This window comes from Erwinia papayae, from assembly GCF_058241465.1.
In genome coordinates this window covers 166,788-628,160 of record NZ_JBZCHT010000009.1, presented here as the reverse complement: position 1 = coordinate 628,160, position 461,373 = coordinate 166,788, and the positions used below count along the sequence as shown (strand labels likewise).

At 52.8% G+C, this 461,373-nt stretch carries 387 protein-coding genes, 5 tRNA genes, 17 pseudogenes, 1 riboswitch and 1 other annotated feature (2 of these 411 running past the window's edge); of the genes and pseudogenes, 164 read left to right on the top strand and 245 right to left on the bottom strand.

Annotated features, from left to right (window positions below; genetic code table 11):
* From AC3RPL_RS07675 to AC3RPL_RS07610, 14 genes and pseudogenes are all read right to left on the bottom strand, one after another.
* Positions 1 to 517, bottom strand: a pseudogene (locus AC3RPL_RS07675) (methyl-accepting chemotaxis protein) (it extends 1,168 nt beyond the left edge of the window).
* 230 nt (positions 518 to 747) lie between these two features.
* A complete protein-coding gene (cheW, locus tag AC3RPL_RS07670; RefSeq protein ID WP_490739535.1) occupies positions 748 to 1,245 on the bottom strand; it encodes a chemotaxis protein CheW in 498 nt (165 codons plus the stop codon).
* Between the two features lie 24 nt (positions 1,246 to 1,269).
* A complete protein-coding gene (gene cheA / locus AC3RPL_RS07665) occupies positions 1,270 to 3,279 on the bottom strand; it encodes a chemotaxis protein CheA (protein WP_490740653.1) in 2,010 nt (669 codons plus the stop codon).
* 10 nt (positions 3,280 to 3,289) lie between these two features.
* Positions 3,290 to 4,330 (bottom strand): flagellar motor protein MotB, encoded by a 1,041-nt coding sequence (motB, locus tag AC3RPL_RS07660; RefSeq protein WP_034935734.1) that lies wholly within the window; start codon positions 4,328 to 4,330, stop codon positions 3,290 to 3,292.
* Entirely contained in the window at positions 4,327 to 5,214 is an 888-nt protein-coding gene (motA, locus tag AC3RPL_RS07655) for a flagellar motor stator protein MotA (protein ID WP_034935732.1), read from the bottom strand. The genes motB and motA overlap by 4 nt, the downstream gene beginning before the upstream one ends.
* Before the next feature lie 133 nt (positions 5,215 to 5,347).
* A complete protein-coding gene (gene flhC, locus AC3RPL_RS07650; RefSeq protein WP_261640407.1) occupies positions 5,348 to 5,929 on the bottom strand; it encodes a flagellar transcriptional regulator FlhC in 582 nt (193 codons plus the stop codon).
* Positions 5,929 to 6,282: a flagellar transcriptional regulator FlhD gene (gene flhD, locus AC3RPL_RS07645; RefSeq protein WP_034935729.1), complete on the bottom strand. Its 354-nt coding sequence runs from the start codon at positions 6,280 to 6,282 to the stop codon at positions 5,929 to 5,931. The genes flhC and flhD overlap by 1 nt, the downstream gene beginning before the upstream one ends.
* Positions 6,283 to 7,211: 929 nt before the next feature.
* Positions 7,212 to 8,642, bottom strand: a complete 1,431-nt coding sequence (gene otsA / locus AC3RPL_RS07640; protein WP_490739534.1) for an alpha,alpha-trehalose-phosphate synthase — start codon at positions 8,640 to 8,642, stop codon at positions 7,212 to 7,214.
* The gene (gene otsB, locus AC3RPL_RS07635) at positions 8,617 to 9,426 is read right to left on the bottom strand and encodes a trehalose-phosphatase (protein ID WP_490739533.1); all 810 of its coding nucleotides are present in this window, start codon (positions 9,424 to 9,426) and stop codon (positions 8,617 to 8,619) included. The genes otsA and otsB overlap by 26 nt, the downstream gene beginning before the upstream one ends.
* A 407-nt stretch (positions 9,427 to 9,833) precedes the next feature.
* The gene (locus AC3RPL_RS07630; RefSeq protein WP_490739532.1) at positions 9,834 to 11,000 is read right to left on the bottom strand and encodes an HD-GYP domain-containing protein; all 1,167 of its coding nucleotides are present in this window, start codon (positions 10,998 to 11,000) and stop codon (positions 9,834 to 9,836) included.
* A 109-nt stretch (positions 11,001 to 11,109) separates the two neighbouring features.
* Entirely contained in the window at positions 11,110 to 12,009 is a 900-nt protein-coding gene (locus AC3RPL_RS07625; RefSeq protein WP_490739531.1) for a MurR/RpiR family transcriptional regulator, read from the bottom strand.
* Positions 12,010 to 12,140: 131 nt separating this feature from the next.
* The gene (locus AC3RPL_RS07620; RefSeq protein WP_490739530.1) at positions 12,141 to 13,004 is read right to left on the bottom strand and encodes a transporter; all 864 of its coding nucleotides are present in this window, start codon (positions 13,002 to 13,004) and stop codon (positions 12,141 to 12,143) included.
* Positions 13,001 to 14,050, bottom strand: a complete 1,050-nt coding sequence (locus tag AC3RPL_RS07615) for a phenylacetaldoxime dehydratase family protein (RefSeq protein WP_490739529.1) — start codon at positions 14,048 to 14,050, stop codon at positions 13,001 to 13,003. The genes AC3RPL_RS07620 and AC3RPL_RS07615 overlap by 4 nt, the downstream gene beginning before the upstream one ends.
* A gap of 1 nt (position 14,051) precedes the next feature.
* A complete protein-coding gene (locus AC3RPL_RS07610; RefSeq protein WP_490739528.1) occupies positions 14,052 to 15,053 on the bottom strand; it encodes a nitrilase in 1,002 nt (333 codons plus the stop codon).
* A gap of 194 nt (positions 15,054 to 15,247) precedes the next feature.
* Here AC3RPL_RS07610 and AC3RPL_RS07605 point away from each other — a divergent pair, with 194 nt between their 5' ends.
* Positions 15,248 to 16,204, top strand: a complete 957-nt coding sequence (locus AC3RPL_RS07605; RefSeq protein WP_490739527.1) for a helix-turn-helix domain-containing protein — start codon at positions 15,248 to 15,250, stop codon at positions 16,202 to 16,204.
* A 115-nt stretch (positions 16,205 to 16,319) separates the two neighbouring features.
* On the opposite strand, the gene AC3RPL_RS07600 is transcribed toward AC3RPL_RS07605, so the two are convergent.
* The gene (locus AC3RPL_RS07600; protein ID WP_490739526.1) at positions 16,320 to 16,610 is read right to left on the bottom strand and encodes a hypothetical protein; all 291 of its coding nucleotides are present in this window, start codon (positions 16,608 to 16,610) and stop codon (positions 16,320 to 16,322) included.
* 228 nt (positions 16,611 to 16,838) lie between these two features.
* Between AC3RPL_RS07600 and AC3RPL_RS07595 the strand changes: the two genes are divergently transcribed.
* Entirely contained in the window at positions 16,839 to 17,147 is a 309-nt protein-coding gene (locus AC3RPL_RS07595; RefSeq protein ID WP_261640396.1) for an EthD family reductase, read from the top strand.
* Between the two features lie 61 nt (positions 17,148 to 17,208).
* Here AC3RPL_RS07595 and hemB read toward each other — a convergent pair whose 3' ends face one another.
* From hemB to AC3RPL_RS07580, 3 genes are all read right to left on the bottom strand, one after another.
* On the bottom strand, positions 17,209 to 18,186 hold the full coding sequence (gene hemB, locus AC3RPL_RS07590; RefSeq protein WP_367167120.1) for a porphobilinogen synthase: 978 nt from the start codon (positions 18,184 to 18,186) through the stop codon (positions 17,209 to 17,211).
* Between the two features lie 219 nt (positions 18,187 to 18,405).
* The gene (locus tag AC3RPL_RS07585; protein WP_490739525.1) at positions 18,406 to 19,395 is read right to left on the bottom strand and encodes a glycosyltransferase; all 990 of its coding nucleotides are present in this window, start codon (positions 19,393 to 19,395) and stop codon (positions 18,406 to 18,408) included.
* Positions 19,392 to 20,921: a lipopolysaccharide biosynthesis protein gene (locus AC3RPL_RS07580; RefSeq protein ID WP_490739524.1), complete on the bottom strand. Its 1,530-nt coding sequence runs from the start codon at positions 20,919 to 20,921 to the stop codon at positions 19,392 to 19,394. Before AC3RPL_RS07580 ends, AC3RPL_RS07585 begins: the two co-directional genes overlap by 4 nt.
* 955 nt (positions 20,922 to 21,876) lie before the next feature.
* Between AC3RPL_RS07580 and AC3RPL_RS07575 the strand changes: the two genes are divergently transcribed.
* The 4 genes from AC3RPL_RS07575 to AC3RPL_RS07560 all read left to right on the top strand — a co-directional run bounded on the left by AC3RPL_RS07575 (position 21,877) and on the right by AC3RPL_RS07560 (position 24,043).
* Entirely contained in the window at positions 21,877 to 22,098 is a 222-nt protein-coding gene (locus AC3RPL_RS07575) for a hypothetical protein (protein ID WP_490739523.1), read from the top strand.
* A gap of 81 nt (positions 22,099 to 22,179) precedes the next feature.
* Positions 22,180 to 22,638, top strand: a complete 459-nt coding sequence (locus AC3RPL_RS07570; RefSeq protein WP_490739522.1) for a CHASE4 domain-containing protein — start codon at positions 22,180 to 22,182, stop codon at positions 22,636 to 22,638.
* A 5-nt stretch (positions 22,639 to 22,643) separates the two neighbouring features.
* The gene (locus AC3RPL_RS07565; protein ID WP_490739521.1) at positions 22,644 to 23,186 is read left to right on the top strand and encodes a diguanylate cyclase domain-containing protein; all 543 of its coding nucleotides are present in this window, start codon (positions 22,644 to 22,646) and stop codon (positions 23,184 to 23,186) included.
* Positions 23,186 to 24,043, top strand: a complete 858-nt coding sequence (locus tag AC3RPL_RS07560; RefSeq protein ID WP_490739520.1) for a putative bifunctional diguanylate cyclase/phosphodiesterase — start codon at positions 23,186 to 23,188, stop codon at positions 24,041 to 24,043. The genes AC3RPL_RS07565 and AC3RPL_RS07560 overlap by 1 nt, the downstream gene beginning before the upstream one ends.
* Before the next feature lie 47 nt (positions 24,044 to 24,090).
* On the opposite strand, the gene exaC is transcribed toward AC3RPL_RS07560, so the two are convergent.
* From exaC to ghrA, 5 genes are all read right to left on the bottom strand, one after another.
* Complete coding sequence (gene exaC / locus AC3RPL_RS07555; RefSeq protein WP_490740652.1) at positions 24,091 to 25,611, bottom strand: acetaldehyde dehydrogenase ExaC; 1,521 nt, start codon at positions 25,609 to 25,611, stop codon at positions 24,091 to 24,093.
* 220 nt (positions 25,612 to 25,831) lie between these two features.
* Positions 25,832 to 26,530: a glutamine amidotransferase gene (locus AC3RPL_RS07550; RefSeq protein ID WP_490739519.1), complete on the bottom strand. Its 699-nt coding sequence runs from the start codon at positions 26,528 to 26,530 to the stop codon at positions 25,832 to 25,834.
* A gap of 78 nt (positions 26,531 to 26,608) precedes the next feature.
* Entirely contained in the window at positions 26,609 to 27,163 is a 555-nt protein-coding gene (locus tag AC3RPL_RS07545) for a TorD/DmsD family molecular chaperone (RefSeq protein ID WP_490739518.1), read from the bottom strand.
* 35 nt (positions 27,164 to 27,198) lie between these two features.
* Complete coding sequence (locus tag AC3RPL_RS07540; RefSeq protein ID WP_490739517.1) at positions 27,199 to 27,936, bottom strand: phosphatase; 738 nt, start codon at positions 27,934 to 27,936, stop codon at positions 27,199 to 27,201.
* 47 nt (positions 27,937 to 27,983) lie between these two features.
* A complete protein-coding gene (gene ghrA / locus AC3RPL_RS07535; protein WP_490739516.1) occupies positions 27,984 to 28,925 on the bottom strand; it encodes a glyoxylate/hydroxypyruvate reductase GhrA in 942 nt (313 codons plus the stop codon).
* A 344-nt stretch (positions 28,926 to 29,269) separates the two neighbouring features.
* On the opposite strand from ghrA, the gene AC3RPL_RS07530 reads away from it, so the two are divergent.
* From AC3RPL_RS07530 to AC3RPL_RS07500, 7 genes are all read left to right on the top strand, one after another.
* Positions 29,270 to 30,127 carry a MurR/RpiR family transcriptional regulator gene (locus tag AC3RPL_RS07530; protein WP_490739515.1) on the top strand — a complete coding sequence of 286 codons (858 nt, stop codon included), beginning with the start codon at positions 29,270 to 29,272 and terminating at the stop codon, positions 30,125 to 30,127.
* 129 nt (positions 30,128 to 30,256) lie between these two features.
* Complete coding sequence (locus AC3RPL_RS07525; RefSeq protein WP_490739514.1) at positions 30,257 to 31,588, top strand: aspartate aminotransferase family protein; 1,332 nt, start codon at positions 30,257 to 30,259, stop codon at positions 31,586 to 31,588.
* Positions 31,582 to 32,136, top strand: coding sequence for a carboxymuconolactone decarboxylase family protein (locus AC3RPL_RS07520; protein WP_490739513.1), 555 nt, complete (start codon positions 31,582 to 31,584; stop codon positions 32,134 to 32,136). The genes AC3RPL_RS07525 and AC3RPL_RS07520 overlap by 7 nt, the downstream gene beginning before the upstream one ends.
* Before the next feature lie 124 nt (positions 32,137 to 32,260).
* Positions 32,261 to 33,013, top strand: a complete 753-nt coding sequence (gene glnH / locus AC3RPL_RS07515) for a glutamine ABC transporter substrate-binding protein GlnH (protein ID WP_490739512.1) — start codon at positions 32,261 to 32,263, stop codon at positions 33,011 to 33,013.
* A gap of 50 nt (positions 33,014 to 33,063) precedes the next feature.
* Positions 33,064 to 33,720 carry a glutamine ABC transporter permease GlnP gene (gene glnP / locus AC3RPL_RS07510; protein ID WP_490740651.1) on the top strand — a complete coding sequence of 219 codons (657 nt, stop codon included), beginning with the start codon at positions 33,064 to 33,066 and terminating at the stop codon, positions 33,718 to 33,720.
* A gap of 2 nt (positions 33,721 to 33,722) precedes the next feature.
* Positions 33,723 to 34,445 (top strand): glutamine ABC transporter ATP-binding protein GlnQ, encoded by a 723-nt coding sequence (gene glnQ / locus AC3RPL_RS07505; protein ID WP_490740650.1) that lies wholly within the window; start codon positions 33,723 to 33,725, stop codon positions 34,443 to 34,445.
* A gap of 21 nt (positions 34,446 to 34,466) precedes the next feature.
* Complete coding sequence (locus AC3RPL_RS07500) at positions 34,467 to 35,486, top strand: C45 family autoproteolytic acyltransferase/hydrolase (protein ID WP_490739511.1); 1,020 nt, start codon at positions 34,467 to 34,469, stop codon at positions 35,484 to 35,486.
* 109 nt (positions 35,487 to 35,595) lie between these two features.
* Here the strand turns inward: AC3RPL_RS07500 and AC3RPL_RS07495 are convergent, their stop codons facing one another.
* A complete protein-coding gene (locus AC3RPL_RS07495; protein ID WP_490739510.1) occupies positions 35,596 to 36,807 on the bottom strand; it encodes a tyrosine-type recombinase/integrase in 1,212 nt (403 codons plus the stop codon).
* A 350-nt stretch (positions 36,808 to 37,157) separates the two neighbouring features.
* On the opposite strand from AC3RPL_RS07495, the gene AC3RPL_RS07490 reads away from it, so the two are divergent.
* The 4 genes from AC3RPL_RS07490 (at position 37,158) to tnpC (ending at position 40,711) form a co-directional block, all read left to right on the top strand.
* Positions 37,158 to 37,317: transfer RNA gene (locus tag AC3RPL_RS07490), tRNA-Ser, on the top strand.
* 802 nt (positions 37,318 to 38,119) lie between these two features.
* Complete coding sequence (gene tnpA, locus AC3RPL_RS07485) at positions 38,120 to 38,776, top strand: IS66-like element accessory protein TnpA (RefSeq protein ID WP_490739509.1); 657 nt, start codon at positions 38,120 to 38,122, stop codon at positions 38,774 to 38,776.
* Positions 38,773 to 39,120, top strand: coding sequence for an IS66 family insertion sequence element accessory protein TnpB (tnpB, locus tag AC3RPL_RS07480; protein ID WP_490739508.1), 348 nt, complete (start codon positions 38,773 to 38,775; stop codon positions 39,118 to 39,120). The genes tnpA and tnpB overlap by 4 nt, the downstream gene beginning before the upstream one ends.
* Before the next feature lie 19 nt (positions 39,121 to 39,139).
* Positions 39,140 to 40,711 (top strand): IS66 family transposase, encoded by a 1,572-nt coding sequence (gene tnpC, locus AC3RPL_RS07475; RefSeq protein WP_490739507.1) that lies wholly within the window; start codon positions 39,140 to 39,142, stop codon positions 40,709 to 40,711.
* Positions 40,712 to 40,929: 218 nt separating this feature from the next.
* Here tnpC and AC3RPL_RS07470 read toward each other — a convergent pair whose 3' ends face one another.
* The gene (locus AC3RPL_RS07470) at positions 40,930 to 42,474 is read right to left on the bottom strand and encodes a methyl-accepting chemotaxis protein (RefSeq protein ID WP_490739506.1); all 1,545 of its coding nucleotides are present in this window, start codon (positions 42,472 to 42,474) and stop codon (positions 40,930 to 40,932) included.
* 280 nt (positions 42,475 to 42,754) lie between these two features.
* Here AC3RPL_RS07470 and AC3RPL_RS07465 point away from each other — a divergent pair.
* From AC3RPL_RS07465 to AC3RPL_RS07455, 3 genes are all read left to right on the top strand, one after another.
* Positions 42,755 to 42,842, top strand: a tRNA-Ser gene (locus AC3RPL_RS07465).
* A gap of 502 nt (positions 42,843 to 43,344) precedes the next feature.
* Positions 43,345 to 44,172, top strand: a complete 828-nt coding sequence (locus AC3RPL_RS07460; protein WP_490739505.1) for an SDR family oxidoreductase — start codon at positions 43,345 to 43,347, stop codon at positions 44,170 to 44,172.
* 419 nt (positions 44,173 to 44,591) lie between these two features.
* Positions 44,592 to 45,086, top strand: coding sequence for a DUF2569 domain-containing protein (locus AC3RPL_RS07455; RefSeq protein ID WP_490739504.1), 495 nt, complete (start codon positions 44,592 to 44,594; stop codon positions 45,084 to 45,086).
* 118 nt (positions 45,087 to 45,204) lie between these two features.
* Here the strand turns inward: AC3RPL_RS07455 and phoH are convergent, their stop codons facing one another.
* The 5 genes from phoH to putP form a co-directional block, all read right to left on the bottom strand.
* Positions 45,205 to 45,993 carry a phosphate starvation-inducible protein PhoH gene (gene phoH / locus AC3RPL_RS07450; protein WP_490739503.1) on the bottom strand — a complete coding sequence of 263 codons (789 nt, stop codon included), beginning with the start codon at positions 45,991 to 45,993 and terminating at the stop codon, positions 45,205 to 45,207.
* 560 nt (positions 45,994 to 46,553) lie between these two features.
* Positions 46,554 to 47,840: an iron uptake transporter deferrochelatase/peroxidase subunit gene (gene efeB, locus AC3RPL_RS07445; protein ID WP_490739502.1), complete on the bottom strand. Its 1,287-nt coding sequence runs from the start codon at positions 47,838 to 47,840 to the stop codon at positions 46,554 to 46,556.
* 6 nt (positions 47,841 to 47,846) lie between these two features.
* The gene (gene efeO / locus AC3RPL_RS07440) at positions 47,847 to 48,971 is read right to left on the bottom strand and encodes an iron uptake system protein EfeO (RefSeq protein WP_490739501.1); all 1,125 of its coding nucleotides are present in this window, start codon (positions 48,969 to 48,971) and stop codon (positions 47,847 to 47,849) included.
* Positions 48,972 to 49,007: 36 nt separating this feature from the next.
* Entirely contained in the window at positions 49,008 to 49,841 is an 834-nt protein-coding gene (gene efeU, locus AC3RPL_RS07435; protein WP_490739500.1) for an iron uptake transporter permease EfeU, read from the bottom strand.
* 170 nt (positions 49,842 to 50,011) lie between these two features.
* Positions 50,012 to 51,496 carry a sodium/proline symporter PutP gene (gene putP / locus AC3RPL_RS07430; RefSeq protein WP_490739499.1) on the bottom strand — a complete coding sequence of 495 codons (1,485 nt, stop codon included), beginning with the start codon at positions 51,494 to 51,496 and terminating at the stop codon, positions 50,012 to 50,014.
* Between the two features lie 403 nt (positions 51,497 to 51,899).
* Between putP and putA the strand changes: the two genes are divergently transcribed.
* On the top strand, positions 51,900 to 55,844 hold the full coding sequence (gene putA, locus AC3RPL_RS07425) for a trifunctional transcriptional regulator/proline dehydrogenase/L-glutamate gamma-semialdehyde dehydrogenase (RefSeq protein ID WP_490739498.1): 3,945 nt from the start codon (positions 51,900 to 51,902) through the stop codon (positions 55,842 to 55,844).
* Positions 55,845 to 55,968: 124 nt separating this feature from the next.
* Here putA and AC3RPL_RS07420 read toward each other — a convergent pair whose 3' ends face one another.
* The 10 genes from AC3RPL_RS07420 to AC3RPL_RS07375 form a co-directional block, all read right to left on the bottom strand.
* Positions 55,969 to 56,454, bottom strand: coding sequence for an acyltransferase family protein (locus AC3RPL_RS07420; RefSeq protein WP_490739497.1), 486 nt, complete (start codon positions 56,452 to 56,454; stop codon positions 55,969 to 55,971).
* Positions 56,403 to 56,732, bottom strand: coding sequence for an acyltransferase family protein (locus tag AC3RPL_RS07415; protein ID WP_490739496.1), 330 nt, complete (start codon positions 56,730 to 56,732; stop codon positions 56,403 to 56,405). Before AC3RPL_RS07415 ends, AC3RPL_RS07420 begins: the two co-directional genes overlap by 52 nt.
* A gap of 184 nt (positions 56,733 to 56,916) precedes the next feature.
* Positions 56,917 to 57,066, bottom strand: coding sequence for a hypothetical protein (locus AC3RPL_RS07410; RefSeq protein ID WP_490739495.1), 150 nt, complete (start codon positions 57,064 to 57,066; stop codon positions 56,917 to 56,919).
* Between the two features lie 343 nt (positions 57,067 to 57,409).
* Positions 57,410 to 58,159: an L-cystine ABC transporter ATP-binding protein TcyN gene (tcyN, locus tag AC3RPL_RS07405; RefSeq protein ID WP_490739494.1), complete on the bottom strand. Its 750-nt coding sequence runs from the start codon at positions 58,157 to 58,159 to the stop codon at positions 57,410 to 57,412.
* Positions 58,156 to 58,824, bottom strand: coding sequence for a cystine ABC transporter permease (gene tcyL / locus AC3RPL_RS07400; RefSeq protein ID WP_261640378.1), 669 nt, complete (start codon positions 58,822 to 58,824; stop codon positions 58,156 to 58,158). Before tcyL ends, tcyN begins: the two co-directional genes overlap by 4 nt.
* Positions 58,824 to 59,627 (bottom strand): cystine ABC transporter substrate-binding protein, encoded by an 804-nt coding sequence (tcyJ, locus tag AC3RPL_RS07395; RefSeq protein ID WP_490739493.1) that lies wholly within the window; start codon positions 59,625 to 59,627, stop codon positions 58,824 to 58,826. Before tcyJ ends, tcyL begins: the two co-directional genes overlap by 1 nt.
* 92 nt (positions 59,628 to 59,719) lie before the next feature.
* On the bottom strand, positions 59,720 to 60,706 hold the full coding sequence (locus tag AC3RPL_RS07390) for a D-cysteine desulfhydrase (RefSeq protein WP_490739492.1): 987 nt from the start codon (positions 60,704 to 60,706) through the stop codon (positions 59,720 to 59,722).
* Positions 60,707 to 60,795: 89 nt separating this feature from the next.
* Complete coding sequence (gene fliZ / locus AC3RPL_RS07385; RefSeq protein ID WP_034935632.1) at positions 60,796 to 61,299, bottom strand: flagella biosynthesis regulatory protein FliZ; 504 nt, start codon at positions 61,297 to 61,299, stop codon at positions 60,796 to 60,798.
* A 43-nt stretch (positions 61,300 to 61,342) separates the two neighbouring features.
* On the bottom strand, positions 61,343 to 62,065 hold the full coding sequence (locus AC3RPL_RS07380) for an RNA polymerase sigma factor FliA (RefSeq protein ID WP_034935630.1): 723 nt from the start codon (positions 62,063 to 62,065) through the stop codon (positions 61,343 to 61,345).
* A 143-nt stretch (positions 62,066 to 62,208) separates the two neighbouring features.
* A complete protein-coding gene (locus AC3RPL_RS07375) occupies positions 62,209 to 63,177 on the bottom strand; it encodes an HNH endonuclease signature motif containing protein (protein ID WP_490739491.1) in 969 nt (322 codons plus the stop codon).
* Positions 63,178 to 63,472: 295 nt separating this feature from the next.
* On the opposite strand from AC3RPL_RS07375, the gene AC3RPL_RS07370 reads away from it, so the two are divergent.
* The 7 genes from AC3RPL_RS07370 to AC3RPL_RS07340 are packed head-to-tail and all read left to right on the top strand — an operon-like array spanning position 63,473 to position 68,591.
* Positions 63,473 to 64,279 (top strand): hypothetical protein, encoded by an 807-nt coding sequence (locus AC3RPL_RS07370; RefSeq protein WP_490739490.1) that lies wholly within the window; start codon positions 63,473 to 63,475, stop codon positions 64,277 to 64,279.
* Positions 64,280 to 64,302: 23 nt separating this feature from the next.
* Positions 64,303 to 65,073, top strand: coding sequence for a glucose-1-phosphate cytidylyltransferase (gene rfbF, locus AC3RPL_RS07365; RefSeq protein WP_034935624.1), 771 nt, complete (start codon positions 64,303 to 64,305; stop codon positions 65,071 to 65,073).
* Positions 65,058 to 66,155, top strand: a complete 1,098-nt coding sequence (gene rfbG / locus AC3RPL_RS07360; RefSeq protein WP_490739489.1) for a CDP-glucose 4,6-dehydratase — start codon at positions 65,058 to 65,060, stop codon at positions 66,153 to 66,155. Before rfbF ends, rfbG begins: the two co-directional genes overlap by 16 nt.
* Positions 66,152 to 66,694: a dTDP-4-dehydrorhamnose 3,5-epimerase gene (gene rfbC / locus AC3RPL_RS07355; protein WP_490739488.1), complete on the top strand. Its 543-nt coding sequence runs from the start codon at positions 66,152 to 66,154 to the stop codon at positions 66,692 to 66,694. Before rfbG ends, rfbC (AC3RPL_RS07355) begins: the two co-directional genes overlap by 4 nt.
* 2 nt (positions 66,695 to 66,696) lie before the next feature.
* Complete coding sequence (locus AC3RPL_RS07350; protein WP_490739487.1) at positions 66,697 to 67,062, top strand: NAD-dependent epimerase/dehydratase family protein; 366 nt, start codon at positions 66,697 to 66,699, stop codon at positions 67,060 to 67,062.
* Positions 66,998 to 67,531 carry an NAD-dependent epimerase/dehydratase family protein gene (locus AC3RPL_RS07345; protein WP_490739486.1) on the top strand — a complete coding sequence of 178 codons (534 nt, stop codon included), beginning with the start codon at positions 66,998 to 67,000 and terminating at the stop codon, positions 67,529 to 67,531. The genes AC3RPL_RS07350 and AC3RPL_RS07345 overlap by 65 nt, the downstream gene beginning before the upstream one ends.
* 10 nt (positions 67,532 to 67,541) lie before the next feature.
* The gene (locus AC3RPL_RS07340) at positions 67,542 to 68,591 is read left to right on the top strand and encodes a class I SAM-dependent methyltransferase (protein ID WP_490739485.1); all 1,050 of its coding nucleotides are present in this window, start codon (positions 67,542 to 67,544) and stop codon (positions 68,589 to 68,591) included.
* 183 nt (positions 68,592 to 68,774) lie between these two features.
* On the opposite strand, the gene AC3RPL_RS07335 is transcribed toward AC3RPL_RS07340, so the two are convergent.
* Together AC3RPL_RS07335 and AC3RPL_RS07330 are read right to left on the bottom strand one after the other, a co-directional pair.
* Positions 68,775 to 72,302: a glycosyltransferase gene (locus AC3RPL_RS07335; RefSeq protein ID WP_490739484.1), complete on the bottom strand. Its 3,528-nt coding sequence runs from the start codon at positions 72,300 to 72,302 to the stop codon at positions 68,775 to 68,777.
* A 287-nt stretch (positions 72,303 to 72,589) separates the two neighbouring features.
* Positions 72,590 to 73,873, bottom strand: coding sequence for a FliC/FljB family flagellin (locus AC3RPL_RS07330; RefSeq protein ID WP_490739483.1), 1,284 nt, complete (start codon positions 73,871 to 73,873; stop codon positions 72,590 to 72,592).
* A gap of 280 nt (positions 73,874 to 74,153) precedes the next feature.
* On the opposite strand from AC3RPL_RS07330, the gene fliD reads away from it, so the two are divergent.
* From fliD to amyA, 4 genes and pseudogenes are all read left to right on the top strand, one after another.
* Positions 74,154 to 75,569 carry a flagellar filament capping protein FliD gene (gene fliD, locus AC3RPL_RS07325; RefSeq protein WP_490739482.1) on the top strand — a complete coding sequence of 472 codons (1,416 nt, stop codon included), beginning with the start codon at positions 74,154 to 74,156 and terminating at the stop codon, positions 75,567 to 75,569.
* 12 nt (positions 75,570 to 75,581) lie between these two features.
* Positions 75,582 to 75,989, top strand: coding sequence for a flagellar export chaperone FliS (gene fliS, locus AC3RPL_RS07320; RefSeq protein WP_034935608.1), 408 nt, complete (start codon positions 75,582 to 75,584; stop codon positions 75,987 to 75,989).
* The gene (gene fliT / locus AC3RPL_RS07315) at positions 75,990 to 76,358 is read left to right on the top strand and encodes a flagella biosynthesis regulatory protein FliT (protein WP_379890893.1); all 369 of its coding nucleotides are present in this window, start codon (positions 75,990 to 75,992) and stop codon (positions 76,356 to 76,358) included.
* Positions 76,359 to 76,489: 131 nt separating this feature from the next.
* A pseudogene (gene amyA, locus AC3RPL_RS07310) lies at positions 76,490 to 77,967 on the top strand (alpha-amylase).
* Between the two features lie 47 nt (positions 77,968 to 78,014).
* Here amyA and yedD read toward each other — a convergent pair.
* On the bottom strand, positions 78,015 to 78,497 hold the full coding sequence (yedD, locus tag AC3RPL_RS07305; protein ID WP_490739481.1) for a lipoprotein YedD: 483 nt from the start codon (positions 78,495 to 78,497) through the stop codon (positions 78,015 to 78,017).
* A gap of 139 nt (positions 78,498 to 78,636) precedes the next feature.
* On the opposite strand from yedD, the gene AC3RPL_RS07300 reads away from it, so the two are divergent.
* The 3 genes from AC3RPL_RS07300 to AC3RPL_RS07290 all read left to right on the top strand — a co-directional run bounded on the left by AC3RPL_RS07300 (position 78,637) and on the right by AC3RPL_RS07290 (position 81,205).
* Positions 78,637 to 78,960, top strand: coding sequence for a DUF6388 family protein (locus AC3RPL_RS07300; RefSeq protein WP_034935599.1), 324 nt, complete (start codon positions 78,637 to 78,639; stop codon positions 78,958 to 78,960).
* A 419-nt stretch (positions 78,961 to 79,379) separates the two neighbouring features.
* The gene (locus AC3RPL_RS07295) at positions 79,380 to 80,774 is read left to right on the top strand and encodes a GGDEF domain-containing protein (protein WP_490739480.1); all 1,395 of its coding nucleotides are present in this window, start codon (positions 79,380 to 79,382) and stop codon (positions 80,772 to 80,774) included.
* Positions 80,775 to 81,055: 281 nt separating this feature from the next.
* Positions 81,056 to 81,205, top strand: coding sequence for a YmiA family putative membrane protein (locus AC3RPL_RS07290; RefSeq protein ID WP_490739479.1), 150 nt, complete (start codon positions 81,056 to 81,058; stop codon positions 81,203 to 81,205).
* A 223-nt stretch (positions 81,206 to 81,428) separates the two neighbouring features.
* Here the strand turns inward: AC3RPL_RS07290 and AC3RPL_RS07285 are convergent, their stop codons facing one another.
* Positions 81,429 to 81,611 (bottom strand): hypothetical protein, encoded by a 183-nt coding sequence (locus AC3RPL_RS07285; RefSeq protein WP_490739478.1) that lies wholly within the window; start codon positions 81,609 to 81,611, stop codon positions 81,429 to 81,431.
* Between the two features lie 613 nt (positions 81,612 to 82,224).
* Here AC3RPL_RS07285 and AC3RPL_RS07280 point away from each other — a divergent pair.
* Positions 82,225 to 83,505, top strand: coding sequence for a rhamnan synthesis F family protein (locus AC3RPL_RS07280; RefSeq protein ID WP_490739477.1), 1,281 nt, complete (start codon positions 82,225 to 82,227; stop codon positions 83,503 to 83,505).
* Between the two features lie 278 nt (positions 83,506 to 83,783).
* On the opposite strand, the gene fliE is transcribed toward AC3RPL_RS07280, so the two are convergent.
* A complete protein-coding gene (gene fliE / locus AC3RPL_RS07275) occupies positions 83,784 to 84,095 on the bottom strand; it encodes a flagellar hook-basal body complex protein FliE (protein WP_034935593.1) in 312 nt (103 codons plus the stop codon).
* A gap of 238 nt (positions 84,096 to 84,333) precedes the next feature.
* Between fliE and fliF the strand changes: the two genes are divergently transcribed.
* From fliF to AC3RPL_RS07200, 15 genes and pseudogenes are all read left to right on the top strand, one after another.
* Complete coding sequence (fliF, locus tag AC3RPL_RS07270; RefSeq protein ID WP_490739476.1) at positions 84,334 to 86,070, top strand: flagellar basal-body MS-ring/collar protein FliF; 1,737 nt, start codon at positions 84,334 to 84,336, stop codon at positions 86,068 to 86,070.
* Positions 86,067 to 87,059: a flagellar motor switch protein FliG gene (fliG, locus tag AC3RPL_RS07265; RefSeq protein ID WP_034935588.1), complete on the top strand. Its 993-nt coding sequence runs from the start codon at positions 86,067 to 86,069 to the stop codon at positions 87,057 to 87,059. The genes fliF and fliG overlap by 4 nt, the downstream gene beginning before the upstream one ends.
* On the top strand, positions 87,052 to 87,744 hold the full coding sequence (gene fliH / locus AC3RPL_RS07260) for a flagellar assembly protein FliH (protein WP_490739475.1): 693 nt from the start codon (positions 87,052 to 87,054) through the stop codon (positions 87,742 to 87,744). The genes fliG and fliH overlap by 8 nt, the downstream gene beginning before the upstream one ends.
* Positions 87,744 to 89,105 (top strand): flagellar protein export ATPase FliI, encoded by a 1,362-nt coding sequence (fliI, locus tag AC3RPL_RS07255; RefSeq protein ID WP_034935582.1) that lies wholly within the window; start codon positions 87,744 to 87,746, stop codon positions 89,103 to 89,105. The genes fliH and fliI overlap by 1 nt, the downstream gene beginning before the upstream one ends.
* A gap of 15 nt (positions 89,106 to 89,120) precedes the next feature.
* The gene (fliJ, locus tag AC3RPL_RS07250; RefSeq protein ID WP_490739474.1) at positions 89,121 to 89,567 is read left to right on the top strand and encodes a flagellar export protein FliJ; all 447 of its coding nucleotides are present in this window, start codon (positions 89,121 to 89,123) and stop codon (positions 89,565 to 89,567) included.
* The gene (locus tag AC3RPL_RS07245) at positions 89,564 to 90,889 is read left to right on the top strand and encodes a flagellar hook-length control protein FliK (RefSeq protein ID WP_490739473.1); all 1,326 of its coding nucleotides are present in this window, start codon (positions 89,564 to 89,566) and stop codon (positions 90,887 to 90,889) included. Before fliJ ends, AC3RPL_RS07245 begins: the two co-directional genes overlap by 4 nt.
* A 151-nt stretch (positions 90,890 to 91,040) precedes the next feature.
* Complete coding sequence (gene fliL, locus AC3RPL_RS07240; RefSeq protein ID WP_261640360.1) at positions 91,041 to 91,520, top strand: flagellar basal body-associated protein FliL; 480 nt, start codon at positions 91,041 to 91,043, stop codon at positions 91,518 to 91,520.
* Positions 91,521 to 91,525: 5 nt separating this feature from the next.
* Entirely contained in the window at positions 91,526 to 92,533 is a 1,008-nt protein-coding gene (fliM, locus tag AC3RPL_RS07235) for a flagellar motor switch protein FliM (protein ID WP_379891585.1), read from the top strand.
* Complete coding sequence (fliN, locus tag AC3RPL_RS07230; protein WP_034935570.1) at positions 92,526 to 92,927, top strand: flagellar motor switch protein FliN; 402 nt, start codon at positions 92,526 to 92,528, stop codon at positions 92,925 to 92,927. Before fliM ends, fliN begins: the two co-directional genes overlap by 8 nt.
* A gap of 1 nt (position 92,928) precedes the next feature.
* Positions 92,929 to 93,333: a flagellar biosynthetic protein FliO gene (gene fliO / locus AC3RPL_RS07225; RefSeq protein ID WP_490739472.1), complete on the top strand. Its 405-nt coding sequence runs from the start codon at positions 92,929 to 92,931 to the stop codon at positions 93,331 to 93,333.
* Entirely contained in the window at positions 93,330 to 94,064 is a 735-nt protein-coding gene (gene fliP, locus AC3RPL_RS07220) for a flagellar type III secretion system pore protein FliP (protein ID WP_490739471.1), read from the top strand. The genes fliO and fliP overlap by 4 nt, the downstream gene beginning before the upstream one ends.
* A gap of 121 nt (positions 94,065 to 94,185) precedes the next feature.
* Positions 94,186 to 94,455, top strand: coding sequence for a flagellar biosynthesis protein FliQ (gene fliQ / locus AC3RPL_RS07215; RefSeq protein ID WP_490739470.1), 270 nt, complete (start codon positions 94,186 to 94,188; stop codon positions 94,453 to 94,455).
* Entirely contained in the window at positions 94,455 to 95,240 is a 786-nt protein-coding gene (gene fliR, locus AC3RPL_RS07210; protein WP_034935561.1) for a flagellar biosynthetic protein FliR, read from the top strand. Before fliQ ends, fliR begins: the two co-directional genes overlap by 1 nt.
* Before the next feature lie 650 nt (positions 95,241 to 95,890).
* Positions 95,891 to 96,527, top strand: a pseudogene (gene rcsA / locus AC3RPL_RS07205) (transcriptional regulator RcsA).
* 196 nt (positions 96,528 to 96,723) lie between these two features.
* Positions 96,724 to 98,430, top strand: coding sequence for a methyl-accepting chemotaxis protein (locus AC3RPL_RS07200; protein ID WP_490739469.1), 1,707 nt, complete (start codon positions 96,724 to 96,726; stop codon positions 98,428 to 98,430).
* A 157-nt stretch (positions 98,431 to 98,587) separates the two neighbouring features.
* Here the strand turns inward: AC3RPL_RS07200 and dsrB are convergent, their stop codons facing one another.
* Both dsrB and AC3RPL_RS07190 read right to left on the bottom strand, forming a co-directional pair.
* Positions 98,588 to 98,782 carry a protein DsrB gene (gene dsrB / locus AC3RPL_RS07195; protein WP_034935556.1) on the bottom strand — a complete coding sequence of 65 codons (195 nt, stop codon included), beginning with the start codon at positions 98,780 to 98,782 and terminating at the stop codon, positions 98,588 to 98,590.
* A gap of 44 nt (positions 98,783 to 98,826) precedes the next feature.
* Complete coding sequence (locus tag AC3RPL_RS07190; protein WP_034935554.1) at positions 98,827 to 98,985, bottom strand: YqaE/Pmp3 family membrane protein; 159 nt, start codon at positions 98,983 to 98,985, stop codon at positions 98,827 to 98,829.
* Positions 98,986 to 99,885: 900 nt separating this feature from the next.
* Here AC3RPL_RS07190 and AC3RPL_RS07185 point away from each other — a divergent pair.
* Both AC3RPL_RS07185 and AC3RPL_RS07180 read left to right on the top strand, forming a co-directional pair.
* Entirely contained in the window at positions 99,886 to 100,680 is a 795-nt protein-coding gene (locus AC3RPL_RS07185; protein ID WP_490739468.1) for a mannosyl-3-phosphoglycerate phosphatase-related protein, read from the top strand.
* Positions 100,681 to 100,720: 40 nt separating this feature from the next.
* The gene (locus AC3RPL_RS07180; RefSeq protein WP_034935549.1) at positions 100,721 to 101,941 is read left to right on the top strand and encodes a glycosyltransferase family protein; all 1,221 of its coding nucleotides are present in this window, start codon (positions 100,721 to 100,723) and stop codon (positions 101,939 to 101,941) included.
* 48 nt (positions 101,942 to 101,989) lie between these two features.
* Here AC3RPL_RS07180 and AC3RPL_RS07175 read toward each other — a convergent pair whose 3' ends face one another.
* On the bottom strand, positions 101,990 to 102,175 hold the full coding sequence (locus AC3RPL_RS07175; RefSeq protein ID WP_034935547.1) for a YodC family protein: 186 nt from the start codon (positions 102,173 to 102,175) through the stop codon (positions 101,990 to 101,992).
* Between the two features lie 450 nt (positions 102,176 to 102,625).
* On the opposite strand from AC3RPL_RS07175, the gene AC3RPL_RS07170 reads away from it, so the two are divergent.
* Positions 102,626 to 103,465 carry a type 1 glutamine amidotransferase domain-containing protein gene (locus tag AC3RPL_RS07170; protein WP_490739467.1) on the top strand — a complete coding sequence of 280 codons (840 nt, stop codon included), beginning with the start codon at positions 102,626 to 102,628 and terminating at the stop codon, positions 103,463 to 103,465.
* A gap of 150 nt (positions 103,466 to 103,615) precedes the next feature.
* Here the strand turns inward: AC3RPL_RS07170 and AC3RPL_RS07165 are convergent, their stop codons facing one another.
* From AC3RPL_RS07165 to AC3RPL_RS07145, 5 genes are all read right to left on the bottom strand, one after another.
* The gene (locus AC3RPL_RS07165) at positions 103,616 to 103,747 is read right to left on the bottom strand and encodes a hypothetical protein (protein ID WP_261640351.1); all 132 of its coding nucleotides are present in this window, start codon (positions 103,745 to 103,747) and stop codon (positions 103,616 to 103,618) included.
* Positions 103,748 to 103,777: 30 nt separating this feature from the next.
* On the bottom strand, positions 103,778 to 104,689 hold the full coding sequence (locus tag AC3RPL_RS07160) for a DUF808 family protein (protein ID WP_490739466.1): 912 nt from the start codon (positions 104,687 to 104,689) through the stop codon (positions 103,778 to 103,780).
* A gap of 17 nt (positions 104,690 to 104,706) precedes the next feature.
* Positions 104,707 to 104,973 carry a hypothetical protein gene (locus AC3RPL_RS07155; protein WP_034935541.1) on the bottom strand — a complete coding sequence of 89 codons (267 nt, stop codon included), beginning with the start codon at positions 104,971 to 104,973 and terminating at the stop codon, positions 104,707 to 104,709.
* A gap of 159 nt (positions 104,974 to 105,132) precedes the next feature.
* Positions 105,133 to 105,606 carry a very short patch repair endonuclease gene (locus AC3RPL_RS07150; protein WP_490739465.1) on the bottom strand — a complete coding sequence of 158 codons (474 nt, stop codon included), beginning with the start codon at positions 105,604 to 105,606 and terminating at the stop codon, positions 105,133 to 105,135.
* A gap of 30 nt (positions 105,607 to 105,636) precedes the next feature.
* Positions 105,637 to 107,064 carry a DNA cytosine methyltransferase gene (locus AC3RPL_RS07145; protein WP_490739464.1) on the bottom strand — a complete coding sequence of 476 codons (1,428 nt, stop codon included), beginning with the start codon at positions 107,062 to 107,064 and terminating at the stop codon, positions 105,637 to 105,639.
* A 206-nt stretch (positions 107,065 to 107,270) separates the two neighbouring features.
* On the opposite strand from AC3RPL_RS07145, the gene AC3RPL_RS07140 reads away from it, so the two are divergent.
* Both AC3RPL_RS07140 and AC3RPL_RS07135 read left to right on the top strand, forming a co-directional pair.
* Positions 107,271 to 107,927, top strand: a complete 657-nt coding sequence (locus AC3RPL_RS07140) for an epoxyqueuosine reductase QueH (RefSeq protein WP_034935535.1) — start codon at positions 107,271 to 107,273, stop codon at positions 107,925 to 107,927.
* 129 nt (positions 107,928 to 108,056) lie between these two features.
* On the top strand, positions 108,057 to 109,652 hold the full coding sequence (locus tag AC3RPL_RS07135; protein WP_490739463.1) for a methyl-accepting chemotaxis protein: 1,596 nt from the start codon (positions 108,057 to 108,059) through the stop codon (positions 109,650 to 109,652).
* A 46-nt stretch (positions 109,653 to 109,698) separates the two neighbouring features.
* Here the strand turns inward: AC3RPL_RS07135 and AC3RPL_RS07130 are convergent, their stop codons facing one another.
* Both AC3RPL_RS07130 and AC3RPL_RS07125 read right to left on the bottom strand, forming a co-directional pair.
* On the bottom strand, positions 109,699 to 109,950 hold the full coding sequence (locus AC3RPL_RS07130; protein WP_367167642.1) for a hypothetical protein: 252 nt from the start codon (positions 109,948 to 109,950) through the stop codon (positions 109,699 to 109,701).
* 73 nt (positions 109,951 to 110,023) lie between these two features.
* Positions 110,024 to 110,728 carry a phosphohydrolase gene (locus AC3RPL_RS07125; RefSeq protein ID WP_490739462.1) on the bottom strand — a complete coding sequence of 235 codons (705 nt, stop codon included), beginning with the start codon at positions 110,726 to 110,728 and terminating at the stop codon, positions 110,024 to 110,026.
* A 606-nt stretch (positions 110,729 to 111,334) separates the two neighbouring features.
* Between AC3RPL_RS07125 and AC3RPL_RS07120 the strand changes: the two genes are divergently transcribed.
* The gene (locus AC3RPL_RS07120; RefSeq protein WP_490739461.1) at positions 111,335 to 111,994 is read left to right on the top strand and encodes a hypothetical protein; all 660 of its coding nucleotides are present in this window, start codon (positions 111,335 to 111,337) and stop codon (positions 111,992 to 111,994) included.
* A 391-nt stretch (positions 111,995 to 112,385) separates the two neighbouring features.
* Positions 112,386 to 112,461 (top strand) — tRNA-Asn (locus AC3RPL_RS07115).
* A 362-nt stretch (positions 112,462 to 112,823) separates the two neighbouring features.
* Here AC3RPL_RS07115 and AC3RPL_RS07110 read toward each other — a convergent pair.
* The 16 genes and pseudogenes from AC3RPL_RS07110 to AC3RPL_RS07035 form a co-directional block, all read right to left on the bottom strand.
* Positions 112,824 to 113,156 (bottom strand): type II toxin-antitoxin system PemK/MazF family toxin, encoded by a 333-nt coding sequence (locus AC3RPL_RS07110; protein WP_490739460.1) that lies wholly within the window; start codon positions 113,154 to 113,156, stop codon positions 112,824 to 112,826.
* The gene (locus AC3RPL_RS07105; RefSeq protein WP_490739459.1) at positions 113,157 to 113,414 is read right to left on the bottom strand and encodes an AbrB/MazE/SpoVT family DNA-binding domain-containing protein; all 258 of its coding nucleotides are present in this window, start codon (positions 113,412 to 113,414) and stop codon (positions 113,157 to 113,159) included.
* Positions 113,415 to 114,138: 724 nt separating this feature from the next.
* Complete coding sequence (locus AC3RPL_RS07100) at positions 114,139 to 119,244, bottom strand: hybrid non-ribosomal peptide synthetase/type I polyketide synthase (RefSeq protein WP_490739458.1); 5,106 nt, start codon at positions 119,242 to 119,244, stop codon at positions 114,139 to 114,141.
* A gap of 114 nt (positions 119,245 to 119,358) precedes the next feature.
* Complete coding sequence (locus tag AC3RPL_RS07095; RefSeq protein ID WP_490739457.1) at positions 119,359 to 120,876, bottom strand: class I tRNA ligase family protein; 1,518 nt, start codon at positions 120,874 to 120,876, stop codon at positions 119,359 to 119,361.
* Positions 120,877 to 121,287: 411 nt separating this feature from the next.
* Positions 121,288 to 122,337: a 2OG-Fe(II) oxygenase gene (locus tag AC3RPL_RS07090; RefSeq protein WP_490739456.1), complete on the bottom strand. Its 1,050-nt coding sequence runs from the start codon at positions 122,335 to 122,337 to the stop codon at positions 121,288 to 121,290.
* 7 nt (positions 122,338 to 122,344) lie between these two features.
* Positions 122,345 to 123,547: an aminotransferase class I/II-fold pyridoxal phosphate-dependent enzyme gene (locus AC3RPL_RS07085; protein ID WP_490739455.1), complete on the bottom strand. Its 1,203-nt coding sequence runs from the start codon at positions 123,545 to 123,547 to the stop codon at positions 122,345 to 122,347.
* Between the two features lie 14 nt (positions 123,548 to 123,561).
* Positions 123,562 to 124,611: a cupin-like domain-containing protein gene (locus tag AC3RPL_RS07080; RefSeq protein WP_490739454.1), complete on the bottom strand. Its 1,050-nt coding sequence runs from the start codon at positions 124,609 to 124,611 to the stop codon at positions 123,562 to 123,564.
* Positions 124,612 to 124,683: 72 nt separating this feature from the next.
* Positions 124,684 to 125,958, bottom strand: a complete 1,275-nt coding sequence (locus AC3RPL_RS07075; protein ID WP_490739453.1) for a circularly permuted type 2 ATP-grasp protein — start codon at positions 125,956 to 125,958, stop codon at positions 124,684 to 124,686.
* Entirely contained in the window at positions 125,952 to 127,178 is a 1,227-nt protein-coding gene (locus tag AC3RPL_RS07070) for a phenylacetate--CoA ligase family protein (RefSeq protein ID WP_490739452.1), read from the bottom strand. Before AC3RPL_RS07070 ends, AC3RPL_RS07075 begins: the two co-directional genes overlap by 7 nt.
* A gap of 33 nt (positions 127,179 to 127,211) precedes the next feature.
* Positions 127,212 to 127,805, bottom strand: a pseudogene (locus AC3RPL_RS07065) (hypothetical protein); the annotation flags it as partial.
* Positions 127,806 to 127,927: 122 nt separating this feature from the next.
* Positions 127,928 to 128,137, bottom strand: a complete 210-nt coding sequence (locus tag AC3RPL_RS07060) for a hypothetical protein (RefSeq protein ID WP_490739451.1) — start codon at positions 128,135 to 128,137, stop codon at positions 127,928 to 127,930.
* Positions 128,138 to 128,283: 146 nt separating this feature from the next.
* A complete protein-coding gene (locus tag AC3RPL_RS07055) occupies positions 128,284 to 128,646 on the bottom strand; it encodes a MaoC family dehydratase (protein WP_490739450.1) in 363 nt (120 codons plus the stop codon).
* Entirely contained in the window at positions 128,643 to 129,473 is an 831-nt protein-coding gene (locus AC3RPL_RS07050; protein WP_490739449.1) for an HpcH/HpaI aldolase/citrate lyase family protein, read from the bottom strand. Before AC3RPL_RS07050 ends, AC3RPL_RS07055 begins: the two co-directional genes overlap by 4 nt.
* A gap of 96 nt (positions 129,474 to 129,569) precedes the next feature.
* Positions 129,570 to 130,328: an SDR family NAD(P)-dependent oxidoreductase gene (locus AC3RPL_RS07045; RefSeq protein ID WP_490739448.1), complete on the bottom strand. Its 759-nt coding sequence runs from the start codon at positions 130,326 to 130,328 to the stop codon at positions 129,570 to 129,572.
* Positions 130,329 to 130,345: 17 nt separating this feature from the next.
* Positions 130,346 to 131,551, bottom strand: a complete 1,206-nt coding sequence (gene mdtH / locus AC3RPL_RS07040; RefSeq protein ID WP_490739447.1) for a multidrug efflux MFS transporter MdtH — start codon at positions 131,549 to 131,551, stop codon at positions 130,346 to 130,348.
* Positions 131,552 to 132,186: 635 nt separating this feature from the next.
* Positions 132,187 to 132,591, bottom strand: a complete 405-nt coding sequence (locus AC3RPL_RS07035; RefSeq protein ID WP_490739446.1) for a VOC family protein — start codon at positions 132,589 to 132,591, stop codon at positions 132,187 to 132,189.
* A 310-nt stretch (positions 132,592 to 132,901) separates the two neighbouring features.
* On the opposite strand from AC3RPL_RS07035, the gene AC3RPL_RS07030 reads away from it, so the two are divergent.
* Both AC3RPL_RS07030 and AC3RPL_RS07025 read left to right on the top strand, forming a co-directional pair.
* The gene (locus AC3RPL_RS07030; RefSeq protein WP_490739445.1) at positions 132,902 to 134,038 is read left to right on the top strand and encodes an MFS transporter; all 1,137 of its coding nucleotides are present in this window, start codon (positions 132,902 to 132,904) and stop codon (positions 134,036 to 134,038) included.
* A pseudogene (locus AC3RPL_RS07025) lies at positions 134,038 to 134,422 on the top strand (VOC family protein). Before AC3RPL_RS07030 ends, AC3RPL_RS07025 begins: the two are co-directional and overlap by 1 nt.
* 100 nt (positions 134,423 to 134,522) lie before the next feature.
* On the opposite strand, the gene AC3RPL_RS07020 reads toward AC3RPL_RS07025, so the two are convergent.
* The 3 genes from AC3RPL_RS07020 to xylA all read right to left on the bottom strand — a co-directional run bounded on the left by AC3RPL_RS07020 (position 134,523) and on the right by xylA (position 138,811).
* Entirely contained in the window at positions 134,523 to 135,698 is a 1,176-nt protein-coding gene (locus AC3RPL_RS07020; protein ID WP_490739444.1) for a XylR family transcriptional regulator, read from the bottom strand.
* 187 nt (positions 135,699 to 135,885) lie between these two features.
* Positions 135,886 to 137,340, bottom strand: a complete 1,455-nt coding sequence (xylB, locus tag AC3RPL_RS07015; RefSeq protein WP_490739443.1) for a xylulokinase — start codon at positions 137,338 to 137,340, stop codon at positions 135,886 to 135,888.
* Between the two features lie 157 nt (positions 137,341 to 137,497).
* Positions 137,498 to 138,811 carry a xylose isomerase gene (xylA, locus tag AC3RPL_RS07010; protein WP_490739442.1) on the bottom strand — a complete coding sequence of 438 codons (1,314 nt, stop codon included), beginning with the start codon at positions 138,809 to 138,811 and terminating at the stop codon, positions 137,498 to 137,500.
* Between the two features lie 325 nt (positions 138,812 to 139,136).
* On the opposite strand from xylA, the gene xylE reads away from it, so the two are divergent.
* Entirely contained in the window at positions 139,137 to 140,603 is a 1,467-nt protein-coding gene (gene xylE, locus AC3RPL_RS07005; RefSeq protein WP_490740649.1) for a D-xylose transporter XylE, read from the top strand.
* Positions 140,604 to 140,847: 244 nt separating this feature from the next.
* Here xylE and AC3RPL_RS07000 read toward each other — a convergent pair whose 3' ends face one another.
* Positions 140,848 to 142,275 (bottom strand): hypothetical protein, encoded by a 1,428-nt coding sequence (locus tag AC3RPL_RS07000; protein WP_490739441.1) that lies wholly within the window; start codon positions 142,273 to 142,275, stop codon positions 140,848 to 140,850.
* Positions 142,276 to 142,476: 201 nt separating this feature from the next.
* Between AC3RPL_RS07000 and AC3RPL_RS06995 the strand changes: the two genes are divergently transcribed.
* A complete protein-coding gene (locus tag AC3RPL_RS06995) occupies positions 142,477 to 143,928 on the top strand; it encodes an AMP nucleosidase (RefSeq protein WP_034935475.1) in 1,452 nt (483 codons plus the stop codon).
* Between the two features lie 293 nt (positions 143,929 to 144,221).
* Positions 144,222 to 144,297, top strand: a tRNA-Asn gene (locus tag AC3RPL_RS06990).
* Between the two features lie 149 nt (positions 144,298 to 144,446).
* Here AC3RPL_RS06990 and AC3RPL_RS06985 read toward each other — a convergent pair.
* The 23 genes and pseudogenes from AC3RPL_RS06985 to AC3RPL_RS06875 all read right to left on the bottom strand — a co-directional run bounded on the left by AC3RPL_RS06985 (position 144,447) and on the right by AC3RPL_RS06875 (position 164,226).
* Positions 144,447 to 145,595 (bottom strand): cysteine peptidase family C39 domain-containing protein, encoded by a 1,149-nt coding sequence (locus AC3RPL_RS06985; protein WP_490739440.1) that lies wholly within the window; start codon positions 145,593 to 145,595, stop codon positions 144,447 to 144,449.
* 6 nt (positions 145,596 to 145,601) lie between these two features.
* A complete protein-coding gene (locus AC3RPL_RS06980) occupies positions 145,602 to 146,771 on the bottom strand; it encodes a type III PLP-dependent enzyme domain-containing protein (RefSeq protein WP_490739439.1) in 1,170 nt (389 codons plus the stop codon).
* The gene (locus tag AC3RPL_RS06975) at positions 146,755 to 146,985 is read right to left on the bottom strand and encodes an acyl carrier protein (RefSeq protein ID WP_490739438.1); all 231 of its coding nucleotides are present in this window, start codon (positions 146,983 to 146,985) and stop codon (positions 146,755 to 146,757) included. The genes AC3RPL_RS06980 and AC3RPL_RS06975 overlap by 17 nt, the downstream gene beginning before the upstream one ends.
* Positions 146,982 to 147,995, bottom strand: coding sequence for a hypothetical protein (locus AC3RPL_RS06970; protein WP_490739437.1), 1,014 nt, complete (start codon positions 147,993 to 147,995; stop codon positions 146,982 to 146,984). Before AC3RPL_RS06970 ends, AC3RPL_RS06975 begins: the two co-directional genes overlap by 4 nt.
* Positions 147,982 to 148,869 carry a hypothetical protein gene (locus AC3RPL_RS06965; RefSeq protein WP_490739436.1) on the bottom strand — a complete coding sequence of 296 codons (888 nt, stop codon included), beginning with the start codon at positions 148,867 to 148,869 and terminating at the stop codon, positions 147,982 to 147,984. Before AC3RPL_RS06965 ends, AC3RPL_RS06970 begins: the two co-directional genes overlap by 14 nt.
* A 2-nt stretch (positions 148,870 to 148,871) precedes the next feature.
* Positions 148,872 to 150,254, bottom strand: coding sequence for an AMP-binding protein (locus AC3RPL_RS06960; RefSeq protein WP_490739435.1), 1,383 nt, complete (start codon positions 150,252 to 150,254; stop codon positions 148,872 to 148,874).
* A 45-nt stretch (positions 150,255 to 150,299) separates the two neighbouring features.
* On the bottom strand, positions 150,300 to 151,592 hold the full coding sequence (locus AC3RPL_RS06955) for a hypothetical protein (protein ID WP_490739434.1): 1,293 nt from the start codon (positions 151,590 to 151,592) through the stop codon (positions 150,300 to 150,302).
* Entirely contained in the window at positions 151,577 to 152,077 is a 501-nt protein-coding gene (locus AC3RPL_RS06950) for a hypothetical protein (RefSeq protein ID WP_490739433.1), read from the bottom strand. Before AC3RPL_RS06950 ends, AC3RPL_RS06955 begins: the two co-directional genes overlap by 16 nt.
* A 19-nt stretch (positions 152,078 to 152,096) precedes the next feature.
* On the bottom strand, positions 152,097 to 152,930 hold the full coding sequence (locus tag AC3RPL_RS06945) for a hypothetical protein (protein ID WP_490739432.1): 834 nt from the start codon (positions 152,928 to 152,930) through the stop codon (positions 152,097 to 152,099).
* An 18-nt stretch (positions 152,931 to 152,948) separates the two neighbouring features.
* Positions 152,949 to 153,155, bottom strand: coding sequence for a hypothetical protein (locus tag AC3RPL_RS06940; protein WP_490739431.1), 207 nt, complete (start codon positions 153,153 to 153,155; stop codon positions 152,949 to 152,951).
* Positions 153,152 to 153,727, bottom strand: coding sequence for a hypothetical protein (locus tag AC3RPL_RS06935; RefSeq protein WP_490739430.1), 576 nt, complete (start codon positions 153,725 to 153,727; stop codon positions 153,152 to 153,154). The genes AC3RPL_RS06940 and AC3RPL_RS06935 overlap by 4 nt, the downstream gene beginning before the upstream one ends.
* Positions 153,728 to 153,734: 7 nt before the next feature.
* Positions 153,735 to 154,457, bottom strand: coding sequence for a hypothetical protein (locus tag AC3RPL_RS06930; RefSeq protein WP_490739429.1), 723 nt, complete (start codon positions 154,455 to 154,457; stop codon positions 153,735 to 153,737).
* The gene (locus AC3RPL_RS06925) at positions 154,429 to 155,238 is read right to left on the bottom strand and encodes a hypothetical protein (protein WP_490739428.1); all 810 of its coding nucleotides are present in this window, start codon (positions 155,236 to 155,238) and stop codon (positions 154,429 to 154,431) included. Before AC3RPL_RS06925 ends, AC3RPL_RS06930 begins: the two co-directional genes overlap by 29 nt.
* Positions 155,239 to 155,328: 90 nt before the next feature.
* A complete protein-coding gene (locus tag AC3RPL_RS06920; protein ID WP_490739427.1) occupies positions 155,329 to 155,892 on the bottom strand; it encodes a hypothetical protein in 564 nt (187 codons plus the stop codon).
* A pseudogene (locus tag AC3RPL_RS06915) lies at positions 155,883 to 156,794 on the bottom strand (cysteine synthase family protein). The gene AC3RPL_RS06920 and the pseudogene AC3RPL_RS06915 overlap by 10 nt, the downstream one beginning before the upstream one ends.
* Positions 156,794 to 157,834: a hypothetical protein gene (locus AC3RPL_RS06910; RefSeq protein WP_490739426.1), complete on the bottom strand. Its 1,041-nt coding sequence runs from the start codon at positions 157,832 to 157,834 to the stop codon at positions 156,794 to 156,796. The pseudogene AC3RPL_RS06915 and the gene AC3RPL_RS06910 overlap by 1 nt, the downstream one beginning before the upstream one ends.
* The gene (locus AC3RPL_RS06905; RefSeq protein WP_490739425.1) at positions 157,831 to 158,670 is read right to left on the bottom strand and encodes a putative PEP-binding protein; all 840 of its coding nucleotides are present in this window, start codon (positions 158,668 to 158,670) and stop codon (positions 157,831 to 157,833) included. Before AC3RPL_RS06905 ends, AC3RPL_RS06910 begins: the two co-directional genes overlap by 4 nt.
* Positions 158,618 to 159,385, bottom strand: a complete 768-nt coding sequence (locus AC3RPL_RS06900; RefSeq protein ID WP_490740648.1) for a putative PEP-binding protein — start codon at positions 159,383 to 159,385, stop codon at positions 158,618 to 158,620. Before AC3RPL_RS06900 ends, AC3RPL_RS06905 begins: the two co-directional genes overlap by 53 nt.
* A gap of 93 nt (positions 159,386 to 159,478) precedes the next feature.
* On the bottom strand, positions 159,479 to 160,204 hold the full coding sequence (locus tag AC3RPL_RS06895; protein ID WP_490739424.1) for a class I SAM-dependent methyltransferase: 726 nt from the start codon (positions 160,202 to 160,204) through the stop codon (positions 159,479 to 159,481).
* Between the two features lie 39 nt (positions 160,205 to 160,243).
* Positions 160,244 to 161,074 (bottom strand): hypothetical protein, encoded by an 831-nt coding sequence (locus AC3RPL_RS06890; protein ID WP_490739423.1) that lies wholly within the window; start codon positions 161,072 to 161,074, stop codon positions 160,244 to 160,246.
* A 12-nt stretch (positions 161,075 to 161,086) separates the two neighbouring features.
* Entirely contained in the window at positions 161,087 to 162,073 is a 987-nt protein-coding gene (locus AC3RPL_RS06885; protein ID WP_490739422.1) for a nucleotidyltransferase family protein, read from the bottom strand.
* Positions 162,074 to 162,120: 47 nt separating this feature from the next.
* Positions 162,121 to 162,219, bottom strand: a complete 99-nt coding sequence (locus tag AC3RPL_RS06880) for a bacteriocin (RefSeq protein ID WP_152542652.1) — start codon at positions 162,217 to 162,219, stop codon at positions 162,121 to 162,123.
* A 1,077-nt stretch (positions 162,220 to 163,296) separates the two neighbouring features.
* Positions 163,297 to 164,226, bottom strand: coding sequence for a quinone oxidoreductase family protein (locus AC3RPL_RS06875; RefSeq protein ID WP_490739421.1), 930 nt, complete (start codon positions 164,224 to 164,226; stop codon positions 163,297 to 163,299).
* 70 nt (positions 164,227 to 164,296) lie between these two features.
* On the opposite strand from AC3RPL_RS06875, the gene AC3RPL_RS06870 reads away from it, so the two are divergent.
* Positions 164,297 to 164,779, top strand: coding sequence for a MarR family winged helix-turn-helix transcriptional regulator (locus AC3RPL_RS06870; RefSeq protein WP_490739420.1), 483 nt, complete (start codon positions 164,297 to 164,299; stop codon positions 164,777 to 164,779).
* An 87-nt stretch (positions 164,780 to 164,866) separates the two neighbouring features.
* Here AC3RPL_RS06870 and AC3RPL_RS06865 read toward each other — a convergent pair whose 3' ends face one another.
* The 4 genes from AC3RPL_RS06865 to AC3RPL_RS06850 form a co-directional block, all read right to left on the bottom strand.
* Positions 164,867 to 166,885: a TonB-dependent siderophore receptor gene (locus tag AC3RPL_RS06865; RefSeq protein WP_490739419.1), complete on the bottom strand. Its 2,019-nt coding sequence runs from the start codon at positions 166,883 to 166,885 to the stop codon at positions 164,867 to 164,869.
* Between the two features lie 120 nt (positions 166,886 to 167,005).
* Positions 167,006 to 168,784 (bottom strand): ABC transporter ATP-binding protein, encoded by a 1,779-nt coding sequence (locus AC3RPL_RS06860; RefSeq protein WP_490739418.1) that lies wholly within the window; start codon positions 168,782 to 168,784, stop codon positions 167,006 to 167,008.
* Positions 168,781 to 170,478 (bottom strand): ABC transporter ATP-binding protein, encoded by a 1,698-nt coding sequence (locus tag AC3RPL_RS06855; protein ID WP_490740647.1) that lies wholly within the window; start codon positions 170,476 to 170,478, stop codon positions 168,781 to 168,783. Before AC3RPL_RS06855 ends, AC3RPL_RS06860 begins: the two co-directional genes overlap by 4 nt.
* A gap of 74 nt (positions 170,479 to 170,552) precedes the next feature.
* Positions 170,553 to 171,821, bottom strand: a complete 1,269-nt coding sequence (locus tag AC3RPL_RS06850) for an MFS transporter (RefSeq protein WP_490739417.1) — start codon at positions 171,819 to 171,821, stop codon at positions 170,553 to 170,555.
* A gap of 185 nt (positions 171,822 to 172,006) precedes the next feature.
* Between AC3RPL_RS06850 and AC3RPL_RS06845 the strand changes: the two genes are divergently transcribed.
* From AC3RPL_RS06845 to AC3RPL_RS06815, 7 genes and pseudogenes are all read left to right on the top strand, one after another.
* Positions 172,007 to 172,993, top strand: coding sequence for a helix-turn-helix transcriptional regulator (locus tag AC3RPL_RS06845; RefSeq protein WP_052018713.1), 987 nt, complete (start codon positions 172,007 to 172,009; stop codon positions 172,991 to 172,993).
* Between the two features lie 548 nt (positions 172,994 to 173,541).
* Positions 173,542 to 179,643 (top strand): annotated as a pseudogene (locus AC3RPL_RS06840) (amino acid adenylation domain-containing protein); the annotation flags it as partial.
* Between the two features lie 119 nt (positions 179,644 to 179,762).
* Complete coding sequence (locus AC3RPL_RS06835; RefSeq protein ID WP_490739416.1) at positions 179,763 to 189,443, top strand: polyketide synthase; 9,681 nt, start codon at positions 179,763 to 179,765, stop codon at positions 189,441 to 189,443.
* Complete coding sequence (locus AC3RPL_RS06830) at positions 189,440 to 190,570, top strand: Gfo/Idh/MocA family oxidoreductase (protein WP_490739415.1); 1,131 nt, start codon at positions 189,440 to 189,442, stop codon at positions 190,568 to 190,570. Before AC3RPL_RS06835 ends, AC3RPL_RS06830 begins: the two co-directional genes overlap by 4 nt.
* The gene (locus tag AC3RPL_RS06825; protein ID WP_490739414.1) at positions 190,563 to 191,336 is read left to right on the top strand and encodes a thioesterase II family protein; all 774 of its coding nucleotides are present in this window, start codon (positions 190,563 to 190,565) and stop codon (positions 191,334 to 191,336) included. Before AC3RPL_RS06830 ends, AC3RPL_RS06825 begins: the two co-directional genes overlap by 8 nt.
* 74 nt (positions 191,337 to 191,410) lie before the next feature.
* Positions 191,411 to 192,922 (top strand): annotated as a pseudogene (locus tag AC3RPL_RS06820) ((2,3-dihydroxybenzoyl)adenylate synthase); the annotation flags it as partial.
* Between the two features lie 69 nt (positions 192,923 to 192,991).
* The gene (locus AC3RPL_RS06815) at positions 192,992 to 194,269 is read left to right on the top strand and encodes a salicylate synthase (protein WP_490740646.1); all 1,278 of its coding nucleotides are present in this window, start codon (positions 192,992 to 192,994) and stop codon (positions 194,267 to 194,269) included.
* 106 nt (positions 194,270 to 194,375) lie between these two features.
* On the opposite strand, the gene AC3RPL_RS06810 is transcribed toward AC3RPL_RS06815, so the two are convergent.
* The 11 genes and pseudogenes from AC3RPL_RS06810 to AC3RPL_RS06760 all read right to left on the bottom strand — a co-directional run bounded on the left by AC3RPL_RS06810 (position 194,376) and on the right by AC3RPL_RS06760 (position 204,349).
* Complete coding sequence (locus AC3RPL_RS06810; protein WP_490739413.1) at positions 194,376 to 195,809, bottom strand: glycoside hydrolase family 1 protein; 1,434 nt, start codon at positions 195,807 to 195,809, stop codon at positions 194,376 to 194,378.
* A 203-nt stretch (positions 195,810 to 196,012) separates the two neighbouring features.
* Positions 196,013 to 197,191, bottom strand: coding sequence for an isochorismate synthase (locus AC3RPL_RS06805; RefSeq protein ID WP_490739412.1), 1,179 nt, complete (start codon positions 197,189 to 197,191; stop codon positions 196,013 to 196,015).
* Between the two features lie 167 nt (positions 197,192 to 197,358).
* Positions 197,359 to 198,789, bottom strand: coding sequence for an EmmdR/YeeO family multidrug/toxin efflux MATE transporter (locus tag AC3RPL_RS06800; protein WP_490739411.1), 1,431 nt, complete (start codon positions 198,787 to 198,789; stop codon positions 197,359 to 197,361).
* A 261-nt stretch (positions 198,790 to 199,050) separates the two neighbouring features.
* Positions 199,051 to 199,371, bottom strand: coding sequence for a DUF496 family protein (locus AC3RPL_RS06795; RefSeq protein WP_034935372.1), 321 nt, complete (start codon positions 199,369 to 199,371; stop codon positions 199,051 to 199,053).
* A gap of 149 nt (positions 199,372 to 199,520) precedes the next feature.
* Positions 199,521 to 200,579 (bottom strand): FUSC family protein, encoded by a 1,059-nt coding sequence (locus AC3RPL_RS06790; protein WP_490739410.1) that lies wholly within the window; start codon positions 200,577 to 200,579, stop codon positions 199,521 to 199,523.
* Between the two features lie 390 nt (positions 200,580 to 200,969).
* Positions 200,970 to 201,257, bottom strand: a pseudogene (locus AC3RPL_RS06785) (GNAT family N-acetyltransferase); the annotation flags it as partial.
* A 38-nt stretch (positions 201,258 to 201,295) separates the two neighbouring features.
* A complete protein-coding gene (locus AC3RPL_RS06780) occupies positions 201,296 to 201,715 on the bottom strand; it encodes a DUF6691 family protein (RefSeq protein WP_490739409.1) in 420 nt (139 codons plus the stop codon).
* 12 nt (positions 201,716 to 201,727) lie between these two features.
* Positions 201,728 to 202,147: a YeeE/YedE family protein gene (locus AC3RPL_RS06775; protein WP_490739408.1), complete on the bottom strand. Its 420-nt coding sequence runs from the start codon at positions 202,145 to 202,147 to the stop codon at positions 201,728 to 201,730.
* Positions 202,148 to 202,336: 189 nt separating this feature from the next.
* Positions 202,337 to 203,131 carry an MBL fold metallo-hydrolase gene (locus AC3RPL_RS06770; RefSeq protein WP_490739407.1) on the bottom strand — a complete coding sequence of 265 codons (795 nt, stop codon included), beginning with the start codon at positions 203,129 to 203,131 and terminating at the stop codon, positions 202,337 to 202,339.
* A complete protein-coding gene (locus AC3RPL_RS06765; RefSeq protein ID WP_490739406.1) occupies positions 203,025 to 203,447 on the bottom strand; it encodes a protein tyrosine phosphatase family protein in 423 nt (140 codons plus the stop codon). The genes AC3RPL_RS06770 and AC3RPL_RS06765 overlap by 107 nt, the downstream gene beginning before the upstream one ends.
* A 107-nt stretch (positions 203,448 to 203,554) precedes the next feature.
* On the bottom strand, positions 203,555 to 204,349 hold the full coding sequence (locus AC3RPL_RS06760; RefSeq protein WP_490739405.1) for a sulfite exporter TauE/SafE family protein: 795 nt from the start codon (positions 204,347 to 204,349) through the stop codon (positions 203,555 to 203,557).
* Between the two features lie 193 nt (positions 204,350 to 204,542).
* Between AC3RPL_RS06760 and AC3RPL_RS06755 the strand changes: the two genes are divergently transcribed.
* Entirely contained in the window at positions 204,543 to 205,610 is a 1,068-nt protein-coding gene (locus tag AC3RPL_RS06755) for an NAD(P)/FAD-dependent oxidoreductase (RefSeq protein WP_490739404.1), read from the top strand.
* Positions 205,580 to 205,789, top strand: a complete 210-nt coding sequence (locus AC3RPL_RS06750) for a hypothetical protein (RefSeq protein ID WP_490739403.1) — start codon at positions 205,580 to 205,582, stop codon at positions 205,787 to 205,789. Before AC3RPL_RS06755 ends, AC3RPL_RS06750 begins: the two co-directional genes overlap by 31 nt.
* Positions 205,790 to 205,876: 87 nt before the next feature.
* Here the strand turns inward: AC3RPL_RS06750 and dacD are convergent, their stop codons facing one another.
* A complete protein-coding gene (dacD, locus tag AC3RPL_RS06745) occupies positions 205,877 to 207,043 on the bottom strand; it encodes a serine-type D-Ala-D-Ala carboxypeptidase DacD (protein ID WP_490739402.1) in 1,167 nt (388 codons plus the stop codon).
* A 268-nt stretch (positions 207,044 to 207,311) separates the two neighbouring features.
* On the opposite strand from dacD, the gene AC3RPL_RS06740 reads away from it, so the two are divergent.
* Positions 207,312 to 208,460, top strand: a complete 1,149-nt coding sequence (locus tag AC3RPL_RS06740; protein WP_490739401.1) for an acyltransferase family protein — start codon at positions 207,312 to 207,314, stop codon at positions 208,458 to 208,460.
* Between the two features lie 161 nt (positions 208,461 to 208,621).
* Here AC3RPL_RS06740 and AC3RPL_RS06735 read toward each other — a convergent pair whose 3' ends face one another.
* Positions 208,622 to 209,581, bottom strand: a complete 960-nt coding sequence (locus AC3RPL_RS06735) for a glycosyltransferase domain-containing protein (RefSeq protein WP_490739400.1) — start codon at positions 209,579 to 209,581, stop codon at positions 208,622 to 208,624.
* A gap of 1,167 nt (positions 209,582 to 210,748) precedes the next feature.
* A pseudogene (locus AC3RPL_RS06730) lies at positions 210,749 to 210,859 on the bottom strand (hypothetical protein); the annotation flags it as partial.
* Between the two features lie 109 nt (positions 210,860 to 210,968).
* On the opposite strand from AC3RPL_RS06730, the gene sbcB reads away from it, so the two are divergent.
* The gene (gene sbcB, locus AC3RPL_RS06725) at positions 210,969 to 212,396 is read left to right on the top strand and encodes an exodeoxyribonuclease I (protein WP_490739399.1); all 1,428 of its coding nucleotides are present in this window, start codon (positions 210,969 to 210,971) and stop codon (positions 212,394 to 212,396) included.
* A gap of 62 nt (positions 212,397 to 212,458) precedes the next feature.
* On the opposite strand, the gene AC3RPL_RS06720 is transcribed toward sbcB, so the two are convergent.
* Positions 212,459 to 213,826, bottom strand: coding sequence for an APC family permease (locus tag AC3RPL_RS06720; RefSeq protein WP_490739398.1), 1,368 nt, complete (start codon positions 213,824 to 213,826; stop codon positions 212,459 to 212,461).
* Here AC3RPL_RS06720 and AC3RPL_RS06715 point away from each other — a divergent pair.
* The gene (locus tag AC3RPL_RS06715; RefSeq protein WP_490739397.1) at positions 213,825 to 214,214 is read left to right on the top strand and encodes a hypothetical protein; all 390 of its coding nucleotides are present in this window, start codon (positions 213,825 to 213,827) and stop codon (positions 214,212 to 214,214) included. The two genes, AC3RPL_RS06720 and AC3RPL_RS06715, sit on opposite strands and share 2 nt — an antisense overlap.
* A 22-nt stretch (positions 214,215 to 214,236) precedes the next feature.
* On the opposite strand, the gene AC3RPL_RS06710 is transcribed toward AC3RPL_RS06715, so the two are convergent.
* Positions 214,237 to 215,652, bottom strand: a complete 1,416-nt coding sequence (locus AC3RPL_RS06710) for a glutamine synthetase family protein (protein WP_490739396.1) — start codon at positions 215,650 to 215,652, stop codon at positions 214,237 to 214,239.
* Between the two features lie 225 nt (positions 215,653 to 215,877).
* On the opposite strand from AC3RPL_RS06710, the gene puuD reads away from it, so the two are divergent.
* Genes puuD through AC3RPL_RS06695 form a run of 3 tightly spaced genes read left to right on the top strand, consistent with a single transcriptional unit; the run spans position 215,878 to position 218,501 of the window.
* Complete coding sequence (gene puuD / locus AC3RPL_RS06705) at positions 215,878 to 216,642, top strand: gamma-glutamyl-gamma-aminobutyrate hydrolase (RefSeq protein ID WP_490739395.1); 765 nt, start codon at positions 215,878 to 215,880, stop codon at positions 216,640 to 216,642.
* Positions 216,639 to 217,196, top strand: coding sequence for an HTH-type transcriptional regulator PuuR (gene puuR, locus AC3RPL_RS06700; protein WP_034937682.1), 558 nt, complete (start codon positions 216,639 to 216,641; stop codon positions 217,194 to 217,196). The genes puuD and puuR overlap by 4 nt, the downstream gene beginning before the upstream one ends.
* A 27-nt stretch (positions 217,197 to 217,223) precedes the next feature.
* Positions 217,224 to 218,501, top strand: coding sequence for an NAD(P)/FAD-dependent oxidoreductase (locus AC3RPL_RS06695; RefSeq protein ID WP_490739394.1), 1,278 nt, complete (start codon positions 217,224 to 217,226; stop codon positions 218,499 to 218,501).
* Between the two features lie 38 nt (positions 218,502 to 218,539).
* On the opposite strand, the gene AC3RPL_RS06690 is transcribed toward AC3RPL_RS06695, so the two are convergent.
* The 8 genes from AC3RPL_RS06690 to AC3RPL_RS06655 all read right to left on the bottom strand — a co-directional run bounded on the left by AC3RPL_RS06690 (position 218,540) and on the right by AC3RPL_RS06655 (position 227,293).
* Positions 218,540 to 220,792 carry a hypothetical protein gene (locus tag AC3RPL_RS06690; protein ID WP_490739393.1) on the bottom strand — a complete coding sequence of 751 codons (2,253 nt, stop codon included), beginning with the start codon at positions 220,790 to 220,792 and terminating at the stop codon, positions 218,540 to 218,542.
* Positions 220,793 to 220,795: 3 nt separating this feature from the next.
* On the bottom strand, positions 220,796 to 221,602 hold the full coding sequence (locus tag AC3RPL_RS06685) for a glycosyltransferase family 2 protein (protein WP_490739392.1): 807 nt from the start codon (positions 221,600 to 221,602) through the stop codon (positions 220,796 to 220,798).
* Between the two features lie 12 nt (positions 221,603 to 221,614).
* Positions 221,615 to 221,971 (bottom strand): DMT family transporter, encoded by a 357-nt coding sequence (locus AC3RPL_RS06680; protein WP_034937697.1) that lies wholly within the window; start codon positions 221,969 to 221,971, stop codon positions 221,615 to 221,617.
* A complete protein-coding gene (locus AC3RPL_RS06675; RefSeq protein WP_490739391.1) occupies positions 221,968 to 222,792 on the bottom strand; it encodes a sugar phosphate isomerase/epimerase family protein in 825 nt (274 codons plus the stop codon). Before AC3RPL_RS06675 ends, AC3RPL_RS06680 begins: the two co-directional genes overlap by 4 nt.
* A gap of 6 nt (positions 222,793 to 222,798) precedes the next feature.
* Entirely contained in the window at positions 222,799 to 223,569 is a 771-nt protein-coding gene (locus AC3RPL_RS06670) for an NAD-dependent epimerase/dehydratase family protein (RefSeq protein WP_490739390.1), read from the bottom strand.
* A gap of 14 nt (positions 223,570 to 223,583) precedes the next feature.
* A complete protein-coding gene (locus AC3RPL_RS06665; RefSeq protein WP_490739389.1) occupies positions 223,584 to 224,585 on the bottom strand; it encodes a glycosyltransferase in 1,002 nt (333 codons plus the stop codon).
* A 4-nt stretch (positions 224,586 to 224,589) separates the two neighbouring features.
* Entirely contained in the window at positions 224,590 to 225,714 is a 1,125-nt protein-coding gene (locus tag AC3RPL_RS06660) for an FAD-dependent oxidoreductase (protein ID WP_490739388.1), read from the bottom strand.
* Positions 225,715 to 226,468: 754 nt separating this feature from the next.
* The gene (locus tag AC3RPL_RS06655) at positions 226,469 to 227,293 is read right to left on the bottom strand and encodes an SDR family oxidoreductase (protein ID WP_490739387.1); all 825 of its coding nucleotides are present in this window, start codon (positions 227,291 to 227,293) and stop codon (positions 226,469 to 226,471) included.
* A 179-nt stretch (positions 227,294 to 227,472) separates the two neighbouring features.
* Here AC3RPL_RS06655 and hisL point away from each other — a divergent pair, with 179 nt between their 5' ends.
* From hisL to AC3RPL_RS06595, 12 genes are all read left to right on the top strand, one after another.
* On the top strand, positions 227,473 to 227,520 hold the full coding sequence (hisL, locus tag AC3RPL_RS06650; RefSeq protein WP_100396937.1) for a his operon leader peptide: 48 nt from the start codon (positions 227,473 to 227,475) through the stop codon (positions 227,518 to 227,520).
* Positions 227,496 to 227,617, top strand: a sequence feature (His leader region). It overlaps the preceding gene by 25 nt.
* A gap of 70 nt (positions 227,618 to 227,687) precedes the next feature.
* Positions 227,688 to 228,587: an ATP phosphoribosyltransferase gene (gene hisG, locus AC3RPL_RS06645; protein ID WP_034937716.1), complete on the top strand. Its 900-nt coding sequence runs from the start codon at positions 227,688 to 227,690 to the stop codon at positions 228,585 to 228,587.
* 3 nt (positions 228,588 to 228,590) lie between these two features.
* Positions 228,591 to 229,898: a histidinol dehydrogenase gene (hisD, locus tag AC3RPL_RS06640; protein ID WP_490739386.1), complete on the top strand. Its 1,308-nt coding sequence runs from the start codon at positions 228,591 to 228,593 to the stop codon at positions 229,896 to 229,898.
* Complete coding sequence (gene hisC / locus AC3RPL_RS06635) at positions 229,895 to 230,986, top strand: histidinol-phosphate transaminase (RefSeq protein ID WP_490739385.1); 1,092 nt, start codon at positions 229,895 to 229,897, stop codon at positions 230,984 to 230,986. Before hisD ends, hisC begins: the two co-directional genes overlap by 4 nt.
* On the top strand, positions 230,983 to 232,050 hold the full coding sequence (gene hisB, locus AC3RPL_RS06630) for a bifunctional histidinol-phosphatase/imidazoleglycerol-phosphate dehydratase HisB (protein WP_490739384.1): 1,068 nt from the start codon (positions 230,983 to 230,985) through the stop codon (positions 232,048 to 232,050). Before hisC ends, hisB begins: the two co-directional genes overlap by 4 nt.
* Positions 232,051 to 232,641 (top strand): imidazole glycerol phosphate synthase subunit HisH, encoded by a 591-nt coding sequence (gene hisH / locus AC3RPL_RS06625; protein WP_490739383.1) that lies wholly within the window; start codon positions 232,051 to 232,053, stop codon positions 232,639 to 232,641.
* A 5-nt stretch (positions 232,642 to 232,646) separates the two neighbouring features.
* A complete protein-coding gene (gene hisA / locus AC3RPL_RS06620; protein WP_490739382.1) occupies positions 232,647 to 233,384 on the top strand; it encodes a 1-(5-phosphoribosyl)-5-[(5-phosphoribosylamino)methylideneamino]imidazole-4-carboxamide isomerase in 738 nt (245 codons plus the stop codon).
* Positions 233,366 to 234,142 carry an imidazole glycerol phosphate synthase subunit HisF gene (gene hisF / locus AC3RPL_RS06615; RefSeq protein WP_034937731.1) on the top strand — a complete coding sequence of 259 codons (777 nt, stop codon included), beginning with the start codon at positions 233,366 to 233,368 and terminating at the stop codon, positions 234,140 to 234,142. Before hisA ends, hisF begins: the two co-directional genes overlap by 19 nt.
* Entirely contained in the window at positions 234,136 to 234,747 is a 612-nt protein-coding gene (gene hisIE / locus AC3RPL_RS06610; protein ID WP_490739381.1) for a bifunctional phosphoribosyl-AMP cyclohydrolase/phosphoribosyl-ATP diphosphatase HisIE, read from the top strand. The genes hisF and hisIE overlap by 7 nt, the downstream gene beginning before the upstream one ends.
* Positions 234,748 to 234,801: 54 nt before the next feature.
* On the top strand, positions 234,802 to 235,281 hold the full coding sequence (locus AC3RPL_RS06605) for a YbaK/prolyl-tRNA synthetase associated domain-containing protein (RefSeq protein WP_490739380.1): 480 nt from the start codon (positions 234,802 to 234,804) through the stop codon (positions 235,279 to 235,281).
* Positions 235,282 to 235,346: 65 nt separating this feature from the next.
* Positions 235,347 to 236,144: an ABC transporter substrate-binding protein gene (locus AC3RPL_RS06600; RefSeq protein ID WP_367167715.1), complete on the top strand. Its 798-nt coding sequence runs from the start codon at positions 235,347 to 235,349 to the stop codon at positions 236,142 to 236,144.
* 57 nt (positions 236,145 to 236,201) lie between these two features.
* A complete protein-coding gene (locus AC3RPL_RS06595; protein ID WP_490739379.1) occupies positions 236,202 to 237,317 on the top strand; it encodes a succinylglutamate desuccinylase/aspartoacylase family protein in 1,116 nt (371 codons plus the stop codon).
* An 80-nt stretch (positions 237,318 to 237,397) separates the two neighbouring features.
* On the opposite strand, the gene AC3RPL_RS06590 is transcribed toward AC3RPL_RS06595, so the two are convergent.
* The 32 genes from AC3RPL_RS06590 to wbaP all read right to left on the bottom strand — a co-directional run bounded on the left by AC3RPL_RS06590 (position 237,398) and on the right by wbaP (position 274,713).
* Complete coding sequence (locus AC3RPL_RS06590) at positions 237,398 to 239,119, bottom strand: hypothetical protein (RefSeq protein WP_490739378.1); 1,722 nt, start codon at positions 239,117 to 239,119, stop codon at positions 237,398 to 237,400.
* Positions 239,120 to 239,143: 24 nt separating this feature from the next.
* Positions 239,144 to 240,166, bottom strand: a complete 1,023-nt coding sequence (locus tag AC3RPL_RS06585) for a class II aldolase/adducin family protein (protein WP_490739377.1) — start codon at positions 240,164 to 240,166, stop codon at positions 239,144 to 239,146.
* Positions 240,163 to 240,912 (bottom strand): HAD family hydrolase, encoded by a 750-nt coding sequence (locus AC3RPL_RS06580; protein WP_034937741.1) that lies wholly within the window; start codon positions 240,910 to 240,912, stop codon positions 240,163 to 240,165. Before AC3RPL_RS06580 ends, AC3RPL_RS06585 begins: the two co-directional genes overlap by 4 nt.
* On the bottom strand, positions 240,909 to 241,148 hold the full coding sequence (locus AC3RPL_RS06575; RefSeq protein ID WP_490739376.1) for a hypothetical protein: 240 nt from the start codon (positions 241,146 to 241,148) through the stop codon (positions 240,909 to 240,911). Before AC3RPL_RS06575 ends, AC3RPL_RS06580 begins: the two co-directional genes overlap by 4 nt.
* Positions 241,149 to 241,163: 15 nt before the next feature.
* Entirely contained in the window at positions 241,164 to 242,963 is a 1,800-nt protein-coding gene (locus AC3RPL_RS06570) for a uridine kinase (RefSeq protein WP_490739375.1), read from the bottom strand.
* The gene (locus AC3RPL_RS06565; protein WP_490739374.1) at positions 242,960 to 243,565 is read right to left on the bottom strand and encodes a phosphatidylinositol-specific phospholipase C/glycerophosphodiester phosphodiesterase family protein; all 606 of its coding nucleotides are present in this window, start codon (positions 243,563 to 243,565) and stop codon (positions 242,960 to 242,962) included. Before AC3RPL_RS06565 ends, AC3RPL_RS06570 begins: the two co-directional genes overlap by 4 nt.
* Positions 243,566 to 243,637: 72 nt before the next feature.
* Positions 243,638 to 244,267, bottom strand: a complete 630-nt coding sequence (locus AC3RPL_RS06560) for a glycosyltransferase family 2 protein (protein ID WP_490739373.1) — start codon at positions 244,265 to 244,267, stop codon at positions 243,638 to 243,640.
* The gene (locus tag AC3RPL_RS06555) at positions 244,264 to 244,668 is read right to left on the bottom strand and encodes a GtrA family protein (RefSeq protein WP_034937747.1); all 405 of its coding nucleotides are present in this window, start codon (positions 244,666 to 244,668) and stop codon (positions 244,264 to 244,266) included. Before AC3RPL_RS06555 ends, AC3RPL_RS06560 begins: the two co-directional genes overlap by 4 nt.
* Entirely contained in the window at positions 244,665 to 246,335 is a 1,671-nt protein-coding gene (locus tag AC3RPL_RS06550) for a sugar phosphate nucleotidyltransferase (protein WP_490739372.1), read from the bottom strand. Before AC3RPL_RS06550 ends, AC3RPL_RS06555 begins: the two co-directional genes overlap by 4 nt.
* 353 nt (positions 246,336 to 246,688) lie before the next feature.
* Complete coding sequence (gnd, locus tag AC3RPL_RS06545) at positions 246,689 to 248,095, bottom strand: NADP-dependent phosphogluconate dehydrogenase (protein ID WP_367167720.1); 1,407 nt, start codon at positions 248,093 to 248,095, stop codon at positions 246,689 to 246,691.
* A 182-nt stretch (positions 248,096 to 248,277) separates the two neighbouring features.
* The gene (locus AC3RPL_RS06540; protein ID WP_034937752.1) at positions 248,278 to 249,042 is read right to left on the bottom strand and encodes an ABC transporter ATP-binding protein; all 765 of its coding nucleotides are present in this window, start codon (positions 249,040 to 249,042) and stop codon (positions 248,278 to 248,280) included.
* A gap of 7 nt (positions 249,043 to 249,049) precedes the next feature.
* The gene (locus AC3RPL_RS06535; RefSeq protein WP_490739371.1) at positions 249,050 to 249,850 is read right to left on the bottom strand and encodes an ABC transporter permease; all 801 of its coding nucleotides are present in this window, start codon (positions 249,848 to 249,850) and stop codon (positions 249,050 to 249,052) included.
* Positions 249,851 to 251,212, bottom strand: coding sequence for a rhamnan synthesis F family protein (locus AC3RPL_RS06530; protein ID WP_490739370.1), 1,362 nt, complete (start codon positions 251,210 to 251,212; stop codon positions 249,851 to 249,853).
* Positions 251,170 to 252,111, bottom strand: coding sequence for a glycosyltransferase family 2 protein (locus AC3RPL_RS06525; RefSeq protein WP_490739369.1), 942 nt, complete (start codon positions 252,109 to 252,111; stop codon positions 251,170 to 251,172). Before AC3RPL_RS06525 ends, AC3RPL_RS06530 begins: the two co-directional genes overlap by 43 nt.
* Before the next feature lie 140 nt (positions 252,112 to 252,251).
* Positions 252,252 to 252,800, bottom strand: coding sequence for a dTDP-4-dehydrorhamnose 3,5-epimerase (gene rfbC, locus AC3RPL_RS06520; RefSeq protein WP_490739368.1), 549 nt, complete (start codon positions 252,798 to 252,800; stop codon positions 252,252 to 252,254).
* Between the two features lies 1 nt (position 252,801).
* On the bottom strand, positions 252,802 to 253,683 hold the full coding sequence (gene rfbA / locus AC3RPL_RS06515) for a glucose-1-phosphate thymidylyltransferase RfbA (RefSeq protein ID WP_261640231.1): 882 nt from the start codon (positions 253,681 to 253,683) through the stop codon (positions 252,802 to 252,804).
* A gap of 47 nt (positions 253,684 to 253,730) precedes the next feature.
* A complete protein-coding gene (gene rfbD, locus AC3RPL_RS06510; RefSeq protein WP_490739367.1) occupies positions 253,731 to 254,618 on the bottom strand; it encodes a dTDP-4-dehydrorhamnose reductase in 888 nt (295 codons plus the stop codon).
* Positions 254,615 to 255,697: a dTDP-glucose 4,6-dehydratase gene (gene rfbB, locus AC3RPL_RS06505; RefSeq protein WP_490739366.1), complete on the bottom strand. Its 1,083-nt coding sequence runs from the start codon at positions 255,695 to 255,697 to the stop codon at positions 254,615 to 254,617. The genes rfbD and rfbB overlap by 4 nt, the downstream gene beginning before the upstream one ends.
* An 802-nt stretch (positions 255,698 to 256,499) precedes the next feature.
* On the bottom strand, positions 256,500 to 257,513 hold the full coding sequence (galE, locus tag AC3RPL_RS06500) for a UDP-glucose 4-epimerase GalE (RefSeq protein WP_367167725.1): 1,014 nt from the start codon (positions 257,511 to 257,513) through the stop codon (positions 256,500 to 256,502).
* A gap of 48 nt (positions 257,514 to 257,561) precedes the next feature.
* Complete coding sequence (galF, locus tag AC3RPL_RS06495; RefSeq protein ID WP_034937767.1) at positions 257,562 to 258,461, bottom strand: UTP--glucose-1-phosphate uridylyltransferase GalF; 900 nt, start codon at positions 258,459 to 258,461, stop codon at positions 257,562 to 257,564.
* 201 nt (positions 258,462 to 258,662) lie between these two features.
* A complete protein-coding gene (locus AC3RPL_RS06490) occupies positions 258,663 to 260,003 on the bottom strand; it encodes a lipopolysaccharide biosynthesis protein (protein ID WP_490739365.1) in 1,341 nt (446 codons plus the stop codon).
* Positions 260,000 to 261,223 carry a glycosyltransferase gene (locus tag AC3RPL_RS06485; protein WP_490739364.1) on the bottom strand — a complete coding sequence of 408 codons (1,224 nt, stop codon included), beginning with the start codon at positions 261,221 to 261,223 and terminating at the stop codon, positions 260,000 to 260,002. The genes AC3RPL_RS06490 and AC3RPL_RS06485 overlap by 4 nt, the downstream gene beginning before the upstream one ends.
* Before the next feature lie 4 nt (positions 261,224 to 261,227).
* Entirely contained in the window at positions 261,228 to 262,475 is a 1,248-nt protein-coding gene (gene wcaK / locus AC3RPL_RS06480) for a colanic acid biosynthesis pyruvyl transferase WcaK (protein WP_490739363.1), read from the bottom strand.
* Positions 262,476 to 262,668: 193 nt separating this feature from the next.
* Positions 262,669 to 264,885, bottom strand: a complete 2,217-nt coding sequence (locus AC3RPL_RS06475; RefSeq protein ID WP_490739362.1) for a phage tailspike protein — start codon at positions 264,883 to 264,885, stop codon at positions 262,669 to 262,671.
* A 176-nt stretch (positions 264,886 to 265,061) separates the two neighbouring features.
* Positions 265,062 to 266,096, bottom strand: coding sequence for a glycosyltransferase (locus AC3RPL_RS06470; RefSeq protein WP_490739361.1), 1,035 nt, complete (start codon positions 266,094 to 266,096; stop codon positions 265,062 to 265,064).
* Positions 266,097 to 266,218: 122 nt separating this feature from the next.
* Complete coding sequence (locus AC3RPL_RS06465; protein WP_490739360.1) at positions 266,219 to 266,971, bottom strand: glycosyltransferase family 2 protein; 753 nt, start codon at positions 266,969 to 266,971, stop codon at positions 266,219 to 266,221.
* A gap of 68 nt (positions 266,972 to 267,039) precedes the next feature.
* The gene (locus tag AC3RPL_RS06460) at positions 267,040 to 268,167 is read right to left on the bottom strand and encodes an EpsG family protein (protein WP_034937785.1); all 1,128 of its coding nucleotides are present in this window, start codon (positions 268,165 to 268,167) and stop codon (positions 267,040 to 267,042) included.
* Positions 268,168 to 268,210: 43 nt separating this feature from the next.
* Complete coding sequence (locus tag AC3RPL_RS06455; protein ID WP_490739359.1) at positions 268,211 to 269,116, bottom strand: glycosyltransferase family 2 protein; 906 nt, start codon at positions 269,114 to 269,116, stop codon at positions 268,211 to 268,213.
* 107 nt (positions 269,117 to 269,223) lie between these two features.
* Entirely contained in the window at positions 269,224 to 271,407 is a 2,184-nt protein-coding gene (gene wzc, locus AC3RPL_RS06450; protein WP_490739358.1) for a tyrosine-protein kinase Wzc, read from the bottom strand.
* 12 nt (positions 271,408 to 271,419) lie between these two features.
* Positions 271,420 to 271,854, bottom strand: a complete 435-nt coding sequence (locus AC3RPL_RS06445) for an arsenate reductase/protein-tyrosine-phosphatase family protein (RefSeq protein WP_367167731.1) — start codon at positions 271,852 to 271,854, stop codon at positions 271,420 to 271,422.
* 15 nt (positions 271,855 to 271,869) lie between these two features.
* Positions 271,870 to 273,003 carry a polysaccharide export protein gene (locus AC3RPL_RS06440; RefSeq protein WP_034937792.1) on the bottom strand — a complete coding sequence of 378 codons (1,134 nt, stop codon included), beginning with the start codon at positions 273,001 to 273,003 and terminating at the stop codon, positions 271,870 to 271,872.
* 276 nt (positions 273,004 to 273,279) lie between these two features.
* Entirely contained in the window at positions 273,280 to 274,713 is a 1,434-nt protein-coding gene (wbaP, locus tag AC3RPL_RS06435) for an undecaprenyl-phosphate galactose phosphotransferase WbaP (protein WP_490739357.1), read from the bottom strand.
* A 1,177-nt stretch (positions 274,714 to 275,890) separates the two neighbouring features.
* Here wbaP and AC3RPL_RS06430 point away from each other — a divergent pair.
* Positions 275,891 to 277,477 carry a TerC family protein gene (locus AC3RPL_RS06430; protein WP_490739356.1) on the top strand — a complete coding sequence of 529 codons (1,587 nt, stop codon included), beginning with the start codon at positions 275,891 to 275,893 and terminating at the stop codon, positions 277,475 to 277,477.
* A gap of 39 nt (positions 277,478 to 277,516) precedes the next feature.
* Here AC3RPL_RS06430 and asmA read toward each other — a convergent pair whose 3' ends face one another.
* From asmA to udk, 3 genes are all read right to left on the bottom strand, one after another.
* Complete coding sequence (gene asmA, locus AC3RPL_RS06425) at positions 277,517 to 279,334, bottom strand: outer membrane assembly protein AsmA (protein ID WP_490739355.1); 1,818 nt, start codon at positions 279,332 to 279,334, stop codon at positions 277,517 to 277,519.
* 58 nt (positions 279,335 to 279,392) lie between these two features.
* The gene (dcd, locus tag AC3RPL_RS06420) at positions 279,393 to 279,974 is read right to left on the bottom strand and encodes a dCTP deaminase (RefSeq protein WP_034937801.1); all 582 of its coding nucleotides are present in this window, start codon (positions 279,972 to 279,974) and stop codon (positions 279,393 to 279,395) included.
* Between the two features lie 93 nt (positions 279,975 to 280,067).
* Positions 280,068 to 280,709, bottom strand: a complete 642-nt coding sequence (udk, locus tag AC3RPL_RS06415; RefSeq protein WP_034937803.1) for a uridine kinase — start codon at positions 280,707 to 280,709, stop codon at positions 280,068 to 280,070.
* Between the two features lie 243 nt (positions 280,710 to 280,952).
* Between udk and AC3RPL_RS06410 the strand changes: the two genes are divergently transcribed.
* From AC3RPL_RS06410 to yegD, 3 genes are all read left to right on the top strand, one after another.
* Positions 280,953 to 281,552: a phosphatase PAP2 family protein gene (locus tag AC3RPL_RS06410; RefSeq protein WP_490740645.1), complete on the top strand. Its 600-nt coding sequence runs from the start codon at positions 280,953 to 280,955 to the stop codon at positions 281,550 to 281,552.
* Positions 281,553 to 281,677: 125 nt separating this feature from the next.
* Complete coding sequence (locus AC3RPL_RS06405) at positions 281,678 to 284,242, top strand: diguanylate cyclase (protein ID WP_490739354.1); 2,565 nt, start codon at positions 281,678 to 281,680, stop codon at positions 284,240 to 284,242.
* A gap of 97 nt (positions 284,243 to 284,339) precedes the next feature.
* Positions 284,340 to 285,692, top strand: coding sequence for a molecular chaperone (gene yegD / locus AC3RPL_RS06400; protein ID WP_490739353.1), 1,353 nt, complete (start codon positions 284,340 to 284,342; stop codon positions 285,690 to 285,692).
* Positions 285,693 to 285,800: 108 nt separating this feature from the next.
* Here yegD and AC3RPL_RS06395 read toward each other — a convergent pair whose 3' ends face one another.
* Positions 285,801 to 286,760 (bottom strand): aldo/keto reductase, encoded by a 960-nt coding sequence (locus tag AC3RPL_RS06395; protein WP_490739352.1) that lies wholly within the window; start codon positions 286,758 to 286,760, stop codon positions 285,801 to 285,803.
* Positions 286,761 to 286,990: 230 nt separating this feature from the next.
* Between AC3RPL_RS06395 and AC3RPL_RS06390 the strand changes: the two genes are divergently transcribed.
* The 12 genes and pseudogenes from AC3RPL_RS06390 to AC3RPL_RS06335 all read left to right on the top strand — a co-directional run bounded on the left by AC3RPL_RS06390 (position 286,991) and on the right by AC3RPL_RS06335 (position 305,435).
* The gene (locus tag AC3RPL_RS06390) at positions 286,991 to 288,226 is read left to right on the top strand and encodes an MdtA/MuxA family multidrug efflux RND transporter periplasmic adaptor subunit (protein WP_490739351.1); all 1,236 of its coding nucleotides are present in this window, start codon (positions 286,991 to 286,993) and stop codon (positions 288,224 to 288,226) included.
* Positions 288,226 to 291,342: an MdtB/MuxB family multidrug efflux RND transporter permease subunit gene (locus tag AC3RPL_RS06385; RefSeq protein ID WP_490739350.1), complete on the top strand. Its 3,117-nt coding sequence runs from the start codon at positions 288,226 to 288,228 to the stop codon at positions 291,340 to 291,342. Before AC3RPL_RS06390 ends, AC3RPL_RS06385 begins: the two co-directional genes overlap by 1 nt.
* Positions 291,339 to 294,404: pseudogene (gene mdtC, locus AC3RPL_RS06380) on the top strand (multidrug efflux RND transporter permease subunit MdtC). Before AC3RPL_RS06385 ends, mdtC begins: the two are co-directional and overlap by 4 nt.
* Positions 294,397 to 295,779, top strand: coding sequence for a multidrug transporter subunit MdtD (mdtD, locus tag AC3RPL_RS06375; RefSeq protein ID WP_490739349.1), 1,383 nt, complete (start codon positions 294,397 to 294,399; stop codon positions 295,777 to 295,779). Before mdtC ends, mdtD begins: the two are co-directional and overlap by 8 nt.
* A complete protein-coding gene (gene baeS, locus AC3RPL_RS06370; protein WP_490739348.1) occupies positions 295,779 to 297,164 on the top strand; it encodes an envelope stress sensor histidine kinase BaeS in 1,386 nt (461 codons plus the stop codon). The genes mdtD and baeS overlap by 1 nt, the downstream gene beginning before the upstream one ends.
* 38 nt (positions 297,165 to 297,202) lie before the next feature.
* Positions 297,203 to 297,910 (top strand): envelope stress response regulator BaeR, encoded by a 708-nt coding sequence (gene baeR, locus AC3RPL_RS06365; RefSeq protein ID WP_490739347.1) that lies wholly within the window; start codon positions 297,203 to 297,205, stop codon positions 297,908 to 297,910.
* 165 nt (positions 297,911 to 298,075) lie between these two features.
* Positions 298,076 to 299,449, top strand: coding sequence for a prephenate-dependent tRNA uridine(34) hydroxylase TrhP (trhP, locus tag AC3RPL_RS06360; RefSeq protein ID WP_490739346.1), 1,374 nt, complete (start codon positions 298,076 to 298,078; stop codon positions 299,447 to 299,449).
* A 257-nt stretch (positions 299,450 to 299,706) separates the two neighbouring features.
* Positions 299,707 to 300,609, top strand: coding sequence for a lipid kinase YegS (gene yegS / locus AC3RPL_RS06355; RefSeq protein WP_367167739.1), 903 nt, complete (start codon positions 299,707 to 299,709; stop codon positions 300,607 to 300,609).
* Positions 300,610 to 300,787: 178 nt separating this feature from the next.
* Positions 300,788 to 301,801: a Zn-dependent oxidoreductase gene (locus AC3RPL_RS06350; protein WP_490739345.1), complete on the top strand. Its 1,014-nt coding sequence runs from the start codon at positions 300,788 to 300,790 to the stop codon at positions 301,799 to 301,801.
* 42 nt (positions 301,802 to 301,843) lie between these two features.
* Positions 301,844 to 303,169 (top strand): MFS transporter, encoded by a 1,326-nt coding sequence (locus AC3RPL_RS06345; protein ID WP_490739344.1) that lies wholly within the window; start codon positions 301,844 to 301,846, stop codon positions 303,167 to 303,169.
* A gap of 2 nt (positions 303,170 to 303,171) precedes the next feature.
* The gene (locus AC3RPL_RS06340) at positions 303,172 to 304,656 is read left to right on the top strand and encodes a mannitol dehydrogenase family protein (protein WP_490739343.1); all 1,485 of its coding nucleotides are present in this window, start codon (positions 303,172 to 303,174) and stop codon (positions 304,654 to 304,656) included.
* A gap of 89 nt (positions 304,657 to 304,745) precedes the next feature.
* Positions 304,746 to 305,435: a GntR family transcriptional regulator gene (locus tag AC3RPL_RS06335; RefSeq protein ID WP_490739342.1), complete on the top strand. Its 690-nt coding sequence runs from the start codon at positions 304,746 to 304,748 to the stop codon at positions 305,433 to 305,435.
* 129 nt (positions 305,436 to 305,564) lie between these two features.
* Here the strand turns inward: AC3RPL_RS06335 and fbaB are convergent, their stop codons facing one another.
* From fbaB to thiM, 3 genes are all read right to left on the bottom strand, one after another.
* Positions 305,565 to 306,617 carry a class I fructose-bisphosphate aldolase gene (fbaB, locus tag AC3RPL_RS06330; RefSeq protein WP_490739341.1) on the bottom strand — a complete coding sequence of 351 codons (1,053 nt, stop codon included), beginning with the start codon at positions 306,615 to 306,617 and terminating at the stop codon, positions 305,565 to 305,567.
* Between the two features lie 142 nt (positions 306,618 to 306,759).
* Positions 306,760 to 307,560 carry a bifunctional hydroxymethylpyrimidine kinase/phosphomethylpyrimidine kinase gene (gene thiD / locus AC3RPL_RS06325; RefSeq protein ID WP_490739340.1) on the bottom strand — a complete coding sequence of 267 codons (801 nt, stop codon included), beginning with the start codon at positions 307,558 to 307,560 and terminating at the stop codon, positions 306,760 to 306,762.
* A complete protein-coding gene (gene thiM, locus AC3RPL_RS06320; protein WP_490739339.1) occupies positions 307,557 to 308,348 on the bottom strand; it encodes a hydroxyethylthiazole kinase in 792 nt (263 codons plus the stop codon). The genes thiD and thiM overlap by 4 nt, the downstream gene beginning before the upstream one ends.
* Before the next feature lie 34 nt (positions 308,349 to 308,382).
* A riboswitch (TPP riboswitch) is annotated at positions 308,383 to 308,479 on the bottom strand.
* Between the two features lie 545 nt (positions 308,480 to 309,024).
* Between thiM and AC3RPL_RS06315 the strand changes: the two genes are divergently transcribed.
* From AC3RPL_RS06315 to AC3RPL_RS06300, 4 genes are all read left to right on the top strand, one after another.
* A complete protein-coding gene (locus tag AC3RPL_RS06315; RefSeq protein ID WP_490739338.1) occupies positions 309,025 to 309,387 on the top strand; it encodes a hypothetical protein in 363 nt (120 codons plus the stop codon).
* A 15-nt stretch (positions 309,388 to 309,402) separates the two neighbouring features.
* Positions 309,403 to 309,792 (top strand): putative T6SS immunity periplasmic lipoprotein, encoded by a 390-nt coding sequence (locus AC3RPL_RS06310; protein WP_490739337.1) that lies wholly within the window; start codon positions 309,403 to 309,405, stop codon positions 309,790 to 309,792.
* Positions 309,793 to 310,037: 245 nt separating this feature from the next.
* Positions 310,038 to 310,295, top strand: coding sequence for a hypothetical protein (locus AC3RPL_RS06305; protein WP_490739336.1), 258 nt, complete (start codon positions 310,038 to 310,040; stop codon positions 310,293 to 310,295).
* Positions 310,295 to 310,741, top strand: coding sequence for a GNAT family N-acetyltransferase (locus AC3RPL_RS06300; RefSeq protein WP_490739335.1), 447 nt, complete (start codon positions 310,295 to 310,297; stop codon positions 310,739 to 310,741). Before AC3RPL_RS06305 ends, AC3RPL_RS06300 begins: the two co-directional genes overlap by 1 nt.
* Before the next feature lie 97 nt (positions 310,742 to 310,838).
* Here the strand turns inward: AC3RPL_RS06300 and apbC are convergent, their stop codons facing one another.
* Positions 310,839 to 311,948, bottom strand: a complete 1,110-nt coding sequence (gene apbC / locus AC3RPL_RS06295; protein WP_490739334.1) for an iron-sulfur cluster carrier protein ApbC — start codon at positions 311,946 to 311,948, stop codon at positions 310,839 to 310,841.
* Between the two features lie 176 nt (positions 311,949 to 312,124).
* On the opposite strand from apbC, the gene metG reads away from it, so the two are divergent.
* The 6 genes from metG to sanA all read left to right on the top strand — a co-directional run bounded on the left by metG (position 312,125) and on the right by sanA (position 319,385).
* Positions 312,125 to 314,158 (top strand): methionine--tRNA ligase, encoded by a 2,034-nt coding sequence (gene metG, locus AC3RPL_RS06290; protein WP_490739333.1) that lies wholly within the window; start codon positions 312,125 to 312,127, stop codon positions 314,156 to 314,158.
* A 187-nt stretch (positions 314,159 to 314,345) separates the two neighbouring features.
* Positions 314,346 to 314,741, top strand: coding sequence for a CidA/LrgA family protein (locus AC3RPL_RS06285; RefSeq protein WP_379889275.1), 396 nt, complete (start codon positions 314,346 to 314,348; stop codon positions 314,739 to 314,741).
* On the top strand, positions 314,734 to 315,426 hold the full coding sequence (locus tag AC3RPL_RS06280) for a CidB/LrgB family autolysis modulator (protein WP_034937851.1): 693 nt from the start codon (positions 314,734 to 314,736) through the stop codon (positions 315,424 to 315,426). The genes AC3RPL_RS06285 and AC3RPL_RS06280 overlap by 8 nt, the downstream gene beginning before the upstream one ends.
* A gap of 267 nt (positions 315,427 to 315,693) precedes the next feature.
* A complete protein-coding gene (gene cdd / locus AC3RPL_RS06275; protein ID WP_490740644.1) occupies positions 315,694 to 316,578 on the top strand; it encodes a cytidine deaminase in 885 nt (294 codons plus the stop codon).
* Positions 316,579 to 316,697: 119 nt separating this feature from the next.
* Positions 316,698 to 318,395 (top strand): NAD-dependent malic enzyme, encoded by a 1,698-nt coding sequence (locus AC3RPL_RS06270; protein ID WP_490739332.1) that lies wholly within the window; start codon positions 316,698 to 316,700, stop codon positions 318,393 to 318,395.
* Between the two features lie 207 nt (positions 318,396 to 318,602).
* Positions 318,603 to 319,385: an outer membrane permeability protein SanA gene (gene sanA, locus AC3RPL_RS06265; RefSeq protein ID WP_490739331.1), complete on the top strand. Its 783-nt coding sequence runs from the start codon at positions 318,603 to 318,605 to the stop codon at positions 319,383 to 319,385.
* A gap of 12 nt (positions 319,386 to 319,397) precedes the next feature.
* Here the strand turns inward: sanA and AC3RPL_RS06260 are convergent, their stop codons facing one another.
* Positions 319,398 to 320,213: a helix-turn-helix domain-containing protein gene (locus AC3RPL_RS06260; RefSeq protein ID WP_034937854.1), complete on the bottom strand. Its 816-nt coding sequence runs from the start codon at positions 320,211 to 320,213 to the stop codon at positions 319,398 to 319,400.
* Positions 320,214 to 320,512: 299 nt separating this feature from the next.
* Between AC3RPL_RS06260 and AC3RPL_RS06255 the strand changes: the two genes are divergently transcribed.
* The gene (locus tag AC3RPL_RS06255) at positions 320,513 to 321,907 is read left to right on the top strand and encodes an MFS transporter (RefSeq protein ID WP_490739330.1); all 1,395 of its coding nucleotides are present in this window, start codon (positions 320,513 to 320,515) and stop codon (positions 321,905 to 321,907) included.
* 24 nt (positions 321,908 to 321,931) lie between these two features.
* A pseudogene (locus AC3RPL_RS06250) lies at positions 321,932 to 323,892 on the top strand (glycoside hydrolase family 127 protein).
* 124 nt (positions 323,893 to 324,016) lie between these two features.
* Here AC3RPL_RS06250 and mglC read toward each other — a convergent pair.
* The 7 genes and pseudogenes from mglC to AC3RPL_RS06215 all read right to left on the bottom strand — a co-directional run bounded on the left by mglC (position 324,017) and on the right by AC3RPL_RS06215 (position 332,226).
* Positions 324,017 to 325,027, bottom strand: coding sequence for a galactose/methyl galactoside ABC transporter permease MglC (mglC, locus tag AC3RPL_RS06245; RefSeq protein WP_034937860.1), 1,011 nt, complete (start codon positions 325,025 to 325,027; stop codon positions 324,017 to 324,019).
* Between the two features lie 19 nt (positions 325,028 to 325,046).
* On the bottom strand, positions 325,047 to 326,567 hold the full coding sequence (mglA, locus tag AC3RPL_RS06240) for a galactose/methyl galactoside ABC transporter ATP-binding protein MglA (RefSeq protein WP_034937862.1): 1,521 nt from the start codon (positions 326,565 to 326,567) through the stop codon (positions 325,047 to 325,049).
* A gap of 90 nt (positions 326,568 to 326,657) precedes the next feature.
* The gene (gene mglB / locus AC3RPL_RS06235) at positions 326,658 to 327,650 is read right to left on the bottom strand and encodes a galactose/glucose ABC transporter substrate-binding protein MglB (protein ID WP_034937864.1); all 993 of its coding nucleotides are present in this window, start codon (positions 327,648 to 327,650) and stop codon (positions 326,658 to 326,660) included.
* 338 nt (positions 327,651 to 327,988) lie between these two features.
* Complete coding sequence (galS, locus tag AC3RPL_RS06230) at positions 327,989 to 328,987, bottom strand: HTH-type transcriptional regulator GalS (RefSeq protein WP_490739329.1); 999 nt, start codon at positions 328,985 to 328,987, stop codon at positions 327,989 to 327,991.
* Positions 328,988 to 329,142: 155 nt separating this feature from the next.
* The gene (yeiB, locus tag AC3RPL_RS06225; protein WP_490739328.1) at positions 329,143 to 330,297 is read right to left on the bottom strand and encodes a DUF418 domain-containing protein YeiB; all 1,155 of its coding nucleotides are present in this window, start codon (positions 330,295 to 330,297) and stop codon (positions 329,143 to 329,145) included.
* Positions 330,298 to 330,304: 7 nt separating this feature from the next.
* Complete coding sequence (gene folE / locus AC3RPL_RS06220; RefSeq protein ID WP_490739327.1) at positions 330,305 to 330,970, bottom strand: GTP cyclohydrolase I FolE; 666 nt, start codon at positions 330,968 to 330,970, stop codon at positions 330,305 to 330,307.
* 126 nt (positions 330,971 to 331,096) lie between these two features.
* A pseudogene (locus tag AC3RPL_RS06215) lies at positions 331,097 to 332,226 on the bottom strand (YbfB/YjiJ family MFS transporter).
* 128 nt (positions 332,227 to 332,354) lie between these two features.
* Between AC3RPL_RS06215 and ptrR the strand changes: the two are divergent.
* The 3 genes from ptrR to fghA all read left to right on the top strand — a co-directional run bounded on the left by ptrR (position 332,355) and on the right by fghA (position 335,364).
* Entirely contained in the window at positions 332,355 to 333,254 is a 900-nt protein-coding gene (gene ptrR / locus AC3RPL_RS06210; protein WP_490739326.1) for a putrescine utilization regulator PtrR, read from the top strand.
* Positions 333,255 to 333,384: 130 nt separating this feature from the next.
* The gene (locus tag AC3RPL_RS06205; protein ID WP_034937933.1) at positions 333,385 to 334,509 is read left to right on the top strand and encodes an S-(hydroxymethyl)glutathione dehydrogenase/class III alcohol dehydrogenase; all 1,125 of its coding nucleotides are present in this window, start codon (positions 333,385 to 333,387) and stop codon (positions 334,507 to 334,509) included.
* Between the two features lie 12 nt (positions 334,510 to 334,521).
* On the top strand, positions 334,522 to 335,364 hold the full coding sequence (gene fghA / locus AC3RPL_RS06200) for an S-formylglutathione hydrolase (RefSeq protein ID WP_490739325.1): 843 nt from the start codon (positions 334,522 to 334,524) through the stop codon (positions 335,362 to 335,364).
* Between the two features lie 65 nt (positions 335,365 to 335,429).
* On the opposite strand, the gene AC3RPL_RS06195 is transcribed toward fghA, so the two are convergent.
* The 4 genes from AC3RPL_RS06195 to yieE all read right to left on the bottom strand — a co-directional run bounded on the left by AC3RPL_RS06195 (position 335,430) and on the right by yieE (position 339,941).
* A complete protein-coding gene (locus AC3RPL_RS06195; protein WP_490739324.1) occupies positions 335,430 to 336,215 on the bottom strand; it encodes an ABC transporter ATP-binding protein in 786 nt (261 codons plus the stop codon).
* Positions 336,215 to 337,297, bottom strand: a complete 1,083-nt coding sequence (locus tag AC3RPL_RS06190; RefSeq protein ID WP_490739323.1) for a FecCD family ABC transporter permease — start codon at positions 337,295 to 337,297, stop codon at positions 336,215 to 336,217. The genes AC3RPL_RS06195 and AC3RPL_RS06190 overlap by 1 nt, the downstream gene beginning before the upstream one ends.
* 135 nt (positions 337,298 to 337,432) lie before the next feature.
* Positions 337,433 to 338,902 carry an amino acid permease gene (locus AC3RPL_RS06185; RefSeq protein WP_490739322.1) on the bottom strand — a complete coding sequence of 490 codons (1,470 nt, stop codon included), beginning with the start codon at positions 338,900 to 338,902 and terminating at the stop codon, positions 337,433 to 337,435.
* Between the two features lie 166 nt (positions 338,903 to 339,068).
* The gene (yieE, locus tag AC3RPL_RS06180; RefSeq protein WP_367167769.1) at positions 339,069 to 339,941 is read right to left on the bottom strand and encodes a DNA-binding transcriptional regulator YeiE; all 873 of its coding nucleotides are present in this window, start codon (positions 339,939 to 339,941) and stop codon (positions 339,069 to 339,071) included.
* Between the two features lie 118 nt (positions 339,942 to 340,059).
* Between yieE and AC3RPL_RS06175 the strand changes: the two genes are divergently transcribed.
* The 3 genes from AC3RPL_RS06175 to AC3RPL_RS06165 all read left to right on the top strand — a co-directional run bounded on the left by AC3RPL_RS06175 (position 340,060) and on the right by AC3RPL_RS06165 (position 342,860).
* Entirely contained in the window at positions 340,060 to 341,118 is a 1,059-nt protein-coding gene (locus tag AC3RPL_RS06175) for a YeiH family putative sulfate export transporter (protein ID WP_490739321.1), read from the top strand.
* Positions 341,119 to 341,185: 67 nt separating this feature from the next.
* A complete protein-coding gene (gene nfo, locus AC3RPL_RS06170; RefSeq protein ID WP_490739320.1) occupies positions 341,186 to 342,028 on the top strand; it encodes a deoxyribonuclease IV in 843 nt (280 codons plus the stop codon).
* Between the two features lie 346 nt (positions 342,029 to 342,374).
* Positions 342,375 to 342,860 (top strand): hypothetical protein, encoded by a 486-nt coding sequence (locus tag AC3RPL_RS06165; RefSeq protein WP_490740643.1) that lies wholly within the window; start codon positions 342,375 to 342,377, stop codon positions 342,858 to 342,860.
* Positions 342,861 to 342,950: 90 nt separating this feature from the next.
* Here the strand turns inward: AC3RPL_RS06165 and fruA are convergent, their stop codons facing one another.
* The 4 genes from fruA to AC3RPL_RS06145 form a co-directional block, all read right to left on the bottom strand.
* Complete coding sequence (fruA, locus tag AC3RPL_RS06160; RefSeq protein WP_261640165.1) at positions 342,951 to 344,657, bottom strand: PTS fructose transporter subunit IIBC; 1,707 nt, start codon at positions 344,655 to 344,657, stop codon at positions 342,951 to 342,953.
* A gap of 15 nt (positions 344,658 to 344,672) precedes the next feature.
* Complete coding sequence (fruK, locus tag AC3RPL_RS06155) at positions 344,673 to 345,611, bottom strand: 1-phosphofructokinase (RefSeq protein ID WP_034937946.1); 939 nt, start codon at positions 345,609 to 345,611, stop codon at positions 344,673 to 344,675.
* Complete coding sequence (gene fruB / locus AC3RPL_RS06150; protein WP_490739319.1) at positions 345,608 to 346,741, bottom strand: fused PTS fructose transporter subunit IIA/HPr protein; 1,134 nt, start codon at positions 346,739 to 346,741, stop codon at positions 345,608 to 345,610. Before fruB ends, fruK begins: the two co-directional genes overlap by 4 nt.
* A gap of 302 nt (positions 346,742 to 347,043) precedes the next feature.
* Positions 347,044 to 347,298, bottom strand: coding sequence for a YkgJ family cysteine cluster protein (locus AC3RPL_RS06145; RefSeq protein ID WP_261640163.1), 255 nt, complete (start codon positions 347,296 to 347,298; stop codon positions 347,044 to 347,046).
* A gap of 191 nt (positions 347,299 to 347,489) precedes the next feature.
* Between AC3RPL_RS06145 and yeiP the strand changes: the two genes are divergently transcribed.
* Positions 347,490 to 348,062, top strand: coding sequence for an elongation factor P-like protein YeiP (gene yeiP / locus AC3RPL_RS06140; protein WP_490739318.1), 573 nt, complete (start codon positions 347,490 to 347,492; stop codon positions 348,060 to 348,062).
* A gap of 65 nt (positions 348,063 to 348,127) precedes the next feature.
* Here the strand turns inward: yeiP and AC3RPL_RS06135 are convergent, their stop codons facing one another.
* Positions 348,128 to 348,424, bottom strand: a complete 297-nt coding sequence (locus AC3RPL_RS06135; RefSeq protein ID WP_490739317.1) for a YmdA family protein — start codon at positions 348,422 to 348,424, stop codon at positions 348,128 to 348,130.
* A gap of 135 nt (positions 348,425 to 348,559) precedes the next feature.
* On the opposite strand from AC3RPL_RS06135, the gene AC3RPL_RS06130 reads away from it, so the two are divergent.
* From AC3RPL_RS06130 to yejF, 7 genes are all read left to right on the top strand, one after another.
* Entirely contained in the window at positions 348,560 to 349,540 is a 981-nt protein-coding gene (locus AC3RPL_RS06130; protein WP_490739316.1) for a CobW family GTP-binding protein, read from the top strand.
* A gap of 38 nt (positions 349,541 to 349,578) precedes the next feature.
* Positions 349,579 to 350,286, top strand: a complete 708-nt coding sequence (locus tag AC3RPL_RS06125) for a phosphatase PAP2 family protein (RefSeq protein ID WP_490739315.1) — start codon at positions 349,579 to 349,581, stop codon at positions 350,284 to 350,286.
* A 508-nt stretch (positions 350,287 to 350,794) separates the two neighbouring features.
* The gene (gene mepS, locus AC3RPL_RS06120; RefSeq protein WP_490739314.1) at positions 350,795 to 351,370 is read left to right on the top strand and encodes a bifunctional murein DD-endopeptidase/murein LD-carboxypeptidase; all 576 of its coding nucleotides are present in this window, start codon (positions 350,795 to 350,797) and stop codon (positions 351,368 to 351,370) included.
* Between the two features lie 223 nt (positions 351,371 to 351,593).
* A complete protein-coding gene (locus tag AC3RPL_RS06115) occupies positions 351,594 to 353,402 on the top strand; it encodes an extracellular solute-binding protein (protein WP_490739313.1) in 1,809 nt (602 codons plus the stop codon).
* A gap of 10 nt (positions 353,403 to 353,412) precedes the next feature.
* Complete coding sequence (locus AC3RPL_RS06110; RefSeq protein ID WP_490739312.1) at positions 353,413 to 354,498, top strand: microcin C ABC transporter permease YejB; 1,086 nt, start codon at positions 353,413 to 353,415, stop codon at positions 354,496 to 354,498.
* A complete protein-coding gene (locus AC3RPL_RS06105; RefSeq protein ID WP_490739311.1) occupies positions 354,498 to 355,523 on the top strand; it encodes a microcin C ABC transporter permease in 1,026 nt (341 codons plus the stop codon). Before AC3RPL_RS06110 ends, AC3RPL_RS06105 begins: the two co-directional genes overlap by 1 nt.
* Position 355,524: 1 nt before the next feature.
* A complete protein-coding gene (gene yejF, locus AC3RPL_RS06100; RefSeq protein ID WP_490739310.1) occupies positions 355,525 to 357,108 on the top strand; it encodes a microcin C ABC transporter ATP-binding protein YejF in 1,584 nt (527 codons plus the stop codon).
* Between the two features lie 23 nt (positions 357,109 to 357,131).
* Here yejF and AC3RPL_RS06095 read toward each other — a convergent pair whose 3' ends face one another.
* The 3 genes from AC3RPL_RS06095 to rsuA form a co-directional block, all read right to left on the bottom strand.
* Positions 357,132 to 357,473, bottom strand: a complete 342-nt coding sequence (locus tag AC3RPL_RS06095) for a YejG family protein (RefSeq protein ID WP_367167775.1) — start codon at positions 357,471 to 357,473, stop codon at positions 357,132 to 357,134.
* 273 nt (positions 357,474 to 357,746) lie between these two features.
* Entirely contained in the window at positions 357,747 to 358,946 is a 1,200-nt protein-coding gene (locus AC3RPL_RS06090; protein WP_490739309.1) for a Bcr/CflA family multidrug efflux MFS transporter, read from the bottom strand.
* A gap of 11 nt (positions 358,947 to 358,957) precedes the next feature.
* Positions 358,958 to 359,680 (bottom strand): 16S rRNA pseudouridine(516) synthase RsuA, encoded by a 723-nt coding sequence (gene rsuA, locus AC3RPL_RS06085; protein ID WP_490739308.1) that lies wholly within the window; start codon positions 359,678 to 359,680, stop codon positions 358,958 to 358,960.
* Positions 359,681 to 359,887: 207 nt separating this feature from the next.
* Here rsuA and radD point away from each other — a divergent pair, with 207 nt between their 5' ends.
* Both radD and rplY read left to right on the top strand, forming a co-directional pair.
* Positions 359,888 to 361,642, top strand: coding sequence for a DNA repair helicase RadD (radD, locus tag AC3RPL_RS06080; protein WP_490739307.1), 1,755 nt, complete (start codon positions 359,888 to 359,890; stop codon positions 361,640 to 361,642).
* A gap of 151 nt (positions 361,643 to 361,793) precedes the next feature.
* Positions 361,794 to 362,078: a 50S ribosomal protein L25 gene (gene rplY / locus AC3RPL_RS06075; protein WP_034937970.1), complete on the top strand. Its 285-nt coding sequence runs from the start codon at positions 361,794 to 361,796 to the stop codon at positions 362,076 to 362,078.
* 52 nt (positions 362,079 to 362,130) lie between these two features.
* Here the strand turns inward: rplY and yejK are convergent, their stop codons facing one another.
* Entirely contained in the window at positions 362,131 to 363,135 is a 1,005-nt protein-coding gene (gene yejK / locus AC3RPL_RS06070) for a nucleoid-associated protein YejK (RefSeq protein ID WP_490739306.1), read from the bottom strand.
* Positions 363,136 to 363,296: 161 nt separating this feature from the next.
* Here yejK and AC3RPL_RS06065 point away from each other — a divergent pair, with 161 nt between their 5' ends.
* From AC3RPL_RS06065 to AC3RPL_RS06055, 3 genes are all read left to right on the top strand, one after another.
* On the top strand, positions 363,297 to 363,524 hold the full coding sequence (locus AC3RPL_RS06065; RefSeq protein ID WP_034937973.1) for a YejL family protein: 228 nt from the start codon (positions 363,297 to 363,299) through the stop codon (positions 363,522 to 363,524).
* 21 nt (positions 363,525 to 363,545) lie between these two features.
* The gene (gene yejM, locus AC3RPL_RS06060) at positions 363,546 to 365,297 is read left to right on the top strand and encodes an LPS biosynthesis-modulating metalloenzyme YejM (RefSeq protein ID WP_490739305.1); all 1,752 of its coding nucleotides are present in this window, start codon (positions 363,546 to 363,548) and stop codon (positions 365,295 to 365,297) included.
* A gap of 93 nt (positions 365,298 to 365,390) precedes the next feature.
* Positions 365,391 to 365,467: transfer RNA gene (locus AC3RPL_RS06055), tRNA-Pro, on the top strand.
* A 242-nt stretch (positions 365,468 to 365,709) separates the two neighbouring features.
* On the opposite strand, the gene AC3RPL_RS06050 is transcribed toward AC3RPL_RS06055, so the two are convergent.
* Complete coding sequence (locus AC3RPL_RS06050) at positions 365,710 to 366,150, bottom strand: Shiga toxin A subunit (protein WP_490739304.1); 441 nt, start codon at positions 366,148 to 366,150, stop codon at positions 365,710 to 365,712.
* Positions 366,151 to 366,519: 369 nt separating this feature from the next.
* The gene (gene tssD, locus AC3RPL_RS06045; protein WP_490740642.1) at positions 366,520 to 367,011 is read right to left on the bottom strand and encodes a type VI secretion system tube protein TssD; all 492 of its coding nucleotides are present in this window, start codon (positions 367,009 to 367,011) and stop codon (positions 366,520 to 366,522) included.
* Positions 367,012 to 367,203: 192 nt separating this feature from the next.
* Here tssD and AC3RPL_RS06040 point away from each other — a divergent pair.
* From AC3RPL_RS06040 to AC3RPL_RS06025, 4 genes and pseudogenes are all read left to right on the top strand, one after another.
* Positions 367,204 to 367,687 (top strand): annotated as a pseudogene (locus tag AC3RPL_RS06040) (STM2901 family protein).
* Between the two features lie 513 nt (positions 367,688 to 368,200).
* A complete protein-coding gene (locus tag AC3RPL_RS06035) occupies positions 368,201 to 368,968 on the top strand; it encodes a glycosyltransferase family 25 protein (RefSeq protein WP_490739303.1) in 768 nt (255 codons plus the stop codon).
* Between the two features lie 301 nt (positions 368,969 to 369,269).
* Positions 369,270 to 369,473, top strand: a complete 204-nt coding sequence (locus AC3RPL_RS06030) for a hypothetical protein (protein WP_490740641.1) — start codon at positions 369,270 to 369,272, stop codon at positions 369,471 to 369,473.
* A 71-nt stretch (positions 369,474 to 369,544) separates the two neighbouring features.
* Complete coding sequence (locus AC3RPL_RS06025) at positions 369,545 to 370,312, top strand: 4'-phosphopantetheinyl transferase family protein (RefSeq protein WP_490739302.1); 768 nt, start codon at positions 369,545 to 369,547, stop codon at positions 370,310 to 370,312.
* A 73-nt stretch (positions 370,313 to 370,385) separates the two neighbouring features.
* On the opposite strand, the gene AC3RPL_RS06020 is transcribed toward AC3RPL_RS06025, so the two are convergent.
* The 3 genes from AC3RPL_RS06020 to apbE form a co-directional block, all read right to left on the bottom strand.
* Entirely contained in the window at positions 370,386 to 372,038 is a 1,653-nt protein-coding gene (locus AC3RPL_RS06020) for a multidrug ABC transporter permease/ATP-binding protein (protein ID WP_490739301.1), read from the bottom strand.
* A gap of 86 nt (positions 372,039 to 372,124) precedes the next feature.
* Positions 372,125 to 372,769, bottom strand: a complete 645-nt coding sequence (gene alkB, locus AC3RPL_RS06015) for a DNA oxidative demethylase AlkB (RefSeq protein ID WP_034938028.1) — start codon at positions 372,767 to 372,769, stop codon at positions 372,125 to 372,127.
* Between the two features lie 20 nt (positions 372,770 to 372,789).
* On the bottom strand, positions 372,790 to 373,830 hold the full coding sequence (gene apbE, locus AC3RPL_RS06010) for an FAD:protein FMN transferase ApbE (RefSeq protein WP_490739300.1): 1,041 nt from the start codon (positions 373,828 to 373,830) through the stop codon (positions 372,790 to 372,792).
* 160 nt (positions 373,831 to 373,990) lie between these two features.
* On the opposite strand from apbE, the gene AC3RPL_RS06005 reads away from it, so the two are divergent.
* A complete protein-coding gene (locus AC3RPL_RS06005; RefSeq protein ID WP_490739299.1) occupies positions 373,991 to 374,116 on the top strand; it encodes a hypothetical protein in 126 nt (41 codons plus the stop codon).
* Between the two features lie 69 nt (positions 374,117 to 374,185).
* Here the strand turns inward: AC3RPL_RS06005 and ompC are convergent, their stop codons facing one another.
* Both ompC and AC3RPL_RS05995 read right to left on the bottom strand, forming a co-directional pair.
* Positions 374,186 to 375,304 carry a porin OmpC gene (gene ompC / locus AC3RPL_RS06000; RefSeq protein ID WP_490739298.1) on the bottom strand — a complete coding sequence of 373 codons (1,119 nt, stop codon included), beginning with the start codon at positions 375,302 to 375,304 and terminating at the stop codon, positions 374,186 to 374,188.
* Positions 375,305 to 375,914: 610 nt separating this feature from the next.
* On the bottom strand, positions 375,915 to 376,115 hold the full coding sequence (locus tag AC3RPL_RS05995) for a hypothetical protein (RefSeq protein ID WP_490739297.1): 201 nt from the start codon (positions 376,113 to 376,115) through the stop codon (positions 375,915 to 375,917).
* Positions 376,116 to 376,733: 618 nt separating this feature from the next.
* Between AC3RPL_RS05995 and rcsD the strand changes: the two genes are divergently transcribed.
* Positions 376,734 to 379,388 (top strand): phosphotransferase RcsD, encoded by a 2,655-nt coding sequence (rcsD, locus tag AC3RPL_RS05990; protein WP_490739296.1) that lies wholly within the window; start codon positions 376,734 to 376,736, stop codon positions 379,386 to 379,388.
* On the top strand, positions 379,385 to 380,035 hold the full coding sequence (gene rcsB / locus AC3RPL_RS05985) for a response regulator transcription factor RcsB (RefSeq protein ID WP_490739295.1): 651 nt from the start codon (positions 379,385 to 379,387) through the stop codon (positions 380,033 to 380,035). Before rcsD ends, rcsB begins: the two co-directional genes overlap by 4 nt.
* A gap of 62 nt (positions 380,036 to 380,097) precedes the next feature.
* Here the strand turns inward: rcsB and rcsC are convergent, their stop codons facing one another.
* Both rcsC and gyrA read right to left on the bottom strand, forming a co-directional pair.
* Positions 380,098 to 382,953, bottom strand: coding sequence for a two-component system sensor histidine kinase RcsC (rcsC, locus tag AC3RPL_RS05980; RefSeq protein WP_490739294.1), 2,856 nt, complete (start codon positions 382,951 to 382,953; stop codon positions 380,098 to 380,100).
* A gap of 251 nt (positions 382,954 to 383,204) precedes the next feature.
* Complete coding sequence (gyrA, locus tag AC3RPL_RS05975; protein ID WP_490739293.1) at positions 383,205 to 385,844, bottom strand: DNA topoisomerase (ATP-hydrolyzing) subunit A; 2,640 nt, start codon at positions 385,842 to 385,844, stop codon at positions 383,205 to 383,207.
* Positions 385,845 to 386,035: 191 nt separating this feature from the next.
* Between gyrA and ubiG the strand changes: the two genes are divergently transcribed.
* The 5 genes from ubiG to AC3RPL_RS05950 all read left to right on the top strand — a co-directional run bounded on the left by ubiG (position 386,036) and on the right by AC3RPL_RS05950 (position 391,864).
* Positions 386,036 to 386,764: a bifunctional 2-polyprenyl-6-hydroxyphenol methylase/3-demethylubiquinol 3-O-methyltransferase UbiG gene (gene ubiG / locus AC3RPL_RS05970; protein ID WP_490739292.1), complete on the top strand. Its 729-nt coding sequence runs from the start codon at positions 386,036 to 386,038 to the stop codon at positions 386,762 to 386,764.
* Between the two features lie 497 nt (positions 386,765 to 387,261).
* Positions 387,262 to 389,547, top strand: coding sequence for a class 1a ribonucleoside-diphosphate reductase subunit alpha (gene nrdA / locus AC3RPL_RS05965; protein WP_490739291.1), 2,286 nt, complete (start codon positions 387,262 to 387,264; stop codon positions 389,545 to 389,547).
* Between the two features lie 68 nt (positions 389,548 to 389,615).
* Positions 389,616 to 390,746 (top strand): class Ia ribonucleoside-diphosphate reductase subunit beta, encoded by a 1,131-nt coding sequence (gene nrdB / locus AC3RPL_RS05960; protein ID WP_034938043.1) that lies wholly within the window; start codon positions 389,616 to 389,618, stop codon positions 390,744 to 390,746.
* Position 390,747: 1 nt separating this feature from the next.
* Positions 390,748 to 391,008, top strand: a complete 261-nt coding sequence (gene yfaE / locus AC3RPL_RS05955) for a class I ribonucleotide reductase maintenance protein YfaE (protein WP_490740640.1) — start codon at positions 390,748 to 390,750, stop codon at positions 391,006 to 391,008.
* Positions 391,009 to 391,108: 100 nt separating this feature from the next.
* Positions 391,109 to 391,864, top strand: a complete 756-nt coding sequence (locus AC3RPL_RS05950; RefSeq protein ID WP_490739290.1) for a hypothetical protein — start codon at positions 391,109 to 391,111, stop codon at positions 391,862 to 391,864.
* A gap of 85 nt (positions 391,865 to 391,949) precedes the next feature.
* Here AC3RPL_RS05950 and AC3RPL_RS05945 read toward each other — a convergent pair whose 3' ends face one another.
* From AC3RPL_RS05945 to AC3RPL_RS05910, 8 genes are all read right to left on the bottom strand, one after another.
* Positions 391,950 to 393,143 carry a nicotinamide mononucleotide deamidase-related protein YfaY gene (locus AC3RPL_RS05945; RefSeq protein WP_490739289.1) on the bottom strand — a complete coding sequence of 398 codons (1,194 nt, stop codon included), beginning with the start codon at positions 393,141 to 393,143 and terminating at the stop codon, positions 391,950 to 391,952.
* A gap of 194 nt (positions 393,144 to 393,337) precedes the next feature.
* Complete coding sequence (gene menE, locus AC3RPL_RS05940; RefSeq protein ID WP_490739288.1) at positions 393,338 to 394,768, bottom strand: o-succinylbenzoate--CoA ligase; 1,431 nt, start codon at positions 394,766 to 394,768, stop codon at positions 393,338 to 393,340.
* Positions 394,756 to 395,727: an o-succinylbenzoate synthase gene (gene menC, locus AC3RPL_RS05935; protein WP_490739287.1), complete on the bottom strand. Its 972-nt coding sequence runs from the start codon at positions 395,725 to 395,727 to the stop codon at positions 394,756 to 394,758. Before menC ends, menE begins: the two co-directional genes overlap by 13 nt.
* On the bottom strand, positions 395,727 to 396,584 hold the full coding sequence (gene menB / locus AC3RPL_RS05930; RefSeq protein ID WP_490739286.1) for a 1,4-dihydroxy-2-naphthoyl-CoA synthase: 858 nt from the start codon (positions 396,582 to 396,584) through the stop codon (positions 395,727 to 395,729). Before menB ends, menC begins: the two co-directional genes overlap by 1 nt.
* On the bottom strand, positions 396,581 to 397,357 hold the full coding sequence (gene menH / locus AC3RPL_RS05925) for a 2-succinyl-6-hydroxy-2,4-cyclohexadiene-1-carboxylate synthase (RefSeq protein ID WP_490739285.1): 777 nt from the start codon (positions 397,355 to 397,357) through the stop codon (positions 396,581 to 396,583). Before menH ends, menB begins: the two co-directional genes overlap by 4 nt.
* Entirely contained in the window at positions 397,354 to 399,015 is a 1,662-nt protein-coding gene (gene menD, locus AC3RPL_RS05920) for a 2-succinyl-5-enolpyruvyl-6-hydroxy-3-cyclohexene-1-carboxylic-acid synthase (protein ID WP_490739284.1), read from the bottom strand. The genes menH and menD overlap by 4 nt, the downstream gene beginning before the upstream one ends.
* Before the next feature lie 147 nt (positions 399,016 to 399,162).
* Positions 399,163 to 399,474, bottom strand: coding sequence for a stress response protein ElaB (elaB, locus tag AC3RPL_RS05915; RefSeq protein WP_034938084.1), 312 nt, complete (start codon positions 399,472 to 399,474; stop codon positions 399,163 to 399,165).
* 194 nt (positions 399,475 to 399,668) lie between these two features.
* The gene (locus AC3RPL_RS05910) at positions 399,669 to 400,094 is read right to left on the bottom strand and encodes a VOC family protein (protein ID WP_490739283.1); all 426 of its coding nucleotides are present in this window, start codon (positions 400,092 to 400,094) and stop codon (positions 399,669 to 399,671) included.
* A gap of 108 nt (positions 400,095 to 400,202) precedes the next feature.
* On the opposite strand from AC3RPL_RS05910, the gene AC3RPL_RS05905 reads away from it, so the two are divergent.
* The gene (locus AC3RPL_RS05905) at positions 400,203 to 401,090 is read left to right on the top strand and encodes a LysR substrate-binding domain-containing protein (protein ID WP_490739282.1); all 888 of its coding nucleotides are present in this window, start codon (positions 400,203 to 400,205) and stop codon (positions 401,088 to 401,090) included.
* 217 nt (positions 401,091 to 401,307) lie between these two features.
* Complete coding sequence (locus AC3RPL_RS05900; protein WP_490739281.1) at positions 401,308 to 402,960, top strand: glucan biosynthesis protein D; 1,653 nt, start codon at positions 401,308 to 401,310, stop codon at positions 402,958 to 402,960.
* Between the two features lie 96 nt (positions 402,961 to 403,056).
* On the opposite strand, the gene AC3RPL_RS05895 is transcribed toward AC3RPL_RS05900, so the two are convergent.
* The 15 genes from AC3RPL_RS05895 to lrhA all read right to left on the bottom strand — a co-directional run bounded on the left by AC3RPL_RS05895 (position 403,057) and on the right by lrhA (position 420,988).
* Positions 403,057 to 403,941, bottom strand: a complete 885-nt coding sequence (locus AC3RPL_RS05895) for a DAPG hydrolase family protein (protein WP_490739280.1) — start codon at positions 403,939 to 403,941, stop codon at positions 403,057 to 403,059.
* A 200-nt stretch (positions 403,942 to 404,141) separates the two neighbouring features.
* Positions 404,142 to 405,599, bottom strand: coding sequence for an NADH-quinone oxidoreductase subunit NuoN (gene nuoN, locus AC3RPL_RS05890; protein ID WP_261640112.1), 1,458 nt, complete (start codon positions 405,597 to 405,599; stop codon positions 404,142 to 404,144).
* A gap of 6 nt (positions 405,600 to 405,605) precedes the next feature.
* Positions 405,606 to 407,126, bottom strand: coding sequence for an NADH-quinone oxidoreductase subunit M (gene nuoM / locus AC3RPL_RS05885; protein ID WP_490739279.1), 1,521 nt, complete (start codon positions 407,124 to 407,126; stop codon positions 405,606 to 405,608).
* A 213-nt stretch (positions 407,127 to 407,339) separates the two neighbouring features.
* Positions 407,340 to 409,178 (bottom strand): NADH-quinone oxidoreductase subunit L, encoded by a 1,839-nt coding sequence (gene nuoL / locus AC3RPL_RS05880; protein WP_490739278.1) that lies wholly within the window; start codon positions 409,176 to 409,178, stop codon positions 407,340 to 407,342.
* The gene (gene nuoK / locus AC3RPL_RS05875) at positions 409,175 to 409,477 is read right to left on the bottom strand and encodes an NADH-quinone oxidoreductase subunit NuoK (RefSeq protein ID WP_034916091.1); all 303 of its coding nucleotides are present in this window, start codon (positions 409,475 to 409,477) and stop codon (positions 409,175 to 409,177) included. The genes nuoL and nuoK overlap by 4 nt, the downstream gene beginning before the upstream one ends.
* Positions 409,474 to 410,028 (bottom strand): NADH-quinone oxidoreductase subunit J, encoded by a 555-nt coding sequence (gene nuoJ, locus AC3RPL_RS05870; protein ID WP_490739277.1) that lies wholly within the window; start codon positions 410,026 to 410,028, stop codon positions 409,474 to 409,476. Before nuoJ ends, nuoK begins: the two co-directional genes overlap by 4 nt.
* Before the next feature lie 10 nt (positions 410,029 to 410,038).
* On the bottom strand, positions 410,039 to 410,581 hold the full coding sequence (nuoI, locus tag AC3RPL_RS05865) for an NADH-quinone oxidoreductase subunit NuoI (RefSeq protein ID WP_034938104.1): 543 nt from the start codon (positions 410,579 to 410,581) through the stop codon (positions 410,039 to 410,041).
* Positions 410,582 to 410,597: 16 nt separating this feature from the next.
* Positions 410,598 to 411,572, bottom strand: a complete 975-nt coding sequence (nuoH, locus tag AC3RPL_RS05860; RefSeq protein ID WP_490739276.1) for an NADH-quinone oxidoreductase subunit NuoH — start codon at positions 411,570 to 411,572, stop codon at positions 410,598 to 410,600.
* Positions 411,569 to 414,295, bottom strand: coding sequence for an NADH-quinone oxidoreductase subunit NuoG (nuoG, locus tag AC3RPL_RS05855; protein WP_490739275.1), 2,727 nt, complete (start codon positions 414,293 to 414,295; stop codon positions 411,569 to 411,571). The genes nuoH and nuoG overlap by 4 nt, the downstream gene beginning before the upstream one ends.
* A 206-nt stretch (positions 414,296 to 414,501) precedes the next feature.
* Positions 414,502 to 415,848 (bottom strand): NADH-quinone oxidoreductase subunit NuoF, encoded by a 1,347-nt coding sequence (nuoF, locus tag AC3RPL_RS05850; protein WP_261640108.1) that lies wholly within the window; start codon positions 415,846 to 415,848, stop codon positions 414,502 to 414,504.
* On the bottom strand, positions 415,845 to 416,360 hold the full coding sequence (gene nuoE, locus AC3RPL_RS05845) for an NADH-quinone oxidoreductase subunit NuoE (protein ID WP_034938108.1): 516 nt from the start codon (positions 416,358 to 416,360) through the stop codon (positions 415,845 to 415,847). Before nuoE ends, nuoF begins: the two co-directional genes overlap by 4 nt.
* Before the next feature lie 2 nt (positions 416,361 to 416,362).
* Positions 416,363 to 418,162: an NADH-quinone oxidoreductase subunit C/D gene (gene nuoC, locus AC3RPL_RS05840; protein ID WP_490739274.1), complete on the bottom strand. Its 1,800-nt coding sequence runs from the start codon at positions 418,160 to 418,162 to the stop codon at positions 416,363 to 416,365.
* 106 nt (positions 418,163 to 418,268) lie between these two features.
* Entirely contained in the window at positions 418,269 to 418,943 is a 675-nt protein-coding gene (locus AC3RPL_RS05835) for a NuoB/complex I 20 kDa subunit family protein (protein WP_034938110.1), read from the bottom strand.
* A gap of 15 nt (positions 418,944 to 418,958) precedes the next feature.
* Positions 418,959 to 419,396 carry an NADH-quinone oxidoreductase subunit A gene (locus AC3RPL_RS05830; protein ID WP_034938111.1) on the bottom strand — a complete coding sequence of 146 codons (438 nt, stop codon included), beginning with the start codon at positions 419,394 to 419,396 and terminating at the stop codon, positions 418,959 to 418,961.
* Positions 419,397 to 420,061: 665 nt separating this feature from the next.
* Positions 420,062 to 420,988, bottom strand: coding sequence for a transcriptional regulator LrhA (gene lrhA / locus AC3RPL_RS05825; protein WP_490739273.1), 927 nt, complete (start codon positions 420,986 to 420,988; stop codon positions 420,062 to 420,064).
* Between the two features lie 861 nt (positions 420,989 to 421,849).
* On the opposite strand from lrhA, the gene AC3RPL_RS05820 reads away from it, so the two are divergent.
* The gene (locus AC3RPL_RS05820) at positions 421,850 to 423,064 is read left to right on the top strand and encodes a pyridoxal phosphate-dependent aminotransferase (protein ID WP_367167797.1); all 1,215 of its coding nucleotides are present in this window, start codon (positions 421,850 to 421,852) and stop codon (positions 423,062 to 423,064) included.
* Between the two features lie 123 nt (positions 423,065 to 423,187).
* A complete protein-coding gene (gene yfbR, locus AC3RPL_RS05815) occupies positions 423,188 to 423,784 on the top strand; it encodes a 5'-deoxynucleotidase (RefSeq protein ID WP_034938118.1) in 597 nt (198 codons plus the stop codon).
* A gap of 5 nt (positions 423,785 to 423,789) precedes the next feature.
* On the opposite strand, the pseudogene AC3RPL_RS05810 reads toward yfbR, so the two are convergent.
* From AC3RPL_RS05810 to yfbV, 4 genes and pseudogenes are all read right to left on the bottom strand, one after another.
* A pseudogene (locus AC3RPL_RS05810) lies at positions 423,790 to 425,622 on the bottom strand (SLC13 family permease).
* 77 nt (positions 425,623 to 425,699) lie between these two features.
* Positions 425,700 to 426,359 (bottom strand): sugar phosphatase, encoded by a 660-nt coding sequence (locus AC3RPL_RS05805; protein ID WP_490739272.1) that lies wholly within the window; start codon positions 426,357 to 426,359, stop codon positions 425,700 to 425,702.
* A 14-nt stretch (positions 426,360 to 426,373) separates the two neighbouring features.
* Positions 426,374 to 426,868, bottom strand: a complete 495-nt coding sequence (locus AC3RPL_RS05800; protein ID WP_034938121.1) for a YfbU family protein — start codon at positions 426,866 to 426,868, stop codon at positions 426,374 to 426,376.
* A 149-nt stretch (positions 426,869 to 427,017) separates the two neighbouring features.
* Complete coding sequence (yfbV, locus tag AC3RPL_RS05795; RefSeq protein WP_034938122.1) at positions 427,018 to 427,470, bottom strand: terminus macrodomain insulation protein YfbV; 453 nt, start codon at positions 427,468 to 427,470, stop codon at positions 427,018 to 427,020.
* Between the two features lie 332 nt (positions 427,471 to 427,802).
* Here yfbV and ackA point away from each other — a divergent pair, with 332 nt between their 5' ends.
* Both ackA and pta read left to right on the top strand, forming a co-directional pair.
* Positions 427,803 to 429,005, top strand: a complete 1,203-nt coding sequence (gene ackA / locus AC3RPL_RS05790) for an acetate kinase (protein ID WP_490739271.1) — start codon at positions 427,803 to 427,805, stop codon at positions 429,003 to 429,005.
* A 185-nt stretch (positions 429,006 to 429,190) separates the two neighbouring features.
* Positions 429,191 to 431,338 (top strand): phosphate acetyltransferase, encoded by a 2,148-nt coding sequence (gene pta, locus AC3RPL_RS05785; protein WP_490739270.1) that lies wholly within the window; start codon positions 429,191 to 429,193, stop codon positions 431,336 to 431,338.
* A 302-nt stretch (positions 431,339 to 431,640) separates the two neighbouring features.
* Here pta and AC3RPL_RS05780 read toward each other — a convergent pair whose 3' ends face one another.
* Positions 431,641 to 432,726 (bottom strand): ABC transporter ATP-binding protein, encoded by a 1,086-nt coding sequence (locus tag AC3RPL_RS05780; protein WP_490739269.1) that lies wholly within the window; start codon positions 432,724 to 432,726, stop codon positions 431,641 to 431,643.
* Between the two features lie 274 nt (positions 432,727 to 433,000).
* Positions 433,001 to 434,494 carry a MocR-like pyridoxine biosynthesis transcription factor PdxR gene (pdxR, locus tag AC3RPL_RS05775; RefSeq protein ID WP_490739268.1) on the bottom strand — a complete coding sequence of 498 codons (1,494 nt, stop codon included), beginning with the start codon at positions 434,492 to 434,494 and terminating at the stop codon, positions 433,001 to 433,003.
* Positions 434,495 to 434,615: 121 nt separating this feature from the next.
* On the opposite strand from pdxR, the gene AC3RPL_RS05770 reads away from it, so the two are divergent.
* From AC3RPL_RS05770 to AC3RPL_RS05750, 5 genes are all read left to right on the top strand, one after another.
* Positions 434,616 to 435,875 (top strand): 4-aminobutyrate--2-oxoglutarate transaminase, encoded by a 1,260-nt coding sequence (locus tag AC3RPL_RS05770; RefSeq protein WP_034938132.1) that lies wholly within the window; start codon positions 434,616 to 434,618, stop codon positions 435,873 to 435,875.
* 74 nt (positions 435,876 to 435,949) lie between these two features.
* Entirely contained in the window at positions 435,950 to 436,975 is a 1,026-nt protein-coding gene (locus AC3RPL_RS05765; protein WP_034938134.1) for an ABC transporter substrate-binding protein, read from the top strand.
* Between the two features lie 57 nt (positions 436,976 to 437,032).
* Positions 437,033 to 438,298, top strand: a complete 1,266-nt coding sequence (locus AC3RPL_RS05760; protein WP_490739267.1) for an ABC transporter permease — start codon at positions 437,033 to 437,035, stop codon at positions 438,296 to 438,298.
* A 10-nt stretch (positions 438,299 to 438,308) separates the two neighbouring features.
* Positions 438,309 to 439,136 (top strand): ABC transporter permease, encoded by an 828-nt coding sequence (locus AC3RPL_RS05755; protein WP_490740638.1) that lies wholly within the window; start codon positions 438,309 to 438,311, stop codon positions 439,134 to 439,136.
* Positions 439,137 to 439,484: 348 nt separating this feature from the next.
* Complete coding sequence (locus tag AC3RPL_RS05750) at positions 439,485 to 439,658, top strand: hypothetical protein (RefSeq protein ID WP_490739266.1); 174 nt, start codon at positions 439,485 to 439,487, stop codon at positions 439,656 to 439,658.
* 524 nt (positions 439,659 to 440,182) lie between these two features.
* Here AC3RPL_RS05750 and yfcD read toward each other — a convergent pair.
* Positions 440,183 to 440,719, bottom strand: coding sequence for an NUDIX hydrolase YfcD (gene yfcD / locus AC3RPL_RS05745; RefSeq protein WP_261640098.1), 537 nt, complete (start codon positions 440,717 to 440,719; stop codon positions 440,183 to 440,185).
* 95 nt (positions 440,720 to 440,814) lie between these two features.
* Positions 440,815 to 441,462: a glutathione transferase gene (gene yfcF / locus AC3RPL_RS05740; protein ID WP_490739265.1), complete on the bottom strand. Its 648-nt coding sequence runs from the start codon at positions 441,460 to 441,462 to the stop codon at positions 440,815 to 440,817.
* A gap of 217 nt (positions 441,463 to 441,679) precedes the next feature.
* Between yfcF and AC3RPL_RS05735 the strand changes: the two genes are divergently transcribed.
* Positions 441,680 to 442,573, top strand: coding sequence for a TIGR01777 family oxidoreductase (locus AC3RPL_RS05735; protein WP_490739264.1), 894 nt, complete (start codon positions 441,680 to 441,682; stop codon positions 442,571 to 442,573).
* Between the two features lie 114 nt (positions 442,574 to 442,687).
* On the opposite strand, the pseudogene hisP reads toward AC3RPL_RS05735, so the two are convergent.
* The 16 genes and pseudogenes from hisP to pdxB all read right to left on the bottom strand — a co-directional run bounded on the left by hisP (position 442,688) and on the right by pdxB (position 457,320).
* Positions 442,688 to 443,461: pseudogene (gene hisP / locus AC3RPL_RS05730) on the bottom strand (histidine ABC transporter ATP-binding protein HisP).
* A gap of 8 nt (positions 443,462 to 443,469) precedes the next feature.
* On the bottom strand, positions 443,470 to 444,186 hold the full coding sequence (locus tag AC3RPL_RS05725; RefSeq protein WP_034938144.1) for an ABC transporter permease: 717 nt from the start codon (positions 444,184 to 444,186) through the stop codon (positions 443,470 to 443,472).
* Entirely contained in the window at positions 444,183 to 444,869 is a 687-nt protein-coding gene (locus AC3RPL_RS05720) for a histidine ABC transporter permease HisQ (protein ID WP_490739263.1), read from the bottom strand. Before AC3RPL_RS05720 ends, AC3RPL_RS05725 begins: the two co-directional genes overlap by 4 nt.
* A 95-nt stretch (positions 444,870 to 444,964) precedes the next feature.
* On the bottom strand, positions 444,965 to 445,747 hold the full coding sequence (argT, locus tag AC3RPL_RS05715) for a lysine/arginine/ornithine ABC transporter substrate-binding protein ArgT (RefSeq protein ID WP_261640093.1): 783 nt from the start codon (positions 445,745 to 445,747) through the stop codon (positions 444,965 to 444,967).
* A gap of 285 nt (positions 445,748 to 446,032) precedes the next feature.
* Positions 446,033 to 446,635 (bottom strand): UbiX family flavin prenyltransferase, encoded by a 603-nt coding sequence (locus tag AC3RPL_RS05710; RefSeq protein ID WP_490740637.1) that lies wholly within the window; start codon positions 446,633 to 446,635, stop codon positions 446,033 to 446,035.
* Between the two features lie 58 nt (positions 446,636 to 446,693).
* Positions 446,694 to 448,211 carry an amidophosphoribosyltransferase gene (purF, locus tag AC3RPL_RS05705; protein ID WP_034938152.1) on the bottom strand — a complete coding sequence of 506 codons (1,518 nt, stop codon included), beginning with the start codon at positions 448,209 to 448,211 and terminating at the stop codon, positions 446,694 to 446,696.
* A 37-nt stretch (positions 448,212 to 448,248) separates the two neighbouring features.
* Positions 448,249 to 448,734 carry a colicin V production protein gene (gene cvpA / locus AC3RPL_RS05700; RefSeq protein WP_034938153.1) on the bottom strand — a complete coding sequence of 162 codons (486 nt, stop codon included), beginning with the start codon at positions 448,732 to 448,734 and terminating at the stop codon, positions 448,249 to 448,251.
* Positions 448,735 to 449,026: 292 nt separating this feature from the next.
* Positions 449,027 to 449,782 (bottom strand): cell division protein DedD, encoded by a 756-nt coding sequence (gene dedD / locus AC3RPL_RS05695; protein WP_490739262.1) that lies wholly within the window; start codon positions 449,780 to 449,782, stop codon positions 449,027 to 449,029.
* Positions 449,772 to 451,034: a bifunctional tetrahydrofolate synthase/dihydrofolate synthase gene (gene folC, locus AC3RPL_RS05690; RefSeq protein WP_490739261.1), complete on the bottom strand. Its 1,263-nt coding sequence runs from the start codon at positions 451,032 to 451,034 to the stop codon at positions 449,772 to 449,774. Before folC ends, dedD begins: the two co-directional genes overlap by 11 nt.
* 64 nt (positions 451,035 to 451,098) lie before the next feature.
* A complete protein-coding gene (accD, locus tag AC3RPL_RS05685; protein WP_034938158.1) occupies positions 451,099 to 452,013 on the bottom strand; it encodes an acetyl-CoA carboxylase, carboxyltransferase subunit beta in 915 nt (304 codons plus the stop codon).
* A gap of 486 nt (positions 452,014 to 452,499) precedes the next feature.
* Positions 452,500 to 453,048 (bottom strand): hypothetical protein, encoded by a 549-nt coding sequence (locus AC3RPL_RS05680; RefSeq protein WP_490739260.1) that lies wholly within the window; start codon positions 453,046 to 453,048, stop codon positions 452,500 to 452,502.
* Between the two features lie 43 nt (positions 453,049 to 453,091).
* Complete coding sequence (locus tag AC3RPL_RS05675; RefSeq protein WP_490739259.1) at positions 453,092 to 453,316, bottom strand: hypothetical protein; 225 nt, start codon at positions 453,314 to 453,316, stop codon at positions 453,092 to 453,094.
* 209 nt (positions 453,317 to 453,525) lie between these two features.
* Complete coding sequence (locus tag AC3RPL_RS05670; protein WP_034938162.1) at positions 453,526 to 454,182, bottom strand: DedA family protein; 657 nt, start codon at positions 454,180 to 454,182, stop codon at positions 453,526 to 453,528.
* A 28-nt stretch (positions 454,183 to 454,210) separates the two neighbouring features.
* A complete protein-coding gene (gene truA, locus AC3RPL_RS05665; protein ID WP_490739258.1) occupies positions 454,211 to 455,026 on the bottom strand; it encodes a tRNA pseudouridine(38-40) synthase TruA in 816 nt (271 codons plus the stop codon).
* Positions 455,023 to 456,033 (bottom strand): aspartate-semialdehyde dehydrogenase, encoded by a 1,011-nt coding sequence (locus AC3RPL_RS05660; protein ID WP_490739257.1) that lies wholly within the window; start codon positions 456,031 to 456,033, stop codon positions 455,023 to 455,025. Before AC3RPL_RS05660 ends, truA begins: the two co-directional genes overlap by 4 nt.
* Before the next feature lie 129 nt (positions 456,034 to 456,162).
* Positions 456,163 to 457,320: a 4-phosphoerythronate dehydrogenase PdxB gene (pdxB, locus tag AC3RPL_RS05655; protein ID WP_490739256.1), complete on the bottom strand. Its 1,158-nt coding sequence runs from the start codon at positions 457,318 to 457,320 to the stop codon at positions 456,163 to 456,165.
* A gap of 309 nt (positions 457,321 to 457,629) precedes the next feature.
* On the opposite strand from pdxB, the gene flk reads away from it, so the two are divergent.
* Positions 457,630 to 458,667 carry a flagella biosynthesis regulator Flk gene (gene flk / locus AC3RPL_RS05650; protein WP_490739255.1) on the top strand — a complete coding sequence of 346 codons (1,038 nt, stop codon included), beginning with the start codon at positions 457,630 to 457,632 and terminating at the stop codon, positions 458,665 to 458,667.
* A gap of 85 nt (positions 458,668 to 458,752) precedes the next feature.
* Here the strand turns inward: flk and AC3RPL_RS05645 are convergent.
* Positions 458,753 to 459,247: pseudogene (locus tag AC3RPL_RS05645) on the bottom strand (LacI family DNA-binding transcriptional regulator); the annotation flags it as partial.
* A gap of 294 nt (positions 459,248 to 459,541) precedes the next feature.
* Positions 459,542 to 460,765 (bottom strand): beta-ketoacyl-ACP synthase I, encoded by a 1,224-nt coding sequence (gene fabB, locus AC3RPL_RS05640; RefSeq protein WP_490739254.1) that lies wholly within the window; start codon positions 460,763 to 460,765, stop codon positions 459,542 to 459,544.
* A gap of 157 nt (positions 460,766 to 460,922) precedes the next feature.
* Between fabB and mnmC the strand changes: the two genes are divergently transcribed.
* Positions 460,923 to 461,373: the start of a bifunctional tRNA (5-methylaminomethyl-2-thiouridine)(34)-methyltransferase MnmC2/FAD-dependent 5-carboxymethylaminomethyl-2-thiouridine(34) oxidoreductase MnmC1 gene (mnmC, locus tag AC3RPL_RS05635; protein WP_490739253.1), read on the top strand. It continues 1,577 nt past the right edge of the window; the window shows 451 of its 2,028 coding nt (coding positions 1-451); the start codon lies at positions 460,923 to 460,925; its stop codon lies off the right edge, out of view.

Here is a 461,373-nt window from a genome sequence, read left to right as displayed (position 1 = left end):
TACGAGGCCTTCAGTTTATTCTGGTTCTGCTCCACGTTAAGCTTAAACATCTGGTCCAGCTGCCTGCTGTCCATCAGTTGCAGCATCTGCGCCAGCGCCTGCGAATAGGCGACGTAATCGTCTTCCATGGTTTTGGTTATGGTCGCATCGACGCCTTTGGTATCGGGGATAGCCTGATAAAAAGCAAAGGTTTTGTCAGCACTGGCCAGCAGTTCTTTACCCTGAGCGCTGATGGTGGCGAGCAGGTGGTGTTACTGGTGACCGGCGTGGCACCGCCGTTTTGCGCATCGGTTTGCAGGCGCAGCATCCCCCGGTTTACCGCAATACGGGTCTGGTTTAACAGCACCCAGGCATCGGTGAAGGACGATACGTTCTCACTGGCGTTCTGCGCAACGGAGAAGTTATTTTTGTCGCTGGTCAGCGCATTAATGAACAACCCTCCGGCCAGCAGTTGCAGCGAGCCTAAAACCAGCAGCACCAGCAACAGGCTGGTGACGACTTTGATACGTTTGAACATGGCAAACCTCAGTAAAAAAGTGACGCTGTAACGCCTGTATCGACGTCGTTCTAAAATTCTTTATGTGGCTGTAATCAGGTTTGTCAGACTGAAATACCGGCTTAATCGTTGTGGCAGCATTTCATCTCGGGAAAAAGGGGTGAGCAACGCGTTTAATAACGGGCCTGGATTACTGGTCAGCTGAGGAGCCTGCCCGACTACTCAGGCCCCGGCGACACAGCCCGTCAGGATCAGGCGCTGCGCAGCGTATCCATCAACGCCATCTCTTCGCTGTTTAACAGCTTTTCAATATCCACCAGAATCAGCATCCGCTCGCCCAGCGCACCCAGGCCGGTCAGATATTCAGTGGACATGGTGACCGCGAACTCCGGGGAAGGTCGGATTTGATCCTGAGTCAGTGACAGCACGTCAGAGACGCCATCCACTACGATCCCCACTACCCGCTGCTCCAGGTTCAGCACGATTACCACGGTGTTGTCGTTGTACTGCACACCGGGTTGTTCAAACTTAATGCGCAGATCGATAATCGGCACAATCACACCGCGCAGGTTAGTCACGCCTTTAATAAACGGTGGCGTGTTGGCGATGCGCGTCACCTGGTCATAGCCGCGGATCTCCTGCACTTTGAGGATATCAATACCGTATTCTTCTTTACCGAGTGTGAACACCAAAAATTCCTGGCCTACCGTTTCGCCAGCAAGTTTAGTGACAGTTGCCATTCCAGTCATAGTTATACCCTTAATCGGTTATAGTCAGGCTGCGGCTCCCGCCACACGCTTTTCACGGTTGAGAGATTGCAAAGCCGATACATCGACGATCAGCGCCACGCTGCCATCACCGAGGATGGTGGCTGCCGATATGCCCAGAACTTTGCGATAGTTACTTTCCAGATTTTTTACCACCACCTGGTGCTGACCAATCAGTTGATCAACCAGCAGCGCATAGCGCTTTCCTGCGCTTTGCAGGATCACCACGATGCCCTGCGTCGCTTCAGTTTTCGCGCCCTGCACGTCAAAGACGTTCCACAGTTCGACCAGCGGCAGATACTCACCGCGCACTTCAAGCACGCGTTCGCCACCGGCCAGCGGATGCAGGTCATTTGCCAGCGGTTGCAGGGATTCCATTACCGCATTCAGTGGCAGAATAAAGACTTCATCCGCTACGCGCACCGACATGCCATCGAGGATCGCCAGCGTCAGCGGCAGCAGGATACGGATAGTGGTGCCCTTGCCCTGCTTCGAGGCAATTTCGACATGCCCCCCCATCTCCTGAATGTTACGTTTCACCACGTCCATGCCGACGCCACGTCCGGAAACATCCGTCACCTGCTCCGCCGTCGAGAAGCCCGGCGCAAAGATCAACATGCCGACTTCTTCATCGCTCATCGACTCACTGACCGGCAGTCCGGAAGAGAGCGCCTTGGCAAGAATACGTTCCCGGTTCAGACCGGCACCGTCATCCACCACTTCGATACAGATGTTGCCGCCCTGGTGTTCCGCAGACAGCGTCAGATTACCCACCGCCGCTTTGCCGGCAGCCAGGCGTTTTTCCGGTGATTCAATGCCGTGGTCGAGGCTGTTGCGCACCAGGTGCGTCAGCGGATCGATAATGCGTTCAATCAGGCTTTTATCCAGCTCAGTAGAGCTACCCAGCAGAGTCAGCTCCACCTCTTTGCCCAGTTTGCTGGCAAGGTCACGTACCAGACGCGGGAAGCGGCTGAAGACATACTCCATCGGCATCATACGAATTGACATCACCGACTCTTGCATTTCACGCGCGTTACGCTCCAGCTGCCCCATGCTGTTCAGCAGGTCACCATGCGCAACCGGGTCCAGCTCTCCAGAACGCTGTGCCAGCATCGACTGGGTGATCACCAGCTCGCCCACCAGGTTAATCAGCTGGTCTACTTTCTCCACCGCCACACGGATGCTGGTGGATTCGCTGGCCTTCGGCGCGGCAGGTTTTTTCGCCGCTTCGCGCTTCACCGCCGGAGTGATTTCGCTGACGCTGGCAAGTTTTGCTACCGGTGCCGCTTCTTCTTCAGCAACCGGTTCTGCTGGTGCGGCCGCTTCAACGGCAGGGGCAGCAGGTTCGGCTCCGGCGTTCAGGAACTTAATCTGGGATTCGTCAATCACGAAGCAGAGCACGGCCACGATATCGTCGGGGCTGACGGACGAGTCCAGCGTCACCTCAACGGAGGTTTCCCCTTTCAGCACATCGGATACGCTGCCCAGATTGCCCAGCTCTTCCAGCATCAGCGGGATTTCAGTGGGTTTCAGGTCAAGCAGCGCCAGACGCAGGCCCGCAGGAGAGGTGGCTTCTGCCGCCACAGGCGGCTCTGCTGCCAGCTTTTTCGCCGGCGCGATGGTTTCGCCTTTGGCTTCCAGAGCCAGCTGGCGCAGCGCCTGACAGATGTACTCAAACGTCGCGGCATCGGGTTCCGAGGCGGTTTTATAGGCATCCAGCTGTTCTTGCATAATATCTTTCGTTTCCAAAAACAGGTTGATGATATCGGTGCTCAGCTGCATTTCACCGCGCCGGGCACCGTCAAGAATGTTTTCCAGAATATACGTGGTTTCCTGCAATACAGTGAAACCAAAGGTCCCCGCGCCGCCTTTGATTGAATGGGCTGCGCGGAAGATAGCATTCATCTGTTCCGCATCCGGTTCCTGCGGGTCGAGGCCCAGCAGGTGTTGTTCCATGTCGGCCAGTAACTCGTCGGCCTCATCGAAAAACGTCTGATAAAAATCGCTGATATCCATGCTCACGGTATCACCTCTGCTGTGAGTCGCGACCGGTCTGCGCCGCAGCATCAGGCCGTCCCGAGGAAAATGCCCTCGGTGCAGTCTGGCTTGCTGCTGGCTCAGCCTTTGGTGGTTGAGGGGCTGGGTTATTGTTGGCATCCGACGGTATTGACGGTGCCACTATTTCTTTAAGACCGGTTGTGTCGCCACCGCTGAATTGAACCGCGTCACTTTCCGAGTTTTCTTTTTCAATCTGCATTTCGGTGTCATGGTTCAACACCAATAAACTGATGCGGCGATTAACGGCATCATTGGCGCCGCGATTTTTTAATTTCATGGTGTCAGCCATGCCAAGCACCCGCAGCATCTTGCCGGCATCCAGCCCGCCCATCACCAGTTCGCGACGTGAAGCGTTAGCGCGATCTGTTGACAGTTCCCAGTTGCTGTATCCCCGGTCACCGGTGGCATACTGGAAATCATCGGTGTGTCCGGCCAGACTGATTTTGTTCGGAATATCATTCAGGATTGGCGCAATCGCCCGCAGAATGTCACGCATATAGGGTTCCACCTCCGCACTGCCTGTTTTGAACATCGGCCGGTTCTGGCTGTCGATAATCTGAATACGTAACCCTTCTTCCACCATATTGATGATCAGATGTGGTCGCAGAGCTTTCAGCCGCGGATCGGCTTCAATCAGCTGATCCAGTTTTTCACGCAGGCGGTTAAGACGGATCTCATCCAGCTTGCGTTTTTCCGCATCCATATCGACCACTTTATGCACTTCGCCGCTCTGCTGTGTCACATCCTGGCCGCCGCCGGGAATGACGCTGACGCTTTCACTGTTGCGACTTCCGCCGGTCAGCGCCACCTTCAGCGGGGTTTTAAAATATTCCGCAATACTGGCGCGCTCTGAAGGGGTGGAGATGGAAATCAGCCACATCACCATAAAGAACGCCATCAGCGCGGTCATAAAGTCAGCGTAAGCAATCTTCCATGAACCATGCCCGCCTTCATGGCCTTTATGCTTCTTTTTCCTGACCAGAATGATGGGATGGTTATTGTGTTTCATGCGTCCTGATCCGAAGTCTGTTTCGCTGGTGTCTTGGCGTTACGTACATGTTCTTCCAGCTCGGTAAAGGATGGCCGGTCGGTTGAATAGAGTGTTTTACGACCAAATTCCACCGCGATTTGTGGCGCATACCCATTCAGACTGGACAGCAACGTCACCTTAATGCACTGCATCATCTTGGTGGTTTCCGCACATTTCTGTCGCAACACCCCGCCAAGAGGAGAAATAAAGCCATATGCCAACAGAATGCCTAAGAAGGTTCCCACCATCGCATGGGCCACCGAAGCGCCCAGCTCTGCGGCAGGTCGGTCGGCAGCCGCCAGCGTGTGCACCACCCCCATTACCGCCGCCACGATACCGAAAGCGGGAAGTGAATCGCCCATCGATTGCAGCGCGGTGGCCGGTACTTCACATTCGTGTTCGTAAGTTTCAATCTCTTCGTCCATTAACGCTTCGATCTCAAAGGCATTCATATTGCCGCTGACCATCAGTCGTAAATAGTCGGTAATGAAGTCCACTAATCTTTTATCGGCAAGAATGCGTGGGTAATTAGCAAAAATTTCACTTTCCTGCGGATTATCAATATCTGCTTCCAGCGACAACATCCCCTGCTGACGCGATTTCGCCATCAGACGATATAAGAGCGCCATCAGGTCCATGTAGACCGACTTGTTATATTTCGCCCCACGCATCAACAGTGGCAGAGATTTCATGGTGGCTTTAATTGCCTTACCGTTATTCCCCACAACAAATGCGCCAATTGCCGCCCCGCCAATAATCAGCAGCTCAGAGGGTTGATAAAGCGCGCCAAGCTCGCCGCCTACCATTGCGAATCCGCCCAACACCGATCCAAGGACCAGGATATAACCCAAAATAATTAACACGATAAATCCTTACGTCTGCTGACGTGTGGGTGGAAGACGTTCAGACCGCCGCAGATTGATATTACCGGCCGTGGACAAAAAAAAAGCAGCGGTTAAAAACCGCTGCTGGATCCATTCCACGTGGCAAACTCAATTAAACGGCTTGTTTAACCTGTTCATCCAGCAGTTGTGAAATGTTATCGGCAGAATCTGCGATAAGTTTACGTCTTTTTACCGCACGAGAAGGCGGCTGGCACAGGCTGCAAACAAAGCTGCCAACAGGCTGATGCGCATGATTTATAAAGCTTCCACCGCAGCATTTGCAGTCATTAAGTTCCAGCATTCCGCTCTCGACGAAACGTACCAGGGTCCAGGCGCGGGTCAGCGCCAGCAGCGGCCCTTCTTCCTGCTGTTGCGGACACTGTTCCAGGTAGAGGCGATACGCTTTAATCACCGCATCGACACCTTTGCTCAGGCCGCTTTTCAGTAAATACTGCCAGGCGTTACAGAACATCGAGGCATGAATATTCTGTTCCCAGGTCATAAACCAGTCGGTAGAAAAAGGCAGCATACCTTTTGGCGGTGGGCTGCCGCGCAGTTCTTTATATAATTTAATTAAACGACCGCGACTGAGCTGGGTTTCACTTTCCAGCATCTGAAGGCGTGCGCCGAGGGAAATTAATTCCATTGCCAGCTGAATATCACGCGCTTCCTGAACAATACTTTTTTCGCTCATTAACTCGCCCTCTTTTTAGGCAGTTCATCTTTCTTATCAGAGACGCTGCGCAGTAAACGGCTGGATAATAAAATGCCGGTGTGAATCTGTTGCAGGTCATCCACACGAGATTCCTGGGTCAGGCGATTAATTGTATTGTGGTCAGTGAAGCGAAACTGACACACCAGTTGATTGGTTTCAGCCAGCTTGACCATTTCAGGCAAGGTCAACTGAGAGAGGGCATCGGCCATGGCTTCGTCAATACCCAGACGAAACATTGCAGAGGCTTTTTCCTGGTTAATAAGACGCTGTGCAAGCAGTAAATATGACAAGTTAATGTCGTAGATATGTTTTAGTAATTCTGATGTGCCCATTTTTTCCCATCCCACTGTCACGACTTAAACGTTTACGGATTGCGCCGCTACCTGATTACTGACTGGTAAATCTGAAGATGGCAAAAAATTAAGTGGCCATAGCCAAACGCTTGCAAAGCTGAGGGCAACCCAAAAGAGGTAGCCATACAGAAAGTAGTCATAAACTCATTTTGCCAGTTACTGCTCCGACGTTTTCTTGCTTTTCCCTGGCTTCACCCTACTGAGTCTTAGTCATTCTTAAGACTATTCCGAAAACAAAGCAACTTTATATGCTCTTATTTACGGATTCAACGTGAGCCAGGCTAAATTTTAGATAAAGTGTGATCTGCGTCACAGTTTTAGGTGTGTTTTGATCAAAAAAAACCTAAAGCAGGACTGTTCATTAGTTTACTAACTAACCATTTTCGTCAGTTTTTGTTAAATTTCTGCCTTTTCGGCGCATCAGCAAATGGAACTCATTCATTCTCAGCAAATAGCACCGCTAAAAAGGGAAAATAATGCTGAAACGTGAATAATTAACCTAAAAAGAAAATAAAAGCAGAATTTATATTCTGAAAAAGAAATCAGGAAGGGGTAAAAAATTAAATTTATAAATGTGACTATCACGCCTGTATTGAAGTAAAAAAATGTGACACAGCGCAAATTTTTTCCGACAAGTGTTGGTCTTTTGTAAGGTGTGGTAGGTAAGTGTTCAGCGGATGAAAGAAGATGTAACAGGGAATTACATTAATATTATGAATGTTTTGGCAGATTCCAGGACTACACCATGAGTATCGGCTGGTGCAGCTTTTTCTTTAATAAAAATGGCACTTTTTTCCTGTTTTTATTTTCGCTGGCCCTTTTTACGGCCATCTGGCAGCCTGAATTTGCCTTAAAAGCAAAAAGAACAAGAGCGATCCCGGATCGCTCTTGTTCTTTTCTGGCACAGATTATGCGGGGCGTTGAAAGGTTGCTACCTTATCACCCTGAGCAGAATGCTCACTACGCAACGGTAACGCCTGTAAATCCTTCAGGTAGGATTTCTGCCACTGGGTGATATCGTTTTTACGTAATACCGCCATCATGTCGTTGTAGCGTGAGATACGCTCGTTTAACGGCATGGTCAGCGCCTGGTTAAGCGCAGCAGCCACTTCATCGCGATCGTAAGGGTTAACAATCAACGCCGACGTCAGTTCGTTAGCGGCACCGGCAAAACGGGACAGCACCAGTACGCCAGGGTCCTTTGGATCCTGAGCGGCGATGTACTCTTTCGCCACCAGGTTCATACCATCCCGTAGTGGCGTGACCAGACCAATGTCCGTCAGGCGGAAAATCTTCATCAGCAGACGCCGGTCAAAATGCTGATTCAGGTAATAAAGAGGCGTCCAGCCGAGCGTGCCGTACTTACCATTGATGCGTCCGGCTTCTGTTTCCAGCTGATGACGGATGTCCTGATAGGCCTGAACGTCGCCACGCGATGTCGGCGCAATCTGCGAATAGCGGATTTTCCCGCGATGCTCAGGATAATTCTCCAGTAAGGCTTCATAGGCCAGGAAGCGCTCCGGCAGCCCTTTGGAATAATCAAGACGCTCACAGGCGATAATATTCTTTGCATCACCGAGATCTTTTTTCATCGCCGCCATTTTCGGCGGTAACGGCCCTTCCGCCATTTCGCTGATACTGTCCGGCTCAATGCCGATGGGATAGACCTCGGTAACGAAGTGCTGACCAAACGCCTGATGCTGTTTTCCTTTCCCGCGCAGCTGGGTGCAGAGTGACAGACATTCAAGGAATGCGGTGCGGTCACTTTCTGTCTGGAAGCCCAGCAAATCGTATTCGCACATCATTTCCAACAGTTCGTTGTGCGGCGGCAGCGCATTAAAGATTTCCGGCGTAGGGAACGGGATGTGCAGGAAGAAGCCGATGCGGTTCTGTACCCCAAGTTTGCGCAGCGCGGCGGCAAACGGCAGCAGATGATAATCGTGGATCCAGATCACATCATCCGGCTTTAACAGCGGTAGCAACCGGTTCGCCAGCATTTTATTGACGCTCTGATACCCTTCCCACGCTTCGCGTTGATAGTTAACCAGGTCGAGACGGTAGTGAAAAGCGGGCCAGATGACGCCGTTGGAGAACTGCAGGTAGTAAAGATCGTAATCGTTCTGATTAAGCCCCAGCGAGGCGTATGTCACGCCGTCCTGCTCAAACAGGTTCAACTCCTCGTCATCTTCGCCTATTTCATTGATTTCGCCGTTCCAGCCAAACCACAAGCCTCCGGTAGTTTTCAGCGCATCCATAATGCCAACGGTAAGGCCGCCTGCACTGACTTCTGATCCATCGGGAACAGCGATGCGGTTAGATACGACCACTAAACGACTCATAACCTTGACTCCTTACCGACGTTATATCGTCTTTGTCTAATTTTAATCGTGTTTGTGCCAGCCAGTGACCAACGGCCGCGACATCCGGCAGGCGATACCCTGCTTCGGTCTGGCCTTCACCGACTTTGACTGAAATACCGTCCATGGCATTGACCGCGGTAAATGCTGCTTCGTCGGTCAAATCATCACCAATAAATACCGGCGTTCTGCCGGAGAATGGGGCCTGCTGCATAAATGCTGCAATGGCAGCCCCTTTGTTAACCCCTTTGGGTTTAATTTCCACCACGCATTTTCCGGGTTGCAACGTCAGTTGCGGAAAGCGGGCAACCATGGACTCCGCCAGCGTCAATACCCGTGACTGATACTGTTCTGCACGGCGATAATGCAGGGCAAAGGCCATGCCTTTGGTTTCAAGCTGAGTTCCCGGCATCGTGGCCATTGCCTCCGAAAGCAGGGAAGTGAGCGCTGCTGCCACCTCATCCTGCAGGGTGTGGCGTTCAAGCCGATCGCTGGCATCGCGACGCTCGGCGCCATGCACCCCCGCCAGCGGCAGGTGCAGGGGGGCAACCAGCGCATCCAGCTCGTTAATGGGACGGCCTGAAACCAGGGCCAGCGCGCCTTCACTGACGTGGGCCAGCGCCGCCAGACTGGTAATAACCGGCTCAGGGATAAAAACTTCGTCCGGACGTGACTGGATAGCAGCCAGCGTGCCGTCGACATCAAAAAAGAAGGCGTAGCGCACCTTCCGGGATAAATCAGGTCCGGTATCGCTCTGAGTATTCACACTATTCCTCCTGATAAAAAGTCTCATCACCACGGCGTGTTCAGTCCGGGAGCACGATCTTCAGCGACCATTGGCTGGCCGGAACATCCGTATCGCATGAGAAAGAGAATGGTCAGGGACAGCGACAGCAAATAATCAGAAAAGAGATTATTCAGCAGCAGATGAAAAAGCATACGTGCGGGCAGATTTCAGTAATGTTCTGTTTCCCTCTTCGCTGGTCTGCACGGCAGGTGCGTCTGACCTCACCCCATTGTCATTTACGCGACAATACGTTTCTAAGTATAGACCCTGGTAAGGGTTCTGCCAGACAAGGTAGCGGCAGGGAAAAGGCAGGGCTGGTCCGGCTTCAGTACCGGCCACTCAGACGGGGCAAAAAATCCTCTGCGTGAATGACACCTCAACTCTCTTCAGGCGACCGGCCGCATCCACAACGCGTTGGTATCCACCCCGTCCCAGCAGTCTGAATCTTCAGGACCGGAAATCCTGTCCAGGCACTGGCTGTCGGCCAGATCCACCATCTGCCGACCAAGATACTGGCGGGTCTTCAGGGAGTAAAAAACGCAGACTTTCGGTTGCAGCAATGACTCTCCCCCCTGCTCCGCCACTACCGCCACCCGCCCGGAGGCCAGACGCACGACAGAACCAACCGGGTAAATGCCCACCGCTTTTACAAAGGCATGAAAGATTTTACGGTCAAAATGGCCCTGCCAGCTCGCCATCTCACGCATGGCGCTGGCCGGGTTCCAGCCTGCCTTATAGGGCAGGTCTGAGGTGACCGCATCATAGACGTCACAGACGGCCGCCATCCTTGCCAGCTGAGAGATGTCCGGCCCCTTCAAACCGTGGGGATAACCGCTGCCGTCCATTTTTTCATGATGATGCAGCGCCACGTCCAGCACCTCTTCATTTTCACCGCTTTGCCGTAACAGCGCCTCACCGGCCTCCGGATGCTGCTTCATCAGGGTAAATTCTTCTGCGGTCAGCTTGCCGGGCTTGTTAAGGATTGCCAGCGGAATCGCCGCCTTGCCGACATCGTGCAATAGCCCGGCGGTTCCGGCACAGCGGATCTGCCACTCACTCAGTTGCAGCTGCCGCGCCAGCGCCACCATCAGCGCACAAACCGCCACCGAATGCAGCCAGGTGTAATCATCATGGGTTTTCAGCCGCACCACGCTGAGCAGCGCGACCGGGTGGCGACTGACGGAGTTACCGATTTCGTCCACCAGCGGCAGAGTGCTGACCGTATCGATGGTGCGCCCCAGCCGGGCTTCACTGAACATCTCCCTGACCTGCTCTTTCGCCCGCAGACAGAGGGCTTCGGCCTGCATAATCTCGTGATGAATACCCTGTGCGGTGTGGATGCTGGCGTGATCACTGTCGCTTACCGCCGGACCGCACCCTTTGTCGAGGTCAATCCATACGGCCTGAATGCCGTTGGCTGCGATAGTGTGAATTTGCTGTTCAGTGGTCAGCAACATATCGTTGTGCACCAGAGGATCTTTCAACCAGAAAACCTCCAGCTTGTGCACATACATCCCGGTGCGCAGCTCATCAGTCTGAACTTTAATGATCATTGGCTTCTCCCCTGGGATACTGCCGGTCTCACTCTTCAGAAAAAATATCGGCCCGGCGGCGCAAAGCTTCAGTATTTACCGTTCAACAGACAGGTCGTTTTAATCCCTTTCAGCGGCCATTTTTTCGCGGTTTGGTCAGGGCGTTACTTAATTCATACAGACGGTTGGTGGTCAACATCGGCACTTCCGGCGCGGCGGCAGCCAGGGCCAGAACAAGGATCTCAAGACAGATCAGCGGCGTGCCATGCACCGGTATCTTCCCCGCTTCCGCGCTACGCGGGATCAGGATTACCGTATCAGCATAGTCAACGAAAGCCGCATCCGGCGTTCCGGTGAGCAGAATGACCGGCATCCCCAGCCGCTGCGCCTCGGATACGGTGGTGGTGCCTTCACGGTGGGCACTGCGCTGTGCCAGCATAATCAGCACATCGCCCTTACGCATCGCTACCAGCTGTTCGCTCAGCCCTGCCCCGGTGCGGTTGAGTGCATAGGCAGGAGTACCATTACGGTTAAACAGCCGTACCGCATAGTCCGCCAGCAGAGATGAAGCGCCTATACCAAATACCGCTATGCGGCTGGCAGACTGGAGCAGCGTGGTGGCGCGGGAGATGGCAGCGCGATTGGCTTCGCTCGCCAGCATTTCACAGCTAATAAGGTAACTGTTGAGTACAAAATCGGTACTGGAATTGGTATCCGGCGTCAGGGCGCTGACGGTCGTCGCCAGCCGGGCCGGGAAGCTCAGGGTGTCGATCAGTCCGCCTTTCAGCACATTTTTTACATCGCGCAGTCCGGAGAACCCCAGCGCCTGAATAGCACGGATCACCGTGGCGTCAGAGGTATGTGTCCCGGCGGCGATCTCAATGGCGGTCATATTCAGTACGGCAGTGCGGTGCTGGTCAATATACTCAGCCACCGCCAGCAGCCGTGGCGACAGCAGATGACGGCAGGCGCGCAGGCGCTCGCCATACAGGTCAGGATGATTGCCGGAAGGAAGCGTTGAGGTTTTCACATCGTAACCAGAGTGTTAAATAAAATCAGTCTACAACAGCCGCAACTTTTAACGCCATGCTGATTTTAAGTCGAAGTTCAGGCTGTGGCGCTTTACCTCCGGGCAAAGCGGCATCCGTGCCGTCCACCGGCTCAGAACAGAAAACCTGCACGGAAGCTGAGACTGGTATCCTGACGGAATCCCTGCTCAACCGACAGATCGCGTCCCGCCGAGATCTGCAACTGGATCCCCGGGGTAATAAAATGCGCTGCCGATACCCGCAGATAAGTGGTGTCGAGCCGGTCATGCTGGCGCACGCCGTCAATGCGGCTTTCGGCACCGGTTATCCAGCCCCCACCGACGCCAAACTGGGTTGCGGGCGACAGGCTGTAACGCAGCCAGGCCTGATACTGATAACGCGGTTGCTGTTGCAGGGTGGCATCACCAGCCCCGTAGCGGCTGTTGCTGCTTACCCAGGATACATCTGCCCCGTTCTCAACCGCCCAGGCATCCGAAAAATGGTGGATCCACACCCCCTGCATCAGGTATCGCCAGCGATTCTCGCCGACGTTTATTGGCTTATCGTTATCGTAAGCCCCGGTTGGCGCATAAATAAACGGGGCCAGCGAGAGAATATCGCGCCCATCGCCGCCGGGGTCTGTTTTCACCGGCAGGCCAAAAATGATATCACCCACGCCGGATGCCTCACCCAACGCCGCCGCGTCGCCGCCTGCACTGACGCTGGCCCACGGCAGGATCACCTGTGGCTCAATGCTGATATTCTCCTGCGGTCGCCAGGCGTGGATATAGCGCAGCAGCATAGCCGTGGAGCGTAACCGGTTATCGCCTGCCACTTTGCTGCCCTGCGACCAGAGCGTATCGCTGTGCGTATACTGGAAATAGGTCAGGAACAGATTTTTGTCTGCGGGCAACATCTCATAATCACCCGGCGCGAATTCCAGCGCGTGGGCCGTGGGCATCACCGCTAACAGGGCCAGGATGCTTATTTTTTTCATTGTTTTTCCCCGAGGCCGTGCGCCATCAGACCGCTGTGTGGATGGCAATTGATGTAGCTGAAATGTTGTGCACTGGCTGGCACCACCACAATTTCATGCCACAAGCGCAGGGTGATATTGAAGTTCAGCTCCTTCACGTAGCGCATGAATCCACCAAAAATGGCGACATGGGTGGGATGGCTGCGGGCCCACAGTTCCAGCGCCGCCAGATCGCTGAAATGCGCCAGCCCGAAGGTTTTTTCTGTTTCAGCGCCGCTGACCCTGTCCAGCGCCGTCATAAAGCGACAGCTCAGGCAGCCGACGGTCGCCCCCTCATCGCGCAAAAAATCCATCCCTTCGCGCAGCACCGGGGCGACTTCAGCAAGATATTTGCGGCGCTCCTCCTGCCCGGTGGCTGACCAGTCCTGGCCGGAACGGATCAGGCAAAGATTCTCCCGCCCGTCCAGCGTCACCCGCCGCCCCTGTGACTGGCGGCGTTGAGGCAGCGTGCTGCCCGCTAATTCTGCGCGCTGTGCCACAGGAAGCCGGTCGCGGGCGCTGCCCCAGTAACCGTGCTCCTGCATTTCATCACTCATCCCGCTGGCAAGGTGCGCCACCCCCTCCTTTGATGAGCGGTCGGAAAAGATGGTTTCAAAGCGGTCGGCTGTCGGGCACACCACCTCAAGAAAATAGCCACAGGATCCCTCTTCCCGCTGCGGCGAGGTCCACCAGCTGTGGAAACCACTGCTATGTTGCCACTGGTCAAACTGCTGCGGCGAAGCCCAGTAAGCAATCGCAACCAGATTATGAAAACCCATCGCGTCCTGACAGCAGGCGGTATCCCAGTGCAACGGCCCGTCCGAGTGCGCAAAGCGCGTCGTTACCGGATGCAGATCCGCCAGTGAGAGTGGCGTTCTGGCCTGCACGCCGAAATACGCCATCACCACCTGTCCGGTCAGCGGAGTAAAACGGGCGGTCCACGCCGGAAAAGGCGGCTGGTAATCCTCAGGCAGCGTCGCGGGATGTTCTCGCGCCACGCGCAGATGTTGCGGAATAGCTGATTCCATTTTATTCCTCCCCGGCTTCCGGCAGTTCAATCCACTGCCGGGCGACAGTTTCATCAGCGGTGACCAGCGGCCGGTTTGCCGCCGGATTGAATAGCAGGCGGGTCACATCAGGCCGTGAGTAGTGCCCGACCGGATCGGCGGCAAATTTGGCACAGGTGATGGCTGCTGGTTGCAGAGTGGCAATCAGCAGACCTTCTTCATTTTCTGCCAGCGGTGTAGCCAGTTCACCGCCGTCCGGGCCGTAGATCCGCGCATGGCCGCCACCGGCGCTCAGCAGCTGCTTTTTGCTGTCGTCGCTGCACAGCTGCGCCACCATCTCTGGCGACACGATGGCGCAGGGGGCAATGACAAAGCACTGCCCTTCGGCGGCATACAGGCGGGAGGCGGCGGTGTTCACCTCCGGTCCCAGTGCGGCGGTCGCCCCGCTGTACAGGCTGAAGCTGGGCCAGGCGGCAATGTGGATCTCCTGGTGCTGTGCATACATGGCGTAACGGGTCAGCGGTTGCAGATGCTCCCAGCAGCACAGCGCCCCCATAACCCCTAACGAGGTATCCCAGGTGGTCAGTGACGAGCCGTCGCTTTCGCCAAAAAGTGTGCGTTCGACATGAGTGGCTTTCAGTTTTCGGCGGGTGCCGACGGTTTCGCCATTGTTGTCAATAATCCACTGCGAGATGTACAGGCTGCCGTGGTCGCGCTCACTGAATCCCAGCACCACCCAGATATTGTGTTCCCGCGCAGCGCTGGCAATACGCCGGGCCTGCACGCTGTCCAGCACCAGCGAATTCTGATGATACTGATACACCATCGGCATATTTGCTGCCGGAGAGTCCAGCCACAGAAACCACGGATAACCAGGGATCCAGGTTTCCGGAAATGCGATCAGTTCAGCACCACTGGCCGCGGCCTGTTTAATCAGCTCAAGGGTTTTATCTACGGTCCCTTGCAGATCCATCCAGACAGGGGCCGCCTGTACACAGGCCACGGTAATCGGTTTGTTCATCATTTTTTTGTACTCCTGAAACTGAAATGGGCAGGAGAACGTTATAGCCGCCGCCATGGCCGGGGCGATATGACAGGAAGGAACCAATCATTGTCTGTCAGGGAACAACCGGGTGTTCCACCGCTGCGCCCTGAATCTCGCAAGGTTATGGAACAAAGTTTGCATTGACCATTGCAGTACGAGTGGAGGAGCAAGCGATGCAGACCTTTGATACCGGGGCCGTGGCCTGGGCCGACCGCAGTGATTACTGGCGGGATGCCATCAGTCAAACCTTTATCCCGCTGGAGTGCGCATTTGCTGACGGTGACCGTCAGGGCCGGATCACCAGCGGCGTCTGGCAGGATTTGCGTATCTCCGAAATTGCCTGTAGCGCCCAGAATGTGTTGCGACGCCGCCGGGGGGCAGATAATCATCCGGATAATCTGATCCTGCTCAGCGTGGTCAGTCAGGGCACCACCTCGGTGGCCCAGGCCGGTCAGCAGGTTTCTCTGACGGCGGGTGAGTTCGGGCTTTATGACACCCGTCAGCCTTATCAGCTGCACCTTGAAGGGGAATCGCGTCAACATGTGGTGCAGATTCCGGTGGAACACCTCTGGCAGCGGCTGGGGAAAACCGACCGTCTGCTGGCCTGCGGTTTTGGCAGCCAGCATCCGCTGATGCCCTATTTACAGATGCTGCTGGCTAATCTGATGGCCCTGCCGGATAGCCTGCCACAACAGTATGCGGCGATGCTCTACGACCAGTTACTGTCGCTGGTCAGCAGTATCATTTCTGACCAGTACAGAACCACCAGAAACCAGAACGGTAGCTGGCATGGATTGTTATTTCAGATAAAAATCATGATCAACAGCCATCTGGCGGAACAGAGCCTCTCCGCCAGCACGGTGGCGGCGAGCTTTAACATTTCTCCCCGCTATCTGGCCCGGCTTTTTCAGAAAGAGGGCACCTCGTTCGGCAGGTATCTGCTCAGCCAGCGGCTGGAGAAATCCGCGCAGGCGCTTCGTTCGCCGCTGAACAGCCACACCCAGGTCAGCGAAATTGCCTGGCGAAACGGCTTCAGCGATATGTCGTGGTTTTCCCGGGAATTTCGCAGCCGGTTTGGCTGTTCGCCCACCGATTACCGGCAGGGCCGCCAGCTGACGCTGGCAGAATAATCGGGGTAAAAATGGGCCATCAGGCAAAAATTTTCTCATCTTCAGCCCGATGGCATCAGCACGGTGAAAAAACGGGCACCAGCTGCGGCTGTAAATTTTATCCGACGACCGGTGCTTATTTATTGCCGGAGTGCTTTTCTGACTGGCCGCCAGGATAAGCCGTGCTTTCCGGCTGTGGTTGTTGCCGGTTAAGCTCCCGGAATGCCGCAGAGAGCAGCGAAAGCTGTTCAGCCAGCTCGCTCAGTTTCCGGGTCATCGCCTGGTTTTGTTCCGATAACAGCTGGTTGTAACCTTGTAACTGATGCAGCATCCCTCTCTGGCGGCAACACCACCAGCCAACGCTGACTATGCAACACAGCAACACACCGATTCCGCTGATGCTGAGCCAGGGCAGTAAAATCATCATTTATTCCACAGGTTCAGAAAAGAGAGAGCAGATATAGCATTCGGCCCGTGCAGAATCAGTCGCAAAAATTGCACCCGTCAATGCAATAAATAGCCGCCCCCTTTCCTTAACAGACCGTGCGCAGGCAGCCCTCCCGGCAGGAAATGTGCTGGCTGATGGCTATAATTGTGTCGCGGAAAGCGCCTTGCGCGCGATGCCTTTACGCCAACCAACAGCTGAGGAACCACTTTGATCAGATACAGCGTACTTTATCCCCACACCGCCAACGGCACCTTTGACCACGACTATTATCGTGACGTCCATCTGCCGCTGATCAAAGCCAGAATGGGCGACAAGCTGCTCTCGTACACGATTGACAGGATCACCGCCATGCCGGATGGCTCTGCCGCGCCCTTTGTGGCCGCCTGTCATCTGCTGTGCCGGTCGGAGGAAGCGTTGCAGCAGGGAATGAGCGGGCATGTTGATGAAATCGTCGCTGACGTGGCGAACTTTACCAATATCGCTTCGATAAAGTGGATTGCAGAAGTGAGGGAATAGCCCTCTGTGGCAATAACCGGGCAGACGCGGCGGCGTTGACTGCCGCCCCTGCCCGCAGGCGTTACAACAGTTTTTGCTCTGCCAGATCCAGCGCGAAGTAGCTGAAAATCAAATCTGCACCGGCGCGTTTGATTGCGCCCAGGCTCTCCAGCACCACCTGCCGCTCGTCGATCGCCCCCGCCTGCGCGGCGAATTTGATCATCGCATACTCACCGCTCACCTGATAAGCCGCCAGCGGCAGCTCGGTACGATCGCGCAGCTCACGGATAATATCCAGGTAGGCGCCGGCAGGCTTGACCATCAGCGAATCCGCACCTTCAGCCTGATCGATTAAGGATTCGCGGATTGCCTCGCGGCGGTTCATCGGATTCATCTGGTAGGTTTTGCGGTCGCCTTTCAGCGATGTTCCTGCGGCTTCACGGAAAGGACCATAAAAAGAAGAGGCGAACTTGGTAGAGTAGGACATGATGGCGGTATCGGTGAATCCGGCCTGATCCAGCGCATGGCGGATCGCCGCCACCTGCCCGTCCATCGCCGCCGACGGTGCGATAAAGTCGGCACCGGCATGAGCAGCGGCCACCGCCTGTCGGCCCAGATTGACCAGCGTGGCATCATTGTCCACCCCGTGCTCATGCAGCACGCCGCAGTGGCCGTGGCTGGTATATTCGCAAAAGCAGGTATCGGACATGACGATCATTTCCGGCACCGTCTGTTTACAGATACGCGCCATGCGCGAAACCAGACCGTTCTCCTGCCAGGTGTCACTGCCATCGGCATCGGTGTGATGTGAAATACCAAAAGTCATTACCGCGCGGATACCTGCTCTGGCAATACGCTCGATTTCATATGCCAGACGCTTTTCGGGAATACGCAGTACGCCCGGCATCGCCTGAATCGCTTTGTAATCATCAAGCTCCTCTTCAACAAAAATCGGCAGAGCCAGGTCATTCAGGCTGAGAGTGGTTTCCTGAAACATCGAACGCAGGGAAGGCGTCTGACGCAGACGGCGTGGGCGTAAACCTGGAGAATAACTGGACAAAACAACCTCGTTTTAGCGACACAACTCCGGCGGCTGAGCGCCGGAGTAAAAAAAGGAGAGGGCTAACACTATACCTCTGCACGCCGGGTGACAATCTTTCCCCGCCCCTTATTGCGACGACGGCACAGAATGCGCAGGCCTGCGAGCCAAGTTATCGCCCTTTTTGCCCATCAGCTGGCAGGCGGTATCACCACACTGCTGATACCCCCAGATCCGTCATCAGGCACTGAACCCCGACAGCTTTTTACGAAACCAGGTCAGGCCGCTGTACAACGGGTGGCAATACCAGACCAGGCTCATGCGCAGGCTGTGGCGGGTAATCTGCCGCGCCAGCGTATTTAACGGCAGCTGATACTCCTTCGGCACCACCATACGGTGTTTTCGCACCATCATCAGACAGCCGCTCATCACCGGAAAGTAGTAGCTGTCCAGCGGCAGGCCCGCTGCCCGCAGCGCATTCTCCGTCCCTTCCCGCACGATAAAATAGTTTTTCACCCACGAAAAATCCCGGGTGCTCACCGACAGTGAACTCTGGGTATAACGCTTGAAATAGTAGGCGGTCGCGGTGAAAAACACCCGGCTGGCCTGCAGGTAGAGCGTAAACATAAAGGGAGCGTCTTCGTGGTTCTGCACCGGCAGAAACGCACTGTGCGTGCGCTCGATTAATTCACGAGAAATAACGCTGGACCACAACACCCGGTGCGCCGAGTTACTGGCAATCAGTTTGCGCAGCATCTCGCTGCCCCCGGCGAACTCCCCCTGCATGGCGCGGGTGTGCGTGCGGGTATACTTGCGCTGTTCGGCAGGAACGTCCGGGAACATCTCGGCGGAGAAGCCATACAGTTCCAGCTGCGGGCAGACCCGTTTTTCGCGGATAAAATCGGCAAACAGGGTTGGTGCGACAAGATCATCGGCATCCATAAAGTAGATAAAATCCCCGCTGGCCACCTCCAGACCTTTGTTACGGGCCGCACTCACCCCGGCATGGGTATTGCGTAACAGCCTGATATGCCCATAGCGCTGGCAGTAATCCTCAATCAGTTGATCGGTGCCATCGGTCGAGCCATCATCAATGATGATTATCTCTTCCGGTGCGGAAGTCTGCTTAAGCAGCGAGTCAAGCGCCTCTGCCAGATACCTGCGCCCGTTGTAAACAGGCATAATCACCGACAGGGTCGGCTTCTGCACCAGGCCATAAACTGTGTTCATCTTTCCCCCCGAAAATTCAGTCGACCAAAGGTTGTGGTTTTGAGGTATCCGGTAACCTTGCTGTGAAACAGGCAACAAATGGCCAGATTGACAAAGCCAATGACGCCCAGATACAGCAGGTTCATCCAGCGGTTAACATTCCATTCGAAGGGAATGTACAGCGTGAGAAAGGCCACACAGGCCGAAACACCCCAAATCAACATCACGTCGCGGGTCAGCCACGGGATATGGATTCTGGGCGCAAATTTGCGGTGGACAATCAGCGCCCAGACCAGCAAATAAAAGATGTTCTGCCCCAGCCAGACCACGCCGGTTCCCAGCGCGCCGTACCAGATGGCAGCCAGAATATTCAGCGGGATCAGTACGATGGCAAAGACAGTGAAGCCTTTCATATGCAGGGACAGATTGCCGCTGACATATTGCAGGTTGTACAGCAGGCCACAGATAGCCTGAATACCACTCCCCAGCGCATAAAGCGTCATGACCAGCCACATCTGTTCGCCAATCTGGGCATTCTGCGTCCAGGCCCAGATCAGCTGGGTGGGATACATGGCGATAGTGATGCTGAGCGGAGCCATAAAGATGCTCACCGCCTGGGTGGTCCAGCGGTAAAGGTCAAGCATCGGCCTGTCGCCCTTCTCGCTGCTGGTTTTCATTCCGGTCATACGCGGCACAATCGCCTGAATAATCGGGCTGCTGAGCATCACGATGCCGGTTGCCGCCGTCGCCACCACGGTGAAAGCACCATAGGTTGATAACGGCAGCGTTTTCGACAGGACCAGGCGGTCAATCTGCGAGATAAAGGTCCAGATAGCGCTGGAAAAGGCCGCACCGAGCGCAAAGCGGATAAACGGCTTCACCACGCTGTTCAGGTCCGGCATCTTATCGCTGCGCGCGCTGCGGGGGACCAGTTGATAAGACTTCCAGATACAGCAGGCGGCCTCAGCTATGGAGATAACCAGCTGCCAGCCGAAGAAAAATATCACCGGGTTGCTGGCAAAGCGGATGACGAATACCGCCGCAAAGGTGCGCAGGGTAATAACAATGACATTCAGCGCATTCAGCCAGACCTGATGTTCATAGCCAACAATCACACTGCGAAACGGCCCGGTACGCCAGCGGATTGCGGCGGTCAGCACCATCACCGCCACGGCAATGATCAGATCCTGGTGAGGAATGGTGCGGGCATGCAGCCAGTGTGATGCAATCCACGGCGAAGCCAGCCACCCCAGCACCACCAGCACCGCTGACGAAATCAGGAAAAATTTACCCAGCGTAGCGAACAGCGCAGGGAAATAAGGGTTTTGTTGCCGATCGGCACGGTAGCGCGCCGCTTCACGCAGCAACGTTGAGGAAATACCCACATCCAGCAATTGCAGCCAGGTCAGCAGAATTGAGAAAAAGCCAATCAGGCCATAGATTTCCATTCCCAGCTGGTGAATATAGAGCGGCACCACCAGAATTCCGGCCAGCGTGGAATAGAGCTGACCAACATAATTCGCCACCGCATTACGTTTAATCGACATAATTTCTTCTTTTGTTAATAAAATAGCTGGAGCTGTTATTTCAGATTAACAAATTGTCACTGGCACTACACCTGGGCAATAATCTTAAAAAAACGCCGGTCAGAATGAAGTTACAAAGCAGAAATCATTAGCAACACTTTGTCATTAAAATAGCCGCCTTTGACGCCCGGTTTTTTCTTTTTCACCTGTCATGGATTAAATTAAAAAGCCAGATTTAAAATTCAACGAGGTGTAACCTTTTAATGATCATTTGTAATAAGCTCCGGAGCCTGTTGCTGTCAGACAGCAAATCAGGGTGACAAAAAAACTGGTGTTGCTGAAAGCAGCCTGATGTGGTTCGCAGGGAAATAAACTGTTAAATAACAGCAAGATAAAATTAAATTATTGCTACCACTGCCGTTCAGTTTAAGCGCTGACAAAAGTTAAACCTGAGCTAAACGTATTCACTGTTTAAGAATTAACCTGGTAACGAATACCCTCATCAGGATGCTTTTTAAATGCACAAAAGCGACGGCGGATAAAAATAGCCGTCGATGCTGTGCAATTTAAAATAACCAGGGTTACAGACTCGATTTAATGCTGTCAGCAGCAGATACTGTCTGGAGTTAATTTTTATTATTGCCGGTTACCTTTTTTTACCGTTTTAGCACTAAATAAAAATTTTTATTTACAGTTTCACCGCTTCACTCTGGAGTGTGATTGTCATCTGCCTGCCATAACGGAAAAAATTTATCACAATGACGGTGAAAACAGAAAAAGCATTTTAATGATTTCTCTTTTATTTAAAAAGAAAACAACGCACACCTATTAGTTAAGAAAAATTGTATATTACCATCCCTGTATGCTCATCCTTATCTGCCTGCTAGAGCCAGCGGGTAAACCGGTGATAAGATTTATGCCAGCCTGAAAGAGGGTTGACTGTAGCGCAGTCTGACAGGACAGGTATAAAAAAAACATGAGAATATCAAACAGTTTTCGCAGCCATTTTATTCGTGAAATCCTTCTGCCGCTGGTACTGGTCCTGTTAATCACCTTTGTTGCCGCCAGCTACACCGTTGGCTGGGCGACAGCAAGAAGTAATGCGGTTGCGCTGGCGCAGCAAAAACAGATTATCAAAACTTCTATTTTACAAAGCCTCAGTGAAATGACCAGACAGCATCGCAGTCTGGCGCTGTAGCCTCCCCTGGCCCGAAAACTGCTCAGTGAGCCGCAAGACACCGCCTGGTTTAATCAGAACGTCGGTTCATGGCTGGCGGATATGTTTGAGCATCAGCTGGTTTACATTGTTGGTGCCAGCGGCCAGCCCGTCTATCGCTGGGAGAACGGCAACAATGTGCCGGTGGCGCAGTTTACTCATCTGCGGCAACCGGTTGAGGCAATGATGCGGCGGCTGAAGGCTGGCGACACGCTGCGCGAAATCGTCGACTTCACCCGCACAGATAACCGCCCCGCCGCGCTGGCAATCGGCATTATCGGTAGCGACAGCAGCGCAGAGCAGGCTTTTATGCTGATAAGCGCGAAGTTTCTCGACGACCGCTATCTGCTCTCGCTCTCACGACGCAGCCTGCTGAGCGACCTGCGCTACGTCAGTGGGCACCCTGCTGAAGCCGGAGCCAACTGGCTGCTGACCGATAAAGAAAACCGTCCCCTGGGCTATCTGGCCTGGCAACCGGAAAAACCCGGCACCCTGATGTTGCACTTTATCGGCCACTGGTAGCGGTGGTGGTGCTGATTATCACCCTGATTTGCCTGGTGATGCTTCGCCGCCTGAGGATCTCTTCCCTGCGCCTTTCGCGGTCGTTGTTGCAACTGAGCGCCAGCGAAGCCCAGGCGCAGCATCTGGCTTTCCATGACGTGCTGACCGGACTGCCCAACCGGGCGCTGGTGGAAGAGAATCTGACCCACTCTCTGGCCGGGTTGATGCGCCAGCAACAGCAGGTCGCCCTGCTGTTACTGGACCTGGACCGTTTCAAACTGATCAACGACACTTACGGCCACCACGCCGGGGATGAGTTAATTATTGAGGTGGGCCGCCGTCTCGGCGAGCTGATTAATGACGGCAATACCGTGGGGCGGCTGGGTGGTGATGAATTTGTGGTGATCGTGAATCAGATTGATTCACTGCACAGCGTGCAGCTGCTGTGTGAAAAAATCATTGATGCCATCAACCGTCCTTTTACCCTGCTGGGCAACGATGTCTGGACGGGCGTCAGCATCGGGGTGGCGCGCTGGCACCAGAGGACGCCAGCGACAAAGCGGAGATGATGCGTAAAGCCGATATCACCCTGTATGAAGCAAAAAGTCAGGGACGGGGTCAGTTCCGGCTGTTTGTCGCCGCAATGGATGAATCGGTAAAAACCCGTCAGCAGGTAGCGGCCGATCTGCGGGCCGCACTGCAAAGCAAACAGGACCTGGCCGTTTATTATCAGCCTCAGCTGGATATGGACGGGCGGAGGGTGGTCGGGCTGGAAGCCCTGATCCGCTGGAACCACCCGCGGTATGGCGAAATGGCGCCGAACGAATTTATCCCGCCGGCGGAAGAGGCAGGACTGATTATGCAGATTGGCAAGTGGGTGCTGCGGGAAGCCTGCCGGGTGTCGCTGGCGTGGACGGTTCTGATCATCGCGATAAATGTTTCACCGCTGCAATTTCGCACCGCCGGGTTTGCTGAACGCACCACCGCCATTATTCGTCAGGAGAAAACCCTGCCATCACGTATTGAACTGGAGATTACGGAAGGGGTACTGATTGAGGATGAAAAAGGGGCACAGGAAACCATTTCACAGCTGCGTCAGGTCGGTTTTCGTATCGCGCTGGATGACTTTGGCACGGGCTATTCCAGCCTGAACTACCTGAGCCATTTTCCGGTGGATAAAATTAAGATCGATCGCTCCTTCACTCAGTCACTCGGCGTCACTGGCAACGGCGGCGCTATTATGGAGTCGATGGTCAGGCTGGGACAGGCAATGGGGCTGACCGTGACGGCAGAAGGCGTCGAAACCCGTAGCCAGATGGCCGCGCTGGCGGAGGCAGGCTGCAATCAGTTGCAGGGTTTTTATTTTTCACAGGCGGTGCCGGAAGCAGAAATTGTCGGACTGCTGACGCCGCGTAAAGCGGGCTGACGCCCGCCTGTTCACGGCGACCCTTCGTACAGCCCGTCCGTTTACCCTCAGAAAAAGCCCAGCGGCTCGGTGCTGTAACTGACCAGCAGATTTTTGGTCTGCTGATAGTGATCCAGCATCATCTTGTGCGTTTCGCGCCCGATACCCGATTTTTTATAGCCGCCGAATGCAGCATGAGCAGGATAGAGATGGTAGCAGTTGGTCCACACCCGACCGGCCTTGATCGCCCGCCCCACCCGATAAGCACGATTGATATCCCGCGTCCAGACGCCGGCACCCAGGCCATAAATCGAGTCATTGGCGATAGCGATGGCCTCCGCCTCATCCCGGAAGGTGGTCACCCCGACCACCGGGCCGAAAATCTCCTCGCGAAAGACGCGCATACTGTTGTTGCCCTTCAACAGGGTGGGCTGAATATAGAAGCCACCCGACAGATCGCCGACCAGCGATTCTGTACCGCCTCCGGTCAGCACTTCTGCGCCCTCCTGACGGGCAATGTCCAGATAAGAGAGGATTTTATCAAACTGCTGGCGGGAAGCCTGCGCGCCAATCATGGTTTCGGTATCCAGCGGATCGCCGCGTTTGATGTTTTTCATGCGCTTCAGCACAGCAGCCATAAAGGGTTCGTAGACTGACTCCTGTACCAGCGCCCGCGACGGACAGGTACAGATTTCGCCCTGATTGAGAAAACCCAGCACCACGCCTTCTGCGGCTTTTTCAATAAAAGAAGGTTCCGCCTGCATGATGTCTTCAAAAAAGATGTTGGGCGATTTGCCGCCCAGCTCAACGGTAGAGGGGATCAGATTCTTCGCCGCCAGTTGCAGAATATGTTCACCGGTTTGGGTTGAACCGGTAAAGGCCACTTTGGCGATACGCGGGCTGGCGGCCAGCGCTTCACCGGCTTCACGGCCAAAACCGTGTACCATATTCAACACGCCGTTGGGCAGCAGGTCAGCGATCAGCTCGATAAACAAAGTGATGGAGAGCGGCGTTTGCTCTGCGGGCTTCAGTACCACACAGTTGCCCGCCGCCAGTGCCGGAGCCAGCTTCCACGCGGCCATCAGCAGGGGAAAATTCCACGGAATAATCTGCCCTATCACTCCCAACGGCTCATGAAAGTGGTAAGCCGCAGTGAACTCATCTATTTCCGCAGCGGCCCCCTCCTGCGCCCGCAGGCAACCGGCAAAATAGCGGAAATGGTCCACCGCCAGCGGCAGATCGGCGGCGAGGGTTTCGCGCACCGGCTTACCGTTATCCCAGCTTTCATTTACCGCAAGATATTCCAGATTCTCTTCCAGACGATCGGCAATTTTCAGCAGGATCAGTGAACGGGCCTGTACGGCGGTTTTGCCCCACTGCGCCGCTGCCGCATGGGCCGCATCCAGCGCCCGCTCCACATCCTGCTGGTCCGAGCGGGGAAAATCACCGATAACCGATCCGTTAACCGGCGACGTATTGCTGAACCAGGCCCCGTTAACCGGCGGCACAAATTCACCGTTGATGAAATTACCGTACTGAGATTTAAGGGTGATCAGGGAATCTTTGCTGCCCGGATAAGCATAACGCATCATCGTTCTCCTGTAGGTGACTGCGCGACGAAAATTAACAACATTTAAACCAATAATTTACATTAATGAACAGCACAGGAGAATGTCAGGCTGTCGATGCTGAAACTGTGATCGGATGCGCTGTCGACCGCCGATTTCACAGCGAAGTGTGAAACAGCGCACAGCGGTTAAGAGAGGCGGCCAAAGCGACGTCGTTACAGACGCAGCTTTGGCAGATTAATCAGGCGGTTTTATCCAGCTGACATTGTTGTTGCCAGAAGTCCTGCAACATCCGTCGCGGCCAGACGGGTTCAGAGTGACTCTCCGCCAGGGGCGTGGAGGAGCAGGCAGCCATAATGTCGGCGGTGAACTCCGGATGGAACTGGAAAGAGAGTGCAGACGGGCTGTAGCGAATTATTTGACAATCATCCAGCGCCGATTTTGCCAGCACCTGCGCGCCCTGCGGCGCACGCAATACCGACTGGCGGTGCGAAAGCCAGGCGGTAAACTGCTCCGGCAGCGGTGCCAGTAAGGGATCCTGCCTGCACGCCGCATCGGCCACCAGCTGCTGTAATCCTCCTTCCCAGCCTCGGGGATTGTCAGCTACCTCGCCCAGCGCATAAGCCATCAGCTGATGGCCATAGCAGACCCCCAGCAGCGGTAGCGAGTGTTCAACCGCGCTGCGGACCCACGCGGCAGTGCGCTCACTCCAGTCGGCATGGTCGGTAACCATCGCCCAGGAGCCGGTCAGGATGGCCGCCGCCACGCAGGCGGGATCGGGTAAGGCATCGCCCAGATCGGGACGGACCACGATATATTCATCGGGCTGTAGTCCAAGCGCGGCCACAAACCAGTGATACTGATCGCCGGTGAGCGTTTTTACCGCATCCGGGGGCACCTCCAGTTGGATAATTGCCAGCGGCAGAGAAGCAGTGTTCATGACTGAAATATCCTCATTATTAATGGCTAAACAGGCTCCCCGCCCCGCCCGCCCGGGCAATACAGGACGGCCCCGACCTCAGCGGTCAGCCTCTTCCGCCAGTTCATCACGCATGGCCTGGATAGCTTCGCGGCTGAGCAAGGCAAGGGTGCGGTAGAATGCCGTTTCTGCGTGGGCTTCCACCTTGCCGAGAAACGCACCGCACCAGGGCAGCAGGTAGTCATCAAACAGGATGATCTGCGCCTGAAACTCATCAGCCTGTGACTGATCTTCCAGCCAGGAAGCGGCCAGTAACAGAGCACCGAAATGGTCGGTTGGTGAATCAGTTACAGGCATCCCGCGACTCTGTAAGAAAGCGCGGACCTCGTCTTCCTGTGGACCACTTTCCCATTGTGAGCCATAAGCCGACACGCGGCAGTCGCTGCCGACAAACAGCGCATTGTAATCAGCAGCCAGCGTCAGCGGGTCGCTGTTCTGTTGCAGGCGAATCAGCAGTGCATCCTGTTCCAGCGGCCAGTGCTGTTGCAGTTTGCCTTCACGCAACATGGAAAACAGCGGCACCAGCAGCGGATCCTGTGGCTGGCGGTGAAACAAAGAGCCCAGAACGCGGCAGATAATGGAAAATTCATTCATCAAATCAGTCCAGTCAGTGGCTGTAGGTGACAGGGTCACATATCAGCAAATTCAGTAATGGTTTTACCGGTGCGCAGCTGTAAAAAATCCAGCAGGCGGCGCGGAGTGACATTTAATATGCGATCCTGCGGAAAATCCACCTCCGCGACGATGCGCAGGCAGTGCTCAAAGTTGCCGAGGGTAAAGGCGTTGTGAGAATCAGAACCAAACGCCAGCCAGCCACCAGCCTCACGCACCGCAGCCACAATCTGGCGACAGTTGGGTTCACTGCCGGGGCGCGAATGGGTAAACGACGAGTTATTCAGCTCTAAGGCCACATTGTATTTTGCGGCTGCGGCTGCCACAGCCGGAATATCAACGGGATACTTTGGGTTGCCCGGGTGGCTGATGATATGCACATTGCCACTGGCCATCGCGGCAATCATCGCAGCGGTGTGCGTCGCCCGATCGGATGGGGCAAAAACCGGCTCATGGAAGCCTGCCACCACGATATCCATCACGTCCATCATCGGTCCGGTGCAGTCAATATCTCCGGCAATATTTTTAATATTGGCTTCGATCCCGCGCAAAATGCCCACGCCATCCACCCGCCGTGGCCAGATGCGCATGTTAACGAAGTGCCAGTAATGTGGCGCATCGGCCATATCGGGACCGTGATCGGTGATGGCCAGTAACCTGACCCCACACTGTTGCGCCTGCTGTACATAATCGCGCAGCGTGCTGTAGGCATGAGTGCTGGCAACGGTATGCATATGAAGATCAACGGGATACATACATTTCTCCTGAATTGTGCTGGCAGTCACCGCCTGCCGGTCACTGTTTAATAACCGCGTCCGACATCCACGCGTCCGGCGGGTATTTCTCCCGCTTCACACTGTCTGATGGCGTGGGCAATGGCGTCAATGGCCTCATCGCGCAGGGTAACGGCGGCATTATGCGGCGTGATGGCAATCGCCGGATGCTGCCAGAACGGGTGATCCTGCGGCAGTGGTTCCTGGACAAACACATCAAGCGCCGCAGCTTTTACCTCTCCGGCTGCAATGGCTGCCAGTAAATCGGCCTCCACCAGGTGCGCACCACGGGCCAGATTCAGTAAAAAGCTCTGCGGTTTCAGCTGGCTCAGCAACTGGCGGTTGAGGATCCCCACCGTTTGCGGGGTATTGGGTAACAGGTTAATCAGCACCTGCGTGCCGGAGAGGAAGCTACTGAGCTGCTCATCGCCGTGGAAGCTGGTGACACCGGGCAAATCCTTGGGTGAACGACTCCAGCAACGCAGTGGGAAGCCCCACATTTTCAGGCTTTCTGCCACGCTGCGTCCCAGCACACCTGCGCCGAGGATACCGACAGTGAATTGATCGCGCTGATAATTGTGCAGATGATGCCAGTGCGCCTCATTTTTCTGTTGTTGATATTCGGTAAAACGGCGGAACCAGCCGAGCACATGATACACCGTATATTCCTGCATCTGACGGCCCATGCCGGTATCTTCCAGCCGGTAGAGCGGCACCTCTGGCGGCAGCATCTGCGGGTTGTTACGTAACTGTCCCAGGATGTCATCGACGCCCGCGCCGAGAGCAAATACGCTTTTCAGCCCACGACGCCCCTGTAGCATCTCCACTGGCGGCTGGCGCACCAGCGCGTAATCTGCGGGGGCATCGTCACCCGCAGTCCAGACACGCACCTTTGCCTGGGGCAGACGCTGTTGCAGCCCCTCGCACCATTTTTCTGCATTGAAAGAAGGATGATAGAAAATGATCTCCACGTTTGCTCTCCTGTTTTTTCTTCAGGCTCAGGGAAAAAGAGGCGTCTGACAAGCAAAAATTGCGCTGATATGTGCCGTTTATCAGCATGTTTTTATCGCCGCTGGCAGTTGCAGGCTGATATTTCGTTTCAGGGATAACCGGGTTGTCTTTTTTTCATTTATGTGGAATGGAAAATCGACAGAATTCAAAACGCGTTAAATGACAGATATGAGCTACAAACAAACTTTGATTATGCCTGGCAAAGTATGATCAAGCGGTAGCGTCAGGGGATTCTTCCAGTTTGTAGAGTCTCTTTAACAAATGTGTTTAGATACCTGAACCTTAACGCCTGTGAAAAGTGAATATGAATCCAAGGGAGAACATTCTGAGCGAGTTCAATGCGTTGTCTGCGGAACTGCAACGTGCTGCGGAATACTCACTGCAGAATACTAATCAACTGGTCGTACATTCGATGCGCACCTTTGCCCTTCAGGCTGGGGTCAAACCTGCCACCCTTCTTCGTCTGGCAAAGCGACTGGGTTACAGCGGCTGGGGGGAGCTGAAAGATGCGTTCATCGATGATATTGGCTTGCGCAATGATACATACGTATCCAGGGCAGAAAAGCTCGTTGCGTCGGGTCCGCAGTCTCAACTTTACAGTGAGATGTTTCAGGCTCATCACAGCAATCTTGAATTCACACATAACGAAAATCGGCCGATGATGGAGCAGTCTGTGTCCCTGCTGGATGCGGCTGAGAATGTCTACGTTTGCGGTTTCCGTGCCAGTTTCCCTATTGCCTGGTCGCTGTTCTACGTCTATCGCCTGTTTCATCGCAAAGTATCCTTAATCGATGGGCTGGCGAGTAACATTGAAGTCTTCACCCGGGAATTCACCTCACGCGATTGTGTCTTACTTATCAGCTTTGCCCCTTATTCTCGCGAGTCTCTGGCAGTATTGCAGGCTGCACAACAGGCCGGCGCGAAGATCATTGCGATTACCGATTCGCTGGTTTCGCCCTTAGCCCAGGCCGCCGACTGTACCATGCTGTTTTCGATCGACAGCCCCTCTTTTTTCCCTTCCGTCGTTTCTGGCATGGGGCTGGCCGAGTGCCTGCTTGCCATGCTGGTCGCACGCCACGGCCGCGAGGCGGTGAGTAAAATCGAAAATGCTGAGCGCTATTTAATGGAATCGGGCGCTTATGTGCTCCAGGGGAAATCCTGACAAAATGAGACAACTGGATCGGTCATAAGAAAAAAGAATACACTTGAATCATAATTTCATTGACGTGATTCAAATGAATCTTGCAAGATGCGCAGAGTCTGTACAGCGTAATCAGGAGCAGGATCCAGCATGAGCCACATCATCCACCGCAGTTTGCGTAGCACCCCCGTCGTCGCTGCGCGCGCACAAGGCGCGTACATTTATGATTCGAACGGTAAACAGTATCTCGACGCCTGTGGGGGGGCAGCCGTTTCCTGTTTAGGACACGCACATCCGGATGTCCTGGCCGCGATGCATCGCCAGATCGATCAGCTGGCTTACGCGCATACCAGTTTTTTCACCAGCGATACGGTCGAACAGCTTGCCGACCATCTGACGCGTAACGCGCCGGGCGACCTCAACTATGCCTATTTTGTCTCCGGAGGTTCGGAAGCTGTCGAGACAGCCCTCAAACTGGCCCGTCAGTACTTTGTGGAAATCGGCCAGGCGTCACGCACGAAATTTATTGCCCGTAAGCAGAGCTATCATGGCAACACGCTGGGCGCGCTGGCGGTGGGCGGCAATGAATGGCGTCGCCGCCAGTTTGCTCCGCTGCTTATCGACGTTATTCGTGTCTCCGCCTGTAATGAGTATCGCGATCGCCTCGCGGATGAAACCCGGGAACAATACACCGAACGCCTGCTGAACGTGGTTGAACAGGCGATCATTGAGGCAGGCCCGGAAACCATTATCGGTTTTTGTGCGGAAACAGTGGTCGGTGCCACCACCGGTGCCACACCGCCGACGCCCGGCTATCTGAAAGGCATCCGTCGCCTGTGCGACAAATACGGCATTCTCTATATCGCTGATGAAGTGATGTGTGGAATGGGACGGACCGGCACGCTGTATGCCTTTGAACAGGATGATGTGGTGCCCGATTTGGTGACCATCGCCAAAGGTCTGGGTGGCGGTTATCAACCGATCGGCGCCGTGCTGGCAAGTGAGAAAATTGTGTCAGCGATTCAGGCCGGCAGCGGGCTGTTCCAGCACGGCCATACCTATATCTGTCACGCTACTGCCGCTTCAGCCGCGCTGGCAGTTCAGCACGTGATCGAGCGCGATAATTTACTCGACGCGGTGAAACAGCAAGGTGTTTATCTGCAAAACGCACTGCGTAACGTGCTGGGCGAACTCCCTCACGTGGGCGATACACGCGGACGCGGCCTGTTTGCAGGCGTTGAGCTGGTCTCTGATAAGGCAGGTAAAACACCGTTTGATCCGGGCATGAAACTTCATGCGGCCATCAAAGCAAACTGTATGGCGCGCGGGTTAATGGTCTATCCGATGGGCGGCACCCTGGACGGCCAGTATGGCGATCATATTTTAATCGCCCCGCCGTTTATCGTGACAACCAGCCAGCTTGATTTTGTTGTGGATACGCTGAATACCGTCATTTGTGAAGAGACGGCCAGATTATGCTAAACCGTTTACCACCGCTGAAAGCGGATGAGTGGGCCGATGAGCAGCGCGTACTGGCTGAAGAAATTATCAATGGTCCACGCGGCGCACTGCTCCCGCCTTTTGAACCGTTGTTACGTAGCCCTGAACTGCTGGCGCATGCACAACGCATGGGTGAATATCTGCGATATCGCAGTGCGCTGGGGCAGCGCTTATCGGAGCTGGCGATTTTGATGACGGCACGGCACTGGTCGCAGCCCGTGGAATGGGCCATTCACGCGCCGATAGCCCGTGAGAAAGGGATTTCAGCGGCGGCCGTGCAGGCCATTAATGAAAAACGTCAGCCCACGGATTTACAGCCGGATGAGTGGGTCATTTACGATTTCTGCCAGCAGTTACATCAGCAGCAAAAAGTCAGTGACACGACCTGGCAACAGGCCATCCATTTATGGGGCGAAAAAGGCGTGATCGATCTGATTGGCATTAACGGCTATTACAGTTTTCTTTCGATGGTAATGAACGGTGCGCAGACACCGGTACCCCACTCTCAGGATCACCTTATTCCTGCGTAAGTTTTGGATTTAATCAGGGCACGTTCTGACCTGCCCTGAAGAATCAAACTGATTCTTTTTTACCCCGATGGGTGCCATCGGGTGATATGCACTGCACGCTACTTCACTGACGCTGAGGGTTATTATGTCTGGATTATTGACTAAGTTAAAAGTTTCATTCGCGCTGGTCGCCTGTGCCGCCACCTTTGCCGTGGCGGCACAGGATAAATTAGTGGTCGGCGTTGATACGGCGTTTGTACCTTTTGAATTTAAACAAGGTGACAAGTACGTTGGCTTCGATATTGATTTATGGAATGCCATCGCCCAAAAAATGAATGTCAGCTATGAATTACGTCCGATGGACTTTGGTGGATTAATTCCCGGCCTGCAGTCGCGCAATCTGGACGTGGCCATGGCGGGCATTACGATCACTGAACCGCGTAAACAGGTCGTCGATTTTAGTGATGGCTACTACGATGCAGATTTATTAATCGCCGTCAAAAGTAACACCATGTCAATCACGAAATTCAGCGATTTAGCAGGAAAAAAAGTTGGCCTTAAGCAAGGCACTGCCGCCGCCACTTTTATGAAAGGCAAATACAAGGCCGACTATGTTGAATTCCCTAACATCGATAATGCCTACCTCGATTTACAGGCCGGTAATCTGGATGCGGTCGTGCACGACTCGCCAAATGTCCTCTACTACGTGAAAACCGCAGGCGATGGCAAGATTAAAGCCGTTGGCGAGAACGACAGCACCCTGCCTCAGCAGTACGGCTTTGCGATGCAGAAGCACAGCCCTCTGACACCTGAAATCAATATGGCCATTAAGGCCCTGCGTGCTGACGGTACGTACAACAAAATCTATGTGAAATGGTTTGCTAAAGAACCGAAATAATCCCACCAGGCCGGCATGTGCCGGCCTCGTTTTGCTCCATGGGTCGAATTATGAATTTTGAAAGCAAATATATTTGGGAATCCTTGCCGATCCTTTTACAGGGATTACAACTGACACTGATTATTTCTCTGTCAGGGTTGTTGGGCGGCTTTATTATTGGATTACTGTCAGGAACCTGCCGTGCTTTAGGTGGCAGAATATCCAAAACACTTTCGCTGATTTTTGTCGAAGTCATTCGAGGAACCCCGATCATGGTGCAGGTGATGTTTATTTATTTCGCCCTGCCGATGGTTCTGCCCATCCGTATTGAGCCAGTCACGGCAGCCATCGTGACTATCGTCATCAACTCGGGCGCCTATATTGCGGAAATCACGCGCGGTGCTATTATCTCTATTAATAAAGGCTTCAGGGAAGCGAGTCTGGCAATGGGATTATCGCAGCGGAGTACGTTGTGGCATGTCATCATGCCGTTAGCGCTGCGTCGCATGATCCCTGCGTTAGGCAATCAATGGATCATCAGTATCAAGGACACTTCGCTGTTTATTGTGATTGGCGTGGCCGAGTTAACGCGTCAGGGTCAGGAGATTATTGCTGGTAATTTTCGGGCACTTGAAGTGTGGACCGCCGTGGCGATGATTTATCTGGCCATCACGTTATGCCTGAGTTTCCTGCTTAAGCAACTGGAAAAAAGGATGCATATCCTATGAGCATCGTTGAATTTAACGCAGTATCCAAAAAATTTGGCACAACAAAGGTCCTCCACGATATCAACTTAAAGATAGAAACCGGTGAAGTGGTGGTGATTATTGGCCCTTCCGGCTCAGGAAAATCCACGCTTCTGCGCTGTATCAACAAGCTTGAAGAGATTTCTTCCGGAACGTTGCTGGTTGCAGGAAAACATATTACCGATCCCCATGCCGATGAGTGTGACATTCGCCGTGAAGCCGGGATGGTGTTTCAGCAGTTTCATTTGTTCCCGCATCTGACCGCGCTGGAGAATGTGATGTTCGGGCCGATTCGCGTGCGTAAACAGAGCAAGGCCGCAGCCCGTGAACAGGCGATGACGCTACTGGATCGTGTCGGGTTACGCGAACGCGCCAATCACTACCCTTCTGAACTCTCGGGTGGGCAACAGCAGCGCGTAGCGATTGCCCGGGCGCTGGCCGTTAAGCCGAAAATGATGCTGTTTGACGAACCTACCTCGGCACTGGACCCTGAACTGCGCCATGAAGTGTTGAAAGTGATGCGATCTCTGGCTGAAGAAGGGATGACCATGGTGATTGTGACGCATGAGATTGGCTTTGCCCGCGATGTGGCCTCGCGCTTGATCTTTATTGATGGTGGCACCATTGCTGAAGATGGCTCACCTGACAGGCTGCTCAACGCCAGCAGCAATCCGCGTCTTAAAGAGTTTTTGCAGCATGTCTCCTGAACAGAAGTGAATGATAACACGATGAAAACAATCACAATCACCGGTTCCGCTTTTGCAATCGGTCAGCGACTCGGTGAATTTGGCCGTGAGGCCTGGCACAACAAACTCACCTTAACGGCGCTGTGGCAAACCGTAACGGCAATGAAAGAGGCTGGACAGACTCAGGCGATGTGCCAGCGTGTTCAGCAGCAGTTTCCGCTTGTCTGGCAGGAGCTGGAGGGACTTGCCGAAGGATTACAGGCCCCGCTGGATGAGGTCTTCGCGTGGAACTGCCGTGGCGATCTGGTGCGGTCAACTTCGGATGGCTGTACCACCGTGGCGGGAAGCAATGCGAGCGGTGAACGGATTATTGCCCACAACGAAGACGGTTTTCCGCAGCTACGGGATGACTGTGCGATTGTTACTATCGTTCCAAATCAGGGACTGAAATTCATCAGCTTTGCCTATCCGGGTTCGATTTGCGGCCATACGTTTGCCGTGAATGAGAAAGGGATTGTCAACACGGTGAATAACATTCGCGCGGTGCATCGCCCGGAGGGGTTTCCTCGTCAGGTACTGGCACGTGCGGCGCTGAATGCGGCAACCCTGGATGAGGCGATTACAATCCTGACGACAGGACCGCGCGCGGGTGCGTTCCATCATACGTTGGGGCAATACGGCGACAGCCGACTCTTTAGCGTGGAAGCGACCGGCACCGGCTGCTCTGTTACGCAGTTAAACGATATTTTCGCCCATGCCAATCACCTGATTCATGAAAATCTCAGAGCTACTGAACAAGTGATCACTGACAGTTCCGGCTCACGTCAGCAGTATTTGAACGACTGGCTGGAAACACAGACGCAGCTTGATGGCACAGCGGCAAAAGCTATCCTCTCGAATCAACATGACGCTGTGTTACCTGTTTATCGTCTGTCGCCGCAGGATCCGGATGAAGAAAACACGCTCGCGACGGCCGTTTTTACGCTGGACAGCGAGAAAACGACGTTGCAGGTTTTTACGCGGGATCGTCAAAATGCAGCGCAACAGTACTGTATTGAATGATGAGCTGAACCCGGTTGTCGGCGGACGCATCCGGTTACCGCAGTCATGAAAAGTTCGGGCCCTCTGCCCTTTACCGGCGTTCACAGCGCTGGCCAACGGCAGGCTTCCGTCATGGTTTGTGCCAGCGTCGCGGCCGCATGAGAAAGCGGATGCTGTTTAAGATGCAGAATCCCCACGGAGCGTTCAATGACAGGTGCCACCAGTGGTAGACAAACCGCGATAAATGATACAGCTCAAGCCATTGAGCGTGGGTCCACTGCCAGCAGGGCTGTCCTGAGCGGTGCATTGCAGCCAGCATCCCCATCATCGCTATCCGTCGGGGCGATTGATTTGATCTGTTTTCTCCTAAGGGAAAGATCAGAGCCGCCATTTTCCGGTCAGCGGTTTCAACGGTGACAGCCATTATGATCGAAAGATCGACACCTGAAAGGTGAATATACATCTGGATGGTTCGCGGGTCCCGGTGCCCGGCATAAGCTGCCAGCTCATGCAGCTTCCAGCCAGCACGGGCAAGGTGGCTCAACCGCAGGTGCCGGAAGGTATGCGTTGAGATACCCGGCGACCCGGACCCCAGCGCCCATTTCCTTACCGTTTTGCTCCAGGTCCAGATGGTAAGTGGCGCACCCTGATTACGGTCGGACGCGGAACGGAAAAGGGCCCACCGGACGATCCCACTCTGCTTCATCTGCATAAGATGTGCCGCCAGCACGGGCGCCACGGCCTGGCTGTAACAGACGATGCGCTCACGCCGACTCCTGGTGGTCTCTGCCCGGATGTGGATAAGCCGGTGGGCAAAATCGAGATCGTCAATGCTCAGCGAGGTAATCTCGGACCGTCGCAGTGCGCCGTAACAGGTTAATGCCAGCATCAGGCGGTCACAAAGTGGAGAAGCGGCTGCGTGAAAAAGAAAGGACTGCCACTGCGTATCATCAGGGATACGCGGCAGCTTTACGACGCGGGGTACCAGCCCCCGACAGGAGCTCAGCATGCGAGGTGTACCAGAGCGTGGCAGCGGATTTACTGTACAGAGGTCCTGATACATCAGAAAGTCATACCAGAGACGAATTACAGACAGGCGAAGCTGGAGCGCGGCGCTGGCTGCGGGAAAAGGCATGCCGGGTAACATAAGGCTGATGTAGGCGGCCAGGTCTTCAAACCGGGCCTTTTCAGGTTCAATCCTTTGCTGGCTGCAGAACGCAAAATAATGACAGAGGGCTCGGCGGCAGGCTGTCAATGTGGCCGAGGCCCACCCGGGGTTAGCCAACAGTTTCAGCCAGCGCTCTGCCAGTAACAGGGCATGTTCATTCAGTGGAATCAGCATTGCGTTTACCTCTGATAACAGCTTATCTGCTCAAAGTTTACTCAATCAATGTTGCTTTCCACGTAACTTACTACAGCCAGCAGGGGCTGCCGGTGATAAAGTCTGTTTTCACCGTCTGAAAACAGGTAGCTGGATTACAGCGAAGCAGCAGAGCAGTTCGGGCGTGGTGTCATCTGAGAGGTAAATTGCCTGCCTGACCGGGTGTGATAAACGTCTCTCTTTTGCTGATTTAAACGGCAAACTGTTTTAAAACTGGCTAAACGCAGTGAAAATTGAAGTAAGGGTGTTGACCGCCGTCGTTGTTTTCCCTACATTAGCGCCGGTCAGCGCTGCTGACGGCGTAACAATATGGTGAGGTGTCCGAGTGGCTGAAGGAGCACGCCTGGAAAGTGTGTATACGGTAACGTATCGGGGGTTCGACAGACGGCAACGCCGTCTGGACAGGCCGGACGCTCGCGGACGGACTGCCCGCAGGGTGAGCGCAGCGAATCAATCCCCCCCTCACCGCCATGATTTCAGAGAAGTGCCCGGTTAACCGCCGGGCATTTTTTTTGCATATACCCCATACAAAGGGGGGTGATGAGAACCCCCGTCGGGGTTCGACAGACGGCAGCGCCGTCTGGACAGGCCGGACGCTCGCGGACGGACTGCCCGCAGGGTGAGCGCAGCGAATCAATCCCCCCCTCACCGCCATGATTTCAGAGAAGTGCCCGGTTAACCGCCGGGCATTTTTTTTGCATATACCCCATACAAAGGGGGGTGATGAGAACCCCCGTCGGGGTTCGACAGACGGCAGCGCCGTCTGGACAGGCCGGACGCTCGCGGACGGACTGCCCGCAGGGTGAGCGCAGCGAATCAATCCCCCCCTCACCGCCATGATTTCAGAGAAGTGCCCGGTTAACCGCCGGGCATTTTTTTTGCATATACGCCATACAAAGGGGGGTGATGAGAACCCCCGTCGGGGTTCGACAGACGGCAGCACCGTCTGGACAGGCCTGACGCCTGCGGACGGACTGCCCGCAGGGTGAGCGCAGCGAATCAATCCCCCCCTCACCGCCATTCTGGTAATGAACAATGCGAGAGAGTTTGAGCGGGTTTGAGCGGGTTTGAGCGGGTCCCGGGTCTGAACTGGAAGACCGGGCAGACCAGAAAGACCATTTATTGCCATCTGCCACGTTGCGCCCGAAAAAGATATTCCCTGCCTGGACTGATGGCCTGAGGCAATAATTTTCATTGAGTCGGTTAACCGCTGTACATTAGTAAGCGTCTTATTTAGACCGTCTGTCCGGTTGTCTCCCGTTACGGGAGAATAATGTCCATCATTTTTAATGGACATTATCGCGTGAAAAACCGGACATGGCTCCTTGAGGCTCTGCGCCTTCATTTTGATGAAAAGCTGTCCCGCGTTGAGGCAGGACGGCGGTTAGGTATCCCCAAAACCACCGTCTGCGAACTCTTCGTTCGCTTTCAGAGAGCGGAATTATCATGGCCTCTGCCGGACAGCGTAAATCTGAAAGCCCTGAACAACCGGCTTTACCGACAGGCGTCACGAAAGTCGCCTGTTCCGCCCCCGTCTGCTGCACCCACAGCAATACCTGCGTCCCGCAGGCGACCACGCCGGCCTAACTTCCCGCGCGAATTTAAAATCGCTATGGTGGAAAAGTCTATGCAACCGGGCGTCAGCGTGGCACAGCTTGCCCGCGAAAATGACATCAATGACAATCTGCTGTTCAACTGGCGGCGCCATTATCAGCAGGGGCTGCTGGGTGCTGCTCCTGCCGGTACGCCGGCACTGCTCCCCGTGACGCTGCCCCCGACCGACCGACCCGCTAAGCTGCCGGTCCCCTCAACAGGAGAGCCTGCCTGTTGCGAACTGGTTCTGCCCGCCGGTACGCTGCGCATCTGCGGGAGACTCACGCCGGAACTTCTGCAGATGCTTATCCGGGAAATGCAGGGCGGTCAACAATGATCTCCCTTCCTGCGGGCGCACGTATCTGGCTGGTCGCCGGCGTAACCGACATGCGTAACGGCTTCAACGGGCTGGCCTCGAAGGTGCAGAATACGCTTCGTGCTGACCCGTACGGCGGCCACCTCTTTATCTTCCGGGGCCGGCGGGGCGATATGATCAAGGTGCTGTGGGCAGATCGGGACGGTCTGTGCCTGTTCACCAAACGGCTGGAGCGGGGGCGCTTTGTCTGGCCGGTGACCCGTGACGGTAAAGTCCATCTGACGCCCGCGCAGCTGGCGATGCTGCTGGAAGGCATCAACTGGAAGCATCCGCAGCGGACGGAACGCCCTGGCCTGCGCATCTGAACCGGAGTAAAGTAAGCGCATGGTGCGCTCACTCTGCGATGAAAATGCCCGGCTCCGGGCGCTGCTGGACACGCAGCAGCACACAATACGCCAGATGGCGGAGTATAACCGGCTGCTCTCGCAGCGGGTGGCGGCGTACGCCAGTGAGATAAACCGACTGAAGGCGCTGGTTGCTAAGCTGCAGCGCATGCAGTTCGGCAAAAGCTCTGAAAAGCTGCGTGAAAAAACGGCGCGTCAGGTGCGCGAAGCTGAAGAGCGCATCAGCGCCCTGCAGGAGGAGATGGCGGAGGTGCTGGGAGAGCAGCATGACCCGGTACTCCCGCAGCCGCTGCGCCAGTCTTCCGCCCGTAAACCGCTTCCTGCCTCACTCCCGCGCGAAACAAGTACGCTGCCGCCGGCCGAAACTGCCTGTCCGGCGTGCGGCGGCACCCTCAGCCCGCTGGGCTGCGACGTGTCGGAGCAGCTGGAACTCATCAGCAGCGCCTTTAAGGTTATCGAAACGCAGCGGCCGAAGCTGGCCTGCTGCCAGTGCGACCACATCGTTCAGGCCCCGATGCCGTCAAAGCCTATCGAACGCAGCTACGCCGGCCCCGCTCTGCTGGCGCGCATCGTCACGGCGAAGTTCGCGGAGCACACGCCTCACTACCGGCAGTCTGAGATATACCGCCGCCAGGGTGTGGCGCTGAGCCGGGCCACGCTGGGGAGATGGTCCGGGGCGGTGAGTGAACTGCTGGAGCCGCTGTATGACCTGCTGCGGCAGTACGTGCTGATGCCCGGCAAGGTGCATACTGATGATATCCCGGTCCCTGTTCAGGAGCCGGGCAGCGGCAAAACGCGCACGGCCCGGCTGTGGGTGTACGTGCGGGATGACCGAAACGCGGGCTCGGTCATGCCACCGGCAGTCTGGTTCGCGTACTCACCGGACCGTAAAGGCGTTCATCCACAACAGCATCTGAGCGGGTACAGCGGGATCCTGCAGGCGGATGCATACGGAGGCTACAATGCCCTGTACGAAGAGGGGCGCATCACCGAAGCGGCATGCATGGCGCACGCCCGGCGAAAAATCCACGACGTTCACGTCCGTACCCCGACGGACATTACCACCGAAGCGCTGAAGCGCATCGGTGAGCTGTATGCCATCGAGGCGGAAATACGCGGCAGTCCGGCAGACGAGCGTCTGGTGATCCGGAAAGAGAAGACCCTCCCGCTGATGCAGTCGCTGTACGACTGGATACAGGCGCAGATGAAGGTGCTGTCGCGGCACTCGGATAGGGCGAAGGCGTTCGCGTACCTGCTGAAACAGTGGGACGCGCTGAACCTGTTCTGCGGCAATGGCTGGGCGGAAATAGACAACAACATCGCGGAGAACGCGCTGCGTGGCGTTGCCCTGGGCCGGAAGAACTGGCTGTTCGCCGGTTCAGACGCAGGTGGGGAGAGAGCAGCTGTGCTGTACTCGTTGATCGGCACCTGCAGGCTGAACGGCGTGGAGCCGGAGGCGTGGCTGCGTTACGTCATCGGCCATATCCAGGACTGGCCGGTAAACCGGGTCCGCGATCTGCTGCCCTGGAAGGCTGATCTCACATCTGTATAAGCATCAATACGGTCTGGACATGACGCTTACGAAAAGCGCATCGGTCTGTGACTTGATTTCTTCAACGCGCATATATTTTTCATGCATGGTGTTTTAATCTTCCCGTTAGCTGGCCGCTGTCATCTGCAGGATTCAGAAGAAGCCTGTCGTTCAGTATTACCTGGCAGTCATGTGCTGCCAGGTAATAAGGTGAAGAGACGGCCGTCATTCAGACCGGCTTATACCCTGAACGTCTCTACCATGCCGCGCAGCGCGTGCGCCTGCTCAGACAGTGACTGTGACGCTGACGAGGACTCCTCAACCAGCGCGGCGTTGTTCTGCGTGACGCCATCCATCTGGCTGACGGCAACGCTGACCTGTGAGATGCCATGCATCTGCTCGGATGAGGCCAGCGAAATGTTGTCCATGGCCTCCGCCAGCTCACCCACCATGCCGACAATTTTAAGGATGCTATGGCCGGTACCTGCCGCCACCTCCACGCCACTTTCCACCTGCTCCACGGCCTGCTCAATCAGCTGCTTGATATCACGCGCGGCGGTGGCGCTGCGCTGGGCCAGCGTCCTGACCTCGCCGGCCACCACGGCAAATCCCCGACCCTCTTCGCCGGCCCGTGCGGCTTCCACCGCCGCGTTGAGGGCCAGGATGTTGGTCTGGAAGGCGATGCTCTCAATCACGGCGGTAATGTCCCTTACCTTTGATGCGCTCAGCGAGATGGCATTCATGGTTTCCGACATGCGCTGTACGTCCGCTTCGCCGGTACGCGCAAGCGACGCAGTCTCACGGGCTGAGTCTGCGGTCTTCTGCGCGCCCGCCGTGTTGCTTTTCACCGTGGCGGTAAGCTGCTCCATGCTGGCGGCCGTTTCCTGCAGGGCGGCGGCCTGCTGCTCGGTGCGTGAGGAAAGCTCGGTATTGCCCTGCGAAATTTCATCCGCGGCCAGCGCCACTGAGGCGGAGGCGTCTTTAATCTGCGAGACCAGACCGCGAAGGTTCGCCTGCATACCGTCAAGTGAGGCGAGCAGGCTACCGGTGTCGTTACGGCGCAGCGTGACCAGCGTGGTCAGGTCGCCGGCGGCGATAGTGGCCGCGAGCGCCTGCGCCTGTGCCGGTTCCCCGCCCAGCTGACGCATCAGCACACGAATAGTCATTACGCAGGTTCCGGCCGCCACGAGCACGGATGCGGCCGCAAGTAACACCAGTATCAGCGATGCGCGGTCGACTGACCGGCTGTTCTGCTCAACGGCGGACTGGGTGTTTTTCATCTGAATCTGCGTCATGTCGTTCAGGGCTTTCAGCAGCGTGCTCTGCGCCGGACGCGTGACCTTCATGAGGTAATCGGTGGCTTCCTGAGCACGGTTAGCCAGCCCGAGCTGGCCCGCCTGCTCGAGCGCAGCCAGTGCCGGACCTTCAGCTTCAGCTATCTGGCTGAATACTTCGCGGCCCTGCGGCACAGAGTCCGCTTTCATCATCTCATCCAGAGCGCGCCGGTTTTCAATATAGAGAAGTTTCTGTTTCTGCAGACGCTCCCACTCCGGTTTCATGGCCTGAGGGTCGGTCAGCAGAGCCATATTACGGACCGCGATACCCATATCCCTCAGGCCCCCGCGCATGTCCAGTACCAGCTGGTACTTTTTCATTTTGACGTTGACGGCGTCGTCCATGCCGTCGCTTGCCTTACTCAGTGCGTTAAGTGCGATGCCGGTACAGAGTATAAAAAGCAGAATAAGCAGGCCGAAACCTGATGCAAGTCGCGTAGATATTTTCATGTATTTTCTCGTTATCCGGAAAGAGGAGGCCTGGTGTTAACTGTGTTATCGGCATAAACGGAGAAAAATACAGCAATCGGGGTAACTCACAATCCTTTTGCCTGAGGTGATCAGCACATTAAGCAGATAAACATATCCTGGCTGTCAATACGGTTTATATGTGACGCATACGTACATTACTTAACCTGCCAGAATAAAAAGAATATTTTTCTTGACCGTAATCAGGCGACTGCCTATAGTAGCGCCCCGTCGACCCTCAGGGCGAGGCAGTTGAAAATGTGGTGAGGTGTCCGAGTGGCTGAAGGAGCACGCCTGGAAAGTGTGTATACGGCAACGTATCGGGGGTTCGAATCCCCCCCTCACCGCCATTCTTCGAAGAAGAGTCTGAATTCACGTTCAGACTTTTTTTTTGCATATACCCCATACAAAGGGGGGTGATGAGAACCCCCGTCGGGGTTCGACAGACGGCAACGCCGTCTGGACAGGCCGGACGCCTGCGGACGGACTGCCCGCAGGGTGAGCGTAGCGAATCAATCCCCCCCTCACCGCCATTCTTCGAAGAAGAGTCTGAATTCACGTTCAGACTTTTTTTTTTGCATATACCCCATACAAAGGGGGGTGATGAGAACTCCCGTCGGGGTTCGACAGACGGCCACTCTTATTTTATTAATGAGCATCGCTCATAAAGCCTTGCAGTTCATACTTAAAGTAATTATCACCTCTTGCAATTATATTTAGCTTCTCACGCAACGGAATTACCCGGTAAGTAAGGCCTGCCCTTCTCAACCGGTTATTTTTCATTGCATGCCGCCGCCATCCGACAACGGTAATGTCATCGCGGCGCTGTCTCACTTAATCTCAGGAGCGGATATGAAAGACGTCATTGTGCTCATCGGTGCAGGTTCCATCGGTCAGGCCATTGCCCGGCGCGTTGGTCAGGGTAAGCATCTGCTGGTGGCAGACCTGCACCCTGAAAACAGCGAAGCCGCTGCAAACGTATTGCGTGATGCCGGATTCTCCACCACCACGACCCAGGTGGATGTTTCTTCACGCGCCTCCGTCCAGGCACTGGCCGAAACGGCGAGCAAAACCGGCCCGGTTAACGGAGTTATCCATTCGGCAGGCGTCTCACCTTCTCAGGCTTCCCCGGCTACCATTCTGCGGGTTGACCTGTACGGCACCGCCGTCATTCTGGAAGAATTTGGTAAAGTCATTGCCGAAGGTGGCTCCGCCATCGTCATCGCTTCCCAGTCCGGCCACCGCCTGCCTGCGCTGCCTGAAGAGCAAAATGCAGCCCTGGCGCTGACGCCCGTGGAAGAGCTGCTGGCGCTGCCTTTTTTACAGGAGGATACCATCACCGATTCACTGCTGGCCTATCAGTATGCGAAACGCGGTAATGCCCTACGGGTAATGGCACAAACGGTCGAATGGAGTAAACGTAATGCGCGCGTCAACACCATCAGCCCCGGCATCATTTACACGCCGCTGGCGAATGATGAACTGACCGGCCCGCGTGGTGCAGGCTACCGTGACATGCTGGCACGTTCACCCGCCGGGCGTGGCGGGACGCCTGATGAAGTCGCTGCCGTTGCCGCGCTGTTAATGGGACCGGAAGGGACGTTTATTGCAGGCAGTGACATTCTGATGGACGGCGGCGTTACTGCCTCCTGGTGGTATGGGGATTTAAAACCGCAGTAAACGGATAACCCCGAACGCCAGGTGCTGTCCTCATCTGGCGTTGATAATATAATACAACAATTGTGACATTGTCACTTAACCCTTCCCTGCAATCTCCTGCCACATCTTAAATCGCACCGGCGGCACTTACGCTCAATGGCGAAAACGACTCGCCCCTCAGTATCTCAGGCCATATTCAATTTATCGGGGTTGCCTTTGCCAACAGGAAAACAGGCTCCATCAGTCGGTCATCTGTCAGAGAGAGCTGGCAATTGCCGTTGAAAAAATTCAGCCGATAAATAAGGCCGTATGGGTGCAGACATTATTTAAAACAGTGGGCATAATCTCGTCCGGAACATAAGGTGATCCCACATTCTGCGCGGGCAGCTGCAATAACGTGTTCCACTACCCAAAATAAACATGGATAAAGAGGGGCAACAATGGAATGCAATGAATGCAAAATTTCTGAAGCAAATGAACAATCGGGTTTATGCAATACTTGTGAAAAGAAAAGTATCGGTAAAATTAACGGCTGGCTAATTCTTCCTGCGATGGGGCTGATAATAAGTATTATTGGCGGCGCTGCCGGCATTGTTATCTTTTTTATAGTGACCATCAGCCCTTTTAATGATGATAACCTGCTGTTTTGCTACTCGCTCGCCGTGCTTATCAGTATGACACTCTGGCTGCTGGTGACACTTTATGCCTCATGGTTTTTTTTCAGGCGTAAGAAAGGAACCCGTAAGGCCATGATTATTTTCTATCTGAGCGGATTACTTTTTTCTCTCTTTGTTGGTTTACTGCCCGCAATCATTTCAGACAGCCGTCCGGACGAGGAAGAAATAAAATTATTGATAAGCGGTATTGTCGGGGCGGTTATCTGGGTGCCTTATTTTCTTTTTTCTAAAAGAATTGACCGTGTTTTTTTCCGTTAATCTTTCCGGTAATCGTGGACTGGCAGTGATAATTTACCGTCGCCTTCCGCTAATGGACCGCTGATAAAAAAGCCCGGACTGACATCCGGGCCTGTTTGCTTTTTGACTGACGGAGAAATTAATCGTAGGCCAGCAGCGTACGTTGACAAAGCTGAGAGCGTACACAGTCTTCTTTGGCAAAACGCACCACGCCAATCATATCGTCCTCTTCAAAACGCGCCAGGGCATCGCCCAGGCCGGACTTCACATGAGATGGCAGATCACACTGGGTAATATCGCCGTTAACGATAACCGTTACATTTTCGCCAAGGCGGGTCAGGAACATCTTCATCTGCGCAGCGGTGACGTTTTGCGCCTCATCAAGGATCACCACGGCATTTTCAAAGGTACGTCCACGCATATAGGCAAAAGGCGCAATCTCCACTTTGCCAATTTCGGGACGCAGGCAGTACTGCATAAAAGATGAACCAAGACGTTTAACCAGAACGTCATAGACCGGCCGGAAATAGGGAGCAAATTTCTCAGAAATATCGCCAGGCAGAAAACCTAAATCCTCATCCGCCTGCAATACCGGCCTTGTCACGATGATCCTGTCCACATCCTTATTTATCAGGGCCTCTGCCGCTTTAGCGGCGCTTATCCAGGTTTTACCGCAGCCTGCTTCGCCGGTGGCGAAAATCAGCTGTTTGCATTCTATGGCTTTAAGATAGTGCGCCTGAGCTTCATTACGGGCTTCAATCGGCGAATGGTCGCGGGTATCGCGCGCCATGCCTATCGAATCCAGCCCACCCATCTGCACCAGCGAGGTGACCGATTCTTCTTCACGCTGACGGTGACTGCGTGAATCGCTACGAAGCACACGTTTGGCTTCACGACGCGCTTTGATCACTGCTTTCTGTCTTCCCATAGTGGCACCTTACAGTTGGTTTCATTTCCCGCATCATAACTATCGACGCGATTACGTGAACGCTTTAGAGGTTTTGTTGGCTTCCTTGTAAGCCTTGTCTGGCCGTTGATAATGATAAACCGACGGTAAAAACGCCGTCAGCGTACCGGATAAGATTAGGGCGGGTGAAGAGCTGAACGAAGTCATTAAAAAGAAAGAGGGTCGTTGAGGCAATTAAGCCGTCGCAGGGAGATACGCGGATTATTTTCTGAAACTGCCGTTGGCAACAGGATTTTATCATACGCAATCTCCGTAACGAATACGACCAGCAGATGCTGTGAATAAAGTGCAACAGATCTCAACCGAAATGCAACATTAATTTTTACATACCGGCAGCACAAAGGGGTTAATTAACAGTAGAAATGGCAGAGCTTATTTAAATGATGATTAAAATCAGTGAGATAAATTTAACGTGGTGACGTTAAATTTTAATTAGCAGTTGTAAATTATCAGTTAAACCTGGCAGGAATAGTTGTACGAAAAACAACCTCCCCTCCTGCACGGAGAGAAGGCTGCGCTGTTTATGCTTCTATCAAAGACTGACCAAGATAATGTTTAGTATCGGGGACGCCCGGCAAAACAAAAAAGTAGCCGCCGCCAACCGGCTTGATATATTCCTCAAGCGCTTCGCCATTGAGTCTTTTTTGTACGGTGAGAAATCCCTTTTCGAGACAGTGCTGATAACAGACAAACAGCAAACCCATTTCCAGCTGCCCGGAATGGGAAACGCCCAGCGAGTAACTGTATCCCCGTCGCAGCATCAGACTGCTTTGTGTTTCCGGCGTGCGTGGATTAGCCAGCCGGATATGTGCATCAAGCGGGATAACGTCGCCATCCGGGTCGCGGCCATAGTCCGGCACGTCATGCTCATTCTGCATACCCAACGGCGCACCGCTGTGCTTCACCCGGCCAAAAATACTTTGCTGCTCCTGAAGCGGCGTACGGTCCCAGAACTCGACATGAAACTGGATAATCCGTGCGGCCTGATAGCTGCCGTTTACCGCCCAGGCCGGTTCGCCCTGCTCCGCCGATACCCACACAATCGAATCCATCAATGCCTGATTACTGCTGTCAGGATTAGCCGTGCCGTCTTTAAAGCCCAGCAAATTGACCGGCGTCTCTTTCCCTTTACTGCGTGCCGCATGGTCAGAGATAAAGCCCTCGCGCCGCCAGCGCAGACTCAGTAAATCCGGCGAATGCTTAATGATATCGCGCAGCGCATGGATCACCGTGTCATTGGTATTGGCGCAGATTTGCAGCAACAGATCGCCGTGGCACAGGCTGCTGTCCAGCGCGTCATTGGGAAAGCGGCTCATCGGCTGTAATTTCAGCGGCTTGTGCGCCTGTAATCCAAAACGATCGTCAAACAGCGAATGCCCCACGGAAACGGTAATGGTCAGGTTATCAGGGTAAATCTCATCGCCGAGGATACCTGAGTCCATCGGCGGCAGTTGCGGATTATCCACCTGTGGCGCTTTACCGCCTTTGGTCAGAAACGCGATGCGGTTATCAAGCAGCCGGAACAGACGCTCCAGCTCGGCTTTGTTGGTTGCCAGCACGTCAAACGCCACCAGCATCATCGACGCCTGCTGCGGAGTGATAATGCCCGCCTGATGCCGGCCATAGAAAGGCTGTACTTCCTGACGGGCACTGGGTGACAGCGCGCCCGGCGAGAAGGATTGATCTTGCGCAGCGGCGTGTGCCGGGCAACCGACGCCCACGGCAAAGGCACCGCCAAGCAGGCCGATACCTTTCAGTAAACGACGGCGCTCGGTACGCGCCGTATCGTCAGCAGAATTCCTTGCCATAGCCCGTTAATCCAGTCCCAGCGTGCCGCGCAGTTTAGCCAGATCTTCCGCCAGAGTGGTAATTGGTCCCTTCAGCGCGGTGCGGTCGGCATCGGTCAGTTTGTCGTAAGACTCAAACCCGGTTTTGCTGCGATATTTGCCAAGGATGGCGTCCACTTTTTTGAAGTTGGCATCCACTTTAGCCAGCAGCGTTGCATCGGCTTTCTTCAGCGCCGGGCGCAGCAGATCAACAATTTTCTGCGCGCCATCAACGTTCGCCTGGAAATCAGAGAGATCGGTGCGGCTGTAACGGTCTTCTTCACCGGAAATTTTGCTGGCGGCAACTTCTTCAATCAGCGACGCCGCGCCTCCCACCACTTTACCCGGTGCGAAAGCCAGCTCACTGACGCGTTTTTGCAATTCCAGCGTGTCACTGTTCAGCTTGTCGGCATACTCGTTCATGCCCTTAGTACTGGCGTCGCCAAACAGGGCTTTTTCCAGACGGTGCCAGCCGGTGAACTTCGGATCGGCAGCTTTCTTCTCGTAATCATCTTCACGGGCATCAATGCTGCTGTCGAGGTCGGAGAACAGCTCGGCAATTGGCTCAATACGTTCATAGTGGCTGCGGGTTGGGGCATACAGGGCTTTCGCTTTCTCAAGGTCGCCCGCTTTTACCGCATCGGTAAAGGCTTTGGTTCCGGCTACCAGTTCCGCCACTTCTTTGGTGACATAGGCTTTATAGTCGGTTACCGGCCCCGCCAGCTGCATCACATCCGCTTTGCCATTTGCCGCTGCACTGCCACCTTTCACCGTCAGCTTGCCTTTTGGATTACTCAGCAGGCCACAGGTCATCTCGTATTCACCGGCTTCCAGCGTGGCGGTCAGCTTCTGGCTAAAGCCAGGTGCGATATTTTCACGCTCTTCCACCACCATTACCCCTTTCAGAATCTCCCACTCCAGCGCTTTCTGGCTGTTGTTCTGGATAATGAACTGGGTTTTACCGGTGCTGACGGTGACCGCCATCGGCTCACACTGCTTGTCAGTGACGGTAATTTTTACCTGAGGAATATCCGCCGCCATTGCCGCAGAGGTCCCGGCCAGCAGGGTAACAAGTGCAGCGCTCAGTGCAGAGTGACGAAAACGAAGAGTCATATTCAATACCTGTGAAAAGTTCATTGGATAAAGGCTTCAACGCGAGGAGCGAATTGCTGCCGCCTGGGGACGCGCCGGCATAAAGAACAGCACCAGCGCAGGGACTAAATAGATTAACCATACCGCCACTTCACTGACGCTGGGCGTTTCCTGATAGCCAAAAAAGCCTTCCAGCAACGTACCTGCCAGCGTACCGGTGGAGAGGGTCTGACTGAAATCGAAGGCCACCGTCTGGAAATGATTCCACAATCCGGCCTCGTGGAAAGCCCGTATTGCTCCGGCCGCCAGCCCGGCGGCGACAAACAGAATAAACAGACTGGTCCAGCGGAAGAACAGCGCCAGATTCAGGCGCACCCCGCCCCAGTAGATCAATACCCCGAACAGAACCGCCGTCGCGAGGCCCAGCAGCGCGCCGACCGGCGGAGCAATGCCGACATCCTGCTGAAATGCCGCCAGCAGGAAAAACACTGACTCCAGCCCTTCGCGGACTACCGCCAGAAATACCATCATCACCAGCGCCCAGCCGCTGCCGTTGCCTTTCTGCAACGCGGTTTCCACCGCCCCTTCCAGTTGCGCCTTCACGTTACGTGAAACCTTGCGCATCCAGAACACCATATACGTCAGAATACAGACAGCCACCACGGCCACTATCCCTTCAAACAGCTCCTGCTGCTTCTGCGGAAATTCGCCGGTGGTTTCATTAATAAACCAGCCCAGTCCGAGGCAGAGCGCGGCGGCAACAAACACCCCAATCCACATGGCGCTGAACCACTGGCCTCGCCCGGTCCGCTTCAGATAGCCCGCAATCAGACTGACGATCAGCGCGGCTTCCAGCCCTTCGCGTAACATGATGAGAAACGGGACAAACATGCCGGTACCTTCAAGTGTTAAGAGAAATTCAGTTCGGGTAAAGAAACGTAAATCAAAACGATACCGATTATCATTATCGCGGCAGAAAAAACAAGGGTTGTGGCAGGTATTTTCGTGCGGGCTGTGGTGCTGTGAGGATTAAACGGGCCGCGAAATACGGCCCGTTGACATCAGTGTGCTTTAAATTCCGCTTCGCCAGCGGCAAAGCGCTGTTGCGCTGCGGCAGAAGGCTCACGGTCCAGCAGGCTGAACAGCACAATTGCCAGGCTGGCAAACAGGAAGCCGGGGATGATTTCGTACAAATTCAGCCACGCATACTGTTTCCAGATCAGTACGGTTGCGGCCCCGACAATCATCCCAGCCAGCGCGCCGTTGCGGGTCATGCGTTTCCAGATAAGCGAAAGCAGCACCACCGGACCAAAGGCCGCACCAAAGCCAGCCCAGGCATAGCTCACCAGCCCCAGCACCCGGTTTTCCGGGTTGGACGCCATCAGGATAGCGACCAGCGCCACCAGCAGCACCATCGCCCTGCCCATCCATACCAGCTCACGCTGGCTGGCATTTTTACGCAGGAAATTCTTGTAGAGATCTTCGGTCAGCGCCGAGGAGCAGACCAGCAGCTGGCAGCTGAGGGTGGACATCACCGCCGCCAGAATGGCCGACAGCAACACCCCGGCAATCCACGGATTGAACAGCAAACGTGCCAGCTCGATAAACACCCGTTCGCCGTTTTGTGACACCCCCGCCGCCTGCTCCGGATGGTTCTGGAAATAAGCAATACCAAAAAAGCCCACCCCCACCGCGCCGCCCAGGCAGAGGATCATCCAGCTCATGCCAATACGGCGGGCAGTACGAATGGAGCGGTGCGAGTCAGCCGCCATAAAGCGCGCCAGAATATGTGGCTGGCCAAAGTAGCCCAGCCCCCAGCCCAGCAGAGAAATCACTGCGATAAAATTGAGGTTTTTCAGCATATTGAGGTTTTCAAGACTTTTCGCCTCAATCACCGCCAGCGAGTCACTCACCCCGCCTACGGCAAAAATGACGATGACCGGGGTCAGAATCAGCGCGAAAATCATCAAACCGGCCTGCACGGTATCGGTCCAGCTGATTGCCAGAAAACCGCCGACAAAGGTGTAGATGATGGTGGCCGCAGCACCGGCCCACAACGCGGTCTGATAACTCATGCCGAAGGTGCTTTCAAACAGACGCGCCCCGGCGACAATGCCGGAGGCACAGTAAATGGTGAAAAACACCAGAATCACCAGCGCAGAAATCACCCGCAGCAGCTTACTGTTATCTTCAAAGCGGCTGGAGAAGTAGTCTGGCAGCGTCAGGGCATTATCATGGTGCTCGGTCTGCACGCGCAGCCGTCCAGCAACAATTTTCCAGTTGAGCCACGCACCGATGGTCAGGCCGATGGCTATCCAGCTTTCTGAAATACCGGAGAGGAAAATGGCACCGGGCAGGCCCATCAGCAACCAGCCGCTCATATCAGATGCCCCGGCAGACAGCGCGGTGACCACGCTTCCCAGGCTGCGTCCGCCCAGTATATAGTCATCAAAGTTTTTTGTTGACCGCCAGGCAATAAATCCAATCAGCACCATGCCGAAGATATAAACGCAAAAGGTCACCATCATTGGTGTGCTTGCTGTCATTCAGGTTCTCCACTTTATGATTGTTAATGCACACTCCCCGGCCTGCAGACATCCTTAAAAATTCTTTCTGGATCCGGAGCGGGGTATCCTGCCGTAAACCGCGATAGCGGACAAATGATTTAACACGGTAGTTACAACGCTTTCACCATTAATCCTGACTGTGATGCTGACAGGTTGCACTGGATCACAGTGTAAGCGGTTGCACCTGTGAAAAACCATATTAAAACCAGGATTTAACACACTCTTCGCTATCGACAATGACTAAAGGCAACAATCATGCCAGCGGGTTAAATATTGCTGCTGACTCTGCAAACCGGCTCACATTTAACATGGTTGCACAAAGTTGCAACTTGAATGATATTGTTCGTAACATCATCATTTAATTCGTGAGGAGTTCTCAGGTATGGGCACCACCACCATGGGCGTAAAACTGGATGACGCCACCCGCGAACGCATCAAGCTGGCAGCCAGTCAGATTGATCGCACGCCGCACTGGCTGATTAAACAGGCAATCTTTAACTACCTTGCACAACTTGAACGCGGCGAAGCCCTGCCGGAGATCGCCTCACAACCCGTTGATGCCGAGGGGGAAACCCCGGCCGCAGAAGAGTCACATCAGCCATTTCTGCATTTTGCTGAAACCATCCTGCCACAGTCGGTTATCCGCGCCGCCCTCACTTCCGCCACGCGGCGTCCGGAAACGGAAGTGGTGCCGGTGTTGCTGGAGCAGGCTCGTCTGCCCCTGAAAACCAGCCAGCAAACTTACCGGCTGGCCCATCAGCTGGCCGACACCCTGCGGCACCAGAAAGGTGCAGGCGGCCGCGCCGGTATGGTGCAAAACCTGTTGCAGGAGTTCTCGCTCTCTTCACAGGAAGGCGTTGCGCTAATGTGTCTGGCCGAAGCCCTGCTGCGCATCCCGGACAAGCCGACCCGTGATGCCCTGATCCGTGACAAAATCAGCAATGGTAACTGGCAGTCCCATCTTGGCCGCAGCCGTTCACTGTTCGTTAATGCCGCCACCTGGGGGCTGCTGTTCACCGGTCGGCTGGTCGCCACCCACAATGAGGCGAACCTTTCCCACTCGCTGAACCGCATTATTGGCAGGCGCGGTGAGCCGCTGATCCGCAAAGGCGTGGACATGGCGATGCGCCTGATGGGCGAGCAGTTTGTCACCGGGGAAACCATTGCGGAAGCGCTGGCCAACGCCCGCAAACTGGAAGAGAAAGGGTTTCGTTATTCCTACGACATGCTGGGGGAAGCGGCGCTGACCGCCCGCGATGCAGAAGCGTATCTACTCTCTTATCAGCAGGCCATTCACGCCATTGGCAAAGCCTCCAACGGGCGCGGCATTTATGAGGGGCCGGGCATTTCGATCAAACTCTCTGCCCTGCATCCCCGGTACAGCCGTGGGCAATATGAGCGGGTGATGAACGAGCTGTGGCCGGTGCTGAAATCACTGACCCTGCTGGCGCGCTCCTACGACATTGGTATCAATATTGATGCGGAAGAGGCCGACCGGCTGGAGCTGTCGCTGGATCTGCTGGAAAAACTCTGTTTTGAGCCAGAGCTGGAAGGCTGGAACGGCATCGGCTTTGTTATTCAGGCCTATCAGAAACGCTGTCCGCTGGTGATTGATGCGCTGACCGACCTGGCAGGCCGCAGCCAACGTCGGCTGATGGTGCGACTGGTTAAAGGTGCTTACTGGGACAGTGAGATCAAACGCGCGCAGCAGGACGGGCTGGAAGGCTACCCGGTGTTTACCCGTAAAGTCTATACCGACATCTCTTACCTCGCCTGCGCCCGTAAGCTGCTGGCGGTGCCGAATCTGATCTACCCGCAGTTTGCCACCCATAACGCCCACACCCTGGCGGCCATTTATCAACTGGCGGGCAATAACTACTATCCGGGGCAATATGAGTTTCAGTGTCTGCATGGTATGGGCGAACCGCTGTATGAACAGGTGGTGGGCAAAGTGGCCGATGGCAAACTTAACCGTCCCTGTCGGATCTATGCGCCGGTCGGCACCCATGAAACCCTGCTGGCGTATCTGGTTCGCCGCCTGCTGGAAAACGGTGCCAACACCTCGTTTGTTAACCGCATAGCGGACACCTCGCTGGCGGTGGAAGATCTGGTGGCCTGTCCGGTGGACGAAGTGGAAAAACTGGCCCGTAGCGAGGGTGCCATCGGTCTGCCCCACCCCCGTATTCCCCTGCCCCGTGATATCTACGGCGCGCAGCGACAGAACGCCGCCGGTCTGGATCTGGCTAACGAACACCGTCTGGCCTCGCTCTCCAGCGCACTGCTTAACAGCGCCATCCAGCCCTGGCAGGTGGCCCCACTGATTGACGGCGTTACCTCACCGGGTGATGCGCTGCCGGTAATCAACCCGGCAGAGCCGACCGATGTGGTCGGCTATGTGCGCCATGCCAGCACGGCAGACGTTGATACCGCGCTGGACGCCGCCGTCAACGCCGCGCCAATCTGGTTCGCCACGCCAGCGCAGGAACGCGCGGCAATCCTTCATCGGGCTGCCGGACTGATGGAGAACCAGTTACAGCATCTGCTGGGCGTACTGGTTCGCGAGGCGGGCAAAACCTTCAGCAATGCCATTGCCGAGGTGCGCGAAGCGGTCGATTTTCTGCATTATTATGCCGCTCAGGTCAGTGACGATTTCGATAATGAAACCCATCGGCCGCTGGGACCGCTGGTCTGTATCAGTCCGTGGAATTTTCCGCTGGCTATTTTCACCGGTCAGGTTGCTGCTGCGCTGGCAGCAGGCAACTGCGTGCTGGCAAAACCCGCCGAGCAGACGCCGCTTATCGCCGCGCTGGCGGTACAGCTGTTGTACGACGCGGGCGTGCCACGGGGAGCATTGCAACTGCTGCCCGGTGAGGGAGAAACGGTGGGCGCACGACTGACTGCTGACTCGCGCGTGCGCGGTGTGATGTTTACCGGCTCCACCGCCGTTGCCAGCCTGTTACAACGCACGCTGGCCAGCCGGCTGGATCCACAGGGACGTCCCGTGCCTTTAATCGCGGAAACCGGCGGCCTGAATGCCATGATCGTCGATTCCTCCGCGCTGACGGAGCAGGTGGTTATCGATATTCTCGCTTCTGCTTTTGACAGTGCGGGGCAGCGCTGTTCCGCCCTGCGCCTGCTCTGTATTCAGGATGATGTGGCAGAGCACACGCTGAAGATGTTGCGGGGTGCGATGAGCGAATGCCGGATGGGCAATCCCGAGCGTCTCTCTACCGATATCGGACCGGTAATCGATAAAGAGGCGAAGCAGGCCATTGAGCAGCACATCGCCGCGATGCGCAGTAAAGGCATGCCGGTTTACCAGGCCGCGCTGAACTGTGATCAGGATTGCAAAGAGTGGCAGAGCGGAACCTTTGTCCAGCCGACGCTGATTGAACTGCAAAACGTCAGCGATCTGGACAAAGAGGTATTTGGTCCGGTCCTGCACGTGGTGCGCTACAGCCGCAACACGCTGCCGCAGCTCCTTGAACAGATCAATGCCCAGGGCTACGGCCTGACGATGGGCATCCACACGCGCATTGATGAGACCATCGGTCAGGTCAGTCAGCGGGCGCATGTCGGCAATCTCTACGTGAATCGCAATATGGTCGGCGCAGTGGTCGGCGTCCAGCCGTTTGGCGGTGAGGGGTTGTCGGGCACCGGCCCGAAAGCCGGTGGTCCGCTCTATCTTTACCGCCTGCTATCCAGCCGTCCCGATGACGCACTGCGCATCACGCTGGAGAGACAGGACGCGCTGCTGCCAGCGGATACCACCCTGCGCGCCACGCTGTTGGGCGCACACCAGGCGCTCACTGCCTGGGCGGAAGAAAAACCGCATCTGGCGGCCATCTGCACCCGCTTCGCGGCGCTTGCTCACAGCGGAACGGTGCGGTTGCTGGCAGGCCCCACCGGCGAGCGCAACAGCTATACACTGCTGCCACGGGAACGCGTGCTTGCGCTTGCCGATAACGAGCAGGATGCGCTGGTGCAGCTGGCAGCGATCACGGCAACCGGCAGCCGTGCGCTGTGGCAGGAAGACGAGCTGCACCGCACGCTTTGCAGTACGCTCCCCGACGAGGTACGGGCGCGGATTGATTTCGCCAGCGCGCCGCTACAACAGCACTTTGATGCGGTGATTTTTCACGGCGATGCCGATCAACTGGGTGAAGTCTGTCAGCAGGTTGCAGCGCGCGAAGGGGCAATTGTGTCGGTGCAGGGATTTGATCGGGGTGACACCGGGCTGCTGCTGGAGCGTCTGCTGATTGAACGGGCGATTAGCGTCAATACGGCGGCGGCGGGAGGCAATGCCAGTTTGATGACTATCGGCTGAGGTACAGATGTAAAAATCCCCCTTTATCAGGGGGGATTGAGCCTGCACCAGCTATAAGCCTGATGTCTGTCACGAGATAATCAAAGCCTCGCGAAACATGCGAAAAAAGTCACGCCATCACAGATTAGTCATTTTCAATCCTGTTGACATACATTTCATCACCATTCCCTCCCCAGCCACGGCTTTGGCCCTGACAGGTAAAAGACTGGCCGGCATAGTTAACAATCATATTCAGCGTGTAGCCACCGGTATGATTGCGCCAACAATCCTCTGCAACGGTGACAGAACCAAAAACAGTATTTTGATCTGTTGTGACCGAATTAAACACACCAGGCAGGTTGGCCGATCTGTCAGTACCGTTTTGTGTCGCACTTGCCCTGGCTGAGAAGATGCGATGAAGAGCATAGATTTGCAACGTGTTGCGACCCAGCCAGTTGAGCCAGCGCAGAGTGAACCATCGATTAAGCTGGCGGCACAGGGCGATGCTGAAAAGAATGCTTAATACCGAGAGAAACAGGCTATGCCGAAGACCCGGCAGCAGATGGGCAGCGGCCAGTATCAGCCAGACTGGCAGGTTACGGCGGCGTCCTTCACTCCAGCGCAGCAGCATATCGCTGTGAAAAACACCCGGCGGGAAAAAATCAGATACTGCGCGAGGCTTGCCGGTCCCCTGCCGGGAATAATTCCACTCACGGCGGCATAATTTAGCATAACCGCCATCAGCAGTAAGCTGCCGTTCTGCTGGCGAAACAATTTAGCCAACAGAAAGAAAAGTCCCAGCGCATATAAATACCAGCAGGAACTCATCGCCAGCAGCATCAGTCGAATAAACTTCAGTGGCGTTTCTGCCCAGACGGCATTGCTACCGGTCGATAATTTCCCGCCCATAATATGGCCTGAAACGCCTCTAATCATCAGCCACTGAATAATCCCCCAGATAAAATAGAGATATTACCCTGCCAGTTAATACCTGTTTCCAGTTACGATGAAGAATATCGTGACTTGCCAGTAAACCAGATGCAAAGAAAAATACCGGCATACGCAGTGGTACAAAATAATTATTAACAGTCAGTCAGAGCCTCGCCGGAATAAATCCGGCACTCAGAGGCATAACCGTTGCTGCATATCCCGGGAAGGTGACATGCCAGAGCACCACCAGCAAAATACAGCCACCTTTGAGGCTGTTAATCCAGGCTATTTCTTCTCTCTCAGCAGTATGCATTTTACCCCTCCACCACCTCAGCCAGATAAATAGTAAAATGTGGAACAGCTGACGTTAGCGGCAGCAGATAAAATAATATGGCCTGGATAGTTAAAAAAGCGCACCAGATAAAACGCCCGGTAAAATATATCAACTCAATTTTTGAGATTATTTACCCTTACAAAAAAAAAGACCATGAGGCTACTCTTAAAGACTGAGCGGTGACCAGCAGTAATAAGAGCTTATTGCAAATTAAAAAAGGGTATGTGCCGTATTCTGCACCTTCAATCAGAGATATTTGGGAGTAATCGCAGCAGAAGTCAGGTAGTGGTGGACAGGACCGCCGGTTAACCGGCGATCGTCGTTATGAATTGAGGAATTTATCAAGGAATTGCCGGGTGCGTGGCTGTTGCGGCGTGGTAAACAACGCTTCAGCCGCGCCCTGCTCCACGATCCGCCCCTGGTCCATAAAAATCACCCTGTCCGCCACGTCGCGGGCAAAGCTCATCTCGTGAGTGACAATCACCATCGTGCGCTTCTCCTCAGCCAGGGCGCGGATGGTAGTCAGCACCTCGCCTACCAGCTCCGGGTCCAGCGCCGATGTGGGTTCATCAAACAGAATGACCTGCGGACGCATTGCCAGCGCACGGGCGATGGCCACCCGCTGCTGTTGCCCGCCGGAGAGACGACGTGGATAACTCTCTTCCCGCCCTTGCAAGCCCACTTTCGTCAACAGCTGACGCGCATGGGCCACCGCCTGCTCTTTTGGCTCGCCTCTGACGATGGTTGGTCCTTCAATAATGTTCTCCAGCACCGTGCGATGGGGAAACAGATTGAAGTTCTGAAAGACAAATCCTACCTGCTGTCGCAGCTGGCGTACCCGCTCACGCTCTCTGCCAGCCGTTGCCGCATCAATGCGAATATCGCCCACCTGGATAATCCCGCTGTCGGGAGATTCAAGCAGGTTAATACTGCGCAATAAGGTGGTTTTGCCGGAGCCGCTTGGCCCGATAATCGCCACCACTTCCCCCGCCGCCACCGCCATATCAATGCCGTGCAGCACGATCTGACCGTTGAACTGTTTTGTCAGTTGACTGACGCTTATCGCGCTCATTTTTCCTCCCGATCCTGGCGGTTCACCCGCTCTTCCAGTCGGCTCTGTAACACCGACAGCAGCGTTGCCATCACCCAGTAAATCAGCGATGCAGCCAGATACATGGTGAATACCTCAAGGGTACGCGAGGTGATCAGCTGCGCCTGACGGAACAACTCCGGCACCTGGATGGTCGCCGCCAGCGAGGTATCTTTAACCAGACTGATAAAACTGTTGCCAAGGGGCGGCAGCGCCGTGCGGGCCGCCTGCGGCAGAACAACCCGGCGCAGGGTCTGCCAGCGGGTCATGCCGATGCTGGCCGCCGCCTCCCACTGGCCGCGCTCGATGGCGGCAATGGCGCCACGCAGTGATTCAGAGGCATAGGCGGCGGTGTTAAGGGAAAGACCGATCATCGCGGAAGGAACCGGGTCCAGCTCAATACCAAACTGCGGCAGGCCGTAGTAAATCATAAACAGCTGGGCAATCAGCGGCGTACCCCGAAATATCGAGACATAAAAGCGGGAAGCCCATGACAGCGGCCAGAACGACGAAAGCCGCATCATCGCCAGCATAAAACCCAGCAGCAGACCGAAGAACATCCCGCCAATGCTGAGTTGCAGGGTAAACAGCGCCCCTTTCAATAAAAATGGTGCTGAATCCAGCACCAGTTGAACACTTTCCTGCATTATTTCGTCACATCCACGCCAAACCATTTCTCTGACAGCCTGGTCATGGTGCCATCCTTCTGCATCTCTGCAATGGCTGCGTCAATAGCCTGTAACAGCTGAGGATTGTTTTTACGCAGCGCAACGCCGGATGCCTGACGGGAGAAGGCAGGACCGGCCACCGCGAGGCTGTCACCGGTTTTTTTCACCAGGTCGAGGGCGGCGAGACGGTCCACCAGAATGGCATCAATACGGCCCACGCGCAGATCCTGATATTTGGTGGGATCGTCGTCGTAAGTACGGATATCGACACCCTTCACGTTGCCACGCAGCCACTGCTCATAATTGGTGCCAAGCCCGACACCGACCTTTTTGCCGCTCAGATCGTCCGGTTTGTTGATGGTCGCAGCGTTTTTCTTCAGCGTCAGCGCCTGGATACCGGAAACGGTATAAGGCGTTGAGAAGTCATATTTTTTCTGCCGATCATCGGAAATAGTGACCTGATTGATCACCACATCAATGCGACCGGAATCCAGCGAGGCCAGCATTCCGTCCCATTTGGTGGGTTTCAGGCTAGCCTTCACCCCAAGATGCTGTGCCAGTGCCTGGGCGAAATCCACCTCAAATCCGGCCAGTTTGCCATTGCTGTCCTGGAAACTGAATGGCGGATAGGTGCCTTCCAGACCCACCAGCAGCGACCCGCGCTGTTTGACTTTATTCAGCAGATTTTCATCAGCGGCGAGCGCGCCGGAAGAGAGCCCGGCCAGCAGAGAAAGGGACATCAGCCCCATAATCAGTTGACGAGGGATGAGAGAAAGCTTCATAAACAACTCCATTTCGCTAATCAGATGCTGACAGAATCTATGCGGCCAGTCTGATTAATACCAGCTGTGTGTTAAGAACAATCTGAACTAATTCAGAACAAAGGGTGATAAGCAAACAGCGCAGGTGTACCGCCGGTGTGGACAAAAACAATCGGCCCCTGACGGCGAAAGCGATTCTGACTGATACCGTCCAGTAAACCGGCCATTGCTTTACCAGTATAGACCGGGTCAAGAAAGATCCCTTCCAGCCTCGCCAGCAAACAAATCGCCTCGTTCGCCTCGGGATTGGGCTCACCATAACCTGGCGCGAAATAGTCATCCCACAGCACCACCGGTGCCGTGGCGGTCAGTTCCAGCAACGAAGCGAGTCTGTCGCGGATATCCACCACCTTAGGCCGCTGTTCCTGCACCTTGCGGGAGACGGTAACGCCCACCAGTTCGGTCCCCGGCAGTAACTGTTCCAGTCCCACCGCCAGCCCGGCATGGGTTCCGGCACTGCCGGATGCGACCACCACCGCAGCAAAATCCACCACGCCCTGGCTCTGGTGTGCTATCTCCTGCGCACATTCAACATAGCCCAGCGCCCCAAGCGCACTGGAGCCGCCAACCGGAACGATGTAGGGACGAAAACCCTGCGCCTCCAGTCGTTCAGCCTGCTCTTCCAGCTGTTCAGTGGGATGGTTCAGCGCATCAACCATCACCACTTCAGCGTCCATCAGCTCAAGCAGCAGACGATTGCCATTCGACAGGTAGTTTTCGGCGCTTGTGCCCGTGGGATTTTCCAACAACGCCACACATTTCAGTCCCAGCTTAGCCGCCACGGCGGCGGTCTGACGCACATGGTTCGACTGAATTGCGCCGGCCGTCAGTAGCAGGTCCGCGCCCTGCCGCAGGGCATCTGCCGCCAGAAACTCCAGCTTGCGCAGCTTATTGCCGCCCAGGCCGAGCGGGGTAAAATCGTCACGTTTAATAAAAATATCCCGCCCCACGTAGTCAGAAAGACGGGGCAGATGTTCCAGCGGCGTGGGTGAACCCAGCAGTTCCAGTCGGGGAAAAGCATTAAGAAGATGTAAGGACAAGATGGCCTCCTGAACAGGCGCAGTCAGTTGTCCTTACAGTTTTACAGAATAAGACAGGCAGGTAACCTGAAAAGGTCTGAAGCCAGCAACTAATTTCGCTGCCAGCCTAAAAACTGGTCATATTTACGCAGAGCAATACGGTAATTGTTATTACCGGCATCCGGCAGATCATTTTCCAGACAGGCGTGCCAGCTGGTGCCTTGTAGTTTTTCCGCCGGGAAATTTCGAGCCGAGAGCATATCGTCGAGACGACGCAGGCGAACAACATATTCGCGAATGGTGCTGTGACTCATTTCTGTTTGCTCAAACAGATACTGCTTAAACGCCATAATGTCGAAATAATTCGGGTGGGTGTTGCAATAAATATCGCTGCAAAACCGGCACAGGGCAGTCAGTTCATTCTGAAGTTTTAACCAGACCTGATCGTCAATGAGCTGGTCCATCCGGGCAATGGCTTCTTTATTAATGATTTGTCCGCGAAAGACCAGCGCCATGCGGTCCAGCACTTTGCTGCAATGCGAGCAGTTACTCTGGCTGTGTTTATAGTCTTTTAAATAGCGGCTCAACGGCCTGAGTTTGGTTTTGGATCCCATTATGGAGTCCCCGATTGCTGTTAAAAATGCAAAACTGACTCCTTTAGCGCGCTGCCGTTAATCGGGTGCGCAGGCGTTTTATCGCCTGACTGTGCAGCTGGCTGACACGGGATTCCCCGACCTCCAGCACTGCGCCAATCTCTTTCAGGTTCAGCTCCTCCTGATAATAAAGTGTCAGCACCATTTTCTCGCGTTCGGGTAGAGCCTCGATCGCTTCAATGACGCGTTCACGCAGATTCCCTTCCATCAGCTGATGCAGCGGATTGGCCTCTTCATGCCCTTCCGTCACCAGCTCCGCGCTGTCACCGTGTTCCTCACGAAATTCATCGTAAGAAAACAGCTGGCTGTTGTTGGTATCCAGCAGGATCTGCCGGTACTCTTCCAGAGATACGTCCAGCTGCGCCGCGACTTCCTGTTCGGTGGCAGAACGTCCTAACGCCTGCTCGACCTGATGCATTGCAGCGGCCACTTCACGCGCATTACGCCTTACGCTACGTGGTGCCCAGTCGCGGCTGCGCAATTCATCAAGCATGGCGCCACGGATACGTTGCACGGCATAGGTGGTAAACGCCGTTCCCTGAAGCGCATCGTAGCGCTCCACGGCGTTCAACAAGCCAATGCCCCCTGCCTGTAACAGGTCATCAAGTTCGACGCTGGCAGGCAACCTGACCTGTAAGCGCAGCGCTTCATGGCGCACCAGTGGCACATATCTCTGCCACAGCGAGTTTTTATCCATCACGCCACCGGCGGTATATAGGTCGTTCACTCTGACTATCCTGCGTTAGTTAAGTTATCGGCACGATTATCGGTTTCTGTAGAGAAGATTGATTGGCGGAATAACGGTAAAAAAGGCAGGTTATTTCAATTTTGTGCCAGCGGGCAGGCCGGTATTCGTCGCCCGCTGACCGTTTAGCGGAATTGATGCAACCGCTCGCGTGTGGCCTGCGGCACCTGTGACCATAGCGCACAGACTTTTCCTTCCAGCGCCTGATAAAAGGCAGCCAGCGCCTGATCTTCCGGCAACGCAGTACGGAATCGCACCACCCCGCTCTCTGCATCAATGGTTAACCGGCGGCTGATAAACAGTCGCTGTAAGTCACTACGCAAAAACAGGCCGTTATCAGTATGGTTATCCAGCAGGAAACCCTGCTCGTTCTCGCGCATGTCGATATGGCAGGCTTCCACCCACGGCCAGTTGTTTTCCTCACCGAGCAGCGTGCCGGTGATGATGCAGGCCCCGTAGCGCTCGCGCACCGAACTGCTGAACTCCTGCTGACTGGCCTTTTGCCACAGCCTGGCCTTCACCCGCCGCCCCACCTGCGTGCCTTGTATTACCCCGCCCGCAGGCGGTAACAGCGGCGAAGTCAGTACCACGATAAATTGCAATTGACGGGAGTATTCAAAGCAGGGTTTTGACTGGCGGTCATACAGTTGCCAGTACTCCTCCTCTTCCTCGGTGCGCAACAACGCCAGCGTATAGCCGCGCTGCTGCATCAGGCTTTGCGCCATAATCGACGCCGGATCGAGCATCGCCAGTACTTTGCTCTCACCCATCACTTTCCAGGTATTCCACGGGGCCGGTTCTGCCGGACGACGAAAATAGAGAAAACTTTCCTGATGCAGTAAGTAGTGCTCAAAGCGTGACAAATAATTTTTTCTTTCATTATCGTTGGCAATAAACAGCAGATCCTCCATCGGGATCTGGCTGTCTTTGCTGGCAAAAACGGCGCGGATAGTCCGGTTTTTACTGGACGTGGACGGACTGAGCAGGCCGCGACTGGTTAACGACTTATCGTCAGGGTAGCGCTGACTGTAGCGTTCGCTGATTTCATCAAACGACAGCAGTTCTCCGGGTAACAAATCATAATTGAAGCGCATCGTACGACACTCCGGAAGGTAAAGGTTTCATGCCATGCCCGGCATGGCGTGAATTAACAGCCTGTGCCATCAGGCTCTGAACACTCAACGGCGGCTACATCAGCTGTTATCGGCAATCCGTAAGGTTTCTGTAAAGCTTTACAGTGAAGCGGGCGAAGAATTTGTTTTTTATGAAAAACGCATCCTGAAGCTGCGCCCTGACGCCGATAAACAGTATAAAAATGCGTTTATTCTCTTAATTGAAAGATAAGCCCTGCGCTAGCATTGCTCCAGGCATTCCCCTTCGGAACATTTCATGAAAACTTTTATTATCTGTCATCAGGATTTGCCCTGCTATCACCTTCCTGCTGATGCCAGTATCGTCTGGCTTAATGCTGTGATGCCTGAAAACACTCAGGGTCTGCATATTATTCCCGGTTATGAATTTATCGATAATGCTGTTGAATTGCATAAACAGCTTTCCGGTGCGATTGGTCCGATGGTGATCCGCAATATTGCCGCTGAAATGAAGTTGAATGAAGGCAGTCTGACTATCTGGCAATACCGCAAATTCGTGACCCGTGAAAATTACGGCGCACCCTCGATTGATTACGGCGGAACCCATGACGTGGGGATTAAAGAGGCCTCTGAGAAGCCGATTATTCCCCATCTTGCGGAAGGCCATCACTATATCGTTTCCAGGCCAATGCAGTTGGGTAATTTATTCCAGCAATATATTGCCTTTCACCATGTCAGCGACCTGCTGAAATATACCGCGCTGGCCGTGGATTTGGGCGTGATATCTGAACAGGACAGCTTCCTGTTCCTGAACTGCGCCCACCTGATTATTGGCGGCATCGAGCTGGGCACCTATCCTGCGGTGTGGTGGCAATCGGCATTTGAACGTCTGCAGGCTGTCTCACTGGCTTTTGTTGAAAACTTCACACCTTACGATCAGACCGACCCGTACCAGAAGCGAGCGGTGGCTTTCTGTCAGGAGAGACTCGGCAGCTATCTGTTATTAAAAGAGCTGAGCGCCGCGCACAACAATAATCTGCCAATGGGCCTGTTTGGCACCGTACACACCGTCACGCAAAATGGTATGTACGCCCGTGGTACTTAATTCCTGCTCACAAGGATAATACGATGAAAGTTGTTATTTTAGCGGGTGGTCTGGGTTCCCGTCTTTCGGAAGAAACGGTAATACGTCCAAAACCGCTGGTTGAAATTGGTGATAAGCCGATTATCTGGCACATCATGAGTATCTATGCGCATCACGGCTTTAAAGATTTTATTGTTTGCGTCGGCTATAAAGGCTATTTACTGAAAGAGTATTTTGCCAATATCGTGTTGCATCATAATGATATTACCGTTGATTTATTAAATAACCACGTTGAATACCATCACGGCTCCGCGCCGGACTGGAAAGTGACGCTGGTTGATACCGGTAATAGTTCGATGACCGGCGGCAGACTCAAACGGATTAAAGAATATCTCGATCCCAATGAGCCGTTTATGATGACCTACGGTGACGGCCTCGGCGATATTAACATTACCGAAGAACTTGATTTTCATCGTTCTCATGGTCTTCAGGCCACCATGTGTACGGTGGTGCCGCCCGCCCGCTTCGGCACCATTCATTCCGATGGCTATCGCATTACCGATTTCGCCGAAAAGCCCGTCGATCATTCAGCCAGAATCAACGGCGGTTTCTTTATTCTGGAGCCTTCCGTACTGGATCTGGTGGAAAATGACAGCACCGTCTGGGAAACCGGCCCGCTTGAACAACTGGCGCGAAGCGGCCAGCTGGCCGGATTTATGCACGATGGCTTCTGGCAGCCGATGGATACCTTGCGGGAAAAAATGCTGCTGGAAGACCTGTGGCAGAGCGGTGAGGCACCATGGAAAATATGGTAACCCCGGCCTTCTGGCACGGAAAAAAAGTTCTGATTACCGGCCACACCGGCTTTAAAGGGTCATGGCTGACGCTGTGGCTGTTGAAAATGGGCGCGGTTGTCGAGGGGGTTTCCCTGCCAGACGACCGGCCTGGTTCACACTATCATGCCGTGGATTTCCGCAGTGCCATCAAAGAGCATCTGGTTGATATTCGCGACGGGCAGGCGCTGGAGACAATTATCCTGCACAGCGCCGCAGAGATTGTTTTTCACCTCGCGGCCCAGCCGCTGGTGAATGCCTCCTATGTTGATCCGCTCAACACCTTCACCAGCAACGTCAACGGCACCCTGAATCTGCTTCAGGCCATTCGTCAGTCGCAAAGCATTAAAACGGTTGTCGTCATCACCACGGATAAGGTCTATGCCAACAGCGATGCGCCCGATAATGCCTTTGCGGAAACGGATGCGCTGGGCGGCAACGATCCCTACAGCGCCTCCAAAGCGATGACCGAACTGCTGTGCACCTCTTACCGCGAAAGCTATTTCCGTAAACAGGGCATTGTGCTGGCCACCGCGCGTGCCGGGAATGTTATCGGCGGCGGAGACTGGTCTGACGATCGTCTGGTGCCGGACTATTTTCGCGCCGTTAACAGCGGTCAGCCTTTTAACGTACGTTATCCGGATGCGGTTCGACCCTGGCAGCATGTGCTGGAGTCCCTGCGCGGCTATCTTCTTTATGCTGAATATCTCAGCCGTGAAAGCCAGTCCTCTGTGACCGCACTGAATTTTGGCCCGGACAGCCACAACACCATTACCGTCCGGGAACTGCTGCGGCGCTTATCTGCTTTTGCTGAAAACGATCGGGCACCCGCGTCACTGGCGGTTGCACCGCAAAACAGAGAGGCTCTCCACCTTTCGCTCAACTCCTCACGGGCGCGTGAAACCCTGGACTGGTTTCCGGCACTGGATATCAACCAGACCCTGCGATTAACCAGCGAGTGGTATCAGGCCAGTCGCACCGCCACCGATATGGCCGCGTTCAGTCTGCAACAGATTGCCGATTATGAAAGCCAGGTGAGGGAACAACACGAGACAGCGCAATGAAAATGACTGAAACCCCGATTATCGGTGCATGGCATATTGAAGCAACGCCCTTTGTTGACCAGCGCGGTTCGTTCACCCGCACCTTCTGTCAGCGGACCTTTGCCGCCCATGGTCTGGAAACCACCTTCGTGCAGTGCAACCTGTCGAGAAACCGACACAAAGCCACGTTGCGCGGCCTGCATCTGCAAACCGGCGAACAGAGCGAGGTGAAACTGGTCAGGGCGGTGAGCGGTCGTATTTTCGATGTGGCGGTGGATTTGCGTCCTGACTCGCCCTCTTTTCTGCGCTGGCACGGCATTGAGCTGAGCGCCGGGCAGCAGAATGCGTTTTATATCCCGCGTGGCTGCGCCCATGGCTTTATCACTCTCGAAGATAACAGCGATTTGCTCTACCAGGTGTCGCACGAATATGCACCCGGCCATGAACGGGGTTACCGCTGGGACGATCCGGCGTTTGCCATTGACTGGCCGCTTCAGCCTGAGATCATCAGCGATAAAGATCGTGCTAACGCTGACTTTCAGCTTAATCAGGCGCGCTGAAGATGCAGAATATTCTCCTTACCGGTGCCAGCGGTTTTGTCGGACAGGCGCTGTTGCGACAGCTGGCGAATAATGATCACCTCTCCATCACCGTTATCTGCCGCGAACAGAGCCGTAACACCCTGCCTGCACAGCAAAATTTGCATCAGGTGGTAGTCACCGACTCCATCTTTGACAAGGATCAGTCGTGGTGGCAGGCGCGACTCAGCGGCATTGATACAGTGATTCACAGCGCCTGGTATGTCGATCCGCAGGATTATCTCTCGTCTGAGCAAAATATTTGCCTGCCTGAACGGAACGGTGGTGCTGGCACAGGCCTGCGTGGCCGCCGGGATAGGCTATTTCGCCGGAATTGGCACCTGCTTTGAATATCAGCACGGCGATGATTATCTTAGCGTGGAGACGCCTCTTGCTCCCCGTTCGCTGTATGCCGCCTGCAAAGTCGCCACTTTTCATCTGCTGAGCGAACTGTTCAGAAATACCCCGACGGCATTCGGCTGGTATCGCCTGTTTTATCTGTACGGCGCGGGTGAAAAAGCGGCGCGGCTGGTGCCTTATCTGACATCGATGTTAAGCAGTCATCAGCCCGCCATTTTAAAGCAGGCTAATCTGGTACGGGATTATCTGGATGTCGATATTGCGGCAGAGAAAATTATTAATAATGTTATGGCATCACACGCCGGTGTATTTAACGTCTGTTCCGGTGACAACACCACGTTAAAAGATCTCGCGCTGAAGATTGCCGCCCGTTATAACGCCACTCACCTGCTGCAACTGGGTGAGGTCACGCCTTCCGCCAGCACACCCCTGAAAATAGTGGGCGTGTGCAATTTATGAGAGAACCATCATGAGCTCAGCTGAATCACTCTTTTATCGTGAAAACTATCCGATATTTCAGAACAAGATGTACAACTCTCATCATGAGGCGGTGAACTGCCCGAAAGGTGATATCGATCTGGCTACCGATCCCCGCACCAGGATTATTTTTAACCGGCAGTTTGATGAATCGAGAGTGCAGTACGATAAGGACTATCACAATGAGCAGGGGCTGAGTCAGGCCTTCTCGCAGCATTTACATGATGTTGCCGGACGGATTATTGCCGCGATGGGAAAGAAAAATATCGTCGAGATCGGCTGTGGTAAAGGGTTGTTCCTCGATATGCTCAGCGAGAAAGGCGTGGAGATAACCGGTTTTGATCCCACTTACAGTGGCGACAACCCTAAAATCCGCCCGGAGTATTTCACCCGTGACACGCCGGTTTCCTGTGATGGCATTATTCTGCGTCATGTGCTGGAGCATATTAAAGATCCGGCTGACTTCCTGCATTTTCTGAAAAAGGCCGCCCCTGAGCACTGTAAAATATATATCGAAGTCCCGGCGTTTGAATGGATTATGGCCAACAATGCCTGGTACGATATTTTTTACGAGCACGTTAACTATTTTCGCCTGAATGATTTTAAACGGCTGTTCAGTAAAATTATCGATGGCGGCTATGTTTTTAACGACCAGTATATTTATCTGATTGCTAATCTCTCCGATCTGCGGGACAGCCCGGAGCAGGAAAACAGTGACGCTGCCATCCGTTTCCCGGTTGAGCAGTTGATCAGTGACAAAGTTGACCGCAGTAAGAAGATTGTCCTGTGGGGTGGCGCATCCAAAGGGGTTATTTTTGCCATGAACCTTTCCTGGATGGGATTGCGCGTTGACCACGTCATTGATATCAATCCACAAAAACAACATCGTTTTTTAGCCGCAACCGGCATCCAGGTGCAATCCCCCGATGAGGTGCTGCCTGAGCTTGCGGATAATGACAATATTTACGTGATGAATTCAGGCTATCTGGCCGAGATAAAACAGATGACCGGGCATCGGTTTAATTATATTACCCTTGACTGAGAGCCGTCTTTCACGGTTTCGCTTTAACAATCCATCTGTTGTGCAGATGGATTTTTTTTAGCTCTTATCACGGCGTTGAGAATACTGGGCAGGTCTGCCGTGGCAGGGAGTGCGGATGTGCGGGCAGAGCGCCACGCCGGGAAGGGTGAACATGCGGCGGCAGGCCGCATGTTGCTTCACAACTTAGTCTGCGGTCCACGCCTTCAGCCACTGCGCGACATTGTCGCCGTTCAGCATCCAGTCACGACGTAACCTTGCCTGAAGCTCGTCGCCCATTCTGGCGCTGGCTTCCGCATCGTTCAGATGTTTACGAATAGCGTCACACCAGTCTTTGAAGCGGTTACGCACGCGGGTAACCGGCAGATCGCCGCGATAACAGGCCACGTCACTACAGATCACCGGCACGCCGCAGGCACCGTATTCCATCAGCCGCAGGTTACTTTTGCAGGCGTTAAAAATGTTGTCTTCCACCGGTGCCAGGGCTAAATCCAGATTGAGCGCGGCCAGCGTGGCCGGATAAATTTCAATATCCACGCCATAATGCAGTTCATGGATATAAGGACGCAGCTTGTGCGGACACATCCCCATAAATACCCATTCCACCTCATTAGCAAACTCTTTAACCACGTCAGCAATCATCTCCAGATCGCCGGTATGACTGGAGCCGCCCGCCCAGCCCACGCGGGGTTTCCTGCCCGTGCCACGCTGACTTTGCAGATTTCCCCACCAGTGCACCGGCAGGCGGTTATTCACTACCACAATATTGTCATGCATCCCTTTAAAGGCTTCGGCCAGCGGTTCGGTGGACACCACAAAGCGGTCGAAGAACCCGAGGCTTTTACGCATTTTTTTCCACATGTCTTGTTTAAAATCTTTGTGGTGATGATTTTTCAACGGCACATTCAGAATATAGTCATCCAGCTCGTAGACCCGGAAAAGATCGGTTGCCGCCACCACCGGTGCCATCCAGTTCTGGAAAATATCGGAGTAACGACGCTGGATGATCAGGCTGTCCGGTTTGTGCTGAGCAATTTCCGCGATGGTAAGCAGGCGATTGTGCAGCTTACCTCCGGCAATGCCCTCCTCTTCCATCGCCCGGAATGGCCCGATAATGCGATAGTGTCCACAGCCAGCGGAATCCGCATGATTCGCCATTATCACCGGCAGTCCGGGGCGCGTCACCGGAGACCAGCACAACGCGCTGTCGCTGTTAACATCGAACTGGCGGCTCTTCAGCGACAGGTTGGCATTAAACGCCGGATCGTTGGCGATTACCGGCAACCAGCGCCGGTAAAGCCAGGTTTCCTCATCCTGCCTGAGCGTTTTAACCGTCTGGCTGTCTTCGCCCTGGAAGGGTTGCTGACGAGCCGCCGGACGCAGGATGCGGGCATAAGGCGTCCACACCGTCAGGTAGCCCTGTTCACGGGCGCGTAGGCAGAAATCCACGTCATCATACAGCTGGCTGCTGGTGTCGAAACCACCGATGGCATCATAAACCTCGCGGCGCAGCAGCATAAAATCGCCGGATACCGCACTGTAATTCTGATCGATATGCAGTCGGCCCAGATAGCTGGCCTGGTCGTCAGGCATACCACGAAACGCATCGCCCACCGCGCCGTTCATCCCCAGCAGATAACCGGCATGACGCACGCGATTTTGTGTATTGAGCTGCTTGCCGCCAACGATGCCCACCTCCGGACGTTGCGCATGGTTCAGCATATTGTCCAGCCATTCGCCATCCATCACCGCCAGCTCGCAGTGCATCAGGGCCAGATATTCCCCCCGTGCCAGAGTGGCGGCCAGATTGACCATGCCGGCATGTTGCCAGTTGCCCGGATAATGCATCACTTTGATCCTGTTCGGATCGACGCTGGCGATGCTGCATAACCAGTTCTCCCGCTCAGGACTTTGCTGATTATCCGCCACGATGATCATTTCATAATTCAGATACGTGGTCTTTTCCAGCAGGGTGGTGACGCAGGCAATCAGCGACGGCAGGTGCCAGTTGGCAAGGATAACCAGAGAAACCAGCGGCTGGTGGTCGTGTTGATAGCGCAGACGATAATTACCGAATTTATCCATTGCCACCTCACCCTGCGGATAGCCGCGATTGGTCAGATGACGTCGTAAAATTTCTGCATCTTCCGCCACTACACGCCGGTTAAGGGTGGTCATCAGCAGCGGTTCAGCCAGATGTCCAATCACCCCGAATCCCTGGCTTTCAATCAGTTTGGTTACCAGGTCAAACTCACAGGAGGAAGGATAAGCAAGGTCAAAACCTTCTGCGGCCGCCAGCAGTTCACGCCGGTATAACCAGTGCTGAGCCATGGTTTTCGGCGCGCTGAGGAACAGATCCAGATTGAAATCGGGCCGGAATGCCACGCCGCCAGGATCGCCGTCGATAGCGAAAAATTCATCGGCATACAGCGCAAGAGCATTTCCCGCCTGCGGCAGTGAGGTAGCCAGTGCGCTCATTCCGGAAGGCAGAAAGGTGCTGCCGGCATCAACAAAAATAAACCACTCTTCATCGCGGCCGGTGAGCATCTGATTAATCACCTGCAGACGATTGTCTGCCGTGGCCGGATGGGCACTGACGCCGTCAGGCACGCTGTCACTGTTGCCGATAACCACTGGCGTAAGGCGGATGATACGGTTATCCGCCGCCGCCAGGCTTGCCAGCGTCAGCGTCAACCTGTCGGCAGAGATCCCGATGGCGGTGATCACCACGCCAACGCTGACCGGGCCGCCCCGCTCTGCCGCAAGCCCGGCGATATACGCCTGCTCGAAAGGCCGCAGTTGACGCTGAGCCAGCCAGCCGTTCAGCTCTGACTGGATGAAGTTGTTGTAATGCTGCTGGCTGAAGTTCTGGTATTCGAAGGTTTCCGGCGCGCTAAGGGGGGCCACGCGCACCATATTTTCGGCTTTCTGATAATGACTGAACCAGCTCTGCTGGCGCAGAAAGTGGAACACTTTATCCCGGTTGGCCACCACCTTGTCTTCGTTGTCGCGCTGCCCCGGCTGCTGATAAACGTTGGAGATGCGGATAGTGCACAGGGGTGAATTCACCCAGCCCAACAGTTTGCCAGGCAGTAACCGGCCATAGAGCACCAGCGCTTCCACTTCCAGCATGTTCTCGTTATTGATGGCAAAGAGTGAGCCATGCTGGTCAATCAACGCGAGTAAATCATCGCGCCGGAACAGCGCCACGCTCATTTCGCCGATCACGTTAAATCTCAGCGTACACTGGAAACGTAGCAGATCTTCGCCGTTGATCAGGCAGTCAGAGTGAACCAGCGAGGCATTGGAGAGAATATCCGGCTGGAGCGCGTTCAGGCAGTCAGCGCGAACCCGGCGGGCGGCCGCCACGGATACCATGGGATTATTGTGCATGGTGGCAAGCAGTTTGCTCAGGGCATCGGCTGCCAGCCAGTCAGCGTCGGCGAGAAACTTTATGTATTCCCCCTGCGCCTGCTGCGTGGCGTATTCGAACACGCCTTCCTGCTCTTTCGGATGCTTATACATCCGCACCGGATGACCGGGTTGATTAAGATAAGGTTCGGCAATTTTCTCGATGAAATTTTCACTGCTACTGTCAGCAATGAGAATTTCACACTGCGCATAATCCTGAGCCAGCGCGCTTTGCAACGCCTGTTCAAAAAAGGTGGGAATACGCGCGATGATGATGATGCTGACTAAGGCTGGCCTGGACATGGCTGGTCTGCTCCGGGGAATCTGCAATCCCAGTAAAGATAAGGGTTTGGGAGTCAATGATAGGGTTAATCTTAGCGACAAAAGCCAAATTCAATCGCCAGAGGAAGGGGGTAAAAGCAGTTTAATCCCTCTGTTCAGACTGCTGCCGCAGCGGGATAAAAACCGGTCTGACCGGGGCAATAAAAAAGGCCCGGAGCCAGTCGGTCTGAACAGATTCAGTCGATGGTTTTCCGGGCCTGTTGCCAGCATTACCCGCCGGTTTTCAGGCGGGTATTTGCAGAAGATTATTAGCCTTGCAGCAGAGACAGAACCTGCTGTGGTACCTGGTTAGCTTTCGCCAACACGGAGTTACCCGCCTGCTGAATAATCTGTGCTTTAGACATATTCGACACTTCCGTCGCGTAGTCCGCATCCTGGATACGAGACTGTGCTTCTGACAGGTTAGTCGTGGTGTTGCTCAGGTTGGTGATAGCAGAATCCAACCGGTTTTGTACCGCACCGAGGCTTGAACGGAACTTATCAACCTGTGCAATCGCTTTGTCCAGCAGCGCCAGCGGATCAGAAGTTGAAGTACCAGTGTACAGAGCGGTGTTACCGGTGTTAGAGATATCGTTAACGTTACTGGAGCCGGAAGTCGCAGTGTCGCCGCCGTTGGCAATGCCGCTTGCTGCCACTTTGTACTCTTTGCCCTGTACGGTGACGAAGCCGACTGCGTTACCGCTGGCATCTGCGCCAACTTTAATCGGCTGACCGGTCATCACACCAGAAGAGACGCCGTTGGTGCTGTCGCTGTAGTCAACTTCAGTTTTGTTCAGTTCAACTTTACCGCTTGAACCCACAGATACAGAGTAGTTGTCGCTACCAGAAGACACCACGTAGGTGCTGGTTGCTTTACCGCTGCTGTCCAGCACGTTGTGCAGAGACAGGCCAGAGGCTGCCACACCCAGACCAGAAGCAACATCGCTCAGGTCAACGGTAGACATGGTGCCGGAAGCCGCAGAACCTACCTGAGTAATAGAGTCGCCCAGGCTCAGAGCATTTTTGTCTACAGAGAAGCCTTTCAGGCCCAGAGTAGAAGAGTCGATTTTTTGCAGGTCGATAGAGATTGTTTCGCCATCGTTAGAACCAACCTGGATTTTCATGGTGCCGTCTTTAGCCAGCACGTTCACGCCGTTGAACTGAGTCTGACCAGATACACGGTCAATTTCGTCCAGACGGGATTTGATTTCGTCCTGGATTGAAGTCAGGTCGGAATCAGAGTTGGTGCCGTTCTGTGCCTGTACGGTCAGTTCACGAACACGCTGTAAGTTGTTGTTGATTTCAGACAGTGCGCCTTCAGTAGTCTGCGCAGCAGAGATACCGTCGTTGGCGTTACGAGATGCCTGAGTCAAGCCGTTGATGTTAGAAGTGAAGCGGTTAACAATCGCTTCGCCAGCCGCGTCATCTTTAGCGCTGTTGATACGCAGACCAGATGACAGACGCTCAATAGAAGTAGACAGAGCAGACTGGTTTTTGTTGATGTTGTTCTGGGTGATCAGCGAGAGGCTGTTGGTATTAATAACTTGTGCCATGATAAAGTTTCCTGTTAAATCGAATCGGGTTTAAGTTGGTCGGGCTTGTTTGCCCCCCGGCTTCATCGCCGTCAATGTAGTTATCGTCTGCCCCCTGGGAACCTTTAGAATTTTTTTAGCGCCTGACGAAATTTTTTTCTTCCTCCCCTACCCGTCGAAATACGCCTTTCCTTTATCGCTATTCTTGCCATTGCCCTTACGCAAATACTCGTAAACTTTCCCTGTGTCTGGCCGATAACCACGTAGTTCACTCTCCGTGTTGACTACAGAAGGAAACTTTATGACGACTATATCTAGTTTGGGAATCGGCTCGGGCCTTGATTTAAGCAGTATTCTGGACAACCTTGAAACGGCCGAAAAAGCCACCCTGAAGCCAATTTCAACTCAGCAGACTTCTTATACTGCTAAATTAAGCGCCTACGGCACACTGAAAAGCGCACTGACCACTTTTCAGACGGCGAATACCACGCTGAATAATGCCGATCTGTTTTCCTCTACTAAAGCAACCAGCACCAGCAGCGCCGTTAGCGCCACCACCACCAGCGGTGCGGTTGCCGGTAAATACAGCGTCAGCGTCTCTCAGCTGGCGACCGCACAGACCCTGACCTCTGCTTCCCAGAGCACCAACTCAACAGCGATTGCCAGTTCAGACAGCACGATTACGCTGCAAAAGGCAGATGGTTCAGCGGCGGTTAATATTTCGCTCACTGCGGCCAACTCTTCGCTGACCGGCATTCGTGATGCGATCAATAAAGCCGATGCGGGTGTCACCGCCAGTATTATCAAAACCGGCGACGGCAGCTATCGCCTGTCACTGACCTCAGACGACACCGGCACCGACAATGCAATGACCGTGGCGGTTACCGGTGACAGCACGCTGCAAAGCTTTCTCGCCTATGATGGCACCTCCAGCAGCAATATGACCCAGAGCGTCGCGGCACAAAACGCCAAGCTCACGGTGAATAACGTTGCCATCGAGAACAGCAGTAATACCATCAGCGATGCGCTGGAAGGGATTACCTTAAACCTGAGTGATGTCACCACTGGCAATCAAAGCCTGACCATCACCAAAGACACCTCCGGCGCGTCCTCGGCCATCACCAGTTGGGTGAACGCCTATAACGACTTGCAGGATCAGTTTGCCAGCCTGACCAAATACACGGCGGTGGATGCCGGTACGTCTACTCAGGACTCCAGCAACGGCGCGCTGGTCGCTGACAGTACGTTGCGGACCATTCAGTCACAGCTGAAAAGCCTGCTGACCAATGCCGCCAGTTCTTCGACTTATAAATCACTGTCGCAGATTGGTATCACCAGCGATCCTACCACCGGCGACCTGTCAGTGGATTCCACTACGCTCGACAGTGCGCTGACCAAAGATTCAGATGGGGTGAAGGCGATGATTATCGGTGATGGAAAAACCACCGGTATTGCCACCACCGTCGCCAGTAATCTTACCGGCTGGTTATCCACCACCGGGATATTGCAGGCAGCGACGGATGGCGTCAGTAAAACACTGAACAATCTGACCACCCAGTACAACGACCAGAGTACCCGTATTGATGCAATGGTGGCGCGCTACAAAACGCAGTTTACCGCGCTGGACGTGCTGATGACCAAACTCAACAGCACCAGTAGCTATCTGACTACCCAGTTCAGTACGTCAACCAGTTCTTCAAGCAGTTCATCATCGTAATAAGGAGTCAACATGTATAGCGCAAGCGGGACCAAAGCCTATGCAAAAATTGGGGTGGAGAGCGCAGTGATGAGCGCCAGCCCCGATCAACTGGTCACACTGCTGTTTGACGGGGCGCTCAGCGCCCTGGTTCGTGCCCGGTTATTTTTGCTCGATGGCAACATCGCCGGTAAAGGAGAGTCACTCTCCAAAGCCATCAATATTATTGAAAATGGACTGAGAAAAGGCCTGGATGAAAACAGCGGTGATGCACTGGCTGATAATCTTGCCTCTTTATATCGCTATATGGTGCATCGCCTGTTACAGGCTAATCTGCACAACGACAGCGAAGCGATTCAGGAAGTCGAAACGTTGCTGCGCAACATTGCCGACGCCTGGAAAGAAGTTTCCGGAACCACTGCTCTTCAGGATGCCGTTTAAATGAATATTGCGCCGCACATGCTCACCATTTACCAACAATTGTTAGTGCTCAGTCAGACGATGCTGCGTCTTGCCAGTGAAGGAAGCTGGGAAGAGTTGATTGAAATGGAAGTCGTTTATGTCAGTGCGGTAGAGAAACTGGCGGAAAGCACAAAGCAAACCCCCGTTCCGGCACACGTTCAGGATCAGTTGCGTCCTGTTCTGCGCCATATTCTGGATAATGAAGCTGAAGTGAAAAGTCTGCTGCAAGCAAGGATGACCGAACTTTCATCACTGATCGGTCAGGCGAGTCGGCAAAAGTCCGTTAACAAAGCCTATACCCGGGTACAGGGAGTGGTGCTGTTTCCACAAGAACCGGGCGGTATCTGACAGACACTGTGGCATGAATCTTACCCATCAACACCGACGGGCCAACACAGTATAAAATATCTGTGCCGGCCCGCGCTTTTCCCGGCCTGCTCCATACTTCAGATTCACCCGCTGAAAACTGGAGCACGGAGATGCAAAACCCCACGCTGTTGCAATTCTTCCACTGGTATTACCCCGATGGCAGTAAACTGTGGCCGGAAGCCGCAGAACGTGCCGCCTGGCTGGCGGAAATCGGCATAACCGATGTCTGGCTGCCCCCGGCGTATAAAGGCGAGTCCGGCGGCTATTCGGTGGGTTATGACACCTACGATCTGTTTGACCTGGGTGAGTTCGATCAGAAAGGCTCCCGCGCCACCAAATATGGTGATAAAGAGCAGTTGCTGGCTGCGGCCAATGCGCTGCGCGAAGCGGGGGTTGGCGTGGTGATGGATGTGGTGCTGAACCATAAAATGGGCGCAGACGAAAAAGAGCCGGTGCAGGTGAACCGGGTTAATCCTGACAACCGCGAGGAGATTGACCCGGAGGTGATGGAGGCCGAAGCCTGGACCCGTTTTACCTTTCCGGTGCGTGAAGGCAAGTATTCACAGTTTGTCTGGGACTTCAAATGCTTCAGCGGCGTCGATCATATCGAAAACCCTGATGAAAACGGCGTATTCAAAATCGTCAATGACTACACGGGCGAAGGATGGAACGACCAGGTGGACGATGAGCTGGGCAACTTCGATTATCTGATGGGTGCCAATATCGATTTCCGCAATCACGCGGTAACCGAAGAGCTTAAATACTGGGCGCGCTGGATGATGGAGCAACTCCCCTGCACCGGCTTTCGCCTTGATGCGGTAAAACACATTCCGCCTGGTTTTATAAAGAGTGGATCGAGCATGTTCAGCAGGTAGCAGAACAGCCTCTGTTTATTGTTGCTGAATACTGGTCCCATGAAGTTGACAAACTGCAACAGTATATTGACCAGGTGGACGGTAAAACCATGCTGTTTGATGCCCCCCCTGCAGATGAAATTTCATAACGCCTCCCGCGAGGGTGCGGATTATGACCTCAGCACCATTTTCAACGATACGCTGGTCGGGCACGACCCCTGGCATGCGGTGACTATCGTGGCTAACCATGACACACAGCCGTTACAGTCGCTTGAAGCTCCGGTCGAACCCTGGTTCAAACCGCTGGCCTATGCACTGATCCTGCTGCGTGAACAGGGTGTACCAACGATATTTTATCCGGATCTGTTTGGTGCCAGCTACGAAGATGAAGGCGGCGACGGGGAAAATACAGTATTGAGATGCCCGTAATTCCGGAACTGGAAGCGCTGATTCGCGCCCGCCAGCTTTATGCCCACGGCGTGCAGACAGAATGGTTTGATCACGCTAACTGCGTTGCCTTTGCCCGCAGCGGAACGCAGGAGCATCCCGGCTGCGTGGTTATCATGAACGGCGATGAGGGGGAAAAGACCCTGGCGCTGGGGGCTGACTTTGCAGGCAGGCAGTGGCGCGATTATCTGCAACACCGCGAGGAGAGCGTCAGTTCTGATGACGAGGGAAATGCGCTGTTCCGCTGTAATGCCGGTAGCGTCAGCGTCTGGGTGCTGGAGGATTAAGCATTCACCCGTGCAGGTCACTGCCATGCACGGGGTTCAGGCGGAAGTCAGAACTTACTGTTTCTGAGTGACGATTTGTGATGTGATTTTCCACTGCTGGCGGCTTTTTTTACGGGCTGGGCCGCAGGCTCGCTGCTCAGCTGTTTCAGCGCATCCTGACACGCCGGCGTAAGCTGACTGACCCTTTGCAGCACCAGCTTGTCGTAGTGCAGCTCGTGGCCGCTTAGCGCCAGCGTCATCACCCTTCCCTCATTATTAACGTTCACCCAGTCGCCGCTGAACTGAGTCACCTTACCGGGCTTGGCGATGACGCGCTGCCACTGGCGGCAATCCAGCGTATCCCCCGACGCACTGATAAACAGACTGGCCGTCGCTTCCTTACTCACCAACCCCTTTTGTGGCCCCATGCTTTGCCAGTTACCTACCAGATCAACCGGCGGTGGGGTCTTTACTGCACTCTGATAGTTGGGTATCCGGGCACAGCCAGGCAGCACCACCGCTACGGCAGCGGCTAACATCCACTTTTTCATATTCCGTTCCTGACTCATCGACCAGGCGCTAACTTATAATGTCTTCCGCACCATCGCAAGCTGCACCGTGTGCCAAAGTGATTTCACCGCAATCGGGCTACGTGTAAACTGACGCCTCTTTTTTATCGCCGGACCCGTTATGAAAACCATCGAAGAGTATTACGCCATCGCCACCGACCTGTTTCTTGAAGCCTGTCCGGAGATTAAAGCAGCTATCGCCAGCCTCAGCGAGGCAGATGCGGAGCAGATGGGTATGAGCCTGCCGCAGTTGCAGGCGCTCCAGAAGGATCGCGCCTGGGCGGCCTGGGTTCGTGAGAAAAAACTGGACGGGATGTTGTTCGCCATCCAGCTGGCCGAGCCGGATAAAGCGGTGGCTGCCGAGGCAATTGAAACGTATCTGCATCAGCATGCAGCCGCACTGGGCATGAGCTGGGAAGAGTTTTGTATTAAAAACGATCTGTAAAACCGCACGGCCAGCTTGCGCCCGGCCAGGTGCAAAGGCATGGCATCAGTGGCGGATACCTGATGCTGGCGTGCCAAGATGGTTAACGCTACCCTGCTTTTGCAGTAAAACGGCAGCAGATTATCGTGTACTAATAAAAACTTTTTGCCTCGTCAATGATGACGCTCTGACCCTGCGCCCTTCCGTTCAGCGTCCATCATTAATCCCTGCAATTTTCTTGATTAATAACAATAACCTGCGTGTCGCCGCCGCCTGCTTAAGATAAAAAGTCAGGCGATTGCTTTATTCGTGCGGCTCACGTATGTTATGCCATCATTATTTAACGCTCAAAATTTGTGCGTTCAGTCGGACCGCTTCAGAACGCTGCCATGTCGCTGACTGCCTGTGTCTTATTGCCCGAAAATAGCCTTGAGCAAAACATGCAACGAAATAAATATAAATTTGATCAGGTCCTGTTATTCCTTGTTCTCTCCTGCGCGTTAACTGCTTTCAGCCATTACAGCAAGGCTTTAATTGCTCCCACGCTTTTCTGGCCTGCCAATGCCATTCTCACCGGATTGCTGGTACGTTTTCCGCAGCTTGATTACCGCTTTGTTCTGCCAGCGATTTATCCTGGTCTGGTACTGGGCGATGTGCTGGGCGGTTCACCGTTAATTAACGCTGTGCAATCTGATATCGCCAGTATGGCGTTTATTATCACGGCATGGATGCTGTTGCTGTCAAAGCATCTCACGCAGCACTATCCGCGCCGCCTGCGGGCGCTGATTCGCATTTTCCCGGCCACCGTGATTGCTGCCGCCGTCTGTGCCGGTCTGAGCAGTAATACCCGCCAGCCTGCTTTTCATGACGATTTTTTTAGCGTGTGGCTGGCCTGGTTTTGCGAACAGTTTTCCACGGCTATCCTGCTGCTGCCGCTGATCATTACCCTGCCGCGTCGCAATGAACTCAGGCCACTGCTCTCAGAGCTGAAAGCGTCTCCGCTGCTGCCGGTGGTCATGCTGATGCTCTCCACCGTGACCGGTATCCATATCGGCGGGGGTGGCAGCCTGATGTTTCCGCTCCCGGCATTAATGTGGTGTGCTATCAGCTATCCCATCTTTCTGACCTGTCTGTTAACCATGCTGACCGGTATTACCGAAATTGCGATGGTGGCGGGCAATGTGCTGGAGATTCAGGGCCCTGACCACTTATTCCGTCTCGACAGCATTGCCTCTGCCCGTCTGGGGGTGGCTGCGATGGCGATCAGTCCGCTCATTGTCGCGCTGAGCACCACGGCGAATAAGAAGCTGGTCGCCCGCATTACCCGGCGGGCTGATTATGACTTTCTGACCGGTGCATTGACCCGCAGCGGATTGTCATCGCGGCTTGACACCATGATGGCTCGTCGGGACCGTCCGGACGTATTTTACGGGGCGATATTTATCATCGATATTGACCACTTTAAAAAAATTAACGACAGCTGGGGTCACGCCGCCGGGGATTATGTGTTGGCAAAAACGGTGGAACGCATCCGTCAGTCCCTGCAACAGAGCGCGATTATCAGCAGAATGGGCGGTGAAGAGTTTCTGGTGCTGGTCGAGGGGATCTCTCAACCGCGCGCCTGTCTGCTGGCGGAGCGCCTGCGGCAAAGTATCGCACAGCATTCACTGACACTTAACGGTGAGGATCTGAGCGTGACGGTCAGTATCGGCATCAGTATGCTGAATAACGTCAACGCCAGCAGTCTGGATGAGTCGATCAATGCCGCAGATGAACAGCTTTACATTGCTAAAAGCAGCGGCAGAAATCGCATCAGCCCACAGTTTGTGCTGTAAATCGCCCCTCGCTTACAGAATCAGCGCCGAAATGCGGGGGCAGCTTCATCTGTATGGCCGGTCAGTGCTCAGGCCGCCCGGTCTGGTTCACGCCAGCAGAGAAAGTGATCAGACGCTGATGAGAAACATTCAGCCACCATCTTTGGTTTTAGTCAAAAATAGTCAGATAAATTTCCGAATAAAAAGCGCGTTTATTCTTCATTTATCCGAGGCTGATTATATTTATCCTCAGCAGCAAAAAACCTGTTACCTGTTCTCAGCTGTTAAGAGGCGAAATAAATATGAACATCAACTTATCTGCCCGTCAGACTCACTCTCATTTTTTTAAAAATATATGTCGGGTTAATATCAAACGCCGTGCATGGCTGGCGGTTTTTTTGTTTTCAGGGTTTTTCTGGTCAGCCCTGAGTTTTTCATTAATAACATTTTAGTCAGCAGCATTCCCCTAAAAAATTGCCCGGAGAAAGACATCCTGCAAATAATTAGCTACAGATGTTTCTTTAAAAAATTACACCTGACAGGAAAACGGCATTCGGGGTGATAAGTATGAACTGACTCAGGCTCAGCGTAATTTAATACTATTATCTTTTTATCAATTTTCAGCAGCCTGTAATGGCAGCTGGCTATAGCAATATAATAACTGAATATATTTTCTTACCGACTTTGCTGTCGTGAGATATCACGCTGCAAGGTGAAATCTGCACCGGTACCGATGATTTTATTTTTTTCAGCGCTGACTGCCGCTACGGTTTGTTGCAGGGTTACTCTGGTCACCCGCATCCATAGCAGTCTGCTACTTTTTTCCGCGGTAAGACAACATGCACTCATTCTTTCCACAATCACCCTGCCTTACCCCACGACTAACAGCCCCGCAGGATAGTCCTGTTGATAACATTGACTAAATGTGATTATTACACAAGGGAAATACAATGTGAGCCGGTACAGCGTTGAGGAGTAAAATGATAACTCGTGGCAAAATTAGCAGGGCAGTAGCTTTAAGTGTGCGGTTAAGTTCTGTGCCCGGCGGGCCTCGCTGACGCTGCATACATTTTTGTTCATTTTTCAACCAGAACTACAGAATAAAATCGAACGCCCGATTTTCATCTGTATCCTCTGTCGGCATTAGTGAACATGTTAGTTCTTCTGCTAACCAGAAAAAGCTCAACGGCTTCATGGAAATATCCGGTACCAGGCTGGAATTTTTTTTGCAGTAATAAGAGCCGGTCATCAGCATTATCCGCAATGCCCACCCAGAGCGTTCAGTGCCAGTTATTTATCGCAATTCTTAATTTCCGCAGAGGTCTGTATCTACTGGTAAAAAAAAGCACAACGAATTTTAGATGGAATTCTCACAAGCTTGCTACAATATGCATTTCTTCTTCTGTTAACGTTTGCCTGGTACATAAAAAAAATGCTATAAAGCGCCATTGCTTAAAAAGGATTCATGGACATGCCAAGAGTCAGAACACTTTCCAAAAACCTGGCTGTAAAACTTTATCTGGATACGCACTTCACCGTCAGATCGCTTTCTGAAACTTACCGAACTAAAAGCAAGTTAGTGGTGGTAAATGAAAACAGTCACCCCTCAGAGCTGATCGTGGTTATGGCGCTGTATGAAAAGGGACTGTTAAGAAAAGACGTTGAAAGATTTCTCACCGCACTGAAGAGAAAAGGGGCGATGGTCATTGCCGCCAACACCTCATCACTGGTGCGTGAAGAAGCAGAAAGAATATCCCAGCTTATTGATGTCTATATCGAAAGAGATAACCTTGGCCGCGATTTTGGCAGTTATAAAGACTGTTTTAATTACCTGTATAAAAAAAATCTCCACCAGCAGTGCCAACGCCTGATTATGTGCAATGACAGCGTCTATTACTGCACCGATGGGCTGGATGAATTTATTGATGAAATGATATCCACTAAAAAAAATGTGCTTGGTGCTACGGAGAATCACGACATCGAGAGGCATCTTGGTTCATTCTTCATCAGTCTTTCCAGTGCGATAATCAATAATAAAAAATTCATCCAGTACTGGTCTGATTATAAGAAAACCAATGTTCGCCCGAAAATAATAAAAACCGGTGAGTTGGGTCTGTCGAAAGTACTTAAGTCAATCAGTCTGGGTGATGACGACTGTGTTGCTTTATACAACGCGCAGTATATTGATAAATGGGCATCAGACACCCCCCGACTGGTCGAGTTAATCAGGTCGATGCGAGACGGTGACGATTTTTCAGGCTCGGCTGTCAGCCTGAATAAACGCTTTTGCCAGAATGTTGTCATTGACTCTTACTTCAGGAAATATATGAAAGGTATATTGGTCCTGAAGAACAAGGATTACTACCACAACGAAGAATATTATCAGGATGAGATAGAAACCGGAGCCCATTTTCTCAGCTTTATGCAGTGGCTCGACTACCTGAAAATGCCAGGCTCAGAGCCAACAAAAGAGCTGCTGAATGCGTTAAAAAGCGTCTGTATCGAGCTGTTGACCCAGGGTTCACAGATCCACCACAATGGCCTGATTTTCAAAAAACTCGGGTTACCGATAATCAAACTCGATTTGCTGTACCGCTGTGCCTACAGCATGTATGACATTATCAGGATCACCGAATCGATTACCGATCCGCAGGAAGCAGAAGAATTCAAAAAAATGATCGCTGCCCGCCTCCCCGGAAAAAACTTCCACTTCGGTTTCAAAAAGCTGGCGTTCAAACACGGCTATATTTAATAGTTAAACGGCTAAGGCAGGACACACCTGCGTTAGCCGCCTGAATCAACCCTTTGATTGCCAGACAACTCATCACCATTTTTAAACGCAACCTCTTCTGCCGGTAACCAGGTGCATCGCTGCTGCCCTGCGGGTAAATGACGGGCAGCACAAATGACAGCAGGATGCCGAAGCCGACATCCAACCTTCATGGGTTGCATAACTCACTTTGAATGCCACAGCGCCGCCGGGTGTCCCGGTAAAAGAACCCTGGGAATTTACAGCCGTTAATCAGCCCACTACACCTGCATATTCATAATATCGGTATAGGCACTGACCAGTTTGTTACGCACCTGAATGCCCATCTGCATTGATACCGATGACTTCTGCATATCCACCATCACATCGTTCAGATTGACGCCCGGCTTACCCAGCTCGAAGTCCTGCGCCTGCGTGCGCGCCGTGTTCTGTGTGTCACTGATTTTATCCAGCGCCGCCTTCAGCTCCCCGGCAAAATCAGCCTGGTTCGTTGCTTCGGTCGTGCCGCCACTCGCTTTCACCGCTGCGGTTTGCAGCTGTTGAATCACACTCTCAATACCCTGAATTGCCATTCTCATCTCCGGTTGTTGCACAGCGGTAATTTCACTGCTGCAAAACTTAACACAGTGTCAAACGGACAAAGCCGCTAAATGAGAGCAAAAAAGATGGCTTATCCACCCATCGAATTTCCGGTTTAAGAAAATAATGGCAGGTATCAGAAGTGAAAATTTTTTGTAAGTCGCTCAGGGAGTCAGTTTTGTTACGACACTACACGAAACAGTCCGGTCAACTGTCAGGCAGGAAAGAGTCATGAATGCAACTGTCACGCAGGATCAACCAGAGAAGAAAGGCCTGAACGACCTTTTCGCTCGCCTACGCGCTAATCCTCGCATCCCGATGATCATTGCAGCGGCGGCGGCCATCGCCATTGTTATCGCCATGGTATTGTGGGCCAGACAGCCCGACTACCGTGTGCTTTATAACAACCTCAGCGATGAGGACGGTGGCGCGATCATCACTCAGCTGACCCAGATGAACATCCCCTATCAGTTCGATGATAAAAGCGGCGCGATTACCGTACCCGCTGAAAAAGTTTACGAACTGCGCCTGCGTCTTGCTCAGCAGGGGCTGCCGAAAGGCGGCGCGGTAGGTTTTGAGCTGCTGGACCAGGAAAAATTCGGTATCAGCCAGTTCAGCGAACAGGTTAATTACCAGCGTGCGCTGGAAGGTGAACTGTCACGCACCATTGAAACCTTAGGCCCGGTGAAAAATGTTCGTGTCCATCTCGCCATGCCAAAACCGACCCTGTTTGTCCGTGAGCAGAAATCTCCGACCGCCTCCGTCACCCTCAACCTGCAACCTGGCCGCGCACTCGATCCGGGCCAGGTCAGCGCCATCGTGCATATGGTTTCCAGCAGCGTAGCCGGGCTGCCACCGGGCAACGTGACCGTTGTTGACCAGGCGGGCCATTTGCTGACCCAGTCTGACAATGCCGGTCGCGACCTGAATGATGCGCAACTGAAATATGCCACCGATGTGGAGAACCGTTACCAGCAGCGTATCGAAGCTATCCTTAACCCCATTGTGGGCAACGGTAACGTCCACGCGCAGGTCACCGCGCAAATTGACTTTAACAGCCGTGAACAGACTGACGAAAAATACCAGCCGAACAGCGACCCGGCTAACCAGGCTATTCGTTCACGTCAGACCAACAGTAGCGAGCAGATTGGTGGCCAGTATCCGGGTGGTGTCCCCGGTGCCCTGTCCAATCAGCCTGCTCCTGCCAACAGTGCTCCTGTTACCACGCCCAACAACAATAACAACCAGGCGAATGGCAACAACGCAAATGGCAACAATGCGAATGGCAATACGGCGAATAACAACGCGAATCAGAACAACAGCAGTAAGAGTACCGTTCCGTCTAATACCAGTAATGCGAATACCACCAACTACGAGGTGGATCGCACCATTCTTCACACCAAAATGAATGTGGGTGAAGTACAGCGTCTTTCAGTGGCAGTAGTGGTCAATTACAAGGCCGACGCGGCGGGTAAACCGATTGCACTGAGCGATGCACAGATTAAGCAGATTGAAAATCTGACCCGCGAAGCGATGGGCTATTCCGATAAACGCGGCGACAGCCTCAACGTGGTCAACTCGCAGTTTAATGAAACCGCAGAAACCGGTGGCGACCTGCCATTCTGGCAGCAGCAGTCGTTTATCGACCAGATTATGGAAGCGGGTCGCTGGTTGCTGGTGCTGATTGTGGCCTGGATACTTTATCGCAAGCTGGTTCGCCCACAGCTGCGTCGTAAAGCGGAACAGGACAGAGTAGCCGCCGAAGCCGTGGCTATCGCCCAGCAGAATCGTTCTCCGGATGAAGATGCTGTCTCCGTCAAGCTGTCGAAAGATGAACTTGACCAGGAACGTAAGTCTCAGCACCGCATGAGCGCTGAGGTAATGAGCCAACGCATTCGTGAAATGTCAGAAAATGACCCACGCGTGGTGGCTCTGGTCATTCGCCAGTGGATGAAGGACGAACTATGAGTCTTAACGGTACCGAAAAAAGCGCCATCCTGATGATGACCATTGGCGAAGACCGCGCTGCGGAGGTGTTCAAACACCTCGGCACCCGCGAAGTTCAGCACCTGAGTGCCGCTATCTCTAATATGCGTCAGGTGTCGCATAAGCAGCTGACCGAAGTGCTGCGTGAATTTGAAGTGGATGCGGAACAGTTCGCCGCGCTGAGCGTCAACTCCAATGACTATCTGCGTACCGTACTGGTGAAAGCGCTGGGCGAAGAGCGTGCTTCCAGCCTGCTGGAAGACATTCTGGAAACCCGCGAAACCACCAGCGGTATGGAAACGCTTAACTTTATGGAACCACAGGCGGCTGCCGATCTGATCCGCGACGAACATCCGCAGATCATCGCCACCATTCTGGTCCATCTGAAACGCGCGCAGGCGGCCGATATTCTGGCGCAGTTCGACGAGCGTCTGCGTCACGATGTGATGCTGCGTATTGCCACCTTTGGTGGGGTGCAGCCTGCCGCGCTGGCCGAGCTGACCGAAGTGCTCAATGGCCTGCTCGACGGTCAGAACCTCAAACGTGCGAAGATGGGCGGCGTAAGAACCGCAGCGGAAATCATCAACCTGATGAAAACGCAGCAGGAAGAAGCCGTTATCGAAGCGGTTCGCGAATTCGATGGCGAACTGGCACAGAAAATCATCGACGAGATGTTCCTGTTCGAAAACCTGGTGGAAGTCGACGACCGCAGTATCCAGCGTCTGTTGCAGGAAGTGGAATCCGAATCGCTGCTGATCGCGCTGAAAGGCTCCGACCAGCCACTGCGCGAGAAATTCCTGCGCAACATGTCCCAGCGCGCCGCCGATATCCTGCGCGACGACCTGGCAAACCGGGGACCGATGCGTATGTCTGCGGTCGAGAACGAACAGAAAGCGATCCTGCTTATTGTTCGTCGTCTGGCAGAGAGCGGCGAGATGGTAATCGGCGGTGGCGAGGAACAGTATGTCTGATAACGCATCCCTGCCCTGGCAACGCTGGCAGCCCAACGACCTGGGCCAGCTGAACAAGTCGTTAAGCGAACCACTGGACGAGCCGCCCCCGCAACCGGAAGAGTCCTTCAACCAGCAGCAGTTTGAGCTGGAACAGTTGCAGACGCAGGTGCGCAATGAAGCACAGGGGCTGGGTTACGCCGAAGGCCAGCAGAAAGGCTACAGCGAAGGGCAACGAACCGGTTACGAAGCCGGTTTTCAGCAGGGGCTGATGGATGCGCAGCAGCAGCAGGCCCCTTTGCAGGCGCGGATGCAGCAGCTGGTTTCAGAATTCCACCAGACGCTGGAGGCCCTTGACAGCGTGATTGCCGCCCGCCTGATGCAGATGGCGCTTGAAGCAGCCCGTCAGGTGATCGGCCAGGCACCGCACGTTGACGGCACCGCCCTGCTGCGGCAAATCCAGGGCATGATTCAGCAGGAACCGATGTTCAGCGGCAAACCCACCCTGCGCGTGCATCCGGACGATCTGCCGCGTATTGAGCAGAATCTGGGGGCGACGCTCAGCCTGCATAACTGGCGGCTGGTTGCCGACAGCACCATCCATCCGGGTGGCTGTAAAGTCAGCGCTGAAGATGGCGATCTGGATGCCAGTATCGCCACCCGCTGGCATGAACTCTGCCGCCTGGCCGCACCGGGGGAACTCTGATGAGTACCCGCCTGTCACGCTGGCTGGGGGCACTTGACGCCTTCGAACACCGTCTGACGCAGTTACCCGACGTGCGTCGCTATGGCCGCCTGACCCGCGCTACCGGTCTGGTGCTTGAAGCCACCGGCCTGCAACTGCCGCTGGGTGCCACCTGCGTTATCGAACGTGCCGACGCCAACGGTATCGCTGAAGTGGAAAGCGAAGTGGTGGGCTTTAACGGGCAGAAACTGTTTCTGATGCCGCTGGAAGAAGTGGAAGGCATCTTGCCCGGCGCGCGGGTTTATGCCCGCGTGGCCGGGGACAATCAGCAAAGCGGTAAGCAGCTGATGCTGGGCCCGGAACTGTTAGGCCGGGTACTGGATGGAAGCGGTCGGCCGCTGGACGGCCTGCCTTCACCGGAAACCGGCTATCGCGCACCGTTGATCACCCCACCCTTTAATCCGCTGCAACGTACGCCGATTACCGACGTGCTGGATACCGGTGTGCGGGCGATCAACGCCCTGCTCACCGTCGGACGCGGTCAGCGTATGGGGCTGTTTGCCGGTTCCGGCGTCGGCAAAAGCGTGTTGTTGGGCATGATGGCCCGTTACACCAAGGCCGATGTGATTGTGGTGGGATTAATCGGCGAACGTGGTCGTGAAGTAAAAGACTTCATTGAAAACATTCTTGGCAGCGAGGGCCGCGCCCGTGCCGTGGTTATCGCCGCCCCGGCGGACGTGTCGCCGTTGCTGCGGATGCAGGGTGCCGCTTATGCCACCCGTATCGCCGAAGATTTCCGTGACCGTGGTCAGCATGTGCTGCTGATTATGGATTCCCTGACCCGCTATGCCATGGCCCAGCGTGAGATTGCGCTGGCTATTGGCGAGCCACCGGCCACCAAAGGTTATCCGCCGTCGGTCTTTGCCAAACTGCCCGCACTGGTCGAACGCGCCGGTAACGGTATTGATGGTGGCGGCTCGATTACCGCTTTTTATACCGTGCTGACCGAAGGGGATGACCAGCAGGACCCGATTGCCGACTCGGCGCGTGCCATCCTCGATGGTCACATTGTGCTTTCACGTCGTCTGGCAGAATCGGGGCATTATCCGGCCATCGATATTGAGGCCTCGATCAGCCGCGTAATGGCGCATCTGATCGATGAAAATCATTACGCACGGGTACGCCAGTTCAAACAGCTGCTGTCGAGCTATCAGCGCAACCGCGACCTGGTCAGCGTGGGCGCCTATGCCGCAGGCAGCGATCCAATGCTGGACAAAGCGATTAAACTTTATCCTGAGCTGGAAACTTTTCTGCAACAGGGAATGTTTGAACGCAGTACTTATGACGATGCCTGCCTGCATTTACAGGCAATTTTTGGCTAACGGGTGGAGATGAGCATGAGCAAGCAAGCCTCACCGATAGACACACTGTGCGACCTGGCGCATAAAGACCTCGATAAAGCCGCGATTCAGCTGGGCGAAGTGCGGCGGGCGCAGAAGCAGGCTGACGAACAGCTGTCGATGCTGCTTAACTACCAGGACGAGTACCGTAAAACGCTCAACAATAATATGTCAGAGGGCATCAACAGCACCCGCTGGTACAACTATCATCAGTTTATCGCCACGCTGGAAAGTGCCATTGAACAGCATCGCCAGCAGCTGGCGCACTGGGACAGTCGCCTGGAGAAAGCACTCAGCTACTGGCGCGATAAACAGAAACGGCTGCACGCCTACGAAACCCTTCAGGCTCGTGCGCTGGCGAACGAATTACTACAGGAAAACCGTCTCGATCAGAAACGGATGGATGAATTTGCCCAACGGGCATCATTGAGGAAAGGCGAATGAACACGTTGCCCATTGTTGTCAATGCCACCAAAGTCAGCACCACCACGGCCTCGTCCGGCTCCGCCGCGACGACGGGCGACGCCACCACCGACGTAAGCCTGGGTGATAATCCCCAGGATACTGCCAGCCAGGGATTTCTCAGCCTGCTGGGCAATAAATTACTGAAGCAGGCACTACAGGGACAAACGGCGGCGAAAGGCACGGTAACCACTCCGGCCAGCGAAACCAGCACCACCGATGTGGCTGAAGGCAGCCAGTCGGCCAGAACGAAGCTGAATAAACTGCTGGCGTCACTTAACCAGCCAGAAACCACGACTTCGCTGTTAAGCTCAGTAAAAGCCGCCGCCGACAGTAAAACCGATCAGACCAGTACTGACAGCAATACGGACACCACTGCCGCCAGCACCACGCTGAGCAACAGTGATATGCAGGCGATGCAGGCTCTGTTTGCGATGTTACCACCGGCGCAACAGCCGCAGGCCGCCCTGAAGGCGGGCAGCACTGACGCTCAGAGTGAGAATGACAGCATTAAAGGTGACAAACAGTCCACGCTGGCGTCACTGCTCTCCGGCAATAACGGCGTCAGCACCGAAGATGAAAGCAACACCAACACCAAAGCCAGCGACAGGTCTTCTGCTGCGCTGTCACTGAACGCTAATACCAGCAACAGCGCGGTTAAAAACAGTGCTGATAGCAGCCAGCTGAATACCGCGTTTCAGCAGGTACTGAGTCACGTAACTAAAGAGACTGACAAAGAAAATTCAAGTTCCTCCACGTCCACGACGATAACCAGTAATGTCGTCAGCGCCGCCTCTGCCGCACTGACGCCAGCCACCACCACCACGGTAACGGCACCTGCGACGTCGCAACTGAGTTCGCAGTTAGGCAGTCCGGAATGGCAACAGGCGCTGGGACAGCAGATTGTGATGTTCAGCCGCAACGGCCAACAGACCGCAGAGCTGCATCTTCATCCGCAGGATCTGGGCAGTATTCAGATCAGCCTGAAACTGGATAACGACCAGGCACAGCTGAATATGGTGTCAGGTCACAGTGAGGTGCGTGCCGCACTGGAAGCCGCTCTGCCGCAATTACGTAGCGCACTGGCGGAAAGTGGTATCAACCTGGAACAAAGTAACGTCAGCAGCGATGCCTTCCAGCAGGGACAGAGCTTCAGTGGTCAGCAGGAGCAGCAGCGTAATAACAGCGGCGGCAACACTTTCAGCCTTAGTGCAGAGAATGACAGTGACGTCACGGCGATTGCCGTACCCGCCAGCTTACAGGCGCGGGCAAGCGGAACCGGTGCTGTAGATATTTTCGCCTGATGACTACAAACGCAAAAGCTGACGGCAAAACCCGCGTTTTTTCTGCCAATTGTTTCATGCAGGACGCGGGATAATCTGCCCATAACGCTGCGGGGGAGCGGATTACGTGGTGCCGCCCTCCCCAAAATACTCACAGGAAGTTATAGCTCATATGACCGATAAGAAAGCCAAAAGCGGCAAACGTAAGCTTCTGATCCCGTTGATACTGCTGGTATTAGTGATAGCAGGCAGCGTGGGAGGCTATTTCGTCTGGCGCATGATGAAGGCTCCCGCTGATACGGCGCAGGCTGCCAAACCTGAGCCACCGCCAGCGCCGGTCTTTTTCGCTCTGGACACCTTTACCGTTAACCTGATCAATCCGGATAACGATCCAGATCGCGTATTGTATGTCGGTTTTACCCTGCGTCTGCCCGACGAAGATACCCGTCGCCGGATGAGCGATTATCTGCCGGAAGTGCGCAGCCGCCTGTTACTGCTGCTCTCCCGGCAGAACGCCGCCTCACTGGGTAATGAGCAGGGTAAGCAGGACCTGATCAATCAGATTAAAGCCGTTCTGGCACCGCCGCTGGTCCCAGGTGAACCTCAGCAGAAGGTGAATGATGTGCTGTTCACTGCTTTTATCCTGAGGTAAGAAAAATGGGCGACAGTATTCTTTCTCAGGCAGAAATTGACGCACTGCTTAACGGTGACAGCGACAGCGCGGCTGAAGAAAACACCAGCAATGCGGGCGACAACAATATCCGTCCTTATGATCCCAATACGCAGCGCCGTATGGTGCGTGAACGCCTGCAGGCGCTGGAGATCATTAACGAACGTTTTGCACGCTCATACCGGATGGCGCTGTTTAACCTGCTGCGCCGCAGCCCGGATATCACCGTCGGTGCGATCAAAATTCAGCCTTACCATGAATTTGCCCGTAACCTGCCGGTGCCCACCAACCTGAACCTGATCCATCTGAAGCCGCTGCGCGGCACGGCCCTGGTGGTATTTTCACCGAGCCTGGTGTTTATTGCCGTCGATAACCTGTTTGGCGGAGATGGCCGTTTTCCGACCAAGGTGGAAGGACGCGAATTCACCGCCACCGAACAGCGGGTGATCCGCAGAATGCTGAAGCTGGCGCTGGAAGGCTACAGCGAAGCCTGGAAGCCAATTTATCCACTGGACGTGGAATATGTTCGCTCTGAAATGCAGGTTAAATTTACCAATATCACCACCTCACCGAACGATATCGTGATCACCACGCCATTCCAGGTGGAGATTGGTAACCTGATTGGTGAGTTCAATATCTGTATTCCTTTCAGCATGATTGAACCGCTGCGTGAAACGCTGGTCAATCCACCGCTGGAAAACTCGCGTCAGGAAGATCATTTCTGGCGCGAGACGCTGGTGAAACAGGTTCAGCACTCTGAGCTGGAGTTGATTGCTAATTTTGCCGATGTATCGATGCGTATTTCACGCCTGCTGGCCCTGAAACCAGGGGATATATTACCGATTGATAAGCCGGATCGCATTATCGCCCATGTTGATGGCGTACCGGTATTAACCAGCCAGTACGGCACGCTGAACAATCAGTATGCACTGCGGGTGGAACATCTGATTAACCCGATTTTGAATTCGATGAATGAGGAACAGCCCGATGAGTGACACCAAGAAGCCGTCCGAAGACGACATCTCCGCGGACGACCTGTGGGCTGACGCGCTGAATGAGCAGTCGAACAGCGCACCAACCGAAGGGGTGTTTAAATCTCTCGAAAGCAATGATATTGCCGGATCGTTGCAGGATATTGACCTGATTATGGATATTCCGGTCAAGCTGACCGTCGAGCTGGGCCGCACCAAAATGACCATCAAAGAGCTGCTGCGTCTGACGCAGGGTTCAGTGGTGGCGCTTGACGGTCTGGCCGGTGAGCCGCTGGATATTCTGATCAACGGCTATCTGATTGCGCAGGGTGAAGTGGTAGTGGTCGCTGATAAATATGGTGTGCGTATTACCGACATTATTACGCCTTCAGAACGTATGCGTCGCCTGAGCCGTTAATATGAACAACAGCAGCAGCCAGACACAACAACCCGCAACGGTCGGTCAGCCCGCCATCTCCACCGCATCCACGCTGACCCAGGTCAGTAGCGTACTGGCGGTTATTATTTTGTTAATTCTGGCCTGCGCCTGGCTCGCCAGACGACTGGGCTTTGCCCCCAAACGCGGCGTCGCCGGACAGAGTCTGTCCGTCAGCGCCAGCTGTCAGGTTGGTCAGCGTGAACGCGTGGTGATCGTTGATGTGGAAGATGCCCGGCTGGTACTGGGCGTTACCGCACAGAATATTTCACTACTGCATGCCCTGCCGCCCAGGCCGCCAGAAGATAATGCCTCTGCGCCGAAAAGCCCGGCAGATTTCCGCCAGGCTTTTCAGCAGTTACTTAAACGTCCCGGAAAGTCAGAATGAAACGCGCCTTTATCCTGCCAGCGCTGCTGTTACTCCTGACACCCGCCGTGCATGCCCAGTTGCCGGGCCTGGTCAGTCATCCGATAGCCAATGGCGGTCAGAGCTGGTCACTGCCGGTGCAGACGCTGGTGTTTATCACCTCGCTGACCTTCCTGCCCGCGATTCTGCTGATGATGACCAGCTTTACCCGCATCATCATCGTGTTTGGCTTGTTACGCAACGCCCTTGGCACGCCCTCCGCGCCGCCGAACCAGGTGCTGCTTGGTCTCGCCTTGTTCCTGACTTTTTTCATCATGGGTCCGGTGTTCGACAAAATTTATCAGGATGCTTATCTGCCGTTCAGTGAAGATAAGATCAGTATGGAAGTCGCGATTGATAAAGGCGCGCAGCCTCTGCGGGAATTTATGCTGCGCCAGACACGCGAAGCCGATCTGGCGCTGTTTGCCCGGCTGGCAAATACCCCACCGCTTCAGGGGCCGGAAGCCGTACCGATGCGCATTTTGTTGCCGGCTTATGTCACCAGCGAACTGAAAACCGCATTTCAGATCGGTTTTACCGTATTTATTCCTTTTCTGATTATTGACCTGGTGGTCGCCAGCGTATTGATGGCGCTCGGAATGATGATGGTGCCACCCGCCACCATCTCTTTGCCTTTCAAACTGATGCTGTTCGTGTTGGTTGACGGCTGGCAGTTGCTGATTGGATCGCTGGCTCAAAGTTTTTATTCATAAAAGCGTGCCGCACTAAGCGCTGGCCGCTGTAGGCTCAACGCGCCGGCGGGAAAACGGCAGTATTGCGGCAACGGCGTATTTCACCCCGTCGCAAACGTTAATATTTTATCCGGAGTCTCTTATGACACCCGAATCGGTTATGGTTATTGGTCACGATGCGATGCAGGTTGCGCTTGCGCTGGCGGCACCATTGCTGCTGGCCGCATTGATAAGCGGTCTGCTGATCAGTCTGTTGCAGGCAGCTACGCAGATTAATGAGCAGACGCTGTCATTTATTCCGAAGATTCTTGCTGTGGTGGCAACCATTGTGGTCGCCGGTCCGTGGACGCTCAATCTGGTGCTGGACTATATGCGTACGCTGTTCAGTAACCTGCCGAATATGATTGGCTGATGTTACATTTTGACAGCAATCAACTGCTGATGTGGGTGGGACAGTTATTCTGGCCCCTCGCCCGGATTCTGGCGCTGATTATGACCGCTCCGCTGCTCAGCGAGAAATCGATTAGCAGAAAGGTTAAAGTCGGGCTGGGGCTGATGATCACCTATGTCCTGCTTCCTTCACTGCCACCGGTCAATGTGACGCTGTTCTCCGTCAGTGGCTTCTGGCTGCTGCTTCAGCAAATTCTCATCGGCGTGGCGATAGGTTTTACCATGCAATTTGCCTTCGCGGCGGTGCGCACCGCCGGGGAAGTGATTGGTTTACAGATGGGCCTGTCGTTTGCCACCTTCTTTGATCCTGCCAGTCGTCTCAACATGCCGGTGCTGGCGAGATTCCTTGATATTCTCGCCATGCTGCTGTTCCTGACTTTTAACGGGCACCTGTGGCTAATCTCAATGGTGGCGGACAGTTTTCATACGCTGCCGATTGGTGGCGATCCGGTTAATGGCAACGCTTATCTGGCGCTGACTAAAGCGGCAGGCATGATTTTCCTTAACGGACTGCGATTAGCGTTACCACTGATAACTTTGCTCCTCACGCTGAACCTGGCCCTGGGTTTGTTAAACCGTGTTACACCACAGCTTTCGGTTTTTGCTATTGGCTTCCCTGTCACCTTATCCTTAGGCCTGGTATTTATGAGCCTGATGATGCCGCTGTTGGCTCCTTTCTGTGAGCATCTCTTTAGCGAAGTATTTGATTTACTCGCCAGTATTCTTAGCGAACTTCCTGCCAGATAAATTAATGAATCGCCCAACGTGAAAATAACCATAGTTAAGCAAATAAAATGTTTGTTAGCATTTATCGAACCACTTTTATCAGAATCATCTTAAGGAAAATCTGATAAATGATTCTTCACTATGAAAATCATTCTTATTAAAAGCTGATTAGCGTATTTTGATTATGGAAAGGCTCGGAATGTTGCAGGAAGGTTAACAGCGGCATGAATTACAACAGCATGTTTTCAATGGGAATTTTATTTCACATGGTTTTTCTTGTGCCAGAACAATTTTTCCGGCATTGTCAACATTCATGTCGCACTAAACATTCATCCGCTGAATGTTTTTTAGGAATCGTCCTATCAGATTTCTCTGTATTTTGCGGGATAGTGGCATGACTCACAAAAAGTGCCGAATGCTGTTGTAAGGCAAATACTCCGACAATCTTGCGAGAAAAATTATATTTTTTCAGCGCGTTGTCTGTTTGTCATCCTGCGTATATTCCAATGCCTTGTTGTGCACGATCAGGATGGTGAGGCGTTAAGCTTCAGTTTTGCTTAATGCTGCAATGCCTATAACTATATGAAATAAGAATGTTTACTTTAGTCACACAACAATCGCGTAATTCATCGTTAATTCAAACGGATAACAATTTGGTGAGGGTCGTAATAATGCCAACAATTATAATGGACACATGTAGCTATACACGACTGGGGCTGACAGATTATTTAAGCATGAAGGGGGTAAAGAAGAAAAATATCACCTCCGTTACTGATATCGATCAGCTACAAACCAGATGCCTGCAGGTCCAGCCTGGCGTGGTTTTTATTAACGAGAATTGTTTTATCCACGAAGCAGATGCCAGTCAGCGCATAAGATCCATCATTATGCACAATCCTGACACGCTGTTTTTTATTTTTATGGCAATATCAAATATTCATTTTGAGGAATATCTTTATGTTCGTAAGAACCTGATTATAAACTCAAAATCAATAAAGCCGGCCACGCTCGACAATCTGCTTTATAGTTATTTTCAGAAGAGAATTAATATATCTCCGCGTTTTTCCACCGGGTTCGATGTCAATCCACTGACGTTGAGCCAGACTGAATCTAACATGCTGAAAATGTGGATGTCAGGCCACGATACCATTCAGATATCGGATTAAGATGAAAATTAAGGCCAAAACCGTTTCTTCCCACAAGGGAAATATTAAACGTAAAATTAAAACACACAACAAACAGGTTATTTATCATGTCGTTCGTCTTACGGATAACGTTACCAGCGGTATATATGTCAAAGTGAGATAACGTTTTTAACCACGATAGCAGCCGGTTCGCTCCGGCTCTTATTTGTTGCCCCCGATCTGCCCTTTCAGTCTGCGTTTTTCTTTACTGGTTTTGTTAACCAGATTGCAATTTTATGTTAATTCTTTCTTGTGCTGTGCCGATGCTCTCTTATCAGACCTGACTTCGCATCATTTACCCTGACTGAGAGCAAAAGGACATGAAACCATCACAACCTAATGCCGGTTCATCCCGGATAAGTTTCTGGCAAAACCTGCGGCTGGTACCTCTGTTAGGTACGATCCTGGGGACGATTTTATTGCTGTTTGCCCTGAGTATTGCCCTCGCCAGCTATTTTCTTATCCAGAGTAACCAGTCCCTGAAAGATGTTACTGAAGAAATTCAGGTTCGCATGGCTATCTCAAACAGTTCTAACCATCTGCGCACCGCCCGCCTTAACATCATTCATGCCGCCGCTGCGGCGCGCATCGGTGAGATGGTCACCTTTGATGACAATCTGAAGCAGACCGGGAAACGTATTCAGTCAGCCAGAGACAACTTTAATGCTTACCTGAATCGACGGGTTAAAACTGCGGACGATGAAGCACTGGATGGTGAACTGAAAACCCGCTTTGAGGCCTGTATCACGCAGGGTTTGTTGCCGATGGTGAAAAGCGCCAAAGACGGCAGCTTTGAAGGGGTGATTTCTCAGGAAACTGACGTTACGCGAAAACTGGATGATGCCTACAACGATATCCTGCTGAAAGCCATTGCTATCCGCGTACAGCGGGCAGATGCCATTAACGACGCCGCCCGGCAGCAGAACCGCCACAGTTTTATCATGATGGCCAGTGCCTTTGCCGCCGCGCTGTTACTGACCGGAGCAACCTTCATTTTTCTCCGCCGGGTGGTGATTGCCCCGCTGCACCGGGCCGTGGACCGTATCGGGCATATTGCACGTGGCGATCTGACCGCTGCGGAACAGCCCTGGGGACGAGGTGAAATCGGCACACTCAGCAGTAACCTACAGACGATGCAACAGTCACTGATAAACACCGTCAGTGCGGTACGTGAAGGGGCCGTCGCAATTTATCAGGGATCCGGTGAAATTTCCGCCGGTAATACCGATCTCTCTTCCCGTACAGAGCAGCAGGCTTCGGCGCTGGAACAGACCGCAGCCAGCATGGAACAGCTGACCGCTACGGTAAAACAGAACGCCGAAAATGCCCATCACGCCAGCCAGCTGGCTGCGGATGCATCCGGTAAAGCACGCGAAGGTGGAGATATTGTCAACGGGGTGATTAACACCATGAATAATATTTCCGGTAGTTCGAAGAAAATTGCTGAGATAACGACGGTGATCAACAGCATTGCTTTTCAGACCAATATTCTCGCGTTAAATGCCGCGGTTGAAGCCGCCCGCGCCGGAGAACAGGGCCGTGGCTTCGCCGTTGTCGCCAGCGAGGTACGTAATCTTGCGCAGCGCAGCGCCGGAGCGGCAAAAGAGATTGAAGCACTGATTGCTGAGTCGGTGAGCCTGATTGGCCAGGGCTCATCGGAAGTGGGCCATGCAGGTGAAACCATGACCGATATTGTTGAGGCGGTGCGTCGGGTAACCGATATCATGGCTGAAATCGCCGCTGCCTCAGACGAGCAGAGCCGGGGAATTTCGCAGGTCAGCCTTGCCGTCACTGAAATGGATAACGTGACTCAGCAGAATGCCGCGCTGGTAGAGCAGGCGACCGCCGCTGCGGCATCCCTGGAAGAGCAGGCTTCGCGACTGACTCAGGCGGTAGCCGCCTTCCACCTGAGCGACAGCGTGTCGCGCCCTCTGGCCCGCCAGGAGACTGCTCCGCCAAAAGTCGCGGTACTGGCTGCGCCGCCACGGCCCGCTCTGGCCAACAGTGATAACTGGGAAACGTTTTAGGATCGCGTTGGCCTCAACAGGGACAATGGCGTCCTGAAACGGTGTCAGGGGTGGGCCTCTGGATATACCCCTGGGATAATAAGTCACCGGCTAAGGCTGGCGAGGGGTGGCGGTCAGCAGTTGTATATGTACTGCTGACCGCTAATCACAACAGCAATCAGGCTTCTGAAAGTGGCTCGACGAACAGGCCATCTTCATTGCCCGTCTCATTAAAGAACCAGATCCCTGACGGATAATCATCCAGCGACACCAGAAACATGGTGCCCTCACTGAAATCTTCTGCCGCCAGCACCGTTCCCTGTCTGCGGGGGCCACCGTCAGTTTTGACTGTGACCCTGTCGTTCACTTGCATCCTCTCAGCTCCTCTGCGTATTTACGGTAAGTTTTTTGTCAGGATCAGCGTCTCGCAATCACCCATACCGCATGCACAATACCCGGAATATAACCACAAAGGGTTAATAAGATATTAAGCCAGAAAGCTCCGCCAAAACCCACCTGCATAAAAACGCCAAGTGGTGGCAATATAATCGCAATAATGATGCGAATAAAATCCATGTTTCCTCCAGGATATGGTTGCAAAACCGATTTGTAATCGATTGATTAGTATAGCTGTAACCCAAAAAAGTCGCTTCTGCTGGCGTGTAAAAATGCGTAAGAGGTTCCGCACTACATTCTTTTAAATTTTTTAACACTTCCCGGAAAGACTTCTGACAGGGTTGCAACATACACTGTCTCCACTGCACCAACCCCAAAGGCGCAGTCAACCTAAAAAGTAACAAGGATTTTTGCCCGCGCAGCGCGGGCTTTTTTTTGCCATCGGTTTTCTGCCGCATCACCTGCCCTTTTCCCCTGACAACCTGGTCCATACATATTTATCTGCCCCACAGCAATCGCTGAAAGTCTGTCAAACTCACCTGGCTCTTTTGCCATAACTGCCCCAGAAAGAAACCGGCGGCTCAGCGGACAGGTCGGAATTCAGCATTTATTACAGAAGGAGTTAAGTGGATTAGCAGAGCTAAAAAACCGCAGTGAGCCAGGCGCCCGGATTAAATGGAAAGATTGCGACAGAGCCAGAAAGCCCTCTCAAACAGCAATAAAAAAACCCGACCTCTGGCCGGGTTGAAAACGTTCAAAAAATTCGTTACACAGGAAATTCGCTTGCCAGATGAGAGTACTCTGTTTTCCGCCAGAGGCAAATTTGAGAAATTGTGCGGATTTACACAAAAATGCGTTTTTTTACAGCCTGATGGGTCCCGAAGCCTTTTACGCCGCGCAATGCGTCTTTTATCACCCGTTATTCTTTATTTGCAGGCACTGAAACTTTAAGACTATTCCTGGGAACCGAAGCCGCATTTTCTACCACTGGCGCGCCTTTCAGCAATCATCCAGATCCTGTCAGCAGCGCTATACTGAAGACTATCCAGACTTTTTTGCCCCATAAACAGGAGAACGAGGATGCCGACGCTTGCAGACCCGTTAATGATTGTCACTGACCTTGATGGCTCACTTCTGGATCATCACACCTACAGCTGGGAAGCCGCCAGACCCTGGATCGAACGACTTACTGCCGCAAATATTCCAATTGTTATCTGCTCAAGTAAAACGTCAGCAGAGATCCTGCCACTACAACAATCACTGGGTATCGAAGACGCGCCTTTTATCGCTGAAAACGGCGCTGTCGTGAAATTCCCCTGCGCCGATCGGACGCCAGAAGCAAATCGGAGCTATGCACAGCTTTGCCAGGCGTTGCACAAATTGCGTCAGCAGCATGGGTTTAAATTTACCGGATTTGCCGATGTCACCGCACACGAAGTGGCGGAATGGACCGGTCTTACCCCCGCCGATGCCACCCTGGCCCGGATGCGCGAAGGTTCAGAAAGCATTATCTGGCGCGACAGCAGCGAAAATTTTACTACTTTTCAGCAGTTACTCAGTGCGGCAGAGCTGACGCTGGTTCAGGGTGGACGTTTCTGGCATGTCATGGAACAGGGACGGGGTAAAGGCACCGCGCTGAGTGCATTACTGCGCCATTTTCCACACCCGCAGGGGCTGGCCCGCCAGACAATTGGCCTGGGCGATGGCCCAAACGATGCTCCGATGCTTGATGGGGTCGATTACGCCGTGGTGATTAAAGGTTACAGTAAGAACCGCGTGGAGCTGACGCGCGAGGATCGGGATAACATTTATTACAGCAGCAGTTATGGCCCGGAGGGCTGGAGTGAAGGCCTGACACATTTTATCAGTGGTTAACTGAATCTGCCCTGAGGGTGCAATTTTTGAGGGAAAAGCGATGAGTGATTTTTTTCAAAATGGCGTGATCACTAATTTTCATAATCTGACCGATCGCAGCGTTGAAAACCTGGAAAAGGATCTGGTGCAGTTTTCTGACAAACGCAAAATGGGGCTGATCCTGCCGTCACTTTTTTCCGAGCTGGAAGGTCCGGCACTCAGTCATATTGTCGATGAACTGGCAAAGGTTCCTTACCTTGAGGAGATTGTCATCGGACTGGATCGTGCCGACCGCGATCAGTTTCTCTACGCGCGGGAGTTTTTTTCACGACTGCCGCAGCGCCACCGCATTTTATGGAACGATGGCCCAAGGCTGAAAAGCATTGATGCAGAGCTGGATAAAGAGGGACTCTCTCCTTCTCAACCGGGTAAAGGCCGCAACGTCTGGTTTTGTACCGGTTATACCCTGGCGTCGGACCGCTCAGCCTGCGTGGCGCTTCATGACTGCGACATTGTGACCTATGAACGTGGCATGCTGGCCCGTCTGCTCTATCCACTTGCCAACCCCGCGTTTCAGTATGAGTTCTGTAAAGGATTTTATGCCAGGGTAGCCGACAATAAACTTAACGGCCGTGTCGGGCGTCTACTGGTTGGCCCGCTGTTGCGTTCATTGCAGAAGGTTTATGGCCATTCGGAGTACCTTGATTATCTCAGTAGCTTTCGCTATCCGTTGTCAGGTGAATTTGCCATGCGCACCCATGTGCTGAACGGAATCAAAATTCCCGGTGACTGGGGGCTGGAAATTGGCGTACTTTCAGAAATTTATCGCAACTACACCACCCGTCAGAGTTGCCAGGTGGAAATCGCTGACAATTACGACCATAAACACCAACCGCTGTCTGAAGAAGACGGCACTGGCGGCCTGCGTCGGATGAGTAATGATATTGTGCAGTCGCTGTTGCGTAAGATGGCCACCATGGGGGTGAATATCACCAGCGATTCCTTTCGGGTACTGAAGGCGACTTACTATCGCAATGCATTAGATATGATGGAAATTTACAATCATGAAGCCACCATGAATGGTCTTAAATTTGACCAACATGCGGAAGAAGCGGCGGTAGAAATGTTCACGCAATCCATTCTGGAAGCAGGTCAGGCGTTTACCGAGCGACCCAATGATAAACCGTTTATTCCCAGCTGGAGCCGGGTGCAGTCAGCATTTCCGGATATTCTGCAACGTATTTATCAGGCGGTGGAAGAAGATAATGCCGGTAAGATTTAACGCTTATCCGGCAATTATCAGCATGAATGGACTGAAGCCGAGCGCCTTTCAGGCAGACCGACTAACCCGCTCCGCCGGGCTGTTTAACGGGTAGAGCTCATCTTCTCTGAAAGCTTCCCGTCTGACACTGTAACCATCATACCAACGGCATTCGACCATACCACTGGCGGTTCCGGTAACAATCATTGCCGGACCGCCCTCTCTGAGCTGTACTTCTTCACTGACCACAATCATACCTTCTCTCCCGTTATGGATTGACCAGACAATTAAATCGGTGAATTTTAGGTATAGCAGCCGTTGTCGAATTATTCCTTTAACAATAAGTAAAATATTTGTTATTGCGTAATAAGCAATTGCTAATAAAAAAACGTTAATTGAAAGCTGATTTCAGTCCGTGATAGTCGACGCATCAGGAAAATAGCACTGAGCATTTCTCGCCATTCAGCATTAACCGGGTTTTGTTCAACGGGTTGAATATAAGAAAAGCGCTGTCTTTCTGTCACTTAATTTCAAATATCCATTCAGCTTATGTTATTGAAATTATTTATAACTCTCATCAGTAATGAAAATATCTCAACGCAGTCGCCTGCGGTAAATTAATCGCTGCGCAACAGATCACAACCCGCTGAATAAACAGCGGAAGTACCATTTAAAAATCATTATCTGAAGAGGGAGAAGTAATTAATGAAAAAGACTATGTTCGCCGTGGCATTAATTGCCACCAGCCAGCTATCGTACGCTGCCAACGTTCTGGTGGTGCTGTCAGACAGCAACCAGCTGACCCTTCAGGATGGCAAAAATCATCCTACGGGTTTTTATCTCAATGAATTAATGCAGCCCGTCAAACTGCTGATCGATAACGGCGACACGGTGACATTTGCCACGCCGCTGGGTAAAGTCCCCACGCTGGATCAGGCTTCGGTGAATAAGAAAGATTTTGGCGGCGATCAGCACGCGCTGGATACGAATCTTGAGCTGCTTAATAAGTTGAAAATCACTGATAAACAACACTCCCCGGTCATCAGCCTCTCCAGAGTTGAACAAATTGGCTATGACCATTTCGATGCCGTCTTTGTGCCTGGCGGCCACGCCCCGATGCAGGATTTGGTGGTCAGCCCGCAAATGGGCGGTCTGCTGAGGGCATTTCATCAGGCAGGTAAAACCACCGCGCTGGTCTGCCACGGCCCGATTGCCTTAATTTCCGCGTTGCCGGACGCGGCAACGTTTATCCATCAACTTGAGAAAAATCCGCAAACGACTGCGCATAACTGGATTTATGCAGGTTATAAAATGACCTCATTCACTAACCCGGAAGAAGTTGCCAGTGGGGGTATTTTTAATGGCGGCAAAATGAAATTCACACCGCAAACCGCGCTGACGGCGGCCGGTGCTGAATTCAGTGCAGCAGATGAAAAATGGCAGAGCCATGTAATAACCGATCGTGAACTGATTACCGGACAGAATCCTGCCTCTGCGATGGCACTGGGTAAGCTTTTAGTCAGCCGACTCCATTCGCAAAATTAAGAAAATTAAAAGCCGCTGCCCATTCAGCATCGGGCAGCGGCTTTTAAATGAACAGGTTTACAGCTGAGAGGGTAATAACGGTACGGATGTTCCCTCACGACGCTCAGGCTCAGAAGCAAGTGTTTCGTCGTTCAGCTGAAACCAGCCAGGTCAGATTTTACAGCCTTCGCAGTCGGCTTCATCGCCCAAATCATCCGGCACTTCGCTGGCTTTTTTCTCTGCGTTAGCTTCAGCCTGTTCCAGTTCGGCATCGATGTCGAATTCAAAAATATCGTCTTTCATTAATTGCTCCATAGCTGGCTTGAGCCGCCTTTATACTGATTTTCCGCGTGCCCTGGCAATCACATTTACCAGCAACAGCACAATCGACCCCACAATCAGACCAAGTACCAGGCTGGCCAGATTACTCAGCAGTGAGGCCAGCAGTCCGTTGTAATCAGCGGTGAAATGAGTGACAGCATGATGCAGCGGGGCAATACCGTGAACGATAATCCCCCCACCCACCAGAAACATCGCCAGCGTGCCGACTACCGATAAAATTTTCATCAGCACCGGTGCCGCAGCCAGCAAAAACCCCCCGACTGATTGAGCCATAGCGGACGATTTCTGCTGCAACCACAGGCCAAGATCGTCAATTTTCACGATGCAGGCAACAATGCCGTAAACGCCCGCCGTCACCAGAATGGCAATACCGGAAAGGATCAGCACCTGATTAAGCAACGGAGCTTCAGAAACAATGCCAAGGGTTATCGCAACGATTTCCGCCGAAAGAATAAAATCGGTGCGTACCGCGCCCTTCACTTTCTTCTTTTCATACTCCGCCGCCTGCTCACTGCCGAGATTGCGCAGACGCTGCTCTCGGGCCCTATCGCTTTTTTCGCTCTTATCTTTATGCAGGCTCTCAGCCACTTTTTCCACGCCTTCATAGCAGAGATAAGCGCCACCAATCATCAGCAGTGGCGTGATGGCCCAGTCAGCAAACGCGCTGATCACCAGCGCCAGCGGCACCAGAATCAGCTTGTTAATAAAAGATCCTTTCGCCACCGCCCAGACAACGGGCAGTTCGCGGTTGGCTTTTACGCCACTAACCTGCTGCGCATTCAGTGAAAGATCATCGCCCAGTACACCGGCGGTTTTCTTCGCGGCCACTTTTCCCATCACTGAAATATCATCCAGTAGCGTGGCAATATCATCCAGTAACGTCAGTAAACTACTTCCTGCCAAAATCGTCTTCCTTTTAATTAGTCGTGCTGACAGCAGGGACAAATCTGCATTTCTGTCACCGCCATATCGGCAATGCCTTCGCACTGCCACTCCACCCTTACCGGCTGTCCTTCGGCTTCATGATGATGCAGATACTTACTGACCGGGCTTTCGGTCATGCCCGAAATCTCCTCGGTTGCCACCAGCTTATCGCCAACATAAATCCGCGCGGTGGCGTCAGTGCTCACCATGCGTTCTCCGCTGATTTTGTACAGTCGCTTTACCGTCAGTTTGATACTGGCCATCGTTCACCGGGGGAGAGATGCAAGAAAAAGTGATCTAAGCAATTATGTACTGAATATGCAAATTATGTGAAAAACAGCGCCAGATATATTGCTGACAGAGGGGGGGCGCTGGCGGAAGGCAACAGAGCGGATGGGAATAAGAATGCGAGGGGATTTCAGTTACACCGTTCGCTGGCGAATGCCCGCAAAGTCAATTTCGGCATTTCCCTGACCGGCACATAGCCACTCTTCCAGCCTGGCAGCGACTGCCGACGGCTCCAGACGCATTTTTCCGCGCAGGGCACATTCCCATACCACCAGCACCCTCCAGCCAGCGGCGGACAATGCGGCGATGTCACGCTGGTCGCGCAGCACATTACTGTCAATTTTCCCCATCCAGAAAGCGGTACGGGTAGCAGGCACTTTGAACAGGTGACAGTGATGATGATGCCAGAAGCAACCGTGAACAAAGATGATGGCCTGGTGCTGCGTCAGCACAAAATCTGGCCGTCCTGGCAACGATTTCTCCTGTACGCTGTAGCTGAAGCCCAGCTCTGCTAACAGTTCCGCCAGGCGATTTTCAATGGCCGTATCACGGGTACGGATCGCCCGCATATTTTTACTACGGATTGCAGAAGAGTGAACGTCAGCCATCGCGTTATCCTTTTTCTGATTACCCCGCCATCACCCGGAAGTACTGCCCGCTGCGCGCGCCTGCACCGCCATTCTAATCCAGGGTAGCAGCAGTTTTGCCACCGCCGCAAAGGCAGGAACCACCACCGAATTACCAAACTGCCGGTACGCCTGAGTATCAGAAACCGGGATGCGAAAGCGTTCGCCATCCGGTGTCTCGAACCCCATCAACCTTGCGCATTCACCGGGCGTCAGCCGCCGGGGACGTCGCTGTTGGTTCTGCGCGTTATCAAAGTCGCGCTCACCCTGTGCATGATCCCACCCCCGATCAATCAGGATTTCGGAACCGTCTTTGTAGTAACGCGCCGACAGGGTGCGCACCACACCATTTTCCTTCTGCGGATCTACCAGACCGTAACCAAAGCCGTTGCCTTTGGCCTGATGCTTCTTTGCATAGTGATAGAGATACTTCCACAGCGTTGGCGTGAGGATATATTTCTCCGCCACATTCTGCTCAAGTAGCGCCCTCAGTGGCGTGCGTTGCGGTGGATAGAGCGTGGACAGCGCACGCAGGCTGAAGGTCGGCAGCCGCAGGTCACGACGAAAGCCTACCAGCACAATACGCTCCCGGTGCTGGGGCAGAAAATGTTTACCATCAACGATTTTGGGATCGGGCGTGCCGGTCACATCAGCATCCGCCACGTCATACCCCAGTTCATCGAGCGTATCCATAATGATGCGGAACGTTTTGCCTTTATCGTGGCTCTTGAGATTCTTGACATTTTCCAGCACAAAAATGGCCGGCTTTTTAGCTGCAATAATCCGTGCCACGTCGAAAAACAGCGTTCCCTGCGCTTCACATGCGAAACCGTGGGCGCGGCCAAGGGCATTCTTCTTCGAGACCCCCGCAAGGGAAAATGGCTGGCAGGGAAAACCAGCCAACAGTACGTCATGATCGGGCACCGACTGCGCAATATGCTGGCAGGCCTGCTGCTCTGTCGCTGCGGGATCGCCACTGAGCGTCACGTCACGGATATCCTGATTAAAGGTGTGCGACTGCGGACAGCAATACCAGTTAGCCCGGTAGGTTTTGACTGAATATTTATTCCATTCGCTGGTAAACACGCACTGCCCGCCGATTGCCTCAAAGCCGCTGCGAATACCGCCAATTCCGGCAAACAGGTCGATAAAACGAAAGCCATAGTGGGGATGATGTGCCGGGGGAGAAGGAAGCAAACCCGCCAGTACGCCAACCTCGTCCTCATTCAGGCGTCTCGCCGTCGGGTGATCCTTAAGCCAGCACTTCAGCGTGTCACGCGTCCATCTTTTCGGGCTGACTGCATCCAGACTGGCGATAACCGTTTTAGCATCATAGATATCCAGAACCTGAGCCATCAACTTTCGCTGAGAGTCAGGGCATGACTGCTGTTGATCTGTCTGTCCCGCAGACGGCGCGTCAGGACGGTTAAACTCGCTCATATTCATCCGGTTAAAAGTAACAGAGCGCACAGTCTACCATGTCATCCTCGCTGTGCCAGGCGTTCCGCTATACGGGGCCGAACGCCTGCCCGCCAGCAGGCTTGGCTATCGGACAACTACAAGGTTCCGCTAAGGCTTGCCGTGACATCTGCCCGCCGCCCCCCTAAACTGTCGCAGTTTTTTACTGATTAATGGAGTCTGACGCCATGAGCGAGATCTCACGTCCCCAGCTGACCCTGCCCGGCGGCGCGGATAAATTACTGCTGCACTCCTGCTGTGCGCCCTGTTCCGGCGAAGTGATGGAAGCTATTCAGGCTGCCGGTATCGACTACACCATCTTTTTCTACAATCCGAATATTCATCCGCAGAAAGAGTATCTGCTGCGTAAAGAAGAAAACATCCGCTTTGCTGAGAAGCACGGGGTGCCTTTTGTTGATGCGGATTACGATACCGATAACTGGTTTGAACGCGCCAAAGGCATGGAGTGGGAGCCAGAACGCGGCGTGCGTTGCACCATGTGTTTCGACATGCGCTTTGAGCGCACTGCACTTTATGCTCATGAACATGGTTTTCCGGTAATGACCAGCTGCCTTGGCATCTCTCGCTGGAAAAACATGCAGCAGATTAATGACTGTGGTATGCGCGCTACCGCCCCCTATCCGCAACTGACCTACTGGGATTATAACTGGCGTAAAGGTGGCGGATCGGCACGCATGGTGGAGATCAGCAAACGCGAACGGTTCTATCAGCAGGAGTATTGTGGTTGCGTCTATTCCCTGCGAGATACCAACCTGCATCGTAAAAGTCAGGGCCGTCCGTTAATCAAGCTGGGTAAGCTTTATTATGGGGATGAGCAGCCATAACCGGCAGAATTTCCACAGGTAATTTGGCTTATTAACAGATTGCCCCCTGTTTATGGCAGCTGCCTGCCGCCTGTAAAATAACTGACATCAATGCCATGAATACTCCATTTTATTTTTCCGGAGTTTGCCATGTCATTGCTCACCATCCTGCCCCTGCGTTGGCGGTTTCGCCCACGCCGTTTTGCTCTGCACTGTCCCGCCTGGCTGCAAAGCCTGCGTGGGGCTTTCGTGCTGTTGCTGGTGTTGTTCTGCCTGTTGCAGTGTAGCAGCGCTCTGCTGCTCACCCGCCTGGTGGGCAGTACGCAACATAATGTGCAGCTGTCACACCAGTTGAACCAGCGGCAGGCTCTGCTGGATGAAGCCAGGATGGAGCTGCTGACGGCCAGCGACAACAGCAATCGTGCCGTCATCTGGTTGATGCAGGACAATCAGACCGGCTCAGTGGACAGCTGGAAAAGCCTGGCAGAAACAGCCCGGGCCTCGCTGGATAAAGCGCGAACCCTGTTTACCGCCTGGCAGGCGGACAGTGGCAGCCCGCTCAAACAGAATTTCGATTTGCTGGCCGATGGACTTGATGAACAGTTAAAAGGGCTAAACGCCAGGGATATCGATGCTGTTTTTATGGTGCCGATGCAGGCTTACCAGCAGCAGTTTAATGATGCTTATTACCAGTCAATTAACAGCGCCAACGCCCGCGCCGCGCAGCTCAACCAGTCCAGCCTCAGTGCGCTGACCGATAATCGTAATCTCTCGCTGGCGATCTTCGCTCTGCTGTTACTGCTGTTACTGACCAGCGGGATGCTGCTGCTACGCGGCGTGATCCTGCCACTGGACAGACTCTCCCGGCAACTGAGCCGATACGCTGTAGGTGAACTTTCACAGCCGGTGCTGACGTCTGGCCCGCAGGCACGTGAAATTCGCCAGCTGATTCAGGCAACTGAAGAAATGCGACAGGGATTGCAGCACATCGTCAGGGAGATTAACGCGGTGTCGCAGGCGGTCATGGACAGCGCCAGACAGATAGCACAGCAAAACAGTGAGTTCAGCCACCATAATCAGCAGCAGAGCAGCGTTTTTGAGCATCTCAGTGGACGGCTGAACCGCGTGGCCGAAGAAGTGGAAAACAGTGTTGGATTCGCCAGCCATGCTAACCAACAGGTACAGGAAGCCGATACGCTGACCCGGCAATGTGGCGATGTGGTCGCGGAAGTGGACGCGCGGATGCGGCAGATCGTGGATGCCGCCAGCGAAATTTCCGGCATCGTTTCTCTGCTTGATGGAATGTCACTTCAGACGCGGCTCCTGTCGCTGAACGCGTCTGTCGAATCTGCCCATGCCGGGATCTATGGCCGTAGCTTCTCAATTGTGGCGAAGGAGATTGGCATGCTGGCGGAGCAGAGCGGAACTTCCACCCGCAATATCGATCGACTGATTAGCCGTACACACCAGCACATTGACAAGGGTTTCAGTAGCGTTGTGGCGCTGGAAAGCCTGTACGGTGACATTACCTTAGCCGTCACCAGCGTGGTCACATTATTGCAGGAGTTGCTGCAAAATGCCGACGCACAAAGTCGGCGGGTTAATACGATTGCAACGGAAATTGACGATCTTAATCAACAGGTAAAATTCAGTGAGGCGCTGACCGGTGAAAATGCCCGGGCCTCAGCCACACTGGTGGAACATGCGCAACGTCTGTCACACAGCGTCAGTCAGTTCGTCCTGTGACAGACCGTCCCCCTGCGCCGGGCAAAAGGGGGACGGTCTCGCAGGACTATTTTTTCTTTTTAGACTTTTTCAGTAATACGCGGATCTGTTTCAGTTCGCTGGCGGTAAGCTGGTCAGCGGCCGCTTCTTCAGTAAGGTTAAGATTATCCACGGGCTGTGCCGAATCCTGATCGAGGCTGGCCTGTAAACGTTGAGTCACTTCCTGGCTGAGTGATATCTGATTTTCAAGAGCAAATGTCTTCAGTGTTTCTTTCAAGGCGGGATCGATTTTTATTGTTAAGCTGACGGTGTCGGTCATACCACGTTCTCCTGAGTGTTATTGCCAACACCGTAGCCCAAACGCCCTTGCTTAACTATATGTTCACAAAAATTTAATATTTCCCCGTAGCAGAGGCGAACTCCGTTAATACACCCTCATCCAGCGCACAGTGATCGCCCTTTAACTCGGCGCACAGCTTGGCCATATAGGTCACCAGAAAGTGGGCATTATATTCCGCCAGCCTGCGCCCCTCTGCGGTCTGCATGGTTTTAGGCAATTTCAGCAATTTTTTCTGGAAATGGTCCAACGCCCACTCTGCATCATTCAGCGTACGCTGCTTGCCCAGAGGATCGTTGGTGTCAAACAGTGAACGCCCAAGCGCACCCGAAACATAAAACACCCGTGCCAGACCAATAGCCCCCAGCGACTCAAGTCTGTCAGCATCCTGGACAATTCTGGCCTCCGTCGTTTCAGCGGGAAGTCCCGCACTGAAACTGTGTGCATGAACGGCATGGGCCACTGCCTCAATCTTTTGCTTTGGGAAATCAGGGAAAACCTCTGACAGAATGCGGCGCGTTTCTACTGCCGCTTTGGCCGAAGCCAGATGCCGCTCAGGATGGTTTTTTGGCAGATTGACAATGTCATGGAAATAACAGCCCGTCAGCACCACCAGCTCATCTGCCGGGGTGGTTTGCAGGATGTTCCGGGCGGTCTGCCAGACACGCCGCAGATGTGCCACATCATGGGCTTTATCATCCTGAGGCCAGGTCTCGTGTAGCCAGTTTTCAAAACGGGTTTGCCAGTGAATGAGTGTCATAGACTTCTCCTTATTATCAGAACGGCCAGAGATGTCAGTGGGTAACAGACCTATCCACCATGCGGGAAAAGATTGACCAACTGGTCAAAACGAGATCCACATCAAACTTATAGCGTTAATTTTAACGAATTCACAACATATTTCGTTCTTTCAGCATTTTACTATCAAAAAATTTTTTGATTAAACCGCCCGATAATCCTTAAAAAGTAATAAACAACCTATCACAACAAGTTGTCGGCATTTTGTTACACCATAAGATAGAATTAACGATGGCTCAGACGTCATCATGACGTTACTTATCGATATATCAGTACAGAAAAGTTGTTTGAAATTAATGCAATGTATTGTAAATGCAACATAAATCAAATCTGATGCTTCGCGTTTCTGTTGGGTATTACCAGTTTTATAAGTAATAATCAGGCTGGCTTAGTCCCTGACGTTGCGTAGCCGCGTGCCGGGCGAAGAGTGTAAAAACATACATAAATATGATTAATTTTTATCAAATTTTTTGAAGCTCTTTACAGGTGCGATCTCTCTGGTCACTTATATTGTTTTTTGGCGAGGCTGTAATCAGCATTTCTATCAGTAAGTAACAGAGGTCTGAACATGAAAGAACGCCCGATTTTATTTAACAGTCAACGGGTGCAAGCGCTGCTCTCAGGACAACAGAGCCAAACCCGGCGCATCATGAAGTCACAGCTATTCGGTCCAGGGCAGGATAATCACGAAGGGTGCTATGGTATTGACGTGCTGAACAATCAGTTACAGGGTAAGCGCGTGATGGGCATGGATAACATCAGTTATCACTGCCCTTACGGCCAGCCGGGCGATCGGTTATGGGTGCGGGAAACCTGGCGCGGCCCGGTAATCAGTCAGCATCATATGCATGACTATGAGCGTACGCCGTCCCGCTTCAAATCCTCCAGCTATTGTCAGTATCGTGCAGACACCAGCCAGTTTTCATCTTACGAGGATGAAAATGAACACGTTGGCTGGCAGGCAGGTATTCATATGCCTCGCTGGGCGAGCCGCATTAATCTGCAAATCAGCCATGTTCGCGTGGAGAAAATTCAGGACATCAGCAGTGAAGATGTTATGGCGGAAGGTATTCAGGCTGACTCGCACTTCCTGAATAATTTTTTCACCATTCACAATGAAGTTCTCTCCTCCAGAGATGCTTATCGTAGGCACTGGGCAGAGCAATATGGCGGCACCAGTTGGGAAGTGAACCCCTGGGTGTGGGTAATAGAATTTATTCGCGTGTAATTGCAGAACCCGGAATCCACTGCCGCTAACATCGTTCAGGCTTGAGAAAACGCGTTGCCGACCGTGGCATTCCTGCGGATGGCCACTTTATCCTTTGTTGCTGTGGCAGCAAAGGATGAAACCAACCTGTTCCCTTATATCTGGCTCTCTGTTACACACAACGCCAGAAGCTGTCATTTTCAGTAAGACCGTTTTATTAAGATTTTGCCGCAGCCCGGCACAGGGTGTTCAGTATGTATTGCTAAAAAAGCAATCCGATAGCTGAGCTGACGCCACCATTTGTTTACTATCCGACCGGATTGATTTAAACACAGCCAACTGAAAGTGAAGGCTTTTTTTTAATGTTGACAGCCCGTCATGCCGCCGTTACTATGCGCCCCGTTGAAACAATTCCTCTGTAGTTCAGTCGGTAGAACGGCGGACTGTTAATCCGTATGTCACTGGTTCGAGTCCAGTCAGAGGAGCCAAATCCCTGTTTTCAGGCGTGCTTATAAGTCCCTATTCAATTAGGTTTCAATAAGTTAGCGTGGAAATCTTTCCCGAGGCGTATCTGGTTTTCCCTGCGCATCATGGGTGGTCTGATTTACAATCATTTCTGTTCGATAACAGAGTGACCACCCCACCCCTTTACAACGCAGAAATCCGCAGCAGCCAGCCTTGTGATACCCCTAAACTAACCACTTCCCATGCTTTGTATCTGCCTGCCTGTACGGGTGATTACGCCTCTGCTACCTCAACTATCGCTTCAACCGAAAAGAAGCTCAGCTTGCGTCGATATAACATGAAAGCGCTGTGTGACAGCGCCCACATTCAGGTCAGATAAAAAGCATCAGCTCAGAATAGCTTCCAGCCGGGCCAGTACTTCATTCACAACAGCGTCGGGTATACGTTCCAGCCGCTTACCGCTACGGGCTCCCATATCAATGGTTCTGGGCTGGTCGCAGCGAATAACTCCTGCCGTCTTTGTTCCCGCGCCGTCCAGTGAGACGGTAAAACCGGCTGCGCGTGCGAAGTTTCCGCCGCTGGTGACGGGAACAACAACGGGTAGCCTGGTCAGCTTATTAAACGATGCCTTCGATACGATAAGCACCGGACGTTTTCCGCTTTGCTCGTGACCAGCAATCGGGTCCAGTGAAACAAGCCAGATTTCACCTCTGTCCATTTACAGGATCTCCTTGCCCACCGCAGGCGCATCAATCCATTCCCGATCCACTTCGCCCACTTCGGCGTGCGGATCACACTGTGCCAGCAGCTCCTCAAGTGAATAACGGGGCCGTTTCTGAGGTTCGATAATCAGGCAGCCATTATCAATGGTCATACCCACTTCGCTGTCCGTCGACAGCTCCAGCGTTTTCAACACGGCGGGAGGAACCGCCAACATAATGGATCCGCCAACCTTTTTCAGGCGAGTAGTATACATAGAGCACCTCCAGATATTATATTTTAATATAACATTTCCGGCAGGCGATGCGCAATTATTCATCAGATCCATTGTGATTTCCCCAGTGCAATAAAGCGTGAACAGAGCCTTAGTCTGTCGAAGTACAGTTCCGGCAATTTTCAAAGGCGACCATCCTGATACAGCAGACGCTTGTTTCAATTCATGAAGCATTTCGGACAGGCGGGCGCCCGGTGCGTAATTAAGAAGCCCGATAATAGAAAACTGTTTTTTCAGTTCAAAGGATTATGACGGATCAGATAAACAAAATGCGGCGCAGCTTCCATGTCATGGCTGCACCCGCACATCCGTCGAAAGAGTTGCTCTGATTTGCGGTTATTTCTGTTTGATAATGGAGTGACCCTCTCCCCTTTCCAACGCAGAAATCCGCAGCAGCCAGCCTGGTGATCCCCCCCTAAACTGACCACTTCCCATGCTTTGTATCTGCCTGCCTGTCCGGGTGATTACGCCTCTGCTACCTCAACTATCGCTTCAACCACAAAGAATCTCAGCTTGCGTCGATATACAACATGAGAGCGCTGTCTGACAGCGCCCACATTCAGGTCAGATAAAAAGCATCAGCTCAGAATAGCTTTAAGCCTGACGAGTAGCTCATTCATCATACTGTCAGGCCGTCCCAGCCGCCTGCCGTTGCTGGCAGCTATATCAATGGTTCTGAGTTGATATGGCGGAATACAGCCGGCTGCTATAACAGCAGCTCATCACCCTGCTTTAGAATGCAATGATAGTTCCCGGCCAGAGTCGGTTGGGTGAAAAAGTCGTTGATATCGATAACCATATTCAAACGCTTCTGAACTCTGCTGTGCAGCAAAACCATGCTTATCGAGGTTCCACCCACGTTAAAGAAGTTACTTTCCTCAGTCAGTGGAATGTCACCCAGTACACTTTGCCAGACAGATCTGAGCGCCTGCATAAGAGCAGGTTCATTTTCCGCAGGTGTAACCAACGCGTCACCAGGTGGCACGGCAAGCCAGGGCTGAATGTTTTCTGGCAATTGCTTACGATCGATTTTACTGTTTGGCGTTAATGGAAATTTATCTAACTGAATCCAGACGCCAGGCAACATCGGGGCGGGCAATTTCTTACCCAGCCAGCTATGTAGTTGCTCAGCACACAGTTTTTCCTGCGCCGTGTAAAAGGCCGCAATGATTGGGCTGCCATCACCGGAGGTTCTCAGAATCACCGCGACACCGGTTAATGCGGGGTAATCCTGAAGTGTGTTTTCAATTTCCTGTAATTCAATGCGGTAACCCCGAAGCTTAATCTGATTATCACTTCTTCCAAAATACTCCAGTTCATAACGGTCATTCCAGGCAGCGAGATCACCGCTGCGATACATCTTCTTGCCGGCAATAAATGGATTATCAATATAGACCTGCTGGGTGCGTTGCTGATCATTAAAGTAGCCTCTGGCCAGACCTTCACCCGATATATAGAGGTCGCCGCACATTCCGAGAGGCACCGGCGTTAAATGTTGATCCAGCAGATACAATTGGGTATTGGCAACAGGGCTTCCAAGTGTTACAGCTGTGGCGTCAGTCATCTCTTTAACCGCTGACCACACCGTGGTTTCAGTAGGGCCATACATATTAAATATGCGTAATGTCTTAATATTTTTCAGATTTTCGAGTAAAGAAAGCGGGAACGCCTCACCTCCCACCAGCAACAGCTTTAAGGTACTGAACAGGCTGTTAAGGTTAAGCTCAGAAGCAGCAAGAAGCTGAAGACGTGATGGCGTCATCTGCGCCAGTTCAACAGAGTATTGCTGCAAGAGCGCCGCAATTTCGTAAGGGTTGGTTTGCTGTTCTTCTGCTGCCAGAACCAACGTCCCTTCTGATGCCAGAGTGAGAAAAAGTTCGAGTACGAAAATATCAAAGGAGACAGAGGTCAGCCCCAGAACAGTTGGATTGGCTGGCAAAGGGAGCGACTCGCGCATAGCAAAAATAAAATTAACAACATTTTTCTGCTCTACCATTACCCCTTTAGGCAGGCCCGTTGAGCCTGAGGTAAAAATGATATAAGCGAGTGTATCACTGGCAAAATCATACTGAACAGCTGTAACCGGACCACGGGCGGCAGCTTTAATTGCCACCACAGGGTCGATAACTAATCCGGTGTAATCCGTGTGCTCATCAAGGGGTCTGTCGGACAAAAGAATATCTGTTTGCGATATTTTAATCATCAACTCAACTCTGTCCACAGGATAAGCAGGATCTAACGGAACGTAAGGCGCACCGATTTTAATGGCGGCAAGCAGCGAGATGATTAAATAACTGCTTCTTGTCAGCATAACGCCAACTGGTTTTCCTGGTCTGGCACCATTCTCCAGTAGAATCTGAGCAAGCGTATTGACCTCCTGCCCCAGTTCATAATAAGTAAGTTGCCGATCCTGGCATATAATGGCCGTACGCGATGAAGAATAGTCAACAAGCTGATCAACCGGGCAGTTAAGAGGATAGCTGCGTGCAGTATCATTCAGATTATACAATATAAAATCACGGGACTGGCTGGTCAGCAATTCTAACTTGCGCACCGGAATATTGGGTTCCGTAACAGAATTTGTTATTAATGCAGCCAGCCATTCACTCCAGTCAGTCATAGTTTTCCTGTTAAATGTGGCACAGGAATAATGCAGACGACAGGACAGGGTTGTCTCTGAGAGAATAAGCTCAAAAGTCAGATCGTGTTCGGGAGAAGCAGGCAGATAGCCGACAACAGGAAATTCCGGACTTAATTCCGGGAATGAGGTACGAATGCAAAATTGTGGAAAACATTTCTCGCTATCAGGCCCAAAGAAAGCTGTCTTATTTCGCATAAGGGGCATTATTTTAGCACGCGTGATATTTCCCCTGACCCAATCGATAAATGGCTGCGAGGATGAAATATGAATATTTTTTATTCCAACGGTGCCAGGTTCAAATGATGGAATGTCCGCCTGAATAGCCGATATCGCAATAGAGAAATCATATTGATCGAGCGTTCTGCCTAAAAATGCAATGAAACAGCCTGAAAAGAAATCTTCTTTTGTCACACCCTGCTGCTGGCAAAAATTGTGGATTTTAGCGATCCATTCAGCCTGCAAGGGTACGCTGACCGATGCAACTCCCTGATTATCTGAAGAACGTAATGAAGGTTCTCTGGTAAGCTGGAGGGGATAGAGTGTTATTTCATCAACATCTATCCACTTATCTGTTTTCGGCAACGATTTGCCGGTATAAAGCGCGTGAAAGGTTTGAAACAGCGTAATTAAGCTACTTTCATCACCAAAGAATGGATTGACAGCCAGCAATAATTTTTCTTCAGCAATATCATAATGCATCCACCAGTTTAATGAATTAACCGCATTATCAGAATCTGATAACTGATATTGTGGATAACGAATTGTCAGTGCTGTAGTTAAAAGTGACGCTTTCTGAGGGTCGAATTCTTTTGGTGTTCTGAAAGTTACATGACACCAACCCTTCATCTCATCAGCAGCAGGACGCTCGCCGGTATAACACAGAGGATACAGATTTTCTTTAGCAATCGACTTTCTGTCAGTTGATGCTTTGCTTTTATCAAACCAGATGTGACTGCGTGCAAAGGCTGTGGTCGGCAACAGAACCGTATCAGACTTATTGCCATGATATAACTGCCAGTCAATATTTACGCCAGCCATAAACAGTAATGACCACAGTTCAGTTAAATTATTCAGCAATGGCAGTAATGCGATAACGGTGATTTGCGAAAGGGATTTCTTATCAACATCAAAGGTTTTATTCAGCTCAGATGACAAAACGATCACCGGACGGTCAGACGCCTTCAGTTTCATTTCAGCACCAGCGACCAGCCCCTGTTCAGCTGGGCCATTTTTAACAGACAAAGAAAGTAACTGAATAAATTCATCACACAGCGTTCTGAAAATATCGTCGTCGGTATTGCTCAGTTCTTTTTTAAACAACGGTTGTTTTTCATCGATTAAATAATTCAGCGCTAAGCCTTTTGTCTGTAAAAGGCTCGCGAAGGCAAATTGATGGCAAAGACTAAACGCTGGCAGACTGAACAGGTTTTCAGGCGTTGTTACATTGTTGACTACGCTGTACAGCTCACTGATTGTCATATGTCTGATTACAGACAGGCCGGAGATAACGTATTCAAAAGCGTCACGATAAACCGAATAGCTGTCATATAATGCTTTGCTTTCTGCCACAGGGGCTGTGGGCTGAAAACTAAAATGAAAAAAGATCTGTGGTGAACAATCTGAGGTCTGATAGTGATTTTGACGAGCCTCAGGGGTCAAATCGTTCAGCCTTGTGAAACTCTGGTGTAACTGTTCGACATTCGATACCAGACTGGCAAAGCGCACCGGATAAGCAGAACGTTGGAAATTTGTTGCCTCACACCATGCAGCCAAAGGGGAATCTGTCGTGGGTAGGTTTGCCGTAAATGATCGAAGCGTATTTTCTAATCCGCTGATACTTTTCGCTGCCAGGGTGACCAGATAAGGGGGAGAAGGCGCGATTGCCGGTCGGGCTCTGCTGCCTGTCCACTCTTGCAGAATCAGATGTGCATTGGTGCCGTTGATCCCCCTGCCGCTGATACCCGCAGTTTTAGGACGCCCGGTAACCGGCCAGTCACGCGCCTCGCTGACGACCTGTAATGGCGTCATATTCCAGTCAATCTTGTCCGCAGGCGTAGTGAAATGAAGATTGGGCACCAGCTGTTGATGCCTGATACACAGAATGACTTTAATAATACTGGCCATCCCCGCTGCGGCTTCCATGTTGCCGAGGTTAGATTTAACGCTGCCGATTAATAGCGGAGAGTGACGTTGGCTGAAAACGTCATTAAGCACCGCACCTTCCTGAATATCGCCTTGCGGGCTGCCGGAGCCGTGCGTCTCAAGGAAGTCAATATCATCGTAATTAAGATTGCTGACTGACAATGCCTGTCGGATAACATCCACTTGTGCCTGCGGAGCCCCTCCAGGCGAATATTCACTACGGCCGCCATTATTAAGCGCCCCGCCCTTCAGTACCGCCAGGATAGGGTCATTATCTTTTACAGCATCATCGAGACGTTTTAATACGATGGCCCCGCACCCTTCACTCGGGACATAACCATCAGCATCTGCGGAAAAGCTGCGGCATCTCCCTGATGGTGAAATCATATTGAGTGCAGAAAAACTGATATACCCGTCAGGCGTCAGAATAAGGCTGACGCCGCCAGCCAGTGCTAAATCACACTCGTGATTATTTAATGCTGATGCAGCCTGGAGAACCGCTGCCAGAGAGGAAGCACAGGCTGAGTCAATGGCAAGGGCTGGCCCCTCAAGCCCAAAACAGTAGGAAATTCGACCTGCGGCGGTGCTCATCGCACTGCCAAAGGCAGAGAAAGGGCCAATTTCGTGCCCCAACTGTTTACCGACAGCCATATATTCAGAGGCTGAAATTCCGATATAGACTCCGGTTTTACTGCCCATGAGGTCTTTAACCCGAATACCGGCATTTTCGAAGGCTTCATGGCTGACTTCTAACAATAAACGTTGTTGTGGATCCAGTTCCAGCGCCTCACTCGGAGAGATATCAAAAAAGCCCGCATCGAAATATTCAATATCATCGATAAATCCCCCCTGATCGGTCGCGATATTATTTTTTACTGCTTGCGATGTCCATCTTCCCGTCGGAATAGTGTCAACCGGATCATGTCCGACATTCAGTGAATTCCAAAGTTCTTCAGGCATTTTAATATTGTCTGGAAACCTGCATGCCATACCTGTTATTGCAACAGGGGAATATTGCTTTCTATTCATATTAAATACCAGTTACGCACGATGAGAAAATAAATGTAAAAACAGATCGAAATCAGCAAAAACCGCTGGAAGATAAAAGACGCTGCGTGTCACTACGCCACGCAGCAAGGGTGATTAATCGATAATTTTTTCGAAAAGTGCCATTACATGTTCAGAGACCTGATGGCCCGCACGGGTAACAGCAGGTAACTGCCACTGTAATTGATCAGTGGTCAGCCCCAGAGTGTTGCGCATGCTGCTCATTTTTTCGGGTAAGACCGGATAAAATAATGTTGAAATAACATCAAGTGAATAAAAGAGTACGCTAAGCGCCTCTTCTAACAACGCTGCCTGGCCATCTTTAAATAAATTCCAGGGCTGGCTGTCATTAACAAACTTGTTTGCCTCACGCACAAAATCAAGTGCATTTTCATAAACAATAGATAGTTTAAGCTCATCGACTAATGGCAATGTGGTATCAAAAGTAGCAGCGGCTTTACTGATTAAAAAATGCTGTGAAAAAGTCTGTTCAGACATTTCAGGGACGACACCGTTGCAATATTTATTGATCATTGCGACGGTTCTTGAAAGCAAATTCCCGATATCATTTGCCAAATCATTGTTCAGTCGCTGCTGAATAACTGCCTCGCTGATAATGCCGTCTGAACCAAAACGAAGCTCTTTGATTAGCGTGTAGCGCAAGACATCACAGCTGTATTTTTCAGCAGCATAAAGAGGATCAACACCATTGCCAAGTGATTTACTCATTTTGCGGCCATCACTGCCCAATAAATGCCCTGAAACCAACAGACGTTTGTAAGGAGAAAAACCCAACGCTTTGCACATACTCAGCCAAAACAGAGTATGTGTTTTGAGAATATCTTTACCGATAATATGTTGTGATTCCTGCCAGAATTCCTGTGCATCATCAGGATGAGCATAATGGAGTGCTGATATATAACTTAACAGTGCATCAAACCAGACATAAGTGACATGTTCATTATCCCACGGAATGGCAATTCCCCATGAGAGCCTTTCGCGGGGGCGAGAAATACTGAGATCGCCAATATCCTCATTCAACATTTGCATGACTTCATTCGTGTACTGGGATGGCGAGATAAGATCCGGATGTTCATGCAGGTAACTTTTGATCCAGTCCTGGTATTTTGACATGCGGAAAAAGTAATTTTTTTCTTTACAGATCACCGGTGGATCTTTGTCTTCCGGTATTTTTCCATTGACCAGCTCTTTCTCAGTAACGAAACGTTCCTGCCCAACGGAATAAAGGCCTTCATATTCAGCGGAATAAATATCCCCCGCGTCGTACAGCTTCTGTAGTGCGTTTTGTACAAATTCCCGATGAAACGTCGAGGATGTTCTTACAAAAAATGAATAATCAACATTTAATTTTTCCCACGCTAAAATAAAATGCTCTGCATTCTGCCGGACAAACTCTTCATTGGTTATTCCACGTGCAGTTGCTGCTTTCGCTATTTTTTCACCGTGCTCATCTGCACCTGTCAGCAAAAAAGTATGACAGCCAGCCATTTTTTTTATGCGCGTCACTACGTCGGCATGAATGGTCGCATAGGCATGCCCCATATGCGGTTTATCATTTACGTAGTATATCGGCGTGGTGACGTATGATTTCATAAATGTAAATAACCCCTTTTCAGGTTTTCCATAGCAATTTTTATTATTAAAATTATATCCAACTATTCAGCCAATGTATATGGAATCGCACCTGAAATGCAGATGAAATCGTTCTGAAAAAGGCATTCAGCGCGCTGGTTTACGAGGGCCATTCCACCTCAGACAACAGGTCATAAAATAAACAAAAGAAGATAATAATAGTGAAAAAATGAATTAAAGGCGAAGTCAGTTTCATTAAGGTTGCTGCTGGCAGCGTAATAATCCTCCATGGAACTGTCCGCCTCACTGGTCCTTTTAGTGCAGACATTTAACCGGAGAGTGCCCAAAGCCAGCTAACATACCTGACTCAGGTGCACTCACCATAGCAATCCCGCTCAGGAAAATGCCTTTATTTGCTGATTAACATACCAGTCAATCCGCCAGATAACCCAATTCGCGCGCAAGTTTACACAGCGCTTTGTCTTTGTAGAGTGTATTGGTGTAAATGGCGATACCAATTTCCAGTAAGGCGATCGCTGAAAACATCGGATGAGCAGAATGCAGCCCATGACACATTTTAGGTGGTGAAGAAGTCAGTTCGGCAATCGAATTATTATTCTTCGATTCACCCTCTGAGTAATAAAAAGAAGCAACGCTGTAAACAAAGGCTTCATTTTCCTCATTGACAATGTTCCGGACATCCTGTCGTAACGATGAAATATCCTCACCATTAGACATTTTATATAAATAGAGCAAATAAAATAAAGATGCTGAAAGCACTTGCTGATTAGCATCATTATTTTTGAGGATCGTATACAGGCCCAGACTGTGATCGGCTATTTTATAACCGTAGGTATTAGGCTCACTGTTATTACAGGAATCAATCAGTTTCCGCGCGGCAATTTCCAGCTCAGACTCTTGTGGCTTTAAAAAGCTTTTGAGCACCAGAGTCTGGCGTAATTCAGGGCAGCGGCGACTGACTGAACGCGCAGCATGGGGAATCAAACCATCAAATATCGCCATTCTTCCATAAGAAGGTAAAACAGAATGGATAATATCACCCGCATGGTCAAAGAAAACGGTCTCACCCGCCCACTCAGGACACCAGTCCTGGTTTAAATAGATCAAGGTTGTAAAATGGCCCGGCGTACGACTGTCAGTATGAGGATAACCCTCTATGCCATAGGTGTGGGCATTGACATAACACCGGACAAGTTTATGACCTGGCAGCCAGTTGGCTTCCAGTACTTCCCATATTTTATCAATTGGCGCAAAGTCAGGATTTTGTTGTAAAAGGTGCTGCTTGTCATCCTGATTTCGTGGATTCACATGCAGCAGCGTCTGCTCCCAGTGGCCATAGGAAAAACCTTCACGGTCAGAAAGGGAACCAAATTCCCAGCGCGCCTTGTTGTTAATAATATCTAACGTATCGCTAAGTACATCATCATCAAACTGATTGTCTGCAACTTTAATAAATTTCATTTCTTCCTCACGAACCGTAGCGGTGAATAGCCTGCTCAAGAATATTGCAGAAGTTACGAATGTCTTGCTGCTCCATATCTGCTCGTCCCATAATTCTCAATCCGGACTTTCCTTTTGCCACGATGGGAAAAAATACCGCAGAAGTATAAAAACCATGTTGGTAGATATACTGAGCGACATTAATTGCATGCCCGGTACTCTCCAGGTTGATAATTCTTATTGGTAATCCATTTCCCGCATTTACCGTCGGAATGGTTTTATCAAAAAACGCCATCATCTGAGACAGCTTATTTTGCAGGGCCGGAAGTTCAGGCGAAAGGTGAATTTTTGCCGATGCATAGACCGCTCCCAGGCCTGCCGCGTTAATCATTTGCGACCAGCCAAGCGGCCCACCGCAATAGTTAAAAATCTCGCGCCACGCCGGGTTACCAAAGAGAATAATGCCGCCTGTCGCCCCAAATGCTTTCGCCAGAGAACCGACGATGATGGTTCTTTCTCCCAGCGTATCAAGCTGAGAACGTGCAAAGCCGCACCCGCGTTCACCATAAACCGACAAAGCATGGGAATCATCGAAATATAAAAAGAGTCCGTACTGTTGTTGCAGCGCGACCAGCTCTTTCACCGGCGCGTTGCCGCCCATGCTGTAAGCGCCATCGGCAATATAAGCAACAACCTCATTCTCTTTACATAATTGTTCGATATAATCGAGGTCATTGTGCGGCGCGGTATGAACAGTTGTTTCATCGCCACAGGCCGCCTTCAGCACATTCATCGAAAAATGGCAGTTCTTATCAAAAACCATCACGGGCCTTTTACCGTCAGTAAAAGTGCCTGATGCCAGCAACGGAAGAACCACCGCAGAGCTGGAGGTGCAGGACGGCGTCAGAATAGCCTCAGCCTGATAAACCTGACCAAGGGTATTTTCAACATCATCCATCAGCTGCGGCGCAATACGGGCACGTGAAGCTGAAGTACTCATAACACCTTCCTGCTGAATAGCAGAAATCACTCCGGCAATAATGTCAGGATGCCGATTTAATCCAAGATACGAGCAGGAGATCATATTAATAAACTGATGTCCTTCCGCGGTACTGAGTTTATTCCCGCTAAAACCGGTGGTTCTGATATCAGTAAGTCCTTTACTCCGGGCTTCACGCCAGGATGGCATACTTAACTCGATCATTTTCTGAACATTAGCAAACTGTCTCAAGGTTAATTTCCTTTTTAATTATGCTTCGGCCGCAGCGGATTATTAGCATCGAGAAACTCAGGCAACAGCGGCGGCATAAATTCCTGGTAATCCAGGAAGTAGCTTTTTTGCGGCGCTGAAGGATACAGTTGCTGATAAATGTCTTTTGCCAGTGCCCGGGCATCGTTGACCTTCTGAACGCCATCCTCATAAAATTTATCCCATTGGGCTTCAAGCTTGTGCAGCAGAGGCTCATTTTTCTTTGCATCTTCAGGGTGAGAAAACTTATAGCCAATTCCCTGATAGTAAAGATCGGGGAAACAGATATTTGCCAGCCGGGTAATATAATCAGAACGGCGGAAACGAAGACTGACAGACATACTGTCTTCAATGTAATCAACGTAATGCCAGCTTAACGCAGGGACATACATACATTCGCCCGCTTCCAGAATGACTTCGCATCCACCGGTGAAGTCAAGAAATGCCTTACGATCTTCATCAGTAAAGTTTTCCAGACTCCAGCCGGCAATTTGGGTGAATGGAGCAAGTTTATGCGCTGCGGACTGTGGCCAGGTAATAAAACGCTTGCGACCAAAAACCTGATAAAGAAAACCATGCGTGCCAGCTTTGTCGATATGAATATGCGCAAAGTTACCTTTGTTGCCAATAAAACACTGATTGACAAATTTACTGCTTTCACCTTTTTCTGCATGACAGACTTCAGGTATCTGATAGGTGGCTTTAAGTTCTTCCGGGCTGGCAAACTCGATACACATCATCTTCGTGTCCGGGTTCGTCTCCAGAAACTTTAAATATTGTGCGACGGTCAGCGTCTGGTTTCCTGAGGCACTGCCCGGCGAACTTGTGCTGTTTTCGGCCTGCTTGCGATACGCTTCGCCGTACTCGTTCTGGATACCAACAGCCATTTCACCAAAATGCTCGATGACTTTTTCACGAGTATTAATTTCTCTGATTGCTTCACCTTCAAATAAATTCGTGATGACCACAGGCCGTAAACTATGCAGTACCTCTTCATCAAAAACTTTTTTCTCTGGCAATTTAATTCTGTCAACTTTGATATTCATCATATTCTCCATTCAGATAAAAACGGTGCTCCAGGAAATTATTTTCACTGGTTCAGAAAAGAACGATTTGACTCAATCAGTCGGGTGAGTCATCCACTGACAACAGGGTAACGGCCCGATATTTGCACCATTTGCATGATTAATAACGTTGGAGCCCGCATTATTTTTTGCTCTGATAAATCCGCCAAGATTTTTATTGCCGAAGACGAAAATGCCCCAGATAATTTTCTGTAGTTCGTTTGATAATCCACCATCAGGATGCGCTAATGTCACATTCATCAGTGGGGGCGCGGCGTAACGCTGAGCGACATAGGATTTAGGATGTAATTTATTTATCACTTCGGTGACAACATCCTTCCATTCCTGTTCGCTCATATCCGGGCCGACATATACATCAAAACCACAATTACCATCTATCGGCTTGATAACGAGACTCTCCTTTTGTGCAAGTACCGCATCATAGCTTTCACTGGTCAGCCAAAAAGTGTAAGGGATGAAGCTCCTGACCAGCGTTGTATCTTCAGAAGAAAGACTACCGGCCAGGGCTTTTTCCCAGAGCAATGCCAGAATGCCTTTATTACTTAATACATTATATTTTGGACTCATCGGACAACGAACAGCGCCACTGGCAATTGCCTGCATAACAGGTTGATATTCATCGTAGCGATCCCGGACATCCCGCTCGTCGAAAAATCTGTACACCACATCAATTTTCGCGCCCTCTGCGGTATACAATGATTTGCCATCCCAGTGAACATCTTTGTGGCCAATAACCGAAATATCTTTACAGGGTACAAACTGCTTTAACTCATCTACCATCACATGAAGTGAAAGCTTCATATGTTCAAGATGTGCTTCATCTTCAATAAAGACGATATTTCCATCAAAATTAAAATATTCAGCAGAGTATTTAGCCCAAAATTTCAGGGTATCATAAGCTTGTGATTGCCCACTGAGTCGGGGAAGTGAGGCATAAAAAATTCCCCCTACGGTCGTTCCGATATTCAGTTCAACCAGTTGCCACTGCTTGTCAGAGTAAATGAGATCGCTGCGTGCGAAAACCTCATGAGTAATCTGCTCAGTGAACATAGTTAAAATCTGTGCCGACTGCTCAGAAAAACCCAGCGCCAACGCCATTTTTTTGGTATCACGATCAAAGTCATGAATATAGATGTCGGACAAAAGCCTTAAAACAGCGCTGGTTTTACTGGCTGCTTCTGATAGCTCCTCTTCAGCCATGGGTAAGCCACCAATAACAACATTCTCACCAGGATCGACTATCTCTAATTTATGAGCAACATCACACAGCGATCGATGCCATAATTCAGACTCACTGGATGTCAACATACTAATTCACCCTCAACGATCAATTTTGATTTACGCTTACTTGAATTGATTAAGTAATCAATGCCCACCCTGTGCAGTGAATAATTATTATCAGTTAAACAGTGAGCAACAGGATTTTCACTGTTTATGAGGATCTGACTGGCTCTGTCTTTAATATCTTCAGCAGACAGACTTTCATCAAGCAGCGATAAAATTAAGTTAATCTCGCCAGCGTGTAATTGGATTTGAAACTTTGTTATCTCCAGCTCTTTTTCAAACTCTTTCAGCAATGCTGAGACATCTGTTTCGGTAAAACGGATATCTTTAAAAGTCCAGTGTCGTGGATAGCGACGACCGTGAATAGAGAAAAGCCTTTCTGGTGTTCCCGGCGGATCGATCCACTGCATAAAATCGCCGGTATCCAGACGAATGGCCGGGGCTGAGGTACGCAATTTATTTGTTACAACGGCAACGCCCATCACGCCACATTCAACAATTTCCTCTCCGGTATTGATATCAATGTTTTCAATCACCACGGATTCATCAATAGTGTTGTAAACATTTTGCTGATAACCCGGCTTACTGAAGCCAATGGCACCCGCCTCCGTCGTACCATACATAAAAGGAATCAGGGTTGCTTGCGGGAAGCTCCGTTTTAACAACTCTTGCTGCGCGCCATAAAGCAGTTCACCACCACCCCAAATTTTTCTGATTTGTGGCATCGTTTGATTATTTTTATACAGATAGCAAGCAATACCCAGTGCTGTGGAATTGATGCCTGAAATTACATTTGCTTTAAACTGCTGACAGGCTTCGACAATACGCTCATAGCTGTGGTCACAGCCCAGCGGAATTTCTGAGCAGGGAGCGGAACTCAGATTAATAATATCGTGTACTGCCATAAAAGAGGCACTGCCAGGCTCTGAAAGATTACAGACCACGTCACCGGCACAAATAACCTGGTTCGCGGTGTGTTTCATTGCCAGAATTTCATTGGTTTTACGCCAGTCATCCCGGCCGAACAGCGCAGTCTTTGGCTTGCCGGTGGTTGAAGAGGAGTAAGAGAACATGCCAAAGGCATCGTGTACGCTAAATATCTCTGATACTCGGTGCGGATCATGAGCGACAGACATAATCTTTTCATGCGTTGCAATTGGCAGCTCTTTAAGATCAAAGATCACCGCAGGGGCATGTTTATAAAGTTGCTGATAGAAAATAGTGTTTTTACGTGCATTATCCACCAGTTTATTCAGGACTTGCTTATTCATTAATAATCACTCCACAATACCAAATTGAGATAATATTTCGCCTGTCAGAATCATATCCATCATAATATGCCCGGTAGAGCTAAAAAGCGTTTTCCTGTTCATTAATGAACTTTGGTCTTTTTTAGCTAATTCGAATAAATCAATGGCATTTTCATGTAGCGAACCGGCTTCTTTAATTGCTGTCTCGCGATCTTCTACAATAACAAAACTCTCTTTAATCCATTGTTGTGGAACTTCTCTGGCAAGCGGTGTATGCGCACCCATAATATTCATATGAACATTTTCTTTGATGTTATTTGTGCTGAATATCGGCGTAAAAGAACCTGTTGCGCTACAGATAATATCTGCATCATTAACCGCATCATCAGCGCTTTTTGAAATCACAACATCAATTTCTGGCCACTCGCAGGAAATATATTCTGCAAGTTGTCTGACCCGTTTATCACTGCGATTATAGAGATTAACCTGCCTGATATCACGAACCGCCAACACCGCTAAAAGTTGTTGCCTTGCCAGGTTGCCGGCACCTGCAAGCGCAAGTTTTCTGGCTACCGACGATGCACATTTTGCGGTAACCGCACCCACAACGGCAGCACATTTTAACTGGGTAAGTTCCCCCCCTCGATCAGTGCTAAAGGTTTTCCTGTTCCGGCATCAAAAACCACCACAATGCAGTTCACTAAAGGTTGTGTCGGGTCATTGTGTTCGACAAAAGTGGCAATTTAGTTCACAAATATTTTTTTGTCCGTATACAAACCGGGCATACTGCCAAAAACTGCCAGAGGATTATTTTGCCGGATAAGTGTTCGCACAGGGCAATGACTTTCCTTTTGTACCTGAGAAACTAATGCCTGCTGCATGACCGCAATTGCCCGAGACACTGTCAGTTTTTTTCTTATCTCGTCAGCGCTGATAAAAGGAATATTATTCATTTTGCGTTTTGCATGGGTATCAGGAAGCTACGAATCGCCGTCATAAAAACGGTATCTTTATTGACTAAACCACGCGTCTCAACCGTCACGATTCCCTGGCCAGGACGTGATGTTGATTCACGCCGGGAAATAACTTCAGTTTCTGCTTAAAGCGTGTCGCCAACATATACAGGATGTACGAACCTCACTTTATCCCAGCCAAGATTGGCAATGCCTCTGGCACTTGTACCGGCCAGACTCAACCCCCCGACGATGCCAAAGGTCACCAGACTTGATACCAACGACTTGCCAAATTCGGTGTTTTTGGCATATTCATTGTCGATGTGTAAGGGATGGTTATTAAGATTGATCAATGACTGCCAGATATTATCGGCCTCCGTCACTGTTCTTCCTGGTTTATGCATATAAATTTCGCCTGGTATAAAATCCTCATACCATAAACCATGACTTTCTTCGTAACGGTTATTGCCTTTATAAATTAAACGCGACAGGACTTTATCTTTATTCATTTTATATAACCTTTGTCAAATTCTGAGTCGATAACTTTCTGTGCAAACTTGATAAATGGGGGACCTGTCATTTCACCGTTATGTTTGACAATATTTTTATCACCATGACGTTCAATGACTTCGTGTGCCAGCCTGACATCTTCTCTTGTATTTTTGAATATGTTATTAATCACATCAATTTGTTGTGGATGAATAGCAATCTTCCCATAAAAACCGAGTTCGCGGGCAACGAAGCAGTCATCTCTTAATCCCGCCAGATCGTTGATATTGAAATAAGGCGAATCAATAACGGGTATATTCAGTTCGTGACACAAAAAGCTCAACTCTTCTTTATATTTTGATAATTTATTTTTTTTGGGATCAAATCCCATGTCAACAGAAAAATCAGCAGAACCAAAATGAAATGATGAAATATAATCTGGCATACTGGTTGCGTTACGTAAAAATCTGAATCCCTTTATCGATTCAATAACCGGAATTATTTTCAGGTTTGCCTGAAAAGGAGATAAAATCTCCTTCACGATTTCACAATCACGCAACTGGCTGAACTTTGGAATAATTATGTAATCAGGCGCAACTTTGTGATGAGAAAAAAAGTGCAAATCCAGCAAACCCTGCTCATCAGATAAATTATTTATTCGTACCGCTGTATTTGCCATCCTGCCTTTTTTTAATTCTTCTAATACACGTAATCTTCCATCATGCTTATGAGTGCGTGCCAGACCATCTTCAAGATCCATAATAGTCATATCCGCGCCAAATTCCTGCGCTTTACTGTTGAGATTTTCTTTTGTTGCAGGTCCGCACAACCAGCTAATTTGCGCCACAGATGCTCTCCTTCAAATTATATTTTTTCATTCAGGAAAAATAAGACAGTGAATTATTTCTTATATCGGCTGCTCACCAGCACTATCCTGATTGCTTTAATAAAGTGCCATCCCACCATCAATCGTTATCGTGGTGCCGGTAACCCATGCAGCCTCATCTGATGCTAAGAACAGTGCTGCACCAGCATGATCCTGAGGTATACCCGTTCGGCCCAATGGGATATTTTCAGCCCTGTTTTTCCATAATACCGGTTGGCTCTCCCACTGTTCGCGATTAGCATTGGTTGCGGTTAAACCCGGGCAAATACCATTAACCCTGATGCCATATTCAGCCAGTTCAAACGCAGCACTTTTGGTAAGATTTTCCATCCCTGCTTTGGCGATCTGATAATGCGCAACCCGACTTCGGCAAATCCAGGCGCTCAGCGAAGAGATGTTAATTATACTTCCTCTGGTCTCTTCGGTTATCATTCTGCGCGCAACTGATTGTGTTAAAAAGAAAGGGACCTTCAGGGTAGTATTGAGGACCCTGTCATAGTCATCCTCATTTATTGTCATAAAAGAATCTCTGGTCAGGATTCCAACATTATTAACCAGGATATCTGTATTACCAAACTCATCAATACATCTTTCAATAATATCATTGCAGCATGACACATCAGACATGTCACATTGCATAGCGACTATTTTTCCATGTTCCTGTAATGAACCTGCAATTATCTCTTCTGCTTTTTCTTTTGAATTTTTATAAGTAAATAGAACATTTGCACCAGCAGAAGAAAATCTTTTGACAATAGCTTCACCAATGCCATGACTTCCCCCTGTAACAATAGCTACCTTATTTTTTAAATTCATGATCTGTTCTCGATTATTTAATTGTTCGTTTCTGCTTTAACTTTTATATTTCCCTGATTAAAAAACTGAAAATACAGGCTTGCAGTAGTCACCACCCCAATTGCGCCAAGCAGTAGCCACGGCAGTTCAGTCGCCCCCATCTGCTTGCCTAAATCGTATAAACTCCCACCGCCGCAGTAGCCTATAAGTCCGCCGAAGGCGAGTCCCAGCTGGCTGAATCCAAGATAGCTACTACGAGCATTATGGTTAGCCAGCAGGGCATTGAGCGTTTCACGTGCGGGTTCGACAATAATTGACCCCATATAAAACAGGGTAATGCTCATTAATAATATTTCTGTACGCTGAATGAATCCGATGAATGTCAGCCCTGCAATCATCATTATAAGACCAAAGGTGATTCTGGCTGGCAGACTGAATCTTTTTTCACTCCATACCACTACAGGATAAAGTACCGTGACCGACAGAATACTTTCAATGGCGTACATTCCTGTTACCAGGTGAGTACTTTTGGCAATATCGTACAATACTACAGGCAACATCATAAGCACCTGTACGCTGAGGACATAATATCCGGCCAGGGTGATCACCCATATAACAAACTTTCTGTCTCGTAAGACGACTGATATTCCCTGTGTTACGCTATTACCGACCGTGGAAGTCCTGAAGTCAGGTAAAATATAATAGTTTGAAACAGCGGCCAGAAAAAATAAGGCGCTTGCAGCCCAGCAAAGTGAGCTGAAATCATAATTAACCAGCCAACTGCCAACTAATACACCCAGTACAGTTCCAACGGTGTCCTGAATCATCAGTATTGAAAAAAATCGCCCTCTCTCATGGGACCGGGTAATTTTAATAATAACCGCAGTGCGTGGAGGATCAAATAGCGCTCCCCCAACAGCTGAAAAGAAACAGGCCAGGATAAGGATGAGTGGATTACTGGCATATGCCATTATTGCAAAACTGATTGTTCGCATCAGCATTCCGGCAACAATCATTGGTTTGGCACCAAACCTGTCGGCCATATCGCCGCCAAGTATGCACAAACTTTGTTGCAGAAGTTGTCTGACGCCCAAAGCCAGACCGACTACCCACCCGCTCCAGTGGAGATTATTTATAAAATGGAGCGATATCATAGGAAAGACGATATAGAAACCAAAAACAATAATAAAATTATCAAACAGGATAAATCTTTTCCCTGTTTTTCTTAGCGCACTAACCGACATCTGCTCAATTCCCTTATAATTAATAATCATGACAACACGTATCAGGGTAATTACAGCTCCTGATATCGTTTACTCATTTTCTTATTACTTGTAATTTATATTTATCTAAAAAAATGCCATCCCAAAATAAAGAACGCGCCCGCATAAGAACGTTAATTAACTCTTCGACAGAATAGAGTTACGCGTTTTTGTCAGTGTATTTTACGTTGTTATTATCAGCTTCCTGAAACGACGATGTCAAACAAAAACAATACTTATATTTAACATCTCAACAAAAAAAGCAACAGATCTTTAATTCCAGAAAACAGCAAGGAAAGTCAGTTCTTTGTTTCGTGAAATATCTGTTATCTGGTCATTTGTTTTAGAAAAATGTCACTGCCTGAATTTTCCATTAGTGTCCTCAGGAGATAGTTGTACAGAGTTAATAATCTATTTTTACCCTGGCTTTTGCTCTGCCCAGTCTGTTTCTGGTCTGCTGTCGATGTAAGAAAATGCTCTGAAGTTAAGCGCTGAACGTAAGGACACCCGGTCATTGCCATTTTCTGGCCAGCAGAAAATGGCAGAACGAATGAGATCTGTTGCGTACAACTTTTAACGCGCGGAATCCGCCTTAAAAGTGCTGATTCCGCGGCACGTCACGCGTGCTGTTCTTCCGTCTGCGTGGGCGGGTAACTGGCAATCTCAATCAGATTCAGGTCGGGATCGCGAACATAAAGCGAAATAATGCTGCCTCTCGCGCCGGTTCTTGTTACCGGCCCTTCCAGTATTGTCACCCTCTGAACTTCAAATTTTGCTTTCACTTCCTCAATGGCTTCAGTGGTGATAAAGCAGAGATCCAGCGAACCAGGCACCGGCAAATGAGCCTTTGGTTCAATTTCTTTACCATATTCATGGATGTTGATTTTCTGCTCGCCAAATTTCAGCGCCAGTCTGGTCTGATGAAAAGTTTCCAGCTGAAATCCCAGTATTCGGGTGTAAAAATCGACGCACGCGTCAACGTCATGAGTGGTTAAAACCAGATGGTCGAGATGACTGATCATCTTGTCTGCCTCCGTCAGGTTGTAAGATCAACGCCGCCGCTGGCAGCCCTGTTGTGTTCATCAATCAGCGTATATCAATTACTGCGATGTTGAGGTCAGGGCTGCGCAGGTTTCGTTCTGAGCCTCATTATCATTGCTCTTTCAATCGCTGATATTCAGTTATGCCACATCTGAGCGTTAAGCGAGCATAATCGAGCACAATAAATCTGAATAAGACATTGATGTTGCAAGAAAAGCCATAATCAATCATCATCCCTGCATCTGTTTCGCTTTGTTAACGCATGGGTTTCACTTTTTTTCGGGTATTAAAATGAATGAGAGATTGTCAACACGCATTGTCTTTTTTATTGCGGGTATCGTGACGGCGGCATGGGCGGTGATCGTTCCCTTTGCCAAAATGAATACCGGCGTCAACGAGGCCCTGCTGGGTAGCCTGCTACTTTGCCTTGGGGGTGGCGCTATCATCGCCATGCCCCTGACCGGCACCCTGACCACACGATTTGGTTGCAGAAAAGTGATCGCTGTCGCCGCCGTCATTATTATCGTCTCCCTTCCTCTGCTGGCTGTCGTCAACAGCCCGATGCTGCTGGCGCTCAGTCTGCTGGTCTTCGGGGTGGGTGTTGGCATCACCGACTGTACGATGAATGTGCAGGCCATCCTGGTGGAAAAATTAGCAACAAAACCAGTGATGTCTGGCTTTCATGGCATGTTCAGCGTCGGGGGGATCGCGGGTGCTGGCGCGATGACAGGCTTAATGGCACTGGGACTAAATGTTGCTAACGCCACGCTGGTGATTGCCTGCATGGTCATTATTCTGCTGGTACTCAGTTACAAAGGCCTGCTGCCCTACGCTAATCCATCAGAAGGCCCCGCATTTGCTATCCCGAAAGGCACCGTTCTGGTTTTGGGCATGATCTGTTTTATTTTTTTTATGGCAGAAGGCACGGTGCTTGACTGGAGTGCGCTGTATCTGGTGGAGAGTCGCAACGTCCCTGACACGCTGGGTGGACTCGGTTTTGCCGCCTTTGCTACCGCAATGACCGCCGGAAGACTGAGCGGAGACAGGATTATTGCCAGATATGGCGCTCTGAAGGTGGTGATGGCAGGAAGCGCGACGGCCATTGCCGGATTTTTGCTGGTAATCAATGGCGATCGCCTCTGGATGGTACTGGCAGGCTATCTGTTAACCGGAGCCGGATGCGCCAACGTTGTGCCGGTGATGTTCTCGCAGATTGGTAAACAGAAAAGTATGCCGCAGATGGTTGCCGTCCCTGCCGTTACCACGCTGGGGTATATCGGCGTGTTAGCCGGTCCGGCAGTGATTGGCTATATCGCCCATCACAGCTCCATCGCCCACGGCTTTATCTTTGTCACCGGGCTGGTGGTGCTCGCTGCCTGCCTGGCATTCGGTATCAGAAACCTGATTAATGCCCGTGAGGAGGAATGATGCATATCACGCATGTTGCGCTATGGACCGCCAATCTGGAACGTCAGGTCCGCTTCTGGACCACTTTTTTTCCGCCAGTTGCGGCGAAAAATATGTCAGTAGCAACAATCCTGGCTTTGAATCTTATTTCATCACCCTTGAACAGGGAGCGACCATCGAGCTGATGGCCAAACCCGGTCTGGTGCAGAGTGACGAGGAAAATAATCGTAGCGGTTGGGTCCATATTGCTCTCGCCATTGGCAGCAAAGACAACGTCAACGGTTAGCAGAGCAGGCAAATCGGCAGGGGATACTGGCCGGGAAACCCAGATGGACCGGCGATGGCTACTATGAAGCGGTAATTAACGACCCGGATGGTAATCTGATCGAGATTGTGGCGGGGTGAATGCAGAGTCTGAGAGAGGGACTCCCCACAGCAGCCAGCAACGGCTGATGCGCGCGATCCGCCAAAACATAGCAAGTCATTTGAAAAGGCGTAATCCCCGTCAGCGTGCGCGATATTTCACCGGTGTCACCGCCAGTGCCTGCTGAAAGATGGCGCAAAAATATTGTGGCGTGTTGTAACCACACAGCCTGCTGATTTCTACCACCGGCAGACTGGTGGTTTCCAGCAACTCTTTCGCTCTGGACAATTTTTCATCCTGAATAACCTTATGCACCGTGCGGCCCATTTCAGCGATAAATTTTTTGTCGAGATTTGAGCGTGAAGTACCCAGCTTTGCCAGCACGTGCCCGACCGAAATCCCCCGACAGGCATTCTTTCGAATATATCCCATTGCTCTGACCACCATCGCATCCGCCAGGGGGCGGTAGTCAGTAGACTGCCGGGTAATCACGCCTTCCGGTTTCACCACTACCTGACCACAGGGGATATGACGTGCTGACAGCAGGTCATCCAGTAATTTTGCCGCCTCAAAACCCATTCTGCGCGTTCCCTGTACCACCGATGAAAGCGAAATCCGTGACAGATGGCCGGTCAGCTCTTCATTATCAATGCCGATAACACAGAGGCGTTCCGGCACGGCGATACCACAGTATTCACAGGTCTGCAACACATGCCGGGCGCGGGCATCCGTGACCGCAATAATGCCGGTGTGCTCAGGTAAACCCGTAAGCCATTCCGCTAACCGCTGTCGGGCAGATCCCCAGGTATCTCCGTCGGTGATCATCCCTTCAAAAACCACCCCGGGAGAGGCGAGCGCCTGAGTCTGCCGCGTAAAGGCTGCGGCCCGCTCCTGCGCCCAGCGCTTGCCCGCCACCGCAGGCAAACCATAAAAAGCAAAACGCTCAATGCCTTTTTCCGTCAGATGCGTCAAGGCTGCCGCCACCAGCGCGTCATTATCGGTTGCCACATAGTGCACCGGCGGATAATCCTGCGGATTGTGATACGAGCCGCCCACCCCCACGACCGGCACGGCGATCTGAGTCAGCTGGCGGGCAAGAGACAGGTCGTCAAAATCCGCAATGATACCGTTGCTTTTGAGAATACTGTGGTGAAAAGGGTGAACACTGAAATCCTCCTCAACATCGATATCCCAGTCACACTGGGACGCATGATAAAACTCCCCGATCCCCGCAATAATTTGCCGGTCATAAGCCTTGTTGGCATTGAAAAGCAACGAGATCCTCGCCTGAGAGGAGAAATCGTGATCACTGTTCATTCTGTTTTCCTGAAAATGGCCGACTGTCATGACGAAACAGATTACTGCCGCGAGAATCAGGTAAAAACGGGAAAATGGCTGAAACAACGGATTTCACTGCAAAGATGCGAGGAGGATCGAAGAACCGCTAAAAGAGCGGCTTGAGAACGAATGGCACCTCCCCTGCGCAGACAGAGGAGGCAGGCCACTACTTAATACTCACCGTTTGCTGATAAAGCTGACTGAAACGCTGCTGTCGCAGGCGATAAAATGCATGGCGGTCAGCGACCGGATGATAATGGGCTTCCAGCGGCAGCTCCGGCAACAACTCTTGCGGTGAAACGCCCGGAAAGCAGCTCATTCGCGCCAGTCGTGCAGCACCCAGAGCTGGCCCGACTTCACCACCGGTGCGATAGTCCAGCGTTATGCCACTGATATCGGCCAGCAGTTGACGCCAGAAATGGCTGCGCGCCCCGCCGCCAAGCAGGGTAACTGAAGAGGGCCTGACCCCGCTGGCCTGTAATACCGCCATGCCTTCCGCCAGCCCCATACTGACACCTTCCAGCACCGCCATCGCCAAATCCTGCGGTCCATGCTGATGGGTAAAGCCCCAGAATAACCCGGTAGCATGGGGATTATTATGTGGCGTCCGTTCACCGGAAAGATAGGGTAAAAAGCAGGGAGAACGTTCGTTAAGCTCCACTTTTTCCGCCAGTGCCAGCAAATCGGAGACCGAACGCTGTCCGGTCAGCCGCGCTGCCCAGTCCAGGCAGGAGGCTGCGCTAAGCATCACCGACATCAGATGCCAGGTCTGTGGCAATGCATGGCAGAAACTGTGGACCGCCTGCTCGGGATTACTGACAAAGCCGTTACTAACGGCAAAACAGACGCCGGAGGTGCCCAGCGACAGCATCGCCTGTCCTTCCCGCCAGATACCGGCACCAATCGCCCCGGCCGCATTGTCACCACCACCCGCCACCACCGGTACGCTGGCTGGTAATCCCCATCGCTCGCACACCGCGGGTGACAGCATTCCGGTAACCTGATTTCCTTCCGCCAGTTCAGGCATCTGCTCCCGCGATAATCCGCAGGCGGCCAGCAGCGCGTCACTCCAGTCACGTTTACCCACATCCAGCCACATTGTCCCGGCGGCATCTGACATATCGGTGACAAAATCTCCACTGATCCGCCAGCGCAGGTAATCCTTTGGCAGCAGTACCCGGTCAATCTGGCGAAAAATCTCCGGTTCGTGCTGCTGTATCCACAGCAATTTGGGCGCGGTGAAGCCCGGCATCATCAGGTTGCCGGTAATGCGTCGTGAGTCCTTCACGCGCTCTTCCAGCGTGACGCAGGCCTCTGCGCTTCGACCGTCATTCCACAAAATCGCCGGGCGTAAAACCGTCTGTCTGCTGTCCAGCAGCACCGCGCCATGCATCTGCCCGGTCAGCCCCAGCGCCCGTACATCACGTAGCGAGTGCTGCTGCCCCAGCGCCTGCATTGCCCTGTCGGTCGCCTGCCACCACATTTCCGGGTCCTGTTCCGACCACAGTGGATGGGGACGGGATACGGTCAGCGCTTCGCTATGGCTGGCCACCACCTGGTTATCCTCATCCAGTAATACCGCCTTGACACCTGACGTGCCGAGATCGATTCCTGTATACATGCCTTATTTCCTCTGGCGTTCAGTTCTGGCGCTGACGGCTGCCACTGCCTCGCATCTTACTGGCGCTATCCTCTGAGAGCGCATCTGCACCGCCAGATAATCCACAGGTCAGCGGTCAGCGGTCAGCGGTCAGCGGTCAGCGGTCAGCGGTCAGCGGTCAGCGAAAGATAGCCTGATTAACAATATTTTCCAGACGTTCCTGTTCCCCGCTACGATGCTGAGGATACAACGCTGATTTTTCGGTATATCTGGCAAGATCTTCCAGCGAGAGGCTTCCCGCGAGGATATCCCTGCCCAGTTGGGCATTCCAGCCTGCATAGCGAGCCTCGCGAGCCTTCTCCAGCCTGCCCTCTTCCATCAGTCGTGCGGCAATACGCAATCCCTGCGCCATCACGTCCATGCCCCCAATATGGCCATAGAACAAATCATAAGGATCGGTGCTCTGGCGACGCACTTTGGCATCAAAATTCAGTCCGCCGGTGGTAAACCCGCCCGCTTTAAGGATCTCAAACATAATCAATGCGTTTTCTTCAACACTGTTGGGGAACTGGTCAGTATCCCAGCCGAGTTGCAGATCACCACGGTTGGCATCCACCGAACCGAAAATACCCAGCGCCGTGGCGGTCGCGATTTCATGCTGGAAAGAGTGCCCCGCCAGCGTGGCATGGTTAGCTTCGACATTAACCTTAATCTCCCCTTCCAGACCAAACTGTTTAAGGAAGCCATACACGGTGGCCACGTCATAATCGTACTGATGCTTGGTGGGTTCCTGCGGTTTAGGCTCAATTAACAATGTGCCTTTGAAACCCGTGCGATATTTATGCTCCACCACCATCTGCATAAAACGACCAATCTGCTCACGCTTCAGATCGGTATTAAGCAGGGTTTCATAACCTTCACGCCCTCCCCACAGCACATAGTTTTCACCGCCGAGGGTATGCGTGGCCGCCATCGCGGCATTGACCTGGGTTGCGGCCCAGGCAAAAACTTCCGGATCGGGACTGGTGGCCGCCCCGGCGCCATAGCGTGGATGAGTGAAGCAGTTGGCGGTACCCCACAGCAGTTTTACCCCGGTCTGCTGTTGTTTTTCCGCGAGAAGGTCGGTTATCGCCGCAAAATTATGCAGATATTCACGGACGGAGTTTCCCTGGGGGGCCACATCGGCATCATGAAAACAATAAAACGGCACGTTCAACTTGTGGAAAAATTCGAAGGCAATGTCAGCTTTAACTCTGGCCATTTCCAGTTCATCGCCCCCCCGAAACCACGGACGTTCGAATGCGCCTGTGCCGAACATGTCAGTGCCCGCCCAACAGAAAGTATGCCAGTAGCAGGCGGCAAATCGCAGATGATCTTCCATTCTTTTACCCAGAATGATTTCGTCCGGATTATAAAAATGAAAGGCCAGATCGTTCTGGCTTTCACTGCCTTCGTAGACAATTTTCTGAATGCGTTCGAAATAGTCAGCCACGGTGAGTCTCCTTGAATAAATAGCGATGAAACCGGCGAACAGGGTTAATTAACGCCCTCACTATGCAAATAACAGAATCGGGGTGACAATTATAAAATTTTATAAACCGGCTCTGTAAAATCCCAACCTTGACGGCGATCACAGCCTTATGCTGCGGCATACCGGGCTGATGACTGATGCTTTGTGACAGGCATCATGAAAAGCAAAATAGCCATCCCGATAACAAAATATTGTCATTTCCTTCCGGCAAAGGCAGTCCTATTTTTTTATTTCGCCGCACCTCAACCCGTTTATATTAAGGCCTGGCATGACACCCATATCTGAAATGAAAGCGAATAATCGCTATATCATCGCCATGACGCTGGTAGCGACATTAGGCGGATTATTATTTGGTTATGATACCGCCGTTATTTCCGGCACCGTTTCATCGCTGGATACGGTATTTATCAGCTCTCGCGGCCTCAGTGAATCCGCAGCCAATTCTTTGCTGGGCTTTTGTGTCGCCAGCGCGCTGATCGGCTGTATCATTGGGGGTGCCTGTGGCGGCCCCCTCAGCGCCCGCTTTGGCCGGAAGAAAACCCTGCTGATCGCTGCGGTACTGTTCTTCTTTTCCGCTCTCGGTTCTGCTTTTCCTGAATTCGGGCATCGTACGATTAATCCGCAGGAGGGTGTGCCTTATTACCTGTCAGGCTATCTGACGGAATTTGTTATCTACCGGATAATTGGCGGTATTGGTGTCGGCCTCGCGTCCATGGTGTCACCGATGTATATCGCTGAAATTACGCCCGCCGATATGCGTGGCAGGCTGGTTGCCTGTAATCAGTTCGCCATAATACTGGGGCAGCTGCTGGTCTACTGCGTAAATTATCGTATCGCGCTGTCTGGTAACGAAAGCTGGCTGAATACGATGGGCTGGCGTTATATGTTTCTTTCTGCGGCGCTGCCGTCGCTGCTGTTTTTTATTCTGCTGTTTACCGTGCCGGACAGTCCACGCTGGCTGGCGGCAAAAGGCATGACGCAGCAGGCGGCCGCCGTGCTGGAAAAATTGTCAGGTAAACTGCGGGGAATGAGTGAACTCACGACTATCCTGCAATCGGTCAGCGCCGGTCCGGAGAAAAAATCGCCGCTATTTTCATTTGGCACTGGCATAGTGGTAATTGGCGTAATGCTTTCTGTTTTCCAGCAATTTGTCGGCATCAACGTGGTGTTATATTACGCGCCCGAAGTCTTCCGGACGGTGGGTTCCAGCACCGATGTGGCTTTATTACAGACCATTATCGTTGGCGTGATCAATCTTCTCTTTACCACCATCGCTATTGCTACCGTGGATAAATTTGGCCGTAAACCACTACAGATTATTGGCGCGCTGGGGATGGCTGTGGGGATGTTCACGCTGGGAAGCGCCTTTTACAGCAAGCTGCCGCCAACGGTGGCGCTGGCAGCGATGCTGTTTTACGTTGCCGCCTTTGCCATCTCCTGGGGGCCGGTATGCTGGGTGTTGCTGGCAGAAATTTTTCCTAACCGTATCCGCAGTAAAGCAATGTCGGTTGCGGTGGCAGCGCAATGGATCGCCAACTATCTGGTTTCCTGGACCTTCCCGATGATGGACAAGAACAGCTACCTGAACGCCCATTTCAACAACGGTTTTGCTTACTGGATGTATGGCGTAATGGCCCTGCTGGCAGCGTTGTTTATGTGGAAGTATGTGCCGGAGACGAAAGGCAGAACGCTGGAGGAACTGGAAGCGCAGTGGCGCAGGCCGACGCCACTGTCTGAAAAACGGAGTGGATAAATCGATTGAACGCCCAGCCTTTTCAGGCTGGGTGATGTGCAGTTATCAGTGCACCATGAATGTTTACTCCTCTATACCGCTCCCTGAGCATCTGAAACAGATTTGTTCCGCCACGCCATCGCCATAACAGGTGTGACACTGTCCAAAAGCATTCTCATCTGTGGGTTCGCGTCCTGTACCGGCACAATTTTCACAGGCAAACTCCGCAGTGCCCTCACCGCGGCAGATCCGGCAAATAAGCGCATCACACATCGCCCACCTCCGCAGCTTTTGCCTCAAGTCGCCGTTTTTTACTGGCAACGATTTTTTTGAGTTGCAGGCACAAAGCGCGATTCCACACTTGGTGCTGCTTAAAAGACATATTGATGGCAGAACGATAAATAGCCTTGTGCGTCATCCATTTAATGGTTCTGGCTTTGAAATAACTTTCCAGGCAATCCCCGCGATCTGCCGGATTGTCGGGAAGGCTGGTCACCGCTGAAAAAAATGAACAGAGATATTTCAGCAGCTCCGGTGCGAGCAATATCATTTGCTGCTCTACCTCGGTGAAAAGCGCCCGTTCATCCGCGCAATCGGGGATCCTGTCGACAAATCTGACCAACTCTGACCACAGACTCCATGCTTTGGCGGTCGCGCCACGATCTATCCGTTTAACCTCAATTTTATGTTCACGATGGAAAAGTAAAATGGCAGCCATGGTGTTCTGCTCAAACGGCAGTTGCAGGGCGCGGAAGGTCTGGAAGATATTGCCTGCCGGTCTGTCAATGGCATGTAGCATCAGACAGATTGTGACTGCTTTATGCAGATTGTCCGGCCTGCTGCTGCCGTTAAAAAGCGACGCAATATCGTCAATGCCCGCTCTGCGGCATGAGTAAGATAAAAGATGATTGAAATGCGCAGCAATAAAAGCATCCAGAGCAACCGGTACAGTTTGCGATGATTTAATATGGTAATTGCTGTGATTAATACACTCATGCAGGCAGGCATTCTTTGCCAGCGCGGCAAACATGGACGGCCCTGATGACTCGCTATCAAAAGCAACACCCTTTAACACCCTGACTTTTGTTTGCTCTGCCAGCTGCACCAACTGCTCTGCTGCTTCAGCCAGCCCCGCATCCAGCCGGGTCGCAGGATTGAAATAATCATGGCTGATTCTGGGTACCACCCGCATAAATTCCGCCGCGAAATAGTCCAGGTCGAAGGTAAGCTGCTCTACCTGCGCATGTTCATCATTCTGACTGTTAAGAAACTGGGTAAAGGCCAGATAAAAATCGATTTTTTCGCGACCATTTTCCGACCCGCCAGGTCTGCCATCCTGCGTATTGTGACGTGTGGCATCAAAAAAATCCCATGCGCTGAGAGACTCTTTAACCGAAGCCGGTGCCATTTCAAGATCGATAAAGTTCAGATGCCAGGATTTATATTGCTGGCTGAGCAAATAAATCGTGGTCAAGACAGCGTAAAACTCCTTGCTGTGACGGGCCGCGGCAAAGTGCTGCTGAAAAAAGGATTTATCAATGATGTTGTAAAATTTTTTCAACGCATGTTTGGTTACGGGTTCATTGCCAGCCGCATGCTGAGAAATCTGATTGATCCACGCCGTGTCAGTGAGTAAGCAGTCCTGTTGCTGCAACAAAATGGGCAGAGGAGTGAGGGTGAATCTGGCATTCATACTGTCTTCCTTTCAGGGATAGTTGGGGTGCATCCATTAACAGGGATTTCACTCGCAAAGAGGAGGACGTTTCCTTATATATCCGATCGCTACCTTGCCCCTGCTGGCAACGCTCGCTGCCAAAAGACAATTTTCTCACTGGCGGGCGCTTATCTTCACTTTCAGTTAACATAGTCGGTGAAAAAACAGTGAGGAAAAAACATGACTCAACCTGCAAAATTAACGGTAGCACAAGCACTGGACCAGCTGGATCTTCTCTATGAAAACGCGGTTACAGCGCTGCGTGAAGCTATTGAAAGCTATATTCGCAGTGGCACCTTGCCGGATGATACCCGGCGCGCGCAAGGACTGTTTGTCTACCCAGAGCTACGCGTAAGTTGGGAAGGAGATGCAGGCAGCCATAAAAATTCGCGGGCTTTTGGGCGATTCACCCGTCCGGGCAGTTACGCTACCACCGTGACACGTCCAGCCCTGTTCCGTCGTTATCTTGCTGAACAACTGGAGATATTGAGCAACGAATATCCGGTCACACTGGAAGTGAAACCATCAAATCAGGAAATTCCCTTTCCCTATGTCATTGACGGGGCCAATCTTGGGTTGGATCGCAGCATGAGCGCCGGACTGGCGCAGCATTTTCCCACCACTGAACTGGCACAAATTGGCGACGAAAATGCCGACGGCATTTATCAGCCAGGCGCACAATTTCCGCTTTCGCATTTTGATGCATTGCGCACCGATTTTTCACTGGCCAGACTGCGCCACTACACCGGCACCCCTGTTGAACATTTTCAGTCCTGGGTCCTGTTTACTAACTACACCCGCTATGTGGATGAATTTGTCCGCTGGGGCTGTGAGCAGATCGCCGATCCGGACTCGCCCTGGCTGGCCCTTTCCTGCGCAGGCGGCATTTACATCAACGCCGATACCCCAAATCCGCAGGAAACCCTGTCAGGCCTGGCGTGGAAAAATCATCAGATGCCGGCCTGGCACCTGATTGCCAAAGAGGGTCAGGGTATTACGCTGATAAATATTGGCGTCGGCCCGTCGAACGCCAAGACCATTTGCGATCACCTCGCGGTGTTACGTCCGCATGCCTGGCTGATGATTGGTCACTGTGGTGGGCTCCGCGAAAGTCAGACCATTGGCGACTATGTGCTGGCTCATGCCTATCTGCGTGATGACCATGTGCTGGATGCGGTGCTCCCGCCGGATATTCCCGTGCCCAGCATTGCTGAAGTGCAACGAGCGCTGTTTGATGCGACACGCGAGGTAAGCGGTATGCCGGGTGAGCAGGTGAAGCAGCGGCTGCGTACCGGCACAGTGGTGACCACGGACGATCGCAACTGGGAACTGCGTTACTCTGCCTCAGCGTTGCGCTTTAACCTCAGCCGTGCGGTTGCCGTGGATATGGAGAGTGCGACCATTGCCGCTCAGGGCTACCGTTTCCGCGTCCCTTACGGCACCTTATTGTGCGTTTCAGATAAACCCTTGCATGGCGAAATCAAGCTTCCGGGACAGGCCAATCGTTTTTACGAAGGCGCGATTTCTGAACACCTGCAAATAGGTATTTATGCTATTAACCTGCTGCGTGCCGAAGGTGACAAACTGCATTCGCGCAAGCTGCGTACTTTCAATGAGCCACCGTTCCGCTAACAGTCTGTTTCTAGTGATAACCTGCCCGCGCTGCGGCAGGTTAACGGTGGGCAGACAGCTCGCCGCTCAGCCGTCGGTTAAATCAGGCCTCTCTTGCAGCGAGCCTGATTAACCGCCTGACCTGCATGGCAGCAAATTCTGAATGATGAAATCCCCCTGAATTTATTGTTTTAACGTCGCATGGAGGGCTTAATTGATAAACTGTTGATTTATTCAGCAGTCAGTTAAAAAGTGCGAAAACAGGCTTTGACATCCGCCAGCGCTCTGGATATTATCCGCCCCGTTCAAGCGATTCCTCTGTAGTTCAGTCGGTAGAACGGCGGACTGTTAATCCGTATGTCACTGGTTCGAGTCCAGTCAGAGGAGCCAGATTCAAAAAAAAGCCGGTGTCTCACGACACCGGCTTTTTTTATGCAAGATTGTTCTCAACAATGACGCAACTTTCGCAAATCACCGCCTTTCAGCAGCGACTGTGCCATCACGGACAGATAACGGGCGATAACAACATATTTGTCGATCTACTCTGCATTAAAAATGAAAAGAAATTCTTTCAAATCAAGATAAAAATTAAACATCCAACGCGACAAAAAATACGCCATCACCACAGAGAACGACCACATTGCCAGAACGTCGAAGCAACTGTACAAACAGAGCAAAATCAGAAAACCTGTCAGGATATAAAATTCTATTCCCGTTGTTTTTCGCACTATCCTGTCAGAACTGAGCATCGCGCTGAGTTCACTGCGATAAGTTCTTTTCAGGTAGTAACGCTCTCTGAAGTCAGCATTAAAAAAAAGAAACCACAGTGTTATCACATAAAATATCAATAACAGAATTAACTTAGCTGGGGTGAAACAGAATATGCCAGCGGCAAAAAAAAACACAGGAAAGAAAAAAAACATGGTTTTTTTATTTAACCGATTTATGACTGAAATCTGATAAGCCAGTAAGTACGGTGTTATCGACGGCTGCATATTGTTAACTCTTTCTATCCTTGCTGACAACTTACCTGCGGCAGAACTAAATATAAGGGCAGTAAAAAAAGAGTAGATAAATGATAATAAAACAGAATGCGCATTAAAGTATAAAGACAACATAAACAGCGATACTGAAAGTATAAAATCAATAAAAAAATAATGCGACAATGGCAAAGCAAACCCAAAACCAGAGGTGAAAAAATGTATAAGTGACGATACCGATTTTGCCCTGCGCAGAGGGAATAAAATCACGCCACTTGACAGATTATTCCAGCCTTCAGCATCAGTGATACAGAATCCACGCGCAGGATCAAAATAGTGGTAGCAATGATTTCTCACACCAAGAAAAACAACGTAATGTGCATTTTTAAGGTGGCTGATTACCGGCACAGTGAGCAATTTAAAAGCAGTGATGGGTATTTTTTTGCAACAGGATTCAATACCGCACCGGTCGGTAATCTGTTTAAGAGTGTTAAATGACAGTCCTGTCGATCCAGGCGGATAATTTTTCCTCAGCTGGTTCAGTGAAAGATGATAACCATAGTGAGAAGCTAGCGTACAAACACAGGCAAGGCCACAATCATACTTTTCAACCTGGTAGACAGGCTTTATTACGCCAGCGTAAGTCAGCACAGTACGGTCAACCCATTGATCAAATAAAAAAAGGAGCATTAAAAGAAAAGTCATCATCGCCGATTAAATCAGTTCCTCATTAATTCTGCCCTTGGCATGAAATCCATTTAGCGCTGCACTGGCGGCATAAGCCCCCATATTGTCACAGTAAAGTGTTTTTAACTCAGAGAGAGATGCTACATCCACATACGCCGTGCCGACGTGATCAAGAGAGGTGCAGGCAGGACCGTAGACGTCAAATTTCTGTAAACCAGCAAAACTCTCAGGCTGTCGATTGCTGGCATAGAATGTCATTGGTGAATGACGTAACGATCTGACCAGATGTAATGCACCAACCTGAGATATCCCGGCATTGACTACCAGAAAAGGTGACTCTGCATTAATGTTGTAATCCAACAGGCTCACTTCAAGACGCCCTGAGCCGCCAACAATGCCCCGCCCGCTCTCAAAAAACACAGATTCAGGCATATGGTTCAACGTTCTGAGTTTACTGCTCAGCGATTCGGTAAGTGAAACATCAGGCAAGGACATAGCTTTATGAGGTAAACCGAAGGTATGCGGAAACCCTCCACCAAAATTAATAACGTCCGGCTGAAAATCCGTAGCCTGGCAGATTGTTTTTATCTCATCAAGCGCATTACCCAGAGAAATCATTACTGCATCGATGCTCTGGATCTGGGAGCCGATATAACAGTGAAAACCAACAATATTTTTTAAATAAAAATACCCACCTCCAGCCAGGCAGTCTACAATCTGTTTTGCTGTCATACCGAAATGACTTTTTGGTAAGCCATTATAAATACCATAAGTTGTACCGGGCATATAAGAAAGACGAAACAGCCCTTTGCCATCAATACCGTTCTGAACCAGTTTTTTAAAAAATTCGATTTCGCGTACAGATTCCAGTACAAAAAACAATGAATTACTTTGAGATGACAAATTAATAAAAGAAGAGAGATGAATATTAACTTTGTCATAACCAGTGATAAATATATCTTTGCCAGATACATTAGCATCAATAAGAATATCCATCTCTTGCTGTGAACAAACATCAAATCCCTGAGTAAAATCCGAAATAAAATCGATTAATGGTGGATAATTATTAGCTTTTAACGAATAGATTAATGAAGAGAAATCAGGTAAAAAATTTTGCAGGGCAAGTATATTCTTCATTATCTCAAGCTTTGAATATGAAATTTTAGCCTGATGCAATGAATTATCTTTTGAAAGCATCAATTAACTCTCCGAAGGTTGTGTCCGACCCAGATAATAGTTCGGCTAGCGTCTCCTCACTCAGCTGAGTATTATTATGGGTTTCAAGTTCTACAATAAGGCCGACTAAAAGCAGTGAATCCAGACCTGTTGCAAAAAAGTCCGTCTGATAAATTTCATCACCAGGCGTATTGCCAGTATTTGATAAAATATAACTTTTGATAATTTCTATCATTTTTCTCTTCCTGACAGCTGAAAGGATAATAATATGGATTTGAAATTGATATCGTAAAGTGTATCATTGTTAAACATATAAACCGCAGATTTCAGATCATGATATTGATTGTGTAACCTGTCATCATTGACTGCCATGTAGCCATTCTTAAAACCTAACGATTGCATAAAAATATCAGCAAATTGTGATGCGTTTTCTGAAATAATTAATTTGGCAGAATTGAGCACCACATGTTTGTCAATATGAGAGATTTTTTCACTGGCAATACGTGAAACTCTCATTATGAGGGAATCATTGATAACCAACAGATTATTTAATTTGTTCAGCCTTTGAAATATGGCCTCATTTTTTTTATTACTGATGAAGTTAAGAAGACTGTCAAACATGGCACGCATAGTGCTATTCCAGCAGATACTCCACAAATAATGTGCGTAGAAGGCAATCACCTCATTTAAGATAAATTTAATATTATTATGGATGATCAGGGCCTTACGACTATCCAGAGAGAACGTAACAGAAGATATTTTGTTCTCATGCATACCCATGCCCTGGAGAAAATGATGGTGCAAAATATTCAATTCCTTAATCGGTGCAAAAACCAGCACCGGCTTATCGGCTATTTTACCGGTAAACAGAATATGTGATGCCAGACTGAAAAAACTGATAACAGGGCACACGCGACTGAGTTGACCCTCAATGTGCATCAGTTCCACTAACGAAGTCAGGGAAGATCCGTTGACGGTGGTAGTTGCAGAACAAATGAGTCCGGTATCAGTGAAATCGGTAATATTACATTCGATCAACGCATAGACAGATTGCATATGTTGAGCGAAGGAGATACCTAAAGAGAGTGAGTGAGCAGAAAGCGCCTGAAGAATGTTATGAACATCGGCATCGGTAATAAATTTAAGATAAAAGAGTTGATTAAACTCCACAGACTCAATAGCCGATTTTAAACATTCAATAGATTTACAACTAATTATAATATCTGTAACCTCAGATTTTTTCATAGATTTCTGCAATCGTTTTATGTTCATTGTCCAGGTGCTCTCCAAAAAGTTGAATATAATCATTCAGGCTGTAATTTTTATTATTAATAACATTTTCTACAATTGAATCACTGATCGATTTATACCCCAAAGAAAGCAGTGACACGGATTCATTTTTACTGCAAGCAGGGAAAAGATTTTGCAGACATTGATGATACCATCCGCGCGTGATATACAACTTCCATACATTGCGATTCCATATTGCAGCAGATTCATATTTTTTATCTGCGATAATATCCTGGTGCATATCAGAGAGAATATCTGCAATCAACTTTGAGTTTACCGTGGACAAATAAACTTCCATAGCATCTTTTGCAGAGCTGATAAGCACATTATTGTCATATACTTTATCAGGCTTTTTACGGATTAAATAAATAATCACTTCATCATCTTCATTGAGAAAAAAATGTTGCCAACTCATCACCCTGAATTTCAGATCGGTAGTATTAAATATGAGATTATCATCAACCTTACGCATTTGTTGAGAATAAACCATATGAGGTATATCAACAGGTAGATTCACTTTTATCATTCGCATTCTTCGCAACAAAGTACTGTATGAATGTTGAATGACAATGCCAGAAGATTTGATGATATCTTCATATGCCTCGGACATATCTTTCTGCTGATAAGTTCTGGATTCTATTTCGAAACCGAATTTAGCAAGAGAAAATACCGGATTACTTTGTTCTATTCTGACACTCCGTTTTTCACGGTTAAAATCGATGAAGATGTCCATATAGCAGACTGAGGCTATGATATTTTTATACACAGAATTGTTTAGAATACCCAGAATTGAATTAGTGCGACAATCGACAGGAATACTATTGATCATTTTTACTCCTTGAGATTATGATTTAACAGAGCGTTATTAATCTGTTTAAATTCGACACCTTTGATGGTTATACCGTGATTATTATTAATATAGTTTTTGATAAAAATCTCAAGGGTTGCTGTATCTTCTGTAATATTTTTGCTAATAACTTCAATAAAGTTATCAGTGGATTTTATTTTTAATTTAAGAGCGAATTTATCGTTAATAGACTTTATTAAAGGTCGGGTATCAATTCTGACGCCGTTAACTTTTATCATTTCACTTTCACGGCCTTCAAAATAAACATACCCTTCCGCAGTGAGATTGATACGATCTCCGGTGAAAAGCGCACGCCCTTCGTCAGTGTTAATAAACTGGCATGGACCAGAATCCTGATAACCAAGCAGAACATTATCACCACGCACGATACATTCGCCCTTTCCCTGCCGCATCAGTGCACTGCTATTGAGATCACGAACAGCTATAGTAATTCCCGGAATAGCAACCCCACAGCACTGGCTGTCGACAGCACAACACGACAGAGGCATAATTGAAACACGTTTACATTCGGTAATGCCATACATAGTAATAATATGCGTTTCAGGCAATGCCAGCTTACAGCTGTCATAAAGTTGTTGGGTGAAGGTTTCACCGGTCAGTGTAATTTGAACAGGCGCATACAGTGAGGGATCATTCTTGCTGGCGATGACATAATGCTTCAGTATTGCGGGTATTAACGCAAGACAATCCGCTTTGTGTTCAGAGAATTTTACAAAAACCCGATGCAGGTATTCCCGAAAATCATAATAAACAACGGATGCGCCTGCGGATAGGGACATTAATATCTGATACAGACTGTAATCAAAAGAAAGAGGTGTACAAAAACCAATACGGGAATGATTATTGTATTTAAGTACAGAGGAAATACTCATCAGAGAGAAAAACAGGTTTTTTGAACTCGCAATCATCTCTGTCGGTTGACCTGACGAGCTACCTGATGAAAAAAGAGACAGTCTGAAATGTTCAGATTTGTCATTAATAATTGTTTCGGTGAGAAATTTTTGGATTTCAGTTTCATCGTAGCAATTCTTATCTGTCTGATAAGTCCTGCTATCGATACAGCCATTATCCAGCTGATTTGATGCAGCAACTGTTCTGTTTTTTATCCTGAGATGAATGCCTGCTGAGAGCGCCAGCATTAAAAAAACAGTAAGTGAAAAAGCATTCCCCTCAAGAATATCAACCCTGTTAATTCCCTCCTGATCAATCTGAGAAATAAATCTCTTTTTTTGAGAAATTATCGATTCAAGAAGATCGTTATAAGTGTAAGTGCTATCATTTTCTATCAGAAACACATTATCACGATTTCTGTAACAGCTCAGAATAAGATAAGAATAGATATTCATACCACCTCATATTCAATAATAAAGCAGGCGCGTGATGCGCGAATTTCAGTAAATTCTGGACAGGGTACGTGCAACAGAAATAGACCACCCTTCCAGCTGACTCAGATACCGAATTGCATAAGAGAGTGAATGTGAAAGTTTAAACAGCAGTGATACCGTTGCTACAATTAAAGGGAATGAAGAGGTAACAGTAAACTGTGACAATGAAAAAATTACGGCTGAAATCAATAGTGCACAATAAATCATGAAAATACGATTATTGATCGTATTAGCAAGTTGCGAAGATAATGATGAAAAATAAACCTGCACAGCATACGGATAGTTTTTTATTTCGCCAGAAAGTAATGTACCTGAACGTGTGACGAAATAGACTTCCATTTGCTTGGTAAAAACCGCCAGTTTTCTGTAAACATACTGACCAATTGAAAACAGCACAATGACTACGGCCAGAATATACAGACTTGCTCCCATTTTTACATAGGAATAGATAAATATTAACGATGTTGCAAGAGCGAAGAAAAATTCGGTCAACGAAAAAGATATGCCATCATCAAGAACTTTAGTATCGTAAGACAGGACTTCAATATCTTTATCATTTACTCTTCTTTGGCTTAGTTTGTGAAGTAAAGCAAAGATAGTAAATTTAGCATTGATATAGAACAGCCTTTTCAGTAAGAGATCGGCCAGCATCAGGCAAAAAAGTGAAACAATAATAACTGAAAGCAGGGTTATCAGATTTACTCCACTGACAACAAAAACATCAAATTTAAATTTGAGAAAACTGTATGCTGTTAAAAAGACAAAAGAGAGCAACAACAATATAACTGTTTTCGACGAACTTTTACCATGTACGAAATATCTGACATATCGCTTCAGCCAGTGCTGCTTAAAATTGTGACTGGTTTTAATGAAGCATCTGAGCATATCTTTATTCAGAAAACTAAACTGGTTATAAACTTCCTGACTTTCCATAAGCGAGAATTTTTTTATTCTTTCAAGACCATTGGTAATCTGGGAACTGTAAAAAACCAGATAAGATGTACTGTCTGCAATATCAATAAGCACCGTACTGATAATAACCAGGCTGGCTGTCTGGGACAGTGACAATGAAAAAAAATGAAGATAAGCAGCTGTCAGGGCAACAATCAGCGCCATCAAAGGTGCAAGATTGTATATGACTCTGGAAACGGTCATGTATTTTTGTAGCTTCCATACAATTTTGTTTTCGTAAGCACGAATAACAGAAGCACTACTCCAGTGAGATTTTTTTGATGCCTGGATAAATCTGTCGATGACCGCTTTTCTTTTTTTATCAAGATGCTTTATTTTTTTTGCCATACTTTCAGTGCCAGCATAATCAGGCCTATGACCAGCGCGTAAACAGCGAAAAGAGCAATGCTGATTTTCACCAGGCGATAGCAGGTAATTAACAGTATTGATAAAGTCACATAGTAGTTGAGGAAGATATTATGAAGTTCACCTACCGATTTAATATCACGTTCAAGAGTAGCTCGTAGTAAATTTTCTTTTTTAATTCTGCTAAAATAGAGAGCCTGACTTAAAGAGCTGGCAACATTAGCCAGAATAAACGAAATATTGTACAGAAAATAATAAAGCAATATGTAAACAGATAAGCTGATAAACAGTTCGGTACTGTGCCATATTTTAGGATCTATAATTTTGTAATAGAAAAAAGAGCTGGCAGTAATTGTAGTAAGATAAAGGAAAGCAAAGAAAGCTATGTAGAACTTAGCGTACCTGCCTGTCATTTTTATCAAAACATTTTTTAAAAAATCATTAAAATGCATCAAATAAAAAAACATGACCAACTTACCTCCAGATTTATAAGTATATTTGTTTGCATAAATCTTCGACAGTGGCCAGTAGCCTGAACAAAAATTCCTTGCCTTCGCAACCTAAAGAAATACGAATATAATTCAGCCCATTTTTTTGGTTCAGACCATCATCGGCATAGGAACGCATGCAGGTCTTTGACCAACCAAAACCGGCTCTGACAAGGTCAGGATAGCCACTTTTTACTGTTAAATCAACCAGAAGGGGAAGATCCAGTAAAGCACTAATCTGAGTTTGAGGCACTAAATATATGACAGGAGCGACACAATGATCGAGTGAAGGTACGGTCACATTGAAGAAGTGTGATTTAACAGTCGAAAAATTAATATCATTGAGAAAACGTTTGCGGTAAGTAAAATCACCACCGTCGAGATGCTGTTGTAATTTACTGACCAGCATACTACAAAGTGCAGAACCGGTAGTTTTAATTGTTTTATCTAAATACTCAGCGTTTTTGTTAAAAAAAATTGCACCAAAAACAAAATCTTCACAATAATGTTTTACTCCGCTTTCAATAACTATCAGGTTATCTGCTGCAATTTCATGTAAAGATAAACCAGGGCCTAAGAGGCTGTTATCTATAATTACAGTTTTATATTTTTCACACAGTTTTCTGATGTCATCTCGCCCGGAAATCACTGAACCAGAAACAGGATCGTTAATATACGGTTCGAAATACAGCAGACAATTCTCAGTATCAGACACGTTAAAAAATCGATCGCAGCGTACTATCTCAACATCTTGAGGAATAAAATCATCAAAAAGAGTTTCCGTTTCAAAATAAGTTTTTGGGGACGTTATTATTTTTTTACATTGTTGCAATTCGGCTACCAGTACAGACTAGATGGCAGCCATACCACAGTTAACCAGCCTGCAATCATTATAGCCGAGCATGTTGGAAAACGTTATCTCAGCCTGCCTTCTTGTACCGCTGATAAAAGGATCCCACAGCACTGTCGAACTTTTTCCTTCTTTCTGTAACTGCACATCAACATGTAGCTCAGACATGCTGTTATAATAACTACTGATAGCCGAAGTGTCTTTCATGATTTACCTTTGCAATGATAAGTTGCTTTGATATCGTCAACCGGGATAAATTTATTCGCCAGATAAAATCTGTTATTTTCTTTATGTTCGGAGAAGGCGTAAATTGAAGACCCTTGCGAAAGCAGGCTACTTATCTGCCTGACAACAGCTGAACCGATGCCATTTCGCTTACTACGAACAGCCAGTGCAGAGAGAAGAACATCATCAATGTGAAACAGAGGAAAGGTAATGACGCAGCAAAATATCCCCTTATCCAGATCGTGAACAAAAAACTTGCCCTGACCTGCCGTTGACAAAAAATCACAACAGAATGGTGTGATATCATTTAAAACAAGAAAATCGTTGATTGCATGACACTGTGTTTTGTTAAAGCATTCACTGACGCTGAAGCCGGCATCAGTCCTGACAGAATCAGGTTGGCATACTTTTTTATAGACCGACAAATCCTGACCTGTAAGCGATTTGAGGTTGTTCTTTTTACCTTCACGATGGGTAATTTCAATATTAGGATGATAATTGTCTGTAACCCAGATTAAATCTGATATCAGACATCGGCCATTAGAAATCAGCATACGACAATTACCTTTCAACGTTGACAAGTTCAAGCGCGCAAATGTGTATATGCAATTCAGTAAGTGGCACACTCATATTTTTAATATTTCTTAATTTTTGAAATACCTGTTCGGGCTGATGTTCATTTAAAAGCTGCTGGTATAGCTGCTCAATTTCCTTAAACCAGGAACCGGCCTTACTGTTATTTGCAATAAGATCGGTGCCGATACCGTAACCAATGACAGAAATCATTTTTTCCAGCGCATCGGTAGCTGAAAACTGTTTTTCTCTCGACAGAGTGTACAACGGCAATAAGGCAAGCAGACTACCGAAAACAATCTCTCGTGGTGTTAATTCATCAAGTACAACATCAAGTACTTCAGAAATAAATCGTTTGTCTTCATCAACAGAATCAAAAGTGTGCACTACTGAAAAGGATTTTCGTGTTTGGGCAGAGAGTCCCCTGATGGTATTTTCTCTGAATCCCTGACTTAATCCTTTAAGCAGCTTCAGATCTGTATTTTCAGGTATATCAACGATCAATACCAGAGAGGGTGAGAGAGAATACATGCTTACCGGACCGTGTCTGACCTTCATCTCAGGATAGATAATATTGATATTGTCATCTGTCACAGATAAAGGAAAAAAAGAGTTCAGGGTGATATTACTCTTTTCCAGAAATAGCATGACCTGATGTGTCAGGTCTTCAACACAAAACTGATCAGGTGTTAATATAATGACTCTTAACACTAAAATCACCATCATAATATTGCTCGAAATTCAACACTTTCGACGTTACAAGGTCAAGAGCATTGACAGCTTCGCTCCGACTGACTTTTTCACAAACATCGTGCATCAACTGCAATATAACTTCATTGGTTTCCTGATTAGACGTCACCCGGCCTTTTTCCAACATAGCACTGACAGGAAATAGCAATATGTTGTTTTGCCATGCAATATCCTGCATCTGATCGATTGATTGACTGATTACTTCTTTTGTTTGATCAGAAAGTATATTCTGATCCGCCATATATGAAAAAAGATGCTCCTTTTTACTGGTTATATTTTTATAGCTACTGATGATAAATTCAATATTTTCATCTGTAAACTTCTCCAGAAAATGCAGTTCGATGGCATATTCAATGATACTGTGAAATATATTAAATGATTTCCTTTCCGAGAAAAAACGGTAGTCTCCTTTGTTATAATCAAGGTAACCAAGTTCAGCGAGGCGCACAAAGGCTTTATCTGTTGCTTTTATTGCACAGTCCATTTTGCTATATGCCCAGCCTGTCTTATATTTGTTCGCAGTAGAGTCACCATAATGCACAAACCAGTCTGATAAAGCGTGAATCTTTATCATTTCCATTTCAGGTTCAAGCATTGTCTGCCGCCATAAATTTTCATAACACCACTCGTGACAGTGCATATAATTAGGGAACATCATATAGTCACTCTGAGAAGAGTATTTTTCGCTGTCAAATAAAGGTATTATATTTTTGGCTACATAATAATGCCCTAAGATTTCCATTGAATGTTCCTCTTTATAAATTCGATGTTATTTTTCAACTCATTTTCAATTGATTGCTCATCCAGGCGCTGATAGATAACGGATAGTTCATCATAAAAAATCCGTTACTTTCTGGTCTTTCGTTTTGAAAAACTTGTTGGCAGCGGCGCGTGCCAGTATTTCATGATAGCTGTCAGATAAATGTACCCGGTTAACGTAGTCGTGCGCTTTTTCTCTGGATTGATCATCGCATCGCGCCAGATTCACTTTGTCATGAGTAAGCTGTGATTTAACATCGTTGAGTTGCCTACATAAGTTTTTTTTCTCCAGATAAATATCAACGACATATTCAACCAGGGAGTGACAGATACCTCTTTTACTGTCCTCTGTCGTGTAACCAAGATTATGCATTTTCTTCCAGGTATCGGTGGCAATCCCCATTTTCTGATAAACCCAGCCTGCCTTAAGCTCCTGATAGCGATTACCAAAATGAATATGATAATCACCTAAAAGATGCAGATACATATAAGGTTCGCTTTCTATAACTTCATAATTTTTCCCGGTGATTGCCGAATAGTCGTGACTTCTGAATATATCAGCCTGCATCAGTTGGAAAATATCGATGTCTCTTTCAAATGCCTGTTGCACCACATAGACATGCCCGGCTATATACATGTCTCCTCCTTATAAATTTTCTCAATATAATTTCCACCATGATCTGGTAGCATTAACACTATTTTTCCCGCTTTACTTTTAATGGTAGTGTCACAGCAGTATTCCGTCAGTGCCATAAGCTGGACACCAGATGAACCGCCGCAGCATATTCCTTCATTTTTATAAAAATCGCGACATGCCAGATAAGCATCATGGTCATTTATCGCGTAGGCTTTCTTGACAATATTATTATCGAAGAATGGCGTGATATATGAACTACCAATACCTTCTATGGCAAAATGTTCTGTCGAAAGCAATGTGCAATTAATGGTTTTGTGGTAAATGCTGCCTTGAGGATCCCCTACGATAAAGTCTGTTTTTCCAGGCAATTTTGAAAAGTAATTACTCAGACCTTTCAGGGTGCCGCCGGTTCCTATGCCACAAAAGATCACGTCCGGCTGCTGCCCAAAGTATCTGTGAATATCTGGTGCTGTATAGCACTCATGGGCACGAATATTACTTAAATTATTGAACTGATCGATATATATCCCATCAAGTTCATTAGCAAGGTCTGCGCACTTTTTAAGATAAAAATCCGGATGTTCTTTTGAAACTGTCGGGCAGACAAATACTTTCTCACAGACACCTTTTAATTTTTCAATTTTTTAAGGTGAAACTTTATCAGGAACCACTGCGATAAATTTATAACCGGCTTGTTTACAATACCAGGCAAGTCCTGTGCCCGTATTCCCTGCCGTTCCTTCAATGATCCAGCGATCTTTTTGGATGCCTTTTTTTTTCAGATCTTCGACCATCATCAGCGCGGGTTTATCTTTTATCGAACCGGTGAGATTACAAAATCCTAAATAGCCATAGATTTCGCGCCTGAATTTTTCCGATAAATAATTGAGTCTGGTAATCATCACTCACCTATCAATATATTCAGCTGTTTATCATCAAGAGCAGAGATATACTCCTCATCAAATATATCCAGCTTAATCAATGCATTTTTGCATTTTTGTGAAATCTGTTTTCTGACACTCTTGCCATAAACCCCTTTCGCTTTCAGTAAGGCAACCCCCTCATTGACATGCATATTTTCATCGGTATAAATCCATTGAAAATCTTCGCTGATTGCAGAGTTACTGTTTTTAACTTCTTTTATTCTACTGATAATACCTACTTCGCCAAAAAGATGAATTTGTGCCTGGGCCAGCAGAGGTTCGAGATTTGATCTGACAGCAATACCCACAACGTTGTAAGGTAAACTTTTTTCATCAATTCCATATTCTGCCAGTTTCATCAAACCGTAATAGTGATGACGTGCTTCGTCCCAGGCAAATCTTGACGTTGTCACGATACTCTCGACATCGTTCTCGGTTAAATGCGCTTCAAGGGCGATTAAGAAAGTTTCAACGGCATCAATTTCATCCCGCTGTAACCAGAGGTCTTTTACTTCTTCCTCGGTCAAGGTGGTATTCATATTTTCACTTAAATTGACTTTTTCATATCCCTTCGATTCAAGATAAACAGGCTTATTCTTCCCTCTGCTGATACCATTCAACTGTGGATGATAAACCAGGTCATCGCTGTTTGAGATGGGATAGGTATAATCCTTTAATGTCAGTGAAAGCATTTTTAAAACTTTCAGACCTGGCGCATCAAGAATGGGATCGCTGTTTGAATAATATGATGCTATTTTATCTTCGGTTTCGCGTTTCAAAGAGAGAAAACTTTTTCTGCTGGCGGCTTTGATCTTTCTGCTGCTGCCCCTGAGTTCAATTATTCTTTCATTAATCGATGCATAACATCTGGCAAGCTCATATAAATGTTCGCAGGCCTTTAGTATCTCTTCAGCATCAACAAACTGTTTATATAAAATGTCGTATCTGATACTTTCCAGCATCCCGCTGACCAGCAGCCCCAGTTCTGTCATTTTCTTCTTAGCCAGCTCAATATTCATAGCACCCTTCTTATTTTTTCAAGTTGTTTATCGTATAAACCCCATACCTTATCCATGGTGCTATCAGTACAGGTCAACGCTTGTTGATCGATGATTAAGTTTTCAAAACCTCTTTCCACTATTAACCGGGCATCTTTTTCTGCATAATATCCTGCCCAGTAGATATATTTTTTTTCAATTTCACTTTTTTCTATCATCTCAATGATGAAGTTAATCAATTCTGACATATCTTGCCGATAATAACTTACCTGTCGCGAAGCACCAAAATAGAGGGAGTAGAGATCGTTTAATCCAATTACATAGCCCTTAATTTCCTTTCTTATCTTTTTCTGGACAAGATCGATTAACAGTGCTGGCGTTTCTACCATGATGTAATAGCTGGGAGTCAGTTCAAATATATCACATTCTCTCAATTGTGTTACATATGGCCAGACAATTTCTACGGAGAGGGAAAAACTTGTGATTATTTCCTGATACAGTTCTCTGAAGTCCGAAAAATAGTCATGATAAAGATGTTGAATTCTGATACCACGATGCCCGATAATTGAATTATCTTCTTTATTGAATCTTGCATCGTAGATAGCAAGTTCATTTAACTGGATATCTGGCGCGCGTAGCAGAATGCGTTTATAGCCATTTTTCACCACTTGCTGAATATCTGCATACAACTTTTCTTTAAATTTTAAAGAGTCAATCCATGATTTGCTTTGTCTGATATAGTATTCAGTTCTGAAAAAAGCATCTTCAAAATGTTTATGCGTTTCACTTTCAATCGACCGCATATCACTTATTGATATTATTTTTTTCGTATATGGTATATATTCTGAAATTTTCATTTTCCACCAATTTACGTTTGAAATAATCATGCTTCAATTGTAAGGCCAGCTCTTTTATCTTTGTGACTCTCTCTCTGGCCAGATTATCATCCCACCCGTTCCACAGGTGCATAGCCAGTGAAAAAGTGTCGTCAGCATTCTGAATCGTTTCAGAACTGATATTGCCCGCCAGGGTAACTTTCAGTTTTTTATCCACCAACTTAAGTAAGTTTTGATATAAAACATCACCAACGTTGATGCTATTTTTCTCACGCGTCATACCATAATAAAGCGACGTTAAGTCATTCAGGCCAACAACAACTTCATCGAACTGAAGCATTTCTTCTGAAAGTATTTCATCAAGAATACCGGGCGTCTCTATCATTGGAATAATTTGTATCTTATTACTGCTGATGTTCAAACCGTCTCTTATATTATATAACTCTTGTAGTGAGCTGATAAAAGGCACGATAAGTTTCAACAGGGGCAACGACAATGAATCAGATATCTTTTTGAGCAATTCAAACTCAAGTTTATAGTGATGAGCAAGGAAACTTTTATTACGATGTCCACGATTTCCCGTTATGGTGTTTTTTTCAAAACAGCAATCGGAAAATCCAGCTATCAGCATCTCTCCAGAATCAAGATCGGAAAACCTGTATTTGACATCCGGGTGAATAGCATAGAGTTCCAAAAGATATGTTTCAACTCTTCGGTATTTATCCGGACAATCCAGTAGCAGGTTATCATCTCTCAGCAGATATTCTCCGCGAATAAATGAGATTTTTTTCCCTCAAACGCTTCGACCGGTTCGCCATTGCATATTGCCTCATGACAATTTGCTGCTCTTTTTGCCATTGCACTCTCTCTCCAGCACATATAAATAGTGAGGAACCGGAATTCCGGGTACAAATCCAATTTTTTCTACACGGGTAAGCTTAAATGACTGTAAAGTGCTTAATAATATCCGCCACTCAATATCACTAAGATGTTTACCAGGACAATCAGCAGAAAACTGATTCAGCATTCTGTTAAAAAATTCATCGATTTTTTCGTGGATTTCCTGGGTATGCCTTTTGTCGATAACGTTTTCTACTATTATAATTTTGTCGCTATTGGTCATTGCCAGTTCAAGCAAATTCCAGTATTTTTCTTCGTGATGCAATACGGTAATTAGCAGGCTGACATCATAGTGGCCGAGGCTACAATTTTCATCGTAGTTTTTATATTCAAAGTTTTTAACACCATAAAGCGAACTTTCCCTTTCAACAGCTTCAATGTTATATCCTGCATTTTCCAACGCTTTAGTCAGAGTTCCTGTCCCACACATTATGTCTATTATTTTATCATCTGGCCTAAGGTGGTTTTTAATACTTCTGGCCAGCGTACCTGAACGGCAGTTATCAAGTACTTCGTTATAAAACCTCCTTATTATTGACTTATAAAGGTCGGAATCTTCATTATCAATTTCATTAGTGATTGTTTTCAAACATTGTTTAGAGAAATGATGTAAGTTTTCAGTAATAATATCTATCACAACGTCATTGCTTTGCATTTTGACCTCCAGCTCAATCGCTATTATTTTTATGCTTTATTAAATGAAACTATTCCGCGAATTTTTATAATTTTCAATCAGAGCATCTGTCATTTCATTCAAATGCATAAGATGCAGTTTGCTGATATTGCCGCATACATGAACTTCATAATAGGCTTTAATCATTTTTTCATTATTGCTGCCGTTCACCATTTTGCTTCTCCATTTCCATCGGTCAAAGAGTGTCTCCTCAGCAAAAAGGACATAGTCAACTGCGGCATCAATACGGTGAGTTAATGCTATGTATGCGTTAAGATATTCCTTCTTATTTAAATTCCTTCTGAAAGTCTTGCCAAAATCATGACTGTCAATAAATCGTCTTGCTGACATCCACTTTGCCAGTTTAGGGCGGGATATCGCTTTTATTTTTTTTGAAATTAATGATTTTCCGCTGAGGTGGTGACCGATACTCAGACGATTCAACAAGTCTATTGCTTCCGCAATTTCAAAACTGCGCAAGCCATCAAAACTTTCAATGATTCCCTGTTCTGAGTCGACATCAACCTCAGCAAATTCATCAATTAACCTTTTTATTTTAGATGCAGGATGAATTTCAACATCAAACTCAACGCCTTTAACATCAATGTAGTTAATGGTGAATCTTTGCCGCTGTTGCTGAAATTTCCTTTCGTTATCAGCAGTAGATGTGATCTGCTCGTAATGTTCATCTGCGATAATCTTATATACATCCACGTCGGAATTTTCATCACCATAGCCCGCCAGCAAGCTACCTGTCAGGATGACATCCTCCTGTTCTGATTTGATTAACACCTCTCTCAGATCAGATTCATTAATACCTTTAGCTGCAAACCACGCGTTTAATTTTTCCATATCCAGTCCTGTTCATAATATTATCGATGTTTCTCGGTTTTTGAACATGTAAAAAAGAACGCTATTTTTCATAGGTTTTTTTTCACTTCCGCTATAATAATAGGCATATTTTCTGTTCAGACTTTCATAAGACTCATTGCCTGCTAATGTCTGAAGTGAAAACCAGACTATCTCTTTCACTCTGTTATCTTCAATTTCTGTATTTTTTTTGTTGTGTAGAATAACGGAGTCAAACATGCCTGACAGGTACGGAGCACGATTAAGCAGGGATGATTTAAGAAATGTTTCCCGATAGAGGTGCAAAGTGGTATCAAGAAATTTCGCCTCTGCATTTAATTCATTGGTCGATGAATCGATTAATTCAGTGGTGGAATAACTTTCACTATCTTTAAACCACGTAATGCTGTAGGCAATATCAACTGAAACGGGATAGCCATCATCAACCAGCAGGTAATGCGGCAGATGATCCGGACTCATATTGTATTTAATCAGTTCTTCACGACGATAGTCTTTGATTTCCCCTCTGAAGTGGTCAAACTCTCCCATTTTATAACCAAGTGAATCAAGTATTTCTACTATTTTATTTTTGTCATTCTTATCAATAAGTATATCTGTATCGCCTGAAATCCGATGATGAGATTCTTTGTAGCAAAATGACAGGGTTTCTCCTTTTCGTACCGCAAAATTTATTTTCTCTTCCTTCATCCTTCTGAAGAGGATCCGATTGTGACTTTCTCTTTTAGCCCGCAGGTTTTTCTCATAACAGCACATCAAATCAAGCATACGGAAATTTTTCTTTCCCAGCGCTGGAAGTAATTCATATTTCTCAATTGCATAGCGATACAGCGCAATGAGTTTGTTGCGGTTAATGATTTCCAGACTGGCTGATTTCAACCACTGAAGGTCAGCGTCAAGTGTAGATTCATCTTCTGTATAGAGACGGAACAATGCCCTGACGACATCCAGATGTTGCTGATGAGAAAAATCGTTTTCTGTCATACGGGTTCCTAATTATTTTAATGCTCCCCGCGAGGGGGAGCTATAAATCAGGCTTTCAAACCACCAGAGATCGCCATCATTTCTTCTTCAGTCAGAACGTCACCTTCAATAACTTCGTTCAATTCAAGTTCTTCATTCATATTCATGTTTAAGCCTCTTTAAGACGTAGGATTACTGAATGGTTTACGCTTTTTATTTCCAAGCTACCGCCCTTAGATTTAAGTAATCTAATTTTGTCGATGTCTGGAAATAGTTCGCTCAATAAATATCTTTATGATTTCGAATACATTCAATTCATTTCAGCTGCGGCGTTTGTAATCAAATGTAATTTTGCAAAATCGACAATTACAACCTGTTGTTTTACATAAACAAAAAAACAACCGTGTTCTCATTTACATTTTTAACATTACTTAAACATAATGAAATCTTATATTAATCAGCAATGGAATCAGTTCCATACATAACCATCCTGTATATGTCCATCTCCTCAATTCTTAAAAAATTGAATTTAAAAAAAGTTAAAAAAATCAAATTTGAATATAAAAATTCAAATCAAAAAGTCTTTTTTTATCACAATTAACCAATACGAGGCTGTTATTTCCTCCTGCCGTAATTTCTCAATTATTTTTTCTCCGGAGAGTAAAAAAATAATATTCCTGCTTTTCATTTTTTTCTTACTCCGTATAAGAATGAGAACTTCCTCCAGGAAACTGACAGGTGGCTGTCAGTAATGCCGAGTATTTTCTTAAATAAATTTCAGAAATCAGCAGAATAATCTGTACCCAGTTTTAATGCCTGGCGATGTTTTGACAATCGTCGCCCGGATTTGCCCTCTCCTTTTATCCAGGGTTGGAACCGTCTGCCGGGATTTAAGCAGCTGATGAGATCGTCCAGCCCGAAACCTGGAGACTGGAGACTGGAGACTGGAGACTGATGAGTGATGAGTGATGAGTGATGAGTGATGACTGATGACTGAACTCAAAGAAGCCTGGACTAAAACATTCAGCAAGCCTTGTACGCCAGATAGCACAAAGCCCGCTGATTCGATTTTACCGCTAACGCATGCCATTTATTTTTGCCACCCAGGTTCCGTTCAGCCAGCAGTCAACAAAACCTGGGAAATTAAATGCCATAGCGGGAATTCCGCTATCACGCTGCATTACATTGCCGATCAATTTTCAGGGTTTACAACGCGCCATCTTTGCCTTGCCACCTGCGGTGAACTAAAGCGTAAATACGATGCGGCCTTTTTCCTCGTGCCAGGCTTGATGCACTTCGCTCAGCGGCCGCGAGAGGAATGGCACGGTAAAATCGCGCTCCCCGGCGGCCTGGAAAAACTCAGCCACCGCCGCCGCCAGTTCTTTACCTGCAATACTGCCTAACCCACTTCCCATCAACGTCAGCCCGGAGGATCGCAGCAATTTGCTGTGCAACGAAATCTGCTGGCCGCTAAGAGAGCCAATCTGCACAAAACGCACCACCTTTGCGCCTCCGTCAACCGCAGCGGTCATAATATCCAGCGCGCTTTCACCCCACAGATAATCGAGCACCACATCCACCCCCTCCTGCATCAGTTCGTGTAGTCTGGTCGGCAGCTGCTCATGCGTCAGGGTAATATCTGCTCCCGCAGTGCGTAACTGTTGCAGCGCAGTGGCATTACGGCCGGTGACAATGATTTTTCCTGCACCAAGGTGGCGTGCAATGCGCACCGCCAGCCCTCCTGATATGCCCGTCGCGCCGTTAATTAATACCGTTTCACCGGTACGAAGTGCTGCCCGGCGGGTTAATGCTGCCCATGACGACATGCCCGGATTGCCCATCGCTGCCGCTGCAACAAGATCAAGATTTGCCGGTAATGGCACGATACTGCCGGGTGTTGCCAGCGCGGTTTCCGCCATACTGCCCCAGACGGGATCTAAAGCAATAAAATAGACCGGCTCGCCGTTACTCAGATACCCCGTACCATCCACACCCGGAATAAAAGGATAGCTGCCGGTTGAGCTGTAATGCGTACCGGCAGCACGCGATCTTACCAGCTGACTCAGGGCGGCAGCTTTAACGGCAATCGCTACCGTCCCCTCATTCACTTCAGGTTGCGGAAAATCGCCAAAAACCGGCGTCTTACCTTTTTCGGATATAACAGCTGCTTTCATCTCTGTTCCTTTTTGTTTGCAAGATATATGTGTATAATGCACACAATATTCCCTACTCCGGATCCCGTCAATGAAAAATGTGCAAAATACACATAAATCTGATAACTTCGATGCGCTGCACGATACATTGCTGACCGTGGTTGCTGCTTTTAACCGCCCGCAACGCGACGAATTAATGATAAAAGATGCCGGTATTCATCTTGACCGCGCCCTGTTTCCGCTGCTGGTTTTGATAAGCCGCTTCGGGCCGACAGGCGTGGGAGATCTGGCCGACAGGGTGGGTCGTGATTACACCACGGTAAGCCGTCAGGTGGCGAAGCTGGAGGAAACGGGCCTGGCGCGCCGTCAGAAGAATGCCGTGGACAGACGTATCAATGAAGCGATCATCACCCCAGAGGGAAAGGCAATGACCGATAAAATCGACGCCACCCGGGCGCAGATCTATCAGGCCATTTTTCAGCAGTGGCCGGAAGAGGAGCGTCATCAACTGGAGAAATTACTGAAAAAATTCACCGCAGACTTTACCGCGCTGGAGCAAAACTGCCATCAGTAGCATCCTCTGTCGCCAGGCTGGCTGTCACCGCCGTCAGCCTGACGGCACGATCCCCCCACTCATCAGCCCGGGTAACGAAGAGCGACTTCAGAACATATCCACCCGCAGATCCAGTCCCAGCGTCCTGCCGGTATTAACCTGTGCAAACGCCGAATCCCCACTCAGGTAAGCATAGGTACGATAGCGGCGATCAAACAGATTATCGACATACACCGCAACGTTCAGCCGTTCCGTTGCCTGCCAGCCAAGGCGTAAATCGGTGGTGACGTATGCGCCCTGTCGCAGCAGATTATCGCCATCGAAGTAGTGTGCGCCTGCCAGATTCACCGCCAGACGCGGCTGCAACAGGCCATATTCGGTATTGATCGTGCCATTGACACTGCTGGCAGCGCTGTACTGCGGAACAAAGGGCACCCGCTTATTTTTATACAGCTCACTGCCGCTGGTGAATTCGGATTGGGTCATATTGCCATTCACATCCCACGACCAGCCGGGCGTAAACTGCCAGGCAGCGCTGAGTTCAACCCCACGCGCATCGGCACTTCCGGCATTCTTCAGCGTCTGCATCCCGGCAGGCCCGGAATAAAGTTGCATATCCCGGCTGTGGGTATAAAACAGCGCCCCCTGCAAGGTCAGATCCTCTTTTTCATAGCGGGAGCCAATTTCGTAGTTGATGGATTTTTCTGCCGCGTAGGGTTCTGCCGCGACGTTTGCCGTCGGGATAATGTTAAATCCGACCGGCTTGTATCCCTGGGCGATACGGGTATAAACCCGCCAGTCACGGGTCATTTTATAGCCTGCCGACAGCTGTCCCAGCAGTTGATTATCATTCTGGCTGTTACTGTCACCAAAGGCACTGCCCATCACGCTGCCGTGGTAGCGGGTATCAGACCGATCGTGCGACAGCCGCAGACCACCACCCAGATCAACACGGTCGGTCAGATGCCAGGTCAAATCACCGTAGCCGGCCAGCGTTTGCGATGAAGTGGCAGAATGGGTCTGCATATAGTTAAAGGCAGGCATATCGTAGGAGAGGTCAATTTTCTGTCGGGTATGTTGACGATAAAGTCCGAAGACCATATCCACCGTGCGCCCATCGCCCCAGGTGGATGCACGCAGCTCCTGTACATCCTGATTCCAGCGTTCCGGCATGGTGGCAATCAGCGTCCCGTTGGGAAAACTGCGCTGATAATTCTGTTGCTGGAAGGCACCGACCAGATTGAAAATCCAGTTATCGCTGGTGTATTTCGCCGTCAGTGACTGGCTGTGCGTACAGCGCTTCAGTGAGGGATCCGGTGCGCCATCGGCAATACTCAGCGTTTTGCCTTTAATATCATTAAAGGGCAGATAGGTGTCCTGCGTGGCGCGGGTACAATCCTCCGTCGCAGAGAATCCCGCCTCCCAGGGCTGGTCGTCCGGGGCCAGTCGCAGGCGCACATTACCCACGCTGCTGCGTGTACCACCCAGATTATCACTGCCGGTGGACGGGTTTTTTAAATCACCGTTATCCACCTGACGCAGCAGGGTGACGCTGCCGTAGAGCAATCCGTCCTGTATCGGCCCGCTGAGATTCAGTTTGCTGCGCCACCCCTCACGACTGCTGACGCCCCCTTCCAGGTAACCCCGGGCAGTACTGTCCGGCTGGCGGGTAACGATGTTCACCACCCCACCCTGGGCACTTTTACCATACAGCGTGCCCTGCGGCCCGCGCAGCATTTCAACACTCTCAACGTCGGTCAACGCCTGGAAGGTGTTAGTGGCAAGCTGGGGCACACCGTCGATATACAGGCTGACGGCCGGATTATAAAAGTCCTGCGCCGAGGACACCCCCCGCAGGGAGATAATCGGATAGAGCAGGCTACCGCTGTTTTCGGTATTCAGGCCAGGTAATACCCGACTGAGTTTTTGCGTAGCGGTAACATTGGCATCCCGCAACTGCTCGCCGCTGGCGACGCTGGAAGAGACGTTCTGCGCCGAGGCCGACAGGGGAGATTGCTTGCTGGCGCTGACCACCAGCGTGTCATCGCCGGTGTCAGACTGGGCAAAAACCAGTGGAGAAAGCAGCAGGCCGGTAAAGGCCAGCGGGCAGAGTCGGAGTATTTGCATGTGTTTATCCCTGAAAAGAAAAAGCGTCGGCAGATGGCTCCGCAACGACGATGTCATGCTGATTACCAGTCATGTTGTTGCCCCGCACGACAGGCATCTGCAGAACGAAAGCACTCAATCTCACCCTTTCGCTGGCTCCGTCGGTTGCCGCTGCCAGCTTTTGGCCCGTTGTTGCGCCTGCCACATGGTGAAGTAACGGCCCTGCCGGCTGAGCAGCGCATCATGCCGCCCCTGTTCCACCACCTGCCCGTCGTCAATCACCAGGATCTGATCCGCCCCGCTGATCGTCGACAGCCGGTGAGCAATCACGATCACCGTGCGATCGTGAACCAGCGCATTAATCGCCCGCTGCACTGCCACTTCGCTTTCACTGTCCAGCGCGGCGGTAGGTTCATCGAGGATCACCACCGGCGCATTTTTCAGCATCGCGCGGGCAATGCTGATGCGCTGGCGTTCCCCGCCAGACAGCCGCCCGCCATTGTCCCCCACCCGGGTGGCGTAACCGTCCGGCAGGCGGCTGATAAAGTTATGACAACAGGCGGCACGGGCAGCCGCTTCCACCTGCTGGTCGCTGGCATCCGGCCGGGCCATGCGAATATTGGCCATAATGCTGTCATCAAACAGATACACATCCTGAAAAACCACGGAAATGAGTTGATTAAGCGTCTCCGCTGGCACCGCACGCAGGTCAACGCCGCCGAGGGTCACCGAGCCGCTCTGCGGATCGGCGTGGCGCATCAGCAGGCGTGTCAGGGTAGTTTTCCCGCTGCCGGACGGGCCCACCAGCGCCGTCAGACTGCGCGCCGGAAACTGCGCCTGCAAGGCCTGGAAAACCGGCTTACCGTCATAGCTGAAGCTGACCTGGTTAAATGCCACGTCAAAGCTTTCCGGCGTCCGGGCGGGCAGCTGCTGCGGCAGGGGTGCAATATTCAGCAGGCCATTAATCTTGCCCAGCGCCGCTTCGATCAGATCAATCATTTTGGTGTAGAGCACAAAGGTTGCCAGCGGCTCACCAAAGCGCACCACAATCACCATCAGCGCTGCCAGAACGGCAAAATCCAGGCTGCCGCTGGCCACCAGAAACGTGCCGGTAAACACCACCACCAGCACCATCAGCTCCATCACCGTCGCCAGCACCAGGTTAGGCTTTGCGCCTTTTTTCTGTCCGATGGTCTGGATGGTTTGCAGGGCACTGAGGCCCGCCTGTAAGGTTGCCGCCTGAGCGCCCACACAGCAGGCGGCGCGCAACACCGGCAACCCCTGGGTATATTCCAGAATATCGCTACTGACCCGCTCACTGGCATCGGCCAGCAGCCGCATCCCGCGCCCGTAGGCCGGACGCCGCCAGCGATACAGCGGGATCAACAGTGGAAAAACCAGCATCAGCATCAGCCCCATGCGCCAGTCAAACCACAGGGCCACCAGTGCGACAACCAGGGGAGTAAACAGCGCCGTCGCCATCATATTGGCGATAGTCAGGATATAACTCAGCGTTTCATCAACGCTGCCCAGCAGGGTGGCATTGACGCCACCGGCACGACTGTTTTGCAGAATGTTCAGCGGAATACGACGCAGCTGTTCTCCCAGCTGGCTGCGCAGCTGGTGTGTGGTGCGCACCATATCGCCACGGTAATCAAAGCCCTGCGCCCACCAACGCATCACCGTGCTGACCAGCATCAGCAGTGTCATCGCCAGCAGCCAGCCGAGCGCTGAACGCGAGTGAAAAACCGGAAACAGTGCCATAAACAGCGGCATCAGGCAGGCCAGGGCCAGCCCCTGCACCGCCGCGGCCACCGCCAGTCCGATCAGGCTGGCACGCAGGCGCGGCATCCGGCTGGCGGCAATCTGCATCAGTACACGCCAGCTGTGACGCAGTGTATTTGCTCCTGCGCTGCTCATGCCGGTTGTTCCATTTTGTCGCGGCTCAGCACCCAGTGCTGCGCCTGCTGATAACTGTGCCACAGCCGGGCATAAACGCCGCCCTGCGCCAGCAGTTCGGGGTGGCGTCCACGCCCCACCAGCCGACCCCGATCAAACACCAGGATCTGATCGGCATCGCAGATGGTGGAGAGTCGGTGCGCCACCATCAGCACGGTTTTACCGCGCATCAGACGGGAGAGCGCCGCCACCAGCGCGGCTTCATTCTCCGGGTCGGCGAACGCCGTCGCCTCATCCAGCACCAGGATAGGACGGTTTTGCAGGATCGCTCTGGCGATGGTAATCCGCTGGCGCTGGCCGCCGGATAAAAACACCCCCCGCTCACCCACTTGGGTATCGTAGCCCTGAGGCAACGCCATAATAAAGTCATCCGCCTGCGCGGCGCGGGCGGCAGCCGTTATCTGCTGCGGCGTGGCATCCGGTTCGCCCAGGGCAATATTGCTGGCGATGGTGCCGGCAAACAGAAAGGTATCCTGAAAAACAAACGCCACCTGACGCATCAGCGTATCCGGTAGCATGTCGCGCACATCGACGCCGCCCACCCGGATACAACCGGCACTGACGTCCCAGAATCGCGGGATCAGCCGCGCCACCGTGGTTTTTCCCGCGCCGGAAGGGCCAACCAGCGCGGTGACGCTGCCCTGCGGGACGGTGAAACTGACGTTGTGCAGCACCCGCTCGCCGCCGTAACTGAAATCAACCTGTTCGAAACGCACACTGTTATCGCGAGGCTGCGCCGCACCGGCCGGGGCTACCTGCGGCAGTACCGGCGTGGCCAGCACCTGATGAATACGCTGAACGCTCATCTGCGTTCTGGCAACCAGATGCCGCAGCGACATCAGCGGCAGCAGCGACTCTGCCATGCCGGTGCCCACCAGCAGCACCGCCAGCCAGTTAGCAGGGGCGGTGCCATCGTGGCCGATCAGCCAGCTTCCACACCACAGCAGTGCGGTCAGCGTGGGCAGCGGATTAAGAATGGCTACCGACAGACGCGACGAAAAGCCGACCATTCTGTACCAGCGCAGCACCACCGACAGAAAGGTATCAAGCGCCTGCTGATAACGTTGAAAGGTGGTTGTACCGCTGTCAAAAGTGCGCACCACCGGCATCGCCTGGACATACTCCACCACCGCCCTGCTGACGCTTTCACTGGCCTGGTGGTAGCGCGCGGTCATCTCTTCACTGCCGCGCATCGTCAGCGACACCACCGCCATTCCCGCGCCCAGCACCGCCGTGGCGGCCAGCGCCAGCCGCCAGTCCAGCCACCACAGCAAAAGAAAAGTTAACAGGGGCGAGACGCAGGCACGGGCATACAGCGGCGTGCTGTCAGCGACAAACACATGCAACGCTTTCACATCTTCCATCATGACTTTGGTCAGTGCGCCGGAGCCGGTCTGTTGCAGATACCCCAACGGCACGCGGGCCAGATGGGTGGCAAGATCGGTGCGCAGCCGCGTCTCCAGCCGGAAAGCGGCAAAATGTGACTGGTTGAAGGCGGTAAGGCGCAGCACATAGGCCAGCACCGTCAGCAGCAGGGCCAGCAGCAGCGCGGGCCACGGCCATCCGGCGGCAGCGTGCAACAGCTGATGCATCGCCCAGGCCAGCGCGCACAGCGCCCCCAGCGCCGCAGCACAGGCCAGCCCGGCCAGCACCATGGCAAAATAAACCTGTCCACGCACCGGTCGCAGAATCGACCAGACGCGTGGAGTCTGGCGGGCGTTGTCGCCGTTCACGGCTGCGCCCGCCGGGGTTCACTACCCTCCAGCGCCGGGCCGCGTCGTCTGACCGCCAGCACCGCCAGCAGCGCCGAGGCGGCGGCGAAGGCAAAGCAGACGGAATAGCCCAGATGCTGCGCCAGCCAGCCTCCGGCCACCCCGCCCGCCACCGCCAGCAGCGCATCGGCGCTCTGAAACAGGGTAAAGTCCACGCCGGACTGTAACGGTGACGCCAGCCCCATCAGCGCGGAGTAGAGCGCCACCCAGACAAAACCCAGCGCGGCAAACACCAGCACAATCAATGCCATCAGCAGCATCAGCGGCGCAGCCGGGGCGGCCACCGCCAGCGCGGCCAGCGCACAGGCTTTGATGCCAACGGCCAGCCACACCGCCCGCCAGCCTGGTGCCGCCCGCACCAGCAGACCGCCCAGCAGGGTGCCGCTCAGTCCGGCAGCGATAAACACCGAGCTGAAAAACCAGCCCAGTTGTTCGAGGCTCAGCCCCCGATCAAGCAGAAAAGGACCAAACATGCCCAGCGTCAGCCTTACCCCAACGCTTGCCAGCAGCATCAGCAGCAGGCCGCTGCGGATCTCCGGGCGACGCAGCGCATGTAGCAGGCCAGGCCGGTGTTGTTGATCCTGCTGTACGTGGTGGCGCGATGGCTCCTGCAACAGCCCCATTGGCACACTCAGCAACAGGATCGCCAGACTGGCGGCGATCAGCGCCCAGGGCAAGCCAACCCGGGCCGCCACCAGCAAAAAGCCGCCTGCGCCGAGCATTGCGCCAAGGTAGCTGCCGCCGATCTGCGCCACATTTCCCCAGCCGTGTTGCTGGCGGCTGAGCTGTTCGACGGTAAAGCCATCGCTCGCCACATCGGTGGTCGCCGCCACCAACGCGGCCGCCAGCAGCGCAGCCACAATCCACCCGGCAGAGGATGCCAGCAGCAGATGCCCGCTCAGCGCCACGCTACCGGTGACAAATAAAATTGCTGCGATCAGCCACTGCCCGGCAAGGATCAACCTGCGGGATCGCCGTTCGCGCCGTCCGGCGGGCAGACGCCAGCGTTCCACCGCCGGTGCCCATAAAAAACGCACTCCCCACGGAACCCACAGCAGCGCCGTCAGGCCGATCAGTTGAAGTGATGCCCCGGCCTCACGCAGCAGCGAGGGCAGCGCCTGGGTGGTTAACGCGGTAATCAGTGTCTGGCTGATGTAAATACCGGCCACCGCCGGTAAAACCTGTCGCGCAGGCAAGCCAGGCAGTGAGCAAGGGCTGGCCGTCATCGCAAAAGCCCCCGGCTTTTCAGCGGCATCCAGCTGGAGCGGCACAGGGCTAACTGACTGTTGCTGATAGCAATTATGTACATGAGTGACGAAATAAGTTGTAAGTGATAGTGAGTATCATTACGCTAATTCACCAGTGGTGCTAACGGTTTTCGGGAAAAACTTGATGTTTTCAGGAAAAATTTATGATGGAGAAGACACAACGCGTATCCGCTCAACCCGCTCTTGACCCCCACAGGTTGCAGGAAGCGAATGAGGCGGGCATCCAGCAGGAGTGGCGGCAGGTCATGCAGATCTACCGTCCCTGTGACGGACTGGGCATTAACTGCATCAACGGGCGGCCAGGCAGTAAGTGGTCATTCCGTGCGGAAGGGCCGCCTGCGTTAAGCATCAATATTCTGATTGAAGGACGGATGCAGGCCGCCTTTGATAATGGCACGGTGATCGACGCCAGAGCAGGCACGGCGATCATGATGGCAACCGGCCAGTTTGCCACCGGCTGGGACGTGCTGGATGGCAAATCCGACGGGGCGTTTCGCATGGTCAGCATCCACATGCAGGAGTCGGCGGTCGCCGGTCTTACTGGCCTGCAACTGGATGACCTGCGCAATCGTGTCTGTACGGTTAAGGGCGATCAGCCGCACCTGGATGCGTTTCTGGGATCGATGCCGGCCTCCAGCGCCCTTCAGCGTCTTGCCTGTGGCTTACTGGGCTTCGAGTGCAGCTGGCCCGGCGCATGTATTTCGCGGGATATCTGGCTGCGGGCGAAAGCACTGGAAATGGTCGCCTGCTTCCTGCGGGAAAATATCACTCAGCAGCAGATAAAACTGCCCGTCCCTGCCGACCGGCCACTGCTGAATGAAGCACGCATTATGCTGGAAAAAAATTACGGCCAGGAGTGGAGCGTGCAGTCCCTGTCCCGCCATATCGGCCTTAACGAAAAGCGTCTGCAATCCGGCTTTCATGCCCTGTTTGGCTGCTCGGTGCATGCCTGCCTGACGCGCATCCGCCTGGATGCCGCCGTCGCCATGCTGCAACGGGGTGCGAATGTTACCGAAACTGCCGCCAGCTGCGGTTTCGGTAACCTGAGCCATTTCAGCCGGGTATTCCGAAATCACACCGGAATTTCGCCAAAACAGTGTGCGCTGGGCATCAGCCCTGAAGCGCAATGAAAGCGAGCGCCTGCTGAGTGTGGCGGGGGGACTTCAGCGCTCCCCACCGCCGACCTGCGCAGCGACATCCCTGCACTGAGCTGAATCCCTCTGCCGGTTTTCGTGCGGGTGCCGCCCTGGCACCTGCTGCGCTCTGAGCCGTCTTCAGGGCCATAATAAGCCAGACGCAAAAGACAAAAATTCCCAAAAAGTCAAATTCCTTCCGTAAAACGTTAGCGCCGGTAACAACGATGTTATTAACATGGGCAACCATTGAGATGGCTGTGTTAACCCTCAATTCCCTGCCAGCGCACATCATCATTACGCATTATTACGCGCCACAGAGCAGACACCGGACACAACCAGCCAGGCTCTTTTTTGTAAATGATTATCACTATTATTTTTATTTGTATTCCCATTATTAACGGCAGGGACGTGACGCTCCCTGCCTCCCTGATGCGGGTGAGTCATCGGCGCGAAGCGCGACGAAGGCCGCCACTTTTGATGTCAGGAAGGCAAGCCCGCCCTGCCCTGGCTCGCCCCTGTAAAGATCGACGGAGACGGTTCTGATGACAGAAATAGTGCAAACGGAGAATAACGCCGTGGCAGAGGTAAACGAGGCGCTTCGCCTTGAGCTTGCCGCCGAACTGGGGTTATCTCCACAGGCGCTGGCTGCCGATGACAGCCTGCTTGAACGCGGGCTGGACTCGATAAAACTGATGGACTGGCTGCACCGCTTACGTAAACGCGGCCACCGGATCAGACTGAAAGATCTCTACCAGCAGCCAAGCGTCGCGGGCTGGAGCCGTCTGCTGGCCGACCATCCTGCGGCAGACAGTATCGCCTCTCCTGCCACGGCAGTCACCGCTGACCATCAGCTCCGCTGGCCGACCATGACCGATCAAACCCCTTTCCCCCTGACGCCGGTACAGCACGCCTACCGGGTAGGACGCGCGCCGCAGCAGATTCTGGGCGGCGTAGGCTGCCACCTGTACCAGGAATTTGACGGCAGCGGGCTGGACGCTGACGCGGTCGAACAGGCAATCGGTACGTTAATCGACCGGCATCCGATGCTCAGCGTCACCTTTCCGGAAGAGGGCCACCAGCGCTATCGCCCCGGCACCCGCTGGCGCGGCCTCAGCGTATACGCGATGCAGAATGCCGCCGACAGCGAGTGCGAAAGCCACCTGCAACAGATGCGGCAACGCAACGGACACCGGGTACTGGCGGTGGACCAGGGCGAAAATATCGATTTTCAGCTGACGCTGCTGCCGGATGGCCGCCAGCGACTGCATGTGAATATCGATCTGCTGGTGATGGATGCGGCCAGCTTCAGCCTGCTTTTTGACGAGCTGGCGGCGCTGCTGCGCGGTGAAATTCTGCCTCCCCGCTGCCAGGAATATGATTTTCGCAGCTACCTCGCGCAGGCCGCAGAGGAGAACGCCGCCGCCCGGCAACAGGCCGAAGCCTGGTGGCTGCCGCGCCTGGCCACCCTGCCGGATGCCCCCCGTCTGCCGCTGGCCTGCGAACCGCAACAGATTAAACAGGTGCGCATTACCCGCCAGCGCGAGGAGATCATCGCGGCAGACTGGCAGCAGTTCAGCACCCTGTCTGCCCGCGTCGGCGTGACGCCAACCATGGCGCTGGCCACCTGTTTTGGCGCGGTACTGGCCCGCTGGTGCAACCAGCCCCGACTGTTGCTGAATCTGACCCTGTTCGATCGCCAGCCGCTGCATCCGGCGGTAGCCGGGATGATTGCCGATTTCACCAATATCCTGCTGCTGGATATCGCCGCTGAAGGCGAATCTGTCGCTGCGCTGGCCCGGGCCAATCAGCACACCTTCACCGACGCTTTCGAGCATCGTCACCTCTCCGGCGTTGAGCTGCTGCGTGAGCTGCGCAAAACGCCGGGCGCTTTCCCGCACGGCGCGCCGGTGGTTTTCACCAGCAATCTGGGGCAGCCGCTGTTTGGCCGCGATGTGACCCGCACGCTGGGTGAACCCGGCTTTGGCATTTCACAAACGCCGCAGGTCTGGATCGACTTCCTCGCCTGGGAGCATAACGGCAGCGTGATGTTGCAGTGGGACAGCAATGAAGCGCTGTTCCCTCCCGGCCTGACCGCCACACTGTTCCACGCCTGCGTCGGGCTGGTCCGTCAGCTGATCGCCTCCCCGCAGGCCTGGCAGGCCCCGCTCCCGGAGCTGATGCCCGCCGAACAGTACCGGGTGCGGGAAAAGATTAACCACCCTGACCCCACGCCATTGCCCGCCGGGCTGCTGCATCAGGCTTTCTGGCAACGGGCGCAGACGTCGCCAGACGCCGTGGCGCTGATCCACGGCAGCCGCCAGCTGAGCTATGGCAAGCTGGCTCACCAGGCGCAGTGCTGCGCCGGGGCGTTAGTGGCTCAGGGCGTGCAGCCCGGTGACCGGGTGGCCGTCAGCATGTCACGCGGCCTCGGCCAGATTGTGGCGGTGCTGGCGGTGCTGCACGTCGGTGCGGTTTATGTGCCGGTGTCGGTCGATCAGCCACTGGCGCGTCGCAGTGAGATTTATCAGGGAGCCGGGGTGAAGGTGGTGCTGACCTGCACACAGGATAGCCCCGCTGAGGCGACCGACGGCATCGCCCTGCTGAGCTGGCAGGATGCCATCAGCCAGCCGCCGCTCACCCATCCCCGTCCGGTGGCGGAGAGCGATCCGGCCTATATCATCTACACCTCCGGCTCCACCGGACAGCCCAAAGGGGTGATCATTTCCCATCAGGGGGCGCTCAATACCTGTCTGGCGCTGAATCAGCGCTACCAGGTGTCAGCAGATGACCGGGTGCTGGCGCTGTCGGCCCTGCATTTTGATCTCTCCGTCTGGGACATTTTCGGCCTGTTAAGTGCCGGGGGCACGCTGGTGCTGGTGGATGACGCGCAGCGGCGCGACCCGGCGGCCTGGTGTGCAGCGATTGAACGCCACGGCGTCACCCTGTGGAACAGCGTCCCGGCGCTGTTTGAGATGCTGCTGACTTGGTGCGACGGTTTCGACCTCACTGCGGTGGAAAAACTGCGGCTGGTGATGCTCTCCGGTGACTGGATTGGGCTGGATTTACCCGCGCAGTATCACCGGTTTCGCCCGGACGGTCAGTTCGTGGCGCTGGGTGGCGCAACCGAAGCCTCGATCTGGTCGAATCGGTACGAGGTGGACGAGGTGGCCCCTGAATGGCGCTCGATTCCCTATGGCTATCCGCTGCCCGGACAGAAATACCGGGTGGCTGACGAACAGGGCCGCGACTGCCCGGACTGGGTGCCGGGCGAGTTGTGGATCGGCGGTGCCGGGGTGGCGCTGGGTTACTTCAACGACGCGCAGCGCAGCGCCCGGCAGTTTGTACTGCACGAAGGCGAACGCTGGTATCGCACCGGAGACATGGGCTGTTACTGGCCGGACGGCAGGCTGGAGTTCCTTGGCCGACGCGACCGTCAGGTTAAAGTTGGCGGCTATCGCATCGAACTGGGCGAGATCGACGCCGCCTTACTGAAAGTGGCTGGGGTAAAAAATGCCGTGGCCCTCGCCATCGGTGAGCGGGAAAAATCGCTGGCCGCCTTTGTGGTCACCGAAGGCACGGCGCTGCTCAGCAATGCCCCTGCCGATGCCCACCTGCCAGCAGATTATGCCACCCTGCTGCCTGCTGACACCACCGCGTCCCTGCCGTCACAGCAACCAGCGATGGCGCAGCTGGTGGCCGGTTTCCTTTGGCAACATCTCTGCGCTGAGCAGCTGGATGTCACCTCAGCGATCACCCCTGACACCCTGACCGCGCACTATGGCTGCCTGCCCGCCCAGCGCGCCACCCTCTGCCGCTGGCTGGAACACCTGTGCCAGTGCGGCTTTCTGCAATCGCTGGCGGCAGGTGGCTGGCAGGCAGCCGCGCCGCTACCGGCTATCTGGCAACCTGGCCCCGATCATCCGCTGGCGGAGGTGCACAGCGCGTTGTGCGCCTGGCATCAGCCGCTGGCGCAGATGCTGCGGGGCGAGCGCGCGGTGCAGACGCTGCTCAACCATCCTTTCTGGGCACCACATGCACTGCTGCAACGCGACCCCGGCTGTCAGGCCAGCCTCGACATCCTTGCTGCGACGATAACCTCGCTGGCAAACGCGCTCGGACGGCCGGTGCGTCTGCATGAAGTGGGGGCACGCGACGCCAGCGGCGCGCTCAGCCTGCTGCAACGCCTCGATCCTTCGCGGGTGGAGTACACCGGCTGGGATGACTCTGCTGAGATGGTGCTACAGGCCATAGAGAATCTGCGACACCACCAGCTGGCCCACGTCCGGCGCTGGGACAGCGCCCTGCCGCACCATGAGCGGCATCAGGCCGATCTGGTGTGGGCGAATAACGCCCTGCATCGCCTCGGCGAAGAGGGCATGACGGCGCTGCTGACGCTGGCCGCCCCTTCGGCGCTGGTCTGGGTGATGGAACTGCGACACGCCTCCTGTCTGACGCTGGTCAGCAGCGAACTGCTGGCAGACGGCGAAGAAGGCGGCATCAGTCAGCGGCTGCACGACAGCAGCTGGTGGCAGAGCGCCCTCAGCGAACGCGGGCTTAGTGCAGTGCAGGACGGCAGCGCGGGCGATATGCAGTGGCTGCTGCTGCGCGCGCCAGAGGTGGTCTGGCTGCCGGACGGTGAAAAACTGGCGGCGGAGCTGCACCAGCTGCTCCCCGGCTACATGGTCCCCCCGCGCCTGATGTTTGTCGATGCGCTGCCGCTGACCGCCAACGGCAAAGTGGATCAGCAGGCGCTGATGGCAGGCTGTGGTGGTCAGCAGCAATCCGCGCAGACCGAATCTCAGCCGCCAACGGGCGAAACGGAACAGGCGGTGGCCGCCGTGTGGCGGCAACTGCTGGCGACCGCCGATATCTGGCGCGACAGCCACTTCTTCCGGCTGGGCGGCGACAGCCTGCTGGCTACCCGTCTGACCGGTGAACTGAGCCGGGCAGGCTGGCAGGCGACGCTGGGCGACCTGTTCGATTTCCCGACGCTGTCGGCATTTGCCGCCACCGTCCGTCGTCAGCAGGGCGCTCAGGCGGAAACACTGCCTCATGATGCCGACGGTCGTTACCGCCCTTTCCCGCTGACCGCAGTACAGCAGGCCTATCTGGTAGGCCGACAGCCCGGTTTCACCCTGGGCGGTGTGGGATCGCATTTCTTCGTTGAGTTCAGCGTGGCCTCGCTGGATGTGGCACGGTTTGAGCAGGCGATTAACCGGCTGGTGGCCCGTCATGACGCCCTGCGCACGGTGATCGCTGGCGACATGCAGCAGGTGCTGCGCGACGTGCCGCCGTTTGTGTTGCCCTGCCATCGGCCCGACGATTTAAACGGCCCCGCCACGCTGGCCCTGCGTGAGCGGCTGGCCCGTCAGGTGCTGGACCCCACCCGCTGGCCGGTGTTTGACATCCAGGCCGCGCAGGTGAGCGATGGCGGCGAGGCGCGCCTGTGGATCTGTCTCGATAATCTGCTGCTTGACGGACTGAGTATGCAGATCCTGCTGGCGGAGCTGGAGAGGCTTTATCTCCAGCCTCAGCAGCCCCTGCCCGCGCTGGAAGTGGGCTTTCGCGACTATCAGCAGCATCTGCGCCAGCGCGAGGCAAATCCGCTCTCGCAGGCTTACTGGCAGCGTCGGCTGGACACTCTGCCGCCCGCGCCGCGCCTGCCGGTGACGGACTCCCCTACGCAGATCGGCGTCCCGCACTTCAGCCGTCTGTCAGGCCGTTTTGCCGCCGACCAGTGGCAGGCGCTGAAAACCCGCGCCCGCGATGAGGGGCTGACGCCATCGGCATTACTGCTGTCGGCCTGGTGCGCCATTCTCTCTGCCTGGGCCCGCCAGCCCGCGCTCTCAGTCAACCTGACGCTGTTTGACCGCCAGCCGCTGCACCCGCAAATCGAACAGGTGCTGGGCGATTTCACCTCGCTGCTGCTGCTGGCCTGGCAGCCACAGCCGGACTGGCGCGGCAGTGCTCACCGCTTGCAACAGCGCCTGCGGCAGGATCTGCTGCACCGCGAAGTCAGCGCCATTCAGGTGATGCGTCAGCTGGCGCAACGCCACGGCGAGGTAGCGACCGCGATGCCGGTGGTATTTACCAGCGCGCTGGGTTTTGACCAGCATCGTTTCCTGGCGGAAAGCGGCTGGATGCAGTCCGGCTGGGGGATATCGCAGACGCCGCAGGTGTGGCTTGACCATCAGGTGTATGAATCGGAAGGCGAGCTGCGCTTTAACTGGGACTATGTGCAGCAACTGTTTGCCCCTGAGCAGATCGGCGCGGTGTTTGAGCGTTATCTCACCCTGCTGCAACGGCTGGCGCAGGATGAATGCGCCTGGTCACTCTCCCTGCATCAGCTGGTTCCGGCAATCACCGACGCTGTGCCGCAGGCGCAGCCTGTGCCGGTCAGGCACAGCCTGCCTGCCGACGGCCAGTCCGCCGCCGCGCCTGCTCAGCCGGATAGCGCGCTGGTTCGCCAGCTGTGCGGCCATTTTCAGCAGGTGGTCGGGCAGCCGGTGCAGCCCGCACAGTCATTTTTCGATGCCGGGGCCAGCTCGCTGAATCTGGTGCGGCTGCATCTTCACCTGACGCAGCAGGGCCACAGCGCGTTACAGGTCACCGACCTGTTCGCCCATCCCACACCGCAGGCGCTGGCCCGCCATCTGCATGGCATCACCGCTCAGGCGGCCAGTACCGATCCACTCAATGAGACGCGCCGCGATCTGCTGGCGCAGCGTAAAGTCCGGGCAGAACGCCGTCGTCGGAGCACATTATGACACCTGAACAGCTGTTGCATCATTACTATCCCGACAGTGAACCGCTGGCGGTTATCGGCCACGCCTGTCGCTTTCCTGAAGCCGGTAACAGCGATGCCTTCTGGGCCAATTTGCTGGCCGGACGCGCCTGCAACCGGCACTTTTCCCGTCAGCAGCTGCTGGAGGCCGGGACGCCAGCGGCGCTGATTGACGATCCGGCGTGGGTGCCGTGGGGCACCGTGCTGGAAGACGCAGAGATGTTCGACGCCGAACTTTTTGGCTACTCCCGTCAGGAGGCCGAACTGATTGACCCGCAGCAGCGGCTGTTCCTGCAAATTGCCTGGCATGCGCTGGAGCACGCAGGCTATGCGCCGGGGTCGGTGACGCAGAAGACCGGGGTGTTTGCTGCCTCGCGCATCAGCACCTATCCCGGCCGGGAGCCGCTTAAACTGGCGGAGGTGGCGCATGTGCGTAGCCTGCAATCGCTGATGGGCAATGACAAGGATTACGTCGCCACCAGGGTGGCGCACAAGCTGGACCTGCGCGGTCCGGCAATTAGCGTGCAGACCGCCTGCTCCAGCTCGCTGGTGGCGATCCACATGGCCTGTGAGAGCCTGCGTGCCGGTGAGTGCGACATGGCGATTGCCGGTGGCGTCGCCGTCTCCTTCCCGCAGATTGGGGGTTATCTCTGGCAGCAGGGAATGATCTTCTCACCGGACGGGCAGTGCCGTCCCTTTGATGCCGACGCACAGGGCACCTTTGCCGGTAACGGCGTCGCCGCCGTGGTGCTGCGCCGTCTGGCCGATGCCTTGCGCGATGGCGATCCCATTGTTGCGGTGGTGTCCGGCAGCGCGGTGAATAACGATGGCAGCCAGAAAGTGGGCTACACCGCGCCTTCAGTGGCCGGTCAGCGTGAAGTGATCGCCGATGCCTGGAGTCTGGCGGGGGTCACCAGCCAGCAGATCGGCATGGTGGAAGCCCACGGCACCGCCACGCCGCTGGGCGATCCCATTGAGTTACAGGCACTGCATGGCGTGTTTCATGCCGCCGGTGAAGGACCGGCCTGCGCGCTGGGTTCGGTCAAAAGCAATCTTGGTCATCTGGACACCGCCGCCGGGATTGCCAGCTTCCTCAAGGCGGTGCTGGCGGTCAGCCACGGCACTATCCCGCCGAGTATTCATTTCAGCACGGCCAATCCGGCGCTGCATCTGGAACAGGGGCCATTTTTTGTGCCGACCGAGGCCCGCCGCTGGGACGATGCGGTGCGCATGGCGGGCGTCTCCTCTTTCGGCATTGGCGGCACTAATTGCCATATGGTGGTGTCATCACTGCCCGGCGCACTGCGTCAGCATACGGAAAATGCCCCGCCGCCGCAGGACAGCGCGCTGTTACTCAGTGCCGACAGCGAAGCGGCATTGCGTCAGCTGGCGGCAGACTATGCCCGGTCGCTGCAACAGCAGCCTGTCGCTGATGTGGTACATACCGCGCTGCACGGCAGGGCGGTCGATCTGAACTGGCGGCTGGCGGTGCCGGTGTGTACGGAATCAGCCGATGCGCTGGCGGCTTTCGCCGCCGGTGAGGAGGAGATCCTGGTGCAGTGCGGCCAGGGTGCGCCGGGCAAACAGGTGTGGCTGTTTACCGGCCAGGGATCGCAGTGGCCCGCGATGGCACAGAGCGGCTATGCGCATTCGCCAGCCTTTGCGGCGGCGCTCGACCGCTGTCTGGCGGTGTTCGACAGCGACGGCGACTATCAGCACAGGCTGCGCAGCGCATTGCTCGACGGCGCTGCCTTCAGTGAGATGGCGCTGGTGCAGCCCGCTATTGTGGCATTTGAACTGGCGATGGCGGCCCACTGGCAGGCTCACGGCCTGCTGCCGGACCGGGTCAGTGGTCATTCGGTGGGCGAATTCGCCGCCGCCGTGGTGGCCGGGCACTATTCGGTTGAGCAGATCCTGCCGCTGGTGCGTCTGCGCGGCACGCTGATGGACCGCTGCACTGGCGGAGCGATGCTGGCGGTGTTCGCCAGCGAGGCAGAAACCCTGCCGCTGGCACAGCAGCTGGGCCTCGATCTTGCGGTCTGTAACGGCGAACGCCATCTGGTCTTCTCCGGCGCGCAGGCGGCGGTGCAACAGATGGCCGCCACGCTTGAGCAGTCGGGTATCCGCAGCCAGCGCTTACAGGTCACCGGCGCGGCGCATTCGCGAATGCTCGATCCAATCCTCGACGAATTTCAGCAGGCCTGCCTGGCGTTGCAGGCGCAGGAAGGCAGGCTGCCGCTGATCTCCGCGCTGACCGGGGCGACCGTCTCTGCGGCAGAATTGAATCATTCCACCTTCTGGCGGCGGCACATGCGCAACCCGGTGCGCTTTATTCAGTGCCTGCGCGGGGCGATAGCCGACGGCGCAACGCTGTTTGTGGAAATGGGGCCGGATGCCTCGCTGAGCGGCATCGGCCAGCGGGAACTGCCGGAGGCGGCGTGCTGGATCGCCAGCGCCAGGCGTCATCAGCCTACGCCAGCCCTGCTGCGTCAGGCGGTGATGTCGCTGTTTACCGCCGGCGTCTCACTGCCCTGGGCAGCGCTGCTGCCTGCTGGCGGGCGAAAATGCCACGCCCCGCTCTATCCGTTCGCCCGTCAGCGCTACTGGCGGGAAGCCGCCGCCGATGCTGTCAGCCAGACAGATGCTGCTCCCGTGATGCTGCCCGCCGCGCGACGAATGGTGGAAAAAGCAGGCGCAGAGCTGGACCTGCCGCGCCTTCAGCAACTCTATCTTTGCGTTATCCACCTGCATGCCATCTATGTTGACCGGCTGGTACGTCGCTGCGTCGGTGACGCCATTGACCAGGGCGTCAGCGCACTGACCATCCTGCGTGGAGGACGGCTGCTGCCGCGTCACCGCCAGCTGCTGGTACGCCTGCTGAATGCCTGTGTCGAAGATGGCTGGCTGCGATGCGACGGCGAGCGTTACGTCACCCGTACTGCCGCCCCGCACGCTGATTGCCCGACGCTGCTGGCAGAGCTGAAAAGCTGCTGTGAAGGGCTGGACGTTATCGCAGAAACCGTGCAGCGCGCCGGAGAAAATCTTTACGCCATGATGAGTGGCGAGGTGGAGCCGGTGGCGGTCATTTTCCCGGAGGGGGCATCCAGCGGCGTGGAAGTGCTCTATCAGGATTTCAGCTTTGGCCGCTATTTCAACCAGATTGCCGCTGCGGTGGTCAGCGACCTGCTGCGCCAGCGGGATACAGACGTAGAAGCGCCGTCGCCTTATCGCGTGCTGGAGGTCGGCGGTGGCACCGGCGGCACCACCGCCTGGGTGCTGCCCGCGTTGCAGCAACAGAGCGCGGTCCATTACACCTTCAGCGACATTTCCCCGCTGTTCACCCGCCGCGCAGCGGAGAAATTTGCCGCATACGATTTTGTCAGCTACGGCGAGTTCGATCTGCAAAAGCCCGCCGGGGAACAGGGCTTTGCTGCGGGCAGTTATGACCTGATCGTCGCCGCCAACGTTATCCACGCCACCCAGCACGTCGGGGAAACCCTGGCGAATCTGCTGCCGCTGCTGAAGCCAGGCGGCAAACTGCTGATGCGTGAGATCACCCGTCCGATGCGGCTGTTCGATTTTGTTTTCGGGCCGCTGGTGCTGCCGCTGCACGATGAAAGCGCCCGTGGCGGTGAGCTGTTCCTCAGCACCGCACGCTGGCGCGAACAGTGTCTGGCCGCTGGTTTTGCCCGGGTGGAGTGGCTACCGGAGGACGGTTCGCGCACCGCCGATATCAGTGAACACATCGTGTTAGCCACCGCACCGGGTGCCGAAGCCACGCACGGCAGTCTGCCGCTGGCAAAGGGGGTGCTGGGGCTACCGCTGAGCAACGACGGCAGCTATCTGGCCGACTGGTCAGACTGCGCCGGGCAGCAGGCGGCCTGGCAGGCACGTCTGCATGCAGCCTGCGCAGAGATGGCGCGTCGGCATGGCAACGGCCAGTCGGTGGCGCTGCCAACGGCGGTCAGCGCCGCCCCGGCGTGGCTGAATCTGGTCCGCCTGCAATGGCAGGCCGCACCGTTAACCGTCCCGCAGATCGAGCTGCGTCTCTGCCATCCCGACGGACGCTGGCAAACGCTCTCCGCCGACAGCGAGGCGTTAACGCTGAGCGCCGCGCCGGAAACCCACTACCAGTGGCAATGGCAGACGGCGGCACAGGCTGTCGCCGGAGAAAACCACGGCGGAGAAACCTGCCGTCTGACGGGAAATACCGCCGGCCCACTGGCCACTGCGCTGCTGCGGGCCGGTGTCGCCGCCCCGCAGGCCACCGGCACGCTGCTGGTACTGAGCGAGGCTGACCATGACCTGACCCGCGCAGCACAGGCGCTGCTCAGCGCGCTGAACAACAGCGAGGAGCGCCGGGTGGTGCTGGTGACGCAGTCGGCCTGGTCGCCGGACGGCGGCGAAGCGATCAACCCCTGCCAGCATGCCCTGTGGGGACTGGTGCGTACCGCCGCCATCGAACTGGCCCGTCAGGATCGTTGCATCGCGGCAATCGATCTTACTGCCACCGCAGGCTGGCAGGAGCTGGTGCTGGGCCTTCAGGCTATCAACGGTGGTGAACGCGGCGTGGCTGTTCGTCAGGGCCAGCTGTGGCTGCCGCGCCTGGTTCAGCAGCCGTGGTCGGCACCCGCGCTGCACGCTGCCAGTCTGGGCCACGGCTGGCACGTTATCACCGGTGGCCTCAGCGGCCTGGGGCGTCTCAGCGCCCGCTGGTTAATCAGCCGGGGTGCCAGGCGCATTGCGCTGCTGGTTCAGCGGGAACATGCCGACAGCGAGGCCTTTATCACGGAGCTGCAACGGACCGCCGACTGCACCGTACTCTCCCTGCGCTGCGACGTGGCCTGCCCGCAGGCGCTGGGCGCGGCGCTGAACAGGCTGGACGCTGACGGCGGTATTGCCGGGGTGATCCACGCAGCCGGTGTGCTTGATGACGGGCCGGTCAGCGCCCTTACCGCTGAGCGGCTGGCAGCGGTTCTGGCGGTAAAAGCCACGGCGGCGGCCACCCTGCATGATTATCTCAGCAAGCGGGCGCAACCCGCCTGGCTGCTGCTCTACTCTTCTGCCGCCGCCACGCTGGGCAGTGCCGGTCAGGCAGCCCACGCGCTGGCCAGCGCCTACCTGGACGGGCTGGCGCTGGCCGCCAGCGACGGGCCGCTACGGGTGATCTCCGTTGCCTGGGGTGCATGGGGAGAGAGCGGCAAGGCGGCGCAGCGCGAGGTGCAGCAGCGGCTGGCGGCAGAGGGCATGGCGCTGTTAAGCGATGCCGAAGGCTTGTGGCATCTGGAACAGGCGATTTCCCGCGCCGCCCGCTGGCGACTGGCGATGCGCGTTGACTCAGCACAGCTGGACAGTCTGCGCCAGCGGCTGTTCGTCGGGCAGCACGCTGCTCTGCCAGTGCCGCAGGCAGCCGCCGCCATATCCCGTCCGCCCGCAGCCCGCGAGCTTTCGCCTGAGCGGTTAAGCGATACGGCAGCAGTCGCCGCCTGGCTGACGGTGCAGATTGCCGGTCAGCTGCGTTTGGATTCGCCTGAACGCCTGGCTCCAACCCGCGATCTGGTGCAGCTGGGCCTGGATTCGCTGCTGTTCCTTGAGCTGAGCAGCACCATTCAGCAGCGTCTGGGGGTGCGGGTTGACGCTGAGCAGGCCTATGCCGATCTGACGGTGAACGGGTTGAGCCGACTGATTGCCAGCCAGTCAGCGGCAGACCAACCGCAGAACGACATTGCTCCGCTGGCGCACGATGCGGCCGGACGCTATCAGCCCTTCCCGCTGACGCCGGTCCAGCATGCTTACTGGATGGGACGCTCCAGCATGATCGACTACGGGGGCGTGGCCTGCCACGTGCTGTTTGAGTGGGATCTGGATTATCGGCAGTTCGATCCGGCCCGCTTTGAACAGGCGTGGAATGCGCTGGTACGGCGTCATGACATGCTGCGGATGGTGACTGACGACAGCGGGCTGCAACGCATTCTGCCGGAGGTGCCGGAGTATCGTCTGGTGCGCCACGATCTGCGCGATCTGACGCCGCAACAGCGGCAGCAGGCGCTGGAGCGTACCCGGCAGACGCTCTCTTACCGGGTATTACCCGCCGATCGCTGGCCGTTGTTTGAACTGATCGCCAGCGAATGGCACAGCACGCACTACCGGCTGCATATGCATCTGGATCTGCTGCTGTTTGATGTACAGAGTTTCAAGGTGATGATGGACGACCTGGCGGCGTTCTGTCGTGGCGACAATCCGCCGCCTTTACAGATAACCTTCCGTGATTATGTTATCGACCAGCAGGCGCAGCGGCTGCAACCGGCATGGCTCAGTTCATGGTGCTGGTGGCAGACGCTGCTGAGCAGCCTTCCCCCGGCACCGGCGCTGCCGCTCTCGCCGCAGCCTGCGCAGACCCAGCCGCACTTCACCACCTGGCAGCAGAAGCTGGATGCTGAGCAGTGGGGACGACTGAAGCAGGCGTGGCAGGGCTGGGGCGTCACGCCGTCCGCCGCGCTGATGACGCTCTTCGCCGCCACGCTGTCGCGCTGGGCGCGCTGGCCGGCGTTCACCCTTAACCTGACCTTCTTTAACCGTCGTCAGGTGCATCCGCAGATGCAGCAGCTGATTGGCGATTTTACCTCGGTGCTGCTGATTGATTTTGATCTGGCCGACGACGCGCTGAGCCTGCGTGACGCCATTGAGCAGACCCAGCAGCGTTTACGGCAGCGGCTGGGCCACAGTGAGGTGAACGGCGTTGAGCTGCTGCGTGAACTGGGGCGTCTGCGCGGGCAATCCCGTCAGCCGCTGATGCCGGTGGTGTTTACCAGTATGCTCGGCATGACCCTCGACGGGCTGGCGATTGACCAGGCGATGACCAGCCTGCTGGGCGATCCGGTGCATGTGTTCACCCAGACCCCGCAGGTGTGGCTGGATCATCAGGTGATGGAAATTGACGGCGAGCTGGTGTTCAGCTGGTACTGCATGGATGAGGTGCTGGCCGATGGCACGGCAGAAGCGATGTTCAACGACTTCCACCAGCTGCTGCTGGCAGTGGCCGAAAACCCGGCGCTGATGAGTCAGTCGCCGCGCCGGACGCCTGCGCCAGTCGGCCTGATGCCGCCGCGCTGGCAGACGACGATTGCCGGTCAGAACGTCGATCTCGCGGTGCTGGAACAGGCCGCCCGCCAGCAGCCCGGCGTGACGCTCGCGGCCGCCCGCTACCACGCCGACGACGCCGAAATCCGCGTCAGTGTCGCCGCCGCGGAACATCACTTTACCCTGGACGACTGCCCTGCCATGGCGTCGCAAAATCTGCCGCTACAGGGACTGGATGCCGCACAGCAGGCGCACTTTGACGCGGTGTGGCACGGGCTGGAAACCCTGGCGCTACACGGCATTGCCATGACGCTGGTCAAACACGGTCTGTTTACCGCTGAAGGCCAGCAGTTCAGCCTGGCGGAGGTCTGGCAACGGCTGGCGGTCCTGCCGCAGTTCGAAAGGCTGGTGCGCCAGTGGTTACGTGCTCTGACCGATGCCGGATGGCTGACGCAGCAGGACGACCGCTTCCTGTGCCGCCGTGCGCTGCAACAGGTGCCGCCACCGTCGTCAGTCCCGTCATCCGCCTGGGGTGATGCGCTGACCGCCTATCTCGATCGCAGTATCGCCCGCCACAGCGAGCTGTTGCAGGGGAGCTGTTCCGCGCTGGAACTGTTCTTTGTCGATCACCACGCGGTGACCCGTTCGCTGTATGCCGATAACCCGGCGGCACGCTGCGTGGCGGAAAATGTGCGCCAGATGGTCGCCGCCCTGGTGGCTGGCGCACACCGCAAGGTGGCTGGCGTACACCACGAGGCAGCTGACGGACACCGCAAGGTGGCTGACGGACAGCGCGCGGCGACTCAGGCTGATGCTGATATCTGCTGGCGGGTGCTGGAGGTGGGGGCCGGGACCGGGGCCACCACCGGTGCGGTGCTCGCCGGACTGGGCGAGCAGCGACATCGCTACCACTACACCGACGTCTCCACCCTGTTCCTCGATGATGCCCGTACGCGCTTTGCCTCGCGGGATGATATAGACTTTGGGTTATTCGACATTAATCAGCCGGTGGACTACGGTCAGCACCCTGCGGAAGGCTACGACCTGGTAGTGGCAGCCCAGGTGATGCACGACGCCAGTCATATCGTGCGTTCGCTGAAACGTCTTGCCAGCCTGATGAAACCCGGTGGCCGTCTGCTGCTGATTGAGGCCACACACCGCGACAGCCAGCTGCAAATGGCCAGCGTCGGCTTTATTGAGGGGCTGGGCAACTATCAGGATTACCGCCTGCTGGAAGACCGCGCCATGCTGAACCTGGCGCAGTGGCAGGAAGCCCTGCAACAGGCCGGTTTCACTGCTGAACGGGCGTGGCCGGAGCAGTCCCTCTCCCCACTGCATCAGCATGTGATTGTGGCAACGATGACGCGGGCGTCGAAAATCGACTGCGCCGCGCTCCAACAGGCGCTGCATCAGCAGTTTACCCGGCTACCTGCGGCGCTGAAGGTGGTGCAACGTGAACCGCTGGATCTGTTTACCACCGATGACAGCGCAGCGGGCGTTGAGACGCAAAGCGCCCCCACGGTGACTGACCTCACCACCGCCGAGGCGCAAGACGGCGCGGCGGATGAGCAGCTGATCCATGAGGTCGGGCAAATCTGGCAGTCGCTGCTTGGCAGACCAGTCAGTCAGCACACTGACTTCTTCCGCAGCGGCGGCGACAGCCTGATTGCCACCAGGGCCATCGCCCAGCTCAACCGGAAAGGCATCGCCGGGGCCAGTTTGCAGGCGCTGTTTACCCACCCGGTGCTGGCACAGTTCTGTGCCACCCTCGGCGGGCGTCGCCAGGCGGCTAATCCGGTGCTGGTGCCGCTGACAACGGCGGCTTCTCCTGCCTCCTCCCCGGTACTGGTCTGCCACGCTTCCGACGGTGGCGTGGCGTCGTATCTGCCCTTCGCCCAGGCACTGGGAGCCAGGGTCTGGGGGCTTCAGGCACCGGAGACGGTCGATGCCAAAAGCCTGGCGGCGCTGGCGGAAAGCTATTTACCGGCGCTCGACGAGTTGCCCGACGGCAGCACCATCACCCTGGTCGGCTGGTCTTATGGTGCCAGCGTGGCCGCCCTGCTGAGCCGCCTGCTGCATCAGCGCGGCACAGAGGTGCGTCTGGTGCTGATTGATCCGGTGTGCGGCAGTGATTTCCGCATCGACTCGCTCTCTGAACTGATGGGCCTGCTGTTACAGGAACGTCAGGTTCCCCTGCCGGAAGGCTGGGCCGAATGGACGGAAACCGGGCAGATTGCCGCATTTTCCCGCTGCGCACAGGCCGCCGGACTGACCGCACGCCCGCTGAGCGCAGAGGCGGCAGAGGCCTGGCTGACACGCATCTTCCGTCTGCTCACTCTGCTGGCGCAGCATCAGCCGGAACCGGTACTGCCTGTCCCGCTGCTGTGGATTGAAGCCAGCCAGCGCCCGCCGCACTGGAGCGAGCCTGAACAACAATGGGCAGAGTGGAAACAACAATCCCGGTGTCATGTGGTGTCTGCCACACACTGGCAACTTATGGACCAGCCGGAACTGGCCGGCGAGCTGGCCTCGCTGGTCAGGCAGTGGTCAGAGACATCCTGTAAGGAGGAGAAGCAATGAAGCCGGTTGCGCTGAACAAAAAACGCCGGGTATTAGTCGCCGGGGCCAAATTTGGCGAGGTCTACCTGAATGCCTTTATGCAGCCGCAGGCCGGACTGGAGCTGGCCGGACTCTACGCCAGAGGCAGTCGCCGCGCCCAGCAGCTGGCGCAGGCTTTTGGTATCCCACTGTGGACCTCGCCCGAGCAGATCCCGGACGATATCGACATCGCCTGCGTGGTGATCCGCTCGACGGTTGCCCGGGGAGAAGGCAGCCAGATTGCGGCGGAATTGCTGCAACGTGGCATTCATGTGTTGCAGGAGCATCCGCTGCACCCGGAGGATATTGCCCGCCTGCAGGCGGTGGCACAGCAACGCAATCTGCTTTACCGGGTCAACAATTTTTACTGCCATCTGCCAGCCGGTCGCAGCTGGATTGAAAACGCAAGGCGCGTCACCGGGCTGTTGCAGGGCCAGCGGCCCGCCACCGTCCATCTGGCCACCAGCCGCCAGCTGCTCTGCTCGACGCTGGATCTGCTGTTGCAGGCTTGCGGCATTACTGACGCCAGCCAGGTGGGTATCGAGGTGGCCCGGCACACGGGCGGGGATTTTGTCAGCGTCGGCTTACAGCTTGGGGAAGCAACCCACGCCACGCTGCACCTGCAATCGTATCTTGATCCCGCCGACCCCGACATGTTCAGTCTGGTGATGCATCAGGCCACGCTGTTCTGGCCAGCCGGTTATCTGACGCTGGCATCCAGTCACGGTCCGGTGGTGTGGACCGGGGCGTTTCACGATCCGCTGCATCATAACCGCGAACGTACGCTCTACCGCTACGCCCCAGAGGTCGCCAGCTATCAGCAGCCTGTCTCCCGGCTGTTGCATCAGCCTGGCGGCAGCTGGCGGGAGTTTTTCGAAGTGGATGCCGCTGCCGCCACCGGCGAGGTGTTACAGGCCCTGCGTGGCGCACTGGATGGCGCCCCCCTGCCTGCCGCCTTTGACGCCAGCTATCAGCTGTCGCTGGCCCGGCTGTGGCTGGAGATTGTGCAGGCGGTGCCGCCGGTGACTGAACGGCAGCTGACGCCGCCGCCGGTGATCGACAGCAACGATCTGATCGGCAGCCCGCTGAGCGAGGCGCGTAATGGATAAGCCGTTCTCCGGCATTCAGCAGGACCCGGGTTTACATCTGCTGATCTGCCCTTTTGCCGGGGGCAGCGCCAGCGCCTTTCGCGGCTGGCAGGAGAGTCTGCCCGCGGGTATCAGCATGTCACTGGCGGTGTGGCCGGGGCGCGATCACCGGATGAGAGAAACCTGTGCCACCAGCATCGATGCCCTTGCCGACGATCTGCTGCGGCAGCCCTGCTTCACTCAATGGCCGCCACGGCAGCTGATTATTGTCGGTCACAGTATGGGCGCGCAGGTGGCGTTTGCCGCATGTCGTCGGCTGGAGCAGCGCAACACGCCGCCGCGTGGGCTGGTGCTGTCCGGCTGCCATGCCCCGCATCTTCGCGGACGTCGTCCCATCAGCCACCTTGCCGACGCGGAGTTTATCGCCCAACTGGTGGCGATGGGCGGCTGTGCGCGGGAGCTGATCGATGAGCCGACATTGTGGCCGGTTTTCATGCCGATGCTGCGGGCGGATTTTACCGCCACCGAGGCCTGGCATGCCCCCCGGCTGCCGCAACCCGCTGAGCGGTTGCAGACGCCAACGCTGCTGGTGTGCGGCAGCGCGGATGCGGAAGCCAGCGCAAACGAGGTCGCGGCCTGGCAGGCGTGGCTGCGCTGTCACCACGGCCCGGTTTCCGTGGCGGGTGACCATTTTTATATCACGCGGCGTCCCGCCGCATTTCTTGAACACATCAGGCGCTGCTTTGATACGGGCGATTCACATGCGGATGCATGCACTTTCAGGTAAGGAACAGAGTCATGAGCGACATCGCGGTTTCCTCTCTCCCTCAGACCACCCAGGCAGTTACCCTTGAGCACTGTCTGGCACGCTGGGCACAACAATATGGTTCGCGCACGGCGCTGGTGGATGAACATCAGCAGCGCCTCTCTTATCAGCAACTGCATCAACGCAGCGAGGCGATTGCCGCCGGTCTGTATGCTGCCGGGCTGCGCGCGGGCGATCCGGCGATGGTACAGATGCCCAACACACCGGGATTCTTTCTGGTGTTCTTCGCCCTGCTGCGGCTGGGGGCCATCCCGGTGATGGCGATGCCAAATCAGCGCGAACAGGATATTAATGCGCTGAGCGCGCTGGCAGCGCCGGTGGCGCTGTTTATTCCTGACGGCGAAGAGTGGCTGGAAATCGCCACCCGGATGCGGCAGCAACACCCCTCTTTGCGGCTGATCGTCACCGACGGTGCGGGCAGCGATACGGAGCCATCGGTGCTGAGCCTCGCGAAGCTGGACGGCACGGCCTGTCCCTGGCCGCAGCCCGCGCCGGAGGATACCGCGCTGCTGCTGCTTTCCGGCGGCACCACCGGCACGCCCAAGCTGATCCCCCGCACGCACGGTGACTATTTCTACAACTTCACCGCCTCTGCGAGGGTGTGTGGATTCGACAGCAGCACGGTCTTTCTGGCGGTGCTGCCCGCCGCGCACAATTTCACCCTCGCCTCGCCCGGCGTGCTGGGGGCCTGGCAGTGCGGCGCAACCGTGGTCACCACCACCTCGGCCAGCTGTGATGAAGCGATGCCGCTGATTGCCCAGCAACGCGTCACCCATGTGGCGCTGGTACCGCCGCTGGCGAAGCTGTGGGTGGAAGGACGGGAATGGGAAGACAGCGACCTTTCCAGCCTGCGGGTGGTGCAGGTTGGCGGCGCACGGCTGGAGGCCGGACTGGCACAACAGCTGATAACCGTGCTCGGCTGCCAGCTGCAACAGGTGTTCGGTATGGCTGAAGGGTTGCTGTGCTATACCCGGCTGGACGATACGCCGGATGCCATTATTCATACCCAGGGACGCCCGCTGTCGCCGCAGGATGAGATTCGTATTGTGGATGAAGATGGCCGTGAGGTGGCAGACGGCGAAACCGGTCAGCTGTTAACGCGCGGGCCTTACACCATTCGCGGCTATTTTCGCGCCCCGGAGCACAACGCGACGGCGTTCACCGCTGACGGTTTTTACTGTTCCGGCGACCTGGTGCGTCGCGACCCGCAGGGCAATCTGATTGTCGAAGGGCGCATTAAAGAGCAGATCAACCGCGCCGGAGAAAAAATTTCCGCCGCCGAGGTGGAGGAAGCGATTAGCGCACTGCACGGCGTGCATGCTGCCGTGGCGGTCGGCGTGCCGGATTCGCTGACCGGCGAACGCATCTGTGTCTTTATTAACAGCGGGGAACAGCGCCTTGATCCCGCGCAGATCAAAGCAGAGCTGCGCCAACGGGGTATCAGCCACTATAAAATCCCCGATCAGATTGAACGCATCGCGGAATGGCCGCTGACGGCAGCGAGAAAAATCGATAAGCGTCGGCTGGTGGTGCTCGCCGTGCAGCGCGCAGCCACGCCCGCTCACCTTCAGCATTATCAGTCAACCCTGCGGGCACTCAGTGAACCGCCGTTCCAGATGGCGGTGAAGCTGGCCGGGCATCTGCGGCAGCAAAATCATACTTTCACGCTGTATGAACGCCACGGCGAGTGGGCGCTGGGGATCGGCGCGGTGATGGAAATTACCGTCGGGGCCGACGGCACGGTGCAACGCAGCGATGGCGGGCACTGGCAGGCCGCCTCTGTCGCCGCAGGTATTGAACAGGCGCTGGCGACGGTGCCTTACAGCGGCTGGCGGGCCTATGGTCGCGCCGATTTTGAGCTGTCGTATCTCACCTGCGGTGTGGCACCGCGACAACCGTCGGCAACCGTTATGCGCCTCGCGCTTCCCCGCTACGAGATCCGCCTGCGCCCCGATACGGCGGAACTACGTGCGCTGAATGACGAAGATTCAGCCTGGCTGGCCGCGCTGCTGGCGGAAGCCCGACAACAGCCGCTGCCCGCCTGTAGCCCCCCGCTGAGCGTTGATGTACGCGCCGAGGGACAGCAGATGTACCAGCAACAGGTGGCGTCAGCGGTAGGTGATATGCAGCAGGGGCTTTATCAGAAGGTGATCCTCTCGCGCCGTGCCGAGCTGAAGACGCCGCTGGATATGGTGGCGAGCTACTACGCCGGTCGGCAGTTCAACACGCCAGCCCGTTCATTCCTGTTGCATCAGCCGGGCGAGCAGGCCTATGGCTTCAGCCCGGAAATTGTGGTGGCGGTGGATGCCAGCCGCCGGGTGACCACGCAACCGCTGGCGGGCACCCGCGCGCTGACCACCGATGCCGCCGCGAATGCCGCGCTGCGCCAGCAGTTACTCTGTGACAATAAGGAGATTGCGGAACATGCGGTGTCGGTCAGGCTGGCAACCGAAGAGATGGAGCAGGTCTGCCGGGCAGGCAGCGTGACGGTAAACGGCTTTATGCAGGTGCTGGAGCGCGGTAGCGTTCAACATCTGGCTTCGCAGGTCAGCGGCGTGCTGGCGGATGATGCCTCGCCCTGGCAGGCGTTTACCACGCTGTTCCCGGCGGTCACCGCATCTGGTATTCCCAAGCAGGCGGCGCTGGAGAGCATTCGCCGCTATGAGCAGGAAAAGCGCGGGCTGTACAGTGGCTGCGTGCTGATCGCCGACAGCGACGGATCGCTGGACGCCGCGCTGGTGCTGCGTTCCGCTTATGGTGATGGCGATCGTTACTGGCTGCGCGCCGGAGCCGGACTGGTGGCGCAATCAACGCCAGAGCGGGAATGGGAGGAGACCAGTGAAAAACTGAGTTCCGTGGCGCCCTGGCTGTTCGCCGCAGGGATAACGGTGTGAGGAGAGGATTTGCAGCGAGGATGCCGTGGTTTAACCCGGATGCTCGCTGACGAACCCGGCAACAGTGCGGCTGCCGTCGCTGAATACGGCAGCCGTCTGCGCTGGGTTACGCCAGCTGCTGGCCGTTACTGGCGATCACCTGCTGATACCAGTAAAAGGATTTCTTTTTGTACCTGTCGCCGCTGCCGGACATGTTGTCGTCCAGATCGACATAAATAAAGCCGTAGCGCTTGCTCATCTCCCCGGTGGACATGCTGACCAGATCGATACAGCCCCACGGCGTGTACCCCATCAGCTCCACGCCATCGTCAATGGCGTCGGCCATCGCCAGGATATGCTGTCGCAGGTAGTTGATCCGATAGTCATCAGCAATGTTAAAGTCGGCATCCGGCTTATCCACCGCGCCCAGACCGTTTTCCACGATAAACAGCGGTTTCTGATAGCGGTCATACAGCTGGTTCAACGCAATACGCAGCCCGGTCGGGTCAATTTCCCAGCCCCAGTCGCTGGCCTCAAGGAAGGGGTTGCGCGCGCCGCCCAGCAGATTGCCCTGCGCCTCATCGGTCGGCTGGCTTTTGTTTACCGTGGTGGACATGTAGTAGCTGAAGCCGATGTAATCCACCGTGTTTTCCGCCATCAGCTGCAGGTCGCCAGGCTGAATATCCAGCTTCACCCCCAGTGACTGCCACAGGCTTTGCGCATAGTAGGGATATCTGCCGCCCGCCTGCACGTCGGCGCAGTAGAAATTAAATGCCTGATTCTGCTTCAGCGTCGCCAGCTGGTTGAGCGGATTACAGTCGTAAGCGTAGGCGGTGGCATAGAGGATCATGCAGCCGATGCGGATCTGCGGATTGATCTGATGGGCCATTTTTACCGCCATGCTGCTGGCTACAAACTGGTTGTGCCACGCCTGATACTTCGCCTGTGCCTCCAGCGCGCCGGTTTTGACCGTCAGGCTCTGACTCATCATCGGGAAATGCGCCGCGCTGTTGATTTCGTTGAAGGTCATCCAGTATTTCACCTGCTGCCCGTAGCGCGTCAGCAGCGTTTCAGCAAAACGGGCAAAGTGCCCAATCACCTCACGGTTTTTCCAGCCGCCGAAAGCTTTCGCCAGATGCAGCGGCATTTCGTAGTGAGAAATAGTGATCACCGGTTCAATACCGTGGTCACGACAGGTGGCGATCACCCGATCGTAGTGGCACAGGCCCGCCTCGTTGGGCTGCTGTTCGATGCCGTTCGGATAGATACGGCTCCAGGCAATGGAGAAGCGATAGCATTTGAACCCCATCTCTGCGAACAGCGCAATATCCTCGCCAAAGCGGTGATAGTGGTCGATTGCCTGATGATTGGGATAGGTGTAACGTTCCGGCTGCAGGGTAAAGTCAAAATCTGCTGAGGCCACGATCTTCAGCCGTGATTTGCCGCCGGGGATGGTATCGACAATCGACAGCCCTTTGCCATCCTCGTCATAAGCCCCTTCAATCTGATTGGCGGCGGTGGCACCGCCCCACATAAAACCTTCGGGAAAACGTTGTTTCATAACCACTCCTGTCTTAAATCCTGTTTAATCAGGGTGTCGTCGGTAACCCGACACCTCCCGAACCGGCGATTGTAAAGCAAACTGGCAACAGATTATCTGCTAGCGATCAAGCTGCGGACATCTCACTTAACGGGCGTTCTCATCTGCGCCAGATGCCCGCGCCATATAACGGCTGAACGGCTCGCTGTGGCCGCCTGCCCTTTTCAGCCCTGCGGTTGCAGGCCTAAAACCTGCAACAGGGTATTGAGTTTGCTGCCGGTTTCGTGCCATTCGGCTTCGGGTGAGGACGCCGGAACGATGCCCGCACCGGCAAACAGCCGGATATGCCTGCCTGCCAGGGTAGCGCAACGAATCACCACCCACTCACCGTTGCCTTCTTCGTCGCACCAGCCGACCATGCCGCCAAACAGTTTCCGCTCAAAGGGTTCCAGCCGGGCAATCCACTGACGGGCGGCCGCATGGGGGTAACCGCTTAATGCAGGCGTCGGATGCAGCAGGCAGGCCAGCGACAGCGCGGTTTCCTGCGGCGAACGCACTTCACCCTCAATCGGCGTAGCCAGATGCCACAGGGTCGGGGTGGAGACAAGCTGCGGCTGCTGCGCGATGGCGAACGCAGTACTGCGCGGCTGAAGCAACTGCTGCATCGCCCGGGTCACCAGTTGATGTTCGTGACGGTCTTTCTGCGATTGCATCAGCTGCCTGCCAGTCGCCTCATCCCGTTCCGGGCTGTGCCGATCGCGACGGGCCGTACCGGCCAGCGGCAGCGAGGAGAAATGCTCAGCGGATTTACGTAGCAGTAGCTCCGGGCTGGCCCCCAGCAGGGTGCTGCCATCGGCCAGCGGCAGGTAAAAATGGTAGCCGTCGGGGTTCTGCGCCATCAGCCGGTTGAGGATCTGCTCAGGTCGGACCGGCTGCGCGGTGGTGATATCGAGCAGTCGCGACAGCACCACTTTCTCCAGGCCGGGACGGGCGGTGGCGGAGATCGCCTGCGCCACCATCGCCATAAACGGCGCTTTCTCCGGTAGCGCACGGCAGGCGGTGATCTCAGGCGCTGGCAGGTCATCGATTTGCGGTGAACATGGCTGGCGGCTGAAGAACTGGCTCTGCCCGGGAATAAACAGTGCCGACGGCTGCCGGGTATCGAAGGGGACTGCGCCCACCAGCAGAGGACGGGCAATACCTGCCTGTCTGGCGGCAGCAAAGGCAGCGCGTACTGCCTGCTGAAACGTCCCATGCAGGTCCTCCCCCTGCCAGGCGGGGGTTGCCACGCTGATAAATCGCCCTTCCGCGCTGAGGCTTTTCCACGGTGAGGTAAAGAAGAAACTCTGGCTGGCGGTTGCAACGGATAAGCATCGCGCGTCTGCCGCGATGTCAGTCTCCATGAAGGCCTCCCGTAATGGTTAACTATTATCGCTGCGGGCGACCACGCATGAACACGCCGTCATAAACGCCCATCAACACGCTGAATCGGCCATGGGGTGCCCAATTCGCCCGGCTACAGGCTACCTCGCCGGATTTGGGCGGGCAGCGGCACGCTGCCAGACAGGCATCAGGCGGCCGGTTTGAGATATTTCCACAGCCAGCGCCGGCTGGTCATCCGGCGGTAAAAGAAGGCACCGCGAATGATCCAGTCGAGGAACATCCCCAGCCAGATGCCCACCACGCCAAATCCCAGTACCACCCCAAGCAGGTAGCCGAAAACAATACGGCCTCCCCACATGCCCAGCATGGACACCCACATAGTGAAGCGGGCATCCCGCGCGCCCTTGAGTCCGGCGGGAAGCACCCAGGAGGCCGCCCAGAACGGCATAAAGGCGGCATTCATCCAGATGAGTATTTTCACCACGTGGATAACATCCTCCTCGCGGGTGTAGAAAGCGGCCAGCACGCCTGCTAAAGGCACAGAGAGCAGCGCCAGGAAACAGAGGCCAATTGATGACAGCCAGAAGATATGCCGCAGCAGGCGTTCAGGCTGACCGAGCTGGCCTTTCCCCAGCCGGGTGCCGACGATGATGGTGGCGGCAGAACCCAGGGCATTGCCCGGCAGGTTAATCATTGAGGCAATGGAAAAGGCGATGAAATTCCCGGCGATCACATCGGTTCCCATTCCGGCGACGAACACCTGAGTGAGTAATTTGCCGCCGTTGAACAGCACGGATTCAACTCTGGCAGGCACCCCGATACCCAGCACCTCCATCAGGATGCTGGTATTCAGCCGCGAAAAGTAGCTACGCAAGGTAATTTTCAGCTGCGGGTTGAACCCAATCATCAGCACGTAAATCACCGCCGCCGCACCGACATAGCGTGACAGCGTCAGCCCCAGCCCGGCACCGGCAAAACCCATCCCCTTCCAGCCAAAGCAGCCGTAAATCAGCGCGGTGCTGAAAATAATATTCAGGATATTCATGCCGCCATTGATCAGCATCGGGATTTTCGTATTGCCCGCACCACGCAGCGCGCCGCAACCAATCAGCGCGATGGCCGCCGCCGGATAACTCCAGGCGGTAATATTGAGGTAAATCAGCGCCAGCGCTTTGACTTTCGGTTCAGCACTACCCGCAATCAGGTCGATAATCTGCTCACCAAAGAACTCAATGCCCGTCGCCAGCAGAATGGCAAACAGTGTCATCAGCACCAGCGACTGCCGGGCCGCTGCCTGCGCCCGTTCGCGGTTAAGCTTGCCCAGACTGAAAGCCACCACCACGGTGGTGCCGAGATCAATGGCGGCAAAGAAGGAGATAATGACGATATTAAAGCTGTCAGCCAGTCCGACGCCGGCCATCGCTTCTTTACCCAGCCAGCTCACCAGAAAGGTGCTGAGCACCCCCATCAGCAGGACGCAAAGGTTTTCAAAAAAAATCGGCACCGCCAGTGGCGTGATCTCACGCCAGAACAAAACCCGCGAGGAGTGTCTTTTTGGATACCATGCCGAATGCCTGATTGCCTGATGCAGAGTCACTCTGAAGTTTTGCAAGATCATTCCAGTCAGAAAAGAGGAAAGCGATGAGAGGTCTAAGGCAAATGATGGTTAAAGCCTGAGGAATATGCAAAGGCTTTTTCGTGATTTTCTCGCCGCATGGCGAACGCCGTGCATCACTTCGATCCAGAGACAATTGGGATGGCTGAACGCGCTACCACTCAGCAGGGGTTGACTTCAGAGAGGGGGGAGAGGCTGATTCTCAGGCTGGCTGCCATCGGCTGAATAAACGAAGGGCGATGACCGCCCTCCGTTATCGCACTGTCAGTGTGCTTTTGGCTCGCCCATCGCCTTCAGTTTTTTCGACAGGTCGCGGCGCTCTTTCGACAGATCGGCGTTTTTGATGATGTAGTCATCGACGCGGTCTTCATAGTCACTGCGCATGCTGCTGATAATTTCCTGAATGGCTTCGATGCTCATGCCGGGCTTGATGTACTCGCTCAGGTTGTCCAGCAGCAGGACACGTTTCTGGTTATCGCGGATCTTTTTCTCGTTGTCGTGGATTTCGCGTTGCAGCTTATTCTTACGGCGAAACATGCGGACGAACTCCAGCACGTCCTGAAATGATTGCTTTGCATTTTCCATGGAGAGACCTTTTATTCAGGCCTGCTTGTACAGGCGTTGTTATCGTCGCTCTTAGCTTAACGGCTTACCGCAGCCAGGAGCAATATCGAGTCGGACTGCCGCTATCTTAGCGCGAAGCGGCTTCGCCCGCAGTAAGTTATGCAAATCATTTATTTACGCAGGGCCAGCCGGATAAGATCGGACAGCCTTTCCAGCTGCCCGGCCATCTCCAGATTCAGCCAGACATAGCCGTGGATGGGGGTTTCCACCAGCTCATCATCGCTGGATTCTTTGATAAGTTGCCGCAGTTCACGGCTGATATCCGCCAGCACGGCGCCGTTTGCGGCGATGTTATCGGTATTGCCATCAATCACCGCAGCCGACAGCGCCCGCAGGGTGCTCTCGGTCATCTGTTGGGTACGCCGCAGCGTCGGGGCATGTAGCATAATCAGATGACTCTGCCTTGAAGCCCAGCAGGCGTTGATCATCAGCTCCAGCGTGCAGACCAGGTTACGGTTCAGGGTCTGAATGCCCTCAAACACCGAACGCGGCGTGCGGGTCTCTTTACTGGAAGGTTCAATCAGCGCGCGCATCTTCACCACGCCGGTCAGCAGACGCTGTAATGGCCGGTTCAGACGTGGTTTTTCGACCAGATTCGGTGAAAAACCGGCATGATAAATTTTTGCCGTCTCCAGCAGAGAATCAGACAGCTTGATTCGCCAGTGGATCCAGGCTTTCTGCGGGAAGATGCTGGTAAACAGTAACGCCAGCAGCGAGCCAAGCACCACATCACCACCCCGCCACAGCGCGGTGTTCATGTCACCCGGCGGCGCACCACAAATCACCGCCAGCGTGATCCCGATCAGCAACGCCATATACGGATGTTTACCCAGGGTCAGAAACCCGCAGATAAACATCACCACCGTGCACAAGAGCAGCATGACGGGCAGCGAGAATAACTCCAGCTTCAGCGCGATCAGACCAGAAACGGAACCGAATACGGTGCCACCGATGCGCTGTACGGCGCGCGGCAGCACGTTCCCCCAGGATGATACCGGCCCCATCACCACCACCAGGGTGATCAGCGGCCAGGTGCCTTCCGGGATGTGCAGCAGGCGCACCAGCAAAAAAGTCAGCACGAACGCCAGCGCAATGCGAATGCCATGCACGATGCGATAGTTGCGATAAAGCGTGAATTCGAGGGCCGTCAGCGGCTTGTCGGGGCGCAAAGCACTCTCCTGAGCTAGTTAACCGCCGCGATCATACCTTATAAAATTTCCGGAAGATTGATCCCCGTTATCTGAAAAATGGTTGCCGGAAAATAAATGACGCGCTCTCAGGCTGTGGTTTTGTGCCAGCACCTGTTACTCCGTTGAAAAAGCCCTGCCTGGTCTTCTGCATAGTTACCTGATGTAACAAATCTTCTTCCGTTGGGTTGTCCGAAGGGTTGGAGACAGAAAACGAGTACGTCGCCAGACATGACGACTGAGTGCAGTAACAATTTATCGCTCTGGCGACCAGAACGCTTTCTCTTTATTGAACAGGCTGATTACTCTCATCAACTAAAGCTTCAGGCAATCTGGCTGAACCGGCATAATTTCTGACGGAAATCAATGCATTCAGCTGGCAGAAATAACCGCAGGCAGGCGGAGAAAAAGCGTGTTCTTCTGTGTGGTTGAAGGAGTAAACCCGTGATGAAGATAAAACTGTTTTGCAGCAGCAGACAAAGCATGAACCATCACTGCTCTTACTCCAATATTCTCAGCTACCCGATGAATGCGCATAATCGCATCATGCAGCAGGTCTGCACCCAGGCCTGTACCGTGGAAACTCACATCAACTGCCAGACGCGCCAGAATGATAACAGGGATAGGATCAGACATATTTCGTCGGATACCCCCGGTAGAAAGTGCCATTTCGTCAGCAGGATGCAGCAAAGCCTGTGCTACACAGGCAGATAACGCGCCAGCCAGTGATAAAGCCCCATTCCTGCCAGCATCGCCAGCACGAACACCGCCCCCTTCGTTACGCCGCTGGCCAGCAGGATCAGCGCCGGACCAGGACAGATCCCCGCCAGGCCCCAGCCGGTGCCAAACAGCAGCGCACCCGCAATCAGACGCCAGTCCGGCCGCACGGCAACCGGAAGATTCATGCTGCCGCCCAGAACCGGCCGCCCCCGCCGGGCCGCCAGACGAAAAGCGGTCAATCCCACCACTACCGCCCCAGCCATTACCAGCGCCAGGGACGGGTCCCATAACCGGGTAATGTCCAGAAAACCCAGCACCTTCGCCGGATTCGCCATCCCGCTGATAATCAGCCCGCAGCCAAACAACAGCCCGCAGAGCAGGGAAACAAGCATTTTCATTCTGCCTCCTGTTTAAGGCATAAAACCAACCACCAGCATCGCCGTCGCCATAAAAATCAGCGTGGCGACCAGCGAACGTAATGAGAGTCGGGACAGGCCGCAGACGCCGTGACCGCTGGTACAGCCCGAACCAAGTCTTGTACCAACGCCAACCAGCAGTCCGGCCACCATCAATTGTCCCCATGAGGTGTTAACAGTGATCTCCGGCAGGGTGGCAAACAACGAAAAAACTACCGGGGCCAGCATAACGCCCGCCAGGAAAGCGATACGCCACTGTTGTTCTGACCTTGAAGCGGGGAGTAAGCCGCCGATAATGCCGCTGATGCCCATGATGCGCCCGCAAAAAATAATCAGCATCCCGGCGGCAGCACCAATCAGGATGCCCCCGGCCACACTGTGCAACGGCGTGAAGTGTTGCAGATCGATAACCATCTGTCAGGCTTCCCGCCGGAAACTATTGAGGGGAATTTTCAGGTAGCGCTCACCATTGGCTTCGGGGTCAGGAAGTTCACCGCCGCGGATATTAATCTGCAACGCCATCAGCATTAAGTCCGGCAGAGGCAAGGTGGCATCACGCTGTTCACGACGCGCAATAAAGCTGGCCTCGTTCTGACCAGCCAGCTAGGGATTGCTGCTCAGTTGCTGTGAAAGGGTACTTTCACACTGCATCTCGCGCCCGCCGGGACGATAATCATGCCCGGTGAACAGGCGGGTATGCTGCGGCAGTTGCAGAATACGCTGCACGGATTGCCATAAGGCGGCGGCGCTGCCGCCGGGAAAGTCCGTTCTGGCCGTGCCGCTGTCCGGCATAAACAGGGTATCGTGAATAAAGGCACAGTCCGCAATATGGTAAGTCACCGAGGCCAGAGTATGACCGGGTGAAAGCAGCACTTCCGCCCGCAGATTACCAATATAAAACGGGTCGCCATCGCTGAATAAAGCATCCCACAGGGTGTGAGGTTCAGGAATATCGCTCAGGTGATAAAGCTTTTGCCACAGTGCCTGCACCTCGGTCACTTTTTCGCCGATGCCTTTCAGCGCACCGGTTTGTCGCGCCAGCCAGGCGGCGGCGGAGAAGTGATCGGCATGGGGATGGGTATCCAGTACCCAGGAAACCCGCCACTGCCGCTGTACAATAAAATCCAGTATGCGCTGCGCCTGTTGATATGGCACGCTGGCGCTGTTGCGATCGAAATCAAGCACCGGGTCAATAATCGCGCAACGCCGGGCTGCCACATCGGCAATCACATACTGAAGGCTGCCGCTTTCCGGCTCGTAGAAAGGGTGTACTTCCGCCTGCGCCTCTGTTTTACCAATCCCGGCGTACCACGCCAGCGCCCGCTCTGCATCCCCCCCCTGTCTGCTGACAGCGTTGCCGGAAGCGGCCTTCGTCGATCTGCCCGGTGTGCAGTTCATAGAGTAAAAAAAGGCTGGCTGAGCGCGCGCCACTGCGGCAGTGAGCCAGGGTTTTCTTGTCCTGCCTGAGCAGATGGTGGAAGGCAAAGACACCATCAAGCGTCAGGGAGTCCCAGTTGAAAGGTAATGAGACATACTCCATGCCCGACTGCCGCACCAGCGCGCTCTCCTGCTGATGACTGAGTGGACTCTGCTCTTCATCTTCGGGACGATTGTTGATCACGCGCTGGTAGCCCTGTTGCTTCAGCCACGCAATATCATCAGCATTCAGCGCCCCGGCAAACGAAAGCTGTTGATTGTTTTCTCGGATATCCATCTTCGGTTCCTGTTATCTGCACAAATTGAGACTTTGCAAAGGCTTCATCCCACAGAGAAAGCCGTCAGGCGAGCGCAGCAACGCACAGCGGCGGGTAAAGAAGTTCGCTACTGGATGAGGCCCTTCAAAATCATGTAACTGGCCATCAACAGCAGCATCACCGAAAAGAGCGTGTTGATGGTTTTTTCATTTTTTTTCAGCCGGTTGGCAAATGTCACACCCAGCATGCCACCCGGCAGGCCGCCGACAATAAGCCAGACCGTCAGCGAAACAGAGATCTTACCTGCCAGCGCGTAACTGACGCTGGTTGCCATGCCCATGGCAAAAACCACCATCAGCGATGTGGCTATCGCACTGACCAGAGAGAGACGAAAAAACCAGACCAGCAGCGGCACCACCAAAAAACCGCCGCCGATCCCCAGCAAACCCGCCATCACCCCGGTTCCGGCAACGCCAGACCAGACCACCACGGGCGGGAAGGTGATGGCATCTGCGGTCCCGGCGTGGGTGCAGGTACGATTTTTTCTCAGCATCACGCTGGCAATCACCAACATCAGCAATGCAAAGGGGATCAGCAGGTAATGCCCGTCGATGGCTTTCCCCAACGCCGCCCCCGTCAGCGCCCCCAGCACGGCAACAGATGAGACACCCAGCCCTTTTACCCAGGCAACATGGCCTTTACGGGCATGAGCACAAAGGTTAAACAGTGCACTGATGGCAACCGCCATTGCGCTGGTGCCAATAACCTTATGAATATCGGGTATTTTCACCACATACAGTAACAGGGGTACGCATATGACCGAGCCTCCCCCTCCGGTCAGCGCCAGAAGAAAGCCAACCATTGCCCCCGTAGCAATTAACAGGATGATGCTGTGTGAGGATAAACAGATAATTTCCTGCATGATGACATCCATTCCTGCCGCATGAGTGGAAGGATTTAAATACGGCTAAAATAATCTGTCAACGACTTATTCTTTTTGGCTATTACATATATAAAAAAGTTATAACATTATTTTTTTATAACTTTAAATTCTATGTAAATCCTTTTTCACCAGGCCGGGATCAACTATGTTGAAAAATAATATGGAGACCTGCATGAATACAAACCATGAAAACCGACCTCCTCACCTGGTGGTGATTGGTGGCGGCAGCGCTGGGATCAGCCTTATCGCCAGTCTGAAAAAGAGAATAAAAAATATAGCCATTACGCTGATCGAACCGGGTGAATATCATTATTATCAGCCAGCTTGGACACTGGTCGGCGGTGGCACTTTTGATATAAGAAAAACCCGAAGAGAAATGAAATCAGTTATTCCGGATAATGTTATCTGGCTTAAAGATAAAGTTATCCGGGTAGCGGCTGAAGATAAATATATTGAGACAGAAAACGGTAAAAAGCTCGATTATGATTATCTGGTCGTTGCCTGCGGCCTGACGCTCCGCTGGGACAAAATAGCCGGGCTTGAGGAGACGCTGGGGCGCAATGGCGTCACCTCCAACTACCGTTATGACCTGGCAAGCTATACCTGGCAGTTGGTAAAGGAATTACGGCAGGGAAATGCGATCTTTTGTCAGCCACCCGTCCCCATCAAATGTGCCGGTGCTCCCCAGAAAGCGCTTTATCTCTCCTGCGATCACTGGCGGCGCCAGGGCTGTCTTGAAAAGATTAACGTCAGTTTCTGTCTTGCCGGACAGGCGATTTTTGGCGTGCCTGAGTTTGTTCCCCCGCTGAAACGCTATCTGGCTAAGTATCGGGCGGCGGTCCATTTCCAACACAATCTGATTCGGGTTGACGGTGAACGCCGCCTGGCCACCTTTTCACTTGCCGGTGAAGACCAGCAGGGGCAGGAAGTGACGCTGCCCTTTGATATGCTCCATGTGGTGCCGCCACAGAGTGCGCCGGATTTTATCGCCCACAGCGGTCTGGCAGATGCGGCTGGCTGGTGTGATGTGGATAAATACCGTCTGCAACACCGTCGCTGGCCTGAAATTTTTGCCGTGGGCGACTGCTGTGGCACACCTAATGCCAAAACGGCGGCGGCGGCGCGCAAACAGGTGGTGGTGGTGGCAGAAAATCTTGCGGCCCTGCTTAACCACCGCCCACTCCGGTCACAGTACGATGGCTATGGCTCATGCCCGCTGACGTTGAAAAAGGCAAAGTAGTACTGGCAGAGTTTGGCTATGAAAACAGGTTATTACCCACCTTCCCTTTCCTCGATTCGTCACGCCCCGGCAGAATGGCCTGGTGGCTCAAAGCCTGGTTTCTGCCACGATTTTACTGGCGTGGAATGCTGCGTGGAGTGGAATGGTTTGCCCGCAGCCAGCCTGACAACAAAAAATAACGCTGGCGGCTCGTTCTGCCGTCATCGCTGAAGGGGTGATGTCATCCGTTCAGCACGCAAAGGCGACCCGTACGGGCCGCCGACCGCTTAAAATTTCCGGCTGAAGTAGTCTTTAATCCGGGTGATGATCCCTGCCTGTGCCACCTCATTCAGGGTGACCAGCGGATAAGAAGCCACCGGCTTATCGCCGTCAACCAGCTGGATGGTCCCGACCTGCTGATGCAGCTTCAGCGGGGCCTGCAAATCTTTACTGTCGATAACGTACTTCGCTTTGATCCTTTTCACCGCGTCACGCGGCAGTGCCAGGTAGACATCTTTATCACTGCCCACCGCCACCTGATGGGGATTGCCATACCAGACGTTTTCATGGCCTATCTCTTTGCCGGCATGGAACAGCTGAATAGTGTCGAAATTATTCTGCCCCCATACCAGCAGCTTACGCGCCTGCTCTTCACGACCTTTGGCGCTTTTTCCGCCCATGATCACCGCGATCAGACGACGCTGTCCATCAACGCTGGAGGCAATAATGTTAAAACCGGCCGTTTCCGTATGCCCGGTTTTCAGTCCATCAACGTGCAGCGTTTTATCCCACAGCAGGCCGTTACGATTCTGCTGAGTGATACCGTTCCAGGTCAGGGATTTCTCACTGTACATCTGATAGAAGTCAGGCTCGCCGTAGATAATCGCCCTGGAAAGTTTTGCCAGATCGCCCGCTGAGCTGTACTGACCGGGCGCATCCAGTCCGTGTACCGTTTCGAAATGGGTATTAGTCAGTCCCAGTTTCTGCACATACTGGTTCATCTGCTGCACAAAGGCTGACTGGCTGCCGGCAACATAATCTGCCAGCGCCACGCAGGCATCGTTGCCGGAATCGATGATTACGCCACGGCTGAGATCACGTACCGATACCTTTTCTCCCGGTTTAAGAAACATCAGCGACGAACCCTGGAATTCCGCATTGCCCGCGGCCCAGGCGTCTTTATCGACCGTCACTATGTCATCCCTGGTGATGCGTTTGCTGTCGATAGCCCTGTCCACCACATATCCGGTCATCAGCTTGGTCAGGCTGGCCGGGTTACGACGTTCATCCGCGTTGCCCTGCGTCAATACCTGCCCGGTGGTGGCATCCATCAGTACCCAGGAAGCGGCATCAATCGCCGGTGGCGTGAGGGGAAAAGCGAATGGATTTGGCTCGGCCTGCGCGGCGGCGGCGACCAGAAAAAGACTGATAGTGACAAACTGGCACTTCTTCAACGGAAAACCCTCAATAATCGGCTGTAGTAAAAAACAGTCTGTTGTACGGGATCCCGTAATAAATTGGGTGAGTAAATTGCAAGAAAATATTAATTTTCAGCCGATTAGCGCCTCTGACATGCTGATTCTTTATCTGTTGCCATGTCAACCTGTCAGCGGGGTCGTGCCAGGGATAATCCGATAAATTTTACTTCCGGAACATAATGGCTTGCCAATTGTTACAACTATTTTACCCTTTATCTGCAAAACACTAACTTAAGGGTTAAATATGTCTTCTTCGAGGGGTTGGTCCACCGAACTGGAAGGGCTGCGCGGTATTGCATCGCTCTGGGTGCTGGTAGGCCACATCAGCTTGCTGACTCACTGTCATATCACGCTGATTTCCTCACCGGGTATCGGTGTTGATCTTTTTATTCTGCTATCCGGCTACCTGATGGCGAAAAACTACGTCGAACGTCAGCATAAAGAACCCTGGCAAAGCGCCAGTACTATCAGGAAATTCTGGACACGCCGCTTTTTTCGTATTGCCCCGCTCTACTATTTACTGCTGATCGTGGCGATGATTTATGGTCCGTGGTTTGGCGAAATGCGCGATACCATCGCTCAGTTTTATGCCGGAACCTCAACCGAAAGTTCACGTTACAGCGATCAATCGCTGGCAAACATCCTGACACATTTCAGTTTTCTGTTTGGAATGCTGCCCGCCTGGAGTTTCAACACGGTGCTGCCTGACTGGAGCATTGGTCTGGAGATGCAGTTCTATCTGCTGTTCCCGTTTATCATGCTGGCAGTGATGCGCTTTGGCTATGCCACCGCCCTGATTAGCATTATTGCCCTGTGCTGCGTGGGACGTTATCTGCTGGCGGATTATTATCTGGCTTTCGAAATGCCCTCAATGATCCTGATTAAACTCAATATGTTTATTTCCGGAATGCTACTGGCGGAAGCGGTGCGGCGCAAAGCGTTGCGCTATGTCGCCTTCGCCCTGCTCGGCCCGGTGGCGAGTGTGATTATTGGACCACAGCCGATCCCGCTGCAAATTGTGATGGAAGTGTTGATGATTTTGGCTATGGCGGCCATTCTCTGGCAGCACGTTGAGGGAAGTGTAACCGCACGCCTGATTGCCGTACCGCGCAGCCTGCTGAATAACCGCCTCAGTACCTGGCTTGGTGACGTGTCATTCTCCGTTTATCTGCTCCATCTGCTGATCGTGATCCCTTGCATTGCCCTGCTGCTGCGCCATACCGGCCTGGCGAGCAGCAGCGATATCCTGCGTTTTGCAGCAGTCTGCGCGATTAGCATCCCGGTAACCTATGCGCTGGCGGCCCTGCTGTTTAAATTCGTGGAGAAACCGGGAATTTTACTGGGTAAGAAGGTGCTGTCTTCATCATCTGCGCAGCGAGACCTGGCAAGCTGAACAAGGATCGGGACAGACAAAATCGGGGCTCGCCCCGACGGCTAACTGATAAGCCCGGTATGGGCTTATTTTAATGGCTTAACAGGGCCCGAATCAGATTCATAATCGGGCACCTGACTGATAACATCGGGAAAATTAGCGGAGCTGATTCCGCCCGACTGCTATTTCCATTTCCGATCTTCCCGCCAGCCAAAACTCAGATAGTGTTGAACCGCGTCCACCCCGGCAGCGGCCACATCGGGATTTAGCTGGTAATATCTTTCCTGGGTAAATCCTTCTGGTGCTCTTTTGGGTAAATACTTCTCTTTTATTTCGGCGTAATCATCCACCAGCTGACGAACTTTGTTGTCGAGAGAGAGTTGCAGATTTTTTGCCTGCTCCATTTTTTCAAAAAGTGTCATCCCCCCCAACAAGCCTGGCGACCATAGTCTTTTGCTGACGTCTCTTTTTTTAAAGATCGGCCACTGATGATATGTTGAAGAGTAATTATCAATCTCAATGGGGTTTATGCTAACGCCGGTTTCTGCCTCGGCGTAATTAAGTGAAAGCTGATCGCGTCGGCTGTATCTCAAAACCTGCCTGTGCCAGCTCTCCATTAAATCGATCACATCACTTTTCATATGATTTCGGACCAGTATTGCTGACCAGTAGGGTTTTAATTTCAGCACTTCACTGTGGGTTATCTGATAATGATTCATCTGTTCGAAAATCCGTGCGGAATCATCCAGCCCGCCTCTGGCAACTTCAAGGAACTCTTCATATACATGGTCCCGAAAGGAGTGCGCAGGCACAGAGATATCACTGTTCTCACAGAAAGTATTAATGATTTCCGCAGGGTTACGCTTCAGGCAGATGGTATTATCGATATACAGTGAACGCTCAAATTGGGGCACAAAACGGTGAGGTAATATTTTCAACATACGCTGACTGCGTACCCTGTCCATCGGGAATGCTGGTTTCACCACACGAATCTCCCACGTTTTACTGGTCAGGGTTGGGTCGTCGGTAAAACAAACTTTTGCCAGGCTGCCTGCGGCAATTTCAGATGGTAATTCGTTTAACTCTTCGTAGCCACCGAGTATAACCGTATATAAGCACATGCTACTTTTTTGATTCTGCATTGCAACCACCCTCTGATTTTTTAAGCAAAAATGCATTAATAAGATACTAAAAACAAGCTTTAAAAAGCGTTTTAATTATCTTATTCATTCTCTGTTTATATTTAACAGGAAATAATGCAAGATTTAACACCATAGCAATAGCCAATATCTTAAATCAGGTATTTTTATTTACACCGGCGGATAAAAAACCTAAACCCTAAAATAATAAATGGCATTAATATAAATATGAAAAATGTATTAAACATCTTCCGTCAGATAAACTTCATTAATTAATAATGGAACTAAAATTTGCATTAAAATAGCCATCAGAAAGAATTAACGTTACGCCAGCGACAGTTGCTGACCGTCTGCGTTCAGATAACACGTAACAGCAATTCTGTATCATTACCGCACTGGGCCGGAACTGATTTACGTAATCAGACGGCAACAGAGCCCCGACAGGATTTGAATCGCTACTTCAGGATTTTTGCGTAATGCAGCCGGATTGTTTATATTTACCGCAGTTTTTTTCGACAGTTCTGGTACTGCCATTGACGGCAATCAACAACGTTAATTAATAACGAACGGAGCACGGAAGCATGGCGCGTAATATAGCCCACGGATATTGTGTGGTGAATCGGCCCGGCCCGCTGGATGTACGCTTTCAACAGAGGTAAATATGACCATCTGATTTCGCTTTTCCTGAAAAAACATGAGTTCCCTCCCCCATATTCTTTTTATCATATGGTTGGTTTTTTTGGCGCATACCAGGCGTGCAGATTTTTCATTAATTTTAGTAAAAATAAGCGCATATATTTCTTCAGCCGTGATAATCCTGCTTACTCATTTTTTAGTGAAAATGAAATCACTGTGAGTCGTTGGATGTTATATCTGTCAAGGATGTGGATGTTTACTGGGATATGCTATTTTATAACCGGCGTGGCTGTGTTGATTTTGTATATCATCAGATGAAGTACAGGATGAGTATTACCCAAATTTAACAGCCCACTCTGTGGGCTGCTTCCTGCATTAGATTAATTATCCAGCGCTGTATCAGGCATCGACAGACACACATCAATAAATACCCTCAGCCATCTGAAATTTTATCCGGATTATGCCCTCTGGCAGCTTATGCAGCAGCTGATTACAGAACGCACCGGTACAGGCGGTTGCCTGATTCCTGTCAGTCACCCCACCTGGTGTTATCCTCGTCCCCGCAGCGCCGGAATCTGTTATTTCCGGTGCGCCAGAATATGGTTTACCATAGAAAGAACGCTGCCTGGTGTCGCTGACAGCCATGATAATATTTTGTGCTCACCCTGTACTCAATGTGCCACGTACAATAAGCAGGGGTGAAAAACCAGGTAGAACAACAACATAAACTAACCATCGTGGGCAATTGAATACAGTGAAAGACCAGCAAACAGAGCCAACCTTCCTCTTCCACGATTATGAAACTTTTGGTCAGAGCCCGTCGCTGGACCGTCCTGCCCAGTTCGCTGCCGTGCGTACTGACATGGATTTTAACGTCATCGGTGAACCGGAAGTCTTTTACTGTCAGCCCGCGGATGACTATCTGCCGCAGCCAGAGGCGGTGATGATTACCGGGATCACGCCGCAGGAAGCCCTTGCGAAAGGGACAAATGAGGCGGCATTCACCCGCCGGATCCACCAAATTTTTACCCAGCCGGGCACCTGTATTGTGGGCTATAACAACGTGCGTTTTGACGATGAAGTCACCCGTAATCTGTTATATCGCAACTTTTACGACCCCTACGGCTGGAGCTGGCAACAGGGTAACAGCCGCTGGGACCTGCTGGATGTGATGCGTGCCTGCTATGCGTTGCGTCCCGAAGGAATTGAGTGGCCGGAAAATGATGATGGCTTTCCCAGCTTTCGTCTGGAGCATCTGACCCAGGCGAACGGCGTGGCGCATCAAAACGCCCACGATGCGATGTCCGACGTCTGGGCCACCATTGCCATGGCAAAGCGGGTAAAAGAGCAACAACCCCGCCTGTATGAGTTTCTGTTCAGCCATCGTAACAAACAGAAAATCATGCAGCTTATCGATATCCCGCAGATGAAACCTCTGGTGCATATCTCCGGTATGTTCGGCGCATTTCGGGGTAACACCAGCTGGATAGCGCCGCTGGCGTGGCATCCGGTCAATAAAAATGCATTAATCACCTGCGATCTGGCGGGCGATCTTACACCGTTACTGGAACTGGATGCCGACAGGCTGCGTGAGCGCCTTTATACCCGCAGGGATCAGCTGGGGGATGCTTCTCCGGTCCCACTCAAGCTGGTCCATATCAATAAATGCCCGGTACTGGCTCCGGGCAACACCCTGCGCCCGCAGGACGCAGAACGGCTGGGCATTGAGCGCCAGCGCTGCCTCGATAACCTTACCCTGTTACGTCAGCACCCGGAAATCCGCGAGAAAGTGGTGGAGTTGTTTGCAGGTGCGGAGCCTTTTGTGTCGTCAGACAACGTCGATGCTCAACTTTATGACGGTTTTTTCAGCGACGCTGACCGCACTGCAATGAATATTATTCAGCAAACTGCGCCCGAGCATTTACCGGCGCTCGATTTAACCTTCAATGACCCGCGGATCGCAAAGCTGCTTTTCCGTTATCGCGCGCGTAATTTTCCCGGTACGTTGGATGAAGCTGAACAGCATCGCTGGTTACAGCATCGCCGCGACGCACTCAGCCCGCAACGGGTACAGGATTATCTGCAACAGCTGGAAATGCTCTTTACGCAGTATGAAGGGGATAAAGTGAAAATGAATCAGTTGAAGGCGCTTTTTGAGTACGCCCGCGAACTGGTGTCCTGAGACAGACAACCCGCCATCCACAGAAAGGTGATCCCCGGGGATGGCGGTTAAGGTAAACGGCGTTACATCGGCTCTTCAGAACACTGTGGCACCGGATTACGGAAGCTGCGGGTAACAAAAGCCAGATAAATCAGGCCAATCGCAGCCCACACCAGGCCAAGGATCATTGAGCTTTCCTCAAGATTGACCCACAGTGCCCCGACCGTCAGCGCGCCACAGAGTGGCAGCAGCAGAAAGTTGATGTTATCTTTCAACGTCTTGTTACGACCTTCGCGGATCCAGAATTGTGAAATAACCGACAGGTTCACAAAGAAGAAAGCCACCAGCGCGCCAAAGTTGATCAGCGCCGTGGCGGTGACCAGATCGAAGGTGATAGCGCTGAGCGCAATCGCCCCCACCAGCAGCACATTGAGTGCTGGCGTGCGCCATTTCGGATGAATGTAGCCGAAGAAGCGCTCCGGAAAGACACCATCACGGCCCATGACATACATCAGACGCGACACACCGGCGTGAGCCGCCATACCGGAAGCCAGCACGGTGACGCAGGAGAAAATCAGAATGCCAAACTGGAAGGCCTTGCCCGCCACGTAAAGCATGATCTCCGGCTGGGATGCATCCGGATCTTTGAAGCGGGAAATATCCGGGAAATAGAGTTGCAGGAAATAGGAGACCACCACAAAAATCACCCCACCAATTAGCGCAGTGAGGAAGATGGCCTTTGGAATCACCCGACCGGCGTCTTTTGTTTCTTCAGACAGTGAACTGATACCGTCAAAACCCAGGAACGAGAAGCAGAGGATGGTGGCTCCGGTGATCATCGGCACCACATGGGCATTGTCAGACCAGAATGGCTTGCTGCTGACCAGCGTCCCGGCACCTTCACCGTGGGCGACGCCATAAATCACCATCGCCATAATCACCACCATCACCACCACCTGCAACACCACAATCACACTGTTGAAATTGGCGACGGTTTTAATGCCTTTCAGGTTGGATAAGGTCATAAAACCAACCAGCAGCAGCACAAAGATCCATGACGGAATGCCCGGAACCAGCGCTTCAAAATAGATCTTAGCCAGCAGAATATTGATCATCGGCATAAACAGGTAGTCGAGCAGCGATGACCAGCCCACCATAAAACCGACGTGCGGACTGATGGCTTTCTGAGCATAGGTATAGGCCGAGCCGGCAGAGGGGAAGCGGCGAACCAGCTTGCCATAGCTCAGTGCAGTAAACAGGATCGCGATCAGCGCGAAAGCATAAGCGGTGGCCACGTGACCATCGGTCAGGCCGGATACGATGCCGAAAGTATCAAACAGGGTCATTGGCTGCATATAGGCCAGCCCCATCATCACTACGGGGAGCAACGTCAGCGATTTTTTCAACTGCGCACGCGGCGCGGCAGCGGATGACTGAGGATTAAGCGACATGATTCAGCCTCCCTTGAGCTTCAACCTTTGTCGGTTGAATCACAGGGAAACTTCGCGTCAGGCGACTGTTTTTCTTTATTTTATTAATGGACAGACAGGCGGGGATGAAAGTGAAAGCCGCTGTCGCGCCGTAATCGTCACGCAGATGCTTTCCGGCCGCTGCCGGAGTAATGAAATGCTGTCCCATCTTTTATTCCTCAACAAGACACAAGTGTGTGTGTTTAACGTGAATGGCTATGTGCTGCCCGGTCATGCCGGCTACAAAAAAATAACCGACGCAATCAATAAGCGTCGGTTACGGATATTTTGCAGGGGGCACATTCTGCCCCACCGACAGGCAGGAAGACAAGCGCTTAAGCCAGCCAGGCGCAATTTCTTTGCTGACTGAAGGTGCAACGGGCGCGGTTTTTTCAGGCGTTCTTCAGCATCCAGTCTATTTCCGTGGCGGTGATCAACCGCTCAAAATGCATCAGTTCATGGTGCTTACAGCTGTGCCAGACAAAACCGAAACGCTCTCCCAGCAATTTTTGCAGCGGGTAGCTTTGTTCAAACTCATAAAGCGCATCACTCTGGCGGGTGGGAAGCGGATTGCCCTCCACCTCGTGACCATTCCCCTGAACCGCAGGCGGCAACGGCAACTGGTTGTCCAGACCATGGATGATGCCCGCCAGCACCGCAGCCACCACCAGATAAGGGTTAGCGTCGGCTCCCGCCACGCGATACTCCACGCGGTGATTGTCGCTATCGCCACAGGGGATACGCAACGCCACGGTGCGGTTGTTATGGCCCCACGACGCCTGTAACGGTACAAAGGCATCCGGCAGAAAACGGCGGAAGGCGTTGACGTTGGGTGCCAGCAACGCCATTGAGGCAGGCATCAGGTCAATCATTCCGGCCAGCGCCCGCTTCAGCAGCGGGGAGTTGCTGCCGTCATCATTAATAAAGGCGTTATGGTCGGCGGCATCGAGCATACTGACGTGAATATGCATCCCACTACCGGCGTACTCCTCATATGGTTTTGCCATAAAGGTGGCATTCATGCCGTGCTTTTCCGCCACCTGACGTACCAGCCGCTTCAGTTGCACCGCATGGTCGCAGGCACTGAGTACGTTTTGCGTGTGATGCAGATTGATTTCAAATTGTCCGGGGGACGCCTCGGCCAGCGCGCCATCTGCCGGGATGCCCTGCTCTCTTGCCAGTTCATCGATCTCATTAAGCACCGCCGAGAAGTGGTCAAGATTATCAACGGAGTAAACCTGGCTCTGCATATTACGCTGGTCACTTCCCGGTGTGCAGGGTGGCTGAATATAGCCTTCCGCATCACGCTGCTTGTCCACCAGATAGAACTCCAGCTCTACCGCTACCACCGGAAACAGTCCTCTGTTGCGCAACTGCTGCCAGAGGCGATTCAGTACATTCCGGGGTTCAGCGTCAAAGGGAGTTCCATCCTGATTGCGCATGGTGAGCAGCACCTGCGCAAGATACTGCGGATCAGCGGCGGAAGGAATAAGAGTCCCTTCTACGGGAAGACAGATGTTATCCGGTTCACCCAGCGCCTGGCCCAGGCCGGCTTCTTCCACCGTATTGCCGAGGATATCCATCGCAAAGACGGAGGCAGGGAAATAACAGCCTTTTTCCAGTTTAAGGAGATTAGAGACAGGGATGCGTTTACCGCGAAAGACACCATTCAGATCGTTAAGGAGGATATCGACATGCTGCGTTTCAGGATGGCGTTCCAGATAAGCGTTAACTTCATGCTGGAACGCGCTGGTTCGTTTCTCTTCACTGTGCCTCGTGAAATCTTCCACTTCGACAAGATTAGTCATCGTCTCACCCGCTTCGTTTAGTTATCAGTCATGCTCAAAATAACAGCCACTCGTCTAACATAGCGCTAACACAAAAAGTGTGCAAATGTTACATGAGTCTTTATTTTGCCAGTAAATCCGTTTAAATATTGCTCTGTCAAGGTTAAGATTGACATTACTTTGCACAGCACAGTACCGGCAGCACCTTTTCCTGGTTGATATATTGAACAAAACGGGGGACGCGGCATGGAGACTCTTGTAAGCAAGCCATTGATAGGCGTGATGATGTGCCAGATAAACTATCAGGGTCATCCCACGCTGACGGTACACAATAAATACGTTGACGCGATATTGCAGGCCGGGGGCATACCTGTTGCCCTTCCCCACGGCCTGATGTCAGCAGCCGGGCTGCTGGACAACGCACTGGACCGGCTGGACGGAATTTTACTCACCGGCAGTCCGAGCAATATTGAACCCCATCATTACGGTGAAAGCGGTGATGAAGCCTATGCCGACCCTGGCCGCGACAGCCTGGCATTTGCACTGATCGATGCGGTGACGGCCAGAAAAATGCCTTTACTGGCTATCTGCCGGGGTTTGCAGGAGCTGGTGGTGGCCACCGGCGGCACGCTTCATCGTCAGCTGCATCTGCTGGGAAATTATCAGGAGCATCGTGAAGACGATACATTGCCACTCGACCAGCAGTACGCACCCTGTCACGAAGTATGGATCGAAGCGGGCGGTCTGTTGTCTGAGCTGGTTGGAGACAGTGAGCAATTTTGGGTCAATTCGCTGCATCAGCAGGGGATCCGCATGCCCGGGCCACCTCTGCGCGTCGAGGCACGGGCTGCCGATGGCCTGATTGAGGCCGTCAGCCTGCGGCAACATCCTTTTGCGCTGGCGGTGCAGTGGCACCCGGAATGGCAAAGTGAGACATCGGCGTTGTCACGCAGGCTGTTTGATGGATTTATTCACGCCTGCGGGCGTTATCAAAAGGAAACCGGGCTATGAACGAAGGCAGTCTGGCTCCCGGACGTCGTTTATCAGAAATCCGGCAGCAGATGGGATTGTCACAGCGGCGCGTCGCAGAGCTTTCCGGGTTGACGCACAGTGCTATCAGCACCATTGAGCAGGACAAAGTCAGTCCGGCGGTCAGTACCTTACAGAAGCTGTTAAAAGTTTACGGCCTTTCGCTGTCGGAATTTTTTTCTGAGCCGGTGAAGGCTAAAACACCCAAGGTGGTGATTGATGAACAGGATCTGATTGATATTGGTAGTCAGGGCGTGTCGTTGCGGCTGATCCACAACGGCAATCCACAGCGTACGCTGGCTATGCTACTGGAAACCTATGAGCCAGGCGCCACCACCGGCGAAAAAATCCGTCATCAGGGCGAAGAGACAGGCACCCTGCTGGAGGGACAAATCACCCTGACCATAGGGGGGCAGAGTTTTCACCTGCATGCCGGACAAAGCTACGTCATTGATACCGGCAATCCTCACAGTTTTACCAATTCTTCGGCGCAGCGATGCCGGATTATCAGCGCACATACGCCGGCCACCTTATGAACCGGCGCTAATCACCAGGAGGGAGTTATGGATCACGTGAAGAGTTACTATGCCGCAACCGCAAATCCTCACGCTCCCTGGCCGCAGCTGGTCAACGATATCCAGTGTGATGTCTGCATTATTGGCGGCGGCTTTACCGGCCTTTCATCGGCGCTGTTTCTGACCGAAGCCGGATACGATGTGGTGGTGCTGGAAGCGGCTAAAGTCGGCTTTGGTGCCAGCGGCAGGAATGGCGGCCAGGTGGTCAACTCCTACAGCCGTGATGTGGATGTCATTGAGCAACGCTATGGTCAGGAGAGCGCCCGACTGCTTGGCAGCATGATGTTCGAGGGGGCATCGGTTATCCGCGACCGGATTGAGCGCTATGCCATCAATTGTGACTATCGTTCCGGCGGCATCTTCGCCGCACTGAATCAACGGCAGCTGCAACATCTGAAAGCACAGCGCAAAAGCTGGCAACACTATGGCAATCACGAACTCGAAATCCTCGATCAGGCCGCCATTAAGCGGGAAATTGCCAGCGAACGTTATGTGGGCGGACTGCTGGATCATCGTGGTGGACATCTGCATCCACTGAATCTGGCGCTGGGAGAGGCAGAGGCTATCCGTCGCCACGGTGGCCGTATTTATGAGCAGTCTGAAGTCACCGCCGTTAATTACGGACGCCCGCATCGCATCACCACCGCTCGCGGCTCCGTCACTGCAAAATTTGTTATCTTTGCCGGAAATGCTTACCTCGCTCCCCACCTCGAGCCAAGGCTGTCGCGCATGAGCATCCCCTGTGGCTCGCAGATTGTCACCAGCGAACCCCTCAGCGCCGATCAGGCGCTGGCGCTGCTCCCCAACAATCGCTGCGTTGAGGACTGCAACTATCTGCTGGACTATTTCCGTCTGACCGCAGACAACCGGCTGCTGTATGGCGGCGGGGTGATTTACGGCGGACGCGAACCACAGGATATCGAGTCATTAATCAGGCCAAAGCTGTTGAAAACCTTCCCCCAGCTGGCGGGGATCAAATTTGACTTTACCTGGAGCGGCAATTTCCTGCTGACGCTTTCACGGATGCCACAGATTGGCAGACTGGAGAATGAGGTGTTTTATATTCAGGGCGACAGCGGTCATGGTGTCACCTTTACTCATCTGGCAGGAAAACTGGTGGCAGAGGCGTTAAAAGGCAATCCACAGCGTTTTGACGCTTTTACCCGACTTCCTCATCTGCCCTTCCCCGGCGGCCGTCGGCTCCGCGTCCCGCTGACCGCAATGGGCGCCGCATGGTATTCGCTTCGCGACAGACTAGGCCGGTGAAAAACGGCAGCCCGCTGAAGAGGGCTGCCTGTGTTTCATTAATAGTGGTAGTTAATGCTGTCACAGCGGTAGAGTTTTTTATCCTTCAGCGCCACCAGACTCAGCACGTTATTACTGGCTTTGGCCGGCAAAGAGAACAAGACTTTATAGCCAGCGTTCAGTAAGGATTTCTCTTTTAAACTCTCCGCGACATCCCCCCGCGCCACCATTTGTGTGGTAATAAAATACGCCTCTCCCTTAGCATCTGTTCCACGAATAAAAACCCGGTCAGGAGAAGACAAAGCTGGCGAGGTGAGTGCCAGCCAGCCCTGTATCGATATTTCAGACTCGCCGTTCTCAGTGGACACTTTCGCCGAGTCGATCACACCTGTGCACTGGTTTACGCTGACTTCGCTGTCGTATTGCAGATGGTTTAACTTTTCCCCTGCCGAGGGTTCAATGTTTATTCCCTTCAGCGGGACTTCACCCCAGGCATAACTGAAATCGCTGGCAAAATAGTCATCTGAAGAAACGGTAAATTTGATTTTCCTTACCCTCTCTCCGTGATATGGAAACGCATCTAAATGCGGTGAGGCCACTACGCCGCTGACGGAGTTCAGGATATTCAGGCGATAACTCTTCTCCTCACCGTTTGCCATCAGATAGTGCACGTAGAGCACACCTCCGCGATAAAAGGTATTTTGTAACCGGGCAAGTGCGGTCAGTTTAAACACCGGGAAAATTTTGACCAGGCCGTCCGCACTGTCAGGGATGGTGATCCACTGGCCGAAAGCGGCACGGTGGTTCTCTTCAGCAGGCGGCTGGAAAGTCCGGGTATCCGCATTGCGTTGCAGTAACATCACCGGCTTGTTATTAACATAGAAACTCTTCACCACATGATAATTAAGCATCACAGCGGTGCTGGTTAGCGGATCTTCATTGAGCGCATATTTATGATCAAAACCCTCAAAGCTGTTGCAGTTCTGACCCGGGCAGAATGTCGAGGCGTGCCATAATACAAAGTCTGGCTTGTCGTCACTCTCGAAAAATGCCTGATTTAATTTATCCAGCTTCGGAGTGAGCGTCATAAAATTCTGGAAAAGAGGTCGGTGATGATAATTCAACCTATTAGCCAGCAGGAACTCATTATTATACGGATAAACATCAACAGACTTTGCACCAATCAGATTAGTAACATCGTCTGGCAACAGATAGTCATGATATTTTTGTGCAGCCCTTGCCTCCGGTGAGACTAAAAAATCTTCATGGGTAAAAAATGGAACCGCAGGTAAATAACCGGAAACGATGGGCACGCTTGATATGTAAATCAGAGAACATATTGTTATCGCAAACACGCCGCGCCACAGTTTTTTGTAGTGAAAGCAAATCACCATCACCATGACGGAAACGGGCATAATAAAATAACCCGGATAATGATCGGCACGCCCAAAGCCTAATTTAACCATAGCCAACAGCAAAATATTAAAACTTAATACCATTGCCGGGTAATTCAGGATTAAGAATATATTGGTTACCAGGAAAATGACAAATATAGCCAGCCAGACATCTTTCCCCAACACATTATCTAATGTCATATCAACAGCATTACCAAAACTGAGCTGGGAGTTGATAATGGCATAATCTTTTATACTGTGGAGATGATGAAAAATTGACAGACCAAAAACCAGGTAGGCTGACAACGCAAACAGAGAGAAAAGGCACAGCGCTTTTATTTTTCTGTCAAAAACCGCACGGGAAAAAAGATACGCACCGAGAGTCAGCACTGCGGTCATTCCGTAAACAAATCTGACGTAAAACAACATTCCCGCAATAACAGCGAGTAACACCACCGTTGCCGGACTTAACACGCCTTTGCGTACGCATTCATACCAGGCCACCACCAGGAAAAGCGTGAGCATAAAAAAGTTTGTCGGAATGATTATCTGATAAAGATAGAGAAAAACCACCGCGACAAAGGGAATCCATGCAGAAAAGTATGCCAATAATCTGATCAAATAAAACCAGAACAGCGAGGCTACCAGACTCATAAATACCAGCGAAATCCAGTATGAAAATTCGCTGTACTGCGCCACGGTCCCACCGGTTATCCAGAACAGTGGGCCATAACTGAAAAGAAAATCCTGTTGCCCCTGAAACATATGGTTGGTCATATTCATCCATTGTTCCAGGGTCTGAAGCGTACTGCCATTAAATTGTGCAGGATGCAGATAGGCAAACATCACGCCAAAAATAATGGCAAACAGTTTAAAATCTGACATTTTATTATCAGAATGAATGATTGGTTGCGACATGATTTACTGTCCTTTCGGATTGTATTTACCCAGGCAGGCAGAAAGCAATGTCTCTAACACCGCATAATTCCCTCTGAAACTACTTATTTTAGTCGGCACTTCCCCTTTAGGATATTTCCGCACCGTGGCTAACTCAGCACAGCGATATCCCAGTTTCGGCACCCGGTAGGAGAGATAAGCGAGTAATTCATAGCTGTTAAAGATATTCCGAAAAGGAGCAACCCTGGCATCAGCTAACATTTTACTGCTGTAGGCGCGGAAGCCTTGCGTGGTGTCAGTCCAGTGGAATCCCGACGCGACAGAGAGTAATGGCGCATGGATGCCGCGAATAGCCAGATAACGTGACACAGGTGTATTTTCTGCCACGCCGCCTTTAATAAATCGTGAGCCCTGCACAAAATCATAGCCCTGTTGCAGCGCATCGATTAAACGAGGTATCGCCTCAGGATCGTCTTTATCGTTGCCATCAATGGTCACGATGCCTTCATAGCCCTGCTCAAGTGCAAAAGCATAAGCACAGCGCAGCTGTGCGCTTAATTTACCCGCACCGGTTTTAACCAGCAGTGTACGGACATGGTTATTTTTTAATTTTTCTTCTGCCAGAGAACCATCGTTACTGCCACCGTCAATAATAATCACATCAGCAAGAGAGGAAATATTAATCGCGGTCATACGGCTTAACAGGTTGGTAATTCTTTCGCCTTCGTTGATAACAGGAATAACAACACAATATGCATGTTTTTTGTCCTGACAAAACGTGACCTGATAATCAGGCACCTGCCAGCTTTTATCGGAGATAACTCTTTCCATTTTTTTAATGCCTTATTTCACTTTGGTTGTTATTAAAATAACTCCGACAATCACCAATGCTATTCCCGCTGCCGTGGTCCAGTAGAACGGTTCACGAAAGATCAGGAATGAGAGCAGAGCCACGCAGGCCACGGCACCCGATGTCAGAACCGGATGGGCGACGTTCAGGGGTAAAAAGGCGAGCGAGGCAGCATATAAAACAAATGCCATGCCATACAGGCCCAAGCCTAGCCAGAAAGGCCAGTTATGTAATGCCGCCAGCGGCTCAGTCAGCGATGGGAATTTTCTCGGTGGCGTCATGGCGAGCTTAATCAACACGCTGGCAGAACCATTTGAGGCAATACCTAATATCAGGATCAGCCACTTCATCTGATGGCTGCGTAGTGCGTGGTGACAAACGCCAGTGCCTTTTCAATCGCTTGCAGATGAGGCTGTTGTTCCGTCGCCAGCATTTCGATAGTGGCATAGTCAGAGGACAAATAACGACTGATTGCCTGACTGAAACCAGGGTGGTCGCCCTCGCCCATACCCGCAGGCACCAGGCCAGGTTCGCTGATATGAATGTGACCAATCAGTTGATGATACTGCGCCAGCAGCGCCAGAGGATTTTCATTATTAATCGTCACCGCACCGGTATCAAATTGCATACGGATCGCAGGATGATTAACGGCCATCACCACCTCAGCGGTTTCATGGGTGGTGGTCATAAAATTCGCACCATAACAGACAGGGTTGGGTTCCAGACAAATGATGACGGAATATTTGCTGGCGATATCGCCCAGAGCACGAAAGAAATCAATAGCCGTGGTTGCTACCTGCTGATCGGAGAGATTTTTTCTGTCGCGGTTTTTCGGTGAACCAAACACCAGCCGTGTGGCACCCAGGCCCGCAGCGATGCGGCAGACTGCCTCAAGATGAGTGAGCATACGCTGACGGACATCAGCCGCGTCAAACAGATTAAGCCCCTGTGTGCCAAAAAGTAGCGACTGCATGCCGACAATGGATATTCCCCGCTCGCGCCACCAGCCACTCACCGTCTTTATTTGCTCATCAGTCGCGTTGACGACATCAGGAAAATATTTGCCCGGTGCAATATCAATCGCATCACACTGGTACTGATTGAGCAGCGCGGCAACCTGATTATCTTCAGAGACATCCCAGGCTATATTCGAAAAAGATAATTTTGTCACCTGTCGTTATCCCTTTTTACTTTCCGACTGCGCGTAGGCTCTTACCGCCATTAATGTTTCACGCTTGCTGTACTGATAGTGTTCATATTTATCAGCGAATAAACAGGCATAGCGACTTTGCATGTTGTAATCAGCCGGTTTGCGGTCCAGCTGCGTGGTACACGTCATGCCAAATCCGGCTTTGGCGATTTCTGCAACGGAGACCGGCTCAGCAGTCAGGTGCAGCAGTTTCAGCTGATTGCTTAATGCAATTTCGATGTCATACCAAAGATTTATCATCGGATAGAACTGAAAGGTACTTCGACTTTCAATCTGTTCGACATTGTTATTATTGTGGAAGTCGAAAATGATATTTTTTCGCAGACCAGGCCCCACCAGACCAGGCAGTCTGACAATCAGTGACTGCGGAAAATGCGCTTCCACGAATTTTTCCAGCTCACGACGGTGTAAACCGTAAGGTTGTAACTGCGCCTCATCGACCGGACTCTGCTCATCAATGTTTTGCGGGTTGTTAAAAACATCCACGGTGCTGATCAAGATAAATTGTTTGCAGCTGACGGTTTTAATTTTTTCAATCAGCGAATCGATACAGGCACGATCGTTTTCAGGCTGTTTATTAGCCAGCCATTTCTGTCCGGGCGCACCGGCACAAACCACGGTATCGAAAGACTGACCACAAATATCAGCAATATTTGTTGAGCGGAATAATGCCTGAAACGCTTTTTGTCTCAGCAGGGTTGAACCAACAAAACCATTAAATCCAATTAAAGCATCCATTCAACACTCCGAAATCAATTGTCGCGACCCGTTTGCACCCAGTTATTTTCTGGCGAAACGGCATCACTTAATACATTGACACGATCGGCATTCAGCATCACATCGCTGTGACGTTCATATACCACCGCATATTCGCTCTGAGCACTGCTTTCATCCAGCAGCCGTCCCAGGTACTCGCCAAAAAAGGCCATCATGATGAACTGCAGGTTAAACAGTAGCGACATGAAGAAAACCAGTGTCGTCCATCCCTCAACAACGTGACCATCCAGTAAATGAATGAGCACACTGTAAGTGGCAAAAATAAATGCGGCCAGACTGCCGCAAAAACCAATACCGGACATCCAGCGTAAAGGCTTCGATGAATTAAATACCATCAGACGCAGCAGACGCCGGATCGTTTTTAACATTCCCATCCCCTCCGCTTCACGAAGCGGAACGTAGGCGTAAATACCTACGGGATAGCCTGTTTTCTGAATACGTAAATAGAACTGGTGATGAAAACGTCCGACGCGGGTGACCGCATTGACCGCCCGACGGCTGAGGCAACGCATGGCGGTAGAATTTTCCGGCAAATCATAACCTATCGCGCGCAGCGCCTTGTTTACCACCATACGCATGAAACGGTATGAGAGCGATTTGGTGCGCGTTGTCACCCCAATTACCAAATCCTTGCCGCTGCGACACTGACTGACCATCTCCGGGATAGCCTCCAGCGGATCGGCACAGGGATTCCACAGCACGACAAAATCACCAATCGCATTCTCAAGACCGGCAGCCAGCGCAACATCGATGCTGACTTCGGTTGAAAGATGGATGATACGCACACCTGGGATGTTTTTCAGCACGGCATCTTCAGCCTGCGCGCTGGTGGAATGGATCCCCGCCGCGATAATCACTATTTCATAGTCGCTGTAATGGTGGTCGAGAACCTGATACACCTGCAACAGGGTCGGATGTAAATCCTGTAAAGCAGACTGAACTACAATCACAACTGATACAAAAGATTCACTTTTCATCACGTTAATTCAACCTTATCACCCGCTCAATTTCCGCAAGGGCATCATAGATGTTGTCTATTTTCCCCCCCATGATGCAGTGAAGGCCCTGCAATCCATGGTTGGCGCGGAACAAAATTGGCCGTGAATCATCGGAGTCACTGCGGGGTAACAGCGTCTTCACTTCCCAGATGGACTTTTTATACTGGCACTCACCTAACAAAGGGATGTAGCGCTGGGCATCGGCAATCATGTATCGCCACGCGGTGCTTTTACGGGCTGTGTCATATTTCTGCCCGGCATCATGGTAAGGGGCGTTGGTCTGGTCTTCCCATTGATAGTGAGGCGTGTAGCGCACATGGCTGAAGGAATGACAGCCTGTTGACGGAAAAGGCATCACCGAAAAAAAAGGCCCACACATCACGGTAAATCCCATTTTTTTCAGTTCATCCGGCACGTCAACCAGGCACATTTCTGTCATTTCATGTCGAAACGGGATGAGTTCGATGGCTGAAGCGTCAAGCAGGTAATTAATGCGGGAATAGGTGCAGTTAAAGAGATGATCGGCATAAACCTCCTCCTCTTCATTGCCTCTTGCCACCGTGACGACCAGACCTGCACCCCGCTGCGTGACTCTCTTTACCGCAGCTTCATTAACCACATTAACCCTGGCTGCCTGTAAACGTTCCAACATCGTGTCACGCAGCTTATGGGAATTGAATGCGTATTCTGTCGTGCTGAAAGCCGCGTCAATCAGCGCCGGATTAACCAGCCGCTGAACTTTTGCTGGCGCATTTTCACAATAAGCACCAATACGGCCACAAAACTGTCTGAACTGTGCTGCACTGACCTTCCCCAGATGACTGGAGATGAGATAATACTTCTCGAAATCACTGTCTACGCAGTCTCTGAATTCATTAACAAACTGAGGGAAAGAAATCCGCGATCTCAGCGCAGTGAGAACACTTCGGGGATAATGGTAACCATTATGGACGCGCGCCTGGTTAACATATGACGCTCTCGACATTAATGACTTCGCCATCTCATATAAGGTGACGTGACATCCTTTTAATGCCAGCTGTTCTGCAATATAAAGACCAAAAAAGCCCCCTCCTGCAATAACAATGTTGGGATGTTTACTTACAGACATTGTTCAGAACTCTGTGTGTCAAAATTAATAACCGGAATATGTTTCAAAAAATTGCTTGCCAGAGGCAGTATAATCGCTGTGATTTGAAAAGAGAATGTAAAGAAATGAAACATGCCAGAAACAGACACAGCAAAATGCACAATTTATTGATTTTCATGTAGTTAAAATATTAAAACACTGTTGCAAACCGCAAGGAAAAATACCCGCCGGGCCGATTCCCTTTACAAAGCGATAAATGGCAGTACGGCGGTGATTTTCCCGGCGTGTACAGGTAGCTGAATTGCATCGTTCACTAATGGCGGGCTGACTTTTTATCCCCCGCCCTCAATGCTCAAACACGCCGATCGGTAGCCGGTTTTACTGGTAAAATGGAATGCAGGTTTGAGGATAGCGGTTTCTGCCACCGCGCATTTATCGATACCGCGCAGCAGACCGGGACTTTCAGGTCTGGAAATAAAACAGCCAAAGTATGGTGCCTGGCATTGAAAGAAGAAAAGTAAATCAACTGTTATTTACCAACGGGTAATATTCAGATTAACGATAATGACACCTCGCACATTCCCCGGAATAAATAATAACGACATGTTACTTATAACTTGCCACATCAGGCGTATTCAGGTGCGGGCAGTGGTGAACCCAATGAAAGCAGCACCGGGAGTGGGCTGATATTAATGCCCGCCATCCCGGTCACCGCGCCCGCAGCGCAGACAGGGGGTCACCGGCAGGCATGTCAGCCGGGTGACAGCATGACTTATTACTGTAACGGCATCCTGGCGGGATCGGGATGCTGGTATTCAAACCCCAGCTCCCGACAAATTTTGCTGCCGTCGATGATTTTTCCCCTGCTGGTCTGATCTTCAGCAACAAAGGTGGGAGCTGCGAGGCCCAGCTGACGGGCAACAGCGGGGTAAAACTTATTGCGGGCAGGATGTTCTGCCGCGCTGAGATTGTAAATATGCCCGCCCTTTGGCGTCTGTAACAACAAGGTAATAGCTTCGGTGACATCATCCAGATGCACCAGATTTACCCCATGGCTGCCCTCAGTCAGGTCAGTTTTTCCGGCCAGAAAGCGCCCCGGATGACGTCCCGGCCCCACCAGCCCGGAGAGGCGCAGGATATCCACCGACGTTCCCGGCAGTTGATGCAGCCAGGTTTCCAGTTCCTTCAGCGTCTTACCGGCTGCGGTAACCGGCTCAAGCGGGCTGCTCTCTTTCATTACCCCACCATTGCCATAAACAGAGGTAGAGCTGGTAAAAATAATGCGGGGGATACCATAAGCCAGCGCGCTGTCAACGATTTGCTGGACTGCCAGCAGATAAGCTTCCCCGCCCTGCGCCGTTCGACTGGCCGGTAAGGTAATCACCAGCGCATCGGCTTTTAACAGCGCTTCCAGCTCATCCACCTCACAAATCAGTTCCGGCGTCAGTCGCAGGCAGTAACTTTCCACGCCGCACATTCTCGCGGCCTCCACGCCGTCGGCGGTGGTTTTAGTGCCAGCCACCTGCCAGCCACGCGCCATCAGAGACATGGCCAGCGGCATCCCCAGCCAGCCTAAACCCACTATCGCAACTCTTTTCATCCTGTAACTCCTGTGACCATCCGTACCGATAACCGCCAAACTACGCCAGCCATTATTCGGTGACAATCAGCAGATGATGAGAGAATCTTTCAACGTTGACAAAAAAACGTTGCACGCGGCCTGCAATCTGGTTAGGTTAGTCGTCACGATATGAATACTCATTCATCCAGGATTATTTTATGACTCGCGTTCAGTTCAACCACCATCATCACCATCACCCTGACTAGTCTTTCAGGCGATGTGTGCTGGAAGACATTCAGGATCTTCCAGTGGTGCAGAACGCAACAGAAGCCCCCGGAAGATCATCTTCCGGGGGCTTTTTTTTGGGACACTTTCAGCCCGTATGGATGAACTGCAAGGCAGAACTGGTTACAGGAAAAGAGGATAATGACCGATGTTAGATAACACCCGTTTACGCATAGCTATGCAAAAATCTGGCCGTTTAAGCGATGATTCACGCGAAATGCTGGCCCGCTGCGGTATCAAAATTAATCTGCAACAACAGCGTCTGATTGCCTTCGCCGAGAACATGCCGATTGATATCCTGCGGGTGCGTGATGACGATATTCCCGGACTGGTGATGGATGGCGTGGTTGATCTGGGCATCATCGGTGAGAACGTGCTGGAGGAAGAGCTGCTGACCCGCCGTGCTCAGGGAGAAGACCCACGTTATTTCACGCTTCGTCGTCTTGATTTCGGCGGCTGCCGCCTGTCGCTGGCGATGCCGGTGGATGATGAATATAGCGGACCACAATGTTTACAAAACGCCCGTATCGCCACCTCTTATCCTCACCTGCTGAAGAAGTATCTTGACAAACAGGGCGTGGCTTTCAGGTCGTGTCTGCTGAACGGTTCTGTTGAAGTGGCTCCCCGTGCCGGTCTGGCCGATGCGATTTGTGACCTGGTATCGACCGGCGCAACGCTTGAGGCAAATGGTCTGCGTGAAGTCGAAGTGATTTACCGTTCCAAAGCCTGCCTTATCCAGCGCGATGGTGAAATGCCCGCAGCGAAACAGGAACTGATTGACAAGCTGATGACCCGTATTCAGGGGGTGATTCAGGCGCGTGAGTCGAAATACATCATGCTGCACGCGCCGAGCGAGTGTCTGGAAGAGATTATCTCTCTGCTACCGGGTGCCGAACGTCCTACCGTGCTGCCGCTGGCTGGGGACAAGAGCCGGGTGGCGATGCACATGGTCAGCAGCGAAACGCTGTTCTGGGAAACCATGGAAAAACTGAAAACGCTGGGTGCCAGCTCCATTCTGGTGCTGCCGATTGAGAAGATGATGGAGTAAATGATGACTGACTTTGCCACCCCCATCGACTGGCAGGCATGCAGTGAGCAGCAGCAACAGGCGCTGCTGACCCGCCCGGCGATCGCTGCGTCCGAAAATATTGCGCTTACCGTACGCACTATTCTGGAAAAGGTAAAAACAGAAGGCGACGAGGCGCTGCGTCACTACAGTGCCGCCTTCGATAAAACGCAGGTCGACGCGCTGCGCGTCAGCGATCAACAGATTGCAGAAGCCACTGCACGCCTGAGTGATGAGATCAAACAGGCAATGGTGGTGGCGGTTGGTAACATTGAAACCTTCCATCTGGCACAGCGGTTACCGCCGGTAGATGTTGAAACCCAGCCCGGCGTGCGCTGCCAGCAGCTGACACGACCGGTGGCCTCAGTTGGCCTGTATATTCCGGGCGGCTCAGCTCCGCTGTTTTCTACGGTATTGATGCTGGCCACCCCGGCCCGCATCGCCGGTTGCCGCCGCGTGGTGCTCTGTTCTCCCCCTCCCATTGCTGATGAAATCCTCTACGCGGCACAGCTGTGCGGGGTGCGTGAGCTGTACCAGGTTGGCGGTGCGCAGGCGATTGCCGCGCTGGCGCTGGGAACCGAATCTGTACCCAAAGTGGATAAGATTTTCGGGCCGGGCAATGCGTATGTCACCGAGGCCAAACGTCAGGTCAGCCAACGACTGGACGGCGCGGCGATTGATATGCCTGCCGGACCTTCCGAAGTGCTGGTGATTGCCGATGAAGGGGCCACGCCAGATTTTGTCGCCTCCGACCTGCTGTCGCAGGCGGAACATGGCCCTGATTCTCAGGTGATTTTACTAACCCCGTCGCCAGAGATGGCGGCAGCGGTCGCGGTCGCGGTGGAACAACAGCTCAGCGCCCTGCCGCGCGCTGAAACGGCGCGTAAAGCGCTGGCAGGCAGCCGCCTGATCGTGGCGAAAGATTTAGCGCAGTGCGTGGAGATCAGCAACCGATACGGGCCTGAACACCTGATTATCCAGACCCGTCAGGCGCGTGACCTTGTTGACGGCATCACTAACGCGGGCTCTGTCTTTCTTGGTGACTGGTCACCTGAATCAGCCGGTGACTATGCCTCCGGCACTAACCACGTGCTGCCGACCTATGGTTATACCTCGACCTGCTCCAGCCTGGGGCTGGCCGATTTCGAGAAGCGCATGACGGTGCAGGAACTGACACGGCAGGGCTTTATCAGCCTGGCCCCGACCATCGAAATTCTGGCGGCGGCCGAGCAACTGACCGCCCACAAAAATGCCGTTACCCTGCGCCTCAACGCGCTGAAGGAGAAGCCATGAGCAATACCATTGAACAGCTGGCTCGTGCCAATGTCCGCGCGCTGACCCCCTATCTTTCCGCCCGCCGACTGGGTGGCAATGGCGATGTGTGGCTCAATGCTAACGAATATCCGCTTGCCGTACCGTTTAACCTCAGCCAGCAGACGCTGAATCGCTATCCCGAATGTCAGCCAAAGCTGGTGATTGAACGTTACGCCGCCTACGCTGGCGTCAGCACCGATCAGCTGCTGGTCAGCCGTGGCGCGGATGAAGGCATTGAGCTGATGATCCGCGCCTTCTGCGAGCCGGGTAAAGATGCCGTACTGTTCTGCCCGCCGACCTACGGTATGTACAGCGTCAGTGCTGAAACCTTCGGCGTGGAATACCGCACGGTAGAGGCACGACAGGACTGGCAACTGAACCTGCCGGCGATTGCCGAAAAGCTGGATGGCGTCAAGCTGGTGTATGTCTGTAGTCCGAACAATCCCACCGGCAACATCATCAATGCGGACGATATCCGTCAGCTACTGGAAATGACCCGTGGAAAAGCGCTGGTGGTGGCCGATGAAGCCTACATTGAATTTTGCCCCCAGGCGTCGCTGAGCGGCTGGCTGAAGGAATATCCTCACCTGGTTATTCTGCGCACCCTGTCGAAAGCTTTCGCGCTGGCCGGCCTGCGCTGTGGCTTCACGCTGGCGAATGCCGAGGTGATCACCTTGTTAATGAAGGTCATCGCCCCTTACCCGCTGGCGACACCAGTGGCGGATATTGCCGCGCAGGCACTCAGTGAACAGGGGCTGGTGCTGATGCGTGAGCATGTCAGCACCCTGGTTGCCAACCGCGAAAAACTGATTGCCGATCTGCGCCAGTGCCCCTGCGTCGAACACGTCTTCAACAGCGAAACCAACTACGTGCTGGCGCGTTTTTCTGCCTCCAGCCTGGTCTTTAAAACGCTGTGGGATCAGGGCATTATTCTGCGTGATCAAAATAAGCAGCCGGGGCTGTCAGGGTGCCTGCGCATCTCTGTCGGCACCCGTGAAGAGTGTGACCGCGCTCTCGCGGCGCTGATGGCCCTGCCTGGCGCATCTGTTTCTCTGGAGCAAGCATGAGTATTAAAGTTCTTTTTATCGATCGTGACGGCACCATTATCAGCGAACCACCGCAGGATTTTCAGGTGGATCGTATGGACAAGCTGGCTTTTGAGCCGGATGTCATCCCCACCCTGCTGGCACTGCAAAAAGCCGGTTTTAAACTGGTGATGGTAACTAACCAGGATGGACTGGGCACCGACAGTTTCCCGCAGGCGGATTTTGATGGCCCGCACGACCTGATGATGCAGGTGCTGACGTCACAGGGGATTCAGTTTGACGACATTTTGATCTGTCCGCACATGCCGGAAGATAACTGTGAGTGCCGTAAGCCCAAAACCGCGCTGGTCACCGCCTGGCTGGCCGACAACCTGCTCGATACCGCCAACAGCTATGTGATTGGCGATCGCACTACCGACCTGCAACTGGCCAGTAATATGGGCATTCAGGGGCTGCACTACTCCAAAGAGGGCCTCAACTGGCAGGCAATCGGTAATCAGCTGACCCGGCGCGATCGTCATGCGCTGGTCGAGCGCAACACCAAAGAGACGCAAATCCGTGTTGAGGTGTGGCTGGATCGCGAAGGCAACAGCCAGTTCAATACCGGCGTCGGCTTTTTTGACCATATGCTGGATCAGATTGCCACCCATGGTGGTTTCCGGATGAATATTGAGGTGAAAGGCGATCTGTATATCGACGATCACCATACGGTAGAAGACACCGGACTGGCGCTGGGCGAAGCCCTGTTGAAAGCGCTGGGTGACAAACGCGGCATTGGCCGCTTTGGCTTTATTCTGCCGATGGACGAGTGTCTGGCACGCTGTGCGCTGGATATTTCTGGCCGTCCGCACCTGGAATATAAAGCCGAGTTCAGTTACCAGCGCGTGGGCGATTTAAGCACCGAGATGGTCGAGCACTTTTTCCGCTCTCTTTCCTACTCGATGGCCAGTACGCTGCATCTGAAGACCAAAGGTAAGAACGATCACCACCGGGTGGAAAGCCTGTTTAAAGCCTTTGGCCGCACGCTGCGTCAGGCGATCCGCGTTGAGGGCAACACCCTGCCCAGCTCGAAAGGAGTGCTGTAAATGAATGTGGTGATCCTGGATACCGGTTGTGCCAACCTCTCCTCGGTAAAATGGGCGATAGAGCGACTGGGATATCAACCGCAGGTCAGCCGCGATGCGGATATCGTGCTCCAGGCGGATAAGTTGTTTCTGCCTGGCGTCGGCACCGCACAGGCTGCTATGGCGCAGTTGCAGCAGCGCGATCTGCTGGCGTTGATCAAAGCCTGCACCCAGCCGGTGCTGGGTATCTGTCTCGGGATGCAGCTGCTGGGTGCCGAAAGCGATGAGAGCGGCGGGATAAAAACCCTCGGTATTATCGACCAGCCGGTCACCCGTATGCAGGATCATGGTCTGCCACTGCCGCATATGGGCTGGAACCAGATCACCCCGCAGGCCGTTAACCATCTGTTTCGCGGTATCCCGGACGGTTCCTATTTTTACTTCGTCCACAGTTACGCCATGCCGGTCAACGCCTGCACTATCGCACAGTGTAACTACGGCGAGCCTTTTACTGCCGCAGTGCAAAAAGACAATTTCTTCGGCGTGCAGTTTCACCCGGAGCGTTCCGGTGCCGCAGGCGCACAGCTGCTGAAAAATTTCCTGGAGATGTAACGGGCATGATTATTCCCGCATTAGATTTGATTGATGGCAAGGTGGTGCGTCTGCATCAGGGCGACTACGGCCAGCAGCGCGATTACGGCAGCGATCCCCTGCCCCGCCTTCAGGATTATCAGGCTCAGGGGGCAACGCTGCTGCATCTGGTTGATCTGACCGGTGCGAAAGACCCTGCCGCACGGCAGATCCCGCTACTGAAGAAGCTACTGGCAGGGGTCAACGTGCCGGTACAGGTCGGCGGCGGTATTCGCAGCCGCGACGATGTGGCGGCACTACTGGAAGCCGGTGCCAGCCGGGTGGTGGTGGGTTCCACGGCGGTAAAGCAGCCAGAAGAAGTGCAGCAGTGGTTTAAAGAATATGGCGCAGACGCTATCGTGCTGGCACTGGATGTGCGTATCGATGGCGACAACCGTAAAGAAGTGGCGATCAGCGGCTGGCAGGAAGCCGCGGGCATTACGCTGGAAGAGGTCATTGCCCGCTTCCAGCCCTCAGGACTGAGGCACGTGTTGTGTACGGATATCTCCCGCGATGGCACGCTGAGCGGCTCTAATGTGGCGCTTTACCAGGAAGTCTCTGCCCGCTTTCCACAGATAGCATTTCAGTCCTCCGGCGGCATCGGTTCACTGGCGGATATTGCTGCCCTGCGCGGCTCTGGTGCGCAGGGCGTGATTGTCGGTCGCGCCCTGCTGGAAGATAAATTTACCGTGTCGGAGGCTATTTCATGCTGGCAAAACGGATAATTCCCTGCCTGGACGTCCGCGACGGTCAGGTGGTTAAAGGCGTTCAGTTTCGTAATCACGAAATTATTGGTGATATCGTTCCCCTGGCCCAGCGCTATGCGCAGGAAGGCGCAGACGAGCTGGTTTTTTATGATATCACCGCCTCATCTGACGGCCGGGTGGTGGACAAAAGCTGGGTGTCCCGCGTGGCGGAAGTGATTGATATTCCGTTTTGCGTGGCGGGAGGCATCAAATCCGCTGAAGATGCGGCGCAGATCCTCTCTTTTGGTGCCGATAAAATTTCCATTAATTCTCCGGCGCTGGCCGATCCTGAACTGATCACCCGCCTCGCAGAGCGCTTTGGCGTGCAGTGCATCGTAGTGGGCATTGATACCTGGTATGACAGCGAAAGCGGTAAATATCAGGTCAATCAGTATACCGGCGATGAAAGTCGCACCAAAGTCACCAGTTGGGAAACCCTCGACTGGGTGCAGGAAGTCATCCGGCGCGGCGCGGGTGAAATCGTTCTTAACATGATGAATCAGGACGGCGTGCGCAACGGCTACGACCTGCTCCAGCTGCAGAAGGTGCGTGAAGTGTGCAAAGTGCCGCTGATCGCCTCCGGCGGCGCAGGCACCATGGAACACTTCCATCAGGCCTTCCGCGATGCGGATGTGGATGGCGCACTCGCCGCTTCCGTATTTCATAAGCAGATTATTAATATCGGTGAACTGAAAAGGTTCCTGATTGAAAAAGGTGTGGAGATTCGCGCGTGCTAACAGAACAACAGCTGGCCCGGCTGGACTGGGTGAAAACCGACGGCATGATGCCGGCCATCGTGCAACATGCCGTTTCCGGTGAAGTACTGATGCATGGCTATATGAATGAACAGGCGCTGGCGAAGACGCTGGAGAGTGTCAAAGTCACCTTCTGGTCACGCACCAAACAGCGTCTGTGGACCAAGGGGGAAACCTCTGAGCATTTTCTTAATGTGGTCAGCATCACCCCAGATTGTGATAACGATACCCTGTTGCTGCTGGTTAATCCGGTTGGCCCCACCTGCCATCTGGGCACCTCAAGTTGCTTCTCGCCAGCGGCATCTGACTGGACGTTCCTCTACCAGCTGGAGCAACTGCTGGCAGAGCGCAAACATGCCGATCCGAAAAGCTCCTATACTGCCAGCCTGTATGCCAGTGGCACCAAGCGAATTGCGCAGAAGGTGGGAGAAGAAGGCGTGGAAACGGCGCTGGCTGCCACCGTGAACGATCGCCATGAGCTGACCAATGAGGCGTCCGATCTGATTTATCATCTGCTGGTGCTGCTTCAGGATCAGGATCTCGACCTGAGCGCTGTTATCAATAATCTGCGCCAGCGGCACAAATAAAGACAGCAAACCCTCTGAGGCCGGTGAACCGGCCTTTTTTCTTTGGGAGAAACGATGACCACCTTTGAGAAACTCACCACCCTGCTCGACAGCCAGCAGGCCAGCTACACGCTGATGGCGCATCAGCCAACGGGAAAATGTGAAGAAGTGGCGGCGATACGTGGCACATCCGTGGGCCAGGGAGCCAAAGCGCTGGTGTGTCACGTTAAGGGCAACGGCGTTAAGCAATATGTACTGGCGGTACTCCCTGCCGATCGGCAGGCTGATTTAACACGGGTCGCTCAGGCCGTGGGGGCACTGCGGGCCTCGCTGGCCAGCCCGGCGGAAGTGGAGCGACTCACCGGCTGCGTGTTTGGTGCCATTCCCCCTTTCAGTTTCCATCCGGAGCTGAAACTGGTGGTCGATCCCACACTATGCGAGCGTAATGACGAGATTGCTTTTAACGCCGGATTACTGGAGAAATCGATGATACTGAATGCACGGGACTACCAGCGTATCTGCACATTTCTGGCGGCAAATATTATCAAACAGTGATTCACAGCGTGCCGATGAAGGGGTACTCTGTCAGCTTGTGTAAAGCTATTGAGATGAAAGGAATTATGGCAAAAATGACGTTTTCCACCTCTCTGCGCCAGGCTGCGGCGCTGGTTCTGCTGGCGGGCTGTGCTTTTGGCGCTCAGGCGAAGATTGAGCAGGTTCGCTTTGCCGTCGACCCGACCTATCCTCCCTTTGAATCGAAAACGCCGCAGGGCAAGCTGGTAGGCTTTGACATCGACCTGGGCAATGCGCTTTGTGCGCAAATGCAGGCAAAGTGCGTCTGGGTTGAAAGCCAGTTTGACGGCATGATCCCGGCGCTGAAGGCACGTAAATTTGATGCCATCCTTTCCGATATGGGCATAACAGAAGAACGTCTGAAGCAGATTGACTTCACCGTGCCGCTGTACGATACCAAAACCCAGCTGATTGCCCGTAAAGGCTCTGGCCTGTTACCAACGGCAGAGGCGCTGAAAGGTAAAACGGTGGGCGTGGAACAGGGCACGGTCCAGGAGCGTTATGCCCGTGCCAAATGGCAACCCTATGGCGTCACTGTCGTGCCTTACGGCGATCAGGCACAGGTAGAGAGCGACCTGGTTTCCGGACGTCTGGATGCGGTGTTTACCGATGCCGCTCAGGCCGCAATGGGCTTTCTGAAACATCCGCAGGGTAAAGACTTTGAGCTGGCAGGACCGACGGTGGAGGATCCAATTATTGGTCCCGGCACCGCTATTGGGCTGCGTAAAGGCGACAGCGAGCTGAAAACTGCGCTGGATAAAGCTTACGCTGAAATCCGCAGCAACGGGACTTTCGACAGGCTGCAAAAAAAATACTTTGCCACCGATATCTCCATTAAGCAGTAACCTCAGAGCCGTGTCACCTGGCACGGCGTTCCTCTGCCGCAGTTGAGTTTTCTGACTATGCAACAACAGCAACATCCCCTGCTCAGTGCCTCACCGGGCACCACGCGTGAGATTATCAGCTACCATTTTGGTGCTGGCTCATCGCGCCAGGTTTATATTCAGGCCGGGCTGCACGGCGATGAACTTCCCGGCGTGACCGTTGCCTGGTATCTGAAAAAGAAATTTGCCGAACTGGAGGCCGCCAGCCGTTTGCAGGCTGAAATCACGCTGGTGCCGGTGGCAAATCCGCTGGCGCTGGGGCAGCACTGGCATGGTACTCATCTTGGGCGCTTTGATACCGCTTCAGGTCAGGATTTTAATCGCCAGTTCCCGGCCCTGGGTCCGGCTTTGACGACACGGCTGGCTGACGTGTTGACCGATGATGTGGAACAGAATCGTCAGCATATCCGACGCGCCATCGTCGACTACTTTGACCACCACCTGCCGCGCACTGAGCTTGAATCTCAGCGCCATACCCTGATGCGCATGGCCTGTCAGGCCGACCTGATGATCGACCTGCATTGTGACTGGGAGGCAATCGCTCACCTTTACACCACCCCGCAGGCCTGGCCGGAAATCGAACCGCTGGCGCGTTATCTGGGCAGTGAAGTCCAGCTGACCGCCGAAATTTCAGGTGGCGAGCCATTTGATGAAGCCTGTTGTGAACCCTGGCTGCACCTGCAACGTACGCTGGGGAACCGTTTTCCTTTGCCGCCGGGACTGAAACCCGTCACCCTGGAACTCCGTGGCGTGCGGGACGTCAGCCATTCTCAGGCGGAAGCCGACGCAGAGGCGATTGTTAATGCGCTGATTTACAGTGGCTATATTAGCGGTCCCTGCCACGCGCTACCCGAACTGCGTAATCCGGCAGTGCCGCTGGCCGCCTGTGAATATATTTCCGCGCCCCACTCCGGGGTGATCCTGCACTGCCGGGAGTCGGGTGAGTGGATCAAGCCAGGCGAGGTGGTTGCCGAAATTCTCGACCCCACCACCGATCGTCTGACGCCGCTGAAAGCTGAGCATGGAGGATTACTTTATGCCCGCCACTGGATGCGTTTTGCCACTGCCGGGATGCTGATAACCCGACTGGCCGGAAGCGGGACGATTCGCGAAGGGAATTTACTGGTGCCATAACACGGCTCTGTGGCAGGTTTACTGAGGAAAGGTTGCCAGGCAGCATCAGCCGCCTGGCAATAAGTGAAAACGGGTAAGCGTCAGAATCCCATCCAGACCACGGCAGTTTGTTCGGGAGAAAGTGCAACATCGACAGGCGTATTGAATTCCAGCCTGACTGATGCGATATCTTTCATCGCAACAATATCTCTGCCCTTCAGCATGATTAAGCCACCGGACGGTTTCAGATCCCGCGAACCGGAATAGTAACGGCTGCTGCCATCAACCAGGGTGATGTGCATATTGACTTCAACATGCGTTTTTTGCATCGAGAAAGGTCTGGCCATCACTGCCGCCGACACCAGGTTTTTCCCGCTCAGCGCTGGCGGCGCGGTTTCTTCGAGGATCAACGGATTGGTAATGACCTTCGAACCGTTAGCCCAGGTGGGTGCCGGTTTGAGGAAATTACAGTTACGTTGATACATCCAGCCAATCGGATCGATGGGCACACAAAGTGGCGACGCAGGGGAGTCAATGTTTTCCGCCATCTGCTGCCATTGCGAATTATTCAGGGCGGGAGAACCAGGTTCCCTGCTCATTCTTCCGGCAGAACTCAGCCAGCCGGTAGTGACAAACCACACCACGAACAGCACCGCTGCGCCATGTTTCAGAAAGCAACGACGCCCGTTATCGGAGAGCCGCTCAGTCACTTCCGCAAACAGGCCGGTGACGACCAGCACACAACCAAAGAATCCGACAATAATGTGCCGATAGACCGGCAGGCCATCAAGTTTGGACATGTCGCGGTTCCACATGTCACTCAATGCAAAGGTATTGAGGAATGCATTAAAAAGTAACAACGACAGCCCCACCAGGATCAGCGCTCTGGCGTTGCCCCGCCAGAACGCCATTGCCAGGCCACTGAGTACCAGAAACACTAATCCAACCAGCATCAGCGGATGGTGCGACAGATGGGACGAGTGCCCCAGGATATAGCCGCCGAGAAAACCAAAGAAATACTCGATGGCGGCGAGAATTTTAGAAAAAAGCGTAATATCGTTGCTTCTGAATGGCATGGTCCCGGCACTGGCGCTGAGCGCCATTTGTAAGACCTGACCCAGACAAAGCAGAATGGCAACCACGGTAATCCAGCGGAATCGCGATTTGCTAACCAGAGCAACCAGCAGCATCGCCGGGAACGCAGACAGGACCGCAGGCTTGGAGATAATCAACACCGGGATAAACCAGCTCCACCACGGCACCTGTTCATTGTCATCAACCAGTGCCAGCGCGGTGACGATGGCAATAAAAAAAGCGGAGAAATAGGTGAAGTTGATGTAGGTGCGGGTTTCAAAGTCCGCCACCATCAGGATGGTTATCGCGACCAGAAAACGCAGTGCGTCACTTCTGACCACTTTACGGAAAGCGGGCAGGCAGAATGACCCCACCATCATGCCGGTAAAGATAAGCGCTGACCAGGTATAGAAATAAGGAACAGACGCGGCAGGAATATTCAACTGATTGCCAATCAGGCCAATTATCCTTTGGGGCACAGGAATATATCCGGCATCCGTGGATAACAGGTTTTGCAGCAGGGACGGCGCGCTGGCATTTAAAAAATAGTTAGTGGCCATCTCTGCCCACATTTCACCGTCCAGGACAAACCCCGGCTGCATCAGAAGCTGATAAACAAGGTAAAACAGCGTCACCAACCAGAACAGGGTAATGGCAGGCGCTTTACTTTGATGATAACCACGAGGTTCTGCTGCACTGGTTTCAAAAAACCATTCACGCTGGCTTTTTAAATACTGCAATATATTCATCACACTGGCTCTTCAGGTTGGAGGCTAAGGTTTCACCGAAAGACTCATCCGGTACTGCTCTGCGTCCCAGTTCAGCAACTCTGCAATCTTGTCGCCGGACAGTGAACTGAGCTGCTGATCCACGTCCTGTCGCACCATCACATCCAGATAGCAACGTAACTGCAAGTGTTTGGCCTCGCTGAAAGAAGCGCTGACAAACACCCCTGCATCACGAATAAACACCAGTTCAGGCACGGGCGCTGACATCGTGTAGTCATTCAATGCCTGCCATGAATCAAAGATAAAGGGCCTGGCACCTAAAAAGACCACATGGTCCGGATAGAGCGCCCAGTCTGCGCTCAGACGGTTAAACAGCGTCGGATTACACGCCAGCTGATGAATTTCCTTATCAGCAACCGGGACCAGCTCGCTATGCTGGCTTATCGCCGGGCTAACCGCTGCCGGGCTGACCGCGACAGGGGCAATTTTCATTGCCTCAATCAGAGCGGTCAGCAACGGTTCAACCTGCCCGGTATTTTCCACGCCGATAACCACGCCGTGATTTTTCAAAAAGAGAACTCTGGCAGAGGGCTCTTTCGCCAGCGCAGCATGAATCTCTTTTGCCAGCTCAGCACCCGGCTTGAAGTAGTCAACCACGGCCAGTGGCAGAACCACTTCCGGCAGCGCTGCGGCAGAAATGTCGCAGCGCTCACGCACCAGATTAGCAAGAATTTCAACAACATGAAGGTGAACCACAATAGGCTGTGGCATCAGCGCGTGCATCAGAGTTTCAATAGATGGACGCAGGGTGGAATCACCCAGCACCACAGGCGTGACCGAAAAATTCCCTGCGGCGATCTCCTGCCTGACGTGAGCAAGATCGACCGGAATAAAGATCTCTTCCTGCTCAGCACGCGCCAGCCAGGTGCCGGAAGCTTTTACCCAGAGTACATCCCCTTCTTTCCAGGAGACATTGCCTCCCGCTCCCTGAACCAGCAGCGGGTCTTTACCTAAACGGGCGCAGCAGGCTTTAACCTGACTGGCGGTTTTCCCATCGGGCTGAATCATCGCTGAACTCCCAGTTTCGCAATCAGTTTTTGTAATTCGCTGAACTCATTAAAGGCAGCATCAGGCGTGTTCATGTCGGTCCCCATGTCAACGCCGGCATGAACTTTTTGCAGCGTTACCGCGTTGATTTTTTCCCGCGCACCCAGAATGTCATTGACCGGATTATCGCCAATCATCCAGATGCAATCGCCTTTGGGGCGCATTTTTTCAAGCGCAATCTGGAATGGGGCTTCATGAGGCTTGTCAAAACCCGCCTCTTCACTGGTGACGATAAAATCAAAGTAGTGGTCCAGCCCAAAGTAAACCACTTTTCTGAACTGAATCTGTGCGGTCAAATCGGTGACGATTGCCGTGGGTACACCCAGCAAACGCAGATCGTCCAGCAACTCCTTAACGCCATCAAACAGCACGGCATTACTTAAAAAAGTACGCCAGTAGGTCTGCTCAAAGTCCAGCGCGAGAAGCACCTGAGAACCCAATCCCATGATCTCCAGCATCCGCTGAAGATAGAGCAGTCGGCTGTGGGAGGATGCAGTATGTTTCAGGCGCGTTTTAACCTGATCGCGGGCCTGTTTAAAGGCCTTGTCAAACTCATCAGGTGAGATTGAAAACATATTGACCACTTTGTCACGTACCGCCGATTGTGCAGCAGCATGAGCCGGGTCATAAGGATAGAGCGTATTGTCAGTATCGAATAAAATTGCATCGGGTAAACGGGTAAAACACTCTGGATTAATTATCTTCATTTTACAAATCGCTTAGTCATCGCCTGGCTGATGTGAGAAAGAGTGATTAACTGCATCAGTCCAACCATGCCATCTTGCCAATCAGGGGTAATATCCAAAAATTCGATTACGCTCGGACAAAGTATCCTTGCCGCCAGTTCTATGTCTGCCGCAGAGGTTTCACCCTCAATACTAATAAGGATTTCTGCGCCGTCGTCGCTGACGACAATATCGACGTGTAATCCGCAAACCCCCACCAGCACCCTGCTTAATTAGAGTTCATTGAAGCCATGCCGCGTGGTGACCACCAGCTTCAGACGCAGAGGCTGTTTATCCTCCAGATTTTCCAGTATCCGCGGATGGATAGGTTGCAGCGAAAGCGCAAGATCGGCAAAACCCAGCTGTGGGCGAATGAAACGCTCGGAATCCGACTCTCTCTTCTCAAAGGACGTAAGCACTTTTTCCAGCGTATGGCCGCGCTCGTGCACATCACGCTTTATTTTCAGATAACGCCGTAATCCTTCATCAATATCGAGATAGATTTTCAGGTTATAGCAGTCCCTGAGCAGTGGCAGGTAAAGGGCATGTAAGCCGCTGGCAATGATAATGTCATTGCTGGCGATACGAAATGGCCTGCTCATCTTGCCGGTCTGATGGTCGTAATGTCTGGAGTGAATATATTTTCCATCGGTCAGCGAGATCAGATCGCTACAAAATCCGTCCAGATCGTTGGCCATCGGATTCAGGTGGGTCATCACCTGCCACATCGGTTTTTGACGGTCCCAGAGGTGATAATCATCACCAGAGAGTTTGACCACCGAGTGATTGCCAAACAGTCCGCTTATCGCATCCGCCAGGGTATCTTTGCCCGCGCCGGAATCGCCCGCGATGCCAACCACAAAAGGTCTGCGACTGAGCCTGAAGAAGTCATTGCGGCTGATCTCTTCGCGCCAGATACGTAAGGCCAGCACCACGCCGATCACCACCATCGAGGTGTGCAGCAGTGAAACCGCATGGTCGCCAGTCACGCCACCGGCATTGAGCAGCTGTGCAAAATCAATAATCTGGCCGTTTAGCAGCTGAACTTCGCTGACCAGCAGAGTACTGAAGACATAAATCAGAGAGAATACGGTGATAAACATGCCGGCAAGGCGTCCGCTTCTTGCCTGATAAAGCACCAGGAAAGGCAGCGCCCAGACAAACCAGCCTGGCGAAGCAGGCGTCATCAGCACGATTAACAAGAAAGCCATGCCGGTAATCGTCTGGAACAGGTCGAAATTCAGCCGTCTGACGCGCCATGCGGCATACATCAGCACAAAGTAGATTAGCGGGACGATATAAATGGAGAAGTTTTCTCCCAGATTCATCGCCACATTATAAATCTTGCCCATCTCCGGGTTGCCAAAGAGCATTTCCACACCGGCAGCGGAGAACAGGAAAGGCAGGCCCAAAATAACAGCGGCGACAATCAGACCCAGTAAAAATTGCGAAATAATCTGCCGTAACGCTTTGTTGTTATAGAGATAAATAAGAATGAATGGCAGCGCAACCACCATGCTGAGTTTTGCTGATATCGCCGCAGCACAGAGCACACCCGCCGTTTTTAGCTGTACCCGGCGGATAAAGAGTAATGACAGTACCAGTAATAACGCAGGAATGAGATCGTTCAATCCCAACACATAGCTGGCAAGGATCACCACCGGCGACAGCCAGTAAATAATCATCAACAGGCGCTGGCGATTTGGCAGCAGGTGATTCAATGTCACCAGCATACAAAAATCAGCCACCAGCAGGGTCAGTTCATAGCCGTAATGCAGAGGAATATCGGTCAGCTTTGCCAGCAGCGTCAGCGGCAGAAACAGCAGCCACATCGCATAGCCATAAGGAAAAGCTAATGGCACCCCGCCCGAACTGATCCAGGAAGCCCAGGGGTCGAGAGTCAGTGAAGAGAGGCTGTTATCCAGAAAAGGCGCAAACCACTGCGTGACGGCTAACGGCGCGATAAAAGGGATTAACGCGACGCGGATTGCAAGCCCGGGAAAAAAACAGGAATGGCGGTACAATTTATTCATTGAGTGAGTTCCGTTCCTTCCCAGAGATCAGGACGTTTTGTGCAGACAGCATCAAAATGAATGTTACGCGCCTTCATCAGTGCAGCCATCGCAGGTATTTCAGTCGCCGCATCACGTCCCTGTAGTTCAGGTGAAACGATGCAAAGTCTGAACCCGGCCTTTTTCAGACGCTGACCGTCCTCCTCACTTAATGGAAAACGGGTGAAGCAGTCGACCCACACCCACTCGACTTTGCCCGCCAGGGTCAGCGCCGTTTCAATTGATTCAAATTCTGACACCCGAACAGCACAGCGTGTCTCACCCTGATTTGACCACTTAATCAGGAATGGAAAGGACTGGTCGAGAAAGAAATAGTCGGTAATCCCTTTCTCTGCCATTAAGGCAATCAGTCGCGCTTCCAGTCCTTCTTCTTTCACATTGAGGATTAGCGTGCCATGTTGGTAGGCGTCAATCCATTCATCAAAAAAGGCGCCGTCTGCAAAAGGATCATGGCCGATGATCATCTTCTGTCCGTGACTGCGGATATCAACTTCAACGCCATATTTATGATCGGTAGAGATGAGTTCGCTGATGGTATTACGACGATGAGCTATCAGGTTCATTTTGCAAGATTCTTTTTTAATTGAAGGCTGAAATCGACAGTCCTTCGGATGAATTTTCGCTTCGCAGCCCAGTTAGTTAACGTTCCAGTGAGAAACTCCGTGCGCCCGTTCACCAAATTTAACCGGGAAACGATAGACTTTCATTCCCTGCCGTTGCGCCTGGTAATAGGCGAACAAATCCAGTGAAAAGTCATCCGGCACGCCACGCCAGCCGTCAAAAAAAGCCCTGGGAAACAGCGTTGGCTGCGCATTAATGTCCCACATCGGTTTTGCCAGCAATACCGTTTCAAAAAAGCTCATGCCAACGGTAAACAGCACATCCATAAATGGCCGGCCGTAGCGCTTACCTTTGACAAAAATGTTGTCGCCATGTCTGGTGAACAGCTCGAAACCACGCAGTGCGTCCTGAGGGTCCGTTTGCAGATCGGCATGTGTCCAGCCCAGAATGTCGCCTTGGGCTGCGCGCAGTCCGCTGACAATACCGAAACCATAGCCCTTATTAACCTCGACACGCACAGAGCGGCAGCCGGGGTACTGAGGTAATAACGTCTGCAAAACCTCAGGACTGTCATCGGTGGAACCGTTATCGACGAGGATAATTTCAACATCAGGCCTTGCCGCTATGACGCCTTTACAACGCTCCAGCAACAGGGGCAAGTTCGCCGCTTCGTTGTAACAGGGAATGACCAGTGAAAATCTCATTTCGTCTCCACAGGAGTAGATATTCTGAAAACAAAAAGCTTCATTCCGAGGAAATTGAGGCAGGCTGTCAGTCCGGTAGCGACCAGAAATGCCAGCTGCACAGGCGCAAAAGTGGCTGCAAACAGTCTCAATGCCAAAGAATTGACTAACACATTCGCGCCCAGCGTCACGGCATACAAGGCAATAAACCGCCATGCGCTGCCCGAATGATGGGGTTTGTGACCGAATGTCCAGAAACGATTAGCAAAGTAGGCGAACAGGGTTCCCGTCAGGAACCCTGCTGCTTTCGCGACATTGATATTGAATATGCCCAGGCCAACCAGAATGCGATAAGCTGAAAAATCGACCAGAACGGTCAGGCTACCAACAATCAGGAATATCGCTAACTCTTTTTTGATCATGCCTTTGCCTTGAGGAGCTCAGGCAGAGTCTTTTGATATTGTAATGCCAGCGCGCTGACTTTATCCGCAGGAATACGCCCGTCAAGCTCAAGCTTATAGGGGTGACTGTTCCATTTGGTAAAGCACGACTGCCAGTACTCAAAGGTACGCAGATCGTTTGGCGTCCCCCAGCATAAATAGCTGTCGACCTCAAACAGCGCACAGTGCAGACCGAGGGCAATCGCATCATCAATCAGCGAATCGATATAGAACTCACCGTTGATACGTCCATCTCTGGCAATCAGTCTTTCCAGCGCACGTCGGAAATCTTCTGCCTTGCGGAACGTAAAGGTGCCCAATACAACAGGGTCAGTAGCTGGATTTTCCAGCGGTGTTTTCACTGAAATTGTGCGGATAATTCCATCCTCAGCATCGATCCAGCCAAACATCTGCGGGTGTCGTGCAGCATTAGGATAGCCACGAACGCCCCAGACAATCACATCAACAGCCGGGTCGTTGGCCAGCTGATTAAATTTATCAGCATTATACAGTGCACCGTGATCGCAGGTTCCAATCGTGATGGCACCAGAAACCGCCTTACCCTGCTCTGCCAGCGCATCAAAACCAATCAATGCACTACAGGCCTGGCCTTCGGTCACTTTATCAATGGTTTTAATAATGGCATCCGGATAAAGCGCTTTTAGTTCTTTGGTGACATCCTGATAACCCGGCATATCGGCGCGCAAAACAAACACATGTTGTTCCGCCGCTGGCAGGTCATGTGCTGCCTGAGCAACCATTGGCCGTCCGGAAACAGGAATAAGCGGCTTGGTCAGGGTGTACCCTTCTTTACTAAAACGTTGACCAAGACCGGCCATAGGAATAACGATCGCGCCCTGCGAAGCTGAATGCGGCACATCGGAAACGATGGCTTTGCGGAACGCTTTCGACCAGACGTTATATTCTGCAACGTCCTCAGGCGTCCCCCACTGCATGAAATGCTGGATGGGATAGACCGCAACAGGTTGATTTTCTGCTAATAATGGCTTGTAGGCGAGGCTGACATAATACTCCCCGCCAATATTCAGATTCTGTTCGGTCATCTTGCGAAAAGCGTCAGACATGATCTGCGCTGATGCAAAGTAGTAGGTGCCGCTTGAGGCGTACTCCTCCATACGATTATCGCTGTAAGGCTGTTTTTCCTGAATATCATTCATCCAGCCATGCGTTTCGCGTATGTAGGCGTAATTCGTGTTGCCGAGGGAGTGCGGGTGAAAGCCTTTATAGGCGGGAAGAGCGCCAGCGCAGGCGGTTTTTTTCACAAACTCTTTAAAATGATCCCAGTCCCAGTAGCAGGTAAAATCACAATAATTGACCACCACGGGTTCTGCCGGGTTGAGCATTGATTCTATCTGGCGCACCGCATGGACCGGGCCAAGTTTATGCGGCTGAATGCCGACGACCTGCCCGTCAGGACAATACTGTTTCAGAATGGCTTCCATACGGTAATCAGGATTATCAAGGTGATCCTGATTGCAGATGAAAATGAAGTTGGACTCACCGGGAAACATGTCGATGACATGCGCCACGATGGGTTTACCCTCAATTTCGATTAATGGTTTGGGGACATCGTACCCTGCGCGACGAAAGCGCTCACCAAAACCGGACATTGGAATAACAATCTGCACGCTACCATCCTCTGATATTTGAAGTAATGACTGGTTTAATCCGAATCTGCTTGTTAAAAGCGATAGTTGCTGGACATTTTAATCTGCAAGGGTGATGGCGTCCACTGAGCACAACAAATAAGTAAAGATTTTGCCCGAAGGTTGAATTACATCAAATTGATAATAAAGTTGCGTAAAGTGAATTGAATGAAAGTTGAGCAAGGGGGAATGAAGGCACAAGGATGAAAAGTGAACCAGAAAGGGAAAGAAAATATTTTTACAGGTAATAGTCGTCTGGGGAAATTGCTACAAATGTCTCAGTTGTCAGCAAACTAAAAAGCTTCCCGAAGGAAGCTTTTATTATCGAAGATACCTTATTCCAACCACTCGGTGTGGAAGACACCCTCTTTGTCAGTACGCTTGTAAGTGTGAGCACCAAAGTAATCACGCTGCGCCTGAATCAGATTTGCCGGTAACACTGCTGAGCGATAGCTGTCGTAGTAAGCGATGGCAGCAGAGAATGTCGGCGTTGGAATACCGTTTTGCACCGCATAAGCCACAACGTCACGCAGGGCCTGCTGATATTCGTCAGCAATATTTTTAAAGTACGGGGCCAGCAACAGATTCGCGATATCAGCATTATCTGCATAAGCATCGGTAATTTTTTGCAGGAACTGGGCACGGATAATACAACCCGCACGGAAGATTTTGGCAATCTCGCCGTAGTTAAGATCCCAGTTATTCTCGGTTGAAGCAGCTTTCAACTGAGAGAAGCCCTGAGCGTAAGAAACAATTTTGCCCAGATAGAGCGCCCGACGCACTTTCTCAATAAATTCAGCTTTATCGCCGCTGAAGGTTTTAACCTGTGGACCACTCAGCACTTTCGATGCCGCTACGCGCTGCGTTTTCAGGGAAGAGAGATAACGGGCAAATACCGACTCAGTGATCAATGACAGCGGCTCACCCAAATCAAGAGAGCTCTGGCTGGTCCATTTACCGGTACCTTTATTAGCCGCTTCATCAAGGATGACATCGACCAGATAGTGACCATCTGCATCTTTTTTAGTAAAAATATCTTTTGTGATATCAATCAGGTAGCTGCTCAGCTCGCCTTCATTCCATTCACTGAATGTCTTCGCCAGCTCTTCGTTGCTCAGATTCAGTGCATTTTTCAACAAAGAGTAGGCTTCAGCGATTAACTGCATATCGCCATATTCAATACCGTTATGCACCATCTTAACATAGTGACCAGCACCATCCGGACCAATGTAAGTCACACAGGCTTCACCTTCTGCGCGTGCGGCAATTTTATCCAGAATTGGCGCGACCAGCTCGTAGGCTTCTTTCTGACCGCCAGGCATGATCGAAGGACCTTTTAACGCCCCTTCTTCGCCACCGGAAACGCCGGTACCGATAAAGTTAAAGCCCTGATCGGACAATTCACGGTTACGACGGATGGTGTCTTTATAGAAGGTATTACCGCCATCAATCAGAATGTCGCCCTTGTCCAGATGTGGCGTCAGGGATGCAATAGTTTTGTCGGTTGCTTCACCAGCCTGAACCATCAGCAGGATACGACGGGGTTTCTCAAGAGAATCAACAAATTCTTCAATGGTGTAGTAAGGAGCCAGCTTCTTGCCTGCATTCTCAGCGATAACTTCGTCGGTCTTTTCACGAGAGCGGTTAAAGATGGATACGGTGTAACCGCGGCTCTCAATGTTAAGAGCCAGGTTGCGGCCCATTACTGCCATACCTACAACGCCGATCTGTTGCTTGGACATTACATACTCCTGTCTGAAGGGCACTCACGGCGCATGTCAGGCACGCCGCGTAATAAAGTGGCAAACATGTTAACTCAGGATAGCCGGTTAAAGGTAGTGATTGGTGCGATTGGTAATCTTTGTTGCAAAATAACAAGTTAGCAAAGATTACACCTGATATTACCAGGGCTATCTGTGAAATTTTAAACCAAATCAGCCTTACTGATATTGGTTTTGAAATATAAGGGCAAAATGTCTTCCGGCTTGCCGTCCATTTTTACCGTACCATGTTCAAGCCAGAGGATCCTTGTACAAACCTTAGCCATCAGTTCATGACTGTGGCTGGCAAGAATCAGAATTTTCGTAGCGTTAATAATATTACTCAGGCGTGTTTCTGCTTTTTCTTTAAAGCTTTCATCACCGACCGATAACCATTCATCCATCAGCAGAATTTCAGGTGTGAAAATGGTGGAAACGCTAAATCCCAGGCGCATTTGCATCCCTGAAGAATAGGTCCTGACGGGCATATCAATGAAATCACCTAAATCGGTGAAATCGATGATTTCATCAATTTTTCCGTCAATTTCCTTTTTGCGCAATCCAAGCAATGCTCCCCGGATGTAAATATTTTCACGTCCGGTAAATTCGGGGTTAATACCCAGTGAGATTGATATTAATGAACCAATCTCACCTTCGATATTAACCGTACCGGTTGTGGGATGATAAACACGGCTAAACATACGTAAAAGGGTGGTTTTTCCAGCACCGTTATGACCGATTAAACCGACACGCTCACCATCATGAATATCAAAATTAAGATTATTTAATGCTGAAACCACAACTTTGCCGTTATTTTCGCCAACCTTTCCGCCAGTGGCAAAATTGATAAAATTCTTTTTGATCGAACGAGATGCCGCATCAAATATGGGGAAATCGATGCCCACATTTTTAAATTGGATAATAGCCATAAAATTCCTAAACCCAGTAGGGAACGCGATATTTGAATTTACTGGTCATCAGCGTGGAAAAGGCGATGCCTGCCACGGCCATTATGGCAACAATCCAGTAAGTGGTCACAGAAGGCACCTCTCCCAGTAACGGGGCGCGCACCACTTCCATTAAGTGATAGAAAGGATTGAAATTTAGCAGCATAACACCAATTTTATGCGTCAGCAGTTTTGGCATCCAGATGACCGGCGTCAGGTAAAAAATAACCTGCATGATGCTCAAGATAATTTGTGTCATATCGCGGAAACGCGCACAAATCAGGGACATCACCATCAGCAACCAGGAAATGTTCAATGCCAGCAGGATAAATCCGGGAATGACCAACAGGACATGCCAGTTGATTCCTTTTGATACCGCAAACAGGACCAGTGGAAAAATAACGATGTTGTGCATAAAAATAATAAAATTCTTCCACACGACACGCAACACATGAACATGTAACGGAACCGGGAGCTGTTTAATAATACCTTCAGCGGAGATAAGGGCATCGCAGCCCTCAGTGATACAACCTGAAAGGAAACCCCAGATTATTAGTCCCAGGGTAAGGTAAGGCAGAAAATCGTGCAGTGGAGTTTTAAAAAGGTTAGCAAAAACCAGTCCCATGGTAGTAATCATTACCGCCATGCTGATGGTTATCCAGAACGGGCCTAGACGTGAACGCTTGTAACGTTGACGAATATCCTGCCCTCCCATAACTCTGACAACGTGAAACGATTTGAGGGTACTAACAAGATCATCAACACCTGGCGAATTTTGCAAAAACGACATTTAAAGAATACCCCATTCGAACGCTTTTCGTTTAATGCCAAACAGGAATTTTCCACCTGAAAGTCGGCTCATCATCAGCGCCATAAATTCATCCTGTTGTGACTCATCAATCTGATCCTTCAGTTTCAACAGATCGTTAAAGTTGCAGACACCGCGATACACAAGATCAAGCTTGATGATAGGTAAGCCAAGATAATGCAGGGTGATACAGTTATTGTGGATCTGAGAACCCCGGGTAAAATCGTCAAGATAAATACTCATCAGACGTTGCCGGAGCACGTTTCCATGTGGCAGCGTATCAAAATCAACACCGGACATAAATGTGGCGAAACTGACAAAATCCATTTTTTCTTCAACAATATCTTCTTTGTCCTTCCGTCTTCTCCTTATTTCGATGTCATGATTCAGTCTTTCTGCATCATCGAGATCGATCAGATATTTTTTATAATATGATTTCAGGACAAAATCGAACTCAAAATATTCACTCAGAAAACGGGTGCGCGTCCAGTACTGGCGATCGCCTTCACGGCGAAATTTGAAATAATTTTTGAATAACAGTTCATCCTGACTAAGCGCGTGCTCAAAGAAGTTAACATCGTACAGCGCCTTAAAGTTTTCTTCCGTCGTAACCAGTGATTTCAACACCTGGCTGAGTTTAAACTCACCGCGCTTAATGACAAAGGGCCTGACATTCGACGATTTATAGGACTTCCAGAAGTTCCTGAATTTTTCTTTGCGGACAATATTGCCAACAACAGAAATACAAAATGAACCAAGATGGTGGGAAATTTCCCTGTTTTCTGTTGCGCCCAACACGTCTACCGAGGTGTTGAAAAGCTGGTAAATGAAGTTTTTCAATCCTTTTTTAGAGAAGAAAATACTGTCATTAACAATAAGGAGTCTTTCACATTTATCGGCGATATGGTTTTCATAGATATACTTCATACCGGCCTGATAGCTACCAAAATCACGGCCAAAATTGTCGCGCTCAATATAAGCATCAATCAGCTCGGGGGCATAATTTTCAGCACTTAATTTTAACGTATTGACGGCAACAATATACACACCCTGTGACTTGGCTTCTTTAAGAAGTTCAAGGGTGTCATCTCTCAGCATATTTTTTTCATACAAGGCAAGTAACATCACTTTACCTTCAGTAAAATCCGTTTTGTGAACGAGATTTTGAAATTTCCTGGTTTTTATTTCGTCACGAAAAGACAGGGCTGTATAGTAACTATAGAAAGCAATCTTCATAGCAAGATTATAAAAATAGCGTACAATACCTTTCATTTTTTCACCGTAGTAATGATTTGCATGGTTTAAAACAACTTTCCAAACGCATTCATGATATAGAAAAAACAAGTCTCAATTACAGACTGGCGATAGCTCCGGCAGGCATGAAAGCATCGAATTCTGGTAAAGGCGCTTTTTTCTCTACAACTGTAGAAATGGTCAAGAACCCGCTGATTCTTGCGTGGTAACTCACTATAGTAAAAATCCAGACTCATTTGGTTGATTCGGTTCCATTCCGCAAACTGGCCTTGATATAACCGTCGCAGACGTTCAACTTTCGAAAGCAAGCCCAGATTACTACCGACAATATTATTGGCATGTTGACGATAGTGTATCTGAGGTTCCGGGTCGTAAATATTGACACCACCAAAAGCTGAGCAGATCAGGTAGAGATACCAGTCATGAGAGACAACAGGTATTCCTTCCGGAAGCTTTTCAATTTTCTTTTTCAAAGCATCACTGAACAGCATCGTATTGCCACCAGAAAAACTTTGCAGCAGTGCATTCTCTAACCTGAATTCACGATTAAAAACAACGGACTGACCAATCACTTCGCTTGATTCATTGATCAACGTTGTCCTTCCACCATATAAAACAAATTCACTTACGTGACGATTTTCAACTTCATGTACGGCTTTCACCGCCACCTCAAGTTTAGTGCTAAGCCAGATATCATCCTGATCGCTGAAAGCATAATAACGTGACCGTATATGAGGATTTTTTAACAAAGAAAGGAAATTTTCGGCGAAACCTTTTGCAGGACCTTTGAGCAATACTAATTTATTAGCAGGCAATCGATTCTGATATTCACTAATAATATCAAGTGTAGAGTCAGTAGAGCCATCGTCAGAAATATAAAGCGTCCAGTTTGTATGGCTCTGATTTACGATTGAATCAAGCTGCTCTCTGAGATATTTTTCGCCATTGTAGCTACAAAAAAGGATGCTTACATCATCATCATTTAACATTTCAGTGCCGCACTATCATTGGGTTATCAAAAGATTATCACGCCACTACTCTAATGATTACCTTCGAATCTGTAATAAAAACTTTCCCTGTGCATAAATGACTCTGGTAAAGATTTAACAGAGTCATCAGCACTCAGTTTTTATTTAAAATAAACTGCTTCAGCAAATAACTTGCCTGTCTGGTCTTTGGCAGACAGCAATGGCTCACTATCAGCGATAACCGGCCATTCAATGCCGATAGACGGGTCATTCCACAGCAAAGTATGTTCATGGCCTGGATTATAATAATCAGTACATTTATAAACAAACTCAGCCGACTCGGAAGTGACGTAGAAACCATGGGCAAAACCTTCAGGCACCCACAGTTGCCGTTTATTATCTGACGAGAGAAACACGCCTACCCAGTGACCGAAGGTTGCCGACGATTCACGCATATCAACAGCTACGTCGAAAACTTCACCGGCAACAACACGGACGAGTTTTCCCTGCGTATTTTCGGTCTGATAATGAAGACCACGCAGAATGCCTTGCGCCGACTTTGAGTGGTTATCCTGGACAAATGTTCGTGGAGCAACCTGCTTTTCAAATTTTTTCTGCTGCCAGGTTTCCATAAAGAAACCTCGCTCGTCGCCAAATACCGCAGGTTCGATAATCTTTACTTCAGGTATAGCTGTTTCAGTAACTTTCATTTCAGAGCTTCCCATCAGCTAATGCCAGCAGATATTTACCATACTCATTTTTGCAGAGTGGTTTGGCGAGCTGGCGCAGACGATCGGCATCAATGAACTGCATACGGAAAGCGATCTCTTCAGGGCAACAGACTTTTAATCCCTGTCGGGTTTCTATCGTCTGAATAAAGTTGTTAGCTTCCATCATGCTTTGATGAGTACCGGTATCCAGCCAGGCATGCCCGCGTCCCATAATCGAAACCGAAAGTAACCCCTTTTCCATATAGATGCGGTTAACATCGGTTATTTCCAGCTCGCCACGCGGTGAGGGTTTAAGCGATTTAGCTATCTCTACCACGCTGTTATCGTAGAAATACAGACCTGTTACCGCGTAATTGCTCTTCGGATGCTCTGGTTTTTCCACCAGCGAAATGGCTTTGCCCTGTTCATCAAACTCAACCACACCATAGCGTTCAGGATCCTGAACATGATAAGCAAAAACCGTAGCCCCTTGCTTCTTATGGCAGGCTTCTTCCAGTTGTCGGTTCAGATCGTTGCCGTAAAAAATATTATCCCCCAGTATCAGGGCGCAGGGATCATCTCCAATAAATTCTTCACCCAGTATAAAGGCCTGAGCCAGTCCATCCGGGCTTTCCTGCACTTTGTACTGGATGGATAACCCCCACTGGGAACCATCGCCCAGCAGGCTGGTAAAACGGGGGGTGTCCTGAGGAGTACTGATGATTAAAATATCGCGAATACCTGCCATCATCAGTGTACTTAGCGGGTAATAAATCATCGGCTTGTCATAAATTGGCAGCAGCTGTTTACTTACCGCCATGGTGACCGGATAGAGCCTTGTACCGGAACCGCCTGCAAGGATGATACCTTTATTCTTCGTCATAATGCTTTACACCAGTTTGAACAGCATTCTGTGATGCTGCATGTAATTTAGCTGAGTATTTCAGTGAGCATACGTTCTACACCAACACGCCAGTCTGGCAGAGTCAGTCCGAATTGCTGCTGAAATTTAGTGGTATTAAGCCGCGAGTTTGCAGGCCGCTTTGCCGGGGTGGGGAATGCGCTGGTGGCAACGGCATTAATTTTGCTCGCTTTTAAATCCAGCCCTTTTTCCCGTCCAATGGCAATCACATAGGATGCATACTCGTGCCAGGTGGTGGTGCCACTGGCGATCAAATGATAAATCCCGGATTGCTGCGAATCGCCTCTTGCCTGACGTATGGCATGGGCCGTGCAGTCAGCGATGAGTTCAGCTCCGGTCGGCGCGCCAAACTGATCGTTGATCACCGACAGTTCGTCCCGCTCGGCAGCCAGTCTCAGCATAGTTTTGGCAAAGTTATTACCTTTTGCTGCATAGACCCAGCTGGTACGGAAAATCAGATACTGGCTGCACACCGCAGTAATCGCCTGTTCACCATCACGTTTGGTCTTACCATAAACGCTAAGTGGCGCAGTGTGATCCTCTTCTGACCAGGGCGCTTCGCCTTCACCGTTAAAGACATAATCTGTTGAATAGTGAACCAGCAATGCCCCAACCTTCTCAGCTGCCTCAGCAATTGCAGCGACAGAGGCGGTGTTAAGCACAGCAGCGATTTCAGGTTCTGACTCGGCCTTATCGACCGCCGTATGGGCTGCTGCATTCACAATCACATCCGGTGCTATCGCGTTGATTGTTTCTGCGATACCTGCTGGATTACTTAAATCACCGCAGTATTCGCCTGAATGACGATCGAGTGCAATCAGGCTACCCAGAGGTGCCAGTGCGCGCTGTAATTCCCAGCCAACCTGGCCATTTTTGCCCAGTAAAAGAATTTTCATCCGTTACGCTTCTCGTAATTTTGCTCGATCCAACTTTGATAGGCACCGCTTTTTACGTTGTTAATCCATTCACTATTATCCAGATACCACTGAACGGTTTTACGCAAACCGCTTTCAAACGTTTCCTGTGGTTTCCATCCCAGCTCTTGCTGGATTTTGCTGGCATCAATGGCATAACGACGATCGTGTCCGGGACGATCGTTAACGTAAGTAATTAAATCTGCATAACGTCCTTCACAGGGCTGCAATTCATCGAGCAGTGCACAAACGGTTTCCACAACCTCAAGATTTTTTTTCTCATTGTGTCCGCCGATGTTGTAAGTCGTACCGGGTTTTACCTCGGTTACCACTTTATAAAGTGCGCGGGCGTGGTCTTCCACATATAACCAGTCGCGGATCTGATCGCCTTTGCCATAAACCGGCAGCGGTTTTTTCTCCAGCGCGTTAATGATAATCAGTGGAATGAGTTTTTCGGGAAAGTGGAAAGGACCGTAGTTGTTGGAGCAGTTGGTGATGATGACTGGGAGTTTGTAGGTACGCCCCCAGGCTCTGACCAGATGATCACTGGCGGCTTTCGTAGAGGAATAAGGGCTGCTGGGTGCATAAGGTGTGGTTTCAGTAAACAGGGGAAGCTCACCACTCATCTCATCCGGATGCGGTAAATCACCATAAACTTCATCCGTTGAGATATGATGAAAACGAAACGCCTTCTTTTTATCGTCGTTAAGGGCATTCCAGTACTGGCGGGTGGCTTCCAGCAAACTGTAAGTGCCGACCACATTGGTCTGCACAAAATCAGCCGGACCGGTAATTGAGCGGTCTACATGGCTCTCCGCAGCCAGGTGCATAATGGCATCTGGCTGCGATTCATTAATTACTTTAATCAGGCCACTGGTGTCACAAATATCCAACTGCACAAACTGATAACGCTCACTGTCACTGACATCTTTAATGGATTCAAGATTGCCTGCATAGGTCAACTTATCCACATTGATGACGCAATCCTGTGTGTTCTTGATGATATGCCTTACAACTGCTGAACCAATGAATCCAGCACCACCAGTGATCAAAATCTTCATAGTAAGTCTCTAAAAACAGAAGTAATTTGGAACAATAACCGTAGATTATTGGGTTTTACCGTCAGGTTGAAGGATTAAATTTCAGACATGCTACCGCCCCTGGGTTAACGTCCCCAGAGCGCATTCTTAATTTTGTGTGTAGTCCTGACTACATTTTATATCACACGGTGATATCAGCAGCTAACCTGCCAGCCAGTCACCATCAGTCTCTCAGATTCAGCATATTCAGATCATAATTCAGCCCTGAAAGACACCGCGTGATTCTAGCATTCAGCAATTATGAAAACTAATTAAAATAAGCATTAGCGTTATGAAGGATGTAAGGATAATCCTGGGTGAAGGTTAGCACAAATGGCTGAAGGATTGCAGAATAACTAAAGCATTCAGGCACCCTGCCTTATTCAGCAGCCAGACAATTCTTAACAAACCTGTTGCACTATTACCCTGCGGTACAGAATCCGGTCTGCTATCAGAGCTATCCTGTTCACCAGTGGTTCGCCCATATAACCCGTTGAGGCGTTGCAACCTGATGACTAAATGTCGAGGTTAAATCGACCCCGTCACTTTAAAGACAATCGGCCAGTATATTGAAAGTTAAAAAAGATATCTGAGGGAGAGTCGTTCTGACTGATATTTAAGGCGGGTTAATACCTGGTATGACGTTAGCGGAGTGTGCCTGAGAACACACTCCGCTCATTGATACAACAGCACTAAACACTGCTGCACTTCTTAACAGCGACAGGACGATTGCTTCACGTCCTGGCGGCAGAGATATGACGCTGAATAATCGACAGAAAGGTGATTATTTATATCCGTTGGGATTATGACTTTGCCAGTTCCAGGTATCTCGCATCATTTCATCAATGCCACGAGAGACGCGCCAGTCCAGCTCTTTATCTGCCAGTGAGGCGTCCGCCCAGAAGGCTGCCAGGTCGCCGTCGCGACGTGGCGAGATCTGATAAGCCACCGCACGACCTGACGCTTTTTCGAAGGCCTTCACCATTTCCAGCACGGAATAGCCTTCCCCGGCACCAAGGTTATAGGCTTTATAGCCGGTGATCGCTGGCAGATGATCCAGTGCTTTCAGATGCCCTTCCGCCAGATCCATAACGTGGATGTAGTCACGTACGCCAGTGCCATCTTTAGTTGGATAGTCATCACCAAAAATACCCAGTTTTTCAAGACGACCAATGGCAACCTGCGCAATGTAAGGCAGCAGATTATTTGGAATGCCGTTAGGATCTTCCCCAATCTGGCCGGATTCATGTGCACCGACCGGATTGAAGTAGCGCAGCGCGATAACTTTGAAATCGGGGTTGGCTTTAGCATAGTCACGCAGAATAAACTCAACCATCAGCTTTGATGTGCCATAAGGGCTGGTTGTGCCACCTATCTGCGTAGTTTCAACATAAGGAACCGGCGCATCTGCACCATAAACGGTTGCAGAGGAGCTGAAAATAAACTGATTCACGCCAGCTGCGCGCATCTCTTCCAGTAAGACCAGCGTCCCGGTGACGTTGTTCTGGTAGTACTCCAGCGGCATGCGGGTCGATTCCCCTACCGCTTTAAGACCCGCAAAATGAATCACAGCACTGATATTGTGGCGGGAAAACAGATCACGCAGGCACGAGCGATCGAGGATATCACCCTCAATAAAGGTGGTTTTTTTGCCGGTCAACAGCTCAACCCGGCTGACAGATTCGGCTGAAGCATTGCTCAGATTATCCAGAACCACCACTTCATCGCCGCGCTCAAGCAGCGTCAGAACGGTATGCGAACCGATATAGCCAGCCCCGCCCGTCACTAAAATAGCCATCGTATCTCCTCGCAGCCGTATCCTGTGATACGGCCCTTATGGGATTGCTTATTGTTTAGCCAGAATTTTTTGGATCTCTTCACGGAACTCACGTCCCTGTGCGTTGTTTCTCAGTCCCCAGGAGACAAAAGCTTTCATATAGCCCAGCTTACGTCCACAGTCGAAACTGTTGCCAGTCAGCAGATGCGCATCCACCGGCTGTTTGGCGGCAAGATTAGCAATCGCGTCAGTCAACTGATAGCGGCCCCAGGCGCCTGGCTCCAGATTTTCCAGCTCTGCCCAGATATCAGCAGAAAGAACGTAACGTCCTACGGCAGCCAGATCGGATCCCAGGGTGAGCGCATTTTCTGGTTTTTCAACAAAATCAGTAATCTGACTGGTTTGTCCCGGATTATCCATCACTTCCTGGGTTTTAATAACTGAATACTCAGAAAGATCGGCTTCAGGCATACGGTGAGCAAGGACCTGGCTGCGGCCTGTTTCTTCGAAACGGGCAACCATCGCCGCAAGATTATAACGCAGTGGATCGGCTGTAGAATCATCCAGCAAGACATCTGGCAGAATAACCACAAAGGCGTCGTCATGAAGCATCGGGCGGGCGCAAAGCAGGGAGTTTGCCAGACCCAGCGGCTGAGGCTGACGTACGTTCATAATTGTTACGCCCGGAGGGCAGATAGACTGGACTTCACTTAACAGCTGACGCTTAACGCGCGCCTCCAGTAAGGCTTCCAGCTCATAAGAGGTGTCAAAATGGTTTTCAACCGCATTCTTGGATGCATGAGTGACCAGAACGATTTCCTTGATACCCGCTGCCACACACTCATCGACGATGTACTGGATCATCGGCTTATCAACGACAGGCAGCATCTCTTTAGGAATGGCTTTTGTAGCAGGGAGCATGTGCATACCCAGACCCGCAACGGGGATAACTGCTTTAAGCTTGGTCATATTTTTTCCATATAAATGAAGTAAAAAACGTTAAGCGATTATGCAATAAAGAGATGATTAGCAAGTATAATCTTAATCTGAAAATTTAGAAGCGGCTGGTCCGTAAATTAAGCTCTCTGTTGAAGCCATTTGAGTTAAGTATCTGACATCAGCAAAAAAAGTGACTTCTGAAATGAAGTCACTTTTAATATTAACGACAACTTAAAACCAGCCACTAAACCATTCGGGTCTGATAAATAAATTGCAATAATTAATCATCGCCATTATCCCAACAAACACCACAGATACCGACATCCACTGACGTGCGTAAGGGATAAAACGAATGCCGATCACCGGTTTGATAAAAAACGGGTGAGCAAAAGCAGAAATCAATATCTGAGAAATGGAGAGGGTCAACGCCACATACCAGACGTTAGGATAAATCCAGGTGGTTGCCAGCACCAGCACCACAATGATGCTTGCTACCACGTTCCACCAGAATTCCACATTGGTCTGTCCGTTGGCCTGAGAAATAGCCCCCGTCAGTCCCCCCATTGGGCGCAGCGTACCAAACAACAGCATCAGCGGAATGAGCTGCGCGACGGCTTCATGCGCGCTGCCATAGAGCACCCGAACAATCACCGGTGACATGATGCCAATCGCCAGATACATCAGGCTGCTGAACAGCATGATCATAAAGGTGCCTTTAAGAAATAGCTGCTGAAGCTGCGCAGGTTCATGTTGTTTTTCAGCAAAACGCGGCAATGCAAGGCGATTGATCACTGGCGTCACCAGTTTTAACGGCTGCAATATCAGCTCTTTAGCCAGAGAATAGACCCCCAGCATATCCGCTCCCATCACTTTGCCGACAATCAATGAATCGGCCTGGGTGCGTAGCTGGTTAATTGTCTGTGAACCCAGCTGATAAACGCCATATCTGACAGAACTGAAAAAAGTCGCCTTATCAAATTCAAATGTCGGACGCCATGATTTTTCACCAAACCAAATCATGCACAGAATACGCATAGCCGCACTGGCAAATAATCCAAGAATAACCGCAGCAACCGTGAGCGAAGAGAAATAAAGCAAAGCGACGGTAAATAAAAATGCCAGCAACTTCGTCGCCATTTCTATTTTAGCCAGCGTCACCACTCTTTTCGCTTTAATAAAATGTGCCTGATATTGTGATAATGAACCCAGCACCAGAAAATTAAGGCTGGTCAACATAATCAACCCGGTTAACTGCGCAATGTGATAAAACCAGGCTATTGGCCAGGCGAGAGCAATTAGCAATAAACCGGTTAGCAGGCTGAGCAGGACATTAACCCAATAGATGGTGCTCTGTTCCTTGCGGGTAATATTCTGGCGGTGAACAATATAACTGCTCATCCCCATGTCCTGTAACACCATTGCCACCGCCAGAATAGCATTGATGATCGCCAAAATACCCAGTTCATGGGCTTCCAGTCTGCGGGCCAGTACACTCAGCTGAGCTACCTGTAATACGGCAGAAAAGCAGGTCCCGCCGAACAGCCATACGGCCTGGGATTTAAAACTACTCACGAAAATTGCTCCAGAAGTGTTGCCAGTTGTCGCCAGGCAATATGCTGGTTAAATTCCGTTTCTACCTTTTTGCGTGCCGCCGCAACAACCGGTGCAATATCCACCTCGTTATTAGCGAGTTTGAACAGCAACGCCCCTAACGCACGGGCATCGCCTTCAGGAGCAAGCCAGCCCGATACATTATGTTCAATCAGCTCAGGAATACCACTGTGATCGCTGGAAACAACCGGCAGTCCCACCGCCATTGCCTCCATCAGCGCCACCGGAATCCCCTCCATATCGCCGTCCGCTGCGGTCAGTGAAGGCAGCAGGAAAATATCGGCCTGATCAAGATAGCGTTTAATTTCTTCCTGTGGCTTGAAACCAACCAGACTGACGCAATCCTCAAGGTCGGCAGCACGAATAGCTTCGCGTAGCTGATTTTCCATCTCCCCACTGCCAATAATGCTGTACTCAAAACTGGCCCCCTGCTCTTTCAGAAAGCGACAGGCTTCCACCGCAATATTCAGCCCCTTTTTCTCGGTCAGGCGTGCAACGGAAATAATACGCAGTGGCGAATGCAAACCTTCACGCGGCTGGAAGTTAAATTTTTCCGGCTCGATGCCCATTCGTGAAACATGAATCTTCTCCGGGGGACATCCCATGCTGATTAATTTGTTTTCCCATAAATGGCTGATTGGCAACAGCAGTTCACTCTGTCTGAACAGATTACTGTAATCCAGCTTGTGCTCTTCGAGAATATGACGGCGGGAAATATCTGCGCCGTGGAATACCGTGGCCTGTTTGCCACGCAGGACATTCAGTTCACGGAGCTTATTCGCCAGCGCCCCGGCATAGCCGAAATGCACCAGGAAAAGATCGGCAGTGAAATGCTTTTCAGCCTGCGCGACGATGGCCGGAAGCAGCAGTTTGCTCGACTGATTGCCGTAGCGCCGGAAATTGAGTGAACGCAACGTGTCAGCTTTCAGCATCTTCGGCAGAACGATTTGCAGACGTTGTTTAAGTTTATCCGCGTTGGAAGACTTATCTTCCGGCAGCAAATAATGCGTTTTCTCTGCCAGGTTATAGCTGTCAAAAGCACCATGCCGGTTGGCAAAATCGCCAGGAAAGACGGAGATAATTTCCACATCGTATCCCTGGTCGATGAAATACGTCACCTGGTTGAGGACGAATGTTTCAGACGACACCGGAAAACGCATGGTGAAAAAGGTTATTTTCATCTGGTCAACCCACCATCAGGATATCTTCAGTTATCTGATTGCCCCGTTTCTGCTCTTCGGAAACAGCGCTGTTAACTTGTTGTTTAACGGCATCGTAATTATCAAGAATGCCGTTAACTTTATTGATAATCGTGCCATCCATCAGGCTTTTCACATCTGTCGCCATCTCAGGCAGTCCCAGTTGGTTCATGACCCCCAGCGACTTATGTTCATAGTTGATGGCAACGGCTGGCGTACCGAAAGTCATCGAGATAATCGCGGAGTGCAGACGCGTACCAATAGTCAGATGACACTGTGCCAGCAGCATACCCAGTTCGAGGTCGTTAAACTCATCCATCACCACATGATATTTATCTTTTTGCTTCACGTGGTCACGCAAGGTGATGGCTATCATGCGGTCGTCATTACCATAGCTGTCGATGCCGGTACAGGTGGAGAGCGCAACCACCTGATAACCGCGTTCAATCATTGCATCGACGACCCTGGCAAATGCCATCTCATACTGCTGTTGCGTTACCCCAAGACGTTTGTCAAAAGGAGCCAGCTTACGCACGGTAATGGCGATGGTTTTATTTGCGGCTATAACCTGCTGCCAGTGCAACAGATTGTGGCCGGGCTGTTCAACCTGGCGGGCGCGCACCAGAAATGCGGTATCTGAACCGGGAATAACTTTCTGAGTGGTAATATTGCCCCGCTTCATCATCTCCAGACTGACGCTTTCACGCAGCACCAGGCGATCCACGCGGGAAAAGACAAAATTAGCAATCTCATTAAAACTTTTTTTCTGGAAAGGCCCGACGCTGTGACCGATCATAAAAAGTGGCTTTTTAGCCAGCAAAGCGCAAAGCGAATGTTCAAATTGCAGTGGGCCATAGAGATCAACGAAGAAAGAGCCACCCACCTGAATCACCGCATCATACTGTTGCAGTTTGTCGCTGAAATCACGCAGATATTTCGGCACGGGCAGAAGTTTATGCCAGCCACGTCCACTGATATGCGCCATCATAATTTTGGGCATCAGCCGCCGTCTGACTTTGTCAGCCAGCTTGTTTTTACCTTTTTTCAGTTCCAGAAAAAGCTCATCCGGCAAAATAGTTTGCCCAAGCAAATAACCGGAACTGACGGGATAACGGCTGATGACATCAATCTCAAGATCGTTTTTTACCTGCCCGAGAGAATCGATTAGACCGCGCAAAATAGCACCATCACCACGGTTACCACAGGTATGGTTGCCGACTAATAAAATCTTCATAAAACACTCCAGAAAGCTGCTATACCGCAGATAAGAACAAATAATAAATAACTAAATAATAAGTATTTTTTTAACCCGGTTTACTTCTGTAGCCAGACATAACGGCATAGTCAGAACCTGAAAAAGCCCATGCAGCCCTGTCAAAATGCGTGGCATGACGTGCGGCAACCAGAAGGTCGCCGCTCCGGCCTGATTATTTCTTTAAGGCAAAATAGGGTACTGCTACCTGCTGGCCATTAATGACCATTGAGACAAAGCCCTGCGCCTGCGATGTATCCACTTCATTTGCTTTCAACAGGCGCGACTGCATCAGCAGATCGCCCTGCTCATTCGCGCCGATACCGGCTTTACCATTGTGTAACGTGAAGCGTTGTACAAGGTCGTGCATATTGGAGCCAGAAGGCTTTGCGACTTCCTGCATTTTGCTGACAAAATGCGCGCATTTGCCGGTCAGAAAGCGGTCTTTCGCCGTCGACTTCATCAGCACACCCGCCGAAGCCACCCAACCTGCCAGTTTGATAAACACCCGCGTGTCGGTGTCGTAGGGAGTTTCAATCATCACATCAAGGACCGGGCTGGACCCTTCAGCATGCCAGCTTCCTTCAGCACGGTGAGCCTTGCGTTGCAGGCTGATGATCGCTTTACCGCCGGTGGTACTTCCACCAACCACTTTTTGCAACGCTGACTTATCGGTGCCGTTGTTGAAAGCGGCCTGACCAAAGATCTCAATTTCCCAGCTGTCACCCACATCCGGCGTAAAAATGTTGCCCAGCTCGTACCATTTTTCCTGGTTAGTATTGTTAACCAGGCGAAAGCGTGAGGTGAGATAGTTGTACTTCATGCTGCCATCTACAGCGACGCCGTAGGATTCAACCCGGGTTGAACCCTGTTCATAGGCCGAGAGCCAGGCACCTTCGGCAGAAGAGTTATCAATCCAGCTGCCAGCCTGCAAGTTGGTCTGGCGCATATTCAGACGGGAATTGTGAGCGATCAGCGGGTTTTTACAGGTTTCAATGCTCAGTGCATCAATGATCCACTGTCCGTTGGAGATGTTGCCCGGATTATCTGAATGCTCAATCCAGCCGTTGTGAATGATTGACTGGCTACAGCGATCCAGATTCAGCACCATCCCTTTCGTACAGTACTGGGCATTAAAGTTAGAGAGCTCAATCGCCGTGCTGTGATCCCAGTTCCCCTGTTTCTGACCTGACCAGACGGCTTTAATCACATCTCCGGTACATTTACTGGCGTACCACTGGTCAATTTTACAATCCAGCGTATCCATCAGGTGCAGCGAGGTGCCGCCAATATTGTCAAAACGCAGACAGGCACCTCGGAAAAACTGCCCACCCGCGCATTTGTTTCTGAAGAAGCCCTGACTGTTTGGCTGTTTATCCGTATGACCGTTAACAATCAGATTACTGATTTCTACCCAGCGTGAATTAACCTGGAAAATAAACTCAGACTTACCGTCTGAAACCAGCGTGGTGGCAGGGAAATAGCCAAAGTTAACCATCGCCCCGGAGACGCGGAAAAAGCGCGTTGACTCCGCTGAAAAATCACAGCTGCTGACAAAAAAAGTCCCGGCAGGAAATTGCACACAGATAGGTTGATCGGCTTTTACCGACCAGTTGTACATCGCTTTAATCGCCGGTGCGGTGTCGGTTTTGCCGTCATCTCTGGCACCAAAATCAAACAGTGTCAGACGGTTAAAGTCATGCACAACGCGGCGCCAGTGAAAGCCTGCCCCGGCAAAATTCACCCCACCATCATCCGTTCCATTGCTCAGGCTGCCAATAAATTCACCGCCGCCCACTTCAAGACCTTCATGCCAGCTGCTCAGTTTGACTTTCGCACCTTCAAAAAGCGGGCGTGTTTTACGCAAGTCGGCGACAGAAGCAATCTCACCAATCAGCTGATAGCCCGCTGGCTGGGACAGGCGCTGGCTGAACCCGGACGCATCGGGTTTGGTGACGTCAGGAATATTGAAAAGGACGCTACCGGAATCATCCACCACCGCCATCGAGTGCGCAGGGTTAGCGATCAGTGCCGCGTTATCGGCAATAAAATGCTCAAAGTTGCCTTTATTTAACGCAACGGGTTGGGCAATTTTCGACAGTTTGCCACTGGCACTGCGCAGAAACAGGTCCGTCAGATTGCCCGGCTGGGTTGGGTCAGTCCCGACCTTGCCAATGTAAAGTTTGCCGCTGAAATTTTGCCAGAAACGTTGTGGCATGGCGTACACCGATTCCGGCGTGAGGACAGGGACATCTCCCTTGGGTATATCACCCGCCTGCACGTCGGTCAGGGAGACGGAAGCGTCCTTTTTTGCAGCCTGGCTGGAAAACGAACTCACAGAAAGGGCTGCAAGAATCGACGAGAACCCGGTAATTAATTCTCTTCTTTTCATTGATGTAATCCCATAGTAGTCATGTGCCGATAAGCATAAATGTGATTTCCAGAGGCACTCTCGCCTGCTAACTGCCACACCCGCCCATGCCGATGCGCCTGCTGGCGGACGCCTGTCGGAACAGGGAGTGAAGATGAGTATATTGGCAATTAAAGGCAGAGATTCAGATAGTTAAACTAAACAAGCGCGAGCCAGGATTGCTTAATCACGTTGCCATCAAATTTCAGCGCGGTGGTTCTGGTTTGTTCACTCATGGCAAAGAACAACTCGTCGTTATGAGCAAGCTGATTCATCTTTTCGATAAAGCCCGCACGATCGTTCATCGCCACCAGAAAGCCATCCTGATTATTGTTGATAATTTCCTGTGGGCCGGTCGGGCAGTCGTAAGCCACCACCGGCAGTGCCCAGGATTTTGCCTCCAGCAATACCAGAGGCAGCCCCTCATAGCGGGATGTCATCAACGCCATATCACTGTCACGGTAATAGTCGTTGATATTCGCGACCTTGCCGACAAAGCTTACGCTGTCACTGATATCGAGCGCTGACGCCTTCGCCACCAGCTCATTTTTCAGTTCGCCGTCACCGGCAATCACCAGTCTCCACTGTGGATTAGTGGCCTGGAACCCCTTCCAGACGTCCAGTAACAGGTCAAAGCCTTTTTGAAAATCAAGACGCCCGACGGCCAGCGCCTGAAACGTGCGTTCAGTACGCTGATAATTTTTATAAACAATGGGATTGGGGATGGTTTTCGCAGGTATGCCCCACTGCGTTAACACCTTTTCATCTTTTTCGGTGAGAACCAGTACGCGGTCGTAATAACGCAGGAAGAGGTATTTAAGCAACTTAATGGGTTTGCTGAAGGAGTTAATGGCAATATGTTCGCAGGCATAGGTTTTCGCTTTCTTCTTGCGTAAAGAAAGCAGGCTCCAGAGGGCAAACATCACGCTGAGGCGACCCATGCTGATCAAAAAGACTGCATCAAAATTCTGCTGGTTAATACGCTGCACTGCGCTGCGGATCGGATTCTTCTCACCTGCAAAACTGACAATCTGCTTCACCTTTTCGAAGGGATAAAAAGGTTCACCCGCCCCCTCCAGCGAATAAACAAATACCTCATGCTCGTCGCCCAGACACTCCGACATGAAGTTGCAAATATTCTCGGTTCCGGCCCAGGAATAAGCATCTTTTATCACCAGCACTATTTTTTTCATCGCGGACTCGCCACCTCAATCACATCAATGTAAAAATCTGTTCTGTACCGCTGCCAGGGGCCACGACCAGGTGCAGATACTGCGTTTCTCATTGCAAGACTGAAACGTTTCAAGCTGGCAACTTATCTGTGCTTCAAAGTGAACAGAACCCCATTAACCATGTACCAGGCATAATAGTAATACACTTTTAGCGGATTGTTTTTATAGATAAATCTTAATAAATCCAGGTGCCACTTTGCCGCCTTGTTTTTGTTGCGTGACAGCGAATCGCCCAGCTCATAATAATTGACCAGATTACGTTCAATCACTCTTGCCTGTTTATACTGGTCGAATAATTCATAGAGGAATAAAAAATCCTCGTGACCTTTTTTATGGAACAGGATGGTTCGTGACGGGCGACGGTAACACACTGATGAAAAGCAAATCCGAAATTGCTTTTTTACGAAACTTTCTTTCATCAGGTAGGGTTTGTTCCAGGTGACGTCATAGGCTTTGGTACGCGACTTATAGCCGTAATGCGAAATAACCAGGTCATCACCCGCCGCCAGTGCCTGAACCTGTAGCATCAGCTTATCTTTCTCCCACTCATCATCACTGTCGAGAAAAGCAATAAACTCTTCGCTGGCCGCTCTCAGCCCGACGTTGCGTGTTTCGGCCGCACCGAGATTAACTTCGTTGCTGAGAATAGTAATACGGGGATCGCGGCAATTTTCCTGGACAAAAGCCAGTGAGTCGTCGGTAGATTTATCGTTAATCAGATAAATCCGCCAGTCAGTCCAGCTTTGATCAATGACCGACTGTACCGCACGCAATACGGTGTGACGAGCATTGTACATAGGAATGACAATGCCAACTGTGCCGATTTGATTGTTCATCTGAAATCCTGCTTCTGTATCGTGGACGGGTATAAATATAAAAAAGGCCAGTTAACCTGGCCTGTGAATCAGAAGAACCTGAACAGGGGAGCAATGCTGTAACCATTTACCGACTGAACGGAAAGGATCGTGTTATAAGCCAGATAATAGGTGGTCATGCCCGCCAGCAAAATAAAGTTCAGAATGGGATTCCTGATCCGCGTCATTAAGAAAGCCAGCAACAGCGGCTCGGTATGTAAAAACAGGTTCCCTACCCTGCCTCCCAGAATTGAGAAGTCAGAGAAAATAATACGAATTGCGGCCCCGGCGGAATAGGCCATTAGCAGGATATAAACCAGCCGGTCTTTGGCTTCAATAAGCGGTTTACGAAAATAAACCAGAGTGAAGAAAATAATAAAGGCAATGTTTTTGAAATTAGCCAGACTGAATACCGGCAATGCCGCATCAAACTCCGTTCCGCTATAGGCCATTGCCCGATCGCCGAGATTAGGCACAATCCCCAGCGAATCAAGGAACAGCTTTTTACCGCCTACCAGGCCCAATGGGATCGCGGCGAAAACCATGATGATACCAAAGTATCTCCGCTCTTTGATAAACAGGAACGGTGCCACCACCACGGTGACAAATCCGGTAGACTGTGATTGCGAACTCAGCAGCAAAAAAATAAATGCAACCACATAACGACGGCCCGCAGCAGTACAAATTGCAGCCACCGCAAAGGCGCTGGAAAGACCAAAGCGGATTTGATTCATGTCTTTATTGATAAACAGGTGTGCAGAATAAAGACACAACGAGCACAGAATTAATGGCGAATATTTTTTAAATACCCATGCATTGGTCGATACCGCAACAAAGGCGATAAACAGCAGAAAATAGTAACTTTCATGGGTAAACCAGCTCAGTACCCATGCCAGTAGCATAAACACATTTTCATAGCGGTAGATATCCGCCACGGCAGCAAACCCACTCATACTGGTTTGACGGGAAAAATCGTGGAAGAACCCCAGATATTGCCAGTCGTCTATGCCTGAGTTTGGCCCACGCATTCCTGCCAGCAGAATGAGTATGAGCGTGCCGATAAAAAAGAAATAGGTAACGATAATTTTGGTTTTGGGCTGCGTTAACTGGTTAATGGTCGCCAGTTCAAAAATACAAAATACGAGCAGTGTGTAACTTATTACCCAGTATATGGCCATTCTTTTCCCCAAAAAGTCAGTGTCGTAAGGTTAAACACTGACACTATTTTCCGCCCAGACGCGCTCTGATTTTATCCTTCAGACGATTGATAAAGTAGGTGCGGTTATCTTTATTAGTTAAGAAGAAATAGCGGACGAAACTGAGAGTGGCCTGAAAAGATTTGCCATCCATTTTGTACCGCAGAGGCAACTTATAGGCTTTATAGGTATTGATATCACGCTGGGTAAGCCAGGGCTTCATGTTATCCAGCCAGAAATAGGAATATTTAACCGATTCCCCTTTCTGCTTTGATCCATATTTACTGACTAAATGATAGTTTGCCAGCGGCGTGGCAATCATTACAAATTTATAGCCTTTTTTATCAGCACGAATACAGAAGTCGTAATCCTGGTGACGAATGTATTTGGGATCAAACTGGATGTCCAGGGCATATTCCCGCTTCAGAACAAGAGTGCTGGTCTGAATAAAACCATAACAACCAAACAGGTATTCCGCCACGGTCTCATTTTCAGAAACCGGCTGCATCGGCATCACCTTCAGAAACTCACCGTCCTGAATGATATTTACCTGACTGTAAATGATCGTTTTCTCTCTGCCCTGCGCGTCAAGTTCAGCAATGGTATGCAACGACTGTTGTAATTTTTCCGGATGCCATTCATCATCCGCATCCAGAAAACAGATGTAATCGCCTGTCGCCAGCTCAACACCCTTATTACGGGCAGCGGAACCAAACAGTTTTTCCTGAGAAAGCACCAGCTGAATTTTAAGCTGACTGTATTTCTCTGCCCTGACTACCTCGGCGAGCTTTTCTGCATCGGCGGATTTATCGTCAATAATGATGACTTCGAAATTTTGATAAGTCTGCGCGGCCACACAATCCAGGGTGGTCACGATCGATTCAGCAGCATTGTAGGCCGGAATAACAATCGAGAAGAAAATATCCTTCATTCTCAGGTACCTTTTTTTTCGTCCAGACAAAGCGGCCCGGAAAACACACGAATTCAAAATGAATAAGGAACCTTTTGTCAGCAGATAAAAAGGTTCCTTATGATTACTTAGCTTTTTGCATCCTGTTTATAGCTGTAGTCGTAATAATCGTAGCCATAACCAAACGCATTCGACGCTTTGCGAACCACGGCATTCAGAATGACACCTTTGATCTCGATACCATTTTGCATAAACCGGCGGTAGCTGAATTCCACTTCCTTCAGCGTGTTAGTCTCGAAGCGAACCACCATCAGTGACGTTCCAGCCAGCTTACCAATGATTGAGGCATCGGTAACGGCGAGAATTGGCGGTGTATCAATCAGTACCAGGTCGTAATTCATGCTCGCCCAGTGCAGCAGTTCGTTCATGCGATTGTGCATTAACAGTTCAGATGGGTTCGGCGGCACCTGACCACGGGGAAGGAAATCAAATCCCCAGGCGCCTTTCTGGACCAGCTCGCTGCTGAACTCCGTTTTGCCTGACAGCACGTCAGACAGGCCTGTTTTATTGTTTGCACCCAGCAGTTGATGGGTGTAACCCCGACGCATATCACCATCAATCAGCAACACTTTCTGATCGGCTTTTGCCACCAGCGTCGCAAGGTTCGAACAGATAAACGTTTTCCCGATGCCCGGACTGGCCCCGGTGATCATCAGAATGTTGTTTTTAGCTTCCATCATGGCGAAATGCAGGCTGGTACGCAGGCTGCGAATTGCTTCGATAGAAAGATCGGTTGGATTGCCGAGTGCCAGCAGTGAGTTAGCCGCATCAACCTTGCCATGCCCCGTACGACGCGCCAACATCTCGCCATCGCGTTTACGCTGCCACTCAGAAAGAGGAACGCTGGCATACACATTGATCCCGCGCTCTTCCAGCTCATCAGGACGCTCAATACCATGATGAAAAAGGGCTTTCAGCAGAATGATACCCACGGAGACCATCATGCCCAGGATCATACTGGCCAGCACCACGAGGAGTTTCTTCGGTGCAACGGGCGCTGCGGCCGTTTCTGCCGGGTCTACGATGCGTACATCACCAACCGTGCTGGCTTTGCTGATATTCAGTTCCTGCTGACGATTCAGCAATTGCATGTAGATTTCCTGACCGGACTGAACATCACGTGTCAGGCGCACAATTTCCTGCTGAGTCTGAGGCATCTGACCGATTTTCTGGTTAAGACGTTTCTGCTCGTCTTCCAGCGTCTGACGTTTTTCCAGCAATGCACGATAGGTTGGGTGATCTTTGGTGAACAGCTGGGACACTTCCGCTTCGCGGAAAGTCAGCTCATTCAGCTGGCTCTGGATGCTGACAGATGAGTCCAGCGCCGATTTAGCTTCCAGCGACATATCTACTGAGTCATTCTGGCGGCGGAAGGTGTTGAGCTTATCTTCTGCCTCATCCAGTTTGGCCCGTACTTCCGGCAGCTGAATCTTCAAAAACTCCAGGCTTTTCTGCGCTTCAGCCGATTTGCGATCGATATTCTGATCAACATAATTGGTGACGATCTGGTTCAGTACGCGGCTAATCTGCACCGGATCTTCACCCAGATACTCCAGCCCCAGAACGCCGGTATCTTTGCCTTTATCGGCAACGGTGAGATTGTTAGTCACCAGGCTGATAGCCTGTAAATCGGTCAGTTTGGTCACGGTGAAACTGGTATCAGGCTTAACCCCAACAATGCTTTTCACCATCATGGTGACGCCGCCATGGTTCTCCAGTTGCCCGACTTTACCTTTAAACAGTTCGTCGCCATCTTTACTGACGGTGTAACTGTCAGTACCCGTGACCTCAAGGGAAAGCTGCGGTTTTTCCCAGCTTAATGGAACGGAGAGTTGGGTTACGTCCACTTCGCCAGGTTTATTACCCAGCAAGCGGGATAATCCCTTGCCAATAACCGGCAGGTAATTCTGTTGTACCAGTGCATCCAGCCCTAAATCTTTTACCGTCTTGCCAATCACCATACGCGAGGTAACAATTTCAACCTCGGTTGCTGACATCGGCTGCGCATTTGGCATCATCGACTGAAGATCATTCAGCACCGTATTTACATTTTTGTTTTCCACCTGCACCATCGCATCGGCGCTGTAAATAGGGGTGGCAAACAGGCTGTACAATGTGCCGAGCAGCATAAATAAAGCCGTAACAGCAACAATTATCCAACGATGATCAACAAGTTGTCCCACAATATGCGCCAGGTCCCACCCGGTGGACTCCTCATGCGACGCTGACGATGCCTTACTCTTTATATTCATGGATAATCCCAATTATCGGCTTAATGCGTTGACCCATTTCTGGGCAGCGTTTTCAAGTAATACGTACACGGCTTCATAGGCATCGCGGCTTTTTTTATAGGGATCCGCTATTTCCTGTTGATTAAGCCAGTGGCCAAATAACATGGTCTTGCCACGTACGGAGGGATTAATACGATTGATCTGATCGATATGTCCCTTTTCCATCACCAGCAACAAATCGTAATCCCGACACATAGCCGACGTAAGTTGACGGGCAACATGCCCCTCCAGTGAAAGGCCATGTTCACTGGCAACACTGCTGGCAGTGTCATCAGCCGGGTGGTCCACCACAGCATGCAACCCGGCGGACGCAACCTTTTTATTTGGTAACGCCGCTTTGAGCATTCGTTCCCCCGTGGGGGAACGACAGATATTGCCGACGCAGACTACCAGGATTGAGTTAATCATGGGCTTCTCCGCTGATTACCAGTTATGAATGATTTGCGCATTTTCACTGGCGTTATAGATGCCGGTAATGGTCGGTACCAGCTGAGAAACCACACGGTTCCAACGCGCCAGCGGCGTCGCGGTGACATAGACAATGTCATAAGGTTGCAGCTGGAACTCTGATCCCATAACCATGGCGGAAGCATCTTTAACGTTCAGCTGATAAATATTGGCAATACGGGTGCGGTTTGCCCCTTTAATCGGACGAATAACAAAGACACCGGTTGCATCTGCTGCACCCTGATCCATCCCCTGTGCACTGCCCAGCGCTTCTGCCAATGTCATACCGCTGCGGTCCATCTTCAGCGTGGCCGGCTGTTTCACCTCACCCATTACAAAGACTTTCAGATCGTCGTTGCGCGGAACATAAAGGATGTCGCCGGGGTAAAGCAGATGATTTTGCGAGAGGTCACCATTTTGCATCAGTGCCTGAAGAGAGATCGGCATTTCGCGGCCGTTGTGCGTAAGTACCACATTGCGCCAGTCTGCATTCTGCGTCAGGCCACCGGCTGCGTTGACCGCATCAAGAATAGTCAGAGGAACGTTGGTGATTGGCTGTTGGCCTGAAGTGGTCACTTCACCCGTCACGTAGGCTTTTTGCGATTTGAAAGAGGCAACGCTGACGTCAACCTGTGGGCTTTCAATATACTGCGCAAGACGTGAAGCGATTTCGCTGCGGATTTCCTGTACGGTCCGCCCTGCTACTTTGACTCGTCCAATGTAGGGATAGAAAATAGTGCCATCAGAGTGCACCCAGTTGCCGGTGTCACTGGCGCTACGATACTGCCCCGCCGGGGTGGTTAATTCAGGGTGATCCCAGACGGTGACCGTCAGAACATCGCCAATGCCAATGCGATATTCATAGCGCTGCAACTCATTCTGCAATTCCGGATTAGGTCTGGCGACCGTCGGCTTTACACGCAGCTGCTCTACCAGGCCGGGCGTTAAAGGAAAAACGTTGACGTATTTATCGATATCAAAGTCGCTATCCTGCTGTTTGATAACATCTTTACCGCTGGTGGAAAGCGTCGAACCGGGCACAATTGTACATCCGGAAAGAAGGGTAGCCGTAATCAACAAGGGTAACACTTTCGTTTTGATTGTAATCATCTATCTCATCGCTATCAGTAATTTGAATGATAGTGGCGCATCCGCCGCAGTGTAGCGTCATGCAAAAGTATTAAGGTGAATCACCCGATCAAGCCCTGAAACTGTTGGTCATTATCATATATTCCCTCTTACTTTCTTATGCCTTGCCGGTTCGATTATAGCCGACGCCCAACATTCGCCATAAAAGATGTCCATCATGCAACACGTTGACAGGTAACTGGAAATGATACTTCAGCGGCGGCCCTCCACCGACCTTGTGGACAGACCACCCGCGTATCAATACGCACCGTCTCGCTTGAGAACAACGCCAACTGTTTTGAACAAAATGGCGATATCATTCCACAGCGACCAGTTTTTAACGTACCAGGAGTCGAAGTAGACACGGGTTTCATAATCCACGTCATTACGGCCACTGACCTGCCACAGTCCGGTCATCCCTGGTTTCGCCATATAGTAATAATCAACATCCCCCGCGTAGCGCTCCAGCTCATCTTCGATAACCGGCCGGGGACCGACCAGACTCATCTCACCGCGGATCACGTTCCACAGCTGAGGTAATTCATCGAGGCTGGTTTTGCGAATAAAATGTCCGACACGGGTGATACGCGGATCGTTCTTCAGTTTGAAGTCTTTGTCCCATTCTGCACGGGCAACAGGGTCATTGCGCAGAACTTCTTCCAACACCTCTTTTGAATTCACCACCATCGAACGGAACTTCAGACATTTGAATTTACGTCCGTTCAGGCCGACACGCTCATGTCCATAAATCGGGCTACCGCCATCCCGTGAAACCAGGAAGATCAGTACCGCCAGGACGGGCATCAGCGCGAGCATAATCGCCATCGCACCGACGATATCAAATGCCCTTTTAACAAAGCGCGATGTGCGTTTTGCCAGATTATTGCTAACCCGCAGAATCATCACTTCATGGCTGAAAATGTAAGCCATATCCGTACCATACAGTGGAACGCCGCGCAAAGAAGGTATCACGGAAACCGAGCGGCAGTTATGTTTTGCCAGATTTTTTAACCAGAGATCGCGATACTGGCTCTGCTCAAACTCCACTGCCACGATAAACTGTGTATCGCTGTCAACCCTCTGCCACAACTCTTCCTCCGTGCGGATAACCGGCGTGGAGAAGAGTTCAAGCGCTGGCGTCGAGCCATCAACGTCAAAGAACGCCACCACTTCAAAGCCCATCATTTCTTCGCTTTGCAGTGCCATCCAGGCTTCTTCGGCATTTTTACCACTGCCGATAATAATCGACTGGCGTTTCCACAGGTTGTAGTGATTGAGAAGACGTTTCACCACCGAGCGTCCTGCCGGGATAAATACCAGGGCCAAGATCCAGGTGAGTATCCAGGTCCAGCGAGAAAGCTGCCACTGAGAGAGCGCAGTGATTGAAAGATCGATAACAGAAAAAATCAGGACGCTTCTGAATATCTCTTTCAGTTCGAACCAGAAAGGTTTGCGATAGGTATAATGGCGCAGTCGAACCCAGAACCATCCAATACAAATCAGAGAAAGAATAATATGAGTAACTATCGTCAGGTGCAGATCCTGTTCAGTGTAATTGCTGAGCAGGTTACCGGGTAGAATGCTCATTAACCAGATAGCAATGAATAATGAAGCATTAAAGAAAAAGAGGTCAGAGAGTGACAACGACAATCTGATTAATAACCCTTTCGAGGTAAATTTAATATTACTCATAGTTAACTCTTATTTTTTATTCAGAAGCCGGTGATTTATTATTCCCAACAAACACAAGGAAGTAATTACGCACATTTTCGTTAAGTTTGTTTAAAACAGAAAACATATTCCTGAAGCCTGTGTAAATAATGCGTTCGCAGGCAACATGCCTTGAGATTTAACGAAAAAAACCGTAACAATGGCGGTGAAAAATCAGGCAGATTGACAATTACCTTTTCTTACTCCCCACGCTACCGCCCCTGGCTTGTAGCTGCCAGTGCGCTATGTTTGGTGTTTCCCTGTGCCGCACTGCCCGGCTGAAGCCTTTACACTCAATCAAAGCTTTCATTAATTTTGCCACAAAATACAGAGCACAAACTGTCCAAACAACGCACAAGTCATGATGTTAAGTAACACGTTGCTATACTAGTTATTACTGGCCTGTTTACAAGAGTCACCGCCCTTCCACTCTGCCTTTTAGGATTAAGACTACCTTTGGTTCCAGACTGTAGCAGGCATTCCATCTTCACCCCCTTGTCAAAAAATCGGAATTATTCGATTTAACGAAAAAAACCGTAACAATGGCGGTGAAAAATCAGGCAGATTGACAATTACCTTTTCTTACTCCCCACGCTACCGCCCCTGGCTTGTAGCTGCCAGTGCGCTATGTTTGGTGTTTCCCTGTGCCGCACTGCCCGGCTGAAGCCTTTACACTCAATCAAAGCTTTCATTAATTTTGCCACAAAATACAGAGCACAAACTGTCCAAACAACGCACAAGTCATGATGTTAAGTAACACGTTGCTATACTAGTTATTACTGGCCTGTTTACAAGAGTCACCGCCCTTCCACTCTGCCTTTTAGGATTAAGACTACCTTTGGTTCCAGACTGTAGCAGGCATTCCATCTTCACCCCCTTGTCAAAAAATCGGAATTATTCGATGTTCGAGTAAGATTATTCTTAATCACTTCTTCCGCTGCCAGACAGTATCACCAGGATTGCTTTGTTGACCTATGCGAATAATCCTGAAAACTCTGTGGCTGAATTTTTCAGGATTGATCCGGATAATTTATTTTTAAGACGGCTGACTCCTGACAATAAGACGAAATGGCGTTACATAACGCAGGGAATATTTGTTAAATAATCTCTGATTAACTATGATCACAACACTTTTGTCTCTACTACAGGCGTGAATGCGATGTTTGAATGGATCGCCGATCCGTCAATCTGGGCCGGACTGGTCACCCTGGTGGTTTTAGAACTGGTACTCGGCATTGATAACCTGGTGTTTATTGCCATTCTGGCAGAGAAACTCCCTGCATTTGAGCGCGACCGCGCCCGTATTACCGGATTGCTGCTGGCCCTGGTTATGCGTTTACTGCTGCTGGCGTCCATCTCCTGGCTCTCTTCATTAACCTCCGCACTTTTTTTCATCAACGGACACCCCTTCAGCGCCCGCGATCTGATTATGTTGACCGGGGGTATTTTTCTGCTGTTTAAAGCGACCATTGAGCTGAATGAGCGGCTGGAAGGAAAAGATGAAGCCTATAATCCACAAAAGCATGGCGCTAAATTCTGGCCGGTTGTGGTGCAAATCGTGGTCCTGGACGCGGTGTTTTCACTCGACTCGGTGATCACCGCAGTGGGTATGGTCGATCAGCTGGCGGTAATGATGGCCGCAGTGATTATTGCTATTTTACTGATGCTACTGGCAAGTAAACCCCTTACCCGCTTCGTTAACGCCCACCCCACTATTGTCATCCTCTGCCTGAGCTTTTTACTGATGATTGGTTTCAGTCTGGTGGCCGACGGTTTTGGTTACACCATTCCGAAAGGCTACCTGTACGCAGCCATCGGTTTTTCAGTGATCATTGAGGCACTGAATCAGCTGGCCCGCTTTAATCGCCGCCGTTTTCTCTCGGCAAAATTGCCTTTACGTAAACGTACAGCGGAAGCCGTACTACGTCTGCTGCGCGGCAGGCATGAACAGGCCGAACTCGACAGCGAAACCGCTTATCTGGTGACCGATCACCCCGATAACCAGGCCGTGTTCAACGTTCAGGAGCGGATGATGATCGCTCAGGTGCTGGGTATGGGACAGCGCACGGTCAGCAGTATCATGACCTCTCGCCATGATACTGAACACATTGACCTGAGTGAGTCTGCGCAAAGTATCATGGCCAGACTGGACAGAAATCAGCATACCCGTCTGGTGATAACGGATAACAGCGACGAGCCTCTGGGCGTCGTACACGTTATCGATCTGTTGCATCAGGCTCTGCACAGTCATCAGCTTGATATCCGGGCGCTAATCCGACAGCCGCTGGTTTTTCCGGAGCAGCTGACTTTACTGTCCGCTCTTGAACAGTTTCGCGTTGCGCGCACCCATTTTGCCTTTGTGGTCGATGAGTTTGGGTCGGTTGAGGGTGTGGTGACATTAAGTGACGTAATGGAAACCATCGCCGGAAATCTGCCAAACGAAGGGAATGAAATCGATCCCCGCTACGATATTCAACACAATGCAGATGGCAGCTGGACAGCAAATGGTCATATGCCGCTGGAAGACCTGGTTGCCCACGTTGCGCTGCCGCTGGATGAAAAACGCGAATATCACACGCTGGCCGGATTACTGATGGAACATATGCAGCAGGTGCCGAAAGAAGGTGATGAGATCCATATCAACGGCTTTCTGTTGCGTATCCACCAGGTTGAAAGCCATCGCGTACAGAAGGTACAAATCATGCCGGTGGACAGCGCAGAACCGCATCAGGCCGCAGAAAATTAAATGGTCATTTTCTGCGACAGGCTCAGGCTGTCGCCACCATTACGGCTGGTCTTTCACGCCGTTTTGATTCCTGTCTGACCATGCCTTGAGACGTTTTTTTGCCTCATCCATCAGTTGCTGACGCAGAACCTGGTTAACCTGTAATGAATAATTTAACGCCGACCACGGCCCATAGATCCGCAGCGGCACCGGGGTTTGTTGCAGGCGGCTGACCAGCTCGCTGTCACCCTGCCAGCCTTGCGTCACCGTAACACCAAAAGTGATATCAGCCTGCTGGCTGCTCAGATTAACACTGCCCTTACCACTGTAATCGAACATCAAAGAGCGTCCCTGAAATTCAGCAAACGACAGCAGACCATTACTGAGCGTGGCACTGCCGCTGATATGTTGCGAATTACCCCCCGAATCACTGTTATCCGGCCCGCGAACACGGTTACTGCTGCGCTCGACCGCCCGCTGAATCATCTGCTGAAAGTTCAGTCCACTCATCTGCGCGTTATCAATACTTACCTCTGCGCTGCCTTTCCAGGCCCGTCTGAATGCCGGAACGGTCAGTCCGTACCCCGTAAAGTCACCGGTCAGCGACATATCGCCGCTGAGGGAAGGCGGAAGATCAAATGCTTTAAGCAGAGGGGCCAGGGCAATATTTTGCAACGCGGGGCGCAGCGTGACTTTAGTCTGCGCCGTGCGCACATCCAGGCTACCGGGCAGCGAAAAACTGCCATGTCCGGCGTTACCGTTCAGGGTAGCCAGTTGCAACACGCCATTTTTGCTGCCGCCGTTGAGCGTGACCATGTCGAAATCCATGCCGCGCCAGCGCAATTTATCCACCTTCAGATTAACGCGGCCATCCATCGCGTTAAGTAATGAATCGGCGTTGTCATAATTTTCCGGGGCAGAAATCACCGGCGCAGGCCCTGCACGCTGCGTCTCAATCCCCTGCGCACTGTTGCCTGCACGGTTCTCCAGTCCCAGCAGCGAATCCATGTTCAGCAACGGCGAGTGCAGAGCAACCGACACCTGCGGACGGCTGCCCAGCGTACCGCTAATGCTACCGTCCAGCTGACTGTCATTAGCGCTCAACGCCAGATTTTGCAGGCTGAATGCACGGCTATCGCCAGACCATTCCGCCTGCATTTTCGCCTGCCCTTTTAAACCCTCTTTGGGTAAATCAGCGCCGGTTAACTGGTAGCTGAGCGGGTTAATGGCGGCAGTAAGTTGTCGCGGATAGCGGCTGAGATCCAGCTCGGCAGTGAGATTCATCAGCAGCTCTCGCTGATCGCGGCTGATACGACTGCTCAGTTCCAGATGCGCCTGGCGCTGCTGATTCTGGGAGAGTTGCAGGTTCAAATCGCGGACGTTCAACTGCTCACCGTCACTTTGCTGCCAGATCAGCAGGCTGTCCGCGACGCGCAGTTGGTCGATATCAAACGTCCAGCCCGGGCTGCTCTTCTCCGGGACGGAATCGGAAGGTACGACCGGGGCATCCCCCGGACGCTGTGTCTCGCTGTCGGGCGTCAGGCGGATAATCGCCCCTTTTAACATCACCTGTTTCACCGCCAGCTGATGGGATAACAGCGGCAAAAGTTTAACATCCAGTCGCATATTGCTGGCACTGACCACCGGCTGTTGTGCTCCCGGGGCGGTGAGGGTCATCTGCCCGGAAAGAATGCTGAGCTGCGGCCAGACATGCCAGCGGAGATCGCCGTTCAGCGCCAGGCGGTAACCGCTATGCTGTTCAACCTGCTGAACTATATAGTTGCGAAACTCATTAGGATTCACCAGCAGCACTAACGCCGTCATGCCAGCCACAATTACCACCAGCAAAATGACCAGCGTGGTAATAAATCTTCTCATGCCTTCCCCTCACGCCTCATTCAGGCCCCGGCCGCGCCAGACCGTGCGGCAGGTTATCCTAATCTTTATCAATACGGCTGGCGTCTGCGCCCTGCTGCCCCTTGTATTTAGCATCCTGACGACGGTTATAAGGTCGGGCTGCCGGACCGGAGAGCGGTTCAAAACTGAGTGCGCCTATCAACATGCCCGGACGAAGCGCCAGCGGCAATTTACCAGAATTATAGAACTCCAGCACAATGCGTCCCTGCCAGCCCGGATCGATGCGATGCGCGGTAACATGCACCATCAGGCCAAGGCGTGCCAGCGAGGAGCGGCCATCCAACCAGCCCACCAGATTATCCGGCAGGGTTACCGATTCCAGCGTGACCGCCAGCGCCAGCTCACCCGGATGCAGGAAAAAAGCCTCACCTTCCGACAGCACGATTTCATCGCTCATTACTCTGTCGAGCGCCGCGCTCACTTCATCCTTTGGACCGCTGAGATCGATATAGGCGGCGGTATGTCCCCGGAAGGTACGAAACAAATTGCCCAGACGCACATCCACCGTGGCGCCATTGATCCGTTCTACCGGTGGACGAGGCGAAATGTCCAGCTGGCCATTATCCAGCCAGGCTTCAATATCACGGTCACATAATCTCATGGTAGCGACTCCCTAAAAGTCAAAGTAAACACGCCTGGCCCGGCACATCCGGCACCGGGAGCGGCAAACCCCGCAGGGTTGTCGTGCAGCGCGTTATTCAAAAAACTGGTTGATTTTCGCTTTCAGAATATCAATCGCGATGCGGTTCTTACCACCCCGTGGCACGATGATGTCAGCATACTGTTTTGAAGGCTCAATAAATTGCAGGAACATCGGGCGCACCGTTTTTTGATACTGCGCCATAACAGAATCCATTGAGCGGCCACGTTCATTGACATCACGTCTCATGCGGCGCATCAGGCAGATATCCAGCGGTGTATCGACAAAGATTGAGAAATTCATCTCCTGACGCAGACGGGCATCGGTCAGCAAGAGGATCCCTTCCAGAATAATCACTTTTTTAGGTTGCAGACGAACCGTCTGCGCGGTGCGGGTGTGCTCAACATAGCTGTAAACCGGCAGGTCGATGGTTTCCCCTGCCTTTAACATCTGCAAATGCTGAAGCAGTAAATTGTGGTCCATCGCACTGGGGTGATCGTAATTGGTTTTAACCCGCTCTTCCATAGTCAGGTTGCTTTGGTCTTTGTAGTAGGCATCCTCAGGAATGACGCCAATGTGTTCATCACCAACTCTGTCGCGAACTTCGCGATAAAGAGTACTGGCAATAAGACTTTTTCCTGAGGCAGAAGCGCCGGCAATACCTACGATGACGCACTGATGCGACTTATCAGTCATAAATTTAAGACCTGGTTACAGATGGTCAGAGACCCGGAGAGGATGAATTGGCGCATAATTATAGGGATTTAGCCGAGTTGATACCAGCAAAATGGTGTTGAAAGCTTTTCAGACTTTCCCGTTATACCTTGTCGGGATTGACGGCTAGACTGACGGCACTGAGACAAGCATCACACTTTTTTGACAGAAGGAAACACGGTGCCCGACGCTGTTTTGCATATATTGACCTATTTAGGCGACAGCATGTTGCTTATCCCCACCGCGGTGATTATGGCTGTTCTGATTGGCTGGAAAAACAGCGATCGTCGTGCCGCCATCTGGTGGCTGGTGGCATTCTGCACGGCGGGTGCCATCGTCAGCCTGTCGAAAATTGCTTTTCTGGGTTTTGGCATCGGCAGCGCCCGCTTTAATTTCACCGGCTTTAGCGGGCACAGCACCATGTCCGCCGCACTCTGGCCGGTCATGCTGTGGCTACTCACCGGTCGCCTGGCTGACCGCTGGCGTCATCTGGCCATCGCCACCGGCTATCTGATCCCGCTGCTGGTTGGCCTGTCGCGCCTGATCCTCAATTACCATTCAGAAAGTGAAGTTCTCTGCGGGCTGATACTGGGTTTCACACTGAGCACTGCCTTCCTGCTGAGTCAGCGCCGGGCGCAGTTACAGGGTTTCTCCGCGTTACAGCTGGGCATCGCCCTGCTGGTGCCGCTGCTGTTGATTGGCCACGGTCGCATTGCCACCACGCAACAATTTTTACAACGGCTGTCGGTACAAATTGCAGGTATCGATCATGCCTGGACCCGGGACGAACTGCTGAAACTGCGTCAGGAGACATCGGTTAAGTAATGTGATTTTTCATTATCAGATCCAGGGGAATGTTGAATTACCACAAGCATTCCTGGCGGGTTATGTTAGCATCCTACAGGTATTTAGATCGTAATGACGTAACTGCTGCCCTGCCGGATTTGTGAATGACCACTGAGACTCTCTTGCCGCCACCCCGTCCTGCTGCCGTCCGGGCCAGTGCCGTGCTGCTCGGCGTACTCTCCTTCCTGTTAACCTTTTTCTGTGGCGAGCTGATTAAGGTAAGCGGGCAGATATCTCCACTGTGGTTTCCCACCGCCCTGCTCACCGTGGTGGTTTTCCGCCACAGTGTAAAATCGCTGCCGCTGATGCTGGGCTGCTGCTTTACCGGCATTGCCAGCGCAAACGCGCTGGTGGTCGGGCTGTCACTGGTCAGTCTGAAATATCCGCTACTTAACCTTGCCCAGGCTCTGCTGGGTGGCCTGCTGTTGCGCTTTTTGCTCGATCGTCAGAAGCCGCTGGATTCCCTGCTCAGCTGGAGCAAAATGTTTATTTCCGTCGGCCTCGTCGCGCCGTTGATTGGTGGCCTGCTGGCCTGCTGGTTCCTCAATCATTACAGTTTTCGTTTTTTCTCCATCTGGGTGGTATCAGAAAGTATTGGTATGCTGGCGCTTGGCCCGGTCTGCCTGTTGTGGCAGCGGGAATTCCTGCATAAAAAAATCAACCAACATCAGTTAATCACCACTCTGCTGACCCTGCTCAGCACGTTGGTGTTGTGCTATTGCGTCCTGCGCTACTCTCCCTGGCAGTTAACGGTGGTGATGGTGGTGTTGCTGTACAGCGCGGTGCGGCTGCCGCGCTTCGGCGCATTTGTGGTGTTTCTCGCCACGCTGTCGATGATGATGCTGATGCTGGCCTTTAACCTGCTGGAGATCCACGCAGCAAAAACCGGTGTGCTGAATAACACCCCCTGGCTACCGTTTCTGCTGGTGATTATTCCCAGCCACCTGATGGCGCTGGTGATGCACTCATTTCGTGAAGAGAAAAAACATATCTCCGAAAGCGAAACTCGCTTCCGTCATGCGATGGAGTATTCCGCAATAGGCATGGCGCTGGTGTCGTCGCAGGGACGCTGGCTACAGGTCAACAAATCGCTCTGTAAACTGCTGGGCTATAACGAGGATGAGCTGAAGGCGATGACCTTTCAGCAGATCACCTACCCGGACGACCTTGCCATCGGCGAGAGCCAGTTTAACGCACTGCTGCGCGGTGAAATCGACACCTACAGCCTGGAAAAACGCTACCTGCGTAAGGACGGCCAGATCGTCTGGGTGCTGCTGGCAATATCACTGGTCAGGGACAGTGAGCAGCAGCCACTCTATTTTATTGCCCAGATAGAAGACTTCACCGGCCTGAAGCAGACTGAAGAGGTTAACCGTCGTCTGATGCAGCGCATCACCCTGGCTAACGAGGCGGGCGAAATCGGCGTCTGGGAATGGAATCTGCAAAGCGGTGACATGAGCTGGGATAAGCGCATGTTTCAGATTTACGGCCTGCCCGAGGATGGTGAGGCCAGCTACCAGAGCTGGGCTGAAAGACTGCATCCGGCCGATCGCCAGGTAGCGATGGATGCCTTTGAAGATGCGGTAACAGCCTCTGCCCCGGTGGATATTGTTTTTCGCATATCGACCCACCAGGGTATCCGCTATATCCACAGCAAATCGACGATGGTGCTTAACGCAAAAGGTGAGGCAGAGAGAATGCTGGGCATCAATCAGGATGTCACTGCGGTTCGCCAGTTAACCTACGCGCTGTACCAGGAAAAAGAGCGGATGCATATCACCCTTGATGCCATTGGTGAGGCGGTGATCAGCACTGATGACGCGATGCGGGTGACCTTTATGAACCCGGTGGCGGAAAGTATGACCGGCTGGACACAGCAGCACGCGGCCGGTAATCCGCTCAGCGATATTCTCTCGGTCACCCACGGTAGCCAGGGTGAAGAGTTGGACAGGCTGTTGTTATCAAAGCTGCCACGCCGTAAATTTACCAGCGATCTGGATGAGGAGTTGGTGCTGCACAACCGCGCCGGTGAGCAGTTTGATATTCATTTCAGCATCACGCCGCTGAAAACTCAGGAGGGTGAAATGATTGGCAGCGTGATCGTTATTCAGGATGTCAGTCAATCTCGCAAAACCATGCGCCAGCTTAGCTACAACGCGTCCCACGATATGCTGACCCGCCTGCCTAATCGCGTCAGCTTCGAGCAAAGTCTGCAACAGCTGTTGCTCTCCGCCAGTGACGAGCAGCAAACCCATGCGCTGGTCTTTATTGACCTTGATCGTTTCAAAGCGGTGAATGACAGCGCCGGACATGCCGCCGGTGATGCGCTGCTGCATGAAATTTCCGGCGTAATGCAGGACAGACTGCGCGGTGGTGATCTGCTTGCCCGGCTGGGCGGCGACGAATTTGGCGTGTTGTTGCCGGATTGCCCGCTGCAACAGGCAAGGGAGATCACCGGGGAACTGGTCAACGCGGTAAACCGGTATCCCTTTACCTGGCAGGGTGAGCCGCACCAGATCGGTGCCAGCGCGGGTATCACCCTGCTCGACGGCAGTAACAGCAATATCAGTGATGTGATGTCCCAGGCGGACCTTGCCTGCTATAACGCCAAGCACAACGGGCGCGGCCAGCTCTCCGTCTTCCCTGCCAAACTGCTGACCCGCTGGTAAGCGTCGGGATGCCATTTAATCGCCCTCAGACCTTGCTCTCTGATCCTGCCTGAGCTAAAGTCGCCCCCTTTTTTTACCGTCGCGGGAGGGGGAACGGATGTATATCGGTTTTGATTACGGTACGGCGAACTGCTCGGTTGCCACCATGAATGGCGGTGTGCCCAGGCTGTTAACGCTGGAAAACGGCTCCACGCTGCTGCCTTCCATGCTTTGTGCCCCAACCCGGGATGCGGTCAGTGAATGGCTGTTCCGCCATCATCAGGTGCCCACGCCGGATGCCGAAACGCAGGCGATCCTGCGTCGGGCGATCGCGCTCAACCGTGAAGAAGATATCGACGTTACCGCTGACAGCGTCCGCTTCGGCATGGCCTCGCTGGCCCATTACATCGCCGACCCGGAAGACGTGTGGTTTGTTAAATCCCCCAAATCCTTCCTCGGTGCCAGCGGGCTGAAGCCTCAGCAGGTGGCATTCTTTGAAGATTTGGTCTGTGCCATGATGTTGCATATCCGCCAGACGGCAGAGCAGCAGCTGGGCAGCGACATCAGCCAGGCGGTGATAGGCCGCCCGATCAACTTTCAGGGGCTGGGTGGCGACGAAGCTAACCATCAGGCCCAGGCGATTCTGGCGCGTGCCGCCAGTCGCGCCGGATTTAAACAGGTGGAGTTTCAGTTCGAACCGGTGGCGGCAGGGCTGGATTTTGAAGCCACATTAAGCAAAGAGACTCGCGTGCTGGTGGTGGATATCGGTGGTGGCACCACCGACTGCTCAATGTTGCTGATGGGGCCTGAGTGGCACAATAAATCCGATCGCAGCGCCAGTCTGCTGGGCCACAGTGGCTGCCGGGTCGGCGGCAACGATCTGGACATTATGCTGGCCTTCAAAGAACTGATGCCGCTGCTGGGCCTGGGTGGGGTGACGGAAAAGGGCATCGCCCTGCCCGCCCTGCCGTGGTGGAATGCGGTGGCGATCAACGATGTCCCGGCACAGAGCGATTTTTACGCTGCTTCCAGTCGCAAACTGTTGCAGGAACTGATTCGCGATGCACAGGAACCGGAGAAGGTAAAACGGCTGCTAAAAGTGTGGCAACAGCGCCTCGGATACCGGCTGGTGCGGGCGGCTGAAGAGAGCAAAATTGCCCTCTCCGCGCAGCCGGAGACGCCTGCCGATTTGGATTTTATCGCCCCGTCGCTGGCAACAGAGATTGACGTGGCATCGCTGGAGTCGGCTATCAGTCAGCCACTGGAGCGCATTCAGCAGCAGGTAAAGCTGGCGCTGGATGAGAGCGGCACCCGACCGGACGTCATCTACCTGACCGGTGGCAGCGCGCGTTCACCGATCCTCCGCCAGGCTCTGCAACAGCAGATGCCGGATACGCCCCTGGCCAGTGGCGACGACTTCAGCTCCGTCACCGCCGGGCTGGCCCGCTGGGCGCAGGTGATGTTCCGTTAACCGCCCGACGGCGGGCCTGCGGCCCTGGCATTTTCAGCACCGATAATGCTGAGGCCGGTGCCTTCGTGCTGAGAAGGGCCGCGGCCTGCGGGCCATGCCCGGACCTTCTCAGTAACGACTGGCTTCCGACAACTGTTGCACCGCCGCATCGTTCAGCTGCAACGTGGCGGCATGACTCAGTTCGTCCAGCTGGGCCAGCGAAGTGACACTGACAATCGGAGCGGTAATGCCCGGACGGGCAATCTGCCAGGCCAGCGCCACCTGGGTTGGCGTGGCCCGGCTCTCTTCTGCCACCTGGTCCAGCGCGTCCAGAATGCGCAGTCCGCGCTTGTTAAGGTACTTCTGCACCACGCCTTCACCGCGCTTACTCTTGCTGGCGTCTTCCGCCGTGCGATACTTGCCGCTGAGAAAGCCGCTGGCCAGCGAATAGTAGTTGACAACCCCCAGCTCGTTATCCCTTGCCACCTTCTCCAGCCCGCTTTCATACTCTTCACGGTCATACAGGTTGTATTCCGGTTGCAGGGTTTCATAACGGGCCAGGCCCAGTTCCTGACTGGTATTCAGCGCTTCACTCAGCCGACTGGCAGAATAGTTAGAGGCACCAATCGCCCGCACCTTACCTTCTTTGATCAGCTGATCGAAGGTGTGCAGGGTTTCCTGCAACGGCGTATCGCTGTCATCGCGATGCGCCTGATAAAGATCGATATAGTCGGTTTGCAGACGACGCAGCGAGTCCTCCACCGCCTGACGTATCCAGGCCGGTGAAAGCCCGGATTTACCCGGCCCCATATCCATGCCAACTTTGGTCGCCAGCACGATCTGGTCACGCTTGCCGCTTTTTTTCAGCCAGTTACCGATAATGGTTTCAGATTCCCCCCCTTCATTGCCCGGCGCCCAGCGGGAATAAACATCGGCGGTATCAATGAAATACAAGCCTTTCTCCACCAGCGCATCCAGCAGTGAGAAAGAGGTTTGCGGGTTAACCGTCCAGCCAAAGACATTCCCGCCAAAGGTCAGGACAGGGACTTCAATGCCGCTGCGACCCAGTAAACGATGTTGCTGACTCATTATCATTCTCCTCAACGAAACTGATTTTTAGCGTGACTATCAGCTTAGCAAAGCTCAAGTTGTTCGCTTCGTTGATTTACGGCAAAACAATTTCAGGTTGCGAATACTTACCCTGGCTGAATCGTTATCCTTATTTCCTTCAATTTTTCAGCCGTCAAACTGGCTAAACTCAGGGGCTGGCATTTTTACCCTGGACTTCACACCTTGCTACCGGAGAGCTGACACCCACTATGAACAGCACAGGCCGTTCCCGAAAATTTTTGCCGATCCTTATCGTCGCCGCGCTGGCCGCCGGTGGCGCGTACTGGTGGTTGAGTCACAGCACATCTCAGCCTGACAGCGCTCAGCCGGGCAATCACCGGCAGTCGGCAGGCGGCAAAGGGGGACGACACGGTGGTGCGCTGCCGCCGGTGCAGGCAGCGCAGGCGGCGACCCAAAGCGTGCCGCAGTTTCTCTCCGGGCTGGGCACGGTGATAGCTGCCAATACGGTCACCCTGCGCAGTCGCGTGGAGGGAGAACTGACCGCGATACATTTTGACGAAGGGCAGGAGGTGAAGGCCGGTCAGCTGCTGGCCGAAATTGATCCCCGCCCCTGGCAGGTTGCGCTGGCGCAGGCAGAGGGCCAGCTGGCAAAAGATCAGGCCACGCTGGCTAATGCCCGCCGGGATCTGGCCCGCTATGAACAGCTGGCAAAGAGCCATCTGGTCTCGCAACAGGAGCTGGATGCCCAGCGCGCCCTGGTCAGTGAAACGCTCGGAACGATTAAAGCTGACCAGGCCAGCGTCGCCAGCGCTCAGCTTAATCTGACCTGGAGCAGGATTACCTCGCCCATTTCCGGACGCGTCGGTCTGCGTCAGGTTGACATCGGCAACTACGTGACCAGCGGCGACACCAACGGCATCGTGGTGATCACCCAGACGCATCCCATCGACCTGGTATTCAGCCTGCCGGAAAACGATATCGGCAGCGTGCTGGCGGCGCAGAAAAGTGCTCAGCCCGTGGTGGTGGAAGCCTGGGATCGCAGCAACAAAACGCTGTTAACCCACGGCACCCTGCTGAGTATGGACAACCAGATTGATGCCACCACCGGGACCGTCAAACTGAAAGCGCGCTTTGCCAATCAGGACGATGCGCTTTTTCCCAACCAGTTTGTTAACGCCCGACTGAAGGTCAGCACCTTACAGGATGCGATCGTCATTCCGCCTGCCGCATTGCAGATGGGCAACGAAGGCCATTTTGTCTGGGTGGTCAACAGCGAGAACCTCGTCAGTAAGAAAGCGGTGACCATTGGGTCAGAGGACAGCCAGAAAGTGGTGATCGCCAGCGGGCTGGAGGCCGGGGAGCGGGTGGTGACCGATGGCATCGACCGCCTGACCGAAGGGGCGAAAGTAGAGGTGGTCGCCCCTCAGTCCGTACCGCTGACCAGTGGTAAAATCCGCCAGCCGGCAAAAGGAGCCAGCGACTGATGCAGGTTCTGCCCCCCCATCATGGCGGTCCTTCCCGCCAGTTTATTCTTCGCCCGGTTGCCACCACCCTGTTAATGGTCGCTATTCTGCTGGCCGGTATCCTTGCCTGGCGCGCCCTGCCCGTCTCCGCGCTGCCGGAGGTGGATTACCCGACCATTCAGGTGGTGACGCTCTATCCCGGTGCCAGCCCCGATGTGGTCACCTCGTCGATTACCGCCCCACTGGAACGCCAGTTTGGTCAGATGTCAGGCTTAAAACAGATGTCTTCGCAAAGTTCAGGCGGCGCATCGGTAGTCACCCTACAGTTTCAGCTGACGCTATCGCTGGATGTGGCTGAGCAGGAAGTGCAGGCGGCGATCAATGCCGCCACCAATTTGCTGCCTGCCGATCTGCCCAATCCCCCGGTCTACAGCAAGGTTAACCCTGCCGATCCGCCGATTATGACGCTGGCCGTCACCACCACCAGTATGCCGTTAACCCAGGTGCAGGATATGGTGGAAACGCGGGTGGCACAGAAGATTTCGCAGGTTTCCGGCGTCGGGCTGGTGACGTTATCCGGGGGCCAGCGGCCGGCGGTCAGGGTGAAGCTGAACGCACAGGCACTGGCCGCGCTGGGGCTGGACAGTGAACAGGTGCGCAGCGCCATCAGCAGTGCCAACGTCAACTCCGCGAAAGGCAGCCTCGACGGTCCCGAACGTTCCATCACCCTCTCCGCCAATGACCAGATGAAATCAGTCGAGGACTATCGCCAGCTGATAGTCTCTTACCAGAATGGTTCGCCGGTACGGCTGCGGGATGTCGCCAGCGTCGAACAGGGGGCAGAGAACCGCTGGCTGGGTGCCTGGGCGAACCGCCAGCCCGCCATTGTGCTTAACATCCAGCGCCAGCCCGGTGCCAATATTATTACCACCGCCGACAACATCCGGCAGATGTTACCGGGGCTGACCGCCACGTTACCCAAATCGGTGGATGTGCAGGTGCTGACCGATCGCACCAGCACTATCCGCGCGTCGGTCGCCGATGTGCAGTTTGAGCTGCTGCTGGCGATTGTACTGGTGGTAATGATTATCTGGCTGTTTCTGCGCAATATCCCGGCCACCCTCATTCCTGCTGTGGCCGTGCCACTGTCGCTGATTGGCACCTTCGCGGTGATCTGGTTTCTCGGTTTTTCCATCAATAACCTGACGCTGATGGCGCTGACCATTGCCACCGGTTTTGTGGTGGATGATGCCATCGTGGTTATCGAGAATATCTCGCGCTATATCGAGAAGGGGGAGAAACCGCTGGCCGCCGCGCTGAAAGGGGCGGGCGAAATTGGATTTACTATTATCTCGCTGACCTTCTCACTGATTGCCGTGCTGATCCCCCTGCTGTTTATGGGCGACATCGTGGGCCGCCTGTTTCGCGAATTTGCCGTCACCCTGGCGATTGCCATCCTTATTTCTGCGGTGGTATCGCTGACCCTGACGCCGATGATGTGCGCCAGAATGCTCAGCGCTGAGTCGCTGCAAAAACAGAATCGTTTTTTCCGCGCCAGCGAAGCGATGTTTGACCGGGTTATCGCCGGTTACGGCCGCCTGCTCAGCAGGGTGCTGAACCACCCCTGGCTGACGCTCAGCGTGGCGCTGGGTACGCTGGCGCTGACGGTGCTGCTGTGGATGACCATTCCGAAAGGCTTCTTCCCGCTACAGGATAACGGCATTATTCAGGGAACAATTCAGGCACCGCAATCGGTCTCGTATGCCAGTATGGCGCAGCGTCAGCAGCAGGTGGCAGAGCGGCTGATGCAGGACCCGGCGGTAGAGAGCCTGACCTCATTTATCGGCGTTGACGGCACCAATCCGGCGCTGAACAGTGGAAGGCTGTTAATTAATCTCAAACCCCTGAGCGAGCGCGACGATCGCATCCCGGTGGTGATCAGACGTTTACAGCAGCAGGTGGCGCAGTTGCCCGGGATCAATCTCTATCTGCAACCGGTGCAGGACCTGACCATTGATACCACCGTCAGCCGCACCCAGTATCAGTTTACGCTTCAGGCCGGATCGATTGATTCGCTCAGTTTGTGGGTGCCCAGGCTGATGGCGCAGCTGGCCGTGTTAACCGAGTTACAGGACGTCAGCAGCGACTGGCAGGACCAGGGGCTGGAAGCCTTTATCAGGGTGGATCGCGACAGCGCCACGCGGTTGGGGATCAGTATGGCCGACGTCGATAACGCCCTGTATAACGCCTTCGGTCAGCGACTGATTTCCACCATTTATACTCAGGCCAGTCAGTACCGCGTGGTGCTGGAGCACGATACCAGCACCACGCCTGGGCTGGCCGCGCTGGATGCGATTCGTCTGCAAAGCAGCAATGGCACCATCGTGCCCCTCAGCGCCATCGCCAGGGTGGAGCAGCGCCACGGCGCGCTGAGCATCAACCATCTCGACCAGTTTCCGTCCACCACCTTCTCGTTCAACGTCAGCGAGGGTTACTCACTGGAACAGGCGGTGAATGCCATCACCAAAGCCGAGCGGGAGCTGGCCATGCCTGCCGAGATCATGACCCAGTTCCAGGGCAGTACGCTGGCGTTTCAGGCGGCGCTCTCCAGCACCGTCTGGCTGATCATCGCCGCCGTGGTGGCGATGTATATCGTGCTGGGCGTGCTGTATGAGAGCTTTATTCATCCCATTACCATTCTCTCCACCCTGCCCACCGCCGGGGTCGGTGCCCTGCTGGCGCTGATGTTAAGCGGCAGTGAGCTGGATGTGATTGCCATTATTGGCATCATCCTGCTGATCGGTATTGTGAAGAAAAACGCCATCATGATGATCGACTTCGCGCTCGCCGCCGAACGGGAGCAGGGAATGGCCCCGTACGAGGCGATTTATCAGGCCTGCCTGCTGCGTTTTCGCCCGATCCTGATGACCACGCTGGCCGCGCTGCTGGGGGCGCTGCCGCTGATGCTCAGCACCGGCCAGGGCGCAGAACTGCGTCAGCCGCTGGGCATTGCCATGGTGGGCGGGCTTATCCTCAGCCAGGTGCTGACGCTGTTCACCACCCCGGTTATCTATCTGCTGTTTGATCGGCTGGCCCAGGCATCACGCCGCCGCATCGTCCGCAAGGAGGCGCAGTGAAATTTTATGCGCTGTTTATTCACCGGCCGGTAGCGACCATGCTGCTGACCATCGCTGTGACGCTGGCAGGCGTGTTGGGTTTCCGCCTGCTGCCGGTCGCTCCGCTGCCGCAGGTGGATTTTCCGGTGATCATGATCTCCGCCTCGCTGCCCGGCGCATCGCCAGAGACGATGGCCGCCACCGTCGCCACGCCGCTGGAGCGCTCACTGGGGCGTATTGCCGGGGTGACGGAGATGACCTCCACCAGTTCGCTGGGCAGTACGCGCATCATCCTGATGTTCGATTATGACCGTGACATCAACGGCGCGGCGCGCGATGTGCAGGGTGCGATTAACGCCGCCCAGAGTCTGCTGCCCACCGGCATGCCCGCCCGCCCCAGCTGGCGCAAGATGAATCCCTCCGACGCGCCAGTGATGATTATGACCCTGACCTCGGACAGCTATTCGCAGGGGGAGCTGTATGACTTTGCTTCCACCCAGCTGGCGCAAAAGCTGGCGCAGATTGATGGCGTGGGGGATGTCTCCATCGGCGGCAGTTCCCTGCCCGCCGTGCGGGTGGCGCTGAATCCACAGGCGCTGTTCAGTCAGGGTGTGTCGCTGGATGCGGTGCGTCAGGCTATCGCCAATGCTAACCAACGTCGTCCACAGGGAGCGGTTGAAGACAGCCAGCAGCGCTGGCAGATAAAAACCAACGACCAGCTGAAAACCGCAGCTGAGTATCAGCCGCTGGTGGTGCACTACCGTAACGGGGCTGCGGTGCGTCTTCAGGATGTGGCCAGCGTCACTGATTCGGTGCAGGATCTGCGCAACGCCGGGATGGCTGATGCCAAACCGGCCATTCTGATGCTTATCCGCAAACTGCCGGAAGCCAACATTATCGACACGGTGGACAGGATCCGTGCTGAAGTGCCTGAACTGGGAAAAATTATTCCGGCCAGCATTCATCTTGATGTCGCTCAGGACCGCTCGCCGACCATCCGGGCCTCACTCGCCGAGGTGGAGCAGTCGCTGGTGATTTCCGTGACGCTGGTTATCCTGGTGGTGTTTGTCTTCCTGCGTTCAGGCCGGGCGACGCTTATCCCGGCCATCGCCGTGCCGGTGTCGCTGATCGGCACCTTTGCCGCCATGTATCTGCTTGGCTTCAGCCTGAATAATCTCTCCCTGATGGCACTGACCGTGGCAACGGGCTTTGTCGTCGATGATGCCATTGTGGTGCTGGAAAATATCTCCCGCCATGTGGAAGCGGGCATCAGGCCCATTGACGCGGCGCTGAAGGGGGTGCGCGAAGTGGGCTTCACCGTATTGTCGATGAGCCTGTCATTGATTGCGGTGTTCCTGCCGCTGCTGCTGCTTGACGGGCTGGTGGGTCGCTTCTTTAAGGAATTCGCTCTGACCCTGTCAGTGGCGATTGCCATTTCGCTGGTGATTTCGGTGACGCTGACGCCGATGATGTGCGCCCGTTTACTCAAGGCGCAACCGCCCCGCAGCCCCCGTTCCGCCAGCCTGCTGAGCCATATTCAGCATGGCTATGGTCGCTCGCTAAACTGGGTGCTGGACCATGCGCGCTGGACGCTGCTGGTGTTTCTCGCCACCATCGGCCTGACCGTGTATCTCTACGCCACGGTACCCAAAACCTTTATGCCAGAGTAGGATACCGGCAGACTGATGGGCTCAATTCAGGCCGATCAGAGCATTTCGTTTCAGGCAATGCGTGGCAAACTACAGGACTTTATGAAAATCATTCGTGACGATCCGGCGGTGGAGAGCGTGGTGGGCTTTACCGGCGGCTCCCGCACCAACAGCGGCATGATGTTTATCTCGCTGAAACCGTTAAAACAGCGCAGCGAAAGTGCCCAGCAGGTGATTGCCCGGCTGCGGGTTAAGCTGGCCGGCGAGTCTGGTGCCAGCTTGTGGCTACAGGCGGTGCAGGATTTTCGCATGGGTGGCCGCGAGTCCAACGCCGGTTATCAGTACACCCTGCTGTCGGACAGTCTGGAAGATTTACGCATCTGGGAGCCGAAAATTCGTCAGGCTTTTGCCGCGCTGCCCGAGCTGGCCGATGTTAACTCCGATCAGCAGGATAAAGGAGCAGAAATGGCGCTGACCTACGACCGTGACAGCATGGCACGGCTGGGGATTAATGTATCAGAGGTTAACAGTCTGCTGAATAATGCCTTTGGTCAGCGACAAATCTCCACCATTTATCAGCCCCTGAACCAGTACCGGGTGGTGATGGAAGTCGATCCGCGCTACACCTAGGACATCAGTTCGCTGGATTTAATGTACGTGATTAACAGCGACGGTCAGTCGATTCCACTGTCATATTTCGCCCGCTGGCAACCGGCTAACGCCCCCTTGTCCGTCAACCATCAGGGGCTGTCGGCAGCCACCACGATCTCCTTTAACCTGCCGGAGGGCGGGACGCTGTCGCAGGCAGCCGATGCTATCGATCGCAGCATGACCGCACTGGGCGTGCCAGCCAGCATTCGCGGCAGTTTTGCCGGTACGGCGCAGGCCTTTCAGAAAAGCCAGAGCGGTCAGCTGTGGCTGATTGTGGCCGCCATCGCCACCATGTATATCGTGCTGGGCATGTTATATGAAAGTTACGTGCATCCACTGACCATCCTCTCCACCCTGCCCTCCGCAGGCGTTGGCGCACTGCTGGCGCTGGAGCTGTTCAGCGCGCCGTTCAGCCTGATCGCGCTGATTGGCATCCTGCTACTGATCGGCATTGTCAAAAAGAATGCCATTATGATGGTCGATTTCGCGCTGGACGCGCAGCGCAACGTCAGTCTGAGCGCCCGCGAGGCCATTTTCCAGGCCAGCATACTGCGTTTTCGTCCGATTATGATGACCACCCTGGCGGCACTGTTTGGTGCTCTGCCGCTGGTGCTGACATCCGGCGATGGCGCGGAACTGCGTCAGCCGTTGGGGATTACCATCGCCGGTGGCCTGGTGATGAGCCAGTTGCTGACGCTCTACACCACGCCGGTGGTCTGGTTGTATATGGATAAGCTGCGGCGCAAATCCCACCGTAACCGAGTCGACGCCAACCATGCCTGACAACACAGCCCGGCCAGAGCCGGAAAATGCCCTTCCTTCCCGCACGCGCTGGCAGCTGTGGATAGTGGCCTTTGGCTTCTTTATGCAGTCGCTGGATACCACCATTGTCAACACCGCCCTGCCTTCAATGGCGCTGAGCCTGCATCAGAACCCGCTGCATATGCACACGGTGGTGGTGGCCTATGTGCTCACCGTCGCGGTGATGCTGCCGGTCAGCGGCTGGCTGGCCGACCGCTTTGGGGTGCGGAATATTTTTTTCAGCGCCATTATTCTGTTCAGCGTCGGCTCGCTGTTCTGTGCGCTGGCAACCACGCTGGATCAGCTGATTATCGCCCGCGTGGTGCAGGGCATCGGCGGGGCGATGATGGTGCCGGTCGGTCGCCTGACGGTGATGAAGCTGGTGCCGCGTGAACAATATATGGCGGCGATGACCTTCGTCACGCTGCCCGGTCAGATTGGTCCGCTGCTGGGGCCGGCGCTCGGCGGCGTGCTGGTGCAATATGTCAGCTGGCACTGGATTTTCCTGATTAATCTGCCGGTCGGGCTGGCAGGGGCCATCGCCACCCTGCTGCTGCTGCCGAATCTGCGGCTGTCGCCACGGCGCTTTGATTTCCCCGGTTTTATTCTGCTGGCAACCGGCATGGCGACGCTGACGCTGGCGCTGGATGGTCAGAAAGGGCTGGGGATCTCTCCTCTGTTGCTGTGCCTGTTTATTTTGACCGGCCTGTTTTCGCTGCTGTTTTATCTGCTGCATGCGCGGGGCAATCAGCACGCGCTGTTCAGTCTGGCACTGTTTCGTCATCCGCTGTATGCCCTCGGCCTGCTTGGCAGCTTCACCGGCCGCATCGGCAGTGGCATGTTGCCGTTTATGGCACCGCTGTTTTTGCAAATTGGCATGGGGTTCAGCCCGTTTCATGCCGGGCTGATGATGATCCCAATGGTGCTCGGCAATATGGGGATGAAACGTATCGTGGTGCAGACCGTAAACCGCTTTGGTTACCGCAACGTGCTGGTGTACGCCACGGTCGCCCTCAGTCTGGTGGTGCTGTTCCTGCTGGGCATGGTCAACGCCATTCGCTTTTCAGCGATGAACACCCTGACGCTGAAATCGCTGCCGGACGAGCTGGCCAGCAGTGGCAACAGCCTGCTGTCGATGATTATGCAGTTATCGATGAGTATCGGCGTCACCGTCGCCGGGCTGCTGTTGGGGACTTTTGGTCACCAGACGCTGGCTGACAGTCCCGACGTGCATCAGGCCTTTATTTACAGCTGGCTCTGTATGGCGGTGGTGATTATTCTGCCTGCGCTGGTCTTCAGGCGCGTGCCGTCTGATGTCACTAAAAATGTGGTGCTGAGCCGCCGGAGGAGTTCCTGATGTTTGCGAAGTTGCGTATCGGCATTACCGCCAAGTTATTTATGGCGATTTTTTCCACCTGCATGCTGGTGCTGATTACCATGCACTGGGGGGTTCGCCTCAGCTTTGAGCACGGCTTTATCGATTACATTAAAAAAGGCAATGAGCAGCGGCTGATTATGCTCAGCGATGCGCTGGCCGACCAGTACGAGCAGCACGGCAGCTGGGACTTTTTGCGCAATAATAACCGGCTGGTATTTCAGATCCTGCACTCGCTGGAGCAGAATCCGGAATCCAGTAACCAACTGCCGCCCCATGGCTGGCGCACCCAGTTCTGGGTGATTGACCAGCAGTATCATGTGATGATTGGCCCCCGCTCACCGGTGCCGCCGGAGGGTAACCGGCGCAATATCACCACCAGCAACGGGCATGTTGTCGGCTGGGTGATTGGCTCGCCGCCTGAACGCCTGACCCGCAGCGCCGACATCAACTTCGATCAGCAACAAAAACGCACCAGCTGGATTATCGTCGGCCTGACGATGTTGCTGGCGGCGCTGGTTACCTGGCTGATGTCCCGCGGGCTGCTGGCACCGGTAAAACGTCTGGTGGACGGCACCCATCGGCTGGCGGCCGGTGATTTTACCAGCCGGGTGCAGGCCAACAGCCGTGATGAGCTGGGCCGCCTCGCCCAGGATTTTAACCGTCTGGCCGGCACGCTGGAAAAAAACGAAAGTATGCGCCGTGCCTTTATGGCCGATATTTCTCACGAGCTGAGAACCCCGCTGGCGATCCTGCGGGGTGAACTGGAAGCCATTCAGGATGGGGTACGTCAGCTGACGCCGGAATCTATCGTCTCTTTGCAGGGTGAAGTCAGCACGCTGACCAAACTGGTGGATGATGTACATCAGCTGTCACTCTCCGATGAGGGCGCGCTGGCCTACCGTAAAAGCGACATTAATCTGGTGCCGCTGCTGGAGCTGGTTGCTGCCAACTTCAGCCATCTCTATCAACGGCAGGGATTGACCCTGCGCCTTGCGTTACCTGAACAGGCGGTGCTGTTTGGCGACCCGAATCGTCTGATACAGCTGTTCACCAACCTGATGGAAAACAGCCTGCGTTACACCGATGCCGGCGGCGGGCTGACGGTAACGGTGGAAAAGCTGGAGAGCCAGTGGCTGTTACAGTTCGAAGATAGCGCGCCCGGCATCACTGACGCGCAGCGCGGGCAGATTTTTGAGCGCTTTTATCGCGCCGAAAGCTCGCGTAACCGGGCCAGCGGCGGCTCCGGGCTGGGGCTGGCTATCTGTCAGAATATCGTCGAAGCACACGACGGGCGCATCACTGCCGATCATGCCTCTGCCGGAGGGCTGAGAATTACAGTACACTTACCCTGCAAAAACCATTAAGAGAGGGCATTTCACCCTCACGCTGTGCATGGAGTGTTATGAATTCGCAAATCCAGGCCCCACTGATCCTGATCGTTGAAGATGAACCTAAACTCGGCCAGCTGCTGGTTGATTATCTGCAAGCGTCCAGTTACCGCACCCACCACCTGCTGCGTGGCGACGAGGTGCTGGCGTGGGTAAAACAGACGCCACCGGATCTGATCCTGCTGGACCAGATGCTGCCGGGAATGGATGGTCTGTCGCTGTGTCGTGAAATCCGCCGTTTTTCCGAACTGCCGATTATTATGGTCACCGCCAAAACCGAAGAAATCGATCGCCTGCTGGGACTGGAAACCGGGGCAGACGATTATGTCTGCAAACCTTTCAGCCCACGCGAAGTGGTGGCGCGGGTGAAAACCATTCTCAAACGCTGTCGTTACACGCCGGAAGAGGCCCAGAAAGCTTCCCTGCTGGTGGTGGATGAGGGGCGCTTTCAGGCCAGCTGGAATAACACCACGCTGGACCTCACGCCCGCTGAGTTTCGCCTGCTGAAAACCCTGGCGCAGGAGCCGGGCATCGTTTTCACGCGCGAGATGCTGCTCAATCATTTATACGATGATTACCGGGTGGTGACTGATCGCACCATTGACAGCCATATCAAGAACCTGCGGCGTAAGCTGGAGGCACTGGATGCTGACCAACCCTTTATTCGCGCCGTATACGGCATGGGCTATCGTTGGGAGGCAGATGTCTGCCGTTTGATCTGACGCCATTTACATTACTGACGCCTGCTTCTACAATCCCCGTACATTTTGCAGGGTTGCCGCGATAATCGCCTGCTGAAAGCACACCGTCAGCAAAAGCAGTGGCGGCAGCAGGCCACCGCCCGCCGTACCGCAATCTCATCTGACGTCAAAAACTGGAAATCTCCCATGTTCAAACCGGAACTGCTCTCCCCGGCCGGTACACTGAAAAATATGCGCTACGCCTTTGCCTATGGCGCTGATGCTGTGTATGCCGGTCAGCCACGTTACAGCCTGCGCGTGCGTAACAATGAATTTAATCATCAGAATCTGGCAACCGGTATCAATGAAGCCCATCAGCTGGGGAAAAAGTTCTACGTGGTGGTCAATATCGCGCCGCATAACGCCAAGCTGAAAACCTTCATCCGCGATCTGCAACCGGTGGTGGAAATGGGGCCGGACGCGCTGATCATGTCCGATCCGGGGCTGATCATGATGGTGCGTGAAGCCTTCCCGCAGATGGATATTCATCTGTCGGTACAGGCGAACGCGGTGAACTGGGCGACGGTAAAATTCTGGCAGCAGATGGGGCTGACCAGGGTGATCCTGTCGCGTGAGCTGTCGCTGGAAGAGATTGAGGAGATCCGCGCGCAGGTGCCTGATATGGAACTGGAAATTTTCGTCCACGGCGCACTCTGCATGGCCTATTCCGGTCGCTGCCTGCTCTCCGGCTATATCAACAAACGCGACCCCAATCAGGGCACCTGTACCAATGCCTGCCGCTGGGAATACAAAGTACAGGAAGGTAAACAGGACGAACTGGGACAGATTGTGCATCAGTATCAGCCGATTCCGGTGACTAACATCGAGCCAACGCTGGGAAAAGGTCAGCCCACCGACAAAGTGTTTATGATTGAAGAATCGATGCGTCCGGGGGAATACATGACCGCCTTCGAGGATGAACACGGCACCTACATAATGAACTCAAAAGATCTGCGGGCGGTGGCCCACGTCGGACGGCTGACGCAGATGGGGGTGCACTCGCTGAAAATCGAAGGCCGCACCAAATCACACTACTACTGCGCCCGCACCGCCCAGGTATATCGCCGGGCTATTGACGATGCGGCCAGCGGTAAGCCCTTTGACAGCAGCCTGCTGAACACCCTTGAAGGTCTGGCGCATCGCGGCTATACCGAAGGCTTTCTGCGTCGCCACACCCACGACAGCTATCAGAATTATCAGCAAAGTTTTTCCGCCTCCGACCGGCAGCAGTTTGTCGGGGAGTTTACCGGTGAACGTCGCGGCAGGATGGCGCAGGTTGAAGTAAAGAACAGATTCAGCATCGGTGACAGCCTGGAACTGATGACCCCGGCAGGCAACATTACCTTCCGGCTGGATGAAATGGAAAATGCAAAATCGCAACCGACTGAGGTTGCCCCCGGCAATGGTCATTTTGTCTGGATCCCGCTGCCACAGGAGATCGAGCTGGCCTTTGCCCTACTGATGCGTAATTTCGCCACTGTTCCGGCGGATGCGCCTTCACAGGCAGTTACGGCAGAGTAAAAACCCAAACCCTGGCCGGACGGCAATCACATTTTCAGTGGTCATTATCAGAAACCGATCACACTGTTTCAGGCGTTTTCTGGCTATGATAGTGCCGCTGAAAATAACTCACATAAAACAGCGTTTTTTTCCAACCTCCTCTCTGGCCCGCCCGGAATATTACTTGGCGGGCCACCCTTTTCTTTTCCTCAGCCCGGTTTCTGATTAAATATGCTATAACTGAAGCAGTTTTAAGCCCGTTCTGACAGGAAAAACAGATGGACAAACATTCGCTTACGCTGGTGATCCTTAATGGTAAAGGAGCAGGTAATGAAGCCCTGCGCACCGCTATTCAGACCCTGCGTCAGGAAGGGGTGCCGGTTGAGGTGCGGGTCACCTGGGAACATGGGGATGGGGAGCGCTATGTCAATGAAGCGCTGCGGCTGAATGCCACCACCGTCGTTGCCGCTGGCGGCGACGGCACCATCAATGAGATTGCCACCGCGCTGGTCGGCCTGCCTGCGGACAGCCGACCGGTACTGGGTATTATCCCGCTGGGCACCGCCAATGATTTCGCCACCAGCGCCGGGATACCACAAGAAATGGAGAATGCATTACGGCTGGCGATTGTGGGTAAAGCCACCCCGGTGGATCTCGCCAGGGTTAACCAGCAGCGCTATTTTATCAATATGGCAACCGGCGGTTTTGGTGCCCGTATCACCACCGAAACGCCGGAGAAATTAAAATCTGCATTGGGGGGCGTCTCCTACTTTATCCACGGTCTGATGCGGGTGGATACGCTGAAAGCCGACAGTTGCGAACTGCGCGGTCCGGATTTCAGCTGGCAGGGTGACGCACTGGTTATCGCTATTGGTAACGGCAGGCAGGCGGGCGGCGGTCAGCGCCTCTGTCCGGCCGCACTGATCAATGACGGGTTGCTGGAACTGAGTATTGTCACTTCGAAAGAGGTGTTACCCACGCTGCTCAACTCTATTTTTGGCGGCGATGATGACAATCCCAATATTATTCGCGCTTCACTGCCGTGGCTGGAAATCACCGCGCCCCATGAGATGACCTTTAATCTTGACGGTGAACCCCTCACCGGTTGTTCATTCCGCATTGAGGTGATACCCGACGCCCTCTCCTGCCGTCTGCCGCCCTCCTGTGAATTGCTGGTGTAAACTGCCCTCCCACTGCTGACCGGTTTGCCGTTTCGGCTCCGGTTCAGATCCTGCAACAGAACGAAATGTGATCCTGGTCTAACCCCGGCGACGACCATCTTGTATGGTAGTACGTCAATGTGTATTTTTTGCCGATTAACTGAGGTTTAACCAGCAGGCAAAATACAAGGAAAAAACCATGAAAACGGTGGTAATTGAAAAACCAGGGGAACTGAGATTGCAGCAACGTTCGCAGCCGGAACCGGCTGTCGGCGAGGTCAGAATCAGGGTGCAATATGCCAGTATCTGCGGTTCAGACGTGCACATCTGGCACGGGCACAATCCTTTCGCCCGTTATCCGCGCGTCATCGGACATGAATTTTTCGGCGTTATTGACAGCGTGGGCGATGGTGTTGACGCTGCGCGCATCGGTGAGCGCGTCGCGGTCGATCCGGTGGTCAGCTGCGGTCACTGCTATCCCTGCTCGGTAGGACGTCCCAACGTTTGCAGCCAGTTGCAGGTGATTGGTGTGCATCGGGATGGCGGCTTCAGTGAATACGCCGTGGTGCCTGCCGCCAATGCGTATGCCCTGCCGGACAGCATTCCCGACAGACTGGCAAGCCTGGTAGAGCCCTTTACCATCGCCGCCAACATCTGCGCCTTTCTCAAGCCACAACCCGCCGACGTGGCGTTAATCTACGGTGCCGGACCGATGGGGCTGACTGCCATTCAGGTACTGAAGGGAGTGTATAAGTTGCGCAAAGTGATGGTTGCGGATCGCCTGCCTGAACGGCTGGCGATGGCGAAGGAGAACGGAGCCGACGTGGTGCTGGATAACAGTGATATTCCGCTGCATGCACAACTGGAAGGGGAACAGCCGACGCTGATTATCGATGCCGCCTGCCATCCGGCCATTCTCGCAGAAGCGGTGGCGCTGGCTTCTCCGGCAGCAAGAATCGGCCTGCTGGGCTTCTCCGCAGATCCCTGCACGCTGACTCAGCAAAGCCTGACCAGCAAGGAGCTGTCGCTGTTTACCTCACGCCTTAACAGCCACCGTTTTCCGCAGGTTATCGACTGGATGGAGAGGAAACTCATCCAGCCGGAAAAACTGGTCACGCATTATCTGCCGCTCGGTGACATTGTGTCCGCCATGACGCTGTTTGAGAAAGATCCACGTCACTGCTGCAAAGTTATCCTGGCGGTCACCGACTGACGGCAGCCCCCCATCGGTAAGAAATATAAGCAAGGAACCGTTATGTTTAAAAATCTACGCTGGACTATCGTCCTGCTGCTGTTCCTGGTCTACATGATTAACTATCTGGATCGTGTCGCGCTCTCTCTGACTCTGCCGTTGATTGAGCAGGACTTAACGCTGAACGCTGCGGAATTTGGCATGATTTTCAGTAGCTTCTTCTTTGGCTACGCTATCTTTAACTTCGTTGGCGGACTGGCGACCGATAAATTTGGCCCCACGCTTGTGCTCGGCGTGGCCGTCGGCTTGTGGTCACTGTTTTGCGGGTTTACCGCGCTGGCGACCGGCTTCTGGTCAATGCTCATTCTTCGTGTGCTGTTTGGCATGGCGGAAGGCCCGATTTGCGCCTCGGCTAATAAGGCGATTAACGGCTGGTTTCCCAAAAGGCAGGCCGCCACGGCCATGGGCTTTCTCAGTGCCGGTTCGCCGCTCGGCGGTGCCGTTGCCGGTCCGGTGATTGGCTACCTCGCTCTGGCGTTTGGCTGGCGTCTGGCCTTTGTCATTATCTGTTCAATCGGCCTGGTGTGGATGCTGGCCTGGTTTCTTATCTCGGCAGATAATCCGCTGAAAAGTCGTCGCGTCAGCGAAGCAGAACGCAGCCTGATTGCCCGGATGAAAGCAGAGCAGGCCGCCACGGAAGAAGCGGAAGAAACCCAGGCCGCTTTCGGGCTGAAGCACTATCTGCGCCAGCCGGTGATCCTGGTCACGGCTTTCGCCTTCTTCTGCTACAACTACATTCTGTTTTTCTTCCTCAGCTGGTTTCCGGCTTATCTGGTCCAGGCGCACAATCTCGACATTAAATCGATGAGCATCACCACCATGGTCCCGTGGATAGTTGGCTTTGTCGGGCTGGCGCTGGGCGGCTGGATCTCAGACAAAATCTTTAGTATTACCGGCAGGCTGTTGCTGTCCAGGAAGATCGTGCTGGTGGTCTCATTGCTGGCTGCGGCGCTGTGTGTGGCCCTGGCCGGGTCGGTGAAAGAGGTGTGGACCGCAGTGATGCTGATGTCGGTATCCATCTTTTTCCTCTACATCACCGGGGCAATCTACTGGGCTATCGTGCAGGACGTGGTGCATAAAAGTCGCGTGGGCGGCATCAGCGGCTTTATTCATCTGATCGGCAGCCTTTCCGGTATTGTCGGGCCCTGGGTCACCGGCGTCATCGTGCAACAGACCGGAAAATTTGACAGCGCCTTCGTGCTGGCTGGATGTGTGGCCGCGCTGGGCGCTATGCTGGTACTGTTGGTGATTAAAAGCCCAAAGCAAAACGCCAGCCATCCGATCTCTGACGGCGCACTGAAGCCTGCGCGCCACCCTAATAAGGATTGACTATGCTATCCCTTGATCTGTTACCCGAAGGTACGCTGCTGCCACATTATGATCGTCAGGCGCTACGCCCACGCATTGTGCATCTCGGTTTCGGTGCCTTTCATCGTTCTCATCAGGCCGTGTGTGCCGATATTCTTGCCTCAGAGCATAGCAGCGACTGGGGTTACTGTGAGTGTGAAATCAACAAAACCAATCAGGGCCATCTGGTCAAGGCCTTGCGCCAGCAGGACTGGTTGTACAGCGTCAGCGAAATGGCCGATGACGGCGTCACCACGCGGGTGGTTGGCGTGGTCAGACAGGCGTTTTACCGAAGCGAAGAAGGCATTGAAAAAATTATTGCGGCAATGAGCCAGCCAGATATCGCCATTGTGTCGATTACCGTGACGGAAAAAGGCTATTGTTATCAGCCTTCAAGCGGTCAGTTGATGCGGGATCACCCGGCGGTGGTGCACGATCTGGCCCATCCTGACGATCCCGAATCGGTGCCCGGCGTGATCCTGGCGGCAATCCGACGTCGCCGCAGCCTCGGCCTGAAACCCTTCAGCGTGATGTCCTGCGACAATATGCCGGAGAACGGCCACGTCACGCGCAACGTGGTAGTACAGCTGGCAGAGCAGCAGGATGCTGAGCTGGCCAGCTACATCCGCCAACATATCAGCTTCCCTTCCACCATGGTTGACCGCATTGTTCCGGCGATGACCGAACAGGATTTTACCGGCCTGGCTGAACGGCTTGGCTGTGCGGATCCGGTGGGCGTACAGTGTGAACCCTTTTTCCAGTGGGTGATTGAGGATAACTTCGTCAATGGTCGTCCGGCATGGGAAAAGGCCGGGGCAGAACTGGTGGCGGACGTACTGCCATTTGAAGAGATGAAGCTGCGGATGCTGAATGGCAGCCACTCCTTTCTGGCCTATCTTGGCGGGCTGGCGGGCTATCAACATATCAGCGACTGTATGCAGGACGCGCATTTTGAGCAGGCAGCCCGCAGGCTGATGCTGGACGAGCAGGCACCGACCCTGCGCACCAAAGATGTTGACCTCAGCGCCTACGCGGATTCGCTGATTGCCCGCTATAAAAACCGTGCCATCCGCCACCGCACGCATCAGATTGCCACCGACGGCAGCCAGAAGTTACCCCAGCGCTGGCTTGACAGTATTCGCTGGCATCTGAAGAACGGCAGTGATTTTCAATGGCTGGCACTGGGCGTGGCGGGCTGGATGCGCATTGTCAGCGGCACGGATGAGCAGGGGCAGCCCATTGTCATTAACGACCCGTTGAAGCCTGAACTGGAGCGGCTGGTCAGTAACAGCGAGGATGGCGAAGCGCGCATTGCGGCGTTGCTGTCGCTTAACGCCGTGTTCGGTGACGATTTGCCCGACAGCAGCCGTTTCCGTACCGCGGTCAGCCGCTGTTATCAGCTGCTGCGGGAAAAGGGGGCGAAGGAAACCGTCAGACAGCTAAACAGCCAGGGCCACAGCGTCGTCTGAAAGACTGGTGTCGGGCCGACGCTCTGATTAGACTTAGCGTCGTCCCGCGCCAGGCTGCTGACGCATAACATGATAACGAATTTTGCCGCATGACGATTTCATACACCATCACCGCCAGTGAACCGGTTAATCAGCAGATTTATCGTTTCCTGCGCCAGGATATTGTGACCTGTGCGATCCCGCCGGGTTCGCTGTTATCGGAGAAGGACGTCTCCGCCCGCTTCAATGTTTCCCGCCAGCCGGTACGCGAAGCCTTTATCAAGCTGGCAGAAGCTGACCTCGTGCAGGTTCTGCCCCAGCGCGGCACCTTTGTACGGAAAATTTCTGCTCGCCGCGTGGCGGATGGCCGCTTTATCCGTGAAGCGGTGGAAGTCGCCGTGGTGCGTCGCTCGGCGGTGGAAGCCTCCGGGAGCGCGCTGGCGCTGATTGAACATAATCTGAAACTGCAAACGCTGGCGGCAGAAGGTCGCGACAGCCAGGCGTTTCTGTTACTGGACGATGAGTTTCACCGACTGATTGCACAAAGTATTCAGTGTGAACTCGCCTGGCAGACGGTGGAAAATATCAAGGCGTCGATGGACAGGGTGCGTTTCCTGACGCTCAGCGAAGTCTCCCCGCCGGAGCAGTTGATTGAGCAACATCAGCAGATTTATCAGGCGCTGCTGGCTCGTGATGCCGATGCCGCCGAGAAGGCATTACGTCATCATCTTCAGGAAATTATTTTCTCTATTTCCCCCATCGCCGAACAGAACAGCGAGTGGTTTGAGCAGGCTGATTGAGACGGGCAACAGGGACCAGGCCAGCGTCAGATCGCCGGCAGGTCACCGCCGCAATATTCAGTGCAGAAAAGCAGCGTGCGGCAGACCCGGTATCTCCGGCTCGCCTGCCGCGCCCGAAAAAAAGGCTTATCAGGCGATGGTCACTTCTTTCGCCAGGTAGACGTCCTGTACGCCATTGATCAACGCGATGCCCTCCTGCATCGACTTTTTAAAAGCTTTACGTCCGAGGATCAGCCCCATCCCACCGGCACGTTTGTTAATGACCGCAGTGCGTACCGATTCGGCCAGATCGGTGTCCCCTGCCGCTGCACCACCGGAGTTGATCAGTCCCGCCCGTCCCATATAGCAGTTCGCCAGCTGATAACGCACCAAATCGATGGGATTATCGCTGGTCAGCTTGCTGTAGACTTGTGAGTCGGTATAACCAAATTTCAGCGCCGTATAGCCACCGTTGTTTTCCGCCATTTTCTGTTTAACGATATCCGCACCGATGGTCGCCGCCAGATGATTGGCCTGTCCGGTCAGGTCGGCGCTGGCGTGATAATCCACCCCATCCAGCTTAAAGCTGTTATTGCGCAGATAGGCCCACAGCACGGTCACCATCCCCAGCTCATGGGCCCGCTCAAAGGCGACGGAAATCTCTTCCAGCTGGCGACGCGACTGCTCCGATCCAAAATAGATGGTCGCCCCTACCGCCACCGCGCCAAGATTAAATGCCTGCTCCACGCTGGCATACAGCGTCTGATCATACTGCGTCGGATAGCTGAGGGTTTCGTTGTGATTGAGCTTGACCATAAACGGAATCCGGTGCGCATAGCGCCGCGAAACCGACGCCAGCACGCCATACGTGGAGGCCACGCAGTTACAACCGGCCTCAATCGCCAGCTCGACGATATTTTTTGGATCAAAGTAGAGCGGATTAGCGGCAAAGGATGCACCAGCAGAGTGTTCAACGCCCTGATCGACCGGCAGGATCGAAAGATAGCCGGTACCTGCCAGCCGCCCGGTGTTATACAGCATCTGCATATTGCGCAGCACCGCAGGAGGTCGGTTGTTGTCGACCATCACCCGGTCAACATAATCTTCGCCCGGCAGGTAAAGGCTCTCTGCCGGGATAGTCATACAGCGATGTTGCAGCAGCGTATCCGCTTCTTTACCCAGCAACTGTACAATGTCGGTCATGGTTAACTCCTGTCTGAAGATTGCAGGGCCAAAGGCCCGTCCGGATTAACTTCACCCCCAGACAGCGTGGACCCAAAACCGCGCTTAAGGCAAATTGCCGGGGTCATTTTTCAGAAACATTCCGCACATGCGCCCTGCTGTCTTACCACCAGCGATAAAAGTGGTGTACCGGGCCCTGTCCCCGCCCCACCTCCAGTGAATCCGCCTGTTCGAGTGCGCCCTGTAACCACTGCTTAGCCTGTTGTACCGTCACATACCAGCTGTCACAGCGTGGCCGTAACGCCGCCAGCGCCGCCGAGAGCGTGCAGCCCGTGCCGTGGGTATTTTTCGTCGGCACTCTGGGCGAGGTAAAGCGATGTTCTTCTTTTGCGGTGAACAGCCAGTCAGGACTTTCGTCATCACACAGATGGCCGCCCTTCATCAGCACGGCCTGGCAACCCAGCGCCAGCAGCGCCCTTCCCTGTTGGCGCATTTCTGTTTCATCACGGGCGATATCACAGTCCAGCAGCGCGGCGGCTTCCGGCAGATTGGGCGTGACCAGAGAAACCAGGGGTAACAGCCGCTGTCGCAGCGTCGCCACCGCCGTAGGAGAGAGTAAAGGATCGCCACTTTTCGCCAGCATCACCGTATCCAGCACCACCCAGGGAACAGCCGCTGCCTGTAAACAATCGGCCACCACCCCGACAATGGCGCTTTCACTGAGCATACCGATTTTCATGCTGTCGATACGCACGTCGCTGAGCACCGATGACAACTGGACGGCGACAAAATCCGGCGACACCGGATACTGTGCCTGTACGCCGCAGGTGTTCTGCGCCACCAGCGCGGTGACCACACTGGTGCCGTAGGCTGCCAGCGCGGAGAAGGTTTTCAGATCGGCCTGAATTCCTGCGCCACCGCTGGGATCGGTACCGGCAATGGTCAGTGCATTGATACGTTTCATGCCATCGCCTCCGCGTCCAGTTTATACAGGGCGTCGAGAAACAGCGGCGTAAAGCTTCCCGGTCCGCTGGCGGCGGAGGCTGCTTTTTCCCCGGCCAGGCTCATTACCCGACAGGCGCTGGCGATATGATTCAGTTTCTCTCCGGGCAACGCGGCGAACCCGGCGACTACCGCCGAGAGGGCGCAGCCGGTGCCGACCACCCGGGTCATTAACGGAGAACCTCCCGGTATCTGCCGGCATTGCTCGCCGTCAGTGACATAATCCACCGCCCCGGTGACCGCAACTATCGCGCCACTCTGCTGCGACAGGCTGAATGCGCCCTCCAGCGCCGCCTCTGGCGGATGGCACGTATCCACCCCGCGACCGCTGCCCCCCAGACCCGCCAGCGCGATGATTTCTGATGCATTGCCGCGAATGACGGTCGGGTGATAGTTCAGCAGGTGTCGGCAGAAATCACTGCGAAAGGTCAGTCCCCCCACCGCTACCGGGTCGAGCACCCAGGTTTTACCCGCCTGGCATGCAGTTTTAACCGCCAGCAGCATCGCCTCGCTGCGGGCCACAGTCAGGGTGCCGACATTAATCAGCAGCGCATCAGCCAGCGCGCTGAACTCAGTGACTTCCTGCGGTTCGGTTATCATCGCCGGAGACGCTCCCAGCGCCAGCAGCACATTGGCGGTCAGCGTCTGCACAACGTCATTGGTCAGGCAATGCACCAGTGGCGAGGCCTGACGAAACAGGTTGAGTGAAGAGAGGGCCTGGCTGGCCGTAAAAAGCAGGGGTTGTGTCATTGCTGTGCTCCCAACCGGCGATCGGGAAGGCGATGCGCTGAGCATCTGACTTCCCTACGCTGGCATTATCCAGATCAGGTATTACGGGTATTTCTCAGCCTTCACGTGGAAGGGCACCCCGAGTCATTGCGTAAAATTCATTACTTTCGCCAGCATACGGGATGTGTCACTTGCAAAGCAAGCAGGCCTGGCCGCTCCAGGTTTGTCGATTACCGTCAGGGGATGACTGGTGTCGCCTGAGGTGTAGATTGCGCAAAATGGATGGCAAATTATTGTTTCCTGAAAATCTGGCTGTCGTTACCAGTTACAATAGCCTGTAATTCATCAGAATAATTACCAGTTCATATACGTTTATTTTTAGCTGATTCTTTTTTAAAGTTGAAATCAGCTGTTTATTTCCTGAGGAAGACTGACTGGTATCAAAAAAAAACAGTGACAGCACCTGTGCTTTGATAAAGAAAGAATAAATGTTATTATCTTAACGCTTAATTTAGCAAGGAGAGCGACAATGAGCACAGATGAAAAAGAGTCACGGAGACTGACGCCAGGAGAAATAAGCATTGCAAATCCATTTTCAAAAATGCAATAAATTATTCCGTAGTTAAAATTTAAGCCATTCCCATTTACACTGCAAAATCAAGATACCGCTGTAACACCTGATGGCAATATATATTTCATGCCCAAACATTATCAGAGGGATTTCTCGCGTGCATTGCCGGTTTATCAACATTGGTTTATTCACGAAATGACTCACGTCTGGCAATATCAATCAGGACTCAACGTAAAGATACGCGGCTTAGTTAGCTGGACTGTGTCTTACCGTTACTCGCTGCCAAATCATAAATTGATTTCCGACTACGGTATGGAAGTTCAGGCAAGCATGATTGCTGATTATTTCTGGTTGTTGAAGTTTGGCCGCTCAGGATTTGATGAAATATCAAATTTTACCGGCATCAGAGGTCCAAATCTTTTAAAAAGCTATCAGTGGGTGATGCGTGGTTTTCTCAGCGTTCCCTCTGCCAAAAGGAATTTTCCATGAAAAATCTGGCATGGATTGGCGCTATTTTTTTTGCTTAATGGCTGCCATCTTGAAAAACCCTGGGTTCATCAATTAGATGTCGAGATTAAGAATAACGCCCCTTGTTTTAAAATGCCTTCAGAGATTAAAACCGATCACCAAAAAATGAAAAGTCAGGGGGTTATGATATATAAAAAATCACAGCAAGACTGGGTACCTTTCTGGTACGCCCCGCAGAAATCAACCTTTCCAGGCATTGTCTATGAGGAGTGCATTTCGTATCCGGAAGTAAAATGGCAGGAAGGCAGATGGTCCGTCTTGATGGGTATTACAACTGACGATGATAAGAAAAAATATCGCCTCATAAACACCTTTAGTTTGCAAAAAGACGAAGCAGGGAATTTTTTTCTTGAAAATCTCCAATAAATTTTCAGGCGAAACAACTGACAGCGCGCCGACGCTGCGTTGATTATTCCAACCAATGCGAATCAAGCCAGACAGGGTTACTATGACGCACAATCCACAATGTGACCTTTTACCACGCAGACCAGCGCTGCGTTTTCCCTGTTACTGCCATCGATAATCCCTGATGTTCCGATCCGGAACTTTTTGCTACAGTCCGCTGAGTTGAGAGCTGATTAAAGTCAGGCCGCTGAGACAGGGTAACCGAGATGAACAGACCACTTAATGAACAGTATGGCATAAGCGTTGCCGCACTTCAGATGCTGCAATATCTCCGGCAGATCGCCCGTGGCGACCACGCATTCACCCTGCGGGATACCGAGTTAAACAGCCGTTGCAACGTCACACCCGCAGATAATTTTACCCTGCTGGAGCAGCTGTTCGAAGCGGGAAAAATTGATTATGACTATCGCGGAAGCGGAGCCGAAAGCGAAAGACACGTCAAACCGGTCTGGGGTGAACGCTGATGGCAATCCGCCCTTTCACCGAGGCCGACCGTCCGTTCCTGCGCACGCTGTTTCTTGCTGCGAGGCGGGCTAACTGGCACTGGCTGGATGGCAGCGAGTGGCAACTGGAAGATTTTGATTGCGTGACGCTGGGCGAACGGGTGCTGGTTGCCAGCAGAGAAGAATGCCGCGTCGGTTTTGCCGCCGTGCTACCCAATGATAACTTCCTGCACAGCCTGTTTGTTGACCCGGCCTGGCAGGGGCGCGGCGTCGGCAGCGAGTTGTTAAACGCCGTGCAGGCGGATTTTACTTCTACCGGCAAACTAAAATGCCTCAGCGCCAACCAACACGCGCTGGCCTTCTATCAGCGACATGGCTGGCAACGAATTGGCAGCGGTGAAAGCGATCAGGGACCCTATCTGCTGCTGCACTACCTGCTGAAGCCGTCAACCCCAACCACGGTCTGATGCACCTGCGGCGTCAGCCTGGCAGGCCGCGAAACCGCAACGCACGGCGTTGAAGCACAGCGCCGGTGGCAGGCCAAATCATCCGGCGCTGTGGCCATCACAACGCACGAAAGGCGATATCCTCCGGAATAACCTCTCCACGCCAGAACAGCTGTGCGGCTACCTGACCCGCCAGTTCACGGTACATATCGGTAAATTCGCTATCCGGTCGACGCACCACGGTCGGCTGTCCGTCATCGAGATCTTCACGCAGCGAAATATGCAGCGGCAGCTGGCCCAGCAGGCGGATATGAAACTGCTCCACCAGCTTTTCTGCCCCGCCAGTACCAAAAATAGCCTCAGGATGACCGCAGTGGCTGCATATATGGATACTCATGTTTTCCACCACGCCCAGCACCGGTACGCTGACCTTGTCGAACATCACGATGCCTTTACGCGCATCTATCAATGCGACATCCTGCGGGGTAGTCACCACCACCGCCCCCGTGACCGGCACATTCTGCGCCAGCGTCAGCTGAATATCCCCGGTGCCCGGCGGCATATCCAGTATCAGATAGTCCAGCTGCGGCCACAGCGTTTCATTCAGCAACTGCATCAGCGCTTTACTGGCCATCGGCCCGCGCCAGACCATGGCATTATCGTCGGTCACCAGATAGCCAATCGAGTTGGTTGCCAGGCCATGCGCCATAATCGGCGCCATATGCTTGCCATCCGGCGAGGCAGGTCGTTCATCGCGCGTGCCAAGCATATCCGGAATTGACGGACCATAGATATCGGCATCCAGCAATCCCACCTTCGCCCCTTCCGCCATCAGCGCAAGGGCCAGGTTGACTGCGGTGCTGGATTTTCCCACCCCACCTTTGCCCGAACTGACGGCGATAATATTCTTCACCCCATTAACGCCCGGATGATTTTTCACCCGCTTCAGCGTGGCAATCTGATGGTTAAGCCGCCAGTTGATTGCCCGGGCATCGGTCAGCCGCAGCAGTTCCGTACTGACGGTCTCTTTTAATATCTCAAAGCCGCTTAGCCAGACGAACGGCATCACCAGCTCAATATGCAGGGTGTTATCCATCAGCGCACAATGGCGCAGCGCCTTCAGACTGGTAAGATTCTGCTCTAATGTTGGATGTTCGAAGGTGCCAAGCACCCCCATCACCACGGCACGCAGCGCTTCCGGTGAGCGTTTTTCCTCTGACTGTGACATCGTCCCGGCTCCTGTTTGGTTGTCAGTTTTATTCAGCGGAGCATATCAGATATGACTGCGGGCAGGCGTGGCCTGCTGCAAAAATCGGGGTGGTCCATGCGGGATTGTTTACGCAGGGAGCCGCTATCGGTTACCATCGAATCCCCTTTTTTTAAACAGGTATATCAAGTTTTACTATGACTCAAGTCGCGAAGAAAATTTTGGTAACGTGCGCCCTGCCGTACGCCAACGGTCCCATCCACCTCGGTCACTTGCTCGAGCATATCCAGGCAGATATTTGGGTCCGTTACCAGCGAATGCGCGGCAACGAGGTTTACTTCATCTGTGCTGACGACGCACACGGCACGCCGATCATGCTGAAAGCGCAGCAGCTGGGCATTCAGCCAGAGCAGATGATTGCCGAGATGAGTCAGGAACATCAGACCGACCTGGCCGGTTTCAATATCAGCTACGACAATTTTCACTCGACCCACAGCGAAGAAAACCGCCAGCTGTCAGAACTGATCTATACCCGTCTGAAAGAGAACGGCTTTATTAAAAACCGCACCATTTCGCAGCTTTACGATCCGGAAAAAGGCATGTTTTTGCCGGACCGTTTTGTGAAGGGCAGCTGTCCGAAATGCAAATCAGCCGATCAGTATGGCGACAACTGTGAAGTGTGCGGCGCGACCTACAGCCCGACCGAACTGATCGATCCAAAATCGGTGGTTTCCGGTGCCACGCCTGAAATGCGCGACTCTGAGCATTTCTTTTTTGACCTGCCAGAATTCAGCGCCATGCTCCAGGCCTGGACCCGCTCCGGTGCGCTTCAGGAGCAGGTCGCCAATAAAATGCAGGAGTGGTTTGAATCCGGGCTGCAACAGTGGGACATCTCGCGCGATGCGCCCTATTTCGGCTTTGAGATCCCTGACGCGCCGGGCAAATATTTCTACGTCTGGCTCGATGCGCCAATCGGCTATATGGGCTCATTCAAGAACCTGTGTGACCGACGCGACGACATCGATTTTGACACCTTCTGGAAGGCCGATTCTGACGCGGATTTGTACCATTTTATCGGCAAAGATATCGTCTATTTCCACAGCCTGTTCTGGCCGGCCATGCTGGAAGGCAGCCAGTTCCGTAAGCCAACCAATGTGTTTGTTCACGGTTATGTCATGGTGAACGGCGCGAAGATGTCCAAATCGCGCGGCACCTTTATCAAAGCCAGCACCTGGCTTGAACATCTGGATGCCGACAGCCTGCGCTATTTCTACGCCACCAGACTCTCTTCACGCATTGATGATATCGACCTCAACCTGGAAGATTTTGTGCAGCGGGTTAACGCCGACATCGTTAATAAAGTGGTTAATCTGGCCTCGCGCAATGCCGGTTTTATCACTAAACGTTTTGACGGTCAGCTCTCCGCCGAACTGGCCGATCCGCAGCTGTATAAAACCTTTACCGACGCGTCTGCCACTATCGCCGAAGCCTGGAACAGCCGAGAGTTCAGCCGCGCCATCCGTGAGATCATGGCGCTGGCAGACGTCGCAAACCGCTATGTTGACGAGCAGGCTCCGTGGGTGGTGGCGAAGCAGGAAGGCCGCGATGCCGATTTGCAGGCAATCTGTTCAATGGGGATCAACCTGTTCCGCGTGCTGATGACCTGGCTGAAACCAGTTTTACCCGACCTGAGCGAACGGGCTGAAGCCTTCCTGAACCAGTCGCTGAGCTGGGATGGCCTGCACCAGCCGTTGCTGAACCACCGTGTTGCCCCCTTCAGGGCACTGTTTCAGCGTGTTGAGATGGATAAGGTTAATGCACTGGTCGAGGCTGCCAGGCAGGAAGCAGCAGCGGCTGCCAAACCGGCTGTCAGCGGTCCACTGGCTGACGCGCCGCTTCAGGAAAGCATCACCTTTGATGATTTTGCCAAAGTGGATATGCGCATTGCGCTGATCAGCCGTGCTGAGTTTGTCGAAGGCTCCGACAAGCTGCTGCGTCTGACGCTGGATCTGGGCGGTGAAACACGCAATGTCTTTTCCGGCATTCGCGCAGCCTATCCGGACCCGACTGTGCTGACCGGACGCCTGACGGTCATGGTGGCTAACCTTGCACCGCGTAAAATGCGCTTCGGTGTCTCTGAGGGGATGGTGATGGCAGCGGGCCCTGGCGGCAGCGACATTTTCCTGCTCTCTCCTGACAGCGGCGCACAGCCCGGTATGCAGGTGAAATAATCCGGCACCCGGCGGCGCTTTTTACCTCGCAGTGAAAAGCGCCGCTTCTCACCCGGAGAGGGCAGCCGGGTCATTAAGGTTTCAGCTCCACGCCTGGCACATCCCACCCCCGGCTTCACACTGTGATCGGTAGCACACTTCTTTTTTTGATCGTAAGATTCATCGTCAAAAAAACTAGGAGCTTATCATGCGCAGTGCGCTTGTTGCAGGCTGGCATTACCTTCGCGCCTTCCTGATCATTTATCTCTGTCTGTGGGCTGGCAATGGCATCGCCAGGCTGCTGCCCGTCACCATTCCCGGTAGCATTATCGGTATGCTTATTCTGTTTGCCCTGCTCGCCACTCAACTGCTTGCCGTAGAATGGGTAAAACCCGGCTGCTGGCTGCTGATCCGCTATATGGCGCTGCTGTTTGTTCCCATCAGCGTTGGCGTGATGAACTACACCGATATTCTCAGCGCCCAGTTTGGTCCGATTGTGGTGTCAGTGGTGGTCAGTACTTTCGTCGTCCTGACCACCGTCGGACTGGTCTGCGATAAGCTGCATGGCCGCCCGGTAATAAAACCAGGAGCCCGCGATGAGTGATATCTGGTGGTCACTGCCGCTGACCCTTGTGGTGTTTCTCGCCGCACGAAAACTGGCTGCCAGAGTCAGGATCTCGTTTTTCAATCCGCTGTTAATTTCGATGGCGGTGATTATTCCGCTGCTGTTGCTTATCAACATGCCCTACGCCCGTTATTTTCAGGGCAGCCAGCTGCTCAACCAGTTGCTCCAGCCTGCGGTAGTGGCGCTGGCACTGCCTTTGTATGAGCAGATGCATCAGATCCGGGCACGCTGGAAATCCATTATCGGCGTCTGTTTTACGGGCAGCCTGACGGCAATGATCTCCGGCACCGCCATTGCCTTGTGGATGGGTGCCACGCCGCAAATTGCCGCCACCATCATGCCCAAATCCGTTACCACGCCGATTGCAATGGCGGTATCAGCCACGCTGGGCGGTATTCCGGCGATCAGCGCCATCTGCGTGTTGATTGCCGGTGTGCTGGGTGCCGTATTTGGTCACATGCTGCTGAACATATTGAAAATTCACCGCAAATCGGCGCGCGGGCTGGCAATTGGCAACGCTTCGCACGCGCTGGGAACTGCCCGCTGTGCCGAGCTGGACTATCAGGAAGGCGCATACAGTTCACTGGCGCTGGTTATCTGCGGCATTATTACCTCGCTGCTGGCCCCCTTTCTGTTCCCGTTGCTGGTGCATTTCTCAGGGTAAAGCGGCGACAGGCAGCCGGTCAGCAGAGTAAAGCCGGTGGTCTGAAGGCGGGATCCCAGGTCGTGGCACCCGATCAGGCTGCATTCAAGGCAGACAACTCTACGTCAGCCTGATGCGGCTGACGTGCTATCACCGGCACTAAAATTTGCGGCAGGTCGCGTATTTCGCCTTTGCGTTTCACAAATTACATTGTAAGTGTGATGCAAATCACATACAGCAGTGACGCAGCCCGCCATGATAAGCGGCCGTCACTATGAGAGACTTGCCATGCAACCCCGTTTCCAGACTGCATTTACCACGCTGCCGCCCTTAATTCAGGCCGCTGCGGAACCCTTTCTGGCCGCCGATGACTTCCCGGCGTTTTTCACTCCACGGCAGGTGTCTGCAATGCGGCAACACAGTGGCCTCGACCTGCGGGAGCTGGCTTTTGCGCTGCTGCCCCTTGCCGCCGCCTGTGCGGTGACGCCGCTTTCGGCTTTTAACGTCGGTGCCATTGCCCTGGGCAGAAGCGGTCATCTCTGGTTTGGGGCCAACATGGAGTTTTCCGGCGCGACCATGCAGCAGACCGTCCACGCCGAGCAGAGTGCAGTTACCCATGCCTGGCTGCGTGGCGAAACGGCGCTGGAAGCCATCACCGTCAATTACAGCCCCTGCGGCCACTGTCGTCAGTTTATGAATGAGCTGAACAGCGGCACCCGCCTCACCGTACATTTACCGGGGCGCGAACCGGCGACACTGGCCGATTATCTGCCAGATGCCTTTGGCCCACGCGATCTGGCGATTGAAACGCTGCTGCTGGACCCGGTCAACCACGGGCTGAATATCCACGGTGATGCGCTTTGTCAGGCGGCTTTACAGGCCGCAAACCGCTGCCATGCGCCCTACTCTCAGGCGCTGAGCGGCGTGGCGTTAGAAAGTGCCGATGGCAGCATTTTTGCCGGCAGCTGCGCTGAGAATGCGGCGTTTAATCCCAGCCTGCCGCCGCTACAGGCCGCGTTGATCCTGATGAATCTGGCCGGTCATAATCTGAAGCAGATCCAGCGAGCGGTTCTGGCTGAAGCGCCCGGTGCCAGACTCATTCAACATCAGGCGACGCTGGCAACGCTTCAGGCGCTCGGCTGCAACAATCTCACTACCATCCCGCTGAATTAATCCACTCAATCGCACAAAATCAACAGCTTTTGTGATCACTTGTTAACAAAAGCTGTACTTTCAGATGAATTATTTTAGGATTGGCCCACAACATCACCAATCGCATGAGTATTGCTGACATGGAACTCGAACACGAAAGTAAAAGGCCACTTTATATCCCCTATGCAGGGCCAATTTTGCTGGAATTTCCCCTGCTGAATAAAGGCAGCGCGTTCTCGGTTGAGGAGCGAAATGAATTTAACCTGCGAGGGCTGCTGCCTGAGACGGTGGAAACCATTGAAGAGCAGGCCCAGCGCGCCTGGCGTCAGTTTCAGGACTTTAAAAACGATAACGACAAGCACGTCTATCTGCGCAACATTCAGGACACCAACGAAACGCTGTTCTACCGCCTGCTCGACAACCATCTTGAAGAGATGATGCCGATTATTTATACCCCGACGGTCGGCGCAGCCTGCGAACATTTCTCAGAGATTTATCGCCGCGCCCGTGGCGTGTTTATCTCCTACCCCAATCGCGACAATATCGAAGATATGCTGCAAAACGCCACCAAGCAGAACGTTAAGGTGATTGTGGTCACCGACGGCGAGCGTATCCTGGGCCTTGGCGATCAGGGCATCGGCGGCATGGGTATCCCTATCGGTAAGCTGTCACTGTACACCGCCTGTGGCGGCATCAGCCCGGCCTATACCCTGCCGATTGTGCTCGACGTTGGCACTAATAATCAGCAACTGCTTAACGACCCACTCTATATGGGCTGGCGTCATCCGCGTATTACCGGCGAAGAGTACGACAAATTCGTTGACGAATTCATTCAGGCGGTGAAAAGTCGCTGGCCGAACGTGCTGTTACAGTTTGAAGATTTCGCCCAGAAAAATGCCATGCCGTTGCTGGAGCGTTATCGCGATGAGGTATGCTGCTTTAACGACGATATCCAGGGCACGGCGGCGGTGACGCTGGGCACGCTGATTGCCGCCAGCCACGCTGCCGGTAGCAAAATGAGCGAGCAGAAAGTGGTGTTCCTCGGTGCCGGTTCTGCCGGCTGTGGTATCGCTGAGCAGATTGTCGCCCAGATGAAATCGGAAGGCCTGAGTGACGACGAAGCCCGCGCCCGCGTCTTTATGGTTGACCGTTTCGGCCTGCTGACCGACAAGCTGCCTAATCTGCTCAGTTTCCAGAGCAAGCTGGTGCAGAAAAGTGACAGCCTTAGCGGCTGGGATTCCTCTTCGGATTCCCTGTCACTGCTGGACGTGGTGCGCAATGCGCGTCCGGATATCCTGATTGGTGTTTCCGGCCAGCCGGGACTGTTCAGTGAAGAGATTATCCGGGAAATGCACAAACATTGTGCGCGCCCTATCGTGATGCCGCTGTCTAACCCAACCTCTCGCGTGGAAGCCACGCCGCAGGATATCCTGGCGTGGACCGACGGTGCCGCGCTGGTTGCCACCGGCAGCCCGTTCTCTCCGGTGATGTTAAAGGAAAAAACTTACCCGATTGCCCAGTGCAATAACTCCTATATCTTCCCCGGCATTGGCCTGGGGGTCATTGCTTCTGGTGCCACCCGCGTCACTGACTCCATGCTGATGGCCGCCAGTCGTGCCCTGGCTGACTGCTCACCGCTGGTCAATGATGGTGAAGGCCCGGTTCTGCCCGAAGTCAAAGATATTCAGGGCGTCTCGAAGGTGATTGCCATGGCCGTCGCCAAAGCCGCTCAGGAAGCCGGTGTCGCTGTAGTGACCTCAGAAGATGTGCTTTCCCGAGCGATCTCCGCCAATTTCTGGCTGCCGCAGTATCGCCACTACCGTCGCACGTCGATTTAACGCCGATGGCCGGGAAGGCACCTTCCCGGCCAGTTTACCGTCGCGCACGGTTATTGCTCCTGCTGCTGACGCTTTTTCAACCATCCGGATATTCCTGACGGCGGATTGTGCGAAATGCGCCCATCCGCAGCCTTCCCGCTTGCTTCACTCCGCCGGGTAAAGTAGCCTTGATCCACCTTTTTATACGAAGTCTGAGCAGCGTCCGGCATGGTAAAACGCCTGATTTATAGCCTGATTATCATCGTGGTTCTGATGATAGCGGCTGCGCTCGGCCTGGATCGCTGGATCAGTATAAAAACCGCCCCCTGGGTTTATTCCAGTCTCAACGCCCTGCCGCATCGCCAGGTGGGGGTGGTTCTGGGGACCGCCAAATACTACCGCACTGGCGTTATCAATCAGTATTATCTCTACCGCATGCAGGGCGCGCTGAATGCCTACAACAGTGGCAAAGTTAACTATCTGCTGCTTAGTGGCGATAATGCCCAGCACAGTTATAACGAGCCGATGACCATGCGCCGCGACCTGATCGCCGCCGGCGTACCGGCGTCTGACATCGTGCTGGATTATGCAGGATTTCGTACCCTGGACTCGATTGTGCGCACCCGTAAGGTGTTCGACACCAATGATTTTATTATTATCACCCAGCGCTTTCACTGCGAGCGGGCGCTGTTTATTGCGCTGCACATGGGCATTCAGGCTCAGTGCTATGCGGTCCCCTCGCCGAAAAATATGCTGACTATCCGCCTGCGCGAAGTGGTCGCGCGTCTTGGCGCGCTGGCCGATCTCTATCTGATGAAGCGCGAGCCGCGTTTTCTGGGGCCGATGGTGCCTATCCCGGCACGGCATGAGGTGCCGGAAGATGCACAAAGCTATCCGGCAGTGACCCCTGAACAGTTGCTGGAGCTGGAGCAGAAGCTGAAATCCATCGCCCCGGCCCCGTCGCCGCCAGCCGCCGCCGGAGCCAACCGTCCCCCTGCCGTCGCATCGTAAGGCCGCGTGGCGTCAATCGGAATTCACATGCTGTCGGCAGTAGCGTTTGCGCCAGGCGGCGGGAGTCATACCGCGCAGCTGACGAAAAACCCGACGAAAGTAGCTCACATCGCTGAATCCACAACCTGCTGCAACCTCACTGAGACTACAGGCATCGGTCAGCAGCATTTTCTCTGCTGCGGTAATACGCTGCTGCTGTAGTGCGCCAGTGAGGGTGAGGCCAAACGTCCGGCGAAATATCCGCCCAAGGTAATCCACGTTGCAATGTAGCGATCGTGCCAGTTCACTGGCCCCGGTAAGACGGTGATAGTGCGTGGTAATAAGTTGTTTCGCCTGCCATGCCAGTGCCGCGCCCGGACCATTTGCTGCGGGCGTCTCTGCACCGCTGCGAACAATTTCCTGCAATAACAGAATTAATAATAATTCCAGCGACTGGCTTTGGGGAATACGAGCCTGTTCATTTAAAAATAAACGAAACAGCGCAAGTAAATTATCTTCATCCTGAACTTTGCAATGCTGGGGAATATTCAGTTGTAATAAGGGATTTTCCTGCTGTTCCGGCAGCACATCAAAATGTAACCAGTAGAATTTCAACTTATCGTTAAATACCGATACGCCCCGATGTTGCCGCCCCGGAAACAGAAGTAAGCATTCCCCCTGCTTTAACTGAAAAATACGTTCTTCTTCCTGCAACGACAGCGTGCCGCTGACCAGATAAATAAGTTCAAACGAGCTAAGGGTGCGGGTCGGATGTGTACCCACACCACGGGAAATAAACAGCCCGCCGTTCTGCACTTTTAGCGGATAAGTGACGGATAAAGAAAGCATTCAACCTCCTCTGGCTGCACGGTTTTTAGTGTAATTAATAGCACATGCAGCCCCCTGACATGATGACAAGGCGTCAGGGTTTGATCTGCTTCACAAATAATCCGGCAGGTCGGAATTGTGCTGTTTTACTACCTGAACGCCCTCTTGTTGGCCGATGTCTGCCGTGCCAGATTAAATAAAAAGTTTATTGACCGACTACTGAAAAATGGCCTGAGAAAATCAAGCTGGCGTATTACGGATAATGCAGCCTCGTCCATGCCTTCTTACTCTTTTATGCGTTTTTGCCTGAGGAATAAATGATGCAAACCGTTCAGAGCCTGACCATGAAAATAAAAGATTCGAGCGCCCGATTAACCCTCAGCGAGAAAGCAGGTTATGGTCTGGGTGACGCAGGTGGCACGGTGATTACCTGCCTGATTGCGAATTTTCTGACCTTCTTCTACACCGATATATTTGGCCTGACACCCGCGCTGGTGGGCACACTATTTATTACGCTCAGAGTGATTGATGCCATCGCCGATCCGCTGATGGGTATCGTAGCCGATCGCACCCATACCCGCTGGGGGCGGTTTCGTCCGTGGCAGTTGTGGATTGCTTTGCCGGTGGCCATCGCCGGTATCCTGACTATTACCGTGCCCCCTCTGAGCACGGAGGGGAAAATCATCTGGGCATTTGTCACTTATTTCCTGCTCTCCGTCAGCTACACCGCCATTAATGTTCCCTATTGCGCACTGATCAATGCCATGACCCGCCAGCACCAGGAGGTGATGTCCTGCCAGGCGTGGCGTTTTGTCCTCTGCGGCATGGCGGGATTTATGGTTTCCGTGGGCCTGCCGTGGCTGGTGGCGCTGACCGGCAAAGGCAACCTTGTGGCGGGCTACCAGCACGGCGTCGCGCTGATGTGCGTCATTGCGGCAGCCCTGTTTTTATGCTGCTTTTTTAGCGTGCGTGAACGGGTTACCCTTCCCAGCCCCGGCAAATTCAGCATTCGCGACCATCTGCGCGGTATGGCCCGCAATGACCAGCTATTGCTGATGCTGCTGATGTCCTTTCTGCTGATCAACGTCTTCAATCTGCGCGGCGGTGGCTATATGTACTTCATCACCTACGTGCTGAAAGGCAGTGCAGCTTATGCCTCGATGTTCTTTGCCATGCTGACGCTGGCGGCGATTCTCGGTGCGGTTATCGTCAATCAGTTGAATAAGTGGTTTGACACCGTGCGGCTCTATATGGCGACCAATCTGCTGCTGGCCGCCTTCTCTACAGGTCTGTGGTTTGCCCCGACCGGCGCAGCTTATCAGTCGCTGTGGCTGGGACTGATTTTCGTTCACTGTGTCATGCTGGGTTTTACCCTGCCGCTGCATTTCTCTCTGATGGCCTTTGCTGACGACTATGGCCACTGGATGAACGGCATTCGTTCTTCCGGAATGAACTTTGCCTTCAATCTGTTTTTTATCAAGCTGGCCTGGGCTTCCAGCGCGGGCATTATCAGCCTGGTGTTTGTGCTGGTGGGCTATCAGGCAGGAGAACAGCATCAGACCAGCGCATCCCTTAACGGCATCACGCTTTTTGAAACGCTGCTGCCTGCGGCACTGCATCTGCTGCTGGCGGCCTGCCTCTGTTTTTGCAAACTGAGAAAAAACCTGCTGGTGCGGATTTCCCGCGATCTCGCCAGCCAGTCCGCATTTAAGTAAGGAGAAGTGATGAGCGATTCCCCGATGGCTAAACCTGAGATCCCGCTTCGGCAGGTCACCCTGACCGATTCTTTCTGGCTGGACTATCAGCAGTTGATTAAAGAGGTGGTGATACCTTATCAGTGGCAGGCGCTGAATGACGAGGTGGCCGACGCCGAGCCCAGCCATGCCATTGCCAACTTTCGTATTGCGGCAGGCAGAGAGGAGGGTGAATTTCACGGCATGGTTTTTCAGGACAGCGATGTCACCAAGTGGCTGGAGGCGGTGGCTTATCTGCTGACGAAAACGCCGGACGCTCAGCTGGAAAAAACCGCTGATGAGGTGATTGAACTGATCGGCGCGGTGCAACAGCCTGACGGCTATCTCAACACCTGGTTCACCATTAAAGAACCCGGGGCGCGCTGGAGCAACCTGGCGGAGTGCCATGAACTTTACTGCGCCGGACATCTGATCGAGGCCGCAGTGGCTTATCATCAGGCCACCGGCAAGACACGACTGCTGGAGATCGCCTGCAAACTGGCCGATCATATCGCCACGGTATTCGGGCCGGGGGACGATCAGCTGGCGGGTTACCCGGGCCATCCTGAAATTGAGCTGGCGCTGATGCGGTTGTACGAAGCAACCGGGCAACGGCGCTATCTGGACCTAGTCAGCTTCTTTGTGACAGAGCGCGGTACGCAGCCACACTACTACGACATCGAATACCTCAGGCGCGATGAAACTTCTCACTGGCATACTTATGGCCCGGCATGGATGGTGAAGGATAAAGCCTACAGTCAGGCACATCTGCCGGTCGCCTTACAGAAAACGGCCATCGGTCATGCGGTGCGATTCGTTTATCTCTATGCCGGCGTTGCCCACCTTGCACGACTCAGTCAGGACCGGCAAAAGCGCGAGATTTGCCAGCGGCTGTGGGAAAATATGACCAACCGGCAGATGTATATCACCGGCGCGATTGGCTCACAGAGTAGTGGTGAAGCCTTCAGCAGTGATTACGATCTGCCTAACGATACCGCCTATAACGAAACCTGTGCCTCGATCGGCCTGATCATGTTTGCCAACCGGATGCTGCAAATGGAGGCTGACAGCCGCTACGCCGATGTGATGGAGCGTGCGCTGTATAACACGGTGCTGGCCGGTATGGCGCTGGACGGCAGGCACTTCTTCTACGTCAATCCCCTGGAGGGCACCCTGCCAGCGTTCCGTTCAACCATATCTATGACCACGTCAAACCCGTGCGTCAGCGCTGGTTTGGTTGTGCCTGCTGCCCGCCGAATATTGCGCGGCTGCTGGCCTCGCTGGGGTCTTACATTTATACCCGACGCCCTGAGGGTGTGGATGTGAATCTGTACATCGGCAGCGAACTGGAAACAGAGGTTGGCGGTCAGCCCCTGCGTCTGAAACAGGGCGGCGACTATCCCTGGCAGGGGCGTATCTGGCTGGAGGTGGAGTGTGACGAACCGCTTGGTGCCACCCTAGGCCTGCGCCTGCCTGACTGGTGCAGCTCGCCGGAGGCGACGCTTAACGGAGAGCCTCTGGCGGTGGCTGAGCTGCGGAAACAGGGCTATCTGCGGCTGAACCGGAAGTGGCAAAGCGGCGATCGCCTTGAGCTGACGCTGCCGATGCCGGTCGTCCGGGTTAGGGGCAATCCGTTGCTGCGCCACGTGGCCGGAAAAGTCGCTATCCAGCGCGGTCCACTGGTCTGGTGCCTTGAACAGGCAGATAACGGCGCGGAGCTGCACAATCTGCTGCTGCCCACCGGGGCCACCTTCCATACCCGACCCGGCAGCGGTGTGCTGAGCGGCAAAATCCTGTTGCAGACCACCGGACTACGGCGTCATGCGGTGGACGCAGCGCACCAGCCGCTATACAGCTTTGATGCCGCACCGGCAGCCTTCACCTCTCAGCCGTTAACCTTTGTGCCCTATTTCAGCTGGGCTAACCGTGGCGAGGGCGAGATGCGGGTGTGGGTGGATGAGGCCTGAGTCAGCAATCATTAATCTGGAAAAACCAAAACAGGCGGGGATAACCAGCGGTCTGGCACAGGCCGGGCGGAATAAAAAAACCAGACGGCAGCTGCCGTCTGGCCCCGATGTTGACAACAAAAGACTACTTCTTGCGGGCGTATTTGAGTGAATCCAGCGCTACAGCGAAAATGATAATGCCGCCTTTAATAATATACTGCCAGTAGGGATTCACTCCGATATAGGTCAGACCGTAGTTAATAACGGTAAAAATCAGTACGCCGGTCACTACCCCTGCAACCGTACCCACGCCGCCGGCAAAGGAAACGCCGCCCACCACGCAGGCCGCAATGGCGTCCAGTTCGTACATAAAGCCAAGGTTATTGGTGGCGGAGCCGATACGACCGGCTTCCAGCATCCCGCCAAAGGCGTAGAACACGCCGGATAAGGCATAAATCAGAATCAGGTTAAAATTAACGTTCACCCCGGATACTTTTGCCGCTTCCGGATTACCGCCGATGGCAAAAATGTTTTTACCAAAACGGGTTTTATTCCACAGGATCCAGACAAAGAAGATAGCAATCGCCGCATAGAAGGTGATGTAAGAGAGTTTAAACTCACCAATCCGGATAAAGCCCTGGGCGAAAGTAGAGAACTTCTCATCAAACCCGGCGATAGGCGAGGCACCGACATAATCGTAATAGAGCGAGTTGATACCATAGACAATAATCATCGTGCCTAAGGTGGTAATAAACGGCGTCACCTTCAGATAAGCGATAATCAGGCCATTAACCAGACCAATTACCCCACCGATCACGCACACGGTCAGAATAACCAGCGGAATCGGTACGGTATCCAGATGCGGGAACACCTTGTTGGCATTATCCATCGCCTGAAGCAGGGTTGCGGCTACCACGGCGGCCAGCCCCACCTGACGACCCGCTGACAGGTCGGTGCCCTGGGTGACAATTAATCCCGCCACGCCAAGCGCAATAATAATACGGACGGAAGACTGAGTAAGAATGTTACTCAGGTTCATTAAGCTTAAGAAAGTCGGGTCCTGGAAAATAATAATTGCCAGCAGCACCAGCAACACAACGTATATGCCACCCTCTTTTAACCAGGTGAGCGCATTTTTTTTATTTACAGCATTCATGGTAACAGCCCTTACCTTATTAAAGGTGCTTCGATGCCAAACGGAGAATTTCGTTTTGCGTAGTGGTTTTGGTTTCAACAATGCCTGCAACCATGCCGTTACTCATTACCAGGATCCTGTCGGTAATCCCTAATAGCTCTGGCATTTCAGAAGAGATAATAATAATCCCCTTCTCTTTCTTCGCCAGCTCGGCTATCAGTTGATAAATTTCAAATTTCGCCCCCACGTCAATACCACGGGTCGGTTCATCCAGCATCAGAATTTCCGGCTGGGTTAACAGCCAGCGGCCAATAATAACCTTCTGCTGGTTACCGCCGGATAATGAGCCGATGGAGGTGGCATGGCCCGGTGTTTTTACCCGCATCGAGTCAATAACCCACTGGGTATCACTTTTCATCCGGCTGTTATCCAGCAGGCCCACGCTGTTTTTATATTTACGAATATTCGAAATCAGCGAGTTAAAACCAATATCGAGAAACGCGTAGATGCCGGTAGCGCGCCGTTCTTCGGTCACCAGCGCAAAGCCGTGATTAATTGCTTCATTGGCGCTGTGGTTATTAATTTTTTTACCGTGCAGTTTAATCGTGCCGCCGGATTTCTCGCGGATGCCAAACAAGGTTTCCACAATATCAGTACGCTTAGCGCCCACCAGTCCGGCGACGCCGAGGATCTCGCCTTTACGCAGATCAAAAGAAATATCGCGTATTGACGGCTGACGCAGCGAGGTCAGGTTACGGACTTCAAGGATGGTTTCACCCGGCACATTGTGTTTATCCGGGAAGCGCTGGCTGAGCGAGCGCCCGACCATCATGGCGATAATTTTATCCATATCCAGCCCTTCAAGCGGCTGGGTGGCAATCCACTGACCATCGCGCAGGATGGTAATTTCATCGCACAGCTGGAAAATCTCTTCCATTTTGTGCGAGATATAAACAATGCCGCAGCCGCGATCTTTCAGCTTGCGGATAATGGTAAACAGATGATTGACTTCTTTTTCCGTCAGTGACGAGGTCGGCTCATCCATAATGACAATTTTGGCGTCATAGGAGAACGCTTTGGCTATTTCAATCATCTGCATCTGCGAAACGGAAAGTGAAATAACTTTGTCACGCGGATCGATATCAATATCCAGCTCGTCAAAGATAGCTTTGGTGTCGCGATACATTTTATCCTGATCGACAAAAAAGCCTTTGCGCGGATAACGTCCCAGCCACATGTTATCCATCACCGTGCGTTGCAGCACCAGGTTTAATTCCTGATGGACCATCGACACACCATTTTCCAGCGCTTCTTTTGAACTTTTAAAATCGATCTCTTTACCCTGGAAAACAATGCTGCCGGTATCTTTGCTGTAAATACCAAACAGGCATTTTAATAACGTGGATTTACCCGCGCCATTCTCACCCATCAGGGCGTGAACCGAATGAGGACGGATTTTTAAATTCACGTTGTCTAACGCTTTCACGCCAGGAAATGATTTACTGACGTTGGTCATTTCCAGCAAATATTCGCGCTGATTGGGTTGTTTATCACTGCCCATAATTCTACCTGGCTTAACGTTTTATGAAACCGGCAGCGGAGTAGCCTGCCGGAAAAGGGCGCAACAGACTGCGCCCATACCAGTGACAGCTTATTTCGCGATCTGCGCCAGGTTATCTTTATCCACCGGCACATAGGCGACACGCACAACTTTGCCTTCCAGTTTGTAACTGGTGCCATCGGTAGCCGGTTTGCCAGCGGCCAGGTTTTTCGCCATGTCTAAAGTGGCTTTGGCCTGATTTTCCGCATCGTTCAGCACCGTTCCGGCCATAGCGCCCGATTTCACCAGCGCCAGCGCTTCAGGCAGGGCATCAACACCAAATACCGGGACAGAGGATTTGTTATGCGCCTTCAGCGCTTCTACTGCACCCATTGCCATCGCATCGTTGTTGGCAATAACCACTTCAATTTTGTTGCCGTTCGGGCCGGACAGCCACGCATCCATTTTGTCTTTAGCCTGGGCGGTATCCCACATGGCGGTATCCAGATGCAGCTGCTGGGTTTTCACGCCGTCTTTGTTCAGCGTATCGATCACGTATTTGGTACGCGCTTCCGCATCCGGGTGGCCTGGCTCCCCTTTCAGCAGCACAAACTGAATGACGCCATCTTTATTCAGATCCCAGCCCGGATTGGCTTTCCAGTGTTTCTCAATCAGTTCGCCCTGTTTCACGCCGGACTCTTTTGAATCCGTGCCGACATAATAAGCTTTGTCATAACTGGCCAGCGCTTTGGCGGTTGGCTCTTTGTTAAAGAAAACTACCGGAATATCATTGGCTTTCGCTTTGCTGATCACCACGGCGGCAGCGGCCGGGTCAACCAGGTTGATCGCCAGCGCCTTCACGCCTTTTGCCACCATCACATCGACCTGATCGTTCTGCGTGGACTGGCTGTTCTGAGAGTCATTCATCAGCAGCTGGATGTCCGGGCTGTTTTTTGCTTCTTTCTCAATGTCTTTGCGTACGACGGACATAAAGTTGTCATCGTATTTATAAATGGTCACACCAATACGGGTATCTGCGGCCTGAACGGTGGCAGCGCACATCATGCAGGCAGCCAGGGCAGTGAGCGTGAAAGCCTTCTTCATGTTATCTCCGGTTTTTTGTAGGGTCGTTCTCTGCGTATTACCTTACCAGGTAAGGCGCTGAAATCCGGCGAGGCGTTAAGGTTAATAAAACGTTACGCAAAGCCGACTATTTGCAGACTTCCCTGTGCTTTACCACTGTCCCGAACGCTGTGTAATGATCTGTTTCACGGTGGCTGTAAATGCCAGCCCGGGCGGGAATGAAGCGCGTTACATAATGTTTCACTTCCGCTAACTGGTTGCCATCATAAGGAAGCTGATGTTAATTAACTGTGAATTTACTCACAAATTGAAAACGGTTACATAGCAGAATCGTTCAGGTTAGTGACCCGCCCCACACTTTAGCCGGAGGCGACGGAATGGCGGCGAACCAGCGTGGGCATAAAGCAGTGCCTGGCACTGACATCCAGCGTCCCTTCCGCGCCCTTCAACGCCAGCTCAGTCGCCAGTTTTGCCATGGAAATAATGGGATAGCGCACCGTGGTCAGTTGGGGATCGGTATAGCGTGCCACCGGAATATCATCGAAGCCCACCACTGACAGGTGTTGAGGCACGGCGATACCATTATCTTTCAGCGCCGCCAGCGCACCGGCAGCCATACTGTCGTTATAGGCAAAGACCGCCGTCAGATGCAGGTTGCGCCCCAGCAACTCCACCATCGCCGCTTCTCCACCCTGTAAATCCGGCTCCGCGCTGGCGACCCAACTTTCGGGGGGCACCACACCCTGCTCCATCAGCGCCTGCTGCCAGCCAGCGCGGCGCTGCTCGCCATCTTCTATCGAGTGGCCGGAATCCAGATAGCCAATACGCTGGTGCCCCTGCTGCTGTAACATCCGCGTAGCCATCAGCGCGCCGCTGACGTTATCCAGACAGACACAGCGATGGGCATAGCCCGGCAGCAGACGGTTGATCAGCACCATTCCCGGCACCTGATCCATCCATACTGCCAGCTCGGCATCGCCAAGCGCTTTGGCGTGCACCACCAGCGCGTTACATCGTTGGCGAATCAATACCTCGATGGCGTGACGCTCTTTATCAGCCTGATGATAGGAGTTATTAATCAGCACATGCTTTTGCATACGCTGGGCAACGGTATCCACCGCCTTGACCAGCGCACCAAAGAAGGGATCTGAGACGTCCATCACCACCACGCCGATGGTATCGCTGACCTGTGTAGCCAGCGCCTGCGCATTGGCATTTGGCCGGTAACCCAGTGCATCCACCACGCTGATCACCATGTCGCGGGTTTCAGCGGTAACGGCGCTGCTGTTATTCAACACACGCGACACCGTTGCCACCGACACACCCGCTTCGCGAGCCACATCACGGATGGTAATCATGGTTGTTTAACCGAAGAGAAAATGTGCATAGCCGATCCTGACCCTGAGTTGCAGGCCGCTATTCTGACAGGGGCTGAGGGCAGGCTACGTGAAATGCGTCACAGCAATGAAAACGGTTACATACAAATTCGCAACATTTGTGACCCGTGTCTCCTTCAGACGTTTTTGTTCAGCGGCGCGCCGCCGGTCAGTCGTGTCAGCCTGCGCCACAGCCACTCCACCGGTCCCTGACGGAAAAAACGCAGCCACAGGACGGAAAACAGGAGATTACACAGCCATACCAGCGGCACCACCAGTAGCAGGTGGAGACGGTCCAGCTGATTAAACCAGCCCAGCCGGTTAAACAGCGTGGTACAGATCAGCGTTTGCAGCAGATAGTTAGTCAGCGCCATGCGGCCCACGCAGGTGATGGCAAAGGTCAGTTTCAGGCGGCTTAGCGCGGGCCACCAGCCAAAACACAATGCGGCGTAGCCCAGCGCCTGCAAAGGTGCGGCCAGCTCACGCGGCAGTTGCAGGAAGAAACCACTCCAGCGAAAGTCCCAGCCACTTGCCCATTGCAGATAAATGGCCGGGATTTCGATCAGCCAGGCAACGGCGATTAAGATCACCGCGCAGCGGCGGTAGTGAGACGGGGTGCGAGTACCGCGCAACCAGCCGCTGCGCATCAGCGCCGCGCCGATCAGCATCAGTCCGACCAGCTGCCAGCCATACTGCGCCGCCAGAGCCAGCAGTCCGGAAGAGAGCATGTCGAGACGATTAACGATCGCTTCCCAGCCACCCTGTGTTTTCCAGAAAGTTTCGTACTGCACTTCAGCGAAATCAGGCAGCCACGAGCTGTTAGCCTGCTCCCCTGCCGCCAGTCCGAGCACCAGTAAAACACCGCAGCCAAGCAGATAGAGCAGTACGCCGGTATTAAACAGCTGACGGGTTGAGCCAACATCACGCACCATCCGCCAGGCCACCAGACCAGTCAGGCCATAATCCAGCAGAATATCACCGTCCCAGAGCAATACGCTGTGCATCAAACCCAACAGCAGTAGCCAGCTCAGGCGCGCCTGCATCCAGCGTTTGCCGTATGGCTGCAACATCTGTAAACCGGCACCAAACAGCAACGCAAACAGCGAGAGAAATTTGACCTGGGCAAAGAGATCGACCACCGCCCAGCTGATGGCATCATAAGCGGCGGGCAGTCCGTGCCACGCCGGATTGAGATAGGCTGCGCGGGGCAGCCCGAAAGCAACAATGTTGAGTAGCAGGATCCCCAGAATGGCAAGACCCCGAAGAAAATCCAGCGTGGGGATCCGTGGCATGGTGTCGTCAGCCGTGGCGGATGGTGCGCAGGAACTCCTGACGGGTATTCTGGCTGGACTTGAACAGACCGCCCAATGAGGTGGTGGTGGTGGCGCTAGTGGCATCACGGATACCACGGGCTTTCACGCAGTAGTGAACGGCATCGATACACACCGCAACGTTATTGGTGCCGAGCAGCGTCTGCAACGCCAACAGGATCTGCTGGGTCAGTCGCTCCTGCACCTGTGGACGTGAAGAGAAAAACTGCACGATGCGGTTAATCTTCGACAGGCCGATCACTTTGTCTTTCGGGATATAAGTCACGGTCGCTTTACCGTCAATCATCACAAAATGGTGCTCACAGGTGCTGGTCAGGGTGATATCGCGCACCGTGACCATCTCATCCACCTTCATTTTGTTCTCAATCAGGGTGATTTTGGGAAAGTTGGCGTAATCCAGCCCCGAGAAGAGCTCATTAACGTACATTTTGGCAATACGATGGGGTGTTTCAGCCAGACTGTCATCCTGCAGGTCGAGATTTAACAGCTGCATCACTTCGGTCATGTGACCGGCGATCAGCTGTCTGCGGCTTTCATCATCCATTTCACGAGCAGGTGAGCGTAACGGGGTTTCCAGCCCACGGGCAAGCAGCGCCTCGTGAACCAGTGTGGCTTCCTGACTTAACGTAGCCATGGTTGTTTCTTCTCCGACAGGGTTTACTGCGGCCCGTAAGGGGACCGCCAAAAATTCTGAGGCGGTATTTTGGTACACAACGCGTCGTTAATCCAGCAAATCAGTTTCAACCCGCATGAAACTGTTTCATTTGCTGCCAGCGTCGCAGCGCCAGACCAGTAAGCCCGCCAGCAACAGCCCTGCCCCGGCCAGATAAAGCGCAGGTTCCAGTCGCCCGCTCAGCGCAGTAGAAAGCGCCGAGAAAACCGGGCCAACCAGTTGGCCGATGGCATAGCCGGTGGTCAACAGCCCGGCCATGTAACGGTTATGCCGGGGAGCCAGTCCGCGAGCGACCAGCAGAGTAAGCTGAACCACATTCAGAAATCCGCCGCCGATCAGTACGGCTCCTGCCACCAGCCCGCTGATCCCCTGCAACTGCCCGGCGCATAAGATCCCCAGTGCCTGAAGCCACAGCGTCAGCGCCAGCCGCTGGCTGGCGTGGCCAAGATGACGGGTAGCAATACCCAGCGCAATGCCGACCACGGCAGCCCCGCCGAACAGGGGCCAGACAAACTGTGACAGCGGACTGTGTGGAAAGCGAGACAGCGCCAGCTGGGATAAAAAGTGGCGGGCAGAATATAGCCAAATCCGGCGAGGCTGTAGCTCCAGACCAACCTCTTTAATGCTCCGCTGATAACCAGCGGTTCTGCTGCCGGGGCGTTACCATGCACCTCCCCTTTTGCCGGCAGATATCGCATCACCGGCAGCAGCAGGATCAGCGCCAGCACCCCACAGGCAAACCACCCTTCAGCAGCGCTGACACCGTGGCGATGTAACATCCACGCCAGCATGCCACACAGCACAATCCCCGCGCCCGGTCCGGCAAACACCGCCGCACTCAGACCAGGACGGTGTCCGAGACGTTCGTTGCTCCAGGCAGCCACCAGCACCAGTCCCCAACCGCTGGCCCAGCCTGCCAGAAAGCGAATCACCCCATGCAGCCAGGCCGCAGAGACGCAGGCTGACAGCAGCGTGAGCAACACGGTTCCGGCGATGCCCGCCAGCAGCCGCTGCTGAATATGGCGGCTGGCCCGCATCGCATCGTATGAGCCACAGAGATAGCCAAGGTAATTGCAGGCCGCTACCAGGGATGCGCTGGTCAGCGACAGCTGATGCTCATTGATCATCAGCGGCACCTGGGGAGTGAAGGTAAAACGTCCAATGCCCATCACCACCACCAGCGAAATAAATGCGCAAAGCGCCACACGTACAGCCATTACCGACTCCTTAATCCCGCACGGCAAAGCGCCCGAATGTTAAAGGTAAATGTTGCCAGTATGCTGCCTGAAGGTTAGACTCACGAAAAGTGAATAATAATAACCAGGTTATTTACAATAAGAGAATAATGGATCTGACCCAGTTAAAAATGTTCTGTACCGTTGCAGAGACCGGCTCGCTGGCGCGGGCGGCAGAGTTGCTGCATCGCGTGCCCTCCAATCTGACCACCCGCCTGCGCCAGCTGGAACAGGAGCTGGGCTCCGATCTGTTTATCCGTGAAAAGCAGCGCCTGCGCCTGTCACCGGTGGGGCACAATTTTCTTTGTTATGCCCAGCGCATTCTGGCGCTGAGTGAAGAAGCGCTGAATATGACGCACAACGGCGAGCCTGGCGGTAACTTCGCGCTGGGTTCAATGGAGAGCACCGCCGCCGCCCGCCTGCCCGCGCTGCTCGCGGCCTATCATCAGCACTATCCTGCCGTCGCGCTCTCGCTGGTCACCGGCACTTCTGGCGAAATTATTGAGCGGGTGCGCGCCGGTACGCTCTCCGCCGCGCTGGCCGATGGCCCGATTCTGGTCAATGAGCTGAACAGCTGCCAGGCCTTTAACGAACGCATGGTGCTGATTTCCAGCCGGGATCATCAGCCCATTGTGAAACCGGAAGATGCGGCCGGCGATACCCTGTTTGCTTTCCGGCCTAGCTGTTCATACCGCCTGCGTTTTGAAAACTGGTTCCGCAGCGCAGGCATTCAGCCTGGCACCTTTATGGAGATCCAGTCGTATCACGCGATGCTGGCCTGCGTAGCCAGTGGCGGTGGGCTGGCACTGTTGCCGGAATCGGTATTGCAGCAACTGCCTGCCGCCGGACAGGTTCGTCGTCACACGATACCGGAGGAGATCGGCCGCACCAGCACGTATCTCGTCTGGCGTCGCGATGCCTTTACGCCAAATATTAAGGCACTGAAACAGCTGATTATCGACCAGTCCGGGCAGGTCAGCGGAGACGATGAAATCGTCCATACTTATTAGCTTCAGAATCTGATCGGCAAAGCATGATGGTCGCTGTCTGAATTCCACCACGCAGTAAAAAGCTGGGGTTGGTCCATCAGACGCGGAGAGCCAGATACCCCTTAACACATTAATGTATAAGAGAGAAACAATGCAAATGATTAAGACGCGCGCTGCGGTGGCCTGGGCTGCCGGTGAACCGCTGAAAATTGAAGAAGTGGATTTGATGCCGCCGCAAAAAGGCGAAGTGCTGGTACGTATTGTCGCCACCGGCGTTTGCCATACCGATGCCTATACCCTGTCTGGCAAAGATCCGGAAGGAGTGTTCCCGGCCATTCTCGGCCATGAAGGCGGCGGTATCGTCGAAGCAGTGGGTGAAGGCGTCACCAGCGTAGCGGTCGGGGATCATGTTATTCCGCTGTACACCCCGGAATGCGGCAAATGTAAATTCTGTCTGTCAGGTAAAACCAATCTTTGTCAGGCGATCCGTGCCACCCAAGGTAAAGGTCTGATGCCGGATGGCACTACCCGTTTTTTTAAAGATGGCAAACCCATTTTCCACTACATGGGCACCTCTACCTTTTCTGAATACACGGTAATCCCGGAAATCTCGTTGGCAAAAATCAGCAAAGAAGCGCCGCTGGAAGAGGTCTGTCTGCTGGGCTGCGGCGTCACCACCGGCATGGGCGCGGTGATGAATACTGCCAAAGTAAAAGAAGGTGATACGGTCGCCATTTTTGGTCTGGGCGGTATTGGTCTGTCGGCAATTATCGGCGCAAAAATGGCGAAGGCCGGGCGCATTATTGGTATCGACCTGAATACCAGTAAGTTCGATCTGGCAACAAAACTGGGCGCAACGGATCTGATTAACCCAAAAGATTACGATAAACCGATTCAGGAAGTGATTGTTGAAATGACCGATGGCGGCGTCGACTTCTCTTTTGAATGCATTGGCAATGTCAACGTGATGCGTTCGGCGCTGGAGTGCTGCCATAAAGGCTGGGGTGAGTCGGTGATTATTGGTGTCGCCGGAGCGGGCGAAGAAATTGCCACCCGCCCATTCCAGCTGGTAACTGGTCGGGTATGGCGCGGCTCGGCATTTGGCGGTGTGAAAGGCCGTTCGCAGCTGCCGGGGATCGTCCAGCGTTATCTTGACGGTGAATTCAGGCTGGACGATTTCATTACCCATACCCTGCCTCTGGAAGAGATTAATCAGGCCTTTGATTTAATGCATGAAGGCAAATCGATTCGCACCGTGGTGCATTACAACAAATAATCAGGAGGATTGATGGCAGCCACTCTGGAGCTACTGGAAGAACACCGTCTGTTTGGCGGCTGGCAACAGCGCTATCGCCATGCATCAGCCACGTTGAACTGTGCAATGACCTTCAGCATTTTCCTGCCCGGCCCGAAACGCGAGACGCCGCCGCCGGTCGTCTGGTGCCTTGCCGGACTGACCTGTAACGATGAGAACTTTTCCGTTAAATCCGGTGCGCAGCGCGTGGCGGCCGAGCTGGGACTGGTGCTGGTGATGCCGGATACCAGTCCTCGCGGCGAAGGTGTGGCGGACGATCAGGGCTATGATTTGGGCCAGGGGGCGGGATTTTATCTCAACGCGACGCAAATGCCGTGGAAAACCCATTATCGTATGTATGACTACCTGCACGAGGAGTTGCCTGCGTTAATCGCCGGGAATTTCCACGTCAGCGATCGTCAGGCAATCATGGGCCACTCGATGGGCGGCCACGGTGCACTGGTGCTGGCACTGCGTAATCCGCAGCAATTTACCTCGGTGTCCGCCTTCGCTCCCATCGTCAATCCTGCTGAGGTGCCGTGGGGACAGAAAGCGTTTCGGGCCTATCTGGGAGAGGATGCAGAGCAGTGGCGTCAGTACGACAGCTGTTGGCTGATGCAGCAAACCTCAGCCCGACTTCCGATGCTGATTGACCAGGGAGACAGCGATCAGTTCCTCGCCGATCAGTTGCGCCCGGAGCTGCTGGAGACCATTGCCGGGGAGAAGGCGTACCCGCTGACCGTGCGTATCCAACCCGGTTATGGTCACAGCTACTTTTTTATCGCCAGCTTTGTGGAAGATCATTTGCGCTTTCACGCCCATCATCTGTTGGCATAGCCTATCGCCGTGCCGGAAGCCTCTCCGGCGCGGCGTAACCTTTTGAGCGCAGATGCCAGCGCCAACTAAAAGCCGGGTTCCGCCACCAGGCCGTCAATCAGTACCTGAGGCAACCCCTGGGAACAGTGCTCAATGCGCCCTCTGACACCATAGACTTTCGCCAGACTTTCCGGGGTGATCACCGCTTCCGGCAGTCCGTCGGCAATCAGCTCGCCGTTTTGCAGCATTAATACGTGCTCACCGTGGCGCAGGGCAATATTAATGTCATGCACCACCACCACGGTAATAATGTTGCGTTTACGGGTTTCGCGTCGCACCAAATCCATCACATGAAACTGATAATTTAAATCCAGCGCGCTGAGCGGTTCATCCAGCAACAGCAACTCCGGACGACGGATCAACGACTGCGCCAGCCCGACCAGCTGTTTCTGCCCGCCGGAGAGCTGGTCGAGAAAACTCATCGCCAGATGGGCAATCCCCAGCCTCTCCAGCAGATCCATCACTTCTGACTCGCTGGCCGCACTGTTGTGACCGCCCGATGCCCGCTGCGCCACAATGATTGACTCCAGCACATGCAGGTGAACCCCGGCAGGCAGTGATTGCGGCAGGTAAACCACTTTCTCCGCGCGACGGGCAAACGGCTGGGCCATCAGTTCACTGCCGTTTAACCACAGCTCGCCCTGCGCCAGGTTCAGCCCTGCCAGCGATCGCAGCAGGGTTGACTTGCCACAGCCATTGGGACCGAGCAGCACGGTAATTTTGCCACGCGGCAGCAACGGCACATTGAGGTTGCTGATAATCTGGCGTTTCGGGTAACCGGCATTAAAGCCGCTGATTTTCAGTCCATCCATCAGACGTTCCCCCGGTGACGCAGAATAATACTCAGGAAGAACGGTACCCCCACCAGCGAGGTCACAATGCCTACCGGAATGATCACCCCCGGCACCAGGTTTTTAGACACCACCGAGGCGAGCGACAGTACCAGCGCGCCGGTCAGCGCACTGGCGGGCAGGTAAAAACGATGATCTTCACCAAACATCAGACGGGCGATGTGCGGGGCTACCAGGCCGATAAAACCAATTGGCCCGACAAAAGCCACCGCCAGCGCGGAAAGAATGCTGATACGCAGCAGCGTTCCCAGCCGCAGACGGCGAACATCTATGCCAAAACTGACCGCACGGTCTTCGCCCAGACGCAGCGCCGTCAGCTTCCAGGCGCTCATCATTGACCACGGCACCAGTAGCGCAAACATCGCCGTCAGCACGCCCAGCTTCTGCCAGGAGGCGCGCGCCAGGCTGCCCATCGTCCAGAACACCAGCCCCTGAAGGGTGTCTTCGCTGGCGATGAACTGGATCATCGATACCAGCGCATTAAAGGTGAACACCAGCGCAATACCGAACAGCACCACGCCGGAGCTGGCAACGCGGGTCCAGCGCGTGACGCCATCCAGCATCAGCGCCGCGAACAGCGCAAAGACAAAAGCATTCGCCGAAATAAACCACTGATCGGGAATACCCGGAATACCAATGCCCAGCACAATAGCCAGGGCCGCACCAAACGCCGCCGCTGAGGAAACCCCCAGGGTAAACGGGCTGGCCAGCGGGTTATTGAGGATGGTTTGCATCTCCGCACCCGCCAGGCCAAGAGACAGCCCCACCACCACCGCCATCAGTGCGTAAGGCAGACGAATATCCCAGACGATGACCCGACTTCCGGCGTCCACACTCTCTGGTGACCACAAGGTCTGCCACAGCGTTGACAGAGATAAACCTGAAGGGCCGAGGGTGAAATCGAGCAGCAACGAAGCGAGAATGGCAATGACCAGCACACTCATCATCAACATGTGCTTGCGCAATACCTGATGATAGCGGCCCATCGCGCTGTCCTGTTCCATTCCGACAGCATTGCGCGTGGAGTCGTGGGTTAAACTCATCTTGATACCTGGCTTAAGAAAAAATCACGGCGGTAACATTAAAGGAAATGATAATAGTTATCAATAATCTTTGCCGGCAACTATTTTAGCTGTAACCAATTAAAAGGCGCGGAAACCGCGCCTGTGATGACTCCCCTACTCCCTGAATTTCGGGAAGATCATCTCACTGTATCTGATGAAGCGGGTTTTTTTGGTCAGTTTGTAACCCAACCAGATCGCCAGGAACAGCGGGATGCCGATATAGGTTGCCGCCACGCCGTACCAGTCAATCCTGTCAGCAAGAAACGCCTGATAATTCTGACCCAGCGTTATCGCCAGGCACAGGACAAAAGCAAAGACCGGCCCCAGCGGGAAGAAACGTGAACAGTACGGCAAATCGGCAAGGTCCAGCCCCTGCGCCAGATAACCGCGACGGAAACGATAATGGCTGATGGCAATCCCCAGCCAGGCAATAAAACCGGTCATACCGGAGGTGTTAAGCAGCCAGAGGTAGACTGACTGATTACCAAACAGCGAGGTCAGGAAGCAGAGTGCGGCCACGACGGTGGTGGCATACAGGGCATTGCGCGGCACACCGCCCGCCGAAAGCCTGCCGAACATCTGTGGCGCTTTGCCTTCCTGCGCCAGGGTATAAAGCATCCGGGTACAGGCATACATGCCTGAGTTACCCGCTGACAGAACCGAGGTCAGGATCACCGCATTCATCACCGCCGCCGCTGAGAGCAGCCCGGCATGTTTAAATACCAGGGTGAACGGGCTGACGCTGATGTCTTTCACATCATTACGCAGCAGATCGGGATCGGTATAAGGGATGATCAGGCTGACCACCAGGATCGCCAGCACGTAAAACAGCAGGATACGCCAGAAAACCTGGCGCATTGAGCGGGGAATATTTTTCGCCGGATCTTCCGATTCCCCCGCCGCAATGCCTATCAGCTCGGTGCCCTGGAAGGAGAAACCCACTATCATCGCCACGCCAATCATTGCGGAAAATCCGCCAGCGAAGGGTGCATCACCAATCTGCCAGTTAGCCCAGCCCGCTACCGGCTGACTGCCGCGCAGGATGCCAGCGATCATCATCAGGCCGACCACGATAAAGATGATGACGGTGACCACTTTAATCAGCGAGAACCAGTATTCCGCCTCACCAAAACCCTTTACCGACAGATAGTTGAGCAGAAAAATCAGGCTGAGGAACAGGGCACTCCAGATCCAGCCCGGCGTATCCGGGAACCACCAGGCCATCACCAGCTGCGAGGCGACCAGGTCCACCGCAATAGTTACCGCCCAGTTGTACCAGTAGTTCCAGCCCAACGCGAAGCCAAACCCTTCTTCAACATAACGTGAACCATAGGTGGAAAATGAACCGGAGACCGGCATGAATGCCGCCAGTTCGCCCAGGCTGGTCATCAGGAACCAGACCATCAGGCCGATAAGGATGTAGGAGAGCAGCGCACCACCAGGCCCTGCCTGCGAAATTGTCGCCCCGGATGCGACAAAAAGTCCGGTGCCTATCGAACCACCAATCGCAATCATCGTCAGATGACGCGCTTTTAACGCCCGGCGTAACCCAGGTTGTTGTGTTGTTATTTTGTCTTTAACCATCTTGAAATGCTGCACTCCGGCTGAAATAAGGCGCGATTGTAGCAAACTCTTTCACAGACGTGAGTATTAACACTCTTGTTATAAGACAGCTTAATAATCGACACAAAATTATTAGCATTAGCCTGATTCACCGTATAAAGTCCATGGCAATCAGCATATTAGCCGTTCACCTCGTTTCATTGCAGTAGCTCAGAAAACGTAATAATGGCCTGGAGAGATGCTTCTGCCGGTGATGGATGCGGTACAGGGTACGGGTCAGTTTTGGCACCGGCAATGGCACTTCCCGCAGCGTGCCGCTTTGCAACTGCTCCGCAATCACCCGTCGTGACAGACAGCTGATCCCGATGCCATGACGCACGGCATGTTTGATCGCTTCCGAGTTGCCCAGCTCCAGCGCCAGCCGGAAGGAAGAGAGGTGCGACAGTAAAAGATAATCAACGATTTCGCGCGTGCCTGAACCGCGTTCACGCAGGATCCACGGCTCGACCGCCAGGCTTTCCAGCGTCACCGGTCGTTGCAGAACAGGTGCATCCGGGGCGGCAAACACCACCAGTTCATCCTCCTGCCAGGCTTCGCTAATCACCTCGGTCATGTGACACGGTCCTTCAATCAGACCGATATCCACACGGAAATCCGCCACCGCATGGATAACATCCTGGCTGTTGCCCACGCTCAGTTCCAGAGGGAGATCGGGATAGTCCCGTCGCCATCCGGCTATCATCGCTGGCAGCATATAGTTACCGATGGTGCTGCTGGCATACACCCGCAGCGCCCCTTTATCTTCGCGAAACAGCTGTTCTATTTCTGCCGCCTGCTCCAGCAGACCCACCGCACGGGGGTAAAGCAGACGCCCATGTTCATTAACCACCAGCCGTTTGCCAACCCGGTCGAACAGCTGCACATTCAGCTGGTTTTCCAGATCGGCCAGCGCGGCACTGACCGCCGACTGGGAGAGAGAGAGAAGCAGAGCGGCCTGGGTCGTTGAGCCGCTTTTCAGCACTTCGCTGAACACCTCCAGTTGCCGCAGGGTAATGTGCATGGCGTCGCCTTTTCAGTTGCAGGACATATCAGTTATTCTGGTTGATTATAAATATATAATCAATTTCTCTTTTAAGCCATCGCGGCTCATGCTGGCAACTCTTAACAGGAGTAATGCTATGGCCGATCTCACTTTTAGTCCCGACCAGCCTGGTCCGCTACGTTTTACCCCCGGTCTGCTGCTGTCGCTGCTGCTGGCCGGGGCTGCCGTCTGGCTGGGTAATCAGCCAGACGTTGCCCGTCTGGGGCTGGGAGCACTCACGCTTGCCATTATTACCGGCATGGTGGTGGGTAATACTCTTTATCCGCGCTGGGCAGGACGTTGTGATCCCGGTGTACACCTTGCCAGACAGCGCCTGCTCAGGCTGGGTATTGTTCTTTATGGTTTCCGACTGACCATGCAACAAATTGCCGGTGTGGGGCTCAGCGGGGTGATCATTGACATCCTGACGCTCAGCTCCACCTTCCTGCTGGCAGTCTTTCTGGGCCGACGCCTTTTCGGTCTCGACCGCGACACCTGCTGGCTGATTGGCGCAGGCAGCAGCATCTGTGGGGCGGCGGCCATCATGGCGACGGAGCCGGTTATCCGTACGCAAGCCGCAAAAGTTACCGTTGCCATCGCCACTGTGGTGCTGTTTGGCACGCTGGGGATCTTTATCTATCCACTGCTGTGGCATGGGGCGACAGCCTGTTTCCCTGCGCTGACGGCCACTGAATGGGGAGTGTTTACCGGCTCCACCCTGCACGAAGTGGCACAGGTTGTCGCGGCGGGGCACGCGGTCAGCGCTGAAACCGAGAACGCGGCGGTGATTGCCAAAATGCTGCGGGTGATGATGCTGGCCCCATTTTTGTTACTGCTCAGCGTCAGGGTGAGAAACAGCACAGGGCGCGCCGATCGCGCAGCGAACAGCATCACTTTTCCGTGGTTTGCGCTGATGTTTATTGCGGTGGCACTGTTCAACTCACTGCATCTGTTACCACAAAGTGTTATCAGCAGTCTGAACCAGCTGGACAACCTGTTGCTGGCAATGGCAATGGCGGCGCTGGGGCTCACCACCCGCTTCAGTTCGCTGAAGCAGGCCGGGCTGAAGCCTCTGCTGCTGGGTCTGATGCTGTTTATCTGGCTGATGTTGGGCGGCGGGACAATTAACCTTGTGGTGCAACATTTGATGGCATGAGGTTACGCCGTGCGGTTATCATTGCCCGCTTGCGTCGCTGGATGCAGAACTCAACAGGAGAAACGGCATGAAATTTATCGGTGCCCACGTCAGTGCTGCCGGTGGCGTGGACCAGGCGGTGCTACGCGCCCATGAGCTGGAAGCAACAGCCTTTGCGCTTTTTACTAAAAACCAACGCCAGTGGCGCGCTGCGCCGCTGACAAAAGAGGTGATTGCCGCTTTTCGCGCCGCCTGCGAAAAATATCACTTCAGCGCCGCACAGATCCTGCCGCACGACTCCTACCTGATTAATCTGGGCCATCCGGTGGAAGAGGCGCTGGAAAAATCACGCGAAGCCTTTATTGATGAGATGAGCCGCTGTCAGCAGCTTGGCCTCTCCCTGCTGAATTTCCATCCCGGCAGTCATCTGCATCAGATTGATGAGGCAGCCTGCCTGCAACGCATTGCAGAGTCGATTAATATCGCGCTGGACGAAACGCAGGGGGTGACCGCGGTGATTGAAAACACTGCCGGTCAGGGCAGTAACCTGGGTTTCCGCTTTGAGCACCTGGCGGCAATCATTGCAGGCGTGGAGGACAAATCCCGCGTCGGCGTCTGTATCGATACCTGTCACGCTTTCGCGGGCGGTTACGACCTGCGCACCGAAGCGCAGTGCGAACAAACCTTTGCCGACTTCGACGAGATTGTCGGCTTTGACTATCTTCGTGGTATGCATCTGAATGATGCCAAAAGCGAGTTTGCCAGTCGCGTCGACCGCCACCACAGTCTGGGCGAAGGGAATATAGGCAAAACGGTGTTCAGCTGGCTGATGAAAGACAGCCGCTTTGATGGCATTCCGCTGATTCTGGAAACGGTTAATCCGGATATCTGGAAAGATGAGATTGCCTGGCTGAAATCCGAACAAGTTTAACCCCTGCTCAACGGCGCGGCGATTTATCCGCCGCCGCGCTGATGCTCATCGTTGCTGAGCGCAACCCGAATGCCCCGTTCACTCCTGCCCTTCTCCGACACGGTTGATGCGCATAAACAGCAGCTTAGTGCAGACACAGGTGCTGGCCGTTTTATCACTGCGCTTACCATTCAACATAACTCCTGCTTTTTATTCACAAAATTAACTTTTCAGCCAGAAAACCGTTGAGTTGCGGTTAATACGTTCCCTTCTACCATCACCCCGATTTGCAAACCCACACTCCATTCGTTCATAACAGCCAGAGATGCTGAACGTGCTTAAAAAAACAGGCAGGACATTATTATGGCTGGCCGCTGCTTTCCCGGTTGCCAGCCAGGCCGGTGAGTTAAACCTTTATTCAGTGAATACAGGTTCATTCGTCTACCACCTGACCGGCAATCATGGGCAGTACAATGAAAATTTTAATAACCGGTTTATTTCCGCAGAACGTAAATTTTCGGCAGACTCAAAATACAGTGCGCTGGTGGGAACGCTGAAAAACAGTTTTGACGATCGCTGTCTGTCGCTGGCGGTGCGCAGAGACTGGCAGGACTGGGGTAATGGCTGGGTGTTTAAAGGCATTTATGGCTATACCGGGGAATTCTTTTTTAAATCATTCAGCCACTGCGGCGATCGCGGTTCATATCAGGCTTTTAAAAAAGCGACCGGGGTCGGTTTCTCGCCTTACCTTTACAACGGTATGCAATACAATTTTACCCGTCAGGTTGGCGTTGAAGCCGGAATTATATTCCCAACGATATTTGCCATGAGCGTGCAGTGGAGTTTTCGCTGATCGATATAAAAAAAGCAGGTGCAGGAGGGTGACATTGATGACCAGGTCATCAGTCCCATCCTGCACCTGCCTGTGGCAGAAAATACAATTTTATGCTTTTGCCAGTTCCGTTTCCGGACGTTTCAGTACCGCATAAGCCAGGCCCGCTACTGCCGTTCCTGCAATAATCGCCATCAGGTAACCGACCACCGGCGTGATAGCGCCTGGGATAAGCAGCACAAACAGACCACCGTGCGGTGCCATCAGTTTAGCGCCAATCGCCATGGAGATTGCACCGGTCAACGCACCGCCGACAATACAGCACGGCAGAACACGCATCGGGTCGCGGGCCGCAAAAGGAATCGCACCTTCAGAGATAAAGCACAGTCCCAGTACCAACGCCGCTTTGCCGCCTTCCTGCTGACCTTTGTTGAATTTTTTACGCGCAACCAGGGTTGCCAGTCCCATCGCCAGCGGTGGCACCATGCCTGCCGCCATAATGGCTGCCATTGGCGCATAGGTTTGCGAACTCAGCAGGCCAACACCAAAAGCGTAAGCCACTTTATTCACCGGACCGCCCATATCGGTACACATCATGCCGCCAAGGATAGCACCCAGCAGAACCGCATTCGCTGTGCCCATATTAGCCAGCCAGTGAGTCAGCCCGGCCATGATTTTTGCCACTGGCGTACCAACAACGTAGATCATCAGTAGTCCGGTTATCAGACTGGCAAGCAGTGGGATAATCAGGATTGGCTTCAGCGCCTCCATACTCTGCGGCAGTTTGACCTTCGAGCTGATCAGTTTTGCAGCGTAACCGGCAATGAAACCGGCAATAATGCCACCGAGGAATCCGGCGTTAATACTGGTCGCGATCATCCCGCCAATCAGGCCAGGCGTCAGACCCGGACGGTCGGCAATTGAGAAGGCAATAAAGCCTGCCAGCACCGGCACCATCAGAGCAAAGGCACTGCCACCGCCAATCTGCATCAGCGCCGCCGCCAGCGTTCCCGGCTCTTTAAAAGCCGTGATACCAAAGGCGAAAGAGAGGGCAATGCTCAGACCACCCGCCACCACCATCGGCAGCATGTAGGATACGCCGGTCAGCAGATGACGATAGGCACCCGCTTTCTCTTTTTTCTCATCGCCCGCTGCGGCAGGCTGGCTGCCGCCTTTGGGCTGATAAGGTTTGGCTTCGGCAACGGCTTTATCCAGCTCCTGCGCGGTTTTCTTCAGCGCCAGGCTGGTTGAGGTGCGATACATCGGTTTTCCGGCAAATTTAGCCAGGTCTACTTCAATATCCGCCGCCACGATCACCAGATCGGCCGCAGCCACTTCTTCCGGAGTAATGGCATTGCCTGCGCCCACTGAGCCACGGGTTTCCACTTTAACCCACCAGCCACGTTTTTTTGCTTCGGTGTCAATGGCTTCTGCGGCCATAAAGGTGTGCGCGACGCCGGTAGGACAGGCGGTGACCGCCACAACACGCTTTGGCCCCGTGCCAGCGGCAGTTGCCGGGACGGCAGACGCCGAAGCGGAGGCAGCAGGAGCATGCCAGATTTTTGCGCCAGACTGCGCCTGCTCCAGTACGGCTTCCGGCTGACGCAGTAACTGCTCAATATCAGCCAGCCAGACGGCCTTGCCATCCAGCTTACCGTCAGCGGGGATCTGTTTCCCGGCAACGATAATCTGATCGGCTTCGGCCAGATTTTCCGTCAGCGTCAGCCCTTTACTGGCTGCCGTCGCGGTAATGATATTTTTTGCCAGATAGCCTGTTGCCAGCCCCAGCGAAGAATCAATTATCAGCAGCGTTTTCATTATGCTCTCCTGCTGTCAGTTAAAGGGTTGGAGGTCGACGCGCGCCATCATTGCGGCCAACTGGGTACGATCGGTAACACCTACGTTACTCTGGCTGACGGCCATCGCGGCCACAGCCGTTGCAAGACGCAGGGTGTGCTCGCTGGACTCGCGCATCAGCAGGCCATAAATCAACCCGCCAACCATCGAATCCCCGGCACCAACGGTGCTCACCACTTCACAAGCTGGTGGTCTGGCGATCCATTCACCTGAAGCGTTCACCCACAGCGCACCTTCTGCTCCCAGGGAGATCACCACATGAGCAATCCCCTGTTCGCGCAGCAAATGAGCGGCTTCAATCACATCCTGCAAAGTGGGAAGTTTACGACCGGCCCAGATTTCCAGCTCGCGGCGGTTAGGTTTTACCAGCCACGGCGCGGCTTTCAGACCGGCCACCAGCGCCTCACGGCTGCTGTCAAAAATGATGCACGGACAGTGCGTGCGCAGGGCGCTCATCCAGCGGGTGAAATCATCCGGATTTACGCCTTCCGGCAGGCTGCCGCTGACGCATACCATGTCAAACTGCCCCAGCCAGCTCAGCGAATCGGTACTGAAGCGTTCCCAGTCCTGCGCGGTGACGTTAAAACCAGAGAAGTTAAGATCGGTCACTTCACCATCTTTTTCCGTCAGTTTAACGTTGATGCGCGTCCGCCCTTCCACGACCTGAAAGCGGTTAGCAATGCCAAGATCGCTGAACAGATGTTGAAAACCGTCCTGATTCTCTTTGCCGAGAAAGCCACCCACCGTGACATCAATGCCCAGGTCCTTCAGCACTTTGGCAACGTTGATCCCCTTTCCGGCAGCATGCAGGCCGGTGGTTTTCACCAGGTTAACTTCGCCACGCTCAATTTCCGGGGTATAGCCGACCAGGTCATATGCCGGGTTCAGCGTGATGGTTGCGACGCGTCTGCTCATGCCGCCCCCTCACCCAGGCCTGCGGCAATCGCTTCCCCAATCGCGTCCAGCGCGGCACGGGCATCTTCACCACTGGCAGTGAAACGCAGGCGATGGCCTTTTTTCACCCCCAGGGCCACCACTTTCATCAGGCTGCGGCCATTGGCAGGTTTGCCGCTGCCATCAAGGTTAGTGACGGTAATTTCGGCATTAAACTGCTTGATCACGCTGACCAGTGCAGTGCCCGGACGGGCATGCAGACCATGCTCGTTACGGATGGTGAACTCTTCGCTCAGCACATCGGCCTGTTCGGAGACTTCGCTGGTCAGCAAAGCCAGAATCCCGGCGGCATCGGCGCTGAGCAGGCGGTCAGCCTGTTGTTTTAACAGTAAATCACTAAGATAGTTCAGCACGTTCATTGGCTGATCGTCAGTTACAGCAACGGTGACCAGCAGCGCGGCCTGCTCTCCTTCAACCTCAAAGGGCGTGGCGCTGCGGCTGATGGCCACCGCACTGGCAAGGTTGCCTTCGGTGCTGTCGCTCAGCCAGATGCCCTGCCCAAGGTTCAGCGGGCGATGGCTGACCACACGGCTGACAAAGCTGGCGTCGACTGCGCCCGCCTGCTGCAAACGCCCGGCATTCAGCGCCTGTAACGTGATCAGATCGCTGGCGGCGACCTCTGTGGCAATCAGCGAGGTGTCGAATTTAAATTCACTGCCCTGCTTTTCGCCCATCAGCAAACTGCGCAACGTCTCTGCCGAATCAGTGTTTTTCAACTGCTCAGCCACGCTGTCATCGCTCAGTACGTGGGTCAGCTGACGCAACAGCGCGTGATGCTCATCCGACTTCGCTGCGATCCCAATCACCACGTAAGCCGTCTGGTCATCACCCCAGTTGATTCCCTGCGGGAACTGAAACACCTGCACACCGGTATTCAACACCAGATCACGGGTGTCGGTGGTGCCGTGTGGGATGGCAATGCCGTTACCGAGATAAGTTGTCGTCTGCTGCTCACGAGCCAGCATACCGTTCACATACCCTTCACCGACGTTACCCGCCGCAGTCAATGCTGCGGCGACCTGGCGGATGGCCTCTTCTTTATCTCCGGCGCTGGCACCGGGATGAATTGCGGACAGTTCAAGTTGGAACATAGTTCTCCTCGCTGCTGAAATTGAATCGTTTCAGCTAATTTGAGAAAAAAAGCGCGACCTGTATTTCAACGGACTGAACAGATAACGCTGAAACGTTTCAAGGATTCTGGTCTGCTGGCAGGAATGTCGCAAGTTTTAACGTCATCGACGTAGCAGATTTTTGAAGCGACGCACATTTTATCCGCTAATTTCAGAAAATGGCGCTTTACTCAACACGCAGGTTGCTGACGACGTGCTGACAGCAATGACTTTTTCATCTCACGGGTCAGCAGGCGCTCATCAGCAACCGAGGAGTCATCACCTTATGGCATGGTCTCTCTTTCCAGCTCCAGTAGCCAGGTTAAGGCTTCCTGCCGGCTACCCCGACACATCTCCGGCTCTGGTCTGAGGCCCGCACATACCGCCGGTCGCAGAGGTGAGCCGAAAATTTTACAACGCTGCTGTTCATCCAGTTGGACGCAGCGGGTATTCGCCGGTTTTCCCTCAGGCATACCGGGAAGAGGCGTTGAAATTGAAGGTGCAATGCAGCACGCGCCACAGGCAGAACGACACTCCATTTTTACCTCCCGATTACTTTTGCGCGACAATAGCAGCCAGCAGAATGGAATACCATCACTCTCTCGCGCTCTTTTTTCCTGACCGGAACGATCATTTACGCGGTTCTGAGCAGCACAATCCTTGCCTGAAGCCATCAGCCAGAGTAAGTTGGCGCAATAATTTTACTGAGCCCATTGATTGAGACGTCAAAATGCCAAGAGCGAACGAAATAAAAAAAGGAATGGCGGTCAGCCACAACGGTAAGTTACTGTTAGTAAAAGATATTGATGTACAAAGCCCCAGTGCCCGTGGGGCCTCCACCCTGTATAAAATGCGTTTCACCGATATTCGCACCGGCCTGAAAGTTGAGGAGCGTTTTAAAGGTGACGACATTCTGGACACCATTTCACTGAGCCGTCGTCAGGTGACCTTCTCTTATATTGACGGTGACGAATATGTTTTTATGGACGACGAAGATTACACCCCCTACGTATTCAAAAAAGAGCAGATTGAAGAGGAGCTGCTGTTTATTCCGGAGGGCGGTATTCCCGGCATTCAGGTGCTGACGATGGAAGGCCAGATTTTGGCGCTGGAGCTGCCTCAGACGCTGGATATGGAAATTATTGAAACCACGCCGGGCATCAAAGGGGCATCCGCCAGCGCACGCACCAAGCCCGCCACCATGAGAACCGGCCTGGTTATTCAGGTGCCGGAATACCTCAGCAATGGTGATAAAATCCGCATCCATATTCCTGAGCGTCGTTACATGGGTCGCGCTGAATAATCTGCATTAAAAAACCGGTCTGTGCTGCTGCACGACCGGTTTTGTTATGTTATAACAATTACGCATCAATTGTAGCTGGCGGTCAGTATCCCCTGGGTGTGCTCGCTGTTCAGCCAACTCATCTCGCTTTGCCCAAAGCTGGCAGGAATGGCCTGTTCACCGGAAATGGCTGAGCGGGTGATCAGATTCTGACCATCACGATAGCAGGATGAACTGAGCTGATTGTGCTCAACCTGCACGTCGCAGGGGGGGTCGACAATAGCGCCTTCAAAGTGAATCACTCCGGAATTGCTTCCGGCTGCCAGTGTGTAGTTCGTCCATGAAGTAAAAAGAAAAGCAATCAACAGTTTTTTGCCATTCATAATGACCTCATCATTTAATTATCGCCTTATTAACGTAGTCGCAACTTTGGTATTTTGCGCTGTGAAGACAGTTTTAACCGGCCAGATTAATGATGATGCCATCAGCCACATCACTGAGGCGTTGAGGAAGAAGAAATGACCAGAGTCAATCTGATTACCGGTTTTCTGGGCAGTGGAAAAACCACCACGCTGCTCCACCTGCTGGCAGGCAAACCCGCAAATGAAAACTGGGCCGTGCTGGTAAACGAATTTGGTGAGGTGGGCATCGATGGTGCCCTGCTGGCCGGAAGCGGCGCGGTGTTAAAAGAGATTCCAGGCGGTTGTATGTGCTGCGTTAACGGGCTGCCGATGCAGGTGGGTCTGAACATGCTGTTAAAACAACACAATCCCGACCGGCTGTTGATTGAGCCAACCGGCCTCGGCCATCCGAAACAGATCCTTTCCATGCTGTCGGCTGAGGTATATCGCCCCTGGCTGACGCTTAACGCGTCGCTGTGCCTGCTGGACCCACGGCAACTCAGTGAGCAAAAAGTGGTGGAAAATGAAAATTTCCGCGATCAGCTCGCCGCTGCCGACATTATTGTGGCAAATAAAGAAGATCGCTGGGATGAACAAACCCGTCAGGCATTACAGCAATGGCAGGCACAGGATGCGTTTCACCGCCCGGTTGTCACCACCTCTTTTGGCAGAATTGACCCTGTTTTGCTGGACAGGCCGCGTGAAAATCAGCGTCCCCTGCCTGACGGGCATCATCATTCTGCACATCCCCCTTCACAGCTGGCTGCCCTGGCGCTTCAGCAGAACAGCCGCTGGCGTCGGTCGCTCAACCAGGGACAGGGCTATTATGCCTGCGGTTGGATATTCGATGACGAAACCATTTTCGATACCATCGGACTGCTTGAGTGGGTGAGACTCACACCAGTGGCACGGATCAAAGGCGTGATGCGCATTACCGAAGGCAGTGTAAGCCTCAATCGCCAGGGCAACGATTTCCGTATTGAAACCAGTCAGAGTGCGCCTCCGGACAGCCGTATCGAAATCATTCACCAGACAGAAGCAAACTGGAACGAACTCCAGACATCTTTGTTGAAGCTTCGTTTAAGTTCTCAGGTATAATGTGCACTGTTACTTTCCTGCCTTATCATTAGCCTGCAATGAATATAAAAAAATTAACCTGCATTCTGCTGCTGAACCTGCTGGGTCTGGCGCTGTTCTTTTCATGGTATCTGCCTGTCAATCATGGATGGTGGTCCGGCGCAGATAACAGCATTTTCTTTTGGTTTAACGACCGCCTGGTCACCAACAAAGCCCTGCTGTGGCTGGTGGCAATCACCAACTTCAGGCTTTTTGATGGCGTATCCCTGTTAGCAATGGGTGCGCTTTATTTTCATTTCTGGCGGCAGGAAACACCGCAGGGCCGTCGACGTATGTTTGCCATTGGCATTGCCATGCTGTTGAGCGCTTTACTGCTCAATCAACTGGGCCACCTGATTCCGGTATCACACCGCAGTCCTACAAAATTCTTTCCGCACGTAAATCACGTTGCGCAACTGACGGGGATTCCAACCAAGGATGCCTCTGCCGACAGTTTTCCCGGCGACCACGGTATGATGCTGATGATTTTTGCCTGTTTTATGCTGCGTTATTTCACCCGAAAGGCATTTTTAATTGCCGTCGTCATTGTGCTGGTGTTTGCCACGCCGCGAATTATGATTGGCGCTCACTGGTTTACTGATGTGGCAGTCGGTTCTCTTTCTGTCGTGTTGGTGGGAATGAGCTGGTGGTTAATTACCCCAGCCAGTGATTATTTAGTGAACGGTTTATATCGCCATTTACCTGGGAAATATAAGCCGGCTAAGTAATATCCCGGGCAGTAAATTGCAAAATAACCGGTGAATACCCTGTTCAATGCGGTTTACTGCTATCCTTAGCCTGGTAAGCAAATATTCTATAAAAGATTTTATTATGGTTGACTGACAGCAAAAACCATTTAGCTGAAACGACATATCGATATTTTAATCTGTAAAAAATAAAAAAAACCAATTTTCACCCTGTTATGGCCTTTTATGGCTAAAGTTTCTGCGCAATATACCGATACCGTTGCCACGCTGTGACCTTGTTGTTTCACATTGTGAAAACCTATAAAAAAGTCGCTAAAACCCCTCGCCATGCGGGCTGTAGTCGGGTAACCTCGTTTGCAATCAGGTAAAATCAGCAGACATTTTTCTGAAGATGAAAAATAAATTGTGCTCACAAACACATTTTAACTATTCAGGAATTGTCTTACCCACCTGTGATATTTACTCTCATTTCGTTTCGCAATTTAGCTAGCGACTTTGTCGTTAAGGACTTCAAGGGATCACATTCATAATGGTCAAGTCTCAACCGATTCTGAGATATATTTGGCGGGTGATACCCGCAGTTGCTCTGGCAACGTTGCTTTCAGCTTGTAGCTCGACGAATACCGGCAATAATGCACAAACTGATACTCATGCAGTTAAAGACAAGAATGGTTTTTTACTGCAAGCGTCTCAGGATGAATTCGAACAGTTGGTGCAGAATGTGGATATTAAATCCCGTCTGATGGAACAGTATTCCGACTGGAAAGGCGTTCGTTATCGCCTTGGCGGTACCAGCAAACGCGGCATTGATTGCTCAGCATTTGTGCAGACCACATTTCGTGAGCAGTTTGGTCTGGATCTTCCCCGCTCTACCTATGAACAGGAAGACAGCGGAAAGAGTATTCAGCGAGCCAAACTCCGTCCGGGAGACCTTGTCTTATTCTGGGCAGGTTCAACGGGACGTCATGTTGGGATCTATCTGGGTAATGACAATTTCGTTCATGCCTCCACCAGCAATGGTGTGATGATTTCTAACCTGAATGAAGCCTACTGGAAAAATCGTTATCGCGATGCGCGCCGGGTACTAAGCCGCTCGCAAAGCTGATTGCCCTTCCCTGGGTCTGCGAAACGAAATGAGAGTAAACGCTGCCACGGCAGCGTTTTTTTTGCCTGCTACCTCAAGCTTTGCCATTTGCCATAATCGTTCGTTAATCACCTCATTTCACCGTATCCCCGGTAAACAGCTGATTTAGCGCATTGCCACAGCCATCATCCTGCTGTTACGCTTGTGCCCGCCTCGGGTTTTGTTTCTGGAGTTGAATAACACAATGATCTTGCGCTGGTTTGCTTTGATAGCCTTCAGTCTTACCGCACCAGCCGTGCTGGCTGAAAAAATCAATGAAAGTTACGCCTTTGCCCAGCTTGGCGAACCGAAATATGCCACAGACTTCAGCCATTATGATTATGTTAATCCGGCGGCCCCCAAAGGAGGTAGCGTCACCCTCTCAGCCCTCGGCACCTATGACAACTTCAATCGTTTCGCTTCGCGAGGCAATCCGGCCGCTGGCTCTGATACCCTTTACGACACACTTTTCGTCAGCCCTGATGATGAAGCAGGCAGCTATTATCCCCTGATTGCCGAATTTGCGCGTTATCCCGATAATTACCGCTGGGTTGAGGTCACACTGAAACCTCAGGCGCGTTTTCAGGATGGCACGCCAATAATCGCCGATGATGTCGCCTTCACCTTTAATAAGTTTATGAACGAAGGCGTACCGCAGTTTCGGGTGGTATTTAAAGGCACCACCGCCAAAGCCATTTCCCGGCTTACCGTACGTTTTGAACTTCCGGAGAGCGACCGCGATAAGATGCTGTCGCTGCTGAGCCTGCCGGTGTTCCCGGAAAAATTCTGGAAAGACCATAAACTGAGCGAGCCGCTGCCAACGCCTCCACTCTCCAGCGGGCCTTACCGGATCACCAGCTATAAAGTCGGTCAATCCGTCACCTATTCACGCGTGCCGGATTACTGGGCGGCAGACCTGCCGGTGAACCGGGGACTGCATAACTTCGATACGCTGCGCTATGACTACTATCTGGATGACAATGTCGCTTTTGAAGCGTTCAAGGCGGGTGCGTTTGATTTTCGCAATGAAGGCTCGGCTAAAAAATGGGCGACTCAGTATCAGGGAAAGAACTTCAGCCAGCATTTTATCGTGAAAGATGAGCAGCCAAACCGGGTTGCAACCGCGACTAACTGGCTGGCGTTTAACGTGCCAAAGCCTTTGTTCAGTGACAGACGGGTTCGTGAGGCCATTTCACTGGTATTTGACTTTGAGTGGATGAATAAAGCCCTGTTTTATGGCTCTTATCAACGCACCAACAGTTATTTCCAGAATACGGAATATGCTGCCCGACATTATCCTGATGCCAAAGAGCTTGAAATTCTGGCACCGTTTAAAGGCAAAATCCCGGATGAGGTATTTTCAAAGATTTTTCAACCCTCCCACACAGACGGCAGTGGCTATAACCGTAGTAACCTTCTGAAAGCACTGGATTTACTGAAGCAGGCGGGCTGGCAGCTGAAAAATCAACGCCTGGTCAATGTCAATACCGGGGCCAGCTTCAGTTTCGAGTTACTGACGCGAAACGACGGTAACGATCAGTGGATATTACCGTTCCAGCACAACCTTGCGAGAATCGGCATCAAACTGAATATTCGTCAGGTTGACAGCTCGCAGTATCTGGCGCGCCTGCGCAAGGGCGACTTCGATATGCTGGCATCGCCCTATCCGGCGATGCCGTTCCCGGACAGTGGATTACAGATTTACTGGGCCAGCGCCTATATCAATTCCAGCTATAACCGCCCGCATGTTTCTAACCCGGTGGTGGATAACCTGATTAAGCAAATTAATCAGCATCAGGGTGACAAAGCTGCGCTGCTGCCGCTCGGGCGCGCACTGGATCGGGTTCTGCTGTGGAATTATTACATGATCCCAATGTGGTACAACGCCAGCGACCGCTATGCCTGGTGGAACAAATTCTCAATGCCAGAAACACGTCCGACCTGGTCACTGGGTTTCGACAGCTGGTGGTACGATGTCAACAAAGCCGCACAGTTGCCGGCCCAACGTCGATAAGGAGCAGAGTTTGGGCAATTACCTGCTACGCAGACTGTTACTGATTATTCCCACGCTGTGGGCAATTATCACCATCAACTTTTTTATTGTACAAATCGCCCCTGGCGGTCCGGTCGATCAGGCACTGGCGAAAATCGAATTCGGCCAGACCACCGGTATGCCGGGTTCAGCGGGCGCGCCAAAGGTTCAGGGACGCAATGCCATGAACCCCGGAGACAGCCAGTATCGTGGCTCACGCGGTCTGGATCCGGAAGTGGTGGCTGAGATCACCAAACGCTATGGCTTTGATAAGCCGCTTTACCAACGCTATTTCACCATGCTGTGGAACTATGTGCGTTTTGATTTTGGAGACAGCCTGTTTCGCAGCAGTTCGGTTATTCAACTAATCAAAAACAGTCTGCCGGTTTCCATTACTCTTGGTCTGTGGAGTACGCTGATTATCTATCTGGTGTCGATTCCACTGGGTATAAAAAAAGCCGTACGTAATGGCAGCGCTTTTGATGTCTGGAGCAGCACCCTTATCATTGTCGGTTACGCCATACCGTCATTTTTGTTTGCCACGCTGTTGATTGTGTTGTTTGCCGGTGGTAGTTACCTCGACTGGTTTCCGCTGCGCGGCCTGGTGTCAGCCCAGTTTGATGCCCTGCCGTGGTACAGCAAAATCACTGACTATTTATGGCATATCACCCTCCCCGTTGCCGCTACGGTGATCGGCGGTTTTGCCACACTGACGATGCTGACGAAAAATTCATTCCTCGATGAAATTCGCAAACAGTATGTGGTCACCGCCCGCGCCAAAGGTCTGGACGAAAAAAAAATCCTCTATCGCCATGTGTTCCGCAACGCCATGCTGTTGGTTATTGCCGGTTTCCCGGCCACCTTTATCAGTATGTTCTTCACCGGTTCTCTGTTGATTGAAGTGATGTTTTCGCTGAACGGGCTGGGCCTGCTGGGCTACGATGCAACCATCCAGCGTGATTATCCGGTGATGTTTGGCACTTTATATATTTTCACGCTGATTGGCCTGCTGCTGAACATCCTCAGCGATATCACCTACACGCTGGTCGATCCGCGCATTGATTTTGAGGCACGCTGATGAGTCGATTAAGCCCTGTTAATCAGGCCCGCTGGGCGCGATTCCGCCAGAACCGTCGGGGCTACTGGTCACTGTGGATTTTTGTCGTCATATTTATTCTGTGCCTCGGTTCAGAACTGCTGGCGAATGATAAACCCCTGCTGGTGCGTTATCAGGGACATACTTTTTTGCCGCTGCTGGTGAATTACAGCGAGACCGACTTCGGCGGTCCACTGGCCAGCGCGGCCGATTACCAGGACCCGTGGTTAAAATCACGCATCGATCGACAGGGCTGGGCAATTTGGGCGCCCATTCGCTTTGGTGATGGCAGCATCAACTTTGCTTCCACCGTGCCCTTCCCTGCTCCGCCCTCTGTACATAACTGGTTGGGAACCGATGCTAACGGCGGGGATGTGCTGGCAAGATTACTGTATGGCACGCGAATTTCGCTGCTGTTCGGAATGATGCTGACGCTGATTTCCAGCATCATTGGCGTGGTGGTGGGGGCCTGCCAGGGCTATTACGGTGGCCGTATTGATCTTTGGGGTCAGCGGTTTATTGAAGTCTGGTCCGGGATGCCAACGCTGTTTCTGATTATCCTGCTCTCCAGCGTCATCCAGCCGGGATTCTGGTGGCTGCTGGCTATCACCGTGCTGTTCGGCTGGATGCAACTGGTCGGCGTGGTGAGGGCCGAATTTCTGCGTACCCGCAACTTTGACTATATTCGCGCCGCACAGGCCCTGGGGGTCAGCGACCGCAAGATCATCTCACGGCATATGCTGCCCAATGCGATGGTTGCCACCCTGGCCTATCTGCCGTTTATTCTCTGTGGCTCAATCACCACCCTGACCTCGCTCGACTTCCTGGGATTCGGTCTGCCAATCGGCTCGCCGTCATTAGGTGAGTTGTTATTGCAGGGTAAAAATAATCTTCAGGCTCCCTGGCTGGGGATAACGGCATTCCTGACGCTGGCGATCCTGCTGTCGCTGTTAATTTTTATCGGTGAGGCGGTTCGGGACGCCTTCGATCCCAGTAAGGTGCATTGAAATGTCGTTACTGAGTATTAAAGATTTAAGCATCGCCTTCCGTCAGGGAGAGCTGACCCGCACGGTGGTTGATAACCTTTCTCTCTCCGTTGCTACCGGTGAAACACTGGCGCTGGTCGGCGAATCAGGCTCGGGAAAAAGCGTTACCGCCTTGTCGGTGATGCGCCTGCTGCCTTCCCCGCCCGTTATCTATCCACAGGGCGAAATCCTCTTCGCCGAACAGGATGTGCTGAAGGCGGATAAGCAGACGCTGCGGGGACTGCGCGGCAACCGCATGGCGATGATTTTTCAGGAGCCAATGGTTTCGTTAAATCCCCTGCACAGCATTGAAAAACAGTTATATGAAGTGCTGTCCCTGCATCGGGGAATGCGTAAAGAAGCAGCCCGGGCTGAAATGCTCAGCTGTCTTGACCGGGTGGGAATACGTCAGGCCAGCAAACGACTGAATGCCTTTCCTCATCAGCTTTCCGGTGGTGAGCGTCAGCGCGTAATGATTGCCATGGCGCTGCTGACCCAGCCTGAACTGCTGATTGCAGACGAACCGACGACCGCCCTGGATGTGACGGTGCAGGCCCAGATCCTGATTTTGCTGAAAGAGCTGAAGCAGGAGATGAATATGGGATTGCTGTTTATCACGCACAACCTGAATATTGTGCGTCGGCTGGCGGATAACGTCACCGTTATGCGCAATGGTCAGGCAGTGGAAAGCAACAGCCGGGAGCAACTGTTCAGTGCTCCGCAACACGCTTACACCCGTGCACTGTTGGATGCCGAGCCTGAAGGCCGCCCTGAGTCTGCGGATAATCAGGCTCCTCCTTTGCTCCGCGTGGATCAACTGACGGTCTCTTTTCCGATCAGACAGGGTCTGATGCGGCGTACAACCGGCTACCACCACGCGCTGAAATCACTCAGCTTCCAGCTGCGTCCGGGGGAAAGCCTGGGGCTGGTAGGTGAATCAGGATCGGGGAAAAGCACCACCGGGATGGCTTTGTTACGGCTGATTCCTTCACAGGGAGAGATCTGGTTTGCCGGGGTGCCGCTACATCACTGCGATCGCCGCAGGATGTTGCCGTTACGACGTCAGATGCAGGTGGTATTTCAGGATCCCAACTCGTCAATGAATCCCCGGCTGACGGTATTGCAGATTATCGCAGAGGGTTTACTGGTCCATCATCCTGAACTGACCGCCGCCCAACGTGAGGCGAAGGTGATCGCGGTGATGCAGGAAGTGGGGTTGGACCCGGAAACCCGCCATCGCTATCCGACAGAGTTTTCAGGTGGTCAACGCCAGCGTGTGGCTATCGCCAGAGCCGTGATCCTGCAACCCCAGCTGATTATTCTTGATGAACCCACCTCTTCCCTTGATCGCTCGGTACAAAAACAAATTTTGTCCCTGCTGAAAAAACTTCAGCACGATCACCGGCTGGCCTATATTTTTATCAGTCATGATTTGCAGGTTGTACGTTCGCTTTGCCATCAGGTGGCCGTACTGAGGCAGGGAGAAGTGATTGAACAGGGCGAATGCGGGCACATTTTCAACTCGCCCGGGCAGGCTTATACACAACAATTATTGACTCTGGAATAAATAACGCTCTGCCTGATAAGGGTTCAGGCAGAGGCATGTCTGAAGGGTTCAGCGATGCCAACACCAAAGTTTTTTAAACGGCAGGTGGCAGCGCATTCATGATGCCGGGCAACAAACAGACAGGGTTCACCCTCCCATTCCACCACAGAACAATCAAGCTGGATTTCCAACAGAGCATCCTTGATCATCTGCATCACTTCCCACGCCTGAGCGCCCTGATGGCTGAGCAGAGTCAGGCCAACCAAATCGTCGTCAGTGGCAAGATTGTTATATAACAGCGGCTCTACCCTGCCTCCCACGGCTCCGCCGCCCCAGCGATAGGATTGTGGCAAACGGTGTACCACTGAATGTTGTAATGTATTCATCCACACTCCCCTAGGCCGCGCCGGGATTTCAGGCAGACAGGCTGGCTTCAGATCATATGGTCAGACAGATGCCGCAGCATTCAGCATTCGCTTCAGCACTGATTTTTGAGAGCTGACTCTCGTTTTAACATTATATTTACCGCGTTAGCAACGTGATAACAATCATTTTGTTGCACAAAGGTATATTTCTGCAATGTTACTTTCACATTATAGCAACATTTAAAATAATGACAGATTGAGCAGCGACACTTTTGTCGCCGCTCAATCAGCAGGCTACCGTGGGGAGCCTTGATGTGGCCTGCTGGCATAGATGAATAAGATTACGGAGAACGAGGCACAGACGAAGATAGAGCCGACCATCGGCCATGCGCTGCTGAACGTCAGGGTGGAGAGCAATGCCCCTGTCAGCGCCCCCACCCCAAAGCGCAGGGTTCCCGCCAGCGACGATGCCGTGCCCGCCATATGCGGAAATTCCTCAAGGATCACTGCCATCGCGTTTGAGGAAACCATCGAAACACAGCCAATATACATCGCCACGCCAAAGACCAGTGGCAGAAACCCCAGATTCAGCATACTCACCACGACCAGCCATACCGCCATGGTCAACTGCAACAGCAGACCAAAACAGGACATCGCAACCGGACCAAAACGGCGCACCGATCGGCTGTTGATCAGGGTCATCAGGAACAGAAACACCACGTTGAGCGCAAAATAGTAACCAAAGTTCTGTGGTGAGATGTGGTTCAGCTCAATGTAGACAAAAGGCCCGGCATTAAGAAAAGAGAACATACCGGCAAAAGAGAAGCCGCTGGCCAGCATATAACTGAACACGCGCTTGTGGCGAACCAGCGAAAGGAAATTAATGAGAGTGACGCGCAGTTGAAATTTCTGGCGTCTGTCCACCGGTAACGTCTCTTTGATCTGTGTTACCACCATCACCGTGGTCACCAGCGCGGCGACAGAGATGCTCCAGAAAATAGCATGCCAGCTCGACAGCAACAGCAGCCAGCCACCAACAATCGGTGCCAGCAGCGGCGCGATAGTCGTCACCAGCATCACAAAAGACATCATGCGCGAAAACTCTTCCTTCGAGTAACAATCGCGCATCAGAGCACTGATCACCACGCTACCGGCTGCGGCTGACAGGCCATGTAACAGGCGCATAAAAATCAACTGATCGATGGTCTGCGCCATTGCACAAGCCGCCGCCGCCACGGCAAAAACTAATGTACCGACGGTGATCACCGGCTTACGTCCAAAGCTGTCAGCCAGCGGGCCATAGACCAGCTGACCAAGCGCAAAACCCAGAATATAGATGTTAAGCGTCATCTGTACGCTACCCGCCGGTACGCCAAACTCCCTGGCAATCTGCGGCAATGCAGGCAGGTACATATCAATCGACAACGGCATTAACATCGCCAGCAAACCAAGAATAACCACCAGGCCCAGCGATGAGTTCGTTTCCTTACGCACTTTTTCACCCTTCATTTGTTTTTCGCTTTACCCGTCACGACACCGACGCTGGCGATCTCTTCCTCACTCAGCGCACGATACTCAACAGGTTGCAGTTCCGGATCCAGCTCAATCGCCCCGATGCGCTCCCGGTGCAAAGCCACGACATGATTACCAACGGCAGCAAACATCCGTTTGACCTGATGATAACGGCCTTCGCTGATGGTCAGGCGCACCTGACGGTCGCTGACCCTCTCCAGCATGGCCGGTCTGGTCAGTTCTTTCTCATTATGAAGTTGTACGCCGGCAGCAAATTTTTCTGCCGTATCATCGGCAACCGGTGATTCCAGGGTAACCAGATAGGTCTTTTCACAATGATGACGTGGGGAGGTGATACGGTGCGACCACTGACCATCATCGGTCATCAGTACCAGTCCGGTGGTATCAATATCCAGCCTGCCTGCCGCATGAAGTTTGTATGCGGCGGCTTCTGCAAGAAAATAGAGCACGGTCGGATGGTCGGGATCATCAGTTGAACAGACATAGCCCTGTGGCTTATTCAACATAAAGTAGCGCGGTCCCAGTTGCAGTTGTAACAAGGTGCCGTCATATTCCACCTGGTTTTCCGGGCTTAGCCTGAAGGCGCTGTCCCTGACGACTTCGCCATCTACGGTGATTTTCCGGGCGCGTATTTCACGCCCTGCAATCGCCCGACTGATTTCCAGTTGCTGAGATAAAAATTTATCAAGTCGCATTAAATCTGTACTGCCTGTTTGAATGAAAACGAAACTGGCGTCCCTTGTCAGGGTACGGATGAAGAAAGGGCGGGTTGGTGATGATATAAAACCTGCAATTTCGGCCGCCAGTATATCGGGAGTTCGCTTCGAGGCCCAGAGTTGGGCACGCATCATCGTTGCTTTCGTGACATAATGCGGCTTTGTTCGCGGAACTTCTGAAAATTAATGTCGTTTACACTGCGCCCTTATCAGCAGGAAGCGGTTGATGCCACTCTCAGCCATTTCCGCCGCTCCAGCCATCCGGCGGTGATTGTTCTGCCCACCGGGGCCGGGAAAAGTCTGGTGATTGCAGAGCTGGCGAGACTGGCGCGTGGGCGCGTGTTAGTGCTGGCCCATGTCAAAGAGCTGGTCGCACAGAATCACAGCAAGTATGAGTCTTATGGCCTGAAAGCCGATATTTTTGCCGCCGGATTACAGCGCCGCGACAGTCACAGCAAAGTGGTGTTTGGCAGCGTACAGTCCGTGGCACGCAACCTGTCACTGTTTGACAGCGAGTTTACGTTACTGATTGTCGATGAATGCCACCGCATCAGCGATGCTGATGACAGTCAGTATCAGCAAATTATCAGCCACCTTCGCCTGCGTAATACGAAATTGCGCCTGCTCGGTCTGACCGCCACCCCTTTTCGTCTTGGCAAGGGCTGGATTTATCAGTTTCACTATCACGGTATGGTCCGGGGCGATGAGCGCGCCCTCTTTCGCGACTGTATATATGAACTGCCGCTGCGTTACATGATTAAACATGGATTTCTGGTGCCACCAGAGAGACTTGATATGCCGGTAGTGCAGTACGATTTCAGTCGTCTGACTGCGAAAGAAAATGGTCTGTTCAGCGAGGCAGATCTTAACCGTGAACTGCACCAGCAACAGCGTATCACGCCGCATATTATCCGACAGATTGTTGAGTTTGCTCAGGACCGCCACGGGGTGATGATTTTTGCCGCCACTGTTGAACACGCAGCAGAAGTGGCGCGTCTGCTGCCCGATGATAATGCATTAATTACCGCAGCTACCCCGGCCAGTGAGCGCGATGCACTGATTACCGCGTTTAAATCCCGTCAGCTACGCTATCTGGTCAACGTGGCCGTGCTGACCACCGGTTTTGATGCGCCGCATGTTGATCTGATTGCCATTCTGCGCCCCACCGAGTCGGTGAGCCTTTATCAGCAAATCGTCGGCCGCGGATTGCGGCTTTGTCCTGGTAAGCACGACTGCCTGATTCTGGATTACGCCGGCAACCCGCATGATATCTTTACCCCGGAAGTCGGCACGCCAAAAGGTACAAGTGATAACCAGCCGGTGCAGGTATTTTGCCCGGCCTGCGGCTTTGCCAACACGTTCTGGGGCAGAACCACCAAAGACGGCACGATAATTGAACACTTTGGCCGTCGCTGTCAGGGGATACTGGAAGATGATGAAGGTGAACGCCAGCAATGCGATTTCCGCTTCCGCTTTAAAAGCTGTCCACACTGTCACGCTGAAAACGATATTGCCGCCCGCCGTTGCCACCAGTGCGAAGTGGTACTGGTTGACCCGGATGACATGCTGAAAGCCGCGCTGAAACTAAAGGATGCGCTGGTTTTACGCTGTGCAGCAATGGTTCTTGAATGCGGCGTTGATGAGAAAGGCGAGTGGCTGAAGGCACGTTATTATGACGAGGATGCAACGGAAGTCAGTGAGCGATTTCGCCTGAATACCCCCGCTCAGCGCAAAGCCTTTGAGCATATTTTCCTGCGTCCACATCAGCGTGCGCCGGGCCTGGCGATGAGCTGGAAAAATGCGGCGGATCTTGTTGCCCTGCTGCCCCTGTTGCGCCATCCCGACTTTGTCGTCGCCCGAAAACAGCGTCACTACTGGCAGATCCGTGAAAAAGTCTTCGACTATCAGGGACGCTATCGCCGTGCCAACGAACTTTTCTGACATCGACTGGCAGACAGAAACACCGACATAGCCGTTGCCCGTTTCCCGGAGTAAGGCTATAATGCGCCCCGCTTTTGCAACCGCAGAAGCTGAACCACTAACCTGTTGCTGGGTTGCCTGTGACAGGATACTTACTTAAAGAGACTGAACAATGTTCACTATCAATGCAGAAGAACGTAAAGAGCAGGGTAAGGGTGCGAGCCGCCGCCTGCGTACAGCTAATAAATTCCCGGCCATCATTTATGGCGGTAAAGATGCAGCTGTTGCCATCGAACTGGACCACGACTCGGTGATGAACATGCAGGCCAAGCCTGAGTTCTACAGCGAAGTCCTGACTCTGGTTGTCAATGGTAAAGAGACTAAAGTAAAAGTGCAGGCTGTACAGCGTCATCCGTTCAAGCCAAAACTGCACCATATCGACTTCGTTCGCGCTTAACAGCCCGTCCGGAACATAAAAAACGCCGCGTTATGCGGCGTTTTTTTTGCGCTCAGCCACCACTGCTGCGGCGCTGTAGCTGATCCCGCAGGTTAGGGGGTGTGCCTTTAATTGTCAGCGTATCGGTTGCTGCATCCCAGAAAATGCGCTCACCCAACAGCATAGCGTCAAAATTGAGGGTAAGACCGCCGCCGCTGCCGGCAAATTTAGTCAGCTGGCGTAATGTGCCCCGGTCAGCCGGGAAACGTTCTTCCAGTTCGTAGCCCTGCTCCTGTGTGAAAGTCTGGAAGGTTTTCTCTCCCAGTGGGGCCAGCTCCCCCGACAACTCTTCCAGTTCGATCTCTTCACCTGCCTGTAATTGTTCATTACAGTAGCTGTAAACCTGTTGTCGATAGTTCAGACGTTCGTTTTTATCCAGACTGGCCTGATCGCAGTAATCATCGACGGCCTGCAATAATCCACGGTTTTGCGCTTTGGTATCCAGCCCGACGCTGGCCCCGAGAAAGTCCATGAAAAAATCAGCCACTTTTCGGCCTACCCGTCCACGTAAAAAGGTCAGATAGCGGGTGGATTCCGGATTCGTTTCCCACTCGGTCAGATCGATACGGGCAACGATATCGGCATGATGGAGGTCGAGATAATGGGTGCTGCTGATATCAAGCTCTTCGTTGACGCGCATACTGCTCTGGCTGTTGAGCACCGCAACCAGCAGGTATTCCACCGCCAGATAACGATAATGACCGAACAGCACAATACCGCCATCAGCGAACGGATATTTGGCAAGTTCATCACGTAGCCGTCCGGTAGCCGCCCGACTGAACGCCAGAAAATCATCCTGACCTTTCCGGCAATTGCGCAATGCTTCAGCCAGCTCGCTGTCTTCATTGAACAGGCCATATGCCTTACTTTTGGCACTGTAGACGCGGTGCAGCTCTTCCATCATTGCCGTTACCGGGCCGTTCGCAGGTAACAATGACTCGCGCAGTACCAGCTCCAGCGTCTGTTCATCGCGCTTGATCATCTGATGCAGGGCAATCTGGTCGATATCCAGACTCATGGTAAACTCTCCTTAATGTGACTCAGGCGCGTATTCAATCATTCGCCGTCACAGCAATCAACCGACAACAACATTAACCAATGTCTTGCGATAAAAGTGCAGAAAAAATTGCACATCTACGGTAGGATAACGCCCTTTAATACTCAGCAAATTCGACTGCTATGCCACAACAATCCCGATACAGCGATCAGCGCGTGGAAAAACTTCTCGCGGACATGGTCAATATTCTTGAAAAAGATAAAGCGCCAACCGATCTTTCCCTGATGGTTCTTGGAAATATGGTTACCAATTTAATTAACACCAGCGTATCCCCCGCTCAGAGACGTACGCTGGCACGTTCATTTGCTGATGCCCTGCAAGCTTCAGTAAGTGAAGATGAAGCCCATTAACGTAATAATTTTGAATCGGTTATGGTAACAAATCAGCAGCGCTACCGTGAAAAAGTATCTCAGATGATTGGCTGGGGGCATTGGTTCGCCCTCTTTAACATTCTTTTTGCCTTCATTTTGGGTAGCCGCTATCTGTTTGTTTCCGACTGGCCCGCCTCGCTGGCGGGGCGAATCTATGCTTTCACCAGCTGGATTGGGCATTTCAGTTTTATTGTTTTCGCGGCCTATTTACTGATCATTTTTCCGCTCACCTTTGTGGTGATGTCCCAGCGATTGCTGCGTTTTTTGTCAGCGATAGTTGCTACCGCCGGCCTGACGCTCATCCTTGTTGACAGTGCCGTTTTTAACCGTTTCCACCTGCATCTTAACCCGGTGGTGTGGGAACTGGTTATCAACCCCGATCAGAGTGAGCAGGCCCGCGACTGGCAACTGATGTTCATCAGCGTTCCGGCCATTTTTCTGGTAGAAATGTTGTTTGCTACCTGGAGCTGGCAAAAGTTACGAAGTCTGAACCGTCGCCGTTTCGGTAAACCGTTGGCCGTGCTGTTTATTGTGGCGTTTTGTACCAGCCATGTGATGTATATCTGGGCCGATGCAAACTTTTACCGCCCAATTACCATGCAACGCTCTAATCTGCCGCTCTCCTACCCGATGACTGCACGCCGCTTCCTTGAAAAACATGGTTTGCTGGATGAGCAGGAGTATCAACGCAGGCTGGTTGAACAGGGTGATCCTGAAGCGCTATCTGTCGCTTATCCGCTTAATAACATTACCTTTCGCGATGGTGGAACCCGCAGTAATTTGCTGGTAGTAACGGTGGAAGGCCTCAACGCAGCAACGCTGCCGAAATACCTGCCGGGGCTGGCGCAATTTGCCAGTCAGAATGTCAGTTTTATGCAGCATTACAGCGCAGGCAGTACGCCTGACAGCGGTTTGTTTGGCCTGTTTTATGGTATCTCCCCCGCTTATATGGATGGTGTGCTGTCGGCCAGGATGCCTTCTGCATTAATGGATGCGTTAAGCAGGCAGGGATATCAGTTCGGGCTTTTCGCTTCTGATGGGTTTGCGTCGCCACTTTACCGCCAGGCGCTTCTTGCTGACTACTCATTACCGCCATCCAGAAGTCAGTCTGATGAGCAAACTGTCGCCCAGTGGCAAAGCTGGCTTGAAGGACAAAAAAACAGTAAATCGCCGTGGTTCTCCTATCTTTCCCTCTCAGGGAAAAATGAATCTGACAACACGCCAGAAAAGTATCTCCGCCATTATCAGCGGAATATGGTTGATGTGGATAAGCAGATTCAGAGCGTGCTTGCCAGCCTGCAAAACAAGGGATTACTGGATAACACGGTAGTGGTCATTACCGCACAACACGGTACGGCACTGGACAGCAACACCAGCATGGGAAATCGTGCGAATCTCCGTGTGCCGCTGGTGGTCCACTGGCCTGGAACCCCTGCACAGCAGATTAATAAGCTGAGCGACCACCTGGATGTTATGGCTACCCTGATGCAACGCCTGCTCCATGTAAGCAATCCGGGCTATGACTATTCACAGGGAGAGGATTTGTTTGCCGCTCGTCGTCGCAATGACTGGGTTGCCAGTAGCAACAATCGTCAGCTGGTTATCACCACTCCTGAGGTCACGCTGGTGCTGGACAATAATGGTAATTACACCGCTTGGGACAGCGAAGGCCATCGTCTGAAAGATCATAAGCCACAGTTAGCGCTGCTGTTACAGGTGCTGACGGAAGAAAAGCGTTTTATCGCGAACTAAGATAAAACATAGAGGAATTGCTTAATTTCATAGCAGTCAACATGTTAGGTGCTTGCAATCATCACGGATTTCAGTAGTATTAGCAGCCTGTGTCGGCACGTAGCGCAGCCTGGTAGCGCACTGTCATGGGGTGTCAGGGGTCGGAGGTTCAAATCCTCTCGTGCCGACCAAATACATATTCTGTTAGTACCGCTTACTGATGGAAACCCCACTTAGAACCGCATCCTCATTGAGTTTGCGGTTTTTTGTTGCCTGACGTTATCGGGATTGACCGTTTACAGAAGGAAATTTTAGCCAGATGCTGAGTTGTATCCTCTCCAACAATAGAATAATCAGATGGAGAAGCTGCTGCTGGCAATAAGTTATGATGTTTACTGGCAAGGCTCGCAACGAAAATTCGCCAGCTTTGCTATCAGAACTCACGGGATAGCGCCAAATACCCGTTGAAACGTACTGAGCATTCATCGTTATTCAGTAAGCTGGATGCGATAAATACATCACGTTGGCCTTTAGCATTAATAAAGGTGTATTTCGCGGTGATGATCTTTACTCCATTGGTGTAGTAACTCTCGAAAAAATCTTCTTTCCTGAGCATGGTCCCGGTCTGGGAAGCAACATCAGTTGCAGCCATTTGCTCTGCAAACACTTCCGAAACCGGAGTGATCTCCAGCACATCTACAGTAGCGTGTTTATCTTGCAATAACGCGGCATCAATATGTTGATCGCGCACAACGGCATTGGTGAGGTCGATATACATAGACGCCCCCACTTTTGCGCAGCCTGCATCAACATTGTCACCAGACCACGCCAGCACAGGAACGGCAGTGAGTAAAAGTAACCATATTTTGTTCATGACGCTACTCCACCTCTAACGAGTGATCTCCACTTGCTGCTATTGCTTTTCGTCCGGTCAAATCAACAATGATACAGCCATCAGAAGCTTCGCCTGGATGTGCAGAACTGTCGCCGTGGATCATGAAACCATCACGACCACACATATGGTTATGTGGTTGACGGTATTAACCTCATAGTCCATGCACGAGTTTTATGGTGATAAAAAGGCGGGCCGATAGTGTAACTTCCGCGCGGAATCGGACCTTTTCCTCTTACACATTCTTTGCGCTATCGTTTTTATAACCCGGTCTTCCTGAATATTTTGCTGAAAACTGAAAGGTTCCATTGAGATAAAAACTTTTAGAGCTGACTTTATAAACCCATCCCATTAAGCAACGCTCCTTTCATTCCATGAGTCAGAGTGAATAATATTTCCGTCGATATAATGCCAGGTGATTTTTTCGTAACTGAGATAGAGTGCCTCAAGATGATTATGTTTATTAAAAGCCGGATTTTTTATATCCAGCATGATTGGTTCCATTTCGTTAACGCGAACATTTTCCAATGTGGTCCGAAAATACTCGATTTCCCGGCCGCTGTCGTTGATTCTGTAGAATTTTAATTCGGCTTTCTGGTAACGTTTGCCAGCAGTGACACCCTGATACAAATAGGGGGATGAACTGTCTGTTTCTTTGACTATCGCGTAATCACCATGAACATGTTTAGCAGTGATCTTACCGGTGCGGTCATCTGTCGGTAGCTCTACTGCGTGCATTAGTTCGACAACTTCTATGCTTCCTTCTCGCCCGTTTATATCGACCGGGCCTTTTACCTGGTTTCCTGCGTCATCGGTGAGCCATAGATAAACTGGTATAGCTATGCTGAAATTCCATTTCAATCAATAAATGTGTTGAATTTACACCTGAAAAAATCCGGTGATTTGATTAATGTCAATTTAATCCTGTCTTTGAGAAGGATTGAAATTACAGTACGGGACAAAACTGAGTTTGTAAAATGACTACCTGATGATTGTATGGTTATTGCTCTGACTCTCTACACGCTGAGGGACTATATGGATACCGTAGAGCAACTCGATGAAACCTACTTTTACGCCCTCAGGACTAATCTCACTGCTTCTGAACTTCTCTTTATGATTTTTTGTGAGAGGACTGTTGAACAGTTTGGTTTGGGTGTGGCTGATTTTGGCGCTGTCGCAGCCATCGTTTCAGGAAGAAACACACTTCCCACAAGAGGAAAATGTGCAGATGCAACTAAAGGGACATCTCGTACTTCCCGAGCCGCGAGAGCCGTATTCAAAAAAGCTAAATTTCCATTTGGAATATCACTACCTACATGGCCTGGGAGACACACACCATAGACAGCAAGAAAGGTAATGGTTCACAATATAGCTCCATTCTTTGGAATGGTCTGTTCCCCTGCTGAGTATAATAATCCTTGCTGCTGATGTTTCAGAAATTATTTACCGGACAATTCGTGACTACAATATGATAGCGCGAGCTAAGGACAGATTATGCCAGATGACATGGCTTTACTGATACCCAGACTTTTTACGCTGATGTATATCAACAGACATAAATATACTCCTGTAATAACATCAGGGCTTTCTGGTGCGGAATGTCATTCTTTTATCAGGAAACTCCCTGACATCCGGCTCATGGATTTCAGATATCAGTTTCTATCAAAAAAACGTTAATTTCTTAACACGCATTAATTACGATGTTATTAAGAATGAAAAAAATCGTGAAAAATGAAGTGTCTCTTTCGCCGCCTGGCAGCAATAATGACTATTTTCTGAAAATAAAAATATATTTATAGCGTTTAACGGCGGTTTATTAAAAACCATTATAATGAATTTATCCTTTATCTGACTCGACAGCCTGTTCTTCTCTACGAATCAACAGCGCCATGCAGTGATTAGCATTTATTCCTGCTGAAAAGAAGTGATAAGATTGATTGTCTTGCCAGACAGTGCAGGATCACTGTCGGTATCGGGTAAGCCCGGCAATCGTGAACCGGATTTCACTCTCATTCGAAAGGAATCGTCAGCTATGCAAACATTTGTGATCAATTTAAAACGACATGAAAAAAGAAAGATCAGCATCAGTTCACAGTGTGAAAAATACGGACTTAATTATAAGATAATCAATGCCATAGATGGAAATGATCTTCCCGAAGAGATCTTAAACTCAGTCACCTGGGAATATTACAAATGCCATCTGTCGAAAGGCGAAATAGGTTGTGCACTCAGTCATCTGCACATCTACTCATCTATCCTGGCCAGCAACCTTGATTATGCTCTGATTCTTGAAGATGACGCAGTGCTGAACGAGGAGTTAATTCCCAATCTGACAACAATCAGTACCATAATCAGTACTAAAAAGGCGGAAATTTTCCTTTTATCACAGGCCGACGCGGTTAACAGATATATCAGAAAAAAAACCAGCCCAGGCAAATTTTATTATCGTCTTTCCTATGGTAGCGGCGGACACGCCTATATTATTAACAATATTGCTGCAAGAAAAATCATAGAATGTAATTTACCTGTCAAGTTTGAAGCAGACCGCTGGACTGATTTTCGTGAATCTATTGGCCTTAAAGTATGGTGCTGTGAAAAAAGCATCATTAATACGTCGGCATCATTACATGAAAAATCAAGCCTTGAAGCAGAAAGGAAAAGCAACAGAGATAAAAGAAGTGCCTATCGTCACAGGATCAAAAAAATGCAAAAAATTTATCAATTGAAACGTTTTCGCAATGTCATTATAAACAGAATAGGAAAAATTAATTCTGTTAACAGGATAATTCAACAGCAATAAAAATAACTCTGTTGCAGAGAGATTTACGCGATACTTCAGCATCGGGCCTTAGTTGATCATGATATTTTATTTTCTTATTTTTGTTACGCTGTTTTGTTTAACAGGATTGCTTTTCAACCACTTCAGCCATAATTCAAAGACTGATGATGAACAATACGAGGAGTGTCCTTATGATTAGCACTGAAGGCGGCTGTCATCACGCTTAATTTGCTGAGCCTTAATAAAAATGTCACATCCTTTTGCCAGACTTTAGCCAGAGCGTGAAGAGAAGCCCCCTTTATCACACAGGCCATTGAAAATGATTATTGTTAAGGCAAAAAATTGTAGAGATGCTGAAGAAATGCTCAATTCTGGTATCAGAAGAGTTGAACTTGCCTGTGATATCAACAGTGATGACTTTTTCCGGCTTGCCAGCCACTGGTGCGATCGTGGAGCAAAAATCTTCCGAAAAAATAACCATTTTGTTATTTCACTCAAGGGGTTCAGTATCCCGCCCAACGAATAATTTTGCTCTTTGCCATCAACTTTCAAATCTGCTTAAATCATCGCGAGACCAGCTGAGCAGGTTCGAAAGCAGTGAACAATCAACAAAAAACCAGCATTGAAATTTTTGCCGCAAATCCAGAGCTCTCTTTCCCGGACACTGACTTTTTACAGGACATCGTCCTCTCCTCCGCTTCCGGACATTCTGACGTCATTCTGATGCAGGCAAGTTACAACCTGTCATCTTTCGGGGAAGGTTTGTTCAATGATTTTGCCGTTCCACCGCCTGCTCATCTTACACAGGCAGTGAGAAAACGCCGGGCTGAATATCTTGCAAGCCGGGTCTGCGTGCGCCACGCTCTGACTCTGATGGGCGTTAATGACTTTATACTGGAAAATGATGCTGACCGTTCACCGGTCTGGCCCGCTGGCATAGTGGGTTCACTTTCCCATACCGACAGTTCTGTCCGCCTGTTAGTGGCTCCTTCCGCGAGCGGTAAACTGCTCGGCATTGACTGCGAGCATGTCATCGAGCAGCACACTGCAAAAAAGATGCAGGACATGATTGTCAGTGCGCAAGAGCAAAAGGTTTTGCAGCAAAGCAGATGGCCTTATGGTCTGGCGCTGACCCTGGCCTTTTCTCTGAAAGAGAGCCTTTACAAGGCATTATTTCCACAGATACGCCAGTTCATGGATTTCAGCGCCGCAGAAATTACAACCTGCGATGAAGAGGCCGGTTTGATGGCAATCAGACTGGCCCGTCATTACTCAACAGATTTTCCGGCAGGTCGGCTGTTTACCGGCCACGTCCAGATTCAGCAGAATCAGGTGCTGAGCTGGATTATCGCCCCGCAACGCTAGCAACATTCATGTCAAACCTGTCCTGACGAAACGTTGTGCCGTAAATGGAGTTCAGCCGTAGCGCACAGCACGGTTAAGCCTGTAGATCGGTTCGTCGCACAGCATCGAGCGTTGCCAGCTCCCTCTCCTGCCCGGTCAGTTCGCTGAGTTGCCCGTTACGCATCTCCAACAGACGATCGGCATACAGGAAATAATTATCATCATGACTGATGGCAAACACCGTTTTGCCCATACTTTTCAGCCATGGCAACAGCTCACGATAGAAAATCCGGCGAAAATGAGGATCCTGATCGGCTGCCCACTCATCCAGCAGTAAGATGTCCCGCTCTTCCGCCGCCGCCAGCAGTAATGCCAGCCTTTTGCTCTGCCCCTTTGATAATTTCAGATCCAGCACCCGGTTCCCCTCCAGTTTGATTTTGTCCTGCATCCTGAGGCGCTCCAGCCACTGCCGGACTTTTTCTGTATCTGCCGGTTGCCCGTGTTGGTCGATCAGTCGGTCAAAGAGATGTACATCTGTGAACACCGCAGAAAACAACGCACGATAGCTCTCATTATTTTTTGTATCGATCGGTTCTCCATCCAGCAGAATCTGTCCGGATACCGGCTGGTAAAGACCGGTTAGCAGCATCGCCAGGGTAGATTTCCCACTCCCGTTGCCGCCAATCAGGAATATCAGTTCACCGCGCCGCAAGGTCATATTAACCGGCCCGGTACTGAAGCCACTGTCACCATAGCGATAAACCAGATCGCGCAGCTCAAGGGTATGCCAGTTTCTGGCTGCAGCAGGTAGCATAAAATCGGGCTGATAATGTTCCAGTTCCCAGTCATTCAGTTTTTTGAAGGCAACCTGAGCGCTCAGTAGCACGGGTAAAGCGCCAACCGCCGAAAGTAAAGGCGTTCGTAAAAACAGCAACGTCAGTGAATAGGTTGCAGCAACGGCATTATCAGCCCAGCCAAGAATGTTGGCCATAAAGAACACCAACCCAATTGCGCCTAACATCATGATATTCGACCAGTTGACAGCACTGAGGTGAAAAGTATCTGCCCGGACGATATGGTGACGAAAACGCAGGGCATCCTGCTGATAGACCGTTTCATAAATCTGTTGCGCACGCTGACGGTTCAAAGCCAACTCCTTGCGCCCATCAATGATGGTCTGGTAGTCAGTATATAAATGGTCTTCAATATCGCGAAGCTCGGCCAGATGCCGGTAAACTTTCGATACCAGCAACCAACCGCCGGCAATAGTCACCGCCAGCCAGGCGACAGTCACCAGTAACATGTTCGCTGAAAGCCAGGCCAGATACATCGCTGAGCCTACTGCCAGAATGATGCCCTGAATAAGTTCCGGCAAACGTACAAATGCCAGCGTAATACTGCGTACATCACTGGTTAGCGTAGCCAGTAGCTGTGGGCTTCCAATCTGCTCTATCTTCTCAACATGCGTATCGAGTATGCGTTTAATAAATTCGCCGCGCAGCCGGTAGACAAAATGGTGGCCGAGCAACGTTAACGCCAGTTGCGAGGCCAGGGTTACCGCCATCAGCAACAGCAAAAGGCCAAGAAATTCAGGTAAAACGCGCAGTGAACTGCCCAGAGAAACAATCAGCTCACGATTGATAAAGGCGATCAGTCCTATACCTGATACAGCACTTAACAGACTGAGAATAATGACCGTAACAAAAGGCCAGCGATACTGCCGGTAGACAACGTGAAGCAACTCCATGGCACCATCCAGATAGATTTATTGCAGCCAGCAGTGTAATCAGAAGTCAGGCGATATCAAGAATAATTCTCATTTACGCCGACGCTTTATCGAAAGGCACGTCGGAAGGTCAGGTTGTAACGAAAAGCCCCGGTAAGAGCATGGATGCCGGGTTTAAGTGGCAAAATACCGTGAAAGCGCAGCCGTGAAGGTCCCCCCCAGACCACAATATCACCATGCTCCAGTAGTACTCTTTGTGTGGCATCGCTGCGTTCGAAACCGCCAAACTGGAATACGGCAGGTAATCCTAGTGAGACTGAAACGATAGGATGTCTGAGATCCTGCTCATCTTTATCCTGATGCAGCGTCAGTTTTGCGCCAGGTTCATAGCGATTGATCAGGCAGGCATCCGGCCTGAAATTATCGAAACCCGCTTCTGCGGCGCATAAGGTAGCCATTTGTCGGAAATGTTCAGGCATGGCAGGCCAGCGCTTACCTGTAAGGCTGTCACGTTCACTATACTGATAACCACGGGAATCGGTTGACCAGCCAAAATCGCCACAATTGGTCATCGCCACTGACATCCGGTGTCCGCCCGGAGTGATTCGGTGATGGAAAGGATTTTGCACCGCTATCTCTTCGATCAGCCGCAAAAGGTTGCCGGATTCATCACGCGCCCGCCTGCGCAGGATAACCGCGCCATCAGCCAGTGGCTCAGCCCACGGGGCTTCTTCACTAAACAAATCCAGCATCTTCGCTCCTCAGAGTCCTGTTACGGTTGCACAATAAATGCTTTAAATTGCGGCGACATCCATGTGCGGAAGCCGTCATCCTGTTTAATGATCAGGTAAACTGCCAGTTTTTCACGCAAGGCGAGGGCTTTAGCCCGATCTTCACCCAGCACCATCAGCCCGGTATCCCAGCCATCAGCCTCCAGTGCCGTAGTCGCAATCACCGTGGCCGACACCAGTTTGTGTTGAATTGGTCGACCGGTAGTCGGATCAATCACGTGGGAAATTCGCTTACCATCAAGCTCATAATAGTTGCGATAGCTGCCAGAAGTGCTGATGCCATGCCCCTGTAAATCAACCACAGCCTGCACCGCGTCTTCCTTGTCTGTAGGCTTCTGAATCGCCACCTTCCACGGCTTGTCTTGTGGATTCATCCCACGGCTGAGCACCGCCCCTCCCACAGAAACCAGATAGCGGTTAATACCCTCTTTCTCCATCAACCGGGCCAGATGATCGGTGGCGAATCCTTCGCCTACCGTCGAGAGATCAACATACAATCCGGGCAAATCTTTTTGCAGATAAGCCCCTTCCACCCGTTGGATAACATGTAAATGTTGTAAGCCTGTCTGGCTCCGGGCACCTTCTATCTGAGCCGGGGTCGGCGTTTTTACCGGTTGTTTGTCAGGTCCGAAACCCCAAAGATTAACCAGAGGGCCGACGGTGATATCCATCGCGCCCGCAGTTTTGTGACCAACGCGAAGTGCCAGCGTGACAATATCGGCCATATTTTCACTGACCGGCTGTGGTTCATTACCACGGTACTGATTGAAGCGAGAAATTACCGAATCTTTCTTCCAGGTTGACAGTTCCTGATCATCACTGTCCAGCTGCTGCTGGATCAGTTTTTGTAGGGCGTCTTTACGTTCCGCAGGGACATCAGCGAGGCTGACCCTCCAGAATGTTCCCATAGTGCGCCCATCCAATACCAGCGCTTCAGCGGCCTGACTCTTGTTATGATTGTCGCAACCCGAAATCAGTATAAATGCTGCAAAACCAGTAAAATACAGCCAATTCATCTTCATTTAAAAAAAACTACCTTCAGTTATTTTTGGTACTGAAATAGCAAAAAACAGGGGTTTATTCGATTTTTATACCCTTGACCCTGGCAAAAATGCTAATCAGAATGATTGTTAGCGCACGCTATATCTGGCTGCCCGATTAAGAATTAACAGGAGATCCAGAATGACGTACTGCATTCTTTCAGTGATTTTCATCGCTTTGATTATCTTTGCCGGTTACAAACATTACAAGCAGACGCACAATAAACAGATCTACCGTCCACGTTACCACCGGCTGAATGGGAAATAAGTCAGATATGAGGAGCGAACAAATGAAAGGAAAATCGGGAGCGCAGTCTGACCGCGCTCCTCAACCACATCAGAACTGGTAAACCAGACCCAGGGCGACAACATCGTCAGTGTTGATGCCAGCGCTGTTGGTGAAGTTGTTATCATCCAGCAGGTTAATCTGGTAGTCGACATAGGTAGACATGTTTTTGTTGAAGTAGTAAGTGGCACCTACATCAACATATTTTTTCAGGTTTTGCGAACCAAAGCCCTGGATATCAGTACCACGGGAACTGACGAAAGCCAGAGAAGGACGCAGACCGAAGTCAAACTGATACTGCGCGACCAGTTCCCAGTTATCTGCTTTGTCAGCATAACCGTAAACGGCATCATCACTCGAACCAAAGCGGGTCGCGTTGTAAGAGCGGGTGTACATTGCGGCAAGATAAATGTTGTTCGCATCGTATTTCAGACCGCCCGTATAGGCTGTCGCTTTGTCACCACGTCCAAGAATGCCAGAAGTCCCCGCCGTGCCACCATTTTGCTCAGTAGTACGATCGGAGCTGACCATTGCAGCACCAATGCCAAAGCCAGAACCGAGATCATAAGTAGTGGAAAGTCCCCAACCATCACCGTTCTGACCGAGCACATCACGCCCGTTAGGCGATTCGGTTGCACTGCTGTTTTTGCCCTGATACTGCACTGCGAAATTCCAGCCATCGACCAGGCCAAAGAAGTTGTTGTTACGATAGGTGGCCAGACCATTTCCGCGCTGGAACATAAATTGATCCGCACCATATGTATCGCCACCGAATTCTGGCAGAACATCGGTCCATGCTCCAATGTCATAGGCCACGCCGTAGTTACGGCCGTAGTCGAAGGAGCCACCATCGCCAAATTTCAGACCAGCAAATCCGACACGGGTAAAGCTGTTCGCCGTGCCTTCAGATTCTGCGCTGTTTAACGCCGCCTGGTATTCCCACTGACCGTAACCAGTCAGCTGATCGCTAACCTGGGTTTCACCTTTGAAACCAAAACGAACATAGGACTGGTCACCATTAGCGCCGTCATTGTCAGAGAAGTAATGCAAACCATCGACTTTGCCAAACAGGTCAAGTTTATTGCCATCTTTATTATAGATTTCAGCCGCACCCGCAGAACCAGCGATCAACATCGCCGGGATCATCAGGGAGAGAACGCGAAGTTTCATTTTATTGCCCTCTGGTTGTAATGCATTAATTTGCCACTGCACACTGAACGTTGAAAATTCAGTCATGAATTTCATGTTAATGAGAGAAAAGTAATTATCCATAAAGAAAATGATACCAAATTTCCGATTGTGTTTCAGAACGCAAATTAAATATTTCATTTTGTTAATAAGGAGGAACTTTTGACCAGCACATATTGACAAAAATAGAGCACCAATTGTCAAAATATAAAAAAATATATATTTTACATGAAGTTACCTTGCGCATATTTTTGAGCACTGAATGATAAAAATAAGTGACGCTCAGTGAGATAGAATAGCCCCGCTATCATCATTTTATTTCATTATTACCTTCATTCACCCCGAATGAGTTATTTCACTTTATATTCCCTGCCGGACCTGATGTCCGGCTTTTTTTTGATAAGCTGAATATTTGTCAGATTATGTAAAGGGAAACTGAAGTGCTGAAATAATTTACCAATAAATAACAGCCATCTCTTTTTTAACATCAGCAAGGCACCACAACTGCCGGATTTCCATTCCATTAATAAATCGGGTGTTGATACAGTCTTATTTTCAGCAAGTCCGGAAAATTTTAAGTCCTTACAGCGTATTAACAGATAATATCTGAGTGTGTTTCTTTCTGATTTTCCTGCCGAATAAATGCAGCCACAACTGATTTGTCCGGCAGTTCATCTGCATTGCTGGTGATTTGGCTTTCAGCCTGGCGGCCAGTATCTCCCCGGGCTGCCTGGGTGGTGAGATGAAAATTCGTAAAGCGTTGATCAATGCCTGTGTAACCTTTCAGCACCATCCCGGCCTGTTAAGGAATGAAGACAGTATACGTTTTAGCGCTCTTATTGTCCGGCGTTGTCTGTAAAAGTGATGTTAAAGCAAGAAAACTTATTAACCGTGTTGTTTTCAGGCATTAATTATTAACAGGCCAGATGTACAAAGGGCTGAGGCGATAACCAGCATGCTTAATTTGCAAGCTAAACTTCTTTAAATTCGTTAATTGTGATAAAAGTAGCGGTAATCATAACAGGTCCAGTAACGAAAACGATGACAACACCGGATGCACAACAGTTTAATCACCGCGCAGATGTTTATCATCCTTTCACCAGCGCGGTCTTTCATCGCTGGTGCAGCAGGTTTGAAACATCGATTTTCTCCGCGACACAATGGTCAACAGGAATGGATTCGTTGACTCATATCCTGCTTCAATGTGATGGGAAGTCATAAACCATGTCGAATCACGGTTTTTTTCCTCCATCATGACATCCACTGAATATGCAGGTATTCTCGCCATCCCAGCACTGAGAGAATCTGTTATTCAGTGGTACTGCCCGACGATGATCCTAAGCGCCATCAGCGTATTTCTGCGGGTCGCCAACGCCTGGCCGTCATTACATTCACAGGGGTAAGTTACACTATGTTGTCATACAAATTCCCTTTGAAGTCAGGCAACATCACCCATTTTTTTGTGATGTTTATTCTGCTGGTGCTGCTTGGCTCAGGGTTTATGATCCACAATGCGGTTAATGCCTGGTTAATGGATAAACGCTATGCGATGGCAGACATTGCCCACGCAATGCAAAAGCGTATCAACACCTATCGCTTTGCGACCTGGCAGATTTATGAAAACCTCGCCGCCAGCGCAACTGGCGCTCCATCTGGGAGCCTTCAGGAAACGCGCCTGCGTCCGGATGTTTACTACCTGGAGAAAACCCGCCGCAAAACGGAATCTCTTATTTTCGGCTCTCATGACGGTGGCACGCTGGACATGACGCTGCGTATGTCCAACTATCTGGATACGCTGTGGGGTGCTGAAAACAGTACCTGGTCAATGTATTTTCTGGACGGGCAGGATAACAGTCTGATTCTCATCTCAACGCTGCCATTAAAGGATATGGCAACCCGTTATAAAGAGAGTGCAATCAGTAATATTTTTGACTCCCGCCGTGCCGAAATGCTGCAACAGGCTAATGCGCTGGACGAGCGCGAAAGCTTTTCACCACTGCGGCGTTTTACCTGGCAAAACGACCACTATTTCACCGTTCGTACCACTTTTAATCAGCCGGGACATCTGGCAACGGTGGTGGCATTTGATTTGCCTGTCAACGATCTCATCCCACTTAATATGCCGCTGGAAAACTTCCAGCTTAAACAGGATAACAGCGGGACGAGCGAGAATTCCGACAGCAATGAGGCCAGTAGTAGCACCAGCGTCTCGCTAATGAATCCTAACGTGGAAGTTTCCGCTTCGCTGACCAGCACACCACTTCAGCTCATCCATCGTGTCCCGATAACCGGTCTGATTATGGATACGTTGCATAATCTGATGTGGCCACTGCTGACCAATCTGGTGCTGGTGCTGTTGTCGCTGTGCGGGTTGTTTCTGTCGCGTCAGCAATCGCTTCGGCCCAGTGAAAATCAGAGTGCTGAACTGGATTCACTGCGTGTATTAAATGAAGAGATTGTTGGCAGCCTGCCGGTAGGCCTGCTGGTTTATGACTTCTCCAGTAATCGCACAATCATCAGTAACAAGATTGCTGAACATCTGTTGCCACACCTTAATCTGCAAAAAATCATCAATATGTCCGACCAGCACCAGGGCGTACTCCAGGCGACGGTGAATAATGAAGTTTATGAAATTCATCATGCCCGCAGTGTGATCTCACCAAACACGCAATTGTTTATGATGCGCGATCAGGATCGTGAACTGCTGGTGAACAAGAAATTGCAGAAAGCCCAGCAGATACTGGATAAAAATCATCAGACTCGTCAGCAACTGTTACAAAATCTTGGCCATGCGCTTAATCGTCCATTACACAACGTCATCAGTCTGCTTCAGCAACTCAGTCACACTCAGCACTCCGACACTATCAGCGATGCTCTTGAAGAATCCCAGGGACTGAGCCGTCTGGTAGACGACATTGTTCTGCTTAACCGGCTGGAAACCCATGAATGGGCACCGGACGCCGGTGCTTTCAATATGCAAACCGTGCTGGACGAACTGGTGACAGAAGCTCTGCCCTCTTTGCGCCGTAAAGGGTTGAGACTGCTGGTGAATAACCGGCTGAGCATGGATGAAAATCGCTTCAGCGACCGGCGAGCCCTATACAAAATACTGAACACACTCTTGCATTATGCCATCACCACCACCGCATGGGGACGAATCACCATTGAAGTGAGCCATCCTCAGGACCGTCCGGACGTGTTGATAATTGAAATTGTCGATACTGGCGCAGGCCTTACGGTGGATGAGCTGGGTAATGCTGATTTCCCATTCCTTGGTGAAACCAGTCAGGATCGTTTCAGTCAGGCTTCGGGACTCTCTCTTTTCCTGATCAAACAGCTTTGTAAACAGCTGAGCGGTCAACTGGACATTATTGCCCGACCAGACATTGGTACACGCTTCACCGTCCAGATACATGCTCCGCAGGAGTTACAGCAGCCGCAGGAAGAGAAGTTGCTGGAGGGACTGACCACACTGATTGATATCTCAGTGGACGACGTCAGAAAAATCGTGGTTCGCCAGCTTGAAAACTGGGGAGCCAGTTGCATTACCCCGGATGAACGTTTTTCCGGGCAGGATCACGATGTTCTGATCACTGATGAACCGGCGAATGTCACGCCGTGGTCGTTATTGCTCACGGACGATGAATCAGGCTACACCGCGCTCTCCCGTAATCAGTTCAGAGTCAATTTCAACCTCAGTAACGCAATGCAGGACGCATTACTTCAACTGATTGAACAACAACTGGCCCTGGATGAAACAGTTGAAGAACAGGACGTGGCCCAGCTATTTTCGCCGGGTTACTTCCAGCTCTTTGTCGATACAGTACCAGACGATGTGAAGAGATTGTATAATGAAGCGGCCGAGGGAGATTTGAGTTCGCTTGCTCAAACCGCGCATCGCCTGAAAGGCGTGTTTGCCATGCTTAATTTGACACCAGGCAAGCAGCTCTGTGAGACGTTAGAACAGCACATTACAGAGTGTGACATTTCAAACATTAAAAATACCACCAGTGAGATTGACAGCTACGTCAATGAACTGTTGCAGCAAGGTAACCAAATAATATGAATAACTTGAACGTAATCATTGCCGATGATCATCCAATCGTGCTGTTCGGCATTCGTAAATCGCTCGAACAGATCGAATGGGTCAATGTTGTGGGTGAATTCGAAGATTCCACGGCGTTAATCAACAGCCTGTCAAAACTTGATGCCAATGTACTGATTACTGACCTGTCGATGCCGGGCGAAAAATACGGCGACGGCATCACCCTGATCAAATATATCAAGCGTCACTACCCTGACCTGTCGATTATTGTGCTGACGATGAACAATAATCCGGCCATTCTCAGTGCCGTTCTGGACCTGGATATCGAAGGGATCGTGCTGAAACAAGGTTCCCCAACCGATCTGCCAAAAGCGCTGGCTGCCCTGCAAAAAGGCAAAAAGTATACGCCTGAAAGCGTGGCAAAACTGCTGGAAAAAATCAGTGCGGGTGGCTATAGCGACAAGCGTTTATCGCCTAAAGAGAGTGAAGTACTGCGTCTGTTTGCCGAAGGTTTCCTGGTGACAGAAATTGCCAAGAAGCTGAACCGCAGCATTAAAACCATCTCCAGCCAGAAAAAATCAGCGATGATGAAACTGGGCGTGGATAACGATATTGCGCTGCTGAACTATCTCTCGTCAGTCAGCACAATGCCTGTCGATAAAGACTGATTCCCCGGCAGGATAAAAAAAGGCGAATGTTAAATTCGCCTTTTTTATTGCCAGAACGGTGCTCAGCTTTCTCTGCCCTTACGCACCCGCTCCGCGTAAAAGGCCAGCGTCTGCTGTAATGTATCCAGCGTCACCGGTTTCGACAGACAATTATCCATTCCCGCTTCCATGCAACGCTGCTTCTCTTCGGCCAACGCATTGGCGGTAACACCCACAACCGGAAAAGTCAGGCCAAGCTGACGCAACCGTTGTGTCAGGCGATATCCGTCCATATTTGGCATGTTCACATCGGTCAGCACGATGTCAAATTCGTGACGACTCAACACATTAAGGGCATCCACGCCATCCTGGGCGGTTTTCACCCGGTAGCCCAGAGTTCCTAACTGATCGGAAAGTAGCATCCGATTAATTGGATGGTCATCTACCACCAGAATCAGAATGTCTTCATTGCTGGCGCTCTGCTCTTCCGTCTCCGGTAGCCCCGGCAGCAGGTCGGGCATACTGACATCAACCCGGGAGATTCGGCCCAACAGCACCGGCAGCTCATGGGGTGTGGTGGTGCCATAAATCCAGCGCCCGCAGATCACCTCTAGCGGACCGTCATTATGGCTGCCGTCAAAGCGGATAACCGCGCGCACCGTTTGCTGAGTCTGGAAGTCATAATCGGTCACGATGACATCATCATGACCACACTGAGCGCCCTCTTCCAGCCGCAATACGTTGATACCGTGTTGCTGCAACAATTTATGCAGGAACGTCGACAGCGTGTCATTCCGCAATTCCAGCCAGCATGTCCTGCCATGGAGCCCCTCATGTAGCACCGGCGTCATTATCTGACTGTTATACAATGGAATGCGCACCACAAACTGGCTGCCCATTCCCGGCTCCGAATCCACTTCAATATCACCGTCCATCATATTGATCAGCTTTTCACAGATAGCCAGCCCCAGACCCGTGCCATGAAAATTACGCTGAACCCCACTGCCTACCTGGAAAAAAGGATCAAACAGTCGGGGAATTTCTTTTGCCGGGATGCCCACACCGGTATCACGCACACAGAAAACCAGGTAACCGTCCCTGATGTAAGATTGCAGGATGATACCGCCAGTGTGGGTGAATTTGATGGCGTTGTTCAGCAAATTGGAAATGACCTGTTGCAGGCGAAGCGGATCGCCATCGAGGGTGACCGGCACATCACTGTCAATAAAGCACCACAGCGTCAGCCGTTTCTTCACCACCATCGCCAGATAGCTGGAGGCGATATGGGTAATCACCTCACGCGGAGAAAATTCTCGGGGTTCAATTCTTAGCTGTTCCGATTCGATTTTAGAAAAATCAAGAATATCGCTAATGATCTTCAGTAACAGGCTGGAGGAGTTGTTCATCGCGGTTACCAGCGACTCCACGCCTTTAGGTAGCGATTTGGTTTGTAACAGGTCGAGATTACCAATAATGCCATACAGCGGGGTACGCAGCTCGTGACTGACCGTGGCGAGAAACATCGATTTCGACTGGCTGGCCTGTTCTGCGGCCTGTGCCATCTCCTGAAGTGACTCTTCCATTTTCACCCTGGCACTCACATCCACCAGCACACAAATTGCGACGTTTTCATTGCGATAGCGCGAATGAACAAAGCTGATTTGCAGGTTAGTATTACTGCCGGTCAGGACATCGACAAAATTTACCTGCTGACCACAAATGATTTCGGTCAACCGCTGCCGGTCTTCCTGCGTCAGCATACTGAGATAATTATGCGCCAGCTCATTACTGAGGATATTGGTGCCGTCGCTGGTGCGTAAAATACAAATCCCCACCGGCGCTGAAGCAACAATTTTGCGGTTAAATTGTTCGTGTTCTTCCAGACGCTGCGCATTATCTTCCGCAGGCAGGAACATACGTCGTTCAAATAACCAGGCAAAAGTGAACAGGAAAATCGCACTGATCACATTCAGCAAAATGGCATTGATGATCAGCATTTTCAGCTTCTCGACCAAATCGCTGGTCTGAACAGAGTAGACTACGGTCAGAGAAGACGGCGTCAGCGTCTTTTTCATCACCAGTTGCTTATAGCCGTTAATGTAGCCAAACCAGCTACTGTCATCCGGCAGGTCATCAAGTGAAATACGCTCCCCTGTGCGAGAAGAAGACATAATCCGTTGATTATTCGCATCTAGTAATATGGCGGTGGCCGGGAACGAGCCGGGCGCAATAAAGTCTTCCAGCCTGATGGTCTGCTCAATTCCCAACAGCGCCGCCATCCTGCTGACCACATACACCGGGGTCAACATGTAGTAGTAACCGACACCGGGCTGGCCTGATGGCACTACCCAAAAGATACTGTTTTTGCGCTCTTCGCCATTGGCGTTACGGTATTTAAGGATATGTTCCTGTAGTGACTTCAACGCGTGACCACGATCGACAGAAGCATTGCCTACGCCAAAATCTGCCAGACACAGGCTCTCCCCTCCTACAAAAAATACCCGGTTCAGCTCATAAGCTGATGAGAAATTGTCTTTCCAGTAGCGCAGAAAATAGCTCTGTGACTCCAGTGAGTTACGCCACATACTGCTCATGGTTCCACAATCTGAATCGGAATAAAGCGGGTAAAACTGAGGCAGGGTATTTTTACCAGGGAACATGCCGTTCAGCACATCAAGGCCATTGGCGGAAGCGTTAAGGCGATTTTCAGCGATGAACTTAAGCTCACGGGTAACGTCAGCCGAGTGAGTGATGTACCACTGCACCTGCTCAACGTTAGCGTTAAACTCCTGGCGCACCTGCCCTTCTTTCTCGTGCAGTACATTAATAATATAAAATGTCGTCAGCAATGCGCCCAACGTCCAGAGCATTAGCGCCAGCGCACGAAACAGATAGCGGGAGATCCGCAACGTGGTTCTGAAGGAGACTAAGTATTTCAAACGAAACCCTATAGAGCGGCTGACCATCGACCAATTTGATCCCAATACAGTACCGCCAGAACTGCAAAAAAGCCAGCCAACCACCCCTTGCACAGAGAGAAAAGTCTCTGCTCCAGCGAGTGTCCTGCCAGGACTGATAAAGACAGACCCGCTTTTCCGCCAGCCCGCTCAGCCAGAAAGAAAAACCCCCGGTCAGCAGTGTACTGACCGGGGGTTTTCAGCGGTGACAGAAGGTTCAGAAACGCCGGAGATTACTCTTGCTCATCGCCTTCCGCTGCATCGTCGTCGCTGTCGACTTCCGGGGCAATATCATCGTCCCCTTCCGCCACGCTGCCGTCGATCGCATCCAGCTCTTCTTCCGCGACCGGCTCGGCCACACGTTGCAGGCCCACGACATTTTCATCTTCAGCGGTGCGGATCAGGATAACGCCCTGAGTGTTACGCCCCACCACGCTCACTTCAGAAACGCGCGTGCGCACCAGCGTTCCGGCGTCGGTGATCATCATGATCTGATCGCTGTCGACAACCTGAACTGCTCCTATCACAGGTCCGTTACGCTCGGTCACTTTGATCGAGATAACCCCCTGTGTTGCGCGGGACTTGGTAGGATATTCACTGTTATCGGTACGCTTACCGTAACCGTTTTGTGTCACGGTAAGGATGGCGCCCTCATCACGAGGCACGATCAGTGATACCACCCGGTCGCCTTCCGCCAGTTTGATACCCCGGACGCCCGATGCGGTGCGTCCCATGGCGCGAACAGCCTCCTCAGAGAAGCGCACCACTTTACCGGCAGCAGAGAACAACATGGCTTCGTCTTTACCATTGGTCAGCGCCACACCAATCAGTTCATCGTCATCACGCAGATTCACCGCAATAATACCGGCGCTACGCGGACGGCTGAACTCCTGCAACGCGGTTTTCTTCACCGTGCCGCTGGCCGTCGCCATGAAGATATTCCAGCCTTCGGCATATTCCCGCACCGGAAGGATCGCGGTGATACGCTCGTTAGCTTCCAGCGGCAACAGGTTGACGATAGGTCGGCCACGGGCTCCGCGACTTGCTTCCGGCAGCTGGTACACCTTCATCCAGTAGAGGCGGCCACGACTGGAGAAGCACAGAATGGTGTCATGGGTATTGGCAACCAGCAGGCGATCAATGAAGTCTTCTTCTTTAATGCGCGCAGCCGATTTGCCTTTTCCACCGCGACGCTGGGCTTCATAATCCGTCAGTGGCTGATACTTGACATAGCCCTGATGAGACAGGGTAACCACCACGTCTTCCTGGTTGATCAAATCTTCGATATTGATATCAGCGCTGTTGGCGGTGATTTCAGTGCGTCGCTTATCACCGAACTGATCGCGGATCAGCTCCAGTTCTTCGCGGATAACCTCCATCAGACGCTCGGCGCTTTCGAGGATATGGATAAGCTCAGCAATCTGCTCCAGCAGCTCTTTATACTCATCCAGCAGTTTTTCATGTTCCAGCCCGGTGAGTTTTTGCAGGCGCAGATCCAGAATGGCCTGTGCCTGTTGCTCTGTCAGCCAGTACTGCCCTTCACGGATACCAAACTGGTCTTCAAGCCACTCCGGCCGAGCCGCGTTATCTCCGGCACGCTCCAGCATGGCGGACACGTTGCCTAAATCCCAGGCCTGCGCAATCAGCCCCGCTTTTGCTTCGGCGGGCGTTGGCGCACGGCGAATCAGTTCAATAATCGGGTCGATGTTCGCCAGGGCTATCGCCAGCGCTTCAAGGATATGCGCACGGTCGCGTGCTTTACGCAGTTCAAAAATAGTGCGGCGTGTGACCACTTCACGGCGGTGACGAACGAAGGCTTCCAGAATCTCCTTCAGCGACATAATTTTTGGCTGTCCCTGATGCAGGGCCACCATATTAATGCCGAAAGAGGTCTGTAACTGCGTCAGCGAATAGAGATTATTCAGCACCACTTCGCCAACCGCATCGCGTTTGATCTCAACGACGATACGCATACCATCTTTATCTGATTCGTCACGCAGCGCGCTGATCCCTTCAAGGCGCTTCTCTTTTACCAGCTCCGCCATTTTCTCTATCAGGCGGGCTTTGTTCACCTGGTAGGGAATTTCGTGAATGACGATGGTTTCGCGGCCGGTTTTGGCATCAACTTCCACCTCGCCTCGCGCGCGAATGTAGATTTTGCCGCGCCCCGTGCGGTAAGCCTCCTCAATACCACGGCGACCATTGATAATCGCAGCGGTAGGGAAATCCGGGCCTGGAATATGTTCCATCAGGGCTTCAAGGCTGATGTTCTCATCATCGATATACGCGAGACAGCCGTTGATTACTTCGGTCAGGTTATGTGGAGGAATGTTGGTCGCCATCCCAACGGCAATCCCTGAGGCACCATTAACCAGCAGGTTAGGGATTTTAGTCGGCATAACATCCGGGATTTGCTCGGTGCCGTCGTAGTTAGGCACATAGTCGACGGTTTCTTTTTCGAGGTCCGCCAGCAACTCATGAGCAATTTTCGACATACGCACTTCGGTGTAACGCATTGCAGCGGCGGAGTCACCGTCAACGGAACCGAAGTTGCCCTGGCCATCCACCAGCATATAACGCAGTGAAAACGGCTGCGCCATACGAACAATGGTGTCATACACCGCAGTATCGCCATGCGGATGGTATTTACCGATAACGTCACCCACCACACGGGCAGACTTTTTATAAGGTTTATTCCAGTCATTGCCCAGCACGTTCATGGCATAGAGGACACGACGGTGTACTGGTTTCAGGCCATCGCGAACATCAGGCAATGCGCGGCCAACGATGACCGACATGGCATAATCGAGGTAGGAATTTTTCAACTCTTCTTCGATATTGACCGGTGTGATTTCTCTTGCCAGGTCACTCATTAAGGCGCTTTCCTTCTAAAATATACCCGGATTCAAAGGTGCGAAAGTATATCACCTTTAGGCCAGGTGGTGAATGGAAAGCATCGTTTTGCACGCTTTAATCGCGCCTGAATGGATTGAAAATGGCGCACTGCCCCGCAGAGGGTGGAAAGATGTATACTTCTGGCAAACTTTCCACGGAGCAAGAGTGAATGAAAGCAGAACAAAACGGCAGGTCTGTGAATGTCGATGATCAAGAGATTGCTAAATTTGAAGCCGTCGCCTCACGCTGGTGGGATCTGGAAGGCGAATTCAAACCATTACATCGCATTAATCCGTTACGCCTGGGTTATATCGCTGAACGCAGCAACGGCCTGTTTGGCAAAAAAGTGCTGGATGTCGGCTGCGGCGGCGGCATCCTTGCCGAGAGCATGGCGCGTGAAGGGGCACAGGTCACCGGGCTGGACATGGGCGCAGAGCCGTTACAGATAGCCCGACTGCATGCGCTGGAAAGCGGCGTTAAAGTCGATTACCTGCAACAGACGGTAGAAGAACATGCAGAGCAATTTCCCGCACAGTATGATGTGGTCACCTGCATGGAGATGCTGGAGCATGTCCCGGACCCCCGTTCGGTCGTTCATGCCTGCGCCCGCCTGGTTAAGCCCGGAGGCGAAGTGTTTTTCTCCACCCTGAACCGCAACAGCAAAGCCTGGCTTTTGGCCATTGTGGGTGCGGAATATCTGCTGCGCATGGTGCCACGCGGCACCCACGACATTAAGAAATTTATCCGTCCTGGCGAACTGCTCAACTGGCTTGACGATACCCCGCTGCGCGAGCGCCATATTACTGGTCTGCACTACAACCCGTTAACCAACAAATTTAAACTGGCACCCGGCGTGGACGTTAACTATATGCTTCACACCCATTGCCCGGCTGAATAAGGCCCAGCCCGGAGAGCAAAGCTCCGCATCCGAGCCACGCAAAACCGCGCCTGACAGCGACCCGCTGCGGCAGCTCAACCCAATGCCGGGTTCAGCTGCCAGCTTAAGACACCCTGCTTCAGCACCAGAAAATGACACGGGGCACCTGAAGAGAAAAAATATTACGCAGGTCTGCCGAGCGGTATTGCTGTTAAAAAATTCACGTCCAGTCAGAACTGAACAAGAATGCTGCGGGCGTCAGAGTTTCTAAAAAATTTCTTAAGCGGTTGACTTACTGCATCGCCTTGAGAAACGCGGACTTAGGAAAAAAGCCAGCTGTCGAACAGTAAAACCTTGTGAAAATCAAGCCTTGTTAAGCAGTGATTAATTACTAGAATACTCACCATATTGTTACCCATTCTCCATTTGCCCCCTATATATAGTGTTTATCCACAATGTTACTCACATGTGTATAACCGGGGGATACTTTTGACTTCACGGACAGGATAAAACGCGCAATGAATCAAAGCCTGCTTGTCACAAAACGCGATGGCCGCACTGAACGAATCAATCTGGACAAAATCCACCGTGTGCTTGACTGGGCTGCTGAAGGCCTGCAAAACGTTTCCGTTTCACAGGTCGAACTGCGTTCACATATCCAGTTCTATGAAGGGATCAGAACCTCTGATATCCACGAAACCATTATTAAATCCGCCGCCGATTTGATCTCACGTGAAGCGCCGGACTACCAGTACATGGCTGCCCGCCTGGCTATTTTCCACCTGCGCAAAAAAGCTTATGGTCAGTTCGAGCCACCAAAGCTGTATGACCAGGTAAAACGGATGGTTGATCTGGGAAAATACGACCGCCATCTGCTTCAGGATTACAGCGTGGAAGAGTTTGAACAGATGGACGGCTTCATCGACCACTGGCGCGATATGAACTTTTCCTATGCGGCAGTGAAGCAGATGGAAGGGAAATATCTGGTTCAGAACCGCGTCAGCGGCGAAATCTATGAAAGCGCCCAGTTCCTCTACATGCTGGTCGCGGCCTGCCTGTTTTCCGACTACCCACGTGAAACCCGGTTGGATTTCGTCAGACGCTTCTATGACGCGGTCACCACCTTTAAGATTTCGCTGCCGACGCCAATCATGTCCGGGGTACGCACCCCCACCCGCCAGTTCAGCTCCTGCGTATTAATCGAATGTGGCGACAGTCTGGATTCCATCAACGCCACCTCCAGTGCCATTGTTAAGTATGTTTCTCAGCGGGCGGGCATCGGTATCAACGCCGGACGCATTCGTGCACTGGGTAGCCCAATCCGTGGCGGTGAAGCATTCCATACCGGCTGTATTCCTTTTTACAAGCACTTCCAGACAGCGGTGAAGTCCTGCTCGCAGGGCGGTGTGCGTGGCGGCGCGGCAACGCTGTTCTACCCGATGTGGCATCTGGAAGTTGAAAGCCTGCTGGTACTGAAAAATAACCGGGGTGTGGAAGGAAACCGCGTTCGTCACATGGACTACGGCGTGCAGATCAACAAGCTGATGTACACCCGCCTGCTGAAAGGCGGTGATATCACCCTGTTCAGCCCGTCGGACGTCCCCGGGCTGTACGACGCTTTTTTTGCCGATCAGGATGAGTTCGAGCGTCTGTATACCCGATATGAGCAGGATGACAGCATTCGTAAGCAGCGTGTGAAGGCGGTTGATCTGTTTTCACTGATGATGCAGGAGCGTGCTTCAACGGGTCGTATCTACATTCAGAACGTCGATCACTGCAACACTCACAGCCCGTTCGATCCATCAATTGCGCCAGTACGCCAGTCTAACCTCTGTCTGGAAATCGCCCTGCCGACCAAACCCCTGACCGACGTTAACGACGAGAATGGCGAAATCGCCCTTTGTACCCTGTCGGCTTTCAATCTGGGTGCCATTGACAGTCTTGACGATCTTGAAGAGCTGGCGATCCTTGCCGTTCGTGCGCTGGACGCCCTGCTCGACTACCAGGATTACCCTATCCCTGCGGCAAAACGCGGGGCGATGGGACGCAGAACCCTCGGCATCGGCGTAATCAACTTTGCCTGCTACCTGGCAAAACACGGCGTTCGCTATTCTGACGGCAGCGCCAATAATCTGACGCACCGTACCTTTGAAGCTATCCAGTATTACCTGCTGAAAGCCTCAAACGAGCTGGCAAAAGAGCAGGGTGCCTGCCCGTGGTTTAACGAAACCACCTATTCACAGGGCATTCTGCCCATCGATACCTACAAAAAAGATCTGGACACCATCAGCAACGAGCCGCTGCACCTCGACTGGGAAACGCTGCGTGAACAGATCAAAACCCACGGCCTGCGTAACTCCACGCTGTCAGCGCTGATGCCATCAGAGACTTCCTCGCAGATTTCGAATGCCACCAACGGCATTGAACCCCCGCGTGGCCACATCAGCATTAAAGCGTCAAAGGATGGTATTTTGCGCCAGGTGGTGCCGGAGTATGAGCGTCTGAAAGACAGTTACGAACTGCTGTGGGAAATGCCAAATAACGATGGCTATCTGCAACTGGTCGGGCTGATGCAGAAATTTATTGACCAGGCGATCTCCTCTAACACCAACTACGACCCGACACGCTTCGCCAACGGTCGCGTGCCGATGAAGCAGTTGCTGAAAGATTTGCTGACCGCCTACAAATTTGGCGTGAAGACCCTGTACTACCAGAACACCCGTGATGGTGCAGAAGATGCGCAGGACGATCTGGCGCCATCGATTCAGGATGACGGCTGCGAAAGCGGTGCCTGCAAAATTTAAGTTAAGATGGGGCGCGTTAATGCGCCCCCTTCACTGTTCCCGTTAAGGGTCTTACCGGATTACTGTTTATGGCTTACACAACCTTCTCGCAGAATAAAAACAACCAGCTCGACGAACCCATGTTCTTTGGTCAGCCGGTTAACGTTGCCCGTTATGACCAGCAGAAATATGACATTTTTGAAAAGCTGATTGAAAAACAGCTCTCATTCTTCTGGCGTCCGGAAGAAGTGGACGTCTCCCGCGATCGTATCGACTACCAGGGGCTGCCAGACCATGAGAAACACATTTTCATCAGCAACCTGAAGTATCAGACCCTGCTCGATTCCATCCAGGGTCGCAGCCCGAATGTGGCCCTGCTGCCGCTGATTTCTATCCCGGAACTGGAAACCTGGGTGGAAACCTGGGCATTTTCCGAAACCATCCACTCGCGCTCTTACACGCATATCATCCGCAATATTGTCAATGACCCGGCGATTGTGTTTGACGATATCGTCACCAATGAGCAGATCCTCTCCCGCGCGAAGGATATCTCCGGCTACTACGACGACCTGATCGAAATGACCAACTACTGGCATCTGCTGGGCGAAGGCAGTCATCAGGTCAACGGCAAAACGGTAACGGTTAATCTGCGGGCGCTGAAAAAACAGCTGTACATCTGCCTGATGAGCGTTAACGCGCTGGAGGCGATCCGCTTCTACGTCAGCTTTGCCTGCTCATTTGCCTTCGCTGAGCGTGAACTGATGGAAGGTAATGCTAAGATCATTCGCCTGATTGCCCGTGATGAAGCACTGCATCTGACCGGTACTCAGCATATGCTGAACCTGCTGCGCAGCGGTGAAGACGACCCGGAAATGGCAGAGATCGCCAGAGAGTGTCGGCAGGAGTGCTACGACCTGTTCGTGCTGGCGGCACAACAGGAGAAAGAGTGGGCGGAATATCTGTTCCGTGACGGCTCAATGATTGGTCTGAACAAAGATATTCTGTGGCAGTATATTGAGTACATCACCAATATCCGCATGCAGGCCGTGGGTCTGGATCTGCCATTCCAGACCCGTTCGAATCCTATTCCGTGGATCAACTCGTGGCTGGTATCGGACAACGTACAGGTTGCTCCCCAGGAAGTGGAAGTCAGCTCCTATCTGGTCGGTCAGATCGACTCAGAAGTGGGTGAAAACGACTTTGACGACTTCCAGCTGTAAGATGGCTGGCGCAATCATTACGCTGCGTACCTCTGGTACGCAGCTTCATTGTCGCGATGAGCACTCTTCACTGCTTGATGCGCTGGAGTCCCACCGTATTCCGGTGGAATATCAGTGTCGGGAAGGCTACTGCGGTTCGTGCCGCACCCGGCTGTTAAAAGGCGAAGTCTGTTACGCCTCTCGGCCACTGGCGTTTATTCAGGAAGGGGAAATTCTGCCATGCTGTTGTACAGCAAAAGGGGATATTGAAATAGAGATGTAGTTTCAGGAAAAGATTCTTTTTTAATTTTATATAGTCATATCCCTCCTGCTGTTTATTTCTCTCTCTGAGAGCATGTGGAGCCATATCAGGAATAAATAAAATGAAGATAAAAGAAACCCTGGAAGTATTAAATAAGAATAAAAATAGTCTCTACATTATTCACTACTCCTGTGAGAATCTTAATGATAACAATGAAAACTACTCACCCCGAATAACGTCTATTGCGGTGCTTCATGTGGATAGTGTCACAATGCATAGTTTTTCCATTCATCTTGTAGCTGAAATAAAAGGAATAGCCAGAGATTCTATTCATGATCATTATGATCAACTGGAAGGGGAGATGCTTAATAAGTTTTTCCGGTTTGTTGCCGATCATGGCAATTGCTACTGGATCCACTGGAATATGACCAACATAAACTATGGATTTGAAGCATTAGCGCATCGTTTTAAAGTGCTGACACAAAAGGATTCTACACACATTTCTGATACCAAAAGATACAACCTGTCTTCCATGCTACTGGCTGCTTATGGTGAGAACTGCGTAGAACATCCAAGAATGGCCAGTTTTATGAAGCTCAATAGCGGTGAACATCGGGATAATCTTTCTGGTAAAGACGAAGTCGAAGCTTTTGCCGCAAAAGAATATGTCAAACTCCATAAATCAACCATGTCAAAAGCATACTGGTTCAGGCATATGTATATTCTACTGCAAAAAAACAAAGTTAAGATTCATAACAGAAACTGGTCGTACAAAGTAAATCATTTCCTTGAAAGACCCACAATCAAGCTTCTGGGATTTTTAGCTGTACTGATCGCAATTTTTCAACTGGCGCAGTTCGGATGGTCGCTGAAATAATATTAATCTGGAATCATCTTCTGTCTGTATTTTCGGCACTCTGAAAAACCCGTGCCGAAAATACTTTTCCATTAATAATATTACTTCAGGTCAGTAATTGAGTTTCCACCACCTCAATCCAGCCATGTCCACGGCAGATCGCCTGACCATTCAGCCAGCGGCGCAACATGTTCAACGCAATCATCGCCACCACCTCCTGACGCGATTTCAGATCGTGGCGACTGAGGTTAGCCTTTACCCTCATCGCGTGACAGCCTTGCGGCGTGACTAATGCCAGTCCCACGGTGTCCTGCTGCAATCCCCCGACCACCAGCGCCAGGCTGGCGCTTGCCGACAGCTGCCGGGCACGGGCGGCTAAAGAAGACAGGGCTTCGTTATCTGCTGGCAGAACCTGACCGGCAGCCAGCGGTGCCTCTGCCGAAGCCAGCTGCCACTGCAACAACCCGGCGGTGAACTGCTCACTGACAGCAAGTGTCTCCCCCTGCTCGCGCAGGCGGCGTGAAATCTGTGCCGGGAGCGTCTCCCGCCCTTCAAAGATCACGCTGTCTCCGGCAATTTCGCGAACCTGTTGCCAGAACTGCTCCATTTCTTTCAGCTTCGTTACCGGTCCATTCAGCTTCAGCTCGATAATCGGCATCGAGGCGCGGTATCCCATCACCACACCTTGTGGAAGTGCCAGCGCTTCAATCTCGGAGGCCAGATCGCTCTCTCCACGACCAAAGGTGGTCAGACGCAGACAAACCGGGGGTTCAGGGAGTGAAAAGCGGGCCTGTAAACGCGGTAGGATCTGTTGTTCAACCATTACTTTGTATTCGGAAGGCACGCCCGGCGTGAAGAAAATCCAGCAGCGGTTCAGCTGTATAGCAAAACCGCAGGCCGTACCGACCGGGTTATCCAGCATTTCCGCACCGGCGGGGATTTCAGCCTGCTTACGATTGCTGTCAGCCATCCTGCGGCCACGCGAGGCAAAAAAAGCCGTCATCTTCTCCAGCCAGACTTCATTACGCACCAGCTCCACGCCAGCGGCCTTTGCCGCGGCCAGCGCGCTGAGATCGTCACTGGTCGGCCCCAGCCCCCCGTTGACAATCAGTATATCGGCCACTTTACTGCGTTCGGTCAGCACGGTGACCAGCTCATCAAGATTATCGCCCACCGTCTGGCGGCTGGTCATCGGCAGACCGTTTTGCAGCAGTATCTCCGCCAGCCAGGCGGCATTGGTATCGACGATTTGCCCGTGCAACACTTCATCACCGGTCGCCAGCATTTCCACTCTGATCATTTTTCTCTCCGGACAGGTCAGCATGGCTTAACTGTATGAAGGCATCTGCATAAATACAATGTGAATATGCGGGGATTTCATGGCGATAAGGCTGAACGAATTTTTTACATCAGCATTCACAGCAAATTCTTACCCGCTGCGACAAAACGAAGAGTCGCCCCACCAGGCCGAGGCTGGCGGCGGAGACAGGCGGGTCAGTCCTGCCCTGTTTGCTGCTCCGCCACCCACGCGGTAAGCCACCGTCGGGAGAACTTGATGCCGCCGTGATCGGGCAGTGGCAATGAATACCATCTGACAGGCCGCTGAAAACCCGCCAGCTGTGACGCGGCCCAGACAGCTAACTCCGCCAGGGTTACCGTATCTTTTAAGGTCACCAGCGCCACCGGACGATGACCAAACTCCTCATCCGCCAGCGGCACGATAAACAGCTGCTCCACTGCCGGATGGGCCTGCAACACCGCCTCGATCTGCTCCGGCTGGATCCCCTCCCCGGCAGAGAAAAACTGATTATCCAGGCGGCCGGTCAGATGCAGTCCTTCGTCATCCAGCCAGCCCGCGTCGCGGGTGATAAACCAGCCGTCCACGCCGGGCAGCGGCAGCAGCTGCCCCCCCTGCCAGTAACCGCTGGCCAGCGCAGCAGAGCGCACCTGTACTTCGCCCGCCACCACTCTGAGCTGATGTCCCGCCAGTGGCCACCCCACACCGCCCCGCCCGTCAGCCCTTCTGGCGGTGACGGTGGAAGCCGTTTCCGTCATACCATAGCCGCACCAACAGGCGATACCCGCCGTTTCAGCGCGCCGGGTCAGTTCTGGCGGAATGACAGCACCGCCCAACAGCACCCTGCGCAGACGGTGCGGCAGGCGTGGCTGTTGTAACAGCCGCCAAAGCTGCGTGGGCACCAACGAGGCAAAGGTCGCCTGTTCCAGCGCCTGATGCAGCGGCGCACCCTCCGACAGCGTCAGGCTGGCACCCACGGTTAACCAGCGCCAGAGGATCCCCTGCCCTGACACATGATACAGCGGCAGTGAGAGCAGCCAGCAGTCGTCAGCGCTGAAATTCATCTCCGCCACCACGCCAGCGGCGCTGGCAAGGTGAGCATGAAAGGTGTGCGCCGCCGCTTTGGGCAGACCAGAAGATCCGGAGGTTAAGGTCAGCGTTGCCAGCGCCTGCGGCTGCCAGCTGACGTCGGTTTCTCCGGCCAGGGCGTTCATCACCAGCGCAGCCAGCTCAGGCGGCGGTTCAGCATTAAGCGTCAGAGCAAAATCGATGTTTAATGCCGGCAGAAGCGCGGCGACCTGGGCAGCCGGTAGCTGAGGATTTAACGGCAGTAAACGTGCGCCGCATTGCAGTAAAGCAAGATAAGCCAGCACCGCCCGCTGGCTGTTGGCCGCTTTCAGTACCACTCCGCACCCCGCGCTGACGCCCTGACGGTGAAAGCCGCCGGCCAGCGCATCCACCTGTTGCGCCAGCTGTGACCAGCTCAATCGCTCCGTGCCAGAATGCAGAGCGGTCTTATCTGGCTGTGAACACGCATATTGTCGCCAGGGCCAGTCAACCGGGCCTGACGACGCACTGGCTCCCGGCCACGGCGGCGGGCAACCGGCTTCATCGTTCAGCCCTGCCATAGTACCTCCAGTTCACGGGCCTCAAGCAGCGGTTGCTGACAGCCAGGCCAGGGTCGCACCAGCTGCTGCGCCATCAGCTCCAGCGTATCCAGACCGGGTAAAGATTCCGGTGTCAGCCAGGCCGCAAGACGAGCCAGTTGCGTCAGACCCAGGCTGGACTCCAGTGAGGAGCTGATCACCACGGCGATACCTGCCCGCTGAGCCTCTGTCACCAGCGCCCTGATATGCGCAAGGCTTCCGGTCAGCGATGGTTTAATGACAATCGCCGCCAGATGCGGTTCGGCCCGCAGCCGGTAGCCAGGATCCCGCACGCTCTCATCCCATGCCAGCGCGATGCCGCTCTCCTCAGCAAACGCCAGGGATTCCTGCCGGGTCCGGCAGGGCTCCTCAATAAAGGCAATGCGTGAACGCAGTGGTTTCGCCACTGAGCTGGCGAATTTACGCGCCTTTTCGGCGGACCACTGGCGATTGGCATCCAGCCGCAGGGTCAGCGAGGGAATGGCTTCCAGCAGCAGACTGACCATCATTGCATCGCGCACCGCTTCATACATGCCTACCTTCATCTTCGCCAGCGGACAGGGCTGCTGGCGGAGCTGTTCAAACAGATCTTCCGGGTCGCCAGTACATAGCGTGGCGCTGGAATACTGTGCCGCCTGCGGCAACTCACCATGCAGTTCCGCCAGTGCACAGCTAAGACCAAACGCCACCGATGGCAACGGACCGTCGGCCACCACGTTTTCCCCTGAGCACCAGCGTTGCAGCCACGCGGTGGTCCGGGCCTGCGCGTCACTGAGCGTCTCCTGGCTGAAACCCGGCAGCGGGGCAATTTCGCCCCAGCCCTGCTGCTGATCCTCAGTCAGTTTTACCAGCAATCCGGCACGCTCTTTCAGCCGCCGGTCACGGAGTACGGTGCCGGCCGCCAGCGGGATACGGTAAGAAAACAGCGTTGCGCGACGCATTACGGATTACGCTTAAATTTGCTGAAGTCAGGCTGGCGTTTTTGATTAAACGCATTGCGCCCTTCCTGCACCTCTTCGGTCATGTAGAACAGCATGGTGGCGTTGCCTGCCAGCTCCTGTAAGCCAGCCTGACCGTCGCAATCGGCATTGAGTGCCGCCTTCAGGCAGCGCAGCGCCATCGGGCTGTTTTGCAACATTTCACGACACCAGCGCACCGTTTCCCTTTCCAGTTCTGCCAGTGGCACCACGGCGTTAACCAGCCCCATATCCAGTGCCTGTTGCGCGCTGTACATCCGGCACAGGAACCAGATTTCACGCGCTTTTTTTTGCCCGACGATTCGCGCCATGTAGGCCGCGCCCCAGCCGCCGTCAAAGGAACCGACTTTCGGTCCGGTCTGACCAAAGCGGGCATTATCCGCAGCAATGGTTAAATCACAAAGCATATGCAGTACATGCCCACCGCCGACGGCATAGCCCGCCACCATGGCCACCACCGGCTTGGGGCAGCTGCGGATCTGTCGCTGAAAATCCAGCACGTTAAGATGATGCACGCCCGCTTCATCACGATAACCGCCGTAATCCCCACGGATTTTCTGATCGCCACCGGCGCAGAATGCCTTGTCGCCTTCTCCTGTCAGCACGATCACCCCGATACCTGCATCATGTCGGGCATCGTCCATTGCCAGCAGCATCTCTTTTACCGTCTGTGGGCGAAATGCATTACGGACCTGCGGACGATTGATGGTAATTCTGGCGATGCCGTCGGGCGATTTTGCATAGCGAATGTCAGTGAAGTCAGCAGCAGAGTCGTGCCATTCCGCCGGGGCATACAACATCTCTTCTTGCGGGTAGATCATGATAACTCCTCATAGTGGCTGAGCTTTCGCGCCAACAGCCTGGCGAAAGCCTGCGGATTAGCGCGATGCGCGTTATGGCCAGCCTGGGGAACAAGGTCAAAAGGCAGCGCGGCCTGCTGTGCCAGCTGGTGAAATTTGCGGTCACGCTCACCGCACAGATAATAAAAACCGGGAAGTGATTGCAGGTCGTTCAGCAGGCAGGGCTGGTGGGCCAGTGATGTGGCCAGCAGGGTGCTGGCGAGCGCATCAGCATGATGAACGCTACGCAGCAGGACCAGCGCCTGTCGCTGTGCCGGGGTGAGATCGGCAAAAACCGGCTGGCGATACCATGCGTCCAGCGTCAGACGCAACGGCTGCCGACTGAACGTCTCCGCCCAGCGCTGGTCATGCACCAGCCTGTCACGCCGCGCCGTCGCCGAATCAAGGCCATAATGGCCGCCTTCAACAACGATTCCCTGCAATCCGCGAGGTGCATGGCGACAGGCGTAATACATTGCCGCCCGACCACCCAGTGAATAGCCAATCAGCCAGTAGCGTTGCAGCCGGTGATAGTACAGAGTGGCGCTCAGTTGTTCACACAGATGGTCCATATCCTTAACCCGCCGGGCGGCAGATCCACCATGACCGGGCAGATCAATACTCAACTGCGGCCAGTCAGTAATGCAGGACTGCACCGGCTGCCAGTCCTCTCCGCTACCAAGAAATCCATGTAACCAGACCAGCACAGGCCGGGCATTGTGGTGTAACCCCTGCCAGCGGGCATGGAGGATCATACCCTCTCCCCTGGGTCTTTCAGGCTGCGAGCCCCCTCATCCCCGGCTACGCAAAGTTCAACCAGCGTGGCACCACCGCGTTGCCATCCGCTGGCAACCGTCTCCTTCAGCGCCTGCCAGCTGCGGGGTTGATGATAGTCCAGCCCGAACATCGCGGCGGCAGGGGCAAAACTGACCTGCTGCGGCATGGCAAAAAGACGTTGCCGTTCGGCTTCTGGCGTCGGCAACATACTGAAAATCTGTCCGCCGTTGTTATTGACCACGATCAGCACCAGAGGGGCCGTAACCTGACGCAGCAGGGCCAGGCTGTTAAGATCGTAAAGCGCAGAGAGATCGCCCATCACCACCAGCAGCGGTCTGGCCCTTCCCCGCTGGATACCGGCCGCAGTGGCGATCAGGCCATCGATACCGCTGGCACCCCGGTTAGCGAAAACCGGGTAAGCGGCGGGTAATCGGGCAAAGGCGTTAGCCAGCCGCACGGTCAGGCTGTTGCCCAGAAACAGGCCGCCGTGCACAGGCAACAGCGCCGGTAAACGGGCGGCCAGTTGGGCTTCACCAAAAGTGGAGAAGGCTTCACCCGCCGCGCGATGCGTCTGCTCTGCCAGCTCGCGGAGAAAACCACACCAGGCCGGACGTGAAACAGCCGGGTGCCGAGCCAGCCAGCCAGAAATATCCGCCGTAATCCGCAGGCTACGATGATAAGCGGGATCGCGGTGACCGGGCAGCGGCTCAATCAGCCACCAGGCTTCAGGTGTTACCTCCGCCAGCCAGCCGGTAAGCTGTTTCCCGACCAGATGACTGCCAAACTGCACCACCAGAACCGCCCGGTTCAACGCCTGCTGTGCAGCAGGCTGATGCAGCCAGCGTTCGGCGCAGGGCAATGGGTTGCCGGTCTGGGACTGCACATCAGCCAGTAATGGCCAGCCCAGCATTTCCGCCCACTTCGCAATAGCGGCCCCCTCTTCTGCGCTGACTTTACCCACAATCACCAGCCCGTCACGCTGACGCCATTGCGACCAGTCCGCCACCACAGGCACCGGCGGGGTAGCAGGCATGGTCGTCCAGGGTTGGTTGTCGTGCCACCACTCTCCCAGCGGTTGATGCCAGGCCTGGTGAGCAGTGGGATCGCCACCGTACAACGGCTCGGCGAAGGGGCAGTTCAGATGTAGTGCGCCAGCCAGATGCTGTTGCAGCAGACCGTCCACGGCGGCCACCAGCCAGCGGGCAGGAATGTCAGAAGAAGGTAGCGGAAGATTGAGTACGCCACTGACGTGGCTGCTGAACAGGCCAGGCTGCTCAATGGCCTGATTCGCACCGCAGTTGATCAGCTGCTGAGGGCGATCGGCGCTCAGTACCACCAGCCGTTCGCCGCTCAGTCGCGCTTCGGCTACCGCCGGAAAAAGGTTAGCTACCGCCGTACCGGACGTCACGATGATGGCTACCGGCTGCCGGGTCGCTTTTGCCAGCCCCAGAGCCAGATAGCCCAGACCGCGCTCGTCGAAGTGGGTATGACAGAGGAATTTGTCGTTATCTGCGGCAGCAAGCGTTAGTGGAGCCGAGCGGGAACCTGGAGCAATACAGAGATGCTGTACACCGTGGCGTGTCAGGGCTTCAAGAATGACGGCAGCCCAGCGACGGTTAAAGATGCTGTGTGACATAACCCACCCCAGATCAAATTAATCGGATGAGTATAGTCTCGTGTTTCAAACACAATTTTGATTTAAGCCAGGATTGACGGGGGTTTGCGGCCAGTTGAAAGTAAAACGGGCGCCCGCCAGGACGCCCGTAAACAGCCATCAACGATCTTAGCGGCGGGCCAGCAGTAAACCAACAACCAGTCCCAGGGTGGCACCCACGCCAATACCCTGCCACGGTTTTTCATGGACATAATCGTCCGCACGGTAAACAGCCTGCTTAGCACGGTAGTAATAGGTGTCAGAGGCGTTACTGATGCGCGATTTCACCTCCTTCAACGACTTTTCTGCTTTGGCTTTCAGCTCGATGTATTTCTGGTCAGCCGGATCTCCGGAAGACTTCAGAACTTCTTCCAGCGTTTCGCTCAGCAACGCCAGATCATCATCCAGGTGCGTCTCTAGTGGTTCAGTCTTTGTAGCCATACCATCTCCTTGTGCAAATTGACCTCCTGAGTATAGACACTTTTAGCCGGACCGCGCCGCCAGGAATCGCCTGATAATGCTGTCTGTCACGCGCTGTTGCACAGGAGAGGTTTTACCTGGAAGTAAAAAAAACCGGCCACGACAGCCGGTGACCGGATCAGGTCTTGAAAGGATGCTCGGGGTGACAGGGCAGATTACTTAGCAAACATCTGACCAATATCTTTAAAGGCTTTGAACTCCAGCGCATTACCGCTGGGATCATAAAAGAACATGGTGGCCTGTTCGCCAGCCTGCCCTTTAAAACGGATATAAGGCTCAATTTCGAAGGCAATATTAAAATCACGCAGGCGCGCGGCCAGCGCTTCCCACTCCTGCCAACTCAGTACCAGCCCAAAGTGCGGCACGGGCACACCATGACCATCGACGGCATTTTTATGCAGCGCCTGTTGTGCGACGTCTGAGGGATGCGCATGGATCACCAGCTGGTGACCGTAGAAATCAAAATCCACCCACTGCTCACTGGAGCGACCTTCTTTTAAGTTGAAGACCGTGCCGTAGAAATGGCGGGCAGCCGCAAGATCCGTAACCGGGATAGCCAGGTGAAACGGGCAAAGCGCCATGTCCGATCCTTAAATGAGAGGTTGTGTGTCGGGTATGTTAACGATAATATTTTTTATGAAAAGCGAATATTATTAGTTTTATTCAATCAATATTTTGATGAGTAGACCATGCTGCGGGAACTGAAAACCTTTATCACCATCAGCCAGTGCGGCACCTTTGCCGCCGCAGGACAGCAGATTGGCCTGACACAATCCGCCGTCAGCGCGCAAATGCGCATTCTTGAACAGGCGCTGGGGATGAAGCTGTTTGACCGTTCTGGTCGGGCGGTGGCGCTGAATGCTAACGGTAATCGTGTGCTCCCCCTTGCGCAGGAGATGCTGACCCTCTTCGAACGCATGACACAACCCGAAAGCCTCAGTGAATATCGTGGAGCAATAAAAATAGGTGCCATCGCCTCGGTGCAAACCGGCATACTGCCCGCCGTGCTGGTTATGCTGCGCAGCCAGGCACCAAAACTGGAAACCAGGCTGGTCCCGGGCGTCTCTTTCAGCCTGCTGAGCCAGGTGGACGCAGGCAATATCGATCTGGCCGTGATGATTAAGCCCGGCTTTACACTGACCAAAGATCTTTGGGCAGAAACGCTGTTGAAAGAGCCTTTTGTCCTGATTGTTCCCGACGATGTAGACGGGGATGATCCGCTGCGGCTAATCCGCGAACATCCTTTTATCCGCTACGATCGCACTTCATTTGGCGGCAGACTGGTCAGCCAGTTTCTGCGGGAACAACGGCTGGAACCCCAGCTGGCATTGGAAATCGATGAGATAGACGCCATCGCAAGAATGGTGGAGATGCGCCTTGGCGTGGCGCTGGTGCCGCTGGCAGGACTCTGGGTTGAACGCGCCAGCGCGGTGCGTATCGTCCCGCTGGGTGAACTGACCTTTTACCGTGAACTGATTGTGGTGATGCGCCAGGCTAACCGCCATGCTCCGCTGCATCAGTTTATCGCCGCAGCGCTGCAACAGCAGGCCCGACTTTGTTGTACAGAAACATCGTAAAAAAAGAATATAAATCAGCGTAAAACGCAGCCTTACCAGGAATTATCTGATAAGTTTTCAGCGACTGAATTATCCCCTTCACCGGCTGTCGTACTTCGTTCTGGCCTGGTCGACAATTCAGGTAACGCAGGCTGTTAAAAGCTCAGGGTTAAGACTCCGGGAACAGCTGCACGACAGTCACTACAAACTCCGTTCAGCAAAGGAAATGGCTTCTGGCATGAATCGAAGAATGTTTATGAAAGCGTCAATGGCTTGTGCTGCGGTCAGCGGCATGTCCGGTTTATCCACGCTCTTTGCTCAGGCCGCCTGGGCAGACAGCGACATTGCCGACGGCTCCGCAAAGCAATTTGATTTTGACGTGCTCAAAAAAATGGCCGCCGGGCTGGCAAAAAATGCCTATGGTGGCGCACCTGCTCCCCTGCCAGAGACGCTGGCGACGCTGACCCCACAGGCCTACAACGAAATTCAGTACGATGCTAATCATTCTTTATGGAATGGTAATGGCGACCGTGAGCTGGATGTTCAGTTCTTCCACGTTGGTATGGGTTTTAAACGTCGACTGCGCATGTTCGCAGTGGATGATAATCGCCAGGCGCGTGAAATCCATTTTCGTCCTGAGTTGTTTAATTACAACGATGCCAAAGTGGATACCAAACAGCTGGAAGGTAAAACCGATCTGGGCTTTGCCGGTTTCCGCGCCTTCAAGAAACCTGAACTGGCCAGTCGGGACATTGTTTCCTTCCTCGGTGCCAGTTATTTCCGTGCGGTAGATGAAACCTACCAGTATGGCCTGTCGGCCCGAGGGGTGGCGATTAACACCTTCGGCAGCAAGGAGGAGTTCCCGGACTTCACCGCATTCTGGTTTGAAACGCCAAAACCGCAAGATACCACATTTACCGTTTACACCCTGCTGGATGGCCCCAGCTGTACCGGCGCATTCAAATTTATCATCCACTGCGAAGAGAAACGCGTGGTGATGGAGGTGGAAAACCATCTGTACGCCCGTAAAGATATTGAGCAGCTGGGTATCGCACCAATGACCACCATGTTCAGCTGCGGCAATAACGAGCGCCGGATGTGTGACACCATTCACCCTCAGATCCACGATTCCGACCGACTGGCAATGTGGACCGGCAACGGGGAGTGGATCTGTCGACCGCTGAATAACCCTCAGCGTCTGACTTACAACGCCTATCAGGATGAGAATCCGCGCGGCTTTGGCATGTTGCAGCTCAATCATGATTTCCAGGATTATCAGGACGTGATTGGCTGGTACAACAAACGCCCCAGCCTGTGGGTTGAGCCGGTCGGCAAGTGGGGTAAAGGAGCGATCAATCTGATGGAGATCCCCACCACCGGGGAAACGCTGGATAACATTGTCTGCTTCTGGCGTCCGGATGATGCGATTAAAGCGGGCAGTGAGCACAGCTTCAGCTACAAGCTTTACTGGAGCGGCCTGCCGCCGGTTCGCAGCGGTCTGGCGCGAGTTAATGCCACCCGCACCGGCATGGGAGGTTTCCCGGAAGGCTGGGCGCCTGGTGAACACTACCCGAATGTATGGGCTCGTCGGTTTGCGGTGGATTTTGTCGGTGGCGATCTGAAAGCGGCTGCGCCGAAAGGTATCGAGCCGGTAATTAACGTCACCTCCGGCACCATTAAACAGGTTGAGATCCTCTACGTTGAGCCGATCGATGGCTATCGCATTCTGTTTGACTGGTATCCCAACAGCAATTCGGTGGAGCCGGTCAACATGCGGCTGTTTCTGCGTACCAAAGACGAAACCCTCAGCGAGACGTGGTTGTATCAGTACTTCCCGCCCGCGCCGGACAAACGAAAATATGTTGATGACCGTCAGATGACGGCAGGCTGACAAAACAGGGGGCGCATCATGCGCCCCCTGTAACATCCAGCCGTCACTGACTTCGCGATAAATCACTCCCCCATGTTCGGGAAAAGCGCCCTCAACTCAGTCAGCGAATTGACGGTACAACTGCGGTAACATCCTACCCAATTGGGTGAATTCAGTCATATCGTGAACTGCCATTTCATAGGAGAGCGCCTCCAGCGTTTGTCGGTTCATACCGGCCGCCTCCGCAGTCGCCCGAACGTCGGGCTGCGGCAGGCCAGAAATCCGGCTGAACTGCTGGTGCATCCCGATAAAATAGCAGGAGTAAAGTTCAAATCCTCCTGCCACGTCCCGCCCGATGTGCAACATCAGGGTATTGGCTATATCAGGCCTGTCAGCCTGTGTCGCCCAGCCACTGGCCGAAAATCTGAGGTTATGTCTCTCCAGCAGCGCTTTGTCGAGCCCCAGCGCCACCGGGTCGGTAAAATGAATAATGGCATCCAGCTTCGTGTCGCCAATGTATTCAATAATGTGATTGGGATTGCCATAGAGCTTTTCTGCGTAGCTCAGATGAGGATCGTTCATCCTTTGTGGATCAGCCACACTGTTATCAACATGCGCATAAGGAAACCACAGGGAATAGCGCTCTTTTTCTACCACATGCCACAGAAACCACCACTCCATCATGGCTACCGTCACACCCGGCATAAAATGTCGGGTGACATTGCAGGTAGTTATCCCCTGTTCACCATCATCCGCCACGCCATAAACGGCACGGGGAAAATGCGACAGTTCAGTAAACAGAGAGTTGAGGCGGTCGGGTACAGGTGGGAAGGTTTTTCCCGGCGGTAAGGGGCCGTTCTGCGTGGCGTGCACCAGGTCAACCGGGACTTTCAGCTGTTTGCAGAAATAGTCAGCATAAGGTTTGTTGCCAATTGCCCGCTGATTTTCCTGCCACAGTTGCTGTGATACCACCGGAAAGTATGTAACTAATGTTGTTTCCATAGAAGCTCCTTTTCAGTTTTGCGCTCCTTCATTAACATCAAAAAATGTTTCTATTTTAGGCATTCGGTGCCGGATTTCTTATCACAATTGATTGCGGAGCGAGCTTTTCGTTGTCGGCAAAGGTGGGAAAAGAGAAAAACAGATGGGATTGGGTGAAAAAAAACGGGCTACTGAGAGCCCGTTCGTTATCGCTGTAAAAATTACATCAGCGGCTGTGCCATCTGCACCAGCGAGATCAGCGGTTGCGGGTAGATCCCTAACAGCAGAACCAGCACGGCAGAGATCAGTACCACCACCCCACCGGCAGTAAATGCCCAGTTGGCCGGGGTATCACGCTGCAACAGCTCAGGTGGCGTCAGATACAGGCTGACGGTGACGCGCAGATAGTAATAGAGACCAATCGCACTTCCCACCACCACCGCACCGGTAAGCCACCACAGATGTGCGCCGACGCCAACCGCAATCACATAGAATTTACCGATAAAGCCCAGAGTCATTGGGATCCCGGCCAGCGACAGCATCATAACGGTCATCACCGCGGAAAGGATTGGACGGTGCCAGAACAGACCGCGATAAGAGTACAGCGAGTCGGCATCCGGACCGCGATAAGGACTGGACATCAGGCTGACCACGCCAAACGCACCCAGGCTGCTGAACAGGTAACCGGCCAGATAGACGCCGACGGTTTCCAGCGACAGCTGGTGCGTCTGAATGGCAATCAGCGCGACCAGCAGATAGCCAAGGTGAGCAATCGACGAATAGCCCAGCAGACGTTTGATATTGCTCTGCGAAATCGCCATCAGATTACCAAACAGCATTGACGCCACGGCGATAATCGACAGCACCAGACGGACGGCTTCGCTGTCAGCCACCGGCGCGTACAGGAACAGACGCATCACCACGCCAAAAATGGCAATCTTACTGGCGGTGGCGAGGAAGGTCGAAACCGGCGCAGGCGCCCCCTGATACACATCCGGCGTCCACAGGTGAAACGGCACCAGCGACAGTTTGAATCCCAGTCCCACAATCATCATGCCCAGACCAGCCAACAGCAGCGGCTGATGCAGCATGGCACTGTTCAGGCTTTTACCCAGCGCAACAAAGCTCAGATCACCCGCGTTGGCATACAGCAGCGCCATACCGAACAGCAGGAAGGAGGACGCGACTGCCGACATAATGGTGTATTTGATACTGGCTTCCAGCGAACGCTTTTGCTGGAAGGCATAGCCTACCAGACCAAACAGCGGCAGAGAGATAAGCTCAATACCAATAAACAGCGCGGCCAGGTGATTAGCGCATGCCAGCACCACCCCACCCGCAGCGGCAATCAGCACCAGCAGGTAGAACTCTTCGCGGTTATCCGGGTAGGTTGCCAGCCACGGATAAGCAAAGGTGCAGGTAGCCAGGCTGGCGACAATGACCAGCCCGGTGTAGAGCATGGAATAGCCATCCACGCGCAGCAGCGGCGTAACATCCATTGCGCCAGCGTGGCCGACGAAGAACAGTGACAGCAGGGCAAGGTTCAGCCCGACCACTGCCAGCGTCGCATTAACGAAGTGATTGCGTCGCCACGCAATGGAAAGCATCACAACCACCACCGTCAATCCGACGATCAGCAGCGGCAGAAGCGCGATCAATTGTTGAGGAGTTATTGTCATGGCGAATTACGGCCTTGTAGTTGAAATTGAAGCAGTAAACCACTGCTGAATGTTGCTCATCGCAGCATGTGAGGTATCCAGCACCGGCTGAGGATAAAAGCCCAGCAGCAGCAGCAGAACCTCCAGCACCATGATGATCAGGAATTCACGCGGCGACATACCACGCAGAGGTTTCTCAGATTTTGCCGGGCCGTAGTAAGCGCGCTGCATCATAATCAGTGAATAGACCGACGCAAACACCAGGCCAAAGGTGGCGATCACAATAATCAGCGGCACCGATCGGAAACTGCCGGTCAGGATCATAAATTCACCGACAAAGTTCCCGGTTCCCGGCATACCCAGGTTTGCCACCGCGAAGAACAGCGACAGACCTGGCAGCCATTTGATCCGTGACCACAAACCGCCCATCTGACGCATGTCGCGGGTGTGCAGACGTTCGTACAGCTGCCCACAGAGGATAAACAGTGCCGCAGCGGAGAGGCCGTGGGCAATCATCTGTACCACCGCCCCCTGAAACGCCAGCTGGCTGCCGGTGTAGATAGCAATCAGCACAAAACCCATATGTGAAATCGAGGTATAGGCGATCAGACGTTTGATGTCGTACTGCGAGAAAGCCATCCACGCGCCATAGAAAATACCAATAATGCCCAGCCACATAGCAATCGGGGCAAATTCTGCTGAGGCGGAAGGAAACAGCGGCAGCGCGAAACGCAACAGACCATAGGCCGCCGTTTTCAGCAGGATCCCCGCCAGGTCAACGGAACCGGCTGTCGGTGCCTGGCTGTGCGCATCCGGCAACCAGCCATGCAGCGGCACAACCGGCATTTTCACCGCAAAGGCAATAAAGAAGCCCAGCATCAGCAGGTATTCAACGGTGTGAGACATCGGCGTTTTCAACAGATCTTCGTAGTTGAAGGTCCACACCCCGGTGGCGTTGTAGTTAACAAATACCAGCGCGAGAATGGCGATCAACATCACCAGACCACTGGCCTGGGTATAGATGAAGAATTTGGTTGCCGCCGTGATGCGCGTTTTGCCGTCCGATGCTTTGTGTCCCCACAGCGCAATCAGGAAGTACATCGGCACCAGCATCATTTCCCAGAAGAAGAAAAACAGGAACATGTCGATGGCAAGAAACACGCCGATAACGCCACCGAGGATCCACAGCAGATTAAGGTGAAAAAAACCCTGCCACTTTTCAATTTCGTTCCAGGAACAGAGGATAGCCATCACGCCAAGCAGGCCGGTCAACACCACCATCAACAGCGAAAGCCCGTCCAGCGCCAGGTGCACGTTGATGCCGAATCGTGGGATCCACGAAAGCAGATATTCCGACTGCCACTGCGGAACACCGGCAGGTTGAGTCAGTGAGTAGCCACCCTGCAACCAGAGCTGCAATGAGAGCGCCAGCGTCAGTCCCATTGCGATCAGGGCAATCCAGCGCGGCACTTTGCTACCAAAACGCTCAAACTGCCAGCACAGCAGGCCGCCGATGAACGGGATTAATATAAGCCAGGGTAATAACATGGCGATTTGCTTCCCTTTTCTGAACCTGCATGGGCTATCTTACTTGCCAGTTTCGCCCCCGGCAGTGCTCGCAATCCTCACATACCTAAGTATGCTGCGGTTGCTCCGCGCTGGCGGTGTCGAAACTGACTGCGCCGATGACGCCCAACTCTCAGGTAATTTTCAACATCTTTCAACATGGGGACAGGACACAGCCTGGCCCGCTCACAAACCTTAAACCACCATCAACAGCGCCAGTACCACTACGGCACCCAGACTCATTGAGGCGACATACCAGCGCAGATAGCCGTTTTCGCTGACCACCAGACCTTTGTTCGCCAGACGTGAGAACAGGGCCGGGATGTTCATGACGGCGTTGAGCGGATCGCGTGACAGCAAACGCGCAATAAACAAATAAGGTTTGACGAAAATCTGATCGTACAGCCAGTCGAATCCCCAGGCCGCAAACCACCAGGTGGAGAAGAAACGCCCCGGCGCGCTGCGGGCGATACTGCTGACCAGCGAACGCTTACCCAGCCACAGCCCGGCTGCCAGCAAAATACCCATCATTGCAACCACACCAGAGGTGATTTCCAGGGTCAGTACCCGGCCATGCGCCAGTTCGGCCGTATCAGGCAGGACGCCTTTCAGCGGCGGCACGATCATCGCACCAACAAAGGTGGAGAGAACCAGCAGCACCAGCAGCGGCAGATGATGGGTTATCCCTTTACCGGCATGAGCGTGAATTTTTTCTTCACCGTGGAAGGTGATGAAAATCATTCTGAAGGTATACAGCGAGGTCATAAATGCCCCGACCAGACCGGCCACCATCAGGTTGATATGACCGTTTGCCAGCGCACCGGCCAGAATCTCATCCTTACTGAAGAAGCCTGCGGTAATCAGCGGCAGAGCGGATAACGCCGCACCGCCCACCAGGAAGCAGACATACACCAGCGGGATGCTCTTACGCAGGCCGCCCATTTTAAAAATATTCTGCTCGTGGTGGCAGGCAAGGATCACCGAGCCGGAGGAGAGGAACAGCAGCGCCTTGAAGAAGGCATGGGTCATCAGATGGAAGATGGCCGCATCCCAGGCCTGCACGCCCAGCGCCAGGAACATGTAGCCAATCTGACTCATGGTTGAGTAAGCCAGCACACGTTTGATATCGGTCTGTACCAGCGCGGCAAAACCCGCCAGCACCAGGGTATCGGCTCCCACAATGCCAACCAGATGAAGTACTTCCGGCGTCAGCAGGAACAGGCCATGGGTGCGGGCAATCAGATACACCCCAGCGGTAACCATGGTCGCAGCGTGGATCAGCGCTGAAACCGGCGTTGGACCGGCCATCGCATCCGCCAGCCAGGTTTGCAACGGCAGCTGCGCAGATTTACCCACCGCACCGCCCAGCAGCATCAGGGTGGCCCACTGCAACATATGATTGTTGGCCGCAAAGTGCTCAGGTGCCAGCGCCACCATCTCACGGAAGTTCAGCGTCCCCAGTTCGTTCCACAGGATAAATAATCCAAAGGCGAGGAACACATCACCGACGCGGGTGATGATAAAGGCTTTCATTGCCGCCGCGCCGTTTTTCGGTTCGGTGTAGTAGAAACCAATCAGCAGATAGGAGCACAGCCCCACCCCTTCCCAACCCAGGTACATCAGCATCAGGTTATCGGCCAGCACCAGAACCACCATGCTGGCAATAAACAGGTTGGTGTAGGCGAAGAAGCGGGAGTAGCCCTCTTCACCACGCATGTACCAGGAGGCGAACATGTGGATAAAGAAGCCCACGCCGGTCACCACCGACAGCATCGTCAGCGACAGGCCATCCAGCGTCAGGGACATTTTCATGTCAAAGGTGCCCACATGCATCCAGGTCCACAGCGTCTGGTTAAACAGCACCTGTCCATGACTGAAAAAGTCGATACCGACATACAGAGTGGTCAACGCCGCCAGCCCGACGGAACCCATTCCCACCGTAGCAGACAGATTCTCTGACCAACGACCACGGGAAAAGGCCAGCAGCACAAAGCCAATCAGCGGGAACAAAATGGTTAAAAAGAGAAGATTCATCCGCGCATCTCACTCACTTTGTCAATGTTGAGGTTCTGGCTGCGGCGGTGCAGTTGCAGCAATAATGCCAGTCCGATGCTGGCTTCCGCCGCTGCCAGACTGATTGCCAGGATATACATCACCTGACCGTCAGCCTGGCCCCAGTAGCTACCAGCAACCACAAATGCCAGCGCTGCCGCATTGATCATAATTTCAAGACTGATCAGCATAAACAGCAGGTTGCGACGAATGATCACCCCGGTCAGACCGAGAACGAACAGAATGGCGGCCAGAATAAGACCGTGTTGCAAAGGGATCATGCGTGTTCCTCCTTCTTCGCTGCCACGGTATCTTCCGGGCGATTACTCAGCACCTCACCCGCACGCTGTTCACGTCCGATGTGATACGCCACGACCAGTCCTGCCAGCAGTAGCATTGATGCCAGTTCTACCGCAAGGACATAAGGGCCAAACAGGCTGATGCCTACGGCTTTCGCATCAATCATCCGACCATCATTACCGTGATCATGCACTGAATGAATAGCCCAGACCATCACCACCAGCAGCAGCAGAGAGCAGAGGCCTGGCCCTAACCACACCGCTGGCTTCAGCCATTCACGCTCCTGGGCCTGTACGCTCTCGCCGAGATTAAGCATCATCACCACGAAGACAAACAGCACCATGATCGCCCCGGCATAGACGATGATTTCCAACGCCCCGGCAAAGTAAGCTCCAAGGGAGAAAAACACCCCGGCCACCGCCAGCAAAGAGATGATCAGATATAACAGTGCGTGAACCGGGTTGGTGTGGGTGATAACGCGCAACGTTGTCAGCACCGCGACCAGTCCGCAAAGATAAAACGCAAATTCCATGCCTGGCTCCTTAAGGTAACAAGCCCTTGACGTCGATGGGTTTAGCTTCGTTAGCCGCTTCGCCTTTGTCTTTCCCGTCGATCGCCATGCCCGCCATCCGGTAAAAGTTATATTCCGGGTATTTGCCCGGACCGGAGATCAGCAGATTCTCTTTCTCATAAACCAGATCCTGACGCTTAAACTCACCCATTTCGAAATCGGGGGTAAGCTGAATAGCGGTGGTCGGGCAGGCCTCTTCACACAGGCCACAGAAAATGCAGCGAGAGAAGTTGATACGGAAAAACTCGGGATACCAGCGACCATCGGCCATTTCCGCTTTTTGCAGCGAAATACACCCCACCGGGCAGGCTACCGCGCAAAGGTTACAGGCCACACAGCGCTCCTGACCGTCAGGATCGCGCGTCAGCACAATGCGGCCACGGTAACGCGGCGGCAGATAGACCGGCTCTTCCGGGTACATCATGGTTTCACGTTTGGCAAAGGCGTTTGAGCCAATCAGCACGATACTGCGGATCGTGGTGCCAAACCCCACCAGAATGTCTTTTAATGTCATAGTCTTAACCCCAACCTCAGGCGTTGTACAGAATCACTACGGCAGTTGCCAGCAGGTTCAGCAACGTTAACGGCAGACAAACTTTCCAGCCGAACGACATCACCTGGTCGTAGCGCGGACGTGGTAACGCCGCACGGATCAGAATGAACATCATCATAAAAAACGCCGTTTTAATGGCGAACCAGAAAACAGGCGGCAGCCACGGGCCGTTCCAGCCACCGAAAAACAGCGTCACAATCAGTGAGGAAACGGTGACGATACCGACATATTCACCGACAAAGAACAGGCCGAACTTCATCCCGGCGTATTCAATGTGGTAACCGTCCGCCAGTTCCTGCTCTGCTTCCGGCTGGTCAAACGGATGACGGTGGCACACGGCCACACCGGCGATGGCAAAGGTCAGGAAGCCAAAGAACTGTGGGATAATGTTCCACAGGTGCTGCTGGCTGTTGACGATATCGACCATATTGAACGATCCCGCCTGCGCCACCACGCCCATCAGCGACAGGCCAAGGAACACTTCATAACTCAGGGTCTGCGCCGAGGCACGCATCGCGCCCAACAACGAGTATTTGTTGTTACTGGACCAGCCAGCGAACAGCACCGCGTAGACCGCCAGCCCCGCCATCATCAGGAAGAACAGCAGGCCGATATTCAGATCGGCACCCATCCAGGTTGAGGTCACCGGCACGATAGCCATCGCCAGCAGCAGTGAGGTAAAGGCGATCATCGGCGCGAGGGTAAAAATTACCCGGTCGGTAAAGGGCGGCGTCCAGTCCTCTTTGAAGAACATTTTGATCATGTCCGCCACCAGCTGGAGCGAACCACCCCAACCCACACGGTTAGGCCCGTAACGGTTCTGGAACAGGCCAAGCAGACGACGTTCGCCAAAACTCATAAAGGCACCGCAGCCCACCACCACAAACAGGATCACTAAGGCTTTTGCGACGGCAATAATGACGTCAATAACTTCCGGTGTCAGCCAGCTCATTGTGCCGCCTCCCGCAGATTATCAATGCTCGCACCCAGCAGGAACGGCGGAATACCCGGCATCCCCAGCGGCAAACCGACCTGCCCTGCCTGCAAGGTTTCAGAGAAACGCACCGGCAGACGCAGCGTTTCGCCTGCGCAGGTAAACTCAACCGATGCGCCGGCATTAACACCGAGCGCGGCGGCGTCAGCAGGATTCACCATCAGATAAGGCTCTGGCATCCGTTGCTGGATAACCGGTGAACGCTGGGTCATCTCCTCGCTGCCGAACAGCTGGAAATAAGGCGCGACACGCCAGCTGTTTTGCTGGACGCTGAACGTCTCTGGCACCGTATCGAACCAGTCAAGCTGGCCGCTACCGGCTTCAAACAGACGAACGCCGGGGTCGCCATTGCGCAGCTTTCCACCCACTTCATCCTGGAATTTATTCCACGCCTGCGGGGAGTTCCAGCCCGGAGCCCAGGCAAAAGGAATTTGTGAACGGGCGGCAGACGGCTGGTTGTTTCCTTCCATTGAGAAAGCAAACATGGTGTCTTTATCCTGCGGCTGACGCGGCTCATGCACGCTGATATTGGCGCGCATGGCGGTACGACCACTGGAGCGGGCTGGTGAACGAGCCAGCTTCTGACCACGAATACGGAAGCTGGCATCCGGCGCAGCATCTTTAATGCCAGCCAACTGCGGCAGGGCCGCAACACAGGCATCGATAACATGGTCGAGCTGCGTCCAGTCCACCTGGCGGCTGCTGATAGTGCTTTGCAATGAGTGCAACCAGCGCCAGCTCTCCAGCATCGCCACGTTATGGTCATAATAAGCCGGATCGTACACCTGGAAGAATCGCTGAGCGCGCCCCTCCTGGTTAACCACGGTGCCGTCGCTCTCGGCAAAACTGGCGGTTGACAGGATCAGCCCCGCTTTCTCCATCGTCGCCGTGCGCTGATGATCGATAACGATCACGTTTGGCGTGTTACTCAGCGCCGCATCGACCGTGGCTTTTGGCGCATGACGGTAGAGATCGTTTTCCATGATGATCACCGCATCTGCCGATCCATTTTCCAGTTCGCTCAGCGCCGCATCCAACGGCTGGCCACCAATCAGGCCAAGTCCAACGCTGTTTGCGCTGCCGGCCAGCAGGGTTATACCGACGTCCGCGCCACGGCCTTTCAGGGCTCTGGCAACGTTAGCCGCAGCCTGGATCATCGCCTCGCTGCCTGCATGCACGCCGGAAATAATCAGCGGTTTCTTCGCACCAGCCAGCGCCTGGACCACCACGTCAATTTTGCTGGCCAGTGAACGATCAATCCCTTCCACCGCTGGCGCGGTTTCATCCAGTGCGTGAGCAATCGCAAAGCCAACGCGAGCCTGATCTTCGATCGGCGCACGATAACTCCATGCGGCGATATCATCCAGACGGGTGGCATCGACGTTAGTGACAAACAGCGGATGTTTGGCGTGCTGTCCGATGTTCATGATGGCCGCAATCTGCCAGTCTGCCACTTTTTGTGCCGCCGCCATCTGGCGGGCCTTGCCCTTGACTGCCTGACGCACTGACAGCGCCACGCGCGCGCCAACCTGAGTCAGGTCTTCACCCAAAACCAGCACCGCATCGTAACTTTCAATTTCGCGCAGGGCTGGCGTATGGATGCCGCCGTCGCGCAGTACGCTCAGCATCAGCTCCAGACGGGCCTGCTCACCGGCAGGGATGCCCGTGGAGAAGTTCTCTGCGCCCACCAGTTCACGCAGCGCAAAGTTGCTTTCAATGCTGGCGCGTGGTGAGCCGATGCCGATAACTTTCTTCGCCTGACGCAGTACATCTGCCGCACCCTGCATTGCCTGTTCCGCATTGAGCGCGATCCAGTCATTACCACGACGCTGCATCGGCTGGCGTGGCCGGTCTTTCAGGTTGACGTAGCCATAGCCAAAGCGACCACGGTCACAGAGGAAGTACTGGTTAACGGTGCCGTTGTAACGGTTTTCAACGCGACGCAGTTCGCCATAACGCTCGCCCGGGCTGGTGTTACAGCCAATGCTGCACTGCTGGCAGATGCTTGGTGCATACTGCATGTCCCATTTACGGTTATAGCGTTCAGAGTGCGTTTTATCGGTGAATACGCCGGTCGGGCAGATTTCTACCAGGTTACCGGAGAATTCGCTCTCCAGCACCCCATCTTCCGGGCGGCCAAAATAGACGTTGTCATGTGCGCCGTAGACACCCAGGTCGCTGCCATCAGCGTAATCTTTGTAGTAACGCACGCAGCGATAGCAGGCGATACAACGGTTCATTTCATGAGAGATGAACGGCCCCAGATCCTGATTACGGTGGGTACGCTTGGTGAAGCGGTAGCGACGGAAGCTGTGCCCGGTCATCACGGTCATATCCTGAAGATGGCAGTTGCCGCCCTCTTCGCACACCGGACAGTCGTGAGGGTGGTTGGTCATCAGCCACTCCACCACGCTTTCACGGAACTCTTTGGCCTCTGCATCATCAATAGAGATGAAAGTGCCATCCGATGCCGGGGTCATACAGGACATCACCAGGCGGCCACGCGTATCTTCGGCGTTCTGGAATTGCTTTACCGCACACTGACGGCAGGCACCGACACTACCCAGCGCCGGATGCCAGCAAAAATAAGGAATATCAAGACCGAGTGAGAGGCAAGCCTGTAACAGGTTGTCCGCACCATCGACGTCATATTCTTTACCGTCTACATGAATTGTAGCCATAGTGAACATGCTCAAGTAAGGCTCGTACCAGACGAGCGTTAAACAGAATTCTTCTACCTGTCATCTTATCTGTCACAGCGGCGTTGACTGCGTTTTTATCCTGGACACTGGCTAATCCCTGCGTCCGGAATGCTTTTGATGTCGCCTGACTGTGACTGAAAACCTCAGGTAAAATCAGCGATGACTTCTCGCATCTTAATTTTTCTTTACCAACGGGACTTCAGCAGGTTGGCCTGGATTCCGGCTATCGCGTGTGCGTTGCCCCATACCTGTGGCGCGATGCCTGCCTCAAACTCTTCACGGAAATATTTGATTGCGCTTTGCAGTGGCTCTACTGCACCTGGCGCGTGCGCACAGAAGGTTTTACCCGGGCCTAACTGTCGACAGAGTTGCATCAGCGTTTCGATATCACCCGGCTGCCCCTCTTTACGTTCCAGCGCGCGCAAAATTTTTACGCTCCACGGCAGTCCGTCACGGCATGGCGTACACCAGCCGCAGGATTCGCGGGCAAAAAACTCTTCCAGATTGCGCACCAGCGAAACCATGTTGATCTCGTGATCAACCGCCATCGCCAGCGCGGTGCCCAGACGGCTGCCCGCTTTGCCGATGCTGGCAAATTCCATTGGCAGGTCAAGGTGTGATTCAGTCAGGAAATCGGTCCCTGCGCCCCCTGGCTGCCAGGCTTTAAACTTCAGGCCATCACGCATACCGCCAGCATAGTCTTCCAGGATTTCACGGGCGGTCGTACCAAACGGCAGTTCCCAGACGCCCGGGTTTTTCACCCGACCGGAGAAACCCATCATCTTGGTGCCAGTGTCTTCACTGCCGGAAATGCCTTTGTACCACTCGACACCATTGGCAAGAATGGCCGGCACGTTGGACAGGGTTTCGACGTTGTTAACGCAGGTCGGTTTACCCCATGCGCCTGCCGAGGCGGGGAATGGTGGTTTTGAACGCGGGTTAGCGCGCCGTCCTTCCAGCGAGTTAATTAACGCGGTTTCTTCTCCGCAGATGTAGCGGCCCGCGCCGGTATGCACGATCAGCTCAAAATCGAAACCGGTGCCGAGAATATTTTTTCCCAGATAGCCTGCTTCTGTCGCTTCCGCTATGGCCCGGCGCAGATTGACTGCGGCTTCAATGTACTCGCCACGCAGGAAGATGTAGCCACGATAAGCCTTCAGGGCAAAGGCACTGATCAGCATTCCCTCAACCAACTGGTGCGGCATCTGCTCCATTAACAGGCGGTCTTTATAGGTGCCTGGCTCCATCTCATCGGCGTTACACAACAGGTAACGGATATTCATGGATTCGTCTTTCGGCATCAGGCTCCACTTCAGTCCGGTGGAAAACCCCGCGCCGCCGCGACCTTTTAATCCGGAGTCTTTTACCGCCGCGACAATCTCTTCCTGCGACATGGTCTTGAGCGCTTTGTCGGCACCGGCATAACCGTTTTTGCTACGATATTCGTCGAAAAATACCGGCTGTTTATCATCACGCAGACGCCAGGTCAGCGGATGCGTCTCCGCAGTACGAATGATCTCTTTAAATGTCATTGATACTGCTCCAGTAAGTTGACGATGTTTTCCGGCGTCAGGTGAACATGGGTGTCTTCATCCACCATCATCGTCGGGCCTTTATCGCAGTTACCCAGGCAGCAGGTCGGCAGCAGTGTGAAGCGACCATCCGCCGTGGTCTGGCCGGGCTTAATACGCAAATTCTCTTCCAGTGCCGCCTGAATACCCTGAAAACCGGTGATGTGACACACCACGCTGTCGCAGTAGCGGATCACATGGCGGCCCACCGGCTGACGAAAAATCTGGCTGTAAAATGTCGCCACACCTTCCACATCACTGGCGGGGATGCCCAACACCTCGGCAATGGCATTGATTGCACCATCCGGCACCCAGCCGCGCTGTTTCTGAACAATTTTTAACGCTTCGATGGAAGCCGCACGGGCATCTTCGTAATGGTGCTTTTCATGCTCGATAGCATCATGCTCAAGCGCGCTCAGCACAAAGGGGGCGTCGTCTTCGATCGTTTCAATCGCAATTCGTTGATCGTGCATAATTAGCGGTCCACGTCTGACATAACAAAATCGATACTACCGAGGTATACGATCAGGTCGGATACCAGGCTGCCGTTAATCACCGAAGGGATCTGTTGCAGGTGCGGGAAGCTGGGCGTTCGCACACGGGTGCGATAGCTCATGGTGCTGCCGTCACTGGTCAGGTAGTAACTGTTAATCCCCTTGGTCGCCTCTATCATCTGGAAGGATTCATTGGCCGGCATCACCGGGCCCCATGAAACCTGTAAGAAGTGAGTGATCAGGGTTTCGATATGCTGGAGCGTGCGCTCTTTTGGCGGCGGTGTGGTCAGCGGATGGTCAGCTTTGAACGGGCCTTCCGGCATGTTTTTCAGACACTGCTCAAGGATGCGCATACTCTGGCGCATCTCTTCCATTTTCAGCATCACACGGGTGTAGGCACAGCTGACACCATCACCAATCGGCACTTCAAAATCGAAATTCTGATAACCGGAATAAGGACGCCATTTACGCACGTCAAAATCCAGTCCGGTGGCGCGCAGGCCTGCTCCGGTGGTTCCCCAGGCCAGTGCTTCGTCCAGACCATAAGCAGAAACCCCTTTGGCACGGCCAATCAGCACGGAGTTTTTCAGTGCGGTTTGTTCGTACGCTTTCAGCCGTTTTGGCATCCAGTCGAGGAATTCGCGTAGCAGACGGTCCCAGCCTTTCGGCAAATCGTGCGCCACGCCGCCAATGCGGAACCAGGCCGGGTGCATACGAAAGCCGGTAATAGCTTCTACGACATCATAAATTTTCTGGCGATCGGTAAAGGCAAAGAACACCGGCGACATGGCACCGACGTCCTGAATAAAGGTGGAGATGTAGAGCAGGTGGCTGTTGATTCTGAACAGTTCTGAAAGCATTACGCGAATCACGTCAACGCGCTCTGGCACTTTAATGCCAGCCAGTTTCTCCACCGCCAGTACGTAGGGCATTTCGTTAACACAGCCGCCAAGGTACTCAATACGATCGGTGTAAGGAATGTAGCTGTGCCAGGACTGACGTTCCCCCATCTTTTCTGCGCCACGATGGTGATAGCCCACATCCGGAACGCAGTCGACAATCTCTTCGCCATCCAGTTGCAGAATGATACGGAATGCGCCGTGGGCAGAGGGGTGGTTCGGCCCCAGGTTGAGGAACATAAAGTCTTCGTTGGCGGTGCCGCGCTTCATGCCCCACTCTTCCGGCTTGAAGGTCATCTGCTCCATTGCCAAATCTTCGGTCTGTTTTGTTAACTCAAACGGATCGAACTCCGTGGCACGCGCCGGATAATCCTTACGCAGCGGATGCCCTTCCCAGGATTGCGGCATCATAATGCGTGTCAGATGCGGGTGACCATCAAAAGTGATGCCAAACATTTCCCACGTTTCGCGTTCGTACCAGTTCGCATTAGGGAAAATGTTAGTGATGGTGGGCAGATGCAGGTCTTTTTCAGACAGCGCCACCTTCAACATGATGTCGCGATTGCGCTCAATGGAGATGAGGTGATAGAACACGGAAAAATCGGCAGCAGGCAAGCCCGCCCGGTGGGTTCTTAACCGTTCATCCATGCCGTGAAGGTCGTACAACATTACGTAAGGTTTCGGCGATTTCCGCAGAAACACGACTGTTTCCAGTAATTGTTCAGGCTTAACCCATACCACCGGAACACCGGTGCGGGTTGGCTGAACGGTAAAGGCATCAGGCCCAAAACGGTTACGCAGATCCTGGACAACCGGATCATCCAGATGATCCCGGGTTTGCCATTCTGGCTGAGCAAGATCTTGCGTGGTCAAATCTGTCATAAGTCGTTCACCATGTGTGTGACTCAGTATTGGCATCAGGATGAGGCTGGCGCGGATGTTATTTTGATATGCGCCGGATTATTCAGGACCTCACCCTCTACGTGCTTTAAATTTCATCCGGGGTGCGCAGGTTAGTCACCGCGATGCGTTCGCCCTGCTTTCTTTCACGCTCTGACTGCATATTGGCACGGTAGACACCCTGATCGCCTACCACCCAGGAGAGCGGGCGGCGCTCTTTACCAATCGATTCCTGTAACAGAAGCAGTGCCTGCATATAGGCTTCAGGACGAGGTGGACAGCCAGGAATATAAACATCGACCGGCAGGAACTTATCAACACCCTGCACGACAGAGTAGATATCGTACATTCCGCCTGAATTAGCGCAGGCTCCCATTGAAATTACCCACTTAGGTTCCAGCATCTGATCATACAGACGCTGTACCACCGGAGCCATTTTGGTAAAACAGGTTCCTGCCACCACCATAAAGTCGGCCTGGCGCGGCGAGGCACGAATAACTTCGGAACCAAAACGCGCCACGTCATGTACCGAAGTAAATGACGTAGTCATCTCGACATAACAACATGAAAGACCGAAGTTAAATGGCCAGAGAGAGTTTTTGCGTCCCCAGTTGACCATGTCATGAAGGGCGTGCTCAAGTTTGCCCATGTAGACGGTCTGGTTAACGTGCTTCTCCAGAGGATCGGTGACAATCTCCTGTTTCTGCAGTGGGTAACGGTCGTTCTCACCGTTTGGGTCGGCGCGGGTGAGCGTGTAGTCCATCTTTGTGCCTCGCTGTTACTGCGTATGACGTTTGGAATGCGAAATGGTGGTTGATTTGACCACGACACGACGTGGGGGCGGGGCCCAGTCCAGCGCGCGGATACGGATCAGATAAACCAGACCAGCAAGCAGTACCAAAATGAAAATTGTGGCTTCGACAAAGCCCGTCCAGCCGCTCTCACGAATGGCCGTCGACCAGGCGTACAGATAGAGCGCCTCTACGTCGAAGATGACGAAGAACATGGCGACCAGATAGAACTTTGCAGACATGCGCAGTTTGGCAGTACCAACCGGGGCTGCACCGGATTCAAAAGGGGTGTTGGTGTAACGCCCACGGGCTTTTCCACCGAGAAACCACGCTCCGGCCAACATTGCACAGCACAGACCGATAGAGACAATCAGAAAGACGGCAAACGCCCAGTGATGAGCGACGACTTCAGTAGTTGTTGACATATACTCTGCTTCATTCAAAAACGTGGAATCAGATTTCCTGCACTTCTTAATGGCAGTCTTTCTGGCACGTGATTCAAGGGAAAAACAAAAAACCTTATAAATCTTGCTGTCTTTGTTGATTAAGCAGCAATTTTATGGGGTTTTTTACTCCTTTACATAACCTTTTGTCAACTTTAACAAAAGTATCCACACATTATTTTACACCAGTATCATTTATTTAACATTTGATGCGTAAAAAATGAGCTAAATCGTGTCAGTCACATTCTGTGAATAGAGTGTAGCGGGTATTTCCCTGTGTGGATCGGGGATTTAACAACGCGTATTCTCGCAGGATTCACACGCTTTTCCTTCCCCTTAAAAGGGTTATTTTTTTGATCCAGAACACAGTTTTGTCTTTTATAAGATGAGGGTAACTCAGAGAGTTGGCGTAAAGATCAATTCAGCATAAAAGGCCATCGCTGAAAGCGGTCGGTTAAATTTTTTTTCAGATGAAAAAAACATCTGCTGAAAGATGTGGAAAATAAAAGGGATATTCGGAAACCCATGTCAAAAGATAACAAAAAAGCCTTTTGGCTCAAAATAGTCACCAAAAGGCTTTTTTAAACAGAATGTAGTTTTTAATCTTAGAGAATTAACAATTAATATTAAACGCTAAGAACTGAAAATCACTCGTCATCATCCGGGAAAGAAGTGCCGTCCTGAAGGCCGCTGGTCAGATTGTAAGGATCGTTACTTGATTCCATGGCGTTAAAAATAGCCAGAGCAAGTTCACTCGAACTGTCCGGATTACGGCAAAGCAAATATTCAGTATCTGGTAGAACCGGCAGACCCTCTGCCGCGCCCATTACGCGCAATTCCGGGCTCATCATCTCAACCGGACGGGCTGTCACCCCCAGTCCGGCTTTGACCGCTGCCCTGACTGCTGCAAGTGTGGAAGCAACATAAGAGATGCGCCACGGAATGCCCGCTTCGTTGAGATGGTCGATAGCCATGTCCCGATAAGGGCTGGGCTCATCCAGCAATACCAGTGGAATGGCTTCCCCACGCTGAAAAATATAGTCCGCAGCGCAGTACCAGAGCGTTGGAGAAGTACGCAACACCTGCCAGGTAAAGTTCATCGGACTGGACGTGGTAACCACCAGGTCAACTTCACCCTGATTAAGCATCTCCATCATAAACGGATTGCGCTTCACCCGAACGTCGATCGCAAGCTTGGGATAGACTGACGTCACGCGGTTGAGCAGAAACGGCAGAATGGTATCGGAGGTATCATCAGAAGCACCAATGGTCAGCACTCCCTGGATGTTACTGTACATCAGCGATGTACAGGCCTCGTCGTTGAAACGCAGGATCTTTCTGGCGTAACCCAACAACTGTATGCCGTGTTCCGTCAACAGTTTGTTGCGCCCGTGACGGGCGAACAGCTCTTTGCCTACCAGTTGCTCCAGTCGTTGCATTTGCTGACTCACCGCCGACTGCGTTCTACACACTGCCGCCGCTGCCGCCGCGAAAGTATTCAGATCGGCAACAGCAACAAAAGTTCTCAGCAGATCGAGGTCAAGATTAAGGATTGGACGATTTGCACTAGTCATGTTTTCTTCACTTTTATAAGTTTTTTAATAACAGCTACCCTGGTGTTATTACCTTTTTTATCAGAGAGATAAATCGGTAATCATGCTGTAATGTAGTAAGATTTTCACCCTGACTGCATTACTTTCTAACGCAGACGTTGCAACCCCGGCGACCATAATATCTCTGGTTAACCCAGAGGTGAGCCGCCAACAGGCTCGTACGTCTGATACATCACTAATGCTTGCTCTGCTTCACTTTGCAGATGACAGAAAGTGTCACCTGACGCCTCTGCATATCGGTAAATGCCAGATAACCAATTCGTATCAGTGACACTCACCCTCAACCATTCAACAAATCGGTACAGGTCCATCTCTTCACAGCAATGATTAAAAATCCTTAACACTATCGATAAGAGAATCGTTAACTTCTCGCTTTTAACGCCCGAGAGCTAGGTGCTAAATCTACTCAACATTATCCTGACATACTGTCGATTACTTTTTAAGCCTGAATCCGATTATTCTTATCAATAAAATAAAATTTTATTGGTTAACCCGCCAGAATAGTGCCTGTTTGTACAAAAATTTATCATTCAGTACCATTCTGACCAGGAAAGAAGCGGATTGGCACACATTTTTTCTGCATTTATTGTAAGAGTATCACAATGACACAAGGTTCATTTTTTAAACATTCAATTAAGCCTTATTTAACAGTTTAATCCTCCCTTTATCCATCAATAGTTACCAAATAAGGACAAAAAAAATCTTCAGGGCGCATCAACCTGCTAAAACCCGTGGTGCCACTTCAAAAGCGCTTTGGAGAGGAGTACATTGTGCTGGTTCACTTTCCACGGCAGGAATGCAGCTTAGTCAAAGGCAGAAGAAATGACCCCAATTGATAAATCCAGCAAGCTGGATAACGTGTGTTACGACATCCGCGGCCCGGTATTAAAAGAAGCAAAACGACTGGAAGAAGAAGGTAATAAAGTTCTCAAGCTTAATATCGGCAACCCTGCCCCGTTTGGCTTTGAAGCCCCTGATGAAATTCTGGTTGATGTCATCCGCAATCTGCCAGGCGCGCAAGGGTACTGCGACTCGAAAGGCTTGTATTCTGCCCGTAAGGCTATTGTGCAGCACTATCAGGCTCGCGGCATGCGCGAGATGACCGTGGAAGATGTCTATATTGGTAACGGTGTATCAGAGCTGATTGTGCAGTCGATGCAGGCATTGCTGAACAGCGGAGACGAAATGCTGGTCCCTGCCCCGGACTACCCACTGTGGACAGCCGCAGTATCCCTCTCCAGCGGCAAAGCCGTACATTACCTTTGCGATGAGTCCGCAGGTTGGTTTCCGGACCTGGATGACATTCGTAGTAAAATCACCCCACGTACGCGCGGCATCGTCATTATTAACCCCAACAACCCCACCGGCGCGGTTTACAGCAAAGAGTTACTGCTGGAAGTGGTTGAACTGGCCCGACAGCATAACCTGATTATTTTTGCTGATGAAATTTATGACAAGATCCTCTACGACGCAGCTCAACATCATTCTATTGCGGCGCTGGCTCCGGATTTGCTCACTATTACCTTTAATGGCCTCTCCAAAACCTACCGCGTGGCCGGATTTCGCCAGGGATGGATGGTACTGAACGGGCCGAAAAAACATGCCAAAGGTTACATTGAAGGACTGGAGATGCTGGCGTCGATGCGCCTGTGTGCCAATGTTCCAGCCCAGCACGCCATTCAGACCGCGTTGGGCGGCTATCAGAGTATCAGTGAATTTATCGTGCCTGGTGGCCGGTTGTATGAACAGCGTCAACGCGCCTGGGAGTTGATCAATGATATTCCCGGTGTCAGTTGCGTGAAACCCGACGGCGCACTTTACATGTTCCCAAAGATCGATGCTAAAAAGTTTAATCTGCATGACGATCAGAAAATGGTGCTGGATTTTCTGCTCCAGGAAAAAGTACTGCTGGTTCAGGGAAGCGCTTTCAACTGGCCGTGGCCCGATCACGTACGCATTGTAACCCTGCCTCATGTTAACGATCTTGAAATGGCGATAAGCAAATTTGGCCGTTTTCTTGAAGGCTATCATCAGTGATTGCCCTGCCCTGACGATCTGGCGGTCACTCCACTCAGGGCGCGCTCTGCCAGCGCGAACAACGTTTCACCAGGTCTGCGTAGCCGGATGTCCGGCTACCGCGTCACAGGAAAACCGTACCTTATGAATCAAAGCCACTTTTTTGCCCACCTCTCACGTCTTAAGCTGATTAATCGCTGGCCGTTGATGCGTAATGTACGAACCGAAAATGTCTCCGAACACAGTTTGCAGGTAGCCATGGTCGCTCATGCGCTGGCGGTGATTAAAAACCAGAAGTTTAATGGCAATCTCAACGCCGATCGTATCGCCCTGATGGCGATGTATCACGATGCCAGCGAAGTTCTTACCGGAGATTTGCCCACCCCGGTGAAGTATTACAATGCGCAAATTGCCCATGAATACAAAAAAATAGAAAAAATAGCTCAGTTAAAGCTGGTAGAGATGCTGCCGGAAGAGTTGCGAAATGCCTATCGTCCATTGCTTGATGAACAGCAGCGGAGCGAAGACGAAACGGCCATCGTTAAGCAGGCAGACGCGCTATGCGCCTACCTGAAATGCCTTGAAGAACTGTCAGCCGGAAACCACGAGTTCCAGCTGGCAAAAGCACGACTGGAAAAAACTCTCAGTTCACGTCACAGCCCGGAAATGGACTATTTTGTGGAGGTGTTCGTTCCCAGCTTTAACCTCTCGCTGGACGAAATCAGCCAGGAGTCGCTGTAAATCGTTCAGAACGGGAAAAGCACCGGCACCAGCATGACGCTCGCCACCATAATCAGCAGGGTAAAGGGCACACCAATTTTCACAAAATCGCCGAACCGGTAACCGCCCGGCCCCAGCACCAGCGTATTCACTGGCGATGATACCGGGGTCATAAAAGCTGCCGAAGCGGCTACCGCAATAATCAGGGTAAACGGATAGGGGGAGACCCCCATCTGATGCGCCGCCGCCACGCCAATAGGTGCCATCAGCACCGCCGTGGCAGTGTTGGAAATAAACAAACCAATGGTGGCGCAAAGTACAAACAGACAAAGCAACATGACGTGTGGACTTCTGTCACCTGCAAGATTCATCAGCCCGTCAACTATCAGCTTCACACCGCCGGTTTTTTGCAAGGCCAGGGCAAAAGGCATCATACCGACGATCAAAATAATGCTGGGCCAGTGTATGGCCCGCAATGCACTCTCCATGTCTATACAGCGGAACTTCCCCATCAGCAAACAGGCAATCAGCGCGGCGACGGGATTAGGTATCTCATTGGTAAGCATCATTGCCACCATCAGCGCCAGAGAGAAAATGGCATGAGGTGCCTGACTATTCGCCGGGACAACATCGTCCACCTCAGCAGGCAAATTCAGCAAGATGAGGTCGCGTTTTTGTTGCTGCAACTGCGTGATTTTCTTCCAGTCACCAATGACCAGCAGGCTGTCACCCAACTCCAGAGGCAGGTCGTTAAGCGCGCCTTCGGCCACCTCTCCTTTACGCCTGCCCCCAATCACACTGACGCCAAATCGGGAACGAAAAGCGATCTCTCGTAACGTTTTTCCTTGCAGCTCCGATTCCGGGATCACCAGCACCTCGGCCATACCGACGTCCTGCGCACGGTCGGAGAAATAATCGCCACGCAGGATCATCGGCTCCAGTAAGTTTGCACTGCAAAACTCACGCAAATCGATACCTGCGGCTGACATATCAATTAATAAGACATCCCGGGCATGAAATTCCGTCGTGCCGGTAACTGGCACCATCACCCGGCGAAATTTACGTCAGCGCTCAAGTCCAACCACGTTAATGCCATAACGCTGGCGCAGCTGTAAGTCATCCAGAGGCATTCCAATCAGCGGCGAACCCGCGCGCACCGCCAATCTGCGCGCCCGGCCACTTAATTTATAGTCCCGGATCAAATCACGAAATGTCCTGAGGGTACGCTTTTTGGCCTCATCCTGATTATCCGGAGTGACCAGCCAGAAGCGGGCCAACAGCATGTAACCAATCCCCAGTATAAGCGCGACAAGGCCGACTGGCGTCACATCAAAAAAACGAAATCCGTTGAGTCCCTCACGCAGCAGTTCACTGTTGACAACCAGGTTAGGCGGCGTAGCGACCAGAGTCATCATGCCACTGATTAACCCGGCAAAACTCAGCGGCATCATCAGTCTGCCGGGAGAGGTTTTCATTCTGGCAGCCACGCTCATCACTACCGGAATAAAAATAGCCACGACGCCGGTGGAACTCATAAAGGCACCGAGACCGGCAACGGTTAGCATCAGCAGCACCAGCATTTTCGACTCGCTGCTGCCCGCCATTTTAATCAGCCATTCCCCCATTTTCAGGGCAACGCCGGTGCGCACTAAGCCTTCACCAATAACAAACAGCGCCGCAATCAGGATTACATTAGGATCGCTGAAACCAGCAGTGGCTTCCTGCAAGGTGAGAGTACCACTGAGGACAAAAGTAATAATGACCAGCAACGCCACTACTTCCATACGTAGTTTGCCGCTGATAAACAGCATAATCACCAGACATAAAAGGCTGAGAACCCAGATCAGTTCTTTATTCACAATCATTCTCTGTTCAGTGGCAGGACAACTGAGAATGCCATAAATTTAGCCCCGCTGGTGCGGGGCTAAATCATAACTTAGTGTTTTCTGTGGATATTAATGCTGCCGTCAGGGTTTTTGTGGACAACAAGCTCCTCCAGTGAAGTCAGTTGCATATCCACATCGGCAAGACGCGGTGAACCCGATGGCACATTGACAGCAATAACATGGCAGCCCGCCGCCAACCCGGAGAGTATGCCTGCGGCGGCATCTTCCAGCACGACACACTCCTCTGGCTCAAGCTCGAGCAGTTGTGCTCCCAGAAGATAGGCATCAGGCGCAGGTTTGCCGTTTTGCACCTGTTCAGCCGTCACTAAAACCTCAGGATCAGGCAATCCGGCTGCTCGCCGCCGGGCCGAGGCGACCGGCATGGAACCGGATGTAACGATCGCCCAGGGCACATCCAGTTCATCAAGGATAGCAATAAGTTGACCTGCTCCCGGCAGGGCAACAATTCCCTCAGTGTCTTCTGATTCCAACTTTTCCAGCGCGTAAAACTCCTGCTGGATGGCCTCTTCAGAAGCACCCGCCATAAAGTGACGTAATGAAGTGATAGCCTGCTTGCCATGAATGAAGTTCAGCACTTCATCAGCTGCGATTTGATGACGTCTGGCCCAATTTATCCAGGCACGTTCCACCGCAGGCAGGGAATCCACCAGTGTGCCATCCAGATCAAACAGAAAACCTTTACACTTCACTACGCTTTTCCTTCTCAGGCGTTGATGACTTGCGCGATCTCATTCGCGCTCAGATGATACTGCCTTGGACAAGTATGCCACAGGGCCAGCATTCGTTGGTATTTCTGCCACATGGGTGTTTGCGCATTGAAACCATGCGTGCCGGAATCGAATTGGGTGTAACGCCCTTCCACATTGACCATAAAACGTACGTAGCCGAGATAGCGGGCTTCCGTCGCGGCGTCAAAGCCGAGGAAAGCCAGGCGGCGCTCCTCAAACGCAGAAGGATCTTTCAGATTACTCCAGGAAACATGCAGCGCATGATGCAGCTCCATGATGTCGATAATAGTGCGGCAGACTTCTTCGCTCAGCTCGCCGAATTCGCGGTCAAGTTCACGCATTTGCAGGCCGTAGCCTCGTTCAATAATGGTTTGCTGACGACGATAACGCTCAGCATTATCCGGGTCGAGCATGCTCATCATTTTATACTGGTTTGAAAGGATTAAGCGTTGAGCGTGGGTCATTTCCATTATTCACTCCGGTATCACTGGGACAAGGCAGACATTGAGAATGGGGATGTCACAAGGATCGCACATGCCGCAGCCGGGCCGTACAGCAAACAGCGGCTTCTTTGACCCAGACCGGGTTTTTGCAGGTAAATCAAAAAAAACGCAGCATCTTACAGATCGTCGAGAAAGGTTTTATCCAGCTGTTTAAATGCGCGTCTGAGCACATCCGCCAGAGACTGATAGGTCGGTTTACCTTCAACGGGCGCCAGCGCCTGCCCTGCCGCCAACAGCTTCTCGCGTACATCATGGAACCAGTTCAACAGCCCCGGAGGTAAAGGCGTCACTGAGCGTTTACCCAACCACCATAATCCCTGCATCGGCAGGCTACAGGCAAAGAGTGCTGTCGCCACGGCGGGCCCCAGCTGCCCACCCAGAGCAATCTGCCAGGTCATGGTAAAAACGGCCACAGGCGGCATATAACGAATGGCAAAACGTGTCACTTTGGTGACCCGGTTTTCAGGAAACATGGGGGCAAGACGCTTATCAACAGGCCATGTCTTCATATAATGCTGTCCGTGCTGAAAGAGTTTAAACCAACCGACAGAACCGGATTCATTAGCCATGCCTGACCTCAACTTCGGAGAGAAAAAATAAACAAAAACCACAACACAACAACTTTACCTTACAACTTTCAAAATATTTTGTCTTTAAGGGAGACACTGGTTATCCTGTGCTCGTTTCTTTACTGACCGTTAACGCCATGTTGTCAGCCGCAGGGATTCAGGCATATCAACATGGATTAACTCAACAACTCCCAACATTTTTATGAGATTTCTTGCTTTTGCACAAAATTAGCGGTCAGCATGATGTTCATCATTAATCTACACACTTTCATGCGCTACGCTGAAAGTCTGTTTGCTTTTCTTTTCGCCAATTTAACCAATAGGGACCTTCCATGTCGAGTAAGTTAGTTTTGGTTCTGAACTGCGGCAGTTCATCGCTCAAATTTGCCATTATCGATCCGGCAAACGGCGATGAATTCCTCTCCGGTTTAGCCGAATGTTTCCACCTGCCAGAGGCACGTATTAAGTGGAAAATGGAAGGCGCTAAGCAGGAAGCGGAACTGGGCGCTGGCGCAGCCCATAGCGAAGCACTTAACTTTATCGTTAAATCTATCCTGGCACAAAAACCTGAACTTTCTGCACAAATCACTGCAATCGGCCATCGTATTGTTCATGGTGGTGAAAAACTGACGCAATCCGTTGTTATCGATCAGGCTGTTTTGCAGGGAATCAAAGATGCTTCATCATTTGCTCCTCTGCACAATCCGGCACATCTGATCGGTATTGATGAAGCAATGAAAAACTTCCCCCACCTTTCTGACAAGAATGTCGCTGTTTTTGACACTGCTTTCCATCAGACTATGCCGGAAGAGTCCTATCTTTACGCCCTGCCTTATCATTTATACAAAGAGCATGGCGTCCGTCGCTATGGCGCGCATGGTACCAGCCATTTCTATGTGACTCATCAGGCGGCAAAAGCACTCAATAAACCACTGGCAGAGCTGAACATCATTACCTGCCATCTGGGTAATGGCGGGTCTGTTTCCGCTATTCGTAACGGTGAATGCGTGGATACCTCAATGGGTCTTACCCCGCTGGAAGGCCTGGTAATGGGAACCCGTTCTGGCGATATCGATCCGGCAATCATGTTTTTCCTGCACGATACGCTGGGCATGAGCGTCGATGCCATTAATAAAATGCTGACCAAAGAGTCTGGCCTGCTGGGACTAACTGGCGTCACCAGCGACTGCCGTTACGTAGAAGATAATTACGAAACAAAGGACGATGCTAAACGTGCCATGAACGTTTACTGCCACCGTCTGGCGAAATATATCGGCTCTTACACCGCGTTGATGGATGGCCGTCTGGATGCGGTGATCTTCACCGGTGGCATTGGTGAAAATGCCGCGATGGTGCGCGAACTGACGCTGAACAAACTGGCTCTGCTCGGCTTTGATGTTGACCATCAGCGCAATCTGGACGCGCGCTTTGGTAAGTCCGGCTTTATCAATAAAGAAGGCACCCGACCTGCGCTGGTGATACCCACTAACGAAGAGTTAGTCATTGCCCAGGACGCCAGTCGTCTGACGGCTTAAGTCATTAACACCGCCAGCCCTGCTGGCGGTGTTGTTTTCCGACACCAAATTACATATTCACCATGATGAGTGTCATCGTAAAGCGGCAGATTAATCAATTCCCGGAAGTTCACTTCTGTCATCAACCGGGTAAACAGGTGCTGCTGTGCGACCCGTTACCAGGGTTATGATCTGAGAGGTTTACCGTGTCCCGTACAATTATGTTAATCCCGACCGGCACCAGCGTCGGCCTGACCAGTATCAGTCTTGGCGTTATCCGCGCCATGGAACGCAAAGGCGTTCGCCTGAGCGTATTTAAACCCATCGCCCAGCCGCGTGCCGGGGGCGATTCGCCCGATCAGACCACCAATATCATCCGTAAAAGTTCATCGATTCCTGCGGCCGAGCCGTTGCAGATGAGCCGGGTTGAGTCGCTGCTTGGTTCCAATCAGCAGGACGTGCTGATGGAAGAGATCATCGCACTCTACCATGAAAATACCAAAGATGCTGAAGTGGTACTGGTTGAAGGCCTGGTGCCGACCAGTAAGCATCAGTTCGCTTCCGCGTTGAACTACGAAATTGCTAAAACGCTGAATGCTGAAATTGTGTTTGTCATGTCACTGGGCAATGACTCCCCTGCCCAGTTAAAAGAGCGTATCGAACTGACCCAAAGCAGTTTTGGTGGTAACAAAAATAAAAATATCACTGGGGTTATCATCAATAAACTCAACGCGCCGGTTGATGACCAGGGGCGTACCCGACCAGACCTGTCTGAAATATTTGATGATTCTACCAAGGCCAGCGTCGCCAATATCGATCCGAAGCAGCTGTTTGCTAACAGTCCTCTGCCGGTACTGGGCTGTGTTCCCTGGAGCTTCGAACTGATTGCCACTCGCGCCATCGATATGTGTCATCACCTGAATGCTGAAGTGATTAACGAAGGTGATATCAGCACCCGGCGGGTGAAATCTGTCACCTTCTGTGCGCGTAGCCTGCCACACATGCTTGAGCACTTCCGTCCGGGGTCGCTGCTGGTCACTTCAGCAGACCGCCCTGACGTACTGGTTGCCGCCTGCCTGGCCGCAATGAACGGCGTGGAAATTGGCGCCATTCTGCTTACCGGTGGCTACAAAATTGATGACCAGATTAACGCACTCTGCCAGCGCGCCTTTGCTACCGGCCTGCCGGTATTTATGGTGAAAACCAATACCTGGCAAACCTCGCTGAGTCTGCAAAGTTTCAATCTGGAAGTTCCTGCTGACGATACGCAGCGCATTGAGCGGGTGCAGGAGTATGTGGCCAGCCATATCGACTCCGACTGGATCGAATCGCTGACTGCCGCCTCTGAACGCAGCCGTCGTCTGTCACCTCCGGCTTTCCGTTACCAGTTAACCGAGCTGGCACGCCAGGCTGGCAAACGTATTGTCCTGCCGGAGGGTGATGAACCCCGTACGGTAAAAGCGGCAGCCATCTGTGCTGAACGCGGTATTGCCACCTGTATCCTGCTGGGCAATCCGGATGAGATCCAACGTGTTGCCGCCGTGCAGGGTGTGGAACTGGGTAAAGGCATCGAAATTGTTGACCCGGAAGTGGTCCGTAAAAATTACGTCGCCCGTCTGGTAGAACTGCGTAAAAACAAAGGAATGACTGAAGTGGTCGCGCAGGAGCAGCTGGAAGATAACGTTATGCTCGGCACCATGATGCTGGAACGTGGTGAAGTGGATGGCCTGGTTTCCGGTGCCGTGCACACCACGGCCAACACCATTCGTCCGCCATTACAGCTGATTAAAACTGCGCCTGGCAGTTCGCTGGTTTCCTCCGTGTTCTTTATGCTGCTGCCGGAGCAGGTGCTGGTATACGGTGATTGCGCCATCAATCCGGATCCTAACCCGGAACAGCTGGCCGAAATCGCCATTCAGTCCGCCGATTCTGCCACCGCTTTTGGCATCGAGCCGCGCGTGGCGATGATCTCCTACTCCACGGGCAATTCGGGGGCAGGTAGCGATGTGGAAAAAGTACGTGAAGCCACACGCATTGCGCAGGAAAAACGGCCGGACCTGGTGATTGATGGCCCGTTGCAATACGATGCTGCGATTATGGACGACGTGGCTAAATCTAAAGCGCCGAACTCCCCGGTTGCAGGCCGCGCAACGGTGTTTATCTTCCCGGATCTCAACACCGGTAACACCACTTATAAAGCCGTACAACGTTCAGCCGATCTGATCTCTATCGGTCCGATGTTGCAGGGGATGCGCAAGCCGGTGAACGATCTGTCTCGCGGCGCGCTGGTTGACGACATTGTCTACACCATCGCACTGACAGCGATTCAGTCAAAACAGGCTGAGCAACAGTAAGCTTCAACTAATAAGGCCGCCAGCGCGGCCTTATTTCATTCTGAACACCCCGCCGCCAGCCCGCTTAAAAAAAACCTGCATTTAACCAGTCGGCAAAATCAACGCGCGTTTGTCGCCGAACACAAAAAACCACAGCCATTTTTCACCACCCAATAGCAGCGCTGAGCAGCCCTGAGAAGCGTTAATTGTCGGCGTGTTATTTAATGCAAAGCCAGCTGTTACGCTATCAGCCACGGCATTTGTAAATGCAGATTATTGACACCAGGCCGCTGGTGCAGCCTGATTTAACTGGCAGGTAAACATTACTGAATCATCACGTCCAGCGCTCGCAGATGCTGCGGCTGCCAGGACAGGGTGACCTCGCTACCGGGTTTCCAGCGGCTGTCCATCTTCACCGGACTGAGTTTAACCATAAAATTTCCCTGCCCGGCCACTTCGGTCAGCATCCGCACATGATCACCGAGATAGATAAACTGCTGGATACGTGCCTGTACCTGCTGGTCGCCTGTTTCCGGTGCATTGACGTTCAGCCGTTCCGGACGAATACTCAGCTGGATTTTCTTACCCGGCGAACTGGGTCGAACTTTCAGCGCATCCAGTTGCGTACCGTCATCCAGCTGCACGTTGTAGTAATCCCCCTGACTTGCCAGCTGTGTTGCCAGCAGGCCATTGTTTTCACCAATAAACTGCGCGACAAACGCATTAGAGGGCTGTTCATACAGCCGCTCCGGACTGTCCATCTGCTGGATCATGCCATCGTTAAATACCGCCACGCGATTGGACATGGTCATGGCTTCACTCTGGTCGTGGGTAACGTAAACGATGGTCAGCCCCAGCATCTCATGCAACTGCTTGATTTCCATCTGCATATGCTCACGGAGCTGCTTATCCAGCGCGCCGAGTGGTTCATCCATCAGCACCAGTTTCGGTTCGAAAACCAGCGCCCTCGCCAGAGCAACACGTTGTTGCTGGCCTCCGGACATCTGCGCCGGATAGCGGTCAGCCAGCGAGGTCAGTTTGATCATATCCAGCACCCGACTGACCCGCTCCTTCACGTCGGCTTTACTCAGACGACGAATGGTTAACGGGAATGCCAGATTTTCTGCCACCGTCATATGTGGAAACAGTGCATAGTTCTGAAAGACCATGCCGATATCACGCTGGTGTGGCGGCAATGTGTGCAGTGGTTGATCGCGCAAAAATATTTCGCCAGCGGTCGGTGTTTTAAACCCTGCCAGCATCATCAGACTGGTGGTTTTGCCAGAGCCGGACGGGCCTAACAGCGTCAGGAACTCACCCTCTTCCACGTCCAGATTGAGATTACGCACCACCAGCTTTTCGCCGTCGTAGCTCTTTTTGATGTTCTTGAAACTGACCAGCTTTCTCATGGCATTTTCTCGTGCAGACAGAATAAATGACTGACGGGCTCAGAAATCATCTTCTGGCCGCCGGGTGGCTCTTTTTAGCTCTACCACAACATTTTTCCTTTCGACAAGCAGAATTTGACAATGCCAGGATACATACACCGGAATAACTATCTATAACAATTTGATTATTATAATTTTAAATTATTTAAAATTAAATTGTTCTCAGCAACCCGGCAGGATCAGGCAAGCACAACGCACCTTCTCAGTGCATTGCGCCCCATTATGAGGCATCAACTCACGTGGGTTGCAGGCGTCGTTGCAAACAGTGCAGTACCGGCTCGAAGGTGGCCGCCATCTGCTGTTCCTCCACGCAGGCATAGCCTAACAGCAGGCCACGTCGCTGGGTTCCTGACAGATAGTAGGCCGACAGTGGGCGGGTCAATATCCCTGTCTGCTCCAGCTCTGCGGCCAGCGCCACGTCGTCAATGCTGTCCGGCAGGGAGAGAATCAGATGCAGCCCGGCATTGCTCTGCGAGGCCAGAAAAGCCGGACCCAGCCGGGTAGTAATCACCTCCACCAGCGCATCCCGGCGTCGGCTGTAAAGCTGGCGCATCCGACGCACGTGCGCCGCGTAATGTCCATCGCGAATAAATTCCGCCAGCGTCAGTTGCACCAGACCATTGCCACCACGATAGAGTTCGGAGTGCGCCATTTTCATTCGGGCCGCCAGCGGTTTTGGCACCACCATGTAACTCAGACGCAGCCCCGGATAGAGTGATTTACTGAAGGTGCCGAGATAAATAACCGGCGCATCCGCTGACAACCCCTGCAAGGCCGGAATTGGCGTATCGCCAAAGCGAAATTCGCCGTCGTAATCGTCCTCCACCACCCAACTGCCGGAGGATTTCGCCAGTGCCAGCAACTGCTGTCGACGTTGCAGGCTCATCACCGAACCCAACGGATACTGATGTGACGGCGTGACACAAATCAGTTTTGGCAGCGGCGTCTGGTTATCCCGCGTGGTAATGTCCGGCAGCACCATCCCCTGCTCATCCACCGGCGTGGGCAACAGCTCCACGCCGTTAACCGCCAGAACGTTACGAAACCCCCAGTATCCTGCCTCTTCAATCCACGCGCCATCACCCGGATCGCACAGCATTTTTGCCAGCAGATCCAGTGACTGGTGCGTCCCGGCGGTAATCAGGATCTGATCGTGGGTACAGTTCAGTGAGCGGATCACCCGCAGATAGTCGGCCAGCGCCTGTTGCAATTGCAGGCAGCCACCGTGACTGGAATAACTCAGCGCCTCGACGGGCATCCGGCGGCTGAGCCTCAGCTGAATTTTGCGCCAGATATCATGCGGCATATGGCTGACGTCAGGTACGCCGGGCATAAATGCGCCCCACTGGTAGGCCCCCGCCCCACTGCGGGTCAGAATCCGGATCCCCCGTCGGGACAGGCTGGCATAGCGGAATGGCCTGGCCGATACCAACTCTGGCTCACTGTTTTCCGGAGCCACTTCCGGCAGCTGCTCACTGACGAAGGTTCCGCTGCCGGTGCGGGTTTGCAGGTAGCCTTCTGACTGAAGCTGCTCATAAGCAGCCAGCACCGTATTACGCGAAACGCCCAGCTCTTTAGCCAGATCGCGTGAAGCAGGCAGTCGACTGCCGGTGGCTATCGCCCCTTCCTGGATTGCCGCCTGCAAAACATCGTACAGGCGCTTGTTCAACGCACCCGCCGGAGCCTGGCTCAGGCGATGTGCCAGAAGATCGCCAAATAACGTTCGCAAAAATTGGTACCTCCAAATAAAAAAAACTGGCTCTGGATCCTCCATCCCACAAAACGGTACAAACCAGATAGCCCAATGCGTGTGCTACAGGCCACGCACCGACATCCGATGAGGTACAGCCATGAGCAACAGTGAAGTTCAACAGCGTCGTTTAGCTGCCACGCCGCGTGGCGTTGGCGTGATGAGTGATTTCTACGCCGTTCGCGCCGAAAACGCCACGCTGTGGGATCATCAGGGACGAGAGTATACCGACTTTACCGCCGGGATTGCCGTTCTTAATACCGGTCATCGCCATCCAAAGGTGGTTGATGCGGTCAAACGCCAACTGGACTGCTTCACCCATACCGCCTTTCAGGTGATCCCTTACGAAAATTATCTGCTGCTGGCTGAACGCCTGAACCAGCTTGTGCCCATCGATGGCCCGGTCAAATCGACCTTTTTCTCTACCGGCGCAGAAGCGGTGGAGAATGCGGTCAAGATCGCCCGCGCCGCTACCGGACGTGCCGGCGTTATCGCCTTTACCGGCGCGTTTCATGGTCGCACCATGATGACAATGGCGCTGACCGGCAAAGTGGTGCCGTACAAAACGGGATTCGGCCCGTTTCCTGGCCCCGTATTCCACGCCCGCTATCCTAACGCCCTGCATGGCTACAGTACGGAAGATGCCATGGAAAGTCTTGAGTCGATTTTCCGCTGTGATGTCAGCCCACAGGATATTGCGGCAATTATTTTCGAACCGGTGCAGGGTGAAGGGGGATTCAATATTGCGCCAGCCGAATTCGTCAGCAAACTGCGCGAGCTTTGTGACAGGCATGGCATTTTACTGATTGCCGATGAAATCCAGACCGGTTTTGCCCGCACCGGCAAGGTGTTTGCCAGTGAGTACTATTCCGCGAAGCCCGATCTGATCACCATGGCTAAAAGCCTCGGCGGCGGCCTGCCGATCTCAGCCGTGGCCGGACGGGCGGAAATCATGGATGCACCGCTACCCGGCGGGCTGGGCGGAACTTATGCCGGTAACCCGCTGGCCGTTGCCTCGTCGCTGGCAGTGCTGGAGGTGATAGAAGAGGAGCAACTGTGCCAGCGAGCGCTTCGTCTGGGAGCGGAACTGGTGGAAACCCTCAATGGCTGCGGTAACCCGGCGCTGGCGGAAGTCCGCGCGTTGGGATCGATGGTGGCAGCCGAATTCATCGATCCGGCCAGCGGCCAGCCCTCTGCGGCGACCGCCCGTGAAATCCAGCAGAAAGCGCTGGAACAGGGGCTGATCCTGCTGACCTGCGGGGTGCATGGCAACGTTATTCGTTTCCTTTATCCGCTGACCATTCCGGATGCACAGTTCAGAGCGGCGCTTGCCCTGCTCTCCTCCATTTTAACGCACTGAAAATCAGGCACCAAAGGTGCACAAGTCTGTCCGGCGGGTTATCCGCTGATAACAATAACGACGGGAGTATCGGGATGGTTAAAAAGTTAGCAGCACTGGTTCTGGCAACGTTCGCACTGCATGCACAGGCAGAAACACTGACCGTTGTCTCGTTTGGCGGCACCAATAAAGATGCACAGGACAAAGCCTTTTATAAACCCTTCGCTGCCGCAGGCAAAGGCACCATTGAGGCCGGCGAGTACAACGGCGAGATGGCCCGTATTCGCGCCATGGTTGAAACCGGTCAGATTGGCTGGGATGTGGTGGAACTGGAAACCCCGGAGTTGCAGCGTGGCTGCGAAGAGGGGCTTTTTGAAACGCTGGACTGGAATAAGTTGGGCAAAAAGGCAGACTTCATTCCTGCCGCCGTCACCGAATGTGGTGCCGGTATCTTTGTCTGGTCCACGGTGCTGACCTACGACGCCAGTAAACTGAAGAAAGGTCCCACCAGTTGGGCTGACTTCTGGAACACCAAAGATTTTCCTGGTAAACGCGCGCTGCGTAAAAGCGCCAAATACACGCTGGAAATCGCGCTGATGGCCGACGGCGTTAAACGCGAAGATGTCTATAAAGTGCTGGCTACCCCGGCGGGTGTCGACAGGGCCTTCAAAAAGCTGGATCAGATTAAGCCAAACATTCAGTGGTGGGAATCTGGCGCGCAGCCGTTGCAATGGCTGGTTTCCGGCGATGTGGTGATGAGTTCAGCCTACAATGGCCGTATCGGTGCCGCGCAGAACGAAGGGCATAACTTCAAAATCGTCTGGGACAATGCGTTGTATGACCTCGACAACTGGGCGATCGTTAAAGGCTCGAAACATAAAGCGCTGGCGGAACAGTTTATCGCTTTTGCCAATCAGCCTGAAAATCAGAAAGTATTTGCAGAAAATATTCCTTATGGCCCAACTAACGTTAACGCAGGTAAGTTGCTCGATCCCAAACGCCTGAGCACACTGCCTACCGCGCCGGAAAACCTGGCGAAATCGGTTCAGGTGAGCAGTGACTTCTGGCTGGAACATGGTGAAGAACTCGAACAGCGCTTTAACGCCTGGGCGGCTAAGTAAATCAGGCAGGTCGGGCCTTGCTACCGGTCCGACCGCCGACCAATAAAGGAGCCTGCAATGAGTCAAAACCCGGTTATGGAGTCCGCCAGCGCCCACAGCATGAAAAAAGAGCCGGATCTGATCCAACGGTTACGTCAGGTGGACCGTGCGAAAACCCGCCGTTCGCTGCTACTGATAGCTCCCCTATTTGCTTTTGTGTTGATCTGTTTCCTCTTTCCCATTCTGTCGATTCTCAGTAAGAGTGTCGAAAACCCTGAATTCAGCGACACATTGCCGCAAACCACCGCCGCACTGAAAAAGTGGTCTGGCGAAACATTGCCGGACGAATCACTGTATGCCCTGCTGGGTAAAGAGCTGACCACAGCCCGCGAACATGGACAAATTGCCGTGGTCGCCAAGCGTATGAGCTATGAAGATCCCAGCTTCCGCCGTCTGATCATTACCGTTCCCCGGCTGGTGCCGGAAAATGGTCAGAAGGTCAAAGAAGCGATGATAGCGGCACAGCCGCTGTGGGGCGACATAGCCACCTGGAAAACGCTGCAACGCGCCGCCAGACCGGTGACCAGCTACTATCTGCTGTCGGTATTTGACCGCAAAGTTGACGCCAGAAGTGGTGAAATTACCGCACTTCCTGCCGACCAGGCGCTGTATGTGAATGTTTTGCTGCGCACCCTGTGGATGGCGCTGGTGGTAACGCTGCTTTGCGTCGGCATCGGCTATCCGCTGGCCTACTGGCTGGCTAAGCAACCCTCAAACCGTGCGAATCTGCTGATGATCCTGGTACTGCTGCCGTTCTGGACCTCGCTGATTGTGCGTACCGCCAGCTGGATTGTGCTGTTGCAGTCAGGCGGGCTGATTAACCGGGCGCTGATGTGGACAGGCATCATTGACCATCCGCTGACGCTGGTATTCAATCGCGTTGGCGTCTTTATTTCCATGACCCACATCCTGCTGCCTTTTATCGTACTGCCGCTGTATGCGGTGATGAAGGGTATCTCTCCGGGCTACATTCGCGCCGCCGTTTCGCTGGGTGCACATCCCTTTGTTGCTTTCTGGCGCGTTTATGTCCCGCAGACTTACGCCGGTATCGCGGCGGGCGCGCTGCTGGTGTTTATGATGGCGATTGGTTATTACGTAACGCCAGCCCTGCTGGGTGCGCCGGACGATCAGATGGTCAGTTACTTCGTTGCCTTCTTTACCAATGGAACCATGAACTGGGGTATGGCCGCCGCACTGGGCAGCCAGCTGCTGATTATCGTCATGCTGCTCTATATCGTTTACGTGCGCGTGACCCGGACGTCTGCCGAAGCGGCAGCGCATTAAGGAGAGGATGATGAGACAAAAAGGTAGTCAGACGCTACGCCTGTGGAACGCATTTTTTAACCTTTACAGCGCGGCGATATTAATTTTTCTGATTGTGCCGATCCTGGTGATTGTGCCGCTGTCATTTAATTCCAGCTCATTTCTCAGCTACCCGCTCAGTGGCTTTTCACTGCGCTGGTATCAGACCTTCTTTCACTCACAGGAATGGCTGAATTCCCTGCTCAACAGCCTGATGATTGCTCCGCTGGCAACGCTGCTGGCCACGGTCCTAGGGGTGCTGGCTTCGATGGGGCTGGTTCGCGGGGAGTTTCGCGGCAAAGGGCTGGTGATGGCGGTGCTGATTTCTCCGATGGTAGCACCCGTGGTGATTATCGCCGTGGGCATGTTTTTCTTTTTTGCTAAATTGTCACTGCTCAACAGCTATCTGGGCCTGGTGCTGGCCCATGCCCTGCTCGGTGTGCCTTTTGTGGTGATTACCGTCGTGGCAGTACTGAAAAGTTATGAAACCAACCTGTCACGGGCAGCGGCCAGTCTTGGCGCGCCGCCATTACTGACTTTTCGTAAAGTCACGCTGCCGCTGATTGCTCCCGGCGTCTTCTCCGGTGCGCTGTTTGCCTTTGCGACCTCGTTTGACGAAGTGGTGGTGACGCTGTTCCTCGCCAGTCCACGCCAGCGCACCCTGCCAATTCAGATGTTTGCCGGTATACGTGAGAATCTTGATCCCACTATCGCCGCTGCCGCCTCACTGATGATTGGTGCGTCATTAATTCTGCTGATCGTCATGGAATTGCTGCGACGTCGTGGTGAAAAAATGCGTCAGAGTAGCCCTGCCCACTGATATCAGCCCTTCAATCAGCCGGCTGCCGCTGGCTGATAACCTTTAACACCAGACGTCAGCTTCAGTTCAATAAAAGCGCGGCATTTCCCCAGACAGCGGCTACTGAGGGCAGTATTTACCCTGTTCAGAAAAGTATATTTCCCGCCTGAAAATCGCATTAATACATCGTGGTAAATTCGTTATAAAAGTTCCATTATTTTAATTATTTTCCCCAGACAGCCGTCGGTCGCGAAATAACACGCAATTAATCCGCACACTCCTTCCAGGATAACTCCCAAAACATAAAATTCATTTTACAACAGCATCAGCTATGATAAATTTCCCTCACAAATAACGGAGGGTTACCAAATGAAAACTATTTTTAAATTTGTCGTGTTGATCTCCCTGTCAGCATTCGCTGCCTTTAACGCAAATGCGGCGCACGGTGGCGGTGTTAAATCATATCCGAGCGAGCCAGGCTCTGGCTTTATTACACCATGCGACAGTACCCCTTACTGCACCAGTGATGAAGGTCTGAACTGATCACGCTGCCACGCTGATTAACTTGCAGAGTGCTTTTATAAATTATTTAGCTTTCAGGCCGGCGTTATTTCATCAGATAACCCGGCTTTTATTATTTTTAACCGCACCTGATATCTGTCTCAGGGGTATCTGCTCATTTGAAATGAGATTCACCAGACTTACGATAATCGTAATAATTATCACTCCCGCCTCAGCAATATAAAGCCAATATTTCATCCTGTCTTTTTACTCTCTTATTTTTACCCTGATGGTAATAAGAGCCTGTCCCACCGGGCGTTATTGTCGCAGCCAGTCTGGACACGGACAGCGCGCAGACAAATGCTGGTATTTGAACGCCCTTCAGGGCGACCCCGAAGGGGTGAGCAGAGCGAATAAACCGGAGCATACACGGATGAAATCTTTGTTTAATACGGCTTCAGTCAGGAATATAAAAAACAGTGTTGTGCCAGCCTTCACCAGAAAGTGGCGGGTGAAACAAAGGACGCGAACGGCCAATGCGTCCTCTGGCTGAGGCTGATATCAGATCACGCCTGGCGGTTAACGGCGTGGCCCTGTTCGCTGTTACGGCTGAGCCACAGCGACAGCGCCTTCAGGGAGTCATCGGTAAACTCATCACAGCGTGCGGTGATCTCTTCCGGCGTCATCCAGAAAATTTCATCCACCTCTTCTTCCTGCATGGCAAAAGGGCCATGCGAAACGCAGCTGAACAGTCCGCCCCAGACCCGACAGTGCTGATCTTCAAAATAGAAAACGCCGTGCTCAGCGAAAGGCACATCGGCTATGCCCAGCTCCTCTTCCGCTTCACGACGGGCTGACTCCAGCAAATCTTCACCGCTCTGCACTACGCCACCCGCTGTGGCATCCAGCATCCCCGGCATAAAATCTTTGATCGCCGTGCGCCGCTGAACCAGGATGTTCCCCATACCATCGTGCACCACAATATAGGTTGCACGATGGCGAAGGCACTGCGCCCGCATCTGTGCCCGGCTGGATTGTGCAATAACCTCGTTATCTTCATTAACGATGTCCACCCATTCCACGCCGCTGTCTTGCTCCACCATCCGTCACCCTTTTTCTGTTCTGGCGCATCAGCGCTGGTCTGTTTTTTTCCCGCACAGTGTGCCACGGGAAAGTGAAAAATTATAATCCCACAATGTCATTCAGCCAGGCTTCTGGAGGATTCCGCCAGCCACAGCTGCACGGAAGCGCGTTGCCACTGAAAATGTGCGTAGTTGGCCACAAATTCGGGTACCTCATCGCCATGTAATGCCAGGCGATTAATCATTATTGCCAGATCGGTATCGGCGATCGACCATTCACCAAACAGGTTCTGCTGGCCGGGTTTGAGCAGGCGGCTGACGGCGGCAAACAGATGTTCCGCTGCCTGCTGCCCTTGTGCGCTCAGGGGAGCAAAGCGTTCACCGGCAAACAATACCTCTGTTGGCCGCTCCTGACGAAGAGGCAGCAGATCACTGCGCAGCCAGGCCTGGAGTTCGCGGGCTCTGGCACGATTTTCTCCTTCACGCGGGTAGAGACGCTCAAATTCTGGTGCCGGGAAACGCTCCTCAAGATATTCAGTAATGGCAGAGGATTCTGACAGCATAAAATCATCCACCTGAAGCGTGGGTACCCGGCGGGTCAGCGAAATGTCGCGATAAGGCTGCGCAAGGTGCTGCTGACTCGTAAGATCAACGTACCTGAGAGAGAACGGCACGCCTTTCTCACTGAGAGCAACATAAACAGACATCACATACGGACTGAAAAAACAGGCATCTGACCAGAGCGTGATAGCGGGATAATTCATCCTGATTTCCTTAAAAGGCGGGGTTCATCTTGTTTACCCACTTTTTCAACAGAAGGCAATCTCTGTGCAACATGTTAATTACAATAGCGGCCTGAATCCGCGTAGCGCAGCTGAGTTATCGCTGCGGGTGCTCAGCTTTACCGCTTTTCCTGCCAACATATTCTAAGCTGAACGATAAAGCGTTGCGTTTTAACTTCACCGATTAAGGATTAAAAGGATGCACATTTTACTGACCGGCGGAACCGGCCTGATTGGCCGACATCTGATACCCCGACTGCTCCAGAGAGGCGCACAGGTCAGCGTGGTAACCCGCGATGTGGCGGGTGCTCGCCGCAAACTTGGCGAAGGGGTCAATCTGTGGTCAGGGCTGGATCAGCAGCGTGATTTAAACGCTGTCGATGCGGTAATCAACCTTGCGGGAGAGCCGATCGCAGACAAACGCTGGACAGAGCAACAAAAACAACGGCTTTGTCAGAGCCGCTGGCAGATTACCGGCAAGCTGGCAGCGCTGATCAATGCCAGTGAGACGCCACCGGCAGTGTTCATTTCCGGCTCAGCCAGCGGTTATTACGGCAACAGCGGCGATGGCGTGCTGACTGAAGAAGATGATGGTCATCAGGAGTTCACTCACCTGCTTTGCGCTGAATGGGAAGCGCGGGCGCGGGCGGCAGAAAGTGATCAAACCCGGGTTTGCCTGCTGCGTACCGGCGTGGTACTGGCAAAAGAAGGCGGTGCGCTTGGCAAAATGAAATTACCTTTTCGCCTGGGAGCGGGCGGTCCACTGGGCAATGGCAGGCAGTATATGCCGTGGATCCATCTTGATGACATGCTCAGTGCCATACTCTGGCTGCTGGACAATCCACATCTCAGCGGCCCTTTTAATATAGTGGCACCTTATGCGGTGCGTAATGAACAGTTTGCCGCGGCGCTGGGCCACGCCATGCACCGTCCGGCCTGGGTTCGCGTCCCCGCCAGCGCTGTCAGAGTGATGATGGGTGAGTCCTCAGTGCTGGTGCTGGGAGGTCAGCATCTGCTGCCGAAACGCCTGGAAGAGTCGGGCTTTGTTTTTCGCTGGTATCAACTGGATAAGGCGCTGGCCGATGTGGTTTAGCCCCGCAGAGGCGTCACCGTCTCCTCCGACGGAGGAGACGAACTTTACCACCTTCTGCACCAGGTAACCTGCATGCCCGGTGCGGCAGAGTAGCCAGCTCTGTTTGCAGAAAAGCTACTTCAGTGCGCCAGAGAGAAACTGTTGCAGACGTGGGCTTTTGGGATTGCTGAACAGTTCGTGTGGCGGCCCCTCTTCTTCAATTTTCCCCTGGTGCAGGAAAATCACATGGCTGGAGACGTGGCGGGCAAACTCCATTTCATGGGTCACCACCACCATGGTTTTGCCCTCTTCCGCCAGCTTCTGCATGATCTTCAGTACCTCACCCACCAGTTCAGGATCCAGGGCAGAGGTCGGCTCATCAAACAGCAACACTTCCGGCTCCATCGCCAGCGCTCTGGCGATAGAAACGCGCTGCTGCTGACCACCAGAGAGATTAACCGGATATTTAGCGCGAGCGCGTTCATCAATGCCCACTTTATCCAGATAGCGGATCGCCCGCTCCTGCGCCTCTGCCTTACTCAGTCCCAGTACCTAGATCGGGGCTTCCATCACGTTCTGCAATACCGTCATGTGGCTCCACAGATTGAAGTGCTGAAACACCATCGTCAGACTGGTACGCAGTTCACGTAGCTGCTCTTTATTCGACACCTTAAGCTGCCCGTCGGTATCACGCACCAGATTGATGGTCTGATTATTCACCGCAATAGTGCCTTCGCTGGGCTTTTCCAGGAAATTAATGCAGCGCAAAAAGGTGCTTTTCCCCGAACCGGATGAGCCGATAATGCTGATAACATCCCCGGCATTCGCCTGAAGAGAAACCCCTTTCAGTACCTCAAACTCGCCATAGCGTTTGTGCAGTTCCGTCACGCTTAATTTTTTTTCACTCATAATTTTGCTCAATGGGTTGATGAGGGTTTAACGTGCTTCAGCCAGCGTTTTTCCGCTTTGCGGAACAGACTAATCAACACAGTCGAGATAAGCAGATACAGTACGGCGGCGATACCGAAGGCGGTGAACGGCTGATAAGTCGCAGAGTTGATATCGCGCGCCACCTTCAGCAGATCGGGCACCGTGGCGGTGAACGCCAGCGCCGTCGAGTGCAGCATCAGGATCACTTCATTGCTGTATGCCGGCAGCGCAGTGCGCAGCGCCGAAGGCAGAATAATGCAGCGATACAGCTTGAAGGTGGAGAAGCCATAAGCCCGGGCGGCTTCAATTTCACCGTGTGGCACCGCGCGAATGGCTCCGGCAAATATTTCCGTTGTGTAGGCGCAGGTATTCAGCGTCAGAGCCAGCAGCGTACAGTTAAGTCCGCTGCGGAAAAAAGCGTTCAGCAGATCGTTTCCCTTCACCACTTCCAGCGTGTACATCCCCGAGTAGAACACCAGCAGTTGCACATAGAGCGGCGTGCCGCGAAAAATGTAAGTGAACAGCCAGACGGGAAAACGTACCGCCCTGAGGGGAGAAACCCGCGCCACCGCCAGCAGCACCGCCATGCAACCGCCCAGCGCAACGGAAATAATCAGCAACCACAGCGTAATGGCCACCCCGCTAAAACGATAGCCATCACTCCACAGCAGGGCTTTCCAGTACTCCTGTATAATCTCTGTCATAAATCAGCCCTTCTTACCCCAACCGAATAGCGACGGTTAAGCCACCACAGCACCCCATTGGAGAGCGTGGTGAAAATCAGATAAATAATGCCCGCCACAATCGCGAACCAGAAAGGCTGCCAGGTGCTTTTTCCAGCCAGTTGGGTGGCTTTTACCACATCTTCCAGCCCCAGCAGCGACACCAGCGCCGTGGCTTTCAGGATCACCTGCCAGTTATTGCCAATTCCCGGGAGCGCATAGCGCATCATCCCCGGAAACAGGATGCGGCGGAAAGTCTGGGAGGAGGTAAAACCAAAAGCGGTAGCCGCTTCAATCTGCCCCTTAGGAACAGCCATCCACGCACCACGGAAAGTTTCAGTAAAGTAAGCGCCGTAGATAAAACCGAGGGTGATAATCCCGGCCACCATCGGGTCAATATCAAACTGGGCGATGCCGAGCAGGTCGGTAAGAGCGTTGAGGGCAATTTGTAGCCCGTAAAAAATCAGCAGCATCAGCACCAGATCGGGAACGCCCCGAATCAGGGTGGTGTAGCCTGCAAAAATCCACGCCAGTGGCCGACGGCCAGAAAGCTTTCCGGCGGCACCAACTAACCCCAGTATCACCGCCAGTAACACCGAACTGAGCGCCAGCTCCAGCGTGACCAGCGCCCCTTTAAAAATGACTTCAGAATAGCCATACAGCATAAATATGTCCTGTCCCCTTAACTTCGCGTTTTATCCGCCCGGAGCGTACAAAACGGGGGCCGCCGTCCACGGGCAGGCCCCCCCTGACAGGTTTTTTAACCGCCGTATACGTCAAAGTCGAAATATTTTTTTGCCAGCTTCGCGTAGGTGCCATCTTTGCGCATGGCATCAAAAGCTTTATCGATCGCCGCTTTCAGTTCGGCGTCATCTTTGCGCATTCCCATACCGGTGCCCACGCCGAAGATTTTGTCATCTTTTACCGCAGGCCCCGCAAAGGCATAACCTTTACCGGCGGGTTGCTTCAGAAAACCTTCGCTGGCGGCAACTTCATCCTGGAATGCAGCATCAATACGCCCGGCGGCCAGATCCTGATAAACCAGATCCTGATTAGCATAAGGCGTGATGGTAATGCCCTGAGGACGCCAGTACTGATTGGCATAGGTTTCCTGCACGGTACCCTGTAACAGACCGATGGTTTTCCCCTTCAGCGATGCCACGTCCGGCAGAATTTTTGATCCCTTCGGCGCAATCAGACGAGAGTTAGCCGCATACAGTTTTTCCGAGAAGGCGATCTCCTGCTGGCGTTTTTCGGTGATCGACAGCGAAGAGATAATCGCGTCAATTTTTTTCGCTTTCAGCGACGGGATCAGCGCATCAAAATCACTTTCCACATAGGTGCATTTGGCCTGCATACGCTTACAGATTTCGTTCGCCAGATCGATATCAAAACCCACCAGCTGACCCTGCGCATTTTTTGATTCAAACGGCGCGTAGGTTGGATCGGTGCCAATACGAAGCGTTTTTGGCGCCGCAGCAAAGGCGCTGCTGCTTCCTGCCAGAGCCAGCAGCAGTGAAAAGGCCAGGACCTGCTTTTTCATAGATTCCCCTCAATTGTGGTTTTTATTATCAAATCGTGATGTGTGTATAGCGCCGTAGCAGCACATTTCATATGCAGCTTTCGTGCCACTTTTTTTACCCGCCTGCCCCATTTCAGCGCATCGGGGCAGCGGCTTATCTTGCCGGGCCCCTCGTCCAACAGGCGTGAGAATATATAGCAGGTTTCTGGTGATGAGGTGGCAAGCATGACGCATTATGGTGCACGCAATGCATGAAAAGCGATTCAGCAACGATTTATGCACCAATACGATGCAGGGGCATACCCTTTATGCACCCTGCCAGCGCGTGAAGAGATCGTTATCCAGCGTGATATCAAACTGGTCGAGAACACGGTTGACGGTCTGATCAACAATATCCATGACACTTTCAGGACGATGATAAAAAGCGGGCACCGGCGGCATGATCACCGCGCCCAGCTCGGCAGCCGCGGTCATCATCCTTAAGTGTCCCAGATGAAGGGGCGTTTCGCGCACGCACAGTACCAACCTGCGCCGCTCTTTCAGGGTCACGTCTGCCGCGCGGGTCAGCAGACCGTCACTGTAGCTGTGCACAATGCCGGAAAGGGTTTTCATTGAACAGGGAAGGATCGCCATACCGTGGGTTTTGAATGAGCCCGAAGAGATACTGGCGGCGATATCGCGTACATCATGAACCACATCGGCCAGCGCCTGCACCTCGCGTAGTGAGTAATGGCTCTCCAGCGCCAGCGTCTGTCGTGCCGCATGGCTCATCACCAGATGCGTCTCGATGTCAGCCACCTGCTGCAATATCTGCAGTGTACGGATACCGTAAATCACGCCGCTGGCACCGGAGATACCAATAATCAGTCGTTGCATTGTATTCCCTCGCTGTTTCTGTCCTGCCTGCAAAAGTAAAAGGGCCGGAATCACTTCCGGCCCATCATACCTGCTGCAACATCAGAGGGCATCAGCCTTCGTTATGCATTTCCAGATTTTCCACCTCGTTCTGACGCGCCAGGGCTTTGGCATCGTCATTGCGTAGTGACTGGAGATATTCCAGATATTGCTGATCCACGTCTTTGGTGACGTAAACGCCATTGAACACCGAGCATTCGAACTGAGCGATATCCGGATTTTCCTCGCGTACCGCCTCAATCAGATCATTGAGATCCTGGAAAATCAGCGCATCCGCGCCAATCAGCTGACGGATTTCTTCCACTTCGCGCCCGTGAGCAATCAGCTCGGTGGCGCTGGGCATATCAATGCCGTAAACGTTCGGGAAACGAATTTCCGGCGCGGCTGAAGCCAGATAGACTTTTTTCGCACCGGCTTCACGGGCCATTTCGATAATCTGTTCAGAAGTGGTGCCCCGCACAATAGAGTCATCCACCAGCAGAACGTTCTTATCGCGGAATTCAGCCCGATTGGCGTTCAGCTTACGGCGCACTGCGCTACGGCGCAGATGCTGACCCGGCATGATAAAGGTCCGGCCCACATAGCGATTTTTTACAAATCCCTGGCGGTAAGGCTTGTTGAGAATGCGGGCCATTTCCAGCGCGATATCGCAGGAGGTTTCCGGAATCGGGATCACCACGTCGATATCCAGATCTTCCCATTCACGAGCGATTTTCTGACCCAGTTTGGTGCCCATACGCACACGTGCGCTGTAGACAGAAATTTTATCGAGGAACGAATCCGGACGGGCAAAGTAAACGTATTCAAACAGACACGGATTGAATTTCGGGTTTTCAGCACACTGGCGGGTAAACAGCTGGCCTTTTTCCGTCACATATACCGCTTCGCCGGGAGCCACGTCACGCAGAAACTCAAAGCCCAATGTATCCAGCGCCACGCTTTCAGAAGCGACCATATATTCTGTGCGTCCATCGGCCATTGGACGTTTACCAATCACCAGCGGACGAATACCGTTTGGATCGCGAAAGGCGACCAGTCCGTGACCGATAATCATCGATACGCAGGCATAGGCACCGCGAACCTGCTGATGCATCGCCGCCACGGCGGCAAAAATGTTTTCTGCTTCCAGCGGGTAATGCTGAAACCTGTCCAGCTCAGCGGCGAAAATATTGAGCAGGATTTCGGAATCTGAGGTGGTGTTAACGTGGCGACGGCCACTCTCGAACAGCTGCTTACGCAGCTCATGGGCATTGGTCAGATTACCGTTATGCGCCAGAGTAATGCCGAAGGGTGAATTGACATAAAAAGGCTGCGCCTCAGAGGCACTGGAGCTGCCCGCTGTGGGATAACGAACATGGCCGATACCCATATTGCCCTGCATACGCTGCATGTGGCGGGCTTCAAAAACATCGCTAACCAGACCGTTCGCTTTGCGCAGGCGAAAGCAATTCAGGGCATCAATGGTCACAATGCCTGCGGCATCCTGGCCACGGTGTTGAAGCACCGTTAACGCATCATAAATCGACTGGTTGACCGGCATAAAACCGGCGATCCCGACAATACCGCACATGTGGTCATTTCCTCATTAAGCCGCAACCCCGACGTATTTATCGGGGCAAAAAACTCGACGTGCTTTTCAGGTAGTCAAAAAACCACCTGATGATGTAACTGAACTGGGGAACTAACTGGGACTGCTGCCAGTCAGGGCTTTTGGCAAAACCGGTGAATGTATCGAGGAAAAACAGAATGGCAGACACGATCAGTACGCCACGCAAGGCCCCGAAACAGACGCCAAGTACTCTGTCAGTCCCCGACAGGCCAGTCTTTTCAACCAGCGAACCAATCACATAGTTAACAATTGCCCCGACAATCAGCGTGGCAATAAATAACACCGCGATAGCAATGCCATTGCGAACCAGCTCGTCTTCAAAACCGGTGAACCAGACCGCAAGGAAGGAGTAGTAATGACTGGCGACAAAAAATGCGCAACCCCAGGTGACAAGGGATAATGCTTCCCGGACAAACCCACGGATCAGGCTGACCAGAGCCGAAAAACCAATAACCGCAATAATGACGTAATCTATCCAGATCATGAACTCTTCCAGCGACAGTGCTCCGCATCCAGTTCGGGGCGAATTCTAACAGAAAAAGAAAACGTTTGCGTAGGGTTTTCCTTTACCAGTTTAATTAAAAAGCGGCGCTGAAAAAATCAGCAAAAAGGCCCTGCCGGCACCCGCAACATGCCACCTGGCAGGCATCCGGGCAACTGGCTGATTTGCATCAGATAACCCGTTACCGCCACGTCGGTTACCGCCCGTACCTGACTGGCTGTAACCCGCGCCAAAAGGCGCAGGCTGTTACAGTAATAGTGGCTGACTACCAGAGTCAGCGTGCACTGTAAGGCTTAACCACACCACCAAGACCAGAAAGGCTTTTCAGCTCGGTCACCGCAGCCTGCATTTTCGCCTTCGAGGCATCCGGCCCGACGTAAATACGGGTTATTTCCCCCTGCACCGGCGTGGAAGGCACGGTGAAAGCCCGGTATCCCGAGAGTCGCAGTTTAGCGACGATCTCGCTCACTTTAGCGGCATTCTTCAGTGCGCCAAGTTGGACCATATAGGCCTGACCAGCTGGTGCGCGCTCCTCCACGGCAGCCGGAGCCTGCTGCGGTTCAACAGGTTCGGACCTGGGTGCCGTTTTAGGTTTTTCAACCGGTTTTTCGACCGCTTTGGCTGGGGCTTTGGTGGTTTCTGTTGGTCGGGATTTTTCCACCGGTTTGGCTTTTTCAACCGGCTTATGCTGCACCGGCTCTGACGGCTGCACCGGCGGTGGCGTAACCACGGCAGGCTGATTAGCCGACTGCGGCGTGGTTGAGCCGCTTTCAGCCTGCGAGGTGTTGCCGCCACTGTGTCCCTCTGCTGCCGTACCCGCACCTTCCGGTGGCTGAGCAGGTAGCGCCTGGGTCACCGGTGGCACACCGTCAGCCTCAAGCTGATCGCCAGGCCTTGGCACCAGCGGAATTGCTGCAAATTCTTCTTTGTAATGCTTTTTCTTACCGTCGAGTATCCCGGGCAGAATAATCACACCCAGTGCCACAATAACCACAGTCCCGACCAGTCGGTTCTGAAATTTACTTGCCACTACCACTCTCCGTTTCCAGCGTTTCCATGACCTGTGCAACCGTCAGGAAAGAGCCACACACCAGCACCACATCCTGCTCTGACGCCTGCTGACGCGCATGGATAAACGCGTTTGCAATATCAGCAAAAGCACGGGCGCCAGGCAGATGTGCAATCAACTCATCAGCGCTTGCTCCGCGGGGACCCGACAGGGGTGCGCAGTACCAGCTGTCCACGTGTGGCTTCAGGCAGGCCAGGGTTCCGGCAATGTCTTTATCGTGCAACATTCCCACCACCGCATGAACATTGCCGCCTTTGGTCAGCTCGCTCAGTCGTCCGGCAAGCCAGGCCGCCGCGTGCGGATTATGCGCCACATCAAGGATCACCCGGGGCGATTCAGTAACGACCTGGAAACGCCCCGGCAGTACGGCCTTGTCCAGCCACGAATAAATCACCGCCGGATCAACCTGCAGAGAGGACGCCCGCAGCGCCGCCAGCGCCGTTGCCGCATTGGGTAAAGGAATCTGAGGCAGCGGAAGCCCGTTCAGTTCGCCCTGCCCGTCACGGAAGGTCCAGTCATGCTCACCGACCGTATAAGACCAGTCGCGCCCGACTCTGCTCAACTGTGCGCCAACGGTGTCAGCCACCTCAGCAATGGTGGCAGGCATATCCGGCTCGCCGACCACCGCCGGTTTTCCGGCACGAAATATACCTGCCTTTTCACGACCAATGCTTTCGCGATCGGGGCCGAGGTAATCGGTATGATCCAACGCAATGCTGGTAATAACGGCAACATCAGCATCAACGATATTGGTTGCATCCAGTCGGCCACCCAGCCCCACTTCAAGGATCACCACGTCTAACGCAGCGCGTCTGAACAACCACAGTGCCGAAAGAGTACTGTACTCAAAATAGGTGAGTGAGGTTTCGCCACGTCCGCTTTCAATTTCTGCAAAAGAGGCGGTGTGTGCCGACTCTGCCAGTTCGTCGCCCTGAATACGCACCCGCTCGGTGTAGCGCAGAAGATGCGGCGAACTGTAAACACCCACCCGGTAACCGGCCGCCATCAGCAGCGTTTCAAGGGTGCGGCAGGTGGTACCTTTGCCATTGGTTCCGGCGACGGTAAACACCACCGGCGCAGGCTTCAGGAGTTCAAGCTGTTTTGCCACCTGCTGAATACGTGTCAGCCCAAGATCAATAGCCTGAGTATGCAGATTTTCGAGATAATGAAGCCACGTAACCAGGGACGACGTGGCTTGAGGAAGATTATCCATTTGCACAGTTCACAAGGTTGCGGTTCAAAGGAGAAAGGAGCGATTCGCTCCTTTTTGTCATCGATCAGGCCTCGTGGCTCTGAGGCGCTGCGTCAGTCATCACCTCTGGCAGGCTCTCTTCCTGAGGCTCAGGCAGATTCATCATTTTTGCCAGAACCCCGGCCAGTTTGAAACGCATGACCGGACGGCGCACGATCATATCAATCGCGCCCTTTTCAATCAGAAACTCACTGCGCTGAAAGCCTGGCGGCAGTTTTTCACGCACGGTTTGCTCAATAACTCGCGGTCCGGCAAAACCAATCAACGCTTTTGGTTCAGCAATGTTCAGATCGCCCAGCATGGCAAAACTGGCAGAGACGCCACCCATGGTAGGGTCCGTCAGTACGGAAATATAAGGCAGGCCGCGTTCCTGCATTTTTGCCAGTGCGGCGCTGGTTTTCGCCATCTGCATCAGCGACATCAGCGCTTCCTGCATACGGGCACCGCCGGAAGCAGAAAAGCAGATAAGCGGACAGTTATCTTCAAGCGCCTGTTCCACGGCACGAACAAAACGCGCACCGACCACCGATCCCATTGAACCGCCCATAAAGGAGAATTCAAAGGCCGCGGCGACCACAGGCATCGCATAAAGTGTGCCTTTCATGACGATTAAAGCGTCTTTTTCGTCAGTCTCTTTCTGCGCGCTGGCCAGGCGGTCTTTGTATTTTTTAGAGTCACGGAACTTGAGCAAATCTTTTGGCTCCAGCTCACTACCCAGTTCAACCAGTGAACCTTCATCCAGAAGGCTGTGCAGGCGTTCACGACCATGCATGCGCATGTGGTGATCACATTTCGGGCAGACTTCCAGATTGCGCTCCAGCTCGGCGCGGTAGAGCACCTGACCACAGCTATCGCACTTGGTCCACACCCCTTCCGGGATGCTGGCTTTGCGTGATGGGGAAATGGTGCTTTTGTTAAGAATTCGTTCAATCCAGCTCATAGGTAACTCTGCATCTGGTTAATCGTTATAAATCAACGATATAGCGCTGATTTTTGCGTGAGATTTGCCCGCTATTACAGCACATAACAACAAAGTCTGCCACACAATCATTGATCACGACCGGGATTGCAAACGGTGGTGAGTTGCTAAACCCTCGCTCTGTTGGCGATGTGCAGTGTCTGTGATTTGTTTTCAGGCACAGCCTGAATCCTTCACTGGTGCGCGGTACAACGCGGATGTTAATAACAGACAATCCTGCACCATCGCCTGAACGAAGAGCTGAAAAATGAAATTTCAGCTCTCTAATCATATAAACATAAATTTAAATTATGTCATGCCAGAACTGGCGCGATTAAAATGACGCAATAGAATATATTCAGACGTCAGGTAAGACATTAAATATTTGAGAAGGAGATGATATAAATTCATAATCGCAGAATAAGCCTTACGGGCAATTTCCTGTCCTGTAAAATTATACATAGCTTTTTACTCAGATAATCCAGCCTTAATATCTCCGCCGTTAGTCTTTTGGATTCCAGCTTTGTAAAACAATAAGACCAGCCTCAGGAGAAATATTTGCATAATGTCTGATATTTTCTGCTTCCGTGACAGGTTTACCATGGCTGAGGGTCGCACAGTCGAAAATTGAAGGCGCGATCGCTTTTGCCAGTGTATAGGTGTACAATCGCTACATGGCCTTTTTCCCACTTCGGTGTAAATATCAGCGATGATACGCATTGATGTTAAAAACCTTTCCTTTTCCTGATCGGACTTAAAACTGATACGCTCCATCACAAAGTCCCGTATACTCTCGCTGTCATGCTTTACACCCGGCTTCAATAAACGTAGCATTTCTGTTACGTTTATCTGCTTTTCAACTTTGCCCACATCAGCCAGGAGAATTTGCGAAAAAATATGCCCTTCATTTTTATCTTTCCCTGAGACTAAATGTTTGACAGTGTTGTAACCTAATGGCTTGCTCTTGATTTCACCTACTATTTTGGAATTTATCTGGACACGAAAAATCCCTTCCACATCATTTTTCTTTACTTTGCCCAGTAAACTTTCTCTTATAAAATCATAAGCCTTTTGTTATCTTCCTTGTTTTTTCGGCCCACATTTCTTTAGAACGCAAAGAGGGAATAAACCTCAATACCGTATTTTTCACCGAAACCAGACAGGATAACAACCGGGAACAGAAGCCACTTTTTTCTGTTTTGTCAGCTTTTTCAGTATTATTTAACGAATTAATATTTCTGATATCCCCAGGAATATATGTATCGTATGCTGATATAGAATTCATAATTCACCACCTTTATGATTAACAAATCACACCATAAACTTTTTATATTTTGAAAATATCAAATAACGAATTTTTAAACGTAAAAATCGATTTAATAAGAAATGGTGAAGAAAGTTAATCCTGCAACTGAAACGGTATCGGTGAGTTATTGTTAAACTAAAAAAGATAAGGCTGCTCAAACAGAACTGAGCAGCCAGCATACGAGCAGATTATCCCTGACGCCGTGCTGCACGACGATGGCGCACAATTTCAATCACGCCTGGCAGGATCGACACCAGAATAATTGCCACGATCAGGTAATGAATATTTTTCTGCACCGCAGGCAGGTTACCGAAGAAATAGCCGGCATAGGAAAACAGCACCACCCAGAGAATACCGCCGGTCACATTATACAGGGCAAAATGGCGATAGGACATTTTCCCCATACCGGCAACAAAAGGCGCAAAGGTACGGACAATAGGGACAAAACGGGCGAGGATAATGGTTTTACCACCGTGACGTTCATAGAATTGATGGGTTTTATCCAGGTAACTGCGACGGAATATTTTCGAATTTGGGTTGCTGAACAGTTTTTCCCCAAACAGGCGGCCAATCGTATAGTTGACCGCATCGCCAATGATGGCGGCGACGCAAAGTAATACCGCCATCAGATGAACATTCAGTGCACTATCAGGGATTGCCGCCAGCGCGCCGGCCACAAACAGCAGTGAGTCGCCGGGCAGAAAAGGGGTGACAATCAGCCCTGTTTCACAAAACAGGATCAGGAACAATATGGCATAAATCCAGACGCCGTACTGCGCGACCATCGCCTGCAAATGGACATCAATATGCAGAATAAAATCAATAACGGTGTGAATCAGTTCCATAGAAATTTCCTTGATACTCCAGGCCAGGTTAATCCGCGAGGAACAGAGGCCCCATCGGCGGACGTGGTAAATCATAATGTTCAGGATAATCAACCGCGACCAGAAACAAGCCTTCCGCTCTGGCGGTTGCCGCAGCCAGCGTGCGATCTTTCGCCGCCAGTAACTCTGCTATCCAGCTTTCCTGCTGATTTCCACAGCCTGTTTCCATCAGACTGCCAACAATATTTCGCACCATATGGTGCACAAAGGCATTGGCTTTAATATCTACCACCACGTAAGCGCCGTAACGGCTGACATTGAGATGCATCACGTTGCGCCAGGGCGTACGTGACTGACACTGTACGGCACGAAATGACGTAAAGTCGTTTTCCCCCAGCAGCGCCTGCCCTGCCCGCTGCATCTTCTCGACATCCAGCGGATGATAAAAATGCGTCACCCCGCCGTGCAGGATTGCCGGGCGCAGGCGCTGGTTATAGATGATGTAGCGGTAGCGCCGGGCGGTGGCGCTGAAGCGGGCATGAAAATCTCCCGGCACGGCTTTGACCCAACGCACCGCGATATCATCCGGCAGATTCGCATTTACCCCCAGCGTCCAGGCGGCATCCTTACGCTGTGAGGTGGTGTCAAAATGCACCACCTGCCCGGTGCCATGCACGCCGGCATCGGTGCGACCCGCGCAAAAAACGGTTACCGGATGATTGGCAACAGCAGACAGCGCTTTTTCCAGCTTTTCCTGCACGCTTCTGACTTCCTGCTGCCGCTGCCAGCCGTAGTAACGGCTGCCATCGTATTCAATACCCAGAGCCAGTCTGGTGGTCTGTGGCTCAGGAGTGGTTGAGGTCACCAGAAATACTCCTGCACCAGTTTCTCGGCGGTTTTCACTGCCATCAACGCACCGCCAAAGCGAACGTTATCGGCTACCGACCAGAATTGCAGCATCTCCGGGATGCCGTAGTCGTTGCGCAGGCAGCCAAGGCTGAGCTGGGTATTGCCTGACGCGTCTCCGACCTGCGTAGGATAATCGTCGTCCCCGGACAGGGCGATATCTTCGGCCTGCGACAGCACGTCCCTCGCTTCTTCTGCCGCCAGCGGACGCAAATTTTCCATATGCACAATTTGTGCGTTGCCGTAGAAAACCGGAGCCTGAACGGTACTGACCGCAATCGGCAATCCTTCATCCTGAAGTACTTTACGCACCTGATCGACCAGCCGACGCTCCTGCAACACGCTGCCTTCAGCATCGGGCAACAGCGGCAGCATATTAAAGGCCAGCTGGCGACCAAACCAGTTCTCTTCCGCAGGCAGACCATTAAGCAACCGCGCGCTTTCACCCGCCAGTGAATCCACCGCTGCTTTACCGTGCGACGATGCCGCTATCAGGCTGGTCACCTGCAAACGTCCCAGACCGGCTGTGTCGATCAGCGGTTTGATTGCACACAATAACTGGCTGGTCAGGCTGTCGGCGACGGTAATGATGTTGCGGTTCCGGTAGTCTGCCAGCACCTGCGGATTAACGTCCGGCACCACCAGCGGCACGTCCGGCTCCAGGGCGTAAAGATCGCTGGTATCGATCACCAGGCACCCGGCGCTGGCCGCTTCCTCTGCATAGCGCGCAGAGGCCTCGCGTCCGGCGGCAAAGAACGCCAGCTGCGCCTGCGACCAGTCGAAATCACGGGCATCACCAACCTGCAAGGTTCTGCCTTCAAAACGCAGGTTTTCACCTGCGCTGCGTTCACTGGCCAGTAAGTAAAGTTCCCCCACCGGGAACTGACGTTCAGCCAGCAGCTCCAGTACCGCTGCCCCTACTGCTCCTGTCGCACCCAGTAGCGCAATATTCCAGCCGTCAGACATGTTGGCTTACTCCAGACAATCACAAAAAAACATCAGGCGGTGACATCACCGCCCGGCAACAGATTATTTACCCCACCTTATGGCAACCTTAGGAAGCCCGGCGAGATAATCTTAAAAGGCCATCCTGACTCAGCGAGCTGGCTGAAAAACAGCGTTAAAACCCAGTTTTATCAGCATTGTGGCAGCCTGCTCTGAATCACAAAGCACTTGTAACGAAGACCATTCACGCCGCTCCTGATAGTGCTTACGCAGGCGGTCAAATTCTCCAGGAAGCGCAGCAACTTTGCGCAACGCGGCATCATCGCGGCGCACATCATACACCAGATGAACCAGCCTTTTCAGCGCAGACTGATCAAGCTCACCGTGAAGCGTCACGCTGGCAAACTCTGGCGCAGGCAGCAGCGTATCCAGCGCTATCTGCTGCGGTTGTTTGAGAAAGGCGCACCAGGCTTCGAAGACCTGGGTAGTTCCGCGCGCTTTGCCCTCCAGCGTATAGCCCGCAATGTGCGCCGTCGCCACATCTACCTTCTGCAACAGCGGCAGGGAAAGTTCCGGCTCTGGCTCCCAGACGTCCAGCACTACACTCAGGTCGTCGCGCTGCTGCATCACCGTCAGCAACGCCGCGTTGTCCACCACCGCTCCCCGGCAGGCATTTATCAGAATAGTTCCCGGTTTAAGCGCCCGGAGCAACGCCTCGTCGGCCAGATGCCAGCTCGGCCAGCGCCCCTCTCTGAACAACGGCGTGTGGAACGTCAGAATATCGGCCTCCGCCACCAGCGCAGAGAGCGGCAGAAAATCCTCTTCGTCACCGCGTTCAGCACGCGGGGGATCGCAGAGCAGTGTACGGATCCCCAGCGCCTGCAAGCGCTTATGCAACCGGCCGCCAACGTTACCCACGCCGACAATCCCCACGGTACGATCCTGTAGCCGGAAGCTGTCGCGCTCTGCCAGCATCAGCAAAGCGGAAAACACATACTCCACCACCGCAATCGCGTTACAGCCCGGCGCGGCGGAGAAAGCAATGCCCTGTTCGTCCAGCCATGCCTCATCAATATGATCCGTGCCGGCCGTGGCCGTCCCGACAAACCTGACCGGTTTATCACTGAGCAATGCTGCATTAACCGGGGTGACGGAGCGTACCATCAGCGCATCAGCATCATGCAGCTCCGCCTGCGGCACCGGACGGCCAGGCACCGCCAGTACCTTTCCGGTACGGCTGAACAGCTCACGGGCGTAAGGCATATTTTCATCGACGAGAATTTTTAGCTCTTTTTTTACATCAGGCACAGTTAACCTCCGGTGGGCACAACGCCCGCAAGACCTGAAACAGATTTAAAATAAAACCTTATAAAACATAAAAATAAACTTATCACATCCGGAAAGAGCCTGAAAACGCAGGTATCTGCTCATTCTGTTCTGCCGAAATAACCCAATGCGCAATCATACCTGCACCACCCCATTCAGGCAGAGGCCGGATAAAATATTTCCCCCGGGCACCTCCGCCCACTACCTAACACCGGGTGGGATTGTTATCATAGTGTTTCACTCTTTTTCCGGCGCGCCCCGGATGTTAACCGATGAGTTAAGGATTTTGCCATGCAACCGCTTAGTGGCCCTGGTGCGCCGATCCCCGGCGATCGTACAACGGTCGATGTCAGGCCCGGTACTCTGCCAACCGGCCCCGGAGAGCAGCCGCTTTCACCCGCTCAGCGCACCACGCTGGAGAGGCTGATAGTCAAAATCATGGCGCTCAGTTCACTGAAATCCGTGGAGTTATGGGCTGGCCTGCGTCATGAAGTGGGAGTGAAAAATGACGAGGGTCTGCTCTCGCGCCATTTCCCCGCCGCTGAACAGTTTCTTCACACCCGCCTTGCGCAGGTGCAGAATACCCATGCCACCCGCCAGTTGTTTCAACAGTTAACCGATCTGCTGCCCCAGGGCAATAACCGACAGGCGGTCAGTGATTTCATTCGTCAACAGTTCGGTCATACGGTGCTCAGTTCGCTCAATCCTGACCAGTTGCGTCAGGTGTTGACCATGTTGCAGAACGGTCAGATGGCTATCCCGCAGCCGCAACAGAACCATATTACCGATCGCACTCTGCTGCCAGCCGAACATCACACCCTGAATCAGCAGGTGGCAAAACTGGCTGCTGCCACCGGAGAACAGCCGGTAAAACTGTGGGCGTCAGTGTTGAAAATGGTCAACCTGCATCATGGCGATCCGATCCCTTCCCGGGTCTTTCCTCTGCTGACACAGTATCTGCAAATAAGCCATACGCTGAATCAGCACACTGCGCCAACCCTGCCATTGCTGCTCTCTGCCCTGAAGGTTCCGCCGGATCACGCAGAACAAAAAATGCTGGAAGACGCCAGCCAGCAACGCTTCCAGCTGCCACCGCAGGCGGTATTGACCACTGCCCAGGCTCAGGATCTGATCAACCTGCTGTTTGCCCGTCGTGCGGAAAAATTGCGCGAACAACCCGTGGCCGACAGCGAAATCAATCCGCAGCCAATTGTTGCGCCACTCTGGGCCTGGGTGCCGCCGGACCTGCGCCCGCTGGTCAACCGTCCGGCTTTTACCGTTTTTGCCGCCGTGTTAGTGCTTATTTTTCTGCTGTGGGTTTTTCTGTGAAACTCTTGCCGGTCATGCTTTCAGGCTAGTTTCACCCGCAGAATCCGGCTTTTCATCTGTAAACAGGGTTGCGACTTAACAGCGGCAAATTAACCGCACCGGCATCATCGTAACTGACGGAGGAAATTCCGGCATATTGCCGCACCATCACCACCATTTTCTGTTGCCGGGACGCCAGCATTTTATGGTTCAGGCCATTAAAGCCAAACAGGATCACCCCATCAACATGCCGTTGTGCCAGCATTTTCAACTGGCTGGTCACCAGTTGCGGATCAAACTGGCTCTCCATGACGATGGGATCGGAACCCTGCTGATAAAACAGGGGCAACATGGTGCGCACAGCCTGATTCTCGGCCGACGAATCCAGACGGGTAACAATAATGCCAACCACTTTATCGCTTTTTCCCCGCATGGCACGGGCCGAACGGGAAGGCATAAACGCCTGTTGCTGAATGACGGACTCTACCTTTTCGCGGGTTTTCTGACTGACGCCTTCTTCGCCATTCAGCACCCGGGAAACGGTGGATTTCCCCACCCCGCTCATTTGCGCAATATCCTTAATGGTCAGACGATTTTGCATATCTCAGTACTGGTTTAACGATCTGCGGCGAGAGGATCTTCTCTGGCCGGATTTTTACAGGATGTCAGGGCGCGACTGTTTAATCAGACGTGGTCACTCACCAGATGCAACAGGCTTCTGCCTGCCACGCAACATTAACATTTTGCTGCCAGTGATAAGACAGGGATGCCGGGCCAACTCGGCGTAATCACTGAAAGAATTTAAAAAAGGAGTGGAAGAGTCTGGCTGCTGATAAGAAATACACGGGGGAAAAAAGCGTCAGAAAAGGGGGCAGGAACTGCCCCCCGGATAGGATCAGTTGAGCTTACGCATCACCAGCGTGGCGTTAGTCCCACCAAAACCGAAGCTGTTAGACATAACGGTTTTCAGCGGCTGGTTAACGGGTTTAGTGACGATATTCAGCCCCTGTGCTGCCGGGTCGAGCTCGTCGATATTAATGCTTGGTGCGATAAAACCGTGCTCCAGCATTAACAGTGAATAGATCGCTTCCTGTACGCCAGCGGCACCCAGTGAGTGGCCGGTCATCGCTTTGGTAGCCGACATCGCCGGAGAGTTATCACCAAACACTTCACGGATAGCCCCCAGCTCTTTCACATCGCCGACCGGCGTCGAAGTGCCGTGGGTATTAAGGTAATCGATTGGCGTGTCCACATCCTGCATCGCCATCCGCATACAGCGCATAGCGCCTTCACCGGATGGGGCGACCATATCGGCTCCGTCGGAGGTTGCGCCGTAGCCCACCACTTCGGCATAGATATGTGCGCCACGCGCCAGCGCATGTTCCAGCTCTTCCACCACCACCATGCCGCCGCCGCCAGCAATAACAAAACCATCGCGGCCGGCATCATAGGTGCGCGAAGCTTTATGCGGGGTGTCGTTGAATTTAGTCGAGAGTGCTCCCATCGCATCAAACTCACAGGACATTTCCCAGCACAGCTCTTCACCGCCACCGGCAAAAACCACATCCTGTTTGCCCAACTGGATCTGCTCTACCGCATTACCGATGCAGTGGGCGGAAGTGGCACAGGCCGAGCTGATGGAGTAGTTAACACCGTGAATTTTGAACGGTGTGGCGAGGCAGGCGGAAACGCCGGAGGCCATCGCTTTCGTCACCATATAGGGTCCCACGCCGCGCAGACCTTTTGCCCGCATACCATCGACGCTGGCCGCCTGAAAGAACGGCGAACCACCGCCTGAACCGGCCACCAGGCCAACACGGGGATTATTCTGATACTGCTCAGCGGTCAGGCCGGAATCTTTTACCGCTTCGAGCATAGAAATATAGGCATAAACGGATGCATCACTCATAAAACGCAGAATTTTGCGGTCAATGAGGCCGGAGATTTCGTCTTTAGACAGTTTGACGTTACCCCAGACGTGACTACGCATGCCGGAATCTTTCAGCTCCTGAGAGAAGGTAATGCCGGAATGTCCTTCACGCAGAGATGCGAGAACTTCCTGCTGGTTATTACCAATGCTGGAAACGATCCCCAGGCCAGTAATCACTGCTCGTTTCATTCAATACCTCATTCACTACTTACATTAGGATTCGACAGGCACTTTAGCTTACAGTTGTAAGCCGAACAAGCCCGATCAGCGGTTAACTTTTGTAAATTTGCGTGGGCCGCCTCACACCGTTACAATCGCGCCACCGCCTGATAAATGAGCATCTGCTGTGGAAAATAGCCCGATAAAACATGCCGAACTGCACTGGAATGAACAGGGTACACCTGTATCCCGAACCTTTGACGATATTTACTTCTCCAGTGATAACGGCCCGCAGGAGACACATTATGTCTTTATTGACGGCAATGATTTACCCAATCGGTTTGTACAACATCCACGCGATCTGTTTATTGTGGCCGAGACCGGCTTCGGCACCGGACTCAACTTTCTTACCTTGTGGCAAAACTTCGAACAGTTCCGCCAGTCGCAGCCGGGTGCCAGGTTACAACGTTTACATGTCATCAGCTGTGAGAAATATCCGTTAACGCTCGATGATCTCACCCTCGCCCACGCCAGCTGGCCGCAGCTGGCTAAATTTTCAGCAGCATTGCGCGAACAATGGCCGGCTGCTCTGCCCGGCTGTCATCGTCTGCTGTTGCAGGGGGGGCAGATAACCTTGG

Bases quoted from the DNA above. Each gene is read 5' to 3' on its own strand.
- AC3RPL_RS07575 (WP_490739523.1), top strand. From the start codon at position 21,877: ATGAGAATATCAAACAGTTTTCGCAGCCATTTTATTCGTGAAATCCTT.
- AC3RPL_RS06260 (WP_034937854.1), bottom strand. From the start codon at position 320,213: ATGCTTTCTTTATCCGTCACTTATCCGCTAAAAGTGCAGAACGGCGGG.
- mglA (WP_034937862.1), bottom strand. From the start codon at position 326,567: ATGGGCAGTGATAAACAACCCAATCAGCGCGAATATTTGCTGGAAATG.
- lrhA (WP_490739273.1), bottom strand. From the start codon at position 420,988: ATGACTAGTGCAAATCGTCCAATCCTTAATCTTGACCTCGATCTGCTG.
- AC3RPL_RS06135 (WP_490739317.1), bottom strand. From the start codon at position 348,424: ATGAATGGCAAAAAACTGTTGATTGCTTTTCTTTTTACTTCATGGACG.
- AC3RPL_RS06655 (WP_490739387.1), bottom strand. From the start codon at position 227,293: ATGAAAAGAGTTGCGATAGTGGGTTTAGGCTGGCTGGGGATGCCGCTG.
- thiD (WP_490739340.1), bottom strand. From the start codon at position 307,560: ATGAAACGTATCAATGCACTGACCATTGCCGGTACCGATCCCAGCGGT.
- rcsB (WP_490739295.1), top strand. From the start codon at position 379,385: ATGAATAACTTGAACGTAATCATTGCCGATGATCATCCAATCGTGCTG.
- AC3RPL_RS06255 (WP_490739330.1), top strand. From the start codon at position 320,513: ATGCAAACCGTTCAGAGCCTGACCATGAAAATAAAAGATTCGAGCGCC.
- AC3RPL_RS05835 (WP_034938110.1), bottom strand. From the start codon at position 418,943: ATGGACTACACGCTCACCCGCGCCGACCCAAACGGTGAGAACGACCGT.
- AC3RPL_RS07125 (WP_490739462.1), bottom strand. From the start codon at position 110,728: ATGACACTCATTCACTGGCAAACCCGTTTTGAAAACTGGCTACACGAG.
- AC3RPL_RS05780 (WP_490739269.1), bottom strand. From the start codon at position 432,726: ATGAGAAAGCTGGTCAGTTTCAAGAACATCAAAAAGAGCTACGACGGC.
- puuR (WP_034937682.1), top strand. From the start codon at position 216,639: ATGAACGAAGGCAGTCTGGCTCCCGGACGTCGTTTATCAGAAATCCGG.
- AC3RPL_RS07420 (WP_490739497.1), bottom strand. From the start codon at position 56,454: ATGCTGCTGCGCTGGAGTGAAGGACGCCGCCGTAACCTGCCAGTCTGG.
- AC3RPL_RS07075 (WP_490739453.1), bottom strand. From the start codon at position 125,958: ATGTTGACATCCAGTGAGTCTGAATTATGGCATCGATCGCTGTGTGAT.
- AC3RPL_RS07300 (WP_034935599.1), top strand. From the start codon at position 78,637: ATGAAAACCATCGAAGAGTATTACGCCATCGCCACCGACCTGTTTCTT.
- AC3RPL_RS07145 (WP_490739464.1), bottom strand. From the start codon at position 107,064: ATGAGCGAGTTTAACCGTCCTGACGCGCCGTCTGCGGGACAGACAGAT.
- AC3RPL_RS06555 (WP_034937747.1), bottom strand. From the start codon at position 244,668: ATGATCAAAAAAGAGTTAGCGATATTCCTGATTGTTGGTAGCCTGACC.
- yfbV (WP_034938122.1), bottom strand. From the start codon at position 427,470: ATGGCTAATGAATCCGGTTCTGTCGGTTGGTTTAAACTCTTTCAGCAC.
- AC3RPL_RS06735 (WP_490739400.1), bottom strand. From the start codon at position 209,581: ATGCAGAATCAAAAAAGTAGCATGTGCTTATATACGGTTATACTCGGT.
- gnd (WP_367167720.1), bottom strand. From the start codon at position 248,095: ATGTCCAAGCAACAGATCGGCGTTGTAGGTATGGCAGTAATGGGCCGC.
- AC3RPL_RS07035 (WP_490739446.1), bottom strand. From the start codon at position 132,591: ATGATCAGTCATCTCGACCATCTGGTTTTAACCACTCATGACGTTGAC.
- nrdA (WP_490739291.1), top strand. From the start codon at position 387,262: ATGAATCAAAGCCTGCTTGTCACAAAACGCGATGGCCGCACTGAACGA.
- dcd (WP_034937801.1), bottom strand. From the start codon at position 279,974: ATGAGATTATGTGACCGTGATATTGAAGCCTGGCTGGATAATGGCCAG.
- nuoF (WP_261640108.1), bottom strand. From the start codon at position 415,848: ATGACATTTAAAGAGATCATTCGTACTGCGGAGACGCATCCGCTGACC.
- AC3RPL_RS07375 (WP_490739491.1), bottom strand. From the start codon at position 63,177: ATGCGCTTCAATTATGATTTGTTACCCGGAGAACTGCTGTCGTTTGAT.
- menH (WP_490739285.1), bottom strand. From the start codon at position 397,357: ATGATCCTCCATGCCCGCTGGCAGGGGTTACACCACAATGCCCGGCCT.
- hisD (WP_490739386.1), top strand. From the start codon at position 228,591: ATGACTGACTTTGCCACCCCCATCGACTGGCAGGCATGCAGTGAGCAG.
- AC3RPL_RS07000 (WP_490739441.1), bottom strand. From the start codon at position 142,275: ATGAATGCCAGATTCACCCTCACTCCTCTGCCCATTTTGTTGCAGCAA.
- AC3RPL_RS06760 (WP_490739405.1), bottom strand. From the start codon at position 204,349: ATGCAGGAAATTATCTGTTTATCCTCACACAGCATCATCCTGTTAATT.
- yfaE (WP_490740640.1), top strand. From the start codon at position 390,748: ATGGCTGGCGCAATCATTACGCTGCGTACCTCTGGTACGCAGCTTCAT.
- nuoC (WP_490739274.1), bottom strand. From the start codon at position 418,162: ATGACAGATTTGACCACGCAAGATCTTGCTCAGCCAGAATGGCAAACC.
- rfbC (WP_490739488.1), top strand. From the start codon at position 66,152: ATGAAAATGACTGAAACCCCGATTATCGGTGCATGGCATATTGAAGCA.
- menD (WP_490739284.1), bottom strand. From the start codon at position 399,015: ATGTCACACAGCATCTTTAACCGTCGCTGGGCTGCCGTCATTCTTGAA.
- alkB (WP_034938028.1), bottom strand. From the start codon at position 372,769: ATGCTGGATTTGTTTAGTGAAGAAGCCCCGTGGGCTGAGCCACTGGCT.
- rfbC (WP_490739368.1), bottom strand. From the start codon at position 252,800: ATGAAAGTTACTGAAACAGCTATACCTGAAGTAAAGATTATCGAACCT.
- yfbR (WP_034938118.1), top strand. From the start codon at position 423,188: ATGAATCAAAGCCACTTTTTTGCCCACCTCTCACGTCTTAAGCTGATT.
- tcyJ (WP_490739493.1), bottom strand. From the start codon at position 59,627: ATGAAGCTTTCTCTCATCCCTCGTCAACTGATTATGGGGCTGATGTCC.
- AC3RPL_RS06300 (WP_490739335.1), top strand. From the start codon at position 310,295: ATGGCAATCCGCCCTTTCACCGAGGCCGACCGTCCGTTCCTGCGCACG.
- asmA (WP_490739355.1), bottom strand. From the start codon at position 279,334: ATGAGAAGATTTATTACCACGCTGGTCATTTTGCTGGTGGTAATTGTG.
- yeiP (WP_490739318.1), top strand. From the start codon at position 347,490: ATGCCAAGAGCGAACGAAATAAAAAAAGGAATGGCGGTCAGCCACAAC.
- yedD (WP_490739481.1), bottom strand. From the start codon at position 78,497: ATGAAAAAGTGGATGTTAGCCGCTGCCGTAGCGGTGGTGCTGCCTGGC.
- AC3RPL_RS07120 (WP_490739461.1), top strand. From the start codon at position 111,335: ATGAAAGAACGCCCGATTTTATTTAACAGTCAACGGGTGCAAGCGCTG.
- AC3RPL_RS06970 (WP_490739437.1), bottom strand. From the start codon at position 147,995: ATGAAAAAATCTGAGGTTACAGATATTATAATTAGTTGTAAATCTATT.
- hisB (WP_490739384.1), top strand. From the start codon at position 230,983: ATGAGTATTAAAGTTCTTTTTATCGATCGTGACGGCACCATTATCAGC.
- AC3RPL_RS06410 (WP_490740645.1), top strand. From the start codon at position 280,953: ATGTTGCTTATCCCCACCGCGGTGATTATGGCTGTTCTGATTGGCTGG.
- AC3RPL_RS06095 (WP_367167775.1), bottom strand. From the start codon at position 357,473: ATGAATACATTACAACATTCAGTGGTACACCGTTTGCCACAATCCTAT.
- AC3RPL_RS06455 (WP_490739359.1), bottom strand. From the start codon at position 269,116: ATGAAGGATATTTTCTTCTCGATTGTTATTCCGGCCTACAATGCTGCT.
- tnpC (WP_490739507.1), top strand. From the start codon at position 39,140: ATGGTGCGCTCACTCTGCGATGAAAATGCCCGGCTCCGGGCGCTGCTG.
- menE (WP_490739288.1), bottom strand. From the start codon at position 394,768: ATGGCAGGGCTGAACGATGAAGCCGGTTGCCCGCCGCCGTGGCCGGGA.
- sanA (WP_490739331.1), top strand. From the start codon at position 318,603: ATGGTAAAACGCCTGATTTATAGCCTGATTATCATCGTGGTTCTGATG.
- AC3RPL_RS05900 (WP_490739281.1), top strand. From the start codon at position 401,308: ATGAATCGAAGAATGTTTATGAAAGCGTCAATGGCTTGTGCTGCGGTC.
- rsuA (WP_490739308.1), bottom strand. From the start codon at position 359,680: ATGCGACTTGATAAATTTTTATCTCAGCAACTGGAAATCAGTCGGGCG.
- fruB (WP_490739319.1), bottom strand. From the start codon at position 346,741: ATGTTCCAACTTGAACTGTCCGCAATTCATCCCGGTGCCAGCGCCGGA.
- AC3RPL_RS06695 (WP_490739394.1), top strand. From the start codon at position 217,224: ATGGATCACGTGAAGAGTTACTATGCCGCAACCGCAAATCCTCACGCT.
- AC3RPL_RS06690 (WP_490739393.1), bottom strand. From the start codon at position 220,792: ATGTCGCAACCAATCATTCATTCTGATAATAAAATGTCAGATTTTAAA.
- AC3RPL_RS06525 (WP_490739369.1), bottom strand. From the start codon at position 252,111: ATGTTAAATGATGATGATGTAAGCATCCTTTTTTGTAGCTACAATGGC.
- AC3RPL_RS07290 (WP_490739479.1), top strand. From the start codon at position 81,056: ATGAACATCAACTTATCTGCCCGTCAGACTCACTCTCATTTTTTTAAA.
- AC3RPL_RS07020 (WP_490739444.1), bottom strand. From the start codon at position 135,698: ATGAACAGTGATCACGATTTCTCCTCTCAGGCGAGGATCTCGTTGCTT.
- AC3RPL_RS06175 (WP_490739321.1), top strand. From the start codon at position 340,060: ATGGCCGATCTCACTTTTAGTCCCGACCAGCCTGGTCCGCTACGTTTT.
- AC3RPL_RS06145 (WP_261640163.1), bottom strand. From the start codon at position 347,298: ATGGAGTGTCGTTCTGCCTGTGGCGCGTGCTGCATTGCACCTTCAATT.
- nfo (WP_490739320.1), top strand. From the start codon at position 341,186: ATGAAATTTATCGGTGCCCACGTCAGTGCTGCCGGTGGCGTGGACCAG.
- AC3RPL_RS06925 (WP_490739428.1), bottom strand. From the start codon at position 155,238: ATGGAAATCTTAGGGCATTATTATGTAGCCAAAAATATAATACCTTTA.
- AC3RPL_RS07610 (WP_490739528.1), bottom strand. From the start codon at position 15,053: ATGATGAACAAACCGATTACCGTGGCCTGTGTACAGGCGGCCCCTGTC.
- AC3RPL_RS06125 (WP_490739315.1), top strand. From the start codon at position 349,579: ATGAATATAAAAAAATTAACCTGCATTCTGCTGCTGAACCTGCTGGGT.
- phoH (WP_490739503.1), bottom strand. From the start codon at position 45,993: ATGGGAAGACAGAAAGCAGTGATCAAAGCGCGTCGTGAAGCCAAACGT.
- AC3RPL_RS07095 (WP_490739457.1), bottom strand. From the start codon at position 120,876: ATGAAATCATACGTCACCACGCCGATATACTACGTAAATGATAAACCG.
- AC3RPL_RS06920 (WP_490739427.1), bottom strand. From the start codon at position 155,892: ATGTATATAGCCGGGCATGTCTATGTGGTGCAACAGGCATTTGAAAGA.
- AC3RPL_RS07080 (WP_490739454.1), bottom strand. From the start codon at position 124,611: ATGAATATCAAAGTTGACAGAATTAAATTGCCAGAGAAAAAAGTTTTT.
- galE (WP_367167725.1), bottom strand. From the start codon at position 257,513: ATGGCTATTTTAGTGACGGGCGGGGCTGGCTATATCGGTTCGCATACC.
- fliH (WP_490739475.1), top strand. From the start codon at position 87,052: ATGTCTGATAACGCATCCCTGCCCTGGCAACGCTGGCAGCCCAACGAC.
- accD (WP_034938158.1), bottom strand. From the start codon at position 452,013: ATGAGCTGGATTGAACGAATTCTTAACAAAAGCACCATTTCCCCATCA.
- AC3RPL_RS07410 (WP_490739495.1), bottom strand. From the start codon at position 57,066: ATGCATACTGCTGAGAGAGAAGAAATAGCCTGGATTAACAGCCTCAAA.
- glnP (WP_490740651.1), top strand. From the start codon at position 33,064: ATGAATTTTGAAAGCAAATATATTTGGGAATCCTTGCCGATCCTTTTA.
- AC3RPL_RS06865 (WP_490739419.1), bottom strand. From the start codon at position 166,885: ATGCAAATACTCCGACTCTGCCCGCTGGCCTTTACCGGCCTGCTGCTT.
- AC3RPL_RS07200 (WP_490739469.1), top strand. From the start codon at position 96,724: ATGAAACCATCACAACCTAATGCCGGTTCATCCCGGATAAGTTTCTGG.
- hisH (WP_490739383.1), top strand. From the start codon at position 232,051: ATGAATGTGGTGATCCTGGATACCGGTTGTGCCAACCTCTCCTCGGTA.
- AC3RPL_RS07605 (WP_490739527.1), top strand. From the start codon at position 15,248: ATGCAGACCTTTGATACCGGGGCCGTGGCCTGGGCCGACCGCAGTGAT.
- AC3RPL_RS06860 (WP_490739418.1), bottom strand. From the start codon at position 168,784: ATGAGCAGCGCAGGAGCAAATACACTGCGTCACAGCTGGCGTGTACTG.
- AC3RPL_RS06340 (WP_490739343.1), top strand. From the start codon at position 303,172: ATGCTATCCCTTGATCTGTTACCCGAAGGTACGCTGCTGCCACATTAT.
- AC3RPL_RS07165 (WP_261640351.1), bottom strand. From the start codon at position 103,747: ATGAAAGACGATATTTTTGAATTCGACATCGATGCCGAACTGGAACAG.
- galF (WP_034937767.1), bottom strand. From the start codon at position 258,461: ATGACCAAGCTTAAAGCAGTTATCCCCGTTGCGGGTCTGGGTATGCAC.
- AC3RPL_RS06660 (WP_490739388.1), bottom strand. From the start codon at position 225,714: ATGTCTGTAAGTAAACATCCCAACATTGTTATTGCAGGAGGGGGCTTT.
- AC3RPL_RS06475 (WP_490739362.1), bottom strand. From the start codon at position 264,885: ATGAAAAGAAGAGAATTAATTACCGGGTTCTCGTCGATTCTTGCAGCC.
- efeO (WP_490739501.1), bottom strand. From the start codon at position 48,971: ATGACTCTTCGTTTTCGTCACTCTGCACTGAGCGCTGCACTTGTTACC.
- cheA (WP_490740653.1), bottom strand. From the start codon at position 3,279: ATGGATATCAGCGATTTTTATCAGACGTTTTTCGATGAGGCCGACGAG.
- AC3RPL_RS06890 (WP_490739423.1), bottom strand. From the start codon at position 161,074: ATGGAAAAATTAAACGCGTGGTTTGCAGCTAAAGGTATTAATGAATCT.
- nuoK (WP_034916091.1), bottom strand. From the start codon at position 409,477: ATGATCCCTTTGCAACACGGTCTTATTCTGGCCGCCATTCTGTTCGTT.
- AC3RPL_RS05725 (WP_034938144.1), bottom strand. From the start codon at position 444,186: ATGACAGAGATTATACAGGAGTACTGGAAAGCCCTGCTGTGGAGTGAT.
- AC3RPL_RS06895 (WP_490739424.1), bottom strand. From the start codon at position 160,204: ATGCAAAGCAATGACGTTGTGATAGATATTATTACTGAAAACTTACAT.
- ubiG (WP_490739292.1), top strand. From the start codon at position 386,036: ATGAAAGCAGAACAAAACGGCAGGTCTGTGAATGTCGATGATCAAGAG.
- AC3RPL_RS06605 (WP_490739380.1), top strand. From the start codon at position 234,802: ATGACCACCTTTGAGAAACTCACCACCCTGCTCGACAGCCAGCAGGCC.
- AC3RPL_RS06385 (WP_490739350.1), top strand. From the start codon at position 288,226: ATGCAGGTTCTGCCCCCCCATCATGGCGGTCCTTCCCGCCAGTTTATT.
- fabB (WP_490739254.1), bottom strand. From the start codon at position 460,765: ATGAAACGAGCAGTGATTACTGGCCTGGGGATCGTTTCCAGCATTGGT.
- dsrB (WP_034935556.1), bottom strand. From the start codon at position 98,782: ATGCAAGTGAACGACAGGGTCACAGTCAAAACTGACGGTGGCCCCCGC.
- tnpA (WP_490739509.1), top strand. From the start codon at position 38,120: ATGTCCATCATTTTTAATGGACATTATCGCGTGAAAAACCGGACATGG.
- AC3RPL_RS06800 (WP_490739411.1), bottom strand. From the start codon at position 198,789: ATGATCTTGCAAAACTTCAGAGTGACTCTGCATCAGGCAATCAGGCAT.
- AC3RPL_RS07620 (WP_490739530.1), bottom strand. From the start codon at position 13,004: ATGAAAAAAATAAGCATCCTGGCCCTGTTAGCGGTGATGCCCACGGCC.
- AC3RPL_RS07185 (WP_490739468.1), top strand. From the start codon at position 99,886: ATGCCGACGCTTGCAGACCCGTTAATGATTGTCACTGACCTTGATGGC.
- mglC (WP_034937860.1), bottom strand. From the start codon at position 325,027: ATGAATGCTGTAAATAAAAAAAATGCGCTCACCTGGTTAAAAGAGGGT.
- nuoL (WP_490739278.1), bottom strand. From the start codon at position 409,178: ATGAATCTTCTCTTTTTAACCATTTTGTTCCCGCTGATTGGCTTTGTG.
- AC3RPL_RS07045 (WP_490739448.1), bottom strand. From the start codon at position 130,328: ATGAATTTAAAAAATAAGGTAGCTATTGTTACAGGGGGAAGTCATGGC.
- fruA (WP_261640165.1), bottom strand. From the start codon at position 344,657: ATGAAAACGCTGCTGATAATTGATTCTTCGCTGGGGCTGGCAACAGGC.
- AC3RPL_RS06540 (WP_034937752.1), bottom strand. From the start codon at position 249,042: ATGGCTATTATCCAATTTAAAAATGTGGGCATCGATTTCCCCATATTT.
- fliR (WP_034935561.1), top strand. From the start codon at position 94,455: ATGTTACATTTTGACAGCAATCAACTGCTGATGTGGGTGGGACAGTTA.
- fliI (WP_034935582.1), top strand. From the start codon at position 87,744: ATGAGTACCCGCCTGTCACGCTGGCTGGGGGCACTTGACGCCTTCGAA.
- AC3RPL_RS07180 (WP_034935549.1), top strand. From the start codon at position 100,721: ATGAGTGATTTTTTTCAAAATGGCGTGATCACTAATTTTCATAATCTG.
- puuD (WP_490739395.1), top strand. From the start codon at position 215,878: ATGGAGACTCTTGTAAGCAAGCCATTGATAGGCGTGATGATGTGCCAG.
- AC3RPL_RS06875 (WP_490739421.1), bottom strand. From the start codon at position 164,226: ATGAAAGCAGCTGTTATATCCGAAAAAGGTAAGACGCCGGTTTTTGGC.
- AC3RPL_RS07130 (WP_367167642.1), bottom strand. From the start codon at position 109,950: ATGACCGACACCGTCAGCTTAACAATAAAAATCGATCCCGCCTTGAAA.
- efeB (WP_490739502.1), bottom strand. From the start codon at position 47,840: ATGGCAAGGAATTCTGCTGACGATACGGCGCGTACCGAGCGCCGTCGT.
- yegS (WP_367167739.1), top strand. From the start codon at position 299,707: ATGGACAAACATTCGCTTACGCTGGTGATCCTTAATGGTAAAGGAGCA.
- AC3RPL_RS06130 (WP_490739316.1), top strand. From the start codon at position 348,560: ATGACCAGAGTCAATCTGATTACCGGTTTTCTGGGCAGTGGAAAAACC.
- AC3RPL_RS06710 (WP_490739396.1), bottom strand. From the start codon at position 215,652: ATGACTAATCTTGTCGAAGTGGAAGATTTCACGAGGCACAGTGAAGAG.
- AC3RPL_RS06315 (WP_490739338.1), top strand. From the start codon at position 309,025: ATGCCCAAACATTATCAGAGGGATTTCTCGCGTGCATTGCCGGTTTAT.
- AC3RPL_RS07090 (WP_490739456.1), bottom strand. From the start codon at position 122,337: ATGAAATTTATTAAAGTTGCAGACAATCAGTTTGATGATGATGTACTT.
- AC3RPL_RS07615 (WP_490739529.1), bottom strand. From the start codon at position 14,050: ATGGAATCAGCTATTCCGCAACATCTGCGCGTGGCGCGAGAACATCCC.
- AC3RPL_RS07170 (WP_490739467.1), top strand. From the start codon at position 102,626: ATGAAAAAGACTATGTTCGCCGTGGCATTAATTGCCACCAGCCAGCTA.
- AC3RPL_RS07330 (WP_490739483.1), bottom strand. From the start codon at position 73,873: ATGGCACAAGTTATTAATACCAACAGCCTCTCGCTGATCACCCAGAAC.
- AC3RPL_RS06600 (WP_367167715.1), top strand. From the start codon at position 235,347: ATGGCAAAAATGACGTTTTCCACCTCTCTGCGCCAGGCTGCGGCGCTG.
- AC3RPL_RS06755 (WP_490739404.1), top strand. From the start codon at position 204,543: ATGAATACAAACCATGAAAACCGACCTCCTCACCTGGTGGTGATTGGT.
- AC3RPL_RS06565 (WP_490739374.1), bottom strand. From the start codon at position 243,565: ATGAACCTGATAGCTCATCGTCGTAATACCATCAGCGAACTCATCTCT.
- AC3RPL_RS07135 (WP_490739463.1), top strand. From the start codon at position 108,057: ATGTCATTGCTCACCATCCTGCCCCTGCGTTGGCGGTTTCGCCCACGC.
- mdtH (WP_490739447.1), bottom strand. From the start codon at position 131,551: ATGTCGGTTAGTGCGCTAAGAAAAACAGGGAAAAGATTTATCCTGTTT.
- mglB (WP_034937864.1), bottom strand. From the start codon at position 327,650: ATGAAGAAGGCTTTCACGCTCACTGCCCTGGCTGCCTGCATGATGTGC.
- flk (WP_490739255.1), top strand. From the start codon at position 457,630: ATGCAACCGCTTAGTGGCCCTGGTGCGCCGATCCCCGGCGATCGTACA.
- wzc (WP_490739358.1), bottom strand. From the start codon at position 271,407: ATGAATATAAAGAGTAAGGCATCGTCAGCGTCGCATGAGGAGTCCACC.
- AC3RPL_RS05905 (WP_490739282.1), top strand. From the start codon at position 400,203: ATGCTGCGGGAACTGAAAACCTTTATCACCATCAGCCAGTGCGGCACC.
- AC3RPL_RS07190 (WP_034935554.1), bottom strand. From the start codon at position 98,985: ATGGATTTTATTCGCATCATTATTGCGATTATATTGCCACCACTTGGC.
- AC3RPL_RS07415 (WP_490739496.1), bottom strand. From the start codon at position 56,732: ATGGGCGGGAAATTATCGACCGGTAGCAATGCCGTCTGGGCAGAAACG.
- AC3RPL_RS07150 (WP_490739465.1), bottom strand. From the start codon at position 105,606: ATGGCTGACGTTCACTCTTCTGCAATCCGTAGTAAAAATATGCGGGCG.
- AC3RPL_RS07370 (WP_490739490.1), top strand. From the start codon at position 63,473: ATGAAAACTTTTATTATCTGTCATCAGGATTTGCCCTGCTATCACCTT.
- AC3RPL_RS06850 (WP_490739417.1), bottom strand. From the start codon at position 171,821: ATGACGGCCAGCCCTTGCTCACTGCCTGGCTTGCCTGCGCGACAGGTT.
- fghA (WP_490739325.1), top strand. From the start codon at position 334,522: ATGGCAGCCACTCTGGAGCTACTGGAAGAACACCGTCTGTTTGGCGGC.
- fliN (WP_034935570.1), top strand. From the start codon at position 92,526: ATGAGTGACACCAAGAAGCCGTCCGAAGACGACATCTCCGCGGACGAC.
- rfbA (WP_261640231.1), bottom strand. From the start codon at position 253,683: ATGACGAAGAATAAAGGTATCATCCTTGCAGGCGGTTCCGGTACAAGG.
- nuoM (WP_490739279.1), bottom strand. From the start codon at position 407,126: ATGTTATTACCCTGGCTTATATTAATCCCGTTCATCGGCGGCCTGCTG.
- AC3RPL_RS05750 (WP_490739266.1), top strand. From the start codon at position 439,485: ATGAAAACTATTTTTAAATTTGTCGTGTTGATCTCCCTGTCAGCATTC.
- folE (WP_490739327.1), bottom strand. From the start codon at position 330,970: ATGGCTACGTTAAGTCAGGAAGCCACACTGGTTCACGAGGCGCTGCTT.
- AC3RPL_RS06830 (WP_490739415.1), top strand. From the start codon at position 189,440: ATGAAGCCGGTTGCGCTGAACAAAAAACGCCGGGTATTAGTCGCCGGG.
- ompC (WP_490739298.1), bottom strand. From the start codon at position 375,304: ATGAAACTTCGCGTTCTCTCCCTGATGATCCCGGCGATGTTGATCGCT.
- AC3RPL_RS07175 (WP_034935547.1), bottom strand. From the start codon at position 102,175: ATGATTGTGGTCAGTGAAGAAGTACAGCTCAGAGAGGGCGGTCCGGCA.
- AC3RPL_RS06680 (WP_034937697.1), bottom strand. From the start codon at position 221,971: ATGAAGTGGCTGATCCTGATATTAGGTATTGCCTCAAATGGTTCTGCC.
- AC3RPL_RS06020 (WP_490739301.1), bottom strand. From the start codon at position 372,038: ATGGAGTTGCTTCACGTTGTCTACCGGCAGTATCGCTGGCCTTTTGTT.
- nrdB (WP_034938043.1), top strand. From the start codon at position 389,616: ATGGCTTACACAACCTTCTCGCAGAATAAAAACAACCAGCTCGACGAA.
- AC3RPL_RS06960 (WP_490739435.1), bottom strand. From the start codon at position 150,254: ATGAATATCTATTCTTATCTTATTCTGAGCTGTTACAGAAATCGTGAT.
- AC3RPL_RS06335 (WP_490739342.1), top strand. From the start codon at position 304,746: ATGACGATTTCATACACCATCACCGCCAGTGAACCGGTTAATCAGCAG.
- AC3RPL_RS06740 (WP_490739401.1), top strand. From the start codon at position 207,312: ATGTCTTCTTCGAGGGGTTGGTCCACCGAACTGGAAGGGCTGCGCGGT.
- AC3RPL_RS06965 (WP_490739436.1), bottom strand. From the start codon at position 148,869: ATGATCAATAGTATTCCTGTCGATTGTCGCACTAATTCAATTCTGGGT.
- hisA (WP_490739382.1), top strand. From the start codon at position 232,647: ATGATTATTCCCGCATTAGATTTGATTGATGGCAAGGTGGTGCGTCTG.
- glnH (WP_490739512.1), top strand. From the start codon at position 32,261: ATGTCTGGATTATTGACTAAGTTAAAAGTTTCATTCGCGCTGGTCGCC.
- AC3RPL_RS06205 (WP_034937933.1), top strand. From the start codon at position 333,385: ATGCAAATGATTAAGACGCGCGCTGCGGTGGCCTGGGCTGCCGGTGAA.
- motB (WP_034935734.1), bottom strand. From the start codon at position 4,330: ATGAAACACAATAACCATCCCATCATTCTGGTCAGGAAAAAGAAGCAT.
- galS (WP_490739329.1), bottom strand. From the start codon at position 328,987: ATGATTACCATCCGTGATGTGGCTCGCGAAGCGGGTGTGTCGGTGGCA.
- fliT (WP_379890893.1), top strand. From the start codon at position 75,990: ATGAATATTGCGCCGCACATGCTCACCATTTACCAACAATTGTTAGTG.
- AC3RPL_RS06595 (WP_490739379.1), top strand. From the start codon at position 236,202: ATGCAACAACAGCAACATCCCCTGCTCAGTGCCTCACCGGGCACCACG.
- AC3RPL_RS06430 (WP_490739356.1), top strand. From the start codon at position 275,891: ATGTTTGAATGGATCGCCGATCCGTCAATCTGGGCCGGACTGGTCACC.
- AC3RPL_RS05720 (WP_490739263.1), bottom strand. From the start codon at position 444,869: ATGCTGTATGGCTATTCTGAAGTCATTTTTAAAGGGGCGCTGGTCACG.
- AC3RPL_RS06465 (WP_490739360.1), bottom strand. From the start codon at position 266,971: ATGAACAATCAAATCGGCACAGTTGGCATTGTCATTCCTATGTACAAT.
- apbC (WP_490739334.1), bottom strand. From the start codon at position 311,948: ATGTCACAGTCAGAGGAAAAACGCTCACCGGAAGCGCTGCGTGCCGTG.
- AC3RPL_RS06345 (WP_490739344.1), top strand. From the start codon at position 301,844: ATGTTTAAAAATCTACGCTGGACTATCGTCCTGCTGCTGTTCCTGGTC.
- rfbD (WP_490739367.1), bottom strand. From the start codon at position 254,618: ATGAAAATTCTTTTACTGGGCAAAAATGGCCAGGTTGGCTGGGAATTA.
- fliD (WP_490739482.1), top strand. From the start codon at position 74,154: ATGACGACTATATCTAGTTTGGGAATCGGCTCGGGCCTTGATTTAAGC.
- AC3RPL_RS06035 (WP_490739303.1), top strand. From the start codon at position 368,201: ATGCAAACATTTGTGATCAATTTAAAACGACATGAAAAAAGAAAGATC.
- AC3RPL_RS05945 (WP_490739289.1), bottom strand. From the start codon at position 393,143: ATGATCAGAGTGGAAATGCTGGCGACCGGTGATGAAGTGTTGCACGGG.
- AC3RPL_RS06880 (WP_152542652.1), bottom strand. From the start codon at position 162,219: ATGAATATGAATGAAGAACTTGAATTGAACGAAGTTATTGAAGGTGAC.
- AC3RPL_RS06105 (WP_490739311.1), top strand. From the start codon at position 354,498: ATGAGTCGATTAAGCCCTGTTAATCAGGCCCGCTGGGCGCGATTCCGC.
- AC3RPL_RS07525 (WP_490739514.1), top strand. From the start codon at position 30,257: ATGAGCCACATCATCCACCGCAGTTTGCGTAGCACCCCCGTCGTCGCT.
- AC3RPL_RS07530 (WP_490739515.1), top strand. From the start codon at position 29,270: ATGAATCCAAGGGAGAACATTCTGAGCGAGTTCAATGCGTTGTCTGCG.
- exaC (WP_490740652.1), bottom strand. From the start codon at position 25,611: ATGCGTTATGCTTATCCGGGCAGCAAAGATTCCCTGATCACCCTTAAA.
- AC3RPL_RS07560 (WP_490739520.1), top strand. From the start codon at position 23,186: ATGCGTAAAGCCGATATCACCCTGTATGAAGCAAAAAGTCAGGGACGG.
- AC3RPL_RS06955 (WP_490739434.1), bottom strand. From the start codon at position 151,592: ATGGCAAAAAAAATAAAGCATCTTGATAAAAAAAGAAAAGCGGTCATC.
- yieE (WP_367167769.1), bottom strand. From the start codon at position 339,941: ATGCACATTACCCTGCGGCAACTGGAGGTGTTCAGCGAAGTGCTGAAA.
- AC3RPL_RS06305 (WP_490739336.1), top strand. From the start codon at position 310,038: ATGAACAGACCACTTAATGAACAGTATGGCATAAGCGTTGCCGCACTT.
- yfcD (WP_261640098.1), bottom strand. From the start codon at position 440,719: ATGGTGGAGCAAGACAGCGGCGTGGAATGGGTGGACATCGTTAATGAA.
- AC3RPL_RS05755 (WP_490740638.1), top strand. From the start codon at position 438,309: ATGAGACAAAAAGGTAGTCAGACGCTACGCCTGTGGAACGCATTTTTT.
- AC3RPL_RS06590 (WP_490739378.1), bottom strand. From the start codon at position 239,119: ATGAATATATTGCAGTATTTAAAAAGCCAGCGTGAATGGTTTTTTGAA.
- AC3RPL_RS07630 (WP_490739532.1), bottom strand. From the start codon at position 11,000: ATGATCATTAAAGTTCAGACTGATGAGCTGCGCACCGGGATGTATGTG.
- radD (WP_490739307.1), top strand. From the start codon at position 359,888: ATGTCGTTTACACTGCGCCCTTATCAGCAGGAAGCGGTTGATGCCACT.
- flhC (WP_261640407.1), bottom strand. From the start codon at position 5,929: ATGAGCGAAAAAAGTATTGTTCAGGAAGCGCGTGATATTCAGCTGGCA.
- fliE (WP_034935593.1), bottom strand. From the start codon at position 84,095: ATGGCAATTCAGGGTATTGAGAGTGTGATTCAACAGCTGCAAACCGCA.
- rfbF (WP_034935624.1), top strand. From the start codon at position 64,303: ATGAAAGTTGTTATTTTAGCGGGTGGTCTGGGTTCCCGTCTTTCGGAA.
- apbE (WP_490739300.1), bottom strand. From the start codon at position 373,830: ATGAAGATGAATTGGCTGTATTTTACTGGTTTTGCAGCATTTATACTG.
- AC3RPL_RS07340 (WP_490739485.1), top strand. From the start codon at position 67,542: ATGAGCTCAGCTGAATCACTCTTTTATCGTGAAAACTATCCGATATTT.
- AC3RPL_RS06825 (WP_490739414.1), top strand. From the start codon at position 190,563: ATGGATAAGCCGTTCTCCGGCATTCAGCAGGACCCGGGTTTACATCTG.
- AC3RPL_RS06950 (WP_490739433.1), bottom strand. From the start codon at position 152,077: ATGTTTTTTTATTTGATGCATTTTAATGATTTTTTAAAAAATGTTTTG.
- nuoH (WP_490739276.1), bottom strand. From the start codon at position 411,572: ATGAGCTGGCTGACACCGGAAGTTATTGACGTCATTATTGCCGTCGCA.
- AC3RPL_RS06815 (WP_490740646.1), top strand. From the start codon at position 192,992: ATGGCGGTGAAGCTGGCCGGGCATCTGCGGCAGCAAAATCATACTTTC.
- yegD (WP_490739353.1), top strand. From the start codon at position 284,340: ATGTATATCGGTTTTGATTACGGTACGGCGAACTGCTCGGTTGCCACC.
- AC3RPL_RS06980 (WP_490739439.1), bottom strand. From the start codon at position 146,771: ATGCTTTCAAAAGATAATTCATTGCATCAGGCTAAAATTTCATATTCA.
- AC3RPL_RS07295 (WP_490739480.1), top strand. From the start codon at position 79,380: ATGCAACGAAATAAATATAAATTTGATCAGGTCCTGTTATTCCTTGTT.
- AC3RPL_RS07550 (WP_490739519.1), bottom strand. From the start codon at position 26,530: ATGAACACTGCTTCTCTGCCGCTGGCAATTATCCAACTGGAGGTGCCC.
- AC3RPL_RS06750 (WP_490739403.1), top strand. From the start codon at position 205,580: ATGCCCGCTGACGTTGAAAAAGGCAAAGTAGTACTGGCAGAGTTTGGC.
- AC3RPL_RS06795 (WP_034935372.1), bottom strand. From the start codon at position 199,371: ATGGAAAATGCAAAGCAATCATTTCAGGACGTGCTGGAGTTCGTCCGC.
- tcyN (WP_490739494.1), bottom strand. From the start codon at position 58,159: ATGAGCGCGATAAGCGTCAGTCAACTGACAAAACAGTTCAACGGTCAG.
- AC3RPL_RS06485 (WP_490739364.1), bottom strand. From the start codon at position 261,223: ATGAAAATAACCTTTTTCACCATGCGTTTTCCGGTGTCGTCTGAAACA.
- AC3RPL_RS06270 (WP_490739332.1), top strand. From the start codon at position 316,698: ATGGAACTCGAACACGAAAGTAAAAGGCCACTTTATATCCCCTATGCA.
- AC3RPL_RS06780 (WP_490739409.1), bottom strand. From the start codon at position 201,715: ATGAAAATGCTTGTTTCCCTGCTCTGCGGGCTGTTGTTTGGCTGCGGG.
- AC3RPL_RS07495 (WP_490739510.1), bottom strand. From the start codon at position 36,807: ATGCTGATTCCACTGAATGAACATGCCCTGTTACTGGCAGAGCGCTGG.
- udk (WP_034937803.1), bottom strand. From the start codon at position 280,709: ATGACTGATAAGTCGCATCAGTGCGTCATCGTAGGTATTGCCGGCGCT.
- otsA (WP_490739534.1), bottom strand. From the start codon at position 8,642: ATGAGTCGTTTAGTGGTCGTATCTAACCGCATCGCTGTTCCCGATGGA.
- ptrR (WP_490739326.1), top strand. From the start codon at position 332,355: ATGGATCTGACCCAGTTAAAAATGTTCTGTACCGTTGCAGAGACCGGC.
- ackA (WP_490739271.1), top strand. From the start codon at position 427,803: ATGTCGAGTAAGTTAGTTTTGGTTCTGAACTGCGGCAGTTCATCGCTC.
- elaB (WP_034938084.1), bottom strand. From the start codon at position 399,474: ATGGCTACAAAGACTGAACCACTAGAGACGCACCTGGATGATGATCTG.
- AC3RPL_RS06835 (WP_490739416.1), top strand. From the start codon at position 179,763: ATGACACCTGAACAGCTGTTGCATCATTACTATCCCGACAGTGAACCG.
- AC3RPL_RS07545 (WP_490739518.1), bottom strand. From the start codon at position 27,163: ATGAATGAATTTTCCATTATCTGCCGCGTTCTGGGCTCTTTGTTTCAC.
- AC3RPL_RS06185 (WP_490739322.1), bottom strand. From the start codon at position 338,902: ATGGTTAAAGACAAAATAACAACACAACAACCTGGGTTACGCCGGGCG.
- putP (WP_490739499.1), bottom strand. From the start codon at position 51,496: ATGACAGCAAGCACACCAATGATGGTGACCTTTTGCGTTTATATCTTC.
- nuoE (WP_034938108.1), bottom strand. From the start codon at position 416,360: ATGCACGATCAACGAATTGCGATTGAAACGATCGAAGACGACGCCCCC.
- AC3RPL_RS06405 (WP_490739354.1), top strand. From the start codon at position 281,678: ATGACCACTGAGACTCTCTTGCCGCCACCCCGTCCTGCTGCCGTCCGG.
- AC3RPL_RS07100 (WP_490739458.1), bottom strand. From the start codon at position 119,244: ATGAATAGAAAGCAATATTCCCCTGTTGCAATAACAGGTATGGCATGC.
- AC3RPL_RS06390 (WP_490739351.1), top strand. From the start codon at position 286,991: ATGAACAGCACAGGCCGTTCCCGAAAATTTTTGCCGATCCTTATCGTC.
- flhD (WP_034935729.1), bottom strand. From the start codon at position 6,282: ATGGGCACATCAGAATTACTAAAACATATCTACGACATTAACTTGTCA.
- AC3RPL_RS06775 (WP_490739408.1), bottom strand. From the start codon at position 202,147: ATGGTTATCGATCTGCAACACTTCACGCCGTTGCACAGTGTGGCCGGG.
- AC3RPL_RS05830 (WP_034938111.1), bottom strand. From the start codon at position 419,396: ATGTCAACAACTACTGAAGTCGTCGCTCATCACTGGGCGTTTGCCGTC.
- fliG (WP_034935588.1), top strand. From the start codon at position 86,067: ATGAGTCTTAACGGTACCGAAAAAAGCGCCATCCTGATGATGACCATT.
- AC3RPL_RS06585 (WP_490739377.1), bottom strand. From the start codon at position 240,166: ATGATTCAGCCCGATGGGAAAACCGCCAGTCAGGTTAAAGCCTGCTGC.
- AC3RPL_RS06905 (WP_490739425.1), bottom strand. From the start codon at position 158,670: ATGAAAATTTCAGAATATATACCATATACGAAAAAAATAATATCAATA.
- AC3RPL_RS06855 (WP_490740647.1), bottom strand. From the start codon at position 170,478: ATGGTGCTGGCCGGGCTGGCCTGTGCTGCGGCGCTGGGGGCGCTGTGC.
- nuoI (WP_034938104.1), bottom strand. From the start codon at position 410,581: ATGACATTAAAAGACATTCTGGTGGGGTTTGGCACCACGATCCGCAGT.
- fliM (WP_379891585.1), top strand. From the start codon at position 91,526: ATGGGCGACAGTATTCTTTCTCAGGCAGAAATTGACGCACTGCTTAAC.
- fbaB (WP_490739341.1), bottom strand. From the start codon at position 306,617: ATGACCGACATTGTACAGTTGCTGGGTAAAGAAGCGGATACGCTGCTG.
- AC3RPL_RS07470 (WP_490739506.1), bottom strand. From the start codon at position 42,474: ATGAAAATATCTACGCGACTTGCATCAGGTTTCGGCCTGCTTATTCTG.
- yejM (WP_490739305.1), top strand. From the start codon at position 363,546: ATGGTAACAAATCAGCAGCGCTACCGTGAAAAAGTATCTCAGATGATT.
- hisG (WP_034937716.1), top strand. From the start codon at position 227,688: ATGTTAGATAACACCCGTTTACGCATAGCTATGCAAAAATCTGGCCGT.
- folC (WP_490739261.1), bottom strand. From the start codon at position 451,034: ATGGATAATCTTCCTCAAGCCACGTCGTCCCTGGTTACGTGGCTTCAT.
- AC3RPL_RS06870 (WP_490739420.1), top strand. From the start codon at position 164,297: ATGAAAAATGTGCAAAATACACATAAATCTGATAACTTCGATGCGCTG.
- hisC (WP_490739385.1), top strand. From the start codon at position 229,895: ATGAGCAATACCATTGAACAGCTGGCTCGTGCCAATGTCCGCGCGCTG.
- fliO (WP_490739472.1), top strand. From the start codon at position 92,929: ATGAACAACAGCAGCAGCCAGACACAACAACCCGCAACGGTCGGTCAG.
- tcyL (WP_261640378.1), bottom strand. From the start codon at position 58,824: ATGCAGGAAAGTGTTCAACTGGTGCTGGATTCAGCACCATTTTTATTG.
- AC3RPL_RS07350 (WP_490739487.1), top strand. From the start codon at position 66,697: ATGCAGAATATTCTCCTTACCGGTGCCAGCGGTTTTGTCGGACAGGCG.
- menC (WP_490739287.1), bottom strand. From the start codon at position 395,727: ATGCGTCGCGCAACGCTGTTTTCTTACCGTATCCCGCTGGCGGCCGGC.
- AC3RPL_RS07600 (WP_490739526.1), bottom strand. From the start codon at position 16,610: ATGATGATTTTACTGCCCTGGCTCAGCATCAGCGGAATCGGTGTGTTG.
- AC3RPL_RS07030 (WP_490739445.1), top strand. From the start codon at position 132,902: ATGAATGAGAGATTGTCAACACGCATTGTCTTTTTTATTGCGGGTATC.
- AC3RPL_RS05910 (WP_490739283.1), bottom strand. From the start codon at position 400,094: ATGGCGCTTTGCCCGTTTCACCTGGCTATCCCGGTTACGGATCTTGCG.
- mdtD (WP_490739349.1), top strand. From the start codon at position 294,397: ATGCCTGACAACACAGCCCGGCCAGAGCCGGAAAATGCCCTTCCTTCC.
- AC3RPL_RS06995 (WP_034935475.1), top strand. From the start codon at position 142,477: ATGACTCAACCTGCAAAATTAACGGTAGCACAAGCACTGGACCAGCTG.
- AC3RPL_RS05670 (WP_034938162.1), bottom strand. From the start codon at position 454,182: ATGGAACTGATTCACACCGTTATTGATTTTATTCTGCATATTGATGTC.
- AC3RPL_RS06460 (WP_034937785.1), bottom strand. From the start codon at position 268,167: ATGGCCATATACTGGGTAATAAGTTACACACTGCTCGTATTTTGTATT.
- AC3RPL_RS07060 (WP_490739451.1), bottom strand. From the start codon at position 128,137: ATGAATAATATTCCTTTTATCAGCGCTGACGAGATAAGAAAAAAACTG.
- AC3RPL_RS06910 (WP_490739426.1), bottom strand. From the start codon at position 157,834: ATGAATATTGAGCTGGCTAAGAAGAAAATGACAGAACTGGGGCTGCTG.
- AC3RPL_RS05660 (WP_490739257.1), bottom strand. From the start codon at position 456,033: ATGTCTGACGGCTGGAATATTGCGCTACTGGGTGCGACAGGAGCAGTA.
- AC3RPL_RS05735 (WP_490739264.1), top strand. From the start codon at position 441,680: ATGCACATTTTACTGACCGGCGGAACCGGCCTGATTGGCCGACATCTG.
- baeR (WP_490739347.1), top strand. From the start codon at position 297,203: ATGAATTCGCAAATCCAGGCCCCACTGATCCTGATCGTTGAAGATGAA.
- AC3RPL_RS06470 (WP_490739361.1), bottom strand. From the start codon at position 266,096: ATGAAAAAAATAGTGCTGGTGATAAAAGATGCTTATTCCTGGGCCGGA.
- yeiB (WP_490739328.1), bottom strand. From the start codon at position 330,297: ATGCCACGGATCCCCACGCTGGATTTTCTTCGGGGTCTTGCCATTCTG.
- rcsD (WP_490739296.1), top strand. From the start codon at position 376,734: ATGTTGTCATACAAATTCCCTTTGAAGTCAGGCAACATCACCCATTTT.
- AC3RPL_RS07570 (WP_490739522.1), top strand. From the start codon at position 22,180: ATGTTTGAGCATCAGCTGGTTTACATTGTTGGTGCCAGCGGCCAGCCC.
- AC3RPL_RS07245 (WP_490739473.1), top strand. From the start codon at position 89,564: ATGAACACGTTGCCCATTGTTGTCAATGCCACCAAAGTCAGCACCACC.
- fruK (WP_034937946.1), bottom strand. From the start codon at position 345,611: ATGAGCAGACGCGTCGCAACCATCACGCTGAACCCGGCATATGACCTG.
- AC3RPL_RS06065 (WP_034937973.1), top strand. From the start codon at position 363,297: ATGCCACAACAATCCCGATACAGCGATCAGCGCGTGGAAAAACTTCTC.
- fliP (WP_490739471.1), top strand. From the start codon at position 93,330: ATGAAACGCGCCTTTATCCTGCCAGCGCTGCTGTTACTCCTGACACCC.
- cvpA (WP_034938153.1), bottom strand. From the start codon at position 448,734: ATGATCTGGATAGATTACGTCATTATTGCGGTTATTGGTTTTTCGGCT.
- menB (WP_490739286.1), bottom strand. From the start codon at position 396,584: ATGATCTACCCGCAAGAAGAGATGTTGTATGCCCCGGCGGAATGGCAC.
- efeU (WP_490739500.1), bottom strand. From the start codon at position 49,841: ATGTTTGTCCCGTTTCTCATCATGTTACGCGAAGGGCTGGAAGCCGCG.
- AC3RPL_RS07580 (WP_490739524.1), bottom strand. From the start codon at position 20,921: ATGTCGATTAAACGTAATGCGGTGGCGAATTATGTTGGTCAGCTCTAT.
- AC3RPL_RS07520 (WP_490739513.1), top strand. From the start codon at position 31,582: ATGCTAAACCGTTTACCACCGCTGAAAGCGGATGAGTGGGCCGATGAG.
- AC3RPL_RS05675 (WP_490739259.1), bottom strand. From the start codon at position 453,316: ATGAATTCTATATCAGCATACGATACATATATTCCTGGGGATATCAGA.
- AC3RPL_RS05820 (WP_367167797.1), top strand. From the start codon at position 421,850: ATGACCCCAATTGATAAATCCAGCAAGCTGGATAACGTGTGTTACGAC.
- AC3RPL_RS06715 (WP_490739397.1), top strand. From the start codon at position 213,825: ATGATTCAGCCTCCCTTGAGCTTCAACCTTTGTCGGTTGAATCACAGG.
- AC3RPL_RS06190 (WP_490739323.1), bottom strand. From the start codon at position 337,297: ATGAGTTTAACCCACGACTCCACGCGCAATGCTGTCGGAATGGAACAG.
- yfcF (WP_490739265.1), bottom strand. From the start codon at position 441,462: ATGAATTATCCCGCTATCACGCTCTGGTCAGATGCCTGTTTTTTCAGT.
- fliF (WP_490739476.1), top strand. From the start codon at position 84,334: ATGAATGCAACTGTCACGCAGGATCAACCAGAGAAGAAAGGCCTGAAC.
- AC3RPL_RS07540 (WP_490739517.1), bottom strand. From the start codon at position 27,936: ATGTATCCCGTTGATCTTCATATGCATACCGTTGCCAGCACTCATGCC.
- AC3RPL_RS05760 (WP_490739267.1), top strand. From the start codon at position 437,033: ATGAGTCAAAACCCGGTTATGGAGTCCGCCAGCGCCCACAGCATGAAA.
- AC3RPL_RS07460 (WP_490739505.1), top strand. From the start codon at position 43,345: ATGAAAGACGTCATTGTGCTCATCGGTGCAGGTTCCATCGGTCAGGCC.
- AC3RPL_RS06720 (WP_490739398.1), bottom strand. From the start codon at position 213,826: ATGTCGCTTAATCCTCAGTCATCCGCTGCCGCGCCGCGTGCGCAGTTG.
- fliJ (WP_490739474.1), top strand. From the start codon at position 89,121: ATGAGCAAGCAAGCCTCACCGATAGACACACTGTGCGACCTGGCGCAT.
- AC3RPL_RS06535 (WP_490739371.1), bottom strand. From the start codon at position 249,850: ATGTCGTTTTTGCAAAATTCGCCAGGTGTTGATGATCTTGTTAGTACC.
- nuoN (WP_261640112.1), bottom strand. From the start codon at position 405,599: ATGACAATAACTCCTCAACAATTGATCGCGCTTCTGCCGCTGCTGATC.
- AC3RPL_RS06115 (WP_490739313.1), top strand. From the start codon at position 351,594: ATGATCTTGCGCTGGTTTGCTTTGATAGCCTTCAGTCTTACCGCACCA.
- AC3RPL_RS07500 (WP_490739511.1), top strand. From the start codon at position 34,467: ATGAAAACAATCACAATCACCGGTTCCGCTTTTGCAATCGGTCAGCGA.
- AC3RPL_RS07280 (WP_490739477.1), top strand. From the start codon at position 82,225: ATGCCAAGAGTCAGAACACTTTCCAAAAACCTGGCTGTAAAACTTTAT.
- AC3RPL_RS05800 (WP_034938121.1), bottom strand. From the start codon at position 426,868: ATGGAAATGACCCACGCTCAACGCTTAATCCTTTCAAACCAGTATAAA.
- purF (WP_034938152.1), bottom strand. From the start codon at position 448,211: ATGTGCGGTATTGTCGGGATCGCCGGTTTTATGCCGGTCAACCAGTCG.
- AC3RPL_RS06580 (WP_034937741.1), bottom strand. From the start codon at position 240,912: ATGAAGATAATTAATCCAGAGTGTTTTACCCGTTTACCCGATGCAATT.
- AC3RPL_RS06670 (WP_490739390.1), bottom strand. From the start codon at position 223,569: ATGGATGCTTTAATTGGATTTAATGGTTTTGTTGGTTCAACCCTGCTG.
- AC3RPL_RS06765 (WP_490739406.1), bottom strand. From the start codon at position 203,447: ATGGATATCCGAGAAAACAATCAACAGCTTTCGTTTGCCGGGGCGCTG.
- AC3RPL_RS05950 (WP_490739290.1), top strand. From the start codon at position 391,109: ATGAAGATAAAAGAAACCCTGGAAGTATTAAATAAGAATAAAAATAGT.
- nuoJ (WP_490739277.1), bottom strand. From the start codon at position 410,028: ATGGAATTTGCGTTTTATCTTTGCGGACTGGTCGCGGTGCTGACAACG.
- nuoG (WP_490739275.1), bottom strand. From the start codon at position 414,295: ATGGCTACAATTCATGTAGACGGTAAAGAATATGACGTCGATGGTGCG.
- argT (WP_261640093.1), bottom strand. From the start codon at position 445,747: ATGAAAAAGCAGGTCCTGGCCTTTTCACTGCTGCTGGCTCTGGCAGGA.
- AC3RPL_RS07110 (WP_490739460.1), bottom strand. From the start codon at position 113,156: ATGGACAGAGGTGAAATCTGGCTTGTTTCACTGGACCCGATTGCTGGT.
- wcaK (WP_490739363.1), bottom strand. From the start codon at position 262,475: ATGAAGATTTTATTAGTCGGCAACCATACCTGTGGTAACCGTGGTGAT.
- wbaP (WP_490739357.1), bottom strand. From the start codon at position 274,713: ATGAGTAATATTAAATTTACCTCGAAAGGGTTATTAATCAGATTGTCG.
- AC3RPL_RS06770 (WP_490739407.1), bottom strand. From the start codon at position 203,131: ATGAACTGCACACCGGGCAGATCGACGAAGGCCGCTTCCGGCAACGCT.
- cheW (WP_490739535.1), bottom strand. From the start codon at position 1,245: ATGACTGGAATGGCAACTGTCACTAAACTTGCTGGCGAAACGGTAGGC.
- putA (WP_490739498.1), top strand. From the start codon at position 51,900: ATGGGCACCACCACCATGGGCGTAAAACTGGATGACGCCACCCGCGAA.
- AC3RPL_RS06685 (WP_490739392.1), bottom strand. From the start codon at position 221,602: ATGGAAAGAGTTATCTCCGATAAAAGCTGGCAGGTGCCTGATTATCAG.
- AC3RPL_RS06445 (WP_367167731.1), bottom strand. From the start codon at position 271,854: ATGATTAACTCAATCCTGGTAGTCTGCGTCGGCAATATCTGTCGTTCC.
- AC3RPL_RS06975 (WP_490739438.1), bottom strand. From the start codon at position 146,985: ATGATAGAAATTATCAAAAGTTATATTTTATCAAATACTGGCAATACG.
- AC3RPL_RS06050 (WP_490739304.1), bottom strand. From the start codon at position 366,150: ATGAACAAAATATGGTTACTTTTACTCACTGCCGTTCCTGTGCTGGCG.
- AC3RPL_RS06395 (WP_490739352.1), bottom strand. From the start codon at position 286,760: ATGAGTCAGCAACATCGTTTACTGGGTCGCAGCGGCATTGAAGTCCCT.
- rplY (WP_034937970.1), top strand. From the start codon at position 361,794: ATGTTCACTATCAATGCAGAAGAACGTAAAGAGCAGGGTAAGGGTGCG.
- AC3RPL_RS05770 (WP_034938132.1), top strand. From the start codon at position 434,616: ATGAGCAACAGTGAAGTTCAACAGCGTCGTTTAGCTGCCACGCCGCGT.
- AC3RPL_RS07335 (WP_490739484.1), bottom strand. From the start codon at position 72,302: ATGTCCAGGCCAGCCTTAGTCAGCATCATCATCATCGCGCGTATTCCC.
- cdd (WP_490740644.1), top strand. From the start codon at position 315,694: ATGCAACCCCGTTTCCAGACTGCATTTACCACGCTGCCGCCCTTAATT.
- yejK (WP_490739306.1), bottom strand. From the start codon at position 363,135: ATGAGTCTGGATATCGACCAGATTGCCCTGCATCAGATGATCAAGCGC.
- hisF (WP_034937731.1), top strand. From the start codon at position 233,366: ATGCTGGCAAAACGGATAATTCCCTGCCTGGACGTCCGCGACGGTCAG.
- trhP (WP_490739346.1), top strand. From the start codon at position 298,076: ATGTTCAAACCGGAACTGCTCTCCCCGGCCGGTACACTGAAAAATATG.
- tnpB (WP_490739508.1), top strand. From the start codon at position 38,773: ATGATCTCCCTTCCTGCGGGCGCACGTATCTGGCTGGTCGCCGGCGTA.
- metG (WP_490739333.1), top strand. From the start codon at position 312,125: ATGACTCAAGTCGCGAAGAAAATTTTGGTAACGTGCGCCCTGCCGTAC.
- AC3RPL_RS06805 (WP_490739412.1), bottom strand. From the start codon at position 197,191: ATGGAGACTGACATCGCGGCAGACGCGCGATGCTTATCCGTTGCAACC.
- AC3RPL_RS06845 (WP_052018713.1), top strand. From the start codon at position 172,007: ATGATGGAGAAGACACAACGCGTATCCGCTCAACCCGCTCTTGACCCC.
- AC3RPL_RS06350 (WP_490739345.1), top strand. From the start codon at position 300,788: ATGAAAACGGTGGTAATTGAAAAACCAGGGGAACTGAGATTGCAGCAA.
- AC3RPL_RS07585 (WP_490739525.1), bottom strand. From the start codon at position 19,395: ATGAACACAGTTTATGGCCTGGTGCAGAAGCCGACCCTGTCGGTGATT.
- AC3RPL_RS06810 (WP_490739413.1), bottom strand. From the start codon at position 195,809: ATGAAACAACGTTTTCCCGAAGGTTTTATGTGGGGCGGTGCCACCGCC.
- AC3RPL_RS05995 (WP_490739297.1), bottom strand. From the start codon at position 376,115: ATGGTGCTGAAAGGTTACACAGGCATTGATCAACGCTTTACGAATTTT.
- AC3RPL_RS07155 (WP_034935541.1), bottom strand. From the start codon at position 104,973: ATGGCCAGTATCAAACTGACGGTAAAGCGACTGTACAAAATCAGCGGA.
- AC3RPL_RS06280 (WP_034937851.1), top strand. From the start codon at position 314,734: ATGAGTGATATCTGGTGGTCACTGCCGCTGACCCTTGTGGTGTTTCTC.
- mepS (WP_490739314.1), top strand. From the start codon at position 350,795: ATGGTCAAGTCTCAACCGATTCTGAGATATATTTGGCGGGTGATACCC.
- AC3RPL_RS05895 (WP_490739280.1), bottom strand. From the start codon at position 403,941: ATGGAAACAACATTAGTTACATACTTTCCGGTGGTATCACAGCAACTG.
- AC3RPL_RS06985 (WP_490739440.1), bottom strand. From the start codon at position 145,595: ATGATGACTTTTCTTTTAATGCTCCTTTTTTTATTTGATCAATGGGTT.
- AC3RPL_RS07455 (WP_490739504.1), top strand. From the start codon at position 44,592: ATGGAATGCAATGAATGCAAAATTTCTGAAGCAAATGAACAATCGGGT.
- AC3RPL_RS06195 (WP_490739324.1), bottom strand. From the start codon at position 336,215: ATGGATGGACTGAAAATCAGCGGCTTTAATGCCGGTTACCCGAAACGC.
- thiM (WP_490739339.1), bottom strand. From the start codon at position 308,348: ATGACACAACCCCTGCTTTTTACGGCCAGCCAGGCCCTCTCTTCACTC.
- AC3RPL_RS06885 (WP_490739422.1), bottom strand. From the start codon at position 162,073: ATGACAGAAAACGATTTTTCTCATCAGCAACATCTGGATGTCGTCAGG.
- yejF (WP_490739310.1), top strand. From the start codon at position 355,525: ATGTCGTTACTGAGTATTAAAGATTTAAGCATCGCCTTCCGTCAGGGA.
- AC3RPL_RS06665 (WP_490739389.1), bottom strand. From the start codon at position 224,585: ATGAAAAGTGAATCTTTTGTATCAGTTGTGATTGTAGTTCAGTCTGCT.
- AC3RPL_RS06440 (WP_034937792.1), bottom strand. From the start codon at position 273,003: ATGATTACAATCAAAACGAAAGTGTTACCCTTGTTGATTACGGCTACC.
- rfbG (WP_490739489.1), top strand. From the start codon at position 65,058: ATGGAAAATATGGTAACCCCGGCCTTCTGGCACGGAAAAAAAGTTCTG.
- AC3RPL_RS06005 (WP_490739299.1), top strand. From the start codon at position 373,991: ATGACGTACTGCATTCTTTCAGTGATTTTCATCGCTTTGATTATCTTT.
- fliQ (WP_490739470.1), top strand. From the start codon at position 94,186: ATGACACCCGAATCGGTTATGGTTATTGGTCACGATGCGATGCAGGTT.
- xylE (WP_490740649.1), top strand. From the start codon at position 139,137: ATGAAAGCGAATAATCGCTATATCATCGCCATGACGCTGGTAGCGACA.
- fliL (WP_261640360.1), top strand. From the start codon at position 91,041: ATGACCGATAAGAAAGCCAAAAGCGGCAAACGTAAGCTTCTGATCCCG.
- gyrA (WP_490739293.1), bottom strand. From the start codon at position 385,844: ATGAGTGACCTGGCAAGAGAAATCACACCGGTCAATATCGAAGAAGAG.
- AC3RPL_RS06935 (WP_490739430.1), bottom strand. From the start codon at position 153,727: ATGCTGATTTCTAATGGCCGATGTCTGATATCAGATTTAATCTGGGTT.
- rfbB (WP_490739366.1), bottom strand. From the start codon at position 255,697: ATGAAGATTTTGATCACTGGTGGTGCTGGATTCATTGGTTCAGCAGTT.
- baeS (WP_490739348.1), top strand. From the start codon at position 295,779: ATGTTTGCGAAGTTGCGTATCGGCATTACCGCCAAGTTATTTATGGCG.
- xylB (WP_490739443.1), bottom strand. From the start codon at position 137,340: ATGTATACAGGAATCGATCTCGGCACGTCAGGTGTCAAGGCGGTATTA.
- AC3RPL_RS06940 (WP_490739431.1), bottom strand. From the start codon at position 153,155: ATGAAAGACACTTCGGCTATCAGTAGTTATTATAACAGCATGTCTGAG.
- AC3RPL_RS07055 (WP_490739450.1), bottom strand. From the start codon at position 128,646: ATGAATAAAGATAAAGTCCTGTCGCGTTTAATTTATAAAGGCAATAAC.
- AC3RPL_RS07105 (WP_490739459.1), bottom strand. From the start codon at position 113,414: ATGTATACTACTCGCCTGAAAAAGGTTGGCGGATCCATTATGTTGGCG.
- AC3RPL_RS06285 (WP_379889275.1), top strand. From the start codon at position 314,346: ATGCGCAGTGCGCTTGTTGCAGGCTGGCATTACCTTCGCGCCTTCCTG.
- AC3RPL_RS05765 (WP_034938134.1), top strand. From the start codon at position 435,950: ATGGTTAAAAAGTTAGCAGCACTGGTTCTGGCAACGTTCGCACTGCAT.
- fliS (WP_034935608.1), top strand. From the start codon at position 75,582: ATGTATAGCGCAAGCGGGACCAAAGCCTATGCAAAAATTGGGGTGGAG.
- AC3RPL_RS07140 (WP_034935535.1), top strand. From the start codon at position 107,271: ATGAGCGAGATCTCACGTCCCCAGCTGACCCTGCCCGGCGGCGCGGAT.
- AC3RPL_RS06560 (WP_490739373.1), bottom strand. From the start codon at position 244,267: ATGAGATTTTCACTGGTCATTCCCTGTTACAACGAAGCGGCGAACTTG.
- AC3RPL_RS06570 (WP_490739375.1), bottom strand. From the start codon at position 242,963: ATGAATAAATTGTACCGCCATTCCTGTTTTTTTCCCGGGCTTGCAATC.
- fliZ (WP_034935632.1), bottom strand. From the start codon at position 61,299: ATGGGATCCAAAACCAAACTCAGGCCGTTGAGCCGCTATTTAAAAGAC.